This is a genomic window from Sphingomonas zeicaulis, assembly GCF_050433225.1.
GTDB lineage: Bacteria > Pseudomonadota > Alphaproteobacteria > Sphingomonadales > Sphingomonadaceae > Sphingomonas_D > Sphingomonas_D zeicaulis.
In genome coordinates this window covers 1-449111 of record NZ_JBNPXQ010000001.1, presented here as the reverse complement: position 1 = coordinate 449111, position 449111 = coordinate 1, and the positions used below count along the sequence as shown (strand labels likewise).

Below are 449111 nucleotides of genomic sequence, written 5' to 3'. Positions count from 1 at the left end.
TCACGCTGGGGCTGGTGGCGGCGACCCTCGCCTACGCCCGGCTTTGCGACAACGCCTGACGGAAGGCTCCGCCCATGACCATCGAACTCTGGCTGGCCGCGATCACCGCGGTCGGCCTGCTCCTTTATCTGGTCGCCGCGCTCGTGCGGCCCGAACGTTTCTGACGGGAGACGATCCATGACCCCGCAGGGATGGACCCTGATCCTCGTCTTCGTCGCCCTCCTGATCGCGCTCGCCAAGCCGATGGGTTTGTGGCTGCATGCGCTGTACGAAGGGCGGCGCACGCCGCTGCATGTCGTGCTCGGGCCGGTCGAGGCCGGCTTCTACAAGCTCGCCGGGATCGATCCCGCGGCCGAACAGAGCTGGCGGCGCTACGCCGTCCACATGCTGATCTTCAACGTCGCGCTGCTGCTGCTGACCTATGCGGTGCTGCGGCTGCAGGGCGTGCTGCCGGGCAATCCGCTCAGGCTTCCCGGCGTGGCGGAGCATCTCGCGTTCAACACCGCGGTCAGCTTCACCACCAACACCAACTGGCAGAGCTATGGCGGCGAATCGACGATGTCGAACCTGTCGCAGATGCTGGGCCTCACCATCCACAACTTCCTGTCCGCCGCGACCGGCATCGCGCTCGCCTTCGCCTTCTTCCGCGGCTTCGCGCGGCGCAGCGCGACGACGATCGGCAATTTCTGGGCGGATTGCACACGCGTGACGCTCTACCTGCTGCTGCCGATCTGCATCGTCTACGCGATCTTCCTGATCGCCAGCGGCGTGCCGCAGACCTTTGCCGGCTCGGTCGACGTGACCACGCTGGAAGGCGCGAGGCAGACATTGGCGCTGGGCCCGGTCGCCAGCCAGGAAGCGATCAAGATGCTCGGCACCAATGGTGGCGGCTTCTTCAACGCCAATTCCGCGCATCCGTTCGAGAACCCGACCGCGCTGACCAATTTCGTGCAGATGCTGTCGATCTTCATCATCGGCTTCGGTCTGACCTGGACCTTCGGCAAGACGGTGGGCAATCCGCGCCAGGGCTGGGCGATCCTCGCCGCGATGGTCACGATCTTCCTGATCGGCGTCACCGTCACCTATTCGCAGGAAGCCGCGGGCAACCCGATCCTCCACCAGCTCGGCGTCGCCGGCGCAAATATGGAGGGGAAGGAGGTGCGCTTCGGCGTCGCCGCATCCGCACTCTTCTCGGTCGTCACCACCGCGGCGTCGTGCGGCGCGGTCAATGCGATGCATGACAGCTTCACGGCACTGGGCGGCATGATCCCGCTGCTCAACATCCAGCTCGGCGAAGTCGTCGTCGGCGGCGTCGGTGCCGGCATCTACGGTTTCCTGCTGTTCGCCATCCTTGCGGTGTTCGTCGCGGGCCTGATGGTCGGCCGCACGCCCGAATATGTCGGCAAGAAGATCGAGGGGCGCGAGGTGAAGCTGGCGGTGCTGGCGATCGCCGTGCTGCCTTTGATCATCCTCGGCTTCACCGCGATCGCTTCGGTGACCGATGCCGGCCTCGCCGGACCGCTCAACAAGGGGCCGCACGGCTTCTCGGAGATCCTCTACGCCTTCACCTCGGGCGTCGGCAACAACGGCTCCGCCTTTGCCGGCCTCACCGCCAACACGCCCTTCTACAACGGGCTGCTGGGGGTCGCGATGTGGATCGGCCGCTTCTTCATCATCGTGCCGATGCTGGCGATTGCCGGCAGCCTGGCGGCCAAGAAATACACGCCGGAAACCGCGGGGTCGTTCCCGACCACCGGTCCGCTGTGGACCGGCCTGCTGATCGGCATCGTGCTGATCGTCGGCGGCCTCACCTTCCTGCCCAGCCTCGCCCTCGGTCCGATCGCCGATCATTTCGCGATGATCAACGGCCAGACCTTCTGACCAGAAAGAGCACCCACATGGCTCGGTCCAACCAGAAATCCCTGTTCACCGCAGAGCTGATCGTGCCCGCGATCGGCGATGCCTTCCGCAAACTCGATCCGCGGCAGCTTGTCCGCAATCCGGTGATGTTCACCACCGCGGTGGTGGCGGCGCTGCTCACCATCCTGCTCGTCGTCGGGCAGGACACGCTCGGAATCGGCTTCAAGCTCCAGCTCGTCATCTGGCTGTGGCTGACCGTGCTGTTCGGCACCTTCGCCGAGGCGCTCGCCGAGGGCCGCGGCAAGGCGCAGGCCGCCTCGCTGCGCGCCACCAAGGCCGAACTCGTCGCCAAGCGCCTGAAGGGCGACGGCCGCGCGTGGGACGAGGTAGCCGCCTCCACGCTCAAGGTCGGCGACATCGTGCTCGTCGAAACCAACGACCTGATCCCGTCGGACGGTGAGGTCGTCTCGGGTGTCGCCTCGGTCAACGAGGCGGCGATCACCGGCGAGAGCGCGCCGGTGATCCGCGAGGCGGGCGGCGACCGCTCGGCCGTCACCGCCGGCACCCGCGTGATCTCCGACGAGATCCGCGTGCGGGTGACGGTGGAGCCCGGCCAGGGCTTCCTCGATCGCATGATCGCGCTGGTCGAAGGCGCCGAACGCCAGAAGACCCCCAACGAGATCGCGCTCACCATCCTGCTCGTCGGCCTCACGATCATCTTCCTGATCGCGGTCGGCACGATCCCGGGCTTCGCAACCTATGCCGGCGGCGAGGTGCCGATCGCGATCCTCGCGGCGCTGCTGATCACCCTCATCCCGACGACGATCGCGGCGCTGCTCTCCGCGATCGGCATCGCCGGCATGGACCGCCTCGTCCGCTTCAACGTGCTCGCCAAGTCGGGCCGCGCGGTCGAGGCGGCGGGGGATGTCGACGTGCTGCTGCTCGACAAGACCGGCACGATCACCATCGGCGATCGCCAGGCCAGCGAATTCCGCACCGTCGGCGGCGCCTCCGAGCGCGATCTTGCCGACGCCGCGCTGCTCGCCAGCCTTGCCGACGAGACGCCCGAAGGCCGCTCGATCGTCCTGCTTGCCCGCGAGACGCTGGGGCTGACCACCGCGAGCCTGCCCGCCGATGCCGAAGTGGTGCCGTTCACCGCGCAGACCCGCATTTCGGGCGTCAATATCGGCCGGACGGTGATCCAGAAGGGCGCGGTCGACTCGATCCTCAAGGCCAATCCGGGCGCCGGCGCCACCGCCGCCGCCACCGAGCTGCGCCGCATCACCGACGAGATCGCGCGCGCCGGCGGCACCCCGCTGGCGGTCGCGAAGGATGGCGTGCTGCTCGGCGCGATCTTCCTGAAGGATGTGGTGAAGGCCGGCATCCGCGAACGCTTCGGCGAACTGCGCCAGATGGGCATCCGCACGGTGATGATCACCGGCGACAACCCGCTGACCGCGGCCTCGATCGCGGCGGAAGCGGGCGTCGACGATTTCCTCGCGCAGGCCACGCCGGAGGACAAGCTGGCGCTGATCCGCAAGGAACAGTCCGGCGGCCGGCTGGTCGCGATGTGCGGGGATGGCACCAACGACGCCCCCGCGCTCGCCCAGGCTGATGTCGGCGTGGCGATGAACACCGGCACCCAGGCGGCGCGCGAAGCCGGCAACATGGTCGATCTCGACAGCGATCCGACCAAGCTCATCGAGGTTGTCGGCCTCGGCAAGCAGTTGCTGATGACGCGCGGTGCGCTGACCACCTTCTCGGTCGCCAACGATGTCGCCAAATATTTCGCGATCATCCCGGCGATGTTCATCGCGCTCTATCCGTCGCTCGGCGTGCTGAACGTCATGGGGCTGGGCACGCCGCAATCGGCGATCCTTTCCGCCATCATCTTCAACGCGCTGATCATCCCGCTGCTGGTGCCGCTGGCGCTGAAGGGCGTGAAGTATCGCCCGGTCGGTGCCGGTCCGCTGCTGGCGCGCAACCTCGCCATCTACGGCCTCGGCGGCCTGCTTGCGCCGTTCGTCGGGATCAAGCTGATCGACCTTGCCGTCAACGGCCTCGGCCTGGCCTGAGGAGCCCCTGTCATGACCAAAGACCTCCTGTCCGCCTTTCGCCCCGCCATCGTGCTCACCCTGTTGTTCGCGCTGCTGCTCGGCATCCTCTATCCGCTGGCGATCACCGGCATCGGCCAGGCGATCTTCCCCTGGCAGGCCAACGGCAGCCTGGTGGTGGCGGGTAGCAAGCCGGTTGGTTCTGCGATCGTCGGCCAGACCTTCACCAGCCCGGGCTATTTCTGGTCGCGCCCGTCCGCCGCGGGCGATGGCTATAACGGCCTCTCCTCCTCCGGCTCCAACCTCGGGCCGACCTCGGCCGCGCTGGTCGAGCGGGTGAAGGGCGATCTCGCTGCCCGCGCCGATGGCGCAAAACAGGTGCCGGCGGATCTGGTAACCGCCTCCGGCTCCGGCCTCGATCCGGATATCAGCCCGGCGGCGGCACTCCGGCAGGTGCCGCGGGTCGCCGCGGCGCGCGGGCTCAATCCGGCCGCGGTACGCGCGCTGGTCGAGCGCTCGGTGCAGACGCCGGTGCCCGCCTTCCTCGGCGATCCCACCGTCAACGTCCTCGCGCTCAACCGCGCGCTCGACGCGATGACGCCCGCCCGGTAATATTCGCCATATGAAGCGTCGGACGCACCGGGCCCCGAGCCCATGACCTCGCCACCCGACCGTCCGGACCCAGAGGCCTTCCTGCGCCAGGCCGCGCAGGAAGGCCGCGGCCGTCTCAAGCTGTTTCTCGGCGCCGCCCCCGGCGTCGGCAAGACCTTCGAGATGCTCTCCGAGGGCCGCCAGCGCCGCGAATCGGGCGTCGACGTCGTTATCGGCGTCGTCGAGACCCACGGCCGGCGCGAAACCGAGGCGCTGGTCGCCGGCTATGAGGTGATCCCCCGCATCGCCGTCGACCATCGCGGCCACAGCCTCGGCGAGATGCATATCGACGCGATCCTCGCGCGCCGCCCGCAGCTCGTCCTCGTCGACGAACTCGCCCACACCAATGCCCCCGGCAGCCGCCACCCCAAGCGCTACCAGGATGTCGAGGAACTGCTCGACGCCGGGATCGACGTCTATTCGACCGTCAACATCCAGCATGTCGAAAGCCTCAACGACGTCGTCGCCTCCTTCACCCGCGTCCGCGTGCGTGAAACGGTGCCCGATGCGATGCTGGAGGCCGCCGAGATCGAGGTGGTCGACATTCCGCCCGACGAGCTGATCGAGCGGCTGAAGGAGGGCAAGGTCTATGTGCCCGAGGAAGCCAGCCGCGCGCTCGGCCATTTCTTCTCCAAATCCAACCTCACCGCGCTGCGCGAACTGGCGCTGCGCCGCGCCGCGCAGGCGGTGGACGCGCAGATGCTCGACTATGTCCGCCAGCACGCGCTGGCCGGCAGCTTCGCGGTGGGCGAGCGGATCATCGTTGCCATCAGCGAGCATCCCAGCGGCGCCGGGCTGGTGCGCGCGGGCAAGCGGCTGGCGGATGCGCTGAAGGCGCCCTGGACGGTCGTCCATATCGAGACCCAGCGCAGCCAGACCCTCTCCGATCCCGAGCGCCAGCGGCTGGCCGATGCGATGGCGCTCGCCTCCCGCCTCGGCGCTGCCACCGCGAGCATCCCCGCCGAGCGCGTCGTCGACGGCCTGCGGGATTTCGCCGCACAGGCGCGCGCCACCCAGATCGTCATCGGCAAGTCGTCGCGCAGCTGGCTGTTCGAGCTGCGCCACGGGTCGGTCGTCGACCAGCTCGTCCGCGGCATCGAGGGCGTCGCCATCCACGTGCTGCCGGGGGACGGCGACGTCCGCCCGGAGCCCGCCGGCACCAAGCCGCCGCGCCGCCACCGCGACGATCTCTCATCCTATCTGTGGACGCTGGCGGCGGTCGCGCTGTGCACAGGCATCGCCCGCGGGCTCGTCGAGCTGATCGACCTCGGCAATGTCGGCATGATGTTCCTGGTGCCGGTGATGTTCGCCGCCGCCAGCTTCGGCCTGCGCGCCGGGCTGTTCGCCGGCGTCGCCGCCTCGCTCGCCTACAATTTCTTCTTCCTGCCGCCCACCGGCACGCTGACGGTCAACAATCCGGAAAACATCATCAGCATCTTCGTGCTGCTCGGCGTGGCGCTGGTCACCAGCCAGTTCGCCGCGCGGGTGCGCACCCAGGCGGACCTCGCCCAGTCGAGCGCGCGGCAGAACGCCGCGCTTGCCGGCTTCTCCCGCCTGCTGACCGGCGCCGCCGACCAGGAAGCGCTGATGCAGGCGATCTGCGCGGAGGTCGCCCGGCTGTTCGACGTGCGGACCGTGCTGCTGCTCCCCTCCGCCACCGGGCCACAGTTGCGCGCCGCCTATCCGCCCGAGGACCGGCTCGACCAGATCGAGCTCGCCGCCGCGCAATGGGCGATCGACAATGAGCAGCCCGCCGGCCGCGGCTCCTCCACCCTCACCGCCTCCGACTGGCTGTTCCACCCGCTGGCGACCACGCGCGGCGTGCTCGGCGTGCTCGGCCTAGCCCGCGAGGATGCCGGCGAGCCGCTGCGGTCTGACCAGACGCCGCTGCTGATGAGCCTGCTCGACCAGGCGGCGATCGCGTTCGACCGGATGGCGCTGGAAGGCGAGATGCAGGATGCCCGCCAGCTGCGCGAGCGCGACCGGCTGCGCTCCGCGCTGCTTTCCTCCGTCAGCCACGATCTGCGCACGCCGCTGACCTCGATCCTCTCCGCCGTCCAGCAGATGCGCACCGATCCGCGCCCCGATCTGGTCGAGACCGTCGAGGACGAGGCGCAGCGCCTCAACCGCTTCGTCGCCAACCTGCTCGACATGGCGCGGGTGGAGGCCGGCGCGCTGCCGCTGCGCATCGAGGCGACCGACCTGACCGACGCCGTTGCCTCCGCCGTGCATGACACCCGCCGCGCGCTGGCCGGCCACGAGATCCGGCTGGAGATCGCGCCGGACATGCCGCTGGTGCGGATCGACCCGCAGCTCTTCCACCACTGCCTCATCAACCTGCTCGACAATGCCGGCCGCTATGCCGATCCGGATACGCCCGTGACGATCGCCGCGCGCCGCGATGCGCAGGGCATCGCATTGTCGATCATCGACGAGGGGCCGGGCATCCCGCCGGGCAAGGAAGCCAAATTGTTCGAGACCTTCACCCGGCTGGAGGGATCGGATCGCGCCAAGGGCGGCACCGGCCTCGGCCTCGCCATCGTCAAGGGCTTCGCCGAGGCGATGGGGCTGCGGGTGAGCGCGCGCAATGTCGAGACGCCCCCCGGCGCCTGCTTCACCATCACCATTCCCGAGGCCGCGGTGATCTCCGCGCTCGAAGACCAGGACCTGCCATGACCACCCGCCACCATGTGCTGATCGTCGATGACGAACCCCACATCCGCAAGCTGATGACCACCGCCCTCGCCCGCGCCGACTATGCGACCAGCGAGGCGGCGAGCGGCCGGGAAGCGCTCGCCCGGCTGCGCGCCGACCGGCCGGACATCGTGCTGCTCGACCTCGGGCTGCCCGACCGCGACGGGCTGGAAATCGTGCCGCTGGTGAAGGCGCAGTCCGACGCGACCTTGATCATCGTCTCCGCGCGCGATGCCACCGACGAGAAGGTCGCGGCGCTCGATCTCGGCGCGGACGATTATCTGACCAAGCCCTTCGACACCGAGGAACTGCTCGCCCGCGTCCGCGTCGCGCTGCGCAACCGGATGACGCGGGATGGCGGCGCGCTGGCGGTGAAGGCCGGCGACGTGGAGATCGACCTGATCCGCCGCCGGGTGCTGCGCGCCGGCGCCGAGGTGCATCTGACGCCCAAGGAATATGCCGTGCTTGAACAGCTCGCCCGCTTCCCCGGCCGCGTCATCACCCACAGCCAGATCATGACCCATGTCTGGCCGCGCGAGGTGGAACATCATGTCGAATATCTGCGCGTGCTGGTGAAGACGCTGCGGCAGAAGCTGGAAGCCGATCCGCAGCGCCCGCTGATCATCGTCAACGAACTGGGCATCGGTTACCGGCTGAAGGCGGAATGACACGCGCCGGCGCCCCGCCCCGCGCTCATGCGCCGCTGCACGTCACGCCATAGCCCGAAACCTCCGGCATCTCGGCATCGCCGACCGTGGTGACCGACAGCGCGCCCGCGCCGCCGCGATAGGCGAAGCCGCAAAAGCCGAAGCCGGTGCCCGAACAATCGTCCACCTCGATCACGCCGTGGCGGATGAGGTCGGCGGCGCGCGGGTCGGTCGGCACCATCTCGGCGCGCACCGGCGTCCACCCTGCCCTCGCCAGCGCCGCGCGTGCCTTGTCGATCGGCATGCCATAGATGTTGGGCACCATGCCCTTCCCCCGGCACACTTTTTCCTCGGGCGCCGGCGCGGTCACCATCGCCCCGCCATCCGCGCCCGCCGCAAGGTCCGCCACCGGCTGCGACAGGAAATCGCCGTTCCAGATGCGCAGCGCGCCGCCTTCCATTGGCTCGACATGGCCGACCGCTGCGGTGCTGCCGTCGGCACCGTGGACGATCGCGCGCAGCGCCGTGCCCTCGAACAGCGCGACATTGCCCGCATCCAGCAGGCAGGATCCGCTGGTGCCCTGCTCCATCCGGCCGACGAAGCTCACCGCCTGATAGCGGCCGACCGGCGCCTCGCCGGTGACCTTCCAGCCCTTGTTCGCGACCATCCAGCCGGCGGCGCTGCGCGGCGTCTGCAACAGATGGCTGCAATCGCCCTCGCCCGCATCCGCCGGCGCCCGCGGCAGCACCGCCAGCGGCGCGATGCGCACGGCGGCGACGCTGGAGGTGAAGGCCGCCGCCCCGCCGCCGCCGCCCTGCACCGCGTTGCCGCCACCCGCGGTACGATTGCCCTTCGCCGCGACGCCGCCGGCAACGGCGCCGCCCAACAGCAGCAAGGCGATGGCGGACAGGCTTGGCTTCAACATACAAACGCTCCTCGAACGACCCATGTGGCCGCCCCCATGTCATTGATTCCCCGTTGGAAACGTGATCGGGATCACGATCCGGCGGCGATCGCGACGAGTTGAGCGCGCGCACCACCGGATGCACCGCCCCACCCCCGCCGATTTGCTCCGATCCGGAGGAGATCGCGCTGGTGCCCCCGGGAGATCCGGAACATCTCAGGAACGCAGTTCAGGAGGCAAGGATGACGGGTTTGGAAAAAGGCGGAGCGTTCGCGCTGGCATGTGCCCTGATGGTTTCGATCGCCGGCTGCGCCGCGGCACCCGCAAGGCCGGCCGGCGCGCCCTTCCCGCCGGATGTCGAGTCGGATGCCGAGCTTCTCGTCAAGGACACGCCGGCGCTTGTCGCCCCGCCGCTTTGGCCGGACGAGGCAGCGGCCGGTTACAGGCGCCGCATCCGCCTGCTGCTGCTCGGCACCATCGGTCCGGAGCGGCTATCGATCGAGTTCGCGGAACGGACATCGGGCCGGATCGAGGGGCATGTCGTCCGCGCCCGTCGATCGAGAGGGAAAGGCAGGATGCCATGGCGCATCATCATCGATGAACGGTTCGAGGTCAGCCGGCGGGAAATGGCGCAACTGGACGCGTTGATCGCAAAATCGAACCTGTGGGAATTCCATCCCGAGTTCTGGACCAGCGAGGATATCTGCGTGGACGGCGAGATCATGGTCCTCGAACGGCGCACGCCCGCGGCATACAGCTATTCCGAGGGCAACACCTATTGCACGACGCCCGACAAGGTGGATGCCGTGTGGCTCAAGATGATCGAGATCGCCGGCGGGGATCGTCTGCTGGGCCGGTAGCAGGCCGGCGCGAGGCTGAGATGCGACGGCCAGAGCGACGCCGCCATCGCGTTGATGAAAGGGCATCGACCTGCGGCGGGGCGTTGCGCATGATGGCGCGATGCATCGACGGGAGGGCCGCGGCATGACCATCAAGGCGATCGAGGGCGCGGCCATCCTGGCGGCCCTCGTTTTCATCCCCGCGGCCATGCCGCTGGCGGCGCAGGCGCAGACCAATGCCGTCGCCCATCGTTGGGAGAGCTATGCCAACGCCCGCTATGGCTATGCGATCTGCTACCCCGCCGACCTGCTCGTCCCCCAGCCGGAGGCCGACAATGGCGACGGCCGCGTGTTCGAGGGCAAGGCCGGTGCCAGTCTGCGCGTCTTCGGCCACTACAACGCCGCCGAACAGACGATGGCCGAGGCGATGGCCGGCGACGCCTTGGGCCTCGCCCATGACGGCGCCGTGATCAGCTACCGCGCCAGCCGGCCCGGCTGGTATGTGCTGTCGGGCAGGATCGGCGACACCATCGTCTACCGCCGCACCATCGCCGCCGGCGACCGCCGCATGACCTTCGTGCTGCGCTACCCCGCCAGCCAGGCGGCGCTGTGGAACCCGATCACCGCCCGCCTCGGCCGCTGCTTCGCGGCGGGATAAAGCGGTAAGCCTTATAAAAAACCCGTTCGCCCTGAGGAGCGGCTGAGCCCCTCGTCTTCGCTCGGGATCAACTTGCCCTACGGGCAAGTCGAAGACGCGTATCGAAGGGCCCAGCTCGGAGCAGTCCTTCGATACGGGCCCCTTCAACGCCGCCTGCGGCGTCGCTCAGGACAGGCTTCGCCAGGCTCAGTCCCTACTCAGGACGAACGGTTCGGACCAATCGCTCGCTGCTCCAGCCCTCACGCGCGCAACCTCCTCCGATACGGAGCGGATTGCGATGGCGTCGCTCGATGCCGACCGGCAAATACCTGTGCAGGTTGAGAATATCGGGCAGAGGACGAAGCGTGGCACGGGCGATCGAGCGTTTTGCAGGCGGACACCGCAAGCCGCGCCGCATCCGGAGGGAACTGGCCGCGATCCTGCTGCCGCTCTGGCTCGCCGGATGCGCAACGCTGTCCCCGCCCCTGCTGGGCGGCCGCGCATCGCGCGATTACGAACGGACCCTGTCCGACTTCGGCGAACCCACGATCTGGCGAAAGGCCGACGGCAAAGGCTTCAAGCGCCGGCTGCGCTTCATCATCATGCCCCAGCTTCTGAAAACCAGGCTCTCCATCCGGATCGAAGAGCCGATCAAGGGCAAGCCTTATGGCGAACTCGTCGTGCTTCGCCGGATGGGAGAGAGCCACTTTTACTGGTCACTCGACGAGCGCCGCCGGTTCCGGATCAGCCCCGATGATCTCGAGGAACTGAACGACCTGATGGTCGCGTCCGAACTCTGGACCTACGAACGGCAGACATGGCGCGATCCTGCGGATGAGGATGACTATATGTGCATCCACGGCGTGGACCTTCTCTTCGAACGCCGCCTCGACAACACATACTATACGGCAAGCGGCAACGGCTCCTGCGAAGTCCCTGGCGAAGTCCGCGCCGTGCTCTACAAGGCCATGGAGATGGCGGGCGGGCCGGAGTTCCATTTCTAGGCGATTCGCTTCGTTCGGCCTCGAAGCTTGATCTCACATTCATTCGCTTTAGCCAGACATCACCCCCAACACCGTCACCCCGGCCTTCGAGCCGGAGTCCCGCTTCTTCTGCGGCGTCAGGAGGCGCCGGTGTGTGCGAAGCAGCGGTTCTAGCAGCATGATCGGATCGTGTGGAACTCCGGGACGTAGAAGCGGGATTCCAGTTCAAAGGCTGGGACGACCATAAGGAGCGTGTCCGAAAGTGGGAACGAAGCGGCCGTTCCAGAGCGATAGCTGGAACGGCAGCTCTCGCCAGGAACGGACGTTCAGCGGTTGGGGGACCGGCGCCGCAAGTTGGCAGAAATTGGCCGTCAGCAGTCAGTCCGCTTACAGCTTCGAACGTGGCCAAATCAGGCCTTAAACGACCGACCCATTTCAGTGCAAGCCTAGGTAAGTCTCCCAAATATTTGCGGACGCGGAAAGCATTCGTGTCTACGCTGTGTGATGAGGAACCATTCACGCCTAGGCCGGCACGTGATGGAGAAGTCGGCCGGGCTCAGAGGAGGTGGCGCGTGGCGATTGATATCGCAGACCTGACCTTGGACGAAGTCGTTCGGCATCTGATTGCCGGTGATGCCTTGCAGGTCTCTGGCGGTGTCGAGTTCTCGCTGCCACTGCCGGACAGCCGAACTGTACTCGCCTTCTATAATCAAAATCGCCAAGCCTATTGGAACCCGGACAAAGACACCAACATCCTGGACGGGGAGATTGATCGGCTGATCGAGTCGCTCGACAAACCGGTCGTCGCAACCTCGCCCTCGGTGCGGCCGTCCGCTTCGCACAAACGCTGGCGGTTGGTCGGTGTTACCGCCCATCGATTTCGCGGACTTCATCGCCATTGCGACGAGGCCGGCGGCGATCCGATCGCGTTCACATTGGATTTTTCGCGTGACGCGACACTGTTTCGGGGTTTCAATGGCGCAGGGAAAACATCGCTAATCAGCGCGATCTGCTGGTGCCTGACCGGATATGGACATCGATCCCAAGGGCTTCCCTCTCCCTTGCATATGCCGATCAATATTCAGGTCGCTGGCGACGACGATACTAGCACCAATGCCGGTTTTGAATTGCCGCCTATCGTGCCGATCCCGACCGAAATGGAACTACTCGGGGTCGATGGGCAACCGAAGGTCGACACATGGGTTCGCCTCAAGTTTCGATCGCTTGTTGATGGCAGCGAGGTGGAGGTTGAACGTCGTCTCGAACGGGACGGCAAGAAAAACTACAAGGCAAGCGCAAGTGGCTTGGACAGGCTTGGCCTGTCAGACCTTGCGCTGCAGGTCGGCACATTGATGCCTGGGATCGCAGCGGCGACCCGCTTCGATGACAAAACAACGCTCTCCCAGGCGGTCTCGACACTGACAGGTTTACGCCCTCTCGCTCATTTTGGCGCGCGAAGCGTGCGTCTGCACGAGCGTTTGACGAACAAATATCCAAAGCTTGCCAGCGAAGAGAAAGAGGCCTGCGAAACCAGCGCTTTCAGACAGCTTCAGACGCTCCAAGATCTTCTAACGGATGGTGAGGGCCTTCCGGATCTTGGTTGCGTGGTGTTGCCGAAGGAAACGACGCCGGACGCTTGGACGGACGGTCTGACCGGCGCAGAGACACATCTCAAAGTGGCCGAGGATCAAGCCGCGGCCGATGCGCGGTCGATCTTGGGAACGCTCCCGCCGCTGACCAGCGAAGCCGACATCAAGCGTTTCGAAGCAGCGATCAAAGCGGCCGAAAATTGCTTCAGCAATGCGGCGCTCAAGGGCCTGCCGTCGATGCAGCTCGCCCAAACGCTCGGCGAGCTGAGCGAGACGGACCTCACCGATGCGGAAGCGATATTGGATGATATCGAACGCGAGGCATCGACGTTGGTTGCGCAATTGGCCAATGCCGGACGCGCCGCCCGCCTCCGCCTCTATGGCTTGGTAGCGCAATGGCACGAAGCATCGCACCCCGGTCACGCCTTCACCGCCTGCCCCGTTTGCGAACGCGATCTAACCCCGCCCGGCGCAGTCCCCACGGACGCCTTGTTGGATAAATCGGTGGCGCAAGCCCTGGAGGATGCGCGCTACTCGGACAAGGCAATGCTGAAGACTGCGGCAGAATGGGAACGAGACACCAAGCATAGCTTGCGCGACCAGATTCCGGAGAAGCTGCGCAGGTTCATAGACGAAGCCGTGCCCGACGATCTCGCGTCAGTCTACGAATCGGCGCTGGCTCGCGAAGTGTTCCAATTGCCCGAATTCCCACATTTGCTGAAACCGATGGCGACTGCTGTCGATGGGCTCTGCAAGGCGGCCTGGAGCAAGGCCCCCATCCGCGAGCCGCTACCAGGCGTGACGCTGCCGGAAGAGATTCCCGACAACGAAAGACTGCGTGCCGCTATCCGCGGTGTGCGAAGGGCGATAGCGCTGTCCCGTTATCGTGCCGCGCATGCTGAATTTGCACGTGCCGCGGTTCTCACGGTGATTCGCACCGATGACGACGAGGCAGCGATCGTCGCAAATGAGCGTACCATCCAAGGCCAGCTAGTGGTGTTGCGAAGTCACTTGGAGGTCGCGACTATGTTCGCCGGCATCCGGCGACAGCTGGCGCAGATCAAGGATAGCTGCGAACGTTGGGCCAAGGCCCGTACAAGGATTGAGAAACTCGCTCGCGCGGCGAAAGCTGTCGAGCCGTTCAAAGAATTTCCCGGCCTCGTCCACAATCAAGTCGCAGGCTTGATCACGGATTTGCAGGAAAAAGCGACCGAATGGTCGCGGCGCATGTACCGGGCTCACTTCCTCCAAGCGCCGGAATATGCAGGTCTCGATTCCGCCAAGAGCGACGGGTTCACGTTCCTAGCGGCGCAGGGAAAACATCTGGTCGAAGCGCATCATGTAATGAATGCTTCAGCACTGCGCGCCTTCCTGTCGGCGTTTGTGCTGGCCCTTTGGCAACAGGTATGGGCGCGTTCGGGCGGCATTTCCGCCTTTCTCATGGATGACCCACAGGATCTGCTCGATCCGGGAAATGTCGCGAACCTCGCGGCGACAGTGCCGCTGCTGATTGCCGAAGGCTTGAATCCGATCATCGTCAGCAACGATTTCGGCTTTATCCCAACTATCGAGTCATTCGTCGCTGCCAACTCGCCATCAAGTGGCGCGCGGACCGAAACCTGGGAATTCTCTGCCATCTCCACTTCGAAATGCACCGTGAGCCTGGCGCCGGTGGCAGATGAGGTCCGCGTACGGTGCGAAGAGTGGCAAAAGACCGATCCCAACGACACGAACCTTGCGCGGGCATTCGTACATCCCGTTCGCGTTCGAATCGAGATCAAGCTGTGGGATCTCCTCGCTTCCGATCCGGCAGTCCTGCATGACCCAACGATGGGCGACCTGCTTGGCAAGATAGCCAACGCCCGAAACCGTGGTGAGCGTCCCTTCAACGAAGAACCGTTCCGGCGCCTGCTCGACCTGCCGGCACTGAAGGCGGGGGCACCGTTTCGCGACGTCATCAACAAGGCGCATCACGGACGCGCCGATCAACTCACCCCTATCGAGGCCGAGACCGTTCGGCAGGGCTATGAGGAGGTATTCTCTGCTATCGATGCCTGCTGGCTCGCGTATGCGCGGTTCATGGGGCGCCTCCCGCCCGAGCAGGCGGTGGCGGAGGCGCAAAGGGCGGCCCCCAGCCTCAAACTGGTGGCGCTTCCGAGTACGCCAATCTGTGTCGTAGGTCGTTTGGCAGCCCGCGCGTCCGGGGCTCCGTTGACAACGATCGAAGACGCGACTGATCGTCTGGACCTCGCCTCGCTGGGTGATGTGTCGCTCTTCACCTTGCGCGCGCCGACCATGGGATTGGTCGCCTTCCCAGGTCAAACTCTCATCGTGTCCGCGACCGCTGAGGTACGCAATGGCGACCTCGCAATCGTGCGCACTCCAGGAAGGACCTACGCGCGTCGTATCGGTATTGATAGAGCGGACCTATCGCGGATTTCGCTTGAGACCATGCCGTCGACCAATCCTCGAGTGCCGCAGTCGCATTTTGTCCAGCGTAGCAGCGCGCATCTCAACAAGGTAATAGGTGTCCTGTTCGACGAAACCGCCGCGCCGAAATCACAAGATGAAGCGGTCGAGACAGACCACTCACCGGTCTTCGAACAGGTTGTTGCGGCGGCCGAGGTCGTCGGCGACAGCGCTTTTCCCGTCGCGCTCGATCGCGGCCATGTGCTGCTCGGCGCCGCTTCTGACTTAGCCCTTCTCGATGGACGCATTCTCGCGGTCGTGACGCGTGCCGATGAGTTTTCGAGCGAGCACTTCGCCTACCTAAAGCGGCTTGGTAAGCCGATGCCCGGATCGCAAAGCGTTTATTATCTCGAAAATGTCGGCCAGACAGGTGAAGGTGAGTTCGTTCAATTCCCCATACAGGGGGTCGCGCCGGCCGCTGGGGTCCCGATCGTCAATCAGTCGTGGAAGGTCTTAGGGACGCTTTTCTAGCGCACCGACGATCACGCCAAGGGTCCAACGCTCGCGTTTAGCACAGCGCTGCTGGGTAGCGGACGCCTAGCTCAGCCACAACGAATGGCCGCTTTTAGCAATCTTGTGCTCCCTGCGGAACGGCGGCAATTGGGGCCTTGCTGCCGGGGTGGCTTCACGCTGGGCGAATAGCATGTTGTGTCAGAAGCTGCCGTTTAGAACCCAAGTGGCGAAGGGCTGGTTCTGGTCGGAAGCGGCGATCCTCCCATTTGTCCCCCTACAACGGCAACCCCACATAATTCTCCGCAATCGCCGTCTGCATCGCCTCCGAACTCGCGACATAATCCAGCTCGGCCGTCTGCATGCGATGCTCGAACGCGCCGTCCTCGGGGAAGCGGTGCATCAGCTTGGTCAGGAACCAGCTGAACCGCTCGGCCTTCCAGATCCGCGCCAGCGCCTTCGCTTGATACTGCTCCAGCCCGCGATCGTCGCCGCGCGCATAGTGCGCGATCAGCGCGTCGGAGAGATAGGCGACGTCGGATGCGGCGAGGTTCAGGCCCTTGGCGCCGGTGGGCGGCACGATGTGCGCGGAATCGCCGGCGAGGAACAGGCGGCCGTGACGCATCGTCTCGAACACATAGGAACGCAGCGGTGCGATCGACATTTCCAGCGCTGGGCCGCGGGTCACGCCATGGTCGCTGATCGGGTCGAAGCGCGCGGCCAGTTCGTCCCACAGCCGGTCCTCGCTCCAATCCTCGACGCGGTCGGTCAGCGGCACCTGGATATAATAGCGGCTGCGCGTCGCCGAGCGCATCGAGGCGAGCGCGAAGCCGCGGTCGGTGTTGGCGTAGATCAGCTCGGGATGGCAGGGCGGCACGTCCGCCAATATGCCCAGCCAGCCGAACGGATATTCGCGCTCATATTCGCGAACGGCGTGCGCCGGGATAGCCTTGCGCGAGGGGCCGTGGAAGCCGTCGCAGCCGGCGATGAAGTCGGCCTCGATCCGGTGGGTCTCGCCATCCTTGCTGTAGGTCAGCGACGGGGCGGCGCCGTCGACATCGTGCAGCGCGACATCCTTCGCCTCGAAGACGATCGGCAGGCCGCGGTCGGGGGCGGCATCCATCAGGTCGCGGGTCACCTCGGTCTGGCCATAGACGGTGACATGCTTGCCGGTGAGCGCGGCGATATCGATGCGGACGATATGGTTGGTGCTGGCGAGGTTGAAGCCGCCCTCGATCAGCCCTTCCGCCTTCAACCGCGCGTCCACCCCCAGCCGCGTCATCAGGTCGGTGGTGATCGTCTCCAGTACGCCCGCGCGGATCCGGCCCAGCACATAGTCCCGCGACTGGCGCTCGACGACGACGCAGTCGATCCCCTCCGCGCGCAGCAGATGGCCGAGCAGCAGGCCGGACGGCCCAGCCCCGACGATCGCGACCTTGGTCTTCATGATATCCCCTCAATCGGTCTTGCGGCCCCCGGCGCCTGCCGGGGGCCGGTGCGTCAGCGCGCGGCTTCGAGCTGCTTTTCCAGCGCGTCGAGCACGCGGTAGCAGGGCATCACCTGCGCCACGCTCGAATTGGGTTCGCGGCCCTCGCGGATCGCGGCGATGAATTCGCGGTCCTGCAATTCGATGCCGTTGTTGGAAACCGCAACGCCGCTGAGGTCGATCGGCTCTTCCTTGCCCGTCACCAGATCGTCGTAGCGCGCGATCCAGGTGCCGGTGTCGCCGATGTAGCGGAAAAAGGTGCCCAGCGGCCCATCATTGTTGAACGACAGCGAGAGCGTGCAGATCGCGCCGCTTGCCGCCTTGAGCTGGATCGACATGTCCATCGCGATGCCGAGTTCGGGATGGTGCGGCCCCTCGATCGCATTGGCCTGCACGATCGGTCCCGCCTGATAGGCGAACAGGTCAACGGTGTGCGCGGCATGGTGCCACAGCAGGTGATCGGTCCACGAGCGCGGCTCGCCCTTGGCGTTGATGTTCTTGCGGCGGAAGAAATAGGTCTGGACGTCCATCTGCTGGATGTTCAGCTCACCCGCGACGATCTTGTTATGAACATATTGGTGCGACGGGTTGAACCGCCGGGTGTGGCCGACCATCGCGACGAGGCCGGTCTCCTGGCTTTTCTTCAGCACCGCCTCGCCATCGGCCAGGCTGTCGCACAGCGGGATTTCCACCTGCACATGCTTGCCCGCCTCAAGGCATTCCAGCGCCTGCGCGGCGTGGAGCTGGGTGGGCGTGCACAGGATCACCGCGTCGAGCCCGGGCTGTTCCAGCGCCTCGGCCAATTCGGTGGTGGCATGGCCGATGCCATATTTGGCGGCGACCGCCTGGGTCGGCTCCAGATTGCGGCCGACCACCGAGATCACTTCGACGCCGTCGATCTTCTTCAGGCCGTCGAGATGCTTTTCTCCGAAGGCGCCGGCGCCGGCGAGTGCGATTTTCACGGGATCAGTCTCCAACGGGTTCGAGGACGACGTGCCCGACCGCGGTGTTGCTCGCGGGCACATGATAATGGCGGTGAAGCGCGCGCGTGGCCTTGCCCAGCGCGCCGCGCATGATCAGCCACATCACCATCTCGATCCCCTCCGATCCGGTCTCGCGGAGATATTCGATGTGGGGGATGTGGCGCAGATCCTGGGTGTCGCCTTCCAGCCGGTCGAGGAAGCGATTGTCCCAGTCGCGGTTGATCAGGCCCGCGCGCGTGCCCTGGAGCTGGTGGCTCATGCCGCCGGTGCCCCAGATCTGCACGTTCAGATCCTCGCCATAGCTGGCGACCGCGCGGGCGATCGCCTCGCCCAGCGCCCAGCAGCGATTGCCCGAGGGCGGCGGATAGGTGACGACGTTGACCGCGAGCGGGATCACCGCCGCCGGCCATTCCTCCGGCTGGCCGAACATCAGCGACAGCGGCACGGTCAGCCCGTGGTCGACCTCCATCTCGTTGATGATGGTCATGTCGAACTCGTCGAGGATGCAGCTCTGTGCGATGTGCCAGGCGAGGTCGGGATGGCCCTTCACATTGGGCACCGGGCGCGGCCCCCAGCCCTCGTCGGCGGGCTTGAACTCCTCGCCGCAGCCGATCGCGAAGGTCGGGATGATCTTCATGTCGAACGCGGATGCATGGTCGTTATAGACCAGGATCACGACGTCCGGCTTCTGCTCGCGTTCCCACGCGCGCGTCCATTCGTAGCCGGCGAGCGCCGGCTTCCAATAGGGTTCCTCGGTCTTGCCGAGGTCGATCGCGGCGCCGAGCGCCGGAATGTGGCTGGAGGCCACGCCGGCCGTGATGCGTGCCATCTTACTTGCGATCCTTCAGCGAGCGGAGCCCTTCGGGGGAGCGGCCGCCGGCGACCATCATCGCCTGATAATCCTCAAGGCTCATGCCGCTCATCGTGCTGACCGCCTGGAGGAAGCTCTGCCCGTCGGTGGAGAACACCTTGGAGAGGAAATAGATGTTGCCGCCCAGATCGAGCAGCGCATTGTAGTCGCGGTCGAGCACCGCCTGCTTCTGCGCGTCGGTGAGCTTCCATTCGTTCAGATAGGCGCGCTCGTCCGCCTTCCAGCGTTCGCGATTCTCCGCCTTCATCAGGCTCATCGCGAACTGGTTGAGGTGATAGCCCTGCCGCGCGCGCTTCGCGGTGAACACGCGCGTGCCGGGAATATCGTCGAACTCCGCCAGATAGGCGTGGATGTCGATCGGGCCGCCGGTCACAGCCCGCGCGCCTTCAGCTTCGCGTCCAGCCGCGGGAAGACGCGGCGGGCATTGCCCTCGAAGATCGCGGCGCGTTCGTCAACGCCGATCGCCAGCGCATCGACATAGCGCTTGGTGTCGTCGAAATAATGGCCCGTGGTTGGATCGATGCCGCGCACCGCGCCCACCATTTCCGAACCGAACAGGATGTTCTTGTTCTCGATCACGTCCGCCAGCAGGTCCACGCCCGGCTGATGGTAGACGCAGGTGTCGAAGAAGATGTTGTTCATCAGGTGCGTGTCGAGCGCCGGCTTCTTCAGCATGTCCGCCAGCCCGCGATAGCGCCCCCAATGATAGGGCACAGCACCACCGCCATGCGGAATGATGAAGCGCAAGGTCGGGAAGTCGGCGAACAGGTCGCCCTCCAGCAATTGCATGAAGGCGATCGTGTCCGCGGCGATATAATAGCCGCCGGTCGCGTGCATTGCCGGGTTGCAGCTTCCCGAAACGTGGATCATCGCCGGCACATCCAGTTCCACCATCTTCTCGTAGAACGGGTACCAGTAGCGGTCGGTGAGCGGCGGGTGCTGGAAATGGCCGCCGCCGGGATCGGGATTGAGGTTGCAGCCGATGAAGCCCAGTTCGGTCACGCAGCGTTCCAGCTCCGCGATCGAGTTGGCCATGTCCGCCTTGGGCGATTGCGGCAGCATGCAGACGCCGACGAAGGTCTCGGGAAACAGCGCGACGACGCGGGCGATCAGATTGTTGCAGCGATAGGCCCATTCCTTCGCCATCGCCTCATCGCCGACATGCGGCGCCATCGCCGAGGCGCGCGGGGAGAAGATGGTGAGGTCGGCGCCGCGTTCCTTGATCAGCCGAAGCTGGTTGGCCTCGATCGTCTCGATGATCTCGGCGTCGCTGATGTCGGGATAGGGCGGCGCGGCCTCGCCCGCCTTGAACGCGGCCTTCTGCGCCTCCCGCCAGGCGTCGTGCGCCTTGGGGAGGACGGTGTAATGGCCGTGGCAATCGATGATCAGGCTCATGCGGCTTGGTCCCTTTCGCGTCCCAGCAGGGCGGCGAGCTTGTCGTTGAGCGTATGCGGTGCCGCGAGCCCGAGGCTGCCGAGCGCGCGCTGGCGCTCCACCGTGCCGCGGGTCATCGCGCTGCCGGTGCCGAGCGCGTCGAGCGTCTTGACGACCTCGTCCATCTCGGCGGCGCGGCGGATGCCGTGGGTGAGCATCCGTTCGAGATTATAGTCGGCCTTCGCCGCCCAGTCGGTGCCCGGCCAGCTCGCATTGAGCGCCGCCACCGCCTCCTCGCGGATGCACGCGGCCTCGGCGGCCAGGATCCATTCCGCGGTCAGCGCCTCCAGCCCCTTCACCATCACCGACCGGATCATCTTGATCGCCGACGCCTTGCCGACCCCGCCCTCGACGATCGTGACATTGGTGAACCCCGCCGCCGCCAGCCGCTCGCGCGCCTCGTCGGCATGGGGGCCGCTGACCAGCAGCGGCACGGCGAAGCGCAGCGGGTGGACGGGCGCCAGCACCGCGACATCGACGTAGCGACCGCCCGCCGCTTCGATCACCTCCGCCGCCGCCCGCTTGGTCTCCGGCGCGACGCTGTTCATGTCGAACCAGAGGGAATTTGGGGGGATAAAGGGGGCATAATCGTGGGAAACCAGGGGGACTTGATCGGCGGTTACGAGGCAGAAAATCGCCTCCGCTTCCGCCAGCGCTTCGGCCGCAGTGGCGCAGCCGATGACCCCTACGGCCTTGTAATCCCGGTGTTTTTCGGCCGCCGTCGCCGGATCGTCGGTCTTCAGGTCATAGGCGCGCGCGCCGGCCGCCGCGAAGGCGATCCCGGCTTCCCCGAACCCGATGAAGGCAAGCGATGACATGCCCTACAGCCAACATAGCGCCCCGTTTGCCGCCAATCGGATTGGCCGCGGGGCTATTCGCTTTCCTGAAGTCTGGTTGCCCGGGCTGCGTCATGGATGGCGTCGACCAGCGCGCGCTGACGCGCCGTTGGCCGCCAGTCGGCACGCGTGCTGATCCCGATCGTCCGCACCGCGCGGGTCAGCGGCGGGCCGATCTGCGCCAGCATTCCGGCCTCCACCTCCATCGCGATCTGGTCGGGGGAGAGCAAAGTCAGCAGGTCGCTCTGCGCGAGCAGACCGCGGATCACCATCACCGATCCGCATTCGATCGGCACCGCCGGCAGTGCGTGGCCGGCGAACAGCGCCTCCCAATGCGCGCGCAGCGGCGTGCCGACCGGGCCGACCACCCATTGCTGCGCGCCGAGCTGCGCGATGTCCGGCAGCGCCCCCGCCAGCGGATGGCCGGCGCGGCCGAAGATCGCGAGCTGGTCGGTAAACAGCGGTACCTGCTCGATTTCGGCGGGCGGATCCTCGCGCAGCGCGCCCACGGTCAGGTCGATCACGCCGTCGACCAGCGGCTCGATCAGTTCGCGCCACGACCCTTCGACCACGTCGAGCACGGTGCCCGGCGACGTCCGCAGGAAGGCGGCCAGCGCGTGCGGCAGCAGCAGCGCGCGGCTGAGCGGCATCGCGCCGATCGCGATGCGGTCGACATCGCCGCCGTCGCCGCGCGCCTCGACGATGCCCGCCGCGATCTCCCGCTCGGCCAGCCGCACGCCCCGCGCCATCGCCCGGCCGGCGGTGGTCAGCACCACCCCCCGCCCGCGCCGCTCGACCAAAGGCGTGCCGCAGATCTGCTCCAGATCGCGCACCGCGCGGTGGATCGCGGGTTGGGATGCGCCGCTGGCATCGGCGGCACCGACGAAGCTCTGCGCATCGCTGAAATGAAGGAAGGCCTCGAGCTGGGTCGCGGTCATCAGCCATTCGGGTCGGGTGAAGCCTCGCGCCGATCGCCGCGCGCCCGCCGCCAGGCACTCCAGCGCCCGCTCCGCCCGCTCGGCCAGTGCCTGCCCGGCGGCGGTCGGCGAAACGCCGTCGGGCCGGCGCTCGAACAGGGTCACCTCCAACTGCCGCTCCAGCTTGCCCAGCCCCTGGGTCAGCGCCGGCTGCGACAGCCCCACCACCTCCGCCGCCTTGCTGAGACTGCCGCGCGACACCACCGCGGCGAGCGCGCGGAGGTGGCGCAGGTTGAGGTCGAACGATCGGGCCATGATGGACGTATCGCAAAATCTTATCGGGCGCTGCAAGTTCGAACATGGCGCCGCGCAACGAGCGGCTAGGCTTCGACGTCTTGCGCAAAGGAGTGTCGAATGGCTGGACGCGTCGTACAGAATATCGCCCGCGCCGATGCATCGGTGATCGACGGGCTGGCCGAGGCCGGCGTCGCGACCGTGCATGAGGCGCAAGGCCGCATCGGCCTGCTCGGCCATTATATGCGCCCGATCTACCCCGGCGCGCGGATCGCCGGCAGCGCCGTCACCATCTCGGCACCGCCGGGCGACAATTGGATGGTCCACGTCGCGATCGAGCAGCTCCAGCCCGGCGACATCATCGTGCTCGCGCCTACCTCCCCTTGCCTCGATGGCTATTTCGGCGACCTGCTGGCGACCAGCGCGATGGCGCGCGGCTGCCGCGGGCTGGTGATCGATGCCGGCGTCCGCGACGTGCGCGATCTCACCGCGATGGGTTTTCCGGTCTGGTCGAAGGCGGTGTTCGCGCAAGGAACCGTCAAGGCGACCATGGGCAGCGTCAACGTGCCGATCGTCTGCGCCGGCGCCGCGATCGAGGCGGGCGACGTGATCGTCGCCGACGACGACGGCGTCTGCGTCGTCAAGCGCGCCGATGCCGCCGCGGTGCTTGAAAAGGCGCGGGCTCGCGAGGCGGCCGAGGCCGACAAGCGCGAGAAGCTGGCCGCCGGCGTGCTCGGGCTCGACATCTACAAGATGCGCGAAAAGCTGGAGGCGATGGGGCTGCGCTATGAGTGAGGGCGTGCGCTGCATGTGGATGCGCGGCGGCACCTCAAAGGGCGCCTTCTTCCTCGCGCCAGACCTGCCGGCCGATACCGCCGAACGCGATGCCTTCCTGCTGCGCGTGATGGGCTCCCCCGACCCGCGCCAGATTGACGGCATGGGCGGCGCCGATCCGCTGACCAGCAAGGTCGCGGTGGTGCGCAAATCGGAGCGCGAGGGCGTCGATGTCGACTATCTGTTCCTGCAGGTGTTTGTCGACCAGGCGATCGTCACCGACAGCCAGAATTGCGGCAACATGCTCGCCGGCGTCGGCCCCTTCGCAATCGAGCGGGGGCTGATCGCCACGCAGGAGGGTGAAACCCGCGTCGCCATCTTCATGGAGAATACCGGCCAGGTCGCGGTCGCGACGGTGCGGACGCCGGGCGGCAAGGTCGATTATCAGGGTGATGCGACGATCAGCGGGGTGCCCGGCACCGCGGCGCCGATCCCCCTGGCCTTTCGCGACACGGCCGGCTCCTCCTGCGGCGCGCTGCTGCCCACCGGCAACGGCGTCGACGAGATCGAGGGCGTGAAGGTGACGATGATCGACAACGGCATGCCGTGCGTCGTGATCGCGGCCGGCGATGTCGGCGTCACCGGCTATGAGGATCGCGAGACCTTGGACGGCAACGCCGAGATGAAAGCGAAGGTGGAAGCGATCAGGCTGAAGGCCGGCCCGCTGATGAATCTTGGCGACGTCAGCGAGAAATCGGTGCCCAAAATGATGCTCGTGGCAGCGCCGCGCGACGGTGGCGCGATCGCGGTGCGTTCGTTGATCCCGCACCGCGTCCATGCCTCGATCGGCGTGCTCGGCGCGGTCAGCGTCGCGACTGCCTGTCTCGTCGAAGGCTCGCCGGCGCAGGCGGTCGCCGCCGCACCGGGAGGCAGCACCAAGACGCTCGGCGTCGAGCATCCGACCGGCGTCACCGAATGCGTCGTGACGGTGGACGCCGATGGCGCGCCGACGGAGGCAGGCATGCTGCGCACCGCGCGCAAACTGATGGACGGAGAGGTTTTCGCATGAGCACCGACGAGCAGGGCCGGATCCGGAGCTGGACGCTCACCCCCTCGCAGCCGCGCTACCGCCCGCCCGCCGGTGCGGTCGACGCGCACTGCCATGTGTTCGGGCCGATGGCGGATTTTCCGTTCAGCCCCAAGGCGAAATATCTGCCGCAGGATGCGGGCCCCGACGCGCTGTTCGCGCTGCGCGAGCGGCTGGGCTTCGCGCGCAATGTGATCGTCCAGGCAAGTTGCCACGGCACCGACAATCGCGCGACCTTGAACGGCATCGCCGCCTCCAACGGCACCTGCCGCGGGGTCGCGGTGGTCGATCCGGCGATCGGCGACGAGGAATTGGATGCGCTGCATGCCGGCGGCATCCGCGGCGTGCGCTTCAACTTCCTCAAGCGGCTGGTGGATGACGCCCCCAAGGACAAGTTCCTGGCAGTCGCGGAGCGCATCCAGCGGCTCGGCTGGCATGTCGTCGTCTATTTTGAGGCCGACATCCTCGAGGAAATGAAGCCCTTCCTCACCGCCATCCCCACCCCGATCGTGATCGACCATATGGGCCGGCCGGACGTAACGCAGGGCCCCGACGGCGCCGACATGACCGCGTTCCGCGCGTTGCTCGACAGCCGCGACAATATCTGGACCAAGGTCACCTGCCCCGACCGGCTCGATCCGGCCGGCGAACCCTATGCCGATTTCATTCGCTCGGTGCGCCCGCTGGTCGAAGCCTATTCCGATCGCGTGCTGTGGGGCACGGACTGGCCACACCCCAATATGGAAACGCGCATCCCCGACGATGGCGGGCTGGTCGACGTCATCCCCCAGATCGCCACCACCGCCGAACTGCAGCACAAGCTGCTCGTCGCCAACCCGATGCGGCTCTATTGGCCGGAAGACGCATGACTCGGCATATCGCCGGCCGCGCGGTCCATCCGATCGGCCTCGGCTGCATGGTGCTGAGCCACGCCTACGGCACGCCGCCGGCACCGGAAGCGGCCGGCCGCCTGCTCAACGAGGCGCTCGATCTCGGCTACGATCATCTCGATACCGCCGCGCTCTACGGCTTCGGCGCCAACGAGACGTTGATCGGCGAAACCATCGCGCACCGCCGCGATGCTTTTTTCCTTGCCTCCAAATGCGGGCTGACCGGCGTGGATGGCAAGCGTGTGATCGACGGGCGGCCGGAAACGCTGCGCCGGACGATCGACAAGGCGCTAACCCGGCTCAGGACCGACCGCGTCGACCTCTATTATCTCCACCGCTGGGACAAGACCGTGCCGATCGAGGACTCGATCGGCGAACTCGCGCGGATGGTCGAGGCCGGCAAGATCCTGTCGATCGGGCTCAGCGAGGTCTCGGCGGGCACGTTGCGCAAGGCGCATGCCGTGCACCCGATCGCGGCGGTGCAGAACGAATATTCGCTCTGGTCGCGCAATGCCGAACTGGGCGTGCTCGAAGCGACGCGCGAACTGAGCGCGGCCTTCGTCGCCTTCTCACCGCTCGCGCGCGGCTTCCTGGCGGGCGGGGTTTCCTCGATCGAAGCGCTGCCCGATCGCGACATCCGCCGCGCCATGCCGCGCTTCCAGCCCGACAACTTCGCGCGCAATCAGGCGCTGTTGGCTGATTTCACCAAGATTGCGGCGCAGCTGGACGCGACACCCGCCCAGCTCTGCCTGCGCTGGCTGGTGGGGCGCGGTCCGCATGTGGTGACGATTCCCGGAACCGCCGATCTCGAACATCTTCAACAGAATCTCTGGAGCGACCTCACGCCCCTGCCGGAAGCCTTCGCCGACCGGCTCGACGATCTGTTCCAACCGCATGCGATCGCCGGGCCGCGCTATCCCGCCGCGACGCTTGCCGAGATCGACACCGAGGAATTCGCCTGACGATGGAGCGGGCCGGCGCATCGAAGCCGGCCTGCGGTACCGCCGCTGAAAGCGCGACGTCCCGCATCCTTTATCGCTCGAAGCCAAAGCGCCGGAGCAGTTCCGCCCGCGTGGCAGCCTCCCGCTTGCCCGGCGGCACGCGCTTGGCGGTCACGCGCTCGAACCGATCCGGCCCGACCTGTCGCCACCACGGCAAGTCGATCGGCCCCGCCTTCTGCTTCAAATGCAGTAAATATTCGTCCAGCGTGCGAAAGCGCTGCCCAAAGGCATAGGGAAGCCCCGCGCGCCCGCCAGATGCGTCGGTCGGTGCCGCAGTTTCGACTGGGCCATGCCGCTCAGGATCGGGTCTTGCGTCCTCGGGCGGCAGTGGCCGGAAAGGACTGCCGGCAGTCGCCGCCGCGGCAATGATGAGGCTTATCAGCACGTCACTCAACATGGCGCATGATTTCACACATGTCTATTGCCACGCTAAGTTTCTTGTGGTCCCTATCGCGCCATCCACGAGTATCGGGAGGGTTAACATGGGGTCACCGTTAGTTCGTTTTGACTCGAATGGTTCGATCATCGACAAGAGCGATGCGAAGGCCGAAAAAGTCATCGAGGCGATGATTGCACAAAATGCGATCAGCGCCCCCAGCAGTGTGATTGCCGCAGAAGCCGATACGAGACTGACCGGCAGTCTTTCGGGCACCGAAACCGAAGACTTGATTGCCGTCGAACTCGTCGCCGGCCAGACTTACAGCTTCGCCTATCGCGGAACCGTCGAAGGCGGTATCGAAGATCCTTACCTTGCGTTGTTCGGCCCTGGCGAAGTCTATATTACCGAGGACGATGACGGTGGTGCCGGCCGCACGTCCCAGATCACTTATACCGCGACCGTAACGGGTACACATTATCTGTATGCAACGTCGTGGTACACGCTCGAATATGGCGATCCGTCGCTGGACACGGGCAATTACACCATCGATATCTGGGAACAGGACCCCGCCAAGGACGCTCCGGACACGTTCGAGGGTGCCGAAGTCCTGACGGTGGGTGAAACGACCTTCGGCTATCTGGATTCCGCAACCGACATCGACGTCTACCAGATCACCGCCGAAGCCGGGAAAGTCTATTCCTTCACCTATGCCGGCGGCATAGCCGGCGCCGCGGAATTGGGCGATCCGTTCCCCGGTGAGAATATTGGCTATGTCTCGATCTACGATTCCGAAGGCAATCTGGTTGCCGACGGCCTCAACTACGAGACCGGCGCCAGTTTCTTCGCCGAGACCGGTGGCACTTATTATGTGCAGGTCGAGCCCTACGATCCCTCGCTGCTGGGCGGCTATACGCTCGATGTCAGCGAGATCGACCCGTCGGACCTCGATCCGCTCGACTCGATCGACTGGGTCAATGCCGCCAACGTGCCGTTCGTCGATGTCGGCGGCGTGCCCACCGCCTATGTCTATTTCGCACCGGCCGGCGAGAATTTCGGCGAGCTTGGTGACGATGGCAACCCGATGATCACCTATGGCTGGCAGCAGTTTCAGATCGACGGGGTGATGAAGGCGCTCGGCGAGTTCGAGGAAATCCTGGGCGTCAACTATGTCATCACGACTGACGCGAGCCAGGCGACGTTCCGCCTGCTCACCACCGAATCCGAAGAATATGGCGCCTATTTCTACCCGCGTGATCCCAGCTACGGCACGCAGCAAGGCATCGCTGCGTTCAACCTGCTGAGCGGCGGCTTCACCTTGCCGGCCAGCCTCCAGCCGGGCGGCTATTCCTATGGCGTCATCCTGCACGAGTTCGGCCATGCCCACGGCCTGGCCCACCCGCATGACGAGGGCGGCGGTTCGGACATCATGCTCGGCGTCACCGGCCCCGACTCGCTCGGTGTCTATGACCTCAACCAGGGCGTCTATACCGTCATGTCCTATAATGACGGCTGGGCGACACATCCGAGTGGTCCGCTGCCATTCAGCCGCGCCAACATCGGCTATGGCTGGTCCGGTTCGCTCAGCGCGTTCGACATCGCGCAACTCCAGACGCGCTATGGCGTGCATGCACAGAATACCGGCAACACGCTTTATCGCCTCGACGACGCCAATGTCGCCGGCACCTTCTTCGAGACGATCTGGGATACCGGCGGCACCGACATCATCCGCTATGACGGCGCCCGCGACGCGCATATCGACCTGCTCGCCGCCACGCTCGATTATTCGCCCACCGGCGGCGGCGTCGTATCCTATGTCGACACCATCTATGGCGGCTACACGATCGCGAACAGCGTGGTGATCGAGAACGCCACCGGCGGCAGCGGCGACGACACCATCCTCGGCAACGACGTCCGCAACGTCCTCATCGGCAATGCCGGCAACGATACGCTGATCGGCCGCGCCGGCGACGATATCCTCTACGGCTATGCCGGCGACGACGTCCTCCAGGGTGGCGACGGCAACGATACTCTGCGCGGCGGCCTCGGCAACGACACGCTGGACGGCGGTGATGGCAACGACTCGCTGCTCGGCGAAGGGGGTGACAACATCCTCATCGGCGGCGCGGGCCGCGACACCATCTATGGAGCCGGCGGCGCAGACACCATCGACGGCGGCGACGGCGCCGACTCGCTCCGCGGCGGTGCCGACAATGACGTCATCGAGGGCGGTGCCGGCGACGACACCATCCTCGGCGAGGCCGGTGACGACATCATCACCGGTGGCGCCGGTCGCGACACGCTGCTCGGCGGTGCGGGTGCCGACACGTTCGTGTTCGAGGATGTGACCGACAGCGCGCCGGCATTCCGCGACGTCATACGTGACTTCGCCAAGGGTTCGGACCTGATCGACCTCAGCGCGATCGATTCGGGTGCGGCCGGCGGCGCCTTCTCGCTGGTGTCGGCGTTCAGCGGCACCGCGGGCGAACTCGTCGTCACCAATGTCGGCGCGTTCCAGCAGATCCGCGGCGACGTGAACGGTGACAGCATCGCCGACTTCGCGATCCTCGTCACGGTCACCGGCGGCCAGCTCGCCGCGGCTGACTTCGTGCTCTGATACGGGAAACGCCCTTCCCTCCGCCTCGGCGGAAGGAAGGGCACCCGATCGGCAAAGATGGGCACCGGCACAGCGCCGGTGCCCTTTTTTGTGTCGACGCCTGCCCGTCTCCCTCTTGTGTTTTGTAAGCAACACATACAGTATTGCCTCATAACCAATAAGCTGGATGAGGAGCCGAGGTCATGACGTGGATCGCCAACCGCTGGTACGTTGCCGGGTGGGATTCAGAGGTGGATCGCGCGCCGATCGCGCGAACCATCTGCGGCGAACCGCTGATGTTCTATCGCAAGCTCGATCGCAGCGTCGTCGCGATGCGCGATGCCTGCCCGCATCGCCTGCTGCCGCTGTCGATGGGCTATAAGGAAGGCGATTCGGTGCGCTGCCGCTATCATGGCCTGCTGGTGGGGCCTGACGGCTGTGCGACCGAAATGCCGATCAAGAGCGAACGCGTGCCGCGCGGCGTGTGCGCCACGCTCTATCCGGTGGTCGAGAAGCATCGCTTCGTCTGGGTATGGATCGGCGATCCGGCGCGCGCCGATCCCGCGCTGGTGCCTGATTTCTGGCCGTGCAGCGCGCCGGGCTGGACCTTCGACGGCGGTTACAACCGCGTCGGCTGCGATTATCGGTTGATGATCGACAATCTCATGGATCTCAGCCACGAAACCTGGGTGCATCAGGGATCGATCGGTCAGCATGAAATCACCGAGGCGCCGATCGAAACCGAGGTGCGCGGTGAAGAGGTGCTGGTGCGCCGCTGGATGCCGGGGATCGAACCGCCGCCCTTCTGGCGCGATGCGCTGCGCTCCGCCGGCCCGGTCGATCGCTGGCAGGTCTGCCACTTCCTGCCGCCCTCGTCGGTGCTGATCGATGTTGGCGTCTCGCCCGTCGCCGCCGGCGACACGATCGAGCGGCATGATTCGGGCGTGCGCGGCTTCGTCGTCGACGCGATGACGCCGGAAACCGAGACCAGCACGCATTATTTCTGGGGCATGGCGCGCAATTTCGACATCGACGATCCCGGCTTCACCGCACGCTTCAAGGCGCAGCAGGGCCGCGTTTTCGACGAGGATGTCGAGGTGCTGGAAGCGCAGCAACGCTCGATCGACGCCAATCCCGACCTCAAGCTGCGCGGCTATTCGATCGACGAGGGCGCCGTCCGCGCGCGCTCGATCATCCGCAAACTCGCCGCCGCCGAACTGGCCCCCGCCGCGTTGACCAATGCCGGCTGAGATCGACCTCGGCGGGCTCGAAACAATCCTGGGGCTGCGCATCCGCCGTGCGCATGGCGCGGTGCAACGCCATTTCGCCGATCATTTCGCCGCGCTCGGCCTCACCCAGAAACAGGTCTCCGTGCTTTGGCTGGCGGGCGACCATCCCGACCTTGCCCAGACCGACCTTGCCGCCGCGCTCGACATGGATCGCGCGACGACGATGGCCATCGTCCATGCGCTCGAAAAGCGTGGCCTGCTCGCCCGTGCGCCGTCGCCAGGCGACCGCCGTCGCATCGCCTTCCGCCTGACCGCGCAGGGCACTGATGCGCTCGCCGCGGCGCGAAGCGCGATCGCCGAGCATGAGGCGTGGCTGACCGCGCGCTTCACCGCGGACGAACGCGCCGTGCTGGAGGGCTTGCTGGCCCGCATCCATTGCTGATTTTGTTGCGCCACATAACAATATACCGCAAAACAGCCTGACGGTTCCCCGCGGGTACCAATGGTCGAAAAGAAGGCGCGGGCCGCGCACGACACAGACGAGGAGAGAGTGATGGCAACCGATCCACGCGCGGTGATCGAGGAGGCGCCGATGTCGCGCTTCCAGTGGAACATCGTCGCCACCATGATCGGCCTCAACGCGCTCGACGGTTTCGACGTGCTCTCGATCAGCTTCGCCTCCCCAGGTATCGCCACCGAATGGGGGATTGACCGCGCGGCGTTGGGCATCGTACTCTCGATGGAACTGGTCGGCATGGCGATCGGATCGCTGGTGCTGGGTGGCATCGCGGACCGCATCGGCCGGCGGGCGACCATCCTTTCCTGCCTGGTGCTGATGACGATCGGGATGATCGGCGCGGCGACTTCCGCCGGCATCGCGACGCTGTGCCTCTGGCGCGTGCTCACCGGTCTCGGCATCGGTGGGATGCTGGCGGCGACCAACGCCGCAGTCGCCGAGGCGGCGAACGCGAAACAGCGCTCGCTAGCGGTGGTGCTGATGGCGGGCGGCTATCCGGTCGGCACGATCGTCGGCGGATCGATCTCGGCGGTGCTGCTCGCCCATTATTACTGGCGCGCGGTGTTCCTGTTCGGTGCGGCCTGCAGCGCGCTGTTCGTGCCGCTGGTGCTATGGCGCGCGCCTGAATCGATCGCCTTCCTGATGCACCGCCGCCCCGTCAATGCGCTCGCGCGGATCAACCGGACATTGGCGCGCATGGGCCAGGCCCCGGTCACCACCCTCCCCGCCCCCGAAGCCGCGGCGACGCGCAAGGTGCCGGTCGTTGCACTGTTCTCACCCGCGCTGCTGCGGCCGACGGTGGTGCTGACCATCGCCTATCTTACCCATATCATGACCTTTTATTTCATCCTGAAATGGATCCCGAAGATCGTCGTCGACATGGGCTTCCCCGCCCCCCAGGCCGCCGGCGTGCTGGTGTGGGCGAGCATCGGCGGCGCCACCGGATCGCTGGTGCTGGGGCTGCTGACCGGCCGCATCCGCGTGCTGGCGCTGACGATCATCGCGATGCTCGTCTCGACCGCGCTCGTCATTCTCTTCGGCCAGGGCCAAAGCAACCTCGCCGGGCTCTCCACCGTCGCGGCAATGGCCGGCTTCGCCACCAATGCCGGCGTCGTCGGCCTCTATGCGCTGGTCGCGCAGGCCTTCCCAACCAGCGTCCGCGCGACCGCCACCGGCTTCGTCATCGGCATCGGCCGCGGCGGTTCTGCGCTGGCGCCGGCGCTGGCCGGCTTCCTGTTCGCGGCGGGCTATGGCCTGCCGACGGTGGCGCTGCTGATGGCGCTGGGCTCGGTGATCGCGGCGGGCGCGCTGATGGGATTGCGGGGCCGGGCGAACGCTTGACGGACAAGCGATCGGCGCGCCGGATCGGCTAAAACCGCCGGCCTGCCTTCGGCGACGCGCCGAATGCCCGGCGGAAGGCGTGGCTGAAAGCGCTCTGCGAAGTATAGCCGACCGCCAGCGCCGCCTGTGCAACCGTCATGCCGCCACGATGCAGCGCGGTTCTGGCCGCCATCAGCCGCCACATGCGCAGATAGGACAAGGGCGGCTGCCCGACCCGGCGCATGAACTCCGCGGAAAAAGCGGCGCGCGACATGCCCGCGACGCCCGCCAGCCGCTCGACCGTCCACGGTTCCGTCGTGTCGGCATGGATCGCCCGCAGCGCCCGCCCGAGCCGCGGATCGGACAGCGCGCCGAGCCATCCCATCGGCGCCTGCCGGCCATAGGCGCGGATGGCCTCGACAAGCAGGACGTCGGCGAGGCGCGCGCTGACGATGGCGCGGCCGAGCAGATCCTCCTCGATCTCCTTGGCGATCAATTGGAGAATCGTCGCGATCGTGCCCGACGCAGGCGCGGAGCCCGACAGGAACAGGGCATCGGGCAGCATGTCGAGGAAGAAGTCGGCTTCGGCGGCATCGAAGGTGACCGTTCCGCCGATCGCGATCACATCGTCGCCGCCAAGATGCGCCACGTCATCGCCGGCAGCATCATACACTGCCTGTCCGTCCGCCGCCGGCAGGGCCACGTCACTGGCGACCGTATAGGCGGTGCGGCCGAGCAGGCAGACATCGCCGGCGCTCAGCAGTTGCGGGTCGTGGTTGGGGCGGAGCAGCCACTGGCTCCCCCGCAGCATCGCAACGAACTTGAGCCGGTCGAGCGCCGGAAATGCCAGCGCCCATTGGCCGGCAGCCTCCATGCGCGTTCGCCGACTGATCCTCGCGCCGAGCACGTCGAGGATGTCCGAGAGCGGATCCGGCGTCGATCTAGACGATTGCGACAATTCCATAGACCAGATCGCATAGATCATCTTCGGTACGCTGCCTATCTCCCGGTTCGAAGGAGACTGATGATGAGCTTGGTGGACAAGGTTGTGGCGATCACCGGCGCGAGTAGTGGCATCGGCCGCGCGACGGCGAAGAGGCTGGCGGAGGCGGGTGCATTCGTCATTCTGGGCGCGCGCAACGAGGCGGCACTCAGGACGGTGGCGGACGAGATCGAAGCTGCCGGCGGCCGGGCGGCGGTCAGGGCGACGGATGTGCGCCACCGGCAGGATCTCGAGGCGCTGGTGGCGCTGGCGGTCGAACAGGGCGGTCGGTTGGACGCCATCGTCAACAATGCCGGCATCGGCCCGATCTCACGCTTCGATGCGCTGCGCGTCGAGGACTGGGACGCGATGATCGACGTGAACCTGCGCGGCACGCTCTACGGCATCGCCGCTGCGCTGCCGGTGTTCCAGCGGCAACGCAGCGGGCATGTGATCAATATCGTCTCGACGGCCGGGATCCAGCTCGTCCCCACCATGGGCGTCTATGCCGCGACCAAGAATGCGGTGCGCACCGCCACCGAAGTGCTGCGGCAGGAGGCCGGGCCGCATCTGCGGGTCACCGAGATTTCGCCAGGGATGATCGGGACGAGTTTCGTCGACGGCATCACCGACGAAGCGTCCCGTCGGATGCTCAACGAGCGGTTCGGCAATATCGCGATCTCGCCCGATGCAATCGCAAATGGCGTGCTCTATGCAATGGAGCAGCCGGCCGACGTGGCCGTCGGCACCATCGTCATCCGGCCGACCGCGCAGGGTTGAGCGCCTGGTAAATGTGCGCGGCGCTCAGGACCCGACCAGCGAGCGCCGCGCCATCGCCTTTTCGAGGTTGGGATCGACCGTGCAGCGATAGGACGCGGCGTCAGCCGGCGCGCCCTTGCCCCGATAGCGTGCTGCCTGCGGATAGGGGCAAAGCCGCCGCGTCAGCCTTTCCTGACCATCGACGTCTTTGGTGGCGATGATCTGCTGCGGCGCCTGCCCCTGTTCCACCCAGCGGATCAGCGCCCAGAGCATGTCGCGGCCCGGATCGTTGGGCCAGCTCGGCTGGCCGGATGCGCCGAAGGCGTCGGGGCCGGGCCCGCCACGGCAATGATACATGCCGGGCACCATGAACAGCCGCACCGCCTCCCCCAGCCGTGCGGTGCCGCCATGTGCCCGGGCGAGCGCGGCATAATAGTCGATGGTGGGGCCGGCGTTGGTCGAGGGATCCGCCCAGCCCTGGTAGAGGATCGCCTTACCGCCCGCCTTGATGAACGGCGCGATGGCCACCTTGTCCGCGCGCAGTTCGGGCATCGCGCGGTTGGCGGCGTCGAGATCGGCAGTGCGGCGGAAGCTGTTCTCGTCCCAGTTCGCATCATCGTGGACGCCATCCGCCCACATCGCGCGCAGCAGCGGCGATGGCGGGCCGGGCCGCGTTCGGACGCCGGGCAGCAGGCCGCTGTCCATCACCCTCCCCTGTTCATCCTTCATCGGCGAGACGATCGTCTTCAGCATCGCCAGCTTGGGGGCGGTGAGGCAGGACCCGGTCTGGCCGGGCTTGCACAGCAATGTCTCGACGCGGAAGCGGCAGGCCATCGGATTGCCGATGATGCCGTCGACCACCCCGTCCGCGGCATCGCAGGCCGCAGTCGCCTTCGCCTCGTAGAGCGACCAGTCGGCATCGGTCAGCCCGGCATCCGGCATCTGCTTCTGCTGCAGCGAGAACCACATCATCCGCACCGACTGCAGCGGCATATAGGGGCCGGGCGCGCCGGCGATCACGCCGTCATAGTCGCCCGGATAATTCTGCATCTCCTTGAGCGCCTGGCGCCCGCCGCCCGAACAGCCGGTGAAATAGCTGCGATCCACCGCGCGCCCATAGAAGGCGCCGGCGAGCGCCTTGGCGGCGCCCGCGGTCAGGTGAACGGCGCGATGCTCATAATCTACCCGCGCCTTGGGATCGGCCATCCAGCGTGCCTGGCTGGCCTTGTGGCCGCTGTCCGTGGTGACGGTGGCGAAGCCCTCCGCCACGCGCCGGCTCATGTCGATATAGTTATAGACACCGGCGTCGCCGCCCACACCCGCGCCCAGCAGCCGCCCGTTCCACTTGGCGGGCAGCCATAGTTCGAAGCCAATAGTGTCCTCGATCACGCCTTCGACGCGGCAGAAGGCAACCGATACCGGCAGGCCGCGATACGTGCCGCGACCGTCCGGCGCCTCCCAGGCCGGCGGCGGCGTGACCGGTGTCGCGGCGGTGACCCTTACCTCCCCGGCATGGGCGCCCGTCAGCGCCGCGCATCCTGCGAGCGCGGCGGCGACCAGGCCCGCCATCAGAATTTCACCGCGGCCGTGACCGAGATCAACCGCGGGATCGGATTGGCCGATTGCGGATCGAAGCCATTGGTCGTGTCGACGAAGGGCGGATCCTCGTCGAACAGGTTACGGACGTCGGCGGACAGGGTGACGTGCTTGTTGAGTTCATAGCCGACCGACAGATCGAAGGTGTCGTAATTGCTGACATGCTGGCGCGGGGTGACGCTGTTGTTGAAATAGCCGCGCAGATGGTTCCAGGTGAGGCGTCCACGCACCCCGTTCCACTTCACGCCGATGTCGGCCTGGCTGCGGAAGCTCTGGCTGAAGCCCAGCGTGTCGGCGACGTCGGTCAGCCCGGCACCCGGCACAGCTTCGAACAGATAGTCGAGCAGATAGGTGCCCTGGATGCCGGCATCGAGCTTCACATCACCCCATTCCCAGTCATAGGCGAGCACGAAATCGAGCCCGCGCATCAGCGAGGTGCCTAGGTTCTGGCGGCGGCCGTCGGCGATGAAGGTGACCGCGGCAGGGTTGATCGCGCTGTTGATCGGCAGGCCCGAGGCGAGCAGCGCCGCAATCTCGGCCTGGCTGGGATTGAACTGCACGAAAGAGCCATAGATCGGATTGGTCAGCAAGCCCGGCGTGCCGCGCAGCGCCTGGATCTGGTCGGTATAGTCGATCCGGAAATAGCTGAGCGAGGCGACAAGGCCGGGAATCTCCTCCGGCGCCGCTTCGACACCGAAGGACCAGGTCTCCGCCTGTTCGGGCTTCAGGTTCGGATTGCCGCCGGCGATGCCGATGCCGATCTGGTTGCCGGCCGGGCCGGGCAGCGTATCGAAGTAGAGGCCGGCGCCACCGGCGAGCGTCGAAACCTCGGTAAAGGTCGGCGCGCGGAACGAGGTGCCGTAGGTGCCCTTCAGTGTCAGCCCCGGGAACGGCGCGTAGGTGAGGCCGATCTTGGGATTGGTGGTGCTGCCGAAATCGCTGTAATTCTCGTGCCGCACTGCAAGGCTCAGCGACAGGCGTTCGAGGCCGGGCGAGGCATTGCTGGCGCCGACGACGGGCACGAACAGTTCGCCGAAGACCGCGTCGACGTTGCGCTTGCCCGAATCCGCGGTGTGCACCGCCGTTGCCGCCTGCCCGCTGAGCAGATCGGTAAACGTATATTCCACGCGATGCTCGGCCCCCACCGCGATGCGCACCGCGCCGCCGGGCAGATCGAACAGCGATCCATCGAGCTGGCCGTTGATCACATCCAGCCGGGTCCGGCCGGTGATGACGAACAGATTGTCGGTGATCCGCGCCAGCGTATCGGGGTTGTTGCGCCCACCAAAGACGTTGAGCGCGGTCGCCGGGTTGGTGTCGGCCAGCGCGCGGGCGAGCGCACCGGCGTTGACGCCGGAACGCCGACGGTCCGCCACCTCTTCGGACTCGCCATGCGCGTAATAGACCGTGCCCCTGAAGTCGCCGAACAGATTGGCCTCGACGCCGCCGGACACGTTCCACGACGAGGCATGATACGGATTGCGGAGCTGGCCGAGTTCGGGAACCAGCGAATAGGCGACGTTGACCGACGTCGCGCCGGGGACCGGGCTGACGAAGAAGGGGTTGGTGCTGGGCACGGTGGCGTTCACCGTCGGGTTGATCAGCACATCGCCTTCGCGCCGCGAGTAGAAGCCGTCGGCGAAGATGCGGATGTCGTCGGTGATATCCTGGCTCAGTGCGCCGACGACGCTGATCCGCTCCTGCGGCGGGATCACATAATCGCTGTCACCATAGAAGCAGCGATTGCTGGTGCCGCGCACCAGCGACCCGACATTGGCGCTGGTGACGCCGCCCGTGGGGATCGCATAGGTGCCGCCGCCGACGGTGATCGTCCCGGGGTTGCAGTTGGTGACGCGCAGATCACGCCCGCCGCGGTCGCGATTGTCGTTCTGGTAGAAGTCGAGCTCGGAACCCCGCAGCACCTTGTTCGAGGTATATTCGGCAGAGATCATCGCGCTGCCGCTGCCCCAATTGTGCCCGGCGATGACGGCGATCTGTTTCTCGTCATAATTGGTGTCGGTGAAGCCGTACCGGGCACGCGCCTCTATGCCCGAGAAATCCCGGCGTAATATGAAGTTCACGACGCCCGCGACGGCGTCAGATCCGTAGATCGCCGAGGCGCCGTCCGCCACGACCTCGACGCGGCCGAGCGCGATCGACGGGATCACGGACGGATCGGTGAACTGGCCCTGCGTGCCCTGCGGCGGAAAGCGCTTGCCGTCATAGAGCAGCAGGGTCGCGTTGGTGGAAAGTCCGCGCAGGTTGATGCCGGCGCCGCGCGTGGCGTTGGCGGCACCGTTCTGCGCCGAGCCGCCGGCCCGGTTGGCGCCGAGCGAGACGACCTGCGGCACGCGGCGCAGCAAATCATTGGTCGAGGTTACGGGCTCCTGCGCGATCGTGTCGGCGTCGATCGCGATTACGTTCGATCCCACCGGATCGATCCCGCGGATGCGGCTGCCGGTGACGACGATGTCCTGCTCTTCCTTTTCCGAAAGCGGCGGCGCCTCGAGTGCGGGCTCGGTGGTCTGCGCGAAGGCCGGCAATGTCAGGCTCAGCGCCAGCGCGCCGAGCGCGGAGCGGCCAAGTAGCAGCGTGGATCGGGTGACCGTCATGTCTCTCTCCTCTGGTCGTCGCCCGCCTGTTCCGGCGGTTCGGACGGAAATTTTGGAATCAGGTGGTTTCGGCGCGCGCGGCCTTGACCGGGCGCTGCGCGAAGCGGGGGGCAAGCGAAAGCAACACGATGGCACCGATCAGGATCGCGGCGCCGGTCAGTTCGGCCGGACGCGGCGCCTTGAGGCCCCAGAACCAGGCGAGCAACAGCGCGCCGCCCACACCGGCGACGAGGCTCGCGGCCCGTTCCAGCGGCACGCAATAGGCGTTCTCGCGCGGATCGAGCAGGATGATGATTGCGAACACGCTGACGATGGTCAGCGTCACGCCGATGCCGAACAGCGGCAAGATCACCGGATCGGTCCACACCGAAACGAAGCCCCAGCCGAGCGCGCCGGACTGGTTGCCGATGCCCGACGCGGAGATCGCCGCGAGGATCGCCACCGACAAGGGCAGCGCGAACACCTTCTCCTCCACGAAATATTTGCGCACCGAGGCGGGATCGCCGCTCTTCGACACCTTGGTCATCACCGCCAGGCGGATGAAGTAGCCGATCGTGTAGAGCACCACCGTGAGGATCGCGAGCGGCGGCAGATGGAAGCCGCCGCGATCGGTAAGCGTGATCGCCAGCGCGACCAGCACCATCACAAGCGCCGTCCAGCTCCACCAGCGCACGCGCCGGCCGAACGCCATGTCGACCAGTGGCGCGATCAGCAGGATATCCCCGCGCATCAGCAACTGGATGAAAGGAATCGAAACGCCCTCGAAGGTGAAGGAGAGCGGCACGGTGAACAGCACAAGCGCGGTGCCGATGCCGGACAGGAACGTATATCTGGTGGGCACCGGGATACGGCGGCCGGCGACCATCACGCCGTTGGCATCCTTGTGCCAGCCGGACCACCAGATGAACAAGTAGGTCAGCAGCATCGAGATGATCAGCGAGGCGGGCAGCGTCTCCAGCCCGGTCAGCGGGCGGCCGAGCCCGGCATGCGGCATGCTCGTCACCAGCTTGGTGATGATCACATTGGGCAGATAGGCGATCAGATAGAGACCGACATAGGCCTCCAGCGGAATGGCCGCCGCCTTCGCCGCCGCCCCACGGCTCACGCCACCGCCTCCAGAACAACCATTTCGCTCTCCACGCGATAGCGGGCGTTGAGCCCTGCCTCGGCGGTCACTGCCGCCATATAGTCGACCACTTCGGCGTGGCGCGCGCTGCCGGGCTCGACGAAGCGGGGCACCGCATCGCGATCGATGTAGAGCGGCAGGAAGCCGGCGCGGACGATACCGCCGCCGGCGATCTCGAGCCGCGCGACGATCGACAGGCGCGACGCCTTGGGGAAATTGTAGAGGCTGTCGAAATCGGGCTCCCACGCTTCCGCCAGCACGCGGATCTCGTTGAAGCTCTTCGACGCGGCATGGACCGGGTCCATGCGCAGGTCGGTGGCGAAGTTGCACAGCGAATAGAAGACCGGCTTGCCGTCGATCAGCTCGCAGCCCTTCAGGATATGCGCATGGCCGCCGAGGATCGCATCCGCCCCGGCGGCGACCGCGGCGCGCGCGACGTCGCGCTGATAGTCGGCGATGGTCGCGCGGACGAAGTGGATGCCCCAGTGCAGCGAAACGAGCACGACATCCGCCACCGCCTTCGCCGCGCGGATGTCCGCCTCCAGCGCCGCCAGATCCTCGCGGTGCGGAAAGCTGTGGATGCGCGCAGGTGTGCCTGGCTGGTCATGCTCGATCTGCTCGTAGAGCGTGTGCGCGCGCATCGGCGCGCAGCCGGGACGTCGCTCCTCCGCCCAATAGCTGTGGGGCAGGATGCTGGAATAAGCGAGGATCGCGACGGTTGTGCCGTCACCCAGCGCGATGAGGACGGGCCTGCGCGCCTCGGCGATATTGGCCCCTGCCCCCACCACCTTGATGCCGGTGCGTTCGAGATTGGCCCTGGTCTCGAAAAAGGCGTCATTGCCCCAGTCAAGCACATGATTGCCCGCCATCGAGATCACGTCAAACCCGGCGCGGGCGAGCGCATCGGCGCCATCGGGGCGCGCCAGCACCGCGTGCCGCGCCTGCGGCAGCCGCACGCCCTTTTCGGCGAAGCTGGTTTCGAGCTGTGCGAAGGCGATGTCGGCGGCCTTCAGCACATCGCGGGTGGCGTCATAGCTTTCGTCATACTGGTCGCGATCGGGCGCGAGGTCGCCGGCGGCGAGGAAGATGTGGGTCATGCCGCGGCCTTCTCGAACGTCACCGGCACCGACAATGCGCCGATCTCGGGGAAGCGCGTCGGCAAGGGCTCGCCCGCCAGCGCGAAACCGGGCGCGGCGGCGAGCAGTTCCTCCAGCGCCACCTGCAATTCCAGCCGCGCCAGCGCCGCCCCCACGCACATGTGCGGGCCGCGGCCGAAGGCGACCGAGTCCTTCATGTTGGGGCGATCAATCCGGAATTGCTCGGGCGCGTCGAACACATCCTCGTCGCGGTTGGCGGAGGCATAGACCAGCGCGATCGGTTCGCCGGCCGGGATCGTCCGGCCGCGGATCGTCACGTCGCAGACCGCGGTGCGCGCGAAGCCGCGATAAGGGGTGTAGAGCCGAAGAAACTCTTCGATCGCGGCCGGCGCCAGCGTGGGGTCGGCGCGCAGCTTGTTTTGCAGCGCACGGTCGCGCCCCAGATGCACCGCGATCGATCCGATCATCACGCTGGGGGCGATGATGCCGACCACCAGCACCTGGCGGATGGTGCCGACGATCATCTCTTCCGGCAGCGGTTCGCCATCGACGCGCACCGCCAGCAGCGCGCTGGTGACGTCCTCGTCGACCGACATCGGATTGGCCTTGCGGTCGGCAACGACGCCGCGCGCCATGTCATAGAGCAGAGCGCTCGATTCCTTGGTCGCGTCAATATCGTTCGCCTGGACGGCGATGTTGTAGCGCTTGCCGACGCGGGTCAGTTCTTCGACCGCGGCCGGCGGCAGATTCATCCAGGTTGCGAAGGTGGCGATCGGCATGTGCGCGGAAAAATCGGCAACGACATCGCCGCCGCCCCGCGCGACCATCGCGGCGAGCAGATCGCGGCAGATGCGGCGGACCACCGGCTCCAGCCGCGCGACGCGGCGCTCGGTGAGCAACGGCGCGATCGCACGGCGATAAGGCGTATGTTCCGGCGGATCGAGATGCAGCGGCGGGCGGCGACCGGTGAACGCCACCTTGGGCACAACATTCTGCTGCGAAGTGATGAAGGTCTGCCAGTCCGCGGCGGCGGCGGCGACATCGTCATGCTTCATCAACGCCCAGAAGCCGCCCCAGGCATCGCTGTGCGCAACCGGGCATCTGGCGCGCAACGCCGCATAATCGGCATTGGGGCTGTCAAAGGTCTCCGGAAGGAGCGGATCGAAGTCATGAGACATAACAATTTCGTACGCCCTCATGAAAGCGCTTGCAAGAGTTTTTGCATCGCTGCCGAAAACAGCGCTAAGAATGGCACCTATGGCCACTCGCCCGCCCCGCTTGGATGATGTCGCCGCCCGTGCGGGCGTCTCCGCCGCAACCGTTTCGCGCTATCTCAACAGCCCGGAGGTGGTCGCTGCCGCCACCGGCGCGCGCATCCGCCAGGCGATCGAGGACACCGGCTATGTGCCCAATATGGCAGCGGGCGCACTGGCGAGCAGCCGATCCCGGCTGATTGCAGCGCTGGTACCCGACATCGCCCAATCGATCTTCAACGACACGATCGAGGCGATGATCGATGAGCTGGCGAGCGACGGCATCAGCGTGGTGCTGGCGCTGACCGGTGCCGACAACCACCGGCTGGTGCCCGAGATCAACATGGCGCTCGCCCGCCGCGTCGACGCGATCATCCTCACCGGCATCGTTTCCGACGACGAGACGCGCCAGCGGCTGCGCGGTGCGGGCATCACCGTGATCGAGACCTGGGGGCTGCCCGAGGATCCGATCGACGTCTCGATCGGCTTCTCCCACCGCGCCGCGGGCGAGGAAATGGCGCGTTTCCTGCGCCAGCGCGGCTATCGCCGGCCGCATCTGGTGGTGCCGCGCTCGACCCGCTCGGAACGCCGCGCCGGCGGCTTCATCACCCGCTGGGTGCATGATGGCGGGCCGGAACCGACGCGGCTCGACGTCAACGTGCCCAGCCATTTCGGCCAGGGCCGCCTCTCCTACCGCGCGCTTGCCGACCTGCCCGAGCGGCCGGACGTGGTCGTCTGCGGATCGGACTGGATCGCGCAGGGGCTGATCGTCGAGGCGCAGGCGGCGGGCATCCGGGTGCCCGACCAACTCGCCGTCACCGGCTTCGGCAATCTGCGGCTTGCCGGCGACATGCGGCCGACGATCACCTCGGTCGACGTCGATGGCGCGCGCATCGCCCGCGAAGTGATGCGCGTCCTGCGGGCGCGGGCCGCGGGCACGGAGGTGGAGAAACGCATCGACGTCGGTTTCCGGGTGATCGCGCGCGAAAGCGCATGAAAGGGCTTGCACGCTCGCGGGAACGCGATAGCTTTATCCCATAACATTCAGGGAGTGAGCGATGCGGTTGGGCGTGATGGCGATCGGGCTGGCGCTGCTGGGAAGCAGCGCGCTGGCGCAGGTGGATGGCAATCCGGGGGGCGCCGTTCCGGCGCGGAGCGAAGCGGAAAGCCGCGCCGCGGCGGACGCGATGCCCGATACGCCCGGCACCGGCCCCTACCCCGCGATCAAGGAAATCGACCCGAGCCTACCCGATCATGTCGTGTATCGGCCAAAAGACCTGGCAAAGCTGGGAGATCGCAAGCTGGCGGTGCTGGTGTGGGGCAATGGCGGTTGCCGCGCGGATGGCGCCAGCGCGCGCCAGCACCTCGCCGAGATCGCCTCGCATGGCTATCTCGCCATCGCGCCGGGCACGATCCAGAGCGGCCCCGGCGCCACCGGCACGCCGCAGCAACGGCCGATCGATCCGGCGACCGGCATGAAGCCCACGGTCGTCACCACCTGGCAGGATGTTGCCAAGGGCATCGACTGGGCGATCGCCGAGAACAGCCGCGCCGGCAGCCCCTATCGCGGCAGGATCGCCACCGACGAGATCGCGGTCGCCGGGCATAGCTGCGGCGGCCTGCAGGCGCTGCAGATCGCGGGCGACAAGCGGATCAAGACGGTTATGGTCCACAACAGCGGCATCTTTGCCGATGGCTCAAATCCGATCGTCGGCATGAAGGTCGACAAGTCGCTGCTGAAGACGCTGCATACGCCGGTGATCTATGTGCTGGGCGGCAAGGGTGATGTTGCCTGGCCCAACGGCACCGATGATTACGCCAAGATCACCGAAGTGCCCGTGGTGCTGGTCGATGGCGATGTCGGCCATGGCGGCACATTCCGCGAAGCGAATGGTGGCGACGTCGCGGGCCTTTCGGTGGCGTGGCTCGACTGGCAATTGCGGGGCGACCGACAGGCGGCGAAGCTCTTCGAAGGCCCGGATTGCGGCCTGTGCAACAATCCCAAATGGCGGATCGAGAAAAAGGGGTTCTGAGCGATCCGCCGGCCAGATGGCCCGGAGTGGCGGGGGCGGCAGCCGATCGCTGCCGCCCCCGCACGCCATGCATCCCCGCGCGGTCGAGATTGCTTATCGCGAAGGCAGCTCGACCGTCTGGCCAACGACGTCGATCGCCACCTTGCCGCGCAGCCCGCGGCCACCACCGGCTTCGAGCAATTCGTGCGCATCGCCGATGCGTGCCAGCGGCAGCACCGCGCCGATCACCGGCTTGATCAGGCCGCGCTCGACGAGCGCGGTGAGAGCGTCGAGCTTGCCGCGGTTCTGGCGGGTGAAGACGAAATGATAGGCGGCATTCTTGCCCCACGCCTCGATCAGGTTCTGCGGCTGCGGGATGTCGACGATGCTCACCACCCGTCCGGCATCCGCCAGCGCGTGCGCGCTCTTCGCCAGCGTGTCGCCGCCGATCGTGTCGAACACGACATTCACGCCCCGCCCGTCCGTCAGCCTGGCCACGGCTGATATATAGTCTTCGGCGGTGTGGTCGATCGCCTCGTCCGCGCCGAGCGACCGCACGAAATCATGGTTGCCCGCACGCGCCGTCGTGATGACGCGCGCGCCCATCGCCTTGGCCAACTGGATCGCGACAGTGCCCACGCCGCCGGCTCCGCCATGGATCAATATGGTCTCGTGAACCGCGAGCTGGGCACGCGTGACCAGAGATTCCCACACCGTGCCCCCGACCAGCGTGAGGCTGGCGGCCTCCAGATGGCTGATATTGTGCGGCTTACGCGCGACGAGTTCGACATCCGCGACATGCTGTTCCGCATAGGAACCGGGACCGCCGAAGATCTTTGGCGTGTAGTAGACCGCGTCGCCGACCGCGAACTCGGTCACGTGCGCGCCGATTTCCTCGATCACGCCGGAGATGTCATGCCCGATGATCGCTGGCAGCGGCACATGATCGACATAGTCGCCGCGCCGGATCTGATAGTCGAGAGGATTGATCGCAGTGGCGTGAACACGCACCCTGACCTGGCGGGCGCCGACCGCAGGCACGGGCACATCGCGCAGTTCGAATGCATCATAGTCGCCGAACTTGCCGAGAACGACCGCCTTCATCGTATCTGTCATGATCTCACCTTGCGTTGATTTCAGAATGGTGAGCGCCATTTAGGATGTACCTGATTTTCATGTAGTACGCACAAAATTCGCTCTAAGTGCATAAAAGGATACTGTCATGGTTAAGCGGCGCCATTCCAGCCTTGATGAAAACCCTGGCTGCGCGGTCGAGGCGGCGATCAGCCTCATCGACGGCAAGTGGAAAGCCGTGGCGCTGTGGTACTTGCACGATCGCGGCGCGGTGCGCTTCAACGAGCTGATGCGCCTGATGAACGGGGTCACGCAACGGACGCTGACCAACCAGTTGCGCGAACTGGAGGCGGATGGACTGATCAACCGCGTCGTCTACGCCCAGGTGCCGCCCAAGGTCGAATACAGCCTGTCCGACCGGGGCCGGACCTTCATCCCGATCCTGCTGTCGCTCTCCGCCTGGGGGGAAGCGAATATGGACCTGTTCGAGCAATCCAAGGCTGCCGCCTCGTGATCACGAGGTCGGCGGGGGCGATCCATACCGCCAGCCAGGGCTAGCGACACTTCCCGCCGCGGATGCAGGGCCGGAGCATCGGCGGCGGCGTATAGGCAACGAAGCCGGACGGCCGCGCGCCCCAGCGCCCGTTTTCGATCCGCGCCTCGACATGACGGATCGCCGCGAGCACGGTCGGCGTGTCGAAGTTGCAATGGCCGGCGCCGCGTACCCACAGGCTCTCGGCACCTTTCGCCGCCTCCGCATAGCCGCGCTGCATTGAGGGAGAGGTCAGCCCGTCGCCGATCATCTGCACCGCCGCCAGCGGCACGAGCGGGCGGGCGTTGGGCGTGTAGTGCGCACGCATATAGGCGACCGCCGCCGGCTTCGCGGTGACCCGCTGCGCGGCATCGAGCCTGGCCAGATCGGCATCGAGGTCGAGCCCCGCCTCCCGATAGAGCACGGCGAGCAGCGGCCGCCGCCCGGACAGCGCCACCTGCGCGCGATAATCGATGCCGTTGTTCCACGAAAAGGCGCCGCCCGCGCGCTTTTCCTGGTCGGTACGCGGCAAATAGACGCCCATGACGAACGCCTTCGCGATCTCCTCCACCTGGGCGCGATAGTCCGTCGCCGCCGGCTCGGCGCCGTCATGGCTCGTCCAGCCGGGGATGCCCGCGAGCACGCCAGCCAGCGCCACGCGCGCACGGCCCTCGGGGGTCTGCATCGCCTTGGCCAGCGCGGCGGCGACGCGCTGGCCGTTCGCGCGATCATCATCGATATCGACGACACGGATATCCGCATCGGGGGCGATCAAGGTGCGGAAAGCATAGGCGCCGTCGAGCGCCATGTTCATCATGCCGAGCGCGCCGCCGATCGAGGCGCACATCGCCACCCCGCCATCAATGCCGCTGCCGCGCCGTTCGGCAAGCGCGGTCGTCACCAGCCCGCCCATCGACGATCCCCAGGCGATCACCCGCTTCGGCTTACCATGGCGCGCCGCAAACGCGGCGGCGGTCGCCTGCTGCGCCGGCACCGCCTGCTCCAGCGCCCACCCGGAGGCGCCATAATCGGATCCAGCGATGGCATAGCCGGCGTCGAGCAGCGCCTGCCGATGGAGTTTGGGTGCGGCCTCCGGCGCGCCGAGATTGGCGCTGTAGCCGCGACTGTAGAGCAGAAGCGTGCCGTTCCAGTTGGCCGGAACCGCGGCGTCCCAATGCGCGCCCCCGGGGAGAACGCCGCCATTATCGGCGCCGGCGCCGGCCGGAACCGCCGCCAGCATGAGCGCTACCGCAAGAGCGATCGATTTGCGCATACCCTCTCCTTTTCGCTTGCATCGATCTTAGGGTTGATGAAAGCGTTTGCATAGAATGTTCTGTGACAAAACAATCTCGGACACTTTGTCCGCCCATCTCGCCGCGATCGACGCCGCATCGCTGCCCGCCGCTACGCTCCATGCGACCCGCCGGGCGTTGCTCGACGCGCTCGGCGTGATGCTCGCCGCAAGCGGCCTGGCGGAAGACGCCCGCCCCTATCGCCGCCATGCCGAACAAAGTGCCGGCCCGGCGCGATTGCTCGGCGACGACGTGCGCACCAGCCCGTCATTGGCAGCGCTGGCCAATGGCGCGCTCGCGCATGCACTCGATTTCGGCGACACCTTCGATGCCGGCCCGGCACATCCCAACGCCGCGCTGGTGCCTGCGCTGCTCGCGCTGGCGGACGCCGACCACGATATCGACGGCGGCCGCTTTCTCGCTGCGATGGCCGGCGCCAGCGACCTCGCCTGCCGCCTCTCGCTCTCGGCATCCCGCCCCTATGAGGCGGGCGGCTGGTATCCGCCGCCGTTGGTCAACCTGATCGCGACCGCCGCCGGATGCGCGAAGCTGCTCGGCCTCGGCGCAGATGGCATCCGCCACGCGATGGGGCTCGCGATGATGCAGGGCGCCTTTCCGGGCGAGATCAAATATGATCCCTCCTCCCCCTTGCGCGGCGTGCGCGAAGGCTTCGTCGCGCGCGCGGCGGTGGAGGCGGCGCTGCTCGCTGCCGGCGGCGCCCGCGCCTTCGCCGATCCGCTGGGCGGCAAGGCTGGCTTCTTCGCCGTCTATGCCGGCGGGCCGCCGACGGCCGCGCTTGTCGACGGGCTGGGGGAACGCTTCCTCGGCGATCAGGTGAGCTTTAAACCCTGGCCCGCCTGCCGCGGCACCCACGCCTATATAGAAGCGGCGCTCGCGTTGCGGCCATCGTTCGATCCCGCGCTGATCCGGCGGATCGAGGCCGAGACCGGCCCGATTCAGGAGATGCTGATCCGCCCCCAGCCCGCCAAGGCGCAGCCGACCAGCGCGATCGACGCGCGCTTCAGCATCCCCTTCACGCTTGCCACGGCATTGCGCGACGGCGCAGTCACGCTCGCCAGCTTCACCGCCGATCGGCTGGCCGATCCCGGCCTGCACGGGATCGGCGCGACCGTGACCGAGCGACGCAATCCCGACTGGGGTCGCGCCGAGGCGGCCAGCGGCAGCCTGACCATCCTGCTCGAAGACGGCACATGCCTGTCGCACCGGGTGATGCAAGCCGCCGGTCACCCCGATCGGCCACTCGCCGATTCGGCGCTGGTCGCCAAGTTCGTCGACTGCACCGGCCATGCCGCCCTGCCGATCCAGCTGCCCCGAGCGACGGCAATCGCGGCGCAAATCCTCGGTTCGCCGCTCTCCCGCCCCGCTGCAACCTGGCTTGATTGAAGGCGCTTGCACTCGGCCCCTTTAGGTTATATCACATAACAATATTTGGAGAGGCGCAGATGGCTACACTTGCACCGCAAGCCCGGGCAACCCGGGCCACGTTCGATCGAATCAATCCGGTGACCGGCGCGGTCGCGACCACCGCGCCGGCAGCGACGGTGGCGGATGCCGATGCTGCGGTCGCAGCCGCGGCAGCGGCCTTCCCCGCCTGGTCCGCACTGGGCCCCAATGCCCGCCGCGCCGCGCTCGGCAAGGCGGCGGATGCGCTGGCGGCGCGGGCGGACCAGTTCGTCGGCGCGATGATGGGCGAGATCGGCGCCACCGAGGGCTGGGCGCGGTTCAACCTGATGCTGGCGGTGTCGATGGTGCGCGAGGCCGCCGCGCTGACCACCCAGATCGGCGGCGAGGTGATCCCGTCCGACAAGCCGGGCTGCATCGCGATGGCGTTCCGCGAGCCGGTGGGCGTGCTGCTGGGCATCGCGCCCTGGAATGCGCCGATCATCCTCGGCGTCCGCGCCGTCGCCACCCCGCTTTCCTGCGGCAACACCGTGGTGCTCAAGGCCAGCGAGCAATGCCCGCGCACGCACAGCCTGATCGGCGAAGCGTTCGACGAGGCGCTGCCCAAGGGCGCGGTCTCCATCGTCACCAACGCCCCGCAGGATGCGCCCGAGATCGTCGGCGCGCTGATCGACAATCCGCAGATCCGCCGCATCAACTTCACCGGCTCCACCGCGGTCGGCAAGATCATCGCCAAGCGGGCTGCCGAGCATCTGAAGCCGGTACTGCTCGAACTCGGCGGCAAGGCGCCGCTGATCGTGCTGGACGACGCCGATCTCGACGAGGCGGTGAAGGCCGCGGCGTTCGGCGCCTTCATGAACCAGGGCCAGATCTGCATGTCGACCGAGCGGATCATCGTCGTGGAGGCCGTTGCCGACGCCTTCGTCGCGCAGTTCCAGGCCAAGGTGGCGAGCATGCCGGTTGGCGACCCGCGCGAGGGCAAGACGCCACTGGGTGCGGTGGTCGACCAGAAGACGGTCGATCATGTCCGCGCGCTGATTGCCGATGCGGTCGGCGCCGGCGCGGTGCAGGTGAATGGCGGCGATGCCGACGGCGTGCTGATGCCCGCGCATGTCATCGACAAGGTGACGCCAGCGATGAAGCTGTTCCGCGACGAGAGCTTCGGCCCGGTTGTGGGGGTGATCCGCGCGCGGGACGAGGCGCATGCGATCGAACTCGCCAACGACACCGAATATGGCCTGTCGGCCGCCGTCTTCACACGGGATACGGCGCGCGGCCTGCGCGTCGCGCGGCAGATCAAGTCGGGCATCTGTCACGTCAACGGGCCGACCGTGCATGACGAGGCGCAGATGCCGTTCGGCGGGGTTAAAGCCTCCGGCTATGGCCGGTTCGGCGGCAAGGCGGGCATCGACGCCTTCACCGAATTGCGCTGGATCACGATCGAGACCGAACCCGGCCATTATCCGATCTGAGGCCGACGCAGATGGCGGATCCTCGCATCGCATTCACCGCCCTGGCGGCGGCTTCGCTCGGCGCGGCGCCCGCGGCACCGGCCGAGACGCCGCCCGCCCTCACCTACGCCTTCACCGTGCGCGTCGAACTGGCACCGCCGGTGGAGCAAGGCGAGATCGACGGCGGCCGCCGCCGCTTCGTGCCGATCACCGGCGGCACGATCACGGGGCCGAGGTTGAACGGCACCGTGCTGAACGGCGGTGGTGACTGGCAGACCATCTATCCGGGCGGCTTCACCCGGGTGGAGGCGCGCTACTTCCTCAAGGCGGCCGACGGCACGGTGATCGGCATCCACAATCCGGGCATGCGGGTCGCCAGCCCGGAGGTCAGCGCGCGGATCGCCCGCGGCGAGACTGTGGATCCCGCCAGCTATTACTTCCGCAGTTCGCCGGTGTTCGATCCGCCGCCGGGCAAGCACCAATGGCTGCGGGAAAAGACCTTCGTCGGCCGCGGCATTCGCATGCCTGATCATGTTCTCATCCAATTCTACATCGTCGAATAAGCCCGATCGGGCTGGACCAAAGGGTAAAAAAACATATGACTGAAACGAGCAGCAATGGCGTCGTCGCCTATGACGTTGCAGACGGCATCGCCTGGGTGCGCTTCAACCGCCCGGACAAGCGCAATGCGATGAGCCCGACGCTCAACCGCGACATGATGGAGGTGCTCGACCTGCTCGAGTTCCGCGACGATGTCGGCGTTCTGGTGCTGTCGGGTGAGGGCGCCGCCTGGACCGCGGGCATGGACCTCAAGGAATATTTCCGCGAAACCGAGGCGCAGGGCCTCGCAGGCACGCGCAAGGCCCAGCGCGAAAGCTATGGCTGGTGGCGCCGCCTGCGCTGGTACCAGAAGCCGACGATCGCGATGGTCAATGGCTGGTGCTTCGGCGGCGGCTATGGCCCGTTGTTCGCCTGCGACCTCGCCTTCGCGGCGGAGGAGGCGACCTTCGGCCTTTCAGAGATCAACTGGGGCATCCTGCCCGGCGGCGGCGCGACCAAGGTGGCGGTGGAACTGCTGCCGTTCCGCAAGGCGATGTACCACGCGATGATGGGCGAGAATATCGACGGCACCACCGCCGCCGAATGGGGCCTCGTCAACGAGGCGGTGCCGCTGGCGGAACTGAAGGAGCGTGTCACGGCGGTGGCCGCGGTGCTGCTCAAGAAGAACCCGGTGGCGCTGAAGGCGACCAAGGATGCCGTGCGCCGGGTTTCGGTGATGAGCTATGACGATGCCGAGGATTATCTGGTCCGCGCGCAGGAAGCCGCCAATTCCTACGACAATACGGGCCGCAAGGAAGGCATCCGCCAGTTCATCGACGAGAAGAGCTACAAGCCCGGGCTCGGCGCCTATGACAAGGATCGCGCGGGCTGATTGACGCCCAGCCGTTCGTCCTGAGTAGCGGCTGAGCCAAGTCGAAGACGCGTATCGAAGGACATGCCCGGAGCCGGGCCCTTCGATACGCCATTTCGACAAGCTCAATGGCTACTCAGGGCGAACGGAGGTGGGTGCCCCCCTGCTTCAACCCCTGCTTTCTGGCCCGAACGGATCGGATGACCATGCCCAACCTGTCCCGCCTGCTCACCCCGCGCTCGGTCGTGATCGTGGGCGCCTCCCCTACCCCCGGCGCGCTCGGCAATTCGGTGCTGCAGAATCTCGAACGGCACAGCTTCGCGGGGGATATCCACCTGATCAATCCGAGGCGGGACGAGATAAGCGGCCGGCCCTGCCTGAAATCGATCGACCAGTTGTCCGAGGGCGTCGACGCCGCGGTGCTGGCGATTCCCGGCGGCGCGGTGCTGGGCGCGGTGGAGGCGCTGGCGGCGCGCGGCGTTGGAGCGGCGATCATCTTTTCGGCGGGTTTCGCCGAGGGGGGCGAGGAAGGGCTGGCTGCGCAGGCCGAGGTCGCGCGGATCGCCGCCGAGCATGGCATGGTGATCGAGGGCCCCAATTGCCTGGGCATGGTCAACTATGCCGCGGGCGTGCCGCTGACTTTCGTCGAGGCGCCGGTGCTCGATCTGGCAGGCAAGCCGGCGGTCGGCATCGTCAGCCAGTCCGGCGCGATGGCGGTGGTGCTGGGCACCACCTTGATGGCGAAGGGGCTGGGCATCACCGTGTCCGTCTCCACCGGCAACGAGGCGGCGAGCGGCGTCGAAGATTATGTCGAATATCTGATCGACGATCCGGCGACGCCGGCGATCGGCATGATCGTGGAGCAGTTCCGCAAGCCCGCGCGCTTCCTGGCGCTGGCCGAGCGCGCCCGCGCGGCGGGCAAGGCGATCGTGCTGCTCCACCCCGGCACCTCCAGCGCCGCGCGGGAATCTGCGGCGACGCATACCGGCGCGATGGCGGGCGACTGGCAGTTGATGAAGGCCAAGGTCGAACGCGCCGGCGTGATCCTGGTCGACAGCCTCGAGGCCCTGGGCGACGTGCTCGACCTCGTCACCCGTGCGAAGCCGGTCAGGCGCGGCGGCACCGCGGTGCTGACCGAATCCGGCGCGTTCAAGGCGCTGACGCTTGACCTTGCCGAGCAGATCGGGCTCGCGCTGCCGGCGATGGACGGCGCTACCGCCGGCGCGATGCGCGCAGCGATTCCCGATTTCATCCCCGTTTCCAACCCGATGGACCTGACCGCGCAGGCGCTGGTCGATCCCGACCTCTACCGCCGCACCCTCGAACCGCTGCTGGCGGACGATAATTTCGCGGCTTTGGTGTTCGGCATCATCCAGACCGACGAGGCGACCAGCGCACGCAAATTCCCGGCGATCATCGAGGCGGTGACCAAGCTGGCGCCGCAGAAGCCGGTGATCTTCGCCGGGCTCGACGACGGCGCACCCGTTCCGCAGGACTATATCGACGGCCTGCGCGCAATCGGCGTGCCTTATTTCCCCTCGCCCGATCGCGCCTTTCGCGCGCTGCGCCACCTTGCCCGCGCCGCCGAGCGCGATGTGACGCAGGCTGAGGCCAAGCCGGTCACGCTCGACCTGCCCAGCGGCGTGATCCCCGAATATCGTGCCAAGGAATTACTGGCGCCGCTCGGCATCCCCTTCCCCAAGGGTGGCTTCGCGACGTCCGCCGAGGAAGCGAAGGTGGTCGCGGCGCGGGTCGGCTATCCGGTGGCGATCAAGGCGCAGGCCGCAGCACTCAGCCACAAGAGCGATGCCGGCGGCGTCATCCTCAACATTGCGGACGCGGCGGCGCTCGACGCCGCCTGGGCGCGGCTCTACGCCAATGTCGCCGCCTATGATGCCGGCATCGCGCTGGATGGCGCGCTGATCGAGGGCATGGGCAGGCGCGGCACCGAATTGATCGTCGGCGCGCGCAACGACCCCGAATGGGGGCCGGTGATCCTCGTCGGCTTCGGCGGCGTAACGGCCGAACTGCTCCACGACGTGCGGCTGCTGCCGGTCGATCTCACTCCACAAGCCATTGCCGCAGAACTGCGCCAATTGAAGCAGGGCGCGCTGCTCGACGGCTATCGCGGTTCCCCGGCGCTTGATGTCGAGGCAGTGGCGGCGCTGATCGCGGCACTCGGCCGCGCGCTGGCCGGCACGCCCGCGATCCGGGAGGTCGACCTCAACCCGGTGGTGGTCTACCCCAAGGGCGAAGGCGCGGTGGCGCTCGATGCGCTGATCCTCGCCGGATAGGAGAGGCGCGCATGGACGTGAGCAAACTCGCGGCGATCGACGTGCATGTCCATGCCGAGGTCTCGTGCTGCGACCATGAGGATCCGATTTTCGGCGAATTCCTTGATGCCAGCACGCGTTACTTCAAGGCGGATCGCCGGCGCCCGACCATCCCCGAAACCGTCGCCTATTATCGCGCGCGCGACATCGGCTTCGTGATGTTCACGGTGGATATGGAGGCGGGCACCGGCATTAAGCGCATCCGCAACGAGGAGATCGCCGAGGCAGCGGCGGCGAACAGCGACGTGATGATCGCCTTCGCCTCGATCGATCCGCACAAGGGCAAGCGCGGCGCGATCGAGGCGCGCGACCTGATCGAGAAGCATGGCGTGAAGGGCTTCAAATTCCATCCGCCGCTGCAGAATTTCGATCCCGGCGATCCGATGGCCTGGCCGCTCTATGAAGTGATCGACCATTATGGCCTTCCCGCCATCTTCCACACCGGCCATTCGGGCATGGGCACCGGCATGCCCGGCGGCGGCGGCATCCGCCTGCGCTATGGCCAGCCGATGCTGGTGGACGAGGTGGCGGTGCGCTTCCCCAACATCAGGATCATCCTGGCGCATCCCGGCTGGCCGTGGACCGATGAATCGCTCTCGATGGCGTTGCACAAGCCGAACGTCTTCATCGACCTGTCCGGCTGGAGCCCCAAATATTTCCCGCCGCAGATCATGCGCTATGCCAACACCCAGCTTGGCGACAAATTCCTGTTCGGCTCGGACTTTCCCCTGATCCCGCCCGATCGCTGGATCGCCGCTTATGACGAGGCCGGGTTCAAGCCGGAACTGCGGGAGAAGATGCTGAAGGGCAATGCCGCGCGCGTGCTGGGCCTCAGCTCAGCGGGATGACCCGCGCCTTTTCGATCCGCCGCAGCATATCGAGCAGCACCACCTTCTCCTCGTCGGAAAAGCCCGCCAGCATCCGCCGCTCATGCGCATCGATGCGCGCGAGGCAGTCTTCCAGCATCGCGATGCCCGCCGGGGTCAAGGTCAGCGCGAAGGCGCGCCGATCGGTCTCGTCGACGGTGCGATCGACGAGGCCCATGTCGACCAACTCGTTGATCAGAGACACCATATTGGCGCGCTTGATGCCCAGCACGCGGCCGACCGCGCCCTGGTTGATCCCCGGGCTGCCCGCGACCACGGCGATGATGCCGAACGGTACCTGGCGAATGCCGGTTCCTTCCATCGCTGCCGCAAAGTCGACCGCGAACGCACCCGACGCACGCCGCAGATGATAGCCTACCAGAGGCGCCAGCGCGCCGATCTTCGTATTTTCCCGAGACATTATTGTCTGATGGCCATGATTGGGTGGCGTCGTCAACTCACCCAGGCGAGATGACGAGCGGCTTTCATCGATGGAAGACCGCATACATTCGATCGAGCGCGGCGTCGAAGATCGGCCGTTCTTCCGAGTTCAGCTCCGCAAGCACACCGCTTTCCACCTTCGCCATAATCTCGAACAACCGGTCGAGCAGCGCCTGCCCCTCGGGCAGGATGGTCAGTTCGTGGCGACGCCGATCGACGGTCGAGCGTTCGCGCCGGGCAAGCCCGCGCTTCTCCATCTCGTCGATGATCTGGACGGTGATCGACTTGTCGAGCCCGACCGCGGCGGACACCTGCTGCTGCGAGATGCCGGGATTGGCGGCGATGATCGCCAACGAGGAGAACAGGCCGGAACGCAGGCCCAACTGGGCGGTCGTCGCGGCGAACTCTGCGGAAAGCTGGTTCTGCACGCGGCGCATGCGGAACCCCACGAAATCGCCGAGCCGGCCGAGTTGCACCCGCCGATACCCATCCCCCTCTCCCGCAGTGTTCCGCGTCACACTTTGCCCCTGTCCGCGTCAACGACATTGGTCCGTTGACAGATGGTTGAATAAATATACTATTTGCTCGTCGCATAATTAGACGGCCCGCACCAGAGGCTGTCAATCGCGTGGGGGTGGATGCTTGAGCGATCCCGTTACCGATGCAGCGCCTGGCCATGGGTCCGATCATGGCGAAGAACCGCCCCCGGCGCCGACCCGTGGTTTCGCCGCGCGGCTCAGCTTCTATCTCGGATCCGCGGGGCTGCTGATCGCGATGGCGACCGACGCGACCGCGGTGCTCGGTCGCCACACCGGCTTTGCGCTGCTCGGTGCGATCGAGATCGTCCAGGCGGCGATCGTGCTGATTACCGCGGCATCGATGGTCAGCGTCACGCTCGGCCGCGGCCATGCCGCGGTGCATATTCTCACCGAGCGGCTTTCGAAGCAGCGCGCGCACCGGCTGCAGCGGGTCGCCGCATTGCTCGGCGCACTCACCATCGCGCTGCTCATCGCGGGCTCTGCGATCCTGCTGAGCGATCTGTGGGGCGGGCACGAGCGCTCGGAACTGCTGCACATCCCGCTGCGCTGGTTCCGCGCGCTGATGATCGCGGCCCTCGCCTTCATCCTGATCCTGTTCGTGCGGCAGGCGATGGCGGGGAGGCGCGGCGATGACGCCTGAACTGATCGGCTTCGCCGGCATCTTCGCGCTGCTGATCCTGCTCACCTTGGGCGTGCCGATCGGCATCAGCCTCGCGCTCACCGGCATCGCCGGGCTGATGGTGATGCTGTCTCCGGAGGCGGCATTGGTGAAGGGCGGCGTGATCCTGTTCGAGGTCGCGCAGAAATATGAACTGGGCGTGTTGCCGCTGTTCCTGCTGATGGCGCATCTCTGCTTCCAGGCAGGGGCGAGCCGCGATTTCTTCGATGTGGCGGCGCGCTTCGTCGGCCATCGCCGCGGCGGCCTCGCGCTCGCCTCGATCGCCGGATGCGCCGGCTTCGGCGCGATCAGCGGCTCCAGCCTCGCGACCGTCGCGACCGTCGGTTCGGCGGCGCTGCCCGAGATGCGCCGCGCCGGCTACAACCCCGGTTTCGCCGCGGGCGCGCTGGCGGCGGGCGGCACCTTGGGTGCGCTGATCCCGCCATCGGGCGCGCTGATCGTGTTCGGCATCATCGCCGAGGTCTCGATCGGCAAGCTGTTCACCGCCGCGATCATTCCCGGGCTCAGCCAGGCCCTGTTCTACATGGCGGCGATCGCGATCCTCTGCGCCTTCCGCCCCGCGCTGGGCCCCCGCTCCCCCCGCACGCCGTGGCGCGAGCGGATGGCCGGGCTCGGCCGCATCGTCGACGTGCTGCTGCTGGTGGTGTTCGTGATCGGCGGGCTGATGATCGGCTGGTTCACCCCCACCGAGGCGGCGTCGATCGGCGTGATCGCAGCGTTCGGGCTGATGGCGCTGCGTAGGGCGTTCAACCGCGCGGCGATCGGCGAGGCGTTCGCGCGCACGCTTTCGACCACCGGCATGATCTACCTGATCATCATCGGCGCGATCCTCTTCGCCACCTTCATCAGCGTGACCGGCATCGCCGACCTGATGTCGGGCGCGGTGCGGGACATGCATGCCAGCCCGGTGGTCGCTATCATCGTGATGGCGCTGCTGCTGCTCGTGCTCGGATCCTTCCTCGACGGTCTGGCGCTGATGCTGCTGACCACGCCGATCTTCCTGCCGATTGCACTGGAACTGGGCTACAGCCCGATCTGGTTCGGCATCTTCCTCGTCCGCACGATGGAGATCGGCTTCGTCCACCCGCCGCTGGGCCTCAACGTCTATGTCATCCAGGCGCTGTCGAAGGATATTCCGCTGGGCGCGATCTTCCGCGGCATCATCCCTTTCCTGATCGCCGATTTCCTCCATCTGGCCATGCTGATCGCGCTGCCGATCGTCACCTTGTGGCTGCCCGGCGTGGCGGGGGGCTGATCCGATGCGCCTTGCCGCCGTCCTCGTCGCTCTGGCGCTTGCCGCCTGCGGCGCGGCGCCCCCGCCCAGCGCCGAACATGTGCTGAGCTATGCCAGCCCCTATCCGCCGAGCCATCCGTTCAGCCGCGCCGACCAAGAGTGGATGGACTGGGTGACCGCCCGCAGCGGCGGGCGCATGGCGTTTCGACCCTATTGGTCCGGGGCGCTGCTCTCCTCCGAAATGAGCATGGAGGAGATTCGCCGCGGCGTCGCCGATGTGGGGCTGATCAGCCCGATCTATGCCAAGGGCGGTACGCACCTGCTGCGCGGCCAGACCGCATTCTACGGCGGCGTCCGCAGCATCTCCGATCAGGTCGCCATCTATGATTGCCTGGCGGCGCGCTTCCCGGCCGTTGGCGCCGAGTTGCACGGCCTACACCTGCTGGCGGCCCAAGGCGGCAACTTCCCCGGTGTGGTCACCCGCGAGCGCCCTATCCGCAGCCTCGCCGACTTCAGGGGCTTGCGCCTGCGCGTGCAGGGCGACGCGGTCGACATATTGCGCCAGCTTGGCGCCGATCCGGTCAACATGCCGATGGGCGAAGTCTATTCGGCGCTGGCCAAGGGCGTGATCGACGGTGTCGTCGCCCCTGCCGACACGATCAAGGCGCTGCATTTCTCGGAGGTTGCCCGCCATTTCAGCACGATCCGCTTCAGCCGCGGCGCCTATCCGGCGCGTGCGATCTCCGACCGCGCGTGGCGCCGGCTGCCGCCGGACCTCCAGCGCGTGCTGACCGCCAGCCGCAAGCCCTGGGAGGATGCGCTCGACCGCCAGCAACTGAAGGCGGAGGCGGACGGGATCGCGCTGGCGAGAAGCGGCGGCATCGCCTTCACCACGATCCCGCCGGCGGAGCAGCGACGTTTCGACGCGCTCTACAATCACGACGCGCTGGTGCAGGCCCGCCGGCTCGCAAGTCTTGGCATCGATGCCGAACCGATCTTCCACGAAGCCCAGCGGCTGATCGCCGGCGGCCCGATCCACTGCGCCGCGCAGCCGCCCTCTCCCCCAGCCAAGGACAATCCGTGACGACTCAAGCGACAAGAGACCGCCCTCTGGAAGGGCTGCGCGTCATCGATCTCACCCGCGCGCTCGCCGGCCCCTATGCCACCTTGCTGCTGGCCGGGCTGGGCGCCGAGGTGATCAAGGTGGAGGATCCGCGCGGCGGGGACCTTGCGCGCGAGAACAGCCCCTATGTCGGGCGGGACGGCATCAGCGTCGAGCGCAGCCATGACGACGATGTCTCGATGTCCCACCTTACCCGCGCGCGCGGCAAGCTGGGCGTGTCGCTGGACCTGAAACAGCCGGAAGCCCGCGCGGTGTTTCTCGATCTGGTGCGCGAGGCCGACATCGTCGTCGAGAATTTTACCGCCGGCACCGCCGATCGCCTCGGCGTCGGATATCAAGCCGCACAGGCGGTCAACCCGCGCATCATCTATTGCTCCCTCAGCGGCTTCGGCGCAACCGCGCCCGAGGGCGGCAAGGCGATGGACATCATCATCCAGGCATTGTCCGGCGCGATGTATGCCAGCGGCGGGCCGGACGAGCCGCCGGTGCGCATCGGCATCCCGGTCGCTGACATGCTGGCGCCGGTGTTCGCGGTGATCGGCATCCTTTCGGCGCTCGAGCAGCGCCACCGCACCGGCAGCGGCCAGCATGTCGACGTATCGATGCTGGGCGCGCTGACCTCGTTCGTCGCCATCGAGAACTGGTCTGCGATGGCGGCGGCGGGGATGCAGGCGCGCACCGGCCTCACCGTCCAGCGCCTCTCGCCGTTCGGCGTGTTCGAATGCGCAGACGGCTATATTGCGCTGGTCGCAGTGCATGAAAAATTGGCGCAGGGGCTGTTCCGCGCGATGGCGCGACCTGACATGGGCACCGATCCGCGCTTCGCCAATCGCGACAGCCGCGTCGCCAACGCAGCCGCGCTGGAAGCCGAGATCAATGCGTGGTCGCGCGGCCTGCCAGTGGCGGAGGCCGTAGCGCGGCTGACCGCCGAGGGCGTGCCGGTGGCGCCGGTGCGCCATCCCGAGGACGCGCTGCTCGATCCGGGCGTCGTCGCCCGGCACGAAACGATGGCGGTGGCGCATCCGCATTATCCGTCCGACATCGATCTGCGCACCGCGGGGATTCCGATCACTTTCTCCGCCGCCGACACCGGCTTCAACGATGTGCTGCCGATCGCGGTGGGCGAACATAATGATCGCGTGCTCGGCGGCCTGCTCGGCTATCCGCCGGATCGCATCGCGGCACTGCGCGATCGAGGCGCGATCTGACCACGGCGTGCGGGACGCCTCCCGCCATCGAAAGCGTCGTGAGCAGCGCCCGCCGTGGATGAAGCTGTGGATAAGCTTGGAAAAAGCCTGTGTGAAACCCGTTCGCGACCATCGTGCGGCGGTGCTAGTCTGCGTCCACGAATCGAGCGGGACGGGTTTCACGATGAACATCTTGGGGCGGCTCGCGCTGCCCATGCTGGCGCTGCCGCTGATCGCGCAGGCCGATGTCGCGATCGAGGCGGGCCGCTGGGAAGAGCATTTCGTCCCGTCGCGCGTCCTGCTCGATGGTACTCCGCTCGGCCCGGACATGGTCGCGAAGATGGCGCAGACGCGCGCGCGCTGCGTGACGCCGGATCGCGCGAAGGATGCGCTGGGCTTCATTCTCAGCCGCGAAGTCGCGTGTGGAACCCCGCGGATGACGGGCAGTGCCGCCGGCTTCACGATCAGCGCGCAATGTCCGGCGACCAGCGATGAGGGCCCGCGCGATCTGGCCGCGCAGGGCACTTGGACACGCGACACCTATCGCATGACGATGACCGCAAGCGGCCCGGCGGGCGATCACCAACTGACCGTAGAAGCGACGATCGATGGCCGCCGCGCGGGCGCCTGCCGCGGCGACGAGGAAGCCGACTGAGACGACAGAGACGATATAGAAGATAGCCAAAGGGGGACGAGGATGATGAAGACGGCACCGATGATCGCGGCGGCCATGACGGCTGCATTGCTGGCCGGCTGCACGGGCGGTGCGAAGGAAGAAGCGGCCCCGACCGGGCCGGTTTCGCTGCAGGCAGGCCAGTGGGAGATCAAGACGGTGGTCGAAAGCGGGCGCAATCTGGACAAGGGCAAGGCGGTGTTCCCGATTGAGGCGGGCACTACCGAGACGAGCAAGGTCTGCCTCGCCGTGGCCGACGTCGCCAAGCCCCAGCCCACCTTCTTCGTGCCCGCGATGACGAGTTGCACCTATACCAACGATTATTTCTCCGATGGCACGCTGCAGGCGCAGATCACCTGTCAGAAGGATGGGATGAGCGGCGCGATCGGCGCAACGGTGCGCGGCACCTACACCGCGACGACTCTCGACGCACAGCAGATCGTCGAGACCCGGCTGGCCAGCGACGGCGACGTCAGCATCACCTCCAAATTCACCGGCAAGCGTATCGGCGATTGCCCGGCGGGCTGAACGATCCACACTCGACTTGACCGTGCGGCCTGCTAGGGTCACCGCAAAACGCCGCACGGACGGGTCGCATTCCTCATTTCCATGTCGATGGAGAGTATCATGCGTACCGCGTCATCCGCCGCCGCCCTCATCACGCTGCTCGCGCTCGCCGCCTGCGGCAAGAGCGACGAGGTGAAGCTCGAAAACGCCTCCGTTGCCGACGTCGCTGAGGCGACGAAGGATCGCGGCGCGGCGGTGAAGCTGAAGCCGGGCCAATGGCGGACCACGGCCGAACTCGTCTCGATCGACGTGCCGGGCCTGTCCAAGGAGATGGCCGATCAGATCGGCCAGTCCGCGGCGAAGAGCTCGACCACCGAGGATTGCGTGACCCAGGAAGAGGCGGACAAGCCTCAGGAGATGCTGGCGCGCGACAATGGCGAATGCCGCTATGACCGTTTCCAGATGAGCGGCGGCAAGATCGATGCGGTGATGCGCTGCAAGCCGGCGGGCCAGCCCAACGAGATGCAGATCAGCCTTTCGGGCAATTATCAGCCCGAACGCTATGACGTTGCCGCCGAGATGGTGATGACGCAGCAGGGCAAGACGATCACGATGCGCCTCAAAAGCAAGTCCGAGCGGATCGGCGAATGCAAGGCGTGATCCATCCGCACATCTAGGGAGTGACGGTCATGATCGGATATACGCTCGTCGGCACCAACGATCTCGAGCGCGCCAAGGGCTTCTACGACGACCTGTTCGAGACGATCGGCGCGGGCCGGGTACTGGAAATGGGCGAGATGTGCGCCTAGGGCGTATCGATGGACCAGCCGATGTTCGGCGTGACCCGCCCCTATGACGAGAAGGATGCGACCATCGGCAACGGCACGATGATCGCGCTCGTCGCCAGCGAGCGGCCGACGGTCGACGCGCTTTACACCCGCGCGCTCGAACTGGGCGGCAGTTGCGAGGGCGGCCCCGGCGTTCGCGGCGAAGAGGGCGAACAGGCCTTCTATGCCGCCTATTTCCGCGATCTCGATGGGAACAAGCTGTGCGCATTCCGCGTCGGCCCCGCCTGAGCCCGCCCCGCGCCGCCGCCGCGCTGGCCGCGGCGGCGCTGCTGCTGGCCGGTGCCGGCGATGAGGCGATGCGGCCGGGCGCGTGGGAGCGGCGGACCGAGTTCGTCTCCGCCACGCAAGGCGGCAAGCCGGTTCCCGAAGCGGCATCCGAGCCCGACGTCCGCCGTCGCTGCGTGCCGCCGGATGCGGCTAATGCGGCACGGCTCATCCTGCCGCCGCCCAACGCCGATTGCGCGATTGTCGACAGCCAGATCGCCGGCGGCGCGGTGCGCTTTAGCGGCCGCTGCAACGCCGATGAGGCGGGCCCGCTCATTCTCTCCGGCACCGGCACCTATGATGCCGGCAGCTATGCGGTCGACATCGTCACTGAAAGCCCCGCCGAACCCGCGCCGGTGATCGTGACGATGCGCGTGACCGCGCGTCACGTCGGCGAATGCGCGCCCGGTGACGAACCGCTGGCGGGCACGAGGCAGTAGGGATTCGTGGCCCCTCCCCTGAAGGATAGGGGTAAAAAGCCCCTCCTCAGCCCTTCGCCGGCAGCACCGCCGCAACGCGCGCCGCAGTTGGATTGCGGATGACGTCCGGGTTTGATTGCAGCAGCGCGCGGATCGCCGGCGGTTCCAGTTCCCACCAGCGGCTCGCCTCCAGCGCCGCCTGCAGTTCCGGATCGAAGCGCCAACGGATCTGCTTGGCGGGCACGCCCGCGACGATCGCATAGGCCGGCACGTTTGCAGTGACGATCGCGCCCGCGCCAATCACCGCCCCGCGACCGATCGACTTGCAGCCGGGCAGGATCACGACATTGTGACCCACCCACACATCATCCTCGATCACCAGCGGCTCGGCATGGATCATGTCCTGATCGATGACCCCGAAGCGCTTCTCGTAAAGCATCGGATGGGTGGTGATCGCATCCAGCGGATGGTTGGCATCGACCACCCGCACCGTCTTCGCGAAGGAGCAATAGCGGCCGATGACGAGCGGCCCCGGCATCCGCCAGCGATCGAAGCAGCCATAGCTGTGCAGGCCGACATCGATGCCGTGGCGTTCGCGGAAGAAACGGCGCAGGTCCAGATTCTCGTCCTGGTCGCGCAGCCAGCGGAACAGCTTTGCTTTGTCGATCGCCTTGCCGACCACGCCCATCGCCAGACCACCCCCGCCCATCAGCACCGCCGACCTTCGGCAGCATCACCGGACGGTGATCCTTAATCACGCAGATGCAGCATGGCCAGCCGTTTCCGCTGCATTGCGAGGTGCATAGCCCGCACCCGTACCGTCGCAAAGGATGCGGAGGATGCACGCCAAGGCTCGACAGCGCCGGCCTCACCCGGCTATGTGCGCGAGCGAAACGTTCATGGCCAAACGCAGGTCCAACCGCAGCAAGCCCGGAGCAGAATGGCGACTTCCCCCTTCCGCCCGATCGGTCAGCCGCTGCCGCGACAGCCGGTGCGCACCTTCCTCAGTTCCGCGCTGTTAGGCATTGCGCTGATCCTGGGCGGCGGCGGTGCACGCTTTCCGGCCACCGAGATCGTTGTGCAGTGCACAGCGCTGGTCGTGCTCGTCTACATGCTCGCGGAATACCGGCGTGACCGGGCCGCGCTGTTCGACTGGCTGGCAATCGGGTTCGTATTGCTCGTGCTGGCGCTGCCGCTGGTGCAACTGATCCCGCTACCGCCCAAAGTATGGCAGGCATTGCCGGGGCGCGATTTCATGCTGCAGGCTGCCGACTTCACCGGCACAATGAACGAGCCGCGGCCGATCAGCCTGATGCCCGACTCTACGCTATCGACCTGGCTGACCTTGATCGTGCCGGTGACGATGTTCATCGCGGTGCTGCAGGCCGATGGCCGCGAGATCAGGTTGCTGCTGTGGGTCGTCGTCGGCGCGGCGGTGGCCGGTGCACTGCTCGCAATGCTGCAGGCCGTGTTCGGCGATAGCGACGCGCTCTACTTCTACGCCACCTCGCAGCAGGGGCTCACCACCGGCGTGTTCGCCAATCGCAACCATCAGGCGCTGCTGATGGTGCTTGCACTACTTTGCGCCTGGCTGCTGGCGCGCGATCGGCGGCGCAAGGGCCGTGCGCTGGCGCTGCGCTGGGGATTGTTCGGGTTGATGGCCCTGTTCGCGGCTGCAGCATTGGCAACGGCGTCTCGCACCGGATCGGTCTTGCTGCTGCTCGCGCTCGCCGCCGTGTTCGTGCCGATGGCCGTCCGCCACCGGCGCCGCTCGGCCCTGATCGGCGGCAGCATCGCCGGCGTCACCGTTCTGCTGGTCGCGATCCTGGTGCAGACCGGCGCGTTCCAGCGGCTGATGGGGCGCTTCCAGCTTGAGGACGACAACCGGTTCCACTTCTGGCCCGACGTCACCTATGCGATCGGCTCGGTGTGGCCGTTCGGCTCGGGCTACGGCACTTTCGATCCTTATTTCCGGTCGATCGAGAGCCTCGATTCTCTGGGCAGCCATTTCATCAACCATGCGCATAACGACTATCTGGAGCTGGCGCTGGAAGGCGGCGTGCTGGCGGTGGTTGCGATGGCGCTGTTCGTGCTTTTCCTGCTCACCGCGGCGTGGCGCATGGCGCGGCACCGCCAGCCGGGGCCCGAGGGCAGCCGCGGCTGGATCTCACTGACGGCCATATTCCTCGTAATGTTGCACAGCCTCGTCGATTATCCGTTGCGCACCTTCGCAGTTGCAGCATTATTCGCCCTGCTCTGTGGCCTGCTGGTGCGCGCGCTGCGCCCTGGTTCGATCGCCGAGGAGGATGAAATGGCGTAAGAATTGGGCAAGTGCGCGTGGTTGTGCGAGAATTGCATCGGCCACGGTTCACACTTATACCGCATCTGCTTCCACGCGGGGTGGCCGATGCGGGCGTATGGCCAGAAGAGCCGATTGACGCTGCGGGTACGGTAAAGGGGAAGAGATGAGCAGGTTCGTTACAGTGTCCGTGGCAATCGCGCTGCTGACGTTGGGTGGATGCGCTGGCACGAAACGCTCCTCGCTGCCGCGTGGACCGGTGGCCTACACCACGATCAAGGCGTCCGACGCGCCGACCGTCGCGACCGACTATCGCATCGCCCCCGGCGACACGTTATCGGTCATCGTGTTTCAGGAACCCGATCTTTCGATCAAGGATGTTCCGGTGGATACCGGCGGCAGCCTCGCCGTGCCGCTGATCGGCCGCGTGCAGGCCGCCGGCAAGACGAGCTTTGAACTCGCCGACGAGATCGGCAAGGCGCTCGGCCGCAACTACCTCGTTTCCCCCAAGGTCTCGGTCTACGTGACCACCGCCACGCCGGGTCAGGTCGTCGTCGAGGGCTCGGTCACCAGCCCCGGCGTGTTCCCAATCCGCCCGCAGACCACGCTGATCGAAGCGCTCGCGCTCGCCAAGGGGCCGACGCAGGTCGCCCGCCTCAACGAGGTGATCGTGTTCCGCACCATCGACGGGCAGCGCATGGGCGCCGTGTTCGACCTTGCTGCGATCCGCCGCGGCGATGCCGTCGATCCGCGCATCGAACCCAACGATGTCGTCGTCGTCGGCTATTCGGGCCTCCGCCAGGTCTATCGGGATTTTATCTCGGCCGCGCCGCTCATCGGCGTCTTCACCCGCTTCTGATGCGCACGCGCCTCACAACCGCTCCGTTCAAGGTGATCTGATGAACGACTCCACCTTCCCCGATCGCCGCGACGGAAATGGCGGCCACGCCGTGCGCCCGCGCGATGATGGCTATCAGGCCTATGTCGCCGACTATGACGAACAGGATCAGGGCTTCCGCCTCAACATCGGCGCCCTGATCGGCATCCTGCGCCGCAACTGGATCCCGGTGGCCGTGATCGTCGCGCTCGCGCTGATCGCCGGCCTCGTCGCCACCCTGCTCGCCACCAAGATCTACCGTTCCGCCGCGAGCGTGCAGATCGAGCAGCAGACCGCCAAGATTGTCGACACGCAGATGGTGGAACCGGCAACCTCGATCGCCGACGCCAACCGCTTCCTCAACACGCAGCTCGCCATCCTGCAGAGCCGCGGCCTCGCGATCCGCACCGCGGAACGGATGAAGCTGTTCGACAACAGCAACTTCCTCGTCGCGATGGGCGTGAAGGTGGATGCCGCGCAGTCCAACACGCCCGAGGCGATCCGCCAGCGGCGTGAGATGGTGATCGGCCTGCTGCGCACCAACACCAGCGTCGAGCTGCCGACCAATTCGCGCGTCGCGCAGCTTCGCTTCGACTCGCCGGATCCGCGCCTTTCGGCACAGATCGCCAACGGCATTGCCGACGCCTATGTGACCGGCAATCTCGAGCGCAAGTTCGACACCTCAGCTTATGCCCGCGACTATCTGGCCGGCCAGCTCGCCGAACAGAAGCAGCGGCTCGAGGATAGCGAGCGGGCGATGATCGCCTATGCCCGCGAATCCGATCTGGTGACGGTGGGTGGCGCCGGTGGCGCGACCGGTGGCGACTCCAACGGCGGTGAAGGTGCGTCCAAGCCGCAGTCCCTCACCTCGGCCGCGCTGGTTGACCTCAACACCGCCTACACCGCCGCCCGCGCCGAGCGCATCAAGGCCGAGCAGCGCTGGCGTGCCGCGCAGCGGGCGCCGCTGATGAGCCTGCCCGAGGTGATCGACAATGGTGCCGTCCAGGCGCTGATCGGTCAGCGTGCGACATTGCGCAGCGAGCTGCAGCAGCAGCGCCGCCGCCACAAGGCCGATCACCCCGAGGTGATCCAGCTCAACGCGCAGATCGCCGAACTCGATTCCCAGATCAGCCGCCAGGCAACCGACATCCGGGACTCGATCCGCGAGACCTATCAACTCGCCGTCGGCCAGGAGCAGCAGTTCGACACCACCGTCGGCCAGCTCCGCTCCACCGCGCTCGAGGAACAGGGCCGTCAGGTCCGCCTGAACATCCTGCAGCGTGAAGTCGACACCAACCGCGAACTCTACAACGGCCTTCTCCAGCGCTTCAAGGAACTGAGCGCGACCGCCGGCGTCGAATCGAACAACGTCTCGATCATCGACCGCGCGGAACCGTCGTTCGCCCCGATCAAGCCCCGGCCGCTGATCAACATGGCGATCGCGCTCGCGATCGGCTTCGGTCTCGCCGCACTGTTCGTGTTCGCCCGCGAAAATCTCGACGACGCGATCCGCACGCCCGACGATGTCCAGCGCATGCTCAACGTGCCCGCGCTGGGCGCCGTCCCGCTGCTCAAGGCCGGCGAGAACCCGTTCGAGGAAATCAGCAACCCGCGCTCGGCGATGGCGGAAGCCTATCAGTCGATCCGCACCGCGCTGGAACTCTCGACCGCGCACGGCGTGCCGCGCAGTCTGGTGTTCACCTCCAGCCGCCCGTCGGAAGGCAAGTCCACCTCGGCCACTGCGACCGCACAGAACCTGGCGCGGACCGGCAAGCGGGCGCTGCTGGTCGACGCCGACCTTCGCCTGCCGACGCTGCACAAGTTCCTCGACCTGAAGAACAATGCCGGCTTCGTCAGCTTGCTGACCGGGCAGAAGACGGTGATGGACGTGCGCCAGCCGACCGGGCTGGAAGGCTTCGACTTCATCTCGTCGGGCCCGCTGCCGCCGGCCCCGGCCGAACTGCTCAGCGAGGTTTCGCTCAACCGCTTCCTCAACGATGCGCTCGCGCATTACGATGTGGTGGTGATCGACGCTCCGCCGGTGATGGGTTTCGCCGACGCGCCGCTGATCGCGGCGATCACCGAGGGCACGGTGTTCGTGGTCGAGGCCGATGTCGCGCACCGTGGCGCCGCGCGCACCGCGATCCGCCGCCTGGTCAGCAGCCGCGCCAATGTGGTCGGCGCGATCCTGACCAAGTTCGACGCTCCGGCGCTGGGCTATTACAACTATAATTACAGCTACAGCTACGAATATGGAAATCGCGCCAACGCGGGCTGATGCCCGCCGCTGGGCAGCCCGGGCGGGTGCCGGGCTGCTCGGCCTGGCGCTTGCTTGGGCGATGGTGCCGGATTCGCTTTCGGCACTGTCGCTCAGTCGCAACGACGCGGCGACTGCCGCCGCGCAGCACCCCACCGACGAGACGCTTGCCGCCGCCGGTGACGCCGCTTTCCGGAACCGCCGCTACGCCGAAGCGCGGGGCCTCGCCGATCAGGCCCTCAGCCACAGCCTGTTCAACGTCGTCGCCTGGCGCGTTGCCGGTCTCTCTCGCGAGGCGATCAGCGCCGATGACGAGAGCGCGGCCAGCTATATGGCGCTGGCCGGACAGCTCGGCTGGCGTGATACGCTGACCCAACTCTGGTACATCGACAAGGCATCGCGCCTTGGCGAATATGAGATCGCATTGCAGCGCGCCGATGCGCTGCTGCGCCGCCAGGAATATTCCGATCAGGTGCTGGGCTTCGTCCGTGCAGGCGCGCTCGATCCCAAGATCCGCCCGGCGATCCTCGCCCGGCTCGCCGACGCGCCGGGCTGGCGCCCGCGCCTGTTCCTTGATGCGCGGACGATGCCCGAGGAGCAGCGCCAGGGCATCGAGGCGCTGGTCGGTGCGCTTCGCCGCACGCCGCATCCGGTGACCCGCGCGGAAATCACGCCTTATATCGACACGCTGATCCGCGCCGGCGCGATCGGCGGGGCCTATCGCATCTATGACCTCGCCTTCGGCGTGACCAAGGCGGCGGACGGCAACCGACTGCACGATCCCGATTTCCGTCAGAGCGCGGCGCGGGGCGAAACGACCACCTCCCCGGCCCAATCGTTCGACTGGACCATCAGCGCGCCGCTGGGGATCAGCACCGGCTTCGATCCGGCCGGCGGCCTGACCCTCGCCATCGAACCGCGGCGTCGAGGCACGGTGGCGCAACAATTGCTCGCGCTGCCGCCGGGCGCCTATCGGTTCGACGCGCGCCTGGCCGGAACCGAGCCGCGCGCGCGCGATCTGATGCGCTGGATGGTCGAATGCGTGCCTTCCCGCGTCGAAACCGATGCAGGGCCGGTGCAGGTCAGCCAGGTCGGCAGCACCACCGCTATGCAGTTCGACTTCTCGGTCTCCGCCGATTGCCCCTATCAGCGGCTGACCGGCGATGCCGGGTCTTCGACCGTAGGCAGCGCCAGCAACGTCACCGTTCGCAGCGTCGCGATCCGGCCGCGCTGAGCTGGTTGCGCGCTGGTCAGGGCCGCGAGGGCAGCTGTCGCGCGGCCAGCCTGCCTGTCGAGCGCGTACAATCGCCGCAACTGATCGCCTCGCTGCCTTCGAACTGGTCGAGCACCGCAAGGCTTTCATAGCTGATGCGGGGGCTGGCAGCGCGCGCCGGGATCGCAGGCGGCAGATCGACCTCGACCACGGAGGCTGCGCGCGGCGAGGGCGGTGGGAAAGCCGCGACACGGGTCGGCGCCCCTGCGCCATAGCGCGCCTCCCACGTCGCCAGCGCAACGCGATACTCGTCATAGGCAGCATAGAAGCTGTCGAAGGGCGCTGAGAGCTCGGCCAGCGCCTGCACGGCGAAGGCCGGAAAACCGGCCGCGTCGACCGCGGGCTCGCGCGCGGCGATCGCGGCGGCGGTGGCGCAGAAGCGGGGCTGCACCGGCGGCAGCGCGTAGAAATTGTAGAGCTGGGTCATGCGATCGTCATGCGCATCCTGCCAGTCCGATCCGCGCTCCTTCCGTAGCCGCGCCTTGATCGCAGCGTCGGCTGCGGTCAGCGGCTTGGCGCGGGCGCGCAGCATCGCATTATAGGCAGCGGTGATCGTCGCGCCCTGCGCACCGGTGCAGCCCAGCGCCGCGACGTTCAGCCCCGCGCGCAAATGCCAGGGCGCCTCCTCCGGCGCGACGCCATGATTGACCGTCATGAACCCACCATCCGCGGCGCGCGCCGGCACCCGCGTGGTCGCGGACGCACCCATCGGCGGGGTCGGCCGTGGCGGCACCGCTTCGGGCGCAGGTGGCGGTGGCGGCGGCGCCTCGACATGCCGAACCGGTTTCGCGCATGAGGCCAGCGCAAACATGACCGCCCAGCCCGCCGCACGGCGGAAGGTTCGAACGTCCCTCATCATTCCTCCCATGCCCCGCCGCTTATGATGGCGCGCATTGGTTAATGAGTAGCTAAGTATGAAGTGCCGCGCAAATCCGCGAGTCGTGCGAATTGGGGGACGAGCGGTGGAACCCTGCTAAAGCAATCGCATATGACGTCAGCGCATTGGGGGGCGGTAGGATGCACACCGCTCGAGCAAAGCCATCTCATGGCCGAGAGCGCGGAGGGACCGACAACGAGGCTCGGTACCGCGAGCATGAAAAGGAGATGCAAGGTTGTGGCGGAAGCGGCGCATGGCCGCCACGCAAGGCGATCGCCCGGAATAGTGCGAGATCGGCCCCGGCCCGACACAGGAAAGCCCTGGAAAGCAACCAGACCGCGGATCGGCGCCAAGAAGAACGATGCCATCACGGCACAACCGCTTGCACGCGCATCGCGAATTTCGCCTCACACCCGGTCCGACATGCGTCCGCAACGGATGGTGAGGTTCACCCTGCCGCGCAACCTGCGCGGCGGGAAGATCAATGCATCGCTACGGCTTCGCTGCCGTCCGGCTCATAACCCGGCGCACCGTGACCGAAGATGCGCATTGCATAGCCATAGCCATGTGCGGACTGCAGCGGCAGCGCGGTTTCGCAATAGGCGCATTCGGCCATCAGCCGGCCGATCGTCCAATGCTTTCCGCCGCAACCGGGGCAGCGATTTTCTTCGCCATCATAATATAGGAACCGAAAGGATCCACCCAATCGCTTGCCCGCTTCCGCGTCCATGTCTCTCATGCCACGCTCCCTGACCGTGTTCAGGAATAAACGCGCGAGCGCCGGAATGTTTCACCCGAGCGACGATCTGCCGCGTGCGAAATTAACATGGATGTCAGCGCACGAAGCACGAAGCCGATCAGGCACGGTTCGGAATGGTGCCGCCTATCCGACTCGAACGGATGACCTACCGCTTACAAGGCGGTTGCTCTACCAACTGAGCTAAGGCGGCACATGTTTCCCCAATGCGTCAGACGACGCCGAAGGTCCAGCCCTCGGTTGCGGCAATATGCGTCGAGAGTGCGGGTGGGTGCCAGAGTTCGGCGCAGGCGGCATGCGCGCGCAGCCAGGCAGCGGTGAGGATCGCGTCGGTGGCGTGATCGTCATAGCGGGCGAGCGGGGCATGGGGCTCAGAACCGAGTGCTGCGAGGCCGGCATCGAGCGCCTCGGCGGTGCGCAATTTGCTCAGCCCCTTGCGCAGCCCTGCCGCGCGGGCGGCGATCGCGGTGTAGATCTCGACAACCAGCGCGCCCTCTGTCGGCACCGGATCGAACGGCCAAATCGCCACACGCCGTGACAGCCGGTCGAGCAGACGCATCCCCGCGAAGCTCGCCTTGGCGACCTGCGCCGCGCCGATCGCGTCATAGACGGTCGAGGGCTTGCCGCCGCCACCCGCATTATAATGCGCCTCACAGCGGCGCAGATGCATATAATCCGCCTTCCGGCCATCGGCGGCGCCGAAATAGAAATGGCGGCGGTGGGTGCGTTCGAGGAAGCTGGCGGCGCCGAGATCGGGATCGCTCTCCGCACAGCAGGCGGCGACATAGGCCCAGAAGCTTTTTGCCTCCGCGGGCACCGCCGCCCCCTCCCCCGGCAGATAGGCGCCGCGTTCGATCAGTGGCGGCGCGAAGCTGAAGTCGAAGCCGGTCAGCAGCGGCGTATGCGCCTCGGCTTCCACCCAGGCGGCGATGCCCTCGCGCGACCAGGCCCGCCCCGGCGGCGCCACCAGCACCGGCGCCGCCCGCCCCGCCTCGCATAGCGCCAATGCGATGCCCTTGTGGCTGCTGCCCTTGGCCCCCGACCAGTCGGCAACGGCGAAGCGGGTGAAGCGGCCGGCTTTCGGCACAGGGAGCGAGGAGCCCTGCCGTTCGGGATTGCCTTTCATCGGTCAAGAACAGAAGAGGCGGGGCGCTGGGTCAACCCCGGAGGCGGAAAAGCGCCCTCTTCCGCCACCGTTCGCCAATCGCTGGCACCCGCACGCTCCCGATGGGCACCGGCCGACATGACCTGCACTGACGGCCATATCTGCGATGTCGGCTACCCGGCCTTCTTCTACAAGGAAATGCAGCAGGTCTGGCTCGCCGCGGTCGCGGGGTTCAGGGGGTCACCGTGCCGGACGTGGCGGCGTGTGGTCATGGATCGCGCCGCAGCACCGGGCCGCGCTGCTCGACGGTGCGGCACGCGCGCTGAAGCCCGGCGGCCTCTTACATCTCCCTTATATGTGCCACCCTGGCTCGACCGACCTGCTGCCGCTGCAGCATCTGATGAACCTGTGCGCGCGCCGATGCCCGGCGCCTCGCCGCGCAAGGCGCAGACCGGGCTGAAGCTGCTCCAGCAACTCGCCGACGGCGGGCTGTTCGAGGACGAGCCGGCGATGCGCCGTCACCTCGCCAACATGGCGAAGCGCGCGCTCGCCGATCTCGCGCATGAATTCCTGACCGACCATTGGCAGCCGCAGCATTCGGTGGACGTCCACCAGCAGGCGAACCAGGCCGGGCTGGCGCTGATCGGTAGCGCCGACATCTTCGACAATCTCGATGAATCGCTGTCGATCCCCGGCAAGCTGGAGGACCGATCAAGCAGACCCGCGTGCCCGCGCTGGCCGAAACGCTGAAGGACATGGCGCGCAACGCGCATCATCGCATGGATCTGTTCCAGAAGGATCCGCAGGGTATCGACCAGCGCGCTTTCCGCGCCCGCTTCGGCGAGACCCGCTTCCATGCGCTGCCGGATGCGCCGGCCGCCGGGCCGATCGACTTCGCGACCCGATCGCCCCCGATCACCGGCCCCGCTTCGCTCTACACCCCGCTGCTTGCGCGGCCGGCGGCCGGGCCAGCGACCGGCGCCGAACTGGCGCTAATGCCGGCGTTCGGGCGACATCGGCGGGCTGCTGCAATCGCTGCACTTGCTGATGATGCAGGGCATTACGCACCCGGCCAATCCCGGCGCGGCGGGCGGAAAGGCCGAAGCGCTCTCGCACTGGTCTGCGCCGAACGATGTCGCGCTGCGCGTGGTGCGGGATTGCGGCACGGCGGTGCAGGTAACGCCGGACGCTTAGGGGCCAGCCGCCGTTGTGATCCTCCCTCCCCTTGCAACCGCCCGCCAAAGCTGCATGACCGCTGCGAGTTCACCCGGCGAGGGAGGCGACATGGCGGACGCAACGGATATCGTGATCGTGGGCGGCGGCGCTGGAGGGCTGGAACTGGCATCCCGCCTCGGGCGACGCTTCGGCCGGCAAGAGGGCCGGCGGCGCGTGCTGCTGATCGATCGCTCGATCTTCCACCTGTGGAAACCCAGTCTGCACGAAGTCGCCGCCGGATCGCTGGATTCGCACCAGGAAGGCCTTTCCTACCCCGTGCTCGCGCGGCGCAACCATTTCAGCTTCGCCTTCGGCGACCTGATCGGGATCGACCCGGAGGCGCGGACGATCGCGCTGGGCGAGATCCGCGACGATGACGGCGCGGTGCTGGTGCCGCCGCGCAAGGTGCGCTTCAACACGCTGGTGCTGGCGATCGGCAGCGGATCCAATCTGTTCGGCACGCCCGGTGCCGCCCAACATGCGCATCTGCTCGAAAATGTCGCCGATGCCGAGGCGTTCAACCGCCGACTGACTTCCGCCTTCCTGGCCGCCGCCTATTCCGGTGAACGGGTGCTGCGCATCGCCATCGTCGGCGCGGGCGCCACCGGTGTCGAGCTTTCGACGGAATTGATCGAAGGGCATGACGAACTCTCTGCAGGGCTGACCGAGGAACAGCGTTTCGCGCTGGAGGTGACGATCGTCGAGGCGGCGCCGCGCATCCTGGGCGGGCTGCCCGAGCGCGTTTCCGACAAGGCGGCGCGCGCGCTGACCACCAAGGGCGTGCGCCTGCTGACCGACGCCAAGGTCGCGGCCGTCCATACCGACCGGCTGGAAACCAGCCAGGGCCCGGTGGCCGCCGACCTGATCGTGTGGGCTGCAGGGGTAAAGGCACCCGACAGCAATCACGATTATGGGCTGGAGACCGGCCGGCTCAACCAGTTCGTGGTCGACGATCATCTGCGCACGTCCGTATCGGGCATCTATGCCATGGGCGATTGCGCCGAAGCGCCGGGTGCGGACGGGCGGCCGGTGCCGGCGCGCGCCCAGGCGGCGGCGCAGCAGGCCCAATATCTCGCCCGCGCGCTCGGCCGGCCGGGGCGCGATCCGGGCGCCTATGTCTATCGCGACCGCGGCTCGCTGGTGTCGCTGGGCGGTGATCGCGGCGTCGGGTCGCTGATGGGCGGGCTCGCCGGCTCCAACTTCCTGATCGAGGGGCTGGTCGCCAAATGGGCCTATATGGCGCTGCACCTCGATCATCACCGCGCGATCATCGGCACGCGGCGCACGATCCTGCTCGCGCTTTCCCGCCTGCTCCACCGCCGCGTCTCGGGCCGGCTCAAGCTGCATTGAGCGGCGGAGTGCTTGGCAGACGGCTTCGGCGACCTACATCGCGGCAGCCATATCCATCCGGAGCATGCCATGATCGAACTGCACAGCTGGCCCACCCCCAACGGGCTCAAGATCTCGATCTTCCTCGAAGAGGCCGAACTTGAGCATCGGATCGTTCCGGTCGATATCGGCAAGGGCGCGCAGTTCGATCCGCACTTCCTCTCCTTCTCGCCCAACAACCGCATCCCCGCGATCCTCGACACCGCGCCGGCGGATGGCGGCGAGCCGATCGGGGTGTTCGAATCCGGCGCAATCCTCGTCTATCTGGCGGAGAAGACAGGCCGCTTCCTGCCCGCCGAACCGCGCGCCCGCGCGCAAGTGCTGCAGTGGCTGTTCTGGCAGATGGGTGGGCTGGGGCCGATGGCCGGGCAGAACGGCCATTTCAACATCTACGCGCCCGAAAAAGTGCCCTACGCGATCAATCGGTACACCAACGAGACGGCGCGCCTCTATGGCGTGCTCGACCGCCGGCTAGCGGGGCGCGACTATCTGGCGGGCGACTATTCGATCGCCGACATGGCCTGTTATCCGTGGATCGTGCCGCACGAGACCCACAAGATGGTGCTGGCGGACTATCCCAATCTGCAGGCCTGGTTCAATCGCATCGCCGCGCGCCCGGCGGTGGAGCGCGCCTATCATGACAAGGATGCCCGCTACGGCCGGCGCGATGCGCCGCTGACGCCCGAGGAACATGCGATGCTGTTCGGCAAGCAGCCCTGAACGACCGATTGTTTGGGATCGTTTCGGAACCACCGGCCGTGCCGCGCATTGATGCCCTCGGCCAGCGAAGCCCCGGGGATTGCCCGGCCTCGCGCAACAGAGGGAGTGAATATGCGTAAGTCGATGATGGTCACCGCGATGGCTGTGATGACCCTGGGCCTTGCAGCCTGCCAGAGCGAGCAGGCGGACAATGTTCAGGACAATGCCGAAGCGGTTGCCGACAATATCGAGGAAGCGGCCGATAACGCCGGCACCGAAGCGCAGGAAGATGCGCTGGAGAACCAGGCCGACGCGGTCCGCAACGAGGGCGAAGCCGCTGCCGACGCCATCGACGCGAACAAGATGTAAGGGCAAGGGCGGAACCCGAGCGGTGCCGCCCAGCCTAGTGATCACGATTGCGGAACTCAGCCCGCGGTCGTGTTGCCTCCCATGGCAGGGAACGGCGTCGCTCCCCCCGCGGCGCCGTTTTCCCGTGCTGGAAGACTTCCTTCCGTCGGAGGAGCGGGGTAGCGGCGGCGGATGCAGATCCGCCCCGCCCTCCCCGACGATGCCGACGCCATCTGGGCGGTCATCGAACCCCATATCCGCGCCGGTGAGACCTACGCGCTCGACCGCGCAATGAGCCGGGCGGATGCGCTCGCCTATTGGCTGGGCGTGGACCGAGAGACCTTCGTCGCCGAAGCGGACGATGAGGTGCTGGGGACATATTATCTGCGCGCCAACCAGCAGGGCGGCGGCCGCCACGTCGCTAATGCCGGCTATGCCACCGCCGCCGATGCCGCGGGCCGCGGCGTCGCTCGCGCTATGTGCGCGCACTCGCTGGATCATGCCCGCAACCGGGGCTTCCGCGCGATGCAGTTCAATTTCGTGATCAGCACCAACACCCGCGCGGTGGGGCTGTGGGCGAGCTTCGGCTTCGAGACGCTGTGCCGGCTACCGGAGGCTTTCGATCATCCGGCGCTGGGGATGGTGGATGCGCTGGTGATGTTCCGGGGGCTGTGATCCTTCTCCCTCCCGCTTAGCGGGAGGGGGCTGTGCTACTCCGTTCGCGGCGCCCGCGCCGCCTCGAAGTCCGCAAGCATCGCCCAGATCCGGCGCTCCAGCGCCTGCCCCTCTACTTCGGCGTGCAGCGGCCGAGCAAAGCGCGCAGGCGGCCATGTGGAGCTGAATGAACGGGAAGCCTCGCTGCGCTCAGCCCCTCACCCCGGCCGCTCTCCCCAAGGGGAGAGGGAGATATTCAGGGCCGCACGAAGATGCTCAGCGAGAGCACATGGTTCATCCGGCTGCGGCCGCCCGCCTGATCGATATATTGGTTGAGATAGCCGAGCTCCATAGTCGACTTACCCCCCATGCCGATCTCGGCGCCCACGAAGCTGCGGAGCTGGTCGAAGCCCTTGCGTGCGCCCCAGTCGGTGTCGTCGAGCGCGATGAACGCCTCGGCATAGCCCAGCGCCGCGATCTTGCCGGGCTCGCTCACGGGCACTTCCAGCCGCACCATCTCGCGCAGGCGCCAGCCCATGTCGTCGCCATCGCTGCGCCAGCGTTGCTCGAGCCGCGTGCGTGATGAGAGTTCACCCTTCCAGGGTTTGCCGGCGATCCAGCTCACCTGCTGGAAGCTGCGATGCTCGCGCAGATCCCGTCCATGGCCAGCGGGGGACAGGACATAGCCATAGCCCTGATAGACGGTGAGCCGCGGCGAGAGCTGCCAGCCGATCGCCGGCCGCAGCAGCAATTGCTCCAGACCGTCCGCGCGATCGCCGATGCGCGGCTGCACCTCCGCAAAGAACACCAGCGGGCCCGAAAGCGGCGCCTGGACCGTCAGGTTGGTCCACATCTGCTCGTCATGAGTCGTCTGCGCAGCGGCTGGGCTTACGGCCAGCATCAACAGCGCAAGGCCGGACGCGCAGGCATGATGAAGGGATCGGCGAAGAGATCGGGCGACGGTCATCCACGGCGACTAACCAACGGCGCTGTCGCGTATTTTGCCGCATTCTAACGAAACATTGCTAAATCGGCGGCGCGACGAAGCGGGCGGAAAACCGGAATATGGCCCATAAAAAAGGAGCCCGGCCACAAGGGCCGGGCCGAGTGGAGAGGTCCCCACTCGGGTGCCTCTCGGGTCGCAACTCGACTTTCACCCGTCGGAGGATAAAGTCAATTCGTCTCGTGCGCTATTTGCATGCCGGACCATGCATTGCCTGCAATTCGGGTATGTCTGCGACTTTGCAGTCACACCATCGCGGCTGCGATCGGGCAAATTCTCGGCACATGTGACAAATCCGTGTCGAAACACGATCAAACCTTGCTGATCGACGCCTTGCAACCGTGGGAGCGATTCCTATCTAGCCGTCGACCCGGGCCGCCCCCGCCCCCCCCGAACGCGGCTCAGGTCAGGCCTGGCGAGCGCTGACGTCCGTCGACGGCGCGCTTGCCGGGCCGCAGGGTTACATTGCGGACGCGACGATCGCGGCCGCCCGGGGTCATCGCCAGCGCATCCCAGGCTCGCATCTCCTCATCGGGCAATGCCGCCGCGATCTTCAGCCCCTCGTCTGTATCGCTCAGCAAATGGACGTGCGCCCATTGGGTGACGATGCGATCCTCCCCATCGTAAAGCCGCACGATCGTGCGCACACTTGCCGTCGTCGGCGTCAGGCACAGCAGTTCGATGACGTCATACTCGATCCGCACCATGCCGTGACCGCGATAGAAGGCGTCGAGCCGTTCGCTGTTCTTGCGGAACGCGTCGGTATCGAGCACGACCTGGCGGCCATCGAACATCATGAATGCCGGGAACGACCACATCTGCTGGACGCGCTCGATCGCGCCGCTCGACACAGCTTCACCATAATCCCGAAACAGCGCATCGACGAGCGCCGCAACCATTGCGCTTCCCCCACATGAAGCATCTCAACCACCGCCCGGGCATGAACCGTTTGAACCTGGTCCGGTCGCCACGCCCGTTGCGGAGAGGATGCTTTTCGCGCCAAATCCTTACCGATCGCTTATAGTTTGCGGGAATTTGGCGGAAAAAGGAGGGAAAGCATGGCTTATCGGGGCAGTTGCCACTGCGGCGCGGTGACATTCACGGTGGAGGGAGAACCGCCGGCCAAGGCTATGTCCTGCAATTGCTCGCATTGCCGGCGCAAGGGCTTCCTCCTCACCTTCGTGCCCGAGGCGCAGTTCACGCTCGATCAGGGGGCGGAGCGACTCGGCAGTTACGAATTCAATCGCCACGCCATCCACCACAAGTTCTGCACCCGTTGCGGCACCCAGCCCTTCGCACAAGGCGAGATGGGCGGCGCCGCGATACGCGCGATCAATTTGCGCTGCGTGCCTGACGTCGATCTAGAATCGCTGGAGATCGAGAAGGTGGACGGCGCCAGCTTCTGAGGCCGGTCAGCGCTTGCGGCGTGCACCGGACGCCTGGTTCAGCGCCACCGCGGCGCGCACCAGCGCGGCCAACGCCGCCTCGTCGATCGCCTCGCCCTCGCGGATGTCGATCGCGCGGCGGACATTGCCGTCGAGGCTGGCGTTGAACAGCCCGGCGGGATCCGCCAGCGCCGCTCCCTTGGCGAAGGTGAGCTTGACCACCGCCTTGTAGCTCTCACCGGTGCAGATGATCCCGTCATGCGACCAGACGGGCACGCCGCGCCACTTCCATTCCTCCACCACGTCCGGATCGGCCGCACGGATCTGCGCGCGCACCCAGGCGAGTGTTTCGCCGCGCCAATCGCCCAGCGCGGCGATCCGCTCATCGATCAGTCGGGATGGTGTCTTCACATCCTCGTCCATGCGCCTCTCCTCATGGCACCCAGCCGGGTATCGCCGCCGCCTGCTTCACCCAGGCGGTGAACTGCGCCTCGTCCCACGCTTCATCCTCATGGATGTGGAAGTAGCGCGCGTCGGGCGTCTTCGATCCGACCGGCGGCAACGGATCGAGCGCGGCGCCGTAAAAGAAGCTGATCTTCACATAGCGGGCGAAACAATGGATCCCCAGGAACCAGCCTTGCCCCGCCACGCCGTAAAGCGGCGAATTCCACTTCACCGCCTTCCGGACATCGGGCACCGCGGCCCCGATCAGCGCATCGATGCGTTCGCCCACCGCTCGCTTCCACCCCGGCATCGCCGCGATATAGGCCGCCACCGGCGCCTCGCCATCGCCCTTCGGGATCTGCGGATTGCCGCCGGAAAGCAGCTTGGCTTCGGGCATCGTGGGGGGCTCCCTGATCGTTTCCGCCGCAGTTCATAGCCCGCTCCCGCTCATCGCGGGAGAGCGTTCCTCGGCGGCGCACCTGTGATCCACCGCATTGCCGCGATTCCCCGAATCGCTCACCACGCCCGCGCCCCGGGGGGCATCCCGCCCCCGGCGCGCAGAAAGGCAGTCCATGAAATCGACGCTCATCCTCTTGTCCGCGCTGGCGACGAACGCCGCCGCGGTTGCCGCACCGCCGCCCGCCATTGCCGGCCGCTGGACGCAATCGAGCAACGGCAGCGAACTGGTGATCGTACCGCGCGTCAAGCTGCAGCCCAGCGGCGGCATGATCACCGGCACCGATCTCGGCGGTTCCACCGGCTATGGATCGCCGACGCGCACGACGATCGTCACCGAACCGGTGCCGCTGCAGGTACAGCGCACATCGACGCTCAGCATCGATGGCGGCGGCGGCTTCGTGTGGGCGACGTCGAAAAGGCATGTCGAGACGCCCGGCGGCAAATGCATCAAGACCACGCACACCGAGAAGCGCGGCCAGGTGACGCGCACCGGCAACCAGATGCGCTTCCGCGTCGATGGCGGCAACGAACGCTGGGAAAAGAGCTGCGGCGGATCCGGGCAAGCCGCGGTGAAGCCTGGGAGCGAGAGCTACACGGTCACGTTCGAGGGCAATCGCATGAAGCTCGCCGGCGGCCCGGCGACATTGGTGTTCGTGCGCGGCTGAACCGATGCCCGGATGGCGCGCGGGACTCGGGACCCCGCGTGCCATCCTGAAAATCGGGAACGGGTTTCAGGCCGGCGCGCCCTGCCGGCGCGGAATCGCTGGACAAGGCACGTGATTCCTCATCGCGCGACGGCCGCCGTCGCGGTATCGGAGGCGCGCATGGCTCTCTATCACCGGCTGATCATCAAGGCGGCGCGCCTGTGGTTGCGCATCCGCCGCCCGCGCACATTGGGCGTGCGGGCGCTGCTGCATGATGCGGACGGCCGCATCGCGCTGGTCCGCCACACCTATATGCACCAATGGTATCTACCCGGCGGCGGCGTCGACAAGGGTGAGAGCATCGCAACCGCGCTCCACCGCGAGGTCGCCGAGGAAGTGGGCCTCACCGACATCCACGTCGAGCGGATCGTGGGCGTCTATCACAATGTCCGCGAAGGCAAGGACGACCATGTCGTGCTGTTCGCCGCCAGCGTGACCGCCGAGCAGGCGCCGCACCTCCACCCCGCCGACCCGCGCGAGATCGCGGAAGCGCGCTGGTTCGCCACGAACGCGCTGCCCTCCGACCTCTCCCCGGCGACGCGCCGGCGCATTGCCGAATATCGCAGCGGCGCGGTGGGCATGCGCGACTGGTAGGCAGGGCGATTGCAACCGTAGCGAACGGGCGGCGCGATGGGCGCGCTTCGGTAGCGCGGCACCGCCTAGGCAAGGCATTGCCCGATCCATTCGCCTGTTACGGAACCGATCCATGCCAGACACTTACCGGCTATTCCTGCGCGCCGACTTTGACCCTATCGTCAAAGGCACCCTGCCGAACGTCAATCGAACCCACACCTCGCCGGCACAGCATATGAGCTATGATGGTGTGCCTCACTATTTCGAATCGGGTTATCTTTCGCTTTTCGAATATATTCCCGCGCAGGCACAAAGATCGGATTGCACCATCGTTCGGGCGATGGGAACGGTACGCGCGCCCTATATCCACGCGATGTTCATTCCCGCGACTGTCAGGCAGATCGCCATCGACGAAACCACTGTCAGGCTCATCCCCAATATCGGCGGTCAGCCAGCGCTCTTGAACACAGACCTGTGCACGCCGCCCGCGAGGATCGACGAGATGGGCAATGTCCTCGCCTACGCCAGCCGGTTCATCAACGAGTATCTCTATTGCGGTCCCTGGGCACAGGGCACGCAGACCCATTCCTTCATGTGGGACCGCTTCGGCAATGTTGCCAGGATGATGAACGAGGGCAAATCTCCCGACGAGATCCTAGCATATTGCGATGCCCAGAACCCGTTGGGCGACATGTCCGCCTATGGCTGATGGGCGCCCGCCTTATCGACCGGACGGAATGATGGGCGGCCGCGCCGCCGCCCCCGCGCCTATGGGCCACAGCTTTTGCCCACGAACAGCCCCTTCGCCATGCCGGCGATGTCGTTGAGCGGGTTGCCATCGCCATCCCTGTCGAGCATGCTGAGGATGCCGGCCGCCTGCGGGTGTTCGTTGAGCAGGCTCGCGAAGCGCGAGAGCGATCCTTCGCCACCAATATGATGCACGATCTGGCGGAGTATGTCCGTGCCGAGCCCGGTCTTGGCGGCGGCGCCTGCCAGCGTATCGCCGGGCTGCTGATGCGCCTGCCTCAGCGCGGCGATCGCCTTTTCCGCCATCGCCGGGCTGATCCCCAGCTTGGCCGCCATATTGGCGACGTCGATATTGCCGCCCAGTTGGCCCAGGATTCCATCAAGCACGCTCATCGCGATCTCCTTGTCGAGAGAGGCGCATTATGGGGTCGTGCGAACGCCCTGGACGGGGCAGATGGTCCTGCCGCCGCCTTTTCGGATCATGAAACGGATGCATCGGGGGCCGGTAGGATCGCACGGCCCAGCCACGCTCCTCCCCGGCGCGCAACGTCGGGGAGGAGCGTCTGATCGCGCGTGCACGCCCGAGAAAGCCGACCCGTCGGATCAGCCGCGCGAGACGCCCGGCCGCGTGACCTGCTTCGCCCAGCCGGCGATGCCGAGTTGCTCCGGCAGCCTGCCCAATACCGCGTCCAGCGCCTTGCCGGGGCCGCCCGAGCAACGGCTCTGGTGCGTCGCCACTGTCTGACGGCCGGAAGCGTCGGTCCAGGTGATGGTGTAGGTCGAGGTGTCGGTGATCGCCGCCTCGCAATCCACGCGCGCGGTGGTGCCGTCGGCCGGGCGGAACGGCGCCAGATCGTGCGCCACCGCCTCGTAGGTCGCGGCACCCGCCGTCGCCTTGCGCTCGCCGATCACCTCGGTGTGGCGCTCGCCCGTGAAGGTCACCGCCCCATCCGGGGCGATACTGACCTGATAGACCGGGCAGAAACCGAAGCAGGGCCCAACCGAAACCGCGATCGTCTCACCGGCGGCGGGCGCAGGCGTGGGGCCGACGCCGGAGGACTCGGCCGCACAGCCGCCGAGCGCAAGCGCGCCGACCAGTGCGACAGCTGGCGCCAGCGCGCGGGAACGAAATGAAGTATGGATCACGACGTCGAAATCTCCCTTGTCCGGTTCGCCCTGCTAACAGCGCGAAGCTGAACCTAAGACGGAGACGGCGGCACGGTTCCCGACCGGAGCGGGGAAATTTCCTCGCCGGCTTGCAGCGTCGGGGCATGGAGTCCTGCGTCCCCTCGCCGGCCACCCATGTCGTTCGTCGCAGCGCATCGATGCAATCAGTCATTTGTCGTGTTTTTTCTATCGTTTGCCGGCGCGATGCTTGCCCGGATCGCGCCGCTCCACCATGGGGCGCTCGCGACCCGGATCGGTTTCTAAGGGATCGATCTTACTTCCGGCCCGGCGGTCTCCGCCGGGCCGTTTTTTCTTCGGTCAGCGCCGGTTCACAAAATGTCATGCCGCGCGCCGCGAACGCGTTTATAATCCGCCGCGACTCATGAATCTTGGAGAGGATCATGGCGCACAGCATGGCGAACATGACGACCGCTGAGCTGGTCGCGGTACGGCGCTGGGTCGGGGCTTATCGGGGCGATCAACTCGATCGCCGCGAGCTGACCCAGCGCCTCGTTGTCACCGGCCTGCGCGAAGCTGAGGCACGGCGCTTCGCCGACCTCGTGGTCTCCACGCGATCCTGAACCAGCCAGCATCCGCCGCCAGCGCGGCATATGCACTGGTTCCTGGGGCGGGAGGTGCGGCGATCGGGCGGACACCCTGGTATTTGTCGATCGTCGGCGGCGCGGCGCTGATCTGGTATGCGCTCGGCGCGCTGACCATGCAGTTGGCACAACTGGGCATGCTACCCCACCTTTCCCCCGATGAGATCGCCTATCACATCACCAAGTCGGCTTGGATCGTCGCAATGACCGTGCTGATCGCCCTGGTCATGCTGCCCGATGTCCGCGCGATGCAGCGGCGCGGCATGCTGCGGTAAGGGCGCGATGACGGAGCAGACCCCGATCCGGTTGCGGATCATCATCGAGCAGCCAGTGATCGGCGTGCTTCACAGCCTGCAGGCGCGGGACGGCCGACCGCTCGATCCCAAGGCATCGCGCGATGGCGAGCCCCTGTCTTTCGAGCTGCCGATCCGCGTCGGCCCCGGACCCAAATTCTTCGGCGATCAGGTGCGCCGCGAAGGGCCGCTGCGGCGCTTCGTCTATATCCGCATCGGCGACCTCGCGGGCGATCCGGCCTCCCCCTGGTCACGCCGGATGAAGATCGACATCCACGATATCGATCCCGCGCTGCTGGCGCGCGCGACGGGCGGCGGCGTGATCGAAACGACGGTCAACGGCACGGGCAAGGATGGCACGCCTGCCTGTGCGACGGTACGACCGATGGCGCGGCGGTTCGTGGAGAACTGAAGCTGGGATCGCGATTGCCGGCAAGGGCAAGGTGCGCATAACATCGATCGTCAGGCCAGCGATCCGGGAGGCGACCTATCTACAATTTCATTCGCCTGATTGCCGCGGCGGTCATCATCACCCTGCCCGCCTATGTCATGGTGGAAAATGAGCTCGGCCGCGAAAGGTGCGTTGCGGCGGGAAGGCTTGTCTGCTTTTCAACGATCGACCTGCTCACGGCGCCCGTCTGGGGACTATTCAAACTCGGCGCCGACAGCAGATTGTCGCAGATGATTATCCTGTTCGCCTGCAACATCGTCATACTGGCTCTGATCAACAAATATCTTTACGCGCGAAAATCCGTTCGGCGCGGATGATGCCCGATCGACGATGCGGCATTCCGTCGAACATTGAGGATCATGCTCTGGGCCTTCACCCGGCAGGCGCGATCTCGATCCGGGTGATCCGGCCATGGACGATACGGCAGCGGCCGACAAGATCGAGGGTGAACGTCTGCCCCTTGCCCACCGGCTGCCCCATGAAATCGACGATATTCGCGCGCGCGGTCAGCCGATCAATGATGCTGACCGTCGCGACATCGCCTTCGACCGCGATCGATACCGGCTCCATATGATCGACGAAGAGGCCGATCATGAAACGACAGGTGGCGAGATAGGCCTCGACGCCCGTCTGCGTGCCGGTGGCAGAACTGAGCAAGACAGCAGGATCGAGAAGCGCAGAGAGGCGCAGCGCGCTATCGTGTCAAGCGGTGCCAGTGATTGCCGGACGTCCTGCGCCGCCGGCAAGGATACCCCCTGCCTGCGCCACGGTGCGGCCGGTGGCGCGGCGGTTCGTGGAGGATTGAGGCGTGAGGGCGGGCACGTGCGTGCCCTCACCCTTCGTCATCCCGGCCTTGAGCCGGGATCCCGCTTCTTTTCGACATCCTGGATCAAATCGATGTGCGTCGGCGCAGTCATTTCGGGTGTCTTCTCGCTGGTTCAGAAGTCGAGCAAGAAGAAGGAGAAGAAGAAGCGGGATCCCCGCTCAAGGCCGGGATGACGGATATTATAGTGGCCGTGCTGTTGAGGTCTTCATCCCGCGTGCACGACCATGAGCCCATCCCCATCGGCCGCCACCGCCAGCCCGCGATAGTCGCGGATCGACGGGTGGGCGGTGGCGATCGGGTGGCTGTGAGTGACGGTGATGGCGAGGCCGGCCGCCCCCGCACCGTCGGCGGCGGTCAGCCCGGCGACCGTGTCCTCCAGCACCAGACATTGCCGCGGATCGACGCCCAGCCGCGCGGCGCCGAGCAGGAAGCAGGCGGGATCGGGCTTGCCATGCGCGACATCCTCCGCGGTGACCATCACCGGCGGGATCGCGATGCCGGCGCGGGCCAGCCGCGCTGTGGCCAGCGGGCGCGAGGCGGAGGTGACAATCGCCCAGCGCTCCGCCGGGATGGTGGCGAGGAAATCTGTCGCCCCCGCGACCGGCGCGACACCTTCGGTGTCCTCGACCTCCGTGCGGGTGATCCACGCCGCCTCCGCCACGGGATCGTCCACGCCCAGCCGCTGCATCGTTTCCACCGTGCGCACGCCATGCATGATCGAGATGACATGAGCGGGATCGAAGCCGCGCATCTCCGACCAGCGCGTCCACGCCCGGTTGGCGGATTCGATGCTGGTGATCAGCGTGCCATCCATGTCGAACAGGAAGGCGGCGAAGCGGCGCCCGGCATGGGGCAGCGCGGCGGAGGCGGTGGTCGGCATGTCCATGAAAGCGATCGTCATAGGCCGGCCATCCAGCGGCGCAACCTCTCAACGACGGCAACGGCCATTCTTGAAACCTGCTGCCACCTGTGAAACACAGGCCGATGCACGTACGGCGGGAACGGGAAACGGCGCGACGCATCGGAGCATCAGGGGGAGGAAGCATGGCGACGACGACGCCTCATTACGCGGTGCTCGATGGCTTGCGCGGCACCGCCGCGATCGCGATCGTGATGTTCCACTTCTCCGAATTCGCCTATCCCGACTATGCCGCCAACCCGATCGGGCATGGCTTCCTGGCGGTCGACTTCTTCTTCTGCCTTTCCGGCTTCGTGATCGGCCATGCCTATGACCGTCGGCTGTCGACGATGACCGTGCGGCAGTTCCTGAAGGCACGGCTGATCCGGCTGCATCCACTGGTGCTGCTCGGCGCACTGTTGGGGCTGGCCGCCTTCCTGCTCGATCCCTGGTCGACCAGCGTGGCGAAGGCGGGCGCGGCGAACATCGCGCTCGCCTGCTTGGCCGCGGTGCTGATGGTGCCCGCGCCGATCCTGCCCGATCGCGGCGGCGGGCTGTTCCCACTCAACCCGCCCACCTGGTCGCTGTTCTGGGAATATGCGATCAACCTTGCCTATATCCTTGGCCTCGGCCGGCTGCGCACCGGCGGGCTGGCGCTGGTCGCGCTTGCAGGGGCGGCTGGATTGCTGCTGGTCGCGGCGCAATCGGGATCGCTGATCGGCGGCTGGGGCATTTCGAACATCTGGGATGGGCTGCCGCGGGTGATCTATTCCTTCAATGCCGGGCTGATCGTCCATCGGCTGGGCTGGCGCTGGCGCGGCGCCGGCTTCGTGCCGCTGTCGCTGGTGCTGATCGCGGTGTTCGCGATGCCCTATCGGCCCGGCAACGGCTTTATCGAGGCGGCGCTGATCATCCTCGGCTTCCCCCTGATCGTGGCGTTCGGCGCAGGCGCCGCGGAGGGCGGCGGGCAGCGGCGGCTGTGCCTGTGGCTCGGCCGTCTCTCATACCCGCTCTACATGACGCACAACGCGGTGATGTTTCCGTTCGGCAACTGGCTGGCGAAACACCCGCTGTCACCCATGGCGCTGTGGAGCATGATCGCGATCGGCACCGCCGCGCTGTGCGCCGCCGCGGCGCTGGCGATGCGGCTGTACGACGAGCCAGTGCGGGCGTGGCTGGCGGGCCGGCGGCGCGCGCGCGGCGCGGGCGCAGAGCCTGCGAAGGCCGCAGGCTAGGCGACCAGCGTCTCCCCTGTGGCACCGCCTTGATCGGGGAAATTATATGGCCGCTCAGGCGGTTCGGGGAGATAGCGATTCCGCTCCTGCCCAATCATAACCAAATTCACCCGATTAATCCTCCGTCGTGGCAGAAGCGCCACAGTTGTGACAAACTATTGCACGCCCGTCATGAAGCCGCTTGCGTAATGAATGCCCCGCTGTTCTCCTGAACGTCTGATAAATCGACATCAGACATAGCTAAAAAGGGAGCGCAACGATGAAAGCGAGTTTGGCGTGTAGCGTAGCAGCCACTGCACTTGCGATCACGATAGGGATCAGCCCGGCCGCAGCACAGACGGTCGGCACCAGTGCTGAGGCGGGCGAAGCAGCCGCGGCGGACGCCGGCGTGAGCGACGCCGACGACATCATCGTCACCGGATCGCGCATTCGCCGCAGCCCGCTCGACCAGCCCTCCCCCGTTGTGAGCGTCGACAGCGAGAGCATCGCGCGCACCGGCCTCGCCTCAATCGCGGACGTGCTGCAGCGCCTGCCGGCTAGTTCCGGCGGTCTCAATTCCAAGTTCAACAATTCGGGCAATTTCGGCAACCCGCCCGATGGCGGCGGCGTCGGCGCGGGTTCCGCGGTGCTCGACCTGCGCTATCTCGGCCCCAAGCGCACCCTCGTGCTGGTCGATGGCCTGCGCTGGGTGAACGGCGCCTCGGCGAGCGGCATTCCCGCCAGCGTCGACCTCAATTCGATCCCGACCAACATGATCGAGCGCATCGAAGTGCTCCAGTCCGGCGCATCGCCGCAATATGGTACGGATGCGATCGCGGGCGTCGTCAACATCATCACCAAATCCAACCAGGATGGGCTGAAGGCCAGCGCGCAATATGGCCAGTATCTGGGCGATGGTGACGGCGAGACGCAGGATTATCAGCTGAGCTACGGCGTGCGCGGCGAAGCGGTGCGGATGGTCGCCGGCGCCTATTACACCAAGCAGCAGGCGGTGCGCGCATCCGACCGCAGCATTTCTCAATTTCCCAATCCCGGCCAGACGAGCTGCACCGATCCGGTCGGCGGCTGTTCCAGCTTCACGCCGCTTGGCCGGTTCGACGTGCTGGGCCGCAGCCTGACGTTGAAGGCGCCGGTCGCTGGCAGGCCCACTTACGATCCGACACTGGTCGGCGGCAATTTCAAGCCGTTCACCGCGGCGGACCGCTTCAACTTCGCGCCGTTCAACTATTTCCTCACCCCCGTCGAGCGCTACGGCGGCTTCATCAACAGTCGCGCCGAATTCTCGGACGCGTTCAACCTCAGCGTGAAGGCGGTCTACAACCGCCGCAATTCGCAGAACCAGGCGGCTTTCCTGCCACTGGGCGTCGGGCCTGATGTCGGCAACGGCAACCTGCTCGACTTCATCTCGATCGACGCGACCAACCCGTTCAATCCGTTCGGCGTCACCTTGTCCCGCGAGAACGGCAATCTCTCGGGCATCTATCGCCGGCTGGTCGAGGCGGGGCAGCGCACCTACAGCCAGAAGGTCGACACCGTATCGCTCACTGGCACGCTCGACGGCAAGTTCGAGATGCTGGGCCGCACCTGGTATTGGGATGCGAGCGCGGTGTTCGGCTTCAACGATGCCAAGCAGGTGTTCACCGGCAACGTCAACTCGCAGCGGCTGCAGCAGGCGCTGGGCCCGATCGCCGACTGCACCGGCGCGTGCGTGCCGTTCAACATCTTCGGCGGCCTCGGCTCGGTGACGCCGGAAATGCTGGCCTTTGTCGGTTTCGACGAGAAGAACAGCAGCCGCCAGGAACTGCATGACTATACCGCCAACCTGTCGGGCGAATTGTTCGATCTGCCGGGCGGCCCCGTGGGCATCGCGCTGGGTTATGAGCATCGCTATCAGTTCGGCAGCTTCACCCCCGACCCGATCACCCAGGCCGGCTTCAGCTCCGACATCCCGGCGCAGGCCGCGGCGGGCAAGTTCAACGTGGACGAGGTCTATGGCGAAGTCCGCCTGCCGTTGCTCCGGGATATTCCGGCGATCTACTCATTCGAATTGAACGGTGCGGCGCGCCACTCGAACTATTCCACCTTCGGCAGCAACACCACCTTCAGCGGCGGCGCGTTGTGGAAGCCGGTGAGCGACCTGCTGCTGCGCGGCCAATATGCGGAAAGCCTCCGCGCGCCTTCGATCGGCGAATTGTTCGGCGCGCGCTCGCGCTTCGACGCCTCGATCGACGATCCCTGCACCAGTGCCGCGGGCGGCCTGTTCCAGAGCAATGCGACGGTGCGGCAGAACTGCATCGCCAATGGCGTTCCGTCGAACGGCAGCTATGTCGAGCCGCAGGGCGGGCAGTTGCCGGTGTTCACCGGCGGCAATACCGAGCTTGAGCCGGAAACCGCGCGAACCCTGCTGTTCGGCGGTGTCTACAGCCCACGCTGGGTGCAGGGTGGCATTTTCAGCGCGCTCAGCCTCGAGGTCAATTATTTCGACGTGAAGGTGAAGGATGCGATCAGCTCGATCCCTGCGCAGGTGCTGCTGAGCCGCTGCGCGACGACAGGGGACGCGCTGAGCTGCGCTGCGGTCACCCGCACCCCCGCCGGCTTCATCTCGGGCATCAACGGCCAGTTGCTCAACACCGGCGGCATCCGCACCAAGGGCATCGACTTCACCTTGACGATGCGCACGACAGACACCGGTGCCGGCCAGTTCGGCCTCTATGTATCGGGCAATTATCTGCTCAACTATCGCGAGACGGTGCCGGCGACGGACGGTACGACGGTGACCGAATATCGCGGCACCGAACGCGGCTCACCCGACCAGGCCTATCCGCGCTTCAAGGGCCTCGCCACCATCGACTGGACCGTCGGGCCGGTCACGGCTGCCTTCACCGGCCGCTATATCGACGATGTCGAGGAAATCTCGGCCGACAACAAGCTGAACAGCCGCTTCTACGGCGATGTCCAGCTCCAGTTCCGCCCGAGCTGGCTCGACTCTAAGATGGCGCTGACCGCCGGCATCAACAATGTGTTCGACAAGGATCCGCCGGCCTGCTTCTCGTGCAGCCTGAACAATTATGATCCGACGACCTACGATATTCCGGGTCGCTTCGGATATATCCGGCTGTCCTACGGGTTGTAAGGCGACGGCAATTGTTCTCCCCGGCGCGCAGCGTCGGGGAGGACATGCTTCAGCGCGATTTCAGCGCATCGTTGATCTCGATCCAGTAGCCATCGGGATCGCGCACGAAGATCTGCTGCACGCCATCGCCGCGCGTCTGCGGCGCGGGCTGTCCCTGGATATCGCTCCACGCGATATTCATCGCATCGAGCCGCGCGATCATGGCCGCCATGTCAGCGCAGGACACCGCGAAATGATCCCATTTGCTGGTGTTCAGCGGCGCGGTACGGCCTGCGACGATGTGCAATGTAAGCCCATCGCCCATGGTGAGCCAGCGCGCCCGCGGTACTGGCGCCTTTATCTCGCCGAAGCCGAACAATTGTTGATAGAAGCCCGCGCTGGCATCCAGATCTCGGACATGGATGGCGACATGATCCAGCACCACCACTGCGGCCGGCGGCGGTTCGGCGAAGGCTGGACAGAACGGAACCGCAAGCACCGCGAATGCCGTGACGAAGCGCAGAGCTATGGCCGACCTCCGTTGATCGATGTGCAAGCGTCGCGCGGCGGGGGTGCGGGGTCAAGCGGCGTTGGCGGCGGCGATTACATCAACCGTCGCACATTTTTTTGCCCACTTTTCCGCGAGAAAGGTCGCCGGCTGCGCTTTTCCGCGACTACGGCGGACAAGGTCGCAAAGAATTGATCGGCGCCCTGCGCGCTCGCGGGCAATCGTAGCGAGCGTCCTTCGGAGAAGCTGACCTCGATGTCGATCGACCGGCGTACGGAAACGGTGCCCGCCATAGGCTGCACTTGCTTTGCCCCACCGCGCCGACCAAATTCGATCAGGTCTCCCTGCCAGCGGATCATGCGGAAAAATCCATAGCGGATGATGAACCATCCCTCCGCGTCGCGCTTTGCCGGGCGCGCCGCGCGCCTGCGATCGAAAACGGCGCTGACCAAGTCCGAGGCCAGCATCTGGAGAAGCACATCGATCAGGAACATGCCGCATCCCTACCCCCGTCGACCATGCGATCAGCCCATCAAAATCCGTGACGAAGTTCAAGGCTGTTGCCGACGTGCCGATGATCATATCAAGGCATCGCGCGCAGCGTAGATCACCGAGAAAACGATGGGGATGCATCGGATGATCGTGGGAGATTGCAACCTCTTCGCCATCGAGAGCGAAATCAGCGCGGTGCCGGCGAGCAGCGCTCAAATGGCTTTGGGCTTTTTCATCATCCACCTCGGCGGGCGAAGCTTCGGTGTCAGGGCGCCGGATGCGTCGATGCTCGGTTGCTCGTTCAATGCCGTGAAAAACCGGCGGCAACGACGCGGCGCCCACCTTATGCCGATGTTGACCGATATCGCCGCCGCCGACATCGTGGATGCCTTTCTCGATGCGATCTATCGCGATACGCCACGAACCGACTATTTCGGGCAGACCCAGCGAACCTTTGTTGACGCTTTATACGCGAGTGGGTCGACCTGGGCTCCGGACGGCGACGAGGCGTTCGATGATGGCAGTCATATTCTCCAGTTCGATGTCGGCAACCGCGTTCGGATCATCGCCTTCGTCAACGCGGAAACGCCGCACGAACGGCACGAGTCCATTCGGGAGGCATGGATGGATGCGGACGCGTTTTACGCCACCCTGTCCGAGTGGTTGGCGTGGTCCGCGCGGGAGCGGGAGGCGATTGCGAGGGAAGCGCAGCGCATTTGAAATGCCCGCCGCCCCTCAGTGCGGCACCGCCCCCGTCTCCACCCCGGTCTTGTCGTGCAGCGCGAAGCGGTCGACGATGTCGGCGCTTGCGCGGTTATAGCCGATCACCTCGACCGCGCGGCCGTCGCGGCGCAAGCGGGCGACGATGCGGTCGAGCGCGGCGACGCCCGAAATGTCCCAGAAATGGGCGGCGGAAACATCGATGACCACCGTGCGCGCGCTGTCTTCCGCGTGGAAGGCGCGGGTGAAGCGGTCGACCGAGGCGAAGAAGATCTGGCCGGTCACGCGATAGCGCGCGGTGGCGCCGTCCGCATCCAGGCTGCGCTCCACCGCGAACATGCGCTGCACCTTGCCGGCGAAGAAGATGCCGGAGAGCAGCACGCCCGCCAGCACACCACGCGCCAGATCATGCGTCACCACGACCACCGCCACCGTCACCAGCATCACGATCGACGAGGTCGGCGGGTGGCGGCGGAGATTGGCGATCGAGTTCCAGCTGAAGGTGCCGATCGAGACCATGATCATCACCGCGACCAGCGCCGGCATCGGGATGCGCCCCACCCACGGCCCGAGCACCGCGAGCAGGAACAGCAGGAAAGCGCCCGCGACCAAAGTCGACAGCCGCCCGCGCCCGCCGGAGGTGACGTTGATCACCGACTGGCCGATCATCGCGCAGCCGCCCATGCCGCCGAACAAGGCGGAAACGATGTTGGCGCCGCCCTGCCCCATGCATTCGCGCTTCTTGTCGCTGTCCGTATCGGTCATGTCGTCGACGATCTGCGCGGTCAGCAGCGATTCGAGCAGGCCGACGGCCGCCATCGTCACCGCATAGGGGGCGATGATGCGCAATGTCTCCCAAGTCAGCGGCACCTGCGGCAGCGCGAGGCTGGGCAGCCCCTGCGGCAGCGCTCCCATATCCCCCACCGTGTTGACCGGCAGCGCGAAGCCGATGCCGACGGCGCTCAGCACGAGGATCGCGACCAGCGGGGACGGCACCGCCCTGGTCAGCCGCGGGAAGAGATAGATGATCGCAAGGCCGGCGGCGACCATCGCATAGGTCTGCCAGCCGACGCCGATCAGTTGCGGCAATTGCGCCATGAAGATCAGGATCGCCAGCGCATTGACGAAGCCGGTGATCACCGATCGCGAGACGAACTGCATCAGCAGGTCCAGCCGCAGCAGCCCCGCGACGATCTGGATCAGCCCCATCACGATCGTCGCGGCGAACAGATAGTCGACGCCATGTTCGCGCACCAGCGGCCCCACCAGCACCGCGACCGCGGCTGTGGCGGCGGAAATCATCCCCGGCCGCCCGCCCAGAAACGCGATCGTCACCGCGATCGCCACCGATGCATAGAGCCCGACGCGCGGATCGACGCCGGCGATGATCGAAAAGCCGATCGCCTCGGGAATGAGCGCGAGCGCGACGACCACGCCCGCCAGAACGTCACGCCTTATGCCCGCGGCGCCCGCGAACCATGTGTTCGCCTGTCGATTGAAACTGTTTGCCATGTCCACCACTTCGCCCACCCGGCAGACGCACGCGCGCCTGCATGATCAGATCGCTGTTTTCGGGTGAGCCTGCGACGCCGGTGCGGCGCCATGCGTTGTCCGGCGGATCGGCGGCCGGAAGAGCCACCCGGATTCTCACCGGGTCCTTGCGAATGGCGTGGGGATTAGCGGCGGATATGTGGTGCGGGCAAGGGGGCGGATGCCGGAGCCGGATGCCTGGCCTTCACCGTCGCCAAAGAGCCCCGACCGATCCGAGGACGAACCCCAGGAAAAGTGCCTGAGGAGGATCAGCGCGGACCAGAAAGCTTCGATCGGCAGCGCCACACCCTGATAGCGCCGCCATCCGAACGCAGCGAAATCACGCGCATGGTTGAACGCACCGATCGAGAAGCAGGCAATGTAGATCGCCAGCACCGCTCGCGTCAGTCCCTTGCCTCCGCGCATCGCTCCTCTCGTCCTTGGTGCCGCGCGGCCCCTATCGCATCGGCACGGCACCATTGGCCAGGTCGCCTCCATCTCATCCGACTATCGCGCATCGCCATCTCGCTCCATGCCCGATCCGGCGCATGTCATCGTACCGTCGTTGACAGCGCCCGCGCACACCGTCCACCTGCCGCCCGACAACATTGGTGGAGCGGAGATTCATGACGGTTCACAGCAACTTGACGCAATTTGCCGGCAAGCCGGTGGCGGATTTCAACGAGCCCGGCGACATCAAGGATTTCGCCGCCACCGCCCCCCGCCTGCGCTGCGTCTATGATGGCGAGCACAGCCTGACCGACCTGCTCGAACTGCTGATCAAGGAACCGGGCGTCGAGGCGACGCAGGCCCTGATCTTCGGGCTGTGGGCGGAAAATGGCGAGACCTATGAGGTCAACCCCGCGCGCACGATCGAGACCCTGATCGCCAATCGCGACAAGCTGCCGAACCTCTCCGCGCTCTTCTTCGGTGACATCATTTCCGAAGAGAATGAGATCTCGTGGATCGAGCAGGCCAGCTATGCCGGGATCTGGGCCGCATTCCCGCACCTTACCGAGTTCCGCGTGCGCGGCGGCAACAAGCTGTCGCTGGGCAAGATCGTCCATCCGACGCTGGAGATTCTTGGCATAGAGACCGGCGGCCTGCCCGCGACGGTGGTACGCGAGGCGCTGGCCGCCGAGGCGCCGATCCGCCATTTCGAGCTGTGGCTTGGCTCCGACGATTATGGCGCCGACACCTCGGTCGCGGATTTCGCCGACCTGCTGGAAGGCAAGCTGTTCCCGCAGCTCGAAACGCTCGGCCTACGCAACAGCGAATATAGCGACGCGCTGGCCGAAGCGCTGGCGACCGCGCCGATCCTCGACCGGATCAACACGCTCGACCTGTCGATGGGCACGCTGAGCGACGATGGCGCCCGTGCGCTGATCGGGTCGGGCAAGCTCGGCCGGCTGGAGAAGCTGGATATCTCGTTCCACTATGTCTCAGAGCCGGTGCTCGCGGAACTGCGCGCCGCGACGCCGAACCTGGTGGCGGACGAACCGCAGAAGCCCGACGATTGGGACGGGAAGCCGCACTTTTATATCGCGGTTTCGGAGTGACAATTTTCAACCCCTCCGCTTCAGGGAAGGGCATTCACATCTTTGGGCTGGAGCCGCGTAAAAAGCCCTCTCCCGCACTTCGCGGGAGAGGGCTTTTTACGCGCGCATCTCAACCAATTCCGCTTTCCGGAAAACGATTAGAATCATTGTCCATCGCGTGAACATCACCACCCTCGGCCCCGCCAGCGGCCCCCGCCATGATGCCTTCGCCACCGCCTGCCTCGCCCGCACCGGCGCCCTGCCGCGCACGCTTTCGTGGACGGACTTCCTCGCCCGCCCCGCCGCGCTGGCCGAGATGCTCGGGCCCGGCACCTATCTCCGCATCGACAGCCCCGACCAGGATCCCGCCGCCCTCGCCGCGCTCTATCGCGCCGGCGGAGCCCCGCAGGACGAGGCGGCGCTTGGCGATGGCGCGATCGGCGCGCCCTCGCACCTCGCCGCCGGCATCGCCGCCGGCATCGCTACCGCAGAGACCATCGCCGCGGCGCAGGGCGCGCTGATCTCCACCTCCGCCACGGACGCCACGCTGGCGTTCGACAAGACCGCGACGCTCGCCCGCCTGGCCGCCGCCGGCATCCCCACGCCGCCCGTCCTGCCCGACATCGCCGGTTTCGATGCGCTCGCCGCGGCGATGGCTGCGACCGGCACGCGTCGCGTCTTCGTCAAGCTGCGCCACGGCTCGGCAGCGGCGGGGATGGTCGCGCTCGCCCGTGCCGGGGAGCGCTGGCAGGCCGTCACCACCGCAACCCTCGACGCGCAGGACCGCCTCCATGCCACCCGTGCCGTCCGCCGTCTCACCGATCGCGTCGCCATCGCGGAACTGATCGACCGGCTCGCGCCGCTCGGGCTGCATGTCGAGGCGTGGTTGCCCAAGATCGGCATTGCCGGCCGCGTCGCCGACCTGCGGCTGGTGCTGGTGGAGGGTGGCGCGATCTATCCCGTGCTCCGGACCAGCCGGCATCCGATGACCAACCTCCACCTCGGCGGCGAGCGTGGGCCGGTGGCGCCGTTGATCGCGCGCATCGGCACGGCGGCATGGGAGGCCTTGCTCACTTCCGCGCGCGCCACCGCAGCAGCCTTCCCTGCCAGCCACGCGCTCGGCGTCGACATCGCGATGCTCGCCGACGGGCGCCGCCACGCTGTGCTGGAGGCCAATATTTTCGGCGATTTCGTGAAGGAACTCAGCATAGACGGCCTCTCCCCCCACGAGGCGCAGGTGGAGCGCATCCGCGCCCGGCTTGACGCGCATGTCGCCCGCCCGGCACGGCACGCGGCATGACGATGAGGATCGACGCCGCCGCCTGCCTCGGCACGCACGACCTGCTGCTGATGACGTTCGATACGCTGCGGTTCGACGTCGCCGCCGAGGCGCTTGCCGCCGGCGAGACGCCCAACCTCGCCGCGATCCTGCCCAGCGGCGGCTGGGAGAAGCGCCACTCGCCGGCCAGTTTCACCTTCGCCGCGCACCAGGCTTTCTTCGCCGGCTTCCTCCCCACCCCCGCCGTCCCGCGTGAGGCGGACCCGGCGGCGCATGACCGACTATTCGCGGCGCGCTTCCCCGGCAGCGAAACCACGGGCGGCGGCACCTTGGTGTTCGACACGCCGGATATCGTCTCAGGCTTCGCCGGCCATGGCTATCGCACGATCTGCATCGGCGGCACCGGCTTCTTCAACAAGCGCTCGGCGCTGGGATCGGTGCTGCCCGGCCTGTTCCACGAGAGTTGGTGGGATGAGGATCTGGGCGTCGCCTGCCGCGACTCCGCCGCGAACCAGATCGGCCGCGCGGTGGAGCGCGTCGTCGCGCAACCCGCGGACCAGCGCCTGTTCCTGTTCGTGAACATCGCCGCCTGCCACCCGCCGCACCATTTCTATCGCGGCGAGGGCCAGCAGGATTCCGCCGAGAGCCAGCGCGCCGCGCTCGCCGAAGTCGACCGGCAGCTACCGGCGCTGTTCGCCGCGCTTCAGGCGCGCGCGCCGGTGCTGACGATCCTCTGTTCGGATCATGGCACCACCTTCGGCGAGGATGGCTATCAGGGCCACCGCATCGGCCACCCCGCGGTGTGGGAGGTGCCCTATGCGCAGACCCTGCTGCCGCAACGAACGATGGTGCCCGCATGAGCAGCCTTGCCGCCCTCGCCCGCCCGGCGCCCGCCGATCTCGGCCCGCTCTACCAGGATTATGCCTATGGCTATCCGCACAAGAGCGCCTATCGCAGCTTCGACGCGCCGCCGCGGCTGCGCGACCTGTGGGCGGACGAGCGCAAGGACCGCATCTTCCTCTACCTCCACATCCCGTTCTGCGAGATGCGCTGCGGCTTCTGCAACCTGTTCACCGCCGCCAACCCCGATGATGCGCGCACGGAACAGTATCTCGCCGCGCTCGACCGCCAGATCGAGGCCGCGCGCGACGAACTGGGCGCGGTCAGCCCGGCGCAGATGGCGATCGGTGGCGGCACGCCGACCCTGCTCGGCGCGCGGGTACTGGGGCGATTGCTCGATCGGATCGGGACGCGGCTGAACGGCGATCCCGCGCGCGTTTCCGCCGGCATCGAGACCTCGCCCAAGACGGCGACGCCCGAAACGATCGCTTTGCTTTCGGAGCGCGGCTTCGATCGCATCTCCATCGGGGTGCAATCCTTTGTCGAGGCGGAGACGCGCGCGATGGGCCGGCCACAGGATCCGGCGGGCGTCGCGAAGGCACTCGACACGATCCGCGCGCACCGCTTCGGCCGGCTCAACATCGACCTGATCTATGGCGCCGCCAACCAGACGCCCGAAACGCTCACCCACTCGATCCGCCGCGCGCTGGCCTGGGCGCCCGAAGAGATGTTCCTCTACCCGCTCTATGTCCGCGCGCGCACCGGGCTGGACCGGCGCGTGTCGGTGGAGGACGAGCATCGCCGCACCCTCTATCGCACGGCGCGCGATCTGCTGCTGGCGGAAGGCTATGAGCAGGTTTCGATGCGCGCGTTCCGGCGGCCGGCAACTGGCGACGGCGTGGCGGCGGACAGCGAATTCTCCTGCCAGGAGGATGGCGTACTCGGGCTCGGCACCGGCGCGCGATCCTATACGCGGCACGCGCATTATAGTTCGCGCTATGCAGTGACGCGGCGCGGGGTGCTCGACATTCTCGACGATTTCGCGGCGAGCGACGATCGGGCGTTTCGCCACGCGCATCACGGCATCGCGATCACGCCGGACGAGGCGATGCGGCGCTTCGTGCTGAAGTCGCTGCTCCACCGTGACGGGCTGGACACGGCGCGCTTCGCCGCCCTGTTCGGCCAGGCGCCGCAACAGGCCTTCGCCGCTTTCGCGACGCTCGACGCGATGGGGCTGATCGACATGCAGGCCGGCACGATCCGGCTGACCGAAAGCGGCCTCGAACATTCGGACGCGATCCCACCGCTTTTCTATTCGGATGCGGTGCGTGCGCTGATGCGGGCGTCGAGCATCGATTGATGGACCCCGCGCTCACCATATTGTGGCGCGGCCCGCTTTCGAGCTGCAACTATGCCTGCAGCTATTGCCCCTTCGCCAAGCGCAAGGACAGCCGCGCGACCCTGGCGACCGACCGCGCGCAGCTCAAGCGTTTCACCGACTGGGCGCTCGCCCGCCTTTATCCGCTCGCCATCTTGTTCACGCCGTGGGGCGAGGCGCTGGTCCGCCGCCACTATCGCGACGCGATCACCCGCCTCAGCCATGCGCCGCATGTTCAGACGGTGGCGGTGCAGACCAATCTTTCGACCCCGATCGACTGGATCGCCGATTGCGACCGCCGCTCGGCGGCGTTTTGGACCACCTACCACCCGGGCGAAACCAACCGCCCCCGCTTCCTCGAACGCATTCACGCGATGGAGGCGATGGGCGTGCGCTACAGCGTCGGCGTGGTCGCGCTGCGCCAACATTTCGACGAAATCGAACGCCTCCGCGCCGACCTTCCCGCCAACGCCTATCTCTGGATCAATGCGGAAGAAGCGCTGCAAGGCTGCTACACCGAGGCCGAGGTGGAGCGGCTGGTGGCAGTCGACCCCCTGTTCGAACTCAACAACCGCGCCTGGCCCAGCCTTGGCCGCCCCTGCGCCGCGGGCGAAACCGCGATCTCGGTCCGCGGCGACGGCGAGGCCCGGCGGTGCCACTTCGTCGATACGCCGATCGGCAATATTTACGATGAGGCGTTCGAGCAGGCGCTACGCCCGCGGACGTGCCCGAAGCTGAGCTGCAACTGCCATATCGGGTACAGCCATTTGAAGGAATTGGCGCTGGCGGAGGTGTTTGGAGCGGGGATGGTGGAACGACGGGCGGCAGCGCCAGTGCGGGACAATGTGGCGCGCAGGATCGTGGTGCATCCCGCTTTGGGTGGACAAGCTCAGCCGGGCAAAACGGTCGTCGGCGTGTAAAGGCGGGCCGGAAACCGGCCCGCCGTCTCGATCAAAACCGCACCCCGACCGTCGCCCGAATATTCCGATCCGCGCCAATAAAGCAGTCCCCGCGCGCCAAACACGACGCGTAGAACTTCTCGCCCAGCAGGTTGTTCGCGTTGAGCGCGAAGTGCCAGTCGCCATATTCGATCGAGGCGACCGCATCGACCAAGGTGTAGGCGGGCGTGCGGATGGTCCAGGAGCCGACGGAGGTGCTGGAGCTGTTGTGTCGGACGCCCGCGCCAAGGCGCAGCGACAGGCCGTCATCCACCTTGAAGGTCTTGGTGCCCCAGGCGGAGGCGGTGTTGCGGGGCAGGTAGCTGAAGGCGGAGGCGTTGTCGTTCGCCTTCAGCTTGTTGTAGCCATAGTTCAGCAGGATGTCGAAATTGCCCGGCAGGTTGCGTGAGGCTTCGATCTCGAAGCCGCGCGTCGTCAGTTCGCCGGACTGGGTCTGATCGGTGGGGCTCGGCGTCGACGGATCGTCGATCGGGCGGTTGCTTTCCTTGATGTGGAAGCCCGTCACCGTCACCAGAGTCCAGGCGTCGGGCTGCCATTTCATCCCCGCCTCATATTGCGTGCCGCGCTGGGGCACGAAGGCGTTGCCCGAACTGTTCACGCCCGCGATGGGGAAGAAGGATTCGGTGTAGCTGAAGAAGGGCGAAAAGCCCGCGCCGATCTCCCCGATGACGCCCGCGCGGAAGGTGGTGGCGTGGTCCTTGCGGGTGTCGCTGCTGTCCGATCCGGTCCGCACCCAATCGCGTCGCGCGCCCAGCACCACCGAAACGCGATCCCAGAAGCGCAGCTGATCCTGCACATAGGCGCCGAGCTGCTTCTGCGTTTCGCGCGTGGCATATTGATCGAGCGTCGGGATGGTCAGCGCGTCATAATCGATGTCGTAGATATCGATGAACTCATAGCCGAAGCCGCCACGCTTGGTGACCTCGTTCCAGCTATAGTCGATGCCCGCCAGCAATGTGTGCTCGATCGCGGCGCCGGTGTTGAACCTGGCCTGCACATTGTTGTCGGTAGAGAACACGTTCATCCGCGCGATGCTGCCATCGCTGTACAGGCCGATCACGCGGCCGCCAGTACCCTCCACATAGGGGTTGGCCGGGTTGCTGTAGCTGTCCGGATAATGGGTGAAATAGGTCAGGTCGCTATCGATGTAGCGCGCCTTGAGGTTCAGCGTCACATCCGCCGCGAGCTGCTGGCGGACGATGCCGGTGCCCTGCAGCAGGCGACCATCATAGCGATCCCAGCCCGGCTTGCCGATGAAGCTATTGTTGGGCAGCCGTGGATTGGTGCCGTTGGGGTAGAGCGTGCCGACGATCGGCAGGAATTGCGACGTCGATCCGCCATCATCCTCCTGATAGAGGCCGATCAAGGTGATCTCGGTGGTGTCGCTCGCGCGCCAGGTAAGCGATGGCGCGATCATCACGCGATCGCCGGGCACATGATCCACCTGCGTGCCGGAATCGCGCACCCGCGCCACGATCCGCCCGGCGAGCCCGTCGACCAGCGGCCCGGTGACGTCGACCAAGGCCTCCTTGCGATCGAAGCTGCCATAGACGAGGTCGATGCTGCCGCGCGTCTCGAACTCCGGCGTCTTGGAGACCATGTTGAATATGCCGCCGATCGAGCCCTGCCCGAACAACACCGAGGCGGGGCCGCGCACCAGCTCGATCCGCGAGAAGTTGAACGGATCCGAACGGATGCTCGCATAATAGCTGAAGATGTCGCGCATGCCGTCACGGAACTGCAGCGGATCGACGCCGCGCACCGTGGCGCCGTCGACGCGCGAGTCGGGGCCGTAGGTGTTGGCGGTGACGCCCGCGACATAGTTCAGCGTATCCGACACGCTGACCGCGCCCTGCGCGGTGAACATCTCTTCCGTCACCACGGTGATCGGCTGCGGGGTTTCGATCAGCGGCGTATCCGTCTTTGTGCCGGCATAGGATTGCGTGACGAGGCCGGTGACGATGATGCGATCATCCTCCTCGTCCGCCGGTGCCGGCTCCTGCGCCCGCGCGACATTGCTCCACAGCATCGAAAGCGCCACGCCGGCAAGCGCCGCCCGTCTGAACCCCTGCATATTCCACCCCTTGTAACTGCGAGTCATTCCTGACAGCTCGGCGCACTAGCGCTATTGCGATGCTGTCGCAATGCAGAGGTATTCCAGAAGGGATTGGTGCACGGCAACGGCATCGTTACGCAAAGTGGAGCAGGGAGTAGAGAATCTGCCCGTACCGCATGCACCCGGCGCAACCGTTGCCGCTTATGGCGCCTCGCACGCTTTATTATGACCAGCCGATGACAGACGAGCGATAGCGTATCGCCAAGGGATGAGGAACGCGTCCCACGACGACGCATAGTCGCACGGGGCCTTGCCTGAAGATAAATCGGCAAGGGGGCTTACAATATGATCGGCAAATATCCTGATTTCGGGCTTAACCGGCGATTATTCTGCATGACCGGCGGCGCAATCATTGCAGTTTCTCTTTTTATATTATCTGAATCCGCCTCCGCTCAGGAAGAGCCTGAAGCTGCAGCCAAGGATTTACCCGGGGACATTGTCGTCACCGCGCTGCGCCGCACTTCGACCGTCCAGGATACGCCGCTTGCGATCACCGCGATTGGCGCGGAAACGCTCGCCAATACCGGCACTACCAACATCACCGACCTCCAGAAGATGACGCCGGGCCTGCGCATCCAGGACAATGGGCCGGGCATGCGCCGCCTCAGCCTGCGCGGCATCCTCGCCGCGGGAGAGCCTACCGTCGGCCTCTATTATGACGAGACGCCGATCGCCGGCAATGTCGGCACCGGCAGCGATGCGGGCGGCCGCACCCCCGATTTCTCGCTGTTCGATGTCGAGCGCGTCGAGGTGCTGCGCGGCCCGCAGGGCACGCTCTACGGCGCCAGCGCGATGAGCGGCGCGGTGCGCGTGCTGATGAAGAAGCCGGCCTTCGAGTTCGAGGGCGCCGCCGACGCGACTATCAGCGACACAAGCTATGGCGGGTTCAACTATGCGATCAACGGGATGGTCAACCTGCCCGTGGTCGACGATCTGCTCGCGGTACGCGCCGTCATCTACCGCCGCGACAATGAGGGCTATATCGACAATGTTCGCCTCGGCCTCGACAATATCAATGACTACAAGGCTACCGGCGGCCGCCTGCTGGCCCGTCTAACCCCGGCGGTGGGGCTGACGGTGGACGGTAGCGTGCTGATCGAGAACACCAACGCTGCCTCCTACACCTGGAACCCGGAGGTCGGCCGCTACAAGATGCAGAACTATATCTCGCTGCCCTATCGCGACCGCAGCCAGATCTACAACATGACTGCAAATTGGGATGTTGGCCCGGTGACGTTGACCGCGGTGACATCCTACCAGCACCGCAAGGTCACCTACACCTCGGGCGACGACACCTTCGTGGTGCTGACCCAGCGTACGCCCGCGGCCTGCGCGCGCATCTTCAATCGCGGCGCTGCGTGCGACGGCGCGACCGTCACCGATTTCTACGCCTATCTCGACGGCTTCATCCCCGCCGCCTTTCAGACGCCGGGCTGGACCAAGGACTGGACGCACGAATTCCGAGTCAGTTCGAACGGCGAGGGTTGGTTCAACTGGACCGCGGGCGGCTTCCTCGAGGATCGGAAGAACCGCGTCGACAGCCAGACGGTGCGCGGCGACCTCGTCACCGGCACGCCGGTGGACCCGCTGGAGGTGTTCTACCACCGTTTCGTCAACGATCATTACAAGCAGCAGGCGGGGTTCGGCGAAGTCTCGATCGAGCCGATCACAGCGCTGACGATCACCGCGGGCGCGCGCTATTATCATTATGATCGCGAGATCACCGGCGCCACCGACGTCGCCTGGGCGGTGCTCTCCGCCCCCTTGCGGCCACGCTATCTGGTGGAAAGCGAGGAAAGCGGCTGGTTGTTCAAGTTCAACGCCGAATATCAGGTCAGCCGAGACGTGATGGTCTATGGCTTGGCGGCGGAGGGTACCCGCCCCGGCGGCGCCAACCAGACAATCGGATTGCCCGACAATCTCGTTGCATATGAATCCGATACGCTTTGGAATTACGAACTTGGCCTCAAGACGAGTTGGCTAGGTCGGCGCCTGACGATCAACGGCGCGCTGTTCCAGATCGACTGGGACAATATGCAGGTGAGCGGCACCACGCCCAACGGCTTCTATTCCTACATCACGAATGTCGGCGCCTCGCGCGTGCGCGGCGGCGAACTGGAGATCAACGGCCGCCCCACCGACGCGCTGACCTTGTTCGGCACGCTTACTTACCTCGATGCCGAGCTGACGGCGGACCAGGTCAATGATTTCATCGTCGGGGCGGGCCGCAAGGGCGATCGCCTGTCGTTCATCCCGCACCTGCAGGCGAGCATCGGCGCGGAATATAAACGGCCGGTTTCGTCGACGCTCGACGTTTACGCGCGCGCCGATGCCAATTACCTCGGCAAATCTTACAGCGAGTTCCGTCCCACCAACCCCAACCGGGTGGAGATGAAGGATTATGCGCTCGCCAATCTCCGCGCCGGCGTGGAAGCATCGGACGGGCGCTGGGGCGCCTATCTGTTCGTCAACAACCTGTTCGACTCGATCGCCATCAACCGCGCGACACGATCGGCATTCATCAATTCCTACGCGGTGACGAGCGCGACACCGCGGACCATCGGGATGAATGTGCGGACAAAATTCCGATGACCACAAAAGACCAGGGTGCCACTTCTTTACCTCCCCGAGCAAAACTCGGGGAGGTAAAGCCGCGCTGCTAAATAAACAGGAAATCGCCTGCATTGAGGTCGGTCATCGTCACCCCCAGAAGGGTTATCGAATTGCTCGCGTCGAAGCGGATGATGGTATCCGCGCCCACCTGTGACGTGACCGCCATGATCTGTTCGAACGTGTCGAACGCCAGCCCCGGCCCGATGCGGATGAGGTCGCCCGAGGCGGCGCCAGCGCCAAAATCGGTGATCACATCGCGACCGCCATTGCCGCCGAACAGGAAGACGTCAGTATCGGCGCCGCCGGCCAGCCGGTCATTGCCCGCCTCGCCCGCCAGCCAGTCGATGCCGCCGCCGCCGACGAGGATGTCGTTGCCGCCGCCGCCGCGAAGATCGTCGTTCCCGTCATTGCCGTAGATCGCATTGATCCCACCATCGCCGCGCAGGATGTCCTTGAAGGCGGTACCCCTGATCGCCTCGATGCTGATCAATGTGTCGCCCGTGGCCTGCCCGCCCGATACGATGCCGAGCGCGAGGTTGACCGAGAGCCCCAGGTTGGATGCGCTGTAATCCGCGGTGTCGAACCCGTCGCCACCGTCGAGCACGTCACTGCCGAGCCCGCCGACCAACGTGTCGTTGCCCGCGCCGCCCTGCAGCACATCGCTGCCCGCGGCACCGTCGAGGATGTCGACGCCGCCACCGCCGATGATCGTGTTGGCGGTTGCGCTGCCGGTGCCGCGGAAGCTCGCATCGCCCAGCCGCACCAGCGTTTCGACATTGTCGCCCAAGGTCAGCGCATTGGCATAGGTTTCCACCCGATCATTGCCGCCGCCGGGCAACTCGATGAAGGTGTCGCCCAGCCCGGCGATATAGAGATCGTCGCCTGCGCCACCGACCAGCACGTCGCGGCCGTCGCCACCGTCGAGCACATCATTGCCGTCACCGCCCTCGAGTCGGTCATTGCCCGCGCCGCCATCGAGATAATCATCATCTGCGAGCCCCTGCAGCAGATCGGCACCGCTGCCGCCGATCAAGATGTCGAAGCTGGGGAAAATCCCATCGGGCGAGTCGCGACCGACCAGCGTCACCCCTGTGGTAAGATAGGCCGCGCTCTGCACCTGGAAATATTGCATCACGTCGTCACTGCTGTCGCCCGTGCTTTCCACTGCGTAGAAGCTGAGTAGATAGGTGCGCGCGCCGGCCGGGTTCGGATCGAGCCCGAGCGCAAGCGGCCCGGCGGTGGCATTGCCATCCATCTCCTGATAACGACCGCCCTGGAACAGGCGCTGCCCCGGCACAGTCTCCTCGACATAGGTGCCCGTCCAGTCCGACGAGTAGAGATACTCGCCGAACTCGCCGATCTCCGGATAATAGGCGCCGGCGACCACATAGCCAATCGTCAGGTCGAGTCGACCAGTTGCCCGGTCAACGACGACATCATAGCCGCTAATGAACCCCATCCTTCCCACTCCTCGCCATCATATTTTTCAGGGCTCCTGCGCCCAGCCTTTTCTTAGCGCAACTTGCTTGGACATGCTATTACGCAGAATAGAACGGCATCGCGAAATGATCTGAGGAAGATGCCACAGAACAGCGTCGAAGCATGATATCGCGCTGGCGCAGGCGGGTGGCGCATGTCACGCTCGGCCAGCGATGCACAAGCCGAGGGCGACCGAATGCCGAGTCTGACACCTGATCCGCATCGGCCGAGTCGGCAGCGCGGCCCCACCGCACCCGCGCTGCTCGCGGCTGGGCTCGCAATCATCGCCCTGCCCGCGGCGGCCCAGGCCCAGCCGGCGGACGGCAGCACCGCCGCGGCAATGATCGAGACCGCAAAGCAATTCTACCACGTCCGCCAGATGCCGCTCGACTGCGATGACGACGCCGACCCGATGATGCCCGACGCGATCATCGTCTGCGGCCGTGCCCGCCCCGGCCCACGCCTGACCACCTCAGCTCCACCTGCAGGGCCGGACCCGATGCGTATCACCTTGAGCGCGCCGCCGCCCGGTGGTGGCGTGGGCGCAGGAGTGACTATAAGGATGTGCTTCCTGCAGGCGTGCCCGAAGCCCGTTCACCTGATCGACCTCGCCGCGATCCCGGTGGCGGCACCGGGATCGGATGCGGACCGGATTGCGAAGGGTGAAACGCGGGATCGGTGAGGGCGAGAGACGATCGGACGGGCCTTTCGACATCGCCAAGACACCGCTCTGCCATGCGATCGGTTGTGGCTGAGACGGCTGCTTTGGTCGCGCACCGCGCCCGCCCGTCCTCCGCGCCTATTCTTCCCGCGCGCGATCACCCGGAGCAGGAAACAATATCGCAGGCTTGGCGCATTTGCGCTGAACCGCCTGCAGCGATGCCATCACCATGTCCGCGGACCGCGCCGCGCGGATCGTCGCGCGGCTGGATGCGTCCTGACCGTGGATCTCGATCTCGCCCGACGCTCCGGTCAATCGGATCGCGCTGCCTTCGCTCAGCAGCGCCCCGCCAACGACGATGCCGCCATCTGGCAGCGTCTCGGTCTGGAAGGTCAAAAGACAGTTCGCCACCTTCACTCTCCGGACGCGCTTCTCGCTGCGAGTGCCATCGCCCTTACGGTTGACCACGAACAGACCGTCGGATTGCGCCAGCCGATCGAGATCCTCCTCAATACTACCGACCATCTGGTCCGACGGCGCGGGGTCACCGACAGCAGGCTGCGGCGTGGCCAGAGCAACCGCCAGCCCAACAATCCAACTCATGCAAACCTCCGCCAGGATCTCCGCGACAAATATATCACCGCTTCCATCACAGCGTATGGTTGATCTTATTTGTGACTATATCGTGTCGCGACGTGGCCGAGGGCGCCCCCTCCTCCCCGAGCGAGGCCCGGGAGGAGATGGTGCGCTATACCACCGTCCACTTGTTCTCCGAGCCCGCGCTCGAAATCGTGCGCTCCACGAAGTGCATCGTGCGCAGCCCGTCCGCGACCCCGGGCGTCCAGTCTGCAGCGCCCAGCGCCGACTCCGCCGCGCCATCGCCCACGCGGATGCGGGTGGCGAAGGCACGGTAGAGGTTGGCGAAGGCTTCGATATAGCCTTCGGGGTGCCCCGAGGGGGTGCGCAGGCGGTGCGCGGTGGTCTCGGCGAGACCGGGGCCGGCAGCGCGGACCAGTTCGGCGGGGCGGTCGAGCCAGCGCAGCGCCAGCGTGTTGGGTTCCATCTGCGACCATTCGAGGCCGCCCTCTTCGCCATGCACGCGCAGCTTGAGGCCATTCTCGTCGCCCGCCGCAACCTGCGTCGCCTTCAGCACGCCGCGCGCACCACCGGCGAAGCGCAGCAGCATCGCGACATCATCGTCGAGTTGGCGACCTTCGACATGCGTGGTCAGATCCGCGCACAGCGATTCAACGCGCAGCCCCGATACATGCTCGGCGAGGTGGAAGGCGTGCGTGCCGATGTCGCCCAGGCAGCCGCCGAGGCCCGCGCGCGCCGGATCGGTGCGCCATTCGGCCTGGCGGTTGCCGTCACGGTCGATCGCGCGGCTCAGCCAGCCTTGCGAATATTCCACCTGCACCAGCCGGATCTTGCCGAAATCGCCGCGCGCCACCCGCGCCCGCGCCTCTTCGATCAGCGGATAGCCGCTATAGGTGAAGGCGAGCGCGAATTCGCGGCCCGATGCCGCCGCGGCCTCCGCGATCGCCTCAGCCTCCGCCAGGTTCAGCGCCATCGGCTTCTCACACATGACGTGGAAGCCGGCGCCGAGCGCTGCGACCGACATCGGCATGTGGAGATGGTTGGGCGTGACGATTGCGACCGCATCGATGCGCTCGTCGGCGGGCAGCGCCTGTTCCGCCGCCAGCATGCCTTCGAAGGATTGGTAGACGCGCGCCTCGTCCAGCCCCAGCGCCTCGCCCGAACGCGCATTGCGCGCCGCATCGCTGCTGAATGCGCCGGCAACCAGTTGCCAGTCCCCGTCCAGCGCCGCCGCCGCGCGATGGATCGCGCCGATGAACGCCCCTTCGCCACCGCCTGCCATGCCCAGCCGCAGCTTACGACCTTTCGCCATCTTCCATCCTTCCTTGTTCCAGTCGACAATCTTTTCGAGCCGCCTTGATCCTGCATAGTTTACCGGTAAATTGAAGCCAACGATAAACAGAAGTCGAGAGTCGAGGATGAGCCAGCCGATCCGCATTCTTTTGTGTTCCGTCGGCGCCCTGGCGGGCGTTGCGGCATTTGCACCCATCAGCGCGCAGACCGCAGCCCCGGCCGCGCCGCCGGCCTTCGCAGCATGCCGCGCCTGCCATGTCGTGCAGAAAGGCGCGAAGAGCGGACTTGGCCCCAACCTCTACGGTGTCGTCGGCCGTCCGGCCGCGTCCTTGCCGGGCTTCAACTATTCCCCGGCGATGAAATCGTCCAAGCTGACCTGGGACGAGGCGACGCTAGACACCTATCTCGCTGGTCCGACCAAGAAGGTCCCAGGAACCCGCATGCCGATCGCCACGCCTGATCCGGCGAAACGCGCAGCGATCATCGCCTATCTCAAGGCGGCGGCGAAGTGATGCGCGGGCCTGCCATCTTCCTCGCGCAGTTCATGGGTGACGCGGCGCCTTTCGATACGCTCGACAATGCCGCGCGCTGGATGGCCGCCGCCGGCTACAAGGGCGTGCAGGTGCCCAGCAACGATCCGCGCTGCATGGATCTGGCGCTCGCCGCCGAAAGCCAGACCTATTGCGACGAACTCGCCGGCCGCTGCCGCGAGGCAGGCGTCGAGATCACCGAGCTTTCCACCCATATCCAGGGCCAGCTCGTCGCGGTCCACCCTGCCTATGACCAGGCGTTCGACGCGTTCGCGCCGGCCCATTTGCGCGGCAAGCCTGCCGAGCGGCAGGCCTGGGCGGTCGAGCAGTTGAAGTTCGCCGCGCGCGCCAGCCGCCGGCTCGGCCTGTCGGCGCACGCCACCTTCTCCGGCGCCTTCGCGTGGCCATTCATCTATCCCTGGCCGCAGCGCCCTGCCGGGCTGGTGGACGAGGCGTTCGCCGAACTCGGCAAGCGCTGGCGCCCGATCCTTGACGCGTTCGAGGAGGAAGGCATCGATCTCTGCTACGAACTGCATCCGGGCGAGGATCTGCACGACGGGATCTCGTTCGAGCGCTTCCTCGATGCGGTCGGCGGCCATGCCCGCGCCAACATCCTCTACGATCCCAGCCATTTCGTGCTGCAGGCGATGGACTATCTGCAGTTCATCGACATCTATCATGATCGCATCCGCATGTTCCACGTCAAGGATGCGGAACTGAACCCCACCGGCCGCGCCGGCGTCTATGGCGGCTATGCCGACTGGGTCGATCGCCCCGGCCGTTTCCGCTCGCTTGGCGACGGGCAGGTCGACTTTACCGGCATCTTCTCGCGCCTCACCCAATATGACTATGCGGGCTGGGCCGTGCTCGAATGGGAATGCTGCCTGAAGCATCCCGAAGACGGCGCGCGCGAGGGCGCGCCGTTCATCGAGGCGCATATGATCCGCCGCCCGGAGCGCGCGTTCGACGATTTCGCCGGCGGCAGCGACCCCGCCGACAATAGGCGCTGGCTGGGGCTGGCGTGAAGGAAAACCCGCCGTCCTGACTCATAAGAACAAGAACAGGATAAACGGAGAGGAATGAGAAAATGGGTGTCGATCGACGAAGGCTGTTCTGGCTCAGCGTCCTTGCGCTGTTCACCGCCTCGCTCAGCGCCGCGCTGCGCGCCGCCATTGCCAGCAGCCTCAAGGCGGAATGGATCGATCCGATCGATCCGATCGCGGCGGGCGAATTGATCGGCGCCGCGCTCGGCTCCGCCTTCCTCGGCTTCGCGCTGACCCTGTTCGTCGCGAGCCCGCTGCTCGACCGGATCGGCATGCGCCAGATCCTGGCGGGCAGCGGCCTGTGCTTCGTCGTCGGCACTTTGCTGATCACCGGCGCGGGCAGCCTCGCGAGCGGCATGACGATCTATCACATCGTCTGGCTGGGCATGCTCGTCAGCGGCATCGGCTGGGGGCTCGCCGAAGCCTCGATCAACCCGCTGACCGCGCGCCTCTACCCGGAAGACGCCACCCACCGGCTCAACGTGCTCCACGCCTGGTTTCCCGGCGGGATGATCGTCGGCGGGCTCACCGGCGTGTTTCTCGACTCCGTGCTGCCGTGGCAGGCGATCATGGCCATGGTGCTGATCCCCGCGATCGGCGTGATCCTCATCGCGCTCACCACCCGCTTCCCGACGCCGCCGGCCACCGCCACCGCCGCGGGGATGAAGGGCATGATGCTGGAGGTGTTCCGCCGCCCCAGTTTCTTCATCTGGTTCGGCGCGATGTTCCTTACCGCCTCTTCCGAACTGGCGCCGGGCCAGTGGCTCGATGTCGCGCTCAGCAACCGCGTCGGCATGCGCGGCATCCTGCTGCTCGTCTATGTCAGCGCGCTGATGTTCGTATTCCGCCACTTCGCCGGCAAGCTGGCGGGGCGGCTTTCCAACCCCGGCCTGCTGTGGATTTCCAGCCTGCTCGCCGCGATCGGGCTGTACATGCTGTCGCAGGCGCAATCGCCATTCGCCGCGATCCTCGCCTCGACCGTGTGGGGGCTGGGCGTCTGCGCGATGTGGCCGACGATGCTCGCCTCGGTCGCCGAGCGCTATCCGCGCGGCGACGCCTGGGCGCTCGGCCTCGTCGGTTCGGCGGGCGCGCTTGCCAGCTTCTTCGTGCTGCCGCGGCTGGGCGAGATGTTCGACCAGGCGAAGGTTGAAATCGCCGGCGGCTCCGAAGCCTTCACTCGGCTGTCCGGCGATGCGCTGCGGGCAGTAGAGGATGCAGCGGCATCCCAATCCTTCGCGCGGCTCACCCTGGTGCCGCTGGTTCTGCTGGTGGTGTTCGGCCTCATCTGGATCAGTGACCGCCGCGCCGCGCGCCGGACGGAGCAGCCTGCTTGATGATGTCACGCCGAACCATGATCGCCGCGGGTGTCGCCGCGGCGGCGGCCCCGGCCCTGGCTGCGGCGCAGGACGGCGGCGGCAGATCCACCAACGCCGCGCGCTTCTCGCTGGGCTATGCGCCGCACGAGGGAAGCTTCGCCAGCCGCGGCGGGCTGATCGAGCAGATCGCCTTCGCCGCAGACCAGGGCTTTCGCGCCTGGGAAGACAATGAGGCGCGCAAGCGGCCGATCGAGCAGCAGAACGCGATGGCCAAGGCATTGGCCGATCGCGGCATGACGATGGGCGTGTTCGTGGCGAGCATGCCCAAGTGGGCGGATTTTCGCCCGTTGCTTGGCGCCAATGACGATGCCGAGCGCGAGGCCTTCCTCGCCGACATCACGAGCGCGGTGGAGATCGCCAAGCGGCTGAACGCCAAGCACATGACCGTGGTCACAGGCTTCATGGACCGCCGCGTGCCCGAGGCGATCCAGACCGCGCGGGTGATCGATGTGATGCGCCGCGCCGGCGACATCGTCGCGCCGCACGGGCTGGTGCTGGTGATGGAACCGCTCAACACCCGCACCAACCATCCCGGTGTCTATATGCGGTCGATCGCCGAGGGCTATGCGGTGGCGCGCGGCGCCAACAGCCCCGGCGTGAAGATCCTCGCCGATCTCTATCATGAGCAGATCCAGTCCGGGAACCTGATCCCGGTGATGGAGGCCTGCTGGCCGGAGATCGGCTACATCCAGTTCGGCGACAACCCCGGCCGCAAGGAGCCAGGCACGGGCGAGATCAACTACGCCAACATCGTCCGCTGGCTGCGCGCGCGCAGCTATGGCGGCGTGATCGGCATGGAACATGGCAATTCGGTCGAGGGGCGCGCGGGCGAGGAGAAGCTCATCGCCGCCTATCGCGCGATCGACGCAGCGTAAGGAAAGGCGAGATCATGACGCGCATCCGCATCGAGCGGGCATTGCTGGCGGGGCTGCTCGCCCTTTCCGCAACGGCCGCCACCGCCGAGGACAAGCCGGGATTCAAGGACACGCCGATGCTGCCGGGCGGCAAGTGGCACGTCCATGATCCCGATCGTCCTGCCGCCAAGGTGGTGACGCCCGCGGCGCAGCCGGGCGGCGCACCGTCCGACGCGATCATCCTGTTCGACGGCAAGTCGCTAGACGCATGGCAGGGCGAACGCGGGCCGTGGACATTGGCGAATGGAGTGATGACGGTGCCGTCGCGCGCGCAGAGCGGCGGCGAGAACAACCTCATCAGCAAGCAGAGCTTCGGCGACGTGCAGCTGCACCTCGAATTCCGATCGCCCAAGCCGCCTCAGAAAAGCTCGCAGGATCGCGGCAACAGCGGCATCTGGTTCATGCAGCGCTACGAGGTGCAGATCCTCGACAGCTACAACAACCCCACCTACGCCGATGGGGCGGCAGGCGCGGTCTATGCGTGGAAGCCGCCGCTGGTGAACCCGTCGAGGCCGCCGGGCGAGTGGCAGAGCTACGACATCATCTTCGAACGGCCGCGCTTCGCCGCGGACGGCAGCCTCGTCCGCCCCGCCTATGTCACCGCGCTGCTGAACGGCGTGCTGGTGCAGAACCATCAGGCGATGCTGGGCACGACGGCTTGGCGCAAGGTCGGCCAATATCAGGCGCATGGCGACGCAGCGCCGATCCAGCTGCAGGACCATGACAGCCCGGTGTCGTTCCGCAACATCTGGGTCCGCCCGTTGCCGGAAGACGCCATCGCCCAGGATCTCGGGAAGGACCGGCCATGATCGACCGCAGAACCGCGCTCGCCGGCGTCGTCGCCATGTTCGGCGCCAATCTCTTCGCGCCCCTCGCCCGTGCGGCGGGGATACCCGCACCGGGCGTGCCGCCGGTGATCGACCAGGGGCCGCCCAGCGTCGCAGTCTTCACCACCGAACAGCGCGCGCTGATGACCGCGCTGTGCGAGCGGATCATCCCTACCACCGACACGCCGGGCGCGATCGCCGCGGGGGTGCCGGCCTATATCGAGAAATTGCTTGCGGACTGGGCGCTGCCCAAGGATCTGAAGCCGATCAAGGCCGGCCTCGATGCGCTCGAGGCGCGCAGCCAGCGCGACTACAAGGTCGCCGGTGCGGCGGCAACGCCCGAACAGCAGGACGCGCTGCTGACATTGGCGATGAACAACCGCATCCCCAATGGCGAGGATTTCTTCGAGGATTTCCGCCAGCTGGTGATCACCGGCTATTACACGTCCGAAATCGGCATCACCCAGGAACGCGAATATCTGCCGGTGCCGGGCGAATATAACGGCGCCTTCCTCTACTCGCAGGTCAACAAGGTCTATTCGGCATGAACATCGATCGTCGTTCGCTCATCTTCGGCGCGGCGGGCGCCGCCATGCTCGGCGGCCTTGCCGGCCCCGCCTTCGCTGCCGGCAAGGCGAAGCTCGGCCCGATCGGGCTGCAACTCTATACGGTGCGCGATCTGTTCGCGGCCGATCCTGTCGCCACGCTGCAGAAGGTGGCAGCGGTCGGCTATCGCGAGGTCGAGTTCGGCGGCGGCGGCTATGACAAGATGGACCCGGCGATGCTGCGCGGCGCGATGGACAAGCTGGGGCTGAAGGCGCCTTCGGTCCATATCGGCTATGACGCGCTGCTCGAGCAGTTCGATGCGAGCGTGGCGATGGCGCGCACGCTGGGCGCCGACACGATCGTGCTTCCCTATATGGTCGACAAGCATCGCAATGCCGAGGCGTGGCAGATTGCGGTGACCAACATCGCGCGCATTGCCGGCCAGATAAAGCAGGCCGGGTTCGGCTTCGCCTATCACAACCATGATTTCGAATTCACCGTGGCGCCGGGCGGCGAGACGCTGTTCGACCGGCTGGTCAAGGCGGTCGACCCCGCGCTGATGAAGATCGAACTCGATCTCTATTGGGCGATCTATGCCGGCCAGGATGCCGAGGCGCTGATCAAACGCTTCCCGGGCCGCATCTATTCCTATCATGTGAAGGATATGCGGCCGGACCGGAAGATGACCGCGGTCGGCGCCGGCACCATCGATTTCGCCCGCCTGTTCAAGCTGAACGCGACGGCCGGGGTGAAGCATTTCTACGTCGAGAACGACCAGGCCCCTGCGCCTTATATTCCCGACATTACCAAGAGCTTCCAGACGCTTCGCGCGCTGCGCTTCTGAACGCGTCGGACAGAGAGGACAGATAGATGGCAGCCACCGACAGCTACGATGCGATCGTCATCGGGTCCGGCATCAGCGGCGGATGGGCCGCGAAGGAGCTGACCGAGAAGGGCCTGCGCGTGCTGATGCTCGATCGCGGCTTCATGGTCGAACATGGTGAGGGCTATACCTATGACGGCCGCCCCGCCTACGAAGTTCCCGCGCGCAACCAGATGCCCGAACGGCTGGAAGAGAGCGATTATTTCATCGCCAAGCATGGCTATGTCGCACCGAGTAATCAGGCATTCTATAACAATGATCGCCTGAATCGCTACGATTACGAGAATGGCGAAAAATTCTACTGGATCCGGCCGGCGGCGGTCGGCGGCAAGTCGCTGATCTGGGGCCGCTGGAGCTTCCGCTGGTCGCCCGACGACTTCGCCGCCAACAAGCGCGAGGGCATCGATGGCGAATGGCCGATCGGCTATGACGATCTCGCCCCCTGGTATAGCTATGTCGAGAAATATGCCGGCATCTCGGGATCACGTGAAAACCTGCCCTACCTGCCCGACAGCGAGTTCCAGCCGCCGATCCCGATGAACGTCGCGGAGCAATGGCTGAAGCCGCGGCTGGAAGGCGCGTTTCCGGGGCGCAAGCTCATCAACGCCCGCGTCTCCAACATGACCGAGGACAAGCCGGACCAGAACCGCACCAAGTGCCAGTTCCGCAACCAGTGCGCGAATGGCTGCTCGTTCGGCGCCTATTTCTCGACGCAGGCGGTGACGCTGCCCGCCGCACGCGCCACGGGCCGGCTGACGTTGCGGCCAGATTCGGTGGTCACCAACCTCGAATATGATCCCGCGGCCAAGCGGGTGACGGGCGTGCGCTTCGTCGATGCGAAGACCGGGCAGGCGGAAACCGTGCGCGCGCGCATCGTGTTCCTGTGCGCCTCGGCAATGGCTTCCACCCAGATCATGATGAATTCGCGCGCGCCGGGCAGCGATCGCAGCCATTTCGACAGCAGTGGCACGCTCGGCCGCTACGTCATGGATCACATCTTCCGCGTCGGCATCACCGGCGAGATCCCCGGGATGGAAGAGTATATCGAATATGGCCGCCGCCCGGGCGCGATCTACATCCCGCGCTTCCGCAACCTCGGCAAGGATGAAGGCCTCGGCTTCACCCGCGGCTATGGCTATCAGGGCGGCGCCTATCGCGAGCCGGCCGAGCCCGAGGGGTTCGGCGCATCGATGAAGCATGGCATGCGCCGCTATGGCGGCTGGAAGTTCAACATCGGCGCGTTCGGCGAATGCCTGCCCTATGAGGACAACCGCATCTCGCTGAACCACGACAAGCTCGACCGCTTCGGCATGCCGATGCTGCGCTTCGATGTGACGTTCCGCCGCAACGAGCTGCGCCTGATCGCCGACGCCGGCCAGGAAGGCGAGAAGATGCTGCGCCAGGCGGGCCTGAAGAACGTCAAGGTCAAGGAAAAGGAACATGTGCCGGGCGATGCCATCCACGAGATGGGCGGCGCGCGCATGGGTGCCGATCCGCGCAAGTCAGTGGTCAACAGCTGGGGCCAGGCGCATGATGCGCCCAACCTGTTCGTCAGCGACGGCGCACAGATGGCCTCGATCGCGTGCGTCAATCCGTCGCTGACCTTCATGGCGCTGACGGCGCGGGCCACCGATCATGCCGTTGCGGCGATGAAGGCGGGCACGATCTGAGCCGGGGCTGGCGTGCCGCCGGCCCGCCTTATCCTTTGCAGATTGCCGGGACGCGCGATCGGGATGCGCGCAGAAAGCGGGGCGGATGGCGAGACGGCGACAGGATGGGGTGACGATCCGTGCGGTGGCGGAGCGCGCGGGTGTATCCGCGATGACCGTCTCCAACGTGATCAACGGCGTCAATCGCGCGAGCGAAGCGACCGTCGCGACGGTGCGCGCAGCGATCGCAGAGCTGGGCTACGTCCCCAACCTTGCCGCCCGTCGCCTCGCCAAGGCGCGTGCCACCACGGTGGGCCTGGTCTATTGCAACAGCCGTACGCCGTTCCTGGATGCGGTGCTGGTGGGATCGCTGCGCGCGACCAACGCGCACGGCCTGCAGCTCACCTTGCGCGGCGGCGAAGGCACCGACCGGGCAGAGGCAGAGAAGATGGCGCAGGACCTGGTGCGCAACGGTGCCGATGCATTGCTGCTCGTCCCTCCCGTCGCCGAAATGCTGAGCGGCTCCGCCGCGCTCGCAGCACTTGCCGTGCCGGTGGCTGCGATCGCGACCGGCAAGTCCCTGCCCGGCCTGACCACCGTCCGCATCGACAATCGCGCCGCGATGATCGCGATCACCGAGCGGGTGCTCGCCCGCGGCCACCGCCGCATCGCCTATGTCGCGGGGCCGGACGCCTATAGCGTGGTGCAGGCGCGGCTCGACGGCTTCCGCGCCGCGCTGGTCGCCCATGGCGTAACCGAGCAACCGGAACTGGTGCTGCACGGGCTGGAGTTTGATCATGCCGCCGGGCTCACCGCCGGGCGCGCGCTGCTGGAGCGCGCCGATCCGCCGAGCGCGATCATCTGCACCAGCGACGATCTGGCCGCAGGCGTGATCGCCCATGCCAATCATCTCGGGCTGCGCCTGCCCGGCGATCTTGCGGTGACGGGATTTGACGACACCATCGTCGCCTCCCGCATCTGGCCGCCGCTGACCGTGGTCGGCCAGCCGGTAGAGGAAATGGCCTATCGCGCCACCCACTGCCTGATCGCCGCGCTGGACGGCATGGCCAGCGCCACCACCGCCGACGAACTGTTCGACCACAGCATCGTCGAGCGGGAATCCACTTCGATGCCGCCGCGGGCGGAACGGGCTACAGGAGAATTGCGATGGACGTCACCCGAAGGGAGATTGCAGCAATGATGGCCATAGGCGGCGCCGGCGCGGCGCTGGTACCGACCGCGGCAGGCGCCGCCGCACCCGCCGCGGCGCTGGTCCACCACGTCTTCTTCTGGCTCAAGAACCCCGGATCCCAGGCCGATCGTGCGGCGCTGATCGCCGGCCTGGAGACGCTCCGCGCGATCCCGGTGATCCGCACATTGCTGATCGGCACCCCCGCCCCCACCGAGAACCGCGACGTGGTGGATGCGAGCTACGACGTGTCGGAACTGATGTATTTCGACAATGCGGTCGACCAGAAGACCTATCAGGATCATGCGATCCATCAGGCATTCGTGAAGAAATGCAGCCATCTGTGGCAGCGCGTCGTCGTCTATGACATGCAGACGATGTGATCTGAATATCCCTCCCCGTGCCGAGCCGGGGAGGAAAAATGCCACCGATCACCACGCACAATTTTATCCGCGCGTCTGACGGAATATCCTACCCCGCGGCTCAAAGGGGAAGGGAGAGGAGAGAAACCACGGAACGCGAGGCGTTGGCTGACTGGGTGGGGCGTGAGATCCTGCCGCATGAACGCGATCTGCGGATCTGGCTGCAGCGACGCTTCGTCGCTGCGGACGACGTGGAGGATATCGTGCAGGAATGCTATTGCCGCCTCGCCCAATTGCCCGACGTGTCCGGCATCGGATCGCCGCGCGCCTATCTGTTCACGATGGCGCGCAATCTGGCATATCGCCAGCGCCGCACCGCCACCGTTGTGCGCATCGAGCCCATTGCCGACACCGACGCGGATCATCTCCACAGCGACCTGCCCTCGCCGGAGCGTGTTGCCGTGGCGCGACAGGAACTGGGGCGGGTGCAGGCGGCCCTTGCCACCTTGTCCGATCGCGCTCGGCGCATCTTCCTGATGCGGCGCGTTGAGGGGATCAGTCAGAAGGAGATCGCCGCGACGCTCGGCGTCAGCGAAGTGATCGTTGAGAATGAGGCGAGCCGCAGCCTGCGCACGATCCTGAAGCTGATGACCGAACCGGCCGAAGGCCCCGGCACGGCGACAACGAAGGCGGCATCCCGTGCACGAACGCGCTGAACAGGAAGCCGCCGCCTGGGCGCTGCGCCACCCGCTCGACGCGGCGGGGGAAGCCGCGCTCGACGCCTGGCTGGCACGCGATCCGCGGCATGCGGGCGCCCTGCTACGGGCGATGGCCGGGCTGAGCGCGATCGACCGTGCGCTTGCGCCGGAGAAGGCCGAGATCGGGGCGGCGAACGATCGCCAGCCCAGCCGCCGCCTGATGCTGGCAGGGATCGGCGGCGCGATGGCCGCCGCGGTCGCCGGCATGATCGGCTGGACACGAACGCGCGGCGAGCGCGTCGTCACTGCGCGCGGCGAGATCCGCCGGCTGCCGCTGGGCGACGGGTCGGTCGCCACGATCAACACCAGCAGCGAGATGCGGGTGATGCTCAGCAGCGACACCCGCCGCGTCGCGCTGGAAAGTGGACAGGCCTGGTTCCAGGTCGCCAAGGATCGGACGCGCCCATTCATCGTCGATGCCGGCATTGCGCAGGCACGCGCGGTGGGCACTGCCTTTTCGGTGCGCCGCGGGGCGGATGGCGTGCAGGTGACGGTGACCGAGGGGATCGTCGCGGTATGGCCGCGGGATGCGGATGGCGCGATGACCATTCTCAAGGCCGGGCAATTCGCCGATTTTACCGTCGCCGGAGCGGCCCCCGCGGTAGGCACTGCACCGGCGCGGATCGAACGCGCGCTGGCATGGCGCAGTGGTGAGATCGCGCTGGAGAATGAAAGCCTGGCGAGCGCAGTGGAGCAGTTCAACCGCTACAACCACCGCCAGCTCGTGATCGCCGATCCCGGCCTTGCCGACGAGCGCCTCGTCGGCCTGTTCCAGATCGACAAGCCGGAGGATTTCGCCGCGACGCTCGCCACCTCGATCGATGTCGAGGTGACGACCACGCCCACCGAAATTCGGCTGTCGCGCAAAAAACCGCCGACGCCCTGACGGAAACCCCACCGCATCGACTCATATCATCGGGAGCGCACCGGGGACAGGTGCGCCCGACCAACAGGGAGAGACGATGATGGCCCAGACGCGGCACTACCTGCTCGGCACGATCGCAACGGCGATCCTGTGCGCAGCCGCCCCCACGCAGGCCGCGGCGCAGGTGCGGCGGTTCGACGTCGCCGCGCAGCCCGCGCAGACCGGCATCCCGCTGTTCGCGCACCAGGCCGGCATCCAGATCCTCGTTTCCGGCCCGATCGCGGACGGCATCACGGTAAATGCGGTGCGCGGCACGATCGACGTCAGCACCGCGCTGTCCATGCTGCTGTCGGGTACCGACCTCGTGCCGGTGAAGGCCGCCGGCGCGATCGTGCTCAAGCGGCGGCAGACCGCGGCCCGCACCGGGCTGGCGACCGCCAGCCTCGCCGCACAGGATGCTGCATCGCCCGTAGCCGCCGCCGAAGCCGCCCCGCCGCCCGAGCCCGAGGCGCCGGCGGAAGACATTGTCGTCACCGGCATCCGCGCTTCGCTGCAGGAATCGATCAACGTCAAGCGGCGCGCGGACACGATCGTCGACGTCATCACCGCGCAGGATATCGGCAAGCTGCCCGACCAGAATGTCGCGGAATCGATGAGCCGCATCACCGGCGTGCAGATCACTCGGCGCGAGGGCGACGGTTCCAACTTCACCGTCCGCGGCATTTCGCAGAACCGGCTGGAGATCAACGGTCGCACCTTCCTCGGCCCGGGCGCCGGCGGCAGCGCCTCGCTGGAGTCGGTAAGCCCGGAAATCATCTCGAGCATCGTCGTCGCCAAGTCTCCTTCGGCGGACATGCCGGAAGGCGCGTTGGGCGCCACCGTGAACCTGAAGACCAAGCGCCCGCTGGAGCTTGACGATTTCGTCGCCAGCGGCCGCGTGCAGGGCGCCTATACCGATCAGGCCGACCATCTCGGCTATCGCGGATCTGCGCTGATCTCCAAGAATTTCGGCGACCGCTTCGGCATTCTCGCGAGCGCCGCCTATTCGGACATCCAAACCCGCGGCTACAGCTATGACAGCGGCGGCTGGACGCGGACCAACAATATCGACGGTGATGGCGACGGGGTGAACGATCCCGGCCTTTTCCGCCCCAACCGCTTCATGGCGCGCATCTACGATCGCAAGGAAAAGCGGCTGACGCTCAACGGATCGCTGCAATATCGCCCCGCCGAGGATTGGGAGATCATCCTCGACGGCACCTATTCACGGCTGAAGCGGGAACGCAACAGCCAGAACTACCAGGTGCTATTCAACGACAATGACGTCAACGCGGTGGCGGACCAGAATGGCACCGTGATCAGCGGCACGTTCAACGGCGTGACATTGCGCCCGCTGGTCTATGACGAGCCGACCGAGTTCCGCTCCACCAACCTCGGCTTCTCGACCAAATATGATGGCGAGCGGGTGAAGGTGTCGGTGGACGCCTCCTACAGCAAGGGCAAGGGCACCGATGGCGGCCCCGGCGCCTCCTTCACCTATGTCGTGGTGCCACGCGCGGGCAACATCACGAACGCCAGCTACGATCTGTCCGCGGGCAATCCCGTGCCTGATCTGTCGCTGAACACCAATTTCAACCGCGATGATCCCGGCCAGTACCAGCTCGCCTCGATCTTCGAGAATGACTTCATCACCGACAATGTCGGCTATGACGCGCGCGTCGATTTCGAGATCATGACCGATTTCGGCCCGCTGAAATCGATCGAGACCGGCACCCGCTTCGAGACCATCCAATTCTATTCGGAAGCGCCGCAGAACATTCCCTCCGCCGCGAGCCTGCTCGGCATCGGCGATCGCAATGGCGACGGCATATTGACCGTCGATGAGCTGCCGGGGCTCGTCTACGACAACAGCCAGGGCAGCTTCTTCCCCGGCGTCAGCGGGAACTTCCCGCGCGACTTCCTGGGCGGCACCACCGACAAGAATGCAGCGCGCGACGCCTTCAACCTGCCGATCCCGCGCGCGGAGAACATCCCGTTCGGGCGTGTCTCGATCAAGGATGTCGACCAGGATACCATCGCCTTCTACGCCAAGGGCAATTTCGAGGGGGAGATCGGATCGCTGCCGATCTCGGGCAATGCCGGCGTGCGCTATATCAGCTTCGAGCGCATCTCGTCCGGCTTCCTTTCGGACACCGAGGCGACCGCATCCAAATCAACGTTCGATTATTGGCTGCCCAGCGCCAACGTCTCGCTCGACCTCAGCCGCACCCTGACCTTGCGCGCCGCCGCGGCGAAGGTGGTGGCTCGGCCCAGCCTCAGCGATGTCGGCGTCAGCTTCGTGCCGCTGTTCGTGTCGCGCACCGGTTCGCGCGGCAACCCCAATCTGCGACCGTTCGAGGCGACGCAATATGACGTGACCCTGGAATGGTATTTCCAGCCGTCGAGCGCGCTGACCTTCGCCGCCTTCTACAAGGATGTCGATTCCTTCACGATCAACGTCACGCAGGAAGAATTCATCCCTGGTCTGTCCGAACAGTTCGGCACCTTCCAGATCACCCAGCCCGTCAATGGCGAGGCGGGCAAGATCAAGGGCTTCGAGGTCGCCTACCAGCAATCGCTCAGCTTCCTGCCGGCGCCATTCGACAATCTCGGCATTCAAGCCAACTACACCTATGTCGACAGCGAGACGCCGCTGATCGACGAGGCGACGCAGGCGGCGCTGCCGCTGCCCGGCCTATCCAAGCACAGCTACAATCTGATCGGTTTCTACGAGGATGAGACCTTCTCGTTGCGCGCCGCCTATATCTACCGCAGTTCCTACCTCTTGGGTCAGGGCGGCGCCGCGGCGGGCGGCAGTTCCTATGCAGAGGCGCGCGGCCAGCTCGACATTTCCGGGCAGGTCAACCTCACCCGCAACATCCGGCTGACGGTGGAAGCGATCAACCTGACCCGCGAGATCGACCGCCAATATCTGCAGACGCGCGCGCGTCTGCTCAATTCGTCACGCGAGGATCGCCGGATCTTCTTCGGCGTCGCGGCGACGTTCTGAAGGATGCGTTTGATGGCCTACATTCGCACCGCCGCGCTGGCGGCAACCCTGCTGACGCTGCTCGCACCGGTGGCGCCCGCGCAGGCGGAAACGCCGCCACCGGCGGCAGACATCGTTATCTATGGCTGCACCGCCGGCGGCGTGATCGCCGCGATCGAGGGCCGCAGGCTCGGCCGCAGCGTCACCCTCATCTGTCGCGACGCCTATCTGGGCGGCATGACGACCAACGGGCTCGGCTGGTCCGACACCGGCAATCATCGCGCGATCGGCGGGCTCTCGCTGGAATTCTACCGGCGGGTGAAGCGCCATTATGACGATCCCGCCGCCTGGACGCTCGCCAAGCGGCCCGAGCGCGCGGAGAATTTCGTCGATGGCGCGGCGATGTGGCAGTTCGAGCCGCATGTCGCCGAGCGCATCCTCGAGGATTGGGTGAAGGCGGCGGGCGCCACCGTCATCCGGTCGCAGCCGATCGATCGCGGCGCAAGCGGCGTCGAGACGAAGGACGGCCGGATCATCGCCTTCCGCTCGACTGCGGGCACGCGTTTCGCCGGCAAGGTCTTCATCGACGCGAGTTACGAGGGCGACCTGATGGCGGGTGCCGACGTGCGCTTCGCGGTGGGTCGCGAGGCCAATGCGACCTATGGCGAGACGCTGAACGGCGTGCAGCTCGCCAACACCACCAATCATCAGTTCGAGCGCGACGTCGATCCCTATCGCGTGCCTGGCGATCCGAGGTCCGGCCTGTTGCCGCGGATCAGCGCGGAAAAGCCCGCGCCGGACGGCAGCGCCGACAGCAAGATCCAAGCCTACACCTTCCGCATGTGCCTGACCGACGTCGCCGCCAACCGCGTTCCGTTGCCCAAGCCTGCAGGCTATGACGCCGGCCAGTATGCCCTGCTCAAGCGCTATATGGACGCGGGCTATCGGACCTTCTTCAAGAAGTTCGATCGCATCCCCAACGGCAAGACCGACACCAACAATTACGGCGCCTTTTCCTTCGACAATATCGGGATGAATTATCGCTATCCCGAGGGTAGCGATGCCGAACGCGCCGCGATCGCGGCGGAGCACCGGACCTACCAGCAGGGGCTGCTCTGGTTCATGGCCAATGATCCCGGCGTGCCGGCGGAGACCCGTGCGGAAATGTCGCGCTGGGGCCTCTGCAAGGACGAGTTCGCCGAGAACGGCCACTGGCCGCGCGAGATGTATGTCCGCGAGGCGCGGCGCATGGTTTCCGACTTCGTGATGGCCGAACCACATTTGCGCGGCACCAAGGCGACCCCGCGACCGGTGGGCATGGGATCCTACAACATGGATTCGCACAATGTGCAGCGCATCGTCGATGCCCGCGGTTTCGCGCGGAACGAGGGCAATATCGAGGTCGATCCCGGCGGCGCCTATCCGATCAGCTATGACGCGATCGTGCCGAAGAAGCAGGACGCGACCAACCTGCTCGTACCCGTCGCCCTCTCCGCATCGCACATCGCCTATGGTTCGATCCGGATGGAGCCGGTGTTCATGATCCTCGGACAGTCGGCGGCGGCGGCGGCCGATATCGCCATCGCCGATGGGGTGGCGGTGCAGGATGTGGATTATGGCAAGCTGAGCAAGCGACTGGTGGCCGAGGAGCAGATCCTGAAGCTGCCACGTTAAGGACCGTTGTGCTCCCGGGCTGCGCTCGGGAGGACATCACGCTCCGAGCTGCTGCTTGAAGAATGGGGCCAGCGCCGCCACCGCTTGATCGACATATTCGTCCTTGTCGTAGAGGTCGTAATGCCCTGCCCCCTCCACGGCGACGAACCCGCGCCGGTTGCGGGCCTGCTCGTAAAGCTGCTTGCCGTCGGCATAGGAGAAGGTGGTGCCGATGCGGCCGCCGACCACGACCAGCACCGGCTGGACGAGAAGCTGTTCAGCGAGGTGGAAGCCGTCGAAGCCGAGGATGCGGCTCATGCTTTCGAAATGCAGGCGGTTGGTGGAGTGCGGGTTGCGTCCGCGCGGGGTGCGGTAAAAGTCGATCGCGTCCAGCATGTCGCGGTCGGTGATGCCTGCGGCGGCGGCATCTTCCGGCGTGTCGGGCAGCCAGTTGTCGCGACGCACCGCGGCGCCCCGCGCCTCCGCGGTGCGCTGGCGCGCGACTGCCTCCAGCACGTCTTCGACCGCGTTCGGCGTGTTTTCGTTCTGGCGGAACGCACGGCCGATATTGCTCGCCACCACCGTGCCCAGCGCCTTGAAGCGGCGGTCGATCATCGCCGCGCTCACAGCATAGCCGCCGCCTGCGCAGATGCCGAGAAGCCCGATCCGGTCCTCCGCGACAAACGGCAAGGTAACGAGGTGGTCGGCGCCGCAGCGTATATCCTCGATGCGTGTCGCCGGATCTTCCCGGTCGCGGGGGAAGCCGCCGCTCTGCCCCTGATAGGCCGGGTCGAACACCAGCACGACGAAGCCGTGCGCGGCCAGCTTGCGGCCGTAGACCGCGCCGATCTGTTCCTTCACGCTGCTGCCGGGCGTGGCGATCACCAGTGCCGGATATCGGCGCCCGGCATCGAAGCCGGGCGGCAGGTGCAGCGCCCCTGCGAGATCGAGATCACCATTCCTGAAAGAGACGGACCGGGGGTTTTCCGACACTGCGAACCTATCCTTCCTGTCTGGCCGCGATAAGGGCGGCAAGCACGCGGCGGAAGCGATCGATCGCCGTCGGCGTCTGCTCCACCTTGGTGCGCAGCAGTGTACCGTGCCACGCTGCGAGCAGAACGGCGCCGAGATCGCTATCGTTCCCGGGAAAGACCGCTGCGACGGCCGCCTCGAACCGCGCGGATTGCCGTTCGAGTGCCGCTTGCAGCCCGGCACGCAGTGCTTCGCCATGCGATGCGATCTCTGCGGAAAGATCTGCGACCAGACAGCCGCGCTGCCATTCCAGCGCAGCGGCATTTGCAGCGATCCGATCGAAATAGCCGATCAGCCGCTCTTCCGGCGGCAGCGCCTCATTCTCCAAAGTTTCACGCATGATTCCTTCGATGCGCGCGGAATAGCGATCGAGCAGCAGCACGCCGAACGCCTCCTTCGAACGGAAATGATTGGTGAAGGAGCCTTGGGGAACCCCCGCCGCCGCGGTGATCTCCCGCACGCCGGTCGCTCCGAAGCCGCGCGCATGCGCCAGCGCCACCCCGGTTTCGAGCAAAGCCTCCCGCTGATCGTCAGCCACGCACTTCTCCAATACACTCGTATTGCCAACTCAATACACATGTATTAGCAGAGATGGCGAGGAGAATCGAGATGCGCCATCATCACATAGATGCGACCGGCATTCGGCTGCACGTCGTCGAACAGGGCAGCGGCCCCGCCATCCTGTTCTGCCACGGCTTTCCGGCGATCTGGTCGAGCTGGCGGTCGCAAATGCAGGCTGCGGCCGATGCCGGCTGGCGGGCGATCGCGCTCGACATGCGCGGCTATGGCGAGAGCGACGCGCCTGAGGAGGCCGAGGCCTATATGGCGGTGCACTGCGTCGGCGATCTCGTCGCGGTGCTCGACGCACTGGGCATTGCGACCGCCGCCGTCGTCGGGCATGATTTCGGCGCGAACGTCGCCTGGACCGCAGCGATGCTGCGTCCGGACCGCTTCACGGCGGTGTTCGGGATCAGCGTTCCCTTCATCCAGCCCGGCGGCCCGACCTTTCTCGACGAACTGCGTGCGGCGGGAAAGGACGATTTCTACATGTTCTCCCAGATCCGGCCCGAAGCCGATGCCGCCTGGGTGGATGCCGCAACCACGATCCCGGGCAATTATTACTGGACGTCGGGCCAGGCACCCGAGGGTCTGCGCTGGGATCCCTTCGACCCGGCACGGGGGCTGCTGCGCCCTGCGCCCGAACCGCTGCGCACGATCGATCCCGCCTATATCGAGGAAGCGGTAGCGAGCTTCGCCGAAACCGGCTTCCACGGCGGGCTCAACTATTACCGCGCGATCGACTCGTTCTATGCGCTGGTCGGGCGCGCCTATGCCGGCGCGGTCGTCCCCCAGCCATCCTTCTTCCTGACCGGGGGACGGGACGGGCTGAATGCAGTGCGCCAGCCCAGCGAAGCGGCGTTGCGCCCGGCGCTGCCCGGGCTGCGCGGCTTTCTTTCCATCGAACAGGCCGGGCACTGGCCGCAGCTCGAAGCGGCGGAACAGGTCAATGCGGCGCTGACGGGGTTTCTGGCGGGCCTCGCTTCCCAACCTGCCGGCCACAGCTAAGAGGAACGACCATGATCACGCTGATCGAAAGCGAATTGCAGCGCTTTGCCGCCGAGACCGACGACCGGCCCATCGTCATGCTCAACCTGCTGCGCTTCCGGCCCGATGGCGGACGCGAGCGCTATGACGAGTATATCGCCGCGGTCGGTCCGCTGCTCGGGCGCTATGGTGGCGAACTGGTCTATGTCGGTGAGGGGTTGCCGGCGCTGTCGGCCGAGGCGGGGCAGGCATGGGACATGGTCGCGCTCGTGCGCTATCCCAGCCGCAAGGCGTTCACGGACATGGTCGCCGATCCCGACTATGATGAGAAAGCCGGCCATCTGCGCGAGGCGGCGCTGGTCGAGGCGGTGCTCCAGCCGACATACGCCGCCGCCTGACCGGGCGGCGGACGCCGGCGGCGCGTGCGGATCAGCCCGCGCCGCCGGCCTTCAGCGCCTCGACGCGCAGGCGGGGGAACACCTCTTCCACCGATTTGGTATCGGGCAGCACATAGACATAGCCGCCCTTCTTCTGGAACAGCGGCCGCAGCGTCTTGCCATAGAAGGCGATCGGCACGTTGATGCAGCCGAAGGTGATGCGGTTGTCGTCGGGCGTCGCCGAGAGCATGCGCTGGCGGCGGCGTTCCTTTTTTGGGGATGTCTTGGGGATCGTGTGGATCGCGACCGACGTCGCGTAATCGACCCACAGCACCCGTTCCTTGCCCACTGCGAGGCCGAATTTGGCGAGGTAGCGGCCGGCCGGCGTGGTCTTCTCGGCCGGACCGATCTCCGAAAGACTCTTGGCGCCGATGCCGGGGGTGGCGTCGTCGCCCAGCGCGATGCCGATCAGTACCGGCGCCTCTGCCAGCATCTTCCCCTTGGCGTCGAACAGCCGCACCGAGGCGGTGGGCTTGTCGATGATGAGATAGGGCAGCGCGGCATTGTCGCCCGAGGAGGCGACCCAATCCGCCACGCGTTGGGCGCCGATCGACGGGCCGGGCTTCTCCTCGACGGCGGCGCTGTCGGCCGCCTGCTGCGTCGCTTCGGGGGGAACCGCGATGGCCGCGGTGGGGAGCGCAAGGGCCAGCGCCGCCAGCGCCGGAAAGCATTTGATCATCGATGTCTGGCTGCTCGCAAGGAAACGGCCGCCGCATGACGCGACGACCGTTTCGGGGGGACTAATTATGCGGGTCGGCAGGCAGGGGCCGACCCGAAACCATTAGTTGCGGGGACGCTTCCGCGCATTTTCCTGCGCGGCGATGCGCTGTTCGGCACCGTCGACGCGGGCGCCGAGCTGGTCGATGCGCTGGCCATTGGCCTGCGCCGCCTGCGAGGCGGCCTGCGCTTCCGCCAGCGCGGTCTTGGCGGTGCCGTCGGTCTCCTGAAGCCTTGCTTCGAGCGTGTCGACGCGCTGGCTGACCGGCGCGATCTGCTCCCTTACGAAGGATTTGGTTGCACAACCACTGAGGCCAACCGCGCCAGCCAAAAGCACAACCGCGGGAGCCAGTTTCATCAGAGAGTGCGACATATATTATTCCGTATCGTTAATCCAACGGTACAATCCAAGCGGACCGCCAAAGTTCCGCCAATCGGATTCTGATCGACCGTGCATCCGTTCCGATCAGCGGAAAACGGCCATTTTTTCGCCTTGAGCCGGGCACCACTCGGCGCAAACCACGCGAATCTGCGCAGCGTGCGACCCACATCATTTCTTCGGCCTGGCGTCCTGATCGGTGGCGAACGGGTCCGCTGGAATGCCGTCCGCGCGCTCCTTGCCCGTTTCGATTCCCAGCCCCTTGGCCTTGTGGATCCACACGCAGCGCCGCAACTCCTTGACCGCAGCGGCGCTGCCGTCGAGCCCAAGTTTCTCCACCGGCACCTTGCCGCGCGCGATGTCCAGCGTGGTCGACGCCGCGAAATCGGCGAGAAATTTCGCGGGGAAGCTGGTGACGAACCCCTTCTTGGCTTCCGATTCCATCCCCACCGCGAAGCGATCGGTATAGGTGGCCTTGGAGAGGCGGAAATTCAGCTTCACCTCGTCCTTCGGCTTGATCGACCAATTGGCGTTGAGCAGCGTGACATGATTGTCGCCATCCACCTCAAGCCCGACGAGCAGCGTCGTTTGCCCGGGGCGATCATAGGTTCGGGTGAGGAAACAGCCTTGCCCGTCCCTGCTCGCCGCCACTGTCCAGCTGCCGACCTCCTTCGCCGGATAGGTCTGCGCGACGGCGGGCGCCGCACCCGTGAGGCCGAGAATGGCGACAAGGAAAAGGGAGGGTCTGGCGACAGGGGTCATTCGATGGTCTCGATCCAGAGTGCGGGCCAAAGCGCGGGTCAAAGTGCAGGCGCGCCAGCCAGACTCGCAAGCGCAACCGGATGTTCCGGTTACGGCGCGGGCCCGGCGTGGCAGCGCCGAGCCTAGCCGCGATGCGCGGGGTTGGCCATGATGCAGCCTGCCGAAGTTCGCTTGCGATCCGGGCTTGCCCTGCCGCCCGTTGCTGGCGCATCGCTCGCCGGATGGGGCGATGGGCAACAGCGTGATGCATGGCAACGGATGACACGCATCCGCGCGATCTGCGCGCGGACCTGATCTCCGCGACCCTCGCGGCGGTGGCGACTGCGGGGATCGACAGCCTCTCGTTGCGCGCGATCACCGCGACGGTGGGCAAGAGCACCACCGCGGTGTTCCAGCATTTCGGCGGCAAGGACGGGCTGCTGCTCGCCACCATGAAGGATGCGGTGGCACGCAGCGCCGCCGCGCATGAGGCGCTGCGCGCGAAGCTGGCCGGGCTGCCGCAGACGCCCGACGATCTCGCCGCCGCGATCGCCTTCTACATCCTCGACCAGAGCCGCGACCCGGCCAGTCGCGTCTGCCTGGAACTGCTGTTCCGCCATCGCCAGTTTCCGGACGCGGCGCCGCTGCTACGCGACTGGGACGCGATGCGCCGCGCCTTCTGGCACGCGCTGCTCGACGACGGTCCCTTCGCGCCGCTGGCCGACGTGATCGCCACCTGCAGCATCATCGAACTGGGCTTCGCATCGGCGCTGGGCGGAGAGCCCGGCTATGCGCTGCTGCTGCGCGGCACGCTGACCGCGCTGTTCGAGTGCCAGGCCGGCACGCCAGTCGATCGCCGCGCGTCCACCGCGGCGATCGACTGGCTGATGGCGGGCCGCTTTCCGGACGAGACGATGACGGCGCCGCCGGGCGCGGCGATGGAGCGGCTGCTCGATTGCGCCGCCGCCACGATCATCCGCGAGGGGCTAGCCGGGCTAAACGTGCGGCGGCTGGCCAGCGAGGCGGCGGTCACGCCGTCGCTGATCGTCTATCATTATGGCGACTTCGCCTCCTTCGTGAACGCGGCGGTGTGGCACGCGATGATGCGCGGACTGCCGAGCATGCTCAACGTCGACGAACCCGATGCGCGCCAGCCCGCCGCCGACGCCGATCGCTGGCGCACCGAACTCGAACGCGCCACCCGGCCCGGTGAGGGCGACGCGCCCGCCGGCTTCTATGTGAACTATGCCCGTATCCTGGGCCAGCTCGGCATGGCCGCACCCCGCCAGCCCGAACTCGTGCCGCTGATGCTGAAGCTGCGGGTGATCGAGGGGCTCGGCATCCACCGCAGCAGCCGGCTGCTGTGGCCGGACGCGCTGAAACTCGGCCGGCCGGCCGCGGCGGGTTTCGCCATCTGGATCAAGGGACGCGCGATCCTGAACGAAGCGCTGGCGCTCTCGCCGGATGTGGCGGGGCCGGGCGACGGGGTGCTGGACGCTGCAGCGGCGCTGGCGGGAATACGCTGAGATGCGCCGGATATCACGAGTCACTACGTCATCCGGGCCTTGAGCCGGGATGACGGACATCTTGGGTTGAACGGCCGTTATGTCCAGATACCTTGACCACCCAATTTCATCACGCTCTGGAAAATTCATGGCGTGTAATTTTCCTGTCTCATTCCACCCCTAACAGCCGCTCTCAACATAGAACTGGCGTTACGCAGCCAGCATGAAACGAGAGATCTGAGGGCGACGAAGCCAATCGACTGGCCGATGCCAGCGTCCAGATTCAAGGGGGTCCAAATGTTGTCCATCCGCTCCGGCAGCGCCATCCCGGCGCTCGCCGCACTGTTGCTTGCCGGCACCGCCATGCCCGCCTTCGCCCAGCACGCCGAAGACGAGAGCGGCGGCGATATCGTCGTGACCGCGCAGAAGCGCGAGCAGACCTTGCTCGAGGTCAACGCCGCCGTGCAGGCGATCGGCGGCGACCAGTTGCGCGAGGATGGGGTGAAGAGCTTCGTCGACCTGTCGCAGCATACGCCGGGCGTGATCGTCACCACTCCGCTGGTCGGCGGCAGCACGGTGCAGAATTTCACAATCCGCGGCATCGGCTTCGATGACTTCCGCCCCAACGGCAATCCGTCCGCCGCGGTCCATTTCGACGGCATCTACCAGGGATCCTCGGCGCTGATCGGCGGCCAGATGTTCGATGTGCAGCGCGTCGAGGTGCTCAAGGGGCCGCAGGGCACGCTCTATGGCCGCAACACCACCGCCGGTGCGGTCAACGTGATCTCCAACAAGCCGAGCACGCATGTCGAGGGCCTTGCCTTCGTCGACTATGGCAGCTTCAACACGCTCCGCGCCGAAGGCGCGGTGAACGTGCCGTTCAGCCAAACGATCGCGCTGCGCGTGTCGGGGCTGTACGACCGCACCGACGGCTTCCTCACCCGGCTGGGCGCCAACGGCCTTGGCGGCACGACGCCGGTGCCGGGCGTGATCCCGCCGATCATCGATCCGGGCCGGTCGGACGAAGCCGCCGGCGTGGATTTCTACGGCGCCCGCGCGCTGCTTTCGATCGGCATGAACGGCCCGACCGAACTGCTGTTCAACGTCCATGCCTTCAAGGATGATGGTGGCCAGGGCCAGTCCGAGCGCGCCAATCTGGGGCTGCCGCCGCGCAGCTATTACAGCAATCTAGATGCCCGTCGGAAGCGCAAGAGCTGGGGCGCGTCGGTCACGCTCAATCAGGAAATCGGCGACTCGGCGATGCTGACCGCGCTTGCCGGCTATGAATTCCTCGACAGCGACTATGACTGGGACGACGGTCAGCCGACCCGCACCTTCGACATCGATTACAAGGACAAGATCCATCAGGGCTCGGTCGAGGTCCGCCTGCAGAACCGCGATGCCGGCAATTTCAACTGGACGGTCGGCGGCGCCTATTTCCGGGACTCGGTGGATCTCTACAGCATCCTCGACGGCTCAGACACGTACCGCACCATCTTCGAGGCGGATTACAAGCAGAACCGCGAAAGCTTCGCCGGCTTCGCCAATGTCGACGTGCTGGTGGCGCCGCGCCTGCGCGTCGAGGCCGGCATCCGGCTGACGCACGAGACGGGGCGGTTCGACGGCAGCACGCTCGACCTCGATCCCTATGGGCTGACGGTGGCGGGCCGCGTGTTCGACCTGCCGGCGATCTTCGACAACAGGATGAAGGAAACCAGCCCCTCCGGCCGCGCCACGATCAGCTATGAGCTGAGCGACAGCGCCCGCGCCTATGCCTCGATCGGTCGCGGCTTCCGCGCCGGCGGGTTCGACGGCACCACGATCTGGTCCGCACCCGAGGCCAATGCCTTCGATTCCGAGGAAGTCTGGGCCTATGAGGCCGGCGTGAAGTTCCTGCCGCGCGGCGGGCCGGTGCAGATCGAAGCCGCCGCCTTCTATTACGACTTCTCCAACATCCAGGCCGGCTCGACCGTCGTCTATGACGGCGCCTCCACCGCGGTGCGCACCAATGTCGGCAAGGCGCGCTCCTATGGCGCCGAACTCAGCGTTCGCGCGAAGCCGGTGCGCAACCTGGATCTCGACCTCGGCGTCGCGCTGCTCGACACCGAGATCCTCGAGATCGAAACCGGCACCGAGGCGGAACGGCTGCGTCGCGTTGGCAGCGACCTGCCATTCGCGCCGAACATGACCATCAACGGCATGATCCGCTACGAACTGCCGCTCAGCGAGCGCGTGTCGCTGATCCCGCAGGTCAATGCCCGCTTCGTCAGCACCTATTACGGCAATCTCGACAACAACAGCGAGGCCGGCGACTTCACATTGGTGAACGCGCGCGTCGACCTGCGCCTCGACAAGCGCTGGTCGATCGCCGGCTTCGTCCGCAACCTGACCGATACGGTCTATTCCACCGGTGCCTCCAACGTGGCGCGGATCAGCGGCGCGCCGCGCACCTGGGGCGTCTCGGTGGGCGCGCGCTTCTGATGGGCGCGCTGACACGGCGCGCGCTTCTGGCGGGTTCGGCGGCGGGCGGGCTTCTGCTCGCCGCCGGCCCCGCGGCGGCGCAGGCGCGCGGGCCCTTCGCCCATGGCGTGGCGAGCGGCGATCCGGCGCAGGACAGCGTGCTGCTTTGGACGCGGGTGACCGCGCCCGGCGGCGACGCAGTGCGCGGCACCTGGCAGGTCGCGGCGGACCGCGGCTTCCGGGCGATCGTCGCCAGCGGCAGCTTCGAAACGTCGGCGGCTCGCGACCATACGGTGAAGCCGATCGCCGAAGGGCTGGAGCCGGGCCGCGACTATTTCTATCGCTTCCAGGCGCTTGGCGCCACATCCCCGATCGGCCGCACGCGCACCTTGCCGGCGGGGCGGCTCGACCGGCTCGACCTCGTCCTCGCCTGCTGCGCGATGTACATGTATGGCGAGTTCCACGCCTATCGCGCGATCGCGATGCGCGAACGGCTCGACCTCGTGCTGTTCATCGGCGACTATATCTACGAGTATGGCCCGCAGGGCACGCTCGGCGCGCCTCTGCTGCGCCCCGTGGAACCCGCGCACGACACCGTCTCCCTCGCCGATTATCGCCAGCGCTACGCGCAATGGCGCCGCGACCCGGCGCTGCAGGATGCGCATGCCCGCGCTGCCTGGGCGTGCATGTGGGACGATCATGAAATCGCCAATGATGATTGGGTACATGGCGCCCAGCATCATGATCCCAAGACCAATGGCGACTGGGAGGTGCGCAAGCGCGCCGCCGTTCAGGCCTATCTCGAATGGATGCCGATCCGCGATCCGGCGCCCGCGGATCCTTTCGGCGTCAACCGCAGCTTCGCCTTCGGCGATCTCGCCACATTGGCGATGCCGGAGACGCGGCTGAAGGCGCGCGACGAGCAGCTTTCGCTGGGCAAGGATCTGGAGATGCGCGTGATCGACGCGCGCGATCCCGCAGCCCCCAAGGTGGTGACCGACGCCGCAGCGCTGGCCACGCTCGACCGCAAGGCTCTACCGGCCGGCTATGCCCTCGAACCCGATGTGGCGGGGTTCCGCCGCAAGCTGGCCGCACCCGGGCGCGAGATGATCGGCGCGGCGCAGCGCGACTGGCTGCGCGACGAACTGAAAGCGCATGGCGCGGCCGGACGGCCCTGGTTCTTGTTCGGCAGCCAGACCATCCTGTCGAGCTACGTCTATCCGGACCTGACGCGCTTTCCCGGTGGCAAGCCCGCGCTGGCGCCGTTCCGCGCGATGACCCGCCACAAGCTGCCGATGCTCAACCTCGACGCGTGGGACGGCTACCCCGCCGAGCGCGAGCAGCTCTACGACCTGTTCGAGGCGAGCGGCGCAAACCTGCTGACGCTGTCCGGCGACAGCCACATGGCATTCATCAATGAATCGCACCGCGGCGAGAAGCGGATCGGGCTGGAGCTTTCCGCCTCCACCGTAACCGGCCCTTCGATCGGCGAATTGCTGCTGCCGCCGGGGCCGGTGGGCGAAGCCTTTGCCGAGGCCAGCCGCGACGTGCTGTGGTGCGATGTCAACGCGATCGGCTTCGTCACCGTCAGCCTCACCCGCGACAGGGTGGATGCCGAGTTCGTTCGCGTGCTCAACCCGCGCGAAACCGTGGGTCGGCTGGATATCGCCAAGCGTGCGCGGGCGGCGATCAGTGAGGGCGTGCTGGGAGGCTGGCGGGTTTCATGATGGATTTGGGTGACGCGATCCGTCACCCGGCCTCGCCCCCTGGGCGCTGTTATATGGCATTTCCCCTTCGCCTTCAGGGGAGGGGCGAGCCGCCGCCTCTGCGCTCGAGGTCGGGCACCCCGGCCCTCCCCTCCCCTGCGCCGCCTTGCCAGTCAGCCCCTGTTCGCGTACGCGCGACCCCGACAGCCGCAGGCCGGGCCAAACACGGCCCGCCCGTGGCGCTGCGCCCAGCTTCATGCACTTCATGGCAGTGGATTTATAATGAGCATCTACCTGGATTATCTCGCCGAAATCGAAAGCAGGAAAGTCCAGGGGCTCGCGCCCAAACCGATCGATGACGGCAGGCTCATCGACGCGATCATCGCGCTGATCCAGGATGCCGGCAGCGAACATCGCGCCGACGCGCTTCATTTCTTCATCTACAACACGCTGCCCGGCACCACGAGCGCCGCGGCCGTAAAGGCGATGTTCCTGAAGCGGATCATCCTGGGCGAAGTAAGCGTACCGGAAATCACGCCGGCGTTCGCGCTGGAACTGCTGTCGCACATGAAGGGTGGCCCCTCCGTCCAGGTGCTGCTCGACATCGCGCTGGGTGACGATGCCGCCCACGCCGTCGCGGCGGGCGAGGTGCTGAAGACCCAGGTGTTCCTCTACGACGCCGACATGTTCCGCCTGCGCGATGCCTTCGCGGCGGGCAATGCGGTGGCGAAGGAGGTGCTGGAAAGCTACGCCAGGGCGGAGTTCTTCACCAAGCTTCCCGACGTCGAGGACGAGATCAAGGTCGTCACCTTCGTCGCCGGCGAAGGCGATATCTCGACCGACCTGCTCTCGCCCGGCAACCAGGCGCATTCGCGCTCGGACCGCGAGCTGCACGGCCAGTGCATGATCTCGCCCGAGGGCCAGCAGGCGATCGTGGCGCTGAAGGCGCAGCACCCGGACAAGCGGGTGATGATGATCGCGGAGAAGGGCACGATGGGCGTGGGCTCCTCGCGCATGTCCGGCGTGAACAATGTCGCGCTGTGGACGGGCAAGCAGTCCAGCCCCTACGTTCCCTTCGTCAATTATGCGCCCGTGGTCGCCGGCACCAACGGTATCTCGCCGATCTTCGCGACCACCGTGGACGTGACCGGCGGCATCGGCATCAACCTGAAGAACTGGACCAAGAAGCTCGGCGAGGACGGCAAGCCGATCCTCAACAATGACGGCAACCCGGTGCTGGAAGAGCAATTCTCGGTCGCGACGGGTACCGTGCTGACGATCGACGTGAAGGGCCGCAAGCTGCGCGACGAAGCCGGCAACGAACTGGTCGACGTCGCCGCCGCCTTCACGCCCCAGAAGATGGAGTTCATGAAGGCGGGCAGTTCCTACGCCATCGTCTTCGGCAAGAAGCTCCAGACCTTCGCGGCCGAGACGCTGGGCGTGGAGCCGACCCCGGTCTATGCGCCGAACAAGGAAATCGCGATCGAGGGTCAGGGCCTGACCGCGGTGGAAAAGATCTTCAACCGCAACGCCGTGGGCGTGACGCCGGGCAAGGTGCTGCACGCCGGTTCGGACGTGCGCGTGAAGGTCAACATCGTCGGCTCGCAGGACACGACCGGCCTGATGACCGCGCAGGAGCTTGAGGCGATGGCGGCCACCGTCATCTCGCCGCTGGTCGACGGCGCCTATCAGTCGGGCTGCCACACCGCCTCGGTGTGGGACAAGAAGGCGCAGGCCAACATCCCCAAGCTGATGGCCTTCATGAACAATTTCGGCCTGATCACCGCGCGTGATCCCAAGGGCGTCTATCATTCGATGACGGACGTGATCCACAAGGTGCTGAACGACATCACCGTGGACGACTGGGCGATCATCATCGGCGGCGACAGCCACACCCGCATGTCCAAGGGCGTCGCCTTCGGCGCGGATTCGGGCACCGTCGCGCTGGCGCTGGCCACCGGCGAGGCGACCATGCCGATCCCGCAGTCGGTGAAGGTCACCTTCAAGGGCACGATGCAGCCGCACATGGACTTCCGCGATGTCGTCCACGCGACGCAGGCGCAGATGCTCCAGCAGTGCGGTGGCGACAATGTGTTCCAGGGCCGTGTGATCGAGGTGCATATCGGCACCTTGCTCGCCGACCAGGCCTTCACCTTCACCGACTGGACCGCCGAGATGAAGGCCAAGGCCTCGATCTGCATCTCGCAGGACGAGACGTTGATCGAGTCGCTGGAGATCGCCAAGTCGCGCATCCGTATCATGATCGACAAGGGCATGGAGAATGCCGCCGGCACGCTGGCGGGGCTGATCGCCAAGGCCGATGCGCGCATCGCCGAGATCCGCTCGGGCGAAAAGCCCGCTCTGGCGCCCGACGCCAATGCGAAATATTTCGCCGAGGTGGTCGTGGACCTGGACGTGATCGACGAGCCGATGATCGCCGATCCGGACGTGAACAACCCGGACGTCTCCAAGCGTTACACCCACGACACGATCCGCCCGGTTTCCTATTATGGCGGCACCAAGAAGGTCGATCTGGGCTTCGTCGGCTCGTGCATGGTGCACAAGGGCGACATGAAGATCGTCGCGCAGATGCTGAAGAACATCGAGAAGGCCGAGGGCAAGGTCGAGTTCAAGGCGCCGCTCGTCGTCGCCGCGCCGACCTACAACATCATCGACGAGCTGAAGGCCGAGGGCGACTGGGATATCCTCCAGAAATATTCGGGCTTCGAGTTCGACGATGTGAAGCCGAAGACCGCCACCCGCACCGAATATGAGAATATCCTCTATCTGGAGCGGCCGGGCTGCAACCTGTGCATGGGCAACCAGGAAAAGGCGGAGAAGGGCGACACCGTGCTCGCCACCTCCACCCGCCTGTTCCAGGGCCGCGTCGTCGAGGACTCCGCCGAGAAGAAGGGTGAATCGCTGCTGGCCTCCACGCCGGTCGTGGTGCTCTCCGCCATCCTCGGCCGCACCCCGAGCGCCGAGGAATATAAGAGTGCCGTCGAAGGCATCGACCTGACCAAGTTCGCGCCGCCGAAGGCGGGCGCGCTGGGAGCCCGGTCAGTTCAGTTCTAAGGCCGGACGGATAGCGCGCCTTTCGCGCGCGACGTAATGATCGCCGGGGGTGGCGCGGGTGATTTGGCCCGCGCTGCTGCCGGCGATTTCGTTTTGAGGCTCGCCGATCGCCTTCCGCTTGCCCGATCGCATCGATCCTGCCTATGGCGCGATGATGAACGCCTTCCGTCGCTTGACGCCCCGCCTGATCTGCCGGATCTCCCTGCCCTTGCTGGCACTGCCGCTGCTCGCCGGCGTGCAGGCCGCGCGCGCGGCAGAGCCCGCGACGACGTCGCCGAAGCCGGCTCAACCGAATGCGGGGATCATCCCGCTGCCGCTGATGCCGATCGTGCCCGCCTCACAGCGCACATGCACCGCCAAGACGCCGTCTGGGCTCGGCTACACGATGCTGCGCGCGGCAACCGGCGCACGGCCGGCGGCCGACGACATGGTCCTCATCAACTATGTCGGATATCTCGCCGCGACCGGCGCGGTGTTCGACCAGAACATGCAGACGCCGATGCCGGTCGGCGGGGTGATCCCGGGCTTCTCGGAAGGATTGCAGTTGCTGAGCCGAACCTCGATCGCGCGGCTCTGCATCCCGGCGGCGATGGCCTATGGCGAGCGGGCGTCGGAAACGATCCCGGCCAACTCCGATCTCGTCTTCCAGGTCGAGCTGATCGACTTCAAGACGGCGGCTGAAATCGAAGAGATGCGCAAGGCGCAAGCCGCACAACCTCCGGCCCAGGGTGAGGCCAGCCCCCAGCCGTAGGTGCCGATGGAGGTGATGCCGGCTTAGAAAAGCAGCTGCGTCACCATCCGGCCACAGTTGCAAGCCGTGTGGCCCCGCCCTCCGACGGCACACCCGATCCCCGAATTCGGGTTTCTGCCAGTCGGTCGGTGGACCCGCCGCACAAAGCGGTCGTGAATTGCCCCAATCTCCCTCCGCTGTTCCTGGACCAGATTACGACTTACGCTTCTACTCCACGAACGTCCGCGCATTACAACATCAGTCATTGACGATAGGCAAAGCCTATAGGCTTGCAGGATCATGAAATAGGCAGCGCAATCGACCCCGGGACAACACGCTGATGCCGGGTGAGCGTTGTGCCGGGCTTGATCAATCGTAGATCGGGCGCAGCTCCGCATCGAGATAATACCGGGTGAGCGCCATTGAGGCGAGCAAGTCCGGCGAGCCATCATATTCGATCGACATCCAGCCCTTGAAGGCGTGCTTCTTGAGCAGGCGATAAAGGCCCTTGAAATCGAGCTCGCCTTCGCCGGGCTCCCAAAACCACCGGTGACCATCGTCGGCGATCTCGGGATCCTGCGCGTAGCGCACACTGTCGGGCTGGTTTGCCGATGCGGTATCCTTCAGGTGGAGGGTGCTGATGCGGTCGTGATAGTCCTCATAGAATTTCAGCAGATCTTCACCGAGGATAGAGATCTGCGCTGTATCGATGCAGTAGTGAACCAGCGCCGGATCGGTCGATTCGATCAGTTCTCGGTGGTTTGTCAGGTTGATCGCACAGAAAAATTCATTGTGCAGGCCGATCTTCACGCCGTGATCGGTCGCGTAGCGCCCGATCTCGTTCATCACCCTGGCGCATTGCTGGACTTCCTCTCGCGTCAGCGGCCCCGTCCCGAAGTAGTTCTGCGTCGGGCAGGTGTTCATGTAGGTGCCGCCGAACCGGACGATCGTGTCCACCGCCTCGCGCCCCGAACGGACGGCTTCTTCGAAATGGTCGGCCGCATGCGAGGCGTGAGCACCGTGGAACATGCCGATGACCTCGACGCCTCGTTCCTTCGCGAAGGCGGTGAAGGCTTCCGGCGAGCCGAACAGGGGAAGGATGTCGGCGAGATCCCAGGGTGCTATTTCGATTCCCTCGAAGCCGAGCGCTGCCTGATATTTCAGAATCCGGTTCCAATCCGAGTAATACGCTGTGTTGGTCCGGTCCTCGTAATAGAATTCGCGGAAGTTGGGGATCTGCCGATACGGGATCGACTTCCAGTGGCACATGTTGGCGTAGCGGATATTGGGCATGGCGGAGTCTCCGTCCGGTGCAAGTCTGGTCGGCTTAATTCTGGATCTGGTCCAGCAGGGCGCGCGTGCGCAGCAGCGCGCGGAAGGGATCGCGCGTCTGGCGGGCGCTCGCGGTCACCGGGCCGGCATAGCCGAGGCTGTTGAGCAGGGCGACAACGCCCACAAGATCGACCGAGCCAGTGCCGGGATCGCGGAAGACCTGTGTGGCGCGCGTGTGAGGAAACTCGGGATTGGCGGTCTTCCAGATATCCTGCGTATCGACGAAGCCGGTGTCGGTGAGATGGACGCAGCCGATGCGGGAAATGTTGGCGGTGATGAATTCCACCGGAGAAACGCCAGCGACATGCAAGTGCGCCGTGTCGCAGTCCAGCTTCACGCTTTCGGGCAGGGCATCGAGCAGGGCCAGGATGCGCTCGCCGCGGAACAGGCTCCAATATTCATGGCGCAGGACGATCAAGACGCCGAGATCCTGTGCCTTGGCGGCAAGGCCTGCGATCAGATCCCCTGCGCGCTGTGTGAAGCTGTCCAGCTTGCTGTCCAGATCGGGGTGATGATGCACCGCGCGGCCATAGTAGGGCGATGGGCTGATCGCGAAGTAATCCGCACCAAGATCGGCCGCGTGAGACAGCGCCTCACCGGCGAAGTGACCGGAAGCGCCGAAGAAGAAATCGAGATTGTCGTTGCGCATGAACAGGTTGGGATCGAATGTGACCCCCGTGACACGCCCGATGCCGCTGGCGGCAAGGCGTTCCAGATACTGCGCGGCGCTGCCATACTTGGTGTTCACGCAATAGCGGTTCATCGGCACGCCGCTGCGTCCGCCAAACTGCCAGACCGGCTCGTAAGGGATCTCGACGGCCCGAAAACCGGACGCGGCCAGCAGCGGGTAAAGTTCTTCCCAGAAATAGCGGCTTTCGAACCGATTGCGGTTCGGTTCCTGATAGTGGCGATTGATCAGGTCAAGGCTGATCGCGATCGTTTCGAGGTTCATGGAGACGGTCCGTTCCTCGGTCTGCCGCGGCTTGCAGCATGCGGCCATTCATGTCGGCTCGTGATCGGCTTGCGCGCCAGCGCGCCGGCGCTGCGCCGCTACCGCTCAGTCGTCAAGCGTGCGATGGCTGAGCGCGAGCGACTGATCCATCGGCAGGGTCGGGAAATACTCCAGCCCGATCGCCCCCGCGTAACCAAGGTCTCGCAGGGTCTGCATGATCTTGCGCCAGTCGACGTTGCCAGTGCCTGGTTCGTTGCGATCAGGCATATCGGCAACCTGGACGTGCGCGACGAGATGCATGCGTCCGACCAGAACCTCCGCGATATCCTCGCCCATACAGGCGCTGTGCCAAACATCGTACAGCAGGCGCAGGTTCGGACTGCCGACGGCTTCGACCAGATCGAGGCCCAACTTGGTACTGACGAGGTACATCGCGGCAAATAGCCTGGTGTTGAGCGGTTCCAGCAGCAGCGTAACGCCGGCTTCCTCGGCGACATCGGCTGCCGCGCGCAGCGCCGTGACGGCATTGGCGAAGTGCTCGTCCTCGCTCATCCCCTCCACGCGGAAACCGGAGGCGACAATCAGGTCCGGCGCGCCGAGACAGGCTGTTGCCGCGATGGTCTCGCGCACGGCGGTGACCATTTCCTCGCGCTGAGCGGGATCGACGATCGACCGGCGTGGATCGACGCACAGGCCGGTCAGCCGCATGCCCGTTTCGGATAGAGCTTCGGCAAGCGCCGCGACCGGCTTGTCGCGCCATAGGTGGAATTCAGCGAGATCGAAACCTGCCGCCTTTGCGGCGCGCAGCCGCGCGTCAAGCTCGCCAGCTTCGATGAATTGCCATTCGATGCAAGAAGACAACTGATTTGCCGCAGACATAGGATCCCTTTCCCATTCTACGGCCCCGCCGCGCCACGGCGCGCGTTTGCCTGGCGGGTTGAACTCCCGCTACTTTGTGGCTGCACGCATTACCCACACGATGCAAAAATATCAAGCGGTCCGTTTTCAAGCGACCATTTCGTCGCGCGGCGCGACATCCTCCACTAAGCCCAGCCCTACTGCCGACGAGGTCGGCATGGCCGCGCGTTTCCCGAACAAATAGATACTGAGCGTCAGGAATGGCGGATAGTCGGCGTTGAGCGCGGCGCAGCGAAGGGCCGGAAAGCCCCAATGAGCGATACGGCCATCTCCTCAACTTTACCCTTGGCCCCACCCCGCCCCCACAGTACCCCGCCCCCATGAACAACGGGGAAAGGGCCCGCGTGTCCCTGTCACGACGCGATTTCTCATTGGCGCTGGCGTCCAGCATGGTCCTGGCGCCCGCGGCACGCGCCGCCGGCAGCACCGCGGCGCCCACCAAAGCCGGCGCCACCGATGCGGCGTTGACCGCGTTTCTCGATGCCGCGTTCGAGGCGCAGCTGGCGCTCGATCCGGAGGAGCTGACCGGGCTCGGGCGCAAGGAGCAGCAGGACAGGTTCACCGATCCCAGTGATGCCGCCGCAAAGGCGCGGCTGGCGTGGCGGCGGGGGAATGTCGCGGCGATGAAGGCGAGGTTCGATCGCGCAGCACTCGGCGAGGATGCGCTGGTTTCCTATGACATGTGGGTGCTGGAGCTGGAACGCGCCGAGGACGCGGTGAAGTGGCGCGGCCATGACTATATCTTCGACCGCAACGGCCCGCACACCGGCCTGCCCAACTTCATGATCAACAAGCATCGCGTCGATGCGCCTGCAGACATGGAAGCCTATGTCGCGCGCGTCACCGCGCTCGGCCCCACGCTCGATGCCTATCTCGTCCGCGCGAAGGCGTCGGCGGCGAAGGGCATCCGTATGCCGGGCTTCGCCTATGACCAGTCGATCGACATGGTCGGCCGGCTCGTCAGCGGCGCCCCGTTCGATGGCGGTGCGGACAACGCGCTCTATGCCGATGCGAAAAAGAAGGCGGCGGGGCTGGTTGCGGCCGGCAGGATCGATGCCGCGGCCGCAGATGCGTTCGGCGCGCGCGTCGCCACGGCGATGACCGGATCGATGAAGCCCGCTTATGACCGGCTGAGCGCCTGGTTGACGGCGGATCGCGCGCAGGCCAGCGCGCAGCCGCAAGGTGCCGGCGCGTTGCCCGATGGCGCGGCCTATTATCGCGCGGCGCTGCGCCGGCAGACCACCACCGACATGACCGCGGACGAGATTCACGCGCTCGGCCTTTCCGAAGTCACGCGCATCCGCGCCGAGATGGAGGCGCTGAAGGCGCGGATCGGCTTTGCCGGCAAGCTGGAGGATTTCTTCGTCTTCCTGCGCAGCGACGATCGCTTCTACGTTCCCAACGACGACGCCGGCCGCTCCACCTATCTGAAGCTGGCGGAAACCTATCTCGCCGGCATGCGCGCGCGCCTGCCCGAGCAGTTCGGGCGACTGCCCAAGGCCGATCTGATCGTGAAGCGCGTCGAGGCGTTTCGCGAGGAGCCGGGCGGCGCCGCGCATTATTCGCATGCCGCGCCGGATGGATCGCGCCCCGGCATCTTCTACGTCCATCTGGCGGACACCCGCGCGACCCCGACCTACGAGATCGAGGGCACCGTCTATCATGAAGGGCTGCCCGGCCATCACATGCAGATCGCGCTGGCGCAGGAGATGGTGGGCACGCCCGAATTCCGGAAGAACTATTCCTACGGCGCCTATGTCGAGGGATGGGCGCTCTATGTGGAGCGGCTCGCCAGGGAGCTGGGCTTCTACACCGATCCCTACAGCGATTTCGGCCGGCTGGGGCGGGAGATCTGGCGCGCGATCAGGCTGGTCGTCGATACTGGCATTCACGCCAAGGGATGGAGCGAGGACCAGGCGCTGGCCTATTATTCGGCCAATTCGCCGCAGCCGATCGGCAAGATCCGCTCCGAGATCCGCCGCTACTTTGTGATGCCCGGGCAGGCGACCTCCTACAAGGTCGGCATGCAGAGCATCCTGGCGCTGCGCGACAAGGCGAAGGCGGCGCTCGGCGACCGTTACGACCAGCGCAGGTTCCACGAATGCGTGCTCGGCCGCGGATCGGTGCCGCTGCCGGTTCTGGAGGCGCAGGTCGACCGCTGGATCGCCGCGCCCGCCTGAGCGGGGCGGCATCCGGCGGCGGTGCCTCAGCCGTTCACGATCGTGCCGCCATTGGGGTGGAGCACCTGGCCCGACATATAGCTGGAATCCTCGCAGGCGAGGAACAGGAAGGCGGGCGCCACCTCGTTGGGCTGGCCAGGGCGGCCCATCGGCGTGCTTTCGCCGAACGTTTCCAGCTTCTCCGGGCTGGCGCCGCCGCAGGGGTTGAGCGGTGTCCAGATCGGGCCGGGCGCCACCGCGTTGACGCGGATCCCCTCCCCCACCAGATTTTCGGACAGCGATCGGGTGAAGGCAGTGATCGCGCCCTTGGTGGAGCTGTAGTCGAGCAGTTCCTTGCTGCCCTGATACATCGTCACGCTCGTGCAGTTCACGATCGCAGCGCCCGCCTTCAGGTGCGGCCGGGCGGCCTGAACGAGGAAGAACATGCCGAAGATGTTGGTCTGGAAGGTGCGGCGCAACTGCTCCTCGGTGATGTCGGTGATATCCTTGTCGGGATGCTGTTCGCCGGCATTGTTGACGATGATGTCGATCCGGCCGAACGCCTCCAGCGTCTTCGCGACGATCTCGTCACCGAAGCTTTTCTCACCGATGTCGCCACGGATCGTGATCGCCTTGCGTCCCTCGCTCTCGACGATGCGCTGCGTCTCGGCCGCGTCATCATCCTCCAGCAGATACACGATCGCGATGTCGGCGCCCTCGCGGGCATAAAGCGCGGCGACGGCGCGACCGATGCCGCTGTCCGCGCCGGTGACGATCGCCACCTTGCCGGTGAGCCTGCCCGATCCCGGGTAGCGCGGCTGCCATTCGGGCTTGGGCTCCAGCCGGCTTTCATGGCCCGGCAGGGCGTCTTCGTGGATCATCTCGTCGGTGTCGGCCATCGTGTATCTCCTTCACCATGGAGAACCCATGGGCGCGCCGGGAGTTCTCCTGCCAAAGAAACGGATGATCGCATTCCTGCGGCAGCCGACACCGAAGGAGACGATCGATGCCGCTGAAAGCCCTCGCCCTCAACTGCACGCTCAAGGCCGCCGCGACCGAGGCGAGTTCGAGCGACGCGATGATCGCGGTGCTGGAAAAGGCGTTCGCCGACAAGAGCGTGACGGTGACCGAAACGGTGCGGGTGGCCAGCCTCGACATCAAGCCCGGTGTCACATCGGATGAAGGCGAGGGAGACGACTGGCCGGCGCTGCGCGAGAAGATCCTCGCGCACGACATCTTGATCTTCGGCGGGCCGATCTGGATGGGACAGATCTCGAGCATTGCCAAGCGCGTGCTCGAACGCATGGACGCGTTTCTCGGCGAGACCGACGATCAGGGCCGCATGCCCAGCTATGGCAAGGTCGCGGTGGCCGCTATCGTCGGCAACGAGGACGGCGCGCATTTCTCCTCGGCACAACTCTTCCAGGCGCTGAATGATGTCGGCTGGACGATTCCGGCGGCGGCCGCCTGCTATTGGGTGGGTGAGGCGATGGGATCGACCGATTTCAAGGATCTGGAAAGCACGCCCGACAAGGTCGCGGAAACCGCGGCGATGGTCGCCGGCAACGCCGCGCATCTCGCCGGATTGCTGAAGGCGGCACCCTATCCGGGCGAGGCGGAATGATCCGCAGCCACAATGTGCACTATAATGCACATGGTGGCTGCGAGGTGGCTGCGGGGGCGCTTTGGCCCTAGGATGATGTGCTGCCCCGTTCGGGCATGGAGATGTTTATGGCCCTGCCCTTCGCGATCGCGACCCTCCTGTCGATCCTCGCCGCGGGCGCAGCGCCCGAGAGGACCGAAGGACAGGTGGCGCCCGGGACGATCGTGATCGAGAGCAGCGGAGCGGGGGCCGATGCCGAAACCCCGTCTCCGTTCGTCGACGCGGTTGAAACGGCACTGCTCGACGCGCAATTCCTGACTCTGCCCGGCCGTGGCGGCAGCCGCTATCTCGCGCGCGTGGCGGTGACGCGCACCAGCCGCGGCCAGGTGACCGCCGACCAGCGCGATCCCGCCCGCGCCCGCGCCGGCAACTGGGGCCTCTCCGTCACCTTGCCCGCCGACAAGGGCAAGCTGCGCGACCTGATCGCCACCGAACTCGACGTGACGATCGTATCGCGCAAGGATGACCAGACGGTCTGGCGCGGTCGCGCGGTGACGGTGCAGACCGAGGGCTCACCCGACGATGCAGCCGACAAGCTTGCGACCAAGCTGGCCGGCGCGCTGTTCCGCCGCTTCCCGCAAAGCGCGGAAGAGCCGATCGCAGTGCCGTGATCTCTCCCCTCCCGTGAAGCGCGGCGGGTGGGGAAAGCCTGTGGGAAGGGCCGTGCTATTTCAGAACAGCCCCTCCCCTGACCCCTCCCGCAAGCGGGAAGGGGCTTGCTCAATGCACCTCGCGCTGCGCGCCGGCGGTGAGCGCGGCCATCAGCGCCGGGCGGTCCTCCGCGGCCAGCGCGGCCACGTGGGTCTGCACTTCGGTGCTGCGGTCGGCGACGTCGCGTCGGATCGCGGCGCGGTTGGTGATGCAGTCGCCCGCGCGGCTGCCCTTGATGCGGCGCTCGCCCGCCACCGGGTGGGCCGCCGCGACGCCGTCGCCTGCGATCTGGCGCTGCACGCGCACCGTGGCGGTCCAGTTGCAGCGCACATTGCCGCTGCGCGTCGGCTGCGCCGATCCCACGCGGCGGGTGCGCGTCGTCACCTCGCCCTGATAGACGACCTCAAGCGCTTTCCCTCCATGGTCCACGGTCACCCGATGGGGTTCCGGTTGGGTGAGCGCCGCCGCCAATATGACGATCATCATGCTCATTGCTGTCTCCTGCGGTACGTCCGGCTGTCTAGGTGCAGCCGGTGCAATCCATCTCGGACGATTGCATTGCCGAAGCATTGCTCGCGAATGATGAAGCATGGCGCCAGGAACCGCGCCGGCATGCTTGCCGGGTGAGCATGCAAGCCATATACGAACAATATATGATTCGTACATCAACCATAGTGCAGGGGCCGATATGGGCATCGTGAAGATCGACGACGCACTGCATGAGGAGGCACGCCGCGCCAGCACGGTGATGTGCCGCTCCATCAACGCGCAGGCCGAATTCTGGATGCGGATGGGGATGCTGGCGGAGGCCAATCCGACATTGTCGTTCACCGAGATCGTGCGTCTGCAGATGGAGGCCGCAGCCGCCCCCGCTGCCGATTTCGGCACGACCCTGGCCGCCGCCTGATGGTGAAGACGCCCGACGAGATCGCGCTGATGCGCACCTCCGGCCGGTTGCTCGCGCAGGTGTTCGAAATGCTCGACACGCAGGAACTGGCCGGGCTGTCGACGATGGCGGTCAACGACATGGTCGAGCGCTTCATCACCGTCGATCTCGCCGCGCGCCCCGCCAGCAAGGGGCAATATGGCTTCAAATATGTGCTGAACTGCTCGATCAACCATGTCGTATGCCATGGCGTGCCCGATGCGGATGAGATCATCCGCGACGGCGACATCATCAACCTTGATATCACGCTGGAAAAGAACGGCTTCATTGCCGACTCGAGCAAGACCTACATTGTCGGCGACGCCCCCGCGGCGGCGCGGCGGCTGGTGCGCGTGGCGCAGGAGGCAATGTGGAAGGGCATCGATCAGGTCCGCCCCGGCGCGCATCTCGGCGACATCGGCTTCGCGATCGAACGCCACGCTAAGAAGCATGGCTATGCGGTTGTGCGTGATTTTTGCGGTCACGGCATCGGCCGCGAGATGCATGAGGAACCCCAGGTGCTCAACCATGGCCGCCCCGGCAGCGGCATGAAGCTGCGCGAGGGCATGGTGTTCACGATCGAACCGATGCTCAACCAGGGCACGCGGCTGGTCGCCACCGAGGAGGACGGGTGGACGGTGGTGACGCGGGACGGCAAGCTTTCCGCGCAGTTCGAGCATACCGTGGCGGTTACCGCGGACGGCGTGGAAGTGCTGACGCTGCGCAGCGACGGGCGTTGATGGCCGGGATTTGAACTTCGCTCCCCAAGGCTGCGCGCCGGGGAGGAAAGGGATCGCGGCGCCCTTTACCCCCTGAAAGCCATCCTCGCTTCCCGCCGCGGCGCGCAGCCCCTATCCGCCAGCCGCGTCGGCAAGCGAAAGGATGACAATGCGCCGGTTCTGGAACGCACGGTTCGCGCCGCTGCTGGCGGGCGGCACGTTGCGCGATCGACTGGTCGCCTGCCTCGGCGCGCTGGTGGGGGTGCTGCTGGCCGCGCTGACCTATCGCGAAATCTCGCCCTTCCCCACGCCGCTGCTCGCGGCGCCCATCGGGGCCTCGGCGGTGCTGGTATTCGCGGTGCCGGCGAGCCCGTTGGCGCAGCCCTGGTCGGTGGTGGGCGGCAACACGATCTCGCTCGCCGTCGGCATCGCGGTGATCGCGCTGCTGCCGCACCAGCCGCTAGCCGCCGCATTGGCAATCGCGCTCGCGATCCTTGCGATGTCGCTCACCGGCTGCCTCCACCCGCCCGGCGGCGCGGTGGCGCTGAGCACGGTGCTGGCGGCGCCTGCGCTCACCGCCGTGGGCCTTGCCGCCTTCGCCGCCCCGATCCTGATCAATTCTGTGCTGCTGGTGGCGCTCGGCTGGGCGTTCCACCGCTATTCCGGCCACAGCTATCCGCACCGCCCGGTGCCAGTGAAGTGGCGGGAGACGCCCCCCGCCCCCGCCGCCGGCATCCTGATGGAGGATGTCGACCAGGCGCTGGCGGACCTCGGCGAGACCTTCGACGTCGCGCGCGAGGATCTGGTGCTGCTGCTCGCCCAGGCGGAGGCGCATGCCGCCGCGCGACTGGGCGCGCCGCCCCCGGTTGCGCCGGCACCCCTGGAGCGCGCATAGCGCCGCCGATGAACGCCACCCAGCTCCACAACCATATCGTCACCACATTGCTGCGCCGCGTGGGCGGCAACCAGCGCCGCTGGCGGCAGGTGCTGGGGCCGCTGCAGATCCACGACCGTGCGACGCACCCGCATTGCAACTGGTCGCTCCACCCCACCGGCAGCGCAGGCGAGATCTCGGCGGTCGAGACCTTGCTCGACACCGTTCGCCTCGAGCACCCGCTGGTCAGCGAGCGCTGACCAGCTTCACCGGACCGCGCGGCCGCGGCGCGAAGCACAGCGCCACCACCAGCGAGGCGAGCGGGCTCGCCCAGCAAAAGATCGCCCACGGCGCATAATCCAGCGTCGGCACGCCCAGCGTCGTCGCCATGAACACCGCGGAGACCGTCCACGGCATCAGTGGCTCGGTGACGGTCACCGAATCCTCGATCGTGCGGGAGAGGTTTTCGGGCGCGAGCAGCCGTTCGGCAAAAGGCTTGCGGAACAGCCCGCCGACGACCAGCGCGGTAACGCCGCCATGGCTGGTCATCCCCACCATCACCGCCCCTGCCGCCATCGCCGCGATGATCAACGAACCGGCGGAGCGCGCCATGCCGAGCAGTGCTTCCAGCAGCCGGTCGAGCGCGCCCGACACCCGCATCGCCCCCGCCAGCAGGAAGGCGGCGATGATGAACAGCAAGGTGCCCGCCATCGCCATCAGCCCGCCGCGGTTGAGCAAGGTGTCGATCGCGGGCGCGAAATCGCGGCCGGGGAAGGCCGCGGCGGCATCGAAGCCGTTGACCACGCACGCCACCGCCTGCGCCGCGCCGAAGCCCTGGTGGGTCACGCCGATGACGAGGGCGAGCAGTGACGAGGCCATGATCACCAGCGCGGGCGGCTTGCGCAACACGATGCCGGCCAGCGCCACCAGCAGCGGCAGCGCCTCGATGGGGCCGAGCCGGAAGGCGGCGAGCAATTCGGTGCGGATCAACGCCGCCTGGCCCGCCGCGAGCGCCGGCGCGGGCCCAGCCGCCAGCCCCAGCGCCGCGAACAGCGCAAGCGCGGCCAGCGCCGGCGGCACGCTCGTCCACATCATGTGGCGGATATGCGCATAGAGTTCGGCGCCCGCGCCGATCGCGGAAATGTTGGTCATGTCCGACAGCGGAGAGAGCTTGTCGCCGAGATAGGCGCCGCACACCACCGCGCCCGCCACAGGGGGCAACGGCAATTGCATCGCCGCCGCGGCGCCCATCAGCGCGACGCCGATCGTCCCCGCCGAACCCCATGAGGTGCCCGAGATCAGCGACATCAACGCGGTGGCGACGAAGGCTGTCAGCGCCATGTAATGCGGGTCGATCAGGTCGATGCCGAGCACGACCAGCAGCGGGATGGTGCCGGCGAACATCCAGCAGCCGATCAACGCGCCGATGCTGAGCAGGATGAGGATCGCCGGAAAGGCCTCCGCAACCTGGCGGCCGGTTTCCGCCTGCACAGCCTCCCACCCGGCACCGGCGCGGCGCGCGACCAACCCGGCGACGGCGGCCGCGAACAGGATCGCGAGCAACAGCATGTCCGGGCTCATCCCGCCGGTTGCCATCGCCAGCCCGATCGCGGCAGCGAGCGCGACGATCGGCAGCAGCGCGAGCGCGAGCGGCAGACGCTTCGCGGCCGCTTCCTCCTCGACGATCATGCCAGCGCCCGATCGAGATCGGCGATCAGCGCCTCGCGCCCTTCCAGCCCGACCGACAGCCGCAGCAGCCCGGCGGGCATGCGCGCGGGGGCGTCGCCCGGATCGCGCTTGTGCCCGGTGATGACGAGGCTCTCCGCCCCGCCCCAGCTCACCGCCCTGCCGAACAGCTGCAGCCGGTTGGCGACCGCGACCGCGCGCGCGAAGCCACCCTCGGCGAGCACGAAGGAAAACAGCCCAGAATGCCCGCGCCAATTCCCCGGCAGCGGGGGATCCTCGCCCAGTTCAGGGTGATGCACCGCGGCAACCGCCGGGTGATCCCGCAGGACGCGCGCGATCGCCAGCGCATCCTCATGATGCTGGCGGAGGCGCACCGGCAAGGTCATCAGCCCGCGCAGGAACAGCCACGCCTCGAACGGCGGCATCACCGCGCCCATCAGCATGTAGGCGCTGTAGAAGATGCGCTCGATCAGTTCGGCCGGACCGACCAGCGCGCCGCCCACCGCATCGCTGTGCCCGCCGATATATTTGGAACAGCTATGGACGACGAGATCGACGCCGAGTTCGATCGGCTTCTGCAGCAGCGGCGTCGCCACCGTATTGTCGATCGCGGTCACTATGCCGCGGGCGCGCGCCAGCGCGGCGATGCCGGCCACGTCGACGCGGCGGAACAAGGTCGATCCCGGGCTTTCGAGGAAGATCAGCCGCGTCTCCGCGCGCAGCAGCGGCTCGATGCCTTCCGGGTCCGCCGCGAAGCTCTGGCTGTGGCTGACGCCGAAATCCTCCAGCCGCCGCGCCAGCTCCAATGTCGGGCCATAGACGTCGTTGACGAACAGCACATGGTCGCCCGCCTTGAGCAGCCCGAACAGCAGCGCGCCGATCGCGCCCATGCCCGAAGCGAAGCATTTGCACGCCTCACCCCGCTCCAGCGCGGCGAGCACATCCTCCAGCACCTTCACTGTCGGGTTGGTACCGCGCGAATAGGTGCTCGCGCGATGTTCCTGAGCGAGATCGCGATGGAGATCCTCGATGCGGGCCTTGCGGAACAGGGAGGCCTGCGCGATCGGCGGCAACACCGTGCCGCCCTGCACCGCGACATCCTCCCCCGCGCGCAGGCAGATCTGCAGGTCGTGCGGATCGAGGGTGATCATGGGGGCCTTGCCTTGTCGGGAATGTCAGTGCGGCACGCCATGCCCGCGGCGGGCGGCGGCGTCAAAGCGGGCGCGTGAGATGGACGATGGGCGCCATCGTCATGGCGGCCGATGCCGAAGACGTGACGACGCAAACGGCGGTTTTGTCCCCTTATGCGCCGTCGTCCATGGCGCCGCATAAGGGCCGATTTGAGGACTTTCAGCCCATCCGCTTTCGGCGCTCGATCGAGAGAAACGACAATGAAGCGTCCCTAACCGGCCGACGAGATGATGCAAGTAAGCAGCACGGGAACGCCGACGAACAGGATCTTCAGCAACAGATCGACGTCGATGATGCGTTCGAGGTCGAAGCCCGAACGCGACGCGGGATCGGACGAGCCCAGGGTGTCTGGATCTGACATGGTGCGTAATCCGCTTATTCGAGAATGGCGGCGCGACGTGGGCGCACGCCGGAGCAAGATCGAACAAGTCCCGAACCCGGCCGGCCGGCAGGCAACCGGGCCCGGGCTACAGCCGCGCGGCGAGTTGGCCGGCGTGATCGCGGAAACGCTGATATGTCGCAGAAGCGTACATGGGCGGAGGATGCCGACGCCATCGGCCCGCGTCAACCCCGATTGGTAACAGATGCAACCACTGCTTGACCGCCGCCGGCGTGCCCCTATGTTGGCTGTGCGGGCCGGGCCCCTCTGGCGATCGTCTTCGGGCGATCGTGATGTCGGACCGCATCGGGTTATCTCGATGTAGGCCTGGCCGCTCTGCCTCCTGCCATCGCCGATGATCCGATCTTTCAATCCCCGATTGGAGAGAGGCTATGAGCATGATCACCTTCCGACTGACCCAGTTGCACCAGCGGCTCGACGAGCAGATCCGCCATGAGGCGGCACGCCGCGTGCCGGATTCGCTGCTGCTGCTGCGGTTGAAGCGCCTGCGGCTGCGGGTGAAGGATCGGTTGCACGCGCTGATGCTGCGCCGCCGCCCCGCCTGATCCGCGGCGGCCGGATCGCCGCGTGGCATGCGCCGCCGCGCCTGGTGGCGAGCGATCGTCGATCCGGCCCCCGCCCCGCCTTTGCGAGACGGGGATCATCATCGCCGAACCGCCATCCCTGCCCTTCTGCGACGCGCCGGCCCGGGCGTCGCCAATTTCGACCATGGAACAGATCGATGCCGGCTCCGCCCCTTCCGTTTTAGGCGTAGCCGCTCAAAGCAAAGCCTAAACATGCACCGCATCATTATCAGATACTTCATCGATAAATGGAGTGGCGCATGCTGACATCCTTCTCTTTACGCCACTGCCTATACGGTGGGAAATCAGCGGGGACCTTCAAATCTGACAGCCGCCAATGCGGACTGTGGCCAATATGCCGCCAGGGTCGTCGCCGGCGGTTATCAGGTCGGCTGCATCCATCCGGAATTTTTTGGAAGGACGCGGCGGGCCCCTTCAATCCCTCCAATTTTCCGGATTCCTGCTCCAGCCCCTATGACATGTTTCCGCTTGGCCCCTTGCCGCCAGGCACCGAGGGATTGGCATTCCACCAGCCGTATAGCGGCGCATGGCACTATGCCAGGGTCGAAGATGGCGCGGCCGGAACAGTCTCGATCACGCAGGTTGACGCTGCGCAACACATCGAGCGCTTGAACGGCGCGCAATATATGACATTCAATCAAAACATTGAAATGACGGCGAAAAGGGGCGCGTTACGCCGATTACCGATCTGGGATCGGTTCAGGCTTTTGTTGATTACTGCAGGGGGATGTATGACCCTCTCGGTCCCGCGCGTGAAGCCGCGAAAGCCGTGCCTCACCGCCCGGGCCAAAGTTCCAGGAAGGTGTCTGCGATGCCGCGCAACTGGGCCTCGTCCACTCCGGTCGCAGCGGCCACCAGCAACCCGTCGGTCGTGGCTTTCAGGGTCAGCGCCAGATCGCGCGGCGCGATCGATGCGGGAAAATCGCCGTCGCGCGCCGCCTGCTCGTAACGCGCGATCAACGCGTCGCGCCAATACTGGCCGCGCTGCATCACGAATTCGCGGATGGCCTCGTCGCCCGGTGCATGGCTGAGCGAATGAACGATGCCCATGCTTCCTTTGGGATCGGCAGTGTTGGTCTGCAACGCGATCGTGCCGTCCAGCAGATGCCGTGCCACCCCGCGAGCGGTCGGTTGCTCCAGCGCATCGAGCATATAGGCGGTCTTCTCGCGTTCGTAGAGGTCCATGACCTTGCGGAACAGATCCTCCTTGTCACCGAACGACGCGTAGAGCGTGGCGCGGCTGATGCCCATCGCCTCAAGCAGCGTGCCGATGCTGGCACCGGCATAGCCGTGTCGCCAGAATATGCGCATGGCGGCCACCAGCGCGGCGTCGCGATCGAACTGGCGCGGACGGCCACGGTGTCCGCCGGGGGGCGCCGCCTCATCATGCTTTGCCGCTGGATCACGAGCGTCCGTCATGAGTGGCGCGCACGGGGTTGATTTATGGAACGATCGGTATATCTAGGCATTTATGGAACGACCGGTATAGTTATTGACCACATCATATCGAAGCTGCGTCCCCGCGAGGAGAAAGGCAATCATGTCCTATACCCCCGAAGAACAGTCCAATCTGAACACCGTTTCACAAGCGCTCGACGACGCCTCCGGCGATTTCCCGAAATTCTTCGAGGCAATTTTCGCCGCCGACGTCGAATGGACCATCGCAGGTCACGGGCCGGTTGCCCGGACCTATCACGGCATGAAGGACCTGTTCGACAACGCCGAAGACGCCTTGTTCGCGCGGTTCGCCGAGCCGCTGGCGATCACCACCCGCGGAGTATGGGCCGATGGCGACAAGGTGTTCGCCCAGATCGACAGCCGCAGCCGCGCCCTGGACGGCAAGCCGTACAGGAACGGCTATATGTACATCATGACCATGAAGGACGGCAAAGTCGTCTCGGGCATCGAGTGGCTCGATCTTCACGCCTATTACGAAATCCTGGATCGGGTTGCCGTCTAACCGCAAAGGTGCCGCCGCGCGCGATGACGAAAAAAGCGCCCGGCCGGGGGCGCCGCGCCAGAAAAGCGCGGCGCGGCCCTTCCCTCCTTACCGCTTAAGCGTGGCGGCGATGGTTTCGGCGACGGGCGTCGTCGGCCTGCCGATCAGGCGGCCGAGAGCGCCCGATCCGTCGAACAGCGCGCCTTTCGCGGCGCCGGCATCTGAATCGGCGAGCAATGCCGCGAAAGGCTCGGGCAGACCGGCGCCGACCAGTGCGGCGCGATATTCGCCCTCGGGCATGTCGACATAGGGAATGTCGCGGCCCGACTGGCGCGACAGTTCGTCGGCGAACCCGGCCAGCGTGAACGCGTCGTCGCCGGCCAGTTCGTGGATCACCGCCGCGCCTTCATCCTCGACCAGCGCAATCGCCGCGGCCTCGGCATAGTCGATGCGCGCCGCGCCGGAGATACGCCCCTCCCCCGCACTGCCGATGAAAGCGCCATGCTGGAGCGCGGGCGCGATCGAGGCGGCATAATTCTCGCTGTACCAGCCATTGCGCAGCAGCGAATAAGCGAGACCGCTCTCGGCGATCAGCGCCTCGGTCTCGCGGTGCTCGCCGGCAAGCCTCAGCGCGGAGCGATCGGCGTGCAGCACGCTGGTATAGGCGATGCGCGTCAGCCTGGACTGCGCCGCCGCTTCGATCGCGTTGCGATGCTGTGCCACGCGGGCGCCGACCGCGTTGGAGGAGATCAGCAGCAGCCGCTCGGCACCGGCAAAGGCGGCATCGAGCGTCTCGGGCTTCTCATAATCGCCATGGCGCACGGTGACGCCGGCGGGGAACAGCGCCGCGGCGGCAGCGGGATCGCGCACGACGGCGACGACATCCGCGGCGCCGACACGCGTGGCGAGCGCGGCGACGACGAGGCGACCGAGTTGGCCACTGGCGGCGGTGACGACGAAACGGGCGGCGGCAGTAGACATGATAAACTCCGGTCTCGATTTTCAACTTGGTCTCAGATAGAGACCACCCACCGAGCCCGAAAGACGGCACTTCGCCGTCACCTGGTTACTGCGGAGATACCATGAGCGATGCGGCAGAGGCGCTCGGCGCCAAATTCCAGGCCTGGCAGGCGGCCGCGTTCGACGAGACGCGCTGCCCGGTGCGCAACCTGCTCGACCGCATCGGCGATCGCTGGTCGACATTGCTGCTGGCGACCCTGGCGGGCGGCCCGCAACGCTTCAGCGCCCTCGCCCGCGCGGTGCCCGACATCTCCAAGCGCATGCTGACACAGACCTTGCGCACGTTGGAGACCGATGGCTTCGTCCACCGCGACGTGCAGCCGACGGTGCCGCCCAGCGTCACCTATTCGCTGACCCCGCTGGGCCGAAGCTTCGCCACTCCGCTGCTGGGGCTGGTCGAATGGGCGGAGGCCAATTTCGCCGACGTCTGCGCGGCGCGGGAGCGTATGGCGGAGGCGGCGTGAGGGGAAGAGAAAGCGCGCCCTGCCCCTACCGCACCGCCTCATTCCCGATGAACCCCGTTTCGAACCGCGCCGCGGAGGCCATCGCCAGCAGGCAGGGCAGCGGATCATCGTCCGCCATGTGCATGTTGCGCGCCAGCCAATCCGGATCGAACGTGTGGGGGCCATAGGTTGATTGGAACGCGCCGGTCGCGCGTGGTCCGCAAGCCACCTCGATCGCGCGCGCGAACCCAGCCGGATCGGTCGCGTCGGGCACATAATCGGGCACGTGGTCGAGCAGGTTGCGCGCGGCGAGCCAGTTGCGCGCTGACCGGCGGGCATCGGCCTTCCGCCGCGCATCGCGCACCGCATCGAAGCCGGGCTGCAGCGCGGCCGGCAATTCCACGTCATGCTGCGCCGCTACCGCATCGAGGCAGGCGAATTGCTCCGGCGTCAGCACCGCCGCGCGGACGGTCACCAATATGTCCGACCGGACGACCTTATCGTGCCTGATCTCGACCGGCCCGACGCCACGCCGCGCCGCGCGTTCGGCCGCCTCGCCCACGGCGACAGGTTCGACCTGCGGGAAGGGAGATGGCGCGGATGCGGCGACACCGGCGAGCAGCAGCACGGGCAGAATCATACGCCGACTTTCTCACGCTGGGTGCCCGATAACCGCCGTCCACCCGCCGATCCCTATGCGAGATGGTAACGCGATCATTACAATAGCCCGTCTCTGTGCCCTCGTCGCAACAGCCGCATGAACATCGCCATCAATTGCGCGCCCACCCGCCCGCCACCCCGAAAATTCGCTTGCCCACGGCGTTCCAAACGGGCTCTCTGTGCCTGTGCCGAAATGAGTGCGCTACCCAGACGCGCCGGTGGCCGCAGGAGGAGGATGCACATGCGTGCGACGGTGGACGGATTATTCCCGCCGATTGGCGGGGCCGGCGATGAAGCGCCCCTGATCAGCGCTGGCCGGCGCGCACGGCCTCGCCACCGCGCGGTCTGAAGCGGCCCTCCCACTTTCGAACAAGCCGGGCGGCGCCGGGCCGCCATCGCAAGGAGCGCGCATGCAGCAGGATCCCACGTCCGATCGGGTGGTGAAGCGGGTCGTCGTCGCCGGCGGGGGCACCGCCGGCTGGGTGACGGCGACCGCGCTGGTGCGGCATCTGGGGCCGCTACTGGACGTCACATTGGTGGAATCGGATGCGATCTCCACCGTCGGCGTCGGCGAATCCACCGTGCCGACCTTCAAAGGCTTCCATGATCTGATGCGGATCAAGGAAGACGTGTTCATGTCCGCCGCGCAGGCGACCTTCAAACTGGGCATCGAGTTCGAGAATTGGGGCCAGGTCGGCGATCGCTATATCCACCCCTTCGGCATTATCGGCCGGCGTGCATCGTGGATGGCGCCTTTCCATCATTTCTGGCTGCACGCGCGGGCACGCGGCTTCGGTGGCGATCTCGGCGAATATTGCATCGAGCATGTGGCCGGGGAGGCCAATCGCATCGCGCTCGATGCCGCGCCCAACCTCGGCTACGCCTATCATGTCGATGCCACGCGCTACGCCCGATTCCTGCGCGGGCTGGCCGAACCCGCCGGCGTCAGGCGTGTGGAAGGCAAGATCCGCAGAGTCGACCTCCACCCCGAAAGCGGCTTCGTCGATGCGATCGTGCTGGAGAGCGGCGAGCGGCTGGAGGCCGACCTGTTCATCGATTGCACCGGTTTCCGCTCGCTGATCCTGGGCGAGGCGCTGGGCATGCCGTTCGAGGATTGGGGGCGCTGGATCACAACCAACAGCGCAGTCGCGGTGCAATCGCGTGCCGCGCGCCCACCGCGGCCCTATACCTCGGCGATTGCGCATGAAGCGGGCTGGCGCTGGCGCATTCCGCTGCAGCATCGCGAGGGCAATGGCTTCGTGTTCTGCAACGAATTCATGTCCGACGACGAGGCGCGGGCTAAGCTGCTCGCAGCGATCGAGGGCGAGTCGATGGTCGAACCCTGGCTGCTGCGCTTCAAGACGGGCATGCGCGTCAACAGCTGGCACCGCAACTGCATCGCGCTGGGGCTGGCGGGCGGCTTTATCGAGCCGCTGGAATCGACCAGCATCCACCTGATGATGGCGGGCGTGACCCGGCTGATCGAGGATTTCCCGTTCAACGGCTGCAGCGCCGGGCTGGTGCGGCGCTTCAACGAGAAGTCGCGGCTGGAATTCGAATGCATTCGCGACTTCATCATCCTCCACTACCACGTCACCCAGCGCGACGATTCCCCCTTCTGGCGCCGCGCACGCACGATGGAGATTCCCGATTCGCTGCAGCAGCGGCTGGCTCTGTGGCGCGAGGATGCCCGCGCCTATCAGCTCGATCACGAGCTGTTCCGCATCGAGAGCTGGTCTTCCGTGCTGCTCGGCCAGCGCTTCGCGCCGCAGGGCTATCACCGCCTCGCCGAGATGATGCCCGAGGATGCGCTCCGCGACTTCCTAGATCGCACCCGCGGCGAGATCGCCGGCATCGTCGCCAAGATGCCTTCGCACCCGGAATTCCTGGCGCGCTATTGCCCTGCCCCGCCGCCGGAATGACGCGCAGACAGGGATTTGCACAGTTGCGCGCCGCCGGTTCAGTCCGCATGCTTCGCGCCTCTAGGGAGGTACATCATGTTCAGCCATGTCATGGTCGGATCCAACGATCTCGACCGGTCGAAGCGTTTCTACGATGCCGTGCTTGGCACGCTGGGTTTCACCGGCGAGCCTTTCCGCCACGTCGCCGCGAGCGGGCATGCCCGGCTGTTCTATGCGCATGACGGCGGGATGTTCTGCGTCTCCGAGCCGATCAACGGCGAGGCTGCCTGCTGCGCCAATGGCGGCACGATCGGCTTCAAATGCGGCTCGCCCGAACAGGTGCAGGCGTTCCACGACGCCGCGCTGGCGCATGGCGGCAGCACGATCGAGAACCCGCCGGGCCTGCGCGAGGGCGGCGCACTCGGCCCGCTGCACCTGGGCTATGTGCGCGATCCCGACGGCAACAAGCTGTGCGCGCTGCATAGGCCGGGTTGAGGTCGCAGCGGCGGCGGGCGGAACAAAAATCGCTTTGAAAAGATGGTGTTGCGAGCGCACCGGGAGTGCCCGTTCGCGATGACCGGACCACGCACCAGCCGCCGGGCCCTGGTTGCCGCCCCCATCATGCTCGCACCACTGCTGGTGCTGGGCCACGCGACCCAGGGAGTGTCCATGCCCACCGAAGATCCGATCATCGCCTTCGCGCGGGACTTTTCAGGCAATGACGCGGCGATCGTCGCCACCGCCGAACGCTACCTCGGCTCCCCGCCCACCGATCTGGAAACGATCGGCTTCTACGGCGCCGAGGCCTGGCCGCCGCGCCACCGTGCCTTCCTCGCCACCGTCAACCTGCTTGACGGCAAGGAGAAGCTGAGCGCGGTGGAAGACAAATATAGCTACGAACTGTTCGCGCTGTTGGCGGAGGCCGGGGTGATCGATCCCGCCGGCCTGCCGCCCGCAGCGAAGGCAGTGTTCGGCCCGATGATCGACGGATCGCCCCCTGACGGCGAGGGCGGCTTATCCGCGTATCAGGCGCGCGCGTGGGAAAGCTATGCGCAGGCGACCCACGAGCTGGAGGCGCACATCGCCGCGCGCGGCAAGGCGCTGCTCTCGATCGACGCGACCGATGGCGACACGATGCTGTTCGCGCTGGTCGCCCCCGCCATCGCCGACCGCTGGCGCAACCGCGCGCTCAGCGAGCATGACGGTTATCGCGCCGGCGTGCGCGCACCGATGTGGGACCGGCTCTGGGCGCACCTCGCCTATGCGATGCGCGGCACGCTGGTGGCGGAGGACCGCGAAGGCTATCCGCCGGGTACGCCGCGCCGGGTGGCGGAGATTCCGTTCGCGGGGTGAGTTGGGCGGGACGAGTAGCTCAATGCGCGCGCTTGCGGACATTCGCGGCGGGTGAAATGCTGCCCTCGATGACAAATGCCGATCGTAGCTGGAGCTGTTCCAATCCCGGCCCGGACGAACTCAGCCTGTGGCTTGAACCATGGGCAGACGAGTTTGTTATCCCGGTTCGGTCGACCGTCACCCTGGTTCCAGCCGGCGATTCGCAAAAATATGTGCTGGATGAGGTCGAATGTACGCCGCATCGCCTGGTCGTCTGGGCGAGTACGACGATGGTGCGCGTGCTCATCGACGATGTGCTTCAGGATTCCGCATCGGCCGAAATCCCGATCCCCGATGGCTTGAACAAGGCAACGCTGAACCTCCTCTTCGGAAATCAGCCCGCCGCGCGCCTCGGTGGCGAAGGCCTTGCTGCGACCGATCGGAGAGCCTGGTGGCGAAAATTGGGGCGCCGCCTGGGACTATAGGCGCGTGTTCTTGCTGGTTATCATTATCCGATTATGACGAAACTACTGGAAACTTGGTCAACACGCCCAGCAGCATGGGTCGACCACTGCAAGATCCAGACAAATGAGCCATCGCCTCAGGTTGGTCGATATGTCGCACACTGCTGTGAGGAGCAGTATCCCGACGATTCGATCGTCAATCCCTGCGCCGCCAATGAGCGCGCAACCTCAGCACCCACCGGCCCACGGCGTGCGTCGCTGCAAAAGTTTTGTATTATGTCCCCGAAACTGGCGCGACGCATCGGTACGGCAAGGAGTGTGTGGAAGCGGCACCGGCCATCCTCCCTAGCGCTACAGCCCAGGCCGGTTTGCCGCCCGCCCGCGAGCCGGCACCAGCACCGCCGCCCGCTCCGGCAGATCCTCCGCCACCACCACGTCCCACGCCAGCCCGGCGCGTTCGAGTATGCGGATGAAGGCATAGCCCCAGTCGCTCTGCCCCGGATACAGCCCGATCCGCGCCGATCCCGGCCAGGCATGATGATTGTTGTGCCACGCCTCACCCATTGTCGGGATCGCCGCCCAGGGCACGTCATGCGCCTGCACGCCCGCGCCCGCGACCAGCCAGCTTTGCGGACCGCGGCGGTGCGCGAGATGGCCGATGAACCAGTGCCCCGTCACCGATACGCACACGCGCGCGCACACGCCCCACAGCACATAGGGCCAGCCGCCGGCGACGAACAGCAGCAGCGTCAGCGGCAGTTGCTGCGCCATCCAGCTCGACTCGAGGAAGCGATAGAAGCGGTCCTGCCCCGCCCGGCCCAGATCGAAGTGCGGCGGATGCTCCAGTTCCAGCCGGCAATGGAGCTGCCACCAGGCATCGACCGGCATCGACCGGCGGTGCGCGAGATAGGGATGGCACAGCGGCTGGCGCTGCGCCCAATCGCGCAAATCATGCGTGCGGATCATCCACAGCGGCCCGCCCATGCCGACCAATGTGCCGATCCAGACGAGCAAGCGCTCCAGCCACAGCGGGCACTGGAAGCTGCGATGGATCAGCCGGCGATGGAATCCGACGCTATGGCCGAGCAGCAGCGAACCGCCGGTCAGCACTACGAACGGCAGTACCGCGCCCGGCGTCGCCATCCAAGGCGCGGCAAGCGTGCCGGCCAACATCGCGCCGTTCCACAGCGAATGTGCCGGATCCCAGCGCACGCGGCCATCGACCGCATTGCAGCCAGGGGGCTCGACCACCGTGTTGACACCGCAGGGCTCGGTCATCGCAGCCTCCATCACAAGGACGTTATTTAACTTATTGCTTAAATCCCGTCTTGCACTTGTCAAGCGCTTAGCTGATTCCTTAAATGCGCCACATGCAGAAGGTGTTCGAAGCGCTCTCCTCCACGCCGCGCCGGAAGATCCTGGCCTATCTGGCGCATGCCGAGTTGAGCGCCGGTGAGATCGCCGCGCGGTTCGAGATCTCGAAGCCCGCGGTCTCACAGCATCTGACGGTGCTGGAAAATGCCGGCCTCGTGACCAGCGAGAAGCGCGGCCAGTTCGTGTTCTACCGGCTGGTGGCGGACAATCTGGCCAACACGCTCAACACCTATCTGCAGGAAGTCTGCCCGGTTTCCCGCCCGCTCAAAGCCGAAAGCGCGCGGCTGGCCAAGGAAAGTGCGGCCTCCGCCGAAAAGGCATCGCAGCGCGACTGAGGCACGCCGTCCTGCCTGCACACGGCTGCGCGCGTTCCCATGTGTTGCGTACATCCGGCGGCCCCCACTCGATCATCACGCGGGCGCGGCTGGTCACCATGTTGGAGATCGTCGATTTGCACCCCGACGTCGAGAACATCTCCCACATTCCGCCGGGCTGGTCCGCACCCCGCACCGCAGGGGTGAACCCTGGTCCAGGCGGCGGGACGATTGCGGCTCCGAAGACTGACGGCAAACGGCGTGCATTGCGCTTGCCGCTCTTGCTCAGGATGGCCCATCAGCCTCGGCGCATGGAAGTTTCCTGCTCGCCAGCCATGCCGGGAATTGACGATGCCACCCTGCGCGGTTGGGCAGAAGCGGCTCAGTCGCCGCAATCCGCTCTTGCGCTCCAGCAGATCAGGAACCATCCCCTGACCCAGATCGCGCGTGCGGAGATTATGAAGCCATGGCGGAAGCATCAGTCAAAGGCCCTGCATCCTATTTCCCGTCCATCGAGAAGACCTATGGCCGCCCGATCGCCGAATGGCAGGAACTGGTGCGCCAGAAGCTGCCCGCCAAGCATATGGAACTGGTCACCATGCTGAAGACCGAGCATGGCATGGGCCATGGCCATGCCAATGCGCTGGTGGCGCACACATTGGCGGCGGAGAAAGGCTGAGCGTCAACCTTTCCACGGGCGCCAGGTTCGCGCGATCTGATGGAAGTTCGACAGCGCATCCCCGCAACCTGCGCCGGGTAGCGAACATTCAGGCACTTGCGTCATGCTATTCGGTGGGGAACGCGCGACAATGCGGAACGTGATATTCTGGCTGCTCTTGATCTTCGCGCTGCTCCCCGCGCTGATCTTCGCCTTCCCCTTCATGATGAGCGAGTGCCAGTTGAACAGCACGCAGGCCGAGATCGACGCCTGCTTCGCCCGAAACGCATGGGGTTTTCGCATCTACGCCGGATCCCTGCTTGGCTTTCTGGCCGTGTCCATCGTCCTCTATGCGCGGGCGAGCCGGTGGGCGCTGCCGTCGATCGCGCTCGTCGCCTTCGGCCCGCTTGCCTTCGCGCTGGCGCTGGCCATCGTGATCGGCGGCTGACGGGCTTGTGGCGACGGCGCCCGTATCACCCTGGAGGCATCGCATGATCGCGTTCGACGACCCTCGCTGGACGACGCCGACCCACGGGCCAACCCCATGACCGTCGTCGATCACGCCCCGCACCACTGGTTCCTGTTGGAGCAGGACGGGCGCCATTATCTCGACGTCAACTGCAACCATGGTGCCGTCGGCTATTCCTGGCTGGTCGCGCTCGACGATGCCGAATGCCGCGCATGGCGCAGCGAGGGGCGCATCGCGATGGACCGTCTGGCCACCGCGATCGAACGGAGCGCGCCCGGCGCACGCGGCAGCAACTCGCCCTACGCCGCGCGCGATCTCTCCACCGCGCTCGGCCCGCAGGTCAGCGCAGCCGTGGCGGCGTGGCGGGCGCGGTCCGTTGGGTGACGCACCCGTAACGATCGCTCTGGCGGCGGCGGCCGAACTGTGGAAGCCTCAGGCCTTCGCCGGCCTGATCGAAAGCACCCACCATGCCCCTTCCCGCCCCCTTCATCGCGCTTGCCGCCGCGACTGCCGCCACCACGCCCGCCGCAGCGGCAGCATTCGATCCCGCCACCGTCGCCGCGATCGAGGCGACCTGCTTCGACTATGTCGACGGCCAGTTGGAGGGTGACATTGCGCGGGTGGCGCGGGCGCTCCACCCCGATCTCGCCAAGAGGCGGGTGACGGGCGATACCCCGGACGAGCGGCTCGGGCTGCAGCGGATGACGAAGGAGGAACTGGTCGGGCTGACGCGCGAGGGCGCGCTCAAGACACCGCGCGAGCAATGGGACCGATCGTGCCGGCTGCTCGACGTGACCGGCGAAGCCGCGGTGGTGCGCGCGGAGACGCCCTGGTTCGTCGATTATTTACACATGGGCCGCTATGGCGACCGCTGGATCATCATCAACGCGCTGTGGCACTCCAAACCGCGCACGGCGGCCGCGACGAAATGACGACTGGTTCATGCCTGTCTTTCCACACTGCACCCCGTCCCTTGCGACATTTGGTCACTACCGCCGACCGACTTCCATGCCCGTTCAGGCTCGCTCGTCGGAACGAATGCGCGGCCAGGCTGTTTTTCCCTGCCCGAAACGGCGACGAGGTGATTGATGCGCAAGACCGGATTGGCGATCGTTGCGGCGGCGGTGATCGCCGTGCCCGCGTTCGCGGAAGCGGACCAGACGTTCAGCGGCGCCGGCCAGCGCAACACGCTCGATTGCGACGGCGGCAGCCTGCGCGTCGAGGGCGCGAGCAATGAATTGTCGATCGCGGGCGGCTGTACCGCGCTTGAGGTGGAAGGCGCCTCCAACATCATCCAGGTCGACATGGCCCCGGGCGGCACGATCACGCTCGTCGGCGCCAGCAACCGCATCCGCTGGAGCGCGCCGAAGGGCGCCAAGGTGAAGGTCCAGGCGACCGGCGCGGGCAATCAGGTGCTGCGGGCCAACTGATCGTCAAAAGGGCGCCAGCGCGTCATCATGATCTGGCTCTGGGGCGTTGCGCGACATCGCGTTAAGAGCGTTTTCCCTGATCGTGCGGTCGCTGGCGGACATCGCCACCGCCATCGTATCAACAGCAGCGAAGAGCGGCATCATCTCACCCCATCCGACAGCGCTAATTTCGGGACACAATATGAAACTCCGGGGACGCGAGCCTTTGTCGAGAACGTCTTAGAGTTTCGTATTGTGTCCCCGAAATATTGGCACGCCCTCTGAAAACCTGATTGCCGAACCTGGGACAACCCAGCTAGAACGATGGAATGCATCGGCGCGGCTTTCCTGTTCCGACCACGAAAGAGCGACTTTTAGTTGCCGGGCTTCAACAGGATTTTGAAGCAGCGCTCAAACAAAATGACGCGAAGGCGGCCTCGGCGCTGCTGGCAACCGCCGGCGTCGAGTGGCCAGATGTGGTCGCGTCGAGAATACTTGAAGATGCAGCGGAGAAGCAGGAATTAAACATGGGAGTGCTCTGGGCACTTCTGCTGACAGCGGCAGCGTTGATCGGATTCTTGCTTTACCACCTCAACAGCGGCCCCATCCTCCCCTGCCCCGATGGGCACTGCCCGGATCCCGACACGCCCGAATATCTTGCTGGGGTTGCGGCGAGAAATAAGGATGCACCGATAGTCGCGCTGGCGGCGAGCATCTCGGTTGTTCTCATCGGTATCGCGACCCACACAATCCTCGCCCGGATAAGACGTCGGCCAACATGATTGGGCGACCCGTGGCAGGGTCTGTCGGTCGCCCGGAAACGGGCGCATAGCGCCAAAGTCGGTCATGCACCTCCGATCAAGAATCGCATCTTGAAAGGAAAAGTCGTTCAGACCACCCGCTTCACGCACGTAGCCGTGTTCTGGGGACAGAATACAAGATTTCGATGGTGGCCGGCATGGGTGAAGACATGCCCGAAGTCCCGCATTTCCGCTGCCCCGCACACCCTCGCCCCGCCCCAACCAACCCGCTCAACATAAGTGATATTTTGCACAGACTCGGGCGCGTTACCGTTGTAATCCCCCCATCAAGCAGGAGTAAGCACCCGAGGGGGTTCGATGAGTATGCGATGGCTGGCGCCTTGTTCGGCGCTGCTGCTGGCCGGCTGCGGAATGGTGAGCAGCTTTCTGCCGGGGGATACCAAGGCCGGGTTGGCCCAGGTCCGTTCGGCGATCGTCGCGCATGATTATGGCGTGGCGGTCGAACAGGCGCGGGCGCTGGCGGTCAGCCATGATGACGATCCCGAGGTGCTGTTCGAACTGGCACGGGCAGAGGCGCTGCTGGGCAACCAGAACCGTGCGCTGACCGCGCTGGAAAAGGCGATCAATGCCGGGCTTGCCCGCAGCGGCACCACCTTGCGCGATCCCGCGTTCGACGAGATCCGCCGCACCGTGCGCTTCACCGCGATCACCGGGCGCACGCCCGCGCAGGGCAACCGCCCGGTGGCGGAAAGCGACGTGCCGGAGGTCGCCGCCGTGGCACCGGGCGCACCCGCTGCGGCCACCCCCGACGCGGCGGCTCCGCGCACGGCACCCGCGCCAGCGGCGGCCCCCACCCGTCGCGCCGCGTCGGCGGCGGGCGATGACGGCATCGCGCCGCTCGAACCGCTCAAGCCGTTGAAACCCATGCGCGCCGGCGATGTCGAGATCGGCGACGATGTCGTCCGCGCCGGGGACGTCGACCTCAGCGGTGACTTCTGACCGAATTCTGATCCCGTTCCGATGATCCCGGCGGCCGCCCGGTCGCCCCATCCATCTTCCTTTCACAGGATATAGCGAAATGACCAAGCTTGCTTGCGCGTCGTTGCTTCCGCTGCTGCTTGCCGCAGCCCCGCTTTCCGCCGAGGTCGTCAGCGGCACCGGCACCGTGCCGATCGGCAAGTCGCGCGACGTCGAGACCATCCGCGTGCGCGCCGAGCGCGAGGCGCGCCGCGCGGTCGTCATCCAGATGCTCGAGGCGACGATCGGTGCGCCGCGCCTGTCCGAAGTACCCTCAGCCACGATCGACGATCTCGCCGCGCAGATCCGCCCGGAGATGATCACGGATCGCGAGAGCGGCCGCGAGGGCAATGATTTCTACGTGCGCTTCACCGCCGATATCGACGGCGCCTGGTTCCGCGGGCTGCTCTCCAACAAGGGCATCGACAGCTCGTCGCAGCGCGCGATGAACGACAATTACCTGATCTTCGTGATGCTCGACCAGAATAGCGGCGCCGCGCGCGACTATGACAAGCCGGTCGAGGAAGTGGTCGACTATCAGCGCGATTCCGGGGCGGCGATCAGCGCGCAATCCGCGCAGGTCTCGAAAAGCAAATCGGCGAGCGGCGTCAGCGTGCGCAGCGCCGGCGGCTATGGCGCAGCGGAGGATGGCCCGGGCTATTCGGGCCGCGAGGTCGGTGGCTATGCCAACAGCGCCTCCGCCGCGTCGCGCAGTTCCTCCGCCAGCGCGAGCAGGAGCGACGTGCGCGCATCCGAATATGATCGCGTGCGCTATCGCCGCCACACCATCTGGCAGCGCCCGCCGCAGGGCTCCGCCGCGGATACCGGCATGGCGGCGCTGCGCGGGTCGCTGAGCGATTATGGTGTCGCCTTCGCGGATTCCTGGGCAGCGCTCTCGGGCTATTTCAACGGCGAGCCGCCGCGCTACGACATGCTCAAGCGCGACGCCCGCTACCAGGGCTTTCTCGACAGCCTGCAGAGCCGCAACGCCCCCTTCTTCATGGGCGGCACGATGAACATCACCCATGCCGGCCGCGATCCGGCGACGGGCGAGGCGGTGTGCACCGGCACGCTCGATGCCAGTGCGTCGGCCACCGCCGACGGCCGCGACATCGGCAGCGACACGGTGAATGCCGAGGCGCGCGCGACCACGCCGGAACTGTGCGAGGGCGTCGTCGCCAAGCGGCTGGCGCTGGCGGCGGCCACCTCGATCGGCCCGCGCATCCAGAACTACTGGCGCCGCATCGCCAATACGGAGGCCGCGCGCGGCCAGAACACCCAGCAGCTCAACGACTATGCGCTGACCCTGCGTTCGGACCGGCTCGACATGGCGATGCAGGCCGACATCCTCGATGCGTTGCAGGCGACGCAGGGCGTGGAGAGCCAGAACTTCGTCTCGCAGGCGGGCAACGAGATGCGCTTCACCGTGCGCTATGCCGGATCGGTGCCGCTGCAGCTCGCGCTCTACCAGAAGCTGCGCGGCCGCCCCGGCTTCGCCAACATGCAGTCGACCGCCAACGGCCGCAGCGTGCTGCTTTGCCTCTCCGGCTGCGGGGCGCGGTAATGCGCCGGCCGATCATGCTCGCAGGCGTGGCGGTGGGGGCGACCCTCGCCGCCACCGCCCCCGCCGCGGCACAGGTATCGGCGCCGCACGTCTGGGCGGTGCGCGGCGTCTATGGTTTCGATGCGCAGAGCTGTGGCACCGAGGCCGGGCTCGAAGCCGCGATGATCGCGCCTGAATTCTGTTCGACGGTGGCGGCCGCGCAGGCGCAACTCGCCGAGCGTTTCCAGCAAGCGATGCTCGCGCGTTTTCCAGGCGCAGAAGCCAAGTTCGCGCAGTCGCTGCCCGCCGGCACCACCCCCAATGCGCGGCTGAAGGCGACCTTGATCGCCTCGCTGCGCCTCACCCGCGCGACAATGTGGCAGGTGGACAAGCAGGCCGGTACCGACGGTTTCCTGCCGGTGACGCTGACGCTCGACATCACCAATGCCGATACCGGCGAGGTCGTCTTCACCCGCTCGCGCTCCGCGGTCGGCCAGGGCGTCTATCCCACCGCCGAGGTCGAGAAGCGGCTGCGCGCCGAACTGCCGGCGCATCTCGACGCGACGATGCAGGCGCTGGTCACCGAGGCGGCGGGCGCGTGGAAGCCCTATGCGCAATCGGCGAAGATCGTCGGCAAGGTCGATGCCGGCTACGTGATCGATCGCGGCCGCGCGCAGGGCATCCGCGCCGGCGCGTCGGTGGGCAGCGACGTCGCCGAGGGCGAGGTCGCCTATGCCGGCGCCGGCTATGCGATCGTCCGCCCGCTGCTGGGCGACTATCAGGAAGGCCAGGTGCTGACGCGCACCGCGGTGACGCCGGTGGAGCTGCTTGCCAAGCCTTCGGTGCTGGTCGCCTTCGATCAGATGCCGCGGGGCTATGGCCGCCTCTACCTCACCGAGATCCTGCAGGATGCGCTGGGTGCCGGCGGCGGCTTCGCGCCGATGCCGGTCGCCCCCGGCTTCGCCCGTCTGCGCTCTGCCGCGGTCGGCGAAGCGGGCGCGGAGGCCGGGCGCCAGCGTGCGCTGCCCGACTATGTCGCGCGCGTCTCGGTAGTGCCGCTGCCGTCCGCGGTGTTCGCCAGCAACATCCCCGGCGTCACCATCGAGCGGCACCAGGCGGATGCCTTCGTCGATCTCGTCGATCGCTCGGGCCGCGTCGTCTATTCGGCGCACGGCACCGGCCTGATCACCGACCAGGTCTCCGGCGACACCCGCTTCTCGCCCGACCAGCGGCGCGATACCGTGGTCCGCAACGCGCTGATCGATGCCGCCGCCAAGCTGGCGAAGTTCAAGCCGCAACCGCTGCAACTGCCGATCGGCAATGCCGGCAATGATCGCATCCTCATCACCGACAAGGGCGGCGCGCTGCCGCTGGGCGCACAGCTGGTGGTGTTGCGCAACGAGGGGCGCAAGCCCGGCATCGATGGACCGGTGTTCGCGCCGGTCGGTGTCGTGCGCACCGTCGAACTGGCGGATGGCGGGCTGATCGCGGTCAACGCCGATGCCGCGAAGATCTCGCTGCGCGCCAAGGATGTCGTCGCGATCGACCAGGCGGGCAAGCCGCTGCTCGCGCGCAGCCCGCTGGTGCAGTGCGCGACCCCGGTCGACAATCGCGGATCGGTGGCAACGGGCTGGTGGTCGATCGCCGCCGAAAGCGCCTTCGCCGGCCAGTTCGCCGCGCCGGTGCGGCTTGCCAGCCTGCCCGCGCTGCTCGCGCGCTACCGCACCGACTTCGCGGGGTGGGACACGTTCGCGCCGGCGCAGCCTGTTACGACCGATCAATGCTTCCGGCCGGTGATCGCCTTCGAGCCCGCCGCCGGAAAGGGCGGCGCGCAATATGGCATGACCGTGGGCTACACGCTGATGCGCGGCCAATCCAAGGTGGCCGGGCAAGGCCTGCAGGCGACGCTCTCCGCCACCGAGGTGCCGGCGGACACCGCCGCGCCGAGCCGCTCGGCAATGCTCGAACAGGATCTCATGGCCAACGCACTGCCGCTCGCGATCAGTGCCGCCGCCACCCTCAAACCCGTCAACTGACATCTGCAACGAAGGGGTATTTTCGTGAAGAAGACTGTCTTGATGCTTGCCGCCACCCTCGCGCTCTCGCTGCCCGCACAGGGTTTTGCGCAATTCGGCGGCCTCAACCCGCTGGGCGCCGCGAAGAACAAGCTGGGCCTTGGCGGCTCCAGCAGCAGCGTCGCCTCCGATCCGGACGGTTTCCTGCAGAACGCCACGCTGTCGACCAAGAATGTCATGATCTCCGCCGCATTGCTCGCGCAGGCGGTCACCGATCGCACCCAGATGGCCAGCCGCAAGGCGCAGATCGACGCACTGCAGAACGCGCAGTCGATCGGCGAGCTCAACGCCCACACCGCCGACTTCAAGAAGGACATGGCGGTACTCAACGAACGCAAGGATCTCTCGGCGGATGTCGCCGCCGCCTATCAGGCGTCGGACAAGAAGCAGAAGGATCTGATCTCGGTCGCGGTCGGCAACCTCGCGATCGGCCTCGCGCGCGACGTGAAGCTGGCGGATCAGGCGCCGGGCATGGTCAGCAGTGCCAGCGGCAACCCGCAGATGATCTCGCGCGTCGGCCAGCTCAAGACCGCGGGCTCGCTGCTGGGCTTGCAGGTGAAGGGTCTGGGTGGCGTCGCCAAAAGCCTTCCGGCGCTGATGAGCGCTGCCAAGGTGCGCGGCCCCGACGCCGCCGAAACCAGCGAACCGCGCGCGGTGGCGCTGTAAGGTAACGGCCTTTCTTCGCCCTCTCCGAGCTTCGCTCGGCGAGGCGACCGCGGGCGATGGCCCGCCCACAACGCAATCCCCCCTCCCCGGCGCTGCTGCACCGGAGAGGGGGAACCGCTCCCCTAACCGTCCGCCCTTGCGCGTCCGCGGCGTTTCGATACGGTCTGGTCTACACGTACCGGAATGCCACGGACGCGCCGGGCTCCACCCCAATCAAGGGGCGGAGAGACGGCACGGTGTAGCGAAGCCTGCGGGAACCGGATCCCGATGCTCGCACGCCCCCGCGCGCGTCCCCCCCACGAAACCACGGCCCGATCCTGCCCCCCACGGGCAAGGGCCGATGGTTCAATCCTTCAATCCATCAATGCGTCGACCCGCGGCGGATCAGCTTCGACATCATGTCCAGGAAGCGCGTCACCCCCGTCAGCCATTCCTGCACGCCTTGCGGAATCATCGGGATGCCGATGATCGCGTCCAATATTCGCCGCGCGATCGGCCAGTATCGTCCGAACAATTCGGGCAGCGCCGCCGCAACCACGGTCTCGATGTCGCCGTCGGTGCGCAAACCCAGCGATTGCAGGACCGCTCGCAACCCGGCCTCTTCCTCGCGCGTCAGATCAGATGGTATCATAATTCTCCCCACTCTTCCGGATGCCACACACCCTTTCGTTCGATCCGGTTGAGACAATCTGGCGATTCGGAGCGGGCTTTGCGCGTGACGGCCGTCACGCGCACGCATATTCATTGCATCGCGGCACGATTCCTGAGAGTTTGCCGCCGCATCGCAGAACGTGCTCGGGGGGGCTGACAGAAATGGACGCAACTCGGGCCGTGATCGGCACGCGCTATCGCGCTTTTCTGAGCTACAGCCATAAGGATGCGCGATTTGCGGCGCGGCTGCACCGGCGGTTGGAAACCTGGCGCATTCCGCGGGCGATCGTCGGCCAGCCGACCCTGCTCGGTCCGCTGCCGCCCACATTGACGCCGATCTTTCGCGATCGCGAAGAGCTTCCCGCCGCGGCCGACCTCAGCGAGGAAGTGGGTCGCGCGCTCACCGAGGCCAGCAGCCTGATCATCCTGTGCTCCCCCGCCGCGGCGCAATCGCGTTGGGTGCGGCGTGAGATCGAGATGTTCAGGACGGTGGCACCCGGCCGGCCGATCCTGGCCGCGCTGGTGCCCGGCGCCGATCCATCCTGCCTGGCAGACCTGTTCGGCGACGGCGAACCGATTGCGGCCGACTTCAACCCCGTGGGCGATGGCGAGCGCTACGGGCTGCTCAAGCTGGTCGCGGGCATTGCGGGGGTGCCGCTGGATGCGCTGGTGCGGCGCGATGCGCAGCGGCGGATGCGTCGCGTGATTGCCGTCACGCTGCTTTCGGTGCTGCTCATGCTGATCTTCGCGGCGGTCGCGGTGGTGGCTGTCGATGCGAAGCGTCAGGCCAGCGCGGAACGCGACCGGGCGGAGGGCCTGGTGGAATTCATGCTGACCGATCTTCGCGGCAAGCTCAGGGGCGTGGGCCGGCTGGACGTGCTGGGCAGCGTCAACGATCGCGCGCATGCCTATTATGCCGCGCAGGATCTGGAGGCGCTGCCCGCCGATTCAATCGAACGCCGCGCGCGGCTGCTCCACCTGATGGGCGCCGACGAGGAGAATGCAGGCCATCTCGACCGCGCCGTATCCAAATGGCGGGAGGCGCATCGGGCCACCGCCGCGTTGCTGGCGCGAGCGCCCGACGACAAGAATCGCATCTTCGGCCATGCGCAAAGCGAGTTCTGGCTGGGCTTCGCGGCGCTGAAGGGCAAGGATCCGGCAACCGCGCGTGTCTATTTCGAGGCCTATCGCAGATTGGCGCGGCGTCTGGTCGCGATCGAGCCCGAGAACCTGACCTATCGGCAGGAAGTCGCCTATGCCGACGGCAATCTCTGCACAGTAAGCCAGGACGACAAGAACGCCGCACCGCAAGCGCGGGTGTCCATCTGTCGCAGCGCGCTTGCGCTGATGCAGGATGTTGCCCGCCGCACCGCGCCAGCCGAGCGGGATGCGGTGATGATAGAGGTCGGCAATTACCATGCCTGGCTGGCGGGCGCGCTGATGATGGTTGGCGAGTTCAAGGAAGCCGAAGTGCAGTATCTTGCACAGGCAAAGATCACCGACCGACTGCTCGCCGGCGACCCCCGCAATATGGACCTCCGAGAGATCGCGGTCGTGACCGCATTCAGCGTCGCCAGGATCGAGGCAAAGACCAACCGTACAACCGAAGCACGAGCGCGGCTGCTCGACGCGCAGAAGGCGATCACAGCGATGCGCGCATTCGACCCTGCCAATGCGACATGGGCGGCGCACGGCAAGCGTGTCGAACGCTTGCTTTCGCAGTTAGAGACCAAGGGGACGCTTGAGTGACCAACATTCCGATTTCCGCCGCGCTACCGACCGGGTTCAGCGCAACCCCCGACCATATCTGCCTCACGATCGGTGCGGCTTCGACGCCGGTCAGCCTGGCCTTCGAATATTTCACCGGGCAGATCTTCGGGACCGAAGCGGACGCGCACAACTTCATGCTCACCAAGCCGGCGACGGCGAAGCCTGCGATCGGCGAGGAGCCGCTGGATATCGTGCTCAACGGCGATAGCTGGGTGTATATCGGCTTCCACGAACTGCTGAACATGCGCTTCAGCGACGTCGTCCCCGCCTTCGACCTCAAGAAGTTCCCGGCGCTGCGTTATGGCGGCATAATGCATTATGACCCGGCGGGCCAGGGCAGCGTCACGCCGATCCCGGACTGCGTCTATGCGCGCTTCGCGGTCAAGGTGAAGCCGCCGGTCGGGACCACCCAATATCATGATCTCGTCGACTATAATATCGACCTGATCCAGAATGTTTCGATCGGCGGCGCGCCATCGACGGGCCGCCTCCCCGTCATCTTCGATCCGGGCGTGCGATACCCCGGCGCGCAACTCATCCCCCATCCGATCTGATCCCCGCCGCCATCCGATCACTGCCCAATTCGCCAGGATAGAGCATGACAGCGTCCAGCCCCGCCATCTTCCGCATCATCGCAACGGCGCGCAGCGGGGCGCTCGACCATGCCTGGCAGATGTTCCACGCGGCGGGGTTTGACGGGGTCGACGACGACCCCGCGATCCTCAACCTCAAAGGGCGGCTGCTGAAGGACGAGGCGCTGCTCGCGCGTGGCGCAGCGCGGCAGGAAAAGGCGCGGCGCGCAGGCAATGCCTATGCCGCATCGGCTGCGCGCCAGCCCGCCCCCTACCCCCTGATCAACGCGGCGACCTTGGCGCTGATCGCAGGCGACCGCGCGGAATCGGTAAGCCGCGCGGATGAGGTGCTAAGCCTGATCGCAGAGGGCGTGCCGGACGAAACCCCTTATTGGCTGACCGCCACCGAGGCGGAAGCGCTGCTGCTGAAGGGCGATGACGCCGGCGCGAAGGCGGCGCTGGCCCGCGCGATCGCCGCGGCCCCGCAGGCGTGGGAAGATCATGCCTCCACCCTGCGCCAGTTCGCCGCGATCCTGCGCGAACGTGGCGCCGATGCCGGCTGGCTCGATCCGCTGCGCCCGCCGCGCAGCCTCCATTATACCGGCCATCTCGCGCTCAGCCTGCCCGAGGCCGAGATCGTCGCGCAAATCGACCATATCCTCGACACGGAGGGCATCGGCTTCGGCTATGGCGCGCTTGCCGCGGGGGCGGATATCCTCGTCGCCGAACGGCTGCTCGCACGCGGTGGCGAACTCAACCTCATATTGCCGCTCGACATCGCCGATTTCGTCGAGCGATCGGTGCGCCCGCATGGTGAGCATTGGGTGCGCCGCTTCGATGCGGCGCTGGACGCCGCGATGCAGACCATCGTCATCGACGGAGCGAAGGATGCCGGCGACAGCGGCTTCGCGCTGCTCGTGGGGCTGACCGACCTCGTCGCCACCGGCCGCGCGGTGATGAACGCGGCGACGCTCCAATCCGAAGCGGTGCAACTGGTGATCGGCCCCGCCGCGCCCGGCGACGGCCAGATCCTGCCGGCCGGCCAGAGCGCGCGCAGCGCCGGGCTGTGGCGCAGCGCCGGCCGCCGCCAGCACATCATCGCCAGCGCGCGCACCGACTGCCCGGCGCCGGCACAGGCGGACCGGCTCCACCTGGTCGCGATCCTTGCGGTGGCGCCGGGCACGCAGGGTGCGCCCCGCCTCGCCGCCCTCGCCGGCGCGGACGAGCTGCTTGCCGCCACCGCCCCGCTGCTCGCCGCGGCGCCGCCGGCCGCCCCGCCGCGCTGGACGTCGAGCCGGCTGCTGATCGCCTGGCGCAACCCCGCCGACGCGCTCGCCGCCGCGCTCGCGCTGCGTGCCGCGGCGCCCGGCCCGATCCGGCTGGGGCTGCACATCGGCATCGCCGCGGAGATCGGCAACGGGGCGGATGGCATGGAAGCCGCGACGGTGCTGGCCGGCCCCGCCTTCGAGATCGCCGAACGCATCGCCGAACTTGCCGGCGCCGGCGCCATCCTCGCCAGCGGCACCTTCGCCGCCGCCGCGCGCGGCGTGGGCAGCGTGGCGGCGCGCATGGAATTCATCGGCGAACTGCCGGGCAGCGCCCAACGCGAGGATATGGACCTGTACAGCGTGATAGCGATCGAGGCGTAAACGCCTCTCACACGATCAGTTCATCCAGCCGCCGCCGCGACACGATCTCCAGTGCCACCCCGCGCCGTTCGACGATCTGGCGCCGCTCCAAGGCGCTGAGCGCGCGCGATGCGGTTTCGCGTGTCGTCTGCGCGCGTGAGGCCAGTTCGGTGACCGTCGGCAACGGGCTTACCCGCTGCACGCCGGGCCGGTCTGCGTCGTTCGCGGCATCCGCCAATCGCGCGAGTTCCGCATAGACGCGCCCCACCGCGGAGAGGCTGACGCGGGCGCCCAGCAGGTCCGAAAGATGCGCGATCTGCCGCAGCAGCGAGCGGGACAGGGTAAGCGCGACGCAATTGTACCGCTCTGCCAGCTCGAAGAAGGCCGGCGCAGGAAAGCGCGCGGTTTCGGTCGCTTCCATCGCGGTCACCTCCGCGCGCTGGCTCTCGCCGCGTTCGACCGCGCCTAACAGGTCGCCGACCTTATAATCGCCCAGCCGGAACGAGCGCCCGTCCACCGTCATCATCACCGCGCGCGCACGCCCGAACAGCATGAGGATCACCTCCTCCTCCCGTTCGCCCTGCCGCACCAATATGGTCCGCGCGCCGTGCGCCTGACACCGCGCCTGCGCCATCAACGCGTGCGATGTCTCCAGCGAACAGCCGAAGGCAGCAGCAGCCTTCTCGATTTCCCCCTCGATCATCGGGGCATGATCGGACATTTCGTGCGGCTTGGGTAGGTGGGAGATGTGCTGGGTGGGCGGCATGATGCTGTTCCTGCTGCCGGGGCTGGTGGCGGGCGCGACCTCGGTCTGCACCGAGGGCACCTATACCAACAGCCTGACCGCGATGGGCACGGTGCTGAGCGCGGATGACCTCGCCAGGCTTGCCTTCCAGCCGCCGTTGTGGGCGCTGGGAATGAGCGAGACGATGGGCTCCTATTCATTCGGCAACGAGTTGCGCGCGGAACGGCGGCTGTGCGCGCCGATCGACAATGTTGCCGACGGCTATGAACTGCGCGTCGCCGACGAGGCCGGCCGGTCAGCGATGGCGAGACCAGCGAGATCCAGGTGCGCGGCTATCCGGTGACCGCCGGGCTGCACAAGGTGGAGCGATCGGCCTGCTTCACGCTCGATGGCATTACCGCACCGGCGATCTCGGGTTGGTGGAGGGCGGCCGCGTCCATTTCGTCGGGCGCGACGGCGACATGATCAAATCCGCGGGATCCAACGTCTCCCCCGCCGAGGTCGAGATGGAGATGCAGCAGTTGGAAGGCGTGCACTCGGCCTATGTCGTCGGCCTGCCAGATGAGGAGTGCGGACAGTTGGTGGTCGCCGCGGTGGTGCCCCGCGCCTATGCCGCGATCGCGCGCAAGGAGGTTCCGGCACCCGTGTCCCCCTTGGTCTTGACGACCGCTGGGAGCCAGGGACCGGCGACCGCTCGTCCCATGCGACCGAATAGTCGGATGCTTCCAGCAATCGCATAGCCGAATTGTTCATCGACCTGATCCTCGGCAACGCGCCGATCCTCACCTACTCCAATTGGGAAAGCGCCGCACCCTCGCGCGATCGGCTGGAGTCCCGGATCGACTTCTTCATCGTCGGCGCGTTCGGCCCTGCGGTGGCGAAGCGCGTGCGGGCGACGGTGGGGAAGATTGAGGCGAAGAAGGCGGATTGAGAGGGGTTGGCCCCTCCCCTTCAGGGGAGGGGCCAAATGTCATCACCCGCCCGACGCCGCCCCCGGCACCGCGCCAACCGGCGGCGCCGCCTCCCCGGCCGTCCGCGCATTGCCCACCAGGCTCACCAGCCCCGCGCCGATGATCGTCAGCGGCACCAGCACGGTCAGGAACAGGGTGTAGGATCCGGCGACGTCATAAAGCGCACCAGCCACGATCGAGCCGCCGATCGAGGTTACCGCCAGCATCCATGAACACGCCGCTGGAAAGGGCGAAGACGCCCGCGCGGGCAACGCCCAGCATCGCCACGAACGGCAAGGGCCACATCCGCGCCCATTCCTGGCGCTTGGCTGCATCAAACATCATGCCTCTCCCGTGGTGGCCATGTGGGGTTTTTGGTTGTTGTTAGCCGCGATCCGAGATGTCCTCCCCGGAACGGGAAGGGGGACCGCCCGCGCCAGCGGGTGGTGGAGGGGCCGGCGCCGAACCATCTGATCCCATGTTGGTCCGAGCGACTTGGATCCGAGCCGACCCCAGCTTCAATCGCAGTGGACCAGGGCTCTGGCTTGGTCCGGGCGTACCGCCGAGATCAGCGGAGCTTGGCCGCGCGCCATCAATCTTCGCGCCGATCCGACATCGCCTGGTGTCGCAGCAGTCCCGCCAAGTGCGGGAGAGCAATACCGCGCTTCTTCGAATGCAACGCTGTGGGGAAGAGCCGCCGTCCGGCACGCACCGGGCGGTGGCTTTTTTTCATTCCCCCAGCCACAACCCCTTCCCCCGCCACGCAATCCGTCGATTAGCGCTTGCCACGCGCCATCGCCCCGGCAGATTCCCCGCCAACCACAATGAACAAGGGGACTCCCATGCTCCGCATCACGCTCGCACTGCTGCTCGCCGGCAGCGCGACCACCTCCCTCGCCCAGCAGCAACCGCCGGCGCCACCCGCCGCGCAGGCGCCGTCGCGGCTGTTCACCGGCAGCGATCTGTTCGCGCTGGAACAGGCCAGCGACCCGCAGATCAGCCCCGATGGCACGCGCATCGCCTATGTCCGCCGCTCCGGCGACGTGATGCAGGATCGCATGCGCCAGACGATCTGGCTGGTCGACGTGAAGACCGGCGCGCAGGAGCCGCTGGCCGCGGGATCGGGCAGCTATTTCAGCCCGCGCTGGTCCGCCGACGGTCGCCGCCTCGCCTATGTCGCCACCGGTGAGGGGGGCTCGCCGCAGCTTTATGTGCGCTGGATGGCGACCGGCGAGACCGCGCGGATCACCGGCCTGCCGGATAGCCCGCAGGCGATCGCCTGGTCGCCGGACGGCAGCCAGATCGCCTATACGATGCGCGTGCCCGGCACGCCGACGACTTTGGGCAGCGCCCCGCCCAAGCCGGAAGGCGCCAAATGGGCCGAGCCGCTGGAGGTGATCGATCGCGTCACCTATCGCGCCGATGGCGGCGGCTATCTGAAGCCCGGCAACGACCATGTCTTCATCGTCTCCGCCGATGGCGGTGGCCCGCGCCAGATCACTTGGGGCGCATTCGACGATTTCGGACCCCTCTCCTGGTCGCGCGATGGCCGCAGCATCGTCTTCGCCGCCAACCGCCGCGCGGACTGGGAACGCGAACCCAATGACAGCGACATCTACAGCGTCGACATCGCCAGCGGCGCGCTGACCAAGCTCACCACCCGTTATGGCCCCGATGCGTCGCCCGCAGTCTCCCCCGATGGGCAGCGCATCGCCTATCTCGGCTTCGACGACAAATATACCAGCTACGCGGTGTCGCAGCTCTATGTGATGGATCGCGACGGCGGCAATGTCCGCCCGCTGACCGCCACGCTCGATCGCGAGATCGAGACCATCGTCTGGGCGAAGGACGGGCGCAGCCTCTATGTCTCCTATGACGATCATGCCAAGAAGAAGGTCGCCCGGATCACGCTCGACGGGCGGCTGACCGTGGTTGCCGACGACCTCGCCGGCGGCGGGCTCGACCGGCCCTATACCGGCGGCAGCTTCTCCGTGTCGGACGGCGGCACCGTCGCCTATACCAGCAGCGATCCCACCCGCCCGGCGGACGTCTATGTCGGCGGCAAGCGGCTGACCCGTCTCAACGACACGCTGATGGCCGGCAAGGCGATGGCACGCGTCGAGCCGCTGGCGGTGACCGCGAAGGACGGGCGCAAGATCGATGCGTGGATCGTGCTGCCGCCGGGCCATGTCGCCGGCAAGCGCGTGCCGACCATCCTGGAGATCCATGGCGGCCCGCACACCGCCTATGCATCGGTGTTCGCGACCGATTACCAGCTCTATGCGGCGGCGGGTTATGCGGTGGTCTATGCCAATCCGCGCGGCAGCACCTCCTATGGCGCCGAATTCGCCAACCTGATCGACAAGAATTACCCGAGCGAGGATTATGACGACCTGATCGCCGCCGTCGACGCCGCGATCGCCACCGGCACCGCCGATCCCGACAATCTGTTCGTCACCGGCGGATCTGGCGGCGGCGTGCTGACCAGCTGGATCGTCGGCAAGACCGACCGCTTCAAGGCGGCGGCGACGCAGAAGCCCGTGATCAACTGGATCAGCGAGGCGCTGACGATGGACGCCAGCGGCTTCACCTCGCGCTACTGGTTCCGGAAGCAGCCCTGGGAGGATCCGATGAGCTATTGGGCGCGCTCGCCGCTCAGCCTCGTCGGCAACGTCAAGACGCCGACCCTGGTCGTCGTCGGCAGCGAAGATTATCGCACCCCGGTCAGCGAATCCGAGCAATATTATGCCGCGCTGCAGATCCGCGGCGTGCCGACCGCGCTGGTCAAGGTGACCGGCGCCAGCCACGGCGGCTTCACCGCGCGGCCCTCGCAATCGGCCGCGAAGGCGTCGGCGATCTTGGCGTGGTTCGACCGGTACCGGACGGACAAGAAGTAAACGGCACCACCTTGCCCTCCCCGAGCTTCGCTCGGGGAGGGGGACCGCGCGCGTAGCGCGTGGTGGAGGGGCCGGCGCCGGAGCATTTTGATCGTAAGACGTTCGAGAGAAAGGCTCGGAGCCGGCCCCTCCACCACCGCCTTACGGCGGCGGTCCCCCTCCCCGACGCTGCGGGCCGGGGAGGAAAAAGGGGCTTGCGTTACAAAGCATTTCCCGCCCCTCTCTTAACATTGAGTAACGTTATAACATTGCCGTAAGAGGCCCCGCATCTAACACAAAGGGGTCAGGCGTGAGAAATCGAGTTCATCTCCTGTGCGCGGCGTCGGCGATTGCAGGGGTTCCGGGTGTCGCTGCGGCACAGGCCGGCAGCCATCATACCGAGGGAGATATCGTCATTACCGCGTCCGCGCTGGAGCAGCGCTCGGACGAGACGGCGACGCCGGTGCTGGCGCTGACCGGCGAGGAACTGATCCATCGCCGCGCCGCGACGCTCGGCGAGACGCTGGCGGGCCAGCCCGGCATCAATGTCGAGAATTTCGGCGGCGGCGCCAGCCGTCCGGTGATCCGCGGCCAGACCGCGCCGCGCGTGCAGGTGCTGAGCGACAGCGCGCAGATCCAGGATGCCTCCACCATCTCCCCCGACCATAATGTCGCGGCGGAACCGCTGCTGCTGCGCGGTATCGAGGTGCTGCGCGGCCCCGCGACCCTGCTCTACGGCAGCGGCGCGATCGGCGGCGCGGTCAACCTGATCGACGAGAAGGTGCCGACCGCATTGCCCGACGGCGGCATTTCCGGCGCGATCGAGGGCCGGCTGGGCACCGCCGACGACGAGCGCACCGTGGTGGGCGGGGTGACCGCGGGCGTCGGCCAGATCGCGCTGCGCGCCGAAGGCGTCTATCGCCGCTCGGACGATTATCGCGTGCCCTCCGGCGTCGGCGAGCGCCATGTCGACGGATCCTATAACGACACCTCGACCGTCAGCCTCGGCGCGTCATGGATCGGCGCGGACGGCTATCTCGGCGTCGCCTATACCCGCCAGCGCAGCGAATATGGTCTGCCCGGGCACAGCCATGATTATGAGGGCTGCCACCCGCACGGCGCCAGCCTGCACTGCGGCGGCCACGACCATGAGGAAGATGGCCATGATCACGACCATGATCATGACGAAGAGCATGAGGAGGTGCCCTATGTGAAGCTGCGCAGCCAGCGCTTCGACATCCGCAGCGATTATCGCGATCCGCTACCGGGCTTCGAGAAGATGCGCTTCCGCCTCGCCTTCACCGATTATGAGCATGACGAGCTTGAGCATGACGAGGTCGCGACGACCTTCCGCAACAAGGGCTATGACCTCCGCTTCGAACTGACGCACAAGCCGATCGCCGGCCTGCGCGGCGTGTTCGGCGTACAGCGCTGGGAAAGCGACTTCCGCGCGATCGGCGAGGAAGCCTTCCTGCTCGATACCGAGACCACCAACACCGCGCTGTTCCTGATGGAAACATTGCCGCTCGGCGCCGTCCGCCTTGAATTCGCGGCGCGGCAGGAATGGCAGGAAATCGATCCGGCGAGCACGATCGACCCCGGCGTGAAGCACAATCCCTTCTCGGTTTCCGGCGCGGCGATCTGGGATTTTGCGGGCGATTATTCGCTGGCGCTTTCGCTGGCACGCTCGCAGCGCGCACCCAATGCGCAGGAACTCTATGCCAATGGCGTTCACCTGGCGACCAACACCTATGAGCTCGGCCTGATCACCGGCAGCCGCCGGCTCGGCACCCAGGCCTCGCTCGACGAGGAGACCGCGCATTCGATCAACCTGACATTCCGCAAGAAGGCCGGCGCCACCACCTTCACGATCGGCGCCTATCATCAGGAATTCGACAACTACATCTACGCCGAGACGCTCGACCAGTTCGAGGATTTCCGCCTGATCCGCTATATCGGCGCGGACGCCACCTTCACCGGGATCGACGGCGAGATCCGCCACCAGTTCACCCCGCAATTCGCCGCCTCTGCCTTCGGCGATTATGTGCGGGCCAAGCTGAAGGACGATCTCGGCAACCTGCCGCGCATTCCGGCGGCCCGGCTGGGCGCGCGCGCCGACGCGCATATCGGAGGCTTCACGCTCGATGCCGAATATTATCATGTGTTCGAGCAGGACAAGACCGCCTCCTACGAGACGCGGACGCCGGGCTATGACATGGTCAACGCGACCATCGCCTATCGCCTCGACTTCGGTCAGGCGGCCAATGCGGAGCTGTTCGTGCGTGCCAACAACCTGACCAACGAACTGGCGTTCAACCACGCCTCGTTCATCCGCGACGCGGCGCCTCTGCGCGGGCGCAACGTGGTGTTCGGGCTGAGGACCGCGTTCTGAGCAGCGCGATCGTCACGGGGGCGGCGCCGCGCACCGCCTCCGCTCTGTTCCGCTACATCGAGGATCTCCAGGGCGACCGGCCCTGGGGATCCTTCCTCGATGCGGGCACCGGCACCCATTCGATCGGTTGGGTCGCAGGGCTCGACACGCCGCGCTGGGTCGCGGTGACCGGGGCGACCGGCCATGCCGCGCAGGTGCGCGATGCGGTGGCGCCGGCCCGCCGCGCGCAGGACCGGCTGATCGTCGCCAACTGGGCGGACCCGACCTTGCTTGCGGGCGAACGCTTCGACACCGTGCTCGCCGACTATCTGCTCGGCGCGATCGAAGGTTTCGCGCCCTATTTCCAGGCCGACCTGTTCAGGCGCCTGCGCCCGCTTGTCGGCGGGCGGCTCTACCTGACCGGCCTCGAACCCTACGTGCATGAGGAACCGGCGACGCCGGCAGGCCGCATGGTGTGGGAGATCGGCCGCTTTCGCGACGCCTGCCTGCTGCTCGCCGGCGAGCGCGCCTATCGCGAATATCCTTTGGGCTGGGTGACCGCGCAGCTCGCAGCCGCGGGCTTCGGGGTCATCGCCAGCAAGCGCTTCCCGATCCGCTACAAGGCGCGCTTCGTGGATGGCCAGATCGACATGTGCGCGCCCCGCCTCGCCCGGTTGGAGGACCGCGCCCTCGCCGACGCGATGACGGCGCATGGCGAGGCGCTGCGCGCCCGCGGACTGGCGATGGTGGAGGCCGAAGGCGGGCTGCGCCACGGCCATGACTATGTGATCGCGGTAGAGCCGGTTTAGCGCTTCAGCTTGCCCAGTTGCATGCTGATCGCAACCAGATCCCCCGGTTCGACCCCGGCCTGCCGCCGCACGACATCCTTCAGCGGCAACAGATAGCCGCCATCGCGCGGAAACAGCGACGTGCCGAACAGCGGCGCATCGCCGATCCGCGCCATGACCGGCACGACGCCCCAGCCATAGCTGAGCGACCGCGCGGCGTGCCGGATCGCCTCGACCAGCTCCGCCGGCACCGCAACGAAGAAGAAGGGCGCCGGCCCGCGCCAATGGATCACCGGGCCTTCGAACAGGAAGTCCTCGTCCAGCACTGCCGCCTCTCCTGCTGTGCGCTGCTGGTTCGTATCGCGTCACGCCGGTGGACGAAAGGCGCGGACCATTTTCCTCCCCGAGCAAAGCTCGGAGAGGAAAAAGCTGGCTTTCACCTCAATCGATCGCCTCCACCCCCTCGGCCCGCAGCCGTGCGAGCGCGTCCAGCATCTCCTGCAGCCGCTCGGGCGAATGCCCCTGCCATTCCCGCACCTCGCCGATCACGCGCAGCGGTTCGCGAGACCGGTAAGATCGGGTGGGGTTGCCGGGGAACTTCTTGTCGGTGAGGTTGGGATCGTCGACGATCGGTCCGGTCGGCTCGACGATATAGATCCGCCCGCGTCCCGCACCCTGCGCCAGTTCGGCACCCCAGATCGCGGCATCGAGCGTGGCGGTGAGGTAGACCCAAGAGGACGGCTTGCGCGTGCCGAAATTGGATAGGTGGCCGGCGACAATCAGATCGCCTTAGCGCAGATCGGCGCGGGTGCCATGATAGAAAAGGCCGCCCTGATCCTGTGTCATTGCCATGTTCTCCCTCTCATGAAGCGAATCGAGGGCAAGGTTCATGGACCTGGCACCCCGGCTTGCCGCAAGCCCCGCCATGGGTTAGACGATGATAGTGGCAAGAGGCGCACCGCCGCCCTCCCCCTTCCTCCAGCTTCAGGACCCGGTTCGGCAGCGGCCGGTAGGCGCCCGCATGTTCCATGACGGACACACCCCGATTTATCTTGAACAAACGTTCCATAACCGATAGGCCGTTCGCGTGGCGAGACCCAAGGCCTTCGATTCGGATACTGCGCTGGACGCCGCAATCGGCGTGTTCCGCGAGCATGGCTTCGAGGGCACGTCTGCGCAGATGCTGGTCGACGCGATGGGCATCGGCCGGCAGAGCCTTTACGACACGTTCGGCGACAAATGGCTGCTCTATCAACGCGCGCTGCGGCGCTACAGCCAGGGCGAGATCAGCGCGCATCGCGCGGCGATGACTTCGGGCACGCGCGCCATCGACGGATTGCACGCCATGATCGATCGCGTCGTCGCCGATGCCGCACTGCCCTGTCTGGGCGTCGGATCGATCGCCGAGTTCGGTTGCTCGCGCCCTGAACTTGCCGAGATTACGGGCGCCGCGGATCGCGGATTGCGCGCCGCGGTGATCGCGCAGGTCGAGGCGGCGCAGGAGCAGGGTGACATTCCCGCCGATATCGATCCGGATATCGTCGCCACATACATGGTTGCGAGCTTTGCCGGCATCCGCATCGCCGCGCGCGCGGGCACGGAGCCGGAACAGATGCGGGCGCTGGGCGAGATGACCAAAAGAGCGCTGCGCTGACGGCCTATTTTTTTTGTGCAGTTTTGGAACGATCATTCAATATAGGAGCATGACCATGTTGGCGGTGACGATGCGCGAGACCGGCGATGCCGGCGTGCTGGACGTGGTGGAGCGGGCCGATCCGGTGCCGGCTCCGGGCGCGGTGCTGATCGAGGTCGCCGCGGCCGGCGTCAATTTCATGGACATCGGCGTGCGCCAGGGGATGGCGTGGGTCGACATGCCCAACCCCAAGGTTCTGGGCGTCGAGGGCGCGGGCCGCGTGTTGGCGACGGGCGCGGGTGTCGATGGCTTCGCCGCCGGGGACCGGGTCGCCTGGGTCTATGCGCCGGGCAGCTATGCCGCGCGGATCACAGTGCCGGCCGATGCGCTGGTGCGCGTTCCGGATGCCATCGACGATCGCACCGCTGCAGCAGCGATGATGCAGGGGCTGACCGCCAGCCATTTCGCCACCGATTTCTATCCGACGCAGCCCGGCAATGTCGCGCTTGTCCATGCCGCCGCCGGCGGGCTTGGGCAATGGTTGACGCAGATCGTCAAGCTGCGCGGCGGCCGGGTGATCGGGCGGGTGTCAACCGATGCCAAGGTAGAGGCTGCGTGCCGCGCGGGTGCCGACCATGTCATCGTCGACGCCGCCGGCGATTTTGCCGACGCGGTGCTGGCGCTGACCGATGGCGAGGGCGTGGATGTGGTGTTCGACGGATCGGGCCCGGCGACCTTCGCCGGATCGCTCGCCGCGCTGCGCCGCTCGGGCACCTTCTGCTGGTATGGCCCGGTGCTGGGCGGCCCCGGCCCGATCGACATCATGCGCCTGCCGAAGAGCATCAAGCTGGGTTACGCGGTGTTTTCCGACCATATCCCCACGCCCGCGTTGCTACGCGAACGCGCGGGCCGGCTGTTCGACTGGATTGCCGCCGGCCGGATCTCGACCGAGATCGGCGCAGTCTATCCGCTGGCCGAGGCCGCGCAGGCGCATCGGGACATGGAAAGCCGCCGCACCACCGGCAAGCTACTGCTCATCCCCTGATCAAGCACCCCGCCGCTCCCCCAGCGCCAAGCCTTAAACCTCAAGGAAAAGACGATGCCCGTTGCCGATGCCATCCAACGCCGCGCCTTCCTCGCTTCCGCGGTATCCGGCGCCGCCGCCGCGCTGATCCTGCCGACGGATCGTGCATCGGCGGCAGTGCCTGCCGCCGCCGCGCCGGGGGGCTTCGGCACGCTGCGCCATGTGCGCACCGACCTGCTCGACATCGCCTATCTCGACATGGGGCCGCCGAAGGGCCGGCCGGTGCTGCTGTTCCATGGCTGGCCCTATGACGTCCACACCTATGCCGATGCAGCGCCGATCCTCGCGGCGGCGGGCTATCGCGTGATCGTGCCGCACCTGCGCGGCTATGGCCCCACCCGCTTCTTGTCCGACACCACGCCGCGCAACGGTCAGCAGGCAGCGCTGGCGCAGGATGCGCTCGACCTGATCGACGCATTGGGCCTCGAAAAGCCGATCGTCGGCGGCTGTGACTGGGGCGCACGCACCGCCTGCATCGTGGCGGTGACGCGGCCCGAGCAGGTTCGCGCGCTGGTTTCGGTGAGCGGCTATCTGATCGGCAGCCGGGCGGCGAACGTGAAGCCGCTCTCGCCCGAGGCCGAGCGTGCCTGGTGGTATCAATATTATTTCGCCACCGAGCGCGGCCGGCAGGGCTATGCCGCCAACACCCACGCCTTCGCGCGGCTGATCTGGCAGACGGCGTCGCCCAGATGGGCGTTCGACGATGCCACCTTCGCCCGCTCCGCGGCGTCGCTTGACAATCCCGACCATGCCGCGATCGCGATCCACAATTATCGCTGGCGGCTGGGCCTGGCCGAGGGCGAGGCCCGCTATGACGCGCTCGAGCACCAGTTGGCGGCCTTCCCCTCGATCCGCGTGCCCACGATCACGCTGGAAGGCGATGCCAATGGCGCGCCGCACCCGCTGCCGCAGGATTATCGCAAGCGCTTCGAGGGGCGTTACGAGCATCGCCAGAGCAACGGCGGCATCGGCCACAACCTGCCGCAGGAGGCGCCCCGCGATTTCGCCCGCGCGATCATCGATGTGGACAGGATGGCGGGATCATGAAGGGCGCGCGCCTGTTGTTCGCGGGCGGCGCGGCGGCATTGCTGGCAGGTGCCGCGGCGCCCGCCGCCCAGGCCCCCGCCGCCGCCGCGCCGATCTATGGCGTGTCGATTCCCGAGGGCTATCGCGGGTGGGAGCTCATCGCCCCCGCGACCGAGGATGCGCCGTTCGACGAACTGCGCGTCGTGCTCGGCAACCCCGTGGCGGCCGAGGCCTTTCGCCGCGGCACTCGCCCCTTTCCCGATGGCGCGGTGCTGGTGAAGCTGGCGTGGAAGCGCAAGCCCTCCACCGACTTCGCCACCGCGACGATCCCGGGGGAGGCGACCACCGTGCAGGTGATGGTGAAGGATGCCGCTCGCTATCGCGCCAGCGGCGGCTGGGGCTTCGGCCGCTTCATCGCCGGGCGGCCGGTGGACGAGGCCCAGCACCGCGCCTGTTTCGCCTGCCACGACGCGCGCGTGGCCGACCGCGACTGGGTGTTCACCCGCTACGCGCCCTGACCCATGGCGCGGCTGAGGAAGTCGCGCATTTTTTTCGCCCAATTTTGGAATAAATAGTCAAGAAAGGAAGTTGTCATGCAGCAGGATCACAATAAGGTTGCGCTGGTTTTCGGTGGCTCGCGTGGGATCGGCGCGTCGATCGTCAGGCGATTGGCGACTGATGGATACAGGACCGCCTTCACCTATGTTTCGAGCGAGGGCGCCGCGCGCGACCTGGCCGCCGGCATCGGGGCGGATGGCGGCACCGCGCTGGCGATCCGCGCCGACAGCGCAGAGCCGCGCGACATCGCCAACGCCGTCACTCGCACCACGGAGCAGTTCGGGCGGATCGACGCGGTGGTGGTGAATGCGGGGCTGTTCCGCATGGCGCCGGTCGACACGGTGACGCTGGAGGATCTGGATGCGATGCTGGCCGTCAACGTCCGTGGGGTGTTCCTCGCCATCCAGGCGGCTGCCGGCGCGATGAACGATGGCGGCCGCGTGGTGACGATCGGCAGCAATGTCGCGATCCACACCGGCATGGCCGGCGCCAGCGTCTACCAATTCACCAAGGCGGCAGTGGCGGCGATGGTGAAGGGCATCGCGCTCGATCTCGCGCCGCGCGCCATCACGGTAAACAATGTGCAGCCGGGGCCGACGGACACCGATCTCAACGCAGGCGCGCTCGACCTACTCGCCGAGCGGAGCCCGCTGAAGCGCGTCGCCAGCCCCGACGAGATCGCCGGCCTCGTCGCCTATCTGCTGCGCGATGAGGCCGGTTATATGACCGGCAGCAGCGTGACGATCGACGGCGGCTTCACGCTCTGACGCAAATGGCCGCGCCCTGCCGCATCAGCGCGGCACCAGCAGGCGCAGCACGGTCGGCTCGGGAATATCCTCGCTTGGCAGGTCGCGGTGGGGCGGGCGCGTGGGCCAGGCGAGGAGGATGCCGCTGTCGCCGGGATCTTCGACGCTGTTGAGCTGCATTTCCGTCGGCACCGCCACCCGCCCGGCCAGCCGCTCCGCCATCCCCTGCCCCGGCAGTTCGGCGACGCGCTTCAAGGTGGCGGCGTCGAGCAGGAAGTCGATGGGCTTGCCGTCGCGGATCACCGGCACGCAGATGCGATCCTTGCCCCCCGGGCGGGCGCCTTCCACGAACAGCCGGCTGTCGAGCGAGCCGCCGCCGCCGAAATCCCAGCGGAAGCCCTTCCAGTTGCTCACCTGCGCGCGCGTCCAGCCGCTGGCATCGCGGCGGGCGACGTGGATCTGCGTGTCTCCGGCCGCATCGAACTTGTGATAGGTGATCATCACCCGCCCGGCCGGATCGAAGCCGATCACGGTGTTGTTGTTGATCATGCCGCCCTTCACCGGCACCGGATCGACGATCTCCGCCGCGGCGAGCCGGATCGGCAGCGACAATGGGCGCCCATCCGATCGTTCCCAATGCACCAGATCGGTACTGCGCGCGTAGGAGAGATCATGGTTGGTCTCCGCCATCGGCGTGTCACGCCAGACCCAGGCGACGTGGAAGCGACCGTCCGGCCCTGAGACCGGGCCCATGAAATAGGCGTTGCGCTTGCCCTCGCCATCGGTCAGCGGCGCCTGCAGCAACGGACGCCACCGCCCGCTCGCAGCGTCGTAGACATTGTAGATCTCATTGCCGTTGCCGCTGCCGCCGTCGCGATATTTCAGGATCAGGCGGCGTTCGGCATCGCGCAGGAAGATCGGATAGGTCATGCGCCGTTCGCGCGCCGCATCCACCATCACCGCCTCGCGCCGCAATGTGCGGACGTCGCCCGCTGCCGTGGTGCGGAAATAGACCAGCGGGTCGCGGTGCAGATTGCCGACGACATGAAGCTGTCCGGCCTCGTCCACCGCCATCGCGATCGAATTGTGACTGTCCCACCCCAGCCAGCTGTCGACCTTGTGATAGGTCCAGTCATCCGCATCGCGCGGGCGGGAAGCGATGCTGAGCTGGCGGTTGGCATCATAATAGCCGACGAAGATGCGCGCATCCGTGACGACAAGCGCGAAGCGCGCGGCATGGCCGGACCACACCCGGTCGATCGCGGAGACGGCCATCGGCCGCTCCGGCGCGGCCTCGGCGCCGCAGCCGCCGGCAGCCTGCGCGGCGATCGGTGATGTCAGGAGCGTTGCGGCGAGGGCGAGGCGGAACAGCATGGGCCGGAGCGTAGGGGGTGCGGTGGGGGATGCAAAGGCTGCGCGCCGCTGTGGCAGTCCGGGCCCCTCCTCTGAAGAGGAGGGGCCGAAATCCGCTACCGCATCGTCGCGCGGGTCAGCGCGGCGCAGTCGGCATCGCTGGCCTGCGCGCGGTCCTTGCCGCCGATCGCGCGGCCGACCATCTTCAATATGCCCTTCGCGGATTTCGCCTCCGCAGGGATCTGCACGTCCGGCGCCTTGATGGTGCCGCGGATCGGCACCGATCCGTGCAGCCGCAGGAAGGCGCGGCCCTTGGGCAACCCGCGCAGCTCCAGCGCCAGCCGCTCGTCGGCAAGGTTGATGCGGCCGCTGGCGCGGGTGTGCGCGCGCGAGGTGTCGATCAGCAGCGGGTTCGGCCGCGCCACCCCGTCCGCCACGTCCAGCCGGACGATGAGGCAGCGCAGCACTGCCTGCTTGTCCTGGTCCACGGTGATGCCCTTGATGATGTCCTGCCCAAGCAGAGAAGCGGTGCGGGCCGGCAATCTGCCGTCGGTCGCGACCAGCGCCACCGTGCCGCGCGAGCGGCCGATCGCCTGCCGCACGGTTACGCCGGGCCCGGTCAACCGGATCCGCCCGACCAGATGGCCGTCCGCGCCGGTATCGGGCACGAAATCGATCAGCCGTCCGCCGGCGATCCGCACGTCGACGTTCAGCACCGGACCGCCCTTGCGTTGATCGACCATCAGCCGGCCCGCCAATGTGCCATGGTCGAGCCCCATCCGGATCGGATCGAGCGTCAACCGGCTGCGATCAAGCACCAGGTCGACGTCGAGCGAGCGGAACGGCGAGGATCCCGGCCACAGCAATCGATCGACGTGCAGGCTGAGCTTGCCATCGGTGCGGGCGACCGTCGCGAGGTCGATCGCGGTATCCGGAATCAGCCGATCGCCGAAACGACGGCGCTTGGCGGCGGCAAGCCTGCGCCCCTCGGCGGACGAGAGGTCGTCGAAATCGAAGCGCCGCGCCCGCACCGCGCCATCGATCCGGGTGCGGCCATCACGCTTGAGCACGGTGGCATGGCCGGCGATGTCGGACCGGCCGATGCGCCCGTCGAGCGCCGCGATCGTCCAGTCGCGGCCGTTGCGCACGACATCGGCGGAGATCGTCACCGGCTGCGTCGCCGGCAGCCCCGCCTCGATGATCGCATCGAGCACTTCGAGATCGATCGCGTGACCTGTCACGTGCCCGCGCAGGTGCGCGACGTCGAGCGGGGCGGGCATGCTGCCCTTGAGGGTGGCGCCGACCGCCTCGCCCTCGATCGCGGCCGAAAAGGGCCAGCTTTTGCCGTCCGGATGATCGAGAATGGGCGCGCCGCTGGCCACGACAGTGACGGCATGGCCGTGCACCGCACCGTTGCCCGACACCCGCAGGCCGCGGCCATCGACGGCGACGGCGGCGTCGAACTGCCGGTTCTGCCGGTCGTCATGATAGCGCACGCGGCTGTCGCGTACGATCAATGTGCGGAGCGCTGGCCGCGACGCCGAACCATCCCGCTCAGGGGCGCCCGACCAGTTGCTCCAGCCATCGGCCCCGCGATAGAGCGCAAGCCGTGCGCCGCTTACCTCAAGCGTTTCAAGCGCGGATCCGCCGGTGATCAGGGCCGGCACCGAAATGCGCGCCCGCGCGGAACCGATCCGCGCCAGATCGCCCAGCCCCGCCGCACGCGGCACCCGCGCAGGCTGGGGAATGCGGATGTCGGCAAGCCGCAGGGTCGGGTGAAACGAGAAGACGTCTTCGCGTGAGAGCGCGCCGATGGTCACCGGCTTGCCGATCCGCTCGCTCAGCCGCCGTTCGGCGACGCCCTTCAGCAGCCCCCAAGGAAACATCGCGAGCAGCAGGACCGCGGCGACCAGCAGCACCGCCACCACGATCGCGGACCGCATGGCGATTTCGCGCCACTTCCTCTGCCGCGCGCTCGGGGCGGTGGCTTCCATCCAGCGGTCCTTCCCTCCAGGCCGCCGACGAATATCGCCGCCCATCGCCCCGCCCCTTGAACGCGTAGCGGGAGGGTTTGGTTCAGGCGAGGGCCCGAGGATCAGAGAATGAAGTCGGCCACCGTGAGGGACTGCATGGTCGTGACGATGATCGCAAAATCCGAGATCGCATCGCCATTGACGTCACCCTGGACGACCTGATTTCCGCCGGACGCAACCGAGATCAACTGACCGGCGATCCCGGTGAATGCGGTGACGAAAGCGAAGCCATCGTCCGCTCCGCCGTCGATCGCATCGATCCCAGACAGGTCGATCCGGTCTCCTGCCGCGCCCGAGAAATCGGCGATGCGATCCTGCGCGGCCACGCTCGAATCGCCGATTGCCGCGTAGACGAACCGGTCGGCACCGCCACCGCCCGTCAGCACATCCTGCCCGGCGCCACCGGTGAGGATGTTTGCCGCCGCCGAACCCGTCAGCGTATCGCCGAAGCCGGTCCCGACGACATTCTCGACGTTGACGATCGTATCGGTGCCCTGGCCCCCACCCATCGCCTGCGCGGTGACGATGCCGAGATTCACCGTCACGCCGGTCACCGTCGCACCGAACCTCAGCGTGTCGATGCCGGCGCCGCCATCGATGCTGTCATTGCCGGCACCGGCGGCGATCAGATCGTCGCCATTGCCGCCCTTCAGCACATCGTTGCCCGATCCGCCGTCCAGCGTGTCATTGGCGCTGCCGCCGTCGAGCATGTCGTTGCCCAGCCCCCCGATCAGGGTGTTGAGCTGGGCGTTGCCGGTCAGGACGTCGTCGAAGTTCGACCCCGTGAGGTTTTCCGCCGACGCGATCGTGTCGATGCCGGCCCCGCCCGTGTCCTGCGCCGTCGTCACCATCAGGCTCACCGTGACGCCCGCCGTCGCGGTCGCATAGCCGATCGTGTCCGAACCGGCGCCACCCGTCAGGATGTCATTGCCGCCGCCGCCCACCAGCGTATCGTTGCCGCCATTGCCGATCAGCACATTGTCCGCATCATCGCCGGTGAAGACGTCGTCGAACCCCGAACCGTTGAGATTCTCGATCCCGGATAGGGTGTCGGCCCCCGCCCCGACCGTCGTCTGCACGCCTGTGATGGTGAGGTTGACGCGCGCGCCCGCGGTTGCGGACGCATAGTTCGCGGTGTCCACGCCGGCACCACCGATCATCACGTCATTGCCGACACCGCCAACCAGCACGTCATTGCCATCGCCGCCGTTCAGGCTGTTGCCATATTGGTTGCCTGTCAGACTGTCGTCGAACGCGGTCCCGATGAGATTTTCGACGTTGCGGATCGTGTCGATCCCCGCACCGCCGGTGGCCTGCGCCGACTGGCTGAGCAGGTTGACCGTCACCGCGGCGCCGACCAGCGAATAGTCGAGCGTATCCACGCCCGATCCACCGTCGACGAGATCATTACCAAGGTCGCCGGAGATCAGATCATTGCCAAGTCCACCGATCATCCGGTTGTCCCCGGCATTGCCGGTCAACACATCGTTGAAGGCGGAACCGGTGAGACCTTCGATATCCAGCAGCAGCTCGTTGCCACCGCCGCCCGTGTTCTGAATCCCGTCGATCGACAGGCTGACGGTGACGGCGGAGGCTGCCGTGGCATAGCTGACCATGTCGGCCCCGCTGCCGCCATCGTAACGATCATCGCCATCGCCGCCGACAAGCGTGTCGTCGCCCTCACCGCCCGACAGTATGTCGTTGCCGGCAAGACCGGTCAGAACGTCGAGCCCGGCACCACCCTCGATCACATTGTCGTCGAGCGTACCGGTGAGTTGGTCGTTGAACGCGCCACCGATCAGGTTTTCGAAGCCGACAAGCGTATCGGCACCCGCGCCGACCGTGTTCTGCGCCACGGTGAGCCCGAGATTGACGTTCACCCGCGCGATCGCATCCGCATAGCTGAGCGTGTCGATCCCCTCGCCGCCCGACAAACTGTCCTTGCCGGCACCGCCCGCGATCAGGTCGTCACCGGCGCCGCCGTCGATGCTGTCATTGCCCGCACCGCCATCGAGCCGATTGGCACCGCCATCGCCCGCCAATCGATCCGCGAAATCGGTTCCGATCGCACCCTCGATCGAGATCAGTACATCGGATGCGTCGCCGATGACGCCGGTCGAGAAATCGACGACGACGCCGGTCGTCATGCCCGCGAAGGATATGCTGTCGATGCCGGTGCCGCCATCGAGCGTGTCGATGCCATCGCCGCCGATCAACAGATCATTGCCCGCGCCACCGACAAGATGGTTGGCGCCCGCATTGCCGATCAGGATATCGTCGAACGCCGAACCGATCACGCCCTCGATCCCGGTCAGCGTATCGATGCCGCCGCCGCCCGTCTGCTGCGCGCCGGCCTGCCCGAGATCGACGCGGACCGCGCCCGCCGCATCCTGATAGACGGCGATATCGAAACCCTCGCCGCCATCGAGCCCGTCTCCGCCGGCACCGCCCTGGAGCCAATCGTCGCCGGCGCCGCCCTGCAGCGCATCGTCACCGGCGCCGCCGATCAGGTCATTGGCGCCGCCGTCACCGCTCAACCGATCGGCGAAATCCGAGCCGACCAGATTTTCGATCCCGGTCAGCAAGTCATTGCCGGCCCCGCCACTGTTCTGGCGGACCGTCAGCGCGAGGTCGATCGAGACGCCTGCGGTCGCACGCGCATAGGACAGGGTGTCGATGCCCGCGCCCCCGGCAATCATGTCGTTGCCGGCGGCATCATCGAAATGGTTGGCGAGCGCATTGCCGGTCAGCACATCGTCGAACTGCGAGCCGATGAGATTCTCGACACCGGAGATCGTGTCATTGCCGGCGCCACCGGTCGCCTGCGCGGTGGTCAGGCCAAGGTTGACCGTTACGCCCGCCGCCGCATCGGCATAGCTCGCGGTGTCGATGCCATCGCCACCGATCAGGCTGTCATTCCCGGCACCGCCATCGAGCAGATCGTCGCCGCTGCCGCCGGTGAGGCTGTCATTGCCGGCGCCCCCCTCCAGACGATCGGCGCCCGCACCGCCGTTGACGGTCTCCGCCTGCATGCTCCCATAGAATATGTCCGCGCCGTCACCGGTGACCACGGTGATGCCGTTGTTGTTGAGCGTCGTCGCGTTCAGCGCCCGCATGTCGAGCACATCGTCACCGGCGCTGCCGTTGAAGGTTCCGCGCACGACTTCCACGCCGACGACGGCCGCCTCACCCGCATAGCCATGTGCGCCATCGGTCAGCATGTCGGTGCCGGTGCCACCCTGCAGCACGCCGACGAATGTGCCGGATACGGAAATCGTGTCATTGCCGTCACCGCCGTCGATGATGTCGGCGGATCCCGACGATCCGATCGTGTCGTTGCCGCTGCCGCTGCCGCCGAAAAGCCGGTTAGCACCGGCGCCGCCACTCAGCGAATCATTGCCGGCACCGCCATCCAGCCAATCATCCCCGGCACCACCCGTGATGGCATCGCGCGCGACGCCCCCAAGAACGACGTCATTGCCATCGCCCGCGTCGGTGGACAGATCCTTGGTCGCCAGCCCGCTCGCGGTCAGCCCGGTCATGTCGAGCGCATCGTCACCCGCCGACCCCGTAAGCCTGGCGACCTCGACCTTCTCGAAATTCCTGAACTCGGTGACGCCGGTATAGCGGCCGACGCCACCGGGTATGCCGAACGTGTCGACGCCTTCGCCGCCATCGACAAAGCCGCTCATCTGGCCATTGCCGCTGAAACCGACCGTATCGGCGCCTGCCCCGGCCGAGACGCTGTCGATGCCATCGATCGTGACAAGGTCGCGACCCGATCCACCGATGATGCTGTTCACACCCAGGCCGCCGCGCAGATAGTTGTTGCCGTCCCCGCCGTTCAAAACGTCGTCGCCCGCGCCGCCGGACAGTTCGTCATCACCGCCCCCCGCGAGGATGACATCGTTTCCGCTGCCGCCGTCGACCTTGAGCACGCGCGACGCCACCATCGAGCCGCCGCTGAGATCGAGCACATCGTCGCCCGCTGCGCCGGTCAACGTGCCCGCCAGCTTCTCAAAGCCGACGATCGTATCGACAACCCCGCTGAACGTCACATTTTCGAAGAAGAGTTCGTCGATACCCGTCCCGCCATCGGCCCGCCGGGTCATGCCACCGCGGAAAATGACATAATCGTCGCCCGATCCGCCATCGATCACATCGGTGTTGCTGCGGCTGTCGATATCGTCATTGCCGCCACCGCCGCTCAACAGGTTGGCGCCGCCGCCACCGTTGATGAGGTCGCGCTCGCTGCCGCCGCGGATGATATCATCGCCCGCCAGACCGGTGATCGTAAGCTCCCCACCGCTGGCGATGACGATGCTGGTCAGGTCGATCGTTCCGCCGGTCGCCACTGCGGTCAACTGGCCGCCGACCCTCTCCACGTTTGCGAAGGACGCGGCCGCCGAGCTGCGATCGAAGGTCGCCCCCGACGTGAACAACAGCGAATCCGTGCCGTCTCCGCCATCGACCTGCGCCGAAATGATGCCACCCAACTCGATCTGATCATTGCCGGTCCCGCCATCGGCGGACCCGCCGGTGCCGGACAGCGTAAGCACATCGTTGCCGCTGCCGCCCGAAAGCGTGTCCCGTCCGCTCCATCCCGACAGCTCGTCATCGCCGCCATTGCCGATCAGGATATCGTCGCCGGCATTGCCCTGAAAGCGGTCGATCTCGGCACCGCCCATGAGCATGTCGTTGCCGGCGCCGCCCTCGACATCGAGATAGGGCCAGGAATCGGGCGTGGAGGTGGCTGAGGACACGTCGAGAAAATCATCACCGGCAGTGCCGATGATAAATCCGCTGACCTTTTCGACACCATCCGTCACGATCCGCGTGAAATCGGAATAGTTGATGTCGAAGCTGTCGATGCCGCTACCGCCCCGAAAGGTGCCGTTGAGCATGGTCGCCCCGCCGATCCGGCTGCCGCTACCGCCGGCAAGCCGGTCGTCTCCCGCGCCACCATCCAGCGCATCGCCGACACCGTCGGCAATCAATTCGTCATTGCCGGCACCGCCGTTCAGGATGTTGGTTCCGGCGCCGCCGTACAGCACGTCATTGCCGCCATCGCCGTTGAGCGTGTCATTCCCCGCCCCTCCCGACAGCGTGTCGGTACCATCCCCACCGTTCAGCAGGTCGGCTTCGCCCAATCCGTTGAGCGTGTCATCGCCGGCAAGACCATTGAGCGTATCGCCAGCCGCCGTGCCGTCCAGCGTGTCGTTCCCGATCGTACCGTTGATAACCGTCACCGAACGCCTCCCCAAGCAGCCCGCGGAAGAACGACCCGTCGACATGCATCCGCACATCGACATGAGCGATCGATCCGTTCGGCTGAAACCCCACCCAAGCCCGCGTCATGCGGCTACCCCGATAGCCCCACGACTCGAATATTCGATGCAAGATTTAACGACGCTGCTTCCCCGCGCAATCGCGATTGCATCGGGTTATCGCATCATATCAGCCACATCGAATCATCAACATTGGCTGTTCGCCACTGCGCGCCGTCAATAGGCGTAGCCGTTGTACGAAATAGGCAGCGGCGTGCTGTCTCGTTCCATCAACGAAACAGGACGCGACAGTCTCAACACCCCGCCAATCCGAGCGATGTGGTTGATCACCGGCAGGTCGACCGCTCCCCCTTGCTCCACACCAGGGCGTTTCGTGATCAGCCCAGCGCCTTCAGCCCCACAGCCGGATCATCGGTGAAGAAGCCGTCGATCCCGGTCGCCAGATAGCGGCGGATCTCGGCGATCGAGCCTCGCTCGTTGCGCGCGTCATCCCCCGCACCATCGCGAAAGTCGGCGGCGAGGAAACGGTTTTCGGGGCGGAAGGTGTAGGGCATCACCTTCAGGCCGGCGCGGTGCGCATCCGTCACCAGCGGGCGGTGTGCAGCAAGGCGAGCGTCGGGCCCCAGCGGGATGATGCTGCGCGTCCACGGGCCGATCGCGTCGGCATAAAGCGCGATCGCGGCGAGGCCGGCAGGGGTCATCATCGCGGCATAGTTCGGCGCGGCGCCGTCGGCGGGCTTCGCTGCGTCCTCGTCGAGCAGTTGCAGCAAGGTAATGTTGCTGGGGCGGCCGAGTTTGCCGCGCAGAGCGCGCAGATTGCCGACCTCGAACGACTGGATCACCAGCGGCGCGCGCTGCGCGTAGCGATGCGCTTTCAGCACCGCCAGGAAGCGATCCTCCAGCGGCAGGCCGATGCCGGCGAAATAGGTCGAATGCTTGAGTTCGGGAACGAGCCCGATCAGCCGCCCGCGCGCCGCAGCCTCGGCGGCGGCGAAGTCGATCATCTCTTCGAAGGTGATGATCTGGAACTCGCCGTCGAACGTGCGGCTTTCCGGGCGCACCGCGCCCAGCCGCTCGGTGGCGCGCAGCGTCTTCAGTTCGGCGAGGGTGAAATCCTCGGTGAACCAGCCCTGCTGGCGGACGCCGTCGATCATCTTCGTCGTGCGGCGGCCGGCGAACTCGGCACGCGTCGCCACATCGCTGGTCTCGGCGATATTATTCTCATGCCGCACCACCAGCACGCCATCGCGCGTGGCGACGAGGTCGGGCTCGATATAATCGGCACCGTCCGCGATCGCCCTGGCATAGGCGGCAAGCGTATGTTCGGGGCGTAGCGCGGAGGCGCCGCGATGCGCGAACAGCAGCGGCCGGGCGGGCACCGCGGCACCGATGGCGCTCCCGACGCCTCCGGCACCAGCCAGGACCGCGCCCGTGCTCACCCCCGCCCCGATGCGCAATGCGTCGCGCCGCCGATATCCCATCGCCCTGCCGTCCCGATCCTCTGTCATCCCCGCCCTCTCGCAGACGCATGTTGCAGTTCGACGAAGGCCATGGTCCGCCCGTCGACCTGTCATCGTTACGCCTTCGAACCGTCATCGCAGTGCAAGCGTGCGCGGCCACAGGGCGCGCTGGCCTTAGAGAGCCGATATCCAGGGAGAATCCAATGTCATTCCGTCGTGCCCGCCTGCTGGCGGGGGCTGCCCTTCTTGCCGTGCTCGCCACCCCCGCCTTCGCGCAGGAAGAAACCGCACCGGCGCCCGCCGTCGACGAGGGCGAGGATATCGTCGTCCTCGGCTTCGGCCAGGCCCGCCAGGTGCAGACCGTGACCGCCGACGATCTGTCGCGCCTCACCGCGGGATCCAGCCCGCTGAAGGCGCTGGACAAGCTGCCGGGCGTCAATTTCCAGTCAGCCGATGCGTTCGGCGCCTATGAATGGTCGTCGCGCATCTCGCTGCGCGGTTTCAACCAGAACCAGCTCGGCTTCACGCTGGACGGTGTGCCGCTGGGCGACATGAGCTATGGCAATTTCAACGGCCTGCACATCAGCCGCGCGATCATCTCCGAGAATGTCGGCAGCGCCACCGTCGCGCAGGGCGCGGGTGCGCTGGGTGAGGCTTCGGTCTCCAACCTCGGCGGCACCTTGCTGTTCACCTCACGCGATCCTTCGGACACCTTCGATATCGTGGCCTCCGGCACCTATGGGTCCGACGACACCTATCGCGGTTTCGTGCGGCTGGAGACCGGCGACATCACCGGCAACGGCCTGAAGGGCTATCTGAGCTACGGCTATCTCGAAGCCGGCAAGTGGCGCGGCAACGGCGTGCAGCGCCAGCACCAGGTGAACGCCAAGCTGGTCAAGGAATTCGAGAACGGCAGCAGCATCACCGGCTTCTTCAACTTCTCCGATCGCCGCGAGCAGGACTATCAGGATCTCAGCCTCGGCATGATCGAGCGGCTCGGTTATCGCAGCGACAATCTGGCGCCCGACTGGGCGACCGCGGTGCGCATGGCGCAGGTCTATCAGAACCAGGTGACGCGCGCCGGCTCCGCCACCGCCCCGCTGCCCTTCCCGACCGTGGGGCTGACCTTCCCGTCGCCCTACCAGACGGTGGACGACGCCTATTATGATGCCGCCGGTCTGCGCCAGGATTATCTGGCCGGCGTCACGTTCGACGGCCAGCTGACCGAGCAGCTCCGCGTCGCGCTGACCGGCTATTATCACGACAATCACGGCCAGGGCATCTGGTTCACCCCCTATGTGCCCACCCCGGGCGGCGCGCCGATTTCGATCCGCACCACCGAATATGACATGAACCGCGGCGGCGCGATCGCGCGGATCAGCTACGAGACCGACGCCAACCGGCTCGAAGTCGGCGGCTGGTTGGAATCCAACGCGTTCCGCAACGCCCGCCGCTTCTACGGCCTCGCCAACCAGTCGAGCCCGTCGCGCGACACCAAGTCGTTCCAGAGCGATCCGTTCGCGACCCAGTTCGACGTGAAGTTCGATACCGAGACCTACATGTATTATGTCTCGGACAAGCTGACCCTGGGTGACCTGACCCTGACCGGCGGCTGGAAGGGCCTGCAGGTCCGCAACAGCGCGCGGCCGATCGTGGCGGGCGGCCTGGCAGCGGGCGACATCGAGGCGCGCGACTGGTTCCTGCCGCAGGTGGGCGCGGTCTACAGCCTCGGCAGCGCGGAAATCTTCGCCACCTTCACGCAGAACATGCGCGCCTTCGGTTCGGCGGCGGTCGGCCTCTCGCCCTTCGCGACCACGCAGGCCGGCTTCGACGCGATCCGCGACGAGCTGAAGCCCGAAAAGTCCGACACTTATGAACTCGGCGGGCGTCTGCGCGCCGGCGCGTTCCAGGCCTCAGTCGCCGGCTATTATGTCAACTTCACCAACCGCCTGCTCGCGCTCACCAACGGCGCCGGCATCGTCGGCAACCCGGTGACGCTGCAGAATGTGGGTGACGTGCGCAACTATGGCGTCGAAGTCACCGCGCTCTACAAGCCGATGCCGCCGCTCTCGCTGCTCGCCTCCTATTCCTACAACGAGTCGGAATATCGCGACGACGTGCTCGCGGCGAACGGCACGGTCGTCACCGCCACCAAGGGCAAGACGGTGGTCGACAGCCCCAAGCACATGCTGAAGGGCGAAGTGGTGTATGACGATGGCGCGTTCATGGGCCGCGTCGGCGCCAACTACATGTCCAAGCGCTACTTCACCTACACCAACGACCAGTCGGTGCCGGACCGGGTGCTGGTGGATGCCGCGATCGGCTACACCTTCCACGGCGACGGTTTCCTCGACGGCTTCGGCGTCGAAGCGAGCGTGACCAACCTCACCGACGAGGACTATATCTCGACGATTGGTTCGAACGGCTTCGGCGGCAGCGGCGACAACCAGACGCTGCTGATCGGCGCCCCGCGCCAGTTCTTCGTGACGCTGCGCCGCGGGTTCTGACCGGACCGACCGGACGTACGGAAGGAAGGCGCCTCTTCACCAGGGTGGAGGGGCGCTTTTCCTTTGGTCCAAGGCTCAAGCCGCGTGCGAGGCCCTCTTCCGCGAAGTGGGGGAGCGGGCATTCGGCACGCGTCTCGAACATCTCGGCGTTTCCGGTAAGTTACCGCGGCGCGAACCCTTCCTGATATGCAATCCGCGCCTGCCGCCGCAGCCCGGCGACCGCCTTGTCGACCTGCCATTGCCGCTCCCGCGCGGCGAGCGTGCGCCTGGCGCGATCCTGCTGTTCGCTGAGCGAGTGCGGCACCGGCGTCGCCTCCAGCACCACCGTGACGTATGTGGTGTCACCGATCGTGCGGTGCGCGGGCTCACCCGGGCGGAGCGCCGCAAGCTGCGCAGCGAGATCCTTCGGCAAGGTCGCGCTGTCGATCAGCGGGTCGCTGCGGTCGAACGCCACCTGCCGTTCCGTCAGTGCCGCGATCACCGCATCCATCGTCTTCGCGTCGTCGAGGCTGGCCGGGGCAAGCGCCCCTGCGCGAAAGCCGATCTGGTGGACATGGAGCGCCCGGCGCGCGGCAAACATCTGCGGATTTTCGGCGATGAAGTGCTGTACGGCGGCATCCTCCACCACCGGATCCTGATCGACCAGCGCCGCAATCGCGCGGTCCGCCAGCAGATTGTTCTCGGCGACGACGCGCTCCGCCAGGAAGGCGGGCTGGCGCGCAAGGTCGCGCCGGTTGGCCTCAGCCACCAGCAACGCGCGCTCGACCGCGCGCTTCACCAGCAGGTCGCGGTTCTTCGCCGCGTCGGCGCCGGCAAGCGACAGCCCCGCCGCGCGCGCATCAGCGTCGATCACCGCCGAGGTGATCTCGATCCCGTCTACGACTGCCACCACATCGCCCTGCGGCGCCGCCCGGATCGCCGAACAGGCGGCGAGCGCCAACATCGCCATGCCGGCCACGCCCGACATCATCGGCGCCCGCCCGAGACAGCTTGTCCTCAACGCCATTCGATGCCACGCCTTTTCGGGTGAAGACATTCTATGATTTCCTTTCCCTGGCCCTGTTTGCAGGGCTGATCGTTCTCTTCCTTCAACGCTCCGTGGGCGACTCTGAGGATCGGCACCCGATCTGGGCGTATCTTGTGCCGGCGGTCGGCTGCGCCGCGGTCAACTACGCAGGTAATGAAGGCTATACGCTTGTCGCGATCGGGCTGCTGGTGCTGGTGATCGCCTATGTCCTGGTCGTGCTGCGCCCGTTCGGCGGCCGCCCGCCGCGCTGATCGCCCAGCAGCAGCGCGCGTCCCGCCGGGTCGAGCGCGCCGCTGAGCGCCGCCGCGAACCGCGCGATCACGCTGCGGCCCCGCGCTTCGTCCGCCTCGACGGTGGAGAAGCGTACGAGCACGCCATCGGGGATGACGCCGGCGATGTTGCGCGCCGCGATCACCCGCAACTCGCCCAGCCGGCTGGTGGGGAAGGCATCGGAGATGCGGCGCCAATAGCCGACCTGTTCGGTGCGATCCTCACGCCGCGCGGTCATCACCCGTCCCGGCAAGGCGGCCCCGCCCTCGATCGGCCATGACGCCTCACCGAGCGCGACGACGGTGAAACCGGCGGCGGCATAGCAGGTCTCGGGTCGGTGCAAGGTCATCGACATGCTCTGCGCGCCGCCATGCGCGATCGACAGCATGATCGCGGGCAGATCGGGTGCTGCATAGGATCGGGCCAGCACCGCGTCGTAAAGCTGGTCCGGCACGTCCGCCTCGGGCAGTACCACCCCTTCGTCGCTGTCGATGCGCCAGTCGCCGATCGTCTCGGGCACGAGCTGCGCCAGCGGCGTGCCGGTGCGCATCTGCTCCAGCCGGCGCGGCTGCGCGGCGATGCCGGCGCCGCCCGCCAGCGCCATCGCTCCGCCGGCCAGAAAGGCGCGGCGCGAAGTGCGGGAAAACATCTCAGCCATCGGCGGTCTCCGCATTTGTCCGGCGCGGCATCTGCGGGATCAGCGCGTCGAGCAGCATCACCCCGCCAAGTGCGAGCGCGAAGCAGAGGAAGCCGAGCCCCTCGTGCAGCGGCCCCTGCGCCACGCCGACGCCCCAGAAATGCGTCATCAGCACGATGCCGATCACGCGGACGAAATTGGCGAACACCGCCAGCGCGATCGTGATCGCGGCAGCGATCGCGATGCTCACCGGATCGAGCCGGCGGCCGCGGATATGGATGTAGAAAAAGCCGATCGCCGCGAGGCTGATCAGCGAATTGATCCCCGAGCAGGCCTCCGCCACGGCGATGCGATACTGATCGACATAGAGTGTCAGCCCGCTGCGCGCGACGAGCAGCCCGAACGCATCGAGCAGCGCCACTGCCGCCTCGGTGATGCGCAGGCGCAGTCCGGAGGTGATCGCGGCGATCAGCCCGGGCGGCGGCGGCACGACGATAGCGGCGTAGAGCAGCGGAAAGCCCGCGACGCGCAGCCCCGGCAACCCCACGAACAGATAGAGCGTGGCGACCAGCGCCACGTAGAGCGCCGCCGCCTCCAGCGGCACCCAGCCGAGGATGCGGCCGATGAGATGGACGATGAGCACGCCGCCCAGCAGCACCGCGCCGATCATCGCATTGCCGGGGCTGCCCGCAGCCTTCATCTGCGGCCAGCGCCGCGCGATCATCCAGCCCGAAAGCGCCAGCAGGATCAGGCCGTAAGAGCCCTGTTCGCCGGCCCACGGCCCCTCCGCCAGATCGATCAGCGTCGGCACCGCGAGGATCGCAATGCCGCCGATCAGCGGCCAACCTGGCGCCAGCTTGCGCCGGGCCCGCGCAATATCCTCCCGTGCCGGCGGCGCCCACGCACCGCCGAGCGACGTCACCATGTCCATATGAACTCCCCATCCACCATGCCCGCGAGGCGCGAACGCACCCGCGGGCATGGCCAGTTCAGTCAGTCGAACCGAAGCTGCCGGTCAGGCGAGGGCCGGTCGTGCGCTGTTGCGCATCCGCCGCTGCTGGCGCAGCGCGCCACCGGCAAGGCCGAAGCCGAGGATCATCAGCGCCCAGGTGCCGGGTTCGGGAGCCTGGGAAACGGGCGGATGCCCGCCACCGCCACCGCCGCCGTGACCACCGCCACCGCCGTGACCACCGCCACCGCCGTGACCACCGCCACCGCCGTGACCGCCGCCACCGCCATGGCCTCCGCCACCGCCGTGACCGCCACCGCCGCCGTAGCCGCCACCACCACCATGGCCGCCACCGCCGCCGTGACCACCGCCACCGCTATAGCCGCCGCCGGAGAAGCCTCCGGATGCGGCACCAAGCGCGCCGGTGCCGGCCGCGATGCCGGCTTGAGGATCACCGAACGAGGAAAGTCCGAATGAAGATCCGGACGTGGAAGGATCGGATGCCGCGCTCGCCGGTGCGGCGAACGCCATGAGCGCGCCCGCGCCCATCGTCAGGTAGAGTTTAACAGGTCGCATTAAGGCCTCCCTGTACGGGTGAGGCCCCCCACACGCTTCACTGCACAATCTGGTCATTGTGCAGCGCAACGCATTACGAAGAACATCATGAGCGGCGCAAAGGTTCCAGACGGCCGCGGATGCCAACACTTCGCAATGATGGCGGCCGATCGATCTCTCCACCGGATCCCGAAGACCCAGACCGACCAGCCGCCACAGCGCCAAGTGTATCAAACTCGCGGAATATCTGGATTCCCTTGCCCGCGGCTCATCGCGGGATTCGGTCGGACGGCGGTGGAGCGTGAACCATATGCGGTGAGCGGGACAAGCGGCGGTGCAACGCGGTAGAGCGCAAAGCCTGGTGAGAAGCCCCGCTCCACGAAGTGCGCTATGACAAACGCCGGGGCTTCATATACGACAAGGGCGGCGCTTCCGCGCCGCCCCGTCTCTTTCCATTCGTACGATTGGCTCAGGCGGCGTCGCCGGCCTTGCCCTTTTCCTTCTGCGCATAGACGCGCACCGGATCCTTGCGACCTTCGACGACATCCTTGTCGACGATCACCTCGTCGATACCGTCCATGCCCGGCAGGTCGAACATCGTATCGAGCAGGATCCCTTCCAGGATCGAGCGCAGGCCGCGCGCGCCGGTCTTGCGTTCGATCGCCTTCTTGGCGACCGCGGTCAGCGCCTCGTCGGTGAAGCCGAGCTTCACGCCCTCCATCTCGAACAGCTTCTGGTACTGCTTGACCAGCGCGTTCTTGGGTTCGGACAGGATCTTCACCAGCGCGTCCGCGTCAAGATCCTCGAGCGTCGCGATCACCGGCAGACGGCCGACGAATTCCGGGATCAGGCCGAACTTCAGCAGATCCTCGGGCTCGCCCTGGCGCAGCACCTCACCGGTGCGGCGCTCTTCGGGCGCCGCGACATAGGCGCCGAAGCCGATCGACTTGCCCTGCAGGCGATCCGCGATGATCTTTTCGAGGCCCGAGAAGGCGCCACCGCAGATGAACAGGATGTTGGTGGTGTCGACCTGCAGGAATTCCTGCTGCGGATGCTTGCGGCCGCCCTGCGGCGGCACCGACGCGGTCGTGCCTTCCATCAGCTTGAGCAGCGCCTGCTGGACGCCCTCGCCCGAAACGTCGCGGGTGATCGAGGGATTCTCGGCCTTGCGGCTGATCTTGTCGATCTCGTCGATATAGACGATGCCGCGCTGCGCGCGCTCGACATTATAGTCGCTGGCCTGCAGCAGCTTGAGGATGATGTTCTCGACATCCTCGCCGACATAGCCGGCCTCGGTCAGCGTCGTCGCATCCGCCATGGTAAAGGGCACGTCGAACGTCTTGGCGAGCGTCTGCGCGAGCAGCGTCTTGCCGCAGCCGGTGGGGCCGACGAGCAGGATGTTGGACTTGGCGAGTTCGACATCCGCGCCCTTGGCGCCGTGGTTGAGGCGCTTGTAGTGGTTGTGCACCGCCACCGAGAGCACGCGCTTGGCGCGGGCCTGGCCGATCACATAATCGTCGAGGACGTCGCAGATCTCCTGCGGGGTGGGCACGCCGCCATCCTTGCGGCTCACCAGCGACGACTTGGTCTCCTCACGGATGATGTCGTTGCACAGCTCGACACACTCGTCGCAGATGAACACGGTGGGCCCCGCGATCAGCTTGCGTACCTCATGCTGCGATTTCCCGCAGAACGAGCAGTACAGCGTGCTCTTGGAATCTCCACCTTGCAGCTTCGTCATCACATCATCCCCGGGCAATATGCCCTCTGGTTCAGGCCCATCCTAGCCCGCACTATTTGAAACCGGCAATGGCGAATATTGCTCCGCCATGACCCGGCCCGATGTCAGCGACGGTGCGATCGCGCACCGGGCATCCGCCCGGTCGGCCGCGATCGCGCCGCCGCCCATCATTTACGCCGCCGCCTGCGTCGGCTCTTCAGCCGGCGTCGGCCGCTTGTCGAACACCTGGTCGATCAGGCCGAAAGCCTTCGCTTCCTCGGCGCTCAGGAACTTGTCGCGCTCCATCGAGCTTTCGATCACCTCGAGCGGCTGGCCCGTATATTTGGCATACAGCTCGTTCATCCGCTGGCGAATGCGAAGGATCTCCTTCGCCTGGATCTCGATGTCGGTCGCCTGGCCCTGCGCGCCGCCGGAAGGCTGGTGGATCATGATCCGCGCATTGGTCAGCGCCACGCGCATCCCCGGCTCACCGGCGGAGAGCAGGAAGCTGCCCATCGACGCCGCCTGGCCGATGCACACCGTGCCGACGCGCGGACGGATATACTGCATCGTGTCGTGGATCGCCATGCCCGCCGTGACGACACCGCCCGGCGAGTTGATGTACATGTAGATGTCCTTCTTCGGATTTTCCGATTCGAGGAACAGCAACTGCGCGGTGATCAGCGAGGCCATATGATCCTCTACCTGGCCGGTCACGAAGATGATCCGCTCACGCAGCAGGCGCGAATAGATGTCGAAGCTCCGCTCGCCGCGATTCGACTGCTCGATGACGATCGGCACCAGAGCGTCGTGAATCTGGCCGTTTCCGAACGGGTTGTTCATGTGGAAGTGCATCCTTTGTCGCGCTTATAAGCCTTTTGCCGTTCCCCTACATCGGGTGAAAGCGGTACGGCTTCAAGGGGCCTTGCTTCAGGCGTCGATCGCGCCCGGTGCCGGATGCGAAAGATAGGCGATCCGCCGCATCTCGCGCCGCCCGTGCACCACCGTGTCGAGGATGAGGCCGCAGGCGAAGCTGAGGAAGGCAACGATGGTGAGGCCGGTCGCCAGCACGGCGGTTGGGTACCGCGGCACCAGCCCGGTCTGCAGCCAGGTGAACAGCAGCGGCAGCGCCAGGATCACCGCAGCAAGCACCAGCGCGGCACCGATGCCGCCGAAATAGAGTACCGGCCGCTCGATGCGATACAGCGTGCCGATCGTCCGGAAGATCCGCCAGCCATCGCGATAGGTCGCAAGCTTGGACGCAGAGCCTTCCGGGCGCGCCGCATAGGCGGTCACCACCTCCCCCACCGGCATGCGCAGTTCGAGCGCGTGGACGCTGATCTCGGTCTCGATCTCGAAACCGGAGGACAGCACCGGGAAGCTCTTCACGAAGCGCCGCGAAAACACGCGATATCCCGACAGGATATCGGTGAAGCTGCGGCCGAAGAGCTGCGCCAGCAGCCCGGTGAGCACGCGGTTGCCGAGGCGATGGCCGCGCCGATACGCAGCCTCCACCTCGGACGCGCGCGCACCCACGACCATGTCGAGCTGCTCGTCGAACAGCCGCTCGATCATCGCGGGGGCGGCCGCGGCGTCATAGGTCGCGTCGCCATCGGCCATCACATAGATGTCGGCCTCGATGTCGGCGAACATGCGGCGGACGACATGGCCCTTGCCCTGCATCCGCTCGGTGCGGACGATCGCACCCGCGGCGCGCGCCACCTCGATGGTGCGGTCGCTGCTGTTGTTGTCGTACACATAGACGCGCGCATCGGGCAGCGCGGCGCGGAAGCCGGCCACAGTCTGCGCGATCGCCGCTTCCTCATTATAGCATGGAAGCAGGACGGCGATGCGGGGGCTCATGCCGCGCTCCGGAAATAAGTGCCCCTCCCCCGGCGCGGGGGAGGGGTGAGTATCAAACGTCACGACGGATGACGATTACTCCGCGTCGGCCTTCTTCGCCGCCTTCTTGGCAGGCTTCTTCGCCGGCTCAGCTTCGGCCTCGCCCGCGTCGGTCGCCTCGGCGGCCTTCTTCTTGGCGGCCGGCTTCTTCGCCGGCTTGGCCTCGGCGGCCTCTTCGACGGGCGCCTCGGCGGCTTCGGCGTCCTCTGCCGGGGCGGCCTTCTTCGCCGCCGCCTTCTTGGCGGGCTTCTTCACCGGCTCGGCCTCGGCGGCGGGCTCGGCATGGTCGTGGCCATGGTCATGATCGTGCGAGTGATCATGGTGGCTGTGATCATGGCCGCAATCCGGGCCGTGGACGTGGACATTGCCGTCCTCATCCGCCTCGATCTCGGCTTCCAGCTCCTCGCGGGTCACTTCGCGGTCGCTGATCTCGGCCTTGTCGAACAGGAAATCGACGACCTTGTCCTCATAGAGCGGGGCGCGCAGCTGGGCGGCGGCCATCGGCTCCTGCTGGATGTACTGGATGAAGCGCTCGCGATCCTGCGGCGCATATTGCTGCGCGGCCTGCGCCATCAGGCGCTGCATCTCGCCCTGGCTGACCTCGACGCCGTTGGCCTGGCCGATCTCGGACAGCAGCAGGCCCAGGCGCACGCGGCGCTCGGCGATGCGGCGATAATCCTCGCGATCGTTTTCCAGTTCCTGCTTCGCGGCTTCCGGATCGGCCTCGTGGCCCGCTTCCTGCTCGAGCTGGCGCCAGATCTGGTCGAATTCCATCTCGACCATCGTCGGCGGCACTTCGAAGTCGTGCGATTCGGCGAGCTGGTCGAGCAGCTTGCGCTTCATATGGGTGCGGGTGAGCCCGTTATGCTCCTGCTCGATCTGGCCCTTGATCAGATCGCGGAGCTGATCGATGCCTTCAAGGCCGAGCTGCTTGGCGAACTCGTCGTCGGCCGCGGTCTCCTTGGGGGTCTTCACCGCCTGGATGACGAGGTCGAACGTCGCCGGCTTACCCTTGAGGTGCTCGGCGTTGTAATCCTCGGGGAAGGTCACCTCGATCGTGCGCTCGTCATTGGCCTTCACGCCGATGATCTGGTCTTCGAAGCCGGGGATGAGCTGGCCCGAGCCGATCTCGACCGACATGCCCTCGCCGGTACCGCCCTCGAAGGGCTCGCCGTCGACCTTGCCGACGAAGTCCATCACCACCAGGTCGCCGGTCGCGGCTTCATGGTCGGCGGGGGCGTCTTCGAAGCTCTTGTTCTGGCCGGCGATGCGGTTGACCGCCTCGTCGATCTGCGCGTCGGCGACGGGCACGGTCAGCCGCTCCAGCTTCAGCCCCTCGATCGACGGCGCCGGCACGTCGGGCAGCACTTCCAGCGCGACCTTGACCTCGGCATCCTTGCCGACCTCATAGCCCTCGACCAGCTCGACCGACGGCTGCAGCGCGGGGCGCAGGCGGTTGTCGGCGATCAGCTTCTGCACGCCCTCCTGGATCGAATTGTTGAGCGCGTCCTGCGCGAGCGCGGGGCCATGCAGCTTGCGGACGATGTTGGCGGGCACTTTGCCGGGGCGGAAGCCGGGCATGCGCACCTGCGGCGCCACCGACTTCACTTCCTTCTCGACTCGCGCGTCGATGTCAGCGGCGGTGATGGTCAACGTGTAGGCGCGCTTCAGGCCCTCGTTCAACGTCTCGACAGTCTGCATTGCTCGTTCGTGCCTTTATCGGGTGAATCCGTCTGGGCAGCGTCAGCGCGCAGGTGACGGGACTGGTGCGGGCGAAGGGACTCGAACCCCCACATCTTGCGATACTGGAACCTAAATCCAGCGCGTCTACCAGTTCCGCCACGCCCGCATGGACACCGCCGATCGGCGGCGTCTATAGCAATGCTGGGCCTAAGGGCAAGTCGGGCGACGGATCAAGTGCCGATCCCGCGCGTTTCTTTCACTGAAAGGAGACCGACCGATGGCCACCGTGCCCACCGATCCCACCCCCGACAGCCCGCCCGACATGCCCGCCGAGGTTCCGGACGAAATCGTGCCACCCGATGGCGACACCGATCTGCCTGCGCCGATCGACGATCCCAACACGTCCGGCGCAGTCGGCGCCGACCTGCCCGACCAGGGCAATATCGAGGGCGATCCGGACCTCGTCTAGTCCGGGCGCCCTCCCCAACTATCAGGCTGCAAAGGCCATGCGCGTGTCAGCAGACGTGCGCATAGGCCGCTCCCGCCGTCACCAGCACATTGCGCACCAGCTCAGCGGTCTCGTCATCGGCCTCGATCGAGATCGCAGGCATCAGCGCCGAACCGCCCTCGGCAATCCGCCCATCCCCCTTGCCGCGACCCTCGGGCGCGAACGCGATACCGGTGCGCTCGATGCCATATTCCTGCACCAGCCGCTCCAGCGCGCGATCCGCCTCGCGCCGCGTATCGAATTCGCCCACAACGATTTTCATTCAATCGCTCCATCGCAATGACGATCGAGCGATGAATGGACGAACGGGCAAGCGGTTCCCGTGCGGCGCGCCTCGGCGGTCTAGATCTTCACGCTATCCATCATCGCGCGAACCTCCGCGATGTTCGCGTCGTAATAATGGATCGCCGGCGCCTGGAAGTTGACGAGATACAGCTTGCCGCCGATCACCGCGGCCCGCGCCTCGCCCAGGCGGCGGAGTTCGTCTGCCTTCACCGTATAGTGATAGGTGAAGCGCACGCCGTCATGCCCGCTCAGCTTGGCCGGCTCGACTGTGTCGATCTCGAACAACGCGGTATCGAGCACGATCCGCATCGACCCCTCGAACATCTGGACGACATCGGGCGCCAGCATCTTGGACTTGAACTTGGGCAGCGGCTTGTTCTTCTTGTCCCGTTCGCGGAACAGCGCCTCGCCCTCGGTCACGCCGGCGAAAAAGGCCAGTTCGTTGAGCGCCAGCCCATCGAGCGTCCAGAGTTCACCCTTCTTCGACGGCCGCGCCGACCAGCGGTTCCAGTCGACCGCCGGCGTCACCGTCATGCTGCTCTTGGCAACCGCGACGGGCACGCCGTGCGTCATCACCTTCCAGCCCGCCGAAAGCGAAGCCACCGGCGCAACCGTCAGCGCCATCGCCAGCGCGACGGTCAATCCCTTACGCATGTTCAAACTCCCCCCGCCAACATCGCCATCATCGCCCGATCACCTGCATCGGGCTTCATCCTCAGATATTCCTGCAGCGCCGTGCGCCCTTCGATCGGCGCGCCCGTCCGCAGCAGCGCGAGGCCGAGGCCGCGCCGCGCTTCGGGCAGCGGCGACCCCGCGGTGATCGCCGCGCGATAGAATTCGGCCGCCTTCTCGAAATCGCCGTCGTTGCCGCGCGTCCGATAAAGCTCCGCCCGGGCGTAGAACAATTCCGTCGTCCAGCCGCTCGCCGCGAGCCGGTTCAACAGGAATTCGGTCGCGCCGAAATCGTTGAGCTTGATCTGATCGTCGATGAAGGGCGCCCACCAGTCGGCAAGCGCGGCGCGATACTCCAGTTCGCGCGCATCGCCGGTGGTCGGCGCCGCATCTGACAGCTTGGCAAGATAGGCCATGCGCTCCCCGGTGTTGGGGTGCGAAGCAAAGAATCCTCCATTCTTGTCCTTGCGGCTCTTCACCTTGCGTTCCGCCGCGGTCGCATCCTGCTCATCGCGAAACTGCGCCCACACCAATGACGCCTGCTGCGGCGCATAGCCGCCGGTCTTCAGATAATCGATCGAGACGATATCGGCTTCCTGCTCCATCTCCCGGTTGAACGAGAAGATCGAACCCAACGTGCCCAATTGCGCCAACAGCCCGACGCCGTAGGGCAGGAAGGACAGCCAGGCCATCGCATCGGTCTTCGCACGGACCTCGCGAAAGATCTTCAGCGAATGCCGATTGTCGAAATGGCCGAATTCATGGCCGAGCACCGCCGCGAGCTGCGCCTCGTTGCGCATGCGCAGCAGCAGCCCGGTCCACACCTGCATCATGCCGTTCGGCGCCATGTTCGCATTGAACTGCGCGGTCCGCACGATGTAGATGCGCACGCCCTGGCAGCGATCCTGCCCCACCGTGCGGCACAGCACCCCGCGCACATAGGCGTTGAGCGCCGGATCCCGGACGACGAACTTGGAGGTACGCAGTTCGCGTTCGGCCTCCTCCATCTCCATCCACAGGCCGCGCTCATCCGCGCCCTGCGGCTGATAGCCGGCCGCCGACGGCGCGCCCTGGGGTTCGGCCTGCGCGGCGAGCGCGGCAGACTGCCCCGCCAGCAGCGCCGCTGCGGCGAGCGTGCCGGCGAACCGCCGACATGCGCGCGCGATCATCGTGCTGCGGGTGCGGGTGCTGCGGCGGGAGCCGCGACCGCGGCGCCGGCGCGCTGCGGGAAATCCTCGAGCAATTGGGAGACCCGCTTTTCGGCGCCGACCGCATCACGCACGTCACCGCCCATGGCGACATCCGCATTGACCCACACCAGCTCGCCCGTCTTGAGATCGACGAGCCCGGCATAGCCGATATGCACGCCCGACGAGATGCCGACACCCATCAGTGCGCCGAAGATCTGCGCCGCCTTGCGGCCGGCCGACCCATAGCTGTCGAACGTATAGATAAAGAGGCCATAGTCACCGCCGCCGATCTCGGCGAGCTTCGTGGTGCCGGTGCCCAACGTCCAGTTGAAGCTTTCCTTCTTGGTCGGCAGACGATTGCCCGGAAACAGCTTGTGGACCATCACCGAATTGGTGACCGCCTTGAACAGCGAACGATAGTCCGCCAGCAGCACGCCCTGCTCGCCTTCCAGTTCGGGCATCAGGATCAGTTCGTTGGCCCGGCTCGCATGCGCCTTGTCAAGGGCGGCGCCGATATGCTGGCGCGCGGAAGCCGTCCAGTCAGCATTGGGCTCGTTCAATCCGCCCGTCGACTGTTCGCCCACCGACACGTCGGGACGAAAAACCAGAATCTTCACCGGCCCTTCGGTCGGAAAACTGAAGCCTGACTTGGACGCGGAGCTTTCCGCACCAAACTGGGCCTGCGCAGGCGACGCCAGCATAAGCAAACCCGCCACGACCGATGCCGCGACAACCCCAAATTTCATGAACGCCCCCGTTCCCCACCGACTCCCCCGAGTCGGACCCGAAGCATCACTAGCATTCGGCCGAAACTATTCAAGCCGTTGCTCTGTTTGGCACGGAAACAAAAACAGCGTGCAAGCAAATGCCTGCACGCTGCTTCGGAGATGCTTCGCCGGCGGGATACCGACGGGGATACCTCAACGGTACCCCGTCGAGAGAATCGTCACCCCAGCGCCTTCTTCAGCAGATCGTTGACGACACCGGGATTGGCCTTGCCGCCCATCGCCTTCATCGTCTGGCCGACGAAGAAGCCGAACAATTTGTCCTTACCGCCGCGATAATCGGCGACCTTGTCGGCATTGGCGGCCATCACGTTTGCGATCGCGGCTTCGATCGCGCCGGTGTCGCTGGTCTGCTTGAGGCCCTTTTCCTCGACGATCTTCGCGGGGTCCTCACCGGTTTCCAGCATGATCTCGAACACCTGCTTGGCGAGCGTGCCCGAAAGTGTGCCGTCCGCCACCAGGCCGAGCAGTTCGGCGCCCTGCTTCGGGGTTACCGGGCTTTCCTCGATATCCTTGCCCAGCCGGTTGAGCGCGCCGAACAGGTCGGAGATCACCCAGTTGGAGGCCTGGCGGGCGAGTTCGGGCTTGGCGAGAGCGTCGAGCAGCGCCTCGAACCAGCGCGCGGTCTCGACCTCGGCGGTCAGCACGTCCGCATTATACGCCGGCAGGCCGAGTTCGCCTTCGTAGCGCGCGCGCTTGGCATCCGGCAGTTCGGGCAGGCTGGCGCGGCATTCCTCAAGGAAGGCATCGTCCAGCTCCAGCGGCAGCAGGTCTGGATCGGGGAAATAGCGATAGTCGTGCGCATCCTCCTTTGAGCGCATCGACCGCGTCTCGAACTTGTCCGGATCGAACAGGCGGGTCTCCTGGACGACGGTGCCGCCATCCTCGATCACCGCGACCTGACGCTTGGCCTCGATCTCGACCACGGTCTGCACGAAGCGCACCGAATTGACGTTCTTGGTCTCGGTGCGCGTGCCGAACGGCTCGCCGGGGCGGCGCACGCTGACATTGACGTCGGCGCGCATCGAGCCCTCGTCCATATTGCCGTCGCACGAGCCGACATAGCGCAGGATCGAGCGCAGCTTCTTCACATAGGCACCGGCCTCCGCGGGCGAGCGCATGTCGGGCCGCGACACGATCTCCATCAGCGCCACGCCGGAACGATTGAGATCGACGTAGGAGCGCGTCGGGTGCTGATCATGCATCAGCTTGCCGGCGTCCTGCTCGACATGGATCCGTTCGACGCCGATCGTCTTGGTGACACCCTCCGCCGGCTCGATCTCGATCGCGCCCTCCCCCACCAGCGGGTGGTAGAGCTGGCTGATCTGATAGCCCTGAGGCAGATCGGCGTAGAAATAATTCTTGCGGTCGAAGCGCGACCAGCGGTTGATCTGCGCGTCGATCGCCATGCCGGTGCGCACCGCCTGGCGGATGCACTCACGGTTGGGCACCGGCAGCATGCCGGGCATCGCCGCGTCGATCAGGCTGACCTGCGAATTGGGTTCCGCCCCGAACGCGGTCGCCGCGCCGGAGAACAGCTTGGCGTTCGACGTGACCTGCGCATGGACCTCGAGGCCGATCACGACCTCCCATTCGCCGGTGGCACCCTGGATGCGATAGCTGCTTTCAGTCATGATCGTCTTTCGATGGGCTGATCAGCGCAAGCGCTGGAAAATAACTGCGATAGTGGCGCGGATCACGGGTGATCAAGGCGTCCGCCTGATCCACCGCATGCGCGCCGATGAGAAAATCCGCCAGGATCTTGTCCCGCTTGCCGCCTGCCTTCCGGTAGGCTTGGTGGGCAAGCCCGGCACCTAGAGCGGCCTTGGCGCCGAGATCGAGCGTTGAAATCCCGAAAGCCCTCAAAACATCCATGGCATCGCCGCGCGTTGTAAGATGATAGGCCAACTCCGCCACCACCACTGCACTTGCGACGATATCATGGCCGCTGCGTGCGTTGGAAACCGCCTGTAGCGACCAACCGTACCACTTCGGGTCACATTCAAGCAGATCGATGACCACATTGGTGTCGACCATGATCATGACAGGGGTTCGACACCCCTCATCTCGCGCATGATCTCGTCGGTCGTTTGCCCCGTACGCAACGATGCAAAGCCTTGCACGGCCGCCTCGATCTCCGCACGAATCCGCGCGATCTCCACCTCGCGATCGACACGGGGCTTGCGGATTACCGCCTCGTCGCCGCCGCGCCACTCGATCTCGACCGGCTCGCCGGGCTTGAGGCCGAGCGCATCGCGCACGTCCTTGGGGATCGTCACCTGACCCTTTACCGTGAGATTGCTCAGCTTACCCATGGCCCCAGTATTACCAATTCAGGTATTACCTGTCGACCGGTTCGCGCGCCATCATGGCGCGACTACCAGCCACCGAAATAGCGCGCGATACCATCTAGCGTCAGCAATACGCCGATGAATGCACCCGCGCGCGCTTCGCTCTCCAGCCCCTGCCGAAAAACTGGGTTCCTTCAGGGACGTAGGAATCCTCGTCGAATGCGTCGTGATCGTCATTCCCGGTTGCCATTCCCCGCCCCCTGTTGGAAATCAGTCGCTTACCACCACTTCCCCGGCCGCGCCGTGAACCCTGCGCGTTGTTCGATCGCGAGGCCCGCGTTGAGCACGCCCTGCTCGTCCAGCGCCTTGCCGATGATCTGCAACCCCAGCGGCAGACCCTGTGCGTCGAGGCCGCCCGGCACCGACATCGCCGGCAGGCCGGCGAGCGACGACGGCACGGTGAAGACGTCGTTGAGGTACATCGCCAGTGGATCGTCCGCCTTTTCGCCCAGCGCGAACGCGGCCGAGGGTGCGGTCGGGGTCAGCAGCAGGTCGCACTTCGTCCAGGCCTCGTCGAAGTCGCGCGCGATCAACGTGCGGACCTTCTGCGCCTGATTGTAGTAGGCGTCGTAGAAGCCGGCCGAGAGCACATAGGTGCCGATCATGATGCGGCGCTTCACCTCGGCGCCGAAGCCGGCGGCGCGGGTCGCGGCGTACATGTCCTGCAGGTTCGCGCCATCGGGCAGGTCGCGCAGGCCGTAGCGGACGCCATCATAGCGCGCGAGGTTGGAGGAGGCCTCCGCCGGCGCGATGATGTAATAGGTCGGCAGCGCGTAGCGGGTGTGCGGCAGCGACACCTCGACCACGGTCGCGCCGGCATCCTTCAGCCAGGCGATGCCCTGATCCCACAGCGCCTCGATCTCGGCGGGCATGCCGTCGACGCGATATTCCTTGGGGATGCCCACGGTCTTGCCGCGCAGGTCGGCGGAAAGCCCCGCTTCCCACGCCGGCACGTCGAGCCGCAGCGAGGTCGAATCCTTCGCATCGAAGCCCGCCATCGCCTCCAGCATGATCGCGCAGTCGCGCACGTCGCGCGCCATCGGCCCGGGCTGGTCGAGCGAGCTGGCGAAGGCGACGACGCCCCAGCGCGAGCAGCGGCCATAAGTGGGCTTGATGCCGGAGATGCCGGTGAACGCCGCGGGCTGGCGGATCGAGCCGCCGGTGTCGGTGCCGGTCGCCGCCGGGCACAGCCGCGCGGCGATCGCCGCCGAGCTGCCGCCCGAGGAGCCGCCGGGCGCGAGCGCGGCGTTGCCGCCATCGTTGCGCCGCCACGGCGAGATGACGTTGCCGAACGCGCTGGTCTCGTTGGAGGAGCCCATCGCGAACTGATCGAGATTGAGCTTGCCGAGCATGCCCGCGCCCGCCGTCCACAGATTGGCGGAGACGGTCGATTCGTAGGTCGGCTTGAACCCGCCCAGCATGGTGCTGGCGGCGGTCGTCTGCACGCCCTCGGTGCAGAACAGATCCTTCATGCCGATCGGCACGCCCGACAGCGGCTTGAGAGTACCCTCGGCGCGCGCCTTGTCGGCGGCGTCGGCCGCGGCCAGCGCATGCTCCGGGGTTTCCACGATGAAGGCGTTCAGCGTCTTCGCCGCCGCCACCGCGTCGACGAAGGCGGTCGCCACCTCACGCGCGGTGAAACTTCCGTCGCGCACACCGTCGCGGATCGCCGCGACGCCAAGATCGGTAAATTCGGTCATTATTCGATCACCTTCGGCACGGCGAAGAAGCCATGTTCGGCCTGCGGGGCATTGGCGAGCACGCGATCGCGAATGCCGCCATCGGTGACGACATCGTCGCGCAGCCGCAGATGATTGGCGATCACCGCGGTCATCGGCTGGACGTCGGCCGTGTCGACCTCACCCAGTTGCTCGATCCAGCCGAGGATGTTGTTGAGTTCGGGGACCATCGCCTCCACCTCGGCATCGGTGGCGGCGATGCGCGCGAGGCTCGCGATCTTGCGGACGGTTGCTGTGTCTACGGACATGGCGGGCGGCTAGCACCCCGCCCGATCGGCATCAAGCGCGGCTTGAGCTTGGGGGCTGGTGGCGCTAACGCCCTCAGCCGATGACGACCCCCGTCCCCCGCGATTATCATGGCCTGGTGGGCAGCCAGGCCTTCCCCCATCGCCACCTCACCGGCATCGCCGGGTTGCAGCCGCACGAGATCCATTTCCTGCTCGACGAAGCCGAGCAGTGGGTGGAGATGAACCGCGGCAAGACCAAGCATGACAACCGGCTGGCCGGCCTCACCCTTATCAACGCCTTCTTCGAAAACAGCACGCGCACGCTGCTGTCGTTCGAGATCGCCGGCAAGCGGCTGGGCGCGGACGTGGTCAACATGCACGCCGCCCAATCCAGCGTGAAGAAGGGTGAGACGCTGATCGACACGGCGGTGACGCTGAACGCGATGCGCGCAGACTGCATCGTCATCCGCCACCAGAGCTCGGGCGCGGTGCGGCTGATCGCCGACAAGGTCGATTGCCCGGTGCTCAACGCCGGCGACGGCTGGCATGAGCACCCCACCCAGGCGCTGCTCGACGCGCTGACCATCCGCCGCCGCAAGGGCAATATCGCCGGGCTGACCGTGGCGATCTGCGGTGACATCATGCACAGCCGCGTCGCGCGCTCCAACATCCTCGCGCTGACCGCGCTCGCCGCGCAGGTCCGCGTCGTCGGCCCGCCCACCTTGCTGCCGCCCGCGGTGGAGCGACTCGGGGTGACGCCCTTTACCGATTTCGATCGCGGCATCGCCGATGCCGATGTGGTGATGATGCTGAGACTGCAGAACGAACGCATGGCGGGCGGCTTCATCCCCTCCCCGCGCGAATTCCACGCCTTCTGGGGGCTGACGCCGGAGCGGCTGAAGAATGCCAAGCCCGATGCGCTGGTGATGCACCCGGGGCCGATGAACCGCGGCGTCGAGATCACCAGCAGCGTCGCCGACGACAGGGCGCGTTCGGCGATCACCGAGCAGGTGGAAATGGGCGTGGCGGTGCGCATGGCCTGCCTCGACGTGCTGACGCGCAAGCGCCGGGGGGTCGAAGGATGGGCCTGATCGCAAGCCGCGCGATCCTGAACGCGCGCATCGTCGATCCGGAAGGCGGCGTGTCCCAGGGCGGCGTGCTGATCCGGGATGGCAGCATCGCCGCGGTCGGCGCATTCGACGTGCCCGCCGATTTCGAGACGCTCGATGCCCGTGGTGCGATGGTGGCGCCAGGCATCGTCGACCTCGGCATCTTCGCGATCGACCTGCCGGCGATGCGCGCCGGCGGCATCACCCGCGCCGGGCTGATGCCCGATCAGTCGCCGCCGCTCGACGGCCCCGGCCTCGTCCAGCGCGCGGCCGCCGCGGGCAAGCCGGATCTCTGGATCCACCCGATCGCCGCCGCCACCCGCGCACTGGAGGGCCGCGAGCTCGCCGAATATGGGCTGATGAAGACCGCCGGCGCCCGCGCGGTTTCGAGCGGCCGTACATGGATTTCGGATTCCGCAATCATGCTGCGCGCGCTGCGCTATGCCGCCGCGCATGACCTGGTGTTCATCGCCCATGCCGAGGATGGCGGGCTCACCGGCGCGGCGGTCGCCACCGCGGGCGAAACCGCGACGCGGCTCGGCCTGCCCTCCGCCCCCGCCATTGCCGAGGCGATCGCGATCGCGCGCGACCTGTGGCTGGCGCGCGAGGCGGAGTGCCCGATCCACTTCCGCCAGGTGACCACCGCCGCCGGCTTCGACCTGGTCCGCGCCGCCAAGGCGGCAGGGCAGAAGGTCACCTGCGGCATCAACCCGGCGCATCTCCATCTGTCCGACATCGCGGTCAGCGATTTCCGCACCTTCGCGCATCTCTCGCCGCCGCTGCGCGACGAGGCGGATCGTCAGGCGGCACTCGCCGCGGTGGCGGACGGCACGATCGACGTGCTCTGCTCAGCGCACGACCCGCGCGGCCCCGAGGACAAGCGCCTGCCCTTCGCCGATTCGGCTCCGGGCATGGCCGGCGCGGAAACGCTGCTGCCGATGGGCCTCGCGCTGGTGCGCGACGGGCTGATCCCGATCGAACGGCTGTTCCGCCTGCTCTCGACCAACCCCGCGCACCTGCTGGGCGTGGATGGCGGCGTGCTGAGCGAGGGTGCCGCCGCCGACCTGATCCTGTTCGATGCCGAGACGCCCTGGCTGGTCGACACCAACCGCCTCGCCGCAACCGCGGGCAACACGCCGTTCGACGGGTTGCCGGTGCAGGGAAAGGTGCTGCGGATGATCAAGGGCGGGCAACTGTTCGATTGAGCTTGAAGCACTCTCCCCTCCGGGGAGAGGGTTGGGTGAGGGCGCGAGCGAAGCGAGCGTTTTTCGACGCCGAAGCGTCCTCCAGCGCTGCCCCCGAAGAACAAGAAGCCTCGCTCCGCTCGGCCCCTCTCCCAACCCTCTCCCCCCAAAGGGAGAGGGCTTAAACTCAATCGTCCCCCTGCGGCTTGGGGAGCAGCAGCGCGAGGAGGATCGCGCGGCATTCGCCATCGATCTCGCCATCGATCAGTTCAGGGCGGAAGCGGCGCTGGAAGGCGACGACCGCGGCCATCTTGTCGGCGACATCATAGCCGAACCGCTCCAGCGCCAGCAGGAAGCCCCCATCGGTCCAATTGGGGTCCATCAGGTTCTTGGTCGGCCGCGGCAGCGCCAGCCGCAGGCGGGCGAGCCGGTGCCAGGGAAAGAGTTCGCCGGGATCGCGCTTGCGCGCCGGCGCGATGTCCGAATGGCCGACGATGTTGCCGCGGGTGATGCCGTGGCGGCCAACGATCGCGCCGACCAGCGGGACCAGCGCATCCATCTGCTCTTCAGGAAAGGGGCGATAACCCAGTTCATGCCCCGGATTGACGATCTCGATGCCGATCGACGCGCTGTTGATGTCGGTCACCCCGCGCCACCACGAACGACCGGCGTGCCAGGCGCGCTTGTCCTCCGCGACCATGCGGACGATCTGGCCATCCTCGGCGACGACATAATGCGCCGAAACCTTGGCCTCGGGATCGGCGAGCCGGGCGATCGCCTCCGCCCCACTCTGCATGCCGGTATAGTGCAGCACCAGCATCGAAATCGGCAGCGAGCGCTCATCCCAATTGGGGGACGGCGTCTCGATCATCGGCGATACCATGTGCGCGCTTTCTTCCCGTCACCCGCTGGCCGCACGGCAGCGCCGCGCCCCATCCGCACTAACCCAAAGCAGTGCCCCAAGGAATCCCGATTCTGCGACGATCAGCCGACCGGCGGGCCGATCATCGCGCCGAACAGCAGCGCCGGTTCCTGCGGGTGCGACACCAGCACCGCGCCGCTGTTCTCGCGCGCAAGCGTGCGCACCAGCACCGCCGGCGCGGCGCGCGGCGCGATCACCGCAACGTCGGTCAGATCATTTTCCAGTGCGTGGCGCAGCGCCGGATCGAGCGCAAAGCGCGGCCCTTCGGCGCGCACTACGATTTCGGTCTGCAGCCCCGAACGCTCGGCCGCGATGCTGATGCGGCCACCGCGCACCAGCGCCTCGCCGGCGATCAGCGCGAGGTTCATCAGCACCTTCAGCGGGGTGCGGCCGATATCCTGCTCCAGCATCCAGTCCAACTCGATGCGGCCGTCGCGGCAGAACAGATCCTCGATCGCCGCCTTCGCCTCGCGCGCGTCGATCGTCTCGCCGAAGCCGCCGGCGGCACCGAAGGCGAGGCGGAAATATTTGAGGCGCGCGGCGGATGCCCGTGCGCTGTCCGCCAGCAGATCCATGCAACGCGCACGCATCTCGGGGTCGCGCTCGTCGGCCAGCAATTCGATGCCGTTGGTGAGCGCACCGACGGGGCTCAGCAGATCGTGGCAGAGCCGCGAGCAAAGGAGGCTGGCGAGTTCGACGGCGGTGATCATGAACGGGGGGCGTCCGGCTGATGTGGGGAAGAAGCGGCGGGGGCGTCCTTCTGAGCGCTGGCCGCGACGGATGCAAGCGATGCACGCGCAGGCTCCAACTCGACAGCCTCGAACCGCCCGGCAATCGCGCCGACCCGAGTCGCGACGAACAGCCGCGCCTCCCCGCCCGCCAGCACCAGCCAATATTCTCCGCCCACCGCCTGCTCGGCATCGCGCGGACTGGGTTCGGCCAAGCCGGTCGGGTGCGAATGATAATGGCCGACCACCTGGGCCCCGCCCGCCCGCGCTGCGCGGTGCGCGGCGAACAATGTGGCGGGATCGATCTCGAACCGCCGGGCCGGATCCGCCGCCACATTGGCGGCGGGCAGGATCGCATCGATCCGCCCTTCCCCGCCCAGTAGCAATCCGCATATCTCCAGCGCCGGAGACGCGGCCGCGGCATGGAGGAGTTCGTCGACGAGCGACCTTGAAATTTGGACCCGCATACCCATCTAGCTAATCGATGAATTCGGGGGTTTCCACGGTCACGGCGCGTATCGAGCCCGGGTCCGACGGCTGGCGGTTGGACCGCGCGCTCGCCGGTGCGGTGCCGACTCTGTCACGCGAGCGTCTCAAGTCGCTGATTTCGGCGGGGCAAGTGCTGCGCGGCGATACCGCGGTGCGCGACCCCGCGATCAAGGCGCGGGCCGGCGAGGAGTTCGAGATCCACGTCCCCGCCCCGCGCCCCGCGCACAATGAGGCGCAGGACATTCCGCTGGTGATCGCGTTCGAGGATGAGCATCTGCTGGTGGTCGACAAGCCTGCCGGGCTGGTCGTTCACCCGGCGGCGGGCAATTTCGACGGCACGTTGGTCAACGCGCTGCTCCATCATTGCGCCGGGCGGCTTTCCGGCATCGGCGGGGTGGCGCGGCCGGGGATCGTCCACCGGATCGACAAGGATACGTCCGGGCTGCTGGTGGTCGCCAAGACCGATCGGGCGCATGAGGGGCTCGCGGCACAATTCGCGAAGCACAGCATCGACCGACGCTATCTGGCGATCGTCAGCGGACGGCCCAACCCGTCCGTCGGATCGGTCGACGCACCGCTGGCCCGCTCGACGCATGATCGCAAGAAGATGGCGATCGTCGATGATGGCCGCGGCAAGCGGGCGGTGACGCATTACCGGCTGCTGGAGCGGCTGGCGGATGCAGCCTTGGTCGAATGTCGGCTGGAAACCGGCCGCACCCACCAAGTGCGCGTGCACATGAGTTCGTTGGGGCACGGGCTGCTCGGCGACCCGGTCTATGGCCGGGTAAAGCAGACGCATCGAGAGCTTTTGAAGAGGCTGGGGTTCGAGCGGCAGGCGCTGCACGCAGCGGGTCTGGGCTTCATCCACCCCATCCATAGCCACGCTTTGTCGTTCGAAAGCGAAATTCCGGCGGACATGCAGGAACTGTTCAACAAGCTTTCGGTATAAGCTGATATACACGTTGCGAAGAGTCGCCCTCGTGCGACCAGGGAGTTTGGAATCATGGCAAACAATGGCAGCTTCGACGCAGGCAGCGGCAGCGGCGGCAACATGCCCGCCACGATCCCCGCCCTCGGCGGGGAAGCCAGCCTGAACCGGTATCTTTCGGAAATCAGGAAGTTTCCCCTCCTTACGCCGGAGGAAGAATATATGCTCGCTAAGCGGTTTCAGGAACATCAGGATCCTGAAGCGGCGGCGCGGCTCGTCACCAGCCATCTGCGGCTCGTCGCGAAGATCGCGATGGGTTACCGCGGCTATGGTCTGCCGGTGAGCGAACTGATCTCCGAAGGCAATATCGGCCTGATGCAGGGCGTGAAGAAGTTCGAGCCCGATCGGGGCTTCCGCCTCGCAACCTATGCGATGTGGTGGATCCGCGCCTCGATCCAGGAATTCATCCTGCGGTCGTGGAGCCTGGTGAAGATCGGCACCACCGCCGCGCAGAAGAAGCTGTTCTTCAACCTGCGCCGGATGAAGAACCAGATCGACGCGTTCGAGGATGGCGACCTGCGTCCGGAGGACGTGCTGAAGATCGCCACCGACCTCGGGGTGACCGAGGAGGACGTCGTCAGCATGAACCGCCGCATGGCGATGGGCGGGGATACCTCGCTCAATGTCTCGCTGCGCGAGGATGGCGAAGGCCAGTGGCAGGATGCGCTGGCCGACACCGATCCGCTGCAGGACGAGCGCATCGCCGACGCCGAGGAAAAGGATGTCCGCCACAACATGCTGCTCGAGGCGATGGACGCGCTCAACGACCGCGAACAGCACATCCTTACCGAACGCCGGCTGGCCGAAGAGCCCAAGACGCTCGAGGAACTGAGCCAGGTCTATGGCGTCAGCCGCGAACGCGTCCGCCAGATCGAGGTGCGCGCGTTCGACAAGCTGCAGAAGGCGATGATGCGCATCGCCGGTGAGCGCCGGCTGCTGCCGGCATCGTAAGACGATCTCCCCGGCCCTCTCCTTCGGGGGAGGGCAGCGGGGTGGTGAAGCGCTGGCGGAGGCGAAATGCCTCCGACGGCGCTTTTTTTTGCGCTCCGAGAATCTCACGCCCCTCGCCCCTATGGGGAGGGAAAGGTCCGCGTAGCGGACCAGGGAGAGGGGGCAGTCGCGCCGAGCGTAGAGGCCTGACCGGTTTGCTCTGAACAAAGCCGACCGGGCGGCGACGCCGAGCCCTGCAAGCCCTTACGCCTCGCGCGACTCCCCCTCTCCCCGGCCCTCTCGCCGGAGGGGAGAGGGAGCGCGGCGGCGGCCCCTTCGTCAATTCGAATTCCATCGCGCCAGGCGCAGGAACGGGCTTTCTTCTCAATTCCGCACTACCCCACCTTCACCAACCCCCGATCGCTTGGTAGGCGCGAATCCATGGCCAAGGCTCGCAAACGTTCCTTCCCCGCCCGCATCCTGATGCTGCTGATCAAGGCGATGCTGGCATGGTTCCTGCTGTCGATTCTGATGGTGGCGATCTATCGCTTCGTGCCGCCGCCGATCACCTGGACGATGATCGGCGACATCGCCGGCGGACGCAGCATTTCGAAGGACTGGATGAGCCTGTCCGCAATGGATCCGAACATGGCGCGCGCCGCGATCGGCGCTGAGGATGCCAAGTTCTGCACGCACAACGGCTTCGACACGCAGGCGATCGAAAAGGCCTATCTCAGCAACCAGAAGGGCAGGCGCATCCGCGGCGGCTCGACGATCAGCCAGCAGACCGCCAAGAACGTGTTCCTGTGGCAGGGCGGCGGCTATTTCCGCAAGGGCGTCGAGGCCTATTTCACGCTGCTGATCGAGTGGATCTGGGGCAAGCGCCGGATCATGGAGGTCTATCTCAACGTCGCGGAAACCGGCATCGCCACCTATGGCGCCAATGCCGGTGCGCAGCGTTATTTCAACCATGATGCCAGCCGGCTCAGCCCCGGCGAGGCCGCCCGCATCGCGGCGGTCCTGCCGCTGCCGAAGAAGCGCGAGGCGATCGGTCCGCGCGGCTTCACCCGCCGCTACGGCAACTCGATCGCTGCGCGCATCGGCGTCGTCAGGCGCGACGGGCTGGATAGCTGCCTGCGCTGACACCAAGCTGCGATGAGCATGACTTACCGAAGCCTGGTTGTGCCCGCGCCGCGCCTGAGCGACATCCTTGCGCGATCGGTCGAATACCGAGCGAAACGGTATATGCTGAGCAGTGTCGGGCCGCGTGTCAGAAGATGACGGAAAGCAACGCCGCCCACACGCCAAGACCAGCCACCGCGGACGCAGCGATCAAAAACGCGCCGCCACCGACCGGCGGATCGGCCTCATGAGATGAAAGACGAATGCGCTGCTTGTGAGGGCGCGGCGCATGTCTGTGGAACAACGCCTGCTCGCGCAGGCGATACGTGTTTGCCATTGGGACCTCCACTATCACGAACGGACCGGGGAAGACCGGGTTCCGGCTAAGTCGCTGGATGCAAACAAAACATGCCAGTCGGCCTATAACACAATTGCACCTTGCGGCGCACAATTCGCGCAGAAAAAATGGCCGGCAGCGGGGCTGCCAGCCATGCTGCATTGCCTGAAGACGGGTTCGAGACCGATCAGAACGGCAGCTTGAACCCCGGCGGCAGCGGCATGCCAGCGGTCATCTTGCTCATTTCGGCGTTCGACGCTGCATCGGCCTTGGCGCGCGCATCGTTGATCGCGGCGGCGACGAGATCTTCCAGCATCTGCTTCTCGGACGCGGCGAGCAGCGACTCATCGATGTCGACCGCGATGATCCGGCCCTTGGCGCTCGCCTTGATCTTGACGAGACCGCCGCCGGCGGCTCCTTCCACTTCGATCGTGTCGAGCGCGGCCTGTGCCTTCTGCATTTCGGCCTGCACATTCTGCGCCATCGCGAGGATGTCGTTCAAATCCTTCATAACGTTCCGTTCCTTGCTTCCGCCGGATAGGGGTGGATGAGTTCGGCCTCCGGAAAGGCCTCGATCGTCGCGCGTACAAGCGGCATAGCCAATATGGCGTCGCGCGCCGCGGTTTCACGCATGCGTTCCTGGTCGAGCAGGGTCGGTTCCGCCTGCCCCTCGCCCAGCGAGACCTGCCACGCGGTGCCCGTGATCAGCTTCAAAGCCTCGGCAAGCTGGCGCACGAAATCGGGCAGCACCGGCCGCGACGGCTTCAGCACCAGTTCGGGCGGCGCGAAGCGCACCAGCCCCATATAGTCATGCACCTGCTGCTGGAGTTGCAGCTTGCCGCCGTCGCCCAGCAACCGCACCAGCGCTGGGAAATCGGCGGGCAAGGCAGGGCCGGCGGGCTCCGCCGGTTCCGCAGGGACGGCCGCTTGCACAGGGGCGGGGGTAGAAGCGCGCGGCGCCTGTTCTTCCTCCCAGCCCGGCGGGCCATCGGGCGCCTGATCCCAGGGCGGCGGGCCGGACGGCGGCGGCGGAGATGGTTCTGGCGCTGAGGCGGGCGGTGGCGGCGCGGCGGTGTAGGCCGACGGCGCGGTCGGCGGCAATGCGCCGCCTCCCGGCCCCGGCGTGCCCCCCGAAGGCGGCAGGCCGTGCGGCATCTCGCCACGCAGCAGGCGTTTCGCCAGTTCGCCCGGATCGGGCATCTCGGCGGCGTGGATCACCCGCAGCAGCGCCATTTCGGCAGCCTCCAGCGGCAGCGCCGCGCGCGTCACCTCGTCATGCCCCTTGAGCATCAGCTGCCACAACCGATGCAGCGAGGCGAAGGAGAGTTGCGCCGCCCACCCGGCAAACGCCTCCCGCTCTTCCGCCGACTGCGCCGGATCGGCGGCGACGCCGACGCGCACCAATGTGACGCCGTGGACGACGCCCAGCAGATCGCGCAGCACCGCCACCGGATCGACGCCCAGATCATATTGATCGTTGAGCAGCCTGAGCGCCGCGGGCGCATCGCCGGCCAGCAGCAGCCCGAACAGCCGCCGCACCGCGCCGCGATCGGAAAGCCCCAGCATGTCGCGCACCTGCGCGGCGCTGACCCCGGCATTGCCCTCCAGCCCGGCATGGGCGATCGCCTGGTCGAGGATCGAGAGGCCGTCACGCGCGGAGCCTTCCGCGGCGCGCGCGACCAGGGCCAGCGCCTCATCCTCGGCGACCACGCCCTCGGCCTCGACCACGCGGCGGAAATGCTCGGCGAGCAGTTCGGCGGGGATGCGGCGCAGGTCGAAGCGCTGGCAGCGCGACAGCACCGTCACCGGCACCTTGTTGACCTCGGTGGTGGCGAACAGGAACTTCACATGCGCCGGCGGCTCCTCCAGCGTCTTCAGCAACGCGTTGAACGCGTTCTTCGACAGCATGTGGACCTCGTCGACGATATAGACCTTGTAGCGCGCCGAGACCGCCGCATAGCGCGACGCCTCGATGATCTCGCGCACATCGTCCACGCCGGTGTGGCTGGCGGCGTCCATCTCGATCACGTCGATATGGCGGCCCTCGGCGATGGCGATGCAGGGCTCGCAGACGCCGCAGGGCGAGATGGTGGGGCCGCCCTGCCCGTCCGGCCCGATGCAGTTGAGCGCCTTGGCGATCAGCCGCGCGGTCGAGGTCTTGCCGACCCCGCGAACGCCGGTGAGCAGGAAGGCATGCGCCAGCCGGCCGCGCTTGATCGCGTTGCCGAGCGTGGTGACCATCGCATCCTGGCCGATCAGCTCGGCGAAGGTCTGCGGACGATATTTGCGGGCGAGGACGCGATAGGGCTGCTGGGATTCGGACATCGCGGATCAGGATAGGGAGGCGGAGGCGGCTTGTCGAAACCTTCTCGGCGGTCTCAGCGCCTGCGGCCGCCCGAGCGCCGCGTCGGCACGCCATGGCCGGTCAGCAACCGCTCCAGGCCGGCGCGTTCTTCTGTCGAAGCAAAGGCGTGCGCGGGCACCAGATGATAGAGATTGCCGCTGAGATAGATCAGCACCAAGTCCGGCGTGGCGTGCCAGGCGAAGATATCGCTCCACGCCAGCCGCGATTCGCCCGCCTGCGATCGCAGGCGGAATTGGGCCTCGTCCCATTCATAGGTGACCGGGTAGCGCAGCCCTGCCTGCTGGCGATAGGCACGGCGCGCGGTGCGCGGCACCGTCCAGAACCAGAGCAGCGCGAGCATCAGGGCGACAAAGGCCAGGGCGCCCGGCGGGAAAAAATCCTGCCTGCCTGCGGCGAGATTGATGACGATCCCTGCACCAAGCAGGAGGATTATCAGGCCGAATATGATGAGGGCGGCCGGACGGGTCAGCAGCAGGCGGAAGTGCGCGCGCGCAGCGGCAACGACATCCTCTTCGCGGAGCTGCACATCGATCATGGCAAGCCCTTCGCGGATCATATCGACGGCCGTTCGAGGTGGGAGCCGGAACGACCCGGCACGAATTCGTTACGGCTGCTTCCTTCCGGATCTGACCGGGTTGGCGACAGTCCCGTCCGCCCGACTCCCGCGGCGCATATGGGGGAAGCGTGACCGAAGGGCAAGACCCCCATATGTCCTCCCCGAGACAAGCTCGGCGAGGACAACGGGAGCCGGCGCCACGGCGGCGTCAACGCCCCTGCATATTGCGCACTTCGCCGGGAATGCGCACGGTCAGTTTCTCCCAGCCGGCATCGAGGAAGATCTGGCAGGCCAGCCGGCTCGTCCGTCCCGCGCCCGCGGCGAGATCGAGCATATCCTCTTCCATCTCGGTGGCGCGGGGGAGCTTCGCGAAATCCTCGCGGTCGACGATGACATGGCAGGTGGAGCAGGCCATCTGCCCCTCGCACGTGCCCTCCAGCGGCTGGCCATCGGCCTGGGCGACGTCGAGCAGGCGCTCGCCGGCAGGCGCATCGACCTCACGCACATCATTGCCGTCAGCGCTGACGAAGCGAACCCGGATCATGCCGCCTGTATCCCCTGCCGTTCCGCTGCCGCGCCGATCAGCGCCGCCGCCCGGTCGATCTCGTCCATCGTCGTATAGCGGCCGAAGCCGAGCCGGATGCTTGATCGCGCCGCCGCATCGGCCAGCCCGATCGCCTTGAGCACATGGCTGGTCCGCCCCGATCCGCTCGCACAGGCCGAGCCTGCCGAGAAGGCGACGCCGCGCACCTCGGACATCAGCCGCGCCACATCCACGCCATCGCGGCGGATATTGAGATTGCCGTGATAGCGCACGCCGGCCGACCCGTTGACCACCCAGCCGGCGAAGCCATCCCGCGCGCGATCCCACAGCGCCGCGACATGCGCGACATCCGCCGCGCCCCGCTCCGCCATCAGTCGCGCGGCGGCGCCGAAGCCCGCGCACAGCGCCGGGCTGAGCGTGCCCGAACGGCCGCCCGCTTCCTGCCCGCCGCCATGGAGCAAGGGCGCCAGCGCCACCCCGTCGCGGATCCACAGCGCGCCGATGCCCTTGGGGCCATGCACCTTATGCGCGCTGATCGCGACGAGATCGCACGCCTCGGGAATCGGCACCCGGCCATAGCCCTGCACCGCGTCGCACAGCATCAGCGCGCCCGCGGCGTGCGCCAGCGCGGCGAGTTCGGCGACGGGCTGGATAACGCCGATCTCATTGTTGACCAGCATCGCCGCGACCAGTGCCACCCCCGGCACGATCGCCGCGCGCGCCGCGTCCATGTCGACCAATCCGTTCGCGCCGACCGGCAGCACCGTCACCGGCCGCCCCGCGGCTGCCAGCGCCGCGACGGTATCGAGCACCGCAGCATGTTCGGTGGCGATCGTCACGATCGCGCCCGGCCCGACCCCCTTCAGCGCCCAGTTCACCGATTCGGTGGCACCGCCGGTGAAGCTCAGCCCGCCGCCGGCGGGCAGCAGCGCCGCCACCGTGTCGCGCGCCACCTCCACCGCGGCGCGCGCGGCACGGCCCGGGGCGTGGGCGCTGTGCGGGTTGGCGTGCTGGTTTTCCAGCCAGGGCAGCATCGCCGCCAACGCCTCTGGCGCAAGCGGGGTGGTCGCCTGATAGTCCAGATAGGCCGGCGTGTTCATGCCGCCCGCGTCCGCGCTTCCTTCGCCATCCGCCGCCAATTCTCGACGAATCGATAGATGTCGGCACGGCCGGTGTCGGGGCCGAAGCTCACGCGCACCACCTCCCCCGCCTCCGCATCGGACCAGCCCATCGCCGAGAGGACATGGCTGGTGCGGAGCGTGCCCGAGGAACAGGCGCTGCCCGCGGAAACGGCGATGCCGGCCAGGTCGAACTGGATGAGCTGCGCGCTCGCCGCCATGCCGGGCATGCGATAGCTTGCGATCGTCGGCAGCCGATCGGGGCCGCGTGCGACGACCGTGCCTCCCGCCGCCTCGATCGCCGCATCCATGTGCGCGCGCAGTTCGCCCGCGCGCGCCACCCAGTTGCGGCTCGCCTCCAGCGCCGCGGCGAAGCCCAGCACCGCGGGCAGGTTCTCGGTGCCGCCGCGATAGCCGCGCTCCTGCCCGCCGCTGGGGGCGAGCATCCCGAAATCCTTGACCAGCAGCGCGCCGATCCCCGGCGGGCCGCCCAGCTTGTGGCCGGAAACCGCGATCAGGTCCGCCTCCGGCAGCGGCACCTTGCCGGCGGATTGCGAGCAATCGGCGAACAGCAACCCGCCAGCCGCGCGCACCACCGGCAGCAGGCGGTCGAGCGGCTGGATCACCCCGGTTTCATTGTTGACCGACTGGATCGCGACCAAAGGCTGGTGTGCGGCCAGCGCCCCCAGCCGCCCGGCCAGCGCATCGGGCGCCACCGTGCCGTCGCCCCGCACCGGCACCACGAACGCCTCGCCCGCGGCGCGATGCACCGCATCATGCTCGACGGTAGAGACCAGCCGCGCATCGGCGACCGACCGGCCGAGCGCGATGGCGATCGCCTCGCTGGCGCCGCTGGTGAAGATCAGTTCGCCCGTCCAGCCGAGCGACGCCGCGATCCGCCGCCGCGCATCCTCCAGCGCGGCGCGCGCCTTGCGCCCCTCGCCATGGGGCGAAGAGGGGTTCGCCCAGCGCTCCATGCCCTCGATCAGCGCGTCGCGCGCCGCCTTGAGGATGGGCGTGGTCGCCGCATGATCGAGATAGAGACGGTCGGCCAAACCCAGCACCCAGTGCCCACAAGATTGCTTACAGGGACGACGTCTCTATATAGGCTGCCGCGCGCGTGCACAGCCCCGTGCGCATCCGGCCGGTTCCCGGTCGGCCAGTCTTGATAGCAGGTGCGATGCCCGAAGTAATTTTCCCCGGCCCGGAAGGGCGCCTCGAAGGCCGTTTCAACCCGGGTCCCCGTCCGCGCGCGCCGCTGGCGATGATCCTCCACCCGCACCCCCAGGGCGGCGGCACGATGAACAACCGCATCGTGATGGCGCTGTACCAGACCTTCGTGAAACGCGGCTTCGCCACGCTGCGCTTCAACTTCCGCGGGGTCGGCAAGAGCCAGGGCGTGTTCGACAATGGCGTGGGCGAACTGTCGGACGCCGCGTCGGCGCTCGACTGGGTGCAGTCGATCCACCCGGAAGCGCAGTCGACCTGGATCGCCGGGTTCAGCTTCGGCGCATGGATCGGCATGCAACTGCTGATGCGCCGCCCCGAAATCCGCGGCTTCATTTCAATCGCCCCGCCGGCGAACATGTATGATTTCACGTTCCTGGCGCCCTGCCCCTCGTCGGGCATCATCATCCAGGGCGACGGTGACGAGGTGGTCACTCCCGGCGCGGTCCAGAAGCTGGTCGACAAGCTGCGCACGCAGAAGCACATCACCATCCACCACGACACCATCCCGCGCGCGAACCATTTCTTCGAACATGAGATGGTCGACCTGATGGGCTCGGTGGACCGTTATCTCGATATGCGGCTGGATCCGAACTGCCCGATCCGCTGATCGGACGCAGGCGAAAGACAAAGGGCGGTGCCGATGGCGCCGCCCTTTTTCGTTGGAACCAGCCCTCTTTCGGGAACATCCCAATTTCGGGGACACAATACTAAACTCCAGCGCTGGGAAGGCCTGCGTCTGGAGTGCTGGAGTTTAGTATAGTGTCCCCGAAACATCTACGCTTGACAGATCGTCAGTATCCTAACATTATTGTCAGGTGCCTAACGAAAATCTGATATCCTCCTCGGATCGGGACGTCCTCGGTGCCTGGGCCAAGCGGTGCTACTTTGCCGGGCGTGCGTTGATGGAAGAGGCGCTGCGGCCCCACGGGCTCGGCGCGACGCAATATTATGTGCTGCACCACCTCGCCACCGCCGGGCCGACGATGCAGCGCGATCTGGCGCTGTCGCTCCAGATCGAGCGGGCGACGCTGAGCGCGATCGTCACTGCGCTCGTTGGCAAGGGGCTGGTCGGCCAGGAGCCGGACCGCGTCGACCAGCGCCAGAAAATTCTGCGGCTGACGGCCGAGGGTGAAGGGCTGCGGCATGAGCTGCCCGATCTCGGCTTCATCCGCGACGAGGCCTTTGCCGACATTCCGGACGCGGACATCGCCGTCGCCGTGCGCGTGTTGCGCACCGCGACCGAACGCCTCCACCGACGCCTCAACGGAGACAATCCATGACCATCCTCATCACGGGCGCCACCGGCCTCGTCGGCGAGCGGCTGCTGCCCCGCCTCGTCGCCGGCGGGCATGAATGCCGTGCCCTGGTCCGCGGCCAGCGGTCCTTGCCCGCGGGGGTCGCTGCCGTCGAAGGCGATCTGCTCGATCCGGCATCGCTGGCACACGCCCTCACCGGCGTTTCAGCCATCGTCCATCTTGCCGCCGTGTTCCGCACCATGGACGAGGGGCTGATCTGGAAGAGCAATCATGAGGGTACGCGCGCGCTGATCGCGGCCGTGCAGGCGCATGCGCCGACGGCACGCTTCATCATGGCGAGTACCGCGCATGTCTATGACCGCAACAATCCGCACCCCGGGCGCGAGACCGATACGGTGGCGCCAGATCTCGCCTATCCGGCGAGCAAGGTGGCGGCGGAAGACGCATTGCGCGACAGCGGGCTCACCTGGTCGATCCTGCGCTTCCCCTTCGTCTACGGCGACGGCGACGGACATCTGGGCATGCTGCCGGCGCATCTGGACGCGTTTCGGTTCCATCCGGCCCAGCGGATGAGCACGGTCCATCACCGCGACATCGCGGCCGCGATCGACCTGGCGCTGGCGGGCCGCTTCGATCGCCGGACCGTCAACATCGCCGACGAGGCGCCGACCACCATCTACGAGCTCGTCCGGCTCGCCGGCGGGACGATGGCATCCTCAGCCGCGGCCATGGACGATCCGTGGTATCTCCACATCGACGCGACGCTGGCGCGCGATCTCGGCTTCCGACCGACGGTGCGGACCGTCCACCAGGCGATGGCGGAAGGGCTGGTCTAGCTGCGGGCTAGGCGGCCGCCCCGCAGCATTTCTTGTACTTCTTGCCAGATCCACACGGGCAGCTGTCGTTGCGCCCCACCTTGTCGCTGCGCACCGGCTCGCTTCGCGCCAACAGCGGGCCGATGCGGTCGGCGCGCAGTGCGTGCAGCCCGATGACCAGTTCGGGGATCAGATCACCTGCGTCCTTGATCAGTTCGGGGTCGTAATCCTGATAATCGGGATCGATCGCGACCATCACGAACTGGCCCAGATCGTCGAACATCTCCACGACATCGGGATCATCGTCGTGCGCAAGCGCTTCCCACGCCTCGCCACGGGCGGAAAGGCCGCGGTGGAAGCCGTCCATCCACGCTTCCCAGACCAGCTTGTCGTCGTTGTCGATCACATAGATCGGCTCGAACATGTCGCGGGCGATCGCCGCGCGCACCTCGGCGGCGTGTTTCACCAGCAGTTCCTGGATCCGCGCCAGCCCCGCCGCATCGAACGACTCCGCCGGATCAGCATCGTCCGAGACGAGGCCCAGCCAGTCTTCCGGGGGGATCGGATCGGGGCTGAGCGCCACCGCGGCGAGCAGCCCGTCGACGCCGCTCAGCAACAGCGCCTCGGACTCCTCCGGGAACTGCAGCAGCAGTTCTTCGAGTTCCAGCAGATAAGGGGGTAGCGAAGCCATGATGCACGTCCTGCGATCGAATCCGTCGCCCCTTTAGCGCATCAGCACGGCTGCGCCACCGCGCGTTGCCGCGCCCCGCCGATTGCCTCCATCCCCAGCAACAGCAGCAGCGAAGCCACCGCCATCCCCGCGCCCGCCACCGCGACCGCCGGATAGCCCATCCCGGCACCGATCACCGCGCCGCCGATCGCAGCGCCCAGCGCGTTGCCCAGGTTGAACGCGCCGATATTGGTCGAAGATGCGAGGTTGGGCGCATCGCTTGCGGCCTGCATCACGCTCAACTGCAACGGCGGGATCAGCGCGAAGGTGGCGACACCCCACAGGAAGATCGAGATCGCGGCCGGCACCGCCCAGTGCATCGTCACCGCGAACAGCAGCAACAACGCCGCCAGGCTCACCAGCCCGACGATCGTCGTGCGCCGCACCGATCTGTCCGCGGCACGCCCGCCCAGCCAGTTGCCCAAGGTCAGCCCCAGCCCGAAGATCACCAGCATCGCGCTGACGAAGGCGGTGGAAGCGTGCGTCGCATCGCGCAGGATCGGCGCGATATAGGTGAAGACGGTGAACATCGCCGCCGACTGCAGCATGGTGACGGCGAGCGCGGTCAGCACGCGACGGTCCGCCATGACGCGCAATTCGCGCCGCACGTCGATCGCGCCCGCGCCCGCCACCTGCGGCAGCGCCCGGGCCAGCGCCAGCATCGCCACCACGCCGACCGCGGCGATCGCAAAGAACACCGCGCGCCAGCCGACCGCCTCGCCCACCCAAGCCGCCAGCGGCACGCCGACGACATTGGCGATGGTGAGCCCCATGAACATCGCCGCGACCGCGCCCGCGCGCCGATCGGGCGCGACAACGCTGGCGGCGACGATCGAGCCAACGCCGAAGAAGGCGCCATGGGCGAGCGAGGTCACCACCCGCGCGAACAGCAGCAGGCCATAACTGCCGGACAGCGCCGAGAGCAGGTTACCGACAGCGAAGATGCCCATCAGCAGGATCAGCAGCGTTTTGCGCGGCAGCCGCGTGGTGCCAAGCGTCATGAACGGCGCGCCGAGCATCACCCCTGCAGCATAGCCGCTGACCAGCAACCCCGCGACCGGGATGGAAACGCCGAGGTCGGCCGCCATCCCCGGCAGCAGCCCCATCGGCGCGAACTCGGTCACGCCGATGCCGAAGGCGCCGAACGAGAGCGCCACGATCGCGGGGTTCGGCTTCATGCCGCCACCACCGGCGCCAGCGCCTCCCGGATCCACGCCTCGGCGGAGCCGTGCTTGGGCGCCCAGCCCAGCGCCCGCGCGCGCTTGCCCCGCACCCGGCTGTTGGAGCCGAGCCCGAACACTGCCATTTCGCGGCCCCAGCGCGCCACCGCGACGTCCGGATCCATCGCCTGCGCATCGCCCAGCCCCAGCGTCTTGCCGATCGCCTGCACCATGTCGCGGAACGCCGATTCGCCGCTCTCGACATAGGCGAAGGTGCCGGCCGGCGCCGTTTCCAGTGCGAGCAGATAGAGGTCCGCCACGTCTGCGATGTGGACGGTCGACCAGCGGTTGAGCCCGCGACCGATATGCCGCGCAACGCCGGTTTCGCGCGCCTGCGCGATCAGCCGGGGAAGCTGCACGCTCGCCGCGTCGGGCCCGATCGGATCGCCATAGATCAGACTGTTGCACAGCACGATCGAACGGACCCCGGGGGCGTCGAGCACCGCGCGGTCGAGCGCGACGCGCGCCACCTTGTCCGGCTCGGGCGTCAGCGGTGCCGCCTCATCGAACACCGCGTCGGACGGTTCGCCCATCGCCTCGTCGCCGACGATGCTGGTGCCGCTGGTGTGGATCAGCACCTTGCCGCTGCCCGCCAACGCGCCGATCAGCGCGTCGGCCGCACCGCGATCGTCGCTGCTCGCGGCGTTGATCACCGCATCCGCCGCCCGGGCCTCGCGCGCCAGCAGTGCATGATCGTCGAGCGTGCCGAGCACCGGCACGATGCCGAAGGCGCGCACCGCCTCCACCTTTTCCTCAGACCGCACCAGCCCGCGTACCTCATGCCCCGCCTGCACAAGCCGGGTGGCGACCGCGCCGCCGATGAAGCCGCTGGCACCCGTCACGAAAACCTTCATTCCTGCCTCCATTCGCGTTGCCGCATAGATGGACCGGGGGGCCCACTCCGATTAGAGGCAGAGGTGGCGAAGCATCTTTGACTGGAAGGCACAGATGATCGGACAAGGCGGCGATCGGCCGGGCGAGATGGACATCTTCGTGCGCGTGGTGCGCACCGGCAGCTTCTCGGCGGCGGCGCGTGAATTGAAGCTGACGCCCTCGGGGGTCAGCCGCGCGATTGCCCGGCTGGAGGCGCGGCTGGGCATCCGCCTGATGATCCGCACCACGCGCACGATCAGCCTGACGCCCGAGGGTGAAACCTACCACCGCGCCGCGCTGCGCATATTGCGCGATATCGACGAGACCGAGCAGGCGATCGCCGAACAGGCCTCACCGCGTGGGCGGCTGCGGGTGAGCGTCGCCTTCACCTATGGGCAGTTGGTGATCGTGCCGCTGCTCAGCGATTTCCTTGCGCGCTATCCCGAGATCCTCGTCGACATCAGCCTCAGCGATACGGTGATCGACCTGACCGAGGGTCGCGCCGACGTGGCGATCCGGGTGGGACCGCTGGCGGACAGCGGGCTGTTGGCGCGGCGGCTGGGCGGCAGCACGCGCAGCATCATCGCTTCGCCAGACTATCTCGCGCGCCACGGCACGCCGACGCGGCCCGAGGATCTGCTCGGTCACAATTGCCTGGGCTTCAATTTCCGCCGCACCCGCACCGGCTGGCCGTTCCGCCGCGACGGCCGCGATTTCGAGTTGATGGTCACCGGCAATGTCGAGGCGAACAATGGCGACACCGTCGTCCAGCTCGCCCGCGACGGCGTCGGCATCGCGCGCGTCGGCAGCTTCCACATCCAGGCGGACCTTGCGGCAGGCCGGTTGGTGACGCTGCTGGATGCCTATAATCCCGGCGACCAAGAGCCCTTCCACGCGCTGTTCGTCGGCGGCGCGACGATCCCGGCGCGGGTGCGGGTGTTTGTGGATTATCTGGCGGAGCGGTTGATGGGGTAAAGCGGCTCTACGCCGCCACAGCCGTCCCCAGCTCGGCACCCACATCACCGATGATCTCGAACGACCGCAGCCGCTGCTGATGGTCGAACACATCCGACACGATCATCAGCTCGTCCGCGCCGGTTTCCTCGATCAGCCGGGCGAGGCCGTCGCGCACCGTCTGGCGTGAGCCGACGACGCTGCGCGCGAGCATCTGCTGCGCCTGCGCGCGCTCGGCGGGCGACCAATAGGTTTCGATATCGTCGATCGGCGGCTTGCTGAGCCCGCGCGCGCCGCGGAACAGATCAGCGAACGACATTTGCTGCGTCGTCGCGAGGCGCTTCGCCTCGGCGTCGCTCTCTGCGGCGATGACGTTGACGCCGACCATCGCATAGGGGCGCTGAAGCTGCTCGGACGGTTCGAAGCGGCGGCGATAGATCGACAGCGCCTCCATCAGCAGGTCCGGCGCGAAGTGGGATGCAAAGCCGTAAGGCAGGCCATAGGCCGCGGCCAGCTGCGCGCCATAGGTGGAGGAACCCAGGATCCACAACGGCACATGCGTGCCCGCGGCCGGCACCGCCTGTACGCGCTGGCTGCCGTCGAGGTCGCCAAAATAGGCCTGCAGCTCGCGCACATCCTGCGGGAAGGTGTCGGTGCCCGACAAGGTGCGGCGCAGCGCGCGGACCGTGATCTGGTCGGTGCCCGGCGCGCGGCCCAGCCCGAGGTCGATGCGGCCGGGGTAGAGGCGTTCGAGCGTGCCGAACTGCTCGGCGATCACGATCGGCGCATGGTTGGGCAGCATGATGCCGCCGGCGCCGATGCGGATGCGACTGCTGCCGGCGGCGATATGCGCCAGCACCACCGATGTCGCCGCGCTGGCGATGCCGGGCATGTTGTGGTGCTCGGCCACCCAGAAGCGCGTATAGCCCCAATTCTCGGCATGCGCCGCGAGGTCGCGGGCATTGTCGAGCGCCCCGCGCGCGTCGGTTTCCTGGGTGACGCGGACGAGATCGAGAATCGAGAAGGCGGCCATCGGCGAACTCCGTTTCAGCTGGCCACTGATCTATGAACGCCGGCCCCGCTTTGCCAGAGGGCACGGCCGCTAGATGGGGTCGGTGGCGCCAGAGCCACGATGCTCAGGCGACCGATCGCAGGAAGGCCGGCTCCACGCCGCCGTTGCGCTGGCGGTAGAAGGACACGAACGCATCGGCGGGCAGCGCCGGCGAATAGAGCCAGCCCTGCGCCAGTTGCACGCCGGCTGCGCGCAGATAGGCCTCCTGCGCCGGGGTCTCCACGCCCTCGGCGACGATGGTGATGCCCAGGCCGTGGGCCATTTCGATGATGTGCGGCGTCACCACGCTGGTGGCGGCGTTGCGGCCGATCGCATCGATGAACGCCTTGTCGATCTTCAGCGCATCCAGCGGCAGCGCTTCCAGCAGCGACAGGTTGGAATAGCCGGTGCCGAAATCGTCGATCGCCACCAGGTGCCCGGCGGCGCGCGCCGCCTCGATCGTGCGGCGGGCGGCCGGGGTGTTGATGAAACCGCGTTCGACCGCCTCGATCCAGATCTGCCCGGGCTGGATGCCTGAGCGCTCGAGCGCGTGCGCCAGCACCGGCAGAAAACGCCCGCTGTCGAAATCCTCCGCGGCGATGTTGATCGCGACATGCACCGAACGCTCTTCATTGAGCATCCGCGACAAATCCTCCACCACCCGCTCGATCATCAGGTCGGTCAGCTTGGAGATCAGCCCGGTTTCCTCGGCGAGCGGAATGAACACATCGGGCATCACATGCGCGCCATCGGGCAGCCGCCAGCGGATCAGCGCCTCGGCGCCCACGCATTGGCCGCTCGAAAGGTCCATGATCGGCTGGTAATTGGCGACGAACTCCCGCTTGCGGATCGCGATTGCCAACGCGTGATAAGGCGAGAGCCTGAGACGTGAGACCCAGGCGATCAGCCCGATCAGCACGACCGAGACAAGCAGTCCGATCGGCAGCAGCGCCCAGCGCTCGCCGTCGATCCGCCGCTGGAGGGAGGCGCGATCGGCGATGGCGAAGGCGATGAGCTGGTTGCCGTGCGTCGTGGCGAACAGATGATCGTCATCCGCGCCTTCGGCCACGCCGGTCACGATCTGGTTGAAGGTGTGGGCATCGACCGCGCCGGCCGCGGCGATCGGGCGCCCATCCTCGGTGGCGATGCCCAGCGTCATCGGGCGGTTGGTCAGCACGTCGACCAGCCGTTCGCGCGCGACCAGCGCGTTGTGGCTGCGGTGGCTGAGCACCACCATCGCCCCCGCACCGCTGACCTGCGGCTTCACGCTGGCGAACAGGGCGAAACCGCCGGGGCGGATCTGGTCGGGCGTGCCGTAGAGCACCAGCTTGTCGACCGTGCCCCAGCTCGTGCAGACCAGCCGCCCGTGCTGGTAATAGCCGATCTCGTCGATCGCCGGATTGTCCACCGCGAGCTGGCGCATGCGCGCGATATGCGCCGGCGAGCAATCCTGCCAGCGCTCCTGCTCGATCGCGCGCAGGCCCTGTTCGGCCTGGGTGAGATTGAGGTTCGCCCGACGCATCGTCCAGCGCGCATTGGCGGCCAGATAGTCCTGCTCCGCCTGCAGCGCGCGCTTTTCCGACATGTGCCCCGCGACGACGAGCGGCGCGATGCCGGCTCCGATCGCAAGAACGGTCGCGACGAACAGGATTTTCTTTCTGCGCATGCACCCCCACCTTGGGCCGGGTGGACGCGGCTGCGCAAGGGCAAGCCGGTGCTGCACTGCGGTGTAAAGATCAGCTTCGGATGTTTTGCGGGGGGCGCGGGACCGGCTTTGGTCCCGTGCCGCTTAACGGCTTGCGATCAGGTCGTCGGGGCGCCCGACCGTCCACCGCCGCCTTTCGGCGGTGGTCGCCCGCCCTGACGCCGTGTGCCGGGGCGGGAGATCGCTTGCGCCGGCGGCATCGGGCGACCGCCGGCGCGGCAACAGCGCCAGACACAGCGCATAACCGATGATCGCGCTGCCGCCATAACCGACCAGCGGCGTCGGATAATTGCCCAGCGCCGCCGCGAGGATAATCGCCCCCCATATCGCCCCGAACACCGCGTGCAGGTCGCGGCGGCAGCGGTCGAGCATCCAGCCGGAGACGGCGGGGATCAGCATTACAGCCAGCCCGCCGATCACCGCCGCGCCCGCCAGCGGATGGACGGCGAAGGAAGATGCGATGATGCCGTCGACATGGGGCATGGCCGGCTGGGTATCGGGCAGCAGCAACGTCACCACGAAGCCCGCGCCCGCCGCGGCGAGCGCCACCGCGCTCCACGGCCCGAAGCGGCGCAGCGCGACCACCAGCATCGCCGCCGCGAGCGCGCCCGCCATCGCCCGGTCGGGCTGTGCCGCGAGCACGCCGGCGAGCAGGATCATCGCTGCCGCGGTCACGCCGTTGCGGGCGTGGGCGAAGCCCAGTGCCGCCATCGGCACCAGCATCAGGCCGGGTTGCACCGTCACCCCGCCCAGGGCCAGCCAGCGGGTCGCGCCGTTCACCGTCTCGCCGAAGCCTAATGTGAGCGGCAGGAGCAGCGCCGCGGCCACCGCGGCCGCGGTCGCCCGCATGTGGATAGCCAGCACCGCGGCCGCCGCCAGCCCGACGGTCAGCGCGGCGAGGTTCATCTGGATATGGCGCAGCGGCGCGCCGGCGATCGCAAGATAGCCCAGCCCCAGCCCGGTCGCGACGATCGCGCAGGCTGCCGCTGTCCAGCCCGGCCGCGCGCCGGCGCCGGACAGGATCGCCTGCCCCGCGGCAAAGGCCAGGCAACCGAGTGCGAAGCGCAGCGCCTGTGCGCCATCGTCGATCGCTACGACTTCATGGCGCATCGCCTGCCCCCAGCCGTGCATCGCGGCCGGCAGCAGGCGTTCGGCGAGGCGGGCGACGGCATTGGCAAGCCGGTGGGAAAAGGCGGACATCAGGCGGACTTCCCTGCAAGCGTTGCACGGCCATCGCGCTGCGGCGACGTGACCGGATGCTGGAGTGCGAAGCGGCGGCCCGCCGGGGTCAGCCGATAGGCATGGCGTGCCGGTCGCCCCGGTTCGGCGGGCGGCTGCCACTGCGCCTCCAGATGCCCCTGCGCCTCCAGCCGGATCAGGACCGGGTAGAGCGTTCCCGATTTGACGCCGGACAGGCGCGCGAGATCATAGCCATGCGACCATCGCTCCCCCGCTTCGACGAGCAGGGCGAGCAGGGTCCGCGTTGCGAGCGATGGCGATCGGCTTCGAGTCACGTCCAATAAATCTACCTATGTAGAGTTAGAGTCAATCCTCTTGCAAACCGGGCACAGAAGCATTAGAACAAATCAGGAACGATGGAGGCTGTGATGATCCTCGACGCGATTTCCGGACGGAAGCAGAAGTTCAGACACTCGCTCGGCGACAGGCCCGAACCGCGCCCCTTCGGCGAAATCGCCGCCGGCCTCGTGGCACGACTGGCGGCGCAGGCGGAGCCGGTTCTGCATTAGGCATTGGTGTGGCTGAACGCCGCAGGGAAACCCGCTCCGGCGAAGTGCGGGAGAGGGCGTTCGGCGCATGCCGCCGGAACCGCTGCCCTGTCCCGACGCGACGCACCCGCGAGGGAAAGACGGGCATTCAGTCCCCGCGCAGCTTCCTGATCTCGCTGTCGTCCCCCGTCATCTCCCAGCGGATCAGCGAGATCGGGATCGAGCCGGCGGCGCGGAAAGCGTCGTGGAACCGCTTGATGTCGAAGCCGTCGCCCTGGTGCATCGCGACGTCGGCGAGCAGCTTTTCCAGCTCCAGCTTGCCCATATAATAACCGATGCCATAGCCCGGCTGGCGCAGATAGAGTTCGATGTCGAACTGCGCCACTGCGTCGCCCGGCTTCATCCATTTGGGCGTACGCGCAATCAGCGAGGCGTTGGCCTGCTTCCACGTCCAGTCGTTGGATTGCATCCTGAGTTCGGGCAGGATGCGCGCGGCGCGCTTGGCGCCGAGGATGTAATCCATCTCGCGCGTCTTCGGCCGATCTTCCAGCAGCCCCGCCTGCAGGATGAATTCTTCCAGATAGAAGGCCCAGCCCTCGTTGCGCAGGCCGTTGACGAAGAACAGCCGCTGCTGGCCGCGGATCGGCCGTGTGTCCCGCGCCGCCTGCAGCGCGTCGAATGCGTGGCCGGGCAGGTTGTGCGCGCGCAGCGGGCGGCCGTCGCGGAACTCGCTCTGGAAGAAGAAATGGAGGTTCAGCGGCTTGTCGAACAGGCCGGGGCGCGACGGATCCTTTTCGAACGGGAACACATAGGGCCCCTCTTCGGGGTCATGCTTCACATAGTCCGGGATGGTCATCCACTGGCCGTCGCGCAGGAAGCGCAGCAGGTCGGCATCCTCCTCGGCGCGCTTGGCGTCGAACGCCGCGCGGGTCTGCACCGGTTCCGGCATCGGGATCGCGCGGTTGCGATGCTCCTCGATCTTCAGGAACGCCACCTGCCGCTGATATTCGCGCTCGCCCAGCAGTTCGATCTGTTCGGGCGTGTAGGGCAGCAGCAGCACGTTGCGCAGATACCAGGCATAATTGTCACGCCCGACGCCGCCATGCGCGGGCAGCCCGGCCTCGATGCCCTCCAGCCAGAGCTTGAACGATGCCGCCGCCGCCTGCGCGCGCTTGGCCGGTGCGACCAGCGACGGCTGCGCCTTGGCCGCCGCCGCGGCAAGCTCGCCATAGACATTCACCTCGACCCGCTTCTGCGCGATGGCGAGGCGGGCGAGGTCACCGCGGGCATCGGTCAGGTTCACCCGCGCCTGCCGCAGCGCCTCCGGCACCGCATCCAGCCGGCGGGCAAGGTCGGCCGCCTTGTCCTTCGCGATCGGCAGCTTCGGGATGGCGATGGCGCCATGCATCTTGGGGCCGAAGCCCAGATTGGTGGTGGAATAGAAGGCCGGATCGCGCTTCCACGGCTGGACGACGCGGTGCTGGAATTCCAGACCGCGCATCTCGGCGCGGACGACCATATAATCGACGCGCTGCGCGATCGGCCATGCGCGGTCGTCGATTGCCGCCAGCCGCGCCTGGAAGCGCTGCAGTTCGGCATAGTGCCGCGCCATCGCCTGCGGCGCATAATCGGGCACATCCTTCACCACCGGCGGCGGTACGAAGGCGCGGAATTCCTGGTAGAGCGCGACCAGCGCGTCATAGCCAGCGGGGGCCTGCACGGTTTCAGCGGCGACGGGGGCCCCCGCCCCCGCCGCCGCCGCAACCATCGATGAGGCCGCGAGCAGCGCGGCAGCGAGACGCAGTGTGAACCTCATCGATGGTCCCCCCAAAACGGATGCGGCCGCCGCCGCCTAAGTGCCCGGTATCAGAGCGTGTTGAAGAAGCGCGTCAGCCGGTCCATCGCCTCGGTTACCCGCGCCTCGGATTCCGAACCGAAGCACACGCGCAGATGGCCCTCGCCCGACGGCCCGTAGAAGCTGCCCGATTCGACCACGACATGCGCCTCGTGCAGGATCTTCATCGCCAGATCCTGGGACTTGTGGCCTGTGCCGCTGATGTCCGGAAAGGCATAGATCGTACCCTGCGGCTCCGCGCAGGTGACGCCCGGCATCTGGTTGAGCGCCTGCACGACGATGTCGCGCTTGCGGCGATCCGCCTCGACCATGCCCAGCATCGCATCCTGCGGCCCTTCCACCGCGGCGCGCGCGCCTTCCTGGATGAACACGTTGACGTGGGTGACGTCGGTCATCGCCAGCCGCAGGATCGCCGGCATCAGCTTGGCATCGGCGGTCAGATAGCCGATCCTCCAGCCGTCCATCGAATAGGCCTTGGTGAAGGCGAAGCAGGTGATGGTGCGTTCGCGCATGCCCGGCAGGCTGGCGATGCTGATATGCTCGGCAGCGCCATAGGTGATATATTCATACACCTCGTCGGAAAGCACGAGCAGGTCATGCTCGATCGCGAGGTCGGCGACCTGCTGCAGCTCTTCACGCGTATAGACGCGGCCGGTGGGGTTGGCCGGGTTTACCAGCACGATCATCCGGGTGCGATCGGTGATCTTGGCGGCGATGTTCGCCTTGGAGATCGCGAAATCATTATCCTTGTCGAGCGCGGCGAACACCACCTTGCCGCCGGCTAGTTCGGTCTTGCCGATATGCTGCGGATAATAGGGATCGAGCAGGATCACCTCGTCACCCGGATCGACCGCCGCCATGAACGCCGCGAACGAGGCATGGGTGAGGCCGTTGGTGACGAGCACCTCGTCCACGCCATAATCGAGCTTGTTGAAGCGGCCGAGCTTCTCGACCAGCGCCTGGCGGAACGACAACGTGCCGCGGAAATCGCCATAATGGACGATGCCGGCATCGAGCGCCGCCTTGGTCGCCTCCTTGATATGCCCGGGCGTGTCGGCGTGCGGCCGGCCGAACTCAAGGTGGATCAGGTCGACGCCCGCAGCATCGAGCTTGACGGCCTCGTCATACATGCCGAAGCTCTTGCGCGAACCTGTCTGCAGGCGCTGTGCCGGCCACTTCATAATTGGTCTCCGATTCCAGTCCCACGCATAATTGCGTGAAAATGGGATATTTCAAGATTAAAATTAATTGAGGCGGAGTGATGGGCAATCGTTGCCCGCCGGCATCACCACACGCTTAGCCCTCTCCCGCACTTCGCGGGAGAGGGCTAAGCGTCAAAAATTCCGCCGCCTTTTCTGCGGCCCGCCGGCCATCGGCAGCTTGTCTTCATCCACCAGCGCGCCAGCCTTGATCACCGCGACGATCGCCTTGGCGTTGTTGATGTCCGCCGTCGGATCCGCGCTCAGCAGCACCGCGTCGGCGATCTTGCCGGGTTCGATCGAGCCGAGATCTTCCTCGCGCCCCAGATGCCGCGCACTGTTCAACGTCGCCATGCGGATGATCCGCGCGGGCGCGACGCCGGCGGACTGCATCAATTCCATCTCGCGATGCACCGCCGGGCCCACCGACTGGTCGGTGCCGATCGCGATGATGCCGCCGGCGGCGTCGATCTGGCGCAGATTTTCCTGCGCGATCGGCGTCATCAGCTTCATCCACCACGTCCAGCTGCGCGCCTTCCATTCGGCGAGCGTCTTGCTCTTCAGTTCGGCGATCTGCGCCTTGCTGTAGGCGGCCGCGTAGAGCGGCTGGTCGAGATATTCGGGATGCTCGACGAGGCGGCTATAGCCCTCGCCGATCGTCAGCGTAGTCGCCATCGGCGTCTTCTTCGCCGCCATCAGCCGTACGAAATCCTCGCTGATCGGCCCCTGGATCACCGGATGGGCAAGGCTGTCGACGCCGGCATAGATCGCCTCGGTCGCGCGCAGCTCGCTCGAGGTGTGCGCGGTCGTGCGAATGCCGTGCGCGTTATAGTACTGGATGATCTCTTGCATCAGATCGACCGGCAGCAGCGGGATCATCGGGCGCGATCCCCAGCCATGTTCTTCCAATGTCAGCTTGACGATGTCCGGCTTCTGCTCGGCGATATGCTTGTCGAGCGCGGGCTTGGCCTGCGGCCAGCTATCCACCTGGACGGCGTTGGCGAAGCCGTGGCTGCCCGGATAGGTGACGAGATTGCCGGTCGCCAGGATGCGCGGCGACTGGATCTTGCCGGCGCGCTCCTCGGCGCGCAGCGTCAGGATGAATTTGGCGTCGTTGCCGGCATCATAGATGGTGGTGACGCCCGAATAGAGAAAGCTCGCCAGCGCCTGCACGCCCTGGTCGTGGTTCTTCTCGGGGTTGTACGGGCCGCCGAGATGGATGTGGACGTCCATCAGCCCCGGCATCAGATATTTGCCGGTGCAATCGACATGCCTGCCGGCCACGCCCTTCGCCGCGACGGTCGGCGTCACCAAGGTGAAGCGGCCATCGTCGATCGCGACGGTCATGTTCTTCTGCACCGGCCGGCCGGTGCCGTCGACGAGCGTGACATTGTCGAGCACCAGCGGCTCGGCGAAGGCGACCGCAGGCAGCGCGAGCATGGAGACGGCGCACAGCGCGCCGCGGATGATGTGCTTGATCTTCACTGGATGACCCCCGTCGGCTGGCCGCCGCGTTTGAAAACGATGCCGTCGCGCATCACGAAATCGACGTCGAGCACCGCGCGGATGTCCTTCAGGGGATCACCGTCGAGCGCGACGATGTCCGCCGCGAGGCCCGGCGCGATCCGGCCGCGATCCTCCAGCCCGCCGGCGGCGGCGGCGTTGACCGTGCCGGTCTTCAGCGCCTCCATCGGCGTCATCCCGGCCTCGACATATTCCAGCATCTCGTAACCGTTGGTGCCGTGCGGGGCGATGCCGTTGTCGGTGCCCAGCGCGATCGGCACGCCGAGGCGGATCGCCATGCGCACCATCTTCTTGGGCTGGTCGCCAAGCTTGTAGAGCTTGGCGAGCGAGTTGGGCGCGAGATCCTTGAACGGCCCCTGCCGCACCTTTTCCGGCGTGTCGCCCACCCAGGTGATCGGCCACACCGTGGGAATCAGCCAGGTGCCGTGCTGCTTCATCAGCTTCAGGCTTTCCTCGTCCGCCCACATCGCATGTTCGATCGAGTCGTAACCGGCGCGGACGGCGGCATCGATGCCGCCCTTGCCGTGTGCGTGCGTCGTCACCTTGCGCCCCATCGCGTGGCCGGCATCGACGATTGCCTTCAATTCCTCATCGGTGAACTGCTGGCCGGTGCCGGCATCCGATTCGTCGAGCACCCCGCCCGTGACATGTACCTTGATGACGTTCGCGCCATATTTGATCGCATCGCGCACCGCGCGGCGGCAATCGTCGGCACCGTCGCACACGCCGGGGCGGTGCTGCGCCTCCATCAGGTCGCGGCGCAGGCCGTGGACGTCTGCATGGCCGTTGGTCGGGCTGATCCCCTCCCCCGCCGCGACGATCTTGGGGCCGGCGACGATGCCGTCCCGCACCGCATCGCGCAGCGCGAACAGCGAGTCGCCCGGCGAGCCGAGGTCACGCACCGTGGTGAACCCCGCCATCAATGTGCGGTTGGCGTTGGCATAGGCGGCAAGCGCGAAATATTCGGGGCCTTCGCGCAGCCGCGTCATCGGATTGCGCGCCGCGCCGCCGGAACTGAGGTGGACGTGCATGTCCATGAAGCCGGGCAGCACGAACTTGTCCTTGAGGTCGATCACCGCGGTGCCCGCCGGCAGCCCCAGTGCCGCCGCATCGGCATAGCCGCGCTGGACCGAGCGCACCGTGCCGTCCTGCGTGACGATGGTCGCCTCCGCCATCGCCGGCTGGCCCGGCACCGCGAGCAGATGGCCGGCATGGATGATGGTGACCGCGGCGACCGGCGCCGACGGGTGCGCGGGCGTACCCGGCACCGGCGTGGTCTCGGCCGGCGCGGCGCCGGCGATGAGCAGGGCAAGCGCACTTGCGCCCGCCAGACGAAGAAGCATGATAACGACCCCCGCTTGGTACGGCTCAGCGGACGCTATCGCGGATCGGGCGCAAAGCAAATATGAAAATGGATATGAAAGTGAGATTTGGGGAGGAGGCGTTCAGCCCCTGCCCTTCAGGGGAGGGACTCAGGATCACTCGATCCACTCGAAAAACTCGATCGTATACCCTTCCGGATCCTGCACCTTGAACTCGATCGTCAGCCCGCCGCCGCCGCTCTGCAGCCCCTCTCCGGTACCCGGCACCTGATAGCGGAACAGCCGTTCGTGCCATTGCTGCAGCGCGCGCGTCTGGATGGAGAGGATCGCGCCCTTGTTGGTGCCGGGGATCGGGCGCTGGCTGCCGAAGCCCTCCCCCACCAGCGCGAGCTGGCTGCCTCCGTGCACGCGAAACAGGCTGAGCCCGTCGAAGGCGAGCACCTTTTCGAACCCGATCACCCGTTCGTACCAGTCGGTCGCCGCCGCGAGATCCTGATAGTAGAACATGGTCAGCACCCCGTCGATCGGCGGGATCGGCAGGCGCTCGGTCATCGGCGTTGGCATGGCGGCGTGGCTGGCCGGGGCAGTCTGGGCATGGCCACCTTTAGGGCAAAGCGAAGGCGCCGCTGTCAATCATGCAGTGCGCTCAATCATAGAGTTCGATGTTCCGCTCGATCAGCCGCAGCGTCTCGCGCAGCGCGTCCAGCCGCGCCGGCTCCAGCCCGTCGAGCGCCATCTTTTCGTGGCGATAGGCGGATTCGCGGATGCTGTCGAAGGTCTCGGCGCCCTTCGCGGTCAATGTGATGTCGGTCATCCGCGAATCCCCCGCAGAGGTCTGGCGCGCGACCATCGCATCCTGTTCCAACTGCACCACCACGCGGCTGACCGTGGGCTGTTCCATCAGCGTATGCTCGACGATGCCGCTGATGCTGAGCGTGCCATAGGAGCGCAAAACGCTGAGCACGCGCCACTGCGAAAGATTGATCCCGATCGATTTGAGCCGTCCCTGCAGTCGGACGTTCAAACGATTGGTCACGCGATAAAGCTGATACGGCAGATAATCATCCATCCACCGGTCGCCATCGGCGAGCGTCTTGCCGGCGACACTGCGCGCCGATCGTGAATCCTTGGCCATGAGAACGCGATCCTTCATCCTCTCGGCCACGTCAATCTCATGCCGCCGCGACAAAATCTATATGCAAAAGGATATATATTTGCATATAGACCGACATGTGAAGAACAGGGGAACGGCATGACGGACGCAGGCGAAGGCGCGAATCGGGAGGTCTGGACCTCCAAGCTCGCCTATCTCTATGCCACGGCGGCCGCCGCGATCGGGCTCGGCAGCCTGTGGCGCTTCCCCTATGTCGCCGGTGCCAATGGCGGCGGCGCCTTCGTCATCCTCTATATCCTGTTCGTCGGCCTGATCTGCCTGCCGATCATGATCGGTGAGATGGCGGCAGGTCGTCGCGGCCATGGCAGCGTGATCGGCTCGATGCGCCGGCTGGTGAGCGCAGAGGGCGCCTCCCCCGCCTGGCTGGCGATCGGCTGGCTCAGCCTGATCATCCCCTTCTTCGGACTTTCCTATTACAGCGTCGTCGCCGGCTGGGGGGTCGATTATGCGCGCCTCGCGATCGCGCAGGGCTTCACCGGCGTCGACGCCGACGGTTCGCGCGCGATCTTCGAGCAACTGATCGGATCGCCGTGGCGGCAGGTCGCGTTCCAGGGCGCGTTCATCGCTGCGGTCGCCTTCGTCGTCGCGCGCGGCGTGCGGCGCGGGATCGAACTGGTCTCGAAGATCAAGATGACCGCGCTGTTCGTGGTGCTGCTCGGGCTGGTGCTCTACAATGCGGTGACGGTCGGCCTCGGCCCGTCGCTCAACTTCCTGTTCTACCCCGATTTCAGCCAGATGACCGGCACCGGCGTGCTCACCGCGCTCGGCCAGGCGCTGTTCTCCACCGCGATCGGCGTCGGCGTGCTGATGACTTACAGCGCCTATCTGCCGAAGGGCGTTTCGCTGCCGCAGTCCGCCGCCCTTGTGTCCGGCTCGGTGATCTTCATCGCGATGATGGCCGGCCTCGCGATCTTCCCGTCGGTGCTGTTCTACGGCCTGGAACCGACCGAGGGCCCCAACCTGATCTTCGTCACATTGCCGGTCGCGTTCGGCGGCATGCCGGGCGGCCGCATCGTCAGCATCGCCTTCTTCGGGCTGATCGCGCTGGGCGCCTTCACCACCGCGGTCGGCATGCTCGAACCCGTCGTCGCCTGGTTGATCGAGCGCACCGGCTGGCGCCGCGCCCCGCTCGCCTGGCTCACCGCCGCGGCGATCTATGCCGTCGGCCTGCCCTCGATGCTGTCGTTCAATCTGCTGAAGGATGTCCACCCGCTCGGCTTCCTGCCGCCTTTCGCCGGCAAGACCTTCTTCGACGTGCTCGATTTCGGCATCGCCGACCTGCTGCTGCCGCTCAACGCGCTGCTGATCGCGCTGTTCGCCGGCTGGGCGATCCGCCGCACGATCACCCCCGCCGAAACCGACCTGCCGCCCGCCGCCTATCGCATCTGGCACTTCGCCGTCGCGATCATCGCGCCCGCCGCGATCGTCGGGTTGATGATCCACATCCTGGCCTGAACCCTTATCCCTCTCCGGAGTATCCGTCCCGTGCCCCTGATTGCCGATCTCGACGCGATCCGCGCGCGCTTCGCGTCGCTGCCCGACCTCGCTTATTTCAGCAGCGGCTCCTACGGCCTGCTGGCGGACAGCGTGCGCGCGGCGATGGTGCAATATCTCGACGATCGCGTGGCGAGCGGCGCGGACTGGGGCGAATGGGTCGGCCGGCTGGAGCAGGTGCGCGGCCAGGTCGCGACCTTGTTCGGCGTCGATGCGGACGAGATCGCGATCACCGGCTCCGCCTCCGCCGGCATCAACGCGCTCGCCAGCGCGTTCGACTATGCGGGGCCGCGCAACAAGGTGGTGCTTTCCAACTTCGAATTCCCCACCAGCGCGCAGATCTGGCACGCGCAGGAAGTGGCCGGAGCACGCATCGTCCATGTCGCCGAGGATCCGGAAGCGATCATCCCGCTCGCGGCGTTCGAGCAGGCGATCGATGACGAGACCGCGGTCGTCGCGATCTCGCACATCTGCTACCGTCATGGCGGCAAGATTCCCGACGCCGACATCCGGGAGATCGTCCGCATCGCCCATGCGCGCGGCGCGATCGTGGTGCTCGATTGCTACCAGTCGGCCGGTTCCGGGCGCATCGATCCGCGTGCGCTGGGTGTCGACGTCTGCGTCGGCGGGATGCTCAAATATCTGATCGGCACCGGCGGCATCGGCTATCTCTACGTCCGCCGCGATCTGATCGAGCGCCTGACCCCGCGCACCACCGGCTGGTTCGCGCAGGCCAATCCGGATGCGATGAACATCTTCGCCAACGCCCCCAGCCCCACCGCGCGCCGCTTCGAGGGCGGTACCCCGCCGGTGCCCAGCCTTTATGGCGCCGGCGCGGGGCTGGAAATCATCCTGGAACTGGGGATCGACCAGATCGGCGCGCATGTGCAGGCGATCACCCGATTGGCGCTCGACCGCCTCGCGGCCGAGGGCATCACCGTGACCACCCCCGACGACGACAGCCGCCGCGGCCCGCTGATCGCGATGCCGACCTCGGACGAGACCCGGCTGGTGGCGCTGCTGGCTGAGGAAAAGGTGATGACCTCAAGCCGCGACGGGAAGATCCGGGCGGGGTTCCATTTCTATAACGATGAGGGTGACGTGGAGCGGCTGGTCGCGGCGCTGGTGCGGCATCGGGGGTTGCTGGGGTAAAGGCTCCGCGCGGCGCATAAGCCCCCTCCCCCGCTACGGCGCCACATCCCCCGCCTTCGCCGCGATCGGCCGCGCATAGGTCACCAGCGTCGTCAGCAGCTTGCCCGGCTCCTCGCTGGTGATGTGATGCCCCGATCGCTCGAACCAAACCAGCCGCTTCTCCGGCGCCTTCACCCGCGCAAACCATTCGGCAGCGACCGTACTCGACACATTGATGTCGTGTCGGCCGAGCAGCAGGATCAGCGGCGTCTCCAGGCTTTGGATGGACGAGAGATCGGTGGCGAGGACGCGCGGCAGCAGCGCCTCGGTCACCGCGGGCTGGCCCTTGAACGCGTTGCGGACATCCTCGTCGCTATAGTCGGGTGAGAGCCTGAACGCCGCCGCCTCGAAATCGCCGCCCGTCCGCAGCCACGCCGCGCCGCCATAATGGCCCAGCCATTTGCGCTGGAGCAGGATCGCCGGCACAGGGATCGGCGCGCTGCCCCCTCCATAGGGTGCGATCGATTGGAGGTCGCGGATCGCCGCCTGATTGCCCTCGGCGCGCGCCTGCGCCATCGTCCACGCCCAGCCGCGCCGCTCGCTTTCAGGGCCATCCACCGCCTGCCCCATGCCGATATAGGCGTGCAGCCATTCGGGATGCGCCGCCGCCAGCTTCAGCCCCAGCACGCTGCCCCAGCTATGGCCGAGCACGAACAATTTGCGCTTGCCGAAGCGTTTGAGCGCCCATTGCACCACCTCCTCGGCATCTGCCTGGAAACGCTCGGGCGTCAGGCTCGCGGGGTCGTTCGCGCCGCTGGCGGTGAAGGTCTTGCCGGCGTTGCGCTGATCCCAATGGATGACCGTGAAATATTCGTCCCACCCGCGATCCCACCACCAGTCGAGCGGCATTTCGACAAAGCCGGGGCCGCCATGGACATAGATCAGCACCGGGTTGCGCAGATCCTGGCTGCGGATCGAAACGACCTGGTCGATCCCGCCGATGCGGACGGTCTCCACCGCCTGCAACCCTTCCGGGCTGACGATCCTGCGCAGGTCCGCGATGATCTTCACCGCCTCCTGCCGGTTGTGCGGTCCCACCGGCGGCTGCGCGGCGGCGGGCGCGGCGACCAGCGACAGCAGGGCGAGCAGTGCGGGGGCTTTGGTCATCCTGTCCTCGTCGTTCCGGGCAAGCGAAGGCTGTGCAATATACTGCACCGCTCTATTGTGCCACAGCTCAGCCGCTATTCGCGGCCTGCCGTAGCCCCAGCCAGGGCGGCAGATGGAACAGGCTCATCAGCGCATACATCGCGGTCATCGCGTCGACGGGCACGATGCCGGCACCGCCGCACAGCGCCGGGCGCGCCGGGTCAGCCGCGGTGGCAAGCGCCAGCAGCGCGAAGGTGGGTGATGCCGCCAGTCCCAACCAGCGTGCCGCCGTGGATGCCATTGCCACAATCCTCTCCGCCCGGTGATCGCGCGCCGATCCTACGCCCAGCAACCAATGGGCGGGAGTGACAATGCTGGCGGGATTTGCTGCGGGCACGCCGGCGCCCGCGCGCAAGGATCAGGAAACCAGCGCGAGCTTGGGCGGGTCGGTCGCCTGCAGGCTGACATCCTCGATGCCGTCCAGCCGCTCGATCCGCGCGGCGAGTTCGGCATCGAGCAGATAATCCCGTCCCAGCCGCAGCCGCGCTTCCTGGCCATCCGCCATCATCGTGCGCACGATGATCTCGCCGCGGCCCCCGCGCTGCCCCTCCAGCATCGTCGCCAGCGCCAGCGGCGCCGCCGGGTCGGAAACGGCGACGGTCAAGGTCAGCCGCGCATTGTTGGCGAGCGTCTCGAAAGGCTGGATGCGGCGCACCGCAACGCGCGGCGTATCCTCGCCCGGCCGCCGGTCGAGCTCCACGGTCAGCAGCGCGCAGCCGCCGTTGCGCGCGGCTTCCTCGATCTGCTTGGCGACCTCTTCCTCAAAGCAGCTCGCCATGAACTGGCCGCTCTCGTCGGACATGGTCGCGAGCAGATAGCGCCGCCCGCGCGCGGAGGTGCGCCAGCGCGCATCCTCAACCAGGCCGGACATGATCGCACCGGTGCGGCAGGCCTCCGCCGGCGCGATGATCGAGGCAAGCTGCGCGAAGCTTTGCGCGCCATGCGCGCGCGCGACGTGGCTGTAGCGATCGACCGGATGCGCGGAGAAATAGAAGCCGAACGAGTCCTTCTCCTTCGCCATCCGCTCCGCCAGCGTCCAGTGCGCGTTGCGCGGCATCTTGATCTTGGCCACCGCGGCGTCCCCGCCGAACAGCCCGCCCTGCCCGCTGGTCCGCTGGGCATGGGCGCTGCTGGCGATGGCGAGCACGGTTTCGCACACCGCGTGCATCCCCGCGCGATCGGGGCAGATCGCATCGAACGCACCGCCGCCGGCGAGGCTTTCGAGCTGACGGCGATTGAGCACGCCGGGATCGACCCGCGCCGCGAAATCGTCGATCGACTTGTACGCGCCGGTCTTGTCGCGCTGGTCGACCAGCGCTTCCATCGCGCGTTCGCCCACGCCTTTCAGCGCGCCCAGCGCATAGCGCACCGCGAAATCCTCACCATGCGGCTGCACGGTGAACTCGGCCTCGCTGCTGTTGATGCAGGGCGGCAGGCACGGCACGTTCATGCGCCGCATATCGTCGACGAAGATGTTGAGCTTGTCGGTCTGCGCCATGTCGAAGCACATCGAGGCGGCATAGAATTCATGCGGGTAATGCGCCTTCAGCCACGCCGTCTGATAGGCGAGCAGCGCATAGGCCGCAGCGTGGCTCTTGTTGAAGCCATAGCCCGCGAACTTGTCGATCAAGTCGAACAGTTCGTTGGCCTTCGCCGCCGCGATGTCCTGCTTGGCGCAGCCATCGACGAAGCGCTGGCGCTGCGCGTCCATTTCCGCCTTGATCTTCTTGCCCATCGCGCGGCGCAGAAGGTCGGCGTCGCCCAGCGAATAGCCCGCCAGGATCTGCGCGGCCTGCATCACCTGTTCCTGGTAGACGAAGATGCCGTAGGTTTCGGAGAGAATGCCTTCCAGCAGCGGGTGTGGATATTCGATCTGCTCGCGGCCGTTCTTGCGCGCGCCGAACATCGGGATGTTGTCCATCGGGCCCGGGCGATAGAGCGAGACGAGCGCGATGATGTCCCCGAAATTGGTCGGCCGTACCGCCGCCAGCGTGCGCCGCATGCCTTCGGATTCGAGCTGGAACACGCCGACCGTGTCGCCCTTCTGGAGCAGCGCGTAGACGCCCTCGTCGTCCCACTCCAATCCTTCCAGGTCGACCCTGATGCCGCGCTTGGCGAGCAGCGACACCGCCTTCTGCAGCACCGACAAGGTCTTGAGGCCGAGAAAGTCGAACTTCACCAGACCGGCACCCTCGACATATTTCATGTCGAACTGGGTAACCGGCATGTCCGAACGCGGATCGCGGTAGAGCGGCACTAGCTGGTCGAGCGGGCGATCGCCGATCACCACGCCGGCGGCGTGGGTGGAGCTGTGGCGCGGCAGGCCTTCCAGCTTCATCGCCAGATCGAACAACCGCTTGACCTCAGGCTCCTTATATTCGGCCGCCAGTTCGGACACGCCGTTGAGCGCGCGATCGAGCGTCCACGGGTCGGTCGGGTGGTTGGGCACCAGCTTGGCGAGGCGATCGACCTGGCCATAGCTCATCTGCAGCACGCGGCCGGTGTCCTTGAGCACGGCGCGCGCCTTCAGCCGCCCGAAGGTGATGATCTGCGCCACATGGTCGCGGCCATATTTGGCCTGCACATAGCGGATCACCTCTTCGCGACGGGTTTCGCAGAAGTCGATGTCGAAGTCGGGCATCGAAACGCGTTCCGGGTTGAGGAAGCGTTCGAACAGCAGGCCGAGTTTCAGCGGATCGAGATCGGTGATGGTCAGCGCCCAGGCGACCACCGAGCCGGCGCCCGAACCGCGGCCCGGCCCCACCGGGATGTCATGATCCTTCGCCCATTTGATGAAGTCGGCGACGATCAGGAAATAGCCGGGGAAGCCCATCTGGATGATGATCCCCAGCTCGAATTCGAGCCGCTCGACATAGGATCTGACCGCGGCGTCGTCGGCGATGCCGGCGCGTTCCAGCCGGCGCATCAGGCCGGCATGGGCATCCTCGCGCAGCTTCAGCGCCTCGCCCTCGCGATCGCCGGCAAGGCTGGGCAGGATCGGCTTGCGCTTGGGCGCCGCCACGGCGCAGCGCTGCGCGACCACCAGCGTGTTGGCCAGCGCCTCCGGCAGATCCTCGAACAGCAGCCGCATGTCCTTGTAGGGCTTCATCCACGCATCGGGTGAGCTCTTGCGGCGTTCGGTGGCGTCGACATAGGCGGAATCGGCGATGCACAGCATGGCATCGTGCGCGGGATGGAAATCGGCCTCGGCGAAGCAGCACGGGTTGGTCGCGACCAGCGGCAGATCGCGCGCATAGGCGAGCGCGATCAGTTCGGGTTCGGCCTGGCCCTCCACCTCGTCCAGCCGGCGGGCGATCTCGATATAGAGGCGGTCCGGGAACAGCTTCTGCAGCCGATCGCAATAGGCGAAGGCGCGATCATGCTGATAGTCGGCGAACAGCCGCGTCAGCCCACCCTCACCGCCCGCGGTGAGCGCGATCAGCCCGTCGGTATGGCCTTCCAGCGCCTCGAAGCGGACATGCGCCTGTTCCTCGACCGGCCGGTCGAGATGCGCCGCGGAGACGAGCCGGCAGAGATTGTCATAGCCCTGCTCATCCTGCGCATAGAGCGCCAGCCAGTCATAGGCGGGCGCGGCACCATCGGGATGATCGGGCCGCGCCACGCACAGCATCGTGCCGATCACCGGCTGCACGCCCGATGCCGAGCAGCCGTCGCTGAACGCCATTGCGCCGTAGAGGCCGTTGCGATCGGTGATCGCCGCCGCTGGGAAGCCGAGCTTGCGCGCCTGCTTGGCGATGGCCTTGGGGTCGATCGCCCCCTCGAGCATGGTGAACGCGGAGAAAATCCGAAGCGGTACGAACGGCGAATGCGACATCTACGGATTATGGGCCCGCCAACCGATTCTGGAAAGGGCATGCATCGCGGATGCGGCAAGGCCTGTCGGTCACCAGCCTACAAGATCGATACGAAAGCGTAACAGGCAAACTTGTCAGGGCCAAAATCCATGCAGAATTCATGGCGATTCACTTCACATTATCGTTGTCGATCTACAATAAATATGTCACCATCTCTTAGAAATAGGGGAGATTACGGATGACGGTACTACGGTATCTCGGGTCTAATTCCCGAACCCTTTCCGACGTCTTGAAAAGTAATACTTCATTAAACTTTTCCAAGACTGCGTTTGTTCATCTGGATACACAAGGCCGTGAAGCGGAGCGGCTGAGCTATGGCGAACTCGACGCGCGCGTCGATGCCGTGGCGGCCGACATCGTCGGCGCCGGGCTCGCCGGAAAAAGGCTGTTGCTGCTGTTTCCGCCCTGCCTCGATTTCGTCGTCGCGCTGTTCGCCTGCTTCCGCGCGGGCGCGATCGCGGTGCCGATGCCCAACACCGCCGGCCGCCGCACCGCCGACCGGGTGAGCGCGATCGCGCGCGACGCCCAGCCCGCCGGCGCGCTCACCGTGCGCCGCGAAAGCGCGGCCGAGGCGCTGGGGCTGCGCTGCCTGTATGTCGACGAGACCAGCGCCAATGGCGACGCGGTCGATCCCGCTAACGTCTCGCCCGATCAGATCGCGCTGCTGCAATATACGTCGGGCTCCACCAGCCGCCCAAAGGGGGTGATGCTCTCCCACGCCAACCTGCTCGCCAACAATGCGATGATCGCCGACGCCTTCGGCCATGATGCGGACCTGCGCGGCGTCGGCTGGCTGCCGCTGTTCCACGACATGGGCCTGATCGGCCATGTGCTGCAGCCGGTGTTCGTCGGCGGCACCTCCGTATTGATGTCGCCGCTCGCCTTCCTCCAGCGCCCGCGCCGCTGGCTGGAGGCGATCTCGACCTGGCGGGCGACCACCAGCGGCGGCCCCTCGCATGGCTATGCGCTGTGCCTGCGCCACATCCAGCAGGCCGCCGCCAACGAGTTCGACCTGTCATCCTGGCGGGTCGCTTATTGCGGATCGGAGCCGATCAACGCGGCGACGCTCGGCCAGTTCGCCGATCGCTTCGCCCCCGCCGGGTTCGATGCGAAGGCCCTCCTCCCCTGCTATGGCCTCGCCGAGGCCAGCCTGCTGGCGACGAGCCGGGCGATGGGCAGCGGCATCGCCACCAACGGCGAGGGCCGGGTGAGTTGCGGAGGCACATGGGGGGCGGCGACAGTGAGCGTCGCCGATCCCGAAACCGGCGCCCCCGTGGCGCCGGGCCAACCGGGCGAGATCTGCATCGCCGGCCCGCACATCACCGCCGGCTATTGGAACGACGCGGCCGCGACCGCCGCGCTGTTCCGCACCGTCGATGGCGTGCGGCAGTTGCGCACCGGCGACATAGGCACGCTCGACGAGGGCGGGCTGCACGTCCACGGCCGGCTGAAGGACATCGTCATCGTCATGGGATCCAACCATGCCGCCGAGGATATCGAGGCGGTGGTGACGGCGAGCGACGGGCTGTTCCACCAGCAGGGCTGCGCCGCTTTCGCCAGCCAGTCCGGCGACCGCGAACGCGCGGTGGTGGTGCAGGAAGTCGCGGCGCGCGGCGTGGCCGACGACGCCCTCGCCGCTGCCGCGGCCGCGGCCAGCGCCGGGGTGATCGGCGCGCTGGGCCTGCGCATCGACGATCTGCTGATCGTGCGCGCCGGCACCTTGCCCCGCACGTCCAGCGGCAAGGTGCAGCGTGCCCGGACCCGCGAACTCTACGAAGCCGATGACCTGCTTCGCCTGAACGGAGGCCTCGCCGCATGAGACCCGCCCAGCTTGCCTCGCCCGAGGCCTATGTCTTCGATCCCTTCGCCGAGAGCCTGATCACCGACCCGTGGGAGGCCTATCACCACCTGCGCGCCGAACAGCCGGTCTATTGGTGCCGCACGATGGGCGCTTGGGTGCTCACCCGCATGGCCGACATCGAGCAGGTGCTGGTCGACGAGCGGTTCGACGCCGTGCGCACCGCCGGCATTCTGGCGGAGGTCGGCCGCCGCGCGCGGCGCGACTATCGCCCGCTGATCCGCTTCCTCGACGCCGCCCTGTTCTTCAAGACCGGCGAGGATCATGCGCGAGACCGGCGGACCTTGGCAACGATCATGAACCAGGTGAAGCTGAGCGCGCTGGAACCGATCGCGGCGGACCTCGCGCGCGGCCTCGCCGCCCCCCTCCGCTCGGGCGAGCCGTTCGACGCGGTGGCGGGGTTCGCCGATCCCTTCCCGCAACGGATGATGGCGCGCATCCTGGGCATCCCGCAGGAGGATGTGCCCCAGCTCAGCGCATTGCTGGCGGACCTGACCTTGGTGTTCGATCCCGCTGCGCTCGCCACCTATGATCGCGTCAACGCACAGACCATCGAAGCGCTGGCGCTGCTCGAACGGCGCATCGCCGAGGCGCCGGAGGGATCGGGGCTGCGGCGGATCTACGAGGAGGCGGAGGGCGACCATGCCGAGCGGCTGGAACGCGCCGCCGCCACTGCTTTGTTCGCCTATCGGGTGGGGGCGGAAACCACAATCGGGTTGATCGGCGGCATCATCCGGGTGATGGCGACGCAGCCGGACCTGCGCGCGCGGCTGATCGCCGAGCCGGCGTTGATCGACCGGCTGGTGAGCGAGGTGCTGCGGCTGGAAAGCAATGTCCAGCGCGTCGGCCGCATCGCGTTGCAGGATGCGTCTGTCGGCGATGTCGCCATCGACCGCGGCGACCGGCTGTTGCTGCTGCTCGGCGCCGCCAATCGCGATCCCGCGCGCTATCCGGAGCCCGATACCGCGCAGCTCGACGCCAAGCGCCCCGCCGACGTCTCGTTCGGCAAGGGCAAGCATTTCTGCATCGGCGCGGCGCTCGCCCGGCTGGAAGGGCGCGTCGTGATCCAGACCTTGCTCGATCTGCCGCCGATCGAGCTGGCCGCCGACCCCGTCTGGTTCCGCGGCCGTACCATCCGCCGCCTCACCTCGCTGACCATAAGGAGCGTTCGATGACCGACAGTCTTGCCGTTTCCGATTTCGGCCGGATGAGCCGCGCCCAGCTCGGCGCACTGCTCGCAGATCTGCTGACCGACGTGTTCGCGCTAGAGGGGCGCACGATCGACCCGGCGACGCCGTTCGATGCCTATGGCCTCGATTCGATCGATGCCGTGCTGGCGACCGACGCGCTGGGCGCAAGGCTGGGCATCGATCTGTCACCCGAATTCCTGATGCAGCACCGCACGCTCGACGAGGTGACCGATGCGGTCGCGCGGCTGCTGACCGACCATCAGGTACCGGAGGCAGCGGCACGCCCGACCGTGTTCCTGTTCGCCGGCGGCGGTGGGCGCGACAGTCGCCTGCAGCGGCTCGCCGACCGGTGCGGCGAGGGCTTCGCGTTCGAACAGGTCGCGCTGGGCGACTGGCAGGACTGGATCGAGGACGGTACCGATGCCGACGCGATCGTCGCGCGCTGCTGCCGCCAGATAGAGGAGCGCTGCCCGGAAGGGCCGGTGCGCCTCGCCGCCTATTCGCAGGGCGGCTATGTCGCCTTCGCGACTGCGCTGGCGCTGAAGCAGCGCGGCCGCCAGATCGGCTGGATGGCGCTGTTCGACAGTGCCGCATCGCCGCTCTACCCGCAGATCCACCTCGTGCGCCGGATGCGCTGGATCGCGCGCGGGCTGACCCGCGCCACCTTCGCGGCGCTGCAGAACGCGCATCGCCGGATCGGCCTGCCGGTGCCCGGCTGGATCGACCGCATCGACCAGTCGAGCCGCTTCTTCCGGGTGATGGCGGAAGGCGTGCAATTGTTCGACGGCGCCTCCGTCCAGCGGCTCGCGCGGCGGCTGGTCAACAGCCGGCGCGGTGTGCTGGGCGAACGCGCGCTGCTGGCGTTCGAAAGCGCGCTGCAGATCCACATGCTCGACCGGCTGTGGCGGCGCTGGTTCGGCACCGGCCCCGCGCGGGCAATCGCCATCGACGAGGGCGAGGTGCTCCTGTTCCGCTCGCAACGCCCCGGCAGCGCCGATCTCGGCTGGGCGGCGCACTGCCCGGGGCTGCGCATCGTGCCTGTCGACGGCGACCATCTGACGATGTTCGACCCGGCACGGATCGGGGAACTGGCGGAACGGTTCACAGCGTCGGTGCCGGAGGACGGGATGAAGCTGGCGGCGTGATTGAACCCTTGTCCTCCCCGAGCTTTGCTCGCGGAGGACAAGGAGAAGACCCTCAGATAATCTTCTCGATATCCCGCTGGATATCCTCGGGCTTGGTCGTCGGCGCATAGCGGTGGACGACGCGACCCTGGCGGTCGACGAGAAACTTCGTGAAGTTCCACTTGATCCGCGCCGATCCCAGCAACCCCTTCTTCTGCGCCTTCAGCCAGGTGAACAGCGGGTCGGCGCCGTCGCCATTGACGTCGATCTTGGCGAACAGCGGGAAGGTGACGTCGTAGGTCAGCGAGCAGAAGGTGGCGATCTCCTCAGCGTCGCCGGGTTCCTGCTTGCCGAACTGGTTGCAGGGAAAGGCCAGCACTTCGAAGCCCTGATCCCGATATTTGCGGTAGAGCGCTTCCAGCCCGGCATATTGCGGGGTGAAGCCGCATTGCGAGGCGGTGTTGACGATCAGCAGCACCTTCCCCGCATAATCGGCCATCGGCTGCGCATCGCCGCCCGGCCGCCGCACCGTGAAATCGTCCAGCCCTGTCTTCATAACCACTCCCGCATGCACGCCGCGATCATCGGCGCGCACCGGGGCGGCCGTCAACGCGGCGAATCGGCGATCACGGCCTCGGCCAGCCGGCCATCGTGCAGGCGCACGATGCGGTCCATCTTGGCGGCCAGCCGCTCATTGTGCGTGGCGACCAGCGCCGAGGATCCCTCGCCGCGGACGAGCGCGAGGAATTCGGCGAGGACGACATCCGCAGTACGCTCGTCGAGATTGCCGGTGGGCTCGTCCGCCAGCACCAGCGCGGGGCGATTCGCCAGCGCCCGCGCCACCGCCACGCGCTGCTGCTCGCCGCCAGACAGCTGGCTCGGCTTGTGCGTGAGCCGGTGGCCGAGGCCGAGCGCGGAGAGCAAGGCTTCGGCGCGTTCGCGCGCCGCCGCGGGCACTGCGCCGTGGATCAGCTGCGGCAGGATGACATTCTCCACCGCGTCGAAATCGGGCAGCAGATGGTGGAACTGGTAGACGAAGCCGAGCGCGTCGCGGCGCAGCCGGGTGCGGCCGGCATCGTCGAGCTGCACGGCTTCCTCGCCGGCGATGCGGATCTGGCCCTCGAAGCCGCCCTCCAGCAGCCCCACCGCCTGCAGCATCGTCGACTTGCCCGAGCCCGACGGACCAAGCAACGCGACGATCTCGCCCTCGCCCACCGTCAGGTCGACACCGCGCAGCACGTCGATCACCGCGCCGCCCTGCTTGAAGCTGCGCTTCAGCGCGGAGACCCTGAGCACGTCATTCATAGCGCAGCACCTGCACCGGATCGGTGCTCGCGGCCTTCCAGGCCGGATAGAGGGTGAAGATGAAGGTGCAGCCGATCGCGAGCGCGGCGATCGCCAGCACCTCGAACGGATCGGTGCGCGACGGCAGTTCGGTGATGAAGCGGATCGAGGGATCCCACAGGTTCTGGCCGCTGATCGCCTGCACCGCGTTGACGATGTTCTGGCGGAAGATCAGCACGACGAGGCCGAGCAGCACGCCGGCGATCGTGCCGAGCGAGCCGATCGTCACCCCCACCGTCATGAAGATGCGCAGCATCGCGCTGCGCGACGCCCCCATCGTTCTGAGGATCGCGATGTCGCGCGTCTTGGCGCGCACCAGCATGATCAGCGAGGAGAGGATGTTGAACGCGGCGACGAGGATGATCAGCGAGAGGATCCAGAACATCACCACCCGCTCCACCGACAGCGCCTCGAACAGCGAGGCGTTCATCGAACGCCAGTCGTTGATCACGCCGTCGCGCGCCACCTTCTCGGCCAGCGGCGCGAGGATGGGGCCGACATTGTCGGGATTGGCCGTCTGCACCTCGATCATGCCCACCGCGTCGCCCAGCAGCAGCAGGGTCTGGGCATCCGCCATCGGCATGATGACGAACGCCTTGTCATAGTCATAGACGCCGACCTCGAAGATCGCGGCGATGCGATAGCTGACGATGCGAGGAACGGTGCCGAAGGGCGAGGTCTGCCCCAGCGGGCTGATCAGGCTGATCTCGCCGCCCACCGTGGCGCCCAGCGCCTCGGCCAACCGCGCGCCGATCGCAACATTGTTGCTGCCGGGGGTGAGATCGGTCAGCCGGCCGATCACCTTGCCCTTGATCGTCTCGTTGGTGCGGATGTCCTGCACCTCCATGCCGCGGACGATCACGCCCTCCACCCGGCCTTCGTAGCTGGCCATCAGCGGCTGTTCGATCAGCGGCGTCGCGCTGGTGACGCCGGGCGTCGCCTTCGCCTGCGCCATGATATCCCGCCAGTCGTTCAGGCGGCCACCATAGCCCTGGATCACGGCATGGCCGTTGAGCCCGACGATCTTGTCGAACAGTTCGGCGCGGAAGCCGTTCATCACGCTCATCACGATCACCAGCGCGGCGACGCCGAGCATGACGGCGAACAGGCTGATCGACGCGACGAGGAAGATGAACCCCTCGCCCCGGCCGGGCAGCAAATAGCGCTTGGCGATCATCCGCTCGTAGCGGGACAGGATCATGGGGAATGCAATCTTCGCAGGCGGAACAAGGGCCATGCCCTACGTCGGGCATGGGGTTGAGGCAACCAAAACAGCCTGTTGCCAAATGAACACAGGATGAAGGCAATCGATCACGAACCAGCAATACACCCATGACAAGCCCCGGCGGCGGGCGTAACCGGAACTCCTGAAACGTCGGCAACGGCCGTGGTTCGGGGAGGCCTGGAGCCCCGTTTGATACGGAGAAGGGACCGTATCGCGCGTGTGGGCCATGGCCAAAGAAGGGGGCTGACGAGCGATCGTCACGCAGGCGCCCGGGCTGGAAACAGTCCGGGCGTTTGCATGTCCGGGGGGTGGGACGACGGGGCCGCCCGCTCATTCACACAACTTGGCTGAGAACCACATGTTCCTCCCCGGGGCTCTGCTCGGGGAGGCCTGGTTTTCCTCAGTCGCTCGACGTCGCGATTCGCGAGAGGATCGCGTAATCCGTCACGCGGATCCGCCCGCTTTCCAGCGCGATGATGCCGCTGTCCGACCAGGCGGAAAGCTGGCGGTTGATGTTCTCGCGGCTGATGCCGGCGAAATTGCCGAGCTCGCTCTGGCTCAGGTCGAGGCGGAGGCGATCATTGGCGGGTTCCAGCATCAGGCGCTGGATGTAGCGCGCCAGCCGGGGGCCCGAGGTGAAGGCGCGATCATTCTCGATCATCGAGTTGGTCTGGCGCAGGCGGTTCGCCATCTGGCGCAGCAGCCGCATCGACCAACGCGGGAAGCGCTCCATCGTCGCCTCGAACGCGCTGCGCGAGATGCGCAGGTAGCGCCCCGGCGTCATCGCGGTGGCCGAAGCGGTGCGCGGTTCGCCGTCCAGCAATGCGATCTCGCCGACCACTTCGCCGGGATCGCAATAGTTGAGCACGATCTCCCGCCCGTTGCTGGTCGCCATGCTGATCCGCACGGTGCCTTCCAGCAGGATGATCAGCGAATCGCCGTCATCGCCCTGGTTGAGCAGCGTTTCGCCCTTCTTCATCGTCAGCAGCCGTGCGCGGCTGAGGATGTCCTCAAGCTCGTCCGTCTCGCAGCTCGCAAGCATCGAATTCTTCGCGATGATGCCCGCCAGTTCAGTCGCGTTGATCGCCATGGCTCTGCCCCACACCCACTGGTTTGATCCCGGAACGACAGATCGTGATACCGAAACGCCGAAAACGAATCACTCCCTGTCACAGCTCTGCCGCCGCGCCAAGCAATTGCACTTCGCCGGCAAGGGCTTGAACACGCCCAGCCCCCACCTATCTCTCGGTCGGCGCGGCGACAAATCGTGCTGCGCCACCAAGGAAATGGGCGTCGCTTCGTGGGCGCCCGATGACATCAATTTGCTCGGATCAGAGGAGTTGATTCCAGATGCGTACCACCGACTTCACCCCGTACCGCCGTTCCACCGTCGGTTTCGACCGGCTGTTCGACCTGCTGGAGCGCACCGCGCGCCCCGAACAGGCTGACAGCTATCCGCCGTTCGACCTCGAGCGGCGCGGTGAGGACCAGTATCGAATCACCATTGCCGTCGCCGGTTTCCGCCGCGACGAGATCGACATCACCGCGCAGCAGAACCTGCTCGTCGTGACGGGCCGCAAGGACAAGGCAGAGGGCGATCGCTCCAGCTTCCTCCATGTCGGCATCGCGACGCGCGCGTTCGAGCGCCGCTTCCAGCTCGCCGACTTCGTGCGCGTCGAGCATGCGAGCCTGGCCGACGGGCTGCTGGTGGTCGACCTCATCCGCGAGGTGCCGGAGGCGATGAAGCCCCAGAAGATCGCGATCGCTGACGCGCCGCAGACCCAGAGCGTCACGATCGAGGACCAGCGCGAAGCCGCGTAACCCGCGCCTCGTGCTGCCGAGAGGGCCCGGACCGGGAAGCCGGCCTGGGCCCTTTTTGTTGGCGCGCGCGCCTATGCCAGCCCGCGCGGCGCCTGAGCGAAGCCCCCTCCTCCCGGTCGCAGACCGGGGGGGGGACGGCATCACGGCATCAACGCGTGACGTTGTAGCGGAGCTGATCCTGATCGAGCTGGAAACCGACCAGCATTTCGAAACTGGCGCGCGACACGGCGGCGCGCACCTGCGGATTCGCCATCGGATCGACCGCGGCATCCGCATCCCCCGGCTTGCGGCGGCGGGTGATCTGGCGGACGACTTCTTCGGGCAGCGTCGCCGCCGCCTTGTTGACCACGCTGCCGGCGGTCGCCTGCGCGGTGGCGCGCTGCTGGCCCTCGGCGAAGCGCAGCGATACGCGGCCGAGCCGCTTGGCGACCACGACGTTGCCGCCGCGCACGATGCTGACGAAATAGGGCAACACCACTTCGCGCGCCTCGCTGCCGGCCTCGCGGCGCGCCACCACGTCGAAGCTGATCGTGCTCACCAACTCGGCCCCGCTATTGTCGCAGTTCGCCCGCAGGTTGGTGATCGTCGCCACCACGTCGATCGCACGCGAATCGCGGCTCGCCGGCGGATTGAACAGGGTCACGTCGCCCGTATAGTCGGGGATCGCCAGCGCCGGGCAGGCCGAACGGGTCACCGCGATGCCGCCCGCGGCATCGACGATCTCGTTGTCGCGCGAACAGCCGGCGAGCAGGGTCAGGGCGGCGGCTGCGGCAAGCGACACTTTGATGGGGGGCACGAAGTCTTCCTCGAACTATATTGCCGGCGGCCGGATCTGCCGCCCCTCGGGCGGGCGGATCATAGGAACCGCCTTTCGTGCAGGCAAGCAATCGCGTAGAGCCGCCTGCGTGATGACCGAAGCCGCCCCCGCCGCCCTGCCCCAGCTCAAGCTGCTGATCGCCGCGCCGCGCGGCTTCTGCGCGGGTGTCGACCGTGCGATCCGCATCGTCGAACTGGCGATCGAGAGGTTCGGCGCGCCCGTTTATGTCCGCCATGAGATCGTCCACAACCGCTTCGTGGTGGACAGCCTGCGCGCGCAGGGTGCGATCTTCGTGGAGGAACTGGACGAGGTGCCGGACGATGCCCCGGTGGTGTTTTCCGCGCACGGCGTGCCCAAGGCGGTGCCCAACAAGGCCACCGAGCGCGGACTGACCTGGCTGGACGCGACCTGCCCGCTGGTCTCCAAGGTCCATCGCCAGGCCGAGCGGCTGGTCGCCGCCGGCAAGCATATCCTGTTCATCGGCCATCGCGGCCACCCCGAGGTGATCGGCACCTTCGGCCAGGTCGATGCGGGCGCGATGACCTTGATCGAGACGGTGGAGGATGCGCTGGCGCTGCAGCCTGCCGATCCGACCCAGCTTTCCTTCCTCACCCAGACCACGCTTTCGGTGGACGACACGGCCGAGATCGTCCGCACGCTGATGGAGCGCTTCCCGGCGATCCAGGCGCCGCGCGGCGAGGATATCTGCTACGCCACCTCAAACCGCCAGACCGCCGCCAAGGCGATCGCCGCGCAGTGTGATGCGATGCTGGTGATCGGCGCGCCCAACTCGTCCAACTCGGTGCGGCTGGTCGAGGTCGCCGAGCGCTCCGGCACCCGCGCGATGCTGATCCAGCGCGCGTCCGAGATCGACCTTGGCTGGCTTGACGGCGTGCAGACGCTGGGCATCACCGCCGGCGCCTCCGCACCCGAACTGCTCGTCCGCGAGGTGGTCGATACGCTTTCGGCGCATTACCAGGTGGTGAGCGAGGAACTGACCACCGCCGTCGAGACGATGGCGTTCAAGCTGCCGCGCGGCCTCGAAGCGGCCTGACCCCGGATGGCCGTCTATACGCAGGTCTCCGCCGAGGAACTGGCGGCGCTGCTCGCGCGCTATGAGGGCGTCGGCGCGCTGGTTTCCGCTAAGGGCATCGCCGAGGGTGTCGAGAACAGCAATTATCTGGTCGACACGAGCAATGCCCGCTTCATCCTGACGCTCTATGAAAAGCGCGTCGATGCCGGCGACCTGCCCTTCTTCATGGCGCTGCTCGATCATCTGGCGGATGCCGGCGCGCCGGTGCCGCGCGCCATCGCCGACCGCAACGGCGTGCAGATCCAGACCGTCGCCGGCCGCCCGGCCTGCCTGATCGAGTTCCTGCCCGGCGTCTCGGTCAGCCGGCCGACCGCGGTGCAGGCGGCTGCCGCGGGCCGCGCGCTGGGCACGATGCACGCGGCACTCGCCGATTTTACCGGACACCGCGCCAACAGCCTGGGGATCGAGGGCTGGCACGCGCTGGCGGCGCGCTGCGGCGCCGATCTCGACGCCATCCGCCCCGGCCTGCGCCGCATCGTTGCGGACGAGCTCGCCTGGCTCGACACGCACTGGCCGCGCGATCTGCCGCAGTCGGTGGTCCATGCCGACCTGTTCCCCGACAATGTGCTGATGCTCGACGATGCGGTCAGCGGCGTGATCGATTTCTATTTCGCCTGCACCGAGATCCGCGCCTGGGATCTGGCGGTGACGCACGCCGCCTGGTGCTTCGAGAATGACGGCACCGGCTATCACCCCGCGCTGGGCGCGGCGCTGGTCGGCGGCTATCAAGCCGGCTTCGACCTGACCGATGCGGAGCGTGCCGCCTTTCCCGCACTGGCGCGCGGCGCCTGCCTGCGCTTCCTGCTGACCCGCGCGTGGGACTGGCTGAACACGCCTGCCGACGCGCTCGTCACCCGCAAGGATCCGATCGCCTTCCTGAGGCGCCTCGAATTCTACGCCCAGAACCCTGACCTGCTGGCCTGATTTCCCTATGACAGAGACTGACGCGACGACCGACATGCCCGAGGTCGAGATCGCCACCGATGGCGCGTGCAAGGGCAATCCCGGCCCCGGCGGCTGGGGCGCGGTGATCCGCTTCGGCCCGCACGAGAAGGATATTTCGGGCGGCGATCCGGCGACCACCAACAACCGCATGGAATTGATGGCCGCGATCCGCGCGCTGGAAACGCTCAACCGGCCGTGCCGCGTTAAGCTGTCGACCGACAGCCGCTATGTGATGGACGGCCTGACCAAGTGGATCGCCGGCTGGCGCCGCAACGGCTGGAAGACCGCCGATCGCAAGCCGGTGAAGAATGCCGATCTGTGGCAGGCGCTGCTCGCGGCCGCCGCCCCGCACCGCATCGACTGGACCTGGGTGAAGGGCCATGCCGGCCACCCGGACAATGAGCGCGCGGACAAACTAGCGAGCGACGCCGCCTATGCGGCGCGGCGGGGGTAGGAAGCCTCTTCCCCTACGGGCCGGCCGCATTCACGCATCGCGTCGCGACCGATCGGATATGTCCTCCCCGAGCAGAGCTCAGGGAGGAAGAATCAGGCCGCGAACCTTCCGGGCGAGAACGGCGTCGGATCAATCCCTTCCGCAATCCCGTCCGGCACGCGCCCGAGCAGCAGCGACGCCGCAAGGCGGGCCGCGGCGGGGGCGGTCTGGATGCCGAAGCCGCCTTGCCCGGCGCACCAGAAGAAGCCGGGCGCGGCGGGATCGAAGCCATAGACCGGCAGCCGGTCGGGCGCGAAGCTGCGCAGCCCCGCCCATTTGCGCTCCACCGCCGCTACCCGCCAGTCGACGACGCCCTGGAAGCGGTCGATCGCGATCGCGACGTCCAGTTCCTCAGGCGCGGCGTCGAGCGGGTCCGAGGGAGTTTCGTCATGCGGGCTCAGCCACAGCCGGCCGCCGCCCTCGCGCTTGAAATAGAAGGTGCCGCTGATGTCGAGCACCAGCGGCAGCACCGCCGGCGGCGCCGGATCGGTGCGCAGTTGCACGATGGTGCGGCGATAGGGGGTGATGCCGACAGGGGCGACGCCGCATGCCGCCGCCACATGATCCGCCCAGGCGCCCGCGGCGTTGACCAGTGTAGCAGCAGTCAGCGTGCCGCCGGGGGTGCGCGCATGCCAAAGCCCGTCGCGCCGCTCCGCCGCCTGCAGCGGGCGCGACGGCAGGATCACCGCCCCCGCGCGGCGGGCAAGGCGAAGGAAGGCGCCATGGACGCCGCCGACGTCGATATCGGCGCAACTCGCCTCGAACACGCCGTGCGTCCAGCGCGGATCGAGCCCGGGCACGTGCCGCTCAAGCGCCGCACGATCGAGCCGCCGCAGCGCGATCGCGCCGCCGAAGGTCTCCTCATAGGCGTCGATCAGCGCGATATCCTCGTCGCGCCCCATGTAGAGCGCGCCGCAATCGCCGAGGAAGCCATGGTCCGACACGTCCGGCGGCGGCGCGCGCAGCCAGTCGCCCGAGGCGGTGGTCAGCGGCTGCACGCCGGGGCCGCCATAGCTTTCGTCCCAGAACGCGGCCGAACGCCCGGTGCTGTGATAGCCGGGCTGGTCCTCCGCCTCGATCAGCAGCACGCGCAGAAAGGGCGCGAGTTCGGCCGCAAGGCTGGCGCCGGCAATGCCGCCGCCGACGATCAGCACATCCGCATCGCTCATCGTGCGGGCGCTCGCTCATCGAGGAAGCGATCGATCTCGGCCAGCGCATCGCTGCGCACCGGATCGGCTTCGCGCAATATCTCATGCGCCGATTCGGGACCCCAGTTGCGGATGCGGACGTCGGGCAGCCGGGCGGCGATCCGCCGCGTCGCCGCCGAGTCGACCAGCTTGTCTTCCAGCGGGTTGAGGATCAGCAGCGGCGTATCGATGCCTTCCACGGCGCCACGGCGCTCCAACGCCGCGCAGGAGGCGAAGGCGAGCGCCAGCCAGCGCCAGCTCGGCGCGCCCAGATTGATCTCCGGCCGTTCGACCTTCCACCATTGCTCATCCGCATAGCGATCGGCGCTGTGCGTCAGCAGCGCCGCGCGGGGGGTGAAGGGCGGCCCCGGCCGTTCGTTGGGCGATTTCCACGCGGCACGGTCCGGCCGGCCGACCCATGTCATGCCGCGCGCGATGACCCCGGCGATGCCGGGCGTGAAGGGCGCGCTGCGCAGGCCGAGCATAGGCGCGGAAAGTACCGCGGCATCGGGCTGCACCCGCTTTTCCATCAGCGCGCGCAGCACCAGATGGCCGCCCATCGAATGGCCGACGATCACATGCGGCGCGGGCGTGGCCGCGACCCATTCCGAAACATAGGCGGCGAGATCTTCGACCCAATGCGCGAAATCCTCGGCATGGCCGACGCCGGCATTGCGCCCCAACCGGCCGGAACCGCCCTGCCCGCGCCAGTCGAACGAGCGGATCGTCCAGCCGCGGCCGCGCCAATGATCGAACGCCTCCAGATATTTCTCGAAGATGTCGCCGCGGCCGCCCTGGAACAACAGGCTGCCGCGCGGCGCCCCCGCCGGATCCCAGGCGAAGCTGCGATGATCCCAGCCATCGGGCGCATGCCAGCGACCGACGACCGCGCCGGCGGGAATCGACCGGCGATCGAATGGCGCTGGGGGCGGAACGGCATCGGGGGAAACGGCGGACATCATCGATGCCGTTCCTAAGCATGATGGCGCCGCGATTTCAAACCGCACGCGCGCCGGAACAGTCCGGCCGCAGGACGGTTGTCGCCCCGTAACGACGGGAGCGATCCGCGATGGACTATTCGACCAAGACGCTCGTGATCATGGCGCTGCTGTTGCTGCTCGGCATCGTCATCGGCATGATGATGCGCAGCGGCGGCAATCGCCGCCTGCGCCGCCAGTTGGAGGAAGAGCGGGCCGCGCACATCGCCACCCGCCGCGCGCAGGAAGAGCGGATCCACGACATCGAGCGAACCCGCATCGCCCCGCCCCGCCCGCGGCTGTAAGCTGCGCGATCAGTCGATGAAGCGCAGCCGCAGCTCGCGCTTCAGCACCTTGCCGCTGGCATTCTTGGGCAGCGCCTCGATCAACACGATCCGCTTGGGGCGCTTGTAGCCGGCTAGCCGTTCGCGGCAGTGCGCGGCGAGCACGTCGATGCTCGGCGCCTCGCCCGGCCGCGCCACGACGACCGCGGTCACCGCTTCCACCCAATGCGCGTGCGGCACGCCGAACACTGCCGCTTCGGCGACCTGCGGATGCGCGAAAAGAACCTCCTCGATCTCGCGGCTGGAGACGTTTTCGCCCCCGGTCTTGATCATGTCCTTCTTGCGGTCGACGACGTAGAGATAGCCGTCCTCGTCCATCCGCCCGAGATCACCCGAGTGGAACCAGCCGTTGCGGAACGCCTCCTCGGTTTTCGCGGGATCGCGGAAATAGCCGAGCATCGCCTGCGGGCCGCGGTGAACGATCTCGCCCACCTCGCCCGCGGGCACGTCGCGATCCTCATCGTCGACGATCCGCGTTTCGACATTGAGGACCGGCTGCCCGGCCGAGCCCAGCTTGCGGAGCTGATCCTCGGGGTGGAGGATGGTCGCGACCGGCGCCATCTCCGTCTGGCCGTAGACGTTCCACAAGCGCAGGCCGGGTAAGCGGCGCAACAATTCCTCGATCACCGCGGTGGGCATGATCGAAGCGCCGTAATAGCCTTTCGCCAGAGACGACAGGTCACGACGATCGAAGTCGGGATGGCGCAGCAGCGCGATCCAAACGGTCGGCGGGCAGAAGAGCTTGGTGATGCGCTGGCGCTCGATCGCTTCCAGCATCGCCGCCGGATCGGGCGCGCGCAGCAGGATGCTGGTCGCGCCGAGATAGAGATCGACGCTCAGGAAAACATCGAGCTGCGCGCAGTGGTAGAGCGGCAGGCAGTGCAGCTCGACGTCGCCCGCATCCATGCCGCCATCGACGATGCAGCTCACATATTGCGCAAGCAGCGCGCGCGAGCTGAGCAACACGCCCTTCGGACGGGATTCGGTGCCGCTGGTGTACATGATCTGCACGGGCTCATCCTCGCCGCGTGCGCAGCTGACCGGCGTGGCATCGGGATGATCGAGCCATGCATCGCCATCCACCCAGCCACCCGGCGGTGCCACGTCCTCATGGCGGATGAAGGCGCGGATCGCAGGCGGCGCGGACAGCATGTCCAGCGCGGCCTGCGCGGTTTCGCACAGCGCATCCTCGACGATCACCGCGGCCGCGCCGCAATGGTCGAGAATATAGGCGATTTCGCCGGCGTTGAGCATGAAGTTGATCGGCGTGAAGATCGCGCCGGCGCGGATGATGGCGAAGCGCAGCAGCACATAGCTGCGGTTGTTGTGGGAGAGGAGGGCGACGCGATCGCCCTCGCCGATGCCGGCGGCACGCAAAGCGTTGGCGGTGCGATCGATCACCGTGTCGAGATCGCGGAAACTGTCCTGACGGCCCTCATAGACGAGCGCGATCTTGTCGGGCGTGCGGCGGGCCTGCAGGCGGACGATATCGCTGACGACGCGGCTGCGCGCTGTCTCGACGACCGAATGGCGCTCCATGCGCTGTTCTCCCATGCATCTCTCTCCGGACGGGTGCGGCCTCTGCGTGCCGGCATCCCCCTGACGGAACTATACATGGGTCGATCGGGAGCGCTCCAACTTCCTGGAAGCGGCCTTCCGACGATTCGTCGCCTATCGGATAAAAAAGGGCGGGAGCCCCGGCCCCCGCCCTTCGATCTCAGCGCGTCAGCTTCTTGTAAGCCAGTCGCGTCGGGCGATCCGCCGCGTCGCCCAGGCGGCGGCGCTTGTCTTCCTCATAGGCTTCGAAATTGCCCTCGAACCATTCGACATGGCTGTCGCCCTCGAAGGCGAGGATGTGGGTGGCCAGGCGATCGAGGAAGAAGCGATCGTGGCTGATGACCACGGCGCAGCCCGCGAAATTCTCCAGCGCCTCTTCCAACGCGCGCAGCGTCTCGACGTCGAGGTCGTTGGTCGGTTCGTCGAGCAGCAGCACATTGCCGCCCTGCTTCAGCATCTTGGCCATGTGGACGCGGTTGCGTTCACCGCCCGAGAGCTGGCCGACCTTCTTCTGCTGGTCAGGCCCCTTGAAGTTGAACGCGCCAACATAGGCGCGGGTCGACATCTCGAACTTGCCGACGGTCATGATGTCATGCCCGCCCGAGACTTCTTCCCAGACATTCTTGTTGCCGTCGAGCGCGTCGCGGCTCTGGTCGACATAGCCCAGCTTCACGGTCGGGCCGATGTCGATCGCACCTTCGTCGGGCTGTTCCTGGCCGGTGATAAGGCGGAACAAGGTCGACTTGCCGGCGCCGTTGGGGCCGATCACGCCGACGATGCCGCCCGGCGGCAGGGTGAAATCCAGCCCCTCGAACAGCAGCTTCTCGCCATAGGACTTGGTCAGCCCCTTGGCCTCGATCACCTTGCCGCCGAGGCGCTCGGGCGTCTGGATGACGATTTGCGCCTTGCCCGGCGCGCGGGCATTCTGCTTTTCGACCAGCTCGTCGAACGCGCGGATACGCGCCTTCGACTTGGACTGGCGCGCCTTGGGGCTCTGCCGGATCCACTCCAGCTCTTCCTTGATCGCCTTCTGGCGACCCGCCTCCTCGCGGTCTTCCTGCTCCATCCGCTTGCCCTTGGCTTCGAGCCAGGCGGAATAATTGCCCTCGAACGGCAGGCCGCGGCCGCGATCGAGTTCGAGCACCCAACCCACGACATTGTCGAGGAAGTAGCGATCGTGGGTGACGAGGATGACGTTGCCGGCATATTCGATCAGATGCTGTTCCAGCCACTGGACGCTCTCGGCGTCAAGGTGGTTGGTCGGCTCGTCGAGCAGCAGGATGTCGGGCTTTTCGAGGAGCAGGCGGCACAGCGCGACGCGGCGGCGTTCACCGCCGGACAGGCTCTCGACGCTCCAGTCGGCCGGCGGGCAGCGCAGCGCTTCCATCGCGATCTCGAGCTGGTTGTCGAGCGTCCAGCCGTCGACCGCGTCGATCTTTTCCTGCAGCTCGCCCATCTCGGCGAGCAGCGCGTCGAAATCGGCGTCCTCGGGCGGATCGCCCATGATCGTCGAGATCTCGTTGAAGCGATCGAGCATGTCGGCGACGCCTCGCACGCCATCCTTCACATTCTCGATCACATTCTTGTTGGGATCGAGCTGCGGCTCCTGCGCCAGATAGCCGACCCGCATGCCTTCGGCAGCCCACGCCTCGCCCTGATAGTCGGTATCCATACCGGCCATCACCTTCATCAGCGTCGACTTGCCGGCGCCGTTCACGCCGATGATGGCGATCTTGGTTCCGGGCAGGAACTGCAGGTGGATGTTGTTGAACAGCGGCTTGTTCGCGCCGGGAAAGGTCTTCGTCAGGCCCTTCATGACGAAGCTGTATTGAACGGCCATGGGGGTCTGGGCTCCGTGGGAATGCTGATCTGGAAAAACTGCCGCCGCCACTAGCGCGCGCAAGCCCGCTTGGCAAACGCGCCGAAGGCGATCGGACCCGTTCCCATATGGGGATTCATCGGGTTACACCAAGTCCATGAAACAGCGCGCCATCCTCCCCGCCCTCGCCCTTTCCCTCATTCTCGCCGGCCAGTCGGCCCGCGCCGCGCCCGCCGACGATCCGGTGGCGACCGCGGGCAAGCTGCGCGATGCGGCGCTCGCGGGCGACACCGTCGCCTGGGATCTGGTGGAGGGTCTGACCACCGAGATCGGCCCGCGCCAGGCGGGCACCGAGGCGGAGGCGCGCGCCCGCGCCTGGGCGGTGCCGCGGCTGAAGGCGCTGGGCTTCAGCAATGTCCGCATCGAGACCTGCGAGATGCCGGTGTGGACGCGCGGCGCGGAGCAGGCGACGGTGATCGCGCCCTTCCCCGCCAGGCTTGCGGTAACCGCGCTCGGCAACAGCGCGGCGACGCCGGCCGACGGCATAGAGGCCGAGGTGGTGGCGTTCGAGACGCTCTCCGAGCTCGAGGCCGCACCGGCCGGCAGTCTGAAGGGCAAGATCGCGTTCGTGAGCCACGCGATGACCGCCACGCAGGACGGATCCTCCTATGGCGTATTCGGCGCGGTGCGCCGGCGCGGCCCTGCCGTTGCCGCCGCCAAGGGCGCCGCCGCGATCGTCATCCGCTCGGTCGGCACCGATCACCACCGCAACCCGCATGCCGGCAACACCAATTTCCCGGCAGGTACCACCGCGATTCCCGCCGCCGCGCTCTCCTTGCCAGACGCGGAAAACCTCCAGCGCATCCTGAAGCGCGGCAAACCGGTGACGATGCGGCTGCTGCTGACGCCGACGTTCAGCGCCACCGGCCAGTCGGGCAACGTCGTTGCCGAGGTGCCGGGCAGCGATCCTTCAGCCGGCATCATCACCGTGGGCGGCCATCTCGACAGCTGGGATCTCGCGACCGGCGCGATCGACGATGCCTCGGGCGTCGCCATCACCGCCGCCGCGGCGAAGAGGGTGATGGCCGCGGGCAAGCCGCGGCGCACGATCCGGGTCGTATGGTATGGGGCGGAGGAGGTCGGCGGCTGCGGCGGCCCATCCTATCTCGCCGCGCATCGCGACGAGAAGCATGTGCTGACCGCCGAATCGGATTTCGGCGCAGACCGGGTGTGGTCGGTGAAATTCACCTTGCCCGCCGCCGCCGCGCCGCTGGGCGATCGCATCGCCCAGGCGCTGGCGCCCATCGGAATCGGCCGCAATCCGGCACCTGCGACGGGGGGTGCGGATATCGCGCCGCTGGTGAAGGCAGGGGTGCCGGTGATCGACCTCGAACAGGACGGGACTCGGTATTTCGACATCCACCACACCCCCGACGATACGCTCGACAAGGTCGATCCAGCGCAGCTCAGGCAGAATGTTGCGGCCTGGACGGCCATGTTGTGGCTTGCGGCCAACGCGCCCGAAACCCTTGCTGCAGTGCCGCAAAAGTGACGGAATTCAGCCGTTGTTCAGCTATTTCCCCTCACAGCGCGGGAGAAATCCCGAGCCCGGTCGTGTAAAATTCCCATTGACGGCCGGTCCGAGCCCTTTATTTGGATCGGCTCGCAACGGCATTCGGGCCGGATGCGAACAAGACGCTATGGGAGCAATACGAATGAAGAAGCTGAGCTTTGTTCTCGCTGCCGCCGGCCTGATGACCCTGGCCGCCTGCGGTGAGACGACCCCGACCGAGAACGCCGCTGCGAACGTCGAAGACGTTGCGGCGAACGCCGAGGACGCGATCGAGAACATCTCCGAGAACGCTGCCGAAGCCATCGACAACGTTGCGGACAACGCGACGAACGCGATGTAATCGGCTTCCGTGCCGCATCGCGGCACGGGATCGAGATACGAAAAAGGGCGGTCCCCGGGGGGGGATCGCCCTTTTTTGTTGCCGGTCGCCTGCTCCGCGCTACCATCCGTGACGGGGCGATCGGGGGATCAACGCATGGCGAAGCTGTTTCCGGAAATCATCGATATCGACGATGCGATGCGATGCAGCCGCTTCGGCAGGCTGGCGGCTCTGGCATTCGCGGGATTGGCCGTGCTCGGCGGCGTGCTTGGACTGATCATCAAAGACGGCCGCACCGGCATCTCGACCGACGAAGACAAGATCCTGCTCCTCGTCATCGTCGGGGTGGAAATCCTAGTGGCGCTGATCGCTGCGTGGCGCTTTCACCATAACCGGGGGCTGATCGCAGGCAGCGTGCTGATGCTGGTGTTCCTCGTGGAGTTCATCGGCAAATTCTTCATCGGCTTTCCCGGCGTGCTCGGGATCATCCTCCACCTGTTCATCGCCGCCGGCATCGTCAACGGCATCCGCGGCGCGATCGCGATGCGCAACACGGATACGCTCGATACCGAGGCGCTGGCGCGCGAATTCGAATAGCCCCCGGTGAGCTCGCGCGGAGCCTGAGCGAAACCCGCTCCCGATCGGTCGCAGACCGAGCGGGGCGGTATCAGCCGGCGAGATCCAGCTCGGGCTCGCGCACCGGGCCGTCGTCCGGATCCTCCAGCTTGGACAAGGTGACGCCAATCAACCTGATGCCGGCGCGCAGCGGATAAAGGCCGCGCACCAGCGCCACCGCGGTCTCGAACAGGGTCGCGCGGCTGTCGACCGAACCGGCCAGTGTGCGGCTGCGGGTGACCTGCTGGAAATCGGCGTAGCGGATCTTGAGCGTGACCGTGCGGCCGCTGCCGCCGCTGCGCTCACACCAGCCCCACACATCGTCGACCATCGCGGCGACGCCCTGCTCCACCTCCGCCGGCGTCGCCAGATCGCGCGCGAAGGTGGTTTCGGAGCCGGAGGATTTGCGGGGCCGATCCGGCGTCACTGCGCGATCATCCTCGCCGCGCGCGATCGCGTGATACCAGCGGCCCGCCTTGCCGAAATTGGCCTGCAGGAAAGCGAGGTCGTGCGCGCGCAGGTCGGCGCCGGTGAAGATGCCAAGTCGGTTCATCTTTTCCGCCGTGCGGGGACCGATGCCGTGGAAGCGCCCGACCTCCAGCGCCGCGACGAACGCGGCGCCCTGCGCGGGAGTGATGACGCACTGGCCGTTGGGCTTGTTCTGGTCCGAGGCGAGCTTGGCGAGAAATTTGTTGTAGGAGATGCCGGCGGACGCGGTGAGCGCGGTATCGGCGAGGATGCGCGCGCGAATCTCCTCCGCGGTCGCGGTGGCGGAAGGCAGGCCGCGACGATTTTCGGTGACGTCGAGATAAGCCTCGTCGAGCGAGAGCGGCTCCACCAGCGCGGTATAATCGAGGAAGATCGCGCGGATCTGCTGCGAGACCGCCTTGTAGACATCGAAGCGGGGGCGCACGAACAGCAGATCGGGGCAGCGGCGCAGCGCGGTGACCGAGGGCATCGCCGATCGCACCCCGAACGCGCGCGCCTCATAGCTGGCCGCGGCGACCACGCCACGCCCGCCGCCATGGCCAACCGCAAGCGGCCGGCCGCGCAGCGCCGGATCGTCGCGCTGCTCGACCGATGCATAGAAGGCGTCCATGTCGACATGGATGATCTTGCGCACCATCGCGTAGCGACCATGCCGCGCGAAGCGCGCCGGCGCTAGAGCATGAACGCCTGCCGCCGGCGCTGCACCGCGCGCGCCGCTAGGAAATCGATCACCGCGACGGCGCCGACGAGCGCAAAGGCGGCGACCGCCTGCCCGCGCTTCGCCTCGTCCGCCTTGGCCGCCGCCACCGCGAGCGTGCCGAGATCGGCGACATCGGCGGCGAAGCGTGCCCAGATCGGCGCGGCGCTTTCGGGGGCAGCGATCGCCGCGACGCCGGTCGTTACCTCGCGCACGCCCGCCGCCTGGAACATCCGGGCGCCGGATTCGCCGCTGCCCAGGCTCTGGGCGAGGCGGCGGCGGAAAACCAGATCGACCACTCCAACCGCCACGCTCGCGACGCCGATCGCATAGCCGATATGCCTTGCCTTCATCTCAATCTCCTTGATCACCACCACAGAACGGCCTGCTCCGTCCCGCCGTTCCAAGCCTCGACGCGCCGAATCGCATGCCATAGCGCTTGCCGATCCGCGCCCCAGTGCGCCAAAGAGGCGCTGTGACCGTCAGCGTTGATATGGGGACCGACGGCACGGGTCATTCCGTGCCGATCGATGTCGAAGAATTGCTTGCCACCCGCCTGCTCGTGCAGGGCAATTCGGGTTCGGGAAAATCGCACCTTCTGCGCCGCCTGCTGGAGGGCAGCGCTGGCATGGTCCAGCAGGTGATCATCGATCCCGAGGGCGATTTCGTGACATTGGCCGAGCCGTTCGGCCATGTCGTGATCGAGGCGTCGGACCATAGCGAACGCGAGATCGCCCGATTCGCCACGCGCATCCGCGAACATCGCGCCTCGGTGGTGCTGAGCCTTGAGGGTGTGGACGTGGAGGCGCAGATGCGCTGCGCGGCCGCCTTCATCGCCGCAATGTTCGATGCCCCGCGCGAGCATTGGTTCCCCGCGCTGGTGGTGGTGGACGAGGCGCAGCTCTTCGCCCCCGCCGCCGCGGGCGACGTGCCCGACGACATCCGGCGCGCCTCGCTGACCGCGATGACCAACCTGATGTGCCGCGGCCGCAAGCGCGGCCTCGCCGGCATCATCGCCACCCAGCGCCTCGCCAAGCTCGCCAAGAATGTCGCGGCGGAAGCCTCCAACTTCCTGATGGGGCGCACCTTCCTCGACATCGACATGGCGCGCGCAGCCGACCTGCTGGGCATGGACCGGCGGCAGGCCGAGCAGATCCGTGACCTGCAGCGCGGCTCCTTCCTCGCGCTCGGCCCCGCCATTTCGCGCCGGCCCGTCTCGGTGAAGATCGGGCCGGTCAAGACAAGCGCGCGCAGCGGCGGCGTGATGCTGCTGCCGCTCCCCGAACAGGCGCCCGCCGCGGACATGCGGGATCTGCTGCTGGCGCCGGTGCCGATCGAGCCGACCTTGCCGCTGGTCGCCCCCGCGCCACGCCCGGTGCCCGCCGCCGAGGTGATCGACGCGATCGAGCGCCCCGCCCCCGCCGCGCTGCCCGATCCCGAGCCGGTGGATCCCGAGAAGCTGGCGGAGGCGATCGACCGCGCACTGCGCGATCTGGTGGCGGACCCGGACAGCGGCTTCCGCGCCAATGCCGTGCTCTACCAGGATTTCCAGACGCGCTGCCGGATGCTCGGCGTCTCGGCCGCTTCGATCGGGCTTGCCGAGTTCGGCCGCCGCCTCGCCGCGACGCGCGCGGGCATCGACCTTGCCGGCGACGAGGATTGGGGCCACGCGATGGCGCTGGCGGGCGAACTGCCCGACGACATGCTGGGCGCCTTCCTGCTGATCGCCCGGGCCGCGCGCGAGGGCGAAGCCTGCCCCTCCAACGAGGCGATCGCCGCGGTCTATGGCACGCAATCGCCGGGGCGGGTGAAACGCCTGCTGGCATTCATCGAACAGCGCGGGCTGATCGCCTCGCGCACCGATCTTGCCGGCAAGCGCACGATCGCGGTGCCGCAACTGGGGTGGACGACGGCGCCATCGGAGGCACAGGCGGCTTAAGTCCCCCTCCCGCAACCGGGAGGGGCGTTTTTATTTTAGCCTTTCCACGCGGATCCCGCTGACCACGGCCTCGCCCGCCTCACCCTTGAAGGCGAGATCCAGCCTGTCGTCCTTCACCGCCACCTCGAACGTCCGCACCAGCGCGGTCATCGGGGCGCCGGCGGCCTTCACCACGTCCAGCCGGCGCAGCGCGGGGCGGCCCTCGGCGGAGACGGTGAACAGGCGGGCGCCGGGCTTGATCGCCGCGTCGGGCTCGAACAGGTGCAAGGTCACGCGGTAGCGGCCCTTGGGCACGGGGATGGCATAGGCGAAGTCGCCCGAGCGCCAGCTTTCGTAGGGCGCCTGGTCGGTGGTTCCCGACACGGGCCGGGCCGGGCCGGGCTGGCCGCCGCGGCTGGACGAGGGCTTGTCGCGGAAATTGCCGGCCCCGCCCTTCACGAACACGTCGGAGCCCCAGAGCAGGCCGTCCGCACCGCGCTTGCCGACCAACGTCCCAGCGCGGATCGCGTAGAAGCCGGGCTTGCCGGCGAACTGCCATTCGACCGCGTCGGAGACCGCGCCCGCCCCCGTGACCGCCTTCGCCTCGAGCCGGTTGGTGCCGGTATCGAGCGCCACGTTGGGCCAGCGGCAGATGCCGAGATCGCATTTCGCCTCGCCGAGGTCGCGGCCGCTGAGGCTCAGCCGCACGCTCGGCTGGTTGCTATAGGCCTTCACATCGGCCAGCGGATAGGGTCGGTCGACATAGCGGCGGCTGGTCAGGTGGACGAAGGGCTCCTTCGACCAGTTGGCCTTGTAGAAATAGAAGCCGTCCTTCTTCGTCTTGCGATCGAAGCTGATCAGCCCCTTGTCGTTGGTGTCGGTGAGGTCGCCTTCGAGGCGGAGTTCGTTCGAGAAATCGAACATGTTCCACACCCAGCTCGCCCAGACATAGGGTTTGGATGCGATCTGCCGCCAGCTTTCCTCGAGGACATAGCTCTGGAATTCCTCCGGGTGCGGGCGGCCGAACGGCGCGATCGGTGCGGCGGTGGGATCGTCGCTGTGCTGGGTCAGCGCGCCGCCGGCACCATATTCGCTGATCGAGATCGGCTGCTTCGGATAGAGCGCGTGCAGGCGATCGAGATCGGGGCCGAGCACGGTCACGTCGGGCGCGTACCAGCCATGATAGCGGTTATAGCCGATCACGTCGGTGATGCCGGCGACCGTATCCAGCCCCTCGCGCGCTTCGGACGGGATCGAGCCGCAGCAGTCCGCCAAGGTCGCGGGTCGGCTCGGATCCTCCTCATGCACCACCTTCTGCAGCCGTTCGAGCAGCGGCTTCGCGTTGGAGGTGCCCCTGCCCTTCGCGGCTTCGAGATTGACCTCGTTGGCGATCGACCAGACCGCGATCGAGGGATGGTTGTAGGTCTGGCGGATCAGCTCGCGGAGCTGCTGTTCGGCATTGGCGGCGAAGCCGGGCGTCGTCTTCTCCTGCCCCCAGGGCGCCGAGCGATCGACCAGCGGGATTTCCGCCCAGGTGACGAGCCCGGCCTTGTCCGCCGCGTCATAGGCGGCATCGGCATGCTGGTAGTGGGCGAGACGCAAGGTGTTGGCCCCGATCTCCCGAATCAGGTCCATATCCTCGGCAATGTCGGCATCGTCGATCGACCAGCCCTTCACCGGCCGATCCTGATGGCGCGAGACGCCGCGCAGGTCGACATGCGCGCCGTTGATCCAGAAGCCGGTGTTCGGATCGATCCGGAAGGTGCGGATGCCGAGCGGCTGTTCCACCCGGTCACGCAGCCGGCCCCTGGCATCGGCGATGTCGACGCGGACGCGGTAGAGATAGGGCTTGCCGACATCCCACAGCTTCGCGTCCGGCACGGTCAGCGTCTGCGCCAGTTCGGCGCCACCCTTCCCCGGCACCGGCTGCTTGCCGCGCGCGGTGGCGACGGCGCGGCCGTCCGCATCGAGGATGGTGGTGATGATCTCGGCGGTTTCGGCGCGGGGCTGGTCGTTCTCCAGCTTCGTGGTGATGGCGATGCGCGCGGCGCCACCCTCCACCGCCTCGGTGCGCGCATAGATGCCGGGGCCACCCATGTCGTGCATCGCCACGCGCAGCGGTGCGGTCAGCACCAGCCGCGCGGGGCGGTAGAGCCCGCCATACATCGGCCAGTCGCCGTTCATCGGCGGGATCTCGGCAGTGGGCGAGCCCGGATCGCGCGGCGAGGAATTGTCGGCGCGGACGACCAGCAGATTATCCCCCGTCGACTTCAGCGCCGCGGTGGCATCGAAACGGAAGCGGGCGAAGGCGCCCGCATGGCGGCCGAGCTTGACGCCGTTCAGCCAGACGTCGGCGATGATGCTTGCCGCGTCGAACTCGATCCAGGCGTGGCGATCGCCCATCTTCTCCGGCGTCGGGAAGCTCATCCGATACCAGCCGGGGCCGTGGACGTTCTGATAGTCGGAGCGCTTCTCGGCGGTGCCGCCCATCCGGTTCCAGTTGTGCGGCAACACCACCGGCTGCCAGCCCTTGTCGTCGAAGCCCGCCTGCGCGGCCGCCGGATGATCGCCCAGTTCGAAGCGCCAGCCCTCGACCAGCGGCATCGTCTGCCGATGCTGGGCGAAGGCGGGTGTGGCAACGGCGGCGAGGATCACCGGCAAGGTGAAGCAGGCGAGCTTTGACATCATATGGCCTTTGGTTGCGCGATCAGAAGCTGGTGGTCAGGCGGATGCCGCCATAGCGATTGAAGTCACGCGCCGGGTTGCGGTTCACCGCGAGACGGCCGCCATAATAGTTCTGCGCATTGGCGAGGCCAGCCGCATATTCCTGGTCGAACAGGTTGTTGACGAACAATGTCAGCGTGTAGCGATCGTCGCGGTCGCGGATGCCGACCTGCAGGTTGGCGAGGCCATAGGCCTTCTGCTCGGTCACGGGATCGCCCGACAGTGCGAAATTGACCTTCGACTGCCACGTGTAGGAGAGCGAGACGAGGCCGTCGAACGGCAGCGAGGGCAAGGGCACCTCATAATCGCCGCGGATGTTGCCGCGCCATTCGGGGGCGTTGTTGAGGCGGCCGCCCGCCAGATCCTGCACGCCGCCGACGCAGCCCTGCGCCGCCGTCTGCCCGGCATAGCATTGCGCACGATCGAACTCGCGGATCTTCGCATCGACATAGGAAAGCCCGCCGGCGAGCGTCAGCCGGTCGCCCACCCGCAAGCTGCCTTCCAATTCGGCGCCGCGGGTGCGGACCGAACCTACATTGCTGAGGATGAACGCGCCGGCCAATGTCGGCTCGCCTTCCTGCGCCTGGAAATTGTCGTAGGTGGTGTTGAACAGGGTCAGGTTGAGCGTGAGCCGCCGGTCGAACAACTGGGTGCGAACGCCCGCCTCGAAATCGTCCGAGGTTTCGGGCTTGATCGGCTGGCGCGCGGCGATGGCGGCGTTGAAGCTGCTGGTCAGGTCATATGCCTGGCCCTTGTAGCCGCGGGCGTAGAAGCCGAACGCCATGATATCCGGCGTGAAATGATGCTCCAGCCCGATCTTGCCGGTGAAGGCGGTATCGGCGTTGTTGCCCGAGAAGCTCTGGTTGTTAAGCCGGTTGTTGTAGACGTAGCTGATCTCTTCGCGGTTGAGGCGCGCGCCGAGGATCAGGCTGGTTTCCTCGATAAACTCCCAGGTCGCCTGGCCGAACACCGCATAGTTGCGGTTGGAGGCGACGGCATCCCAGTTGGCGCGGCCGATCGTGGGGCCACGGAAATAGGACCGGCTGAGGTCGCTATCCGCGAAGAACAGGCCGGCGACGTAGCGCAGCGGATTGCCGTCCGGCGAGATCAGGCGCAGTTCCTGCGTCCACTGCTTGGCGGCGAACTCGCCGAAGTTGACACGGCCACCGGCGGGGGCGCCGGGCGACACCGCCGGGTTGAGGTTGACCGCGGTCCCATCCAGATCCTGCGAATCCTCCAGGTTGAAGCGATTGTAGGACGTGATCGAGAGCAGGCTGTGATCGCCGATGTCGTAGGCGATGCGCAGTGAACCGCCGCGATCACGCGTATCCGACTGGACGAGATCGTCGGTGCGGATGCTGAGATTGTGCTTGTCGACGGTGATGCCTTCCAGCGCCACCGACTGCGGGAATTGCGGCAGATTGTAGAAGTTCGCGGTGGGATCGATCGCGATCAGCGTGGAGATGCAGCAATCGGTGTCGGTCTTGCGGTATCGCGCCTGCAGGGTGACTTCGAGTTCGGGCGTCGGCTCCCACAGCAATTTGCCGCGCACGCCGCGCTCCTTGCGGCCGTTGAGCCACTGATCGTTCTCAAGGTCGCGGACAATGCCGCGGAAATGGCTGACATCGCCACTGACGCGGAACGACAGGGTGTTGGTGATCGGGCCCGACAGCGCGACGGCAGCGCGCTGCTCGTCATTCTCGGCGATGCGGAAATCGCCCTTCACCGTGAAGTCCGAGCTGGGCCGCGCGGTGGTGATGTTGACGAGGCCGGCGGAGGCGGACTTGCCGAACAAGGTCGACTGTGGGCCGCGCAGCACCTCGACGCGCTCGAGATCGATCAGGTCGGTAAAGGCTTGCGCCTGGAAGGCGACGGGGACGTCGTCGATCACCACCGCGACCGCGGGCTCGACGCCGATGCTGAACGCGAAGGTGCCGACGCCGCGCAGGATGATCGAGCTGTTCGCGGGCTGGTCACCGGGCGTGATGGTGAGAGAGGGGACGACCTTGGTCAGATCCGAGAAATTCTGCACGCCGGCGCGGCCGAGCGCGCCTTCGGAAAGCGCGGTGACGGCGAGCGGCACGTCCTGCAGATTTTCCGAACGCTTTTGCGCGGTGACGACAATGTCATCGGACGATGGCGGCGGAGGCGCCGCTTCCTGCGCATAGGCCAGCGCCGGCAGGCAAACGGCGGTGGTCAGGACAGATAGCAACTTTGGGACGCGCATGGATTGAACCCCTCTCCCTATTGGTAAGGCCAGTTAGGGCGAGATTTCCCACTCTGTCAACTTGCAGGCCGCTATGTGGGAGTTTTTGGGCGAAAGGGTGTCTCTCTCACCTTGAGGCGTGCGTCGGGACTGGCGGGCATCGAAGGTCGCGACGAAATATAGTCACCGTCATTCCCGGCCGGCCTCGAGCCGGGGGCCCGCTTCTTCCCCGCTGTCGGGCAAACCTCATGCGCACGAAAATGCGATCCCGGCAGCATGTGAGCGGTTCGCGTGTCACAGAAAAAGAGGCAGGATCCCGGCTCAACGCCGGGATGACGGACATCCTGGTGCCAAGTTCTCGGCTCTCTGCCGAACCCTAAAGCGCGGCCCGTCGCGCGATTCGGTGCCGGTGCGCTTCCGCCTCGGCTTGCGCCTTCTGCATCAGTTCCAATTCGGTCGCGGCCAGCAGGTCATCGGTGACCCGCCGCAGATGGGTGCGCATCGCCTGGCGCGCGATTTGCGGATCGCGGGTGCGCAGCGCCTCGACGATCAGGCGGTGCTCGTCGACGCGGGGCGTGACGCCCTCGTGCCGTGCCTGATCGAACATCGCGACGCACAGCGGTGAGCGCTCGCGTACGTTCCACAGCATCTCGACCACCGACTGGACGAGGCTGTTGCCCGTCGCCTCGGCGATCAGCATGTGAAAATGCCGGTCCGCCTGCAGGTCCGCCGGCGATCCGGGTGCAGCCGCGGCCATGTCCGCCAGCGCCGTTTCGAGCGCATCGAGGCCCGCGGGTTCGATCGCAGTGGCGGCGAGCGCGGCAGCCTCACCCTCGAACATGATCCGCGCCTCGACCAGTTCGAACGCGCCGACATCGAGTTCGGGCAGGTCCGCCAGCGGCTGCGGCACGGCGCTGACATAGATGCCCGACCCCTGCCGCGCCTCGACCAGCCCGCGAATCTCCAGCGCGATCATCGCCTCGCGGATCGTCGGGCGGCTGACCGCATAATGTTCGGCAAGATCGCGCTCGCCCGGAAGACGCGATCCGGGGGGATAGCGGCGGTCGGCGATGGCCGAGGCGACTTCCTCGGCGATGCGCTGATAAAGTTTGCGGGGTGCGCTGGCCATATGCCGGGATTCCACATCAGCCGTCTTGACACAAGCGGAGAGACATCAGACCAGACCGGCCTGACCAATTAAAGGAATGATCGTGCCCAAGATCGTCAACGCCCGCGTTATCGTCACCTGCCCCGGCAGGAACTTCGTGACCTTGAAGATCGAGTGCGATGACGGCACCACGGGCGTCGGCGACGCGACGTTGAACGGCCGCGAGCTTTCGGTCGCCAGCTATCTGACCGACCATGTCATTCCCTGCCTGATCGGCCGCGACGCGCATCGCATCGAGGATATCTGGCAGTATCTCTACAAGGGTGCCTATTGGCGCCGCGGCCCGGTGACGATGACCGCGATCGCCGCGGTCGACATGGCTTTGTGGGACATCAAGGGCAAGCTGGCGGGGCTGCCGGTCTACCAGCTGCTCGGCGGTGCGAGCCGTGAAGGCGTGATGGTCTATGGCCATGCCAACGGCACCACGATCGAGGACACGATCGAGGCGGCGCTCGACTATCAGCAGCAGGGCTACAAGGCGATCCGCATCCAGTGCGGCGTGCCGGGCATGCCGAGCACCTATGGCGTCTCCAAGGATCGCTATTTTTACGAGCCGGCCGACGCGGATCTTCCGACCGAGAATGTCTGGAGCACCTCCAAATATCTCCGCATCGTGCCCGAACTGTTCAAGGCGGCGCGCGAGGCGCTGGGCTGGGACGTGCATCTGCTGCACGACATCCACCACCGCCTGACCCCGATCGAGGCGGGCCGGCTGGGCAAGGATCTGGAGCAGTACCGCCCGTTCTGGCTGGAGGACGCGACCCCGGCCGAGAACCAGGAAGCGTTCCGCCTGATCCGCCAGCACACGACAGCACCGCTGGCGGTGGGCGAGATCTTCAACTCGATCTGGGACGCCAAGGATCTGATCCAGAACCAGCTGATCGACTATATCCGCGCGACCGTGGTCCATGCCGGCGGCATCACCCATCTCCGCCGGATCGCGACGCTGGCCGACCTCTACCAGATCCGCACCGGCTGCCACGGCGCGACCGACCTGTCGCCGGTGTGCATGGCGGCGGCTTTGCACTTCGACCTGTCCGTGCCGAACTTCGGCGTGCAGGAATATATGCGCCACACGCCTGAGACCGACGCGGTGTTCCCGCATGCCTACACCTTCGCCAACGGCATGATGCACCCGGGCGACGCGCCGGGGTTGGGTGTCGACATCGATGAGGAACTGGCCGCCGGCTACGAATATAAGCGCGCCTTTCTGCCGGTGAACCGGCTGGAGGACGGGACGATGCATAGCTGGTGATTTGGGAGCGGGCGGCAGCGACATCGGCCGCCCCACAAGTGCTGGAAGCAGTTTCCGTTCCCAACCGTTCGTCCTGAGTAGGGACTGAGCTCGGCGAAGCCCGTATCGAGGGGTCCGCTCCGAGCCAGGCCCTTCGATACGCGTCTTCGACTTCGCTCAGCCGTTACTCAGGGCGAACGGTTTTGGAAAGACGATCCGCTCAGCACCTCCCCCCTCCGTTCGTCCCGAGCGAAGTCGAGGGACGAGGGGCCCCGCGCCGGATTCTCAAGCGATCTTTGCGTGACTCGTCCCTCGACTTCGCTCGGGACGAACGGGTGTGTGGATGGCGCCTGCTCTCAGGCTCCAACAATCACCGCCACCCCGCCTCGATCTCCTCCAGGCTCTTGCCCTTCGTCTCCGGCAGCGCGCGGTTGATGAACACGAACCCCGCCACACAGATCAGCGCGTAGAGCCAGAAGGTCATGCCCGTGCCCGCCGCGGCGTTGAGCAGCGGGAAGCTGTAGGTCAGCACGAAGCAGGCGGCCCAGAGTGCCGTCGTCGCCACCGCCATGCTCGCAGCCCGCGCCTCGCCGGGGAAGATCTCGGAGAGCGCGACCCACGTCACCGGCGCCAACGTCATCGCGTAGCAGGCGATCGCCGCGACAACGAGCGCGAGCAGCGGCCAGCCCTGCAGTCCGGCGAGATAGCAGCCGCCGAGCACGACATAGATGCCGGCAAGCCCCGCGCAGCCGATCAGCAGCAGGCGACGGCGCCCCCAGCGCTCGATCGTGAACAGCGCGACCAAGGTGAAGGCGCAGTTCACAGCACCGGTGATGACGATGTTGAACAAGGTATCCGACACCGCATAGCCGGCCGACGCGAAAATCTCCTGCGCGTAATTGAAGATCACGTTGATGCCGCACCATTGCTGGAGCACCGCCAGCACCACGCCGATCGCCAGCACGCGACGGAAGCGCGGTTCTCCGAGGACGGCGGCGAGGCTGCGGCCGGGAGCGGCGGCCAGCGCCTGGCGGATGCCGTCCAGCGCGTCCGCCGCATAGGCATCGCCGCCGAAGCGGCGCAGCACCGCGGCGCTGCGATCCCATTGACCGCGCTGCGCCAGCCAGCGCGGGCTTTCGGGGATCAGCAGGCAGCCGATCAGGAAGGCGATCGCCGGCAGCGCCGCGACGGCGAACATCCAGCGCCAGCCCTCGGTGCCGTTCCACGATGCGGCGATCTCGGCTGCGGTCGCGTTCACCGGCACCGGCTGGGCGATCAGCCAGTTGACGATCTGCGCGCCGAGCAGGCCGATGACGATCGCGATCTGGTTGAGGCAGACCAGCCGGCCACGGCTGGCGGGCGGCGCGATTTCGGCGATGTAGAGCGGCGAAAGGCCCGAGGCCATGCCGATCGCGATGCCGCCGAAGATGCGCCACGCAACGAAATCGCCGAAGCCTTGCGCCAACGCGGTGCCGATCGAAGAGACCGCGAAGATCAGGGCCGCGAGCAGCAGCGCCGCGCGCCGGCCGAACCGATCGCCGAGAGCGCCCGAACCGACCGCGCCGATCAGGCAGCCGATCAGCGCGCAGCTCACCGCCCACGCCTGGTCGGCGGGGGCGGACAGGCCGAAGCGCGCCTCGTAAAAGGGCTTGGCGCCGCCGATCACCACCCAGTCATAGCCGAACAGCAACCCGCCCAGCGCCGAGACCGACGCCGCAAGCCAGACCGCTCCGGAGGCGGCGGCCGGCACCGCGCCGGTGGCACCGCCGGCATCGTGATAGACCGGCCCCGCCATCAGAGCCGCCCCATCCGGCCACCATCGGCGACGACATCTTCGCCGGTGATGAAGCGCGCCGCATCCGAGGCGAGAAACTGCGCCAGCGCTGCGATATCCTCGGGCTGGCCGAGATCGGCGGGGTCGACCACCTCCGCGCCCGAGCGGATATTGGGGCTGGCATGGAGCATCGGTGTGTCGATCGCGCCGGGCAGGATCGCGTTGACGCGGATGCCGAGCGGCTTGCCCTCGATCGCCGCCGAGCGGGTGAGGCTGACCAGCCCGGCCTTCGCCGCCGCATAGGGCGCGACCAAAGGCGAGGTGCGGCGCGCATGGACCGAGGCGATGTTGACCACCGCACCCCCCGGGCCCATCCGCCGCAGCGCCTGGCCGGTGAACAAGGCGGCGCTGATCAGGTTGACGTCGAGCAGCCGGCGCCAGTCGGCGCCGGTCAACTCCGCAACGGGCTTGTAGATCATCATGCCCGCGACGTTGACGATCACGTCGAGCCCGCCGAACGCCGCGATCGCGCCATCGACCGCGGCCTTCACCGCATCCTCATCCGCCACATCCGCCTGCATCGCCCGCGCATCGGCGGCGCCGGCGGCGGTCAGCGCGGCGACGGCGGCGCCATCGTCGGCACGGGCATCGACCAGCAGGATCGACGCCCCCTCCCCCGCGAAGGCGCGCGCCACGGCAAGGCCGATGCCGCCGAGCCCGCCCGTCACCAGCACGCCACGGCTCACCATTCGCGCAGCTCCCCATGCGGCCCGCGCCATGCGGGATTGCGCCAGCGATGCGGATCGCGCGCCATTTCGCGCACCGCCGCCTCGTCGATCTCGACGCCGAGCCCCGGCGCCTCGGGCACCGCGACGCTGCCGCCAGTGACCGCGAACATCTCCGGATTGGCCATCAAGGTCGTCAGATCCTCGGCGGGGCCGTTATAATGGATGCCCAGCGACATCTCTTGGATCGCGAAATTGGGCGTGGCCGCCGCGACGTGCAGGCAGGCGGCGAGCGCCAGCGGCCCGATCGGGCAATGCGGCGCGAAGGCGACGTCATAGGCCTCCGCCATCGCGGCGATGCGCCGGCATTCGGAAATGCCGCCGGCGTGGGAGAGATCGGGCTGAGCGATGTCGATCGCCGCGCTTTCGAAGAAGGGCCGGAAATCCCAGCGGCTGTAGAGCCGCTCGCCCATCGCGATCGGCACGCTGGTGTGGCGCGCGATCTGCTCGATCGCGGCGGGATGTTCGCCGAGCAGCACCTCTTCGGCGAACAGCGGTCGCAGCGGCTCGATCGCGCTCAGGATCGCGCGTGCCATCGGCTTGTGGACGCGGCCATGAAAATCGAGCCCGACATCGATGCCCGCATCGCGCACCAGCCCCAGCCGTTCGACGACGCCATCGATATGCGCGCTGCTTTCGAGCCAGCCGGTCTCCTCGACGCCGTTCATCTTCACCGCGGTGAAGCCCTGCGCCTTACGCGCGGCGGCGGCGGCGGCCACGTCATGGGGGCGATCGCCGCCGATCCAGGCATAGACGCCGATGCGGTCGCGCACCCGGCCGCCGAGCAACTGGTAGACCGGCACGCCCAGCTTGCGCGCCTTCATGTCCCACAGCGCCTGATCGATGCCGGCGATGGCGGACATCAGCACCGGGCCGCCGCGATAGAAGCCGAGCCGGTAGAGAAGCTGCCAGGCATCTTCGATGCGATCCGGGTCATGGCCGATCAGCCGATCCCGCGCGGCATCGATCGCGCCGCAGACCGCCTCGACATGACCTTCGAGCGTCGCCTCCCCCCAGCCTACGGCGCCCTCAGCGCTTTCGATGCGGACGAACAGCCAGCGGGGGTGGACGGGAAAATACTCGATCCGCGCGATGCGGTCGGGCGCGGTACGGTTGTCGGAAGCGTCGGGGCGCAAGGGTAAGGCCATCCCTCTCGTTCGGTTGCCGCGTGGGCCGCGGCACCGTCCGTCGGATATATCTGATCAATATGTAGAACTCAAATTCATATAGGGGATTTCTGCCCGGACGCCGGTGCCATGATATCGAGCGCTTGCCGACGACAGCCAGGATGAGACCGGGATAATGTACGATGATGGAGATTGGTTGGACGAAAACCGCTCGGCCGCCGCCCCATTGCGCCTATCGATTAGCGCCCTGTGCGCTTACACGGAAGACCTGTTTATCGAGGATCGAACATCGCCGATAGTTCAGCGACAATAACGGAGAGGATCCGAAATGCCCGTCTATAACGGCACCGCCTATGCGGACATGATTGCCGGCGATCAGTTCGGCGTGGCGGACGACATCATTTTCGGTTTCGGCGGCAACGACGTGCTGTCCGGACTGGATGGCGCGGACAGGATCGAGGGCGGCAGCGGCAATGACAGCCTGGATGGCGGCGCCGGCATCGACACGCTGAGCTATGCATCGGCACTGGCGCGGATCGCGGTCGATCTCGCCATCGTCGGCGCGCAATCGACCGTCGGCGCGGGCATAGACAGTGTGACGGGGTTCGAGAACATCGCCGGATCCGCCTATGACGACACGCTGTCCGGCAACGAGATCGCCAATCTGATCGAGGGCGGGCAAGGCAAGGACAGGCTGGCCGGCCGTGTCGGTGACGATACGCTGGACGGACAGGCCGGCGACGATGTGCTCGATGGCGGCGCCGGCGCCGATACGCTGATCGGCGGCGACGGGTTCGACTGGGCGGGCTATGCGTCCAGCCAGGCCGGCGTCACCGTCGACCTCGCGGTGCAGGGGGCAACGCAGGATACGGGTGGTGCCGGCATCGACACGCTGATGGGCATCGAGGGCATCGTCGGATCCGACATGGCCGACCAGTTGAGCGGAGACGGTGGCGCCAACCAGTTGCTCGGCGGCCTCGGCGACGATGCCCTGGCGGGCGGTGACGGCGATGACCTGCTCGATGGCGGCGGTGGCACCGATCTCGTCCGCTATGCGACCGCGGCGGCGGCGGTCACCATCAACCTTCTCAGCCAATCCGCGCAGAATACGGGCGCCGCCGGGATCGACACGCTGCGCAGCATCGAGAATGTCGAAGGCAGCGCGTTTGGCGATACGCTGACCGGCAATGCCTTCGGCAACTTGCTCGCGGGTGGCCTCGGCAATGACGTGCTGAACGGCGGCCTGGGCAATGACCGGCTGGAGGGCGGCGATGGCATCGATACCGCGACCTATGCCAATGCCACCGGCGCGATCCGGGTCAATCTGGCGCTGATCGTCGCGCAGTCGACGATCTCCGCCGGCAGCGACACGCTGACGGGCATCGAGAATGTCACCGGCAGCGGATATGACGACCAACTCACCGGCGATGCCGGCGACAATATGCTCGTGGGCAATGGCGGCAACGACCTGCTGGCCGGCGGCCTCGGGAACGACCTGCTCAGCGGCGGTGCCGGCACCGACACCGCAAGCTATGCCGCAGCGACTGCCGGCGTTTCGGTGAATCTGGGCCTCACCACCGCGCAAGATACCGGCGGCGCCGGCATCGATACGCTGCTGTTCGTCGAGAACCTGACCGGCTCCGCCTATGCGGACACCCTCATCGGATCGACACAGGTCAACATCCTGCTCGGCGGTGCGGGCAATGACAGCATCGACGGCGCGGGAGCGAATGACGTGCTTGATGGCGGCGCCGGCGACGACATCATCCAGGGCGGCAACGGCAACGATCATCTGACCGGTGGTGTCGGCAATGATCAGGTCCATGGCGGTGCCGGCGACGACTTCTTCGTGCCCGGCGGCGGCAACGACCTGTTCGATGGCGGCACCGGCTTCGACACGGTCGACTATTCCGCCGCGGCCGGCCGGGTTCTGATAAGGCTGAGCGGCCCCACCGGTCTGCCGATCGCCCCGGGGCAGGGATATGACACACTCGTCGACATCGACCATATCATCGCCGGCGCCTTCGGAGACGAACTCATCGGCAAGGATGTGGGAGGCGGCACCGCCACCGCCCCCGGCGCGACGCTTGAGGGGCGCGGCGGGGATGACCGCATCGCCAGTGCATCGAGGGGCGTTTACGACACGCTGATCGGCGGCGACGGCAATGACTATCTCTCAGGCGACAGCGGCGACACGCTGATCGGGGGAGCGGGCGACGACCGATACAACATCACGATATACTCGGCCGTCGTGCCGTCGCTCTACGAGGCACCGGACGAGGGCCATGACGTGATCTTCGCCTGGGCCAGCCCCGTCGACTTCATCATGCCGGAGAATTTCGAGGATTTCCGATTCTCATCCGCCGCGGACGGGGTGAATGTGGACGGCAACGCGCTGGACAATCTGATCGAGGGGAGTTGGGGCGACAGCATCTTCAACGGACTCGGCGGCAATGACGCACTCATCGGCAGCCGTGGCATCGACATTCTGTCCGGCGGCGAAGGCGCCGACCGCTTCATCTATACCAGCCTGCTCGATTCGAACGCGGAGCTGGGCATCGACCGGATCATGGACCTGACCGAAGCCGACATGATCGATCTTTCGGCCATCGATGCCAGCTCCAACGGTTCGTACAACGAGGCCTTCTCGCTCGTCACCGCGCTGACCGGCACCGCCGGCGAGTTAGCGGTAGTGTTCGATGCCGGTACCGACACCACGAGCCTGCTGGGCGACGTCGATGGCGATGCCATCGCCGACCTCATCATCCATGTGACGGGCGACGTTCGCTCACTGGCGACGGACTGGATCCTGTAGGCGCAGCTCTCGCCGCAACGCCCTTACGAAAGGGCGCTTGCAGCATGCCGTGCGGGCGATCGGGTCCGGTGTGGCGGACCCGATCAGTTTTCCCGCCTATTTGAGCCTACTTCCGCAGCACCCGCTGATACGCTGCGATGAGCGGCTCGATCTGGCGGGACCAGTCGAGTTCCTTCTCGACGCGGTTGCGACCGAACTTGCCCATCTCCTCGCGCTTGGCGGGATCGTCGAGCAGGCCGAGGATCTTGTCGGCCATGTCGACCGGATCGTTCGCCTTCGCGTAGAGCGAGGCCTGCTGCGCGCTGAACTTGCCCTCGGCGACGTCGAACTGAACGATGGCCTTCTCCATCGCCATATATTCCATGATCTTGTTCATGGTCGACTTGTCGTTCATCGGGTTGACCCGATCGGGGTTCACGCAGACGTCCGCAGTGCACAGCACCTCGAACAGGTCCTGGTCGGGCGCGCGGCCGGTGAAGGTGACATGGTCCGAAAGGCCCATCTCCGCCGCCATCGCCTGCAGCCCCTTGAGGCTGGGGCCGCCGCCGACGAGGCAGAACTGCACATCGTCACGCTTCTTGTCATAAACGATGTGACGCGCGGATTCGAGCAGCAGGTCGATGCCCTCCTGATCGCCCATCACGCCGACATAACCGACCATGAAGCGCCGGCCCTTCTTCCATGCCGGGTTGACCGGCACCGCGCGGACGCGGGTGAGATCGGGGCCCGAGCGGACGACGAACACATCCTCGGGCTTCTTGCCGCCGCGCTCGATGGCGATGCGGCGATAGCTTTCATTGGTGGCGATCGAGACGCGCGCCGCCTTGAAGGTCAGCTTTTCGAACAGCACCATCAGCTTCCAGAAGAAGCCGCGCTTGTCGAACTTCGCCTCGTAAAGCTCCGGATTGATGTCGTGATGATCGAACAGGTAGCGCACGCCGAACAGGCGCAGCGGCAGCGAGACCAGGAAGATCAGGTCGGGCGGGTTGCAGCCGTGGATCACGTCGATCCCGCCCTTGAAGAAGATCTTCCAGGCGTAGACCGTTTCCCAGAACAGCGCCGCGCCATATTCGGCGAGATAGCCCATCGCGCCGGAGGCATCGAGCGGCAGCGGGTGGCGGTAGATCTCGATACCGTCCAGCGTTTCGCGCCGCGCCTCATGCCCCTTGCCGGTGGGGCAGATGATCGAGACATGGGCGCCCGCCGCCTTCAGGGTGCGGGCTTCCTGCCACACGCGCCGATCGAACGGCACCGGCAGGTTTTCCACCACGATCAGCACCCGCTTGCCGGCGAGCGGCTTGGTGTCGAGCAGCGGGGACGAGAAAGGCTGAGCGTGCGATGGCGTCGCCATCGCGGCATCGCCACCGATCTTATGCAGAGCGTTCGTAGCCATCGGTCAGCCCTTCTTCGTTCAGTCGCGGCAGTTCGGCGCCCGGGTGTCAGGCGCCCGGGTTTCAGGCGATCGCGTCGATGTCGACGAGGATGCCGGCATCCACGGTCAACGATTTGATCGTGCGATTGGCTGCAATCGCCAGATCCCAGCGCGTGCCCTCGGCAACCTCCTTGGTCACCAGCAGCTTGCGCAGCGACGGCAGGTTGGAATGGGCATAGCCGAGGTTCTGGCCGATCAGCCGCTCCGCCTCGATCGCCGGATCGTAGATCGACAGCTCATAGCCGCTTTCCAGCAGCTTGCGCGCCAGATCGACGTTCGGGCTCTCGCGCAGATCGTCGGTCTCCGCCTTGAACGCCAGGCCGACGAGCAGGATCTTCGAGCCCTTGGGCACCAGCTTCATGACGCGATCGGCGTGGAAATGCTTGTGGGCGTCGTTCGAGCGCATCAGCATGTCGACCAGCGGGGTGTTCGCACCGAGCTCCGCCGAAATATATTGGAGCGCGCGAACGTCCTTGGGCAGGCAGGAGCCGCCGAACGCGCCGCCGGGGCGGGTATAGTAGGACGACAGGTTGAGCTTGGTGTCCGACTTGAAGATCGCGTGGACCTGCTGGGCGCTGATGCCCTGCAGCGCGCAGACGCGGCCGACCTCGTTGGCGAAGGCCACCTTCACCGCATGCCAGGTGTTGTCGACGAACTTGGTGATCTCCGCCTCGCGATAGCGGACGTGGAAGGTGGTCGCCTCGATGCCGGCGTGGAGGCCTTCCATCGCCTCGTTGGGCTCACCATCCTCGGTGCCGATGACGATCTTCGGCGGCTCGAAATAATCCTTGATCGCGCTCGATTCGCGCAGGAATTCCGGGTTGTAGACGAGCTGGACGAGATCCTTCCAACCATCGCCCAGCGCCGCCGCGACGATCGGCGCGATTAGGGTTTCGGTGGTGCCCGGGCGCATCGTGGAGCGGTAGGCGATCGTCAGCGGCTTGGCGCGATCGGCCTTCAGCGCCTGCGCGATCTGGGTGGTGACCTGCGCGACATAGGACATGTCGTGCGCGCCGGTGATGCCGCTGGGCGTGCCGACGCAGACGATCGCGATATCCGCGGCGTCCAGCGCATCACCGATGGTGGTGCGCGCCTCGAGCAGCCCCTTGGAGCGCGCCTCGGCGATGAGTTCATCCAGGCCCGGTTCGGTGATCGGCGACTTGCCGGCATTCAGCGCGTCGACCTTCGACTGCGAGACGTCGATGCCGGTCACATGGTGGCCCTGGCTGGCGATGCAGCCAGCCGCCGTGCAACCCACATAACCGAGGCCAAGAATCACGATCCGCAAGGGTGTTGCTCCGTCAATGTTGCGGCGCAGTGCCGTACCGCATCGGTGCGGGAGGGCAAGGCGCCAAGGGCAGGATGTATTTCACTCCGCCTAAGTGGCGGCAATCAGGCTGTTCTGGTGGTTGCGACGCCGCAACGGCCATAAAATAATCCCAGGGGAGTTTTCAACATGATAACCGACCGCCGCTGGAGTCGCGAGAGAAATTGTGCGGCGCAGCAAAATAGTGACGAAGGATGTTGCGCCCATGGCGTTTCTGGTTACCGGCGCGGCCGGATTCATCGGCCACCATGTCGCATCGCGCCTGCTGGCGCGAGGTGAGCGGGTGATCGGGATCGACAATCTGAACCCTTATTACGCCGTCTCGCTGAAACGCGACCGCTTGGGCGACCTGACCGCGCGTTGCGGCGACGCGTTCCGCTTCGTCGAGGCCGACTTTGCCGATGAGGATGCACTGGAAGCCGCGGTGGCGGGCGTGGAGATCGAGGGCATCGTCCATCTCGGTGCGCAGGCGGGCGTGCGCCATTCGCTGCAGGATCCGCGCGCCTATGTGCGTGCCAATGTGATGGGGCATCTCAACCTGCTGGAGCTGGCCCGCGCGCGGCGGCCGCGGCACATGGTCTATGCCTCGTCCTCGTCGGTCTATGGCGGCAATATCGCCTTGCCGTTCAGTGTCGCGGACCGCACCGACAACCCGGTTTCGCTCTATGCCGCCACCAAGCGTGCCGACGAACTGATGAGCGAGAGCTATGCGCACCTGTATCGCCTGCCGCTGACGGGCCTGCGCTTCTTCACCGTCTATGGCCCGTGGGGCCGGCCGGACATGGCGATGTGGATCTTCACCAGCGCTATCCTGGAGGGGCGTCCGATCCGGGTGAGCAATGGTGGCCGCGTGCAGCGCGACTTCACCTATATCGACGATATCGTCGCCGGCGTGATCGCCTGCCTCGATTCTCCGCCGTCCGACGATGGCGCGCCCAAGCCCGGCGGCAGCCTGGGCCCGCACCGCATCTACAATGTCGGCAACCATCGCGCCGAACCGCTCGACGAGGTGATCGCGCTGATCGAACGGAACTGCGGCCGCGCCGCGATCCGCGAGGCGGTGCCACTGCCCCCCGGCGACGTTGCGGCGACCTTCGCCGACATCGACGCGATCAGCGCCGACCATGGCTATCGGCCGACCACGACGATCGCGGAAGGCGTGCCGCGCTTCGTGGACTGGTTCCGCCAGTATCACGGGGTATGAGGGCGTGCCACCCCGAGGGGGCTGACGCATGCCCACATATGAACTGAGCGCCGGATTTTCCTCGCCGAGCTTTGCTCGGGAGGGGCGAGATGGGGTCGATCGTGCCCCCGGCACGATCTTGGAATGCCGGGGCAATCCACCCCCACTCGCGCGCGCCAGCGCGTGTTGGAGGGGCCGGCTCGGCCCGGCTCGTTGACACGGCAATGAGATCGGAAGCTTCGGCGCCGGCCCCTCCACCATTTGTCGCGCAAATGGTCCCCTCCCCTGGGGCTTCGCGCCACGGGAGGAAAAGCAAACCGTTTCAATCGACGTAAGCAGGCGCCGATTCTCGCCGAATCACAGCCGCCCAGGCCACAAACAAAAAAAGTGGCGACCCTTTCGGGCCGCCACTCTTTAATCAAGCCGGTAGGACTGAAAGATCAGTCGCTGGTCGGCTCATCATCATCGTCGGCCGCAATCACGATCGCCGTGACAACCAGGCCGAGAGCGACAACGCCCAGGATGACGCCCGAAGTCGCCTTGCTGGCGTCGTTCAGGAAAGTACCCTTGCGCGCATTCGCCTTGGCGCCGCTGAGCGCCTTCGCCGAAAGCGCCGAGCTGGACGCACGCACCGACTGACCCGCAGCCATCACCGGGGTGGCCGTAAGCGCGAGAACAGCCGCAATCGCGGTGGAGATCCTACCAATACCCATGTTTCACTCCCTCATGACTTCGTGTGCCGTGCTCGATTGATGCTGCAATGCCATACTAGGATTGGTTACGCAAGTGTCATATCGCAGTGCAACAGAGATTCGGGCGACAAACGGATTAGCACGACTCAAGTTCCGTTTCCTCGCCCACCTCCTAACCTGCCGTAGCGTTCTCCGCCACCGTTGGTTGCACTGCGGCATCTTTTGCCGAAACCGCGCTGCGGCCGATCGACGTGTAGGAGAATCCCGCCGCGAGCGCTTCTTCGGGCGGATAGATGTTGCGCAGGTCGACGAGAATCGGCGACGCCATCAGCCGGGCGACGCGCTTGAGATCGAGCGCACGGAACAGATCCCATTCGGTGACGATCACCAGCGCATCCGCCCCCTCGGCCGCGGCATAGGGATCGCCCACCAGCGTGACGTCCGGCAGCATCGGCCGCGCGGCCTCCATCCCTTCCGGATCGAAGGCGCGCACTTCGGCACCGGCATCGAGCAGGGTCTGGACGATCGCCAGCGCCGGCGCGTCACGCATGTCGTCGGTGTTGGGCTTGAAGGTGAGCCCGAGCACGCCGACGCGCTTGCCGCGCACATCGCCGCCGGCCGCCTGGATCACCTTGCGGCCCATCGCACGCTTGCGCTGCTCGTTGACCTGAACCACCGCCTCGACGATGCGCATCGGGCTTTCATGGTCCTCCGCCGTCTTGAGCAGCGCCAGCGTATCCTTGGGGAAGCAGGAGCCGCCGAAGCCGGGGCCGGCGTGGAGAAATTTCGGGCCGATCCGATTGTCCAGCCCGATGCCCCGGGCGACATCCTTCACGTCGGCATCCACCTGCTCGCACAGGTCGGCGATCTCGTTGATGAAGGTGATCTTGGTCGCGAGGAAGGCGTTCGCGGCATATTTGATCAGCTCGGCGGTGCGCCGCGCGGTGAACAGCAGCGGCGCCTCGTTGAGATAGAGCGGGCGATAGATCGCGCGCATCACGCCGCGCGCCCGCTCGTCCGTGGTGCCGATGACGATGCGGTCGGGCCGCTTGAAATCGCTGATGGCGGCGCCTTCGCGCAGGAATTCGGGATTGGAGACGACCGCGGCGTCGATCCCCGGCGCAACTTCGCGCAGGATGCGTTCCACCTCGTCGCCGGTGCCGACGGGCACGGTGGACTTGGTGACGACCACCGTCGGGCCGGTCAGCGCCGCGCCGATCTCCCGCGTTGCGGCGAACACATAGCTGAGGTCGGCATGGCCGTCGCCACGGCGCGAGGGCGTGCCCACCGCGATGAAGATCGCATCGGCATCGGCCACCGCCGCCGGCAGATCGAGCGAGAAGGACAGCCGCCCTGCCTCGACATTGGATTTGACGAGCTGGGCAAGGCCGGGCTCGTAGATCGGCATCTTGTTGGCTTCGAGGTCGGCGATCTTGCCGGCATCCTTGTCGACGCAGATCACGTCATGGCCGAAATCGGCCAGGCACGCCCCCGATACCAGGCCGACATATCCGGCCCCGATCATCACGATCTTCACGTTCGCTGCCTTTTCGCTCTTGCTGGAACGGCCGCCCCATGGCGCGGCGCCGCGGCGCTGGCAACCTCTGTTCGATCACCGCGCCGCACGGCATGGCCAAAGCGGCGTTCAACCGGTGCCCCGCCCTGCCTTCGTCCCGTCGCGACGACATCCGCATATGTCCGCCCGGGCTTCGTCCAAAGTCTTCCCGGTCAAGTGCGGGAGAAGGCAATCGGGGGCGTGCCGCCACTATCGGCGCGGTTTTCGAAGCCCTAGCCGCAGACAAGAAAAAGGGGAGCCGGTCTCGCGACCGACTCCCCGATTTTCCAGCCCTGAACCCGAAGGTTCAGGCGCGGCATTACATGCCGGCGCCGGGCCCGTAGGTGATTTCCACGCGACGGTTCTGCAGTTCGCGAACGCCGTCGGCGGTCTCGACGCGCGGACGGCTCTCGCCGAAGGCCTGCGTCGTGATGACGCCACCCGCGATGCCACGCGATTCGAGGTAGGCACGGACCGAAGCGTTGCGACGCTCCGACAGGCCCACATTGTACTTGGCCGAACCCGAGCGGTCGGCGTGACCGGCGAGCATGACCTGCGCCTGGCCGCAATTGCCATAAGCGGTGACAGCGTTGTCGAGGATCGACGCCGCTTCCGGCGTGATGTCCGACTTGTCCCACTCGAAGAAGACAATGTACGGCCCCGGGGTGCACTCGACGACCGGCGGCGGCGGCGGCGGCGGGGCCTCTACCGGCGGCGGCGGCGGAGCGGGCTCCGGCGGCGGCGGCGGCGGCGGGGTCGGCGCGCCGAAGTTGTAGATGAAGCTGCCGAGCAGGCTGTGCGACCGGAAGCGGCTGCTCACGTCGCGGCCCAGGCGGTCCACCATGTCGACATTGTCGACGTTGAAGAAGCGATACTTGACGCCGACGTCCCAGTGATCGGTGATCGGGGCGCGAATGCCCGCGATGACCTGCCACGCGAAACCGGTGTCGGAATCGTCGAGGAACGGCCCGCCTTCCGGCGTCTGGACGGTCACGCCGTCATACTTGACGCGAGCGACACCGACACCGCCGCCGACATAACCGGCGAGACCATCGTCCTCACCGCCGAAGTCGAGCAGGCCGTTGACCATGAAGCTGAGCGCCGAGACCGAACCGGCAGCACCGTCGAAGGTGCCGTTGACCAGCGTGCCCGAGTTGCCGCGCGGAATACCGGCGGTCGCGGTCAGGCTGTCGATGTTGGCACGCTTGTAGGCGACTTCCGCTTCAGCGCGGAACATGCCGAAGTCGTAGCCAATGATGCCGTCGGCATCGTAGCCATATTTGGAATCGATCGTTGCGCCGTTGTCGATCGCACCGATATCGAGATCGATATCTTCGACGATCATAGCACCAGCTTCGACGCCGATGTACCACGCGTCATCCCGCGCCATTGCGGGCGAGGCGAGCGCAGTCGATGCCAATGCCATCGCGATGGCAAGGTTCCGCATAGAAGTCCCCTTTCACAGTGTCACTCGGACAGCGAAAACCCACTACCTCTCAGGAGGTTTCAACGCAAGCGCACAAAAAGGCGAAACTGTTGCAACAATGCCGCACAACGGTCGTTTCACGGGCGCGCCGAGCGCCAGCCGGGTGGGGATCGTTACCGGCGTGTTTCAAATTTCCCACCCTGCGCCTCCAAGGGGGGATGGCGTGACATTCCGGCATCACCCCGCAGATGCGCGAGGTCGGGTTTCGAACGGCTGCGACGCATCACGACGATTCAATCCGAAGCGGACCATTTCGTCGCATCAGGCGGAGCATCGCCGCCGCTGACAGCCAGATTATAGCGTGCGCGCCATGCGCTTATCGATGCGCTTCACCGCCGGGTGGTTCGCGCGCACCGCCGCCGCAGTCTCTGCCTGCGCATGGCGGCGCACAGGCGCGATCTTCTTCGATCAGGCGCGGCGTCTCCGACGGTCGAGCGACTGCGCATCCGCAACTGTCGCCAACGCCCTGCATGACGACGGGCACTTGGCGCGCGGCGGCGGCGAGGAATCGGCGGGTTGCCGCTGGAACGATATGTGTAGGGGCCACTGGTGGGCGCTGACGGGCTCGAACCGCCGACCCTCTCGGTGTAAACGAGATGCTCTACCAACTGAGCTAAGCGCCCGCGCTGCGGGAGCGCGGCTATGCGCTGCGGCGGCGCCGCGGTCAAGCGATGGTGCAGGATGGTGAGGGCGCGCACGGCGGCGGTGCACGCCCTCCTCTCACTGGCTGCCGACTGGATCGATGGCGCATCATCGATTTACGGCAATCATTCGATAAACTTCGATCAAGATTGTAAAATTTTCACCTGACACGCCGCACGCGTTCGGCCTAGGCCTCGCGCAGCCACTTGAAGAGGTCGCTGGCCGGGGGGACAGTATGGGTATCATCTGCAAGTTGCGGGGGCATAAGCCCGACCGGGGCGGTGCACGCCACGACGGTGAAGATTATTGGACCGCGTGCAGGCGCTGCAACACGCCTTTGATTCGCGCCATCGACGGCTGGCGCGAACCCAGTGCGGACGAGACGATGGTTCACGCGCAGCAGGTGGAGGCACGCGGACGAGCGACGCCGCGGTCGGAGCAAAGCCGTTTCCAGAGCAGCCGCAGGCCGGACGGTCCGGGATGAGCCGAAGCATCGCCTGACATGCTCGCGGGCGCCGCGCGGCACCCTCAAGGCGCGGAGGCGCACAGCATCAGCGCCGCCTCGGCGCGCTCGCCATAGCCACCGGGCCCGGCCCATTCGGCAAGGCGCGCACCGAGCAGCGCCGCAAGCGCGGCGGCGTCCGCCGGCAGCGGCCGATCGAGCGGCGCGGGGCGGCGCGGCGGCGTGACGGGGCATGGCCGCTGCACCTCCCGCACGACCTCTACGGTGCGCACCGCGACCGCGGGCGGTGGCGTGGTGGCGCAGCCGGCGAGCATCGCGAGGACGGCAAGTGCGGCAGGGGCGATCACGCGGCGCATTACAGACCCTCCAGGGCGTCGATCAGCGCCCTGGGCACGGCGCAGCCGGCAAGCGCGGGCTGCGCGGCGAGCGCCCTGAGCCGCGCGACCTGCGTCGCGGTGCCCTGCCAGCGCGCATCGGCCTCGGCACCGGCACGGACGGCGGCGACTTGCGCGGCAGCGAGCGAATCGGCGCGCGCCCGGCTTTGCGCATTGCTTTCGGCGAGCGCCGCCTCGAGCGTCGCGATCGATGCGCGGGAGACGGCATGGCCGGCGCGCTCCGCAGCCAGCGCCGCAGCGCGATCGCCGGCAATCCCCTGCCAGCGCCGGGCCTCGCCGCGCGCCGCCAGCAAGGCCAGCGCCAGCGCGGCGACACCCGTGCCGGCGAGCACCCACGGCCAATGGCGCACGACGAGCACGGCCGCGGCCCGCGCGGCGGCAAGCACCGCCCCGCTCACAGCGCGCTCGCCACGTCGAAGCTGGGGCAGGCCTTGACGACGCCTGGCCAATCCCGATGGCCACGAACGCCGATGTCGGGATAGCGCGCGCGATACTCGGCGACGAGGCGACGCAACGTCTCGCGCTGTTCCGGCGTGCGCGTGTCCTTGGGGGCGCCGCGGCGATCCACGCCGCCGACATAGCAAATGCCGATATTGCCGGTGTTGCGCCCGCCGACATGCGCGCCGCGGCGATTATCGGCCAGGGTGCGCACCGCACTGCCATCGAGTTCGACGACGATATGGTAGCTGACTTGGCCGAACTTCGCGATATCCCATTCGGAAATGGTCGCCGCCTTCACATCGCGCCCTTCGGGCGTGGCGGCGCAGTGGATGGTGAGATGGTTGATGCGGGCCGGGTTCATATAGGCGGGGGTCGCCATGATCAGACACTCCTTTCATCGAGCGGCCAGAGCGGCGCGAGACCGATCAGCACGCGTTCCTCATCGGTGAGCGGCAGTTCGTCACCGGCCAGCGACGCGGCGCGGCCGCCCAGGCCGATGCTCGGGTTGATGGTTGTGGGGTGACGGGGGATGCAGCCCGCCGCCGAGGTGCAGGCATCTCGCAACGCCTGCGCCGCACCGGCCACCGCGCGGATCGCGGCAAGCGCCTCCGCGGTCATCGCCCCATCCGCTGTTCGAGATGCTGGATGGTAACGGTGAGTGCGGACAGCGCCGCCGCGAGCGCCCGATCACTCTCGGTCCGCTCCCGCTCCACCGCCGCCCGGCGCTCATCGGCATGCGTTTCGCGCCAGACGAGATAGCCGATCACCAGCCCGAGCGGGCCGAACTGGCTGAACAGCGTCCAGATATCAGGGGTCAAGGATGATCTCCTTTTTTGGCGTGGGACGCTCAACGTCGCTCGAACCGCCAACTACAGCGCCACTTCGGGAGGACTGGAGATGCTTAGAAGACTGCTATCGATCCAGGTTGGGAAATAGACCGGTCCGCCAGTCCCCAGATTGCGCCCACTTGCCCAATCACCCCAATAACCAAAGTTGTAGAAGAACGGCGCAATACCTGCGACAGATCCATTAAATCCAAGATCTCTTGGCACATCGGTTCTGCCCGGCGCACAGAACGCATCTCTGTTGGACTGCACCGAGAAATCGAACGATTCCGATGACATCCATATTGACCTGATGTCAACGTTTGTTAGCGGAGCACCTGTCGATCCAAACAATGCAATTATATCATTGATTGCCACTTCAGCATCAGCCACGGGGGTTGCACTCACTACAGGCTTATCATTTGTAGCCACTTGTAGCCTTTGAATGCCGCTCGTCGTATCCAATGTGATGAAGTACATATTAAACTGATCGGGGAAATCGGCGACACTCGCCGTCGCTGTGCCAATTTGTGGCACTGATCCGCCGTAGGCGATAAACCTCAGCGTATTTCCCGATATAACGCTGAGCCATGTTCGCGCTCCAAAAACACCGCCGGAAGCACCCGGCAAAAAGCGCAAAGAAACAACTATCGTCAGCTTCTTACCATTCGGCACCCCGTCCCAGCCAGGGGTACCAAGCTGCTGCATCCCATTGCCACCGAACCTCATGCCGCCATTCGCCGGATTGCTACCGCTCATACCTCGAACCAGCGTACGACGACCGATGTGATGGCCCGAATTTCCTCTTGCCTCGACATAATAATCTCTTACCTCGAAGCCTATTTCCCCGCCTCCTCTTTGAATTTCTCCAGCACTGCTCAGTCGAACGACATCGTCTCCAACAGCATCAAAGAAGGCAACGTGCTTTGGATTCCCAGCGATCCGGGCTGGAACAACCAGAGACCCCACAGGATCTTCCGACCTGACCGGAAAGACGACACGCTCCGGCTGCACATATGGCTGCCCCCTTTCCATTGCCAAAATAAGCCGAACCTTTTCTCGCGCGCCCGGCTCGGCGATGGGATCATCATAGTGGGTGTTGTCAGCCATAATCGATAGTGGCATTCCACCCATCTTAAGAGAGTCTAAATCAGATTTACTCCTTGTAGACACGTATGGATGCAAAGCAGCATAATGATCCCAGAAATTTATGCCGAATGAGGATCTCATTAAGCGAGATAATTTGCTAACCGTTCCAAAGTGACGTGTACCAACCACTCCCGTCTGCCCACCCCAGAACATTTTTCTTTCATGAGGGATTGCATCGTATGCGGATTGATTGGCCGACATAATAGCCGATGTTTGATCCGAAACATCCACTCCGGGCTGATTGATCGGATTCAGGTTATTCGTTCCCAAACCAACAACAGCCGACTCACTCTTTTGCAAGGGGGACCAAGATAAAATCCTATCCCGGATTTGCTGCGAGGTCTGACCCGAATGCCCCTTATTATTTACGCCTGTTTTTAACCAGAGCATCATTAGGTCACTCGTGCGATCAAATCGAACGTCAGGATCTCCTGATATCTGACTTTCGTCAGTCGTACTATCGCCAGTCACATTAATTCTACCGACAATAACCCAATAATCATTTGACATTTCGGGGAGGATCGGCGGAGCCCATCCCGACGCAGGCGACGATGCTCGGTAAAGCCATACATGCCCCTGATCGATGCAGCATTGCGTTGCTGAAGCCACGCCATCCGCCCCCCTATTGTATATGGTCGACGAATTATAAGCCAACGCCGCGGCGTACGCCTCGCCGGACACTGCAATTTCATCTGCCCGCCAAGGCCTCAAATTTAGCGGATTCACTTGCAGACTTGAAGCCAAAGCAGAATCATTCAGGCGCTGAACGTTCATCATAGTCCGCACTTCGCTGCGGAGATCCATGTCATTCAGCCTGTTGTATACTTTTGATAATTTTCTGTCCGCATCCAACAAGCCGGCAATGGCTTTCGTCCCCACCCGCAAACCAAACTTTTGCGTCTGGAGGTGGTTCGTCCACGTCGACGCGACGGCGCTAGAGTGATACCATCCAATAAATCGCTGACGAGCTACGCCTGTCTTGTCCACATAGCCGTAGCCGAAGCGCATTCGGTTTCCAGACGCATCAAATACATCAAATACGGCGGCGTACGTTTTTCCAGCAGCCGTAACCAGTTGAGATCCAAGCGTGGTAGCCGCTGTGGCAGTGGCGAGAGAAACTGCTCCCGGAATAATGCCCGCCGCAGCGGGGGTCACCTGGATCGTTTCGACTAGAGTCCAAGCTCCACCGCTCGAAGGGCTCATCCCTGCGGCAACGTACGGCGGCGCCACGTTGCTCGCCACGTCCGACGAATCGGCAGAATAGACGTACACCTTGATAAGTGAGGCGGTGGAATCAATCACGATGTCTGCCAGCCAAGCATCAATTACGACGCCTGCAGCGATATCTATTCCGACATCAATGGCGGAGCCCACATAAGCTCGGTTAGCCGTAATCTGAAGCGTCGATGCAGCCGGCTGGCCAGAGACCACCGCATAGGAATTCGACGTTGCCATAAGGCTGTTCAGGCGGGAACTAAACAGCGGCACGTTGACAGATTGTGCCCAGTTATAGGCCTGGACAGAGTACGTGCGAGCAAGCTCTCGGGCACCGCCGGCATCGATTGCAGCTTGAGGAGCCCGCCGGATAAAGCTCCCCTCCACACCCAGCGCCAAATCTTCGGCAACAACCTGCACATCTTCGATCTGCCCTCCGACCGCATCGACATTGCCGATGCTCCCCGCCACCGCAGCGATCGCCCCGGCCCCTTCCAGATCCTCAGCAACCGCGCCGATCGGCGCGATGTTGGCGGCGATCAGGTCGATCGCACCCGATGCCGCGGCAAGGCTTTCGAGGGCGGCGGGGGCGATGTGGGCGGCGTAGGGGCGGGCCTCGGCGTCGAAGCCGAGCAGGCTCTGGGCGCGGTCGGCCTCGCCGGGCAGCGGCGCGGCGGTTTCGCCGAGCGGCACTTGCAGGGCGCGGCTGACCTCGCCCTGCAGCTTCAGGTCGCGCAGCGCGGCGCGATCATTGGCCTCGTTCACCGGGCCGGCGAGCCACCGTGAGCCATTCTCGAAGACGATGCGCTGGGTGAAATTGGGTGCGGAGACGATGAACAGGTTGAGCCCCGCCGCCGGCGCGACCGCGAAATGCACGGTGCCGCCGGCATCCTCCGCCAGCGTCACCGCGTAACCGGCGGGGGCGATTTCGCTCTCCGCGCCATCGGCGTTGCGCGCCAGCACGCGGATCTCGCCGGCGGAGGCGGCCTTGAAGGCAAAGGGAAATTCGGCGGCCACGCCGTTGGTGGCGAGGGGTCCGGTAAAGCTGGCCTCGGTCTCGACGGGCATGCGCTACTCCAGTCTGGAAAGATCGGCGCGCTGCCTAGGATCGGGCGGCGGCGGGTTGAATCGGCGGCACCGCGGCGCCGGCGATTCATCTCCGCGGGCCATGCGGCCATGGCGGCGCCATGTGTGCACCAGCTCTCGCCATCGCAGCCGCCGCCGCTTCCGCCATCGGAACCGGCATGTCCGCCGTTCAGGCCCGCGCCCAGGCGCGCTATCAGGCCCGCATCGCCGATCGCAACGCGCGGCTGGAGGGTGAGGCCGCCACCGCCGCCCTCGATGCCACCCGCCAGCAGGCACTCGCCGCCTATCGCGACAAGGCCGCCGTACAGGGCCGGCAGCGCGCGGCGATGGCCGCCAACGGCATCGACGCCGGCTTCGGATCCGCCGCGGACATGATCGCCGATGGCGACATGCTGGCCGGCGAGGATATCGGCCGCATCTATGCGCAGGGCCTCAACAGCGTGCGCGGGTTCGACATCAACGCCGCCAACCAGCGCGCCGAGGCCAAGGCACGCCGCTCCGCCGGAGACGGCGCACTGGTGAGCGGGCTGTTCTCCGCCGCCTCCACCGCGCTCAGCGGCGCATCATCCTTCTCGAAGCTCAAGGCGCAGGGTTATTGACCACGCCACACCGGCGCGACCGCTTTATTGCCCAATGACAGGAATGACTTGCCTTGGCCGGCGCGATCGACGCATGATCGCGCCGTTGCCTGCATTTGCGGCATGTTTGCGGTATCTTTGTCAGCGTGAGGGGGTTGCTTTGGGACTTGGCTGCCTGGTCAGTGGCCACAAGCCGGATCGGCCACGCGCCCAGCATGACGGCCGCACCTTCTGGAGCTGGTGCATGCGCTGCCAGACGCGCCTGATCCGCACCAGCGACGGCTGGCGCCGCCCCACCGCCGACGAACTCGCCGACCATCGCCTGCGCGCGGCGCGGCGATCGCATCTCGAGGCGCAGGCGCGGCTGGGTGAACCCGGCGCCTGAACGGCCACGCCGCGGTGCCGGCGCCGGCGCCCGTCACTTCATCAATTCCCCAGGCAGGCAGGGCACATTGTCCGCCGTCCAGTCGATATCATAGGTCGCCGGCACCGGCGTGGCGCGCTGGTCCGTGGTATCGCCGCCACCCTTCGGATCATAGGTGATCCACGCCATGCTGTTGTCGAACCGGGGGATGCGACCATTGTCACGCTGCGCGCTCGCCGCATCCACCTCCTTGCGTTCGACGCGAGCGCCGCGGATCATGCGCAGCGCGCCATCGCGCAGATCGAATGCGCGGTAATAGGCGCGGCCGAAGATCATCGTATCGATATCATCCTTGTGGAACCACTGGTCGGGCCGCGTCCCTGCGGGCAGGCGGACGGTGGTGACGTAGCAATCGAAATTCGGCTTGTTGTAATAGGGCAGGGTCTGATCCTGCTCCGCCGCGCGCACGCGCTTTTCGGGCGGATTGAAGCCGCCGCCGGGCAACGCCAGCGATTTTACGCCGTCGCCGCCATCGTCCCAGTCGACCGTACCGGTGCCGATGATGGTCAACACGCTGGCCTGCGCCTTGCGGTCGTAGCGCCACTGCACATCGTCGATCGTCTGCCAGGTGTCTCCGATCGCCTGCTGGCGGAACCCGCCAAGCAGTTGCGCGGGCGTCAGCGCGGAGAACTGGGCTTCCTGCTGCACGCCCTCGATCCCCCGCCTGATCATGGTGCTCGTGATCCGCGCGGGCTTGTCGAAACCAGCGCGCGCGTCGATCTCGAACAGGTTGATCTCGTCCGGTCGCGCCGCGGGCTTCCACGCCAGCCCCTCGATCGTGCCGCCCGCAGCGGTCAGCGGCAACACCCACTGATAGGGCATCATCGGCGCCTCGCCGGGCGGCACCACGGCGGGCAAGGTGCCATCGAGCCAATAGCCTTTGCCCGCCACGCGTGCGCGCACCAGCACATGATCGAATAGCCGCGGGCTCGGCAGCCGCGCATCGAAGCCATCGTCCCCGCCGCTGTTGTTGACCAGCACCGCCTGCGCCTCGATGCCCAGTTCGCGCAGCAGCGCCAGCAGCAACGCCGTCTTGCCCTTGCAGTCGCCATAGCGGCGCTGCCACGTCTCCTCCGCGGTCGCGGGCATGAGGTTGCCGCCGTTGAGCCCCACATAGACGTAGCGGACATCCTGCTGCACCAGCTTCAGCGCCGCACCCAGGCGGTCGATCGGCTGCGCATGCGCCGCGGCGATGCGCGCGGCCTCCCGCCTCAGCGGAGAATTGGCATCCAGCCGCGATGCCGCCGCATAGAGCGGTGCGAACCGGCGCGAGATACCCGCCCAGTCGGCGAAGCTGCTATATTCAACGATCCGCTGCCAGTTGTAGCGCGGCGGCGCATCCTTGGGCGGCGTCAACGCCGATGGATTGTCGAAGCGATAGTCGATCGCCTGCGCCCCCTGCTGCGCCACCGCCTTCATATCAGCGCTCATCTGCACAGCGGGTTTTGCCCCTTCTTCCCAGCTCAGCCGCAGATGGTAGCGCCCGGGTGCCGGCTCGGGACCGAGCAGCAACACCCCCGCATCGTCCTTGCCCAATGTGGGATCGCTCGAGGGGATCGTCGCGCCGAATTCCACCTCATCCCCCACCCGCAGATCGGGGATGCGCAGAACGGCGGTAAGAACGCCATCGAGCATGGCCTGTTCGAGTTGGTCCTCGCGCCGCAGAATCTCGAACGACGTGTTCTGCAGCACGTCGATCACCTCACCGTCACGGTGGATCCGGATCATGTGCACGACCGGTGCGCCCGCCGCGGGGCTCCAGGCAAGCGAGATGTTGCCGAGTTGCAGCGCGTTGGCGTGCAGGATCTTGACGCGATAGCCCGTGTAGAGCGCCTGCCCCCGGCCATCGAGACGAACCTCGGTTTCGTGACGACGGATGAACACCGCGCCGGCGGCATCCGCCGGCACCGGCATCGGTTCCGCGGTCGCCACCCAGGCGGGCACCGGCCCGCGCTGAACCTCGCCATTCTCCGCATGAGCCGCCCCGCCGGCGATCAGGCTCGCCAGACACGCTGAAATCGCATGACGCACATCATCCCCCTTGTTCAGCGTCATAATGTCTGCGGTGCGGGAATAAGCAAGATGCTGGTTTCCGATACTATCCCCGTCCGCCACTCTGAACCGATAAAGCGAGAATTCTGCACCGGCGCTGCACATATCGACCGCCGCGGGCGGAGATGATCTTTTTTCCGATCGACCATGACGCATGCCGGTTCGACAATCCGCGTCGGCTCATGCGGGGCGGCATTGCGCCACTTTGTGGTATGCGACGGCGGCGGGCACCCGGAAGATCCTGCCGGAGGATGAAGATGAGGATGATGCGACGATCCGTTCTGACGCTGGCCTGCGCGGCAGGCGCATCCTGGAGCGCGCCCGCGCTGGCGGACGAGAAGGATTGGGACAAGGCGAGCGACATTGCGCGCAACGCCCTCGTCGCCGCCGCGCTCGGCGCGCCGCTGGTGCAGGGGGATGGCGATGGCGCGCTGCAGGCGGCGGGTAGCATCGCTGCGGCGAGCCTGATCACCACCGGGCTGAAGGAGGCCTTCCCCGAACGGCGGCCGGACGGCAGCGATCGCAAGAGCTTTCCCTCGGGGCACACCTCCGTCGCGTTCGCGAGCGCCGCGACGCTGCACAACCGCCACGGCTGGCAGGCGGGCATCCCCGCGCAGCTCGCCGCGGCCTTCGTCGGCTTCGCGCGGGTGAAGGCGGACAAGCATCATTGGTATGATGTGGTGGTGGGCGCCGCGATCGGCGAGGCCACCGGCTTCCTCATCACCTCCCGCCGCAACGCGCAGGCGCAGATCGTGCCATGGGGTGACAGCGAGGGCGGCGGCGTGACGGTGGCGGCGCGGTTCTGAGTGGCGGGCGGGCGCAGGCGATCGGCTGCAACAAGCTCGCCGGGCCGCGGCGCACCGGTGGACACCGCGACGCGCCAGGATATGCTGTGCCCGATCGCGCCTGACCCCAGCGGAGCGGACCATGCCGGAAACACCCAGCGTCGGCGCCTTCGCCATCGTGCAGCGCAACGATCTGCCAGCCGCCCTGCCCTGCTGGGAACGGCTGGGCTTCGCGCGCACCGGCGGCGCCAGCGACTATGTCATCATGACGGGCTGGGGCTGCGAGGTGCATCTGACGCAGGCGGGCAGCGGCCCCTGGCGCGTGCCCGCCGAGCACAACCCCTTCGGCGTCTTCCTCCGCACGCCCGATGTCGCCGCCATCGCCGCGCGCGTGGACGATCTGATCATCCGCCCGGGCGGCATCCTGCGCCACCGCGAATGGGGGCTGTACGAGGTCGGCATCGCCGGGCCGGATGGGCTGCTGGTGCGCGTCGGCTGGCCTTCGGCGCTGATGCGGTAGCGGGCTCGCGACGATCGGTCGCAGCCGCGCGTTCTCCATGGAGTTCATCATGAACAGCCTGCTTCCCGTCCTGCTGCTCGCCGTCGCGCCCGCCGGCGCGGAGGCCGATCCGCTACAGACCTGCGCGAAGACGGTCGGCGCGACGGCGACGGCCGATCGTCTCGCCGCCCTGCCGCCGCCCGTGCGCGACGAACTGATCCGCATGATCGGCGCGATGGGCGGCGCACTGGCCGACAGCGGAACTCCGCTGCTCGAAACCGATGCGCCCACCGAGGCAGAGCGGCATCTGGCGCATGAGCGCTTCGAACAGGCCGTGCTGGTTCGCGACACCTGGTTCGTTCAGATCAAGCAGTCGCTGTTTGCGAACGTCCTCACCCTCGGCTTCGCGCGCCAGAGCGACGGCACATTCGCATTTTCCCCCGCGATCGCGTTTCGCGGCCCCGCCTGCGCCTCGATCGAGGCCGCACTCGCCGGCGTGATGATCGCCAGAGGCTTCTGACCGCGCGGCACCGGGGGGACATGCGTTCCCGCCGGCATCATGATGCCCGCGCGGCCGCGCACCGTTCAACCTCGATCACCGTATCGTGCCGGGTGAGAAAGCGCACCAGCGCCGCATCATCGGCGAAGCCCGTGGCGGGATACCCCGGCAGGCTTGCCTTCGCGCAGTCATAGGCGCGGGATTGTTGGTCCTCGATGCGGATCAGCAGGAAATTGCCGCGGCGCCCGAGTTGCCCTTCCGTGACGTCGACCTGGACGGACTCGGTCAGGCGGGATGCGCGCTGCTTGCGCACGCCCAGCCACCCACCGACCACCTCCAGTTCCACATTGCCGGGGAAGGACCGGAAGTCGCCCGCTGAAACGCTCAGCGAGGTACCGTCATCCCAATCCATCAGGGTGATGGAAAGGTCGAGCCCCATCGATTTCAGATAGCGTTCGAAGCTGTGGACATCATCGCCGTCGCCGTGCGTGCGATAGCCGCTTTCGTGCCGGAAGAGGCTGTTGCCGATGGCGAACGCCGAGTGATCGGACGGCACGGCATAGCAGAACCAGGGCGGATCCTCGAAGGGCAGCGAGCCTTCCGGCGGCGTATCGCCGCGCAGCGCGTCACGCGGGCGCGTCGGCCGCGGCGCACCGACCAGGCGCATCGCGGCGGAAGGGGCAGTGGTTGTGGCTGTGGCAGTGGCAGCCGCCGTGGGCTCCGGCGCCGCCGCCCGATCCGCCGCGCCGCATGCCGCCAGCAGCAGCGCAAACAGCAGGATCACCGCGCGCATCCCATGCGCCACCGCGCCGCTCATCCGACGAACCGGATCGTGCAACTGCCGCGCAGCCACGGATCGGGCGCGTCGGGATCATTGCCGGCGAAGCGCAGCCTATAGGTGCCCGGCCGATCGAACAGCGGCCGCACGCTTCCCTCCCATCGCCAATCCTCCAACTGGCCGGTGGCGATGCGATAGATCCGGCGATGCGCGCCGACCCGCCGTATCGCGAACGGACCCGTCCGCCACGCCTCGGCAGGATCGGGATCGGTCGACCAATGTTCGAGATCACTGCCGAACAGCACCAGCCGCCCATCCGGCGCCTCAAGGCTCAGCATGCCGAGCCCGCGATCATCGATCGTCACATCGATCACCCCGCCCCGTCGCAGTGCGCCCCGCGGACAATCCGGCCGAACATCGCCGGACCCGCGCGGGGTGTGCGTTGCTAAGCGCGGCGCGGCACTGCCACCCTCGCCCGCGCTCGCCGCGGTGGGCGGTGACCGCCCGGTGCGATCCGTCAGGATCAGCAACGCCAATGCGAGATTCACGCCGAGCAGCACGAGTATCGCCAGCGCCCACCAGCGCCGTGCGAGCAACCACGCCATAGCCGACCGCATGGAGGTCATGCGGTGTGCCCGACGTGGACACCGCCACGATCAACTCTCGCCGGGCTCATTGTTCCAACTTGCATTGCATCCCACCGCTGCCACATACCCAAGATCTGGCGACAACGCCTACGATTGGGTTCCAGCAGTTGAATAGCAGTTGCCCGGACGGACAAAACGGCAACCCCCTCCGGATCGGATCCGGAACTACGCCGGATCGGAGCAATCGCGCGCTCTCCCATACCCCGCCGTCCCAAAAATCTGAGGACGATCACGGCCAGTGAAGATTCTTGCGATTACTCGCCTGACCATTCACATCTATGTTAAATCGCACCGTAGTAGATTTAACCTTAACACCCTTCCTGGTTTGTTTCCTTTCTACTTCCCTACCAATCTCGTATAATTTCTCACCGTGGGCGCCACCAATCGTGAACATCGGCACGTCACGCATCCACACGCTGGATGGATCGCCCACATAAGGTTCCGGAACCACCCCGTCAGGATGCGTATGCACCGCAGCGACCAGTTCAATTCCGGCCGGCATAGGAATGCCCCCCGATCCGGCAAGATTGCTGAAATTGCCGCCCAGTTCGCCACCGGTACCGATCGCCACGATAACCAGCTCTCCGTCGCTCACACGACGACCAATCATCATATATTTTTCGTACTTTGGCGTACCGCCAAGAGACGCTTCGGTGGTAATGCGGGCAATGTCAGCGACAAATTTGCGAACATCGTCCGCCGCTGAAACCGGCGCAATATTCACCCCGGCAAGCTTCTTTTTCTTCTTTGCATCCTTCTTAGCCTTATCACCCGCCGCGTCGGAATCCTTGTTGGTGGTATTGACTGCACCGGGGCCAGCTTTACCAGCGGCAACGGGATCAATACCCCACAGATGGCTCCAAATACCATCCGCGACGGCCAACCGATAATCTTCACGCGTGAGCACAATACCGTTCAAGCGCGATGGGACACCGCCGACGTCGCTAATGTATTGCCTTCGCTTCACGGGATCGGCGAGATCATCGCGCAATCGAGTCATGGCGGCCACGTCAGCCACCCGAACATCTCCTTGGCCGAGCCGTATCTCGGGGGACGCGGGCGGCGGCGCCCCTTCGATCTCCTGTTGAGGTTCGGGCAACGCCTCACCTGCCGCTCCAGGCTCCACCGGACCCAAGACCTGATAGGCCGCGCGTTGGAAGAGGCCACGCCCCGGCCCTTCATCATCCCAACCATCCCCCAGCTTCGCCGCATATCGGTTGAGCCAGTCGCGCGTGCCCGTTTCCGCGAGCATGCCCTGCACCTCATCCTCGCTCGCGCCCGAATCCAGCATGTCGCGCACCCAGCGCCGCGACCGTGCGACCGCTTCCGGATCATCCGCCCAGGCGGGGTCGAGCGCTTCGGCGGCGAGGCGGTTGGTGGCGGCTTCGATGTCCGGCGCGGAGATCGGCGCGGCGGGCGTCGGTCCGGCATCCGGCTCCCGATACTGCGCGGTGGTTCGGGCGACCGCACCTTCGATCGCGCGGTCGATCTCTTCTATGGTGGGCAGGCGCTTGCCGCCGGTCGCGAGCAGCAATTCGTCCGAAACCATCCGGTAGACGCGCTGGGCGTCGGCGCGCCAGCCGCGCGCGGGGGCGGCGCGCGGGGGATCTTCGGCGTCGGCGAGCAGCAGGTCGGCCTCGGCCTCATGCGCCTCGGTGGGGATGATCGGGGGGAGCGGCGCGGATGCCGGTGGCGTCGCACCTGCCTCACCCGCGGCGGCCGGATCGGCGATCCCGGCGGCAGCCTCGTCAGCCGCGGACGGCGGCAGCGACGGATCACCGGCCGGCGCGACCATGGGCTGAGGCGCGGCCATGGGCGGGGGCGGAGCCGCAGGCGCGGCTTCGGCGATCGGCGCGGGCGCGATCGGTTCGCGATGATCGTCGCGGCGGTTGGGGATCCGGGGCATCAGGCGCCCCCGCGGCGGGTGAGGATATCGGCCATGCCCCGCGGCTAGGCCCGCCCGCCACGGCGGTGAATCGCCGGCGGCGGCCGCGATTCACCGCGCGACCGGCATCAATGCCAGCCGGCGCCGAGCGCGAGCCACATCGTCGACATCTCGCCTTCATCACGCTGGATCACCCGCGCGAAGCCGCGATCGAGATTGTCATGCTGCCCTTCCTCCGCGCCTTCGGGGCACCCCTTCGGCCACCAGACCATGTCGCTCGCCATGGTCGACAGGCACCCGCCCTGGCCCACCGGCCGACCGCCGGCGAGCAGCCGGCTGGCAAGTGCGTCGGCTTCACTGGTCTTGAGGCGAAACTTCAGGAACTGCGTCTCGCCATCGCCGCCGGGGTCGTAAACGAACAGCCGGACGTCCCGGGCAGAGGGCGGCAGCGCCCCCCAGCCACCCTTCATGCGAACCGCGCGCACTTTGGCCTGCGTCAAGGCAACGTCCGGCGCGGGCGGTGTTCGCGTCAGCCACCCGAACAGCGCCAGCCCGCCAAAAAGCAACACCGCGGCCGCGACCCAACAGCCCAGCAACACCAGAGCGACACGAAGCATCCCTTGTTTTTGAGCATGCTCTCTTTCCTGCTGCCAGCCCCAGGACTCAGTGCCAGCCGGCACCGAGGCCGAGCCACATCGTCGACATCTCGCCTTCATTGCGCAGGATCACGCGTGCGAAGCCACGATCGAGATTGTCACGCTCCCCTTCCTCAGCGCCTTCGGGGCACCCCTTCGGCCACCACGCCATATAGTCGGAGAGGGCCCACAAGCAGTTGCCCCGGCCCACCGGTCGCCCCCCGGCCAACAACCGGCTGGCAAGCGCATCCGCCTCACTGGTCTTGAGGCGGAACCGCAGCAACTGGGTTTCGGAGTCCTTTCCGGGATCATACACGAACAGACGGACATCGTGCGCCGAAGGCGGCAAAGGCCCCCATCCACCCTTCAGGCGGACGGCGCTGACCTGCTGGGGCGTCAACGCGATATCGGGCGCCGCCTCGACTGGCCCGATATGGATATTGTCGCACGATGCCAGCAGCAACGCGGCACCCAATGCCAGCACGTGAACTCTCGTTCCTCGCGCCCTCCTGCTCGACGTCATGCCCACCCCTCTCCCAGCGATCCGATCATCTGACGCTCCCGCTTCTAATCGGAGAAAGCAGAACCGTCGCCATTACATCGCTGTAACGGCGCTCGGGCCGAGCCATCAGGTGCCACCCGTGACCGCCTTGGCTCGCCGAGCCGGGCGGATCGAGAGTGTGGACGATGGCATCGTCAGGGCTCCGACCACGTCGAAATCACGTGCCAATCCCGCGCGATGTAACTGGGCAAAATCCTTGTCGAGATAAGCGCGCGTAAATTCATGGCCGAGGATGCTTCCTTTGACGGTCGCATAACGCCTGTCCCAATTGTAGCGGTCGAACACGTGTAGTTGAGGAACGATCGATACCGAAACACTGCCGTCAGCAGACGGCGTCACCGAAACCTGTGCGCTATGCGCGAAATGAAATCCGTTCAGCGCATAGTGCCAATCCGCCGCCGGCGTTCCATCCACCGGCGTCGTTCCCTCATAGGTCGACCAGTCCGCTCCCACTCGAAACGACATAGGTTTCCCAGCGTAGTTATTTTTCACATAGTTCGAGACCCATCCATTCAACTGACGCAGGCCTTTATCAGAATCCCGTTTAAATTCCGGAATTTCGTCGCGCATTGCCACGATATCCGGCCTGACGACCGCACCATCGCCGTGGAGATAGTGCCACATCATCCTCCTGGCTTGCGGCATCCCCTTCAATATTGCGCCACCAACGAGACCATGGGCTTCCACACGCATCTCGTAATGCCTGAGGGTTGGGCGCTCGGACCGATACTTGCCCGATCCCGGCCCAAAATAAGGCGGCGGCGCCGGCAATTCATCATGCCAAGCCTGCCAGCCTTTCGGCCGGACGAGCGGCAACCTGCCCCGCCGCATCGGTGACGGCCATGCCGGCGGCAAGATCCGGATGCGCGGGCGCTGCTCTCCCGAGACGCGCCGGAACAACCCCGCCCCACCCGCCGCCGGCACCCTATAAGGCTCCGCCCGCAGCATCGCCCCGCCGCTCTCCCCCGGCCGATACACGCCATCGTCGAACCGCGGCGCCATCTCTTCGGCGCCCGCATCCTCCGTGCCGCCCAGCGCCCGGCCCACGCCCTCGAACACCCGGCGCTGCAGTGCCAGTTCCGGCCCGTTGGGGGCGGTGCGGATCAGCTCCTGCATCTCCGTCAGTTCGTCGAAGCTGCGGCTGGTCAACGCGCCCCGCCAGCCGCGCAGATCGGTGTCGAGAAAGGCCTGCGGGTCTTCATGCGCCAGCGCCTTCAGGCTCCACGCCGCGTCGCCATCCTCCTTCGCCGGGCGCAGATCACCATTGATCAGCGCCAGCGCGTCGAACTGATCGCGCGCTTCAGGGGAGAGCGTCGCGCGGATCGCGGCGGGCAACTGGCCAAAGCTGGTGAAGCCGCCCTTCCCTCGCGCCTCCACGAAGTCCCACGCCGCGCGCTCGGCGGCGCGTTCGTCGGCGCGGCGCGTGATGGCGGCGGCATTCTCGCGCCGGACGAGTTCGTCCTTGGCGGCACTGCGGTCAGCGGGGTCGAGGCTGCGGTCGGCGTCGAGCGATGCGAGCAGCGCGGCCAGCCGCTCGCGCGGTGCCATCGCCGCCAGCCCGCCGCCCTGGTCATCGGCGCCTTGCGCCTCGGCCACGCGCGCCTCCGCGCCATCGGCGATCGCGCGCACGCGGGCGCTGCGGCGCGGCGCCTCCAGCGCCCGTTCGGCGGCGGCGCGCTCCGCCGGCGCCATTTCCGCGCGCCGTTGGACCAGAAAAGCCTCCGCCGCGCCCAGCCGCTCGCCATCGACGAAGCGCTGGATCCGCCGGCGATCGACATCGCTCATATAGGCCCGTCCGCGCTCGGCGATCGCCGCCGCATCCTCGCCGCGCCGCCGCGCCGCCGCCGTGATCTCGTTGAGCCCGGTGCGGAGCTGGGTATGATAATCCTCCTCATCATCCGCCTCGACCGCGAGGCGGGCGCTCTGCGTGGCGCGATCCTGCGCAACCTGCTCGGCGCCAGCGCGCACCTCCCGGTCGAGATGCGTGGCCATCAGCCGCCGCGACAAGGCCATGCGCCGTTCGAGCGATTGCGAGACCGCCGCCCGCTCCGGATCGGTGCGCGCGCGTTCGAGGATCGCGGTCGCCATCTCGGTCAGGCGCCGATCGGCATCCGCCGCCGCGGCCGGCGCCGCCTCCCCCTTCGCACCCAGCGCGTCGCGCTGAATCGCGGCGATGCCGTCGCTGGCCTCGATATCGAGCCGTTTGGCGCCGTTGATGTCCGAAATGGTCTTGGCGTCGTCGCTCATCTGGTTGAGCCCGCCGCCCAGCGACTGCAGCCCCTGCGCCACGCCGCCCCACACGCCGCCGCCATTGTCGACCGGACGCAACCGCGCCCCCATCGGCGAAGCGGGCGCCACGCGATCGCCCTCATAGACCGGAACCCGCGCCATCAGCGCAACTCCTCGCCCAGTGGCGCCAGCGGCGCCAGCGCGTCCGCCACCCGCCGCCGCCGTGCCGCGACACGCGCGGCGAACCCCTTGTCACCCACCCGCAGCGCCGCCGCGCGGCAATCGACGCGGCCGAGATCGAGCCCGGCGCGCGCGAGCAACCCGCCCAGGATGATCCGCTCGCGCCGCATCGGCGGGCGGACGGTCTCGATCGCGTCGGCCAGCGCGGTCGCGCCGCCGAACGCATCCGCGAAGGGTCTGAGCGCGGAAGCTATGGCGGCGCCGGCGGCATCATAGCGCCGCGCCGCCTCCCCCAGCAGCGCCAGCGCGGCATCGATCTCACCGGCGATGGTCTCGCGGGTGGCGAGTTCCGCCTCGACGGCGTCGCGCGCGGCCGCACGCGCGGCGCGGCGCTCGGCCGCCGCGACGATGGCGGCGCGAGCCTCCGCCTCACGTGCTGCGGCATCATGCGCGACGAGGCTGTCCTCGGCTGCACGCAATGCGGCAGTGGCACGGGCGAGTGCCTTGCCGTCGCCGGTGCCGGTCTCGGCGGCATAAGCAGCCTCGGCGTGCCCCTGCCGCGTCTCGGCCAGCGCGCGTTCAAGCACATCACGACGCGCCGCACGCGCGGCGACGGGATCATCGTCGATCATTGGACTTTCTCCTGAAGAGGGAGGTTTTTTCTCCCTCTCCCCTACGGGGAGAGGGCCGGGGAGAGGGGGAGTCGCGCCTGGCGTAAGGGTTTGGAGAGCTTGGCACGGCTGCTTGGTCGGCCTTGTTCAGAGCGAACCCGTCAGGCCTTTACGCTTGGCGCGACTGCCCCTCTCCCTGATCCGCTACGCGGACCTTTCCCTCTCCCCGTAGGGGCGAGGGCAAAGAGGGGGTTAGATCGGGCCCATCCCGAACGGCAGGAACATCACCCCGCCAATCTCCCGCGCCGCATCCTCCACCACGAACCCCCAGCGCCTGAGCAGCCGGATCGCGCGTGCATTCTCCACCGCCACCCGGTTCGACAGCCGCGGCGTCAGCGCCTGCATCTCGGCGATCACCCCCGGTCCCAGCGCCAGCAGCGCGCGGCCTTGCGTCATCACCCGGTCAGTGCCGAGCAGCCAGGGCATCCCCTCGCCCGCCACCGCGGATCGAACGACCAGGCCGATCATCGCCTCCGGCTCGCCATCCACCAGCGCCGTCCAGCACAAGGCCGATCCCGCCAGCCCGCGGCGCAGCGCCGCGCGCGGATCGAGGCCGAACGCCGCGCATTCGCGCCGGTCCACGGTGCGCATCCCCCGCGCGATGCGGCGCACATGGCGCGGCCGCGCAGGCACGATGCGCACCTCAGCCACCGATCACCGGCTCCATGAACAGCCCCAGCAAGGTGAAGGGCAAGGGCGCATCCTGCCGCACATGCACCTCGGCATCGCCGGAAACATGGTTGGCGCTGTCGACCAGATAGGCGCCGTTCATCAGCGCATCGGGATCGCCCCACGCCTCGTCCAGCCTTTGCTTCACCGGAAACAGCTTGTCCGGCGCCACGCCGGCGCGGATCGATCGCGTGTCGGCGAGATCCAGCACGATCTGCCCCGCCTGCTGGCGCCGCCCGATCGTCCAGCCCTCACCTTCCGCGTTCACCCGCAGCGGCAGGGATCGCACCTCGGCGGCATAGGGCAGCCCGAAGGTCACCTTGCGGCCGGTGCCGATCGAGGGCGGCAAGGTCACCCGCCCGCCGCTCACGCTGAGCCCGGTCACGGCCGCGCCGTCGACGATGCCGGCCACGTCGCTGCGCCCTTCCAGGTGCCACAGCCCGGTGAAGCTCGCCTGCGCCTCGTCGAATTCGGCGGAAACCGCGCAGTCGAGATAGCAGCTCTCCGCCACATCCTCCCACCGCGCCGCCGCCATCCGCTCGACGAAGCGGCGGGTGCCGCCGGGCATGTCGCGCTCGACGATCAGATAGAGCCGGTCCTCGCCGCCCTCGCTGATCGCGCAGACCGAAAGCACGCGCCCGTCGGTCTCGCACAGCGTCCAGCCCCACACATTCTGTTCCTGTTCCCAGGTGAAGCAGAGCAATTTGCCGTCCGCGCGCGCCGCCCAGATCAGGGATCGCGGCTCCTGCGCATAGGCCCAGCTGACGATGTCATGCCCCTCGAACAGATGCGGCGAGAAGATCGAGACATCGTTGGATTTCAGCCCCTCCACCTCGAACGCATAGTTCAGCGTGCGCACCGCATTGCCCACCGAGGGACGGTAGAACACGACATTGTCGATCAGCAGCGGGTTCAGCCGCGCGCAGCCGCGCCCCACCTGCCGCCGCACCGCCTGGGCATTGGCGGTCAGCACCCCGCCCTGCCCGTCGCCATCGACGTTGAAGATCGCATCGCCGGTCAGCGCGATCAGGCTGGTGGTGGAAACGAGCTGGTTGACCGCGTTCACCCGCCCCGCCGCGATCGCGAAGCTATAGGCATCGCTGTCCCGCAGCGGGCGCGACCGGTCGAAATTCTCGAATTCGGATGTGCCGGCGCGCGATCCCCACACCGCATTGGGGTGGTTGGCGGTGCGCGCAAACAGCAGCCGCTGCTCGTGAAAGGTCACAGTGGAGGGATAATCCCCCGCCGCCGCGAAAGGATTGTCCCCCTGCGGCGGCGCACGATCGAGCGCCGGGCCGATATTGTCGTCGCGGAAGAACAGGTCCTCGGTCGTGCCGATATAGCCGTAGAATTGCGAGTTGTCGGCCTTGTAGAGATTGTAGCGGCTCGCCCCCGTCACCGCGCCCCAACTGATGCCGTTATAATTGCGCTTGAGGGTGAGGTCGTTGAACGCGCTGTCCGGCGCCGAGGCACGGCTTTCCTGACCGCTCTCGTCATTCACCGCGGTCACCACATAGGTGGCGGATTGCGGGAAATAGCCGTTGCCGTCATTCTCGGAATCGGTGTTGGCGACGGTGGCGACCGCATTGACGCCGCCGGGCGCCGCGATTGCGGGGCCAAAGCTCAGGCTCACCACTTCCCAGTCGGCATGGCCGCGCCGCACCAGCTTGGCGGGCGGATGATCGAGATGGGCGAGGTAGAGCGTGTCGGCATTCTGCTCGAGGTCGAGCTCGGCCAGTTCCACGCCATTGAAGGGCGACCCCGCCCGATATACCCGCGCGACGCCCATCAGGCCTCATGCTCCCGTACGATCTTGATGTTGTGGCTGAGCACACCGTTGGAGACATAGGTGTGCGCATGCTCGACCATGATCTTCACGACCAGCGCGCGGCCCGCGGGTGTGCCGATCGTGCGCATCTCGTGCCAGCCCTTCGCCGGCGTCCACACGCGATGCGCCGGCGTCGCGACCAGCCGCCGCCCGTCGATCACCGCGGCGACGACATCCTCTTTCACCACCTCGACCGCGGCGACGGGGTAGACGCCCCATTCCATCGCCACCTCATGGCGGGTCATCACCCGGTCGCCCGCATTGAGCGCCAGCGCGACACGCTCGCTGCCGTCGGCCATCAGGATCATCGTGTCGGCCGCGACGCAGAAGCCGCCGCCACCGCCGCCCGTCCGGGGCGGTTGCGGCTGCGGCGCGGGCGGCGGCACCGCCGGCGTTTCGGGTGCCGGTGCGGGCGGCGCGGTGCGATCGATGCCGCCGGTCGCACCCGCGAACACGTCGAGCGCGCTGGTATCCGCATCGATGATGAAATGGTCGGCATCGACCACCTCCACCACCCGCCAGAAGCGACCGTTCAGCCGCTCGCCGATCGACCCCGAAATGCCGCTCAGATAGACATGATCGCCTTGGGCATAGCCGTGGAAATAGGCGGTCAGCCGCGCCCTGGGCTCGTTGGAGACATCGGCCAGCCGCAATTCATCGCCCAGCACCGCGCCGCCCGCCGCGCAGGGGCGGATATAGCCATGGCCGAATTCCAGCGCATAGGTCTGCGTCAGCGAGAATTGGAACGGCACCAGCCGCACCGGCCGGGTCGGATCGAGCACCTCGGCCACCAGCCGCGTGCCCGGCCGCTTGGTGATGCCGCCATATTTCATCACGATCATGTTGCGCGCGCGCTTGAGCGCGGCGGCATAGGCTTCCACGTCGAAGCGGCCATAGAGCCGCGGCGCGATCTCGCCCTTTGAGAAATTGACCTGGCCGGCGCGAAACATCACGCCACCTCCCAGCCCAGCCGCGCCGTATCGACGGGGCTGGCATAGGCCGGCGTGTGGCGCGGGTTGCGGTTCTCGTCATCGGCGATGGCACGCGCCCGCGCCACCTCCGCCTGGCGGATCAGCCCTTCCTTCAGCCGGCCATCCTTCTTGACCGGGAAGGCGATCCGCGCCGCAATCTCAAGCACCAGCGCGCGCACCAGCAATGCCGGCAGTTCGGCGGGCGACACGCTGGCGCGGCCATAATCGAACAGCGCCGGCGCGACGTCGCAGTAAAGCTTGCCGCCCGCGATCAGGAAGGAGATCGGCGCCGCATCCGGCGCCCGCGCATCCGCCCGCCGCACCCGGATCGCATTGCCGAGATCCACCGGCAGCGCATAGGCATGCCGCCATTCGCCGGGCCGGTCATTGGGCAGCTCGGCCAGCGCCGTGCGCCGCTCCGCAAAGCCCCATTCGGCCATTTCGAGAAGTTCGCCCAGGCACTGATCGAACGCCCGCGCACATTCGCGCGCGCTGACCGATTCCTCCTCGAGCGAGGCGATCGCATCGGCACCGATCTCCGCCAGCGCCATGTTGCAGATGGATATGCTGCTTGCCATGGCGGCGGGGGTAGGGGTGTGGCGGCGGGGCGTGAATCGCGGGCGTCCGCGCAGGACGCCCCCGGTTACCATCCGCCCCCTGCTAGTCGCGCTTTCCCACCGTCACACCCGCAAAGTTCGAGGTATCGCCATACTGGCCCGTATTGGGGGAGATTCCCAGGTTGAAGCTCGCCGCGAATTCCTGCGCATTGAAGCCGTTGAACTGGCCGATTGCCCAACCGCTGTAGCGCGACCCCGCGTCGAGGGCGAAGCGGCTGCGATCGCCGCCGTCTGCGGGGCGGCCCAGCGATCCGGAAAAGCTGACGCCGTTGATCGCGCGCGTGGCACCGGTCTCACGATCGGTAGAAACCAGGTTCATCGTCAAACGCATTGCACCGTTGCCGAAGTTCGCCGTGAGGTTGCTCGTGCCTGACAGTGCGGCGTCGTTGGAGAAGCTTCCATCCCTGCCCCGACCATAGACCACGCCACTGTAGCTGGCGCTCCCGCTCGTCGGCACCTGGAATGCCGGCGTCCGCCCCCCGAACACGATATAATGCGTGGCGATAACGTCACGGCCATTGGACCGCCCCTGTTCGGTTATCTCGGCAAAACTCGTATAGGTCAGCGCCAGTTCGGTATTGCCGTTGCCCGGGCGGTAGATCCGGCCATCATAGTTGGCACCATGGAAGACGTCGAACCGCGCATCGCTTTCCGTCGCGCTGCGATCGGCGGCGCGGAGCGTCAGATCGACCGGCAACGGCGCGCTGGTATAGCCGCCGGGCGGGCTGCTCTTGATCGCATAGCTTCCGGCCGCTGGATCATAGGTGATCTGCACCTCATCGATATAGACGCCTTCTTGCGGGCGATGGGCGAACTGCGTCTCCCCGCCCTGCAAAACCGTGGGCTGCGTCAGCGCCAGCAGGCCATTCTGCGCCGCCGAGATATCCGTACCTCGCCCGCCATTCAATTCGGCGACGAGCCGGTTGCCGCCGGCGCCGTTGGCCTGGATCACGGCACCCACTTCCTGCGCGGTGGCGCCGAAGAAGCCGCCCTCGATCGTGCCTGAGTAGGTCAATGCGCCCGTCAGATCGATCGTGCCCGTGATCGCACCATCGCTCGCTACGATCCGGCCATTGCCCGTCCAGGCGCCGGTGCCGGTGACCGGCGTTCCATAGCCTACCAGCGAATCGCTGTAGAGCGAGCCCGAAGTGAATGCGTGGGTATTGTAGCTGCCCAATGTCGAGATCGTGGCGCTACCGAAATCCGCGCGCAACGAGCCACGCCCTTCAAGCGACTGCATCGCCGCGCCGTTCGGCATCGCCAGTCCTGCCAGCACGACGTCGAAAGAAGCCAATCCCGTACGCGGTATCGCCGCGAGGGGCGTATCGCGGCCAAACAGGATGGCGTCGGCAACCCAGGTCGGGCCGGTCGCGTCCAGTTGCAGGCCGGCAATCAGGTCTGTCCTGGTCGCAGAGAGATTGCTCATGATCCTGTTACCAGGGGCGCCGTAGCGATCGATACGCGTCGGCGTGCGATAGACGAACCGCGCGGTAGGATTATCCGTGTAGAAAGCCCTGATCGCTTCGGCCTCGGCAACATCCGAAAACCGGCCGCTAGTCCCGCGCGTGCCCTCGATCGATGCAGAGACGGGTACGAAGAAGGTTGGGCTGAAAGGCTCCAGACTGTTGCCCTGGTTGGGCTGTGTCGTACCGCGCTTGCCCCAGACGGCACCGGCCAACGCCGCATTCTGCCCTTCGGCGAAAAGCGCTGCCCCCACCTCCTCGGCTCCCGGGCCGTAGAAGGAACCGTTGATGCCGTTCGCACCCGAAAAGCGCGCGTTGTCGAACCGCAGCTTGCCAGAGAACTCATTGCTGCCGCTGCTGATCAGTCCCTGGATGCGGATTTTGTCACCGCCGCCCACGATACCCGTCTGCAGGTCTGTTTCCGCATAGTCGACGAACCCGTTGATGCCGCCGCTGGCGAAATCGACATCCAGCCGCCCTCCGCCGGCCACCCCATAAACATTTGTGTAGAAGGTCGAGGCGCCCACCATCTGAATGTCGAAGCCGGCCGCGCCGGCCCGCGGCACCGCGTTGTCGGGGGTCTGGACACCATAGGCCGTGGCATAGAACCGGCCACTCACATTGGCGGAATCCTCGCTCTGCCGCTGCCAGAAGGCAGCCCCGACATAGCGCGTCTGGCCGGCGCCGGTCCCGGCATTGCTCAGCGTCAGGAAGTCGGTCGTCCCGCCCTGTGTCTTCTTGTAGGTGGTGATCTGCGCGTTGCTCTGCGCCGGATCGATATCGCCGCGCGCGAAGGTCTGGCTGAGGCCGCCATCGCTCACCCGATAGCTGTTGCGTGCCTGGTCATAGGCGATGGTCAGGTTTGCCGCCCGTGCGCCTTGCGTGGTGGCACCGCTGCTCTTCGAGACCGATATCGTGCCGAGCACACTATCATTGGCGAATGTTTCGGACACCAGAGGCGCGATGAGATCGGGGTTCCGTCCCGTCGGTGTCGGCGTTGGTGTGGGTGTGGGTGTGGGTGTGGGTGTGGGTGTCGGAGTGGGCGTCGGCGTCGGCGTTGGCGTTGGCGTCGGTGTCGGGGGCGGCGTCGGCGTACTGCCCACCCCGCCACCACCGCCGCCACAGCCGGAAAGCGTGGCGCCGACCAGCGCCAGCGCCATGAAGGATGCCGAGTGGATCAGACGCGCCCTGTTCATCATATGCCCCCGCTTCAGAATGCCGATGTCACGCCGAATTCGGCGGCCACCCGTTTGTAGTCATAGAGTTCGATCGACGATCGGTTGCGCTCCCACCGCAGGCGGACCAACGGCGCGAAGCTGCCGACATGAAGCGCGCGCAGGGTCGCGGCGAGGCTCGCCGAATAGCGATCCTCGATGCGTCGCCGCGGGTAGAGAAACAGCCGTGCGTCCGCCTCGAGATGGCTGTAGCCGAGCGTCGCCACCAGCGTCGTGCGGCCGATCTCGCGAAAGCCGTAGATCGCGGCTCCCCCCGTGCTCAACGCATAGCCGGGATCGCGCGCCGCCTCGCGATAGCCATAGAGCTGGATGCCACCACCCAACCGCGCGGTGATCGCGCGATCGAGGCTCGCGGACGCGCTGAGGCTCGTCCCCGATTGCTGGTCGTTGCGATGATTGCTGATCCGGCCGATGCCGCCCTCCAGCCGCATCTGGCTGCGCCTGCCGGTGGGATGCTGCAGGCTGGCGGTACCGCCAAGCGTCACGCTGAACGGCCGGTTGCCATACCAGCGCCAAACCGGGCCGGCGGAAATCGTGATCCGATCCTGCCCCGATGAAATCTGCGGCCCCGCGTCGAGGCCCAGCGAGATGTCGTTGAAGTCGCCGGCGCGATAGAGAGCGGCGTTGCCGGAGGCGCGCAGCAGCAGATCGGTGGTCTTGCCGATGCCTTGCCGGAAATAGCCCTGGCCACGCAGCGACAACCCGATACCGGATCGGGCGCGCGCATCCTCGTCCAGCGTGAAATCGCCGATCACCGTGCCGAGGCTGTTGGAGCGTGTGGCGCGGTTGATGTTGCTGTCCGGCGCGATCGCCAGTTCGAACGATCCTCCGATCGGTTTGCGTGCGTTCAGCGCCTGCGCATAGAAGCGGATAAGCTTCTCGACCTGCGGCGGCAGGCCGGTGGCCTGCGCCGCGCGCAATTCGCGCCCGGCGGCGCCGAGATTGCCGAGCATGGCCTGCATCCGGGCCAGTTCCAGCCGCACCCGCGCTGCCCCGGGCTTCTCATCGAGAATGCGGCGGAATTCGATCGCGGCGTCGGTGTAGCGGCGCAGATCGTCGGCAAGCATCATGCCCAGCCGGAAGCGCGCCTCGCTGCGGACCTCCACGTCACGATCCTGCGCCAGCGCGCGATAGGCCGTCTCGGAGCTGGCAAAGTCGCCGCGGCCCCTGGCCGCGTCGGCAAAGGCGAACACCTCCACCGCCGAGAGGTCCGCAGTCCGCGCATCTTCGCCAGGCGTCGCCGCACCCTGCGCCGCCACCGCCGGCGCCAATACGCCGCTCGCCAGGCACGCCGCAGCGGCCGCGATCAGAACATGCGAATCAAAAATGCCCCGTCTTCCCCCAACCGAGCCCTAGAGAAAGCGCGCTATACTGTCCATATATCTGAATGATTTTCGGTATTTGCGGCACATCAACAAAAATGGGCGAGCCAGACGGCCCGCCCCTTCTTACGCCACAAGCAGATCCCTCACCCGCTCTGCCGCCCCGCCGAGATCGCCGCGGTGATCCGCCCCGCCGTCGCGGTGCCCGCCGGCGTATAGAACAGCCGCATATACCGCTCGTCCGCCCCTTCCGGCACGTGATCCGGAAAGCTCGGGCGATAGCCCGCGACCAGCGCCGCCACCGGGATCGCGCCCGAACTCGCCACCGTCTTGGGCGAGGAGAAGGCGGCATTGTCGTCCACCTGCAGCGAGATCGTCAGCGTGGTGAGGCCGGCGAACGCCTCCGTCACCGCGATCGAGATCGGCACGCGGCCGCCCTTGCCCACGTCGCGCGCCAGCGGGGCGGCGTGGCCGAAGGCGGTGCCGATCGCGCCGAGGTCGATCACGTTTGCCGATCCCGCGGCGGCCGTGATCGCCTGGTTCTCCGAAAGCACCAAAGTATCGTCGATGATCATGTCGAGTATCTCCGTCGAAAAGAGGGCTCAGGCGACGAGCGCTTCGTTGTTCACCAGCGCATCGGTCTCGCGGATCGGGATGCCGCGGTAGGACATCACCTCCTGCCCCTCGAGCTGCATCGGCGTCAGCCGCACGAAATTGTCGCCGGCACCGTCATTGGTGGCGAGCGCGTCCAGCGCCTCCAGCATGTCGCGGTTCATGTAGATCACGGTGCGGCCGTTCTTCGCCGCGTTGGGATCGTCCATCTTGGTCGCGCGGCGGCCCTGCAGCTTGTAGAAGGCCTGGCGCATGAAGCGGTACAGGTCGACATTGCCGGCCTGCGCCTCGCTCACGTCGATATTGGCGATGCGCACGTTATAGCGCCAGTCGCGCACCGCCAGGCCGACATGCCAGCGGAACTGTTCCTCCATCGCATAATAGGCGTTGTTGTCGCCATCCAGCACGCGCTGGCGGCCCATATCCTGCCGCTGCAGGCCGGCGCGGGTGCCCTTGGGGAACAGCAGGGTCGTCTGGCTCTCGCCCCAGGTGACGAACCAGATGCTGGTATTGTCGGCGCCCGCGCCGCCCGCCTTGACGATCTGGTTGCCGGCACCGCTGCCGCCCGACACATTGTAGCGCGCGGCGAGGCCCCTGAACTTCTCCGGCGTCGAGGCGACGTCCGAATAGAAGATGCCGGTCTCCACCTCCTGCACCATCGCTTCCAGAAAGCCCTCCGCCTCCGAAAGCCGCGTCGCCGCCGGATTGGGCGAGATGTCGAGCAGCCGCTCGTCGATCGTCGAGAGCCCCTCGACGAAGCCGGTGGTATCCTCCACCTGCGCCTTGGTGCTCTTGGACTGCGGAATGCCCTGATAGAGCCGCCCCCAGGTGACCGAGGGCAGGCCGGTGCGGATCGTGTGCTTGTGGGTGGTGCCCATGTTGCACTCGGTGGCGATCGCATCCTTCACCGTCGGCGAAAGCCGATGCAGCACCTCAATCACGCTCGCATCGATCTCCCCCTGCGGCCCCATCGAGCGGTAGAGATCGATCAGGTTGACGAAACTATTGCCGATCGTTGCCATGTATCACTGCTCCTTGAGAGAAGAAGAAGCCCTTTCCCGCATTTGGCGGGCGTGGGGGGGGGGGGGGGGGGGGGGGGGGGGCCCCCCCCCCCCCCCCCCCCCCCCCCCCCCCCGCCGCACGGGTTGGGTGAGGGCGCGAGCGAAGCGAGCCTCTTCGGCTCCGAAGCATCCGCCCACGAAAAGTTGGAAAAAGGGGGCGGAAGATCACTCCCCGCCGTACCAGATCTCCTCGGTCGACCGACGCCCCCGCGCCCCGGCATCGCCGCGCACGAACTGGCCGTCCTCGCCCACCATCGCGCCGAGCCGCGCGAACAGGCGGATCATGTCGGGGTGGTTGCCGAAGCCGGTATCTTCCAGCGCCTGCCGGAACGGGTGGCCGCCGCGAAACCCGAACGCGTCGAGCGCGACCCCGGCGCTGCGCAGCGTCTCGTTCCAGCGCCGCCCGCCGATCTCGGTGTCGGCGCGCGCCGCCTCCAACCAGTCGCGCCGCTGCCGCTCGCCCGCCTCGATCAGCCCGTCGAGCGCCCGCGTCCCCGCACTTTCCACCAGCTTCGCCGCCACCGGCACCAGCTTGCTCGCCGCCTCATTGCTGAGCCCAAGCTCGCGCAGCACCGGCGTCGCCTCCAGCACCAGTTCGGCGTCGAGTTCGACGCCTTCTGGCGCGGCCAGCGCATAGCTTTCCGGCACGCCTTCGTCCGCGACCGGTGCCGGCGCCCCCTCCGTCGCCGCCGCCGGATCGGGATAAAGCCGCGCCTCGAGATCCTCGGGCACGGGCGCCTCGCCGCCCAGAGCGGTCGGCAAGGATTCAGCCGGCGGCGCGGCCGCCTGCGTCGAGAGCGGGATCGGGTTGCTCGTCGTCGATGTCGTCATAGCGTGGGTCAGGCTCCTCGCCGCGGCGCGCCGCCGGCTGTGGGGGACGGGAAGGCTTGGGGGCGGTCAGCGCCGCGACCAGGGTCGCCACTGCATGCGGATGCCGCGCCGCCACCGGCTGCCCCGCCTCGGCCTCGCGCAGCAAATCGAGCGCCAGGCTGCGCCGCCCCTCATGAAAATGAAGATTGCGCCCATCGGCGCCGTTACTCGCGGGGGTGAGAAGCCCCGCCATCTGCACCATTCGCGCGAGGAACCGACAGAAGGCGGGCTCGGCGAGGAGCAGGGCCATGTCCTGCTCATGGGGGTGGGGCGGGGATTTCACGAGGCGCGGACTAGGGGGAGTCGTCCGCGGCTTGAATCGCGGGCGACGTCACGCCGTCATCGGAAAGCCTCTGTTCCCCGTCACCCGTGGATGGAGGCTGGTCGTCGCACGGCCCTCACTCCAGCACCGTCGCGTCCCTCTCCGCAGCGCAAGGATAATGCGCCAGCCGCGAAGCCAGCGTGCCGATATGCACCTCCAGACGGTGCCCGTCCGGATCGAGGAAATAGAGCGAGCCGCCCTCGCTGCGATTCTCCTTCCAGATCACCGCCTGCGCGCGGATCGCGGCGCAGAGCGTGTCGAACCCGGCCGGATCCACGTCGAACGCATAATGGGTATAGTCCCCGCGCGCCGCGTCCACCGCCGCGGGATCGCGCGACAGGCACAGCCACAGCGGCCCGGCCTCCAGATAGGCGCCGTCCGCCCAGATCGCGCGCAACCGGCAGCCCAGCAGGTCGCGATAGAAGGCGACCGAGCGTTCCACGTCGGTCACCGCCAATGTCAGATGGTTGAGGCCGCGGATGGCGGGCACGGCGGGCATGGCGGCGGCCCCTCCCTCACTTCCGCCGGATCGTCTCCTCGAGCGTCGCCACCTTCATCCCGAAGCGGTGGATCGTCATCTTGTTGAGCGCGCTCTGTCCGTCAGGCGCCAGGGTGATCACCTGCGCAACCTTCTCGCCGCTCTTCATCTGATAGCTCAGCGTCAGCACCGGCCCGGCGACCTTGCCCGTCACCGGCGTCTTGGCGTCGCTCAGGCTGCCGCTGATCTGGCCACCGGCGCCTTCGCGCAGCCGCCACTGGCGCTGCATCGGCTTTTCGCCTTCCTGCTCCACCCGCTGGTCGAGCACCAGCGTGCCGTCATGCTCGACCCGGCCCACCGAGCGGACGTGGATCGCACGCGCCTTGTGCAGCACGATCTTCACCGAACCCGTTCCCTCGGTCACGCCGGTGAAGAATTTCTTCGGCACGAACACATGGCCCTGCGCCTGCGCCGCAGTGCCCGGCAGGCCTGCGACCCCGACAAGCCCGGTGAACATTGTGGCGGCACCCGCCGCTGCGATCAGGATCCCACGCATGTCAGCCGATCAGCCCCGCGCCCGCGGCCGTGCCCGTCGCCTCGCCGGTGGGGCTGGCCGCGGGCGAAGGATCGCCCTGGCGCTCGCCGCCCAGCACTTCGGCGGTAATCGCCGCCAGCGCCGCGCCGGAAAGAAAGGCGGTCGCGCTGCTCACATCGCCGCTCACCACGAATTTTTCGGCGGCGGCCTCGGCCGCCGGCTTCACATCATAACGGATCGCCAGCCCCGAACTGCGCACGCCGCGCGTGTTGCTGACGATCGCCTGGGCACTGCAGGTCACGCGCGAAACATCCTCATCCTTTGACTCCAGGGTCACCTGTTCGAAATCGATCGCGAAGCTTTCGATCACGCGCTTCGCATCCGCCTCCGCCATGGTGGTGAAGGCGAAGCTGCCCGGTTCGGGGCGGATCATGGTGCGCAGCACCTTCTGCACATCCTCGGCCACGCATGCCTTGGGCGATCCCTGCTCCAGCAGGTCGAGCGTCGTTTGCGCCGCGCCCGGCAGTTTGCCGCACCCCGCCGCGGCCGCCAGCAACGCCGCCAGCCCGGCATAGCCGGACATCCTCACCATCGCCCCCGTCCGCATCGCTCCCCCTCGCGCGCCATCTTGCGTGGCAAACCCTACCAGCCGTGGCGCGCCTTTCAATGGCGTCAGGAAAAGCCCTGCATCCACGTCAGGAAGCTGATGAAGCCGAACACCGCCGCCAGGGTCAGCACCACCAGCAGCAGCGCGATCAGCGACAGCACAAGCCCCGCGGTGCTGAGATAATAGCCCGTCCGGTCCGCCAGCCCACGGCCGGCAGTGCGCCCCATAATGCCGAACACCAGCGCCGGGATCACGGTCAGGATGCCGAACGGCCCCAGCATATAGGTGAACAATGCGCAGGAGAGCGAGACCGCGCCATAGATGATGCTGCGCCGCTCCGGCGGTTCCGCGCCGGCCACCAGCGCGCCCGCCGTGCCAGGCACCACGAAGATGTCGGCGGCGCCATCCTCCGCCAGCGCATAGTCGACCAGCCGGCCGGGCAACGGCTCGCCCGGACTGCGCCACGCAGCCCGCATAAAGCGCACGCGCCCGCCATCCTCGGTGGCGATCACGCCCTCTCCGACCGCCGGATCGAACCCCAGAACCGTTCCACGCATCGCCTGCTCCCTCGGTCCATGCCTCCCCGGCCGGACGGCCCGAGGATAGCCCCGCGCCATCCGCTTGTCGAAGGGCGATGATTCGCGATTTGCAGGCCGCCATCAGCATGTTAGTCTCAACGCGCAACTTTCCGGAGAGATGCATGCGCACCCTCGCCTTCGTCGCTGCAATCGCGCTCCTGGTGCCGGTTGTGCCCGTCGCGGCGCAGCGCTCGACCGGGCCCGCACCCGCCCCGGCGCTGCCGGGCTCCTCGGTGGTCGGCCCCAGCCTGGGCCGTGCCAGCGACGCGATCCGCGACGGCCGGCGCAGCGGCCAACTCTCCCGCGGCGAGGCGAAACGCGCGCGCCGCGAACGCGGCCAGATCGACACCTTGGCCGACCGCTATAGCGCCGACGGCTATCTGTCCGACAGCGAACGCCGGGAGATCGACACCCGCGCCGAGGTGCTGCGCGCGACGGTGAATGCGGAGCGGCTGCGCGGCGACACCAGGCGCCGCTGACCGGCAGTCAACGCTCCACCGCGCCGGGGCGACGCCCCACCCCCGCGGCCCGGCGCCGCACATGGTTCGGGTTGCGGCTGCCAACCGCGCTTGTTAGCGGTTGCAGCATATGCCCGCTTTCCCGCTGCTCCGCCCCCTGCTGATCCTGCTGTTCGCGATCATCGCCCTTGCCGCGCCGGCAACCGCGGCACCCCCGGCCAATCGCCCCACCCCGGGCTATGTCCGCGTGCGCATCGAAACCAGCGCGGGTCCGATCGTGATCGCCGCGGATGTGAAGCATGCGCCCAAGACCAGCGCCAATTTCCTCGCCTATGTCGATGATGGCCGGCTCGACGATACCAGCTTCTATCGCTCGGCGCGGCGCCGGACCGATCCGAAATTCGGCTTCATCCAGGGCGGCATCAGCACCGACCGGCGCCGCTCGCTGCCCCCCATCGACCATGAGCCGACCGACAGGACCGGCATCCGCCACCTCGACGGCGTGATCTCTATGGCGCGCGGCGGCGATCCGGGCTCGGCGATGGGCAATTTCTTCATCATGATCGGGCCGGTGCCCGGGCTCGATGCACGGCCGGGCAAGCCCGGCTATGCCGCGTTCGGCCATGTCGTGGCGGGAATGGACGTGGTGAAGCGCATCCTTGCGATGCGCACCGGCGGCGGCGTGGGGGCGATGAAGGGGCAGATGCTGCAGCCGCCCGTGCGGCTGATCAGCGCGCGCCGGCTGGATGGCAAGCCGCGGCCGACGACCACGATCAAGCCGTGGCTGTTGAACATTCCGGGAAGGAAATAAGCGGCATCAAACGCACGCCTCGCCGCTTCGGTTGCACAGCCTGCGGCGAAGCGAGACTTTTCGCCGTCGATCTGCTTTTCGCGCCTGCGAGATTCGCGCTATCTTCCGATTCCAAGGGCATCAGGCGCGAACACGCGCAAGCCGGGTGGGATATACGGATGAGTGATCTTCTGCTGTTCTTCTATGCGCTGGTGGGCATGTTCGTGCTGGCGAGCTGCCACCGCAACGTCCGTCAGCAACGGCCGCATTCGCGCACGCTGACACTGGTCGGCTGGGGCATGATGTCCTCCTCCGCCACGCTTGGCGTGCTGCTCGCCGCCTATGCGACATGGCTGCTGGTGACGCCCAACCTCTAAGCTCATACGGGCGGTTGCCATCGCCGCCCGGCGTCCTTAGGTGGCGCGTCTCCCAGACAATGAAGGCCTTTTCCATGTCCAAGACCATCAAGCTCGCGCTCTCGTCCGACGAGGTCGAGATCCTCATCGATGCGCTCGAGGCCGACCAGGAAAGCTATGTGGAGGCGATGAAGGAAGCCCGCGGCAACAACAACCGCGCGGACGTCGCCACCTTCACCGAAGCCGCCGAGCGCATCAAGGCGCTGATGGAAAAGCTGCGCGCGCTGGTCGACTGACCGCCGTTCCGGCGCGTCAGGCCGCCAGCGGCGGCGTCTGCTGGTGCTGGACGACGCGCCATTCCTCATGCCCGAGACGGCGATAGGTGGAGGTGCAATGCGCCTCGTAAGGATCGCCGTCCGCGCGTGACGCGACCACCCGATAGGCGACGACGATCAAACCCTCCTGCGGCCGCACCACCTGGCGCTGATCGATTTTCACCTCGGACCAGCGCGGCGTGTCGCTGACCGCTTCGATCGCCTGCTGGCCGGTGAAAACGAAGGGTGGCGTCGGCAGCACCATCAGGCAGGCCTCGTCGATCGCCGCGCGATAGGTTTCGGCGTCACCCGTCCACAGGCTTTCCTCGAACGCCCACACCCGATCATCTTCCATCATCCGCCTCCTTGGCTGTCGCATGATGGGCAATGGCCGGCGGAGATCAGGGTTCCCCCTGCCCGCTCAGGCGAGCCGATGCGGCGACGGATCCCCATGTTCGGCGACAAGCTGCGCCCGCGCCCGCGCGCAGCACGCTGCCCACAGGCCGGCCAGCGCGGCGGCATCGGTCACGTCCTCCGCCACCAGATCGTCGCGAATCGCCGCATCCGACTTCAGCGCGACCCGGGCCGCCATCTCGTCTGCATTTCGGCCGAGTTCCGCCGCCAGCAATCGCATCGTCCGCACGCGCAGGCGAAACTCGAAATCGGCGAGCCGCGCCGTCTCGTTCTCCTGCTTCTTGAGCAGCGCACCGCCTAAGTCCCAGACCATGGCGCCAGGATGCGCCTCCCGCATCCGCCTGCCAAGCGCTCTGACGCCCTCACCCCGCCGCCTGCACTTCACCTACGATGCTGCGTGCCACCGCCTCGGCCACCTTGATCCCGTCGATCGCCGCTGACAGGATGCCGCCGGCATAGCCAGCGCCCTCGCCCGCCGGGAACAGCCGCTCGACATTGAGGCTCTGAAAATCGCGCCCGCGGGTGATCCGCACCGGCGATGAAGTGCGCGTTTCCACGCCGGTCATGATCGCATCGGGGTGGTCGTAGTCCGCGATCTGGCGGCCGAATATCGGGATCGCCTCCCGCAGCGACTCGATCACGAACGGCGGCAGGCAGGCCGCGAGATCGGTGGGCGTGACGCCCGGCTTGTACGAGGGCACGACCTCGCCGATCGCCCTCGATGGTCGGCCGGCCAGCAGATCCTCCACCCGCTGGGCCGGCGCGCGATAATCGCCGCCGCCCGCCGCGAACGCCATTTCCTCAAGCCGCCGCTGCAACTCGATGCCCGCCAGCGGGTGGCCGGGATAGTCGCGTTCCGGGTCGATCCCCACGACGAGGCCCGAATTGGCGTTGAACTCGGCGCGCGAATATTGGCTCATGCCGTTGGTGACGACGCGCCCCTCCTCAGAGGTTGCGGCCACCACCCGCCCGCCCGGGCACATGCAGAAGCTGTAGACCGTCCGCCCGTTCGAGCAATGGTGCGACAAGGTGTAGGCCGCGGCGCCCAGATCGGGATGCTTGGCGCACGCCCCGAAGCGCGCCTTGTCGACCCAGCTTTGCGGATGTTCGATGCGCACGCCGATCGAGAAGGGCTTGGCCTCCATATGGACGCCGCGCCCGTGCAGCATCGCGAAACTGTCGCGCGCGCTGTGGCCCAGCGCCAGCACGACATGGTCGGTCTCGAGGAAGCTGCCATCGTGCAGGTGCAGCCCGATCAGCCGGTGCCTGCCATCCACCCCTTGCGCCAGCTCGATATCGTCGACGCGCGTGTCGAAGCGATATTCACCACCCAGTTCCTCCACCTTGGCGCGCATATGCTCGACCATCGAGACGAGGCGGAAGGTGCCGATATGCGGGTGCGCCTCGGTAAGGATATCCTCCGGCGCGCCGGCCTCGACGAACTCGGTCAGCACCTTGCGGGAAAGGAAGCGCGGATCCTTGATCTGGCTCCACAGCTTGCCGTCCGAAAAGGTGCCCGCCCCGCCCTCGCCGAACTGGACGTTGGATTCGGGGTTGAGCGCGCTGCGCCGCCACAGCCCCCAGGTGTCCTGCGTGCGCCGGCGGACATCCTTGCCGCGTTCGAGCAGGATCGGCCGGAACCCCATCTGCGCGAGGATCAAGGTGGCGAAGAGACCGCACGGCCCCGCCCCCACGACCACCGGCCGCCGCGCCACCGGCGGTTCCGGCGCGCGGGTGACGAAGCGATAGCGGGTGTCGGGCGTGGGGCGGACATGATTGTCGCCGGCGAAGCGCGCGAGGATGGCGGCCTCGTCTGCCACTTCGACATCGACGGTATAGACGAGCAGGATGGCGGATTTCTTGCGCGCATCATTGGCGCGGCGGGCGATGGTGACGCCGAGCACCGCTTCGTCGGCCACGCCCAGCCGCTGCACCACGGCCTCGCGCAGCGCCTCGGCCGGATGGTCGAGCGGCAGCTTCAGTTCGGAAATGCGGATCATCGGCGTGCGGTAGCGCGTTGGGGGCCGAGGGGCCAGCGTTGCGATGCCGGGGAGAGGGCTTTAGGTCCGCATCAAAAACCAGACGATCGCCGCAATCGCCAGCGCCGCAACCACCAGCATCAGCAACACCGGCCGCTTCGTCGGCCCCGCGACATCCGTCGGCTTCACGACAGGCGCCACCGGCGCCACCACCACCTCCGCGCGGGCCACCACCGGCGGGGGACGCAGTGGAGACGGCATCAGCCGTCCCAGCGCCCTGCCATCCGGCCCCGCCGCCAGCGCGCGCGCGACCGCCGCGGTCAGCGCATCGAGTTCGGCATCACTGCCCCCTGCCCCCGCCACCGTGGCGACCGGCGCCGGCGCGTCGGGCAGCGCCAGGCCGGCTTCGGCCAGCCGCTCCGCCGGGATGAACAGCGACAACGGCCGGGACGGCTCCGCAGGCGCCACCGGTGTCGGCACGGGCACACCGCCCGCCGCGCCGCGCGCGACCGCCCAATCCTCCAGCTCCGCGCGCAGCGCCTTGGCGCGCGCCGAATTCGTCTCCGCGGCCAACGCCGCCTCGCGAGTCCGCGCCTCCGCCTCGTCCAGCGTCATCGCCCGGATCAGCGCGCCGGGCGCGGCGACACCCAGCGCCTCCAGCGCCGCACCCAGCCGGTGCCACCCGGCATGTGCCACGCCGCCGCCCTGCCAGCCATCCAGCGCGATGCTGGGCACGGTGTCGAACATGAAGGGCGGCTCCTCCGCCCCCCACAGCAAGTTGATCAGCACGCCGCGCTTCTGCGCCGCGCCGGCATCGTCCCAAACCAGATCGGAATTGATCGAGGCGGGCGTCCACAGCGCCAGCACCGCGGCCGGGGGCGGCGGCAGCGGTGGCGCGCCTTCCGCGCCGACCACAACCGCAGCCGGTGCCGCCTGGGCCGGCTCGATCGCGACGCCCAGCGCGGCAAGGCCCCGGGCGATCCGCCCGGCAACCGCATCGTCCGCCCGCGCACAGGATATGAGAACCCCCGCCATGGCCCCTCCGGCAAGTCCTTGATCCAAGGATGAGAGTAGCTGTTTTCCCAAGTCAAGCAGAAGCCCCCTGCCGGACATGTTTCGACATCGAGCAGATACGGCCCCCGCCCATAAAAGGTTGCCCCGCGCCGGTATGGACCTTACACGAAGGACAAAATGATAGCGCTACCGGGAGTTGGATCGGCATGATCGCACGTGGGATGACATCTATCGCGCTGGCGCTGACGCTTGCCGCCGTCACCGCATCCCCCGCCCGCGCCGCGCGCGAGGAGATCCGGATCTCGTCCGACTGGCGCTTCACCAAGGGCGATCCGCAGGGCCTCGCCACCGATCTGCGCTATGACATCCGGCCTGACGCCAGCGACACCGGCGACGGCAAGCTCGCCGATGCCCGGCCGGATGCCGCGGTCGCAACCGAAGATGCCGGGCTCAAGGTGCTGAAGCCTTGGATCCTGCCCAGCGCCAACGCCTTCATTGCCGACCCCGCAAAGCGCCACCAGCGGCCCGCCGGCAATCCCGGCGGCGACGTCTCCTACGTCCAGCCCGGCTTCGACGACACAGGCTGGCAGCGCGTCGACCTGCCGCATGACTGGGCGATCGCCGGCCCTTTCATCACGGAAGGCCCCTATGGCGGCATGGGCCGGCTGCCGAGCTGGGGGATCGGCTGGTACCGCAAGGCGCTGAGCATCCCCGCGGCGGACAAGGGCAAGTCGATCTTCCTCGATGTCGAGGGGGCGATGTCCTACGCCACCGTCTGGCTCAACGGGAAGCTCGTCGGCGGCTGGCCCTATGGCTATAACAGCTTCCGGCTGGACCTGACGCCCTATGCCGTGCCCGGCGGCGCCAACATGCTCGTCATCCGGCTGGACAATCCGCCCGCCTCTGCGCGCTGGTATCCGGGCGGCGGCCTCTATCGCGACATCTGGCTGACCAAGACCGATCCGGTCCATGTCGGCCAGTGGGGCGGCATCGTCCGCACGCCCGAGGTGAGCAAGGACCGCGCGACGATCGCGGTCGACCTGGCGATCGACAATGACGGCGCGGCGCCCGCCGAGGTCAGCGCCACCACCGCGATCTACGCGCTCGATGCCGCGGGCAAGCGGGCCGCGAAGCCCGTCGCCACATTGGCGCCGCAGCGCGCGAGCATCGGCGCGCGCGCCAGCGCGGTGCTCAAGGCCAGCACCAGCCTCGCCAATCCGCGCCTGTGGGGGCCGCCGCCGACGCAGCAGCCCAACCGCTATGTCGCGGTCTCCACGATCAGCCGCGGCGGCCGCGTCGTCGATCGCTACGAAACCGCCTTCGGCATCCGCACGATCGCGATGGATCCGAACCGCGGCGTGATCGTGAATGGCGAGCACATCCCGTTGCGCGGGGTGAACAACCATCATGATCTCGGCGCGCTCGGCGCCGCGTTCAACCGCCGCGCCGCGCAGCGCCAGCTCGAGATCCTGCGGGACATGGGCACCAACGCGCTGCGGATGAGCCACAATCCCCCCGCCCCCGCCCTGCTCGATCTCGCCGACGAGATGGGCTTCCTGGTGATGGACGAGGTGTTCGATTCCTGGGAGCGCAAGAAGACCCCGCTCGATTTCCACCTGATCTTCCCGGACTGGCAGGAGCCGGACCTGCGCGCGATGCTGCGGCGGGATCGCAACCACCCCTCGATCATCATCTGGAGCGTCGGCAACGAGGTCGGCGAGCAATATACCGGGGAGGCCGGGGCGGACCTCGCCCGCCGGCTGGTGAAGATCGTGCGCGAGGAGGATCCGACGCGCCCGACCACCAACGCGATGAACTATGCCAAGGCGGATATGCCACTGCCCGGCGCGGTGGACGTGATCAGCCTCAACTATCAGGGTGCGGGCATCCGCGGCATCATCGGCCAATATCCGGCGTTCCGCGCCGCCTTTCCGAACAAGGTCATCCTCAGCACCGAAAGCGCCTCAGCGCTCAGCAGCCGCGGCGAATATCTGTTCCCGGTGGCGGGCAATATCAGCGGCCCGGTGCGTCCCTGGTCGGGCGGCAACCCGGATACGCACCAGGTGAGCGCCTATGAGATGCACGCGGCGGACTTCGGCTCCTCCCCCGACCGCGTCTTCGCCGCCGATGACCAACATCCCTATGTCGCGGGCGAATTCGTGTGGACCGGCTTCGACTATCTCGGCGAACCGACGCCCTATTACACGTCGCGCAGTTCCTATTCGGGCATCGTTGACTTGGCCGGTTTCCCCAAGGACCGCTTCTGGCTTTATCAGGCGCGCTGGCGACCCGATCTGCGCTTCGCCCACATATTGCCGCACTGGAACTGGGCGGGCCGCGAGGGGCAGATCACCCCGGTCCACGTCTTCTCCTCGGCGGACGAGGCGGAACTGTTCGTCAACGGCAAATCCCAGGGCCGCATCAAGAAGCGCGACTATGAATATCGCTTCCGCTGGGATTATGTGACCTACGCCCCCGGCGAGGTGCGCGTGGAGACCTGGAAGGCCGGCCAGCCCTGGGCGACGGCTTCGGTTCGCACCACCGGCGCGCCCGCGAAGCTGGAACTGATCCCCGACCGGAAGGAGATCACCGCCGACGGCCGCGACCTTTCGTTCGTAACGGTCCGCGTGCTCGACCAGAACGGCGCCATCGTGCCCGACGCCAAGCCCGCGCTGCGCTTCACACTGTCAGGCCCCGGCGCCCTCGCCGCGACCGACAACGGCGACCCGACCGACATGACCGCCTTCCCCGAACCCCAGCGCAAGGCCTTCAACGGCCTCGCCCTCGCCATCATCCGCGCGACACCGGGCCGCGGCGGTGCTGTGACGCTGCGGGTCGAGGCGGACGGGCTGGCCCCGGCGGAGGTGAAGGTGATGGGGGTGCGGGGGAGGTGAGGCCGTTTCCTCGCCCGCGCGCAACGTCGGGGAGAGAGCGAGACGGGGTCGATCGTGCCGTCATCGAACGAAAGCTCGTCACCTCACGATATAGCGTGAAATCTCGTCCCCATGCAGCGCGTACGCGATCGTTCCGCCTCTCACGTCTGCGCCAGCCTCCAGCGCCTTGTTCACGGCGTCGAGCGACGAACACCCCCCTGCGATCCGTTCGTAAACCTCTTGGTCCAACCGACCATATTGCAGATGAGCACGCGCCAATTTGACGCCGCCCACATATTCCGGTTGCCGCATCAACCTGGCCGTCACACATGATCCATCCGGCTTCATGATCCTCATTTTCGAAACGATGTTGGTAATGCCCAACTTTTCCAGGATGGGGCGGCCGAACGCCATCGGCAGCAACTCGATCAGCCGCCAGGCCTCCGCCTCCGTAAAATCCTCCAAACGAAGTGCGGCCACCTTCTCTTCGTAACCACCTTCCCAGGTGCGCGCGATAATTTCCGCGCTGCGGATCAGCCGCTCTTCCGACATTTCCGCCTGCGGCCCCAGCAATCGCATCAACATGTTAAACCCCAGTTTCGAGGACACAATCCGAGATAGACCAACGCGGCAGTCTTCACTCCCCCGCCGCCGGATCCGCCGCGATCATGAGGTTTCCGGGACACAATACAAAATCCCAACACCGCAGGCTCCTGGACCATGTTCCGGAACCAACGCGCCGCCGTCACTGCCTTTGCGCTGCTGGCGCCGATCGCCGCCGGAAATGCCATTGCGGCCTGCTACGATGTCGCCGCGATTGCGCGACCCGCCGACGAGATCGCGGCGCAGCTTTCCAAACAGGCTACAGCTAGAGCCACTTCCTATTGCGCGAACTGATCGCCAGTTTTTCAACCAGTTCGCCAGGGATCGGGTTCCGCACCGAGAAGATGGACACCACTTGGTCGCCTTGAGCTTCAAGGCTGCAATCTCGTCGGCATGGGCAGCGATCGCGCCGGGATCGACATAGAGGCCGCATTGCTTGCTGAAGGCGGCATAGCCCGCGACGATCGTGCCTTCGATCTGGAACGCGGGCATGTCATATTTGACGACTTCCTCGGCACCCGGCAGCGCCTGCGCCAATTGCATGCGCAACTGGCTCAACAGCCCGCGAAACGGATCCGGCGCGGCCGTGATATTGGCATCATGCCTTCCAGCCATCCCCAAGACAAGAAATAGCAAAATTTCGGGGACATATACGAGATGGCCGCCGCGATTGTCAGCGGCAGAGTTTAGTATTATGTCCCCGAAATACCACGAAATTGGCAGCTGCGAGCCTCTCAACACCCCGTTAGCTTGATCTCGAACAGCTTCGGCCAATTCTTCCCCGTCACGAACAGCCGCTTGCCGGCCTTGTCATAGGCGATGCCGTTGAGCACCGCTTCCGATCCCTCGGCCCCCGCCTGTTCGCGCAGCCCGGCAAGGTTGATCACCGTGCCCACCGCGCCCGTCGCCGGATCGATCCGCAGCACATAGTCGCTGTGCCACACGTTCGCGAGGATCGCGCCGTCGACATATTCCAGCTCGTTGAGGTTGCGCACCGGCCGCCCCTGCACGGTCACCTCGATCCGCCGCGTCTCGCGCATTGTCGCGGGGTCGAGGAAGCGCAGGTCGGCCGTGCCGTCGCTCAAAATCAGCGCGCGGCCGTCCTGCGTGATCCCCCAGCCCTCGCCCGGATAGGCGAACTCGCCCTTGCGGCGCAGCGACTTCGCATCCCAGCGAAACCCCTTGCCGTTCTGCCAGGTGATGCTGACCAACTCGCTCTTCCAGTCGGTGATGCCCTCGCCGAACAGCCCCGCGGGGATGTCGATGCGCTGGAGCACCTGCCCGTCCTCGATCCGCACCCGCCGGATCGTCGACTGCCCGACCAGCCCGGTGCTCTCGATGAGCGCGCCGTCGCGATAGATCAGCCCCTGGGTGAAGGCATCGGCATCATGCGGAAAGCTGCGCTCGACGGTGTAGCCGCAGATCTTGGGTTGCGCGGGCGCCGGCACGGGCGGCTTCGCGGATTGTACGGTGGCGCTTGCGAGCAGTGCGATGAGGATGCCGATCATGGCGCGCTCATGCCACAGCCGCGCGCGCGGCGGAATGGCGCGGAAGCCTTACAAGCCCTCCCGCCTGATCCGCATCCCCTTCGTCCGGCTGGTCAGATGAAACTGCCGACACAAGGCGCAGCGATAGGGGCGCAGCACGACGTCCGCCTGGCGGATCAGCACCCACGCCGCCTCCTCGGTCGCGAAGCGCTTCTTGCGGAGGCAGATGCCCGGTCGCGTGCGCATGCGTCTCCCTCGCCCCCCCGCGCCGCATCCCGCCCGCGCACTACCGCCGTAGCCGAAGCCGTCCGCATGCGAAACCGCGCGGCAATCCCCAATCCTCCATAGCCGAGCATCCTCAATTGCCGGCGGAAAAATTGCGGCCATGCGCGTGCTTCAATCGAGACAGAACCCCAACATCAGGATCGATACCTATCATCTGCTCGGCGTCTGCGAATATCTGACGCGCAAGATCCTCACCAGCCGGCCGGAGGGCGACGGCACGGCGCAGAACCCCTATGCGCCAACCACGCCGAAGCAATGGGCATGGTGCTGGCAGAAGGAAAATGCCAAGGGTCATAAATATTATCGCATTCTTGGCAGGATCATCGAAAAGAAGCCAACCCATTATGTAAGCGACGTCACGGCAAAATATCAGCCCACGTCCAACATCAACCTCAACCAGAGCCTCACGAGCGATCCGAAATATCGACAGATCGCCGAAATGATCGACAATCCCGCCACTATCATTCAGGACGTAGGTGAGATCGGCCCGATCAACTATGCCACCGTTTTCAACGGCCGCGACATCACCGGCGCAATGCTCGATATCCTGATCGGGATGCGATCCGAGTTCGGGCAGCCGAGCCCGGCAAGCAATGAAGGCCGGTTGTTCGACAGCTTCCTGCCAGTCGTGATGGCGGCGATGTTCATCGCGGAACCGGCGCGAAACCCGCGGGCATGGCCGATCAACCTGATGATCCTCGACCTCATGCAGCAGGAAAGATGGACCTATTCCTGGAGCGAGATTCTCTGGCATCCGGACGACCGGACGGACCTGCCCGATACGCTCGCTCAGCCGGTTCAGGCGCCAATCGGCGGCGGCCGCACGATGATCGGCACCAGCAACAAGTCAGACCTCCATCTCATCGGCGGGCTCATGCCGTCCAGCCCGACCCAGGGGGGCATCATCGGCAAGCGGCAACTGATCAATCACAGCATGCCGAATGCGCCGGGGGGCGCCGAGAAACTCAGTTTCGGCTCGATCGCCTTCGATTATATCCACGAGAAGGAGATCGGCGTCCTGGTGCCGTGGCTGCAGTCCGTCCCCATGCTCGCTATGCAATGGTCGGTGGTGCCGAACGGCAGCCCGGAATCTCACCCGTGCCAGAACAAGTCGAAGATCGTCAGCGTCATGCCCGAAAATTCGATCCGGGATCTCCACATGGAGATAAAGAGACTCATCCTCGATGGCTGAAGCGCCGCCGAGGGGCGTTCAGCGAAAATGCTCCATCGCCAGTTCTCCCGCCGCCATCGCCCACGGGTGCTGCCGCTCGTCATAGACCGACACGTGCGGCGGCGGGAAGGTCGGGTCGGCGAACTGGCCAACCGGCACGGCGATGACGTCCGGCGCAGCGTTCATATCCCAATAGACGATCGATCCGCAGACGGGGCAGAAATGGAAGGTCGCCGCAGTGCCGCTGTCGCCCACCCGCGTCCATAGGGTCGAGCGCCCCTCGACCACCACCCGGTCGCGCGGGAAGCGTGCCTGCACCGCGAAGATGCTGCCGGTGCGCTTCTGGCATTCGAGGCAATGGCAGATCGAGACGCGCACCGGCTCCCCGGCGCAAGTGGCGCGGAGCTGGCCGCAACTGCAGGAAGCGGTGCGGCTGGTCATTCGAACCCCAATCGATCCAGCGACCGAAAACCGGCCAGGCCCAGCCGATCGAACGCGTCGCCGCCCGCCTCGGCGATCACGCCGAGCGCGGCCAGGCCCTCGCTGATCGGCGAGGTCGAAGGTTGCGGCGTCTTGCTCGAATGGACACCCCGCCAGACCGAAGCCCCATCCTCGAACAGCGCCGCGCCCTGCCCGCCGATCCCGCCGAAATAGTCGGTCTCAAGGTAGAGCGCCCGCCCGGCACCAAGCGCATCTCCCATCGCGCGCGCCATCGTCGGCGACAAATAGGTAAAGCCGTCGAACCGCGGTTCGCGCGACATGGCGATCGCGTCCAGCCGATCCTCGTCCAGCGGCACCAGCAACAGATCGAAATCCAGCGCCACGGGATCGGGTGCGCCGAGCCGCCGGACCAGTGCCGCGACCGTCTCATGGCGCCCGATGATCGCGGTGAGGTGATGGCCCATGCTCGCGAGCGTAGACCGGTGGGCGAGCGCGCGGCAACGCTCCACATCCGCCAGGCGCAGGGCGACTGCAATCCAGCGGCGGATCGATGCGGCCCCGCCTCCGTTCTATGATCAGGCGGCATTCAGCAGGCGAACTTCGATATGGTCGACATGTTCAAGACGGTGCGCAAGGCGACGCGCCTGATGAAGAAACGACGACCGGTCTCGGCCGCGCTCGAACTGCAGAAGCTGCTCGTCGCCCCCGTCCAGAAGCCGCCTCGCAAGCGCGCAGCGCGGCCGGCATCCGCCAAAGCGCCACGCCGGAGCACCGCGGTCCGCGCCCCCGCCCGCCCCGCGCCCGGATCCTTCATCGCCGAGGACTTCACCTGCGCGCACGGCACGCTGGCCTACCGCTTCTACACGCCCACCGGCTCGAACCGCAGGCGGATGCCGCTGGTGGTGATGCTGCACGGCTGTTCGCAAACCGCGCGCGATTTCGCCACGGGCACCGCGATGAACCGGCTCGCCGACGAACTGGGTTTTCTGGTGCTCTATCCGGAGCAGGCGCGCACCGCCAACCCGGCGCGGTGCTGGAACTGGCATCGCCCCGACAATCAGCGGCGCGGCAAGGGCGAGCCAGCGATCATCGCCGCGCTCACCCGCCATGCCATGGCCATCGGCCGCGCCAATCCGGCGCGCATCTACATCGCCGGCATCTCCGCGGGCGGCGCGACCGCAGCGATCGTCGGCGCCGCCTATCCCGATCTCTACACGGCGGTGGGGGTGCACTCCGGCGTTGCAGTCGGCGATGTCGCGACGTTGAGCGGCGCGATCGCGGCGATGCGCGGAACCGGCGGCCCCCGCCCCACCGGCAAATTGCCCCGGCAGCAGCCCACGATCGTCTTCCATGGCGATCATGATCGCATCGTGCACCCGTCCAATGCCGCCGGCTTCCTCTCCAACCTGGAGCGGGCGGCACCGGGGCCGCTCACCGTTCGCACGCTGTCCGGCCAGTCGCCGGGCGGCCGCATGTTCACGCGGCGCGTCTATCAGGATCGGGCGGGGCACCTGATGCTCGAGGACTGGACGATCCACGGCAGCGGGCATGGCTGGTCGGGCGGCAGCCTGCTCGGCTCGCACACCGATCCCGCCGGCCCCGATGCATCGCGCGAGATGCTGCGTTTCTTCCTTGCGCAGAAGCGTGAGGACGCGAAGAGAAAGCCGCCAAGCCCGGCTTGATCCGCCCCGCTCCTGCCGATGGTATCGCGCCTCCGATTGCCGCTCTATCCTCGACGTGAATCGAAGGGGGCCGGATTGAGCAGCGACACCATGCCGACGATGCGCCGCGGGCGTGCGCGATGAAGCTCTTCGCCGCCCTGCTCCGCACCCTCATCCGCAAGGGCCAGTTGACCGTCATCGATGCCGGCGGGCGCACGCATCGCTTCACGGGCAGCCCCGCCGATGGCCCGCCCGTCACCATCCGCTTCACCGATCGAGCCACGCCGCGGCGCGCCGCGCTCAACCCCGCTCTGGCGCTGGGCGAGGCCTATATGGATGGACGGATGCTGATCGAGGAGGGCGACATCCGCCAGTTCCTCGACCTCATCGGCCGCAACACCCATTGGGACGATGACGATGCGGTGCGGCTGAACGTCTGGCGGCCGTGGCGCAGCAGCGCGGGGCCGTTCGCGGCGTGGAACTGGCAGCGCCGCTCGCGCCGCAACGTCGCGCATCATTATGACCTGTCGGACCGGCTCTACGCGCTCTTCCTCGATGCCGACTGGCAATATAGCTGCGGCTACTTCCCTCGCCCCGACATGACCTTGGACGAGGGGCAGGCGGCAAAACGCGCGCATATCGCCGCCAAGCTGGATCTGCGGCCGGGGCAGCGGGTGCTCGATATCGGCTGCGGCTGGGGCGGGCTCGCGCTCTACCTCAACCACATTGCAGACGTTGAGGTGCTGGGCATCACCTTGTCCGAAGAGCAGTTGAAGGCCGCCCGCGCCCGCGCCGCGGCGGCGGGGGTGGCGGATCGGGTGCGCTTCGAACTGCGCGACTATCGCGACGTCGAGGGCCGCTTCGACCGCATCGTCTCGGTCGGCATGTTCGAACATGTCGGCCCGCCCTTCTACCAGCGTTTCTTCGAGACCTGCCGGTCGCTGCTCACCGAAGACGGCGTGATGCTGCTCCACACCATCGGCCGGTCGGATGGCCCCGCCCCCACCGACCGCTGGCTGGCGCGCTACATCTTCCCGGGCGGCTATGTCCCCGCACTCAGCCAGATCTCCCCCGCCGCCGAACGCGCGCGGCTGTGGGTGACCGATGTCGAGGTGCTGCGCCTGCATTATGCGCTGACCTTGGACCATTGGTATGATCGCGTCGCGGCGGCGCGCGACGAGATCGTCGCGCTCTACGACGAGCGCTTCTTTCGGATGTGGCAATTCTATCTGGCCGGCGCGACCAACGCGTTCCGGCACGATGCGCATGTGAATTTTCAGCTGCAGTTGACGCGCCGGCGCGAGGCGCTGCCACTGGTCAGGGATTATATGGGGGTGGCGGAGAAGGGGTTGGGTTGAGGGGGAAGGAAGCCGCCGCACTCCCTCTCCACTTCGGGGAGAGGGAGCCATCTTTCCTTATTCCGGAAACCCGTCGAACCGCGGCAGATCGTCCACGATCTCAAACCACACTGCCTTGTCCTTCACGAAAATATGCATCTGCGGCCGGATCGACGGCGCGTCGATCAACGTCCCCATCGTCACATGCACATAGGCATTGTCGCGCACGACCGACCACAGCAGCGATCCGCAGCGCCGGCAATGCACGTCATGCGCCTGATCGGGGTCGCCATGGATCAGCAGCGCGTCGGCACCTCGCGTCAGCGCCAGATGCGCGCGCTCGATACCGGCAAAGGGTTTGAAGGCACTGCCCGTGGCGCGGCGGCATTGGCCGCAATGGCAGTTCATCGCATAGCCGAAAGCGTCGGCCACCGTATAGCCGACCGTGCCGCACAGGCAGCCCCCGGCCAGCTGGCGCATCGTCAGTGGAAGCGGCCGATGCGGTTGACGACGATCTTCAGCCGTTCGGAAACCTGGGCGGGCGGCCGCCCGAGCTGTGCCGCGATCTGTTCCGCGGAAAAGCCGCGATCATGGAATCGCGCCACCCTGTCGAGATCGACATCGGTCCATTCGTGGCTGTCGATATGTCGTCCGTCGGCCATGAGGGTTCTCCTCGTACCTTATCGCTCAATGCCCCAACCGCGCTCCTGTTCCGCAGCGCAGCAAATTCCTCGCCTGCCCGCCGCGCCGGATGGCAGCGGTGGCAGGCAAGGAGCCACTTTAGGCAAGCCGGTCTGAACCTCAGCCGAACGCAGCTGTTAAGCGGCAGTCATGTTGCGAGGCAGCACATGACGGCAACCGGCATGAACACGAAACCGTCCGCGCGCCCCGGTGAACATGCTGATCCTCACCTGCCCCGAGAACGGGTCGCATAATTTATCAAATCCGTTGCACTCCCGTAGTCGAGGGGAGAGTCGCGCCGAAGTCGCACCAAGCTCTCGCGCCGGTTTCCCTGTCGCTCGACTTCACATGCGACGAAACGCGCAAGGTGACGAAACAAATTCGTTGAGCGTCACCCCGCCGGCCATTAGCGTCGACATCCGCCCGATATCGCGGAGGATCATGATGGCGACACAGGCAATGCGGGCGCCGATGTCCGCCGAACATCGTTTCTTCCTGTTCGGCGCCATCGCGATGGCGGTAGTGAATATCGCAGGCTTCTCGATGCAGTTCGCGATGGGCCGCTCGACCTTCGCGGCGCCGCCGCTGCTGCACCTCCACGCCATCACCTTCTTCGGTTGGACCTTCTTCTACGTGCTGCAGAATGCGCTGGCGACGACCGGCGCGGTCGCGCTGCACCGCCGGCTCGGCTGGATCGGCGCGGGCTGGGCGGCGGCGATCGTGCTGCTCGGCATCGTCATGACGGTGGGCATGGTCAGGCGCGGCGCGGCGCCCTTTTTCTTCGAGCCGGCCTATTTCCTGTTCATGAATGGCCTCAGCGTGATTTGCTTCGGCGCGCTCGCCACCGCCGCGATCCTGCTGCGCCGGCGCACCGCCTGGCACCGGCGGCTGTTCTTCTGCGGCATGACGATGCTGATGGGCCCGGCGTTCGGCCGCATCCTGCCGATGCCGCTGCTGATCCCCTGGGCCGGCTGGGCGGTGTTCGCCGCGATCATGATCTTCCCAGCGATCGGCATCGGCCGTGAACTGGCGCGCGGCCGCGTGCATCCGGCCTGGTGGTGGGGCGTCGGCGCGATGGTGGCGACTCAGATCGCAATGGGGGCGATCGCGTTCAGCCCAATGGGGCTGGCGGTGTATGAATGGGTGACGGCGGGAACGCCGGGTGCCGCGGTGTCACCGGTGGATTTCCCGCCGTTTCCGCCGGGGGTGTGAGGGGGCACCCTGAGCGCCCCCACCCTCCGTTCGTCCCGAGCGCAGTCGCGGCGGGAGACCCGCTCCGCCCTTATGAAATCCCCCGATCTCCCCGGTACGCCGCGATCAGTTGCTGATACTCGTCTATCCCCGGAAACCGCTCATAGCTGCGCACCGCGCCGGTCTGCGCCCAGGGCAGTTTCTCCGCGGTCTGCGTCTCCATCCACGGCGCGAACCAGCCCGTCTCGTCCAGCAAGGTGGCGCGGATGTTGACGAAACCCAGATCAGCGGCGGGTTTGGTGAACACCCAGCCCTTGCACCAGTCGCAATGATGATGGTGCGCCTCGTCGCCATGGAGGCCGCCGATCACGGTCTCGCCGGCGATCTGCTCGAAGCCGTCGGCAGGGATGATCAGGGTGGTGGAAAAGGCGCTGCCGCTCATCTGCTGGCAGCCGCGGCAATGGCACACGGTTTCCATCCAGGGCGCCTGCGAGACACGGAAGCGCACGCGGCCGCAGCGGCAGCCGCCTTCGATCGGCAGGTCGGGCAGGGTCATGGCGGTGCGCTCCCTTGGGGTGATCGCAGGCTTGCCCGCTGGCGGCATTCGATTCAACCTAACCCGTTCGTCCCGAGCGCAGTCGAGGGACGAGTCACACGAAAATCGTTCGACAGAAACTGTGCGGGGTCGCTCGGGACGAACGGAGGATGGGGAGCCCCGCTCCCCCTACGCCCCCATCTCCCCCAGCACCTTCATCGCATCCGCGCCCTGCTTCATCGCCGGCGCCATCGCCGCCAACTGCTGCGCCTGCGCCGCCTGCGCCCGGCTCTCGCGCATCGCCGCGACCGCTTCCGCCGGGCGGATGATCCGTGCCGGCGCGCCGGCGCGCGCGGCATATTCGTCGACGAGCTCGTCGATATCGAGCTTGTCCACCGCATCCGGCGCCATGCCGGCGAGGCTGCCGATGAAGCCGGTGGTGCGTTCGATCTGGCCGATGCCCACCATCCGCTGCATCTGCGCGAGGATCGAGACGAATTCGACCTGCAGTTCGCGTCCCTCCAGCACCTCCGGCGCGCGCGGCAGCAGGTCGCCGCGTTCCATGATGCCGAAGGCGCGGTCGATCACCGCCGACAGTTTCTCGGTCGAGACCCGCTCGATCGTCGGCCCGAGCTGGGTCAGCTTCTCCTCGTTGCGCGCGGCGATCTCCTCGACGGTGCGCGGCTGGATGCCGGCCATGTTGGTGATCGCATTGAACAGGTCGGCAAAGCTCGCCGCGTCGATCTGCGCCTTGCACTTGGCGACCTCATCCCCGATCGCCGCCACCGCCTGATAGGGCAGTTGGTAGGGCACGAGAATCGCATCCTTGTCGACACCCGCCGCCGAGACAAGGTTGCGCGGCTGACCGGTCAGCTTCAGCCCTGGCGGCACCACCTTTTCCGGGTGGACGAGCAGGTCGATCGCCTCGTTGCGGCGCTTCACCTGAAGCTGAAGTTCGCGCAGCGCCGGCAGCGCCTCCATGCCCGGCGAATAGCCATAGACGTCCGCGCCGGTGGTATCCCAGCGCGCCGCCCAGAACGGCTTTTCGCGATAGCCGCTGACCCGCAGCAGCTCGTCCCCGGATGCGCGCTCGTCCCAATAGACCGAGCGCCACGGCTTGGAGGCGGGGTTGCGGCCGTCATGGTCGGGATCGGGCTCGATCGCGTGGAACACGTCGACCATCTCGTCATAGCGGCTGCCGTCATAGGCGGTGCGCACACGGCTGCTCACCGCCTTGCCGAAGCTGTCGACGGCTTGGCGGACCGTCATCGGCGCGCGGCGATAGAGCGTGTCGGGCACCAGCGCGTCGCTGAGCGCGATCCAATATTCGCCCGCGGTCAGCGCATGGGCCACCATCCCCGCATCGGGATGCTCGACCAGCGCCACCGCCTCGGTGCCGAACAGCCCGCTTTCGGCATAGCCGGTCTTGGCGGCGCCATAGAAGTTGGTCTGGGCGAGGAAGGCATAGAGCCGCCGCTCGACCTCGGAGAGCCAGGGCTTCACCCCTTCCGCATCCATCAGCGCCGCATCGCCCAGCGCCAGGGTGAACCAGGGCCTGGAGGAAGAGGAAAGCCCACTGGTCATGCCGTTGGCGAGGGTGCGGAAGGCGACGATGCCATGTTCGTCGCGCAGCGATCCATTGCGCAGCCGGCGGTTGCGGTTGGTTTCGGCGTTGAGGAAGCGGCTGCGCGCCGGCTGGGCGAAGCGGGCGATCTCCTTCCACTCCGCCTCATAGTCGCTGCGGATCGCCTGCATGGCCTTCAGCCGCGTTTCGCACGCGTGGCGGAGCGAGAGCGCCATCAGCCGAGCGTCGGCCGCGCGGTGGAGGGCGGCGTGCCGAGCGCGTCGGCGCGGGTGAGGGCTGCGAGCAGCGGCCCCAGCCGGGCGCGACGGTCGCGCACGCCGGGTGCGGCGCCCTGGTCGGGCAGGCGCAGCGCCTGTCGTTCGGGGATGGTGGGGACGTCGGGGGTGGAAGCACACATGCGGCGGGGCTCCTCGCGCGAAGATGATGGGCGGCAGCAGCGGCTAAGTGACGGACGCGAAAGATTGAATCGCCGGCGTTCGATCACGGGCCGCCGCAGCCCTGCGTCGCTCCGCCCCGGCGCGATTGACCGGCGCCGCGCGCGCATGTCCATCCTCCCCGCGAACGAACAACCGGCGAGGCAGTCATGGGATGGTTCGGCAAGAAGGGGCGTGACACGGGCGATGGCGGCGGCAACGGCTCCGGCCCCGATTATTCCGCGATCGATTCCCGAGACAAGGTGCAGGCGCTGGTCGACAGGGGCGAGCTGGTGCCGATGCTGATGCTGCCGGAGGCGTTCGGCGGAGAGGCGATCCCGCCCAACATCCTCCACGTGCCCCGCTTCGCCGCAGACCTGAAGGCGAGCACCGACGCCAATGTGATCGCCCCGCTCGCCGCCTCCGGAAAGCTCAGCCGCTACAAGGTGGAGCCCGAATATGAGGGCAACAGTTTCGTGCCCGTCGCGGTGCGGCTGATCGCCTGGGATCCGGGCAGCTTCAACTATACCGTCGCCATCTGGGGCAAGGCGCTGGAGCAGCGTCCCGAAGGCGCGCGTGTGAACTGAAGGGAGCTGGGCGACGGGGGTCCAGATTCGCTCCAGCACCCCAACTCCGTTCGTCCCGAGCGACGTCGAGGGATGAACGGAGGACAACGTGCCCCCTACCGCGCCGTCAGCTCCACCCGCCGGTTCTGCATCTCCCGCACGCCGTCAGCGGTCGGCACGCGCGGCTGTCCTTCGCCGAAGCTCTGCGTGGAGATGATCGAGGCCGGAACGCCGTGGGACGTCAGATAGGCGCTGACCGACCCTGCCATCCGGCGCGACTTTCCGGCATTGTACGCCGCACTGCCCTCGCGATCGGTGTGGCCCGCCAGCATGATCTGCGGCGATTTGCAGCGCTGCCAGCTGCCGATGAAATTATCGAGGATCGCCGCAGCCTCCGGCGTGATGTCGGTCTTGTCCCAGTCGAAGAAGACGATGTACGGCCCCAGCTCGCACTGGCCCGGCGCGGCCAGGCCGCTCACGGCGGCGGGTTCCGGATAGGCTTCCTCATCCGGCTCCACCTGCCACACCGGCGGCATCCACTTCACCGTCCCCGTATAGCGCCCCGCGACCTTCGCGCCCGCCGCATCCAGCGCCGGATCGAAGCGTGCGCGTGCGGTCACCAGCCGGCAGGTGGCGCCGTCATAGGCGGCGATGCCCGATCGATTCACCGTCTCGCAGCCCAGCGGCTTGCCCGCCGCGTCGACATCCACCGCGATGCCGACATCGCCGTTGCGCGTGGCGCCCGGCGGATAATCCGCTTCGCCCACCCACATCCGCGCGTTGAGCGGCTTCGGCGGCGTCACCGCCGGCCCGGCGCCCTCGACCGCGCCGTTCGGGGCGTCGATCGCATCCGCGGCATTGTTCAATTCCTCCGCCGCCGCATCGTCCATGTTGACGATCAGATCGCTCGCATTCTCCGCCACTATGCCACCGCCACCCCGCAGCCAGCCGGCATTCCACGCGAGCAGCCCGCCGGCGCCGAGCGCAGCGAGCAGCACCAGCGCGAGGATCGCCATCGTCACCGGCCCCTGCCCGCCCTTCGCTCCCGCAGCGGCGCGCGACGGTGAAGGCGCGGTCGCCACATCGCGCACGGTGGTCTGGGCGACCGTCGGTTGCGTCGCAGCGGGTGGCGTGGCGACGGGTGGTGGCGCCGGCCCGCGCATCGTCGTGCTTGCCTCGTCGCGCGACGCGCGCAGCCGCCACATGTCCATCGGCGTGGGCGCCGGCTGCGTCGCCTTGCCCTCCGCCACCGCACCGCCCGCGACCACGCCGAGTTCGCGGCGCCAATGGTCCGCGCTCGCCGGCCGATCCTCGGGCCGCGGCTGCAGCGCATGGTCGATTGCCGCCAGAAACCCGCGCTGGAAGCCCGGCGGAGCGAGCGCCACCAAGGTGCTGTGATCGCCGCGATAGAGCCGCCGGCTCGCTTCCTGCGGCGGCTCGCCGGTGATCGCGCGATAGAGCACCGCGCCGGCGCTGTAGAGGTCGGATGCCGGCCCGGGCGCCTCGCTGCCGGCGCCATGATATTGCTCGACCGGCGAATAGCCCGGCTTCACCACCGCCGCGACGCTGCGGGTCAGCTCGACCATCAGATCCTTGGCGGCGTTGAAATCGATCAGCACCGCCCGCCAGTCCCGCCCCGGGGTGACGATCACATTGTCGGGCGCGATGTCGCGGTGGAACAGCTCCTGGTGGTGGAGGAAGGCGATCGCGTCCGAAAGCTGGTCCGCCAATGTCATGATATCGGCGGGGTCGCGCATCGCGCCTTCTGCCAGCACCGTCGCCAGCGGCTGCCCCTCCACCCGCTCCATCGCCAGATAGGCGGTGTTGTTGGCGGGAAAGGCGGCATGGATGCGGACGATGCCGGGATGGTCGGGCAGCGCCGCCATCCGTTCGCCCAGCGCCAGGAAGCGCTCCACCCCGCGCCTGAGATCCGGCGCCCACGCCGCGCGGGAGGCTTCGGCAACGCCGCCGCTCCCGCGCGAGATCAGCTGCTTGGGCCAATATTCCTTGAGGAGCACCGCGCCGAAGCGCGGATGGCGCGCGGCATAGACGATGCCCTCCCCGCCCTGGCCGATCGCCTCGCCCAGCACGAAATCGCCCACCGCCGTGCCTGCCGGCAACGCATCATGGAAATCGGCCGCAGCCTGCATCGTCTGCTCGTCCCCACCCGATTGCGGCACCCCCCGGTGCCGGCCACTTGGAATTGCACGGATTCCGCGTTCAGTCGATGCCCGCGGTCACCCGGCCTGCTTTGCGATCCAGCGGCGGATCAGCGCCTGCAATTCGGCCTCCGCAATCGCCGCCGCCGCGTGCTCGGGCGCGAACCAGGCGCGCTCGCGCAGCGCCTGTTCCTCCCAGCGATCCAGCTCCTCCGCCACCTCCAGCGGGAACACACTCACCCGCAGCCGCCGCACCCCGCCGGCGGCCAGCAGCTTGTCATATTCGAACGTGCCCATCTTGCCGCCGACCCGCCCGGTGACGCCGGCTTCCTCCAGCGCCTCCTTGGCGGCGGAGGCGGCGGCAGTCATCCCGCGTTCGATATGGCCCTTGGGGATGATCCAGCGCCGCGTACGGCGCGAGGTGACGAGCAGCACCGCGACGCCGCCATCCGCCAGACGGCGCCACGGCAGCGCGGCCGACTGCGTCACCCTCATTTCCAGTCTCCCGCGATCCCCTGTGGAGAAGTCTGCACATCGGCAGCACCTCGCGCAACCATCCGGTGGGAACCCGGTGCGGGGTTGCTCTGTTCTTGCCCGCACCGGGGGCTGTGAGGAGAACCGGAATGGCTTATACAGAAGAACGTCGGGTGGAACCGGGCACCACCACCATTATCGAGCGCCGCAGCGGCGGCGGTAGCGCCGCTGCGCTGATCGCACTGCTGCTCGTCGTCGTCGCCGCGGTCGCGGTCTACTTCTTCGTCATTCAGGACAAGCGCGAAAGCGATGCCGTGACCGGCGCTGCGCAGGCAGTTGAATCGACCGCGCAGAAGGCAGGCGGGGCGATCGACGAGGCGACCGGCCAGAAGTAAGGGCGCCCCGGCGGGTGACACCGCCGGACCATGCGTGTTTTCGCACCCCGGGCATGGCGCTTGTCCAAAGCCTTCGTACGTCTCGCGGCCCGCCGCCGGGATGACGAAAGCCAGGGCAAGTGGCCATACCCGGGGTGCGCCTTGTCCGCGACAGGCGCGGCCTGCACGGCAGGCGCTGACATTCGTCCATCCATCCGCCTGCCAGCCGGCATGACGGCGCATGCAACTGATCGGGCTTTTCGGCTCGCTTCGCCCCGCCTATGGTCGGGCGCTGCTCAGCCGAAGGTAAACTCAATGACGCTCCGTCGCCTTGTTGTCGCCGCCCTGCCTCTCTTCCTCGCCATGCCCGCCGCTCAGGCGGCGTTGCCCAAGGGTGCGAAGGCACCGTCCTTCAGCACGCCGGCGGCGCAGGCCGGCAAGCCCTTCGCCTTCTCGCTGACGAAGTCGCTGCAGAAGGGCCCCGTGGTCCTCTATTTCTTCCCGAAGACCTTCACCCAGGGCTGCACGATCGAGGCGCATGAATTCGCCGAGAAGACGCCGGAGTTCGAAACATCGGGCGCCACCGTGATCGGCATGTCGGCAGACAGCATCGCCGACCTCCAGCGCTTCTCGCGCGAGGCCTGCCGGGACAAGTTCGCGGTCGGCATCGCCAGCCCCGCTATGATCAAGGCCTATGATGTCGCGATGGCGGTGGAGCCCGGTCGGTCGGAGCGCGTCTCCTATGTGATCGCGCCCGACGGCAAGATCCTCTACGTCCACAATGATCGCGATCCGCGCGGCCACATCACCGGCACGCTGAATGCGGTGAAGACGTGGCGCGCACAGCACCCCACGAAGAAGGCGAAGCGCTGAGGGGGCGACCGTTTTTTCCCCTCGCCCCTATGGGGAGAGGGAAAGGTCCGCGTAGCGGACCAGGGAGAGGGGCAGTCGCGCCGAGCGTAAAGGCCTGACGGGTTCGCTCTGAAAAGGGCCGACCGGCGGCGCTGAGCCCTTCGAACCTCTACGCGGAGCGTGACTCCCCCCTCTCCCCGTCCCTCCCCCCATAGGGGCGAGGGAGCGCGGCGGCAGCACCGCTCAATTCATGCACGATCGAATACCTCGCTACCAAGTGCGGGAGAGGGCTTTTTGCTCGGTGCGCGCGCCTCAGAAACTCCCCCAATACGTCCCCGCGCCGTCCACCTCGATCGCGCGGCCATAGCGTTCGAGGCGCGCCTTCACGTCGGGGCGGGCGCGCGCGGTGGCCATCACCTTCGCCAGCTTCGCCTCGAGCGGGGTTTCGGGTGCGGCGCGCTTGAAGCGGATGAAGCCGGTGAGCGCGCCGCCGCGCTCATCCGGATCGTCGAGCCGCGCGATCAGCTGCGCCTCGATCGCCGCCACGTCCCCGCGGCACGCCGCCGCCATCGTCGCTGCCGCCTGGTTGGTGTCCGCCACCAACTTCGCCTCCAGCGCCGCCGCCTCGCCGGCCCGGCCCAGTTCGCGCAAGGTGCAGGCCTTGGTCGAGAGGATCCACATCCGGCCATAGCCGCTCACCGGCGTGCCCTCCCCCTCCACCGTCGCCAGCACGGCGAGCGCGCGATCGGATCGCCCGGCCTCCATCAGCGTTTCGGAGAGGTTGATGATCTGCGAGATCAGCGCGGGATAGGTGTCCAGCCCCAGCGCGACGATGCCGTCCAGCGCCGCCACCGCATCGTCGGTGCGCCCGACATCGACCAGCGCATAGGCATATTCGTTGACCAGCCAGAAGGCCTGGCCCCCCGTCGCCTCGATCCGCGCGCGATCCTCCGCCAGCCGCTTGCCCGCCGCGATCGCGCCCGCGGGATCGCCCGCCAGCCGCAGCGCGCGGACATGACGCAGCACCGCGTCGAAATCGTCGGGTGCCGCCTTCGCCGCCGCCGCGGCATCTGCCACCGCCTTTTCGATCGGCGCGCGGAAGCCGTTGCCGCGCATCTTCTCAATATCGGGCCACAGCGCCTTGTATCGCTGGTCGATCGCCAGTTCGACCAGCCCGTTCACCGAAAGCCCCCGCGCCAGCAGCGCCCGCGCGCCCGGCAGGTCGCCGCGTTCCAGCGCCACCTTCACCGCGCAGCCGACCATCTCCTCGCCTTCCATCGTCGGCGGCTGCTGCTGCCAGCCGCCTCCTGCCAGGATCGCGCAGCTTTCCTCGCGCAGGCGCTTGCGCTCCGCGGGCTTCAGCCCCTGCAGTTGCGGCCAGAAGACATCGCGCAGCCAGTCCGCATCGATATTCGCCACCTCGCCGGGATGATGCTCCGCCATCAGCTTGAGCGTCCTGACGAAGCCGGCCGGATCGCGGCTGTCGAGCTGCGTCGCCAGCAGCATGCGATAGATGTGCGGCTGCCCCTGATACTGATCGATGCCCGATTGCAGCGCGGTGCGCGCCGCGGCGTAGCGCCCGAGCATCGCCAGCAGCACGCCCTTGGTGCCGTCGACCAGCCCCGCCGCGGCCGACGGGCGCGGCACCTTGGCCGACACGTCATTGATGATCGACAGCGCCTCGATGCGCGATGGCTGGTCGGTTTCCTCCATCAGCTTGGCGACGCGATCGAGCTGGTCCTGCCACGGCGCGAGCTGGGCGCGGTCGAGGCCATCGGCCTGCACGCCGCCCTTGCCCGCGCTCTTTTCGATCCGGTCGAAATGGAAGGTCAGCCCGCTTTCCTCGACCACCTTGTCGGACAGCGCGAACACGCCCTCAGCGCCGGTCGCGGGCACCGATCCGCCGGCGCCGCTCGACAGGCGGTAGACCATCTTCAGCGTCTCGCCCGACACCGTCGACTTGCGCACGAACGAAACCCCGCCCGCCTGCATGTCGATATCGTCGGGAACCACCGCCGGCCGACCCTTCACCACCAGTTCGATGGTCTGTTCGCGCGTCACGTCGCGCGGCAGCGCCAGCGGGTTGCGCCGCGCGCTGCTCTGCCGGGCGGGCAGGATTTCCGTCACGGTATAGGCGTTGGTGACGAGATCGGCGAGGATCTTGCCCTTTTCGAACGCCGCCCTCGAGAGCGTGTAATTCTCCACGATCGTCACGACATTGCCGTCGCGATCGTCGCGGATCGCCAGCGGCACTGATTCGACCAGCCCGGGGAAGCGCTTCTGGTAGAATTCCAGATTGGCGCGCGCCTGGTCCGACACGGGCTGAGAGGCGTTGCGCGACCGCGCATAATCGGCCTGCCCGTCGGTATAGCGGGTCTCCACCGCCAATGTCAGCGCGGTGGCCGCCGCCTCGTCAATCGCGAAGCGTTCCACCACCACCATCGCCCCGGCGCGCTCGCCGCGGCCCTTCATCTCCTCCAGCGCGGTCTGCCCGGCGCGGATCGGCAGCGCATAGCCGAAGGCCGCCGGCACCAGCGCGAGCCCGCGGCCGCCCTGATAGGATGCGGTAGCATCGATCCACGTCACCTGCCCGCCCAGCGCGGCGCGCACCACGACATGGTCGAACGCTAGCGGCGAGGGCAGTCTTTCGGGCAGGTCATAGCCCGGCCGCGTCGAAACCAGCGCGGGCACCGCGTCGATCCCCAGCCGGCCAAGCACCACCGCGAGCAGCAGCGCCTTGTCCTTGCAGTCGCCATAGCCGCGTTCCACCACCAGCGCGGGGCGGCGCGGCACATAGGATCCCTCGCCCATCTCCTCGCCGACATAGCGGATCGTATCCTGCACCAGCCGGGTCGCCTCGGTCAGCCGATCCTCGGGGCGCGGCCAGCGTGCCGCGATCGCATCCAGCTTCGCGGCGAAATCGGCGGGCAGGCTGGTATCGCCGGCATAATGCGCCACCGCCCAGTCGACCACTTCGGACCAGCGCGCCATCGTGGAGATATCGACGCTGCCATATTGCGGATACCAGTTCGGCACAGCCTTCTCGTCCTGCTCGAACGGCGGATCGGTGCCGACCCATTCCCAGAGCTGCATGTCGCCCTCACGCCGGCTGGTGAAGCCCATCGTGGTGTTGCGCGGGCGGAACTGCAGCGGCCGCCCCTGCGGCCACAGGATACGCACGTTGCGCTGGCTGAGCGGCACCGAATAGCGCGCGGTGAGCGCGTTGAAATAATGGCCCGGCCACAAGCTGGAATGGATATCGAGGGTCACGGCATAGTCGACGATGTCGCCCACCCGCACATCCTTCAGATGCGCGATCGCGCGCAACTGGCCGCTGATGATCTCCTCATCCAGCCGGTCCTCGCGCTCGACGATGGTGAACGCCGCGTCGCCGGTGCGGTCGATCACCTTGCCGTCGCGGACGATGCGCACGAAGTTCAGCGTGGCGGTTTCGAAACGCGGATCGAAATCGATCTCGATCTTGCCCGCATCCTCCAGCCCGCTGCGCTCCACCACCTTGGATGCGACGCGATAATAGGATTGGTGGCCGCGCTCGTTGCCGCGCACCTGCCAGTCGGTCAGGAGATAGGCGGCGCCGCCGCGTGCCAGCGCGAGTTGCGCGGTGGTGGGCTCGGGCAGCGTGCGCTCGGCCAGCCAGGCGGGGATATTGCCCTTGGCGATCGCCGCCGGCCGGCCATCGGTGGGGGACGGCGCCTGCGCGTGTGCCGGTGCAGTCGCGGCGATTCCCGCCAGCGGCAGGCCAAAAGTGACGGAAGCGCGCAACAGCGCGGCAAGCAGAGTCATCAAATCCGGTCCCCCCACGGCCAGACGGCCATCCATCTGTGCTATTGCCCCGCCGCAGCCGTTTCAAGCCGCGCGCATCTAGCGTCGCGCTGCAGAAATCCAGTGATTCCAAGAATTTGCGTCAATCCCGAAAAACCGGATCCGCAAAATTCGGTCCATAATGGCATGACATTCTTGTTGCGGTGCAGTATCAAGCGACTATCCACGTCACCGCCAACCGCCCCTTGCCGAATGCGAAGCCTATGCGTTTCTATCATGCGACCCGCTTCCTGTTCCCGCGCAGTTACCATCTGCGCATCTTCGCGATCTGCTTCGCGTCCGTGCACCTGCCGCTGATCGCTTTCCTTGTGGCCGAGGCGCTGCGCGGCGAATGGCATCTCGACATCTTCATGCCACTGCTGCTGGCGACGTTGGCGGGTACCGTAATTGCAATTACCGCGCTGGCTGCACTGCTTGCACCGATCCGCCACGCCACCGCGCTGCTCAGCGCGGTGCAGGCCGGCAAGCGCGTGAATGCCGTACCCAAGGGCGGTCAGGATCTTGCCGGGCAATTGCTCGCCGGTGTCGGCCTCGCCGCCGCCGCGACTGCCGCGCGGATCGATCAGCTGACCGACGAGGCGGCGCGCGATCTGCTGACCGGGCTCTATAACCGCCGCGGCTTCATCGGTGCCGCCTCGATCCGCCTGATGGCGGGGCGCAAGGCGGCGGTGGCACTGCTCGATCTCGACTACTTCCGGCTGGTCAACGAACGCTATGGCATGGCCGAAGGCGATCGCGTGCTGCAGGATTTCGGCGATTGCCTGACCGAGAATCTGCGCGAGGCTGATGTCGTCGGCCGCTGGGGCGGCGAGGAATTCGCGGTGATGATCTTCGACATCGAACCCGAACGCGCCCGCCAGGCGCTCGACCGCCTGCGCCAGCGCATGCGCGTCTCGCCGCTGGCCACGCTGGACGATGAACCGCTGACCTTCTCCTGCGGGATGGCGACGGTGAACAATGCCGACCAGCTCGAGTCCGCGATCCGGCTGGCGGATTCCGCGCTCTACACCGCCAAGCTCGCCGGCCGCGACCAGGTCCGCGCGGCGCCGGTGGCGGAGTAAGGGGCGGTCGAGGAATTGGAGAGGGCTTAACGCCAGCCCCCTACCCCACCTCGATCTCGATCCCTTCGAACGCCAGTTCCACCGTCTCGCTCAGCACCGCATTGCTCTCAGCATCGAGTGCGCCGTGGCTCAGCAGCACCGGCCGCGCGCCCTTCACGCGCCAGCGCAGCGCCGGCCGGCCCGCGCCATCGAGCAACGTGATGGCGACGTCGCGTCGCCCGCTGCCGGGCTTGGCGCGCTCCGCCTGCCACCAGTCGATCAGCCGGGCATCGCCGCTCGCCGGCCGGCGCAGCACCACCCGCCCCTCCGCCGTGCCGCGCTCGGCGGCCACCGCGGGCAAAGGCGGCAAAGTGACGGCGGAAAAGCCGGCATCCTCGTCCAGCCCATCGATCGAGACGAGGAAGCGCGACGCCACCAACGGCTCCGCCCCGCTCATTCCAGCTCGAGCCGCTCGTGCGCCAGCACCAGTTCCTCGATCGCGATCTCGCGGGAGGCGGCGACCAGCGGCGCGGCGGCGAAGCGCGCCGGCCAGGCGCGGCGCAGCCTCCACGTCGTCACCACCGCGGTGCGATCCTCGGAAAGCAGGCTGATCGTCACCGTGCGGCGCGCATTGACGTCGCCATTGCGGACCTGATCGATCCACTGAAACAGGTTGAGGCTGCCGATGATCCCGCGTTTCAGCGTGACGTCGCCATAATGCGCCCGCCCCGGTATTTTCAGCGCGCCGGATTCCGGCATGTTGCCCACGCGATATTCGATCACGTCCAGCCGCATCGAGAGGCCGGATACTTCGTTGAACCCCGCCGGGTACCCTTCGGTATTGCCGTCGCCCAGATCGACCAGAAAGTTGAAATTGCCATAGGGAATGTCGCGCAGCACAGCCATTGCCCGCCTCCATCGGTTGTGAAGCCGGTGTGACGCGGCGCGCGCGTGCCGTCAGTGACGGCGGGCACAGAAAGGATATGGTTCCTTCACCTAGGTGAAAAATGCCATTTGAACCCCGGTCGCACGGGCATTAGAGCATGCACCATGGTATCGCGTCGTCTCATCGTTCTGCCGGCACTGCTTGCCGCCCTCCCGCTGCCCCTCGCGGCGCAGACGTCTCCGCCGACCCTGCAGTATGAAACGCTGCCGGCGCCCCTTCCCACGCCCGTCGCGCCGCAGCCCGCGCTGCCGCCGGCCGCGCAGCCGCTGCCCAGGCTCAGCGACGCGCAGGCCGATTTCCTGCGCGACTGGCTCGCCGAAGGCGCCGAACAGGGCCTCACCAGCGGCACGATGGCGAAGCCGGCCAGCCTGAAGGGGGACGCGCTGGCCCGCGCCGCGCTCGACCGGGCGAGCGCGCTGCATCGCGGCCGCATTGACACCGCCGATTTCCTCCAGGTCTGGGCGCTGCGCCCGGAAGCCTATGATCCGCTGCCCGCCTTCGCCGCGGCGGTGAAGGATGATCGGCTGCGCCAGTGGGCCAATGGCCTCACCCCGCGCTATGCCGGCTACGAAGGGCTACGCAAGGGCCTCGCCAATTACGAGAAGATCCGTGACGAGGGCGGCTGGAAGGCGATCACCGCCAAGTCCGCCGATGCCGATGTTCGCGCGCGCCTGCGCGTGGAAGACAGCACGGTGACCGACAGCGAGCCGCTGACCGCCGCCGTACAGCGCGCGCAGCGCCGCTACGGGCTTGAGCCCACCGGCCAGCTCGGCCCGCGCACGGTGACTGCGCTCAACGTGCCGGTCGGCGATCGCATCGCCGCGATCATGGCGAATATGGAGCGCTGGCGCTGGCTGCCGCGCGAACTGCCGGTCAATCGCGTGCAGGTGAACATCGCCGCCGCGGTGCTGACCGTGTTCGAGGGCGACCAGCCGGTCACCTCGATGCGCGCGGTCACGGGCAGCCCCGGCAATGAAACGCCGATGCTGGTTTCCAACATCCATTCGATCGTGGTCAACCCGCCGTGGAACGTGCCCTCCTCGATCGCCAAGCGCGAATTGTGGCCCAAGGGCCGCGCCGCGCTGGCCGCGCAGGGCTACAAGATCGTCAAGACGCCGGGCGGCGGCGAGCGCATCGTCCAGCCCGCAGGGCCCAACAGCGCGCTCGGCCGGCTGAAGTTCGATTTCGACAATCCGTTCGCGGTCTACCTCCACGATACGCCGTCGCGTGCCAAGTTCAGCAGCTATGACCGGCTGGCCAGCCATGGCTGCGTCCGCCTGGAAAAGCCGGTGCCGCTGGCCGAACTGATGGTGCAGGACGATCCGGCGCTCAACGGCCAGGTGCAGACGCTGATCGACACCGGCAAGACGCAGCGCGTGCAGCTGCCCAAGCAGGTCGCGGTCTACCTGCTCTATTGGACGGCGTTCGCCGGCGGCAACGGCCAGATGAACTTCCGCGACGATCCCTATGGGTGGGACAAGCTGCTGGCCTCGAAGATCGACGCCTCCACCCGCCGCGCCCAGGCCGTCGTCACCGCTTCCAAGGAGTAAGATCCATGCGTCTTTCGCTTCCGCTGCTGGCGCTTGCCGGCGCCCTCGCGCTCGCCGGCTGCGGCAGTTCGGGATCCGATGCCGAGCCCGAGGCCAATAATGCCACCGAGGCGCCGATCGTCGAGGAACCGGTGAACATCCCGGTGATCAACGAGGTCGAGGAAGAGGAAGAGGTCAACACCGTCGATGTGGTGCCGCCGCCGGCCCCGCCGCCGGTGGTGAGCGACGACGAACAGATGCGCGAGGATGCCGACGCGACCGGCCTCACCACCCGCCTTCCGGACGACGATGGCGGCGAAACGCCCCCTCCGCCCGGTGAAGGGAGGAACGATTCCGCTCCGAACCCCTGAGTAGCGGGTTTAAAATCCGGCCGAGCGGGGTTAAATTCCCCGACATGGATCGCCGCACATTTGTGAGGCAAGCCTTGTCGGGGCTCGGGCTTGCCATCATTCCATCCTCGACCTTGCGCGCTGCCGGTGCACCGGTGGCATTGCCGCCCACCGTGCTCGCGCCGCTGGGCCGGTTGCCGGTTCCGGTGCCCGTTCCGGCCACGCCGGGGCCCGCCGCGCAGCTCGACACGCTCCCTTTCGCCCGGCTGCTCGATCGCGCCCGCGGCGCGCTCGATTCGCATGGCCGCGCGTTCCAGTTGCGCGACCGCGTCGGGCTTGCCGATTTCAACGCGGCCTCGCGCGAACATCGCTTCCACATCGTCGATCTCGTCAGCGGGCAGACCAGTTCCTATCTGGTCGCGCACGGCCGCGGGTCGGATCCGAGCCATTCGGGCTTCCTGCAGAGCTTTTCCAACCAGCCCAATTCGCTGGCGACCAGCGAGGGCACCTACCGCACCGGCGCCATCTATTATGGCAAGCATGGCGTTTCGATGCGCCTCGACGGGCTCGATTATTCGAACAACAATGCCGAAGCGCGCGCGATCGTCGTCCACGGTGCCGACTATGTCAGCGAGGCGCATATCTCGAGCTGGGGCAAGGCCGGCCGCAGCGAAGGCTGCTTCGCGGTGGCGCCGCACCTGATCTCGCAGGTGATCGGCCTGCTGGGCCCGGGCCGGATGATCTACGCCGCCAAGGTCTGATTGCCGCCTGATCCGGCCGATTTTTCGGTTTGCATCCTGCTTACCATCGGTGACACGATGATGTCGGCCGGGTCGTCGATCCGCGCCGGGGGATTCGCGACAGGAAGCAGACGCCATGCCGGCCGCCGTGCAGCCGCAGGATGATCGCAATGCGCTGATCGACGCGCTGCGCGCCATCGCGCTCTATGGCGTGATCAGCTTCAACATCGTCGGCATGGTCGGCGCGTTGGTCGGCGGCAGCGTCATCGCCCGGGCGAACGGCGCGGACATGGCCTTCCTCGCTTTCGATCTCATCCTGATCCAGGGCAAGGCGCGCGCGGCGTTCGCGCTGCTGTTCGGCGTGGGATTCGGCACATTGGCCGCGCGCGCCGCGGCGAACGGGCAGCCGATCTGGCCGCTGCACAGCCGGCGCATGCTGGTGCTGCTGGCGATCGGCCTCGCCAACCTCGCCTTCCTGTTCTTCGGCGATATCCTCATCCTCTACGCGCTGCTCGGGCTTGCGCTGCCGCTGTTCCGCAACCTCGGCAACCGCGCCCTGGTCGCCACCGGGCTCGCACTGCTGATCGTGCCGCCGCTGGTGATCGGCCTGGTCGAGGCGGTCACTGGCGCACCGCTCCCCAACATCGCCGGCCTTTCCCCCGCCGCGGTCGATGCGCTGATGCCGGCCACCGCGCCGATCTACCAAGGCAACGACTATGCCGCCTTCATCCGCGCCAACCTGGCCTATTATGTCGATCATTACCGCGTCGAGACCGGCTATGCGCTGATGTATGACCTCAGCGTGTTCGGGCTGTTCCTGATCGGCGTGTGGGCGGCGCGGAACCGCGTGCTGACCGATGTCGCCGCGTGGCGCCCTTTCCTCATCCGCACAGCCGCGATCGCCATCCCGCTGGGGCTGGTGCTGAGCATTGTCCACGCATCGCGGCGGCTGGGGATCGAGGCGGATGGCGCCGCCTACGGACTCGTCACCGCCGCCTATGCCGGGCTCGCGCTGATGAGCTTCGGCTATGTCGCGCTGTTCTCGCTGTGGCTGGCGGGCAGCGGACAGCGCGTGGCGCGCGCGCTGGCGCCGACGGGCAGGATGGCCTTGACCGGCTATCTCGCCTCCAACGCGATCGGCGCAGCCACCTGGTATGGCTGGGGGCTGGGGCTGATGGGCCAGTGGAACGGCATGGCGATGAACCTGTTCGCGCTGGCGATCTTCCTCGGGCTCTGCCTGTTCAGCACATTCTGGCTCCGCGCGTTCCGCCATGGTCCGGTCGAATGGTTGTGGCGCTCGCTGGCCTATGGCGCGGTGCAGCCGATGCGGCGGCGGGCCATGCCCGATTTGCATTCGTAACATCTGCAACGATCCATCGTTGCGATGGCGTAGCCGAAACCCGCGATTGGCACCGGCAACGACAATTGCTCAGGTGCCAATCGCATGTTTTCCCTTACCGCCACGTTCCGCCCGCTCGCCTCGCTGATTAGCGCCACCGGCCTGACCGCCCTGCTGCTGGCGCATCCGCCGCTCCGCGCCGAACAGGGCCAGCGCAGCGCCATCGTGCGCACGGACGATCTGGACCTCACCCGTCCCGAAGGGCAGGTACGACTCGATCGCCGCATCCTCACCGCCGCGCGCCGGCTGTGCCAGGTGACCGGCCCCGCGCCGGCTTGGCGCTATCACGAGATGGAGCAGTGCCGCACGGCCGCGATCGCCAGCACCGCACAGGCCCGCGCCGTCCTCGTCCAGCGGGCGGCGGCGCACTGATCGCAGCGCGCCGGCCGCATCAGCGCCCGGCCGCCGCCTCCCCGCGCAGCCACGCGATCGCCGCCGCCACTGCCCCTTCGGGCGGTTGCGGCGCGGTCGTCACCAGATGATAGGTCAGCCCGTCGAGCACCGGCCCGAACGGCTGCACCAGCGCGCCGTCCGCAATCTCCTCTGCGACGAGCGCGAGGCTGAGCAGCGCGACGCCACGCCCGGTTACCGCCGCCTGGATCGCCAGATTCTCGTCCGAGAAGCGCAGGGCGGCGGCCGCCGCCGGTTCGGCAAGCCCCGCCGCCGCGAACCAGGTCGCCCAGGTCGGATTGCCCGGATCGGGCCGGCGCCAGTCGAAATGGATCAGCGGCGCCTGCGCCAGGTCCGCTGGTGTCCCCAGCCGCAGCCGCGGGCTTGCCACCGGCGCGAAGCGATCCGCGAACAGCGGTTCCGCCGCCAGCCCCGGATAGGGGCCGCGGCCATAGCGGATCGCGATATCCACGCCGCCCGCGCCCAGCGCCGCGACATCTTCCGACGATTGCAGCCGCAATTCGATCCCGGGATGCGCCTGCTGGAAGCGGGCGATGCGCGGCACCAGCCAGTGCGCGGTGAAGGCGGTGGTCGCGGAAATCGTCACACGCCCGCGCCGGTTCTGCTGCGCCAGCCCGCCCAGCGCCGCATCGAACGCATCGAACCCGTCACGCAGCACCGGATAGAGAAGCTGCCCCGCTTCCGTCAGCACCACCTTGCGCACGCGCCGGTCGAACAGGCGGGTGGCGATATGCGCCTCCAGCGTGCGGATCTGATGGCTTATCGCGGTGGGGGTCACCGCCAGCTCATCGGCCGCCTGCTTGAAACTGCCATGCCGCGCCGCCGCTTCGAACGCGCGCAACTGGCCGAGAGGAAGGTGGGAGCGCATCCGGCAATCCTCGGATGAATCGAGTTCATCCATTGGCTGAGAAACCATCCTTTGTCGATTGCCCGCGCCAGCGCCAATTCGGCAGCAACCGCCCGGCATCGCGCCGGGCTTTCCGAAGGAGTTGCGCGATGCGCGAACAGGTCATCACCACGCCCGACAATTATGCCCCCTATCTGCTTTCGCAGGGCATCCGCTTCGGCGATCTGCTCTTCATCTCCGGCCAGGCCGGCGCCGGGGACGATGGCCGGATCGTCGAGGGCGGGTTCGGCGCGCAGGGCGAGCAGGCGTTCGCCAACCTCCGCCGCGCGCTGGAAGCCGGCGGATCGAGCTTGGCTGATGTGATCAAGGTGACGATCTTCGTCACCGACATGAGCCAGTTCGACGAGGTGGTCGACCTGCGGCGGCGCTTCTTTTCCGCGCCTTATCCGGCCGACACCATCGCCGAGGTCAGGGCGCTTTACGATCCCGCGGCGATGATCGAGATCGAGGCGATCGCAGCCATCCGCTGAGGCGCCTCCCCTGGGGTGGGGAGCGCCGCCAGGTCACGGCCGCTGCGTTTCCATCCACGCGATCAGGTCGGCGCGATCCAGCGGATCGCCGATCCCGGAAAAGGTCATCGAGGTGCGCGGCACCAGCTTGTGCGGATCGGCCACCCAGCGGTCCATCCGCTCGGGCGTCCAGGTGCCGCCCAGCGCCCGCAGCGCGCCGCTATAGCCGAAGCGCGGGCTCACGGTGGCGACGGGCCTGCCCATGATGCCGAACAGGTTGGGCCCGCCGCGGTCGAGCGCGCCTGGGCTGATCGGGTGGCAGCCGGCGCAGGCGTTGAACAGCCGCGCGCCGCGCGCCGGGTCCGCCGCCTTGCGGTAATCCGCGAAGGTCGGATCGGGGCCCAGCGCCGCGCGCCGTGTCGCCCGGTCGCCATCGCCGCAACCGGCAAGCGCGACCGCCGCCAGCGCAAGCAGCGCGAAACCGCGCATCGCGATCAATCCCGGTGCGCGAAGATCGCGCGGCCGGCGAGGACGTTGCGCGCGATCTCGCCGCGGTCATGCCCGGCGAGCGCGCCGCCGGGCAGGCCATCGTCCCAGAATGCGTCGTCGGCATAGCAGGCGAGCCCCGCCTCCAGCCGCTGCTGCCGCGCAAGCACCGTGCCCAGCACCTGCCGCGCCGCGACCAACTCGGGGAAATCCTCGGCGCCGCCCGCCTCGACCAGCGCGGCATCGCCTGCCCGCCCGGTGGCGCGCAGCAGTTCCGCGACGATGGCGCGGGCGGGATCCGCGGTCATTCCGGGCCGGCGGCCTTGCCCGCGGCGATCCGCCCCTCACGCGCGCGGAAGAAATATTGGCTGCAGATCAGCCAGCCCTTCAGCGGCCTGAGCGGCGGAATGCAGGTGAGCAGCAGGAAAGGCAGCGAGGTCAGCAGATGCACCCAGAAGGGCGGACTGAACTTGATCTCGATGAGCAGCGCGATCGTCACCGCCGGGATGCAGGCGAAGCACAGCACGAAGAAGGCCGGGCCGTCCGCCGGGTCGGCGAAGCCATAGCTCAGCCCGCAATGGTCGCATGCCGATCGCAGCTTCAGGAAGCCGTCGAACAGGCGGCCGACGCCGCAGCGCGGGCAGCGCCCGCGAATGCCGGTCTTGAACGGCGGCAGGATCGGCCAGTCGCCCTGCGACGCCGCCTGCTCGTGGGGGCCCTGATTCTGCATGGAAGGGATATGGTGTTTGCATGGCTTTTGTGTCAAGACAATTGCCATGCAAAATTGGACGCCCGACATCGTCGCCGCCACCGGTCCCAAATATCTCGCCATCGCAGAAGCGCTGGCGCGCGACGTGCGCACCGGCCGGCTGGCTGCCGGAGACCGGCTGCCGCCGCAGCGCGCGCTGGCCGAGGCGCTGGGGGTGGACCTGACCACCGTCACCCGCGCCTATGGCGAGGCGCAGCGGCTGGGGCTGATCGAGGGCGACGGCCGGCGCGGCAGTTTCGTGCGCGCGTTGTCCACCCCTGCCACGGCAGTCGCGCTGAGCGCGCCGGTCGATACCGGCATGAACGCGCCGCCGGACATTCCGCAGGTGCTGGCACCGGCGCTCCAGCGGACGATGGCGGCGCTGCTTGCGCATCCCGATGCCACCCCGCCGCTCCATTACCAGCCGGCCGGCGGCATGCCGGCGGTGCGCGCGGCGGGCGCGCGGTTGCTCGGCACCCGCGGCATTCCGTGCGGCGAGGATGATGTGCTCGTCACCGCGGGCGGCCAGCATGCGCTGCACGCGATCGTCAGCGCCGAGCTGCGCGCCGGTGACGCGGTGGGTGTCGCCCGCCGCGCCTATCCCGGCTTTCTCGGCCTCGCCCGACGTTACGGGCTGCGGCTGGTGCCGATCCCCGGCGATGCGGGCGGCCTCAATCCCGATGCGCTCGACGCCGCCTGTCGGGAGACGGGGCTGCGCGCGCTCTATCTCGTGCCGACCAACGACAATCCGACCACGATCACGCTCGACATCGACCGCCGCCGCGCGATCGCCGCGGTCGCCGAACGCCATGGGCTGATGCTGATCGAGGACGATGCCTATGGCCTGCTGGCGGAAGCGCCGCTGCCGCCGCTCGCCAGCCTCGCACCCGCGCTGACCTGGCACGTCGCCAGCACCTCCAAGATCCTGGCGCCGGGACTGCGCGTCGCTTGGGCGCGCGCGCCGGATGTCGGCGCCGCCTGGCGGCTGGCGGGCGACCTCCACGAGACCGCGATCATGGCGCCACCGCTCAACGCCGCGCTCGTCGCGAGCTGGGCGGAGGATGGCACGCTCGCCACGCTAACCACAGCGGTGCGCGCCGAGGCGGCGGCACGGCAGGCGATCGCCCGCGCCACCCTGACGGAGGGATCCTACCACGCCCAGCCGGAAGGCTATCACCTCTGGATGGACCTGCCTCCAGCCGCCAACCCCGCAGAAATCGTCGCCGCACTGCGCCCGACCGGCCTCTCGGTGGTGGCCGGCGATGCCTTCGCCGTCGAACGCACCGATGCCGCGCCAGCGCTGCGCATCTCGATCGGCGGCATCATCCCCCACGACCGCCTCGAACGCGCCCTCACCCTGCTGCGCGCGCTGACCGGGCCGGACGCGCGGCTGCGGATGGCGATGGTGTGAGGGCTTGAGCGCGGCGGCGACCGAATAACCGCGCTCGCCATTCACCAACGAGGAGAAACGTCCGTACAGGGGCGGATGATCGCCGCAACCTGATCGGTCGCTCTTCGTATGCTGGCCGGGCCGCAATGCCGCTCCCTCGCCTCACCCTTCATCCGCCGAAGCTTGAATATCTTGCTGCAGTTGGTCGATCTTCGTGCCGGCCCATTGCCGGGCGTCGTCGCCGAACACCAGCCGCGACAGGGTTTCGGGCTGAGATGCGAGGTTCACGATCCGTGCGGCGAGGCGTTTCGGGTCGCCTGGCTGCGTGCCGTTGGCGCTGTCCACGAAGGCGCGATATTGTGCGATCGCATCGGCATAGTCCGGGATGTCGATGCTGCCGAAACCTGCCGATCTGGCGTCCATGAATTCGGTGCGCAGCATCCCCGGTTCGACGAGTAGCGAGCGGATGCCGAGCGGCGCCAGTTCCTGAGCGAAACCCTCCATCCAGCCCTCGACCGCGAATTTCGACGCGGCATACACCGCTCCGCCGCCGTTGGAGACCAGTCCGCTGACCGACGAGATGGTGACGATCAGGCCCGATCGCCGCGCCCGCATATGCGGCACGACTGCGCGGGCGACGTTCATCGTCCCGAACAGGTTGACCTCGAACTGGCGCCGCACCTCGGCATCGGTGAACGTCTCGAAGAAGCCCAGTTCGGCATAGCCGGCATTGTTGACCAGGACGTCGATCGCGCCGAACCGCTCGATGACTTCAGCGGCAACCGCGCTCGCCGCGTCAGCGTCGGTGATGTCGAGCGGGAGCACGTGGAGGCGATCTTGATCGCCGCCGAAGGCGGCGCGCACCGCCTCCACGGACCGCGCCGTCGCCACCACCGTTTCGCCCGCGTCGAGCGCGGCACGCGCGATCTCGTGCCCCAGCCCCCGGCTCGCGCCCGTTACCAGCCAAATCCTGCTCATCGTTCATGCCTCGCATCTGCCACTCGTCTCGATCAGGTAGTGATGCTAATCGATCGCGATAATGCGCTAATCAGTCATGAGCCCCATTAGCCGGGATTATCAATGCGTCCGGATCAGCTTGCCGACCTCGCGATTTTCGCCGCCATCGCCGCCGACCGCAGCTTCACCCGTGCCGCGCGGCGGCTTGGCGTCACCCAATCGGCGCTGAGCCAGACGATGAAGCGACTGGAAGGCGCGCTCGGCTTTCGCCTGCTCGCCCGCACGACGCGGAGCGTCGCCCCCACTGCCGCCGGTGAGCGCCTGCTCGCCACCCTGTCCCCTGCGCTCGCCGGTCTGGACGACGAGATCGAGGCGCTGTCGCACGAGCGCGGAGCAGCGGTCGGCACCGTCCGGATCACGACGGGCAAACATGCCGCGGACACGCTGCTGTGGCCGATGCTGCCCGCCTTCCTGCGGCGCCACCCCGGCATCGAGGTGGAGGTTTGCGTGGAGGGGGAAATGACCGACGTCGTCGCGGGCCGCTACGATGCCGGCATCCGGCTCGGCGAGCGCCTGGAGAAGGACATGATCGCGCTCGGCATCGGTCCGCCGCTTCGGATCGCGGTGGTCGCCAGCAGCGACTATCTGGGCGACCGTCCCATGCCCACCGAGCCCCGCGACCTGATCGTGCATCGCTGCATCGCCTATGGCGACACGCATGGCGACCTCTCTCCCTGGTCGTTCGAGCGCGATGGCCATGCAGTGACGGTCAGGCCGGGCCGCGGGCCGGTGTTCAATGACGGTGACCTCATGGTCGGCGCCGCGATCGAGGGATTCGGCATCCTCTACATTCTGGAGGATCTGGTGGCGGCGCCGATCGCCGATGGCCGCCTCATCCGCCTGCTGGAGCCCTGGTGCCCGCCTTTTGCGGGCTATCATCTTTATTATCCGGATCGGCAAGGCACGGCGGCGTTCGAGGCGTTCAGGAAGATGCTGGTGGCGAGCAGGGTTTGAAAGCCCCCTCTCCCCTCGGGCGAGAGGGTTGGGGTGAGGGGAGGTCGCGGTTGGCATAGGAGTCTTGAGGTTTCGCTGCGGAGGCCAGTGCCCAATCCGACAAGGCTTTACGCTCGGTGCGACTCCCCCTCACCCGGCCCTCTCCCACGAGGGGAGAGGGCGTCACTCCAACTCCGCATACCGATCCCCGCCCTTCGCCGCCGCGCGCAATTCGTCCCATGTCTCGGTCTTCAGCGTCGCCATGTTGGCCATCGCATAGGCATCGCCGAAGTCCGGCGACCGGCCCAGCCGCGCCTTCTGCGCTTCCTTGGGTTCGATGAAGATGCCGGTCGGGCGCAGTTCCCAGCGATAGCTGGTGAGATCGGCGCGCAACTGGGGATGCGGGGGGAGCGCGGCGGGCACGGGGGCGGCGGGATCGAGGGTTTCGCGCAGGCGCCAGAGGGTTTCGGCGCGCAGGTTGGCGAAGGCGAGGCGCCCGTCGGCGGTGCGTTCGCGGCTGGCGCGGGCGAAGTTCACCGGCACCACCTGCACGTCATTGGCGCTGAGGAAGTTTACGCAGGCAAGGCCCCAGCCGACGACGTCCGCATGCACCACCGCCCGGTCCCGCCGGGCCATGATCACCCGCGCCGCCGCCTCCGGGCCGGCGCGGTCCTGCGGAATGTCGCGGCCGGGGATGATGATCGGCGCGTCGAACCAGGCGCCGTGGCGGCGCGCGATCACCATGTCGTCGCGCCCGCCGGCGGCGATGTCAGCGCCGATGCTGTCCATCGGCCCCGTCGGCGTCGCGGAGCCGGTCCGCCAGCGCGCCATCGCCGCATCCACCCAGCTCGCCGGAATCACCGCCCAGGGATCGTCCGCCACCCCCGCGGCGAAATCGCCCTGCAGCATCTGCGTGCGCAGCGGCTCAGGCAACGCCTGCAAGGTGTTGAGATAGCCCGAGCGCACGTAGAAATAATTGTCGGTCACGCGGCTGGGGATGAAGGTGCGGCTGACCGGCACGATCACCTTTTCGGGCGGGAACTCCGCCGGGTCGAAATCGGTCAGCGGCGCGCCCCGGAAAAGCACGAACGGCTCCGGCCCCGGCGCCTCCACGTCGCGCCCGCCAAGCGTGGTGAACCAGCGCAGTTCGCCCGGTTCGGCGGGGCGCGGATGGTTGGGATCGAGCCACGGCGCGAAATAATCGATCACCCAGCGGCCCTCGCTGGTGGTCGGCGGGTTGAACGTCATCAGCACGCGGCAGCGCTGCGCGGGGTCCGCCGATCGCGTCCACCCCATGGTGAAGCGCACCTGCGCCTCGCGCATCTCGGTGACCTCGTCATAGGCCTTCAGGTCGTGCGGGCGGCCCTGCCATTTGCGGTGATCGTCGGGCGCGTCGAGCCCGCCGAACTCCACCATCGCGCCGCCGGGCAGCCGCCACACCCCCTTCTGGCCATTATGCCCGACGGTGGAGCCGAGCAGTTCGGCGAGGCGCTGGATGACGCCCTCGGTCTGGATCTTCTCGCGCCGGAAGATCACGCTGCGGCGGTGGCGGGTGAGCGCGAGGCCGGCGATAAGATCGGTCTTGCCGCCGCCCGCCGCCGCGCCATAGCCGGTGACGAACGCAGCGCTTTCCGCACATTCCGCCTGCCGCCCGACCTGCGGGCGCCAGGGCATGTCGCGCAGGTCCGCCGCGAGGATCGCCTCGATCTCGGCGCGCTCCGCGGGGGAGGCGATGGCGAGCAGCTTTTCCCACTCGGCCGGGGTGCTGGGGATCATCGGCTTACTCCTTGCAGCCCAGCCGGCGCTGCAGCGCATCGGCGAGCGCGGCGAGGCGGGTGAGCGCCAGCACCTCGTCGATCGGCTCGGGCGGGTCGTCCGTGGTGTGGGTATCGCCGTCGCGCCCGGCATAGCGGCGCGGCGCGACAAGCTGGGCGTAGCGCAGCCGCGTGTCGATGCGCAGCTTGGAGCGGGCGACCGCTTCCGCGGCATCCTTGCCGGTGTCGGTCACGCCGTCGGCGATGTCGAGCGCCTGGTCGAGCATCGCCTCCGCCCCCGCCTCCCGCGCACGGGCGAGCCCGGTGCGGACGGCTTCATCCTCCATATACCAGCCCCAGAAGGTGCGCTCGGCCGGCATCCGCTCCGCCCCGGCGCGCAGCACCGCGGAGAGCGAGCGGCCGGTGGCGACCTCCGCGAAGATGCGGGGGATGATGGCCGCGCGGTCATAACGGCGGGGGATTTTTTTGCTCTCTTCGGCAGCGGGGGGAATTTTCCCCTCCGAGCTTTGATCGGGGAGGGGGCAAGTGGGGTCGATCGTGCCCCCGGCACGATCTTGGATTGCCGGGGGCAATCCAACCCCATTCGCCGCCGCAGGCGGTGGTGCAGGGGCCGGCTTGGACCTCTTCGCTCGCGCGACTTTGCCACCGGATGCTTCGGCGCCGGCCCCACCACCACGCGCTGGCGCGCGCGGTCCCCCTCCCCGTTCCGGGGAGGACATATCCGCCCGCCCGCAAACCGAAGGCGAGGACAGCAGACTCGTCACCTCACCCACGATCCTGCTCCACCTGCCACCCCACGAACACCAGGTCGCACAGCGCATCCGCCAGCGAGACGCCGCGCTTCTGCGCCCATGCCGCGATCTCGGTGGCCATCACCGGCTGGTGCGTCGCCACCACAGTGCGCGCCGGTGCGGGCACCCCGGCCTTGGGCCGTTCGCGCCAGTGGGGCTGCTGGTTGGGCGGTTCCGCCGTCCACTTGCCCGTCGCGACGATCTGCACGCGGCGGCTGCGCTGGTAACGCTCGACGCGGATCAGCCCCTTGCGCTCCAGCCGGCCGACGATGGTGGGCGTGGTGCTGGGCGAGGCGCAGCGGATCAGCGCGCCCAGCGCATCGGCGTTGGGGCATTGCGCCCCCGCCGCCGCGGCCTCCACCAGCGCGCGATAGATGGTGAGTTCGTTCCACGACAGGCCAGTCAATCCGGCATGGTTCGCAACGCCGTTCATTGCACATCTCCCTGCATATTCGCCTGGCTTTCCCGGTCATGCCGCCACGCCAGCATCCTGAGCCGGCCGAGCTGCCATTCGCGCAGCGCCAGCGGACTGCGCGCGCTCTCGCGTATCTCGGCCACCGTCGGGAAGAAGCGGCAGCGGCGGATGCAGGCGGCCACCGCCTCCGCCAATATGTCCGCCGGCAGATCGGCCAGTGCCTCGCGATACAGCGCCAGCCGCGCGGTGGCGGCGGCCTCGCTCTGCTTCACCGGCGGAAAGGCGAGCGCCAGCTTGCCGATCGCAAGATCGATCGTCGCCACCGGCGGGCCCTGCCCCGCCGCCTCCATCTCGGCGATGGCGCGGGCCAGCGCGCTGCGTTCGGCAGGCGTGGGCAGCGGCAGCTCGAACAGCGGCTCAGTCCCCGCCAGCGCCCCGCCCAGCCGCGGCGGCAAGCACGGCGCCCAGCAGCGGGTTGTTGAAGGCGGGATCGTCGTCGGCGGTGGCGGTGCGCCCGGCGGAATGTCGGTGAAGCGGCCGTTCGCGCGGGGGCCGATGGCGCGTGCGGTTGTCATTGCGATGCTGTTCCCATTGTTCTGCGTTGCCGATCCAGGTGCGCCAGCGCGCCTGCCAGTCCGCCGCCAGCCCACGTTCGCCGGGGGCGGCAGCATAATGATCGCGGAAGCGCGCCAGCTCGCGCTCGATGCGACCGGGTTCCCACGCGCTGACGGTGGCGTGGGCGATGGTGCCGGGAGTGAGTGGTGCCGGCTGCCAATCCGGCGCCAGCCGCGATGCCGTGGTGCGGCGGCGCACGCGCCGGGCACCGCCATCGGGATCGATAAGGGGGTTAATTTCTTTGGGGGGTGTGGGGGGCGTTTCTTTATCGGGGGGCGGTGCGGCGGCCTCCGCCGGAATTCCGGTGGAGCGCGCGCCCCTTGCCCCTGCCCGCTTCCGTTCCCGATCATAGGCACGGCGGCGCTCGGCGACGGGATCGATCGCGGCTGCGGCAAGCGCTGCTTCCGCTGCATCGAGCCGGCCGAGCAGCCGTGCCACGCGGGCCAGCAGCGCGGGCGCCAGCCCGGCCTCGACCAGCGCGGCGACGAGCGCGCCGGCATCGTCGCCGCCGCGGCTCATCGCGCGCCGCCCGCGCCGGTGATGGCCGGATCCAGCCCCGCCGCCCCGCAGGCCGCCTCGAACGCCGCGCGAGCCGCCAGCGCATGCTGACCGGTTTCCAGCATCCGACGCAGCAGCAGCCGCGATCCCTGTTCGGCCCAGCGCGCCGGATGTTCTTCCTCATCATCGGCCTCGTCCTCCACGGGCGGGCCATCGGCGCGCGCGCCGAGACGGCGGGCGCTGCCATCGGCGACCATCTCGCGCCGCAGCCGGCGGATCGCATCGACGCTGACGCCGAAGCCCTCGGCGCGAAGCTGGCGCACCGTTGCGGTGCCTGACATCGCGAACAGCAGCGCGCGGGCGCGCGCCTCCATCCGCGGGTTCATCGCCGGCGCAGCGCCGGCCGGGGGGCGAGTCTTTAGCATGAGTCGCGTTATACGATTCTCGTATATACGACGCAAGCCCCTGCGTGGCTGGACGATCGCCACCCTCGCCGGTAGATGATGGGGCATGCGATCTGCGCAGGAGATATTGGCGCTGCTCAAGGCGCGCGGGGTGACCCAGGCGGAAATCGCCCGCGTGCTCGGCGTGGCGCAGCCCAATGTCGCGACGCTCTACAATCCGGCGAAGACCGGCCGGCTGCGCAAGCTGGGCTATGACGAGGCGATGGCGCTGATCGCCGCGTTCGATCTCGGCGAGGATGCGGACGGCGCCGGCGAGGCGGCGCGGCTCAGCCCGCCGCCCGCCCCTGCCCCCATCAGTGCAGCCGCGCTCGCCCCGGTTTTACAGGCACTTGTGCCGCTGGCGCCGCCCGGCCCGCTGTCGGCGTCAGCTGCTGAAGCTTTGGCTCTAGCATTGCGACATGCGCTTCAGCTTCTTCCATCTGAAGGGTCCACTGAGCCCTCTTCGGATCAGATCGCGATGGCCGCTCGCGCAGCAGCGCTTCGATTTCGCGAAGCCTTGCCATCATGACGATGCGGCACATCGCACAATCCAGATAGCAGGGCTGGCAACCGCCCTCGCATTCCGGATCGGGCAAAGTGACGCGCTCCAGCTCGCGCATGGGCGACTCGACTCCTTTGTTCTTATTTTGTTCTGGCGGTCGCTTTCCTATTCCGCAAGGAAGATCGCAGGAAATTTCCTATCCGAATTGGTGTTGGATCGGGCTGCGGTTGACGGAATAAAACGATTATCGTATATTCTGGGATAGTCGATACGGAGCCCGCGATGACGCCCCCATCCCCCGAATTCATTACCCTCGCCAACATGCTCACCACCTCGTGGACCGAACTCCGCACCCGCCCTGCCGCGGAGCGCGACGACGAGGCCGAACGCTACCACGCGGCACGGGCGGAAGTGCTGGCATATCTCGCCGGGTGCGGGGTGGATGCGGAGGGGTTCGTGGCGGCGGTGGCTTGAAAAGTAATCCTCCGATTGCGCGCATCGATGTTCCGCGCGACCATAGGGTGATGACCGGCGATCGATTGCTCACGAGAGACGAGTTCCTGCGGTGCTTCAGGGAACCGATGCGGGACGTGACAACCTCCTCGGACGCCGCTGTCGACATTTGGCTCTATGTGGACCGATTTGATCCGGCGGCTCTCGGCGTCATCGAAATCGGCGATGTCGTCCAAGTCTATCGTGATGCGGACCATCGCTATGATCATGTTCTGCTTCGAAGCGAGACTGCGGATGTCTATGTGGTCATCGTGGTCAATGTCTCGGCAGGCGCCGTCTTCGGACATCATCTGCTCAACCCGAACGACGAATATGGCGTGGCTGGCGCACAGTGACGGCAATCCCGGTTTCGGGGACACAATACTAAACTAAATCATATGCTGAGCGTCGACGGCCATCACCAGAGTTTCGTATTATGTCCCCGAAACTTATCGCGTCACCTCACTGCTGATCAAGACGCTCAGCAACGCGGTGGCGACAACCGACCGAAGCGCCGCATGACTGGCTGCGGGAAGCGCGTCAGGAAGCGGCGCAACCCGCTTTCGCCGTCACCCGTGTAGTCCAACCTCGCGGCGCGAGCGAGTTGCAGCCGGTAGGCCGTCATGTCACCGATGTTGAGATGGGTGATCGCCAGATTATAGGCTGAAACCGTGTCGCCCCGATGAGCCGCCCTCCGCAGCATCACCGCGCTCGGCGCTCGCCGCCTTGAATCGCACCCGGAAAATCCGTATTTTCCGGGCAGGAGGTTCGGCATGACTCGATCTGTAAGTTCCGTCGAAATGGCAAAGTCGTTCGGCCGCTTTAGCCGCGAGGCACTGATCGCGCCGCTGACCATTACGCATCATGGTCATGACAGTCTCGTGCTGATGTCCGCCGCGGAATATCAACGCCTCAAGCGCCGCGATCGTGAAGTGCTGACGCTCGGCGATTTTACCGACGAGGACCGCGCCGCGATCGCGGCGTCTCGCACACCATCCGAGGCCGTTGACCATGATGACGAACTCCGCGACCCTTGATGCCGCTTCCCGAACCGGTCGCGGGTCTGGTGATCCGTTACGCCTTTCTCTGGAGTCATGAGGCAAAAGCGGGGAGCGAGGAAGGCAGCAAGGATCGGCCCTGCGCCGTCCTGCTCGCCACCACGACCCGCGGCGGCCGGAAGATCGTCACCCTCCTCCCCGTGACGCACACGCCACCCGCCGACGAGCGACTTGCGGTGGAGATTCCCGCAGCAACCAAGTCACGCCTCGGCCTCGACGACGCGCGCCCGTGGATCGTGCTCACCGAGGCGAACCGCTTCGAATGGCCCGGACCGGACCTCCGCCCGATCTCGGGCGACACGGATGCCGGCATCGCCTACGGCCTGCTGCCCGCGCGGCTTTACGATCAGGTGCGGACGAAATGGCTGGCGGCCTATGACGCAGGCAAGGCCGGCCAGATCAAGCGAACGTCATAAATGGGCGCATGGCTTCCGTCGCGGAGGTCCTTAGTTATGTATTATGTCCCCGAAACGAGGTCGTGGACTCTTAAATACTGGCGCTGGCCGGCAGACTACGCCATCATCTGGGGATGGATGGCGTTGAGGATTTCCGGCGACGAGCTTTGATTTTTTGGTAGTGCCGTTGTGTTGGTGGCGTTCGTCGTTGTGGCAATCTTTGCACCTGGCCCGCCATCACTTTCACTCGCTGATGGCATTTATGTAAGCCGATGCTGCGGGACACTATCGTTCAAGGCGGGACCCCTCATCGTGGGCGGTGTAGCCGTTCCCTACGAATTGCAGAGAGACAATCAGGGCCTCGCGGCAGTTCCCACCCTCTATGTGGGCATCGCGGACGGCAAGCGGCTGATTGTGGAGCGATCGAGACCTGCCATGAAACTGCGCTTTGATCGGAGCGATGCTCCTCTGCATTCGGTCACGATTTGGGATGCCAATAGATCGCGAACATATGATTTTACCAAGCGATGAGGCTTAATTTCGGGGACACAATAGCAAACTGCCCCGGCGCCGCCGCCAAACCACCCGCCACCGACAGTTCAGCACGGCATCCCCGAAACTCACACATCCCTCAGGCGATGGCCCCGCCATCCGCCGTCAGCACCGCGCCCGTGATCACGCTCGCCGCCGGGCTTGCGAGGAACACCACCGCGTTCGCCACCTCGCGCGGTTCGCCGTAGCGGCCGAGCGAGGTCATGCTGCGCTGGAAATCGGCCGCCTCGCCATTGGCGGGGTTGGCATCCGTGTCGGTCGATCCGGGCTGGACGAGGTTCACGGTGATGCCCTGGGGGCCGAGTTCGCGGGAGAGACCGCGGGTGAAGGCGGTCAGCGCCGCCTTGGACATCGCATAGGCGGTCACGCCCGGGAACGGCACGCGCTCACCCAGCCCCGAGCCGATCGAAACGATGCGGCCGCCTTCGCCGAGGTGTGGGATCACCGCCTTCGCGAACAGCACCGGCGCGCGAACGTTGACGTCCATCATTGCCTGATAGGCGTCGATATCGAGGTCGGCGATTGACCCGTAGGCGCCGATCGCGGCGCTGTTGACGAGGATGTCGATGCCGCCAAGCGCGGCGACGGTCTCGTCCACCGCGCGGGCGATCGCGGCGGGATCGGCGCTGTCGGCCTGGATGGCGACGGCGCGGCGGCCCGTCTTCTCGATGGATCCGGCCACCGCCACGGCCTTTTCGGCCGAGTTCTGATAGGTGAAGGCGACGTCGGCGCCATTTTCCGCAAGCGCCAGCGCGATCGCCGCGCCGATGCCGCGGGAAGCGCCGGTCACCAGCGCGCGCTTGCCGTTCAGATCGATCATGGTCTGTCCTTTTCTACCAATAAGGGCTGAAATCTGGATGTCGTTTCAACCGCCAGATAGGAGGACAGCACCCTCGAGCCATTCCCGATCATACCTTAGGCTTGCCTGATCCTGCCAAGCACCTATCTCTCGCACCATGTCCAACCTTGAGAGCATGACCCGTCGCCTGCTCGACGATGTCGCCCCCTATGTCGCGGCCGGCCCGGGGCTGGTCGGGCGCGAGACGCCGGTGCCGCGGCTGATGGTATGGTCCAGCCCCGCCGCCACCGCACCGGTATCCGCGGTGTTCGAGCCGATGTTCTATGCGGTCGCGCGCGGCACCAAGGTGCTGACGATGGGCGCCAACCGCTTCGAACTGGTCGCGGGCGCCTGCGCGGCCTCTTCCTTCGGCCTGCCCTACAGCCATGAACTGACCGGCGCGACGCCGGCACTGCCCTATGTCGGTATCAGCCTCCACCTCGATGTCGATCGGCTGACGCGGGTGATGCTCGACATGCCCAAGGGCGATGATCGCTGGACCTGCGCGGTGGCGGCCGGCAATCTGGATGGCACGATGGGGGACGCGTTCGCGCGGCTCGTCGGGCTGGTGAACAGCCCGGACGATGTCGCCATGCTGGCCCCCCATTATGAGAGCGAACTTTATTACCGCCTGCTGCAGGGCCCGATGGGTGACATGCTGCGCCAGATCGGCCAGCGCGACGATCGCGTGCGGCAGATCAAGGCCGCCGCCGACTGGCTGGGCACGCACAACGCCGAACCCGTCGTGATCGGCCACCTGGCGGCGAACGCGGGGATGAGCGTCACCTCGTTCCACCGGCATTTCAAGGCGGTGACCGGCTACAGCCCCCTCGCCTTCCAGCGCCACATGCGCCTGCTGGAAGCGCGCCGGCTGCTCGCCGCCGGCACCGCCAATGTCGAGCGCGTCGCCTATGCCGTCGGCTACCAGAGCCCCTCGCAGTTCAGCCGGGAATATAAGGCGATGTTCGGCAACGCGCCGGTGGCGGATCTGCAGCGTGGGGGTGTGGTGAAGGCGGTTGTGCGGTGAAGGGTGTCCGCATTCACCGCATGTCGTGCGGCGGATGGCTCTCCTCCGCCACCAGCCCCCGCAGCGTCCCGATCGGCATGAACAGCCGCAGCGGCTGCGATGGCAGTGGCGTGAAACCATAGCCGGTATAGAGTCCCAGCCGCCGCTCGACCGCGGCCGGATCCCCGCAATCCAGAACGTCCAGCATCACCGCCGCAATGCCCACCTGATCGGCGGCGCGGGCGATCCGCACGAGCGCGTCGACGAGAAGATCGCCGCCGAAGCCCTGTCCGGCGAAACGGCCGTCGACGCCGATCATCGAGATATAGGCGGCCGGGATCTGGCCGTGGCCCGGCCGCGTTCGCGCATATTTCCGCGGCAGGTCAGCAAAGTCGATGCTGTGCGCGTTCAGGCTGTAGAAGCCGATCACCGCGTCGTCCGGCGTGGTCATCACATAGAGTCGGACATTGTCGGCCCGCGCCAGCTTGTTTGCCGTCCTGCGGAAATAATTGTCGACCTGCTCCACGCCGCACGCGAAGGCGACGCGATCATGCACGTCGGGATCGAAGGCCGCGATGCGAGCGCGGCCGTCGGCCGGGGCGATCACCGGCTGGCGATCGTCGCCTTGTGGCGCGCGAACGCAGCGCGCAACGCATCGGAGGGCACGGGGGGATTGTCGAGCGCGGCGAAGAAGGCGGCATGATCGGCCGGCTGCAGCACGGTCCGTTCATGCGCGGCGATCGTCTCAAGTGCGGACCGGTAGGCGGCGTTCATCGTGAACACGGAATCATCTACGCCCGACAGCGCGGCCGCGCGCTGGATTGCTTCCTTGATGCGTGGCTTGGTGCGGAAATTCATCCGCTCTGTGCTCCGCTCATCCACTTCGCTCGCGCGATCATGGAACGGGAACATATTGCCTCTCCATCCGATCCCGCCACCTATGTACGCCTTGAAGGCGTACAGATCAAAAAGCATAACGCCTTAGTTTCGGTAGTTTCGGGGACATAATACCAAACTCACGTCCCGTCCCATATCCGGAGAATCAGGCAAGAGAAGCGCGCGATCCGGCAACCACGCATCGTCTCCAAGGGGCACATGGATGGGGTCACACACCCCACCCTAAAGGAGACTTCCAATGACCACCATTTCCCTCGTCACCGGTGCCAATCGCGGCCTCGGCCGCAACACCGCGCTCAGCATCGCGCGGCGCGGCGGCGATGTCATCCTCACCTTCCGCAATGGTGAGGAACAGGCAAGGGCCGTCGTCGCCGAGATTGAAGCGCTGGGCCGCAAGGCCGTCGCCCTGCGGCTCGACGTCAGCGATGTGGCGAGCTTCCCCGCCTTCGCCGCCGATGTCCGCGCCGCGCTGTCCGCCACCTGGGCCCGCGACAGCTTCGACCATCTCGTGAACAATGCCGGACAGGGCGAGATGGCAAGCATCGCCGACACCACCGAGGCGCAGTTCGACGCGCTGTTCGCCACGCATGTGAAGGGCGTGCTCTTCCTGACCCAGGCGCTGCTGCCGATGCTGGCGGATGGCGGCCGCATCGTGAACTTCTCGTCCGGCCTTACCCGCGTGTCGGTCGCGGGCTTCGCGGCCTATTCCGCCGCCAAGGGCGCGGTCGAGACGCTGACCGTCTACATGGCCAAGGAGTTCGGCAACCGCGGCATCACCGCCAATGTCGTCGCTCCCGGCGCGATCGAAACCGATTTCCTCGGCGGCGCGGTGCGCGACATGGCCGACCTCAACAAGCAGTTCGCCGACATGACGGCGCTCGGCCGCGTCGGCATGCCGGATGATATCGGCCCGATGGTCGCCAGCCTGCTGGGGCCCGACAATCGCTGGGTCACCGCGCAGCGCATCGAGGTGTCCGGCGGCCAGACGATCTAAGATGGCGACCGCTCCGAGGGGGCGCGACGCTCCCTCGCCTTGATCGCTAGAGATTGAACGTGCCAATATACGGACGAACCGCTTGATTATCCGAAGAAATATAGCAGCATGCGAGCAATTTGTGTATGGTGAAATCGAACATTGTCGGTGACCCGAAGAATCGCAATAGGTGATTTTTCGGATATCAAGATGAGGAATCTCCATGTTCAGATGGCTCGGCGGAAAGAATAAGGACGATCAACTCGCCGAACAGCTCCGTAATGTGCGGGGAGAATTGGAGACTATAGGCAGGCTGATCGCCGCCTCGCAGCAGAGGCAGCAGGAAACCATCTCCGTTCTCCGATCGATAGAGGAATTGAGCAGAGCGCAGCACAGTTTGATGGCGTCCTGGATCATGGGCAGACCGTTCGAGATGGACGGACGGTATCAGGATCTGAAAAGCCTGTCCCGCTACAACCGAAAGGTCTATAGCCAACTTGGCGAAGACGGGATCATTTCGGAGATCATCAGCCGAATAGGGCGCGTTGATGGCATTTTTGTGGAATGCGGTGTCGGAAATGGATTGGAAAACACGACACGTTTTCTTCTGGAGAATGGCTGGACGGGATATTGGTTCGAGGCGAATGACGATGATGTCCGCGCTGCCGGTGAAATATTCCGGACATTCATCGATGAAGGTCGACTGAAGATCGTCAACGCCTTAATCACTATCGATAACGTCAATGAGCTGATGGACGAAGCTGGCGTTCCAGCCAAATTCGATTATCTGTCGGTCGATCTCGATTATGTGACTCCACAGATCTGGGAAACGCTCGATCGAAAGTCGCGTATCGCATGCGTGGAAATGAATCCGTCGCTGCCTCAGAATATTGCGGCGAGGATGCCGTATATCCCGGATCAGATGTGGGATGGAACCAACTGGTATGGCGGCAGCCTCAAAACGCTCGAAAATATCGGCCGCGACAAGAATATGGCGCTGGTTGGTTGCGATCTCACCGGAACGAATGGTTTTTTCGTCGACTATGACGAGACCGGTGACAAATTTCGGAGGCCGTTCGACGCCGATACTCATTACGAACCGCCGCGCAATTTTTATCCCTTCGGTCTTCACCATCCATCGCCTCACCTCCCCCGCGAGTGGCTGCGAAAGGAACCAATAAGACGTTCATCGATGCCAAATTCACAGAATTCCAAAACGTCTCCGAAATGATGCCGTTTCGTGGGGAAGTTATAACAAGTTATAAGATGCCTTGAACTCCACCGACGATTAAATGGCAAAGTTAGTATTGTGTCCCCGAAACTCGCTGCCGCGCCGCGCCTCTCGACTACGTCCGACACGAACGCTAATAGGCGGGAGCACCCGCACCGGCCCGCTCCGAAAGACCCCGATGAACGTCATCAACATCATCGCCCCCTATCGCTATCTCGACATGTGGGTGTTCGACGATCCCCGCGTTGGATTGCAGGCGGAGCCGTTCGTCGGCGGGGCGGATACGATGATCGATCGCGTCACCGCACATATTCCCAATGCCGCGGACGGCTTCGTCATGATCTTTTCCGGCACGCCGTTTCCGGATCACCAGTTTCGGCTGGAATGGCGGCGCGAAGAGAATCGCGGGAATGTCTATTATTCTGAGGCGCTCGATGCCGAAGGCTGGCTTTGCCCCGCGTTGCTGCTCTATTTCGACGAGAAGCCTCCGGAAATCTATGTGCAGGTGAAGGCAAAGAGCGGTAGCTGACGGGCGCGCCTGATTTCGTATTGTGTCCCCGAAATGTGGCACCTCATCCGGTGACGAGCTTCGGTAACCGGGCTTTCAACGCCGGGTAAAGCGCAAGCAGATGGCTGGCGCCGAACACGACCAGCAGATCGTCGTGCCAATCCAGGTGGCGCAGGATCAACCGGCGGAGATGGGCGTTGCGCGCCCCGGTTTCGCCACGCACGATCCTTGCGACCAGATCCCTGCCGCAATGGGAGCGAGGCCCCTGCCAAAACGGTGCGATCGTGAAATCTGCGGCACACTGGGCGCTTCCGCACCCCTGCGCCGCCCATGGCAAAAGCCGCCCACCACCCGTCGTACAGCGCATATTCATTCTCCGCTGTGACGAGGATCATTGTCTCGGTCCGCGCTTTTATTCCAAACATTCCAACGTCGTATCAAAGCGTAGAAGGATGATCATGGTAACGAAGCTGAAAACCGGTGCAGTGTGTGCAACCCTGGCGCTCTCGTTTGCCCTTTCGGCCTGCGGCGGTGGCGGCGATGCCGCAGGCAACGCGACCGGCGAGCCTTCGGGCACATCCGGAGGCACCGCAGCGGGCGAAACCGGCGGCACGGTGGCCGCGCCGACCCTGGCCGAGGGGCCGGACGTCTGCTTCAAGGCGATTGCCAAGCATCTGGGGGCCGAGACCAAGGTGATGGAGATCACCTCCTTCTTCAGTGCCGGCAAGGATATCGACGGCAATGCGGGCGAACCCGAAGGCACGATGACCACCTGCACGGTGCAGTATCAAAACCCGGCCGATCCGCGGAAGGTGCTCGCCACCCGGCTCGATACCAGCACCGGCAAATTCTCCGAGCCGCAGCCGGTCGAACTCAGCGTGATGGGCGGCAACGCCTCCGAATTCAAACTCGACGATTATGTCATCCCGCTCGCCAAGGTCGATGCCGGCGCGCTGAAAGGCGTGATGGACGCGCAGAAGGCGGCGCTCGGCGGCGTCTATTCCAAATATGCGTGGACGGGCGTGCGGCTCGAGGCGCCGGGCTCGTTCAGCAACGACCACCGGCTGCGCCTCGACGTCGATGGCCGCCTGGCCTCCAACGACCTCAAGGAAAATGGCTACGCCTCGATCTCGATCGACGGCAAGACGATCACCACAAACCACCTGCTGCCGTAAGCGACACCGCGGCGCATCGTGGCCAGGGCTGCGATGCGCCGTCGGCTCTCCCCGGAACGACGTGCTTTCCCGATAGTCCGGTGCGGCGCAAATCAAGGGGGAGCATCATGCGAAGGATCCTGTTTTTCGTTGCCGCCTTCGCCATCCCGGCCGCCGTTCTGACCGGGGCAACGCCCCCTACCCGCCGAAGCGCACGCTTCATCGCGCGTCCGGTTCATCCACACGGTCGCGGTGGCTAGGCGGCAACCCTGCCGCTTGGCCCCGAGGAGTGCGTTCTCACGATGTTGCGACCGATGGCCCGGATCTGCGCGGTAATCCTGCTGGCGCTGGCCGTGCCGCAGGTGCAGGCCCAGATCGTACCGGCACCGGCGGCCGAAGAAAACAAGGCGGCGGCGGCCCCCGCGGCGCCGCCCGCCCCGGCGCCCGATCCCTATGGCCGCGAGACCCCGCGCGACGCCGTGTCGGGCCTGCTCTCCGCGCTGGCCGAGCGCGACTATGCGCTCGCCGCGCACTATTTCGATGCGCGCTCGAATGGCGAGCAGCTCGCCCGGCAGCTGCAGACGGTGCTCGACGCGGGCGGCACTCTGGTGCCATTCGCCGCGCTCTCCAACGATGCCGCGGGCGTGCTCGACGATGGGCTGAAAGCCGATCAGGAGCGGATCGGCGACCTCGGCGATGCGGAGAAGACGCCGATCCTGCTGACCCACGGTACCGCGCCCGGCGGCGCGCGCGTGTGGCGGATCTCGCGCGCAACCATCGCCGCCGCACACACGCTGCAGCCGAAGGCAGCGCCCGAACCGGAGGACGAGGGCCCCGAGATCGCCGGCGCCTCGCTGGAGGACTGGGTGCGGCTGCTGGGCATCGCAGCACTCGTCTTCCTCGGCTTCCAGATCGTCAACGCCGCGATCCTCTTCGCGATCGGGCGCAGCGTATCGGACAAGGAGAACAGCCGCATATACGGGCTGGCGCAGGCAGCGATGCCGCCGCTCAGCCTGTTCTTTTCCACCGTCGCCTTCTCGATCTGGGCGGGGTCGATGCCGGTGTCGATCGTCGCCCGGCAATTGCTGCTGCGCTATGTCGGCATCTTCGCCTGGGTGGCGCTGGCCTGGTTCCTGTTCCGCATGGTCGATTCGGTCTCGCGGTTGCTGATCCGCCGCATGGCCGGGCAGGAACGGCGGCAGGCGGTATCGGTCGTCACCCTGGCGCGGCGCGCGGCGAAGATCTTGCTGCTGTTCATCGCGATGGTCGCGGTGCTCGACACGTTCGGGATCGACGTCACCACCGGGGTCGCGGCGCTCGGCATCGGCGGCATCGCGCTGGCGCTGGGCGCGCAGAAGACGGTGGAGAATCTCGTCGGCAGCATCACCCTGATCGTCGACAAGCCGGTGCAGGTGGGCGATTTCTGCAAGGTGGGGGACGTGACCGGCACCGTCGAGGATATCGGCATCCGCTCCACCCGCATCCGCACCCTCGAACGCACGATCGTCACCATCCCCAATGGCGACTTCTCGTCGCGCCAGATCGAGAATTTCGCGCAGCGTGACCGCTTCCTGTTCAACCCGGTGATCGGCGTGGAATATGGCATCGGCTCCGCCAAGCTACTGGAGGCGGTGGAGCGGATCGAGGCGATCCTGGTCGAGCATAGCCGCATCATCAAGCCCGGCGCCCGCGCGCGCTTCAAGGCGTTCGGCCCCAGCTCGCTCGATATCGAGACCTTCGCCTATATCGAGGCCGCCGACTTCGACGAGAGCCTGGTGATCCGGCAGGATCTGCTGCTGCTGATCTTCGCCGCCCTGGAACAGGCCGAGATCGGCATCGCCTTCCCGACCAGCACCATCCATCTGCTGCCGCACGAAATGCCGACCGGCCGTCCGGCGACGCTGCCGATCGATGCGGGGGTGAACCAGCACTTGTAACCCGGCACCAGACGAGCATCAGGCCGCAAGCAGGAGAGCGCGCATGACGATCGAGACCATCCGTTCCAGAGCCTTTCCGCCCTGCTCCGCGCCGGGCTGGGCGACGCGCTGGCGCCGGCCGAGGGGCTGCTCGAAATGTTGACCGAGGATGTCTCCTTCGAATTCCCCTTCGCACCCCCGGGCGGGGTGGCGCGGCTGGAGGGCAAGGCGGCGGTGGCGGCCTATCTGCCCAAAGTCGGCATGCTCTTCACCATCGAGGGGCTGAGCCCACCCCGCACCATGATCTCCGCCGATGGCCGCCATGCGGTACTCGAATTCAGCGGCCGCGCCCATGCCCATGAGGGCGGGCTGCGTTACGATCAGGATTATGTCTCCGTGCTCGATCTGCGCGACGGGCGGATCAGCCGCTACCGCGATTATTGGAACCCGGGGATCCTGCTCGCGGCGCTGGGGGGCGTGGAGCGGTTGAAGGCGGTTCTGGGCGGCTGAGCGCCCGACCGGGCGCAGCGATGCAAGGAGCCGCCATGACCGACCTCGCCCGCAACAAGGCGACCGTGATCGCCTTCTACGATCTGATGTTCAACCAGTGCCGCCCGCGTGAGGCGATCGCGCTTTATGCCGGCGCCGACTATATCCAGCACAATCCGCACGTCGAAACCGGCAAGGCCGGCTTCATCGCCTATTTCGCGCGAATGGCGCGCGAATGGCCGGGCAAGCGCGTGGAGATCCGCCGCGCCTTCGCGGACGGGGATCATGTGATCCTCCATTGCCTGCAGCATTGGCCGGGCGACCATGATTATGCCGGCATCGACATCTTCCGCCTCGACGATGCGGGCCGCATCGTCGAGCATTGGGACGTGCTGCAGGTCATCCCGAATACGAGCGCCAATCCCAACGGCATGATCTGACGCGGCCGCGAATTCCCGGCCACACCCATTGCCCCTGTCGGCGACCGCCCGGCTCTGCTATCGGTGGCGCATCGCCGGCTTCGGGGCCAAGTGCCGGCGACGAAGAGAGCATCATGCTCCCACCCGTAACAGGAGCATGCGCATGGAACAGCGCCTCATCGAGTTGCGCCGCGCGCATGCCGCGCTGGCCGCGGGCTGCGCGTTCGTCGCCGGCGAAGCGCCGCACCCGATGTCGGCGGCCTCGCCGCTGGCGGAACTGGCGCGGATCCGCGTGCAGGGCAATCATCTGCGCGAACTGGATCGGCTGCTGTCGGTGCTGATCGATGCCGTCGCCAGCCTGAACCCCGGCATCGCTGGCGAGCGCCGCCGTCTCGTGCGGATGCGCAACACCGCGCACAAGCTGGCCAGCGTCGAACCCGCCCCCGCGATCAAGGCCGAAACCCAAAGGCTCCACGCGATCGGCCGGATCAGTGCCTGCCTGCACCATTGCGGCGGGGTGGTGCACACCACCAGCCTGTATCGCGACGTCCGGATCGCCGAAGGCGGGGCCTTGCCGATGCTGCTTCCCGTGGGCGCCGCAAAGGATTTCCCACGCCTGCTGCTGTCATCGCGCGCGATCGGGATGATTTCCGTTCTGTATCGGGAAATCGGCGATCGTTTGATCGTCGGAATAGGCGGTGCTGCCACCGACGTTGATTTTCGGCATGCCGCCGCCTATATTGAGCGGGCTACCGTCGCTGGCGACGAAATTTGATGCCTTGCGGCTCTTTTTCCTTTCTCGCGCTACCAGCTTCGCCCGCGATTCTGCGGGCGAATAATCCATTCCTTGAAAGGAATCCCCCATGCCGATCGGCACCGTCAAATTCTTCAACGCCGACAAGGGCTATGGCTTCATCGCGCCCGAGGATGGCGGCAATGACAGCTTCGTCCACATCACCGCCGTCGAGCGCGCCGGAATGGTCACGCTTCAGAAGGACCAGCGCCTGAGCTACGAGATCGAGACCGATCGTCGCGGCAAGAGCTCCGCGGTCAACCTCGAAGCCGCCTGAGGCGGGGCGGCCGGGGCGGATCGCGAGATCCCGCCGGCCGCATCGCCCCTTGGCCGCGCGCGGTGCCGATGTGCACCGCGCCGCGGCACGGCCTCCCTCTTCGTACCCTTCCCCTGGTACCGTCGCCGGCCCGCCGGGCGACCGCCCCCGATCGAGGAGCAAGCCGATTTCCACCACCAGCGAATTCTATCTTGCGCAGGCCGCCCAGAGCGCGCGGGCCGCGCGTGAAACCAACCTCGCCAATGTCCGTGAGCGCTGCCTGCGCGCCGAGGCGGCATGGCAGGCGATGGCCGACCGGCTGATCCGGAATGAGCAGGGCCGGCAGACCCAGGCTGCGGACAAGCAGCGCCAGCAGGACGCCAATTCATGAACAAGCCCTTCAAGAGCCGCTTCAACGCGCCGCGCCTCTCCTCCGAGGAAGCCGAGCGCCAGGGCCGGATCTCACGGCTGGCCTTCGCCCGGCTGGGCCGCGAAGGCGCGATCGCCTTTCTCAACACGCATGACGAAGGGCTCGGCGGCCGCCCGATCGACCTCGCTGTGCAGGGCGTGGAGGGCGCCGCCGCGGTCGAGGCCGCGCTGAACGCGATGCCGGGCGCCGCATAGCCGGCGTCCGCGCGTCCGCATCGATGCGAACCGCGACCTGTGACCGTCAGCACTGCCCGGCCCGCATCCGCTGGTAGGGTAAGCCATGGACATCGCTGGCAAATTCCGCACGCTCGCCGCCCTCGCCTTCTGGCTGGGCGTGCAGCACCCCGCCGCCGCGCAGGATGCACCGCGCATCGTGAAGGTGGTGCCGACAATCGCGCCCGCGCCTGAGACCGCCGCCGAACCGGAAGCCGCCACCGAACTGGCCGGGCCCGCGGACGCTGAGCCGGAGGCTTCGTCCGGCGCCGCGCTTCCCGCCTGCCTGATGGTCGATGACGAGGCCGACCCCGCCGACGCCGAGGGCTGCCTTGCAGCCGCGGATGCCTATGCAGAGGGCGATGGCGTGCCCCGCGACGATGTCACCGCGCTGCAGCTTTTCGCGCGCGCGTGCCAGCTCGGCGCGATGCGCGGCTGCACGATGGCGGGCTTTTATTATGGCGAGGGGCGCGGTGCGGCGCAGTCGATCGACCGCGCGATCAAATATTATGCCTGGGCCTGTGAGGGCAATGAGGCGACGGGCTGCTCCAACCTCGGCCTCGCGCACATCAATGGCGATGGCGTGGCGCCCGACGCGAAGCGCGCCACCGCGCTGTTCCGGAAAGCCTGCGATCTGGGCGGCCGCGCCGGCTGCGCCAATCTCGGCGCCTCCTATTCGCTGGGCAAGGGCGTGCGGCGCGACCAGCGCCGCGCCGCCGGCCTTTTCCGGCAGGCGTGCGACAAGGGCGACGACCATGCCTGCTACAATCTCGGCGTGCTCTATCGCGACGGGCTGGGCATGAAGCGCAACCTGCCTCGCGCCGCCGAACTGTTCGACGCGAGTTGCGATGCGGATGAGGCCAGCGCGTGCGGCAATCTGGGTATGATGGTGAATGACGGACGCGGCGTCGACAAGGATCGCGAACGTGCGCTGACGCTGTTCGACAAGGCCTGCACATTGGGCGAGGCGGAAAGCTGCTTCACCCTCGGCCGCGCCTATCAGACCGGCAAGGGTCGCCCCCGCGACGACGCCCGCGCGATCGAACTGCTGGAACGCACGCTGGCGCTGAATCCGGACACACCCTCCGCGAAAGAGGCGGTGAAGGCGCTGGCACTGTCGCGGGGCGAAGCGACGGAGGAGGATCGGTAGGACGCGCGAGGATCAATGACCCTTCTCCCCTCCCGCTTGCCGGAAGGGTCGGGGGACGGCCTGTCCAGCATCGGCGCCAACGTCCGGACAGCCCCAAGCTGGCCCGATTTCCCTATCTCATCTTCTATCTCGATCGGGGCGATCATATCGACGTGTGGCGCGTGCTCCACGCCCGGAAGGACATGCCGTCATGGATAACTGCATAGGCGAGCACCAGCCCCCTCATCCGAACGCCACCCCGGTCAGTTCCTCCGAGATCTGCCACAGCCGCGCGCAGGCGGCCTGATCGAGCGCGCGGGCGGGGACCGCGGCCAGTGCCGGGTGGCCGCGGGTTTCGCTCAGGCGATCCGGCCCGTAGTAGCCGCCGCCCTGCGCGTTGGGATCGGTGGCGGCATAGAGCGTCGGCAGCGCACCCTGCGCGGGGGATTGCATCAGCAGGCGCAGCACCGAGAACAGCGTGTTGGCCAAGGTCCGCGGGCCCGGCGCATTGGGGATCAGGTCGGTGCGGGAAAGGCCGGGATGCGCGGCGATGCTGGTCACGCCCCAGCCCTGCGCGGCGCTGCGCCGTTGCAGCTCCAGCGCGAACATCAGGCAGGCCAGCTTGGACTGGCCATACCAGGACATCGCATCATAGCGCCGCCGCGCATTGAGATCGTCGAAATGGATCGCCGTGCCACGGCCGGCGGCGATGCTCGACAGGGTGACGATGCGCGCGCCCTGCCCCTTCGCCAGCAGCGGCATCAGCCGCCCGGTGAGCGCGAAATGGCCGAGATAGTTGGTGCCGAGTTGCAGCTCGAATCCGTCTTCGGTCTCCAGCCGCCGCGGCGGGCGCATGACGCCGGCATTGTTGACCAGCAGGTCGATCGACGCACCGGCATCGCCCAGACGCTCCGCAAAGGCGGCGACGGAAGCGAGGCTGGCGAGGTCCAGCGCCTCGAAGCGGATCGTGGCGGCCGGCACCGCGGCGCGGATCCGCGCGATCGCCGCCGCCCCCTTCGCGGCGCTGCGCCCGGCCAGGATCACCGTCGCGCCAGCACGCGCCAGCGCGAGTGCATCCTCGAAACCGAGCCCGCCCGTGCCGGTCACCACTGCGGTGCGGCCATGCTGGGGCGGAATGTCTGCGATCGTCCAACGCGCCATGGAAATGTCCTTCGTTAAGCCACGCACGGACATATGGCGGGGGTGGCGGGTCGCCATGCCGGAACCCGCAGAAAATTTGCCTGATGCTGCAGGGCGGCCATCTCCTCCCCGAACGCTACGCGTCGGGGAGGAGAAGAAGCTCACTCACCGCGATCCATAGGCGAGCAGCGCCTTGTAGTTCATCACGTCGCGCTTGGGCGCCACGCCGAACATGCGCGCATATTCGCGGCTGAACTGCGACGCGCTTTCATAGCCGACGCGATAGGCCGCCTCGCCGACATTCGCGGCGTCAGCCACCATCAGCCGCCGCGCCTCCAGCAGACGCAACTGTTTCTGATACTGCAGCGGCGTCATCGAGGTGAGCGCCTTGAAATGCTGGTGGAAGGAGGATGGGCTCATCCCCGCGGTGTCCGCCAGTTGCTCCACGCGCACCGGCTGGTCGAAATTGTCGCGCAGCAGGTAGATCGCCTTGGCGACGCGCTCAGCATGGGTCTCGGGCAGCGCCAGCTTGCAGAATTCATCGCCATGCGGGCCGGCGAGCAACCAGTAGGCGATCTCGCGCATGATGGAAGGATAGAGTATCGGCACCGCATCCGGCGTGCTGGCGAGACGAACGAGGCGGACGATCGAATCCGCCAGCCCCGCATCCACCTTGCCCACGAACACGCAGGGCCCGCCCGACGCGCTCGGCGCCGGCGGCGTCGCGATCTGCTGAAGCACCTCGCGAACCATCGCGATGTCGAATTCGATGGTCATGCCCAGAAAGGGTTCGGTGGGGCTGGCTTGCACGATGCGACCGATGCCGGGCAGTTCCATAGAGACGACCAGGCATTCCATCGCGCCATAATCGAGCTGGTCTTCGCCGAACAGGATCTGCTTGGCGCCCTGCACCACAACGCACAGCGACGGCCGATACATCTGCCGCATCGGCATGCGCTGTTCGAAGGATCGGATGATATGGACGCCCGCCATCGGCGTCTTGAAATGCCCCTCGCCCCCGCCGCGGTCCTCGACGAAGGCGTTCACCGCGTCGAGAAGCGCTGACGACATGCGGGTCTCCGGCTGGCGACGCGGCCCCGACCGCCCCGCAATTGGCGTGGCGGGCATAGATGGATTTGGAGAAAAAGGCAAAATTTTCGCGGTTTCGGGCATTCTGGCCATGGGGCGCTCCCTCTAGCATGATGATGCAGATCAGCCCGAGGAGTGATGCCTATAGTGTCGAAAGGGGAAACGTTATCAAGTCATCATTCTTCATTTCACCCTTACGGACATAAAATGAAATAGAATGACACTATAGATGGCGCCTCCAGTGGCACTTGCCGCTGCCCGTCGCCTATTCGCCCAGCACCATTACCGGCGCAAACCCGCCGAAGATCATCCTTTTGTCATCGAATGGCATCGGATTCTTCTCGGGATCCATGCGCTCGTCGGTTTTCATCAGATCCTCCATCCGCGCCATCGCGGTGTCTCGCGTGGCCTTGTCGGGCCATTCGATCCACGAGAAGACCACCGTCTCGTCCGCGGTCGCCTGCACCGCGCCGCGGAAATCGGTCTGCTTGCCATCGGGCACATCATCCCCCCAGCATTCGAAAACGCGCGTCGCGCCGAGTTCCATGAACACCGCATCGCCCTTGCGGGCATGTTCGATGAACTTGTCCTTGTTGGCGGTCGGCACCGCCAGCACGAAACCGTCGATATAGGCCATGAGCGCTCTCCTTTTCGCTTGGCGGCTGACGAACGCATCGGGACCGGCATCGCTCCGCGGTGGCGGCAGCGCGCGGCCACAGGTCGAGACCGTCAGTCCGTTCCCGGAAGCGGCGCAAAACGGCGCCATGCTGCTTCCTGTTCCTCAACGTCCGCCAGCTGGTGCTCGGGACAGGCGAGTCTCAGATGCCTGTCGCCGAAGGGCGCATCCACATAGGCGCAGTGATGAGGATTGGCCGTGTCGCGGTGAACATTCGGCCGGAAGAAGGTGCAGTTGACGCACATGCGCTGAGGCGGAACGTCGCCGTTCACCTGAAGCGCGCGGATGACTTTTACCACTGCTCGAAGGAAGGCGGCCTGTTCGACCGGATCCAACGTGTCGACCGCGTCAGCCAGGAAGTCCGGCCATTCGCGCGTCCGCTCGGCCAGGTCCACACCCTGGGGGGTCAGAATCAGGCTGATCGACCGCCGGTCCGGACCGGGAGCCTTCCCGACCAGTCCCTTGGAGACGAGCGTGTTCACGGCGTCGGTCGCCGTGGGCGGCGATACGCCCAAGAGCTTCGCCAAAGCCCTGAGGCCCATGCCATCCGGCGCATCCCGAAGCAGAGCAAGGGCCTGACCCTGGGTGGGGGTGACCCCGGCCGAGCCCGCGCCCTTCCAGGCGCGGGTGCGCAGCACCAGCCCGATCTTCGCCAATCCCGCCGTCACCCGGCGCGCGATCGGCTCGCTCATGGAGTCAAAGATGGCACTCAAAATTAGGGCTCCTAACGATCTTGCCAAACCAGCAACGATATATAGATAGCAGTCCTAACAATTTCAGTCCAACCAAGATGCGGCGCCGTTTCCACATCCGCGCGAGCCTTTCCCCGCTCCGGTGCCGAGCCGAGGCGGGCACTCCCCCTTTGACCATCCGCCTCGGCGCGTTCGCAAAGAAAGGATTGCACATGTCCCTGGTCCGTCCCGCTCCAGAATGGGAAGTGGCGCAGTGGCTGAATGCCAATGCGCCGCTCAGCCTCGCATCGCTGCGAGGAAAAGTCGTCGTGGCGGGAGCATTCCAGATGCTCTGCCCCGGCTGCGTCACCTATCTGATCCCGCAGCTGAACCAGGCTCATGCCTTGTTTCCCTCCAAGGAGGTCGCGGTGATCGGGCTCCACACCGTGTTCGAGCATCACGCCGCGATGAGCCCGGTCTCGCTCGAAGCATTTCTCCACGAATATCGTGTCACCTTCCCCGTTGGCGTCGATCAGCCAAGCGGCTCCTCTGATCCGCTGCCAAAGACCATGCGGCGATACGAGATGCGGGGAACGCCCACCCTGATGCTGATCGACCGGCTGGGCTTCCTGCGCCGCAAGTGGTTCGGCCACATGCCCGATCTTCAGCTGGGCGCCGAGATCGCTGCACTCGTCGGAGAGACGGTCCTGACAGCAGAGGACGCCGACCGTCGTGCTCCGACAGGCTGCACGGATGCCGCCTGTCCGGCGCCTTGATCGCCTCAGTCGATCACAACGATGAAGACGTTCGGCGCAAGCGATGATTGATCAAGCGAAGATCTTCGATATGTTAGGAGTCCGAACGATCGTAAGATCCGCTTCGTTCGGCGGCCGCCATGCTGGCGGTCACAAGGCTCAGCAAGGAGATGACCATGAGCAGAGTGCCTCTTCTCGATCCGAAGACCGCAACCGGGGACCGCAAGGACGTCCTGGACCAGATCACTGGCGCCTTCGGCGTTACCCCGGCCATGTTTCGCGCGGTCGCGAACTCGCCCGCAGCGCTCAAGATGATGTGGGCCGGCTTCGGCGCGCTCGGCGGCGGCACGCTTGGCGCCAAGCTCGGTGAACAGATCGCCGTCCTCGTCGCAGATCGGAACGCGTGCGAATACTGCCTGGCCGCACACACGATGCTGGGCAAGAAGGCCGGCGCCTCGGCCGAGGAGATGAGCGACGCTCAGGCCGGGCACTCGCAGGATCCCAGAACAGCCGCGGCGCTCGCGTTCGTCGCCAAGCTGGTGCTCCAGCGCGGCCAGGTCGCGGACGCGGACGTCGACGCGCTTCGTGCGGCGGGCTTCCAGGACGAGCAGGTCGTCGAGATCGTCGCTCATGTCGCGCTCAACCTGTTCACCAATTATGTGAATGTGGCGCTCGCCGTGCCGGTTGACTTTCCGGCCGTGAAACTGCGCAAGGCGGCATGATCCCCAGGGACGGCGGCGGCGAACCGCCGCCGTCCCTCGCAAGGCGAACCGCGATAATCATGATCAACGACGCTCTCCATCCCCATCCCGGCCGAGCGCTGCTCAGCCAAGCCGTCAGCCATCGTCCCGAACGGAATCCGGGCGGCGCGATGCGGATGCTGCCGCGCCTCGAAACCGTGAAGCATGGCCGACGGTGGTGCGACATCTGCGTCGAAGATGCCGATGCCGAGGATATCGTCCGCGACCTGCTCGTCCGGCTTCGAATCGATGCAGGCTACCAGGCCGATATTTTCCGCGAGGGGGAAGCGCGCCGCATCATGGAGGTCACCGATCACGCTCGGATCGTCGGCACCACCTGTACCGGCACACCTGATACCGCAGCGGACGAAGCGTCGTGACGGCGTTCCGCGTAGAAGCATTGATGACGGGCACCCTCCGACCGCTCGGATCGAACGGCGTGCCCAGCGGCATCGACAAGCAGCCGATCGACCGATCCGTTCGGCTGACGAGCTTGGGGTTCGAAGGCGACGAGCATGGCGACATGCGCCATCACGGCGGGACCGACAAGGCGGTGCACCACTACCCTCGCGACCATTATTCGGCCTGGCTTCAGGAACTGGGAGACCATCCGCGCCTTCGGCAGCCGGGCGCGTTCGGCGAGAATCTCTCCATTCGCGGGGTGCTGGAACGGGACGTGGCGGTCGGCGATCGCTTTCGGCTCGGCACAGCCCTCGTCGAAGTCTCCCAGGGACGCCAGCCGTGCTTCCGCCTCAACCTTCGCATGGAAGTTCCGGACATGGCGCTACGCATGCAGCGGTCCGGAAGGACGGGATGGTATTACCGCGTCGTCGAGGAAGGCACAGTCGCGCCCGGCGACACGCTCGCGCTCGTCGATCGGCTTGCGCCGTCCTGGACGATCGAGCGCCTCTGGCGGATCCTCTACGTGGACACGCTGGACCGGGATAGTCTTTTGCAGATGGTCGCGGCGGCACACCTGCCTGAACGTTGGCGAGCGATCGGCGCTCACCGGCTTGAGAGCGGGGTCGTCGAGGATTGGAGCAAGCGGCTACAAGGCGCCTGATCCCTGTTGGCGTGGGCCAAGTGGTGATAGGCGGTCCGGGTGACAGTTGACGAGAGCGCCGTAGGCAGGGAATTGGTGATCGAGGGCGCGGCCGTCGTCGACATTCCATCCTTCTATGCCGAGATCAATCGCGTCTTCATGGCGGGCGAGACCTGGGTGCTGGGCGAGAGCCTCGACGCGCTCAGCGACCTGCTCCATGGCGGCTATGGCGCGCTTGCCGGGGCGACTGCGGCACGCATCCGCTGGCGGGACATGGCCGCGAGCCGCGCCGCACTCGGGCCGGCGGAGACCCGCCGCTTCCTGGTCGAGCGGAGCGCGCTGCGCCGCATGTTCAACGGCGCGCCCATCGCTGACCAGATCGAGGCGCTCGATGCGGGGCGCGGTACCACCTATTTCGATATCGTGATGGCCGTGTTCGCGGAGCATCCGCGCATCACGATCATCCCCGCGTGACCGGGATGCCGGCGCTTCAGCCGTCCGCGCGCGCCGCATCATAGGCGCGGCCGGCGCCGTCGATCGCGTCATGATGCGCCAGCGCCCAGGCGCACAGCGCCTCGAACGGCTGGCGCAACGAATGGCCCAGCGGCGTGATCGCATATTCCACGCCGATCGGCGCGGTCGGCAGCACCGTACGCGTCACCAGTCCGTTGCGCTCTAGCCGCTTGAGCGCGTCGGCCAGCGCCTTGTGCGTGATCCCGCCCAGCCGCCGCTTCACCTCGTTGAAGCGGGCGGGCTTCGGGCAGAGCACGGTCAGGATCAGGATCGTCCATTTGTCCGCAATCTTGTCCAGCACCGGGCGCACATGCGTCATATTCGCCAGCGCCTGTTCGGAGAGCGTCGCGAGCTCGGTATCGTCTGCCATATCTAGTCTATTCCAGGTGCGTTCTCGACATCAGATATAGGCAGTATATCTGGATTGCCATCAATCTGGAAGGATAGACGATGGCAGACATGACGAACAGGACGGTGCTGGTGGTCGGCGGCGCGAAGGGCATCGGGCTGGCGACGGCGCAGCGCCTCGCCGCCGAGGGCGCGACCGTGTTTCTCACCGGGCGCGACGCGGGCGAGGTCGCGGCGGCGGCAGCCGCGATCGGCGGCACCGCGCGCGGGATCGTCGCCGATGCGAGCCGCGCGGAGGATATCGCCCGCGCCGTCGCCACGGTGGTCGACGCGCATGGCCGCCTCGACGGGCTGGTGCTCAATGCCGGCATTTCCGAACCCGCCAGCATCGAGGAAGAGACCGCCGCGCATTTCGACCGGCACTTCGGCATCAATGTTCGCGGCGTCGTGCTCGGGCTGCAGGCCGCGCTGCCCGCGCTGGGCGACGGATCCGCGGTGGTGCTGATCGGCTCGATCGCCGGGCAGGCCGGCGTGCCCAACCGCGGCACCTACAGCGCCACCAAGGCGGCACTGCGATCCTACGCGCGGACCTGGACCGCGGAACTGGCGCCGCGCGGGATCCGCGTCAACGTGGTCAGCCCCGGCCCCACCGACACCGCGATGATGGCTGCGGCACCCGAGGAACTGCGCACGGCGCTGATCGGCCAGATCCCGCTCGGCCGCATGGCACGCCCGCAGGAGGTCGCGGCGGCGGTCGCCTTCCTGCTCGGCCCCGATGCCAGCTATATCGCCGGCGTCGAACTTTTCGTCGACGGGGGGCTGCAGCAGGTCTGAAGGGCGGCGTGGATGCGCCCCCAGACTTGTCTTACAGGTTTGACATGTTAGACAGGCGCCCGGTCGGAGAGGGAGTCGGGCATGTCGGGAGCGTCATTCCACGTCGAGGAGCAGGCCGAGTTCGGTCGCCGCGCGATGGTGCTGGGCATGGGGGCGGCCTTCGCCCTCGCCGCGGTTCCGGTTCGCGCGGCGGGGAACCTGGCCGGCTTCCACGACGTCCGCAGCTATGGCGCGAAGGGCGATGGCCGAGCGATCGACAGCGGCGCGATCAACCGCGCGATCGAGGCCGCGTCGCGCGCCGGCGGCGGCACCGTCGTCGTGCCGCCCGGATCCTATCTCTGCTTCTCGATCCGGCTGAAGGACGACATCACCCTGCTGCTCTCCGCCGGAGCGACCATCATCGCGGCCGATCCCGACACCCATGGCGCGCATTATGATCTGCCCGAAGGCGCCTATGAGGAGCAGTTCAACGATTTCGGCGTCGTCCACCACCATGTCAGCCTGATCTATGGCGACGGCGTGCGCAACGCGGCGATCATCGGCAAGGGGCTGATCCACGGCCTCGGGCTCGATCGCGAGGGGCCGGGGCCGCGCTGGCATGGCGTGGCGGGATGGCGCTCCCCCCGCGAGATGGGGATGACGCCGGAACAGGCGCGGCTCGCCGACCCGAAGGAGAAGGCGCAGCAGGGGCGCGGCTCCAAGGCGATCGCGCTCAAGAATTGCCGCAACATCGTGCTGAGGGACGTGTCGATCCTGCAGGGTGGCCATTTCGCCTGCTATGTGATCGGGTGCAGCAATGTGACGATCGACAATCTCACGATCGACACCGACCGCGACGGAATCGACATCGATTGCTGCCGCAACGTCCGCGTCAGCAACTGCATCGTCAACACCCCCAAGGACGATGCGATCGTGCTCAAAAGCTCCTACGGGCTGGATCGGCCGATCATCTGCGAGGATGTGACGGTGATCGGCTGCAAGACCAGCGGCTATCTGCTCGGCACCGTGCTCGACGGCACCTACAAGCCGACCGATTATGGCCGGGGGCCGTTCGGCCGGATCAAGCTCGGCACCGATTCAATCGCCGGCTTCCGCAACATCTTGGTGACCGATTGCACCTGCGAATATGGCCGCGGGCTGCAGCTCGGCGCGATCGACGGCGGCACGCTGGAGGACGTCACCTTCTCCAACATCACGATACGCAACATCGTGAATCATCCGCTGTTCGTCCGGCTGTCCGCCCGCCAGCGCGCGCCGCGCGGGGCGCCGGTCGGCACGGTGCGCCGGGTACGGTTCGAGAATATCAACGTGTCGGGGGCCGGGCTGCCCTTCACCTCCGGGATCGTCGGCAATCCGGACCATCCGATCAGCGACGTGACGCTGGCGAATGTCCATATCTCGGCCAGCGGCGGCGGCGCGGCGGAGGATGCGGCGCGGGTGCCGCCCGAGCGGATCAACAGCAGCCTCGAGCCCAACTGGATGAAGACGCTCCCCGCCTTCGGGCTCTATGTGCGCCACGCCCGCGACATCGCGGTGCGCGACAGCAGCTTCGTCGTCGAACGCGCCGATGCCCGCCCGGCGATCGTGCTGGACGATGTCAGCGGCGCCGATCTGGCCGACATCCGCTCCTCGGCGCCGACCGACGGCGCCGTGCGCGCGCAGGGCAGCCGGGCGGTGCGGATCGGCGCAGTCTCGCGCATCGGCGAGGGATTGACGGCGGGCTGAGCCCGATCGGATGATGGCGGCGATGCCGCCCCGATCGATCCCCGACATCGCTTCCGACGATCTGCGCGATTTCATCGCGGCGGCCATCATCGTCAGCGATCTTGCCCTGCCCCAGCGATATCCCGAGGCGGTTGGCCTCGCCGATCTGCAGATCGGCTATCGCGTGCATGGCATCACCGGCGAGAGCCTGGTCTCGACGAAGCCGGGCGCGTGGCAACCGGGCTGGATCGTCATCGCCGCCAACGAATTCGCCGACCCCTTCTTCATCGACGCGGCGGACGCGACGGACGCCTTCCCGGTCCACTATGCGCCGCACGGCGCGGGGCGCTGGCAGCCGGTGTGCGTCGCGCCCACCCTGCGGCGGTTCACCCAGATCCTCGCGACGCTGCGCGATCTGGAAGACGAGGATGACCGCGCGCTGCGCTTCATCGCGGACGAGACCGATCCGGCCAATCCACTCTGGCGCGAAGTCCTCCAGTCCCGCCGCGAGCGCAGCGCACTGGCGGCGGAGATCGCCGGGCCGGCGCCGGACCTTGCCGACATCGCCGATCATGATCTGGTGATCGTCGACATCGGGCCGCACAGGCTGAAGGTCGTGCGGATACTCAGGCACGCGCTCGGTCTCGACATGGCGGACGCCCTCGCTTTGGCGACGCGGCCCGACATCGCCGTGCGCCGCGCGCCGAGGGTACAACTGCGGCGCCTGCAGGCCGAACTCGTCGAAGCAGGTGCGGCGGTTGAGTTGCGGGCATGTGATCCCGCAAACGGCGATTAGCCGTTCGCGCCATCGCCGATGCTCCGCGACTGCGATCGCTTCGCCGTCATCAATCCGACAGCGAAGGCGGCTGCCCGAGATCCGCTATCCGGCGCGCAGCGCGGCATCCCGGCGGCCGGAAGCGACGCCGGCGTTCGTCGCCACGCCGCTGCACTGACTAGGCGGGCGGGTCGGCGGCCACGACATGGCAGCCGCCGAAGAAGGTCGGCCGGATTTGCGCGTCCAGCGCCAGTTCGGCGGTTTGCTGCAAACGCAGGCAGTCTGCTTGGCGGCTCCGGTAGAGGGCAATCAGCGCCAGACCGACCAGGACGGCTCCGATCGCCAGAAGAATGATCCGCGCGACCATCAGCGCGGGTCACGATCGACAGAAAGCGCAGCGCGCGCGCCGCATCGGCAGACGGTGATCATCGCCCTTTCGTGAGCTTCGAACACGCGCCTGTCTAGCGGTTGGTTGGCGAAGCAGCGCGCTGACCGGACAGCAGAAATCAACGAGCCCAAGGTGCCAAAGGGCTGAACTCGGCAACCAGTCGCTCGATGAAGGCGCGTGTTTTGGCAGGCACGAGGCGCCCTGGCGGAAGCACGACCTGCGCGTTGCCATCGTGGTCCATTTTCCAGTCCGGAAGAACGCGAACGAGGCGGCCTTCAGCAAGGTGCCTGCCGCAAGACCATTCGGAGGACAGCATGATGCCGCCGCCGCAAAGCGCCGCATGGACCATGCTGCTACCGTCGTCAGTTCGAAACTGGCAAGGGACCTGAACAGTAACGCGCTCCTCACCACGGCGAAGGCGCCAATCGGGCCAGAAGTTCGGCACCGTCAGGCCGAGGCAGCGGTGATATTGCAGCTCGTCGAGCGTGTGAGGCGTCCCAGCTTCTTCGAGATAGGCCGGCGAAGCGCAAAGCACCGTCTCGAACGATGCAAGATGACGCACGATCAAGGAACTCTCGGCAAGACCGCCAAGTCTGATAGCCAAGTCGAGTTTCTCTTCAACCAGATCGAAAAAGCGGTTGCCAAGTTCGAGTTCGAGTTCGATTTCGGGGTACTCACGAAGGAAATCGGGCAGCCATGGCACGACCCAGAGCCGCGCGAAGGTTCTCGGCATGGTCACGCGCAGCAAGCCACGCGGGCGGGCCGCGCCCTCTGCCGCCTCCACGTCGGCAGCCGCAAGCTCCGCCAGAACGACGCGTATCTTCTGCAGATAGGCGGCACCGACCTCGGTGAGACCGACTTTGCGGGTCGTTCGCGCAAGGAGGCGAACGCCCAGTCGCCGCTCAAGCGCATCAACCCGACGGGATAGCACCGAGGGATCCTTGCCGAGGATACGAGCCGCCGCCGCGAAGCCACCATGCTCGACGACCGCCGCAAAGGTGGTAATCTGATCAAGCTGGTCGCCAGGTTTTTCGTGCATCGCCTGCATTAGTCATTTGCCAGGATCGTTGATTATCATCGCCAGGAGCATGAACTAGATCTTCTGCGAGATCGAGGACAATCCCGCGGCACAGCCCGATATCGCCATTGCCCCCGATGCATCTGGCGCCGTGCTTCGGCAGCCCCGCCCCACAGGCGAGGTTGTCGACGTGCAGGGCACGTCCGCCGGCGTGGTCGCGGATGCTCGCAGAGTGGCTTTGCCAAGCGCCTCAAACAGGAGAATGATCATGGTTCAAGCCGATGAAAGCGTCGCCGGCAACACCGGTGCGAGCATTGCCGAAGGTTCGAGGTCGGCATCGGCCCCAGCCGGCAAACCTCTCGTTGCAGTCTATGGTGCAACCAGCAAACAGGGGCGCAGCGTAGCCGTTGCGCTTCTGCGAAGTGGCCGCTTCCGCGTCCGGATCCTCACGCGCAACCGAGCCTCGAAAGAGGCCCGCAACCTGGAGGCGCTGGGGGCCGAGATCGCGGTGGTTCCGATGGGTTTGGGCCATTTCAGGCAGCTTGTCACCGCATTCGCCGGTGCAGAAGCTGTTTACTTGATGACGCCCCAGCTCGACCCGAAGGACAATTTGGAGTTCGCGTTAGGCAAAGAACTGGCCGATGCTGCGGTGGAGGCCGGCGTCAGTCACATCGTCTTCAGCACGCTTGAGAATGTCGACAAAATTACGAGCGGCAAGAAGCACGCTCCGCACTTTACCGACAAGGCGCTTGTTGCCGATTACATCCGGAGCCTGCCGGTTTCGCATTCCTTTGTGATGCTGGCGTATTTCTATACAAATCTCCTGGAGTATTACGTGCCTCGTTTTGAGGGCGGCAAGCTCCTGATGCCGATCTACCTGCCGGAGGATTTCAGGGCGCCCTTCGTCGATCCGGTTACCGCAACGGGGCCTGCGGTGCTCGAGCTAATGTCGAACCCCGGCCTGTACGGCGGCAAGACACTCCCCGTCGTTGGAGACGTCATCTCGCCGCGTGAGATGGTCGAAACCTTCCAGCGCGTGACGGGCATCGAAGCTGAGTACCGAAATGCCTATAGTCGAGAAAATCTTCGTCATTACTTTCCCGACTTTGCAAGCAATGACCCTCTGGTAGACGAACTTGTCGCAATGGTCGAATACTCGGTCGAGTACGGATATTTCAGCACGGATAGAGACCTCGAATGGAGTCGCCGCCTGAATCCGTCCTCACTCAATTGGGAACAATTCCTCCTTGCAACGCAGTGGCGGGGTGAGAAGCGTCCGTTCGGCGGCTGAATGCGAGGAGCAGAGCGAAGCCCCTTACGACTGGCTCCGGCGGTGACGTCACAGAGGAAGAAATGAGCATGACCGTACCAGAGAACAAGCAAGCCGTGATCGATTTTTGTGCGCTCTTCAAAGACGCCGCCATCCCCGAAATGCTGGACGCATTGAGTGAAGATGCGACATGGTTGATCATCGGCAAGCCTCACCTGTTGGCTGGCGCCGGGACCAAGTCAAAGGCGGATATGGAGCGTATCTGGTCCGATATCTTCAATCACATGAAGGATGGGCTTGAAATGAACATCATTGGCATGATCGGCGAGGGGGACAAGGTTGCCGCCGAGATCCGCTCCTATGCCGATCTGACCGACGGCAGGGTGTATGAAAATCAGTACCACATGCTCTTCACCCATCGTCGAGGGAAGATCGTAGAGGTAAGGGAATATGCGGACACCCTCCTCATCGCGAAGATGTTCGGCTGATTTCCGCAGCGCGCAGCGTCGGCTCTTGTTTATGCCACTGCAAGCCTGGTTTTCTTCGCCTCCCGGATCCGCTTGCGTCGTCGGCCGCATGCCACGCAACGTCGTGCATCCGCGCTTCAGTCGATCCGTAGAACGGCCTTTCCCTTGAACCGGCGTGCGAGCAACGCGCGCGATATCTCGTCAATGTCGCGCCACGATCCCCTTTGGCTAATGACCGGATCAAGCGTTCCAGCCGCCAATCGTGACGCGAGGTCAGCGAGCAGCGGCGTCGCGATCGCCGGCTCCGGTCGGTTAAGTTCCTCACCCAGGAAGAAACCATAGAGCGAAGTACCGCCATAGGTGCCGCCTGGCCCCAGGCGAAAGACCTTGGCATCGAAGGTGGTGAGTTCGTCTCCCGCGGCGTCACCGAATTGCACGCATACGCCGCGCGGCGCCAGCCAGGACAGCGCGCTCCCCAGCAGCTTGCCCCCAACCCCTTCCAGGATGAGATCATACGGACCTCTTCGAGCGGCGTCTTCCGTGCCCAAAGCAACAGCATGCGCGCCGAGCCGTCGCAGCAATCCGGCGTCCTCCTCGGTTCGCAGGTAGGCGGTCACATGCGCGCCGGCTGCCGCCGCGAGTTGAACCGCCAACAGTCCGACTCCTCCGGTGGCCGCGGTCACGAGCAGCTTGCCGCCGGCTTCCAGCTGCTTCTTGCCCAATGTGAGCAGCGCAGTCATCCCCGCCACGGGAAGAACCGAAGCGGCCTCGAAATCCACCTCGTCCGGAATGCGGGAGAGGTAGGTCGGCGGCAGGACGACCTGTTCCGCCCAGGCCCCCTCGAACTTCAGTCCGACGACGCGCGCTCCGGGAGAAAGGCTGGACCCCGCAGGCGCCGCTTCGACGATCCCGGCAAGGTCCCAACCCGGCCGATAGCCTGCCGGTGCCGAAAGCGAGCCACGAACCTCCCCATTGTTCAGGGAGATCGCCTTCACGGCGACCAATACCTCGTCCGCCCCCGGCACAGGCGCGTCGAACTCCTGCAACGCCAGTCGCCTTTGGCCCTCGGACCCGACCACAGTTACCGCTCGCATGTCTAGGCTACCTCTCCATGCACTATATTCAGACAGGATAGTTGATGGTGATGCAGCCTTCCTCCCAAATTGGGAAGTCGAGGGAGCCGCCGACCGCCCCGGCCGCGAAGGCGGGTGCGCCGGACGAGAGCACCACCTCTCCGTCGTCGATCCTCAAGCGAGCGGCGGCGTGCTGTGGCTCTCTGCCGAAAAGCTCAGCTCAGCGATGGCATTCGCGACGGTCCGGATTGCGATCACAGCGCTGCCGACGCGCACGCTCGGCCATGATCTGCCCGTCCTTGGCGATTTGCGACGTCAGCGCCATTTCCTCCAACGTCTTCTGGCGCTTGAAGTCGCGTCGGCGCTGCTGCTCCAGCATGCATTCGCCATAGGCGGGCGTGCCATAGCGCAACCCGAAACCCGCGCAGGTGCGCGCGTCCTCGCGCTGCTTGCGGCCCTCGGCATGCGCAGGAGGCATGGCGACGACAAGGGCGGCAATGGCAAGCAGACCAGTCGATGTCACCCCTGTGCGCAACGCCGCGAAACGGCTCTTGATCATACCACTTCCTTTTTTGCCAGTAATCGGTTTCGCGACAGGCGAACCGCCCATCACCGGCCCGGCACGGTGCCAGCCGTCGCCTGAGAAACATCTGAAGGTTGCGCGAACATGGCGTAAGCGACGGACGTGGCCATGAAACGAACATGGCCGATGTCGAGCGCGGGTCGGGCCGGCGGGTGCGCACCGGGCACGCTCCATCGAGCAGCGCGCTGGGTTTGTCCCGCCGCCCCGGTCTTATCAGCCCGCGGTCGCCACGGGTGTATTGAGGAGTTGCTGCTCCCAGAAATAGGCGATGCCGCTGCCGGCAGCGTGAGGCCCCATTGCCACGTTCAGCTTCTCGGCGGTTTCGGCCCGGGCCCAGTCACGCTGCCATTCGGCCGCGAGCGCGACCCATGTCATCATGTTGCAGCCCGCTACGATCATACGCTGGATGGCGACCTGATGCGCCTCGAGCGAGGTGCCTCCGGAGGCATCCGTAATCACGGTGACGTCCCATCCCTCGCCGGCTGCCTGGATCGCCGGCATGGCAACGCAGATTTCGGTCCACAGTCCCGCAATGATCAACTGCTTGCGGCCGGTCGCCTTGACGGCGTCCACCGCAACCTTGTCTTCCCAGGTATTGATGAACGTCCGGTCGATGACTTCCTGATCCGGGAAAACCTCTGTGATCGAGGGGAACAGCTTGCCCCCGCGCGCAGCGATGACGCTGGTCAGGATGGTGGGTACCCCGAAGACCTTGGCCGCCTTGGCGAGGCCGGTCGTGTTGTTGACGACCATTTGTGGGTCATGGCTGTTGAGGTTCGCGAGTTGATAGGGTTGGTGGTCGATGAGGACGAGCACCGAATCTTCGGGACGGAGAAGCGAGTCGAGGCCGTTGCGGAAAGTCATTTCGATTCCTTGCAGTGGTCGAGCTGAGCAGATCGCTGAAGACCCGAACCGGTACCGTCAGCGCCTCGGGAAGGTTTGCCATTGCGCGATTCACCGCGATAGCATCGCCTCCTGCGCAGCTGTGTTGCGCACGGGGGAACGCAAGCACGGATATCGAAGCATTGCGAAGGCTGGTGGAGGTTGCCGATGCCGAAGGCGTAACGGCTGCCGCGCTTCGGCTGGGCCTCTTCAAATCGATCGTCTCACGGCGACCCGCGACGCTCCAGGCCGATCTCGGAATGCAGGTGCGCGCGCGGACGACGTTTCGCGATCATGCAGCCGAAAGGTGCTTGGAAATCAGTATCACGCCGCAATCTCCTGTCAGGGCCCGAGAGGAAGGCGCGGTAGCCCATCAGGTGTTCCCGAAACGGCAACACTGAGACGCTTGATCCGGCACTACCATGCCGCCGGCCGCGGTGTCACATGCGCCGCAACTGTGCAGACATGCGGGCAAGTGGCGCGGCGACCGGATCGCGGTGCGGGCTACTTGCCCGTACATCAAGCGCGCCCACTCCGTTGCCTACCCAACGGCATGACAAGGCACGAATAGATCATGAAAATCCTGAAGAGTACGCCAGCGCGATGCCTCGCGGTAGCGCTGCTGATCGCTTTGCTGTTTGGCCCCCTCAACATCCCCTACCGTGTTTTGGTGCTCGCCTTCGCCGCATTGATCTGGGTGCTTCTGGAAGCACGCGAACTGCGGCCGATCGGCCTGGGGCGGCAGCGCCTTGTCCCGACCCTGATGTGGGGCGGTGGCGTCGCAATTGGCGTTGTCGCTGCAGGTCTGGTCTACGATATTCTGATCGAAAAGCTGATGGGCGTCCACAGCGACCTCAGTGGCTATGGGGCGCTGGCTGGAAATGCTGAAGCCGCCCTCAAACTGCTTGGGCTCGCGCTTACCAGCGCCGCCTTTGGAGAGGAGATCCTTTTTCGCGGTTTTCTGTTGTACCAACTTTCCGAATTGCTGGGAACGAGCGCTCGTTCGCGTTGGATTGCCATCCTGCTCGGCGGCGCGCTGTTTGGATTGGGGCATTTCATACAAGGTGCGAACGGGATCATCACAACCGGCCTGGTCGGCGTGGTGTTCGGCTGGGCCTGGTTCCGTAGCGGCCGCAACCTCTGGGCGATGATCCTTGCGCATGCTTTGATCGACAGCTTCGGTATCGGAATGCTCTACCTCGGCTGGGCTTGATCCGGGGCGGGACCGGCAGCCAGGTTGCCGTATTGATTTGCCGGATGTGCCCTCATGACCCTCTGCCGGCATCGCCTGTCCGCCGAATACCAAGATCAGCGGTCGCGGACGATCCGGCGGACGGCGGCCTAGCGCCGCGATGAATTGCCTTTCTCGATGGCGTCTTTCCAGGTGAGCTATCGACCAGCGCATCAGGGCGAACCCGATGCGCTGGCGGTCAGCTGATACATTGCGGAGCCATTGATCATGCGCATCCGTCAATCAGATGCCGGTCCAGTCACTTTGCTTCGTCATAGCCGTTTCCGTAATATCTTACGGGCGACCAGGCGGGGAGCGGCTCGGGCAGTTTCGGTGATTGATCGCTATATTCCAGGGCGCCGAACACGACTTTGCCATTCATGACGGTCAGCACGGAGGATATGGATTTGATCTGGTCCTCCGGCACGGAGAAATAGTCACGGTCGAGTACCGCGAAGTCGGCCAGGTTGCCGGGGGCGATGGCGCCCACCTCGGCCTCCGCATTCATGAACCATGCGCCACCCCGCGTGTACAGCTTCAGTGCCTCAGCGCGTGAAAGGCGGTTGTCCCTGGCCAACGCCTCCGATCCGGACACGGATTTGCCGGATACCATCCAGCTGATGATCACCCATGGATTGTATGTGCCGGCCCGGAACGCGTCGCTGGTCATGGCCAGCGGAATGCCGCTATCCACGAGCGTACGCAGGCGCGGCGTCTGCAGCGCTTTTTCACGACCATGGGTCTTGATGAAACCGTCCGCGTGCACGGCCATCTTGCCATCGAGGGCGATGCCGCCGCCGAGCTTCTTCACCCGCGCGATGTTTTCCGGAGTGATCGTCTCGGCATGCTCGAGACTCCACCTCAAGCCGTCGAGCGGGGTGGATTCGTTGATCTTCTCCAGGGCGTCGAGAAACGGCGTGATGTTCTCGTTGTAGCTGATGTGAAGGCGAAAAGGAATGCGCCGCTGCACCAGCTTCGCCACGTCTTGCGCGACGAATCGTCGCATCTTTTCGGGCTCGATCACAAGCGTGGGGCGATCGAAATTTTCGTGATCATGCACCTCGCCGCCCAGTACTTCGCCGGCACCCCTATACTCATGACCGTGCGCCAGCGCGGGATACAGATTCTCTCCGGGACTGATCGGCGCCGTCTTCGTGATCGCCTCGACTTCGAGGTCCACCATGTTGACCGCACCGCCATCGCCGAGCTGCAGGTCGACGAACGGCATGCGAACATTCAGGCGATCGTCGCGCGTCAGGACCGCGACCCGCGACTGGGCCTCGGGATAGGGCCACCGACCGCCATTGTCGACGATCGCGGTCACGCCGAACCGGTTCAGGCCGCGGATGCTGTAGATCATCGAACTCACCTGCTCGTCCATCGTCGGCTGCGGCACCATGGATTCGAGAGCAAGGAACAACCAGGTGTAGCCGCGGACGATGCCGGTCGGATTGCCGCGGCCGTCCTTCTCGATCTCGACGTCGGGCAGCTTCGGGAACTTGTCGGTCCCGACGCCGAGGGCTTCCATCGCCTGCTTGTTCAGGAAGGCCTGGTTGTAGGCATATTGCACGATCATCGGGCGATCCGGCACGGCCCTGCTGAGCTCGGCCAGCGTCGGGAAGCGGTTCTCCTTGAACTGGTAAGGAGACCAACCCCCGATCACCTTCACCCATTGGCCTTCGGGCGTGCGCGCGGCCTGTTCGCTCAGCATCGCCACGGCACGACGCAACGTCCGCACGCCATCCCAACGTATATTATGGTTGTAGGCCAGATCGTTGAGGACGTGGATGTGAGCGTCGACAATGCCGGGAATGATCCTGCGGCTGTGCGCGTCGATCATCTTGGTCGCGGGCGCCTTCAGGCTGAGCGCATCCGCATCGGAGCCGACGAAGAAGATTCGTCCGTTCCGGACGGCCAGCGCCGAAGCTTCCGGCTGAGACCGGTTGCCCGTCGAAATCCTGGCGTTGATCACGATCAGGTCAGCCCCGGCTTCCTCCCGCGGCGCTTGGGCACGCGCCGCGGAGATCGATGAGATCATCACAACTGCTATGAAGAGCGTCTTGATCATATGGGTCCTCCTCGGCTGCTTTCCTGATGATGTATCGGTTGGACGCCGGCACTGAGCGGGCGTCTGTGGTGCCGAAATGTCGCCGCGTGCCGGAAAGCCCGGCGATCGACGGGCGATCGCCCGCTTGCGGCTCGTGATCCCCGGCAGCCGCCCGTCGCTCATGGCGCCTCGTTCAGGCCCAGCCGGTCCTCGACGATATCGGCATATTCTGGATGGCGTGCGTAGAACGCGGTCATGAACGGACAGACCAGGATGACTTTGCGGCCGCTCGCGCGGATTTCGTCGAAGACGCCGAGCGCCAGTTGCGTGCCGAGCCCGCGGCCGGAAAATCTTTCCGGCACGATCGTGTGCGTCAGGACGTATCGGTTGGCGTGCATCCGGTAATAGGCGGCCGCGACGTCGTGACTGCCGTCGATCGGCAGTTCGAAGCGGCTCTCGGCGCGGTTGTCCTCCACGAAGTTCATGTCGCGGTCTCCCGTTTGGTGATGGCGTTGCGCACGATGGGCGCCGCTGAGAAGATCGCTGCGAGGCGCATCGTCGTGGCGCTCAGAACCGGAACGTCGCTTGCGCGCCGGCCATCCTGATGGTGCGGGCCGGCCCGGTAGCGCGAATGAACGGCCCCGGATCGAACGCGCTGAGCGAGGCGGTGATGTTGAGTTCCGGCGTTGCCTGCCAGCTCGTGGCAAGCTCGAGTTGCTTGCCGACGAAGCGCGCGTCGCAGTCCTTGCCGCTGCGGACGAGGAAACCGGGAATCGAGTAGATCCCGTCGCGGGTGCTCTGTCGCCAATAGGCCACCCCGGTCAGCGACACGGCCAGCGTCTTGTGCGGATGGATCGTCGTCGACGGACGAAGGTGGATGAGGTTCCGGGGACCGACCGGTGACAGCGCGCCGAAATATTTGCCGTTCGGGAAAAGCGCGTTCAGCGTTCCGAGCCTGGGATCGTCAGGGTCGTCATCTCCCGAGACGATATCGGCGGTGAGCCCGAGCTGTGGCTTAAGCGGCGCGTGTCGAAAGCGATAGCTGGTCTCGGCGCCCACGCCCCAGGCCTCCGAGCGATAGCCGGCAAATCTGCCACGCTGGATCGCCGCCTCGGCGTTCCAGTACCAGCTGCCGTCGTCGCCGAAGAACCTCATGCCGAAGCTGTGCGCGCGTTGTCGGCCGGCGCCCTGATCATACACCGCGTTCCGATCGCGCAGGCCGATGTAATAGAGGTCGACGCCAGTGGCGTGCCCCGCACCGAGCCACTGCGTGAAATAGGCGCCCCAGACCGCCTTGTTGCGCGAACGGCGATCGTCGAAATCTCCGAGCTTGGTGTCGACCGGCCGAAGGTAGAACCCGGTGACGCGGCGCGATTTGCCGGTGACGATCGCCTCGAACCCGTCGAACGGCAGCGGAACGCCGGTTCCATAGCGTCGGTCGATGAAGCGTCCCGACCCGAACGACACCAGCTTGCGCCCTGCGGACAGCCGGAGCGACGTCTCGCGCGGCAAGTCGAGCACCACATCGACGAACGCCTGCTGCATGTCGATGCCGGTCGAGTCCGCAACTCCCTTCGGCCGATCCGTGCCGGTGATCGCGGACAGGATCGGCGATACGAACAGGCGGACCTTGCCGACGTGCAGGTCGGCATAGGGCATCAGGCGGTGCCACATGTAATCATCGTCAGGGGCTGCGCCCCAGTTCACATTCTCATAGCCTTCGTAGCGCGTCCGTGCCTCGACGCCGGTCGTGAGGTAGACCGCCCCGCCCGCGTTCAACGGGATGTATTTGAAGGGCTGGGTCCAGCGTCCCGAACGGTTTGCGAGGTCGGCGAGCTCTGACCAGTCTTCCGAGTAGCGCTCAATCGTCAAGGTCGGGGCACGCTCAAGATCGGTGGTCACCTGCCCATTGGCCGCGAACGGCATGGCTGAGGCCGCGGTCACGGAGATCAGCCGCCAGGCGCCGATCGGCAGAAGCTTATCGGCCCGGGATCGCCTGCGGCACTGCAGATGACCTCTGTTCCTGGCTCCTCGAAGGAAGTCGGTGAGCATCAGCACGCCACATCCATGACAGCGAGGCAAGGCCGCCGCATCCTGAACAGGCCACCGGCGCGGCCATCGAGAACGCGGAAGAGCATGACCGCAGCACCTGAAAATATTATCAACTTCTTCAGCGCAGCGACAATGTGCATTATCCACTGAAGAACATCACTAAACAATCCGATGACAGAACAATTGTCGCTGTATAATGTATCTATGTCATCATATTTACGCGATAACTGGCAGAGTGATCCATTGTTCAAGCTCACGACCTTCCCTCTGAACCATCTATGCAGACAATGTGCTGTAGCAGCTTCGCCTTTAGCGACCGTCTACACGGACAGTGCCATCGCATTCTGTGCTATGGCAGGCCCCAGCCAGGACACACGGTGTCGCAGAAACAGGAACAGCAGATGGATATCGAGGAACTGCGCACCTTCGTGGAGGTCGCTGACGCCAAAGGGGTGACGAAGGCGACACGCCGGCTGGGCGTGTCCAAGTCAATTGTCAGCCGCCGGCTGGCCCGGCTGGAGCAGGATCTCGACGTTCAGTTGCTCGCGCGGACGACGCACGGCGCGGCTCTGACCGAAGCTGGCGCGACGTTTCGCGATTAGCCGGCAAAGGCCTGCGAAGTCATCAATATCGCGAAGGAAACCATCCTTCCCTCAGGCGAGCTTCGCGGGCGGCTTCGCATCGCTGCGCCACTGACCTTCGGTCCGACGCATTTCGCGCCAGTGCTGGCGAAGTTGGCGCGGCGATATCCGAACCTTCATATTCATGCCTGCTACAGTGATCGCTTCGTAGACCTCGTAGCCGAGGGGTTCGACTGCGGCATCCGATGTGGTCACCTCGAGGATTCGAGCCTCATCGCAAGACGGATCGGGCCGATTGTCGGCAAGCTGGTCGCCACACCTGAATATATCGATGTGCACGGCGCTCCGGAAACACCGAACGATATTCTCCAGCACGATGTGACCATGCAGAGCACCGAGACCTGGCAGTTCATGCACGGCGAGAAGATCGTCAGGATCCGACCCAATGGCCGCTTCAAGGCCGACAATGGCGCGTCGCTCGTCTCGGCCGCTCTCGAAGGGATCGGCATTGCCTACGTTCCGGAAAAGTTCGTTGAGGAACACATCCGGTCGGGTGCGCTGCTGGAAATCATGACGCGCCATCCCATCCCGCCAGCCGGCATGTTCGTCGTAAGGCCACCGAGCCAGCACCCCGCCAGGAAGGTCAGGATCCTCACCGAGCTGCTTATCGAAACCTTCGGAGGCACCGAACCAGGCGCTCATGCACTGTAGATGATCGAGCGATCGACTGTCGTTCGAGTGCGTCGCACAAATGCCGATACGCGTTTCAGCGGCACGATGAACGGCTGGGCCGAATCACGTCGGAGCGCTGGAAACACCAAACGATCGATAGGGTTCGTCTGCTCAATCAGTTGAGCCAAGACGCCATTCGCCCGAGTGATTGCCGAACGACCGGCGGTGGAAGGACAGACCCGGCGGCTGACGATCAGGACGACGTCTTCTTCCGGCTCCCGCGTGCCGAAAGCGGACCGGCCGGAAAGTCCGCCGCCAATAGCGATCATTCAATCCGGTCGGGCGCGAAGCCGAAAGCCACCGCTCCATTACAGCGCAGCGGCGCAATCGCCGCGCTTGAAGGCAGATCTCTGACGATCCTCGCGCGCCGACCAGTAGCTTCGCCCCCTTAAAAGTGCAGATCGATATAATCCGTCAGATCATCGCACCATTCGAACTCGCGCATGCGGTAATAGGGGCGGTTCTGGGTGATGGCGAAGCGCCATTCCTTGTCCTTCACGCAGGATCGCCCAGCATCAGGCGTGTCGGTGATGCTGATGCGGCCGACGAAGATGAAATAGTCGCTGCCGATCTCGGTGATCCTGCCGTCGAGTTCCAGCCGGCCCGGGCCGCCCTTCGCCACCTGCGAACCGCGCAAGGTCCAGCCCTTGCTGTCGGCGCGGACGCGAGCGGTGCCGCGCGTGTTCCAGTCTATCCATTGCAGCGTCAGCCCCTTGTTGGCGAGCAGTCGCTGCGCCGCCTTGCGATCGAGCACGCGGGTGCCGCCCGAGGCGGGGACCGGGGCGCCGCCGACCACGGGATTGTCCGCCGCCGGAGCGGAAGCCGCGGGGAGAAGCAGGGTCGCGCACAGAGTGGCAAAGGTCAGGCGGACATGCATGCGTACGAATACCTCCGGCAGGCGTCAGGTTACAGGCCGGGGCCCATCTAGAGTGCCCCCGCCCGCCGCTTCAAGTTCGATCGGAAAGTGGCGGCGCCTACAGCCGAGTTTCGGGGACATAATATGAAACAGGATGCAGGCGCAGCCCGTCGACGGTGCCCACGGAGCCAATCCCCCGCCCCGGGCGTTCCCATCCCGAAACGAACGGCTTGCCAGCCGCCCGCCGCTTGCGCATCGCAGCGGCGATGCGGCCGGCGGGTCGCAGCGGCGACGAGCAGGGTGGACAGACGGATGACGATTTCCCGGCAGCGGGTAGAAAATGGCGGGCTGGTCGTGGTGCTGATGCTCGTCACGATCGGGCTGATCCTGATCGTGTCGGGCTTCATCGGCGCGCTGTTCTGGGCGGCGCTCGCGGCGCTGCTGTTCCAGCCCCTCTTCCAGCGCCTGCTGGAACGCTGGCCGGGGCGGCGCAATGCCGCGGCAGCGGTAACGATGCTGATCATCACCTTCGCGGTCGTCATCCCGGCGCTGACCATCGCCAGCCTCGTCGTCGAGCAGGCGGCCGGCGTCTACAACCAGATCCGTACCGGGCAGATCGACTTCGCCCATTATTTCGAGCAGATCCACGATGCCCTGCCGCAGCGCGTGCAGCATGTCGTCGACAATTCCGGGTTCGACAGCTTCGAACAGGCGCAGCGGCGGCTGAGCCAGCTGGTCAGCGCCAGCGCCAGCACCTTGGCGCAGCGTGCGCTTTCGATCGGCGCCAATGCCGCGGCCTTCCTGCTGGTGTTCGGCGTCGCGCTCTACGTCACCTTCTTCCTGCTGCGCGACGGTGAGCAGATCGGCCCCGCGATCGTGCGCGCGCTGCCGCTGGAGCGCGGCGTGGCGGCGCGGCTGACCGACAAGTTCGTTGCGGTGGTGCGCGCGACGGTGAAGGGATCGGGCGTGGTCGCGGTGGCGCAGGGCGCGCTGGGGGCGATCACCTTCGCGATCGTCGGCGTGCCCGCGGCGCTGCTGTGGGGCCTGCTGATGGCCATCGCGGCGCTGCTGCCCGCGGTCGGCCCCGCGATCATCTGGGCGCCGGTCGCGGTCTATCTCTTCGCGATCGGCGACATCTGGCAGGCGATCGTCGTGATCCTTTCGGGCGTGCTGGTGATCGGCCTTGCCGACAATATCCTGCGCCCGATCCTCGTCGGCCGCGACACCGGCATCCCCGACTGGCTGGTGCTGGTGACCACGCTCGGCGGCATCGACCTGATCGGCCTCAGCGGCATCGTCGTGGGTCCGCTGGCCGGCGCGCTGTTCATCACCGCATGGCAGATATTGGCCGAGCAGCGCGATGCTGCGGAGGCGCATGCGGATGGTGTGGAGGATGCGCCGCCGGGATAGGCTCCTCCGCCGTTCGTCCCGAGCGCAGTCGAGGGACGAGTCACGCGAAAGCCGCTTCAAACGATTGCGCAGGTTTCGCCGTCCTTCGACTGCGCTCGGGACGAACGGTGAGGTAGGCCATCACGTCCGACGGTCAGGTGGGCATCACCCCCGCATGCGATGGTGAGGGCAATAACGCCCCCCTCAGTTCGTCCCCATCGCCGCGATCGCCGCCGGGGCCTTGTCCAGCCCCAGTGCCGCCGCCTGTTGCAACAGTGCGCGGGCTTTGGGGCGGTCGGTGGTGCCGCCCTCGCCGCGTAGCAGCATCGCCGCCAGGTTGAACATGCCGTCGGCATCGCCGCGCTGGGCGCCCTGTTCGAACCAGCGCCGCGCCGCGTGATGATCGCGCGGCACCTGTTCACCGCGATAGAAATAGGTGCCCATCGCCACCATCGCGGCGCCATCGCCGGCCAGCGCCGCCGCCTTGTAGAGCGTGATCGCGCGTTCGGGGTTGGCGGGCATGCCTTCCCCCAGATCCTGTGCGCGGGCGAGCGCATAGAGTGCGCCGGGATGGTTGTGGCGGGCCGCCGCGCGATACCAGGCCAAAGCCTCGTCGCGGTCGGGCTTCACGCCGTCATCCCCCGTCCACAGGATCGCGGCCAGCGCATATTGCGCGGCGGGCAGGTCGAGCCCGGCCGCCTTGCGGTACCAGCTGACCGCCTTCGCCGGGTTGCGCGCGGCGCCGATGCCGTCGAAATACATGTCGCCCACCAGCTTGGCGGCGGGCACATGCCCCACATCGGATGCGCGCGCGAACCAGCGCCGCGCCTCCTCCGCATCTTTCGGCAGCCCGTGCAGCCCATTGGCGTAGAGATTGCCGAGGATCACCGCCGCCTCGCCGACCGCGGTGTTGAGCGCGGGCTCGGCGGGGTCGAACACCGGGGTTTCGATGATCGGGTTGAACGGCGCCTCAGCCGCCTTCTTCAGCCATTTCACCGCGCGCGCGGGGTCGCGATCCTTGCCGAAGCCGGCGAGTTCGAGCTTGCCGATGAACAAGGCCGCCTCGTCCCCGCCCTCACGCAGTTGCAGCTTGTCCGCCGCGCGGTGGAAGTAAGCGAGCGCCTCGGCATAGCGCCCCTGATCGAACAGCAGGAACGCCACCGGCAGCGCGTTATCCCGCCGCACCACGGTTTCGCGTCCGCCGAAATTGGCGCCGGGCCCCGGCGTCGGCCCGCCATAGAGCGCGCCCGATCCGGCGCGAGCGCGCAGTTCGGATGCCATGCGCGATCCCAGCACGCCGCCACGGCTGCCGCCCGGCGCGTAGGCATCGAGGCAGGCGGCCAGGCTCGCCGCGCGATTGCTCTGCAGGTTGGCGGGCGCCACGCCCTCCTCCACCGGCAGATCGCCCGCGCCGACATCGCTGCCGCTGGGCTGCAGCCCTTCATGGATGATGTCGGGCACCGCGAAGCGCGAACGCCCCACCTCCGGCAGCGGCGATCCGGCCGGCACTGCGGGTGCCGCGGCATAGTCCGGATTGCGCGGCAGCCGCGTCGGCACGAAGATCGCCGGCCCCAGCACGCCGCGCTCCGCCGCCGTCGCCGAGACCGCGGCGAAATGCGGGTTGCGCACCAGCGCCTGGCAGGTCGCCCAGCGCGGCGCCTCCGCCCGCGGCATGCGCCGGCCGTCGACGGTGATCGCGCGACCATCGGTGTTGATCGGCCGGCCATCGCCGTTCACCGGCAGGTCGGGCTGCGCGGCTGCGGGTGCTGCCGCCGCCGCGATCAAGATCAGTGGCAGGGAAAGGCTGAGCAAGGTCGCACGGCCCGTCGATACCATCGGTCATCCTCCTCCACACCAACCCCGGCCCGCTTCACTGGCTCTGCCGCGATGCTATCAACGATTCTCTCGACAGCAAATATGCTTTGCCGCCAACAAGAAGAGGCGACGTTCTGCTGAACGGATGTTTGCGATACTTGCCGGTGCAAGCAAGTGCGATCGGCGCTGCATCACCTTGCAGAACCCCGCCCGTACCCCGCGGTGCCCGACACCCCCTACCCTTGCTCCGCCAAACCCCGCATAGTCCCGCGCATGGACAATCGCGCGGGCGAAATGCTGGTGTTCGTTCGGGTGGTGGAAGCGGGCAGCTTTTCCGAAGCGGCGCGGCTGTTGATGATGACGCCCTCCACCGTCTCCAAGCTGATCGCGCGGCTGGAATCGCGGCTGGGCGTGCGGCTCGTCGAGCGGTCGACGCGGCGGCTGGCGCTCACCGGTGAGGGACAATTTTATTATGAGCGCAGCCAGGCGCTGCTCGCCCAGATCGACGAGACCGAACAGCTCATCGTGCAGGATCGCGCCGCGCCCGAGGGGCTGATCCGGGTGACATCCTCCGTCACCTTCGGCACCGCCGCGCTCGAACCGCTGCTGCCTGCCTTCTGGGAAGCCTTCCCGAACATCAGCATCGATCTCTCGCTGTCCGACGATGTCGTCGATCTCTATCTGGAACGCACCGATGTCGCGATCCGGGTCGGCGCGCTGCCCGATTCCAACCTGATGGCACGCCGCATCGGCGAGACGCAGCGGCGGATCGTCGCCGCGCCCGCCTATCTCGCGCGCCACGGCGTGCCGCAGACGCCCGAGGATCTGGTCGGCCACAACTGCCTGGGATTCAATTTCCGCCGCACCAACCCGGTCTGGCCGATGCGCGAGGGCGGGCGGATCGTGGAGCGGATGCTGAGTGGATCGCTGCTGGCCAACAATGGCGACACGCTGCGGCGGATGGCGATCGCCGGCGTCGGCATCGCGCGCATCGCCGACTATCATGTCCGCGGCCCGATCGCGCGCGGCGAACTCGTCGAACTGCTCCCCGACAGTGCGATCGCCGAGAGCGACGAGATCCACGCGCTGTTCCGCGGCGCCCGCTTCCTGCCCGCGCGCGTCCGCGCCTTCCTGGATTTCACCGTGCCGCGCCTCCAGCGCTTCCTCGCGGAAGGCTGAAGACGCGGCGCGCTCGGGTTTACCCCTCGATCGGCAGCGGCGCCGCGGGGTTCACCAGCCGCTCTACGCGAAGGTCGCGCCAGAAGCCGGCGGGGATCACCTCGTTCAGCGCGGCGCTATCCTCGGCGATGCGACCGGGCCGGCTGGCGCCCGGGATCACCGCCGCCACCGCCGGGTTGGCGAGCGCGAACTGCAGCCCCGCGGCCTTCATGCTGATGCCGTGGCGGTCGGCGATCGCCTTGATCCTCGCCACCTTGTCGAGGATCGCCGGCGTCGCCGGGGCATATTCGAAGTTCGGCCCACCCACGAGCGCGCCCGAGCTGTAGGGCCCGCCGACGACGATGCCGAGGCCGCGTTCGGCCACCTTGGGCATCACCCGCTGCAGCGCGCGATCATGATCGAGCAAGGTGTAGCGGCCCGCGAGCAGGAAGCCGTCCGGCCGCGGCCCTTCGAGGTCGAGCAGCAGTTCGATCGGCTCAACACGGTTGACGCCCAGCCCCCATGCCTTGATCACGCCCTCGTCGCGCAGCCGGTCGAGCGCCTTGAACGCGCCGTTGCGCGCGCTTTCGAAGATCGACAGCCACTCGTCGCCATAGAAATCCTGCGCCACGTCATGCACCCAGGCGATCTCGATGCGATCGGTGTCGAGGCGCTTCAGGCTGTCCTCGATCGAGCGCAGCGTGGCATCTTCGGAATAATCGTTCACGATCCGGTTGGGGCGGCCATATTTGAAGACCTCGCCCTTCTCGCCGAGATCGCGCGCGCTGACATCCTCCACCTCGTCGAGGATCAGGCGGCCCACCTTGGTGCTGATGACATAGTCGTCGCGCGGCCGGCCCGCGAGCGCTTCGCCCATGCGGATCTCGGCAAGGCCGGCGCCATAGAAGGGGGCGTTGTCGTAATAGCGGATGCCGTCGTTCCACGCCGCATCCACCGTCGCCAGCGCCTCCGCCTCGGGGATGTCGCGAAACATGTTGCCCAGCGGCGCAGCGCCGAAGCCCAGCCGGCTGGGGAGAATATCCTTGAGAGCCATGGGTCGATTCCTTCCAATCGGATTCGCCGACGTCCTTTTCTACGCCGGCCACGAGGAAAGAATAAGCCTTCCGCAGCGCCGCAGTAGCGGGCGCAGCTTCGCATCAGTTTGGAAATGAATTCATGAACAAGCCCTCTCCCGCACTTCGCGGGAGAGGGCTAAAAATCCTAGCCCTGCATCTCTTCCAACTCGCGACCCCGCGTCTCCGTCACCATCGCGCGAACGAAGAAGAAGGAGATCGCCGCGAACAACGCATAGCCGGTGTAGGTGATCGCGAGGCCGGGCGAGACCACCAGCGACGGGAAGCTCACCGAGATCGCCGCATTGGCGATCCACTGCGCAAAGCCCGCCACCGCCAGGCCGGAGCCGCGGATCTGGTTGGGGAACATCTCGCCGAGCATGACCCACATGATCGGGCCCCAGCTCATGTTGAAGAAGACGACGTAGAGATTGGCGGCGACCAGCGCGATCACGCCATTGTTGCCCGGCAGGGTCACGCCGCCATCCGCCGCGGGGATCGCGGTGGAGAAGGCATAGGCGACCACCGCCAGGGTCACCGCCATGCCCGCCGAACCCATCAGCAGCAGCGGCTTGCGGCCGATGCGGTCGACCAGGGTCATCGTCGCTAGGCAGGCGCCGATCGAGAGCACGCCCGAAAGGATGTTGGTCTGCAGCGCATAATCCTCGGAAAAGCCGACGGCTTCCCACAAGGTGGCGCCATAATAGAAGACGACGTTGATGCCGACGAGCTGCTGGAAGATGGCGAGGCCAAGACCGGTCCACACGATCGGGCGGATGCGGCCGCTGGCCTTGTCGACCAGGTCGGACAGCTTGGGGCGGTGATGGTCGGCGGCGAGCGACGCGCGGATCTCGCTGACCTTGCGGTCCGCCTCGGCGGCGCCGAACAGGCGGGTCAGCACCGCGCGGGCCTGTTCCTCATGGCCCTTCACCACCAGGTAGCGCGGGCTTTCGGGGATCACGAACAGCGCGACCAGATAGATCGCCGCCGGAATCGCCTGCAGCCAGAACATCCAGCGCCATGCCGGGAAGCCCATCCAGAATTCCGCGGTGGAGCCGCCAGCATAGCGGGCGAGCGCGAAATTGGCGACGAATGCCCCGGTCAGGCCGGTGATGATCATCACCTGCTGGATGCTCGAAAGCCGCCCGCGGATCGCCGCCGGCGTCACTTCGGAAATATAGACCGGGGAGATCACGCTGGCGGCACCCACGCCCAGGCCGCCGATGATGCGGGCGATGATGAACACTGCGGAGGAATCGGCGGCGCCCGCCAGGAGTGCGCTGACGAGGAACAGTACTGCCGCCAGCATCATCACGCCGCGACGGCCGATCCGGTCGGCGAGCCGGCCTGCGCCGAACGCGCCGATCGACGAGCCGACGAGGATCGCGCCGACATTGATGCCGATGCCCAGCTTGCCCAGATCGAACGCGCTCTCCAGCCCCTTCTGGGTGCCGTTGATCACGCCCGAATCATAGCCGAACATGAAACCGCCGATCGTCGCCACGGCGACGATGGCGGCAATAAATGCCATGTTGACCTTGGCCGCCTCGGGCCCCGCCGTCGTCGCCATCCTCTACTACCCTTCCCTTTCTTATATCTGGTTCAGCCCGCGGTTCAGAGATCGGCCGGCGTGACCGGCAGCCCGGCAACGCCGGGGTCGAACGCGAACAGATTGCCCGCCTCCGGCTGCGCGGCCAGCGCCGCTTCGTCCAGCCCGGCGCGCGCGCTGGTGGCATAAGCGGTGCGCAGGTCCGGGCCGCCGAACGCGATCTTGGTGATGTTGGACGCGGGCAGCTTCTGCGTGCTCACCAGCGTGCCGGCTGGATCGTAGCGCCGCACGCACCAGCCGCCCCACAGCGCCACCCACAAATGACCTTCCGCATCGATCACCGAACCGTCGGGATGGCCATCCTTCTGGTCGATCACGATATGCTTCACCGGCGTGCCCAGCACGCCGTCGTCCGCCACCGGCACGCGCCAGATCACACCACCGACCGTATCGGTGTGGTAGAGCGTCGAACCGTCGGCGCTTACCGCGGGGCCGTTGGTGATCGGCACCGGCGGCAGGCCGGTATCGGCGCAGACGCCCTTGATGCAGCCGAACAGATGGCCGGTCACCGCGCCTTCGCCATCGTCCATGCTGCCGAACCACAGCCGGCCCAGCGAATCGGTGGTGGCGTCGTTCAGCCGGTTGTTGGGCCGGGTCGGTTCGGGCTTGTGGAGCAGCGCGAAGCTGCCGGTTTCGGGATCGAAGCGGTGCAGGCCGGTCTTGAGCCCGACGATCAGCCCGGTCTTCGACGGCAGCACCCAGCCGACCTGCGCCGGCGCATCCCAGCGCTTCGCCTCACCCGTCGCCGGATCGAAGCGGTGGATGTGCTGCTTCTTGATGTCGACGAACCAGAGCGCGTCCTCGATCCAGACGGGTCCCTCGCCCAGCGTCGCTTCGACCTTCAGAACCCGTTCCGCGCTCATGCTATCTCCATCCTGCATCGACGAAATAATCGTGTCCGGTGCACATACGCGCATCGTCCGAGGCGAGGAACAGGGCAAGTGCGGCGACGTCCGCCGGCTGGATGCGCCCATCCAGGCATTGCGCCGCAACGATCTCCGCTTCGCCCTCGGGGGTGTACCAGCGTTCCTGCCGGGGCGTCTGGACGTTGCCGGGCACGATCGTCGTCACGCGGATGCCCGCGCGGCCCAGATCGCGCGCCATGCTGCGCGTCATCCCCTCGATAGCCGCCTTGGCGGTCTGGTAGAGGACGAGTTCGGGAAGCCCCAGATGCCAGCTGATCGACCCGAAATTGATGATCACGCCGCCGCCCGCCGCGCGCATCGCCGGCACCACCGCCTGCGCCGCGAAGAACAGATGGCGCAGGTTGGTCGCCATCCGGTCGTCCCAATATTCGGGTGTGACCGATTCGAAGCTGTGGCGATCGTCGTTGGCGGCGTTGTTGATCAGCACGTCGATGCCGCCCAACTCGCCCGAGAACGCCTCGATCGATGCGTTCAGCGCAGTCAGGTCGCGCAGGTCGCAGGGGAGGAACAAGGGGGTTTCCAGCCGCGCCGCCAGCGCCTCGCCCGAAGCCTGGTCGATATCGACGAAGGCGACGCGCGCGCCCTGTTCCGCGAACGCCTCGACCAGCCCGGCGCCGATGCCGGAGGCACCGCCCGTCACCAGCACCCGCTTGCCGGCGAGGCTGGGATAGAGCGCGCGCGTGCGCTGCGAGGCTTCCACCGCCCCCATCGCCGTCACTTCGTGCCCCCGATCAGCCCGCGCGCGGCGAGGTTGGCGAACAGGCCGCCGATGCCCAACGTCCAGGCCGGCGCATCCGCCGAATAGACCACGCGGTTGACCAGCCGGCCGAGCCGGTCGCTTTCGATGCTGACGATGTCGCCGACCTTGTGGGTGAAGCCGCGGCCGGGCTCGTCACGATCCTGCACCGGCGCGAACAAGGTGCCGAGCAGCAGCAGGAAGCCGTCAGGATAATGATGCTCGCTCAACGTCTGGTGGACGAGGTCGAGCGGATCGCGGCTGATCTCGGCCATATTGCTGATGCCGTCGAGCACATAGCCATCCTCGCCCTCGATGCGCAGCCGCACCTCGGCGCCGCGGACATCGTCGATCGAAAAGCCGTCATCGAACAGCCGCACCAGCGGCCCCAGCGCGCAGGAGGCGTTGTTGTCCTTCGCCTTGCCGAGCAGCAGCGCGGAGCGGCCCTCGAAGTCGCGCAGGTTGACGTCATTGCCCAATGTCGCGCCGACCGCCTTGCCATGGCTGTTCACCAGCAGCGCGACTTCGGGCTCGGGATTGTTCCAGGTCGAGTCGGAGCGGATGCCGATCTCGGCCCCCGCCCCCACCGTGGAGAGCACGGGCGACTTGGTGAACACTTCCGCATCGGGGCCGATCGCGACCTCCAGATATTGCGACCAGAGCCCGTCCTCGATCAGCGCCGCCTTCAGCTCGGCCGCATCGGGCGTGCCTGGCACCACCGCGCGGATCGAGCCGCCGACGCGGCTTTCCAGCCGCTCGCGGATCGCCGACGCCGCGGACCAGTCGCCGCGCGCGCGTTCCTCGATGACGCGCTCGATCGCCGAGACCGCGAAGGTCACGCCGCACGCCTTGACGCATTGCAGGTCGACGGGGCTGAGCAGGTCGACCGCGCTCGGATCGAAGCGGCCGAGCACGGTGCCGCCGGCGCCGGAAAAGTCGCCGGCCTCGACCAAGGCCGAAACCGTGGGCGCCACGCGCGCCATATCGATCAGTTCGCCACCGATCACGAGCACCGGAGTCGGGCCTTCGGGGGTCGCTATGCGCCCGAGAAAAATGCCTGATTCCCAGTCCACAGGCAGGATCGACGCTGATGCGCCGCTTTCGCCGGTCATGTCCCCTCCGCTCGACGCTCGTTGATAGCGCTACCAACGATATATGCGCTATTCTGTCAAGCGCGAACGGTTCCGGCTAGTACCGGCCGCCCGCGAAACGAAAAATATTCGCAAGCTGCTTTCACCAGGGAGAATGACCATGTCCAAGACCAGCATCGGCCGCGACACCCGGCTGTGCATGTCGCTCGCCGCCCGCCCTGGCACCTTCGGCTCGCGTTTCCACAACCATCTCTACGAGCAGCTCGGGCTGGACTATGTCTACAAGGCCTTCACCACCCGCGATCTCGCCGCCGCCATCGCCGGCATCCGCGCGCTCGACATCCGCGGCTGCGCGGTCTCGATGCCCTACAAGGAACGCGTGATCCCGATGCTCGACGGGCTGGAGCCGTCGGCGGCGGTGATCGAGAGCGTCAACACCATCGTCAATGAGGATGGCCGGCTGACCGGCTACAACACCGATTATACCGCGGTCAGAACCTTGCTTGAGGGCGCCAGGCTCGATCGTGCGGCGCCGTTCCAGCTCCGCGGCAGCGGCGGCATGGCGAAGGCGGTCGCGGCGGCGCTGCGCGACGCCGGCTTTGGCGAAGGCACAATCGTTGCCCGCAACGCCGCAGTCGGCGGCGCGCTGGCGCAAGCCTATGGCTTCGCCTGGCGCGCAATGCCCGAGGAAGCGGGAAACGCCGCGCTGCTGATCAACGCGACCCCGCTCGGCATGGCCGGCGGCGATGCCCACGCGCTGGCCTTTTCGGAAGGCGCGATCGCCGCGGCGGCAGCGGTGTTCGACGTGGTCGCGATGCCCGCGGAAACCCCGCTGCTGAAGGCGGCGCGGGCGGCGGGCAAGGTGACGATCTCCGGCGCAGAGGTGGCGGCGCTGCAGGCGCTGGACCAGTTCGTGCTGTATACGGGGGTGCGGCCGAGCGCGGCGCAGGTGGAAGCGGCAGCGACATTCGCGCGGGGGTAGCGAGCGTGCCCTCCCGCTTGCAGAAGGGAGTATGGTGCAGCGCATATCCCACCCTCCGTTCGTCCCGAGCGCAGTCGAGGGACGAGGGGGCACGCGCCGAAATCTCAAACTATCTTCGTGTGACTCGTCCCTCGACTACGCTCGGGACGAACGGAGGAAGAGGAATCCAAGACCGCGACTGGGAGGAAAGAGAACGGGACGGGGGAGAACCCGCCACACTTGTGGTTGCGACCCTGGCCGGGCCCTCCCCCTTACCCCTCCCGCAAGCGCGGAAGGGGAGTTCGGTCACTCACCCCGCCGCCGCATATTCCGGCGTCCACATCATCGCCGCGATCCGGCCGCGCCAGTCGTCGGTCTCCACCGTCGCCAGCCCGTCCGCCACCGCCTGCTGTGCAACCGCGGTCGCCACCGTCAGCGCCACGTCGCGCAGCGCGGTCACCGGCGGCAGCAGCGCGGCGGCGCCGTCCGCCGCCTCCGCCAGCGCGCGGGCGGAGGCCATGAACATCGCGTCGCTCACGCCGCGCGCGCCCGCTGCCAGCGCACCGAGCGCGACGCCGGGGAAGATGTAGACGTTGTTGACCTGCGTGACCGGGGTCAGCGCGGCCTTGACCGGCGGGAAGGGGCTGCCGGTGCCGATGATCGCGCGGCCGTCGGTCCATTCGGTCAGCATGTCGGGGCGGGCCTCGGCATGGCTCGCGGGGTTGGAAAGCGGGAAGATGATCGGCCGTTCCACCGCCGCCGCCATCGCCCGCACCGCATCCTCGTTGAACGCGCCGGACTGGCCGGAGACGCCGATCAGCACCGTCGGCGCCACCCGGGCGATAATCGTCGCGAGATCCGCATCGGCGAGATCGTCCGCCTCGCCCGCCGGCCGCGCGAAGCGGCGCGCGGCCTCGCTGACCTGGTTGGCGCCCTCGCGAATCAGCCCGTCGCGGTCGATTGCCCAGATCGCCGCACGCGCCGCCGCTTCGTCCAGCCCCTCGGCGCGCAGCGCCGCGATCAGCAGCGATCCGATGCCGGTGCCCGCCGCCCCCGCGCCGAACAGCAATATGCGCTGCGCCGACAACGGCCGCCCGGTGCGCCGCATCGCGCTCAGCAAGGTGCCCACCGCCACCGCCGCGGTGCCCTGGATATCGTCGTTGAAGCTCAGAAACTGGTCGCGGTGGCGATCGAGCAGCCGCGCCGCGTTGGCGCCGGCGAAATCCTCCCACTGCAGCAGCGCGCCCGGCCAGCGCTCCGCCACCGCCGCCACGAATTCATCGACGAACGCGTCATAATCGGGCCCGCGCACCCGCTCGTGCCGCCAGCCGATATAGAGCGGATCGTCGCGCAGCCGGGCATTGTCGGTGCCGACATCGAGCAGGATCGGCAGCAATTCACCCGGATGGAAGCCGCCGCACGCGGTGTAGAGCGCCAGCTTGCCGATCGGGATGCCCATGCCGCCCGCGCCCTGATCGCCCAGCCCCAGGATGCGCTCGCCATCGCTGACCACGATCGCGCGCACGCGGTCATAGGCGGGATCCGCCAGCATCTCCTTGATGCGATGGCGGTTCGGATAGCTCAGGAACAACCCGCGCGGCCGCCGCCAGATCTCGGAGAAGCGCTGGCACCCCTCGCCCACCGTGGGCGTGTAGACGATGGGAAGCAGCGCCTCGATATTGTTCGCGACCAGCGCGTGGAACAGGATCTCGTTGCTGTCCTGCAGGTCGCGCAGGAAGGAGTAACGCTGGAAATTGTCAGGCAGCGCGCCCAGCGCGCGCCAGCGCCGGTCCATCTGCGATTCCAGCGTGCCGACATGCGGTGGCAGCAGCCCGTGCAGACGGAACCGGTCGCGCTCCTCCTCGGTGAAGGCGGTGCCTTTATTGGTCAGGGGATCGGACAGCAGTTCGCGCGCGCGGGACAAATCGGGGGGCCTCCTGCAGAAAGCGTTAGAATCGAAAACTGAGCCAGCCGGCGGCGAAGGCGGAATCCCTCAGACCGGCGCGACGCAGCACGGTATCCGCGCGCAGATACTCCAGGCGCATGGTAGCGCTCAACCTCGGAGAGATGGACCAGACGAGTTGCGCCCGCGCCACCTCGGCCACCTTGCTGCCGGGCACGAGCTGCGTGCCGGGCAACGCGGTGCCGTTGGCTCGGTAGACCGCGTCATTCTGGTTGGCCCGCCAGGTCCATTGATACTCCACCGTCGCGCGCAGGCGCTTGACCGGCTGGAAGGTGAAATTGGGGGCGATCGCCTTCAGGTTGGTCGGGGTCAGGAACAGCGCATAGCTGTAATAGATGTTGTTGCCGAAGGGCGAGAACGCCGCCTTCAGCTTGCCCTGCCCGTCCGCACCGCCCCCGCCGCTGGCATAATCGGCGTGGAAGCCGATGCGCGGCGCAGTCGAGGCCGCGCCCAGGCGATAGGTCTGCGCCATCAACACCTGGGTCGCGTCGATCTCGCGCCCGTCGAAATCGCCGCCCTGATGGTTCACCGTCCAGTCGATCGTCAGCCGGCCGACATCACCCCACAGCCGCGCGCCGACATAATTGCGCTCCTCGCGCGCGGTGGTCGCCCCCCAGGTCGCCGCGTCGGTGCGCAGTCGCCAGACGAACGGATCGAAATAGAGCTTGGAGCCGCCGAGCCAGTCGCGCGGGATGACCACGCCGGCGGTAACGCCGGAGAAGCGCCGGCCATCGTCGACCTTGTCGTCGCCGGTGCCGCCATCGCCGAAGCGCGTCAGCTTGAAATCGAACGCGTCGAGCCGCAGCGCCTTGCCGCGTACCCAGCCGCGCGCACCGTTCAGCACGAAGCGGATCGCGTTGTTGTCGCGCTGCGAGACCAGCAGGTTGGGACCGTCGGTGAACTCCTGCCGGCCGTAACGCCCGCCGATGGTGAGCCCGCCGACCTCGCCATTCAGTTCGGCGAAGCTCTGCTGAACGATCAGGTCGTTGCGCAATGTCGCCGCGGGCGTGCCGAGGTTGCGCCCGTCCAGCCCGCCATGCGCGATCTCGCCATAGAAGCGCAGATGCTTGCCGACATGCACGTCCGCCCCGCCGACGAGGCGTAGGATATCCTGCCGCTGATGCGGCGCCTTGCGCAGCCCGGGGTTGGTGGTGAGGTTCACCCGCAGCCGCGCCTCGCCGCTCAAGGTGACATAGACGTCGCCATCATCGTCGAGGGGCAGATATTTCAGGCGGTCGAGGAAATCGTCGCGTTTCGCGGGGTCGCGATACTTGGTCCAGTCCTCGGCCCAGCGCGACAGATTGTAGCCGGCGCTGGTGTTGCCGTCCCCCGCCGCCTCGGCGGGATAGGATGTGGCGATCGGCGTCGCCGGCTCCCGCGTCTGCCCGCTTTCCGATGGCGGGATGCCGGCATCGGCGCTGCGCGCGAGCACGACGATCGGCGATTCGGCGCTGCGGGCGATCACCGCCTGCGCGGCGGAGGGCTGGGTCGCTGCCAGTAAGGCCAGCGGCGACAGGGCGGCGGTTCCGGCTGCTGCGCGCAGCCGGCGAACGGTCTTCGACATATGCGAAAACTCCGTTTGGTCAGCGCCGGATCAGGCGTGGACGGCGACGGGGGCAGGCGCACCCGACAGCGTCTTTGCGAGCTGCGCCCGGTCGAGCGTGCCCTCCCAGCGCGAGACGACGACCGTCGCCACCGCATTGCCGATGAAGTTGGTGAGGCTGCGGCACTCGCTCATGAAGCGGTCGACGCCCAGGATCAGCGCGATGCCCGCGACCGGCACCGTCGGCACGATCGACAGCGTCGCGGCCAAGGTGATGAACCCCGCGCCGGTCACGCCCGCGGCACCCTTCGACGAGAGCATCGCGACGCCGAGCAGCAACACCTGCTGGCCAATCGTCAGTTCCACCCCGGTCGCCTGCGCGATGAACAGGGCGGCCAGCGTCATGTAGATGTTGGTGCCGTCGAGGTTGAACGAATAGCCCGCGGGCACGACGAGGCCGACCACCGACTTGGGGCAGCCGGCGCGCTCCATCTTCTCGATGAGCGCAGGCAGCGCGCTTTCGGAGGAAGAGGTGCCGAGCACCAGCAGCAGCTCCGCCTTCAGATAGGCGATCAGCTTCAGGATCGAGAAGCCGCAGGCCTTCGCCACGCCGCCCAGGATGACGAGCACGAACAGCAGCGAGGTGAGGTAGAAGGTGCCGACCAGCGCCGCGAGGTTGGCGAGGCTGCCGACGCCATATTTGCCGATCGTGAAGGCCATCGCGCCGAACGCGCCGATCGGCGCCGCCTTCATGACGATCGCGACCATGCGGAACACCGCCGCCGACACATCCTCGAGCAGGCCGAGCACGCGGTCGCCCCGCTCCCCGCTCATCGCCAGCGCGATGCCGAACAGGATGGCGACGAACAGGACCTGCAATATGTTGCCGTCGGTCAGCGACGACACCATCGTGTCGGGAATGATGCCGGTCAGGAAGCCGGTGAGCGTGGTGGCGTGCGCCTTGTCCGCATAGTCGCTGACCTTGCTCGCATCGAGCGTGGCGGGATCGATGTTGAGCCCCGCGCCCGGCTGCACGACATTGGCGACGACCATGCCGATGATCAGCGCAAGGGTGGAAAAGAACAGGAAATAGGCGAAGGCCTTGCCGGCGACGCGGCCAACCGCCTTCAAATCGCGCATCCCGGCGATGCCGGTGACGATGGTGAGGAAGATCACCGGCGCGATCACCATCTTCACCAGCTTGATGAAGGCATCGCCCAGCGGCTTCAGCGCCGCGCCGAGATCCGGCCAGAAATGCCCCAGCAGCACGCCGGCGACGATCGCGACCAGCACCTGCACATAGAGATGGGCATACCAGGGCCGCGGCTTGGGCGGCGTTGACGGCGTGATCGATCCGGTTGCTACGAGCATCTGAGCGCCTTTCATCCTCTGTCCGCCAGCGTCTCCCGGCGGTTGCGGCAAGCATCGGCGAACCCGGCGTGCGGCCAAAGAGCCGCTATGCATCATGCCGAAACCGAGGATTTTCAGCGCTTTGGTTGCGCTCGCGATGATCCGGGCGGGTAGATTTCCACACGGCAATTGGACACACCGTGCAGATTTCTGCACAAAGCTGTGCATGGTCGCCCCCTGCCCGACTCGCGCGGCATGAGTCTGTTCCGCTCGCGCCTGCTGGTGCCGCTGCTGATCGCGGTGGCGGCGATCGCGGCGGCGTTCGGCCATTTCGCCGGGCGCCGCGCGGAACTCGGCGCGATCGCGCAATTGCAGGCGGAAACCGTGGCGGACGCGACCTTGCGCGCCACCTTGCTGCGCGGCGACATCGAACGCTTCCGGCTGATGCCGGTGGCGCTGACCGAGGATCGCGGCGTGCTCGCCGCACTCGCCGGCGTGCCCGGTGCTACGGAGGCGCTCAACCGGCGGCTCAAGATGCTCGCGCGTGAGACCGGCGCGGAGAACATCTACCTGCTCGATCCGCGCGGCCGCGCCATCTCGTCGAGCAACTACGATACGCCGCGCAGCTTCGTCGGCCAGGACTATGCCTTTCGCGACTATTACCGCGAAGCGGTGCGCGAGGGCGCGGGCGTGCAGTTCGGCATGGGCACGGTCAGCCGCCGCCCCGGCCTCTACGTCTCCCACCGTACCGAGGGAGGCGGCTATATCGTCGTGAAGCGCGTGTTCGGCCGGCTGGAGCAGGATTGGGCGCGCGCCGGCGGGCTGACACTGGTAACGGATACCAACGGCATCGTCGTCGCGAGCAGCGATCCCGCGCTGCGTTTCCGCGCCACTCGCCCGCTCACGCCCGCGCAGGTCGCCTATTTCCGGCAGGAGATGCAGTCGGGCGACGCCTCGGTGCGCCTTCTGCAGATCGAGACCGCGCTGGGCGGCCGGCTGGTGCGGCTGGAGGGCGATCGCACCCGGCGGGTGAGCGCGCATGTGCCCGCAGGCGATCTCGGCTGGACCTTGCACCTCTACAAGCCCGCCGACCCCGCCGCGACCCGCGCCGGCCGCGCGGTGTGGCTGGCGACCGCGCTCGGCGTCGCGCTGATCGCCGCACTCGCTTGGGCGCTGGCGCTGCGCATCCGCCAGCGCCGCATCCGCACCGCCGCGCTCGAGGAGGAGGTCGCGGCGCGCACCGCGCAGCTTCGCGCGGCGATGGACGAGCGCGCCGCCGGCGAACGCCGCGCCGACGAACTGCGCGAGGAATTGCGCCAGGCCAACCGCCTCGCCATCCTCGGCCAGATCACCGCAGGGGTTGCGCATGAAACCGCGCAGCCGGTCGCCGCGATCCGATCCTATGCCGCCAATGGCATCGCCTTCCTCGACCGCGGCGACAGCGCCGCCGCCGCCGCCAATTTCGGCGCGATCTCCCGCCTGACCGAGCGAATCGGCGCGGTCACATCCGAACTGCGCGGCTTCGCGCGCAAGGGCACAGGGGAGATCGTCGCGCTGCGCGTCTCCGAAGTCATCGAGGGCGCCGCGCTGATCCTGCGCAACCGGCTGACGCGCATCGCCTTCACCGTCGATCTCGGCGCCGACCCGCCGGTGCGCGCGGGTCGCGTTCGGCTGGAGCAGGTATTCGTGAACCTCATCCAGAACGCGCTCGACGCGCTCGAGGGCCGCGGCGACGGCCGCGTCGAGATCCGGCTGGATGGCGATGAGGAGAGCGTGCGCGTGCGCATCAGCGACAATGGCCCTGGCATCCCACCGGAGGTCGCCGAACGGCTGTTCACCCCCTTCGCCACCAGCCGTGCCAACGGCCTCGGCCTCGGCCTCGTGATCGCGCATGACATCATGCGCGAACTGGGCGGCGCGCTCGCGTGGATCCCCGGCGATGGCGGCGCCTGCTTCGAATTGACCCTGCAGCGGGCACAGGCATGAGCGACGGCGCAGACCTGCCCCGCGTCGCGCTCGTCGAGGATGATGCCGATCTGCGTGCGGCGACCGTGCAGACATTGCAGCTCGCCGGCTTCGCGGTGGATGCCTTCCCCGCCGCCGAACCCGCGCTGGCCGCGATCGATGCGGCCTATCCTGGTGTCGTCGTCACCGACGTGCGGATGCCGGGGATCGACGGCATCAGCTTGTTCCACCGCCTGCGGGAGCGCGACGCCGAACTGCCGGTGCTGCTGATCACCGGCCATGGCGACGTGACGATGGCGGTCGAGACCTTGAAGGCCGGCGCCTGGGATTTCGTGACCAAGCCGTTCGATCCTGACGCTTTGGTCGCCGCCGTCCGCCGCGCCGCCGAAACCCGCGCGCTGGCGATCGACAATCGCCGGCTGCGCGCGCTCGCCGAACAGGCTTCCGCCGAGGTGCTGGTCGGCGAGGCACCCGCGATCGCGCGCATCCGCCAGACCGTGCCCGTGCTCGCCGGCACCGACCTCGACGTGCTGATCGAGGGGGAGACCGGCACCGGCAAGGAACTGGTCGCACGCCTGCTCCACCGCGCCGGCCGCCGCGCACGGCACGGCTTTGTAACGATCGCGTGCGCGGCGATCCCCGAGGCGCTGGTGGAAAGCGCGCTGTTCGGCGAGGGCGGGCGGATGGGGCCGGTCGCGGAGGCGCAGCGCGGCACCTTGTTCCTCGACGATATCGACCAGGCGGTGCCGGCGCTGCAGGCGCGCCTCACCCGCCTGCTGGAGGAACGCAGCTTCGTGCCCCAGCACGGCCGCGAGGCGGTGCCGCTCGACCTCCGCATCGTCGCCGCGTCGGCCAGCTCGCTCGACGCCGCGGTGCGCGAGGGCCGCTTCGCTCCCGCGCTGTTCTACCGCCTCGCCGGCATGACATTGACCCTGCCCCCGCTGCGCGACCGGCAGGACGATCTCGCCCTGCTCTTCGCCCACCTGCTCGACCGCGCCGCCGCCCGCCATCGCCGCCCCCCGCCCGCGATCGGCGCGCGCACCCGCCGCCGCCTCGCCGAGCATCGCTGGCCCGGCAATGTCCGCGAACTGGCCCATTTCGCCGAACGCGTGGTGCTGGGGCTGGAAGCCGAGGATGCGGATGAGGCCGGCGCCGACGCCACCTTGCCCGAACGCGTCGCCCGCTTCGAGGAAGCCGCGATCCGCGACGCCTTCCTGGCGGAGGACGGCGATGTCGGCCGCACCGCCACCCGCCTCGGCATCCCGCGCGAGACCTTCTACTACAAGACCAAACGCTACGGCATCGACCTCGCCGCGCTGAGGAGAAGGGCGAAGGGCTAACTCCCCTCCCCCACCCCCGCCGCATCACTCCGCATCTGCCCATGCGCCAGCAACCCGAACAGCCCGGCCCCGCCGATGATGTTCCCCGCCAGCGCCGGCAGCACGAAATCGGTCAGCGCCTCGCTCAGCGGCATGTGCCCGCTGAGCCAGAGGAAGGCGACCTGCGACGATCCGGTCACGACATGGCAGAACCCGCCCAGCGCGATCACATAGGTGAGCAGGGTGATGACCCAGAACTCGCTGCCCTTGGCACTGGGCAAGATCCACGCGATCGCCGCCATCAGGAAGCCCGCCGGAATGCCGAGCGTCAGCGTCTTCGCGCCTTCCTGCAAGGTGAGCTTGCCCAGTATGTCGACCGCGGCGACATGCTGTTCGCGGGTGATGACCACCTCATGCGCCATCAGCCATGCGACGATCACCACGCCGACGAGGTTGGCGAACAGCACGCAGCCCCACAGCCGCAACAACTGCCCCGCCTTCGCCCAGGTCGGCCGCGCGGCGAGCGGCAGCACCGCGGTGACGGTGCTCTCGGTGAAGAGCTGCAGCCGCCCCATGATCACGATGATGTAGCCGACCGGATAGCCCGCCAGGAACACCAGTTCCGCCCAGCGCGTATCCGGCAGCCGCATCCTGAGATAGAGTTCCGCCAGCAGCGACGCACTGATCGCGATCCCCGCGGCCAGCCCCGACAGCAGCAGCGCCGGCACCGGCCGCACCAGCTCCTCCTCCCCCTGCAGCCGCACCACCTCATGCACCACCATCGAGGAACTCGCCCGCCGGTCCTCGACATCCCGCACCTCCTCCTCGGACAGCGCGGCATCGGGCTCATGTTCGTCGTTTTTGGGGGCGGGCTCGGTGGTCATGCGCGGCTCTCGGGACAGGGTGCGGAACTGCCCGGTGAAACGCGGATCATGGGATATCGGGGGCAATGCGCCAGCAGGATTATGCGCGGGCGGATGCCCCGGCCGGGTCATCCCGACCCTGATCACCAACGCCCTATTTCGGGGACACAATACTAAACTCGGCGTGTGATGATCGATCGCGTTCGATCAAGGGAAGTTTCGTATTATGTCCCCGAAATTGAGACTGAAAGGTCGCGCGCGCGCACCCTTACTCTCCCACGCTCTCCCGCAGGTTGCCGCGCATGGCTACCAACGCGTCGCGCAGTGTGCCGAGTTGCTCCAGCGTCATGCCGGTCGCCTGCAATATCTCTTCCGGCACACACGCCGCCTCCTCCGCCAGCTTGCGCCCGGCGTCGGTCAAGGAGACGCGGACGACGCGCTCGTCAGCCCGGTCGCGGGCGCGGGTAACGTAGCCGGCGCTCTCCAGCCGCTTGATCAGCGGGGTCAACGTGCTCGTCTCCAGGAACAGCTTCTCGCCCAGCTCGCCCACCGCCTGGCCGTCGCGCTGCCACAGCAGCACCATCGCCAGATATTGCGGATAGGTGAGCCCCAGCCGGTCGAGCAGCGGCTTGTAGACGCGGTTGAAAGCAAGCCCCGTCGAATAGACCGCGAAGCACAGATATGGATCCAGCGCATCGTCGGGCATGGCCGGCTTCGTCTTCAGCGGAGAGTTGCGCGTTACCATCGTCGCAATATAGGTCGCGCGCGACATGATCGCAATATTGATGAACGGTAGACAGGTGGACGGCGGACGGCAGGCGGCGCGGGGCGATGGGGAGAGGCGCCGCCCGCCATCCTTCAGCCGGATCGGCACCCGAAGCGGCGATCGGATCCGGCCGAACTGATCATCGCCGATGCCGGTCAGCCGATGCGGCGCGCATCCAGGCTGAAGCGCCCCGCCCCCAGCAGCGCGAGCTGGACGAGGCCGCCGGCGATGGCGAGGTTCTTCCAGAAGAACAGATATTCATTGGGGTCGGACAGCTTCGTGTGGAAGATCAAAGCGGTCATCACGCAGAATCCGGCCAGCACCCAGGCCATCGCGCGCGTCTTGTAGCCGGCGATCAGCGCGGCGCTGCCCAGCAATTCGACCAGGATCGCCACCACGACCGAGAGCGTCGGCAGCGGCAGCCCCACCGCCCCGGCATAGCCGATGAAGCTGTTGGGATCGTGGATCTTGGCGAGCCCCGAAAGCAGGAAGATCGGCACGATCAGCAGACGGCCCGCCAAGGCCGCGAGCGAGGTCGGCAGCGCAGTGGCCGGCGCGTCCGGGGAAAGCGGCGGGATATGGGTTGCCAACGTCCATCCTCCTTCAGCGCGGTCGCGGCACGACCGGATCGGCGACGAAACTGGCATGGAGCGGAGGCACGCGACATCCCGACCCGGGGATAGGGCCGCTCACCCGAATGGTGTGGTCGGGCGCCCCCGGACATGGGGGTGCCCAATCCTCGTCCTCCCCGACGCTGCGCGCCGGGGAGGAAAATCATCACCCCCGCTTCAGCGCCGCCTGCGCCGCCGCCAGCCGGGCGATCGGCACGCGGTAGGGGGAGGCGGAGACATAATCGAGGCCGGTCGCCTCGCAGAACGCGATCGAGGCCGGGTCGCCGCCATGTTCGCCGCAAATGCCCAGCTTGATGCCGGCGCGGGTCGCGCGGCCGCGTTCGGCGGCGAGCGAGATCAGTTCGCCGACGCCCTCGACATCGAGGCTGACGAACGGGTCGCGCGCATAGATGCCCTTTTCGACATAGGTCGTCAGGAAGCGGCCGGCATCGTCGCGGCTGACGCCGAGCGTGGTCTGCGTCAGATCGTTGGTGCCGAAGCTGAAGAATTCGCCGACCTCGGCGATCTCGCCCGCCTTCAGCGCCGCGCGCGGCAGTTCGATCATCGTGCCGACCAGGTAGTCGACCGAGGCGCCCTTTTCCGCGAACACCGCCTTGGCGGCCTCGTCGACCACCGCCTTCATCAGCTCCAGCTCGCGCCGCGTCGCGACCAGCGGGATCATGATCTCGGGGATCGGCGCCTCGCCGCTGCTTTCCGCCACCGCCAGCGCCGCCTCGAAGATGGCGCGGGCCTGCATCTCGTAGATCTCGGGATAGGTCACGCCCAGGCGGCAGCCGCGATGGCCGAGCATCGGGTTGAACTCATGCAGTTCGCCGACGCGGCGCTTGAGCGTCGCGACGTCGACCTCGGCGGCCTTCGCCACCTCCTCGAACTCATTCTCGGCGTGCGGCAGGAATTCGTGCAGCGGCGGATCGAGCAGGCGGATCGTCACCGGCAGCCCGGCCATGATCCGGAAGATCTCGGTGAAGTCCGCGCGCTGTTCCGGCAGCAGCTTGGCGAGCGCGGCGCGGCGGCCCTTCTCGTCCTCCGCCAGGATCATCTGGCGCACCGCGGTGATGCGGCCGGCGTCGAAGAACATATGCTCGGTGCGGCACAGGCCCACGCCCTCGGCGCCGAAATCGCGCGCGACCTGGCAGTCGAGCGGGGTTTCGGCATTGGCGCGCACCTTCAGCCGGCGCACCTCGTCCGCCCAGCCCATCAAGGTGCCGAAATCGCCGGCCAGCTCGGGCTGCACGGTCGGCACCTTGCCCGCCATCACCTCGCCGGTGGCGCCGTCGATGGTGAGGATGTCGCCGGCGTTGAGCACGCGCGCACCGATCTTCAGCGTCCCCGCCTTGGCATCGATCAGCAGCGTGCCCGCGCCGGAGACGCAGGGCCGGCCCATGCCGCGCGCGACCACCGCGGCATGGCTGGTCATGCCGCCGCGCGCGGTCAGGATGCCGCGCGCCGCGTGCATGCCGTGAATATCCTCAGGCGACGTTTCCACGCGCACGAGGATCACATCAGCGCCCAGCGCCGCCCGCTTCTCGGCGGTGTCGCTGTCGAACACGATCTCGCCCGAGGCGGCGCCCGGCGAAGCGGGAAGCCCCTTGGTCAGCACGTCGCGCGGCGCGGAAGGATCGAGCGTGGGGTGGAGCAACTGGTCGAGCGCCATCGGATCGACGCGCGCGATCGCTTCCTCGCGGGTGATCAGCCCTTCATTGGCCATGTCCACCGCGATCTTGAGCGCGGCCTTGGCGGTGCGCTTGCCCGAACGCGTCTGCAGCATCCACAGCTTGGACTGCTGCACCGTGAACTCGATGTCCTGCATGTCGCGATAATGCGTTTCCAGCAGGTCGAACACGCGGGCGAGCTCGGCATAGACCTCCGGCATCGCCTCTTCCATCGACAGCGGCTTGGCGTTCGCCGCCTCGCGCGCTGCCTTCGTCAGATATTGCGGCGTGCGGATGCCGGCGACGACGTCCTCGCCCTGCGCGTTGATCAGGAACTCGCCATAATAAGCGCGCTCGCCGGTCGCCGGATCGCGGGTGAAGGCAACGCCCGTCGCCGAGGTGTCGCCCATATTGCCGAACACCATCGCCTGCACGTTGACGGCGGTGCCCCAGCTTGCCGGAATGTCGTTGAGGCGGCGATAGACCTTCGCGCGCTCCGACTGCCACGACCCGAACACCGCGCCGACCGCGCCCCAGAGCTGGTCATGCACATCCTGCGGGAAGGGCTTGCCCCACTGGTCTTCCACGAGCTTCTTGTACTCGCCGACCAGCGCCTTCCAGTCGTCCGCGCCCATGTCGGTATCGAGGACGATGCCGCGGTCTTCCTTGGCGACCTCAAGCGCTTCCTCGAACGCGCCATGATCGAGCTCGAGCACGACATCGGCATACATCTGCACGAAGCGGCGATAGCTGTCCCACGCGAAACGCGCGTCGCCGGAGGTAGCGGCGAGCCCCTCGACGGTCGCGTCGTTGAGGCCGAGGTTGAGGACGGTATCCATCATGCCCGGCATCGACACGCGTGCGCCGGAGCGGACGGAAACCAGCAGCGGGTCCGCGGCATCGCCGAAGCGCTTGGCCGTAACGCCCTCGATATGGGCGATGCCGGCGGCAACCTGCTCGCGCAATTCGTCGGGGAAGGACTGGCCGTCGGTATAATAGCGCGTGCACATCTCGGTCGAGATGGTGAACCCCGGCGGCACCGGCAGGCCGATCGAGGCCATGCCGTCGAGATTGGCCCCCTTGCCGCCGAGCAGATTCTTGTCGCCGTTCCCGCCATCGGAAACGCCGCCGCCGAAGCGGTAGACATATTGAGTCATCGGATCCCTTCCCCGTATATTTGTTGCATCGCAACATATGCCGCGGCCCTGCTCATGGCGAGTCTGGTGTGGCCGTGGCGGAGCCCAATCATGTCTTGGCGGCGGATCAGCCTTCGATCTTCGAGAAATCCGCCACGCGGTGGACGGCGGCACGCACGCGCACCAGCATGGCCAGCCGCGCCGCGCGCTTGTCGGGGTCGGAATCGTTGACGGTCACGGCCTCGAAGAAGGCGTCGATCGGCGCGCGCAGCAGCGCGAGCGCGGCCATCGCCCCTTCGAAATCTTCGGCCTCCACCGCCGCGGCGGCGGCCGGTTCGGCGGCATCGAGCGCCGCGACCAGCGCGGCTTCCGCCGGTTCCTGCGTGTAGCCCGCGTTGAACGCCGGCGCCTCGGTGACGCCCTCCTTCTTCAGGATGTTCGCCGCGCGCTTGTAACCGGCGAGCAGGTTGGCGCCATCGTCGGTCGCGACGAAGGATTGGAGCGCCTTCACCCGCGCGAGCAGGCGGACGAAATCGTCCTCGCCGCCCAGCGCGAACACCGCATCGATCAGGTCATGGCGAACGCCCGCCTCACGCTGCTGGACCTTGAGGCGGTCGGCGAAGAAGTCCGCCAGTTCGCCGGTCACGTCACGCTCGGTGCCGATGATCGCCTGGCTCTGCGCCACCACCGCGCGCAGGTTGAGCCGCGTGCCGTTGACGAGGATCGTCTGGATCACCTGCAGCGCCGCACGGCGCAGCGCGAACGGATCCTTCGAGCCGGTCGGGCGGATATCGCGTGCGAAGAAGGCGACCAGCGTGTCGACGCGATCGGCTAGTGCGACGCAGGCCGGGATGCAGCCCTCGACCGCGGCGACATATTGCTGCTTCAGCGCCGAGACGGTGCCAGGCTTTTCGCCGGCGCGCTCGGCATAATAGCCGCCCATGATGCCCTGAAGCTCGGGGAACTCGCCGACCATCTGCGTCGCAAGATCCGCCTTGGCGAGCAGACCGGCGCGCCGCGCGGTTTCGGGATCGCGCTCGGGGAAATAGGCCTCGGCGATCCAGCCGGCCAGCTTGCCGATCCGCTCCGCCTTGGCGCGCAGCGTGCCCATGCCCTCATAGAACAGCATCGTCTCGAGCTTGGGCAGCACATCGTCGAGCGGAACCTTGAGATCCTGCTCCCAGAAGAATTTCGCGTCCGACAGCCGCGCCGCGAGCACCTTGCGGCTGCCCTCGACGATCAGCGCGCCGCCATCCACCGCGGCGATGTTCGCGGTGCAGATGAAGGCCGGTGCCAGCTTGCCCTCGGCGTCGTTGAGCGCGAAATATTTCTGGTTGGTGCGCATGGTGAGCTGAATCACCTCGCGCGGCACATCGAGGAACGCCGGATCGAAGCTGCCGAGCAACGGCACCGGCCATTCGGTGAGGCCGGCATTCTCGATCACCAGCCCCTCGTCCGGCACCACCGTCAGCCCGGCATTGGCGGCGGCGCGGTCGGCGCTCTCGCGGATGATCGCGCGACGCTTTTCCTGATCGACGATCACATGGCAGGCGTTGAGCTTGGCCTCATAGTCCTCGGCCGAACCGATGGTGATGCGGCCCGGATGGTGGAAGCGATGGCCGACCGTCTCGGCACCCGATTCCAGCCCGTCGATCGCGATCGGCACCACATCCTCGCCCAGCAGCGCGACGATGCCCTGCAGCGGGCGCACCCAGCGCAGGCTCTCGGTCGTGGCGGATGCGGCGCCCCAGCGCATCGACTTGGGCCACGGAAAGGCGCGGACGATCGCCGGCACGGCCTCCGCTAGCACGGCGGCGGTCGGGCGACCCGGCTTCTCGATCACGGCGAACAGCACGCCGTCACGCTCGACCAGCGCCTCGCGGGCAAGCCCGGTCTTGCGCAGGAAGCCTTCCAGCGCCTGCGGCGGCGCGGAGGCGCGCGGGCCCTTCAGCTCCTCGCTCACCGCCTCGGTCGCCAGCGGCAGGCCGCGGACGATCAGGGTCAGCCGGCGCGGCGTCGCGAAACTCTCGATCGCCGCCGCCTTCAGGCCGGCGCGGCCGATCTCGTCGGCGAACAGCTTGGTCAGGTCGGCGCGCGCCTTGTCCTGCATGCGCGCCGGGATCTCCTCGGAGAGGAGTTCGAGAAGGAAATCGGCCTGGCTCACGCTTCCCACCCGTTCTTTTCCATCCATGCCTGGCAGCTTCCCTTGGCCAGATCGCGCACGCGGCCGATATAGGCCTGGCGCTCGGCCACGGAGATCACGCCGCGGGCGTTCAGCAGGTTGAAGATGTGGCTTGCCTTGATCGCCTGGTCATAGGCGGGCAGCGGCAGCTTGTTTTCCAGGCACACCTGGCATTCCGCCGCGGCATCCTTGAACCACTGGAACAAGGTCTCGGTGTTGGCGATCTCGAAATTATATTTCGAGAACTGGCGCTCATTCTCCAGGAACACGTCGCCATAGGAGGTGCCGGCGTCGTTGAAGCGCAGGTCATAGACCCGGTCCACGCCCTGGATATACATCGCCAGCCGTTCGAGGCCGTAGGTCAGCTCGCCCGACACCGGCTTGCAATCGAATCCGCCGACCTGCTGGAAATAGGTGAACTGCGTCACCTCCATGCCGTCGCACCACACTTCCCAGCCCAGGCCCCAGGCGCCCAAGGTCGGGCTTTCCCAGTCATCCTCCACGAAGCGGATGTCGTGGCGGGTGAAATCGATGCCGATCGCCTTCAGGCTGCCCAGATAGAGGTCCTGGATGTCGGGCGGGCTGGGCTTCAGGATCACCTGATACTGGTAATAATGCTGCAGCCGGTTCGGGTTCTCGCCATAGCGGCCATCGGTAGGACGGCGGCTGGGCTGAACATAGGCCGCCTTCCACGGATTGGGGCCAAGCGCACGCAGCGTGGTCGCCGGGTGGAAGGTGCCGGCGCCCATCTCGACGTCATAGGGCTGGAGGATCGCGCAGCCTTGCCTGCTCCAATAGGCATGGAGCGTCAGGATCATGTCCTGGAAGCTGAGCGACTTGGGGTCAGGCACGGTTTCGCCTTCGCTGTTGCAATATATGAAACGGCCGCCGCTTTGGCCGATGGATATCGGCGGGTCAACCGACCGGCTGCGCGGCGGCGGCGATGATCGGCACGAAATCGGCGGCCTTCAGGCTCGCGCCGCCGACCAGCGCGCCGTCGACATCGGGCACATGGAGCAGTTCCGCGGCATTGGAGGGCTTCACCGAGCCGCCATAGAGGATGCGCACGCCTTCCCCCGCCGCGCCGAAGATCCCCACCAGCTTCGCGCGGATCGCGGCGTGCATCTCGCCCACGTCCGCCGGGGACGGGGTGCGGCCGGTGCCGATCGCCCAGATCGGTTCATAGGCGACGACCACCGCCTCCGCATCGACCTCCGCGGGCACCGATCCTTCCACCTGCGCCTCGACAACCGCCACCGCATCCCCCGCGTCGCGCTGCGCCTCGCTCTCGCCCACGCAGATGATCGCGGTGAGCCCGCCGGCGATCGCGGCGTTCGCCTTGGCGCGCACGTCGGCATCGGTTTCGTGCTGGTCGGCGCGGCGCTCGCTGTGGCCGACGATCGCAAAGCGCGCGCCCGATTCCTTCAGCATCGTCGCGGAAACGCAGCCGGTGTGCGCGCCGGCGACATTGGCGTGGCAATCCTGCCCGCCGATGGTGAGATCGGGGCAGCGCAAAGCCGCCGCCGCGATCAGTGTGAAGGGCGGCGCCACCGCGATGTCGACCTCGGGATAGGTTTCCACCGCCGCGCCGATCGCGTCGAGCTCGGCCAGGGCCGACAGTTCGCCGTTCATTTTCCAGTTCCCGGCGATCAACTTCCTGTTGGCCATGATGTTCTGCCCCTGCCCCGTTTTTCAGTGTGTGGGCCCGCGCGATAGCAACCGGCCGGATCGGCATGCAACATGCTTGAAGCAAACCCTGCCGCCCCCTAAAGCGAGGGCCGTTTTCTCATTGCCCGTAGGACTTCGATGCTCAACCTGTTCCGCCGCGCGCTCAACTCGAGGGTCGGCATCGCGATTGCGGGCCTGCTGCTGGCGGTGATCGCCGTCGGCTTCGCGATGACTGATATCGGCAACACGCTGAACGGCAGCGGGCAGCAGCCGGGCAAGGGCGAACGCCTCGCCCAGATCGGCGACGAGGGGCTTTATGCCGGCGATGTCCGCCAGGCGATGGAAGCCGCGCTCGATGCCGAGCGTCAGCGCAATCCCACGCTCGACATGGCCGGGCTGATCGCGGCCGGCGGCTTCGAACAGGTGCTCGACAGCCTGATCGCACAGCATGCGGTCGACCTGTTCGGGCGGCAGCAGGGCCTCAAGGCCAGCAAGCGGATGATCGATGGCGAGATCGCCAGCATCCCCGCCTTCAATGGCCCCACCGGCAAGTTCGACCAGCAGACCTATTTGCGCGCGCTGCGCGAACGCAACCTCACCGAGGCGCAGGTGCGCGATGATTTCGGCCGCGTGCTGATCACCCGCCAGCTCATCGGCCCGGTTTCCGCCGCCGCCAAGGCGCCGCGCGAACTCGCGCTCCCCTATGCCTCGCTGCTGCTCGAACAGCGCGAAGGCACGCTGGTGGCGATCCCCGCGCAGGCGATGGACCGAGGCGCGGATCCGACCGCGGCCGAGCTCGCAACCTTCTACAAGAACAATGTTCGCCGCTACACCGTGCCGGAACGCCGGGTGATCCGCTTCGCGCCGTTCGGCCCGGCGACGATGCCCAAGGTCGCGCCGACCGAGGCGGAGGTCGCCAAGGCGTTCGCCGATCGCAAGGCGGAGTTCGCCGCGCGTGAGACCCGCACGCTGACGCAGGTCATCCTGCCGACCCGTCAGGCCGCGGCCGCGCTGGCGCAGAAGGTGCGCGGCGGCACTGCCATCGCGGATGCCGCGCGTGCGGTGGGCCTTGAAGCCTCCAACAGCGGCGCGGTCGAAAAGGCGATGTTCGCCGAAGCGAGTTCGGCCGCAGTCGCCAACGCCGCCTTCGCCGCCGCCAAGGATACGGTGACGGATCCGCTCCAGTCGCCGCTCGGCTGGCATGTCGTGCGGGTCGATGCGATCACCGCGGTGCCCGCGCGCACGCTCGACCAGGTTCGCGCCGAACTGACGGCGGCGATCGAGGCGAGCAAGGTGCAGGCCGCGATCGCCGCGCTGCAGACGAAGATCCAGGACGCGGTAGACGAGGGCGCGACCTTCGACGAGATCGTCGCCGCGAACAAGCTGGAGGTCACCACCACCCCGGCCGTCATCGCGACCGGCGCCGACCCGGACAAGCCGGACGTGCCGCCGCCGCCGCAGATGGCGGAGGTGCTGCGCCCGGCGTTCGAGGCCGAGGCCGATGACGATCCCGCGGTGGTACCGGTCGGCCCGCCCGCCGCACAGAGCTTCGCGCTGATGGACGTCGTCCGCATCGTGCCGCCGGCGCCGCGTCCACTGACCGACCCGAAGATGAAGGAAGCCGCTACCGCCGATTTCATCGCCGATCGCCAGGCCAAGGCGGCGCGCGCCGCCGCGGTGGCGGTCATCGCCAAGGTCAACAAGGGCATGACGCTGGAACAGGCGCTGCGCGAGGTCGGCCGCCCGTTGCCGCCGACCCAGCCGATCGGCGGCCCGCGCCTCGCGCTGATGCAGGGCCAGCGCCAGATCGATCCGACCGAGGAACTGCTCTTCTCGATGCGCGAAAACAGCGTGAAGCTGCTCGCCATGCCCAACCGCGCCGGCTTCTTCGTGGTGCGCCTGCAGAAGATCGTGCCCGGCGACGCCACCGCCCAGCCGCAGCTGGTGACCAACACCCAGCGCAGCTTCGATCAGACGCTGGGCGGCGAATATGCCGAGCAGTTCGCCGTCGCCGCGCGCACCGCGGTGGGCGTGAAGCGTGACGACAAGGCGATCGCCAAGCTCAAGCGCGAGCTGACCGGCGCCCCCGTCGCGGAATGAGCCAGGGGCAGGGCGTGACGGGGGCCGGGACCGGAGACGCGGCGGCGCTCGCCGCGCTGGCAGCGGGCCGCCCCGCGCTGGTCCATCGGCGCCAGATCGCCGATACCGACACGCCCGTCTCCGCGGCGCTCAAGCTGATGGAGCCGGGGCGCGGCGATTTTCTGCTCGAATCGGTCGAGGGCGGCGCCGTTCGCGGTCGCTACAGCCTGCTCGGCATCGCGCCCGACCTCATGTTCCGTGCCGAGGGTGACGCGGCCGCGATCAACCCGCACTGGCTCACCGATCGTAGCGCCTTCGCCCCGGTCGAGGGCGGCGCACTCGCCGCGTTGCGCGCGCTGGTCGCGCGCTGCCGGATGGACGTGCCGGAGGATCTGCCGCCCGCGCTCGCCTGCCTCGTCGGCTATTTCGGCTATGAGACGGTCGGCCTCGTCGAGCGGCTGCCGCGCGCCGGCACTAGCCCGATCGGCCTGCCCGACATGCTGTTCGCGCGGCCGACCCTGCTGCTGGTGTTCGATCGCCTGGCGGACGTGCTCCACCTCGTCGCCCCGGTCTGGCCCGAAGGCAGCGGCACGCCCGACCAGAAGGTCGCCGCCGCGGTCGACCGCATCGGTGCCGCCGCCGCCCGGCTCGCCGCCCCCCTGCCCGCGCGTGATGCCGATGCGCCCGTCGCCGATCCCACGCTGGCGGTCACGCCGGTGCTGGCGCCCGGCGATTATGAAGGGATGGTGGCGCGCGCGAAGGACTATATCGCCGCCGGAGACATCTTCCAGGTCGTGCTGGCCCAGCGCTTCACCGCGCCCTTCCCGCTGCCGCCCTTCGATCTCTATCGTGCGCTGCGCCGGATCAACCCCAGCCCCTTCCTCTACCATCTCGACCTGCCCGGCTTCGCGCTGACCGGCTCCAGCCCCGAGATCCTCGTGCGCGCCCGCGCCGGCGAAGTGACGATCCGCCCGATCGCCGGCACCCGCCCGCGCGGGGCCACCGCCGCCGAGGATGCGCGCCTGCGCGACGAACTGCTCGCCGACCCCAAGGAGCGCGCCGAGCATCTGATGCTGCTCGATCTGGGCCGCAACGATGTCGGCCGCGTCGCGTCACCCGGCAGCGTGACCGTGACGGACAGCTACACCGTCGAATATTACAGCCATGTGATGCACATCGTCTCGAACGTGGTCGGCCGGCTCGATCCGTCGAAGGACGCGCTCGACGCGCTGTTCGCGGGCTTCCCCGCCGGCACCGTCAGCGGCGCTCCCAAGGTGCGCGCGTGCGAGATCATCGCCGAGCTCGAGCCTGAGGCGCGGGGCGCCTATGCCGGCGGCGTCGGCTATTTCTCGCCGGACGGCTCGATGGATTCCTGCATCGTCCTGCGCACCGCGGTGGTGAAGGATGGCGTCATGCACGTCCAGGCCGGCGCCGGCATCGTCGCCGACAGCGACCCGGCCGCCGAGCAGCGCGAGTGCGAGGCCAAGTCGGGCGCACTGCTCGCCGCCGCGCGCGAGGCGCTGAAGCAGGCGGCGGAAGCGGGTTTCGGGCAGTAATATTCCCGCCCCTGGGGGCGTCGGTTTCACTTGCTCGAGAAGAAGCCGGAAGGTCGCGATATCGGAGAGCTGCGCCGAACCGCCCTCTCCCGCACTCCGCGGGAGAGGGCTTTCAGCCGGTCCCCCACCACTTCCCTCACATCATCGGCCCATAGCCCAGATAGGTCACCAGGAAGCTGATCATCGTCAGCACCAGCCCCAGCAGGAACGCGCGATAGGCCATCCCCAAATACCGGTATTTCTTGCGCTGGAGCACCTGGCCGTTCTGGTAGATGTCGCGCAGCATGGTGCGGAACAGGGCCTCCTCATCTTCCAGCCGGTCGATCACCGCGTCCGCGAATTCCTCTTCCGACATTTCGGTGAAAGTGCCGAAGAACAGGATGTTGCGGTTTCCCATCGGCGCCTTGCCGGTGGCGGGCAGCACCGCATAGACCGCCAGCATCGCCGAGATGAACGAGAAGAAGGCAAGGATCATCAGCGGCAGCGCGAATCCGCCGGCGCGAACCTGGCCGATCGAAATGGTGAACACCACGAACGTGCCGCCCATCAGGATCGAGGCCTTCTGGTCGGCCATCTGGCTGAGCGCCACGTTGATCTGCTGGGTCGTCCGGATCAAGTGCACGGCATGAACGGAAAAATTTCGCTTCCGTTTCGATTCGTCTGCGTCCATGCGCCCCCCGCCGATGTCCCCGTTTTCCTTAAACATGCCCATTTGACGCCGCAATCGCTTGGCAATCGCACATCCACATCGGTAAGGACCGCGCATGACAGACCGTGCCCAGATTTTCGACATCGTCGCCGAGCAGATCGCGCCCTTCAACAAGAAGGGCGTCGCGCTCACGGAGAGCACCACCTTCGCGGGCGACCTGGAATGGGACAGCCTGACGGTGATGGACTTCGTCGCCGCGGTCGAGGACGCGTTCGACATCATCATCACGATGAACATGCAGGCCGAGATCGAGAATGTCGGCCAGCTCGTCGACGCCGTTGCCAAGCTCAAGGGTTGATCGCAGGATGACCGAGGCTGCCCAGACCGCGCATGACGCGCACACGCCCGAGGAAGTCGCCGACGCGCGGGACCTGTTCTCCAAGTTCGACGGGCTGATCGCCGAGCGCCAGGCGCTGCTCGATACCGGCGTGCGCGATCCGTTCGCGATCGTGATGGACGAGGTGAAATCCCCCACCCTCGCCGTCATCAAGGGCAAGGAAACCATCCTGCTCGGCACCTACAACTATATGGGCATGACGTTCGATCCGGACGTGGTGCAGGCCGGCAAGGATGCGCTCGACGCGTTCGGCGCCGGCACCACCGGCAGCCGCGTGCTCAACGGCACCTACCAGGGCCATAAAGAGGTCGAGGATGCGCTGAAGGCGTTCTTCGGCACCGACCATGCGATGGTCTTCTCGACCGGCTACCAGGCCAATCTCGGCATGATCTCCACGCTCGCCGGCAAGGGCGACTATGTAATCATCGATGCCGACAGCCACGCCTCGATCTACGACGGCTGCTTCCTGGGCGATGCCGAGATCGTCCGCTTCCGCCACAACAGCGTCGAGGATCTCGACAAGCGCCTCGGCCGCCTGCCGAAGGATGCGCAGAAGCTGGTGGTGCTCGAAGGCGTCTACTCGATGCTGGGTGACATCGCCCCGCTGCCGGAGATGGTCGCGGCGGTGCGCAAGCATCCCAACTGCATGATCCTGTGCGACGAGGCCCATGGCATGGGCTTTTTCGGCGAACATGGCCGCGGCGTGTTCGAGGAACAGGGCATGGAAGGCGAGATCGACTTCATCGTCGGCACCTTCTCCAAGTCGGTCGGCACGGTCGGCGGCTTCTGCGTTTCGAACCACCCGAAGTTCGACGTGCTGCGGCTGGTCTGCCGCCCCTATGTGTTCACCGCCTCGCTGCCGCCCAGCGTGGTCGCGACCGCCGCCACCTCGATCCGCAAGCTGATGCACGCCAAGGACAAGCGCGCGCATCTGTGGGAAAACAGCCGCAAGCTGCACGGCGGCCTCAAGGCGCTGGGCTTCACCTTGGGCAGCGAGACGCCGCAATCCGCGATCATCGCGGTGATCCTGACGGACCAGACCCAGGCGGTGGCGATGTGGCAGGCGCTGCTCGAACTCGGCCTCTACGTCAACATGGCCCGCCCCCCCGCGACCCCCGCCGGCATGTTCCTGCTGCGCTGCTCGCTGTGCGCGGAACACAGCACCGAGCAGGTCGACCAGATCCTCGCGATGTTCGAGGCGGCCGGCAAGGCGACGGGGGCGATTGCTTAAGGGCGGAAGCGCCGAGCAAAAAGCCCTCTCCCGCGAAGTGCGGGACCATTGCAAAAGTGGATCGGGGCTGATTCACTTCGTCATTGGGAGACGAAGATGTCGGTTCAGCTCGGATTTGCAGATCACGTGGTCGG

The 449111-nt window shown here is 66.8% G+C and carries 448 protein-coding genes, 3 tRNA genes, 1 other RNA gene, 2 pseudogenes and 1 other annotated feature; of the genes and pseudogenes, 222 read left to right on the top strand and 232 right to left on the bottom strand.

The genetic code is table 11. From position 1 onward, the window contains the following. Positions 1–74: 74 nt before the first annotated feature. The 6 genes from kdpF to FHS96_RS02250 are packed head-to-tail and all read left to right on the top strand — an operon-like array spanning position 75 to position 7927. On the top strand, positions 75–164 hold the full coding sequence (kdpF, locus tag FHS96_RS02275; RefSeq protein WP_429587684.1) for a K(+)-transporting ATPase subunit F: 90 nt from the start codon (positions 75–77) through the stop codon (positions 162–164). Between the two features lie 13 nt (positions 165–177). After that, complete coding sequence (kdpA, locus tag FHS96_RS02270; RefSeq protein ID WP_429587683.1) at positions 178–1881, top strand: potassium-transporting ATPase subunit KdpA; 1704 nt, start codon at positions 178–180, stop codon at positions 1879–1881. A gap of 17 nt (positions 1882–1898) precedes the next feature. Then, positions 1899–3935 carry a potassium-transporting ATPase subunit KdpB gene (gene kdpB / locus FHS96_RS02265; RefSeq protein ID WP_429587682.1) on the top strand — a complete coding sequence of 679 codons (2037 nt, stop codon included), beginning with the start codon at positions 1899–1901 and terminating at the stop codon, positions 3933–3935. 12 nt (positions 3936–3947) lie between these two features. Further along, complete coding sequence (gene kdpC / locus FHS96_RS02260; protein WP_429587681.1) at positions 3948–4526, top strand: potassium-transporting ATPase subunit KdpC; 579 nt, start codon at positions 3948–3950, stop codon at positions 4524–4526. Positions 4527–4568: 42 nt separating this feature from the next. Next, positions 4569–7241, top strand: coding sequence for a DUF4118 domain-containing protein (locus tag FHS96_RS02255; protein ID WP_429587680.1), 2673 nt, complete (start codon positions 4569–4571; stop codon positions 7239–7241). After that, entirely contained in the window at positions 7238–7927 is a 690-nt protein-coding gene (locus FHS96_RS02250) for a response regulator transcription factor (protein WP_429587679.1), read from the top strand. The genes FHS96_RS02255 and FHS96_RS02250 overlap by 4 nt, the downstream gene beginning before the upstream one ends. A gap of 25 nt (positions 7928–7952) precedes the next feature. On the opposite strand, the gene FHS96_RS02245 is transcribed toward FHS96_RS02250, so the two are convergent. Further along, entirely contained in the window at positions 7953–8831 is an 879-nt protein-coding gene (locus FHS96_RS02245) for a PASTA domain-containing protein (protein ID WP_429587678.1), read from the bottom strand. 221 nt (positions 8832–9052) lie between these two features. Here FHS96_RS02245 and FHS96_RS02240 point away from each other — a divergent pair, with 221 nt between their 5' ends. From FHS96_RS02240 to FHS96_RS02225, 4 genes are all read left to right on the top strand, one after another. Beyond that, positions 9053–9670 (top strand): hypothetical protein, encoded by a 618-nt coding sequence (locus tag FHS96_RS02240; RefSeq protein WP_429587677.1) that lies wholly within the window; start codon positions 9053–9055, stop codon positions 9668–9670. Between the two features lie 124 nt (positions 9671–9794). Further along, positions 9795–10307 carry a hypothetical protein gene (locus tag FHS96_RS02235; protein ID WP_429587676.1) on the top strand — a complete coding sequence of 171 codons (513 nt, stop codon included), beginning with the start codon at positions 9795–9797 and terminating at the stop codon, positions 10305–10307. A 290-nt stretch (positions 10308–10597) separates the two neighbouring features. Beyond that, complete coding sequence (locus FHS96_RS02230; protein WP_429587675.1) at positions 10598–11290, top strand: hypothetical protein; 693 nt, start codon at positions 10598–10600, stop codon at positions 11288–11290. Between the two features lie 551 nt (positions 11291–11841). Beyond that, complete coding sequence (locus FHS96_RS02225; RefSeq protein WP_429587674.1) at positions 11842–15798, top strand: AAA family ATPase; 3957 nt, start codon at positions 11842–11844, stop codon at positions 15796–15798. Between the two features lie 256 nt (positions 15799–16054). Here the strand turns inward: FHS96_RS02225 and pobA are convergent, their stop codons facing one another. From pobA to FHS96_RS02190, 7 genes are read right to left on the bottom strand one after another with little or no spacing between them, the layout of a single operon-like run. Further along, positions 16055–17224: a 4-hydroxybenzoate 3-monooxygenase gene (gene pobA / locus FHS96_RS02220; protein WP_429587673.1), complete on the bottom strand. Its 1170-nt coding sequence runs from the start codon at positions 17222–17224 to the stop codon at positions 16055–16057. 53 nt (positions 17225–17277) lie between these two features. After that, positions 17278–18225 carry a Gfo/Idh/MocA family oxidoreductase gene (locus tag FHS96_RS02215; RefSeq protein ID WP_429587672.1) on the bottom strand — a complete coding sequence of 316 codons (948 nt, stop codon included), beginning with the start codon at positions 18223–18225 and terminating at the stop codon, positions 17278–17280. A 4-nt stretch (positions 18226–18229) separates the two neighbouring features. Next, positions 18230–19075 carry a class III extradiol dioxygenase subunit beta gene (locus FHS96_RS02210; protein ID WP_429587670.1) on the bottom strand — a complete coding sequence of 282 codons (846 nt, stop codon included), beginning with the start codon at positions 19073–19075 and terminating at the stop codon, positions 18230–18232. 1 nt (position 19076) lies between these two features. Further along, complete coding sequence (gene ligA, locus FHS96_RS02205) at positions 19077–19490, bottom strand: protocatechuate 4,5-dioxygenase subunit alpha (RefSeq protein ID WP_429587669.1); 414 nt, start codon at positions 19488–19490, stop codon at positions 19077–19079. After that, positions 19487–20512 carry an amidohydrolase family protein gene (locus FHS96_RS02200; protein ID WP_429587668.1) on the bottom strand — a complete coding sequence of 342 codons (1026 nt, stop codon included), beginning with the start codon at positions 20510–20512 and terminating at the stop codon, positions 19487–19489. Before FHS96_RS02200 ends, ligA begins: the two co-directional genes overlap by 4 nt. After that, positions 20509–21369: an NAD(P)-dependent oxidoreductase gene (locus FHS96_RS02195; RefSeq protein ID WP_429587667.1), complete on the bottom strand. Its 861-nt coding sequence runs from the start codon at positions 21367–21369 to the stop codon at positions 20509–20511. The genes FHS96_RS02200 and FHS96_RS02195 overlap by 4 nt, the downstream gene beginning before the upstream one ends. Before the next feature lie 53 nt (positions 21370–21422). Next, the gene (locus FHS96_RS02190; RefSeq protein WP_429587666.1) at positions 21423–22619 is read right to left on the bottom strand and encodes a LysR family transcriptional regulator; all 1197 of its coding nucleotides are present in this window, start codon (positions 22617–22619) and stop codon (positions 21423–21425) included. 99 nt (positions 22620–22718) lie between these two features. Between FHS96_RS02190 and ligK the strand changes: the two genes are divergently transcribed. Genes ligK through FHS96_RS02170 form a run of 4 tightly spaced genes read left to right on the top strand, consistent with a single transcriptional unit; the run spans position 22719 to position 26311 of the window. Then, complete coding sequence (gene ligK, locus FHS96_RS02185) at positions 22719–23393, top strand: 4-carboxy-4-hydroxy-2-oxoadipate aldolase/oxaloacetate decarboxylase (protein WP_429587665.1); 675 nt, start codon at positions 22719–22721, stop codon at positions 23391–23393. Beyond that, positions 23386–24441, top strand: a complete 1056-nt coding sequence (locus tag FHS96_RS02180; RefSeq protein ID WP_429587664.1) for a 4-oxalomesaconate tautomerase — start codon at positions 23386–23388, stop codon at positions 24439–24441. Before ligK ends, FHS96_RS02180 begins: the two co-directional genes overlap by 8 nt. Beyond that, complete coding sequence (locus FHS96_RS02175; protein ID WP_429587663.1) at positions 24438–25328, top strand: amidohydrolase family protein; 891 nt, start codon at positions 24438–24440, stop codon at positions 25326–25328. Before FHS96_RS02180 ends, FHS96_RS02175 begins: the two co-directional genes overlap by 4 nt. Beyond that, entirely contained in the window at positions 25325–26311 is a 987-nt protein-coding gene (locus tag FHS96_RS02170; RefSeq protein ID WP_429587662.1) for an aldo/keto reductase, read from the top strand. The genes FHS96_RS02175 and FHS96_RS02170 overlap by 4 nt, the downstream gene beginning before the upstream one ends. 70 nt (positions 26312–26381) lie before the next feature. Here FHS96_RS02170 and FHS96_RS02165 read toward each other — a convergent pair whose 3' ends face one another. Next, positions 26382–26735 (bottom strand): hypothetical protein, encoded by a 354-nt coding sequence (locus FHS96_RS02165; RefSeq protein WP_429587661.1) that lies wholly within the window; start codon positions 26733–26735, stop codon positions 26382–26384. A 97-nt stretch (positions 26736–26832) separates the two neighbouring features. Between FHS96_RS02165 and FHS96_RS02160 the strand changes: the two genes are divergently transcribed. From FHS96_RS02160 to FHS96_RS02145, 4 genes are all read left to right on the top strand, one after another. Then, on the top strand, positions 26833–29343 hold the full coding sequence (locus FHS96_RS02160) for a M10 family metallopeptidase C-terminal domain-containing protein (RefSeq protein ID WP_429587659.1): 2511 nt from the start codon (positions 26833–26835) through the stop codon (positions 29341–29343). Between the two features lie 182 nt (positions 29344–29525). Further along, positions 29526–30572, top strand: a complete 1047-nt coding sequence (locus tag FHS96_RS02155) for a Rieske 2Fe-2S domain-containing protein (RefSeq protein ID WP_429587658.1) — start codon at positions 29526–29528, stop codon at positions 30570–30572. Then, the gene (locus FHS96_RS02150; protein WP_429587657.1) at positions 30562–30993 is read left to right on the top strand and encodes a Saro_0803 family transcriptional regulator; all 432 of its coding nucleotides are present in this window, start codon (positions 30562–30564) and stop codon (positions 30991–30993) included. Before FHS96_RS02155 ends, FHS96_RS02150 begins: the two co-directional genes overlap by 11 nt. A gap of 111 nt (positions 30994–31104) precedes the next feature. Beyond that, a complete protein-coding gene (locus FHS96_RS02145) occupies positions 31105–32409 on the top strand; it encodes an MFS transporter (RefSeq protein ID WP_429587656.1) in 1305 nt (434 codons plus the stop codon). Between the two features lie 28 nt (positions 32410–32437). Here the strand turns inward: FHS96_RS02145 and FHS96_RS02140 are convergent, their stop codons facing one another. Next, complete coding sequence (locus FHS96_RS02140) at positions 32438–33373, bottom strand: AraC family transcriptional regulator (protein ID WP_429587655.1); 936 nt, start codon at positions 33371–33373, stop codon at positions 32438–32440. A gap of 42 nt (positions 33374–33415) precedes the next feature. Here FHS96_RS02140 and FHS96_RS02135 point away from each other — a divergent pair, with 42 nt between their 5' ends. Beyond that, entirely contained in the window at positions 33416–34150 is a 735-nt protein-coding gene (locus FHS96_RS02135; protein ID WP_429587654.1) for an SDR family oxidoreductase, read from the top strand. Positions 34151–34174: 24 nt separating this feature from the next. Here the strand turns inward: FHS96_RS02135 and FHS96_RS02130 are convergent, their stop codons facing one another. From FHS96_RS02130 to FHS96_RS02110, 5 genes are read right to left on the bottom strand one after another with little or no spacing between them, the layout of a single operon-like run. Next, a complete protein-coding gene (locus FHS96_RS02130; RefSeq protein ID WP_429587653.1) occupies positions 34175–35698 on the bottom strand; it encodes a tannase/feruloyl esterase family alpha/beta hydrolase in 1524 nt (507 codons plus the stop codon). After that, positions 35698–38337, bottom strand: coding sequence for a TonB-dependent receptor (locus tag FHS96_RS02125; RefSeq protein ID WP_429587652.1), 2640 nt, complete (start codon positions 38335–38337; stop codon positions 35698–35700). Before FHS96_RS02125 ends, FHS96_RS02130 begins: the two co-directional genes overlap by 1 nt. A gap of 58 nt (positions 38338–38395) precedes the next feature. Next, positions 38396–39442 carry a hypothetical protein gene (locus tag FHS96_RS02120; RefSeq protein ID WP_429587650.1) on the bottom strand — a complete coding sequence of 349 codons (1047 nt, stop codon included), beginning with the start codon at positions 39440–39442 and terminating at the stop codon, positions 38396–38398. After that, positions 39439–40560: a CapA family protein gene (locus FHS96_RS02115; RefSeq protein ID WP_429587649.1), complete on the bottom strand. Its 1122-nt coding sequence runs from the start codon at positions 40558–40560 to the stop codon at positions 39439–39441. Before FHS96_RS02115 ends, FHS96_RS02120 begins: the two co-directional genes overlap by 4 nt. Beyond that, on the bottom strand, positions 40557–41738 hold the full coding sequence (locus tag FHS96_RS02110) for a cytochrome P450 (protein ID WP_429587647.1): 1182 nt from the start codon (positions 41736–41738) through the stop codon (positions 40557–40559). Before FHS96_RS02110 ends, FHS96_RS02115 begins: the two co-directional genes overlap by 4 nt. 79 nt (positions 41739–41817) lie before the next feature. On the opposite strand from FHS96_RS02110, the gene FHS96_RS02105 reads away from it, so the two are divergent. Beyond that, positions 41818–42810 carry a LacI family DNA-binding transcriptional regulator gene (locus tag FHS96_RS02105; protein WP_429587646.1) on the top strand — a complete coding sequence of 331 codons (993 nt, stop codon included), beginning with the start codon at positions 41818–41820 and terminating at the stop codon, positions 42808–42810. A 61-nt stretch (positions 42811–42871) separates the two neighbouring features. Further along, positions 42872–43846, top strand: coding sequence for an alpha/beta hydrolase (locus FHS96_RS02100; RefSeq protein ID WP_429587645.1), 975 nt, complete (start codon positions 42872–42874; stop codon positions 43844–43846). Between the two features lie 93 nt (positions 43847–43939). Here the strand turns inward: FHS96_RS02100 and FHS96_RS02095 are convergent, their stop codons facing one another. Beyond that, the gene (locus tag FHS96_RS02095; protein WP_429587644.1) at positions 43940–44941 is read right to left on the bottom strand and encodes a zinc-dependent alcohol dehydrogenase family protein; all 1002 of its coding nucleotides are present in this window, start codon (positions 44939–44941) and stop codon (positions 43940–43942) included. A gap of 106 nt (positions 44942–45047) precedes the next feature. Between FHS96_RS02095 and FHS96_RS02090 the strand changes: the two genes are divergently transcribed. Beyond that, the gene (locus FHS96_RS02090) at positions 45048–45413 is read left to right on the top strand and encodes a winged helix-turn-helix transcriptional regulator (RefSeq protein ID WP_429587642.1); all 366 of its coding nucleotides are present in this window, start codon (positions 45048–45050) and stop codon (positions 45411–45413) included. A gap of 40 nt (positions 45414–45453) precedes the next feature. Here FHS96_RS02090 and FHS96_RS02085 read toward each other — a convergent pair whose 3' ends face one another. After that, complete coding sequence (locus FHS96_RS02085; RefSeq protein WP_429587640.1) at positions 45454–46704, bottom strand: alpha/beta hydrolase; 1251 nt, start codon at positions 46702–46704, stop codon at positions 45454–45456. A 55-nt stretch (positions 46705–46759) separates the two neighbouring features. Here FHS96_RS02085 and FHS96_RS02080 point away from each other — a divergent pair, with 55 nt between their 5' ends. The 6 genes from FHS96_RS02080 to FHS96_RS02055 all read left to right on the top strand — a co-directional run bounded on the left by FHS96_RS02080 (position 46760) and on the right by FHS96_RS02055 (position 54188). Further along, positions 46760–48127: an MmgE/PrpD family protein gene (locus tag FHS96_RS02080; RefSeq protein WP_429587639.1), complete on the top strand. Its 1368-nt coding sequence runs from the start codon at positions 46760–46762 to the stop codon at positions 48125–48127. A 59-nt stretch (positions 48128–48186) separates the two neighbouring features. Continuing rightward, entirely contained in the window at positions 48187–49617 is a 1431-nt protein-coding gene (locus FHS96_RS02075; RefSeq protein ID WP_429587638.1) for an aldehyde dehydrogenase, read from the top strand. A gap of 11 nt (positions 49618–49628) precedes the next feature. Next, the gene (locus FHS96_RS02070) at positions 49629–50159 is read left to right on the top strand and encodes a DUF3237 domain-containing protein (protein ID WP_429587637.1); all 531 of its coding nucleotides are present in this window, start codon (positions 49629–49631) and stop codon (positions 50157–50159) included. Between the two features lie 35 nt (positions 50160–50194). After that, positions 50195–51028 (top strand): p-hydroxycinnamoyl CoA hydratase/lyase, encoded by an 834-nt coding sequence (locus FHS96_RS02065; protein WP_429587636.1) that lies wholly within the window; start codon positions 50195–50197, stop codon positions 51026–51028. Positions 51029–51207: 179 nt separating this feature from the next. Then, positions 51208–53301 (top strand): acetate--CoA ligase family protein, encoded by a 2094-nt coding sequence (locus FHS96_RS02060; RefSeq protein ID WP_429587635.1) that lies wholly within the window; start codon positions 51208–51210, stop codon positions 53299–53301. Positions 53302–53312: 11 nt separating this feature from the next. Then, positions 53313–54188, top strand: a complete 876-nt coding sequence (locus FHS96_RS02055; protein WP_429587634.1) for an amidohydrolase family protein — start codon at positions 53313–53315, stop codon at positions 54186–54188. Here FHS96_RS02055 and FHS96_RS02050 read toward each other — a convergent pair. Then, entirely contained in the window at positions 54172–54627 is a 456-nt protein-coding gene (locus tag FHS96_RS02050) for a MarR family winged helix-turn-helix transcriptional regulator (protein ID WP_429587633.1), read from the bottom strand. The genes FHS96_RS02055 and FHS96_RS02050 overlap by 17 nt on opposite strands. Positions 54628–54691: 64 nt before the next feature. Then, entirely contained in the window at positions 54692–55165 is a 474-nt protein-coding gene (locus FHS96_RS02045) for a MarR family winged helix-turn-helix transcriptional regulator (RefSeq protein WP_429587631.1), read from the bottom strand. 124 nt (positions 55166–55289) lie between these two features. On the opposite strand from FHS96_RS02045, the gene FHS96_RS02040 reads away from it, so the two are divergent. The 9 genes from FHS96_RS02040 (at position 55290) to FHS96_RS02000 (ending at position 62141) form a co-directional block, all read left to right on the top strand. Beyond that, entirely contained in the window at positions 55290–55826 is a 537-nt protein-coding gene (locus tag FHS96_RS02040) for a TRAP transporter small permease (protein ID WP_429587629.1), read from the top strand. Then, positions 55816–57120, top strand: a complete 1305-nt coding sequence (locus FHS96_RS02035; RefSeq protein WP_429587627.1) for a TRAP transporter large permease — start codon at positions 55816–55818, stop codon at positions 57118–57120. Before FHS96_RS02040 ends, FHS96_RS02035 begins: the two co-directional genes overlap by 11 nt. A 4-nt stretch (positions 57121–57124) precedes the next feature. Next, positions 57125–58183, top strand: coding sequence for a TRAP transporter substrate-binding protein DctP (gene dctP, locus FHS96_RS02030; RefSeq protein ID WP_429587626.1), 1059 nt, complete (start codon positions 57125–57127; stop codon positions 58181–58183). Continuing rightward, positions 58180–59430 carry a CaiB/BaiF CoA transferase family protein gene (locus tag FHS96_RS02025; protein ID WP_429587624.1) on the top strand — a complete coding sequence of 417 codons (1251 nt, stop codon included), beginning with the start codon at positions 58180–58182 and terminating at the stop codon, positions 59428–59430. Before dctP ends, FHS96_RS02025 begins: the two co-directional genes overlap by 4 nt. Positions 59431–59593: 163 nt before the next feature. Continuing rightward, positions 59594–60064, top strand: coding sequence for a DUF3617 domain-containing protein (locus FHS96_RS02020; protein WP_429587623.1), 471 nt, complete (start codon positions 59594–59596; stop codon positions 60062–60064). 42 nt (positions 60065–60106) lie between these two features. Beyond that, positions 60107–60610, top strand: coding sequence for a DUF3617 domain-containing protein (locus tag FHS96_RS02015; RefSeq protein WP_429587622.1), 504 nt, complete (start codon positions 60107–60109; stop codon positions 60608–60610). 99 nt (positions 60611–60709) lie between these two features. Then, positions 60710–61249, top strand: a complete 540-nt coding sequence (locus FHS96_RS02010; protein ID WP_429587620.1) for a DUF3617 domain-containing protein — start codon at positions 60710–60712, stop codon at positions 61247–61249. Positions 61250–61407: 158 nt separating this feature from the next. After that, a complete protein-coding gene (locus FHS96_RS02005) occupies positions 61408–61665 on the top strand; it encodes a VOC family protein (protein WP_429587619.1) in 258 nt (85 codons plus the stop codon). Next, positions 61638–62141 carry a DUF3617 domain-containing protein gene (locus FHS96_RS02000; protein WP_429587617.1) on the top strand — a complete coding sequence of 168 codons (504 nt, stop codon included), beginning with the start codon at positions 61638–61640 and terminating at the stop codon, positions 62139–62141. The genes FHS96_RS02005 and FHS96_RS02000 overlap by 28 nt, the downstream gene beginning before the upstream one ends. 46 nt (positions 62142–62187) lie before the next feature. On the opposite strand, the gene FHS96_RS01995 is transcribed toward FHS96_RS02000, so the two are convergent. Then, positions 62188–62829, bottom strand: coding sequence for a CatB-related O-acetyltransferase (locus FHS96_RS01995; protein ID WP_429587616.1), 642 nt, complete (start codon positions 62827–62829; stop codon positions 62188–62190). Positions 62830–63060: 231 nt separating this feature from the next. On the opposite strand from FHS96_RS01995, the gene FHS96_RS01990 reads away from it, so the two are divergent. The 4 genes from FHS96_RS01990 to FHS96_RS01975 all read left to right on the top strand — a co-directional run bounded on the left by FHS96_RS01990 (position 63061) and on the right by FHS96_RS01975 (position 68787). Continuing rightward, the gene (locus FHS96_RS01990) at positions 63061–64440 is read left to right on the top strand and encodes an O-antigen ligase family protein (protein ID WP_429587615.1); all 1380 of its coding nucleotides are present in this window, start codon (positions 63061–63063) and stop codon (positions 64438–64440) included. Between the two features lie 145 nt (positions 64441–64585). Beyond that, positions 64586–65278, top strand: a complete 693-nt coding sequence (locus FHS96_RS01985) for a polysaccharide biosynthesis/export family protein (RefSeq protein WP_429587614.1) — start codon at positions 64586–64588, stop codon at positions 65276–65278. Positions 65279–65318: 40 nt separating this feature from the next. Further along, positions 65319–67574 (top strand): GumC family protein, encoded by a 2256-nt coding sequence (locus FHS96_RS01980; protein WP_429587613.1) that lies wholly within the window; start codon positions 65319–65321, stop codon positions 67572–67574. After that, a complete protein-coding gene (locus FHS96_RS01975; protein ID WP_429587612.1) occupies positions 67549–68787 on the top strand; it encodes a hypothetical protein in 1239 nt (412 codons plus the stop codon). Before FHS96_RS01980 ends, FHS96_RS01975 begins: the two co-directional genes overlap by 26 nt. A 16-nt stretch (positions 68788–68803) precedes the next feature. Here the strand turns inward: FHS96_RS01975 and FHS96_RS01970 are convergent, their stop codons facing one another. The 4 genes from FHS96_RS01970 to FHS96_RS01955 form a co-directional block, all read right to left on the bottom strand. Continuing rightward, the gene (locus tag FHS96_RS01970; RefSeq protein WP_429587611.1) at positions 68804–69682 is read right to left on the bottom strand and encodes a hypothetical protein; all 879 of its coding nucleotides are present in this window, start codon (positions 69680–69682) and stop codon (positions 68804–68806) included. A 502-nt stretch (positions 69683–70184) separates the two neighbouring features. Continuing rightward, on the bottom strand, positions 70185–70442 hold the full coding sequence (locus FHS96_RS01965; protein WP_429587610.1) for a hypothetical protein: 258 nt from the start codon (positions 70440–70442) through the stop codon (positions 70185–70187). A 135-nt stretch (positions 70443–70577) separates the two neighbouring features. Continuing rightward, positions 70578–70653 (bottom strand) — tRNA-Thr (locus FHS96_RS01960). An 18-nt stretch (positions 70654–70671) separates the two neighbouring features. Beyond that, complete coding sequence (locus FHS96_RS01955) at positions 70672–71547, bottom strand: hypothetical protein (RefSeq protein ID WP_429587608.1); 876 nt, start codon at positions 71545–71547, stop codon at positions 70672–70674. Between the two features lie 438 nt (positions 71548–71985). Here FHS96_RS01955 and FHS96_RS01950 point away from each other — a divergent pair, with 438 nt between their 5' ends. From FHS96_RS01950 to FHS96_RS01925, 6 genes are all read left to right on the top strand, one after another. Then, positions 71986–72315 (top strand): methyltransferase regulatory domain-containing protein, encoded by a 330-nt coding sequence (locus tag FHS96_RS01950; protein WP_429587607.1) that lies wholly within the window; start codon positions 71986–71988, stop codon positions 72313–72315. Between the two features lie 297 nt (positions 72316–72612). Beyond that, positions 72613–72759 carry a hypothetical protein gene (locus tag FHS96_RS01945; protein ID WP_429587606.1) on the top strand — a complete coding sequence of 49 codons (147 nt, stop codon included), beginning with the start codon at positions 72613–72615 and terminating at the stop codon, positions 72757–72759. A 90-nt stretch (positions 72760–72849) separates the two neighbouring features. Further along, positions 72850–74130, top strand: coding sequence for an NAD(P)/FAD-dependent oxidoreductase (locus tag FHS96_RS01940; protein WP_429587605.1), 1281 nt, complete (start codon positions 72850–72852; stop codon positions 74128–74130). A gap of 69 nt (positions 74131–74199) precedes the next feature. Next, entirely contained in the window at positions 74200–74889 is a 690-nt protein-coding gene (locus tag FHS96_RS01935; protein WP_429587603.1) for a glutathione binding-like protein, read from the top strand. A gap of 111 nt (positions 74890–75000) precedes the next feature. After that, complete coding sequence (locus tag FHS96_RS01930; RefSeq protein ID WP_429587602.1) at positions 75001–75237, top strand: hypothetical protein; 237 nt, start codon at positions 75001–75003, stop codon at positions 75235–75237. Between the two features lie 171 nt (positions 75238–75408). Further along, positions 75409–75891: a GNAT family N-acetyltransferase gene (locus FHS96_RS01925; protein ID WP_429587600.1), complete on the top strand. Its 483-nt coding sequence runs from the start codon at positions 75409–75411 to the stop codon at positions 75889–75891. A gap of 235 nt (positions 75892–76126) precedes the next feature. Here the strand turns inward: FHS96_RS01925 and FHS96_RS01920 are convergent, their stop codons facing one another. Together FHS96_RS01920 and FHS96_RS01915 are read right to left on the bottom strand one after the other, a co-directional pair. Continuing rightward, a complete protein-coding gene (locus tag FHS96_RS01920; RefSeq protein WP_429587599.1) occupies positions 76127–76771 on the bottom strand; it encodes a DUF2490 domain-containing protein in 645 nt (214 codons plus the stop codon). 503 nt (positions 76772–77274) lie between these two features. Then, entirely contained in the window at positions 77275–77772 is a 498-nt protein-coding gene (locus tag FHS96_RS01915; protein ID WP_429587598.1) for a DUF6841 family protein, read from the bottom strand. Positions 77773–77931: 159 nt separating this feature from the next. Between FHS96_RS01915 and FHS96_RS01910 the strand changes: the two genes are divergently transcribed. Further along, a complete protein-coding gene (locus tag FHS96_RS01910; protein ID WP_429587596.1) occupies positions 77932–78279 on the top strand; it encodes a GFA family protein in 348 nt (115 codons plus the stop codon). Positions 78280–78285: 6 nt separating this feature from the next. Here the strand turns inward: FHS96_RS01910 and FHS96_RS01905 are convergent, their stop codons facing one another. Together FHS96_RS01905 and FHS96_RS01900 are read right to left on the bottom strand one after the other, a co-directional pair. Continuing rightward, positions 78286–78681, bottom strand: coding sequence for a DUF1801 domain-containing protein (locus tag FHS96_RS01905; RefSeq protein ID WP_429587595.1), 396 nt, complete (start codon positions 78679–78681; stop codon positions 78286–78288). Between the two features lie 10 nt (positions 78682–78691). Further along, positions 78692–79099 (bottom strand): DUF1801 domain-containing protein, encoded by a 408-nt coding sequence (locus FHS96_RS01900; protein WP_429587594.1) that lies wholly within the window; start codon positions 79097–79099, stop codon positions 78692–78694. Positions 79100–79274: 175 nt separating this feature from the next. On the opposite strand from FHS96_RS01900, the gene FHS96_RS01895 reads away from it, so the two are divergent. The 3 genes from FHS96_RS01895 (at position 79275) to FHS96_RS01885 (ending at position 81147) form a co-directional block, all read left to right on the top strand. Further along, the gene (locus FHS96_RS01895) at positions 79275–79826 is read left to right on the top strand and encodes a hypothetical protein (RefSeq protein WP_429587593.1); all 552 of its coding nucleotides are present in this window, start codon (positions 79275–79277) and stop codon (positions 79824–79826) included. Between the two features lie 159 nt (positions 79827–79985). Beyond that, the gene (locus tag FHS96_RS01890; RefSeq protein WP_429587592.1) at positions 79986–80459 is read left to right on the top strand and encodes an NUDIX domain-containing protein; all 474 of its coding nucleotides are present in this window, start codon (positions 79986–79988) and stop codon (positions 80457–80459) included. 112 nt (positions 80460–80571) lie between these two features. After that, complete coding sequence (locus FHS96_RS01885) at positions 80572–81147, top strand: hypothetical protein (RefSeq protein ID WP_429587591.1); 576 nt, start codon at positions 80572–80574, stop codon at positions 81145–81147. Positions 81148–81206: 59 nt separating this feature from the next. Here the strand turns inward: FHS96_RS01885 and FHS96_RS01880 are convergent, their stop codons facing one another. Together FHS96_RS01880 and FHS96_RS01875 are read right to left on the bottom strand one after the other, a co-directional pair. Further along, on the bottom strand, positions 81207–81578 hold the full coding sequence (locus FHS96_RS01880; RefSeq protein WP_429587590.1) for a hypothetical protein: 372 nt from the start codon (positions 81576–81578) through the stop codon (positions 81207–81209). 210 nt (positions 81579–81788) lie between these two features. After that, positions 81789–82331: a DUF6438 domain-containing protein gene (locus FHS96_RS01875; protein ID WP_429587589.1), complete on the bottom strand. Its 543-nt coding sequence runs from the start codon at positions 82329–82331 to the stop codon at positions 81789–81791. Between the two features lie 434 nt (positions 82332–82765). Between FHS96_RS01875 and FHS96_RS01870 the strand changes: the two genes are divergently transcribed. The 3 genes from FHS96_RS01870 (at position 82766) to FHS96_RS01860 (ending at position 83659) form a co-directional block, all read left to right on the top strand. Then, positions 82766–82933, top strand: coding sequence for a hypothetical protein (locus FHS96_RS01870; RefSeq protein ID WP_429587588.1), 168 nt, complete (start codon positions 82766–82768; stop codon positions 82931–82933). Between the two features lie 83 nt (positions 82934–83016). Next, positions 83017–83229, top strand: coding sequence for a hypothetical protein (locus FHS96_RS01865; RefSeq protein ID WP_429587587.1), 213 nt, complete (start codon positions 83017–83019; stop codon positions 83227–83229). Positions 83230–83236: 7 nt separating this feature from the next. Next, complete coding sequence (locus tag FHS96_RS01860; protein ID WP_429587586.1) at positions 83237–83659, top strand: DUF5990 family protein; 423 nt, start codon at positions 83237–83239, stop codon at positions 83657–83659. A 411-nt stretch (positions 83660–84070) separates the two neighbouring features. Here FHS96_RS01860 and FHS96_RS01855 read toward each other — a convergent pair whose 3' ends face one another. Continuing rightward, complete coding sequence (locus FHS96_RS01855; protein ID WP_429587585.1) at positions 84071–84355, bottom strand: nuclear transport factor 2 family protein; 285 nt, start codon at positions 84353–84355, stop codon at positions 84071–84073. 374 nt (positions 84356–84729) lie between these two features. Further along, complete coding sequence (locus FHS96_RS01850) at positions 84730–85425, bottom strand: HAD-IA family hydrolase (protein WP_429587584.1); 696 nt, start codon at positions 85423–85425, stop codon at positions 84730–84732. Positions 85426–85568: 143 nt separating this feature from the next. Here FHS96_RS01850 and FHS96_RS01845 point away from each other — a divergent pair, with 143 nt between their 5' ends. Together FHS96_RS01845 and FHS96_RS01840 are read left to right on the top strand one after the other, a co-directional pair. Beyond that, positions 85569–86657: an acyltransferase family protein gene (locus tag FHS96_RS01845; protein WP_429587582.1), complete on the top strand. Its 1089-nt coding sequence runs from the start codon at positions 85569–85571 to the stop codon at positions 86655–86657. Positions 86658–86916: 259 nt separating this feature from the next. Next, positions 86917–89790 (top strand): TonB-dependent receptor domain-containing protein, encoded by a 2874-nt coding sequence (locus FHS96_RS01840; RefSeq protein ID WP_429587581.1) that lies wholly within the window; start codon positions 86917–86919, stop codon positions 89788–89790. Between the two features lie 49 nt (positions 89791–89839). On the opposite strand, the gene FHS96_RS01835 is transcribed toward FHS96_RS01840, so the two are convergent. Then, positions 89840–90268 (bottom strand): VOC family protein, encoded by a 429-nt coding sequence (locus FHS96_RS01835; protein ID WP_429587579.1) that lies wholly within the window; start codon positions 90266–90268, stop codon positions 89840–89842. 104 nt (positions 90269–90372) lie between these two features. Next, positions 90373–90771 (bottom strand): hypothetical protein, encoded by a 399-nt coding sequence (locus FHS96_RS01830; RefSeq protein WP_429587578.1) that lies wholly within the window; start codon positions 90769–90771, stop codon positions 90373–90375. 142 nt (positions 90772–90913) lie between these two features. Here FHS96_RS01830 and FHS96_RS01825 point away from each other — a divergent pair, with 142 nt between their 5' ends. Then, entirely contained in the window at positions 90914–91489 is a 576-nt protein-coding gene (locus FHS96_RS01825) for an Imm42 family immunity protein (RefSeq protein ID WP_429587577.1), read from the top strand. Between the two features lie 15 nt (positions 91490–91504). On the opposite strand, the gene FHS96_RS01820 is transcribed toward FHS96_RS01825, so the two are convergent. Both FHS96_RS01820 and FHS96_RS01815 read right to left on the bottom strand, forming a co-directional pair. After that, the gene (locus tag FHS96_RS01820; protein ID WP_429587576.1) at positions 91505–93001 is read right to left on the bottom strand and encodes a SulP family inorganic anion transporter; all 1497 of its coding nucleotides are present in this window, start codon (positions 92999–93001) and stop codon (positions 91505–91507) included. Positions 93002–93094: 93 nt separating this feature from the next. Beyond that, positions 93095–93150, bottom strand: a sequence feature (sul1 is cis-regulatory element that is thought to sense ions involved in sulfur or methionine metabolism; They are found in Alphaproteobacteria). Next, a complete protein-coding gene (locus FHS96_RS01815; protein WP_429587574.1) occupies positions 93137–93445 on the bottom strand; it encodes a hypothetical protein in 309 nt (102 codons plus the stop codon). (Overlaps the previous feature by 14 nt.) A 200-nt stretch (positions 93446–93645) precedes the next feature. Between FHS96_RS01815 and FHS96_RS01810 the strand changes: the two genes are divergently transcribed. From FHS96_RS01810 to FHS96_RS01790, 5 genes are all read left to right on the top strand, one after another. Continuing rightward, complete coding sequence (locus FHS96_RS01810; RefSeq protein WP_429587572.1) at positions 93646–94578, top strand: STM4015 family protein; 933 nt, start codon at positions 93646–93648, stop codon at positions 94576–94578. 157 nt (positions 94579–94735) lie between these two features. Next, entirely contained in the window at positions 94736–95857 is a 1122-nt protein-coding gene (locus tag FHS96_RS01805; protein WP_429587571.1) for an STM4014 family protein, read from the top strand. After that, complete coding sequence (locus FHS96_RS01800; RefSeq protein ID WP_429587569.1) at positions 95854–96696, top strand: STM4013/SEN3800 family hydrolase; 843 nt, start codon at positions 95854–95856, stop codon at positions 96694–96696. The genes FHS96_RS01805 and FHS96_RS01800 overlap by 4 nt, the downstream gene beginning before the upstream one ends. Beyond that, positions 96693–98036, top strand: a complete 1344-nt coding sequence (locus FHS96_RS01795) for an STM4012 family radical SAM protein (RefSeq protein ID WP_429587567.1) — start codon at positions 96693–96695, stop codon at positions 98034–98036. Before FHS96_RS01800 ends, FHS96_RS01795 begins: the two co-directional genes overlap by 4 nt. Then, complete coding sequence (locus tag FHS96_RS01790; RefSeq protein WP_429587566.1) at positions 98036–98974, top strand: STM4011 family radical SAM protein; 939 nt, start codon at positions 98036–98038, stop codon at positions 98972–98974. Before FHS96_RS01795 ends, FHS96_RS01790 begins: the two co-directional genes overlap by 1 nt. Positions 98975–99005: 31 nt before the next feature. Here FHS96_RS01790 and FHS96_RS01785 read toward each other — a convergent pair whose 3' ends face one another. Next, the gene (locus FHS96_RS01785) at positions 99006–101087 is read right to left on the bottom strand and encodes a TonB-dependent siderophore receptor (RefSeq protein ID WP_429587565.1); all 2082 of its coding nucleotides are present in this window, start codon (positions 101085–101087) and stop codon (positions 99006–99008) included. Positions 101088–101462: 375 nt separating this feature from the next. Between FHS96_RS01785 and FHS96_RS01780 the strand changes: the two genes are divergently transcribed. Beyond that, positions 101463–103721 (top strand): TonB-dependent receptor, encoded by a 2259-nt coding sequence (locus FHS96_RS01780; protein ID WP_429587563.1) that lies wholly within the window; start codon positions 101463–101465, stop codon positions 103719–103721. 67 nt (positions 103722–103788) lie between these two features. Here FHS96_RS01780 and FHS96_RS01775 read toward each other — a convergent pair whose 3' ends face one another. Continuing rightward, the gene (locus FHS96_RS01775) at positions 103789–105201 is read right to left on the bottom strand and encodes a calcium-binding protein (RefSeq protein WP_429587562.1); all 1413 of its coding nucleotides are present in this window, start codon (positions 105199–105201) and stop codon (positions 103789–103791) included. 216 nt (positions 105202–105417) lie between these two features. Between FHS96_RS01775 and FHS96_RS01770 the strand changes: the two genes are divergently transcribed. Beyond that, a complete protein-coding gene (locus FHS96_RS01770) occupies positions 105418–105903 on the top strand; it encodes a hypothetical protein (RefSeq protein ID WP_429587561.1) in 486 nt (161 codons plus the stop codon). Positions 105904–106020: 117 nt separating this feature from the next. On the opposite strand, the gene FHS96_RS01765 is transcribed toward FHS96_RS01770, so the two are convergent. Beyond that, positions 106021–106485 (bottom strand): hypothetical protein, encoded by a 465-nt coding sequence (locus FHS96_RS01765; RefSeq protein WP_429587560.1) that lies wholly within the window; start codon positions 106483–106485, stop codon positions 106021–106023. Positions 106486–106630: 145 nt separating this feature from the next. Next, complete coding sequence (locus tag FHS96_RS01760; RefSeq protein ID WP_429587559.1) at positions 106631–107791, bottom strand: Gfo/Idh/MocA family protein; 1161 nt, start codon at positions 107789–107791, stop codon at positions 106631–106633. A gap of 106 nt (positions 107792–107897) precedes the next feature. Between FHS96_RS01760 and FHS96_RS01755 the strand changes: the two genes are divergently transcribed. From FHS96_RS01755 to FHS96_RS01690, 14 genes are all read left to right on the top strand, one after another. Then, positions 107898–108284 carry a c-type cytochrome gene (locus FHS96_RS01755; protein WP_429587558.1) on the top strand — a complete coding sequence of 129 codons (387 nt, stop codon included), beginning with the start codon at positions 107898–107900 and terminating at the stop codon, positions 108282–108284. Then, positions 108284–109327, top strand: a complete 1044-nt coding sequence (locus FHS96_RS01750; RefSeq protein WP_429587557.1) for a sugar phosphate isomerase/epimerase family protein — start codon at positions 108284–108286, stop codon at positions 109325–109327. The genes FHS96_RS01755 and FHS96_RS01750 overlap by 1 nt, the downstream gene beginning before the upstream one ends. Before the next feature lie 62 nt (positions 109328–109389). Continuing rightward, the gene (locus FHS96_RS01745; protein WP_429587556.1) at positions 109390–110679 is read left to right on the top strand and encodes an MFS transporter; all 1290 of its coding nucleotides are present in this window, start codon (positions 109390–109392) and stop codon (positions 110677–110679) included. Then, entirely contained in the window at positions 110679–111596 is a 918-nt protein-coding gene (locus tag FHS96_RS01740) for a hydroxypyruvate isomerase family protein (protein ID WP_429587555.1), read from the top strand. The genes FHS96_RS01745 and FHS96_RS01740 overlap by 1 nt, the downstream gene beginning before the upstream one ends. 14 nt (positions 111597–111610) lie before the next feature. Continuing rightward, positions 111611–112444 (top strand): 3-keto-disaccharide hydrolase, encoded by an 834-nt coding sequence (locus FHS96_RS01735; protein ID WP_429587554.1) that lies wholly within the window; start codon positions 111611–111613, stop codon positions 112442–112444. Continuing rightward, entirely contained in the window at positions 112441–113010 is a 570-nt protein-coding gene (locus FHS96_RS01730; protein ID WP_429587553.1) for a gluconate 2-dehydrogenase subunit 3 family protein, read from the top strand. Before FHS96_RS01735 ends, FHS96_RS01730 begins: the two co-directional genes overlap by 4 nt. Further along, positions 113007–113852, top strand: a complete 846-nt coding sequence (locus FHS96_RS01725) for a sugar phosphate isomerase/epimerase family protein (RefSeq protein WP_429587552.1) — start codon at positions 113007–113009, stop codon at positions 113850–113852. Before FHS96_RS01730 ends, FHS96_RS01725 begins: the two co-directional genes overlap by 4 nt. Positions 113853–113878: 26 nt before the next feature. Beyond that, a complete protein-coding gene (locus FHS96_RS01720; protein WP_429587551.1) occupies positions 113879–115561 on the top strand; it encodes a GMC family oxidoreductase in 1683 nt (560 codons plus the stop codon). Positions 115562–115646: 85 nt separating this feature from the next. Next, a complete protein-coding gene (locus tag FHS96_RS01715; RefSeq protein WP_429587550.1) occupies positions 115647–116741 on the top strand; it encodes a LacI family DNA-binding transcriptional regulator in 1095 nt (364 codons plus the stop codon). After that, positions 116738–117112, top strand: coding sequence for a Dabb family protein (locus tag FHS96_RS01710; RefSeq protein ID WP_429587549.1), 375 nt, complete (start codon positions 116738–116740; stop codon positions 117110–117112). Before FHS96_RS01715 ends, FHS96_RS01710 begins: the two co-directional genes overlap by 4 nt. A 143-nt stretch (positions 117113–117255) precedes the next feature. Further along, positions 117256–117807: an RNA polymerase sigma factor gene (locus FHS96_RS01705; RefSeq protein WP_429587548.1), complete on the top strand. Its 552-nt coding sequence runs from the start codon at positions 117256–117258 to the stop codon at positions 117805–117807. Beyond that, positions 117791–118735 (top strand): FecR family protein, encoded by a 945-nt coding sequence (locus FHS96_RS01700; protein WP_429587547.1) that lies wholly within the window; start codon positions 117791–117793, stop codon positions 118733–118735. The genes FHS96_RS01705 and FHS96_RS01700 overlap by 17 nt, the downstream gene beginning before the upstream one ends. Before the next feature lie 76 nt (positions 118736–118811). Then, entirely contained in the window at positions 118812–121763 is a 2952-nt protein-coding gene (locus tag FHS96_RS01695; protein WP_429587545.1) for a TonB-dependent receptor, read from the top strand. A gap of 12 nt (positions 121764–121775) precedes the next feature. Beyond that, positions 121776–123416, top strand: coding sequence for an FAD-dependent oxidoreductase (locus FHS96_RS01690; protein ID WP_429587544.1), 1641 nt, complete (start codon positions 121776–121778; stop codon positions 123414–123416). A 36-nt stretch (positions 123417–123452) separates the two neighbouring features. Here FHS96_RS01690 and FHS96_RS01685 read toward each other — a convergent pair whose 3' ends face one another. Beyond that, positions 123453–124388: an alpha/beta hydrolase gene (locus FHS96_RS01685; RefSeq protein WP_429587542.1), complete on the bottom strand. Its 936-nt coding sequence runs from the start codon at positions 124386–124388 to the stop codon at positions 123453–123455. A gap of 7 nt (positions 124389–124395) precedes the next feature. Further along, complete coding sequence (locus FHS96_RS01680; RefSeq protein WP_429587541.1) at positions 124396–124965, bottom strand: TetR/AcrR family transcriptional regulator; 570 nt, start codon at positions 124963–124965, stop codon at positions 124396–124398. A gap of 71 nt (positions 124966–125036) precedes the next feature. On the opposite strand from FHS96_RS01680, the gene FHS96_RS01675 reads away from it, so the two are divergent. Together FHS96_RS01675 and FHS96_RS01670 are read left to right on the top strand one after the other, a co-directional pair. Then, positions 125037–125993: an alpha/beta fold hydrolase gene (locus FHS96_RS01675; RefSeq protein WP_429587540.1), complete on the top strand. Its 957-nt coding sequence runs from the start codon at positions 125037–125039 to the stop codon at positions 125991–125993. A gap of 11 nt (positions 125994–126004) precedes the next feature. After that, entirely contained in the window at positions 126005–126370 is a 366-nt protein-coding gene (locus tag FHS96_RS01670) for a DUF1330 domain-containing protein (protein ID WP_429587539.1), read from the top strand. A 31-nt stretch (positions 126371–126401) separates the two neighbouring features. Here FHS96_RS01670 and FHS96_RS01665 read toward each other — a convergent pair whose 3' ends face one another. The 3 genes from FHS96_RS01665 to FHS96_RS01655 form a co-directional block, all read right to left on the bottom strand. Next, positions 126402–127088 carry a hypothetical protein gene (locus FHS96_RS01665; RefSeq protein ID WP_429587538.1) on the bottom strand — a complete coding sequence of 229 codons (687 nt, stop codon included), beginning with the start codon at positions 127086–127088 and terminating at the stop codon, positions 126402–126404. Between the two features lie 102 nt (positions 127089–127190). Beyond that, positions 127191–127484, bottom strand: coding sequence for a hypothetical protein (locus FHS96_RS01660; RefSeq protein WP_429587537.1), 294 nt, complete (start codon positions 127482–127484; stop codon positions 127191–127193). A gap of 192 nt (positions 127485–127676) precedes the next feature. Next, positions 127677–128267 (bottom strand): hypothetical protein, encoded by a 591-nt coding sequence (locus tag FHS96_RS01655; RefSeq protein ID WP_429587536.1) that lies wholly within the window; start codon positions 128265–128267, stop codon positions 127677–127679. Between the two features lie 248 nt (positions 128268–128515). Here FHS96_RS01655 and FHS96_RS01650 point away from each other — a divergent pair, with 248 nt between their 5' ends. The 5 genes from FHS96_RS01650 to FHS96_RS01630 all read left to right on the top strand — a co-directional run bounded on the left by FHS96_RS01650 (position 128516) and on the right by FHS96_RS01630 (position 137743). After that, positions 128516–129772, top strand: coding sequence for a TetR family transcriptional regulator (locus tag FHS96_RS01650; protein WP_429587535.1), 1257 nt, complete (start codon positions 128516–128518; stop codon positions 129770–129772). Between the two features lie 276 nt (positions 129773–130048). Then, positions 130049–132232: a TonB-dependent receptor gene (locus FHS96_RS01645; protein ID WP_429587533.1), complete on the top strand. Its 2184-nt coding sequence runs from the start codon at positions 130049–130051 to the stop codon at positions 132230–132232. Next, positions 132232–133938: an alkaline phosphatase D family protein gene (locus tag FHS96_RS01640; RefSeq protein WP_429587532.1), complete on the top strand. Its 1707-nt coding sequence runs from the start codon at positions 132232–132234 to the stop codon at positions 133936–133938. Before FHS96_RS01645 ends, FHS96_RS01640 begins: the two co-directional genes overlap by 1 nt. A gap of 261 nt (positions 133939–134199) precedes the next feature. Then, positions 134200–136992: a bifunctional aconitate hydratase 2/2-methylisocitrate dehydratase gene (locus FHS96_RS01635; RefSeq protein WP_429587531.1), complete on the top strand. Its 2793-nt coding sequence runs from the start codon at positions 134200–134202 to the stop codon at positions 136990–136992. A 154-nt stretch (positions 136993–137146) separates the two neighbouring features. Beyond that, positions 137147–137743, top strand: coding sequence for an FKBP-type peptidyl-prolyl cis-trans isomerase (locus tag FHS96_RS01630; protein WP_429587530.1), 597 nt, complete (start codon positions 137147–137149; stop codon positions 137741–137743). Positions 137744–138091: 348 nt separating this feature from the next. Here the strand turns inward: FHS96_RS01630 and FHS96_RS01625 are convergent, their stop codons facing one another. From FHS96_RS01625 to FHS96_RS01615, 3 genes are all read right to left on the bottom strand, one after another. Next, a complete protein-coding gene (locus FHS96_RS01625; protein WP_429587528.1) occupies positions 138092–139015 on the bottom strand; it encodes a sugar phosphate isomerase/epimerase family protein in 924 nt (307 codons plus the stop codon). A 34-nt stretch (positions 139016–139049) separates the two neighbouring features. Beyond that, positions 139050–140006, bottom strand: a complete 957-nt coding sequence (locus FHS96_RS01620) for a sugar phosphate isomerase/epimerase family protein (protein ID WP_429587527.1) — start codon at positions 140004–140006, stop codon at positions 139050–139052. Between the two features lie 105 nt (positions 140007–140111). Then, the gene (locus FHS96_RS01615; RefSeq protein WP_429587526.1) at positions 140112–140885 is read right to left on the bottom strand and encodes a TIM barrel protein; all 774 of its coding nucleotides are present in this window, start codon (positions 140883–140885) and stop codon (positions 140112–140114) included. 428 nt (positions 140886–141313) lie between these two features. On the opposite strand from FHS96_RS01615, the gene FHS96_RS01610 reads away from it, so the two are divergent. Continuing rightward, positions 141314–143104 (top strand): DUF885 domain-containing protein, encoded by a 1791-nt coding sequence (locus tag FHS96_RS01610; protein WP_429587525.1) that lies wholly within the window; start codon positions 141314–141316, stop codon positions 143102–143104. Positions 143105–143130: 26 nt separating this feature from the next. Here FHS96_RS01610 and FHS96_RS01605 read toward each other — a convergent pair whose 3' ends face one another. Next, the gene (locus tag FHS96_RS01605; RefSeq protein ID WP_429587524.1) at positions 143131–143982 is read right to left on the bottom strand and encodes an SDR family oxidoreductase; all 852 of its coding nucleotides are present in this window, start codon (positions 143980–143982) and stop codon (positions 143131–143133) included. A gap of 107 nt (positions 143983–144089) precedes the next feature. On the opposite strand from FHS96_RS01605, the gene FHS96_RS01600 reads away from it, so the two are divergent. Together FHS96_RS01600 and FHS96_RS01595 are read left to right on the top strand one after the other, a co-directional pair. After that, positions 144090–144707 carry a flavodoxin family protein gene (locus FHS96_RS01600; RefSeq protein WP_429587523.1) on the top strand — a complete coding sequence of 206 codons (618 nt, stop codon included), beginning with the start codon at positions 144090–144092 and terminating at the stop codon, positions 144705–144707. 107 nt (positions 144708–144814) lie between these two features. After that, positions 144815–145357, top strand: coding sequence for a DUF4136 domain-containing protein (locus FHS96_RS01595; RefSeq protein ID WP_429587522.1), 543 nt, complete (start codon positions 144815–144817; stop codon positions 145355–145357). A 109-nt stretch (positions 145358–145466) separates the two neighbouring features. Here the strand turns inward: FHS96_RS01595 and FHS96_RS01590 are convergent, their stop codons facing one another. Next, positions 145467–145889 (bottom strand): hypothetical protein, encoded by a 423-nt coding sequence (locus FHS96_RS01590; protein ID WP_429587521.1) that lies wholly within the window; start codon positions 145887–145889, stop codon positions 145467–145469. 196 nt (positions 145890–146085) lie between these two features. On the opposite strand from FHS96_RS01590, the gene FHS96_RS01585 reads away from it, so the two are divergent. The 4 genes from FHS96_RS01585 (at position 146086) to FHS96_RS01570 (ending at position 148175) form a co-directional block, all read left to right on the top strand. Then, positions 146086–146304 (top strand): ParD-like family protein, encoded by a 219-nt coding sequence (locus FHS96_RS01585; protein WP_429587520.1) that lies wholly within the window; start codon positions 146086–146088, stop codon positions 146302–146304. Continuing rightward, positions 146304–147062, top strand: a complete 759-nt coding sequence (gene map / locus FHS96_RS01580) for a type I methionyl aminopeptidase (protein WP_429587519.1) — start codon at positions 146304–146306, stop codon at positions 147060–147062. Before FHS96_RS01585 ends, map begins: the two co-directional genes overlap by 1 nt. Positions 147063–147210: 148 nt before the next feature. After that, a complete protein-coding gene (locus FHS96_RS01575) occupies positions 147211–147936 on the top strand; it encodes an HPP family protein (RefSeq protein WP_429587518.1) in 726 nt (241 codons plus the stop codon). A gap of 8 nt (positions 147937–147944) precedes the next feature. Further along, on the top strand, positions 147945–148175 hold the full coding sequence (locus tag FHS96_RS01570; protein ID WP_429587517.1) for a hypothetical protein: 231 nt from the start codon (positions 147945–147947) through the stop codon (positions 148173–148175). On the opposite strand, the gene FHS96_RS01565 is transcribed toward FHS96_RS01570, so the two are convergent. After that, positions 148162–149604, bottom strand: coding sequence for a Na+/H+ antiporter NhaC family protein (locus tag FHS96_RS01565; RefSeq protein ID WP_429587516.1), 1443 nt, complete (start codon positions 149602–149604; stop codon positions 148162–148164). The genes FHS96_RS01570 and FHS96_RS01565 overlap by 14 nt on opposite strands. After that, the gene (locus FHS96_RS01560; protein WP_429587515.1) at positions 149601–150752 is read right to left on the bottom strand and encodes a trans-sulfuration enzyme family protein; all 1152 of its coding nucleotides are present in this window, start codon (positions 150750–150752) and stop codon (positions 149601–149603) included. The genes FHS96_RS01565 and FHS96_RS01560 overlap by 4 nt, the downstream gene beginning before the upstream one ends. 86 nt (positions 150753–150838) lie before the next feature. Between FHS96_RS01560 and FHS96_RS01555 the strand changes: the two genes are divergently transcribed. After that, positions 150839–151150, top strand: a complete 312-nt coding sequence (locus FHS96_RS01555) for a hypothetical protein (protein WP_429587514.1) — start codon at positions 150839–150841, stop codon at positions 151148–151150. A gap of 413 nt (positions 151151–151563) precedes the next feature. After that, the gene (locus tag FHS96_RS01550; RefSeq protein WP_429587513.1) at positions 151564–151737 is read left to right on the top strand and encodes a DUF465 domain-containing protein; all 174 of its coding nucleotides are present in this window, start codon (positions 151564–151566) and stop codon (positions 151735–151737) included. Positions 151738–152550: 813 nt separating this feature from the next. Here FHS96_RS01550 and FHS96_RS01545 read toward each other — a convergent pair. Then, positions 152551–153195, bottom strand: coding sequence for a TetR/AcrR family transcriptional regulator (locus FHS96_RS01545; RefSeq protein WP_429587512.1), 645 nt, complete (start codon positions 153193–153195; stop codon positions 152551–152553). Positions 153196–153316: 121 nt separating this feature from the next. On the opposite strand from FHS96_RS01545, the gene FHS96_RS01540 reads away from it, so the two are divergent. Then, positions 153317–153736 carry a nuclear transport factor 2 family protein gene (locus FHS96_RS01540; protein WP_429587511.1) on the top strand — a complete coding sequence of 140 codons (420 nt, stop codon included), beginning with the start codon at positions 153317–153319 and terminating at the stop codon, positions 153734–153736. An 87-nt stretch (positions 153737–153823) separates the two neighbouring features. Here the strand turns inward: FHS96_RS01540 and FHS96_RS01535 are convergent, their stop codons facing one another. Beyond that, on the bottom strand, positions 153824–154696 hold the full coding sequence (locus tag FHS96_RS01535) for an SDR family oxidoreductase (RefSeq protein WP_429587510.1): 873 nt from the start codon (positions 154694–154696) through the stop codon (positions 153824–153826). 101 nt (positions 154697–154797) lie between these two features. Between FHS96_RS01535 and FHS96_RS01530 the strand changes: the two genes are divergently transcribed. After that, positions 154798–155199, top strand: coding sequence for a winged helix-turn-helix transcriptional regulator (locus FHS96_RS01530; RefSeq protein ID WP_429587509.1), 402 nt, complete (start codon positions 154798–154800; stop codon positions 155197–155199). 25 nt (positions 155200–155224) lie between these two features. Here the strand turns inward: FHS96_RS01530 and FHS96_RS01525 are convergent, their stop codons facing one another. Then, positions 155225–155818 (bottom strand): hypothetical protein, encoded by a 594-nt coding sequence (locus FHS96_RS01525; protein ID WP_429587508.1) that lies wholly within the window; start codon positions 155816–155818, stop codon positions 155225–155227. Positions 155819–156248: 430 nt separating this feature from the next. Between FHS96_RS01525 and FHS96_RS01520 the strand changes: the two genes are divergently transcribed. From FHS96_RS01520 to FHS96_RS01505, 4 genes are all read left to right on the top strand, one after another. After that, positions 156249–157760 (top strand): tryptophan halogenase family protein, encoded by a 1512-nt coding sequence (locus FHS96_RS01520; protein WP_429587506.1) that lies wholly within the window; start codon positions 156249–156251, stop codon positions 157758–157760. Positions 157761–157835: 75 nt separating this feature from the next. Beyond that, the gene (locus FHS96_RS01515) at positions 157836–158234 is read left to right on the top strand and encodes a VOC family protein (protein ID WP_429587505.1); all 399 of its coding nucleotides are present in this window, start codon (positions 157836–157838) and stop codon (positions 158232–158234) included. A gap of 174 nt (positions 158235–158408) precedes the next feature. Further along, positions 158409–159092 (top strand): hypothetical protein, encoded by a 684-nt coding sequence (locus FHS96_RS01510; protein WP_429587503.1) that lies wholly within the window; start codon positions 158409–158411, stop codon positions 159090–159092. A gap of 68 nt (positions 159093–159160) precedes the next feature. Then, positions 159161–159556, top strand: coding sequence for a hypothetical protein (locus FHS96_RS01505; protein WP_429587501.1), 396 nt, complete (start codon positions 159161–159163; stop codon positions 159554–159556). Positions 159557–159886: 330 nt separating this feature from the next. Here FHS96_RS01505 and FHS96_RS01500 read toward each other — a convergent pair whose 3' ends face one another. Then, the gene (locus FHS96_RS01500) at positions 159887–160813 is read right to left on the bottom strand and encodes an acyl-CoA desaturase (RefSeq protein ID WP_429587500.1); all 927 of its coding nucleotides are present in this window, start codon (positions 160811–160813) and stop codon (positions 159887–159889) included. A 92-nt stretch (positions 160814–160905) separates the two neighbouring features. On the opposite strand from FHS96_RS01500, the gene FHS96_RS01495 reads away from it, so the two are divergent. The 6 genes from FHS96_RS01495 to FHS96_RS01470 all read left to right on the top strand — a co-directional run bounded on the left by FHS96_RS01495 (position 160906) and on the right by FHS96_RS01470 (position 163780). Beyond that, on the top strand, positions 160906–161244 hold the full coding sequence (locus FHS96_RS01495) for a metalloregulator ArsR/SmtB family transcription factor (RefSeq protein ID WP_429587499.1): 339 nt from the start codon (positions 160906–160908) through the stop codon (positions 161242–161244). Between the two features lie 445 nt (positions 161245–161689). Then, on the top strand, positions 161690–161902 hold the full coding sequence (locus tag FHS96_RS01490) for a DUF4287 domain-containing protein (RefSeq protein ID WP_429587498.1): 213 nt from the start codon (positions 161690–161692) through the stop codon (positions 161900–161902). A 157-nt stretch (positions 161903–162059) separates the two neighbouring features. Further along, the gene (locus FHS96_RS01485) at positions 162060–162329 is read left to right on the top strand and encodes a hypothetical protein (RefSeq protein WP_429587497.1); all 270 of its coding nucleotides are present in this window, start codon (positions 162060–162062) and stop codon (positions 162327–162329) included. A 96-nt stretch (positions 162330–162425) separates the two neighbouring features. Continuing rightward, the gene (locus tag FHS96_RS01480) at positions 162426–162734 is read left to right on the top strand and encodes a hypothetical protein (RefSeq protein ID WP_429587496.1); all 309 of its coding nucleotides are present in this window, start codon (positions 162426–162428) and stop codon (positions 162732–162734) included. Between the two features lie 83 nt (positions 162735–162817). Then, on the top strand, positions 162818–163282 hold the full coding sequence (locus FHS96_RS01475) for a nuclear transport factor 2 family protein (RefSeq protein ID WP_429587495.1): 465 nt from the start codon (positions 162818–162820) through the stop codon (positions 163280–163282). A 156-nt stretch (positions 163283–163438) separates the two neighbouring features. After that, the gene (locus FHS96_RS01470; protein ID WP_429587494.1) at positions 163439–163780 is read left to right on the top strand and encodes a DUF3060 domain-containing protein; all 342 of its coding nucleotides are present in this window, start codon (positions 163439–163441) and stop codon (positions 163778–163780) included. A gap of 3 nt (positions 163781–163783) precedes the next feature. On the opposite strand, the gene FHS96_RS01465 is transcribed toward FHS96_RS01470, so the two are convergent. Beyond that, positions 163784–163924, bottom strand: coding sequence for a hypothetical protein (locus tag FHS96_RS01465; protein ID WP_429587492.1), 141 nt, complete (start codon positions 163922–163924; stop codon positions 163784–163786). A gap of 164 nt (positions 163925–164088) precedes the next feature. Between FHS96_RS01465 and FHS96_RS01460 the strand changes: the two genes are divergently transcribed. From FHS96_RS01460 to FHS96_RS01440, 5 genes are all read left to right on the top strand, one after another. Next, positions 164089–164541: a hypothetical protein gene (locus FHS96_RS01460; protein ID WP_429587491.1), complete on the top strand. Its 453-nt coding sequence runs from the start codon at positions 164089–164091 to the stop codon at positions 164539–164541. A gap of 336 nt (positions 164542–164877) precedes the next feature. Then, complete coding sequence (locus tag FHS96_RS01455) at positions 164878–165519, top strand: TPR end-of-group domain-containing protein (RefSeq protein WP_429587490.1); 642 nt, start codon at positions 164878–164880, stop codon at positions 165517–165519. A gap of 79 nt (positions 165520–165598) precedes the next feature. Next, a complete protein-coding gene (locus tag FHS96_RS01450) occupies positions 165599–167101 on the top strand; it encodes a hypothetical protein (protein WP_429587488.1) in 1503 nt (500 codons plus the stop codon). Then, on the top strand, positions 167101–169116 hold the full coding sequence (locus FHS96_RS01445) for a hypothetical protein (protein WP_429587487.1): 2016 nt from the start codon (positions 167101–167103) through the stop codon (positions 169114–169116). Before FHS96_RS01450 ends, FHS96_RS01445 begins: the two co-directional genes overlap by 1 nt. 24 nt (positions 169117–169140) lie before the next feature. Continuing rightward, on the top strand, positions 169141–169821 hold the full coding sequence (locus FHS96_RS01440) for a hypothetical protein (RefSeq protein ID WP_429587486.1): 681 nt from the start codon (positions 169141–169143) through the stop codon (positions 169819–169821). Positions 169822–170182: 361 nt separating this feature from the next. Here the strand turns inward: FHS96_RS01440 and FHS96_RS01435 are convergent, their stop codons facing one another. Continuing rightward, positions 170183–170452: a hypothetical protein gene (locus FHS96_RS01435; RefSeq protein WP_429587484.1), complete on the bottom strand. Its 270-nt coding sequence runs from the start codon at positions 170450–170452 to the stop codon at positions 170183–170185. A 182-nt stretch (positions 170453–170634) separates the two neighbouring features. On the opposite strand from FHS96_RS01435, the gene FHS96_RS01430 reads away from it, so the two are divergent. The 3 genes from FHS96_RS01430 to FHS96_RS01420 are packed head-to-tail and all read left to right on the top strand — an operon-like array spanning position 170635 to position 174463. Next, on the top strand, positions 170635–172221 hold the full coding sequence (locus FHS96_RS01430) for a TIR domain-containing protein (protein ID WP_429587483.1): 1587 nt from the start codon (positions 170635–170637) through the stop codon (positions 172219–172221). Beyond that, on the top strand, positions 172218–172796 hold the full coding sequence (locus FHS96_RS01425; RefSeq protein ID WP_429587481.1) for a hypothetical protein: 579 nt from the start codon (positions 172218–172220) through the stop codon (positions 172794–172796). Before FHS96_RS01430 ends, FHS96_RS01425 begins: the two co-directional genes overlap by 4 nt. 44 nt (positions 172797–172840) lie before the next feature. Continuing rightward, complete coding sequence (locus FHS96_RS01420; protein WP_429587479.1) at positions 172841–174463, top strand: TRAFs-binding domain-containing protein; 1623 nt, start codon at positions 172841–172843, stop codon at positions 174461–174463. Between the two features lie 7 nt (positions 174464–174470). Here the strand turns inward: FHS96_RS01420 and FHS96_RS01415 are convergent, their stop codons facing one another. Continuing rightward, positions 174471–175208, bottom strand: coding sequence for a Crp/Fnr family transcriptional regulator (locus tag FHS96_RS01415; RefSeq protein ID WP_429587478.1), 738 nt, complete (start codon positions 175206–175208; stop codon positions 174471–174473). On the opposite strand from FHS96_RS01415, the gene FHS96_RS01410 reads away from it, so the two are divergent. Genes FHS96_RS01410 through FHS96_RS01395 form a run of 4 tightly spaced genes read left to right on the top strand, consistent with a single transcriptional unit; the run spans position 175207 to position 176118 of the window. Then, positions 175207–175530 (top strand): hypothetical protein, encoded by a 324-nt coding sequence (locus FHS96_RS01410; RefSeq protein ID WP_429587476.1) that lies wholly within the window; start codon positions 175207–175209, stop codon positions 175528–175530. The two genes, FHS96_RS01415 and FHS96_RS01410, sit on opposite strands and share 2 nt — an antisense overlap. Further along, entirely contained in the window at positions 175512–175652 is a 141-nt protein-coding gene (locus FHS96_RS01405; protein ID WP_429587474.1) for a hypothetical protein, read from the top strand. Before FHS96_RS01410 ends, FHS96_RS01405 begins: the two co-directional genes overlap by 19 nt. After that, entirely contained in the window at positions 175649–175927 is a 279-nt protein-coding gene (locus FHS96_RS01400) for an AMP-binding enzyme (RefSeq protein WP_429587472.1), read from the top strand. Before FHS96_RS01405 ends, FHS96_RS01400 begins: the two co-directional genes overlap by 4 nt. A gap of 5 nt (positions 175928–175932) precedes the next feature. Further along, positions 175933–176118, top strand: coding sequence for a hypothetical protein (locus FHS96_RS01395; RefSeq protein ID WP_429587471.1), 186 nt, complete (start codon positions 175933–175935; stop codon positions 176116–176118). 42 nt (positions 176119–176160) lie between these two features. Here FHS96_RS01395 and FHS96_RS01390 read toward each other — a convergent pair whose 3' ends face one another. Together FHS96_RS01390 and FHS96_RS01385 are read right to left on the bottom strand one after the other, a co-directional pair. After that, positions 176161–176364, bottom strand: coding sequence for a hypothetical protein (locus FHS96_RS01390; RefSeq protein WP_429587469.1), 204 nt, complete (start codon positions 176362–176364; stop codon positions 176161–176163). Further along, positions 176312–176479 carry a hypothetical protein gene (locus FHS96_RS01385; RefSeq protein WP_429587467.1) on the bottom strand — a complete coding sequence of 56 codons (168 nt, stop codon included), beginning with the start codon at positions 176477–176479 and terminating at the stop codon, positions 176312–176314. Before FHS96_RS01385 ends, FHS96_RS01390 begins: the two co-directional genes overlap by 53 nt. A 500-nt stretch (positions 176480–176979) precedes the next feature. Here FHS96_RS01385 and FHS96_RS01380 point away from each other — a divergent pair, with 500 nt between their 5' ends. From FHS96_RS01380 to FHS96_RS01370, 3 genes are all read left to right on the top strand, one after another. Continuing rightward, positions 176980–179034 (top strand): prolyl oligopeptidase family serine peptidase, encoded by a 2055-nt coding sequence (locus FHS96_RS01380; protein ID WP_429587465.1) that lies wholly within the window; start codon positions 176980–176982, stop codon positions 179032–179034. A gap of 289 nt (positions 179035–179323) precedes the next feature. Further along, the gene (locus tag FHS96_RS01375; protein ID WP_429587463.1) at positions 179324–181405 is read left to right on the top strand and encodes a TonB-dependent receptor domain-containing protein; all 2082 of its coding nucleotides are present in this window, start codon (positions 179324–179326) and stop codon (positions 181403–181405) included. Between the two features lie 164 nt (positions 181406–181569). Then, entirely contained in the window at positions 181570–182193 is a 624-nt protein-coding gene (locus tag FHS96_RS01370; protein ID WP_429587461.1) for a hypothetical protein, read from the top strand. On the opposite strand, the gene FHS96_RS01365 is transcribed toward FHS96_RS01370, so the two are convergent. Together FHS96_RS01365 and arr are read right to left on the bottom strand one after the other, a co-directional pair. Continuing rightward, positions 182190–182498, bottom strand: coding sequence for a DUF1905 domain-containing protein (locus FHS96_RS01365; protein ID WP_429587460.1), 309 nt, complete (start codon positions 182496–182498; stop codon positions 182190–182192). The genes FHS96_RS01370 and FHS96_RS01365 overlap by 4 nt on opposite strands. A gap of 115 nt (positions 182499–182613) precedes the next feature. Further along, positions 182614–183024, bottom strand: a pseudogene (gene arr / locus FHS96_RS01360) (NAD(+)--rifampin ADP-ribosyltransferase). 235 nt (positions 183025–183259) lie between these two features. Here arr and FHS96_RS01355 point away from each other — a divergent pair. The 5 genes from FHS96_RS01355 to FHS96_RS01335 all read left to right on the top strand — a co-directional run bounded on the left by FHS96_RS01355 (position 183260) and on the right by FHS96_RS01335 (position 187240). After that, positions 183260–183826: a TetR/AcrR family transcriptional regulator gene (locus FHS96_RS01355; RefSeq protein ID WP_429587458.1), complete on the top strand. Its 567-nt coding sequence runs from the start codon at positions 183260–183262 to the stop codon at positions 183824–183826. Between the two features lie 49 nt (positions 183827–183875). Further along, positions 183876–184850, top strand: a complete 975-nt coding sequence (locus tag FHS96_RS01350; protein ID WP_429587457.1) for a quinone oxidoreductase family protein — start codon at positions 183876–183878, stop codon at positions 184848–184850. Between the two features lie 54 nt (positions 184851–184904). Beyond that, the gene (locus FHS96_RS01345) at positions 184905–185936 is read left to right on the top strand and encodes an alpha/beta fold hydrolase (protein WP_429587455.1); all 1032 of its coding nucleotides are present in this window, start codon (positions 184905–184907) and stop codon (positions 185934–185936) included. Continuing rightward, positions 185933–186433 (top strand): cytochrome P460 family protein, encoded by a 501-nt coding sequence (locus FHS96_RS01340; RefSeq protein ID WP_429587453.1) that lies wholly within the window; start codon positions 185933–185935, stop codon positions 186431–186433. The genes FHS96_RS01345 and FHS96_RS01340 overlap by 4 nt, the downstream gene beginning before the upstream one ends. Before the next feature lie 75 nt (positions 186434–186508). Then, entirely contained in the window at positions 186509–187240 is a 732-nt protein-coding gene (locus FHS96_RS01335; protein WP_429587452.1) for an SDR family oxidoreductase, read from the top strand. Between the two features lie 24 nt (positions 187241–187264). On the opposite strand, the gene FHS96_RS01330 is transcribed toward FHS96_RS01335, so the two are convergent. The 4 genes from FHS96_RS01330 to FHS96_RS01315 form a co-directional block, all read right to left on the bottom strand. Further along, positions 187265–188593 carry a BNR repeat-containing protein gene (locus FHS96_RS01330; protein WP_429587451.1) on the bottom strand — a complete coding sequence of 443 codons (1329 nt, stop codon included), beginning with the start codon at positions 188591–188593 and terminating at the stop codon, positions 187265–187267. A 95-nt stretch (positions 188594–188688) separates the two neighbouring features. Then, complete coding sequence (locus FHS96_RS01325; protein WP_429587449.1) at positions 188689–190566, bottom strand: AsmA family protein; 1878 nt, start codon at positions 190564–190566, stop codon at positions 188689–188691. A 101-nt stretch (positions 190567–190667) separates the two neighbouring features. After that, positions 190668–195854, bottom strand: a complete 5187-nt coding sequence (locus tag FHS96_RS01320) for a beta strand repeat-containing protein (protein WP_429587448.1) — start codon at positions 195852–195854, stop codon at positions 190668–190670. Positions 195855–196270: 416 nt separating this feature from the next. Further along, positions 196271–197401 (bottom strand): glycerophosphodiester phosphodiesterase, encoded by a 1131-nt coding sequence (locus FHS96_RS01315; RefSeq protein WP_429587446.1) that lies wholly within the window; start codon positions 197399–197401, stop codon positions 196271–196273. 155 nt (positions 197402–197556) lie between these two features. On the opposite strand from FHS96_RS01315, the gene FHS96_RS01310 reads away from it, so the two are divergent. Continuing rightward, entirely contained in the window at positions 197557–199860 is a 2304-nt protein-coding gene (locus FHS96_RS01310; protein ID WP_429587444.1) for a TonB-dependent receptor, read from the top strand. Positions 199861–200020: 160 nt separating this feature from the next. On the opposite strand, the gene FHS96_RS01305 is transcribed toward FHS96_RS01310, so the two are convergent. Then, positions 200021–200830: a hypothetical protein gene (locus FHS96_RS01305; RefSeq protein WP_429587443.1), complete on the bottom strand. Its 810-nt coding sequence runs from the start codon at positions 200828–200830 to the stop codon at positions 200021–200023. Between the two features lie 56 nt (positions 200831–200886). Between FHS96_RS01305 and FHS96_RS01300 the strand changes: the two genes are divergently transcribed. Next, a complete protein-coding gene (locus FHS96_RS01300; RefSeq protein ID WP_429587442.1) occupies positions 200887–201138 on the top strand; it encodes an XrtV sorting system accessory protein in 252 nt (83 codons plus the stop codon). Here the strand turns inward: FHS96_RS01300 and FHS96_RS01295 are convergent. The 8 genes and pseudogenes from FHS96_RS01295 to FHS96_RS01260 form a co-directional block, all read right to left on the bottom strand. After that, positions 201090–201815 carry an exosortase C-terminal domain/associated protein EpsI gene (locus FHS96_RS01295; protein WP_429587441.1) on the bottom strand — a complete coding sequence of 242 codons (726 nt, stop codon included), beginning with the start codon at positions 201813–201815 and terminating at the stop codon, positions 201090–201092. The genes FHS96_RS01300 and FHS96_RS01295 overlap by 49 nt on opposite strands. Further along, a complete protein-coding gene (gene xrt, locus FHS96_RS01290) occupies positions 201808–202725 on the bottom strand; it encodes an exosortase (protein WP_429587440.1) in 918 nt (305 codons plus the stop codon). Before xrt ends, FHS96_RS01295 begins: the two co-directional genes overlap by 8 nt. Before the next feature lie 84 nt (positions 202726–202809). Continuing rightward, a pseudogene (locus FHS96_RS01285) lies at positions 202810–202917 on the bottom strand (PEPxxWA-CTERM sorting domain-containing protein); the annotation flags it as partial. An 850-nt stretch (positions 202918–203767) separates the two neighbouring features. Further along, the gene (gene clpX / locus FHS96_RS01280; protein WP_429587439.1) at positions 203768–205039 is read right to left on the bottom strand and encodes an ATP-dependent Clp protease ATP-binding subunit ClpX; all 1272 of its coding nucleotides are present in this window, start codon (positions 205037–205039) and stop codon (positions 203768–203770) included. A gap of 171 nt (positions 205040–205210) precedes the next feature. Further along, positions 205211–205861, bottom strand: coding sequence for an ATP-dependent Clp endopeptidase proteolytic subunit ClpP (clpP, locus tag FHS96_RS01275; RefSeq protein WP_429587438.1), 651 nt, complete (start codon positions 205859–205861; stop codon positions 205211–205213). A gap of 87 nt (positions 205862–205948) precedes the next feature. Beyond that, on the bottom strand, positions 205949–206881 hold the full coding sequence (locus FHS96_RS01270) for a glycosyltransferase family 2 protein (RefSeq protein WP_429587437.1): 933 nt from the start codon (positions 206879–206881) through the stop codon (positions 205949–205951). Positions 206882–206956: 75 nt separating this feature from the next. Beyond that, the gene (gene tig / locus FHS96_RS01265) at positions 206957–208621 is read right to left on the bottom strand and encodes a trigger factor (protein ID WP_429587436.1); all 1665 of its coding nucleotides are present in this window, start codon (positions 208619–208621) and stop codon (positions 206957–206959) included. A gap of 63 nt (positions 208622–208684) precedes the next feature. Next, positions 208685–208769 (bottom strand) — tRNA-Leu (locus FHS96_RS01260). Positions 208770–208880: 111 nt separating this feature from the next. Here FHS96_RS01260 and FHS96_RS01255 point away from each other — a divergent pair. Continuing rightward, positions 208881–209072 (top strand): hypothetical protein, encoded by a 192-nt coding sequence (locus FHS96_RS01255; RefSeq protein WP_429587435.1) that lies wholly within the window; start codon positions 208881–208883, stop codon positions 209070–209072. A gap of 46 nt (positions 209073–209118) precedes the next feature. Here the strand turns inward: FHS96_RS01255 and FHS96_RS01250 are convergent, their stop codons facing one another. From FHS96_RS01250 to gatC, 9 genes are all read right to left on the bottom strand, one after another. Beyond that, entirely contained in the window at positions 209119–209373 is a 255-nt protein-coding gene (locus FHS96_RS01250; RefSeq protein WP_429587434.1) for a hypothetical protein, read from the bottom strand. An 80-nt stretch (positions 209374–209453) separates the two neighbouring features. Next, complete coding sequence (locus tag FHS96_RS01245) at positions 209454–210050, bottom strand: hypothetical protein (protein ID WP_429587433.1); 597 nt, start codon at positions 210048–210050, stop codon at positions 209454–209456. A 2-nt stretch (positions 210051–210052) separates the two neighbouring features. Then, on the bottom strand, positions 210053–211237 hold the full coding sequence (locus FHS96_RS01240) for a M48 family metalloprotease (protein ID WP_429587432.1): 1185 nt from the start codon (positions 211235–211237) through the stop codon (positions 210053–210055). Beyond that, positions 211234–211875: a hypothetical protein gene (locus FHS96_RS01235; RefSeq protein WP_429587430.1), complete on the bottom strand. Its 642-nt coding sequence runs from the start codon at positions 211873–211875 to the stop codon at positions 211234–211236. The genes FHS96_RS01240 and FHS96_RS01235 overlap by 4 nt, the downstream gene beginning before the upstream one ends. A 329-nt stretch (positions 211876–212204) precedes the next feature. Beyond that, the gene (gene gatB, locus FHS96_RS01230; protein WP_429587429.1) at positions 212205–213677 is read right to left on the bottom strand and encodes an Asp-tRNA(Asn)/Glu-tRNA(Gln) amidotransferase subunit GatB; all 1473 of its coding nucleotides are present in this window, start codon (positions 213675–213677) and stop codon (positions 212205–212207) included. After that, on the bottom strand, positions 213670–214086 hold the full coding sequence (locus tag FHS96_RS01225; RefSeq protein ID WP_429587428.1) for a type II toxin-antitoxin system VapC family toxin: 417 nt from the start codon (positions 214084–214086) through the stop codon (positions 213670–213672). Before FHS96_RS01225 ends, gatB begins: the two co-directional genes overlap by 8 nt. Next, positions 214083–214358 carry an AbrB/MazE/SpoVT family DNA-binding domain-containing protein gene (locus FHS96_RS01220; protein WP_429587427.1) on the bottom strand — a complete coding sequence of 92 codons (276 nt, stop codon included), beginning with the start codon at positions 214356–214358 and terminating at the stop codon, positions 214083–214085. The genes FHS96_RS01225 and FHS96_RS01220 overlap by 4 nt, the downstream gene beginning before the upstream one ends. Before the next feature lie 254 nt (positions 214359–214612). Further along, the gene (gene gatA / locus FHS96_RS01215) at positions 214613–216094 is read right to left on the bottom strand and encodes an Asp-tRNA(Asn)/Glu-tRNA(Gln) amidotransferase subunit GatA (protein WP_429587426.1); all 1482 of its coding nucleotides are present in this window, start codon (positions 216092–216094) and stop codon (positions 214613–214615) included. Then, the gene (gene gatC, locus FHS96_RS01210; RefSeq protein ID WP_429587425.1) at positions 216094–216381 is read right to left on the bottom strand and encodes an Asp-tRNA(Asn)/Glu-tRNA(Gln) amidotransferase subunit GatC; all 288 of its coding nucleotides are present in this window, start codon (positions 216379–216381) and stop codon (positions 216094–216096) included. The genes gatA and gatC overlap by 1 nt, the downstream gene beginning before the upstream one ends. A gap of 80 nt (positions 216382–216461) precedes the next feature. On the opposite strand from gatC, the gene FHS96_RS01205 reads away from it, so the two are divergent. Next, positions 216462–217451, top strand: a complete 990-nt coding sequence (locus FHS96_RS01205) for an aspartate carbamoyltransferase catalytic subunit (RefSeq protein WP_429587424.1) — start codon at positions 216462–216464, stop codon at positions 217449–217451. Next, positions 217442–218674, top strand: coding sequence for a dihydroorotase (locus FHS96_RS01200; protein WP_429587422.1), 1233 nt, complete (start codon positions 217442–217444; stop codon positions 218672–218674). The genes FHS96_RS01205 and FHS96_RS01200 overlap by 10 nt, the downstream gene beginning before the upstream one ends. Positions 218675–218840: 166 nt before the next feature. Here FHS96_RS01200 and FHS96_RS01195 read toward each other — a convergent pair whose 3' ends face one another. The 3 genes from FHS96_RS01195 to FHS96_RS01185 form a co-directional block, all read right to left on the bottom strand. Further along, positions 218841–219536 carry an N-acetylmuramoyl-L-alanine amidase gene (locus FHS96_RS01195; protein WP_429587421.1) on the bottom strand — a complete coding sequence of 232 codons (696 nt, stop codon included), beginning with the start codon at positions 219534–219536 and terminating at the stop codon, positions 218841–218843. 101 nt (positions 219537–219637) lie between these two features. Then, the gene (locus tag FHS96_RS01190; RefSeq protein WP_429587419.1) at positions 219638–220285 is read right to left on the bottom strand and encodes a histidine phosphotransferase family protein; all 648 of its coding nucleotides are present in this window, start codon (positions 220283–220285) and stop codon (positions 219638–219640) included. Further along, on the bottom strand, positions 220282–220776 hold the full coding sequence (locus FHS96_RS01185; RefSeq protein WP_429587417.1) for a M67 family metallopeptidase: 495 nt from the start codon (positions 220774–220776) through the stop codon (positions 220282–220284). Before FHS96_RS01185 ends, FHS96_RS01190 begins: the two co-directional genes overlap by 4 nt. Positions 220777–220787: 11 nt before the next feature. Between FHS96_RS01185 and FHS96_RS01180 the strand changes: the two genes are divergently transcribed. The 3 genes from FHS96_RS01180 (at position 220788) to mtgA (ending at position 223853) form a co-directional block, all read left to right on the top strand. Further along, positions 220788–221741, top strand: coding sequence for an RluA family pseudouridine synthase (locus tag FHS96_RS01180; RefSeq protein ID WP_429587415.1), 954 nt, complete (start codon positions 220788–220790; stop codon positions 221739–221741). A gap of 54 nt (positions 221742–221795) precedes the next feature. Then, positions 221796–222731 (top strand): RNA polymerase sigma factor RpoH, encoded by a 936-nt coding sequence (gene rpoH, locus FHS96_RS01175; RefSeq protein ID WP_429587414.1) that lies wholly within the window; start codon positions 221796–221798, stop codon positions 222729–222731. A gap of 420 nt (positions 222732–223151) precedes the next feature. Next, positions 223152–223853: a monofunctional biosynthetic peptidoglycan transglycosylase gene (gene mtgA / locus FHS96_RS01170; RefSeq protein WP_429587413.1), complete on the top strand. Its 702-nt coding sequence runs from the start codon at positions 223152–223154 to the stop codon at positions 223851–223853. A 127-nt stretch (positions 223854–223980) separates the two neighbouring features. Here the strand turns inward: mtgA and FHS96_RS01165 are convergent, their stop codons facing one another. From FHS96_RS01165 to FHS96_RS01130, 8 genes are all read right to left on the bottom strand, one after another. After that, positions 223981–224169 carry a hypothetical protein gene (locus FHS96_RS01165; protein WP_429587412.1) on the bottom strand — a complete coding sequence of 63 codons (189 nt, stop codon included), beginning with the start codon at positions 224167–224169 and terminating at the stop codon, positions 223981–223983. A gap of 187 nt (positions 224170–224356) precedes the next feature. Then, positions 224357–224680: a YbaB/EbfC family nucleoid-associated protein gene (locus tag FHS96_RS01160; RefSeq protein ID WP_429587411.1), complete on the bottom strand. Its 324-nt coding sequence runs from the start codon at positions 224678–224680 to the stop codon at positions 224357–224359. Then, a complete protein-coding gene (locus FHS96_RS01155; RefSeq protein ID WP_429587409.1) occupies positions 224677–226494 on the bottom strand; it encodes a DNA polymerase III subunit gamma/tau in 1818 nt (605 codons plus the stop codon). The genes FHS96_RS01160 and FHS96_RS01155 overlap by 4 nt, the downstream gene beginning before the upstream one ends. A gap of 53 nt (positions 226495–226547) precedes the next feature. Beyond that, a complete protein-coding gene (locus FHS96_RS01150; RefSeq protein ID WP_429587407.1) occupies positions 226548–227069 on the bottom strand; it encodes a YcxB family protein in 522 nt (173 codons plus the stop codon). Between the two features lie 34 nt (positions 227070–227103). Further along, positions 227104–227201: signal recognition particle sRNA small type (gene ffs, locus FHS96_RS01145), an RNA gene on the bottom strand. A gap of 97 nt (positions 227202–227298) precedes the next feature. After that, on the bottom strand, positions 227299–227634 hold the full coding sequence (locus FHS96_RS01140; protein ID WP_429587406.1) for a 2Fe-2S iron-sulfur cluster-binding protein: 336 nt from the start codon (positions 227632–227634) through the stop codon (positions 227299–227301). Further along, the gene (locus tag FHS96_RS01135; protein WP_429587405.1) at positions 227631–228734 is read right to left on the bottom strand and encodes a cysteine desulfurase family protein; all 1104 of its coding nucleotides are present in this window, start codon (positions 228732–228734) and stop codon (positions 227631–227633) included. The genes FHS96_RS01140 and FHS96_RS01135 overlap by 4 nt, the downstream gene beginning before the upstream one ends. After that, positions 228731–229807 (bottom strand): cysteine desulfurase family protein, encoded by a 1077-nt coding sequence (locus FHS96_RS01130; protein WP_429587404.1) that lies wholly within the window; start codon positions 229805–229807, stop codon positions 228731–228733. Before FHS96_RS01130 ends, FHS96_RS01135 begins: the two co-directional genes overlap by 4 nt. 125 nt (positions 229808–229932) lie before the next feature. Here FHS96_RS01130 and FHS96_RS01125 point away from each other — a divergent pair, with 125 nt between their 5' ends. The 3 genes from FHS96_RS01125 to FHS96_RS01115 all read left to right on the top strand — a co-directional run bounded on the left by FHS96_RS01125 (position 229933) and on the right by FHS96_RS01115 (position 232074). Further along, positions 229933–230589: an alpha/beta hydrolase gene (locus FHS96_RS01125; protein WP_025291026.1), complete on the top strand. Its 657-nt coding sequence runs from the start codon at positions 229933–229935 to the stop codon at positions 230587–230589. A 295-nt stretch (positions 230590–230884) separates the two neighbouring features. Next, positions 230885–231262 carry a MarR family winged helix-turn-helix transcriptional regulator gene (locus FHS96_RS01120; RefSeq protein ID WP_429587402.1) on the top strand — a complete coding sequence of 126 codons (378 nt, stop codon included), beginning with the start codon at positions 230885–230887 and terminating at the stop codon, positions 231260–231262. Further along, positions 231259–232074, top strand: coding sequence for an NAD-dependent epimerase/dehydratase family protein (locus FHS96_RS01115; RefSeq protein ID WP_429587401.1), 816 nt, complete (start codon positions 231259–231261; stop codon positions 232072–232074). The genes FHS96_RS01120 and FHS96_RS01115 overlap by 4 nt, the downstream gene beginning before the upstream one ends. Positions 232075–232081: 7 nt before the next feature. On the opposite strand, the gene FHS96_RS01110 is transcribed toward FHS96_RS01115, so the two are convergent. Genes FHS96_RS01110 through FHS96_RS01100 form a run of 3 tightly spaced genes read right to left on the bottom strand, consistent with a single transcriptional unit; the run spans position 232082 to position 234857 of the window. After that, a complete protein-coding gene (locus FHS96_RS01110) occupies positions 232082–232744 on the bottom strand; it encodes a UPF0149 family protein (protein WP_429587399.1) in 663 nt (220 codons plus the stop codon). Positions 232745–232785: 41 nt separating this feature from the next. Then, positions 232786–233961, bottom strand: coding sequence for an MFS transporter (locus tag FHS96_RS01105; RefSeq protein WP_429587398.1), 1176 nt, complete (start codon positions 233959–233961; stop codon positions 232786–232788). Next, positions 233958–234857 carry an NAD-dependent epimerase/dehydratase family protein gene (locus FHS96_RS01100; protein WP_429587397.1) on the bottom strand — a complete coding sequence of 300 codons (900 nt, stop codon included), beginning with the start codon at positions 234855–234857 and terminating at the stop codon, positions 233958–233960. Before FHS96_RS01100 ends, FHS96_RS01105 begins: the two co-directional genes overlap by 4 nt. Before the next feature lie 94 nt (positions 234858–234951). Between FHS96_RS01100 and FHS96_RS01095 the strand changes: the two genes are divergently transcribed. Beyond that, positions 234952–235851 carry a LysR family transcriptional regulator gene (locus FHS96_RS01095; RefSeq protein WP_429587395.1) on the top strand — a complete coding sequence of 300 codons (900 nt, stop codon included), beginning with the start codon at positions 234952–234954 and terminating at the stop codon, positions 235849–235851. 7 nt (positions 235852–235858) lie between these two features. On the opposite strand, the gene FHS96_RS01090 is transcribed toward FHS96_RS01095, so the two are convergent. The 4 genes from FHS96_RS01090 to FHS96_RS01075 form a co-directional block, all read right to left on the bottom strand. Beyond that, positions 235859–236863 (bottom strand): LLM class flavin-dependent oxidoreductase, encoded by a 1005-nt coding sequence (locus FHS96_RS01090; protein WP_429587393.1) that lies wholly within the window; start codon positions 236861–236863, stop codon positions 235859–235861. Positions 236864–236966: 103 nt separating this feature from the next. Then, positions 236967–238547 (bottom strand): EAL domain-containing protein, encoded by a 1581-nt coding sequence (locus tag FHS96_RS01085; RefSeq protein WP_429587392.1) that lies wholly within the window; start codon positions 238545–238547, stop codon positions 236967–236969. A gap of 123 nt (positions 238548–238670) precedes the next feature. Then, positions 238671–239786 carry a hypothetical protein gene (locus tag FHS96_RS01080; RefSeq protein WP_429587391.1) on the bottom strand — a complete coding sequence of 372 codons (1116 nt, stop codon included), beginning with the start codon at positions 239784–239786 and terminating at the stop codon, positions 238671–238673. Further along, complete coding sequence (locus FHS96_RS01075) at positions 239786–240100, bottom strand: PadR family transcriptional regulator (RefSeq protein ID WP_429587390.1); 315 nt, start codon at positions 240098–240100, stop codon at positions 239786–239788. The genes FHS96_RS01080 and FHS96_RS01075 overlap by 1 nt, the downstream gene beginning before the upstream one ends. Positions 240101–240193: 93 nt before the next feature. Here FHS96_RS01075 and FHS96_RS01070 point away from each other — a divergent pair, with 93 nt between their 5' ends. After that, a complete protein-coding gene (locus tag FHS96_RS01070; protein WP_429587389.1) occupies positions 240194–240334 on the top strand; it encodes a hypothetical protein in 141 nt (46 codons plus the stop codon). A 127-nt stretch (positions 240335–240461) separates the two neighbouring features. Here the strand turns inward: FHS96_RS01070 and FHS96_RS01065 are convergent, their stop codons facing one another. From FHS96_RS01065 to FHS96_RS01040, 6 genes are all read right to left on the bottom strand, one after another. Next, positions 240462–242129 carry a DUF885 family protein gene (locus FHS96_RS01065; RefSeq protein WP_429587388.1) on the bottom strand — a complete coding sequence of 556 codons (1668 nt, stop codon included), beginning with the start codon at positions 242127–242129 and terminating at the stop codon, positions 240462–240464. A 50-nt stretch (positions 242130–242179) separates the two neighbouring features. Then, positions 242180–243349, bottom strand: coding sequence for a pyridoxal phosphate-dependent aminotransferase (locus FHS96_RS01060; protein ID WP_429587386.1), 1170 nt, complete (start codon positions 243347–243349; stop codon positions 242180–242182). Positions 243350–243502: 153 nt separating this feature from the next. Further along, on the bottom strand, positions 243503–244852 hold the full coding sequence (locus FHS96_RS01055) for an amidohydrolase family protein (RefSeq protein ID WP_429587385.1): 1350 nt from the start codon (positions 244850–244852) through the stop codon (positions 243503–243505). Then, positions 244849–246234 (bottom strand): metal-dependent hydrolase family protein, encoded by a 1386-nt coding sequence (locus FHS96_RS01050; RefSeq protein ID WP_429587383.1) that lies wholly within the window; start codon positions 246232–246234, stop codon positions 244849–244851. Before FHS96_RS01050 ends, FHS96_RS01055 begins: the two co-directional genes overlap by 4 nt. Positions 246235–246369: 135 nt before the next feature. Continuing rightward, positions 246370–246765 carry a VOC family protein gene (locus tag FHS96_RS01045; protein ID WP_429587382.1) on the bottom strand — a complete coding sequence of 132 codons (396 nt, stop codon included), beginning with the start codon at positions 246763–246765 and terminating at the stop codon, positions 246370–246372. A gap of 94 nt (positions 246766–246859) precedes the next feature. After that, positions 246860–247348: a MarR family winged helix-turn-helix transcriptional regulator gene (locus FHS96_RS01040; RefSeq protein ID WP_429587381.1), complete on the bottom strand. Its 489-nt coding sequence runs from the start codon at positions 247346–247348 to the stop codon at positions 246860–246862. Between the two features lie 117 nt (positions 247349–247465). On the opposite strand from FHS96_RS01040, the gene FHS96_RS01035 reads away from it, so the two are divergent. Continuing rightward, positions 247466–248842, top strand: coding sequence for a sodium-dependent transporter (locus FHS96_RS01035; RefSeq protein WP_429587380.1), 1377 nt, complete (start codon positions 247466–247468; stop codon positions 248840–248842). Between the two features lie 30 nt (positions 248843–248872). Then, the gene (locus tag FHS96_RS01030; RefSeq protein ID WP_429587378.1) at positions 248873–250033 is read left to right on the top strand and encodes an aminotransferase class V-fold PLP-dependent enzyme; all 1161 of its coding nucleotides are present in this window, start codon (positions 248873–248875) and stop codon (positions 250031–250033) included. 33 nt (positions 250034–250066) lie between these two features. Here FHS96_RS01030 and FHS96_RS01025 read toward each other — a convergent pair whose 3' ends face one another. The 3 genes from FHS96_RS01025 to dnaE all read right to left on the bottom strand — a co-directional run bounded on the left by FHS96_RS01025 (position 250067) and on the right by dnaE (position 255053). Next, positions 250067–251179, bottom strand: coding sequence for an alpha/beta hydrolase (locus FHS96_RS01025; RefSeq protein WP_429587377.1), 1113 nt, complete (start codon positions 251177–251179; stop codon positions 250067–250069). 67 nt (positions 251180–251246) lie between these two features. Then, positions 251247–251459 (bottom strand): hypothetical protein, encoded by a 213-nt coding sequence (locus FHS96_RS01020; protein WP_429587376.1) that lies wholly within the window; start codon positions 251457–251459, stop codon positions 251247–251249. A 117-nt stretch (positions 251460–251576) separates the two neighbouring features. Continuing rightward, positions 251577–255053 carry a DNA polymerase III subunit alpha gene (dnaE, locus tag FHS96_RS01015; RefSeq protein WP_429587375.1) on the bottom strand — a complete coding sequence of 1159 codons (3477 nt, stop codon included), beginning with the start codon at positions 255051–255053 and terminating at the stop codon, positions 251577–251579. Between the two features lie 269 nt (positions 255054–255322). Here dnaE and FHS96_RS01010 point away from each other — a divergent pair, with 269 nt between their 5' ends. From FHS96_RS01010 to FHS96_RS01000, 3 genes are read left to right on the top strand one after another with little or no spacing between them, the layout of a single operon-like run. Then, entirely contained in the window at positions 255323–256912 is a 1590-nt protein-coding gene (locus tag FHS96_RS01010; protein ID WP_429587374.1) for a fatty acyl-AMP ligase, read from the top strand. Next, positions 256909–258126 carry a cytochrome P450 gene (locus FHS96_RS01005; protein WP_429587373.1) on the top strand — a complete coding sequence of 406 codons (1218 nt, stop codon included), beginning with the start codon at positions 256909–256911 and terminating at the stop codon, positions 258124–258126. The genes FHS96_RS01010 and FHS96_RS01005 overlap by 4 nt, the downstream gene beginning before the upstream one ends. After that, complete coding sequence (locus tag FHS96_RS01000; RefSeq protein WP_429587372.1) at positions 258123–259286, top strand: phosphopantetheine-binding protein; 1164 nt, start codon at positions 258123–258125, stop codon at positions 259284–259286. The genes FHS96_RS01005 and FHS96_RS01000 overlap by 4 nt, the downstream gene beginning before the upstream one ends. 52 nt (positions 259287–259338) lie before the next feature. Here FHS96_RS01000 and FHS96_RS00995 read toward each other — a convergent pair whose 3' ends face one another. The 4 genes from FHS96_RS00995 to FHS96_RS00980 form a co-directional block, all read right to left on the bottom strand. Continuing rightward, positions 259339–259821 carry a glutathione peroxidase gene (locus tag FHS96_RS00995; protein WP_429587371.1) on the bottom strand — a complete coding sequence of 161 codons (483 nt, stop codon included), beginning with the start codon at positions 259819–259821 and terminating at the stop codon, positions 259339–259341. Positions 259822–259871: 50 nt separating this feature from the next. Continuing rightward, complete coding sequence (locus FHS96_RS00990) at positions 259872–260570, bottom strand: ABC transporter ATP-binding protein (RefSeq protein WP_429587370.1); 699 nt, start codon at positions 260568–260570, stop codon at positions 259872–259874. After that, positions 260563–261810 carry a lipoprotein-releasing ABC transporter permease subunit gene (locus FHS96_RS00985; RefSeq protein WP_429587368.1) on the bottom strand — a complete coding sequence of 416 codons (1248 nt, stop codon included), beginning with the start codon at positions 261808–261810 and terminating at the stop codon, positions 260563–260565. Before FHS96_RS00985 ends, FHS96_RS00990 begins: the two co-directional genes overlap by 8 nt. Positions 261811–262234: 424 nt before the next feature. Beyond that, positions 262235–262924, bottom strand: coding sequence for a Crp/Fnr family transcriptional regulator (locus FHS96_RS00980; protein ID WP_429587367.1), 690 nt, complete (start codon positions 262922–262924; stop codon positions 262235–262237). A gap of 260 nt (positions 262925–263184) precedes the next feature. Here FHS96_RS00980 and FHS96_RS00975 point away from each other — a divergent pair, with 260 nt between their 5' ends. Continuing rightward, complete coding sequence (locus FHS96_RS00975; RefSeq protein WP_429587366.1) at positions 263185–263655, top strand: Hsp20 family protein; 471 nt, start codon at positions 263185–263187, stop codon at positions 263653–263655. 148 nt (positions 263656–263803) lie between these two features. Here the strand turns inward: FHS96_RS00975 and FHS96_RS00970 are convergent, their stop codons facing one another. Then, positions 263804–264451 carry a hypothetical protein gene (locus FHS96_RS00970; protein ID WP_429587365.1) on the bottom strand — a complete coding sequence of 216 codons (648 nt, stop codon included), beginning with the start codon at positions 264449–264451 and terminating at the stop codon, positions 263804–263806. A gap of 112 nt (positions 264452–264563) precedes the next feature. Here FHS96_RS00970 and ispH point away from each other — a divergent pair, with 112 nt between their 5' ends. The 3 genes from ispH to rnhA are packed head-to-tail and all read left to right on the top strand — an operon-like array spanning position 264564 to position 266964. Further along, positions 264564–265526 (top strand): 4-hydroxy-3-methylbut-2-enyl diphosphate reductase, encoded by a 963-nt coding sequence (gene ispH, locus FHS96_RS00965; protein ID WP_429587364.1) that lies wholly within the window; start codon positions 264564–264566, stop codon positions 265524–265526. A 6-nt stretch (positions 265527–265532) separates the two neighbouring features. After that, positions 265533–266489 carry a homoserine kinase gene (gene thrB / locus FHS96_RS00960; protein WP_429587363.1) on the top strand — a complete coding sequence of 319 codons (957 nt, stop codon included), beginning with the start codon at positions 265533–265535 and terminating at the stop codon, positions 266487–266489. Positions 266490–266496: 7 nt separating this feature from the next. Continuing rightward, positions 266497–266964, top strand: coding sequence for a ribonuclease HI (gene rnhA / locus FHS96_RS00955; protein WP_429587361.1), 468 nt, complete (start codon positions 266497–266499; stop codon positions 266962–266964). 92 nt (positions 266965–267056) lie between these two features. Here rnhA and FHS96_RS00950 read toward each other — a convergent pair whose 3' ends face one another. Further along, the gene (locus FHS96_RS00950; protein WP_429587360.1) at positions 267057–268172 is read right to left on the bottom strand and encodes an NAD(P)/FAD-dependent oxidoreductase; all 1116 of its coding nucleotides are present in this window, start codon (positions 268170–268172) and stop codon (positions 267057–267059) included. Further along, a complete protein-coding gene (locus tag FHS96_RS00945) occupies positions 268169–269152 on the bottom strand; it encodes an alpha/beta fold hydrolase (protein ID WP_429587359.1) in 984 nt (327 codons plus the stop codon). The genes FHS96_RS00950 and FHS96_RS00945 overlap by 4 nt, the downstream gene beginning before the upstream one ends. A gap of 107 nt (positions 269153–269259) precedes the next feature. Between FHS96_RS00945 and FHS96_RS00940 the strand changes: the two genes are divergently transcribed. After that, positions 269260–269472: a hypothetical protein gene (locus FHS96_RS00940; RefSeq protein ID WP_429587357.1), complete on the top strand. Its 213-nt coding sequence runs from the start codon at positions 269260–269262 to the stop codon at positions 269470–269472. A 9-nt stretch (positions 269473–269481) separates the two neighbouring features. Here the strand turns inward: FHS96_RS00940 and FHS96_RS00935 are convergent, their stop codons facing one another. Beyond that, a complete protein-coding gene (locus FHS96_RS00935; protein ID WP_429587355.1) occupies positions 269482–271050 on the bottom strand; it encodes a fatty acyl-CoA synthetase in 1569 nt (522 codons plus the stop codon). A gap of 178 nt (positions 271051–271228) precedes the next feature. Beyond that, on the bottom strand, positions 271229–272908 hold the full coding sequence (ettA, locus tag FHS96_RS00930) for an energy-dependent translational throttle protein EttA (protein WP_429587354.1): 1680 nt from the start codon (positions 272906–272908) through the stop codon (positions 271229–271231). Between the two features lie 136 nt (positions 272909–273044). Between ettA and FHS96_RS00925 the strand changes: the two genes are divergently transcribed. The 3 genes from FHS96_RS00925 (at position 273045) to FHS96_RS00915 (ending at position 275376) form a co-directional block, all read left to right on the top strand. Further along, positions 273045–274439 carry a M20/M25/M40 family metallo-hydrolase gene (locus FHS96_RS00925; RefSeq protein ID WP_429587352.1) on the top strand — a complete coding sequence of 465 codons (1395 nt, stop codon included), beginning with the start codon at positions 273045–273047 and terminating at the stop codon, positions 274437–274439. 163 nt (positions 274440–274602) lie between these two features. After that, complete coding sequence (locus FHS96_RS00920; protein ID WP_429587350.1) at positions 274603–274800, top strand: hypothetical protein; 198 nt, start codon at positions 274603–274605, stop codon at positions 274798–274800. A gap of 135 nt (positions 274801–274935) precedes the next feature. Beyond that, positions 274936–275376 (top strand): hypothetical protein, encoded by a 441-nt coding sequence (locus FHS96_RS00915; RefSeq protein WP_429587349.1) that lies wholly within the window; start codon positions 274936–274938, stop codon positions 275374–275376. A 70-nt stretch (positions 275377–275446) separates the two neighbouring features. Here FHS96_RS00915 and dinB read toward each other — a convergent pair whose 3' ends face one another. Then, positions 275447–276520, bottom strand: coding sequence for a DNA polymerase IV (gene dinB, locus FHS96_RS00910; protein WP_429587348.1), 1074 nt, complete (start codon positions 276518–276520; stop codon positions 275447–275449). 35 nt (positions 276521–276555) lie between these two features. Further along, complete coding sequence (locus FHS96_RS00905) at positions 276556–276933, bottom strand: hypothetical protein (RefSeq protein ID WP_429587347.1); 378 nt, start codon at positions 276931–276933, stop codon at positions 276556–276558. A gap of 122 nt (positions 276934–277055) precedes the next feature. On the opposite strand from FHS96_RS00905, the gene FHS96_RS00900 reads away from it, so the two are divergent. Next, the gene (locus FHS96_RS00900) at positions 277056–278519 is read left to right on the top strand and encodes a helicase HerA domain-containing protein (protein WP_429587346.1); all 1464 of its coding nucleotides are present in this window, start codon (positions 277056–277058) and stop codon (positions 278517–278519) included. A gap of 30 nt (positions 278520–278549) precedes the next feature. Here FHS96_RS00900 and FHS96_RS00895 read toward each other — a convergent pair whose 3' ends face one another. From FHS96_RS00895 to FHS96_RS00885, 3 genes are all read right to left on the bottom strand, one after another. Further along, positions 278550–281183 carry a glycoside hydrolase family 2 TIM barrel-domain containing protein gene (locus FHS96_RS00895; protein ID WP_429587345.1) on the bottom strand — a complete coding sequence of 878 codons (2634 nt, stop codon included), beginning with the start codon at positions 281181–281183 and terminating at the stop codon, positions 278550–278552. Positions 281184–281205: 22 nt separating this feature from the next. Then, positions 281206–283449, bottom strand: a complete 2244-nt coding sequence (locus FHS96_RS00890) for a TonB-dependent receptor (protein ID WP_429587343.1) — start codon at positions 283447–283449, stop codon at positions 281206–281208. A gap of 355 nt (positions 283450–283804) precedes the next feature. Beyond that, positions 283805–284557, bottom strand: a complete 753-nt coding sequence (locus tag FHS96_RS00885; protein ID WP_429587342.1) for a FadR/GntR family transcriptional regulator — start codon at positions 284555–284557, stop codon at positions 283805–283807. 82 nt (positions 284558–284639) lie between these two features. Between FHS96_RS00885 and manD the strand changes: the two genes are divergently transcribed. Then, complete coding sequence (gene manD / locus FHS96_RS00880) at positions 284640–285851, top strand: D-mannonate dehydratase ManD (protein ID WP_429587340.1); 1212 nt, start codon at positions 284640–284642, stop codon at positions 285849–285851. 349 nt (positions 285852–286200) lie between these two features. On the opposite strand, the gene FHS96_RS00875 is transcribed toward manD, so the two are convergent. The 3 genes from FHS96_RS00875 to dgoD are packed head-to-tail and all read right to left on the bottom strand — an operon-like array spanning position 286201 to position 289537. Next, on the bottom strand, positions 286201–287625 hold the full coding sequence (locus tag FHS96_RS00875; protein ID WP_429587339.1) for a sugar porter family MFS transporter: 1425 nt from the start codon (positions 287623–287625) through the stop codon (positions 286201–286203). Then, on the bottom strand, positions 287625–288353 hold the full coding sequence (locus FHS96_RS00870) for an SDR family NAD(P)-dependent oxidoreductase (protein ID WP_429587338.1): 729 nt from the start codon (positions 288351–288353) through the stop codon (positions 287625–287627). The genes FHS96_RS00875 and FHS96_RS00870 overlap by 1 nt, the downstream gene beginning before the upstream one ends. Continuing rightward, on the bottom strand, positions 288347–289537 hold the full coding sequence (dgoD, locus tag FHS96_RS00865) for a galactonate dehydratase (RefSeq protein ID WP_429587337.1): 1191 nt from the start codon (positions 289535–289537) through the stop codon (positions 288347–288349). The genes FHS96_RS00870 and dgoD overlap by 7 nt, the downstream gene beginning before the upstream one ends. 307 nt (positions 289538–289844) lie before the next feature. Between dgoD and FHS96_RS00860 the strand changes: the two genes are divergently transcribed. Further along, the gene (locus tag FHS96_RS00860; protein WP_429587335.1) at positions 289845–292331 is read left to right on the top strand and encodes a M10 family metallopeptidase C-terminal domain-containing protein; all 2487 of its coding nucleotides are present in this window, start codon (positions 289845–289847) and stop codon (positions 292329–292331) included. Between the two features lie 106 nt (positions 292332–292437). On the opposite strand, the gene FHS96_RS00855 is transcribed toward FHS96_RS00860, so the two are convergent. Both FHS96_RS00855 and FHS96_RS00850 read right to left on the bottom strand, forming a co-directional pair. After that, positions 292438–293724: a glycosyltransferase family 4 protein gene (locus tag FHS96_RS00855; protein ID WP_429587333.1), complete on the bottom strand. Its 1287-nt coding sequence runs from the start codon at positions 293722–293724 to the stop codon at positions 292438–292440. Positions 293725–293785: 61 nt separating this feature from the next. Continuing rightward, on the bottom strand, positions 293786–295069 hold the full coding sequence (locus tag FHS96_RS00850; RefSeq protein ID WP_488168724.1) for a nucleotide sugar dehydrogenase: 1284 nt from the start codon (positions 295067–295069) through the stop codon (positions 293786–293788). Between the two features lie 226 nt (positions 295070–295295). On the opposite strand from FHS96_RS00850, the gene FHS96_RS00845 reads away from it, so the two are divergent. Beyond that, on the top strand, positions 295296–296294 hold the full coding sequence (locus FHS96_RS00845; RefSeq protein WP_429587331.1) for an SDR family NAD(P)-dependent oxidoreductase: 999 nt from the start codon (positions 295296–295298) through the stop codon (positions 296292–296294). 419 nt (positions 296295–296713) lie between these two features. Here the strand turns inward: FHS96_RS00845 and FHS96_RS00840 are convergent, their stop codons facing one another. The 10 genes from FHS96_RS00840 to FHS96_RS00790 form a co-directional block, all read right to left on the bottom strand. Beyond that, positions 296714–296986, bottom strand: a complete 273-nt coding sequence (locus tag FHS96_RS00840; RefSeq protein WP_429587330.1) for a hypothetical protein — start codon at positions 296984–296986, stop codon at positions 296714–296716. Positions 296987–297137: 151 nt separating this feature from the next. Then, on the bottom strand, positions 297138–298502 hold the full coding sequence (locus tag FHS96_RS00835; protein WP_429587329.1) for a UDP-glucose dehydrogenase family protein: 1365 nt from the start codon (positions 298500–298502) through the stop codon (positions 297138–297140). Positions 298503–298839: 337 nt separating this feature from the next. Next, a complete protein-coding gene (locus FHS96_RS00830) occupies positions 298840–299967 on the bottom strand; it encodes an OmpA family protein (RefSeq protein WP_429587328.1) in 1128 nt (375 codons plus the stop codon). Positions 299968–300553: 586 nt separating this feature from the next. Further along, positions 300554–300629, bottom strand: a tRNA-Val gene (locus FHS96_RS00825). 547 nt (positions 300630–301176) lie between these two features. Then, positions 301177–301467, bottom strand: a complete 291-nt coding sequence (locus tag FHS96_RS00815) for a hypothetical protein (protein WP_429587326.1) — start codon at positions 301465–301467, stop codon at positions 301177–301179. Continuing rightward, on the bottom strand, positions 301467–301904 hold the full coding sequence (locus tag FHS96_RS00810; protein ID WP_429587325.1) for a hypothetical protein: 438 nt from the start codon (positions 301902–301904) through the stop codon (positions 301467–301469). Before FHS96_RS00810 ends, FHS96_RS00815 begins: the two co-directional genes overlap by 1 nt. After that, positions 301901–302326 carry an N-acetylmuramoyl-L-alanine amidase gene (locus tag FHS96_RS00805; protein ID WP_429587324.1) on the bottom strand — a complete coding sequence of 142 codons (426 nt, stop codon included), beginning with the start codon at positions 302324–302326 and terminating at the stop codon, positions 301901–301903. The genes FHS96_RS00810 and FHS96_RS00805 overlap by 4 nt, the downstream gene beginning before the upstream one ends. A gap of 2 nt (positions 302327–302328) precedes the next feature. Beyond that, on the bottom strand, positions 302329–302565 hold the full coding sequence (locus FHS96_RS00800; RefSeq protein WP_429587323.1) for a hypothetical protein: 237 nt from the start codon (positions 302563–302565) through the stop codon (positions 302329–302331). Next, a complete protein-coding gene (locus FHS96_RS00795) occupies positions 302562–302765 on the bottom strand; it encodes a hypothetical protein (RefSeq protein WP_429587322.1) in 204 nt (67 codons plus the stop codon). Before FHS96_RS00795 ends, FHS96_RS00800 begins: the two co-directional genes overlap by 4 nt. 51 nt (positions 302766–302816) lie before the next feature. Continuing rightward, positions 302817–306203 (bottom strand): hypothetical protein, encoded by a 3387-nt coding sequence (locus FHS96_RS00790; protein WP_429587321.1) that lies wholly within the window; start codon positions 306201–306203, stop codon positions 302817–302819. A gap of 176 nt (positions 306204–306379) precedes the next feature. Between FHS96_RS00790 and FHS96_RS00785 the strand changes: the two genes are divergently transcribed. Both FHS96_RS00785 and FHS96_RS00780 read left to right on the top strand, forming a co-directional pair. Further along, positions 306380–306820 (top strand): hypothetical protein, encoded by a 441-nt coding sequence (locus FHS96_RS00785; protein WP_429587319.1) that lies wholly within the window; start codon positions 306380–306382, stop codon positions 306818–306820. A gap of 139 nt (positions 306821–306959) precedes the next feature. Beyond that, positions 306960–307184 (top strand): hypothetical protein, encoded by a 225-nt coding sequence (locus FHS96_RS00780; RefSeq protein ID WP_429587317.1) that lies wholly within the window; start codon positions 306960–306962, stop codon positions 307182–307184. Between the two features lie 33 nt (positions 307185–307217). On the opposite strand, the gene FHS96_RS00775 is transcribed toward FHS96_RS00780, so the two are convergent. Beyond that, positions 307218–309254, bottom strand: a complete 2037-nt coding sequence (locus FHS96_RS00775) for a DUF3857 domain-containing protein (RefSeq protein WP_429587315.1) — start codon at positions 309252–309254, stop codon at positions 307218–307220. Between the two features lie 287 nt (positions 309255–309541). On the opposite strand from FHS96_RS00775, the gene FHS96_RS00770 reads away from it, so the two are divergent. The 3 genes from FHS96_RS00770 (at position 309542) to FHS96_RS00760 (ending at position 311079) form a co-directional block, all read left to right on the top strand. After that, positions 309542–310081: a phosphatase PAP2 family protein gene (locus tag FHS96_RS00770; RefSeq protein WP_429587313.1), complete on the top strand. Its 540-nt coding sequence runs from the start codon at positions 309542–309544 to the stop codon at positions 310079–310081. 121 nt (positions 310082–310202) lie between these two features. After that, on the top strand, positions 310203–310580 hold the full coding sequence (locus tag FHS96_RS00765) for a VOC family protein (protein ID WP_429587312.1): 378 nt from the start codon (positions 310203–310205) through the stop codon (positions 310578–310580). Between the two features lie 49 nt (positions 310581–310629). Then, positions 310630–311079, top strand: coding sequence for a hypothetical protein (locus tag FHS96_RS00760; protein WP_429587310.1), 450 nt, complete (start codon positions 310630–310632; stop codon positions 311077–311079). A gap of 37 nt (positions 311080–311116) precedes the next feature. On the opposite strand, the gene FHS96_RS00755 is transcribed toward FHS96_RS00760, so the two are convergent. The 21 genes from FHS96_RS00755 to FHS96_RS00655 form a co-directional block, all read right to left on the bottom strand. Then, entirely contained in the window at positions 311117–311842 is a 726-nt protein-coding gene (locus FHS96_RS00755; protein WP_429587309.1) for a hypothetical protein, read from the bottom strand. Positions 311843–311871: 29 nt separating this feature from the next. Next, a complete protein-coding gene (locus FHS96_RS00750) occupies positions 311872–312441 on the bottom strand; it encodes a hypothetical protein (protein WP_429587307.1) in 570 nt (189 codons plus the stop codon). A gap of 271 nt (positions 312442–312712) precedes the next feature. Beyond that, a complete protein-coding gene (locus FHS96_RS00745) occupies positions 312713–314389 on the bottom strand; it encodes a hypothetical protein (protein WP_429587305.1) in 1677 nt (558 codons plus the stop codon). Positions 314390–314496: 107 nt separating this feature from the next. Next, entirely contained in the window at positions 314497–314985 is a 489-nt protein-coding gene (locus FHS96_RS00740) for a hypothetical protein (RefSeq protein ID WP_429587303.1), read from the bottom strand. 46 nt (positions 314986–315031) lie between these two features. Continuing rightward, positions 315032–315487 carry a hypothetical protein gene (locus FHS96_RS00735; protein ID WP_429587301.1) on the bottom strand — a complete coding sequence of 152 codons (456 nt, stop codon included), beginning with the start codon at positions 315485–315487 and terminating at the stop codon, positions 315032–315034. 144 nt (positions 315488–315631) lie between these two features. Then, positions 315632–317956, bottom strand: a complete 2325-nt coding sequence (locus tag FHS96_RS00730) for a hypothetical protein (RefSeq protein ID WP_429587299.1) — start codon at positions 317954–317956, stop codon at positions 315632–315634. Then, on the bottom strand, positions 317956–318606 hold the full coding sequence (locus FHS96_RS00725; RefSeq protein ID WP_429587298.1) for a hypothetical protein: 651 nt from the start codon (positions 318604–318606) through the stop codon (positions 317956–317958). The genes FHS96_RS00730 and FHS96_RS00725 overlap by 1 nt, the downstream gene beginning before the upstream one ends. A gap of 231 nt (positions 318607–318837) precedes the next feature. Further along, the gene (locus FHS96_RS00720) at positions 318838–319296 is read right to left on the bottom strand and encodes a GNAT family N-acetyltransferase (protein ID WP_429587297.1); all 459 of its coding nucleotides are present in this window, start codon (positions 319294–319296) and stop codon (positions 318838–318840) included. Beyond that, entirely contained in the window at positions 319289–321103 is a 1815-nt protein-coding gene (locus FHS96_RS00715) for a phage tail protein (protein WP_429587295.1), read from the bottom strand. The genes FHS96_RS00720 and FHS96_RS00715 overlap by 8 nt, the downstream gene beginning before the upstream one ends. Then, positions 321103–322095: a Hint domain-containing protein gene (locus FHS96_RS00710; protein WP_429587294.1), complete on the bottom strand. Its 993-nt coding sequence runs from the start codon at positions 322093–322095 to the stop codon at positions 321103–321105. The genes FHS96_RS00715 and FHS96_RS00710 overlap by 1 nt, the downstream gene beginning before the upstream one ends. Beyond that, a complete protein-coding gene (locus FHS96_RS00705) occupies positions 322092–322691 on the bottom strand; it encodes a phage connector family protein (RefSeq protein WP_429587293.1) in 600 nt (199 codons plus the stop codon). The genes FHS96_RS00710 and FHS96_RS00705 overlap by 4 nt, the downstream gene beginning before the upstream one ends. A gap of 82 nt (positions 322692–322773) precedes the next feature. After that, on the bottom strand, positions 322774–325389 hold the full coding sequence (locus FHS96_RS00700; protein WP_429587292.1) for a hypothetical protein: 2616 nt from the start codon (positions 325387–325389) through the stop codon (positions 322774–322776). 14 nt (positions 325390–325403) lie between these two features. Then, a complete protein-coding gene (locus FHS96_RS00695) occupies positions 325404–326699 on the bottom strand; it encodes a surface lipoprotein assembly modifier (RefSeq protein ID WP_429587291.1) in 1296 nt (431 codons plus the stop codon). Between the two features lie 197 nt (positions 326700–326896). Then, positions 326897–327325, bottom strand: a complete 429-nt coding sequence (locus FHS96_RS00690) for a Bbp16 family capsid cement protein (RefSeq protein ID WP_429587290.1) — start codon at positions 327323–327325, stop codon at positions 326897–326899. A 27-nt stretch (positions 327326–327352) separates the two neighbouring features. Next, positions 327353–328384, bottom strand: coding sequence for a major capsid protein (locus tag FHS96_RS00685; RefSeq protein ID WP_429587289.1), 1032 nt, complete (start codon positions 328382–328384; stop codon positions 327353–327355). Between the two features lie 204 nt (positions 328385–328588). After that, positions 328589–329254 (bottom strand): hypothetical protein, encoded by a 666-nt coding sequence (locus FHS96_RS00680; protein WP_429587288.1) that lies wholly within the window; start codon positions 329252–329254, stop codon positions 328589–328591. Beyond that, a complete protein-coding gene (locus FHS96_RS00675) occupies positions 329190–329543 on the bottom strand; it encodes a hypothetical protein (protein WP_429587286.1) in 354 nt (117 codons plus the stop codon). Before FHS96_RS00675 ends, FHS96_RS00680 begins: the two co-directional genes overlap by 65 nt. A 148-nt stretch (positions 329544–329691) precedes the next feature. After that, positions 329692–330114, bottom strand: coding sequence for a VOC family protein (locus FHS96_RS00670; RefSeq protein ID WP_429587284.1), 423 nt, complete (start codon positions 330112–330114; stop codon positions 329692–329694). Positions 330115–330130: 16 nt separating this feature from the next. Continuing rightward, a complete protein-coding gene (locus tag FHS96_RS00665) occupies positions 330131–330649 on the bottom strand; it encodes a DUF3833 family protein (protein ID WP_429587283.1) in 519 nt (172 codons plus the stop codon). Position 330650: 1 nt separating this feature from the next. Continuing rightward, positions 330651–331220: a hypothetical protein gene (locus FHS96_RS00660; protein WP_429587281.1), complete on the bottom strand. Its 570-nt coding sequence runs from the start codon at positions 331218–331220 to the stop codon at positions 330651–330653. Positions 331221–331300: 80 nt separating this feature from the next. Further along, the gene (locus FHS96_RS00655) at positions 331301–331792 is read right to left on the bottom strand and encodes a hypothetical protein (protein ID WP_429587279.1); all 492 of its coding nucleotides are present in this window, start codon (positions 331790–331792) and stop codon (positions 331301–331303) included. Between the two features lie 143 nt (positions 331793–331935). Between FHS96_RS00655 and FHS96_RS00650 the strand changes: the two genes are divergently transcribed. The 4 genes from FHS96_RS00650 (at position 331936) to FHS96_RS00635 (ending at position 333713) form a co-directional block, all read left to right on the top strand. Further along, positions 331936–332292, top strand: coding sequence for a hypothetical protein (locus FHS96_RS00650; RefSeq protein WP_429587278.1), 357 nt, complete (start codon positions 331936–331938; stop codon positions 332290–332292). 109 nt (positions 332293–332401) lie between these two features. Then, positions 332402–333082, top strand: coding sequence for a peptidylprolyl isomerase (locus FHS96_RS00645; protein WP_429587277.1), 681 nt, complete (start codon positions 332402–332404; stop codon positions 333080–333082). Between the two features lie 158 nt (positions 333083–333240). Beyond that, the gene (locus FHS96_RS00640) at positions 333241–333438 is read left to right on the top strand and encodes a hypothetical protein (protein WP_429587276.1); all 198 of its coding nucleotides are present in this window, start codon (positions 333241–333243) and stop codon (positions 333436–333438) included. Positions 333439–333512: 74 nt separating this feature from the next. Then, positions 333513–333713 carry a hypothetical protein gene (locus FHS96_RS00635; RefSeq protein ID WP_429587275.1) on the top strand — a complete coding sequence of 67 codons (201 nt, stop codon included), beginning with the start codon at positions 333513–333515 and terminating at the stop codon, positions 333711–333713. 16 nt (positions 333714–333729) lie between these two features. On the opposite strand, the gene FHS96_RS00630 is transcribed toward FHS96_RS00635, so the two are convergent. From FHS96_RS00630 to FHS96_RS00615, 4 genes are all read right to left on the bottom strand, one after another. Then, positions 333730–334086, bottom strand: coding sequence for a DUF4440 domain-containing protein (locus FHS96_RS00630; protein WP_429587274.1), 357 nt, complete (start codon positions 334084–334086; stop codon positions 333730–333732). Positions 334087–334152: 66 nt separating this feature from the next. Beyond that, positions 334153–334458 (bottom strand): hypothetical protein, encoded by a 306-nt coding sequence (locus FHS96_RS00625; protein WP_429587273.1) that lies wholly within the window; start codon positions 334456–334458, stop codon positions 334153–334155. Positions 334459–334507: 49 nt separating this feature from the next. Then, entirely contained in the window at positions 334508–336145 is a 1638-nt protein-coding gene (locus tag FHS96_RS00620) for an NAD(P)/FAD-dependent oxidoreductase (protein ID WP_429587271.1), read from the bottom strand. A 60-nt stretch (positions 336146–336205) separates the two neighbouring features. Then, entirely contained in the window at positions 336206–337159 is a 954-nt protein-coding gene (locus FHS96_RS00615; RefSeq protein ID WP_429587270.1) for a hypothetical protein, read from the bottom strand. 200 nt (positions 337160–337359) lie between these two features. Between FHS96_RS00615 and galB the strand changes: the two genes are divergently transcribed. After that, positions 337360–340032, top strand: coding sequence for a beta-galactosidase GalB (gene galB, locus FHS96_RS00610; RefSeq protein ID WP_429587268.1), 2673 nt, complete (start codon positions 337360–337362; stop codon positions 340030–340032). 78 nt (positions 340033–340110) lie between these two features. On the opposite strand, the gene FHS96_RS00605 is transcribed toward galB, so the two are convergent. From FHS96_RS00605 to FHS96_RS00590, 4 genes are all read right to left on the bottom strand, one after another. After that, positions 340111–340596, bottom strand: coding sequence for a hypothetical protein (locus tag FHS96_RS00605; RefSeq protein ID WP_429587267.1), 486 nt, complete (start codon positions 340594–340596; stop codon positions 340111–340113). A gap of 81 nt (positions 340597–340677) precedes the next feature. Next, a complete protein-coding gene (locus FHS96_RS00600; protein WP_429587265.1) occupies positions 340678–341388 on the bottom strand; it encodes an iron chaperone in 711 nt (236 codons plus the stop codon). Continuing rightward, entirely contained in the window at positions 341349–342122 is a 774-nt protein-coding gene (locus FHS96_RS00595) for a glutaminyl-peptide cyclotransferase (RefSeq protein ID WP_429587264.1), read from the bottom strand. The genes FHS96_RS00600 and FHS96_RS00595 overlap by 40 nt, the downstream gene beginning before the upstream one ends. A gap of 48 nt (positions 342123–342170) precedes the next feature. After that, the gene (locus FHS96_RS00590) at positions 342171–342347 is read right to left on the bottom strand and encodes a hypothetical protein (RefSeq protein WP_429587263.1); all 177 of its coding nucleotides are present in this window, start codon (positions 342345–342347) and stop codon (positions 342171–342173) included. Positions 342348–342486: 139 nt separating this feature from the next. Here FHS96_RS00590 and FHS96_RS00585 point away from each other — a divergent pair, with 139 nt between their 5' ends. Continuing rightward, positions 342487–343578 (top strand): hypothetical protein, encoded by a 1092-nt coding sequence (locus tag FHS96_RS00585; protein ID WP_429587261.1) that lies wholly within the window; start codon positions 342487–342489, stop codon positions 343576–343578. A gap of 18 nt (positions 343579–343596) precedes the next feature. On the opposite strand, the gene FHS96_RS00580 is transcribed toward FHS96_RS00585, so the two are convergent. Beyond that, positions 343597–343998 carry a GFA family protein gene (locus FHS96_RS00580; RefSeq protein WP_429587259.1) on the bottom strand — a complete coding sequence of 134 codons (402 nt, stop codon included), beginning with the start codon at positions 343996–343998 and terminating at the stop codon, positions 343597–343599. Next, on the bottom strand, positions 343995–344462 hold the full coding sequence (locus tag FHS96_RS00575; protein ID WP_429587257.1) for a hypothetical protein: 468 nt from the start codon (positions 344460–344462) through the stop codon (positions 343995–343997). Before FHS96_RS00575 ends, FHS96_RS00580 begins: the two co-directional genes overlap by 4 nt. Before the next feature lie 141 nt (positions 344463–344603). Between FHS96_RS00575 and FHS96_RS00570 the strand changes: the two genes are divergently transcribed. Both FHS96_RS00570 and FHS96_RS00565 read left to right on the top strand, forming a co-directional pair. Next, complete coding sequence (locus tag FHS96_RS00570; protein WP_429587255.1) at positions 344604–345680, top strand: extracellular catalytic domain type 1 short-chain-length polyhydroxyalkanoate depolymerase; 1077 nt, start codon at positions 344604–344606, stop codon at positions 345678–345680. A gap of 119 nt (positions 345681–345799) precedes the next feature. After that, positions 345800–347017, top strand: a complete 1218-nt coding sequence (locus FHS96_RS00565; protein ID WP_429587253.1) for a class I SAM-dependent methyltransferase — start codon at positions 345800–345802, stop codon at positions 347015–347017. 57 nt (positions 347018–347074) lie between these two features. Here FHS96_RS00565 and FHS96_RS00560 read toward each other — a convergent pair whose 3' ends face one another. Beyond that, the gene (locus FHS96_RS00560; RefSeq protein ID WP_429587251.1) at positions 347075–347476 is read right to left on the bottom strand and encodes a GFA family protein; all 402 of its coding nucleotides are present in this window, start codon (positions 347474–347476) and stop codon (positions 347075–347077) included. 2 nt (positions 347477–347478) lie between these two features. Then, on the bottom strand, positions 347479–347658 hold the full coding sequence (locus tag FHS96_RS00555) for a hypothetical protein (RefSeq protein ID WP_429587250.1): 180 nt from the start codon (positions 347656–347658) through the stop codon (positions 347479–347481). A gap of 463 nt (positions 347659–348121) precedes the next feature. Between FHS96_RS00555 and FHS96_RS00550 the strand changes: the two genes are divergently transcribed. After that, entirely contained in the window at positions 348122–348889 is a 768-nt protein-coding gene (locus FHS96_RS00550) for a hypothetical protein (protein ID WP_429587249.1), read from the top strand. 70 nt (positions 348890–348959) lie between these two features. Here FHS96_RS00550 and FHS96_RS00545 read toward each other — a convergent pair whose 3' ends face one another. From FHS96_RS00545 to FHS96_RS00535, 3 genes are all read right to left on the bottom strand, one after another. Continuing rightward, on the bottom strand, positions 348960–349424 hold the full coding sequence (locus tag FHS96_RS00545; RefSeq protein WP_429587248.1) for a GFA family protein: 465 nt from the start codon (positions 349422–349424) through the stop codon (positions 348960–348962). 168 nt (positions 349425–349592) lie between these two features. Further along, on the bottom strand, positions 349593–351203 hold the full coding sequence (locus tag FHS96_RS00540; protein WP_429587247.1) for a portal protein: 1611 nt from the start codon (positions 351201–351203) through the stop codon (positions 349593–349595). Beyond that, a complete protein-coding gene (locus FHS96_RS00535; RefSeq protein WP_429587245.1) occupies positions 351203–351385 on the bottom strand; it encodes a hypothetical protein in 183 nt (60 codons plus the stop codon). The genes FHS96_RS00540 and FHS96_RS00535 overlap by 1 nt, the downstream gene beginning before the upstream one ends. A 186-nt stretch (positions 351386–351571) precedes the next feature. Here FHS96_RS00535 and FHS96_RS00530 point away from each other — a divergent pair, with 186 nt between their 5' ends. Next, on the top strand, positions 351572–351988 hold the full coding sequence (locus FHS96_RS00530) for a hypothetical protein (protein WP_429587243.1): 417 nt from the start codon (positions 351572–351574) through the stop codon (positions 351986–351988). A gap of 95 nt (positions 351989–352083) precedes the next feature. On the opposite strand, the gene FHS96_RS00525 is transcribed toward FHS96_RS00530, so the two are convergent. Next, positions 352084–354117 (bottom strand): protein kinase domain-containing protein, encoded by a 2034-nt coding sequence (locus FHS96_RS00525; protein WP_429587242.1) that lies wholly within the window; start codon positions 354115–354117, stop codon positions 352084–352086. Positions 354118–354204: 87 nt separating this feature from the next. Next, complete coding sequence (locus FHS96_RS00520) at positions 354205–354621, bottom strand: NUDIX hydrolase (protein WP_429587241.1); 417 nt, start codon at positions 354619–354621, stop codon at positions 354205–354207. A gap of 128 nt (positions 354622–354749) precedes the next feature. Between FHS96_RS00520 and FHS96_RS00515 the strand changes: the two genes are divergently transcribed. Further along, complete coding sequence (locus tag FHS96_RS00515) at positions 354750–354995, top strand: hypothetical protein (protein ID WP_429587240.1); 246 nt, start codon at positions 354750–354752, stop codon at positions 354993–354995. A gap of 294 nt (positions 354996–355289) precedes the next feature. Further along, positions 355290–355847 (top strand): peroxiredoxin, encoded by a 558-nt coding sequence (locus FHS96_RS00510; RefSeq protein WP_429587238.1) that lies wholly within the window; start codon positions 355290–355292, stop codon positions 355845–355847. A gap of 291 nt (positions 355848–356138) precedes the next feature. Here FHS96_RS00510 and FHS96_RS00505 read toward each other — a convergent pair whose 3' ends face one another. Next, entirely contained in the window at positions 356139–359630 is a 3492-nt protein-coding gene (locus tag FHS96_RS00505; RefSeq protein WP_429587237.1) for a DUF3857 domain-containing transglutaminase family protein, read from the bottom strand. A gap of 242 nt (positions 359631–359872) precedes the next feature. Here FHS96_RS00505 and FHS96_RS00500 point away from each other — a divergent pair, with 242 nt between their 5' ends. Beyond that, a complete protein-coding gene (locus tag FHS96_RS00500; protein ID WP_429587236.1) occupies positions 359873–360730 on the top strand; it encodes a GGDEF domain-containing protein in 858 nt (285 codons plus the stop codon). A 40-nt stretch (positions 360731–360770) separates the two neighbouring features. On the opposite strand, the gene FHS96_RS00495 is transcribed toward FHS96_RS00500, so the two are convergent. Further along, positions 360771–361145 (bottom strand): phage tail protein, encoded by a 375-nt coding sequence (locus FHS96_RS00495; protein ID WP_429587235.1) that lies wholly within the window; start codon positions 361143–361145, stop codon positions 360771–360773. Positions 361146–361162: 17 nt separating this feature from the next. Further along, complete coding sequence (locus tag FHS96_RS00490) at positions 361163–361615, bottom strand: phage tail protein (RefSeq protein WP_429587233.1); 453 nt, start codon at positions 361613–361615, stop codon at positions 361163–361165. A 144-nt stretch (positions 361616–361759) separates the two neighbouring features. On the opposite strand from FHS96_RS00490, the gene FHS96_RS00485 reads away from it, so the two are divergent. The 5 genes from FHS96_RS00485 to FHS96_RS00465 all read left to right on the top strand — a co-directional run bounded on the left by FHS96_RS00485 (position 361760) and on the right by FHS96_RS00465 (position 366045). Beyond that, on the top strand, positions 361760–363205 hold the full coding sequence (locus tag FHS96_RS00485; protein WP_429587232.1) for a L,D-transpeptidase family protein: 1446 nt from the start codon (positions 361760–361762) through the stop codon (positions 363203–363205). A gap of 5 nt (positions 363206–363210) precedes the next feature. After that, a complete protein-coding gene (locus FHS96_RS00480; RefSeq protein WP_429587230.1) occupies positions 363211–363555 on the top strand; it encodes a hypothetical protein in 345 nt (114 codons plus the stop codon). 44 nt (positions 363556–363599) lie between these two features. After that, positions 363600–364295 carry a murein L,D-transpeptidase catalytic domain family protein gene (locus FHS96_RS00475; RefSeq protein ID WP_429587229.1) on the top strand — a complete coding sequence of 232 codons (696 nt, stop codon included), beginning with the start codon at positions 363600–363602 and terminating at the stop codon, positions 364293–364295. Positions 364296–364410: 115 nt separating this feature from the next. Beyond that, positions 364411–365634: a DUF418 domain-containing protein gene (locus tag FHS96_RS00470; protein ID WP_429587228.1), complete on the top strand. Its 1224-nt coding sequence runs from the start codon at positions 364411–364413 to the stop codon at positions 365632–365634. Between the two features lie 84 nt (positions 365635–365718). Then, on the top strand, positions 365719–366045 hold the full coding sequence (locus FHS96_RS00465; RefSeq protein WP_429587226.1) for a UrcA family protein: 327 nt from the start codon (positions 365719–365721) through the stop codon (positions 366043–366045). 19 nt (positions 366046–366064) lie between these two features. On the opposite strand, the gene FHS96_RS00460 is transcribed toward FHS96_RS00465, so the two are convergent. Further along, positions 366065–366952 (bottom strand): LysR substrate-binding domain-containing protein, encoded by an 888-nt coding sequence (locus FHS96_RS00460; protein ID WP_429587224.1) that lies wholly within the window; start codon positions 366950–366952, stop codon positions 366065–366067. A 128-nt stretch (positions 366953–367080) separates the two neighbouring features. On the opposite strand from FHS96_RS00460, the gene FHS96_RS00455 reads away from it, so the two are divergent. Beyond that, entirely contained in the window at positions 367081–367461 is a 381-nt protein-coding gene (locus FHS96_RS00455) for a RidA family protein (protein ID WP_429587223.1), read from the top strand. Positions 367462–367494: 33 nt separating this feature from the next. On the opposite strand, the gene FHS96_RS00450 is transcribed toward FHS96_RS00455, so the two are convergent. From FHS96_RS00450 to FHS96_RS00440, 3 genes are read right to left on the bottom strand one after another with little or no spacing between them, the layout of a single operon-like run. Next, positions 367495–367929 carry a c-type cytochrome gene (locus FHS96_RS00450; RefSeq protein ID WP_429587221.1) on the bottom strand — a complete coding sequence of 145 codons (435 nt, stop codon included), beginning with the start codon at positions 367927–367929 and terminating at the stop codon, positions 367495–367497. Between the two features lie 5 nt (positions 367930–367934). Then, a complete protein-coding gene (locus FHS96_RS00445) occupies positions 367935–368234 on the bottom strand; it encodes a hypothetical protein (protein ID WP_429587220.1) in 300 nt (99 codons plus the stop codon). Continuing rightward, positions 368231–368656 (bottom strand): DUF983 domain-containing protein, encoded by a 426-nt coding sequence (locus FHS96_RS00440; RefSeq protein ID WP_429587218.1) that lies wholly within the window; start codon positions 368654–368656, stop codon positions 368231–368233. The genes FHS96_RS00445 and FHS96_RS00440 overlap by 4 nt, the downstream gene beginning before the upstream one ends. Positions 368657–368702: 46 nt before the next feature. On the opposite strand from FHS96_RS00440, the gene FHS96_RS00435 reads away from it, so the two are divergent. Next, entirely contained in the window at positions 368703–370085 is a 1383-nt protein-coding gene (locus FHS96_RS00435; RefSeq protein WP_429587216.1) for an aminotransferase-like domain-containing protein, read from the top strand. Between the two features lie 141 nt (positions 370086–370226). On the opposite strand, the gene FHS96_RS00430 is transcribed toward FHS96_RS00435, so the two are convergent. Further along, a complete protein-coding gene (locus FHS96_RS00430) occupies positions 370227–371042 on the bottom strand; it encodes an SDR family NAD(P)-dependent oxidoreductase (protein ID WP_429587214.1) in 816 nt (271 codons plus the stop codon). 102 nt (positions 371043–371144) lie between these two features. On the opposite strand from FHS96_RS00430, the gene FHS96_RS00425 reads away from it, so the two are divergent. Then, positions 371145–372035, top strand: a complete 891-nt coding sequence (locus FHS96_RS00425) for a LysR family transcriptional regulator (protein WP_429587212.1) — start codon at positions 371145–371147, stop codon at positions 372033–372035. A gap of 162 nt (positions 372036–372197) precedes the next feature. Here FHS96_RS00425 and FHS96_RS00420 read toward each other — a convergent pair whose 3' ends face one another. The 6 genes from FHS96_RS00420 to FHS96_RS00395 are packed head-to-tail and all read right to left on the bottom strand — an operon-like array spanning position 372198 to position 376533. Continuing rightward, positions 372198–373790: a terminase gene (locus FHS96_RS00420; protein ID WP_429587210.1), complete on the bottom strand. Its 1593-nt coding sequence runs from the start codon at positions 373788–373790 to the stop codon at positions 372198–372200. A 4-nt stretch (positions 373791–373794) separates the two neighbouring features. After that, positions 373795–374508, bottom strand: coding sequence for a terminase small subunit-like protein (locus FHS96_RS00415; protein WP_429587208.1), 714 nt, complete (start codon positions 374506–374508; stop codon positions 373795–373797). A gap of 46 nt (positions 374509–374554) precedes the next feature. After that, entirely contained in the window at positions 374555–375013 is a 459-nt protein-coding gene (locus FHS96_RS00410; protein WP_429587207.1) for a hypothetical protein, read from the bottom strand. Beyond that, complete coding sequence (locus tag FHS96_RS00405; RefSeq protein ID WP_429587206.1) at positions 375010–375450, bottom strand: hypothetical protein; 441 nt, start codon at positions 375448–375450, stop codon at positions 375010–375012. The genes FHS96_RS00410 and FHS96_RS00405 overlap by 4 nt, the downstream gene beginning before the upstream one ends. Next, complete coding sequence (locus FHS96_RS00400) at positions 375413–376129, bottom strand: hypothetical protein (protein WP_429587204.1); 717 nt, start codon at positions 376127–376129, stop codon at positions 375413–375415. The genes FHS96_RS00405 and FHS96_RS00400 overlap by 38 nt, the downstream gene beginning before the upstream one ends. Then, positions 376126–376533, bottom strand: coding sequence for a hypothetical protein (locus FHS96_RS00395; protein ID WP_429587202.1), 408 nt, complete (start codon positions 376531–376533; stop codon positions 376126–376128). The genes FHS96_RS00400 and FHS96_RS00395 overlap by 4 nt, the downstream gene beginning before the upstream one ends. Positions 376534–376639: 106 nt before the next feature. On the opposite strand from FHS96_RS00395, the gene FHS96_RS00390 reads away from it, so the two are divergent. The 3 genes from FHS96_RS00390 to FHS96_RS00380 all read left to right on the top strand — a co-directional run bounded on the left by FHS96_RS00390 (position 376640) and on the right by FHS96_RS00380 (position 377901). Further along, positions 376640–377080: a hypothetical protein gene (locus FHS96_RS00390; protein ID WP_429587201.1), complete on the top strand. Its 441-nt coding sequence runs from the start codon at positions 376640–376642 to the stop codon at positions 377078–377080. A 255-nt stretch (positions 377081–377335) separates the two neighbouring features. After that, positions 377336–377527, top strand: a complete 192-nt coding sequence (locus FHS96_RS00385; RefSeq protein WP_429587200.1) for a hypothetical protein — start codon at positions 377336–377338, stop codon at positions 377525–377527. A gap of 50 nt (positions 377528–377577) precedes the next feature. Beyond that, entirely contained in the window at positions 377578–377901 is a 324-nt protein-coding gene (locus FHS96_RS00380; protein ID WP_429587198.1) for a hypothetical protein, read from the top strand. 125 nt (positions 377902–378026) lie between these two features. Here FHS96_RS00380 and FHS96_RS00375 read toward each other — a convergent pair whose 3' ends face one another. Continuing rightward, entirely contained in the window at positions 378027–378320 is a 294-nt protein-coding gene (locus tag FHS96_RS00375) for a ubiquitin family protein (protein ID WP_429587196.1), read from the bottom strand. Here FHS96_RS00375 and FHS96_RS00370 point away from each other — a divergent pair. Together FHS96_RS00370 and FHS96_RS00365 are read left to right on the top strand one after the other, a co-directional pair. Further along, positions 378319–378582 carry a type II toxin-antitoxin system Phd/YefM family antitoxin gene (locus FHS96_RS00370; protein ID WP_429587194.1) on the top strand — a complete coding sequence of 88 codons (264 nt, stop codon included), beginning with the start codon at positions 378319–378321 and terminating at the stop codon, positions 378580–378582. The two genes, FHS96_RS00375 and FHS96_RS00370, sit on opposite strands and share 2 nt — an antisense overlap. Then, the gene (locus FHS96_RS00365; protein ID WP_429587192.1) at positions 378582–379019 is read left to right on the top strand and encodes a hypothetical protein; all 438 of its coding nucleotides are present in this window, start codon (positions 378582–378584) and stop codon (positions 379017–379019) included. The genes FHS96_RS00370 and FHS96_RS00365 overlap by 1 nt, the downstream gene beginning before the upstream one ends. Positions 379020–379629: 610 nt before the next feature. On the opposite strand, the gene FHS96_RS00360 is transcribed toward FHS96_RS00365, so the two are convergent. Continuing rightward, entirely contained in the window at positions 379630–380370 is a 741-nt protein-coding gene (locus FHS96_RS00360; protein WP_429587191.1) for an SDR family NAD(P)-dependent oxidoreductase, read from the bottom strand. 154 nt (positions 380371–380524) lie between these two features. Between FHS96_RS00360 and FHS96_RS00355 the strand changes: the two genes are divergently transcribed. Then, on the top strand, positions 380525–381415 hold the full coding sequence (locus FHS96_RS00355; RefSeq protein WP_429587189.1) for an AraC family transcriptional regulator: 891 nt from the start codon (positions 380525–380527) through the stop codon (positions 381413–381415). Between the two features lie 13 nt (positions 381416–381428). On the opposite strand, the gene FHS96_RS00350 is transcribed toward FHS96_RS00355, so the two are convergent. After that, the gene (locus FHS96_RS00350; RefSeq protein WP_429587187.1) at positions 381429–382001 is read right to left on the bottom strand and encodes a GNAT family N-acetyltransferase; all 573 of its coding nucleotides are present in this window, start codon (positions 381999–382001) and stop codon (positions 381429–381431) included. Beyond that, positions 381998–382306, bottom strand: coding sequence for a type II toxin-antitoxin system TacA family antitoxin (locus tag FHS96_RS00345; RefSeq protein WP_429587185.1), 309 nt, complete (start codon positions 382304–382306; stop codon positions 381998–382000). The genes FHS96_RS00350 and FHS96_RS00345 overlap by 4 nt, the downstream gene beginning before the upstream one ends. A gap of 223 nt (positions 382307–382529) precedes the next feature. On the opposite strand from FHS96_RS00345, the gene FHS96_RS00340 reads away from it, so the two are divergent. From FHS96_RS00340 to FHS96_RS00330, 3 genes are all read left to right on the top strand, one after another. Then, positions 382530–383285, top strand: a complete 756-nt coding sequence (locus FHS96_RS00340; protein ID WP_429587184.1) for an SDR family NAD(P)-dependent oxidoreductase — start codon at positions 382530–382532, stop codon at positions 383283–383285. Between the two features lie 202 nt (positions 383286–383487). Further along, a complete protein-coding gene (locus FHS96_RS00335; RefSeq protein ID WP_429587183.1) occupies positions 383488–384495 on the top strand; it encodes a hypothetical protein in 1008 nt (335 codons plus the stop codon). A 178-nt stretch (positions 384496–384673) separates the two neighbouring features. Beyond that, positions 384674–385024 (top strand): DUF6717 family protein, encoded by a 351-nt coding sequence (locus FHS96_RS00330; RefSeq protein ID WP_429587182.1) that lies wholly within the window; start codon positions 384674–384676, stop codon positions 385022–385024. 43 nt (positions 385025–385067) lie between these two features. Here the strand turns inward: FHS96_RS00330 and FHS96_RS00325 are convergent, their stop codons facing one another. Beyond that, complete coding sequence (locus tag FHS96_RS00325) at positions 385068–385226, bottom strand: hypothetical protein (protein WP_429587181.1); 159 nt, start codon at positions 385224–385226, stop codon at positions 385068–385070. 229 nt (positions 385227–385455) lie between these two features. Between FHS96_RS00325 and FHS96_RS00320 the strand changes: the two genes are divergently transcribed. The 9 genes from FHS96_RS00320 (at position 385456) to FHS96_RS00280 (ending at position 391822) form a co-directional block, all read left to right on the top strand. Continuing rightward, entirely contained in the window at positions 385456–386178 is a 723-nt protein-coding gene (locus FHS96_RS00320; protein ID WP_429587180.1) for a hypothetical protein, read from the top strand. A gap of 293 nt (positions 386179–386471) precedes the next feature. Further along, positions 386472–388094: a mechanosensitive ion channel family protein gene (locus FHS96_RS00315; RefSeq protein ID WP_429587179.1), complete on the top strand. Its 1623-nt coding sequence runs from the start codon at positions 386472–386474 to the stop codon at positions 388092–388094. Positions 388095–388175: 81 nt separating this feature from the next. After that, positions 388176–388583, top strand: coding sequence for a nuclear transport factor 2 family protein (locus FHS96_RS00310; RefSeq protein ID WP_429589561.1), 408 nt, complete (start codon positions 388176–388178; stop codon positions 388581–388583). A gap of 35 nt (positions 388584–388618) precedes the next feature. Then, positions 388619–389002 carry a nuclear transport factor 2 family protein gene (locus FHS96_RS00305; RefSeq protein ID WP_429587178.1) on the top strand — a complete coding sequence of 128 codons (384 nt, stop codon included), beginning with the start codon at positions 388619–388621 and terminating at the stop codon, positions 389000–389002. A gap of 142 nt (positions 389003–389144) precedes the next feature. Next, the gene (locus FHS96_RS00300; protein WP_429587177.1) at positions 389145–389756 is read left to right on the top strand and encodes a hypothetical protein; all 612 of its coding nucleotides are present in this window, start codon (positions 389145–389147) and stop codon (positions 389754–389756) included. A gap of 88 nt (positions 389757–389844) precedes the next feature. Beyond that, positions 389845–390051 carry a cold-shock protein gene (locus FHS96_RS00295; protein ID WP_429587176.1) on the top strand — a complete coding sequence of 69 codons (207 nt, stop codon included), beginning with the start codon at positions 389845–389847 and terminating at the stop codon, positions 390049–390051. Between the two features lie 49 nt (positions 390052–390100). Then, a complete protein-coding gene (locus FHS96_RS00290; protein ID WP_429587175.1) occupies positions 390101–390421 on the top strand; it encodes a hypothetical protein in 321 nt (106 codons plus the stop codon). Then, a complete protein-coding gene (locus FHS96_RS00285) occupies positions 390418–390654 on the top strand; it encodes an antitoxin Xre/MbcA/ParS toxin-binding domain-containing protein (RefSeq protein WP_429587174.1) in 237 nt (78 codons plus the stop codon). Before FHS96_RS00290 ends, FHS96_RS00285 begins: the two co-directional genes overlap by 4 nt. An 85-nt stretch (positions 390655–390739) precedes the next feature. Then, positions 390740–391822 (top strand): tetratricopeptide repeat protein, encoded by a 1083-nt coding sequence (locus FHS96_RS00280; RefSeq protein ID WP_429587173.1) that lies wholly within the window; start codon positions 390740–390742, stop codon positions 391820–391822. A gap of 222 nt (positions 391823–392044) precedes the next feature. Here the strand turns inward: FHS96_RS00280 and FHS96_RS00275 are convergent, their stop codons facing one another. The 4 genes from FHS96_RS00275 to FHS96_RS00260 form a co-directional block, all read right to left on the bottom strand. After that, positions 392045–392962: an oxidoreductase gene (locus FHS96_RS00275; protein WP_429587172.1), complete on the bottom strand. Its 918-nt coding sequence runs from the start codon at positions 392960–392962 to the stop codon at positions 392045–392047. Between the two features lie 144 nt (positions 392963–393106). Beyond that, positions 393107–394012, bottom strand: coding sequence for an AraC family transcriptional regulator (locus tag FHS96_RS00270; protein ID WP_429587171.1), 906 nt, complete (start codon positions 394010–394012; stop codon positions 393107–393109). 283 nt (positions 394013–394295) lie between these two features. Continuing rightward, positions 394296–394667, bottom strand: a complete 372-nt coding sequence (locus FHS96_RS00265) for a DUF1428 domain-containing protein (protein WP_429587170.1) — start codon at positions 394665–394667, stop codon at positions 394296–394298. Between the two features lie 92 nt (positions 394668–394759). Further along, positions 394760–395419: a MarR family winged helix-turn-helix transcriptional regulator gene (locus FHS96_RS00260; protein WP_429587169.1), complete on the bottom strand. Its 660-nt coding sequence runs from the start codon at positions 395417–395419 to the stop codon at positions 394760–394762. A 149-nt stretch (positions 395420–395568) separates the two neighbouring features. On the opposite strand from FHS96_RS00260, the gene FHS96_RS00255 reads away from it, so the two are divergent. The 5 genes from FHS96_RS00255 (at position 395569) to FHS96_RS00235 (ending at position 398388) form a co-directional block, all read left to right on the top strand. Beyond that, on the top strand, positions 395569–396153 hold the full coding sequence (locus tag FHS96_RS00255) for a redoxin domain-containing protein (RefSeq protein ID WP_429587167.1): 585 nt from the start codon (positions 395569–395571) through the stop codon (positions 396151–396153). Between the two features lie 119 nt (positions 396154–396272). Beyond that, positions 396273–396854, top strand: coding sequence for a carboxymuconolactone decarboxylase family protein (locus tag FHS96_RS00250; RefSeq protein WP_429587165.1), 582 nt, complete (start codon positions 396273–396275; stop codon positions 396852–396854). 59 nt (positions 396855–396913) lie between these two features. Further along, a complete protein-coding gene (locus FHS96_RS00245) occupies positions 396914–397252 on the top strand; it encodes a hypothetical protein (protein WP_429587164.1) in 339 nt (112 codons plus the stop codon). A gap of 23 nt (positions 397253–397275) precedes the next feature. Continuing rightward, entirely contained in the window at positions 397276–397935 is a 660-nt protein-coding gene (locus FHS96_RS00240) for an MOSC domain-containing protein (protein ID WP_429587163.1), read from the top strand. Between the two features lie 39 nt (positions 397936–397974). After that, positions 397975–398388: a barstar family protein gene (locus FHS96_RS00235; protein ID WP_429587161.1), complete on the top strand. Its 414-nt coding sequence runs from the start codon at positions 397975–397977 to the stop codon at positions 398386–398388. Between the two features lie 16 nt (positions 398389–398404). Here FHS96_RS00235 and FHS96_RS00230 read toward each other — a convergent pair whose 3' ends face one another. After that, complete coding sequence (locus FHS96_RS00230; RefSeq protein WP_429587160.1) at positions 398405–398797, bottom strand: winged helix-turn-helix transcriptional regulator; 393 nt, start codon at positions 398795–398797, stop codon at positions 398405–398407. A gap of 80 nt (positions 398798–398877) precedes the next feature. Between FHS96_RS00230 and FHS96_RS00225 the strand changes: the two genes are divergently transcribed. The 3 genes from FHS96_RS00225 to FHS96_RS00215 all read left to right on the top strand — a co-directional run bounded on the left by FHS96_RS00225 (position 398878) and on the right by FHS96_RS00215 (position 402109). Next, complete coding sequence (locus FHS96_RS00225; RefSeq protein WP_429587158.1) at positions 398878–399609, top strand: SDR family NAD(P)-dependent oxidoreductase; 732 nt, start codon at positions 398878–398880, stop codon at positions 399607–399609. Positions 399610–399690: 81 nt separating this feature from the next. Then, positions 399691–401334, top strand: coding sequence for a rhamnogalacturonidase (locus FHS96_RS00220; protein ID WP_429587157.1), 1644 nt, complete (start codon positions 399691–399693; stop codon positions 401332–401334). Positions 401335–401356: 22 nt separating this feature from the next. Further along, complete coding sequence (locus FHS96_RS00215) at positions 401357–402109, top strand: hypothetical protein (protein WP_429587155.1); 753 nt, start codon at positions 401357–401359, stop codon at positions 402107–402109. A gap of 157 nt (positions 402110–402266) precedes the next feature. Here the strand turns inward: FHS96_RS00215 and FHS96_RS00210 are convergent, their stop codons facing one another. After that, the gene (locus FHS96_RS00210; protein ID WP_429587154.1) at positions 402267–402455 is read right to left on the bottom strand and encodes a hypothetical protein; all 189 of its coding nucleotides are present in this window, start codon (positions 402453–402455) and stop codon (positions 402267–402269) included. Between the two features lie 139 nt (positions 402456–402594). Further along, the gene (locus FHS96_RS00205; protein WP_429587152.1) at positions 402595–403524 is read right to left on the bottom strand and encodes a LysR family transcriptional regulator; all 930 of its coding nucleotides are present in this window, start codon (positions 403522–403524) and stop codon (positions 402595–402597) included. A 238-nt stretch (positions 403525–403762) separates the two neighbouring features. On the opposite strand from FHS96_RS00205, the gene FHS96_RS00200 reads away from it, so the two are divergent. Both FHS96_RS00200 and FHS96_RS00195 read left to right on the top strand, forming a co-directional pair. After that, positions 403763–404785 (top strand): NmrA/HSCARG family protein, encoded by a 1023-nt coding sequence (locus FHS96_RS00200; RefSeq protein WP_429587151.1) that lies wholly within the window; start codon positions 403763–403765, stop codon positions 404783–404785. Positions 404786–404847: 62 nt separating this feature from the next. Beyond that, positions 404848–405252 (top strand): nuclear transport factor 2 family protein, encoded by a 405-nt coding sequence (locus tag FHS96_RS00195; protein ID WP_429587150.1) that lies wholly within the window; start codon positions 404848–404850, stop codon positions 405250–405252. Between the two features lie 116 nt (positions 405253–405368). Here the strand turns inward: FHS96_RS00195 and FHS96_RS00190 are convergent, their stop codons facing one another. The 4 genes from FHS96_RS00190 to FHS96_RS00175 all read right to left on the bottom strand — a co-directional run bounded on the left by FHS96_RS00190 (position 405369) and on the right by FHS96_RS00175 (position 407751). Further along, complete coding sequence (locus FHS96_RS00190; RefSeq protein ID WP_429587149.1) at positions 405369–406277, bottom strand: zinc-binding dehydrogenase; 909 nt, start codon at positions 406275–406277, stop codon at positions 405369–405371. A gap of 76 nt (positions 406278–406353) precedes the next feature. Continuing rightward, entirely contained in the window at positions 406354–406482 is a 129-nt protein-coding gene (locus FHS96_RS00185; RefSeq protein ID WP_429587148.1) for a hypothetical protein, read from the bottom strand. Positions 406483–406524: 42 nt separating this feature from the next. Continuing rightward, positions 406525–406914 (bottom strand): hypothetical protein, encoded by a 390-nt coding sequence (locus FHS96_RS00180; protein ID WP_429587147.1) that lies wholly within the window; start codon positions 406912–406914, stop codon positions 406525–406527. A 186-nt stretch (positions 406915–407100) separates the two neighbouring features. Further along, positions 407101–407751, bottom strand: a complete 651-nt coding sequence (locus tag FHS96_RS00175; protein WP_429587146.1) for a hydrolase — start codon at positions 407749–407751, stop codon at positions 407101–407103. Positions 407752–408343: 592 nt separating this feature from the next. Here FHS96_RS00175 and FHS96_RS00170 point away from each other — a divergent pair. Further along, positions 408344–408982, top strand: a complete 639-nt coding sequence (locus tag FHS96_RS00170) for a CPBP family intramembrane glutamic endopeptidase (RefSeq protein WP_429587145.1) — start codon at positions 408344–408346, stop codon at positions 408980–408982. A gap of 277 nt (positions 408983–409259) precedes the next feature. On the opposite strand, the gene FHS96_RS00165 is transcribed toward FHS96_RS00170, so the two are convergent. The 3 genes from FHS96_RS00165 to FHS96_RS00155 all read right to left on the bottom strand — a co-directional run bounded on the left by FHS96_RS00165 (position 409260) and on the right by FHS96_RS00155 (position 412991). Further along, positions 409260–411068, bottom strand: coding sequence for an amidohydrolase (locus FHS96_RS00165; RefSeq protein WP_429587144.1), 1809 nt, complete (start codon positions 411066–411068; stop codon positions 409260–409262). Positions 411069–411226: 158 nt separating this feature from the next. Then, positions 411227–411532 carry a GNAT family N-acetyltransferase gene (locus tag FHS96_RS00160; protein ID WP_429587143.1) on the bottom strand — a complete coding sequence of 102 codons (306 nt, stop codon included), beginning with the start codon at positions 411530–411532 and terminating at the stop codon, positions 411227–411229. Between the two features lie 82 nt (positions 411533–411614). Further along, positions 411615–412991: an alginate export family protein gene (locus FHS96_RS00155; protein ID WP_429587142.1), complete on the bottom strand. Its 1377-nt coding sequence runs from the start codon at positions 412989–412991 to the stop codon at positions 411615–411617. A 485-nt stretch (positions 412992–413476) separates the two neighbouring features. Between FHS96_RS00155 and FHS96_RS00150 the strand changes: the two genes are divergently transcribed. Both FHS96_RS00150 and FHS96_RS00145 read left to right on the top strand, forming a co-directional pair. Next, entirely contained in the window at positions 413477–413701 is a 225-nt protein-coding gene (locus FHS96_RS00150) for a LysR family transcriptional regulator (RefSeq protein ID WP_429587141.1), read from the top strand. Positions 413702–413722: 21 nt separating this feature from the next. Continuing rightward, the gene (locus tag FHS96_RS00145) at positions 413723–414391 is read left to right on the top strand and encodes a substrate binding domain-containing protein (RefSeq protein WP_429589559.1); all 669 of its coding nucleotides are present in this window, start codon (positions 413723–413725) and stop codon (positions 414389–414391) included. Here FHS96_RS00145 and FHS96_RS00140 read toward each other — a convergent pair. After that, the gene (locus FHS96_RS00140) at positions 414379–414681 is read right to left on the bottom strand and encodes a hypothetical protein (protein WP_429587140.1); all 303 of its coding nucleotides are present in this window, start codon (positions 414679–414681) and stop codon (positions 414379–414381) included. The two genes, FHS96_RS00145 and FHS96_RS00140, sit on opposite strands and share 13 nt — an antisense overlap. 119 nt (positions 414682–414800) lie before the next feature. Continuing rightward, positions 414801–415289, bottom strand: coding sequence for a hypothetical protein (locus FHS96_RS00135; RefSeq protein WP_429587139.1), 489 nt, complete (start codon positions 415287–415289; stop codon positions 414801–414803). A 291-nt stretch (positions 415290–415580) separates the two neighbouring features. Between FHS96_RS00135 and FHS96_RS00130 the strand changes: the two genes are divergently transcribed. Then, on the top strand, positions 415581–416678 hold the full coding sequence (locus tag FHS96_RS00130) for an AI-2E family transporter (RefSeq protein WP_429587138.1): 1098 nt from the start codon (positions 415581–415583) through the stop codon (positions 416676–416678). 183 nt (positions 416679–416861) lie between these two features. Here the strand turns inward: FHS96_RS00130 and FHS96_RS00125 are convergent, their stop codons facing one another. Continuing rightward, positions 416862–418493 (bottom strand): tetratricopeptide repeat protein, encoded by a 1632-nt coding sequence (locus FHS96_RS00125; RefSeq protein ID WP_429587137.1) that lies wholly within the window; start codon positions 418491–418493, stop codon positions 416862–416864. A 252-nt stretch (positions 418494–418745) separates the two neighbouring features. Here FHS96_RS00125 and FHS96_RS00120 point away from each other — a divergent pair, with 252 nt between their 5' ends. Continuing rightward, positions 418746–419651: a LysR family transcriptional regulator gene (locus FHS96_RS00120; protein WP_429587136.1), complete on the top strand. Its 906-nt coding sequence runs from the start codon at positions 418746–418748 to the stop codon at positions 419649–419651. A 19-nt stretch (positions 419652–419670) separates the two neighbouring features. Here the strand turns inward: FHS96_RS00120 and FHS96_RS00115 are convergent, their stop codons facing one another. The 5 genes from FHS96_RS00115 to FHS96_RS00095 all read right to left on the bottom strand — a co-directional run bounded on the left by FHS96_RS00115 (position 419671) and on the right by FHS96_RS00095 (position 425086). Then, positions 419671–420684 (bottom strand): aldo/keto reductase, encoded by a 1014-nt coding sequence (locus FHS96_RS00115; RefSeq protein WP_429587135.1) that lies wholly within the window; start codon positions 420682–420684, stop codon positions 419671–419673. A 167-nt stretch (positions 420685–420851) separates the two neighbouring features. Then, positions 420852–422273: a sugar porter family MFS transporter gene (locus FHS96_RS00110; protein WP_429587134.1), complete on the bottom strand. Its 1422-nt coding sequence runs from the start codon at positions 422271–422273 to the stop codon at positions 420852–420854. 44 nt (positions 422274–422317) lie between these two features. Next, complete coding sequence (locus FHS96_RS00105; protein WP_429587133.1) at positions 422318–423175, bottom strand: SMP-30/gluconolactonase/LRE family protein; 858 nt, start codon at positions 423173–423175, stop codon at positions 422318–422320. Between the two features lies 1 nt (position 423176). Continuing rightward, positions 423177–423947: a D-xylose 1-dehydrogenase gene (xylB, locus tag FHS96_RS00100; RefSeq protein WP_429589556.1), complete on the bottom strand. Its 771-nt coding sequence runs from the start codon at positions 423945–423947 to the stop codon at positions 423177–423179. A 5-nt stretch (positions 423948–423952) separates the two neighbouring features. Next, positions 423953–425086 (bottom strand): fumarylacetoacetate hydrolase family protein, encoded by a 1134-nt coding sequence (locus FHS96_RS00095; RefSeq protein WP_429587132.1) that lies wholly within the window; start codon positions 425084–425086, stop codon positions 423953–423955. A gap of 139 nt (positions 425087–425225) precedes the next feature. Between FHS96_RS00095 and FHS96_RS00090 the strand changes: the two genes are divergently transcribed. Next, complete coding sequence (locus tag FHS96_RS00090) at positions 425226–426047, top strand: shikimate 5-dehydrogenase (protein ID WP_429587131.1); 822 nt, start codon at positions 425226–425228, stop codon at positions 426045–426047. A 289-nt stretch (positions 426048–426336) separates the two neighbouring features. On the opposite strand, the gene FHS96_RS00085 is transcribed toward FHS96_RS00090, so the two are convergent. From FHS96_RS00085 to FHS96_RS00075, 3 genes are read right to left on the bottom strand one after another with little or no spacing between them, the layout of a single operon-like run. After that, positions 426337–427950 carry an NAD-dependent malic enzyme gene (locus tag FHS96_RS00085; RefSeq protein ID WP_429587130.1) on the bottom strand — a complete coding sequence of 538 codons (1614 nt, stop codon included), beginning with the start codon at positions 427948–427950 and terminating at the stop codon, positions 426337–426339. Between the two features lie 25 nt (positions 427951–427975). Continuing rightward, positions 427976–429553, bottom strand: a complete 1578-nt coding sequence (locus FHS96_RS00080) for an alginate export family protein (protein ID WP_429587129.1) — start codon at positions 429551–429553, stop codon at positions 427976–427978. 30 nt (positions 429554–429583) lie between these two features. Beyond that, the gene (locus tag FHS96_RS00075; protein ID WP_429587127.1) at positions 429584–430903 is read right to left on the bottom strand and encodes a dicarboxylate/amino acid:cation symporter; all 1320 of its coding nucleotides are present in this window, start codon (positions 430901–430903) and stop codon (positions 429584–429586) included. 234 nt (positions 430904–431137) lie between these two features. Here FHS96_RS00075 and FHS96_RS00070 point away from each other — a divergent pair, with 234 nt between their 5' ends. Both FHS96_RS00070 and FHS96_RS00065 read left to right on the top strand, forming a co-directional pair. Beyond that, positions 431138–432868, top strand: a complete 1731-nt coding sequence (locus FHS96_RS00070; protein ID WP_429587126.1) for a sensor histidine kinase — start codon at positions 431138–431140, stop codon at positions 432866–432868. Next, positions 432865–434187, top strand: coding sequence for a sigma-54-dependent transcriptional regulator (locus FHS96_RS00065; RefSeq protein WP_429587125.1), 1323 nt, complete (start codon positions 432865–432867; stop codon positions 434185–434187). The genes FHS96_RS00070 and FHS96_RS00065 overlap by 4 nt, the downstream gene beginning before the upstream one ends. On the opposite strand, the gene FHS96_RS00060 is transcribed toward FHS96_RS00065, so the two are convergent. From FHS96_RS00060 to tpiA, 7 genes are all read right to left on the bottom strand, one after another. Beyond that, complete coding sequence (locus FHS96_RS00060) at positions 434184–435050, bottom strand: formate/nitrite transporter family protein (RefSeq protein ID WP_429587124.1); 867 nt, start codon at positions 435048–435050, stop codon at positions 434184–434186. The two genes, FHS96_RS00065 and FHS96_RS00060, sit on opposite strands and share 4 nt — an antisense overlap. A 247-nt stretch (positions 435051–435297) precedes the next feature. Next, on the bottom strand, positions 435298–435801 hold the full coding sequence (locus tag FHS96_RS00055; RefSeq protein WP_429587123.1) for a MarR family winged helix-turn-helix transcriptional regulator: 504 nt from the start codon (positions 435799–435801) through the stop codon (positions 435298–435300). A 149-nt stretch (positions 435802–435950) separates the two neighbouring features. Then, positions 435951–436385: a DoxX family protein gene (locus FHS96_RS00050; RefSeq protein ID WP_429587122.1), complete on the bottom strand. Its 435-nt coding sequence runs from the start codon at positions 436383–436385 to the stop codon at positions 435951–435953. Positions 436386–436572: 187 nt separating this feature from the next. Further along, on the bottom strand, positions 436573–439236 hold the full coding sequence (gene ppdK / locus FHS96_RS00045; protein WP_429587121.1) for a pyruvate, phosphate dikinase: 2664 nt from the start codon (positions 439234–439236) through the stop codon (positions 436573–436575). A 106-nt stretch (positions 439237–439342) separates the two neighbouring features. Then, the gene (gene glyS / locus FHS96_RS00040) at positions 439343–441406 is read right to left on the bottom strand and encodes a glycine--tRNA ligase subunit beta (RefSeq protein WP_429587120.1); all 2064 of its coding nucleotides are present in this window, start codon (positions 441404–441406) and stop codon (positions 439343–439345) included. Beyond that, positions 441376–442215, bottom strand: coding sequence for a glycine--tRNA ligase subunit alpha (locus FHS96_RS00035; protein WP_429589553.1), 840 nt, complete (start codon positions 442213–442215; stop codon positions 441376–441378). Before FHS96_RS00035 ends, glyS begins: the two co-directional genes overlap by 31 nt. A gap of 97 nt (positions 442216–442312) precedes the next feature. Further along, on the bottom strand, positions 442313–443065 hold the full coding sequence (tpiA, locus tag FHS96_RS00030; RefSeq protein ID WP_429587119.1) for a triose-phosphate isomerase: 753 nt from the start codon (positions 443063–443065) through the stop codon (positions 442313–442315). Between the two features lie 138 nt (positions 443066–443203). Between tpiA and FHS96_RS00025 the strand changes: the two genes are divergently transcribed. Then, on the top strand, positions 443204–445165 hold the full coding sequence (locus tag FHS96_RS00025; protein WP_429587117.1) for a peptidylprolyl isomerase: 1962 nt from the start codon (positions 443204–443206) through the stop codon (positions 445163–445165). Next, positions 445162–446700: an anthranilate synthase component I gene (trpE, locus tag FHS96_RS00020; protein ID WP_429587116.1), complete on the top strand. Its 1539-nt coding sequence runs from the start codon at positions 445162–445164 to the stop codon at positions 446698–446700. Before FHS96_RS00025 ends, trpE begins: the two co-directional genes overlap by 4 nt. A gap of 136 nt (positions 446701–446836) precedes the next feature. Here trpE and FHS96_RS00015 read toward each other — a convergent pair whose 3' ends face one another. Then, a complete protein-coding gene (locus FHS96_RS00015; protein WP_429587115.1) occupies positions 446837–447322 on the bottom strand; it encodes a Pycsar system effector family protein in 486 nt (161 codons plus the stop codon). 142 nt (positions 447323–447464) lie between these two features. On the opposite strand from FHS96_RS00015, the gene FHS96_RS00010 reads away from it, so the two are divergent. Beyond that, positions 447465–447707 (top strand): acyl carrier protein, encoded by a 243-nt coding sequence (locus tag FHS96_RS00010; RefSeq protein WP_429587114.1) that lies wholly within the window; start codon positions 447465–447467, stop codon positions 447705–447707. 7 nt (positions 447708–447714) lie between these two features. Then, complete coding sequence (spt, locus tag FHS96_RS00005) at positions 447715–448977, top strand: serine palmitoyltransferase (protein WP_429587113.1); 1263 nt, start codon at positions 447715–447717, stop codon at positions 448975–448977. Positions 448978–449111: the final 134 nt, after the last annotated feature.

Excerpts from the sequence above, each read along its gene's own strand:
- FHS96_RS01825 (WP_429587577.1), top strand. The coding sequence starts at position 90,914 with ATGATCGTGGGAGATTGCAACCTCTTCGCCATCGAGAGCGAAATCAGC.
- FHS96_RS02170 (WP_429587662.1), top strand. The coding sequence starts at position 25,325 with ATGACTCGGCATATCGCCGGCCGCGCGGTCCATCCGATCGGCCTCGGC.
- FHS96_RS01765 (WP_429587560.1), bottom strand. The coding sequence starts at position 106,485 with ATGAGTTGGATTGTTGGGCTGGCGGTTGCTCTGGCCACGCCGCAGCCT.
- FHS96_RS01760 (WP_429587559.1), bottom strand. The coding sequence starts at position 107,791 with ATGGCGAAAGGTCGTAAGCTGCGGCTGGGCATGGCAGGCGGTGGCGAA.
- FHS96_RS01775 (WP_429587562.1), bottom strand. The coding sequence starts at position 105,201 with ATGGGGTTCATTAGCGGCTATGATGTCGTCGTTGACCGGGCAACTGGT.
- FHS96_RS00270 (WP_429587171.1), bottom strand. The coding sequence starts at position 394,012 with ATGTCGTCAGCGCTTCTCGACGCGGTGAACGCCTTCGTCGAGGACCGC.
- FHS96_RS01610 (WP_429587525.1), top strand. The coding sequence starts at position 141,314 with ATGGTCCTGGCGCCCGCGGCACGCGCCGCCGGCAGCACCGCGGCGCCC.
- FHS96_RS01870 (WP_429587588.1), top strand. The coding sequence starts at position 82,766 with ATGGCGAACATGACGACCGCTGAGCTGGTCGCGGTACGGCGCTGGGTC.
- FHS96_RS01350 (WP_429587457.1), top strand. The coding sequence starts at position 183,876 with ATGACCATGTTGGCGGTGACGATGCGCGAGACCGGCGATGCCGGCGTG.
- FHS96_RS00360 (WP_429587191.1), bottom strand. The coding sequence starts at position 380,370 with ATGATCGATCTGAACGGCAAGCGCGCGCTGGTGACCGGCGCTTCCCGC.
- FHS96_RS00205 (WP_429587152.1), bottom strand. The coding sequence starts at position 403,524 with ATGCAGGCGATGCACGAAAAACCTGGCGACCAGCTTGATCAGATTACC.
- FHS96_RS00540 (WP_429587247.1), bottom strand. The coding sequence starts at position 351,203 with ATGGCGCTCTCGCTCCGCCACGCGTGCGAAACGCGGCTGAAGGCCATG.
- FHS96_RS01830 (WP_429587578.1), bottom strand. The coding sequence starts at position 90,771 with ATGTTCCTGATCGATGTGCTTCTCCAGATGCTGGCCTCGGACTTGGTC.
- thrB (WP_429587363.1), top strand. The coding sequence starts at position 265,533 with ATGGCCGTCTATACGCAGGTCTCCGCCGAGGAACTGGCGGCGCTGCTC.
- FHS96_RS01540 (WP_429587511.1), top strand. The coding sequence starts at position 153,317 with ATGTCCTATACCCCCGAAGAACAGTCCAATCTGAACACCGTTTCACAA.
- FHS96_RS01820 (WP_429587576.1), bottom strand. The coding sequence starts at position 93,001 with ATGGCAAACAGTTTCAATCGACAGGCGAACACATGGTTCGCGGGCGCC.
- FHS96_RS00010 (WP_429587114.1), top strand. The coding sequence starts at position 447,465 with ATGACAGACCGTGCCCAGATTTTCGACATCGTCGCCGAGCAGATCGCG.
- FHS96_RS02075 (WP_429587638.1), top strand. The coding sequence starts at position 48,187 with ATGGCTACACTTGCACCGCAAGCCCGGGCAACCCGGGCCACGTTCGAT.
- galB (WP_429587268.1), top strand. The coding sequence starts at position 337,360 with ATGACATCTATCGCGCTGGCGCTGACGCTTGCCGCCGTCACCGCATCC.
- FHS96_RS01185 (WP_429587417.1), bottom strand. The coding sequence starts at position 220,776 with ATGGGTATGCGGGTCCAAATTTCAAGGTCGCTCGTCGACGAACTCCTC.
- FHS96_RS01625 (WP_429587528.1), bottom strand. The coding sequence starts at position 139,015 with ATGCCCAATATCCGCTACGCCAACATGTGCCACTGGAAGTCGATCCCG.
- FHS96_RS01250 (WP_429587434.1), bottom strand. The coding sequence starts at position 209,373 with ATGAAAATCGTTGTGGGCGAATTCGATACGCGGCGCGAGGCGGATCGC.
- clpP (WP_429587438.1), bottom strand. The coding sequence starts at position 205,861 with ATGAACAACCCGTTCGGAAACGGCCAGATTCACGACGCTCTGGTGCCG.
- FHS96_RS01060 (WP_429587386.1), bottom strand. The coding sequence starts at position 243,349 with ATGAAGTGGCCGGCACAGCGCCTGCAGACAGGTTCGCGCAAGAGCTTC.
- FHS96_RS00630 (WP_429587274.1), bottom strand. The coding sequence starts at position 334,086 with ATGGAAGATGATCGGGTGTGGGCGTTCGAGGAAAGCCTGTGGACGGGT.
- FHS96_RS01025 (WP_429587377.1), bottom strand. The coding sequence starts at position 251,179 with ATGACCAAAGCCCCCGCACTGCTCGCCCTGCTGTCGCTGGTCGCCGCG.
- FHS96_RS00855 (WP_429587333.1), bottom strand. The coding sequence starts at position 293,724 with ATGGCTACGAACGCTCTGCATAAGATCGGTGGCGATGCCGCGATGGCG.
- FHS96_RS00685 (WP_429587289.1), bottom strand. The coding sequence starts at position 328,384 with ATGGCAACGATCGGCAATAGTTTCGTCAACCTGATCGATCTCTACCGC.
- dnaE (WP_429587375.1), bottom strand. The coding sequence starts at position 255,053 with ATGTCGCATTCGCCGTTCGTACCGCTTCGGATTTTCTCCGCGTTCACC.
- FHS96_RS02105 (WP_429587646.1), top strand. The coding sequence starts at position 41,818 with ATGGCCACTCGCCCGCCCCGCTTGGATGATGTCGCCGCCCGTGCGGGC.
- FHS96_RS00170 (WP_429587145.1), top strand. The coding sequence starts at position 408,344 with ATGAAAATCCTGAAGAGTACGCCAGCGCGATGCCTCGCGGTAGCGCTG.
- FHS96_RS00920 (WP_429587350.1), top strand. The coding sequence starts at position 274,603 with ATGAAGAAGCTGAGCTTTGTTCTCGCTGCCGCCGGCCTGATGACCCTG.
- FHS96_RS00120 (WP_429587136.1), top strand. The coding sequence starts at position 418,746 with ATGGACAATCGCGCGGGCGAAATGCTGGTGTTCGTTCGGGTGGTGGAA.
- FHS96_RS01535 (WP_429587510.1), bottom strand. The coding sequence starts at position 154,696 with ATGTCTACTGCCGCCGCCCGTTTCGTCGTCACCGCCGCCAGTGGCCAA.
- FHS96_RS01990 (WP_429587615.1), top strand. The coding sequence starts at position 63,061 with ATGGCGACTTCCCCCTTCCGCCCGATCGGTCAGCCGCTGCCGCGACAG.
- FHS96_RS00830 (WP_429587328.1), bottom strand. The coding sequence starts at position 299,967 with ATGCGGAACCTTGCCATCGCGATGGCATTGGCATCGACTGCGCTCGCC.
- FHS96_RS02100 (WP_429587645.1), top strand. The coding sequence starts at position 42,872 with ATGCGGTTGGGCGTGATGGCGATCGGGCTGGCGCTGCTGGGAAGCAGC.
- FHS96_RS00515 (WP_429587240.1), top strand. The coding sequence starts at position 354,750 with ATGGCTTATACAGAAGAACGTCGGGTGGAACCGGGCACCACCACCATT.
- FHS96_RS00130 (WP_429587138.1), top strand. The coding sequence starts at position 415,581 with ATGACGATTTCCCGGCAGCGGGTAGAAAATGGCGGGCTGGTCGTGGTG.
- FHS96_RS00200 (WP_429587151.1), top strand. The coding sequence starts at position 403,763 with ATGGTTCAAGCCGATGAAAGCGTCGCCGGCAACACCGGTGCGAGCATT.
- FHS96_RS02125 (WP_429587652.1), bottom strand. The coding sequence starts at position 38,337 with ATGACGGTCACCCGATCCACGCTGCTACTTGGCCGCTCCGCGCTCGGC.
- FHS96_RS01730 (WP_429587553.1), top strand. The coding sequence starts at position 112,441 with ATGATCGACCGCAGAACCGCGCTCGCCGGCGTCGTCGCCATGTTCGGC.
- FHS96_RS00060 (WP_429587124.1), bottom strand. The coding sequence starts at position 435,050 with ATGACCACCGAGCCCGCCCCCAAAAACGACGAACATGAGCCCGATGCC.
- FHS96_RS00425 (WP_429587212.1), top strand. The coding sequence starts at position 371,145 with ATGCGTCCGGATCAGCTTGCCGACCTCGCGATTTTCGCCGCCATCGCC.
- FHS96_RS01660 (WP_429587537.1), bottom strand. The coding sequence starts at position 127,484 with ATGAAACTGGCTCCCGCGGTTGTGCTTTTGGCTGGCGCGGTTGGCCTC.
- dgoD (WP_429587337.1), bottom strand. The coding sequence starts at position 289,537 with ATGGCCTTACCCTTGCGCCCCGACGCTTCCGACAACCGTACCGCGCCC.
- FHS96_RS01450 (WP_429587488.1), top strand. The coding sequence starts at position 165,599 with ATGACCAAGCTTGCTTGCGCGTCGTTGCTTCCGCTGCTGCTTGCCGCA.
- FHS96_RS01695 (WP_429587545.1), top strand. The coding sequence starts at position 118,812 with ATGATGGCCCAGACGCGGCACTACCTGCTCGGCACGATCGCAACGGCG.
- FHS96_RS00395 (WP_429587202.1), bottom strand. The coding sequence starts at position 376,533 with ATGCTAAAGACTCGCCCCCCGGCCGGCGCTGCGCCGGCGATGAACCCG.
- FHS96_RS02115 (WP_429587649.1), bottom strand. The coding sequence starts at position 40,560 with ATGACCCACATCTTCCTCGCCGCCGGCGACCTCGCGCCCGATCGCGAC.
- FHS96_RS00525 (WP_429587242.1), bottom strand. The coding sequence starts at position 354,117 with ATGCAGGCTGCGGCCGATTTCCATGATGCGTTGCCGGCAGGCACGGCG.
- FHS96_RS01890 (WP_429587592.1), top strand. The coding sequence starts at position 79,986 with ATGGCTCTCTATCACCGGCTGATCATCAAGGCGGCGCGCCTGTGGTTG.
- FHS96_RS00790 (WP_429587321.1), bottom strand. The coding sequence starts at position 306,203 with ATGCCCGTCGAGACCGAGGCCAGCTTTACCGGACCCCTCGCCACCAAC.
- ispH (WP_429587364.1), top strand. The coding sequence starts at position 264,564 with ATGACCGAAGCCGCCCCCGCCGCCCTGCCCCAGCTCAAGCTGCTGATC.
- FHS96_RS02230 (WP_429587675.1), top strand. The coding sequence starts at position 10,598 with ATGCCGACCGGCAAATACCTGTGCAGGTTGAGAATATCGGGCAGAGGA.
- FHS96_RS01665 (WP_429587538.1), bottom strand. The coding sequence starts at position 127,088 with ATGATCAAATGCTTTCCGGCGCTGGCGGCGCTGGCCCTTGCGCTCCCC.
- FHS96_RS01195 (WP_429587421.1), bottom strand. The coding sequence starts at position 219,536 with ATGGTATCGCCGATGATCGAGACGCCGTCCCCCAATTGGGATGAGCGC.
- FHS96_RS00925 (WP_429587352.1), top strand. The coding sequence starts at position 273,045 with ATGAAACAGCGCGCCATCCTCCCCGCCCTCGCCCTTTCCCTCATTCTC.
- FHS96_RS01555 (WP_429587514.1), top strand. The coding sequence starts at position 150,839 with ATGGGCGCCATCGTCATGGCGGCCGATGCCGAAGACGTGACGACGCAA.
- FHS96_RS01995 (WP_429587616.1), bottom strand. The coding sequence starts at position 62,829 with ATGGGCGGGGGTGGTCTGGCGATGGGCGTGGTCGGCAAGGCGATCGAC.
- FHS96_RS00500 (WP_429587236.1), top strand. The coding sequence starts at position 359,873 with ATGCGTTTCTATCATGCGACCCGCTTCCTGTTCCCGCGCAGTTACCAT.
- FHS96_RS01255 (WP_429587435.1), top strand. The coding sequence starts at position 208,881 with ATGGCCACCGTGCCCACCGATCCCACCCCCGACAGCCCGCCCGACATG.
- map (WP_429587519.1), top strand. The coding sequence starts at position 146,304 with ATGGTGAAGACGCCCGACGAGATCGCGCTGATGCGCACCTCCGGCCGG.
- FHS96_RS01860 (WP_429587586.1), top strand. The coding sequence starts at position 83,237 with ATGACGGAGCAGACCCCGATCCGGTTGCGGATCATCATCGAGCAGCCA.
- FHS96_RS00660 (WP_429587281.1), bottom strand. The coding sequence starts at position 331,220 with ATGGTGAGGATGTCCGGCTATGCCGGGCTGGCGGCGTTGCTGGCGGCC.
- FHS96_RS01435 (WP_429587484.1), bottom strand. The coding sequence starts at position 170,452 with ATGATACCATCTGATCTGACGCGCGAGGAAGAGGCCGGGTTGCGAGCG.
- FHS96_RS01780 (WP_429587563.1), top strand. The coding sequence starts at position 101,463 with ATGACCGGCGGCGCAATCATTGCAGTTTCTCTTTTTATATTATCTGAA.
- FHS96_RS01305 (WP_429587443.1), bottom strand. The coding sequence starts at position 200,830 with ATGATGTCGGGCGTGGCCGGCATGGCGATGTTGGCGCTCGCCGCCTGT.
- FHS96_RS01340 (WP_429587453.1), top strand. The coding sequence starts at position 185,933 with ATGAAGGGCGCGCGCCTGTTGTTCGCGGGCGGCGCGGCGGCATTGCTG.
- FHS96_RS01565 (WP_429587516.1), bottom strand. The coding sequence starts at position 149,604 with ATGATCGTCGAGGAGGAAGCGGCCGCGAAGCGTCTGCCGCTCGCGCTC.
- FHS96_RS00275 (WP_429587172.1), bottom strand. The coding sequence starts at position 392,962 with ATGGCGCGTTGGACGATCGCAGACATTCCGCCCCAGCATGGCCGCACC.
- kdpF (WP_429587684.1), top strand. The coding sequence starts at position 75 with ATGACCATCGAACTCTGGCTGGCCGCGATCACCGCGGTCGGCCTGCTC.
- FHS96_RS01950 (WP_429587607.1), top strand. The coding sequence starts at position 71,986 with ATGCCCGGCGCCTCGCCGCGCAAGGCGCAGACCGGGCTGAAGCTGCTC.
- FHS96_RS02085 (WP_429587640.1), bottom strand. The coding sequence starts at position 46,704 with ATGCGCAAATCGATCGCTCTTGCGGTAGCGCTCATGCTGGCGGCGGTT.
- FHS96_RS00750 (WP_429587307.1), bottom strand. The coding sequence starts at position 312,441 with ATGGCGTGGTTGCTCGCACGGCGCTGGTGGGCGCTGGCGATACTCGTG.
- FHS96_RS00655 (WP_429587279.1), bottom strand. The coding sequence starts at position 331,792 with ATGCGTGGAACGGTTCTGGGGTTCGATCCGGCGGTCGGAGAGGGCGTG.
- dctP (WP_429587626.1), top strand. The coding sequence starts at position 57,125 with ATGCGCCTTGCCGCCGTCCTCGTCGCTCTGGCGCTTGCCGCCTGCGGC.
- FHS96_RS01810 (WP_429587572.1), top strand. The coding sequence starts at position 93,646 with ATGACGGTTCACAGCAACTTGACGCAATTTGCCGGCAAGCCGGTGGCG.
- FHS96_RS01085 (WP_429587392.1), bottom strand. The coding sequence starts at position 238,547 with ATGCGCAGAAAGAAAATCCTGTTCGTCGCGACCGTTCTTGCGATCGGA.
- FHS96_RS01795 (WP_429587567.1), top strand. The coding sequence starts at position 96,693 with ATGAGCAGCCTTGCCGCCCTCGCCCGCCCGGCGCCCGCCGATCTCGGC.
- FHS96_RS01575 (WP_429587518.1), top strand. The coding sequence starts at position 147,211 with ATGCGCCGGTTCTGGAACGCACGGTTCGCGCCGCTGCTGGCGGGCGGC.
- FHS96_RS01095 (WP_429587395.1), top strand. The coding sequence starts at position 234,952 with ATGATCGGACAAGGCGGCGATCGGCCGGGCGAGATGGACATCTTCGTG.
- FHS96_RS01415 (WP_429587478.1), bottom strand. The coding sequence starts at position 175,208 with ATGCCGCCCACCCAGCACATCTCCCACCTACCCAAGCCGCACGAAATG.
- gatA (WP_429587426.1), bottom strand. The coding sequence starts at position 216,094 with ATGACCGAATTTACCGATCTTGGCGTCGCGGCGATCCGCGACGGTGTG.
- FHS96_RS00215 (WP_429587155.1), top strand. The coding sequence starts at position 401,357 with ATGCCGCCCCGATCGATCCCCGACATCGCTTCCGACGATCTGCGCGAT.
- FHS96_RS00125 (WP_429587137.1), bottom strand. The coding sequence starts at position 418,493 with ATGGTATCGACGGGCCGTGCGACCTTGCTCAGCCTTTCCCTGCCACTG.
- FHS96_RS01945 (WP_429587606.1), top strand. The coding sequence starts at position 72,613 with ATGATGCAGGGCATTACGCACCCGGCCAATCCCGGCGCGGCGGGCGGA.
- FHS96_RS00545 (WP_429587248.1), bottom strand. The coding sequence starts at position 349,424 with ATGACCCTGCCCGACCTGCCGATCGAAGGCGGCTGCCGCTGCGGCCGC.
- FHS96_RS01790 (WP_429587566.1), top strand. The coding sequence starts at position 98,036 with ATGGACCCCGCGCTCACCATATTGTGGCGCGGCCCGCTTTCGAGCTGC.
- ligK (WP_429587665.1), top strand. The coding sequence starts at position 22,719 with ATGGCTGGACGCGTCGTACAGAATATCGCCCGCGCCGATGCATCGGTG.
- FHS96_RS00025 (WP_429587117.1), top strand. The coding sequence starts at position 443,204 with ATGCTCAACCTGTTCCGCCGCGCGCTCAACTCGAGGGTCGGCATCGCG.
- FHS96_RS01420 (WP_429587479.1), top strand. The coding sequence starts at position 172,841 with ATGACAGCGTCCAGCCCCGCCATCTTCCGCATCATCGCAACGGCGCGC.
- FHS96_RS00725 (WP_429587298.1), bottom strand. The coding sequence starts at position 318,606 with ATGATCGACGATGATCCCGTCGCCGCGCGTGCGGCGCGTCGTGATGTG.
- FHS96_RS02195 (WP_429587667.1), bottom strand. The coding sequence starts at position 21,369 with ATGTCATCGCTTGCCTTCATCGGGTTCGGGGAAGCCGGGATCGCCTTC.
- FHS96_RS00915 (WP_429587349.1), top strand. The coding sequence starts at position 274,936 with ATGGCGAAGCTGTTTCCGGAAATCATCGATATCGACGATGCGATGCGA.
- dinB (WP_429587348.1), bottom strand. The coding sequence starts at position 276,520 with ATGGTGCGCAAGATCATCCATGTCGACATGGACGCCTTCTATGCATCG.
- FHS96_RS02135 (WP_429587654.1), top strand. The coding sequence starts at position 33,416 with ATGAGCTTGGTGGACAAGGTTGTGGCGATCACCGGCGCGAGTAGTGGC.
- FHS96_RS02130 (WP_429587653.1), bottom strand. The coding sequence starts at position 35,698 with ATGGCGGGCCTGGTCGCCGCCGCGCTCGCAGGATGCGCGGCGCTGACG.
- FHS96_RS00430 (WP_429587214.1), bottom strand. The coding sequence starts at position 371,042 with ATGAGCAGGATTTGGCTGGTAACGGGCGCGAGCCGGGGGCTGGGGCAC.
- FHS96_RS00935 (WP_429587355.1), bottom strand. The coding sequence starts at position 271,050 with ATGGAGCGCCATTCGGTCGTCGAGACAGCGCGCAGCCGCGTCGTCAGC.
- FHS96_RS01000 (WP_429587372.1), top strand. The coding sequence starts at position 258,123 with ATGACCGACAGTCTTGCCGTTTCCGATTTCGGCCGGATGAGCCGCGCC.
- FHS96_RS01200 (WP_429587422.1), top strand. The coding sequence starts at position 217,442 with ATGGGCCTGATCGCAAGCCGCGCGATCCTGAACGCGCGCATCGTCGAT.
- FHS96_RS01670 (WP_429587539.1), top strand. The coding sequence starts at position 126,005 with ATGATCACGCTGATCGAAAGCGAATTGCAGCGCTTTGCCGCCGAGACC.
- FHS96_RS00680 (WP_429587288.1), bottom strand. The coding sequence starts at position 329,254 with ATGACGACATCGACGACGAGCAACCCGATCCCGCTCTCGACGCAGGCG.
- FHS96_RS00295 (WP_429587176.1), top strand. The coding sequence starts at position 389,845 with ATGCCGATCGGCACCGTCAAATTCTTCAACGCCGACAAGGGCTATGGC.
- FHS96_RS01620 (WP_429587527.1), bottom strand. The coding sequence starts at position 140,006 with ATGAACCTCGAAACGATCGCGATCAGCCTTGACCTGATCAATCGCCAC.
- FHS96_RS01745 (WP_429587556.1), top strand. The coding sequence starts at position 109,390 with ATGGGTGTCGATCGACGAAGGCTGTTCTGGCTCAGCGTCCTTGCGCTG.
- FHS96_RS00905 (WP_429587347.1), bottom strand. The coding sequence starts at position 276,933 with ATGAAGGCAAGGCATATCGGCTATGCGATCGGCGTCGCGAGCGTGGCG.
- FHS96_RS00665 (WP_429587283.1), bottom strand. The coding sequence starts at position 330,649 with ATGCGTGGGATCCTGATCGCAGCGGCGGGTGCCGCCACAATGTTCACC.
- FHS96_RS02200 (WP_429587668.1), bottom strand. The coding sequence starts at position 20,512 with ATGAGCCTGATCATCGATTGCCACGGCCATTACACCGTCCTCCCCAAG.
- FHS96_RS00445 (WP_429587220.1), bottom strand. The coding sequence starts at position 368,234 with ATGACCGCGGATCCCGCCCGCGCCATCGTCGCGGAACTGCTGCGCGCC.
- FHS96_RS00785 (WP_429587319.1), top strand. The coding sequence starts at position 306,380 with ATGTCCGCCGTTCAGGCCCGCGCCCAGGCGCGCTATCAGGCCCGCATC.
- FHS96_RS01245 (WP_429587433.1), bottom strand. The coding sequence starts at position 210,050 with ATGCGTAAGGGATTGACCGTCGCGCTGGCGATGGCGCTGACGGTTGCG.
- FHS96_RS01915 (WP_429587598.1), bottom strand. The coding sequence starts at position 77,772 with ATGGTTGCGGCGCTCGTCGATGCGCTGTTTCGGGATTATGGTGAAGCT.
- FHS96_RS01895 (WP_429587593.1), top strand. The coding sequence starts at position 79,275 with ATGAAATCGACGCTCATCCTCTTGTCCGCGCTGGCGACGAACGCCGCC.
- FHS96_RS01740 (WP_429587555.1), top strand. The coding sequence starts at position 110,679 with ATGATGTCACGCCGAACCATGATCGCCGCGGGTGTCGCCGCGGCGGCG.
- FHS96_RS00115 (WP_429587135.1), bottom strand. The coding sequence starts at position 420,684 with ATGGCTCTCAAGGATATTCTCCCCAGCCGGCTGGGCTTCGGCGCTGCG.
- FHS96_RS01190 (WP_429587419.1), bottom strand. The coding sequence starts at position 220,285 with ATGATCACCGCCGTCGAACTCGCCAGCCTCCTTTGCTCGCGGCTCTGC.
- FHS96_RS00560 (WP_429587251.1), bottom strand. The coding sequence starts at position 347,476 with ATGCGCCAGCTGGCCGGGGGCTGCCTGTGCGGCACGGTCGGCTATACG.
- FHS96_RS01815 (WP_429587574.1), bottom strand. The coding sequence starts at position 93,445 with ATGCGCGGAGGCAAGGGACTGACGCGAGCGGTGCTGGCGATCTACATT.
- FHS96_RS00370 (WP_429587194.1), top strand. The coding sequence starts at position 378,319 with ATGACTCGATCTGTAAGTTCCGTCGAAATGGCAAAGTCGTTCGGCCGC.
- FHS96_RS01510 (WP_429587503.1), top strand. The coding sequence starts at position 158,409 with ATGCCCACCGAAGATCCGATCATCGCCTTCGCGCGGGACTTTTCAGGC.
- FHS96_RS01985 (WP_429587614.1), top strand. The coding sequence starts at position 64,586 with ATGAGCAGGTTCGTTACAGTGTCCGTGGCAATCGCGCTGCTGACGTTG.
- FHS96_RS00375 (WP_429587196.1), bottom strand. The coding sequence starts at position 378,320 with ATGCCGAACCTCCTGCCCGGAAAATACGGATTTTCCGGGTGCGATTCA.
- FHS96_RS00225 (WP_429587158.1), top strand. The coding sequence starts at position 398,878 with ATGGCAGACATGACGAACAGGACGGTGCTGGTGGTCGGCGGCGCGAAG.
- FHS96_RS00320 (WP_429587180.1), top strand. The coding sequence starts at position 385,456 with ATGATCATGGTAACGAAGCTGAAAACCGGTGCAGTGTGTGCAACCCTG.
- FHS96_RS01160 (WP_429587411.1), bottom strand. The coding sequence starts at position 224,680 with ATGAAGGATTTGAACGACATCCTCGCGATGGCGCAGAATGTGCAGGCC.
- FHS96_RS00435 (WP_429587216.1), top strand. The coding sequence starts at position 368,703 with ATGCAAAATTGGACGCCCGACATCGTCGCCGCCACCGGTCCCAAATAT.
- FHS96_RS00315 (WP_429587179.1), top strand. The coding sequence starts at position 386,472 with ATGGCCCGGATCTGCGCGGTAATCCTGCTGGCGCTGGCCGTGCCGCAG.
- FHS96_RS00330 (WP_429587182.1), top strand. The coding sequence starts at position 384,674 with ATGAACGTCATCAACATCATCGCCCCCTATCGCTATCTCGACATGTGG.
- FHS96_RS01900 (WP_429587594.1), bottom strand. The coding sequence starts at position 79,099 with ATGCCCGAAGCCAAGCTGCTTTCCGGCGGCAATCCGCAGATCCCGAAG.
- FHS96_RS01315 (WP_429587446.1), bottom strand. The coding sequence starts at position 197,401 with ATGACAGAGGATCGGGACGGCAGGGCGATGGGATATCGGCGGCGCGAC.
- FHS96_RS01930 (WP_429587602.1), top strand. The coding sequence starts at position 75,001 with ATGCGTAAGTCGATGATGGTCACCGCGATGGCTGTGATGACCCTGGGC.
- FHS96_RS00520 (WP_429587241.1), bottom strand. The coding sequence starts at position 354,621 with ATGAGGGTGACGCAGTCGGCCGCGCTGCCGTGGCGCCGTCTGGCGGAT.
- FHS96_RS00475 (WP_429587229.1), top strand. The coding sequence starts at position 363,600 with ATGGATCGCCGCACATTTGTGAGGCAAGCCTTGTCGGGGCTCGGGCTT.
- FHS96_RS01845 (WP_429587582.1), top strand. The coding sequence starts at position 85,569 with ATGGCGACGACGACGCCTCATTACGCGGTGCTCGATGGCTTGCGCGGC.
- FHS96_RS00285 (WP_429587174.1), top strand. The coding sequence starts at position 390,418 with ATGAACAAGCCCTTCAAGAGCCGCTTCAACGCGCCGCGCCTCTCCTCC.
- FHS96_RS00715 (WP_429587295.1), bottom strand. The coding sequence starts at position 321,103 with ATGGGCGTCGCGCGGGTATATCGGGCGGGGTCGCCCTTCAATGGCGTG.
- FHS96_RS02020 (WP_429587623.1), top strand. The coding sequence starts at position 59,594 with ATGAACATCTTGGGGCGGCTCGCGCTGCCCATGCTGGCGCTGCCGCTG.
- trpE (WP_429587116.1), top strand. The coding sequence starts at position 445,162 with ATGAGCCAGGGGCAGGGCGTGACGGGGGCCGGGACCGGAGACGCGGCG.
- FHS96_RS00400 (WP_429587204.1), bottom strand. The coding sequence starts at position 376,129 with ATGAGCCGCGGCGGCGACGATGCCGGCGCGCTCGTCGCCGCGCTGGTC.
- clpX (WP_429587439.1), bottom strand. The coding sequence starts at position 205,039 with ATGACGAAGCTGCAAGGTGGAGATTCCAAGAGCACGCTGTACTGCTCG.
- FHS96_RS01725 (WP_429587552.1), top strand. The coding sequence starts at position 113,007 with ATGAACATCGATCGTCGTTCGCTCATCTTCGGCGCGGCGGGCGCCGCC.
- FHS96_RS01505 (WP_429587501.1), top strand. The coding sequence starts at position 159,161 with ATGACAAATGCCGATCGTAGCTGGAGCTGTTCCAATCCCGGCCCGGAC.
- FHS96_RS00345 (WP_429587185.1), bottom strand. The coding sequence starts at position 382,306 with ATGTTCCCGTTCCATGATCGCGCGAGCGAAGTGGATGAGCGGAGCACA.
- FHS96_RS00505 (WP_429587237.1), bottom strand. The coding sequence starts at position 359,630 with ATGACTCTGCTTGCCGCGCTGTTGCGCGCTTCCGTCACTTTTGGCCTG.
- FHS96_RS00490 (WP_429587233.1), bottom strand. The coding sequence starts at position 361,615 with ATGGCTGTGCTGCGCGACATTCCCTATGGCAATTTCAACTTTCTGGTC.
- FHS96_RS00770 (WP_429587313.1), top strand. The coding sequence starts at position 309,542 with ATGCGACGATCCGTTCTGACGCTGGCCTGCGCGGCAGGCGCATCCTGG.
- FHS96_RS01480 (WP_429587496.1), top strand. The coding sequence starts at position 162,426 with ATGACCGTCGTCGATCACGCCCCGCACCACTGGTTCCTGTTGGAGCAG.
- FHS96_RS01020 (WP_429587376.1), bottom strand. The coding sequence starts at position 251,459 with ATGGCATCCACGGCGGCACGCTGGTTGGGACTGGCGGCATCACCCACC.
- FHS96_RS00745 (WP_429587305.1), bottom strand. The coding sequence starts at position 314,389 with ATGCCCCGGATCCCCAACCGCCGCGACGATCATCGCGAACCGATCGCG.
- FHS96_RS00055 (WP_429587123.1), bottom strand. The coding sequence starts at position 435,801 with ATGTCGCGCGCGACCTATATTGCGACGATGGTAACGCGCAACTCTCCG.
- FHS96_RS01295 (WP_429587441.1), bottom strand. The coding sequence starts at position 201,815 with ATGGCTGAGATGTTTTCCCGCACTTCGCGCCGCGCCTTTCTGGCCGGC.
- FHS96_RS02035 (WP_429587627.1), top strand. The coding sequence starts at position 55,816 with ATGACGCCTGAACTGATCGGCTTCGCCGGCATCTTCGCGCTGCTGATC.
- FHS96_RS00175 (WP_429587146.1), bottom strand. The coding sequence starts at position 407,751 with ATGACTTTCCGCAACGGCCTCGACTCGCTTCTCCGTCCCGAAGATTCG.
- FHS96_RS02145 (WP_429587656.1), top strand. The coding sequence starts at position 31,105 with ATGGCAACCGATCCACGCGCGGTGATCGAGGAGGCGCCGATGTCGCGC.
- FHS96_RS01655 (WP_429587536.1), bottom strand. The coding sequence starts at position 128,267 with ATGACCCCTGTCGCCAGACCCTCCCTTTTCCTTGTCGCCATTCTCGGC.
- FHS96_RS00975 (WP_429587366.1), top strand. The coding sequence starts at position 263,185 with ATGCGTACCACCGACTTCACCCCGTACCGCCGTTCCACCGTCGGTTTC.
- FHS96_RS01840 (WP_429587581.1), top strand. The coding sequence starts at position 86,917 with ATGAAAGCGAGTTTGGCGTGTAGCGTAGCAGCCACTGCACTTGCGATC.
- FHS96_RS01690 (WP_429587544.1), top strand. The coding sequence starts at position 121,776 with ATGGCCTACATTCGCACCGCCGCGCTGGCGGCAACCCTGCTGACGCTG.
- FHS96_RS01115 (WP_429587401.1), top strand. The coding sequence starts at position 231,259 with ATGACCATCCTCATCACGGGCGCCACCGGCCTCGTCGGCGAGCGGCTG.
- FHS96_RS00585 (WP_429587261.1), top strand. The coding sequence starts at position 342,487 with ATGCGCGTGCTTCAATCGAGACAGAACCCCAACATCAGGATCGATACC.
- FHS96_RS02015 (WP_429587622.1), top strand. The coding sequence starts at position 60,107 with ATGATGAAGACGGCACCGATGATCGCGGCGGCCATGACGGCTGCATTG.
- FHS96_RS01885 (WP_429587591.1), top strand. The coding sequence starts at position 80,572 with ATGCCAGACACTTACCGGCTATTCCTGCGCGCCGACTTTGACCCTATC.
- FHS96_RS00980 (WP_429587367.1), bottom strand. The coding sequence starts at position 262,924 with ATGGCGATCAACGCGACTGAACTGGCGGGCATCATCGCGAAGAATTCG.
- FHS96_RS00035 (WP_429589553.1), bottom strand. The coding sequence starts at position 442,215 with ATGATCCTGACGCTCCATGCCTATTGGAGCAGGCAAGGCTGCGCGATC.
- FHS96_RS02050 (WP_429587633.1), bottom strand. The coding sequence starts at position 54,627 with ATGTCTCGGGAAAATACGAAGATCGGCGCGCTGGCGCCTCTGGTAGGC.
- FHS96_RS00105 (WP_429587133.1), bottom strand. The coding sequence starts at position 423,175 with ATGAGCGCGGAACGGGTTCTGAAGGTCGAAGCGACGCTGGGCGAGGGA.
- FHS96_RS02190 (WP_429587666.1), bottom strand. The coding sequence starts at position 22,619 with ATGGCCCGATCGTTCGACCTCAACCTGCGCCACCTCCGCGCGCTCGCC.
- FHS96_RS02245 (WP_429587678.1), bottom strand. The coding sequence starts at position 8,831 with ATGTTGAAGCCAAGCCTGTCCGCCATCGCCTTGCTGCTGTTGGGCGGC.
- FHS96_RS00645 (WP_429587277.1), top strand. The coding sequence starts at position 332,402 with ATGCCCGCTTTCCCGCTGCTCCGCCCCCTGCTGATCCTGCTGTTCGCG.
- FHS96_RS01070 (WP_429587389.1), top strand. The coding sequence starts at position 240,194 with ATGATCCTCGACGCGATTTCCGGACGGAAGCAGAAGTTCAGACACTCG.
- spt (WP_429587113.1), top strand. The coding sequence starts at position 447,715 with ATGACCGAGGCTGCCCAGACCGCGCATGACGCGCACACGCCCGAGGAA.
- FHS96_RS00675 (WP_429587286.1), bottom strand. The coding sequence starts at position 329,543 with ATGGCCCTGCTCCTCGCCGAGCCCGCCTTCTGTCGGTTCCTCGCGCGA.
- FHS96_RS00470 (WP_429587228.1), top strand. The coding sequence starts at position 364,411 with ATGCCGGCCGCCGTGCAGCCGCAGGATGATCGCAATGCGCTGATCGAC.
- FHS96_RS00160 (WP_429587143.1), bottom strand. The coding sequence starts at position 411,532 with ATGAACTTCGTGGAGGACAACCGCGCCGAGAGCCGCTTCGAACTGCCG.
- xylB (WP_429589556.1), bottom strand. The coding sequence starts at position 423,947 with ATGGGGGCGGTGGAAGCCTCGCAGCGCACGCGCGCGCTCTATCCCAGC.
- rpoH (WP_429587414.1), top strand. The coding sequence starts at position 221,796 with ATGGCAAACAATGGCAGCTTCGACGCAGGCAGCGGCAGCGGCGGCAAC.
- FHS96_RS02150 (WP_429587657.1), top strand. The coding sequence starts at position 30,562 with ATGCCGGCTGAGATCGACCTCGGCGGGCTCGAAACAATCCTGGGGCTG.
- FHS96_RS01905 (WP_429587595.1), bottom strand. The coding sequence starts at position 78,681 with ATGGACGAGGATGTGAAGACACCATCCCGACTGATCGATGAGCGGATC.
- FHS96_RS01080 (WP_429587391.1), bottom strand. The coding sequence starts at position 239,786 with ATGTCCGCCTTTTCCCACCGGCTTGCCAATGCCGTCGCCCGCCTCGCC.
- FHS96_RS00420 (WP_429587210.1), bottom strand. The coding sequence starts at position 373,790 with ATGATCCCCAGCACCCCGGCCGAGTGGGAAAAGCTGCTCGCCATCGCC.
- FHS96_RS01105 (WP_429587398.1), bottom strand. The coding sequence starts at position 233,961 with ATGAAGCCGAACCCCGCGATCGTGGCGCTCTCGTTCGGCGCCTTCGGC.
- FHS96_RS01515 (WP_429587505.1), top strand. The coding sequence starts at position 157,836 with ATGTTCAGCCATGTCATGGTCGGATCCAACGATCTCGACCGGTCGAAG.
- FHS96_RS01140 (WP_429587406.1), bottom strand. The coding sequence starts at position 227,634 with ATGATCCGGGTTCGCTTCGTCAGCGCTGACGGCAATGATGTGCGTGAG.
- ettA (WP_429587354.1), bottom strand. The coding sequence starts at position 272,908 with ATGGCCGTTCAATACAGCTTCGTCATGAAGGGCCTGACGAAGACCTTT.
- FHS96_RS00385 (WP_429587200.1), top strand. The coding sequence starts at position 377,336 with ATGACGCCCCCATCCCCCGAATTCATTACCCTCGCCAACATGCTCACC.
- FHS96_RS00690 (WP_429587290.1), bottom strand. The coding sequence starts at position 327,325 with ATGATCATCGACGATACTTTGGTGCTTTCGGAGAACCAGGCGATCACG.
- FHS96_RS01465 (WP_429587492.1), bottom strand. The coding sequence starts at position 163,924 with ATGATGCCGCTCTTCGCTGCTGTTGATACGATGGCGGTGGCGATGTCC.
- FHS96_RS00095 (WP_429587132.1), bottom strand. The coding sequence starts at position 425,086 with ATGACCGGCGAAAGCGGCGCATCAGCGTCGATCCTGCCTGTGGACTGG.
- FHS96_RS01325 (WP_429587449.1), bottom strand. The coding sequence starts at position 190,566 with ATGGAAGCCACCGCCCCGAGCGCGCGGCAGAGGAAGTGGCGCGAAATC.
- FHS96_RS02110 (WP_429587647.1), bottom strand. The coding sequence starts at position 41,738 with ATGTCTCATGACTTCGATCCGCTCCTTCCGGAGACCTTTGACAGCCCC.
- FHS96_RS00300 (WP_429587177.1), top strand. The coding sequence starts at position 389,145 with ATGGAACAGCGCCTCATCGAGTTGCGCCGCGCGCATGCCGCGCTGGCC.
- FHS96_RS00870 (WP_429587338.1), bottom strand. The coding sequence starts at position 288,353 with ATGGTGAGCCGTGGCGTGCTGGTGACGGGCGGGCTCGGCGGCATCGGC.
- FHS96_RS01110 (WP_429587399.1), bottom strand. The coding sequence starts at position 232,744 with ATGGCTTCGCTACCCCCTTATCTGCTGGAACTCGAAGAACTGCTGCTG.
- FHS96_RS01605 (WP_429587524.1), bottom strand. The coding sequence starts at position 143,982 with ATGGCCGACACCGACGAGATGATCCACGAAGACGCCCTGCCGGGCCAT.
- FHS96_RS00765 (WP_429587312.1), top strand. The coding sequence starts at position 310,203 with ATGCCGGAAACACCCAGCGTCGGCGCCTTCGCCATCGTGCAGCGCAAC.
- FHS96_RS00075 (WP_429587127.1), bottom strand. The coding sequence starts at position 430,903 with ATGCTCGTAGCAACCGGATCGATCACGCCGTCAACGCCGCCCAAGCCG.
- FHS96_RS00380 (WP_429587198.1), top strand. The coding sequence starts at position 377,578 with ATGACCGGCGATCGATTGCTCACGAGAGACGAGTTCCTGCGGTGCTTC.
- FHS96_RS01570 (WP_429587517.1), top strand. The coding sequence starts at position 147,945 with ATGAACGCCACCCAGCTCCACAACCATATCGTCACCACATTGCTGCGC.
- FHS96_RS02255 (WP_429587680.1), top strand. The coding sequence starts at position 4,569 with ATGACCTCGCCACCCGACCGTCCGGACCCAGAGGCCTTCCTGCGCCAG.
- FHS96_RS01475 (WP_429587495.1), top strand. The coding sequence starts at position 162,818 with ATGCCCCTTCCCGCCCCCTTCATCGCGCTTGCCGCCGCGACTGCCGCC.
- FHS96_RS00860 (WP_429587335.1), top strand. The coding sequence starts at position 289,845 with ATGCCCGTCTATAACGGCACCGCCTATGCGGACATGATTGCCGGCGAT.
- FHS96_RS00700 (WP_429587292.1), bottom strand. The coding sequence starts at position 325,389 with ATGAACAGGGCGCGTCTGATCCACTCGGCATCCTTCATGGCGCTGGCG.
- FHS96_RS00510 (WP_429587238.1), top strand. The coding sequence starts at position 355,290 with ATGACGCTCCGTCGCCTTGTTGTCGCCGCCCTGCCTCTCTTCCTCGCC.
- FHS96_RS01380 (WP_429587465.1), top strand. The coding sequence starts at position 176,980 with ATGCTCCGCATCACGCTCGCACTGCTGCTCGCCGGCAGCGCGACCACC.
- FHS96_RS01240 (WP_429587432.1), bottom strand. The coding sequence starts at position 211,237 with ATGATCGCGCGCGCATGTCGGCGGTTCGCCGGCACGCTCGCCGCAGCG.
- FHS96_RS02175 (WP_429587663.1), top strand. The coding sequence starts at position 24,438 with ATGAGCACCGACGAGCAGGGCCGGATCCGGAGCTGGACGCTCACCCCC.
- FHS96_RS02080 (WP_429587639.1), top strand. The coding sequence starts at position 46,760 with ATGTTCTGTGACAAAACAATCTCGGACACTTTGTCCGCCCATCTCGCC.
- FHS96_RS02155 (WP_429587658.1), top strand. The coding sequence starts at position 29,526 with ATGACGTGGATCGCCAACCGCTGGTACGTTGCCGGGTGGGATTCAGAG.
- FHS96_RS00335 (WP_429587183.1), top strand. The coding sequence starts at position 383,488 with ATGTTCAGATGGCTCGGCGGAAAGAATAAGGACGATCAACTCGCCGAA.
- FHS96_RS01645 (WP_429587533.1), top strand. The coding sequence starts at position 130,049 with ATGTTGTCCATCCGCTCCGGCAGCGCCATCCCGGCGCTCGCCGCACTG.
- FHS96_RS00440 (WP_429587218.1), bottom strand. The coding sequence starts at position 368,656 with ATGCAGAATCAGGGCCCCCACGAGCAGGCGGCGTCGCAGGGCGACTGG.
- FHS96_RS02055 (WP_429587634.1), top strand. The coding sequence starts at position 53,313 with ATGGACGTGAGCAAACTCGCGGCGATCGACGTGCATGTCCATGCCGAG.
- FHS96_RS01150 (WP_429587407.1), bottom strand. The coding sequence starts at position 227,069 with ATGATCGATGTGCAGCTCCGCGAAGAGGATGTCGTTGCCGCTGCGCGC.
- FHS96_RS01975 (WP_429587612.1), top strand. The coding sequence starts at position 67,549 with ATGGAAATCGCGCCAACGCGGGCTGATGCCCGCCGCTGGGCAGCCCGG.
- FHS96_RS01925 (WP_429587600.1), top strand. The coding sequence starts at position 75,409 with ATGCAGATCCGCCCCGCCCTCCCCGACGATGCCGACGCCATCTGGGCG.
- FHS96_RS00635 (WP_429587275.1), top strand. The coding sequence starts at position 333,513 with ATGTCCAAGACCATCAAGCTCGCGCTCTCGTCCGACGAGGTCGAGATC.
- FHS96_RS01400 (WP_429587472.1), top strand. The coding sequence starts at position 175,649 with ATGATCAAATCCGCGGGATCCAACGTCTCCCCCGCCGAGGTCGAGATG.
- FHS96_RS00365 (WP_429587192.1), top strand. The coding sequence starts at position 378,582 with ATGCCGCTTCCCGAACCGGTCGCGGGTCTGGTGATCCGTTACGCCTTT.
- FHS96_RS00110 (WP_429587134.1), bottom strand. The coding sequence starts at position 422,273 with ATGGCGACGACGGCGGGGCCCGAGGCGGCCAAGGTCAACATGGCATTT.
- FHS96_RS01770 (WP_429587561.1), top strand. The coding sequence starts at position 105,418 with ATGCCGAGTCTGACACCTGATCCGCATCGGCCGAGTCGGCAGCGCGGC.
- kdpA (WP_429587683.1), top strand. The coding sequence starts at position 178 with ATGACCCCGCAGGGATGGACCCTGATCCTCGTCTTCGTCGCCCTCCTG.
- FHS96_RS00460 (WP_429587224.1), bottom strand. The coding sequence starts at position 366,952 with ATGCGCTCCCACCTTCCTCTCGGCCAGTTGCGCGCGTTCGAAGCGGCG.
- FHS96_RS01530 (WP_429587509.1), top strand. The coding sequence starts at position 154,798 with ATGAGCGATGCGGCAGAGGCGCTCGGCGCCAAATTCCAGGCCTGGCAG.
- FHS96_RS00135 (WP_429587139.1), bottom strand. The coding sequence starts at position 415,289 with ATGCATGTCCGCCTGACCTTTGCCACTCTGTGCGCGACCCTGCTTCTC.
- FHS96_RS01345 (WP_429587455.1), top strand. The coding sequence starts at position 184,905 with ATGCCCGTTGCCGATGCCATCCAACGCCGCGCCTTCCTCGCTTCCGCG.
- FHS96_RS00625 (WP_429587273.1), bottom strand. The coding sequence starts at position 334,458 with ATGGTCTGGGACTTAGGCGGTGCGCTGCTCAAGAAGCAGGAGAACGAG.
- FHS96_RS01650 (WP_429587535.1), top strand. The coding sequence starts at position 128,516 with ATGGCAACGGATGACACGCATCCGCGCGATCTGCGCGCGGACCTGATC.
- FHS96_RS00530 (WP_429587243.1), top strand. The coding sequence starts at position 351,572 with ATGGGATGGTTCGGCAAGAAGGGGCGTGACACGGGCGATGGCGGCGGC.
- FHS96_RS00575 (WP_429587257.1), bottom strand. The coding sequence starts at position 344,462 with ATGGGCCATCACCTCACCGCGATCATCGGGCGCCATGAGACGGTCGCG.
- FHS96_RS00805 (WP_429587324.1), bottom strand. The coding sequence starts at position 302,326 with ATGGCGACCCCCGCCTATATGAACCCGGCCCGCATCAACCATCTCACC.
- FHS96_RS01100 (WP_429587397.1), bottom strand. The coding sequence starts at position 234,857 with ATGAAGGTTTTCGTGACGGGTGCCAGCGGCTTCATCGGCGGCGCGGTC.
- FHS96_RS00620 (WP_429587271.1), bottom strand. The coding sequence starts at position 336,145 with ATGATCCGCATTTCCGAACTGAAGCTGCCGCTCGACCATCCGGCCGAG.
- FHS96_RS01430 (WP_429587483.1), top strand. The coding sequence starts at position 170,635 with ATGGACGCAACTCGGGCCGTGATCGGCACGCGCTATCGCGCTTTTCTG.
- FHS96_RS01155 (WP_429587409.1), bottom strand. The coding sequence starts at position 226,494 with ATGTCCGAATCCCAGCAGCCCTATCGCGTCCTCGCCCGCAAATATCGT.
- FHS96_RS00195 (WP_429587150.1), top strand. The coding sequence starts at position 404,848 with ATGAGCATGACCGTACCAGAGAACAAGCAAGCCGTGATCGATTTTTGT.
- FHS96_RS00605 (WP_429587267.1), bottom strand. The coding sequence starts at position 340,596 with ATGTTGATGCGATTGCTGGGGCCGCAGGCGGAAATGTCGGAAGAGCGG.
- FHS96_RS00730 (WP_429587299.1), bottom strand. The coding sequence starts at position 317,956 with ATGGCGCGGGTTCCGGTCTATGAGGGCGATCGCGTGGCGCCCGCTTCG.
- FHS96_RS01635 (WP_429587531.1), top strand. The coding sequence starts at position 134,200 with ATGAGCATCTACCTGGATTATCTCGCCGAAATCGAAAGCAGGAAAGTC.
- FHS96_RS02180 (WP_429587664.1), top strand. The coding sequence starts at position 23,386 with ATGAGTGAGGGCGTGCGCTGCATGTGGATGCGCGGCGGCACCTCAAAG.
- FHS96_RS02065 (WP_429587636.1), top strand. The coding sequence starts at position 50,195 with ATGACTGAAACGAGCAGCAATGGCGTCGTCGCCTATGACGTTGCAGAC.
- FHS96_RS01595 (WP_429587522.1), top strand. The coding sequence starts at position 144,815 with ATGGCCCTGCCCTTCGCGATCGCGACCCTCCTGTCGATCCTCGCCGCG.
- FHS96_RS00355 (WP_429587189.1), top strand. The coding sequence starts at position 380,525 with ATGACCCGTCGCCTGCTCGACGATGTCGCCCCCTATGTCGCGGCCGGC.
- FHS96_RS01040 (WP_429587381.1), bottom strand. The coding sequence starts at position 247,348 with ATGGCCAAGGATTCACGATCGGCGCGCAGTGTCGCCGGCAAGACGCTC.
- FHS96_RS00985 (WP_429587368.1), bottom strand. The coding sequence starts at position 261,810 with ATGATCCTGTCCCGCTACGAGCGGATGATCGCCAAGCGCTATTTGCTG.
- gatB (WP_429587429.1), bottom strand. The coding sequence starts at position 213,677 with ATGACTGAAAGCAGCTATCGCATCCAGGGTGCCACCGGCGAATGGGAG.
- FHS96_RS00580 (WP_429587259.1), bottom strand. The coding sequence starts at position 343,998 with ATGACCAGCCGCACCGCTTCCTGCAGTTGCGGCCAGCTCCGCGCCACT.
- FHS96_RS01785 (WP_429587565.1), bottom strand. The coding sequence starts at position 101,087 with ATGCAGGGGTTCAGACGGGCGGCGCTTGCCGGCGTGGCGCTTTCGATG.
- FHS96_RS00760 (WP_429587310.1), top strand. The coding sequence starts at position 310,630 with ATGAACAGCCTGCTTCCCGTCCTGCTGCTCGCCGTCGCGCCCGCCGGC.
- FHS96_RS00995 (WP_429587371.1), bottom strand. The coding sequence starts at position 259,821 with ATGAAGACAGGGCTGGACGATTTCACGGTGCGGCGGCCGGGCGGCGAT.
- FHS96_RS00840 (WP_429587330.1), bottom strand. The coding sequence starts at position 296,986 with ATGGGTATTGGTAGGATCTCCACCGCGATTGCGGCTGTTCTCGCGCTT.
- FHS96_RS01050 (WP_429587383.1), bottom strand. The coding sequence starts at position 246,234 with ATGCTTCTTCGTCTGGCGGGCGCAAGTGCGCTTGCCCTGCTCATCGCC.
- pobA (WP_429587673.1), bottom strand. The coding sequence starts at position 17,224 with ATGAAGACCAAGGTCGCGATCGTCGGGGCTGGGCCGTCCGGCCTGCTG.
- FHS96_RS00220 (WP_429587157.1), top strand. The coding sequence starts at position 399,691 with ATGTCGGGAGCGTCATTCCACGTCGAGGAGCAGGCCGAGTTCGGTCGC.
- FHS96_RS01920 (WP_429587599.1), bottom strand. The coding sequence starts at position 76,771 with ATGCTGGCCGTAAGCCCAGCCGCTGCGCAGACGACTCATGACGAGCAG.
- FHS96_RS00845 (WP_429587331.1), top strand. The coding sequence starts at position 295,296 with ATGGCGTTTCTGGTTACCGGCGCGGCCGGATTCATCGGCCACCATGTC.
- FHS96_RS01005 (WP_429587373.1), top strand. The coding sequence starts at position 256,909 with ATGAGACCCGCCCAGCTTGCCTCGCCCGAGGCCTATGTCTTCGATCCC.
- mtgA (WP_429587413.1), top strand. The coding sequence starts at position 223,152 with ATGGCCAAGGCTCGCAAACGTTCCTTCCCCGCCCGCATCCTGATGCTG.
- FHS96_RS01490 (WP_429587498.1), top strand. The coding sequence starts at position 161,690 with ATGGCGGAAGCATCAGTCAAAGGCCCTGCATCCTATTTCCCGTCCATC.
- xrt (WP_429587440.1), bottom strand. The coding sequence starts at position 202,725 with ATGGACATGGTGACGTCGCTCGGCGGTGCGTGGGCGCCGCCGGCACGG.
- FHS96_RS00945 (WP_429587359.1), bottom strand. The coding sequence starts at position 269,152 with ATGATGTCCGCCGTTTCCCCCGATGCCGTTCCGCCCCCAGCGCCATTC.
- FHS96_RS01965 (WP_429587610.1), bottom strand. The coding sequence starts at position 70,442 with ATGAGAGACATGGACGCGGAAGCGGGCAAGCGATTGGGTGGATCCTTT.
- FHS96_RS00670 (WP_429587284.1), bottom strand. The coding sequence starts at position 330,114 with ATGCCCGCCGTGCCCGCCATCCGCGGCCTCAACCATCTGACATTGGCG.
- FHS96_RS01205 (WP_429587424.1), top strand. The coding sequence starts at position 216,462 with ATGACGACCCCCGTCCCCCGCGATTATCATGGCCTGGTGGGCAGCCAG.
- FHS96_RS01735 (WP_429587554.1), top strand. The coding sequence starts at position 111,611 with ATGACGCGCATCCGCATCGAGCGGGCATTGCTGGCGGGGCTGCTCGCC.
- gatC (WP_429587425.1), bottom strand. The coding sequence starts at position 216,381 with ATGTCCGTAGACACAGCAACCGTCCGCAAGATCGCGAGCCTCGCGCGC.
- FHS96_RS02235 (WP_429587676.1), top strand. The coding sequence starts at position 9,795 with ATGACCATCAAGGCGATCGAGGGCGCGGCCATCCTGGCGGCCCTCGTT.
- FHS96_RS00885 (WP_429587342.1), bottom strand. The coding sequence starts at position 284,557 with ATGGCCAGCGCACCCCGCAAACTTTATCAGCGCATCGCCGAGGAAGTC.
- FHS96_RS00480 (WP_429587230.1), top strand. The coding sequence starts at position 363,211 with ATGCGTCTTTCGCTTCCGCTGCTGGCGCTTGCCGGCGCCCTCGCGCTC.
- FHS96_RS01445 (WP_429587487.1), top strand. The coding sequence starts at position 167,101 with ATGCGCCGGCCGATCATGCTCGCAGGCGTGGCGGTGGGGGCGACCCTC.
- FHS96_RS00080 (WP_429587129.1), bottom strand. The coding sequence starts at position 429,553 with ATGTCGAAGACCGTTCGCCGGCTGCGCGCAGCAGCCGGAACCGCCGCC.
- FHS96_RS01970 (WP_429587611.1), bottom strand. The coding sequence starts at position 69,682 with ATGAGGGACGTTCGAACCTTCCGCCGTGCGGCGGGCTGGGCGGTCATG.
- FHS96_RS00070 (WP_429587126.1), top strand. The coding sequence starts at position 431,138 with ATGAGTCTGTTCCGCTCGCGCCTGCTGGTGCCGCTGCTGATCGCGGTG.
- FHS96_RS01220 (WP_429587427.1), bottom strand. The coding sequence starts at position 214,358 with ATGGGTAAGCTGAGCAATCTCACGGTAAAGGGTCAGGTGACGATCCCC.
- FHS96_RS01720 (WP_429587551.1), top strand. The coding sequence starts at position 113,879 with ATGGCAGCCACCGACAGCTACGATGCGATCGTCATCGGGTCCGGCATC.
- FHS96_RS00565 (WP_429587253.1), top strand. The coding sequence starts at position 345,800 with ATGAAGCTCTTCGCCGCCCTGCTCCGCACCCTCATCCGCAAGGGCCAG.
- glyS (WP_429587120.1), bottom strand. The coding sequence starts at position 441,406 with ATGGATGGAAAAGAACGGGTGGGAAGCGTGAGCCAGGCCGATTTCCTT.
- rnhA (WP_429587361.1), top strand. The coding sequence starts at position 266,497 with ATGACAGAGACTGACGCGACGACCGACATGCCCGAGGTCGAGATCGCC.
- FHS96_RS01495 (WP_429587499.1), top strand. The coding sequence starts at position 160,906 with ATGCAGAAGGTGTTCGAAGCGCTCTCCTCCACGCCGCGCCGGAAGATC.
- FHS96_RS01330 (WP_429587451.1), bottom strand. The coding sequence starts at position 188,593 with ATGCTGTTCCGCCTCGCCCTCGCCGCAACGCTCCTGACATCACCGATC.
- FHS96_RS01715 (WP_429587550.1), top strand. The coding sequence starts at position 115,647 with ATGGCGAGACGGCGACAGGATGGGGTGACGATCCGTGCGGTGGCGGAG.
- FHS96_RS02010 (WP_429587620.1), top strand. The coding sequence starts at position 60,710 with ATGCGTACCGCGTCATCCGCCGCCGCCCTCATCACGCTGCTCGCGCTC.
- FHS96_RS01225 (WP_429587428.1), bottom strand. The coding sequence starts at position 214,086 with ATGATCATGGTCGACACCAATGTGGTCATCGATCTGCTTGAATGTGAC.
- FHS96_RS01120 (WP_429587402.1), top strand. The coding sequence starts at position 230,885 with ATGGAAGAGGCGCTGCGGCCCCACGGGCTCGGCGCGACGCAATATTAT.
- FHS96_RS01165 (WP_429587412.1), bottom strand. The coding sequence starts at position 224,169 with ATGGCAAACACGTATCGCCTGCGCGAGCAGGCGTTGTTCCACAGACAT.
- FHS96_RS00740 (WP_429587303.1), bottom strand. The coding sequence starts at position 314,985 with ATGCTTCGTGTCGCTCTGGTGTTGCTGGGCTGTTGGGTCGCGGCCGCG.
- FHS96_RS00615 (WP_429587270.1), bottom strand. The coding sequence starts at position 337,159 with ATGGCGGGGGTTCTCATATCCTGTGCGCGGGCGGACGATGCGGTTGCC.
- FHS96_RS01755 (WP_429587558.1), top strand. The coding sequence starts at position 107,898 with ATGAGCCAGCCGATCCGCATTCTTTTGTGTTCCGTCGGCGCCCTGGCG.
- FHS96_RS00555 (WP_429587250.1), bottom strand. The coding sequence starts at position 347,658 with ATGGCCGACGGACGACATATCGACAGCCACGAATGGACCGATGTCGAT.
- FHS96_RS01455 (WP_429587490.1), top strand. The coding sequence starts at position 164,878 with ATGAGTATGCGATGGCTGGCGCCTTGTTCGGCGCTGCTGCTGGCCGGC.
- FHS96_RS01545 (WP_429587512.1), bottom strand. The coding sequence starts at position 153,195 with ATGACGGACGCTCGTGATCCAGCGGCAAAGCATGATGAGGCGGCGCCC.
- FHS96_RS00875 (WP_429587339.1), bottom strand. The coding sequence starts at position 287,625 with ATGGCGGGGCCGGTCTATCACGATGCCGGCGGTGCCACCGGCGCGGTG.
- FHS96_RS00550 (WP_429587249.1), top strand. The coding sequence starts at position 348,122 with ATGGCGACACAGGCAATGCGGGCGCCGATGTCCGCCGAACATCGTTTC.
- tpiA (WP_429587119.1), bottom strand. The coding sequence starts at position 443,065 with ATGGCCAACAGGAAGTTGATCGCCGGGAACTGGAAAATGAACGGCGAA.
- FHS96_RS01585 (WP_429587520.1), top strand. The coding sequence starts at position 146,086 with ATGGGCATCGTGAAGATCGACGACGCACTGCATGAGGAGGCACGCCGC.
- FHS96_RS00590 (WP_429587263.1), bottom strand. The coding sequence starts at position 342,347 with ATGCGCACGCGACCGGGCATCTGCCTCCGCAAGAAGCGCTTCGCGACC.
- FHS96_RS01880 (WP_429587590.1), bottom strand. The coding sequence starts at position 81,578 with ATGAGCGTGCTTGATGGAATCCTGGGCCAACTGGGCGGCAATATCGAC.
- FHS96_RS02250 (WP_429587679.1), top strand. The coding sequence starts at position 7,238 with ATGACCACCCGCCACCATGTGCTGATCGTCGATGACGAACCCCACATC.
- FHS96_RS02160 (WP_429587659.1), top strand. The coding sequence starts at position 26,833 with ATGGGGTCACCGTTAGTTCGTTTTGACTCGAATGGTTCGATCATCGAC.
- FHS96_RS00280 (WP_429587173.1), top strand. The coding sequence starts at position 390,740 with ATGGACATCGCTGGCAAATTCCGCACGCTCGCCGCCCTCGCCTTCTGG.
- FHS96_RS02060 (WP_429587635.1), top strand. The coding sequence starts at position 51,208 with ATGACCATGCCCAACCTGTCCCGCCTGCTCACCCCGCGCTCGGTCGTG.
- FHS96_RS01500 (WP_429587500.1), bottom strand. The coding sequence starts at position 160,813 with ATGACCGAGCCCTGCGGTGTCAACACGGTGGTCGAGCCCCCTGGCTGC.
- FHS96_RS01525 (WP_429587508.1), bottom strand. The coding sequence starts at position 155,818 with ATGATTCTGCCCGTGCTGCTGCTCGCCGGTGTCGCCGCATCCGCGCCA.
- FHS96_RS00065 (WP_429587125.1), top strand. The coding sequence starts at position 432,865 with ATGAGCGACGGCGCAGACCTGCCCCGCGTCGCGCTCGTCGAGGATGAT.
- FHS96_RS00465 (WP_429587226.1), top strand. The coding sequence starts at position 365,719 with ATGTTTTCCCTTACCGCCACGTTCCGCCCGCTCGCCTCGCTGATTAGC.
- FHS96_RS00230 (WP_429587160.1), bottom strand. The coding sequence starts at position 398,797 with ATGGCAGACGATACCGAGCTCGCGACGCTCTCCGAACAGGCGCTGGCG.
- FHS96_RS01550 (WP_429587513.1), top strand. The coding sequence starts at position 151,564 with ATGAGCATGATCACCTTCCGACTGACCCAGTTGCACCAGCGGCTCGAC.
- FHS96_RS00245 (WP_429587164.1), top strand. The coding sequence starts at position 396,914 with ATGATCAACGACGCTCTCCATCCCCATCCCGGCCGAGCGCTGCTCAGC.
- FHS96_RS00815 (WP_429587326.1), bottom strand. The coding sequence starts at position 301,467 with ATGCGCCGCGTGATCGCCCCTGCCGCACTTGCCGTCCTCGCGATGCTC.
- FHS96_RS01750 (WP_429587557.1), top strand. The coding sequence starts at position 108,284 with ATGCGCGGGCCTGCCATCTTCCTCGCGCAGTTCATGGGTGACGCGGCG.
- FHS96_RS00140 (WP_429587140.1), bottom strand. The coding sequence starts at position 414,681 with ATGATCGCTATTGGCGGCGGACTTTCCGGCCGGTCCGCTTTCGGCACG.
- FHS96_RS01910 (WP_429587596.1), top strand. The coding sequence starts at position 77,932 with ATGGCTTATCGGGGCAGTTGCCACTGCGGCGCGGTGACATTCACGGTG.
- FHS96_RS00570 (WP_429587255.1), top strand. The coding sequence starts at position 344,604 with ATGGTCGACATGTTCAAGACGGTGCGCAAGGCGACGCGCCTGATGAAG.
- FHS96_RS00455 (WP_429587223.1), top strand. The coding sequence starts at position 367,081 with ATGCGCGAACAGGTCATCACCACGCCCGACAATTATGCCCCCTATCTG.
- FHS96_RS01675 (WP_429587540.1), top strand. The coding sequence starts at position 125,037 with ATGCGCCATCATCACATAGATGCGACCGGCATTCGGCTGCACGTCGTC.
- FHS96_RS00240 (WP_429587163.1), top strand. The coding sequence starts at position 397,276 with ATGACGGGCACCCTCCGACCGCTCGGATCGAACGGCGTGCCCAGCGGC.
- FHS96_RS01560 (WP_429587515.1), bottom strand. The coding sequence starts at position 150,752 with ATGATCACCCTCGATCCGCACGACCTGCAGATCTGCCTGCGCGCGGGG.
- FHS96_RS01800 (WP_429587569.1), top strand. The coding sequence starts at position 95,854 with ATGACGATGAGGATCGACGCCGCCGCCTGCCTCGGCACGCACGACCTG.
- tig (WP_429587436.1), bottom strand. The coding sequence starts at position 208,621 with ATGCAGACTGTCGAGACGTTGAACGAGGGCCTGAAGCGCGCCTACACG.
- FHS96_RS00340 (WP_429587184.1), top strand. The coding sequence starts at position 382,530 with ATGACCACCATTTCCCTCGTCACCGGTGCCAATCGCGGCCTCGGCCGC.
- FHS96_RS01980 (WP_429587613.1), top strand. The coding sequence starts at position 65,319 with ATGAACGACTCCACCTTCCCCGATCGCCGCGACGGAAATGGCGGCCAC.
- FHS96_RS00640 (WP_429587276.1), top strand. The coding sequence starts at position 333,241 with ATGAGTGATCTTCTGCTGTTCTTCTATGCGCTGGTGGGCATGTTCGTG.
- FHS96_RS01045 (WP_429587382.1), bottom strand. The coding sequence starts at position 246,765 with ATGACCGAGCGCCTGCCGATCCCGCCGATCGACGGGGTGCTGACCATG.
- FHS96_RS01270 (WP_429587437.1), bottom strand. The coding sequence starts at position 206,881 with ATGAGCCCCCGCATCGCCGTCCTGCTTCCATGCTATAATGAGGAAGCG.
- FHS96_RS02005 (WP_429587619.1), top strand. The coding sequence starts at position 61,408 with ATGGACCAGCCGATGTTCGGCGTGACCCGCCCCTATGACGAGAAGGAT.
- FHS96_RS01410 (WP_429587476.1), top strand. The coding sequence starts at position 175,207 with ATGATGCTGTTCCTGCTGCCGGGGCTGGTGGCGGGCGCGACCTCGGTC.
- FHS96_RS00250 (WP_429587165.1), top strand. The coding sequence starts at position 396,273 with ATGCTGGCGGTCACAAGGCTCAGCAAGGAGATGACCATGAGCAGAGTG.
- FHS96_RS01940 (WP_429587605.1), top strand. The coding sequence starts at position 72,850 with ATGGCGGACGCAACGGATATCGTGATCGTGGGCGGCGGCGCTGGAGGG.
- FHS96_RS02090 (WP_429587642.1), top strand. The coding sequence starts at position 45,048 with ATGGTTAAGCGGCGCCATTCCAGCCTTGATGAAAACCCTGGCTGCGCG.
- FHS96_RS01065 (WP_429587388.1), bottom strand. The coding sequence starts at position 242,129 with ATGAGGTTCACACTGCGTCTCGCTGCCGCGCTGCTCGCGGCCTCATCG.
- FHS96_RS00450 (WP_429587221.1), bottom strand. The coding sequence starts at position 367,929 with ATGCGCGGTTTCGCGCTGCTTGCGCTGGCGGCGGTCGCGCTTGCCGGT.
- FHS96_RS00265 (WP_429587170.1), bottom strand. The coding sequence starts at position 394,667 with ATGGCCTATATCGACGGTTTCGTGCTGGCGGTGCCGACCGCCAACAAG.
- FHS96_RS01710 (WP_429587549.1), top strand. The coding sequence starts at position 116,738 with ATGATGGCCATAGGCGGCGCCGGCGCGGCGCTGGTACCGACCGCGGCA.
- FHS96_RS01310 (WP_429587444.1), top strand. The coding sequence starts at position 197,557 with ATGTCATTCCGTCGTGCCCGCCTGCTGGCGGGGGCTGCCCTTCTTGCC.
- FHS96_RS00415 (WP_429587208.1), bottom strand. The coding sequence starts at position 374,508 with ATGTCCTCCCCGGAACGGGGAGGGGGACCGCGCGCGCCAGCGCGTGGT.
- FHS96_RS01090 (WP_429587393.1), bottom strand. The coding sequence starts at position 236,863 with ATGGCCGCCTTCTCGATTCTCGATCTCGTCCGCGTCACCCAGGAAACC.
- FHS96_RS01640 (WP_429587532.1), top strand. The coding sequence starts at position 132,232 with ATGGGCGCGCTGACACGGCGCGCGCTTCTGGCGGGTTCGGCGGCGGGC.
- kdpC (WP_429587681.1), top strand. The coding sequence starts at position 3,948 with ATGACCAAAGACCTCCTGTCCGCCTTTCGCCCCGCCATCGTGCTCACC.
- FHS96_RS00485 (WP_429587232.1), top strand. The coding sequence starts at position 361,760 with ATGGTATCGCGTCGTCTCATCGTTCTGCCGGCACTGCTTGCCGCCCTC.
- kdpB (WP_429587682.1), top strand. The coding sequence starts at position 1,899 with ATGGCTCGGTCCAACCAGAAATCCCTGTTCACCGCAGAGCTGATCGTG.
- FHS96_RS01460 (WP_429587491.1), top strand. The coding sequence starts at position 164,089 with ATGCATCGGCGCGGCTTTCCTGTTCCGACCACGAAAGAGCGACTTTTA.
- ppdK (WP_429587121.1), bottom strand. The coding sequence starts at position 439,236 with ATGACTCAATATGTCTACCGCTTCGGCGGCGGCGTTTCCGATGGCGGG.
- FHS96_RS02095 (WP_429587644.1), bottom strand. The coding sequence starts at position 44,941 with ATGACAGATACGATGAAGGCGGTCGTTCTCGGCAAGTTCGGCGACTAT.
- FHS96_RS00410 (WP_429587207.1), bottom strand. The coding sequence starts at position 375,013 with ATGAACGGCGTTGCGAACCATGCCGGATTGACTGGCCTGTCGTGGAAC.
- FHS96_RS02240 (WP_429587677.1), top strand. The coding sequence starts at position 9,053 with ATGACGGGTTTGGAAAAAGGCGGAGCGTTCGCGCTGGCATGTGCCCTG.
- FHS96_RS00595 (WP_429587264.1), bottom strand. The coding sequence starts at position 342,122 with ATGATCGGCATCCTCATCGCACTGCTCGCAAGCGCCACCGTACAATCC.
- FHS96_RS01600 (WP_429587523.1), top strand. The coding sequence starts at position 144,090 with ATGCCGCTGAAAGCCCTCGCCCTCAACTGCACGCTCAAGGCCGCCGCG.
- FHS96_RS01385 (WP_429587467.1), bottom strand. The coding sequence starts at position 176,479 with ATGTTTGATGCAGCCAAGCGCCAGGAATGGGCGCGGATGTGGCCCTTG.
- FHS96_RS01590 (WP_429587521.1), bottom strand. The coding sequence starts at position 145,889 with ATGAGCATGATGATCGTCATATTGGCGGCGGCGCTCACCCAACCGGAA.
- FHS96_RS02210 (WP_429587670.1), bottom strand. The coding sequence starts at position 19,075 with ATGGCACGCATCACGGCCGGCGTGGCCTCCAGCCACATTCCGGCGCTC.
- FHS96_RS02070 (WP_429587637.1), top strand. The coding sequence starts at position 49,629 with ATGGCGGATCCTCGCATCGCATTCACCGCCCTGGCGGCGGCTTCGCTC.
- FHS96_RS00705 (WP_429587293.1), bottom strand. The coding sequence starts at position 322,691 with ATGGCAAGCAGCATATCCATCTGCAACATGGCGCTGGCGGAGATCGGT.
- FHS96_RS00950 (WP_429587360.1), bottom strand. The coding sequence starts at position 268,172 with ATGAGCGATGCGGATGTGCTGATCGTCGGCGGCGGCATTGCCGGCGCC.
- FHS96_RS01390 (WP_429587469.1), bottom strand. The coding sequence starts at position 176,364 with ATGCTGGCGGTAACCTCGATCGGCGGCTCGATCGTGGCTGGTGCGCTT.
- FHS96_RS01850 (WP_429587584.1), bottom strand. The coding sequence starts at position 85,425 with ATGACGATCGCTTTCATGGACATGCCGACCACCGCCTCCGCCGCGCTG.
- FHS96_RS01180 (WP_429587415.1), top strand. The coding sequence starts at position 220,788 with ATGAATTCGGGGGTTTCCACGGTCACGGCGCGTATCGAGCCCGGGTCC.
- FHS96_RS02140 (WP_429587655.1), bottom strand. The coding sequence starts at position 33,373 with ATGATCTATGCGATCTGGTCTATGGAATTGTCGCAATCGTCTAGATCG.
- FHS96_RS01335 (WP_429587452.1), top strand. The coding sequence starts at position 186,509 with ATGCAGCAGGATCACAATAAGGTTGCGCTGGTTTTCGGTGGCTCGCGT.
- FHS96_RS00895 (WP_429587345.1), bottom strand. The coding sequence starts at position 281,183 with ATGTCAAAGCTCGCCTGCTTCACCTTGCCGGTGATCCTCGCCGCCGTT.
- FHS96_RS00800 (WP_429587323.1), bottom strand. The coding sequence starts at position 302,565 with ATGACCGCGGAGGCGCTTGCCGCGATCCGCGCGGTGGCCGGTGCGGCG.
- FHS96_RS00090 (WP_429587131.1), top strand. The coding sequence starts at position 425,226 with ATGTCCAAGACCAGCATCGGCCGCGACACCCGGCTGTGCATGTCGCTC.
- FHS96_RS00535 (WP_429587245.1), bottom strand. The coding sequence starts at position 351,385 with ATGTGTGCTTCCACCCCCGACGTCCCCACCATCCCCGAACGACAGGCG.
- FHS96_RS00180 (WP_429587147.1), bottom strand. The coding sequence starts at position 406,914 with ATGGGCGGTTCGCCTGTCGCGAAACCGATTACTGGCAAAAAAGGAAGT.
- FHS96_RS01035 (WP_429587380.1), top strand. The coding sequence starts at position 247,466 with ATGACGGACGCAGGCGAAGGCGCGAATCGGGAGGTCTGGACCTCCAAG.
- FHS96_RS01470 (WP_429587494.1), top strand. The coding sequence starts at position 163,439 with ATGCGCAAGACCGGATTGGCGATCGTTGCGGCGGCGGTGATCGCCGTG.
- FHS96_RS00210 (WP_429587154.1), bottom strand. The coding sequence starts at position 402,455 with ATGGTCGCGCGGATCATTCTTCTGGCGATCGGAGCCGTCCTGGTCGGT.
- FHS96_RS01615 (WP_429587526.1), bottom strand. The coding sequence starts at position 140,885 with ATGTCTGCGGCAAATCAGTTGTCTTCTTGCATCGAATGGCAATTCATC.
- FHS96_RS00990 (WP_429587370.1), bottom strand. The coding sequence starts at position 260,570 with ATGAATGACGTGCTCAGGGTCTCCGCGCTGAAGCGCAGCTTCAAGCAG.
- FHS96_RS01125 (WP_025291026.1), top strand. The coding sequence starts at position 229,933 with ATGCCCGAAGTAATTTTCCCCGGCCCGGAAGGGCGCCTCGAAGGCCGT.
- FHS96_RS00890 (WP_429587343.1), bottom strand. The coding sequence starts at position 283,449 with ATGCGCGTCCCAAAGTTGCTATCTGTCCTGACCACCGCCGTTTGCCTG.
- FHS96_RS01520 (WP_429587506.1), top strand. The coding sequence starts at position 156,249 with ATGCAGCAGGATCCCACGTCCGATCGGGTGGTGAAGCGGGTCGTCGTC.
- FHS96_RS00940 (WP_429587357.1), top strand. The coding sequence starts at position 269,260 with ATGGACTATTCGACCAAGACGCTCGTGATCATGGCGCTGCTGTTGCTG.
- FHS96_RS01135 (WP_429587405.1), bottom strand. The coding sequence starts at position 228,734 with ATGAACACGCCGGCCTATCTGGACTATCAGGCGACCACCCCGCTTGCG.
- FHS96_RS00165 (WP_429587144.1), bottom strand. The coding sequence starts at position 411,068 with ATGATCAAGACGCTCTTCATAGCAGTTGTGATGATCTCATCGATCTCC.
- FHS96_RS01630 (WP_429587530.1), top strand. The coding sequence starts at position 137,147 with ATGAACGCCTTCCGTCGCTTGACGCCCCGCCTGATCTGCCGGATCTCC.
- FHS96_RS01935 (WP_429587603.1), top strand. The coding sequence starts at position 74,200 with ATGATCGAACTGCACAGCTGGCCCACCCCCAACGGGCTCAAGATCTCG.
- FHS96_RS00305 (WP_429587178.1), top strand. The coding sequence starts at position 388,619 with ATGACCGACCTCGCCCGCAACAAGGCGACCGTGATCGCCTTCTACGAT.
- FHS96_RS00650 (WP_429587278.1), top strand. The coding sequence starts at position 331,936 with ATGCGCACCCTCGCCTTCGTCGCTGCAATCGCGCTCCTGGTGCCGGTT.